The organism is Streptomyces sp. Sge12 (assembly GCF_002080455.1).
Lineage (GTDB): Bacteria > Actinomycetota > Actinomycetes > Streptomycetales > Streptomycetaceae > Streptomyces.
In genome coordinates this window covers 7,354,678-7,799,895 of sequence record NZ_CP020555.1, presented here as the reverse complement: position 1 = coordinate 7,799,895, position 445,218 = coordinate 7,354,678, and the positions used below count along the sequence as shown (strand labels likewise).

Genomic DNA, 445,218 nt, shown 5'->3' with positions numbered 1-445,218 from the left:
CGGACGGCCCCGCCCACCTCGTTTTGACGTGGGACGGCAGTTGCCTCCACGTGAGCGTCGCCGACTCCGACCCGAATCTGCCCCGCCCGCGTACGGCCGATGCCGATGGCGACATGGGCGCCACCTCCGGCCGGGGGCTGGGGATCGTGACCGTCCTCGCAGACTCCTGGGACGTCCACGCGTGCCACGGTGGCAAGGCGATCACGGCCTGCTTCCGACCACCGGGGACGTCCGACCCCCACGGCGACCACCACGGCGGGCCCCACGCCGGCCCCCGTCGCGGGCCGTCGCCCGGTCCGGGTGGAACCCGGCCGTCATGACCCGCCGACGGCGTCCTCGACGCTCGGGTGCAGGGAGAGGACCGTATCGGCGCCCGTCAGGGCGAAGAGGCGGCGCAGTTGCTCTCCCGGGGCGGCGATCCGCAGGTTGGTGAGCTGGTGCAGCCGCAGCAGCAGGTTGAGGAACGACGAGTCGCCGAAGGTGATGGAGGCGGCGTCCAGCACGACCAGCCGGTGCCGGTCCGCGGCGGAGGCGAGCGCCGTCTCGAGCGGGGCCAACGTGTCCTGGTCCAGCTCCCCGTGCGCCGTCACCACCCACCCGGCCCCCGCGGGGTAGCCGCCCCCGACCACGCCCTCGTGGTGATGTGCGTCCTCTGCTCCGGTCATGTCCGCCTCCCCGGATCGTCATCTGTACGGCCTCCGCAAGGGAGTATGCCTGCTCGTCAGCCCGGTGCGGACGTCGCGGTCTTGACAGGCCCTCCGAAGGCCGGGAACCGCCCGCCGGCGAGAGCCCGAGAAAAGTTTTTCGAGTCAGGTGTGTAAGGACGCGAAGTCGGGGCACAAGCGCCGAGCAGCCGTCAGTCAATCGGGAGGGAACGGCCACATGTCTCGCTCGGCCACCGCCGTCAGCCTCATTGGTGCAACAGAGGCGCAGATCACACCTGCTGCGCCCGCCGTGGGGGCCCCGCCGCAGGACGGGCCACTGCCCGAGGTGCAGAACGCGCGGGAGATGGCACCCGCCAACGCGCGCGAGCTCTCGAAGCTCTTCTTCGAGCGACTCCGCGACCTGGAAGAGGGCACGCGCGAGTACCAGTACGCCCGCAACACCCTCATCGAGATGAACCTCTCCCTCGTGCAGTTCGCCGCGCGGCGCTTCCGCGCCCGCGTGCTGGGCGGGGGCCTGGACATGGACGACGTGATCCAGGTGGGGACCATCGGTCTCATCAAGGCCATCGACCGCTACGACACCGAGCGCGGCGTCGAGTTCTCCACCCTCGCCCTCCCCTACATCATCGGTGAGATAAAGCGCTATTTCCGTGACACCACCTGGGCCGTGCACGTACCGCGCCGGCTGCAGGAGCTGCGTACGGAACTCGCCAAGGCCCAGGAGGCGCTGACCGACGTCCTGGGCCGGGCCCCGACGGTCAAGGAGGTCGCCGCGCACCTCGAACTGACCGAGGACGAGGTCATCGACGGGCTGATCGCGGCCAACGGGTACACGAGTGGCTCCCTGGACACGGGCGTCGAGAGCGACGAGCAGTCGACGACGAACCGGACGATGCGCCCGCTGGCGGACCGGCTCGGCGACGTCGACCCCGCCATGGAGCTCTTCGAGGACTTCCACACCCTCGCCCCCCTGCTGGAACAGCTGGACGAGCGCGACCGGCTGATCCTGCAGATGCGCTTCGGTGACGAGAAGACCCAGGCGGAGATCGGTACCGAGCTGGGCATCTCGCAGATGCAGGTCTCTCGTCTGCTGTCGCGGACCCTGGCCCGGCTGCGGGCCGGAATGCTCACGGTGTAGGCGACATGCCCGCACCGCACCGGGACGACGGATCCGTCCCGCCCACCGGCGTACAGCAGCCCTACGACGCCGATGTGGTGTGGGCGGACGCCGTCGTCCGGTGCACGGCCGCCGGGGCGGGCGCGTGTACGGGCACGGGCATGGCGTCGTCGCTGACCGCCCGGCCGTTGCGCGACCGTCCCGGCGCCCTCCTGAGCGGCCGCTGCGACCTCGACACCAGGCCGATCCTGAGCGCGGCGCTCGGCGTCGTCACCCGGATCCCCGGCCCGGTCGTGCACCTCGACCTCTCCGCCGTGGGCTTCCTCGACGCGGCCGCCGTCGCGGCCCTGGTACAGGCGAACGCCACGGTCGCCGGACAAGGACGTCGCCTGCTGCTCCACCACCCGCCATACTCGCTCCGCAAGGTAGTGGAGATGTTCCCGGAAGAATGTGCCGCGCTGGAGGTCGCAGCATGATCAATCATCCTGCGGCCGACGCCCCCGGGGCCTTCGTCCACCCCGCCCTCTTCTACCGCGGCCAGGCGGATTACCTGGCGGGTGTCGGAGGGTTCGTACGGGCTGCCCTCACGGCCGACGAGCCGGTGCTCGTTGCCGTGCCCGGTCCACAGCTGGACACGCTGCGCGAGAGCCTCGGCGGCGACGCGGCCGAGGTCACCTGGACGGACATGAGGCAGACGGGCCGCAACCCGGGCCGCATCCTGGCCACCCTGCAGGAGTTCGCCGACCGGTACCCGGACCGGCCCGCCCGGATCGTCGGCGAGCCGATCTGGGCCGGACGCTCGCAGGCCGAGGTGCTGGAGGCCACGCGTCACGAGGCCCTCATCAACACCGCGTTCGCGGGGCGGCCGGCCACGATCCTGTGCCCGTACGACGTCCTCGGCCTGCCCGCCGCGGTGGTGAAGGACGCCCGGCGCACCCATCCGGAGCTGAGGGAAGAGGGCAAGGTCCAGATCAGCCAGGACCACGTCGACGCCGCCGTCGTCAGCGCCGACTGCGACCACCCCCTGCCCGAGCCGGACGGGGCCGCGCCCTGGTTCGCGTACGCCCACGGGGAGCTGGGTGAGGTGCGCGCCTACGCCGAGGCGTGGACCCGCGACACCGCCCTGAGCCCTGCGCGGCGCGGCGACCTCGTCCTCGCGGTGAGCGAGGCCGCCGCCAACTCTCTCGCCCACGGAGGCGGGCGTGGCTCACTGCGGCTGTGGAACACGGCGGGCGGAGGTCCGGACGGAGGTCCCGGGGTCGTGGCGGAGATCCGCGACGCGGGCCGGCTGGCGAACCCGCTGGCGGGACGTCGCCGCCCCGCCCTGGCCTCCGTCAACGGCGGCCGCGGCCTGTGGATGATCCACCAGCTGTGCGACCTGGTCGAGATCCGCGCCTCCGACAGCGGTCTCACCCTGAGACTGCACATGGGCACGTCCTGAGGGCCCGGCGGTCCCCTAGACTGTCACGGACATGTTCGGGTGTCCTCGGCCCCACGGGGCCCGGACCGGTCCCACAAATGGAGACCGACGTCAACGGTGGGGGTGAAAGACCACAGTGGAAACGATCGGGCCGGAAACCGGCGATCGACGGCCTGCCGGGCCTTCCATAGCGGGGCAGCGCCGCCGGCTGGCCCTCTCGGGCGTGCGCGGCCATGTGTCCAAGGGCCGTGACTTCACGCGCCAGGCGCTGGCCGACTGGGGCTGGGACGGCAGTGAGACGTCCGAGGACGTCCTGCTCCTCGTGTCCGAGCTGCTGACCAACGCGGCCCTGCACGCGGGTGGTTGCGTCGAGCTCGCCCTCGCGGCCGGCGAGGTCCTGCGGATCGAGGTGTTCGACGGCTCGACGACGCTGCCGCGCCGCCACCCGTCGCCACAGCGCGGCATCCCCGGCGGCCACGGCCTGTACATCGTGGAGCGGCTCTCCGATCGCTGGGGCACCAGCACCCACGAGAACGGCAAGGCGGTCTGGGCCGAGGTCGAGGCGTCCCGGCTGACCTCGGGCAGGTCCACCGGCCGCTGACCCAGCCGGTCCGTCCCCCGTACGCGACTGCGGCCGCGTACGGGAGCATCGTCCCGCCGTACGGGGGCAGGCGCGCGGTATGACATCTCATGCGCTCACCTCCCTGGCCCTGACCCCGGCCCCCGGCCCCGCCTGGCTCCACCTGATCGTGATCGCGTTCGCCCTCCTCGTCCTCGTCAGCAGCCTGGCCCGGCACCGGTAGGTATTCCCGCACGGGGGCACAAGCGCAGGAGTCCATGGACTCGGCAGGCCCGGGAAGGGAGCAACACCATGACAGCTGTGGCACGTCCGAGGATTCTCGTGGTGGGCGCCGGATTCGCCGGTGTGGAGTGCGTACGCCGTCTCGAGCGGCGGCTCTCCCCCGGCGAGGCGGAGATCACCCTCGTCACCCCGTCCTCCTTCCAGCTCTACCTGCCTCTGCTGCCGCAGGTGGCCGCAGGGGTGCTGACCCCGCAGTCGATCGCCCTGTCCCTGCGCCGCAGCCGCCGGCACCGGACCCACATCGTGCCCGGCGGCGTCGTCGGCGTGGACACCCGGGCGAAGGTGTGCGTCGTACGGAAGATCTCGGGCGAGCTGATCCCCCGGGCCTACGACCACCTGGTGCTGGCCCCGGGCAGCGTCACCCGTTCCTTCGACATCCCGGGGCTCGCCGAGCACGCCCGCGGGATGAAGACCCTTGCCGAGGCCGCGCACCTGCGCGACCACGTCATCGCCCAGCTCGATCTCGCCGACGCGTGCGAGGACGAGGCCGAGCGGGCCTCACGGCTCTGCTTCGTCGTGGTGGGCGGCGGCTACGCGGGCACCGAGACGGCGGCCTGCCTGCAACGGCTGACCCACCACGCGGTGCGGCGCTACCCGCGGCTGGACCCGCGGCAGATCCGCTGGCACCTCGTGGACATCGCCCCCACCCTGATGCCGGAACTCGGCGAGGCGCTGGGCAGGTCCGCCCTGGAGGTGCTGGAGCGGCGGGGCATCGAGGTCTCGCTCGGCGTGTCCGTGGCGAAGGCCGGGCCGGACGAGGTGACGCTCACCGACGGTCGTGTGCTGCGCAGCCACACTTTGATCTGGACCGCCGGAGTGTCCGCCAGTCCGCTCATCGCCACGCTGGAGGCCGACACTGATCGCGGGCGGCTCGTGGTCTCCCCCGACCTGACGGTCCCCGGCCTCCCGGGAGTCCTCGCGCTCGGCGACGCGGCGGCGGTGCCCGACCTCGCTTCGGGCGGGGACGGCGCGGTCTGCCCGCCCACCGCCCAGCACGCCCAGCGGCAGGGACGCACGGCAGCCGACAACCTCATCGCCACCCTGCGCCAGCAGGAGCTCCGCCCCTACCGGCACAAGGACCTCGGGCTCGTGGTGGACCTGGGCGGACGCGACGGCGTCTCCAGGCCGCTCGGCATCGAGCTGCGCGGGCTGCCCGCGCAGGCGGTGGCCCGGGGGTACCACTGGGCGGCGCTGCGCACCAACGTGGCGAAGACCAGGGTCGCGACGAACTGGCTGCTCAACGCGGTCGCGGGCGACGACTTCGTGCGGACGGGCTTCCAGGCGTGGCGACCGCCGACGCTGCGGGAGTTCGAGCACACGGACGCGTACCTGACGCCCGAACAGGTCCGGGCGCACACGGCGCCCTTGAGGACGGGGCTGACGTAGGGGCCGGGCGCTGGAGCGGCGTCCACGGGGTATCCGCGGAGCATGGAAACCTCTTCGGATCGGCCGGGCGCCACAGGGCGCCGGTGGTGGGCGAGGATCGCCGTGGGCGTGGTGGTGGTCGTGGTCCTGATCGTGCTGGTGGGGCGCTTCAGCCCGATTCCGGGACTCGGCGCACTGTTCGGTGACAGGACGCACGACCGCTCCGGCCCGGCGCTGCTCAAATCGTTGCAGGACATGCACCGTTACGAGGCCGCCGTCGGCAATTTCCAGGTGGTCGTGGACCTGGAGAAGGACGCGGCGTTCCTGCCGGACGCGATCCGCGGGACCCGCACGCTGTACGTGGGAGCCGGCTCGGTCAGCGGCTACGTGGACCTGGGCGGGCTGGGCGAGCAGAGCGTCACGGTCAACGGCGACCGTACGCAGGCCACGATCCGGCTGCCGCGGCCGGTGCTGGGAGCCGCCGCCCTGGACCCGAACCGTTCGTACGCGGTGTCGAAGCAGCGCGGCCTGCTGGACCGGCTCGGTGATCTCTTCTCCGACAACCCGGCCGGTGAGCAGGCCGTCCAGAAGCTCGCCGCGCAGCACATCGACGAGGCGGCCCGCGACAGCGGCCTCGCGGAGCGCGCCGAGAAGAACACGACGGCGATGCTGGAGGGGCTGCTGCACTCCCTCGGCTTCCGCACGGTGAACGTCAGCTACGGGTGAGGGGGCGCGGCCCGGTACCGCACGGGGCCACGAACAGATTCCCTCGATCGATCCTGTTTGAGCCCTCGATTCGTGGTCATACGCGTGAGTGTCGGCGAGTCGCCGTTTCGAGCGGGGCGGCGACTCGCCGAGATCCGCGGCCGCACGCCGGTGTCCCGTCCCCCCGGGCACCGCGTGCGGCCGCGGTCCTGTGTCCGGCGCCCGCGTACCGGCGCCGGGCGTCCGGTGTTCCGGCCGAAGTGCTGGTCAGGCGGGGTGTCCGGCGTCGATCTCCTGGACGTCGGTGTACCTCATCGAGGCGGGTTCGCCGCGGGCCGGTGCGCAGACCTCGGTCGGCGCCAGGACGAAGCCCTCGTGGTCGCCGCCGTCCAGCCGTGTCTCGATCCGGCCGACGAACCAGGCGCGGGCCCCGGTCAGCACGGGACTCCCGTCGGCGCTGGGCCGCCAGTCCACCCGGGCGAACTTGTCCACCTCGTCGCCCGTCTCGCCGCCGAACAGCTCGGCCAGCGGATGCCGGCCACGATCGAGCAGGTGCACCGCCAGGTGCGTGGCTCCGCGTGCCACCCGGAACGTGTGGTTCTGCCGGGACAGCCACACCACGAAGCGCGGCGGCCCGATCGAGCACTGCGAGGCGAAGCCCACCAGGCAGCCCGAGCGCTCGCCCGCGGCCGCCACCGTCACCACGTACACGGGGCCGTTCAGGACCTCGGCGAACGCGCCGAGGTCGAGGTCCTTCGGTGCCATGACCGCTCCCTCCTGCCGCTCTCGACGCCCTTGCCGGGCACCTGCCCCCGTGGCCGGCGCCCAACCACGGCGCATGGGGCGCCCGGGGCCGGGTAGCCGGGCCCTGAAGGGTCCTCGCAGGACGGGGGCCGAGAACGGTACCGAAAGGATGCGCATGTCGCACGTCGAGGAGTACGTCGAGGTCAACGTTCCGGTACGGACGGCCTACAACCAGTGGACGCAGTTCGAGGAGTTCCCCGCCTTCATGGAGGGGGTCGAACGCATCGACCAGCGCACCGACACGCTCACCCACTGGGTGACCAACGTGAACGGTGTACAGCGTGAGTTCGATGCGCAGATCACCGAACAGCTCCCCGACCGCCGCGTCGCGTGGATGACGGTCGACGGGGAGACGCGCCAGGCCGGACTGGTCGTCTTCCAGCCGATCGACGCGACCACCACCAAGGTCGTGCTGCACATGAACTGGGTGCCCGAGGGGCTGGCCGAGAGCGCCGCCGACAAGCTCGGCTTCGTCAAGCGCCAGGTCGCGGGCGACCTGAAGCGGTTCAAGATGTACATCGAGTCGCGCGGCGTCGCGACCGGTGCCTGGCGCGGCGAGGTCTGACCGCTGTGAGCAGAAGCGAGCAGGCGCGCAAGGGTGTCCGGGCCGCATCCCGCGGCGGCAGGGCCCGGGAGGTCACTGCGCGCTGCGGGCTGCTGGCCCGCGGGGTGCTGTACGTACTGGTCGGGGTGCTGGCCCTGCGCGTGGCCTTCGGTGACTCCGGAGGCAAGGAGGCCGACCGTCAGGGCGCCCTCCAGGAGCTCGCGGGCAAGCCCTTCGGCAGCGCCCTGGTGTGGGCCGTGGGAATCGGTCTCGTGTGCATGATGCTGTGGCGCCTGTCGGAGGCGGTGTTCGGCGCGGCCGGTCCGGACGGCGGCAAGCCGCTGAAGCGGCTGGCCGCGGCCGGCCGGACCGTGTTCTACGGGGTCGTCGCCTTCTCCGTCCTGTCGTTCGCGGCGGGCGGTGGCGGGCACTCCGGGGACCAGCAGTCACGCGACGCGACGGCGCGGGCCCTGGAGCTGCCCGCCGGCCAGTGGCTGGTGGGCGCGGCCGGGCTCGGGATCGCGATCGCGGGCGTGGTCATCGGGGTGCAGGCCGCCCGGCGCACGTTCCGCAAGCATCTCGCCATGGGCGGGGTCTCGGAGTCCGTGCGCAAGGCCGTCGATTTCCTCGGGGTGGCCGGCGGTCTGGCCCGGGGCGTCCTGTTCGCCGCGGCCGGCAGCTTCGTCGTGTACGCCGCGGTGCGCTTCGACCCGGCGCAGGCCAAGGGCATGGACGACACCCTGCGGTCGTTCACCGCCACGCCGGCGGGGCCGTGGCTGCTGGTCGTGGTCGCCGTCGGGCTGATGCTCTTCGGGGCGTTCTCCTGGGCGATGGCCCGATGGCGCGAGGTCTGAGACCCGCGGGCGGCGGCCCCGCGGGATCCCGGCCTGCGGGATCCCGGCAGCCCGCGGGATCCCGGCCCGGAGGTTCAGCGTTGCCAACGCTGCCACCAGTGCCTTCGGCGCGGGTGTACGGCCCGTCCCAGGCGCAGGCCGATCAGCAGATATCCGATGAGCGCTCCGGCGGTGTTGAGGATGACGTCGTCGATGTCGAAGACGCGCCCCGTGACGAGGGCGCCCTGGGTGAGCTCCACCAGCGTCATCAGGGCGACCGTCACCGCGGCGACCCGCAGCAGCCCCCGGGCCGGGGGAAGCAGGACCGGCAGGAGCACCCCGAACGGCACGCCGAGCAGCAGGTTCCCGCCGAGCTGGCGCACCGCCTCGAGGGTCGAGGCCCCGTCCAGGTAAGCCTTGATCGAGTGGCCGGGTCGGACGTTGCTGTGGATGAGGTCCGCCGAGGCGGCGGACGGTTCCAGCGTCACCCGCGCCAGCGCCACACTGAATGCGACGGTCCCGACGAAGGCCGCGAACATGGCCAGCGCCCGGACGGCCGGGTGGGCCGGACGGCGTTGCCGCTCGCCGGCCTCCACGGCCGCTTCCTTGGATTCTTCCGGCCCCGCACCGCGCCACCGCGCGTAGCTCCATGTCATGCGGGCGCGTGTACCCCGCCGACGGCCCGGTACGCCGCACTTCAATCGCGCATGTTCACCGGCTCTTTCGGGCACTTGCGCAGCGTGACCGACATCCCCCGCACCGCACCGCGCACCGGCGGTCCGTCCGCCGCGACGGCCCTGGCCACGCGCACCCGCGCCCAGCTGCGGCGTACCGCGGTCCACCTCTGGACCGAGAACGTCGCCGACCACGCGGCCGCCCTCACCTACTACGCCGTGCTGGCGCTCCTGCCCGCGCTCGTCATCGCGGTCTCCCTCGTGGGGCTGCTGGGCGAGGCGACGCGGGACCGGCTGATCGCCGCGATCACCTCGTACGCACCGCCCCAGTCGGCGCAAGTACTCAGCGACGCGCTCGGCAGCCTCTCGGCGGACCGGTCCTCGATCTGGGCCCTGCTGATCAGCGGAGTACTGAGCGCGCTGTGGTCGGCGTGCAGCTACCTGGCGGTGTTCCGGCGGGCCCTGCACACGATGCACCGGGTGCCCGACACCCGGCCCCCGCTGCGTGCGGCCCATACGCTGGTCATCAACGCCCTGCTGCTGGTCCTGGTCTTCGTCGGCGCCGTGGGACTGGTCGTGTCCGGGCCGCTGGCCCGGTGGGTCGCGCATGCCACCGGCGGGCCCGGCCCGGACGTCGTGGCGCTGCTGCGCTGGCCCGTGCAGGTGGCGGTCGTGACCGTCCTGGTGCTGGTCGTCTTCCGGACCGGCCCGGCGCGCAGCCGGGGTACGCGCCGGGGGCTGCCCGGCGGCATCCTCGCCGCCCTGCTCTGGCTGACCGCGACAGGGCTCTTCACCCTGTACACGGAGCTGGACACCTACGGCCGGCTCTACGGCTCACTGGCCAGCATCGTGGTCTTCCTGGTGTGGCTCTGGCTGGCCAATCTGGCCCTGCTCACCGGGGCCCAGTTCAATGCCGAGCGGGCCCGGGAGCGGCAGCCGGACGCCCCGTGACCTCGGCGGAAGAAACGTTTCACGCACGTCCCCGTCCGGGTACCCCTCGCGGTGACCTCCGGGTCGGGCACGCGCGCAACCCCAACAGCGGACAGAAAGAGGTGTCATGAACCAGGGCCAGGGCCAGAGTGCTCGGGACGGACGGAGCGAGAGCGTCGAGGAGCGTGCCGACCGGCAGTGGCAGGAGCTCATCCAAGAGATCCGGGTCGCGCAGACGGGCGTGCAGATCCTTTTCGGTTTTCTGCTGACCGTCGCCTTCACACCGCACTTCCAGGGGCTGCCCCAGGTCGACAAGGTGATCTACATCGTCACGGTGGTCCTCGGCGCACTGGCGACCGGGGCGCTGATCGGGCCCGTTTCCTTCCACCGCATCGTCTCGGGCCGCCGGCTCAAGCCCGAGGCGGTCGCGTGGGCATCGCGACTGACCTTCATCGGACTGCTCCTGCTGCTGGCCACCTGCACGTCCGCCCTCCTCCTCGTCCTGCGAGTGGCCACGCACAACGCGATCGTGCCGTACCTGGTCGCCGCGGTCCTGGCCTGGTACCTGCTGTGCTGGTACGTACTGCCGCTGTGGGCGCGCGTCCGCTACACCTCGGAGGAGGAGACGGCCTAGCCCGGCACGGCGGTGGTCAGCTCCGCGCAGCCCAGGACGACGCCGGCGAGATCGCCGCGCGTGCCCAGCAGGGCGCGTTGGGCGCGGGCGCCGTTGCCGCGGTCCAGGAGCACGGCGATCTCCGCACTCACCCGATCCCGGTCGCCGTGGTCGACGAGCGCCTCGCGGACGTGCTCGTAGAGGGCCAGTACGGCGTCGGCGGGGGCGGTCTCCCGCATCGTCCGCGGATGCAGCAGCGGTCCGTCCAGCCCCGAACGCCCGGCCCGCCAGGCCGCCAGGCGCAGCAGGCCGGTACCGATCCGGGCCGGCGGCTCCCCCGCCCGCCATGCCCTGGCGGCCGTTTCGACCAGGGCGCGTACGAGGGCGGCCACGAGCACCGTGGTCCCCGCCTCCAGGCACACGTCCGCGACGCGGATCTCCACCGTGGGGTAGGTGGCCGACAGCCGGGCGTCGAAGTAGATCATCCCTTCGTCGCGCAGCACACCGGAGTCCACCATCGCGCGGACATGCTCGTGGTAGCGGTCGGCGGAGCCGAAGACGCCCTCCGGTCCGGCCGAGGGCAGCCGGTCCCACACCCGGCTCCGGTAGCTCGCGTACCCGCTGTCCGCGCCCTGCCAGAAGGGGGAGTTCGCACTCATCGCGGTCAGCACGGGCAGCCAGGGCCGGATCCGGTCCAGGACCGCCACGCCCTCCTCGTCCGACTCGACCGCGACGTGGACGTGGCAGCCGCATGTGAGCTGTTCCTGCGCGGTCAGGCCGAACTGCTCGGCGATCCACCGGTACCGCTTCCCCGCACTCAGCGAGGGCCGTACGGGCAGGGGGGAGGTACCGAGGGCGGCGACGAGTGCTCCGGCGGACGCGGCGTGCCGGGACGCCTCCGAGCGCCACCGGACGATCTCCTGCCGGAGCTCGCCCATTTCCGTGACCGGCTTGGTGTTGAACTCCAGCTGCTCCCGCTGGAGCTCCTTCTCGAAGACGTGGTCCTGCTCCTCGCGGCCCTTGGAGCATTCTCCGGCGCAGCGGTCGGCCGCCGCCAGCACCGCACCGGACACGGCCAGCGGCTCGCCGGTGGAGGCGTCCACCAGCAGAAGCTCTTCTTCCACGCCCACACTTCGCATTACGCCGCCGCCCATCGCGCGCCGATGTGGAACCGCATCCGTCGTCACGGAAGATACGCCGTTCAAATGCCGAGGTCCCGCACCCACACGGGCACGGGACCTCGGCCGAAATCCGGGAGCGCGTCAGCGCTTGAAGACGTCCTTGACCTTTTCCTTGGCCTGCCGGGCGTCACCCTTGGCCTTTTCGGCGCGACCCTCGGCGGTCATGCTCTCGTTGCCCACAGCGCGGCCGACGGTCTCCTTGACCTTTCCCTTGGCCTGCTCGGCCTTGGCCTTGCTCTTTTGCTTGTCCGACACAGCTGATCACTCCCTGGGGGGCGAAATGGGAACTGGATACGCCGTCCCGGCGTAGGGCGAACCGCTACCAGTAGTGGCGTCGGCCGCCGACCGCATGTCCGACCGAGCCCAGGATCCACAGCACCGCGCCCACCACCAGCAGGATGATGCCGATGGTCCACAGGATGGAGATCCCGGTCAGAAATCCGACGAGCAGGAGAATAAGACCGACAAGAATCATGATGCCCTCGTTCCCACTTCGGAATTCGGCGGAACAGTTTGGATCCGCCATGGCGTCTCGAGTGGCGTGTACCCTCGAAAACCATATTTATCAGTACCACGCCCAGTGATTTTCGGCGGCGGGAAAGCCGCCGGTCCGTGTCACGCGCGGTGGCTGCCGGAGGGGCCTTCCCAGGGCAGCCCCCCGAGCCCGTAGTGCGTCCCGAGTTCCCCCCGGTAGCCGGGGTCCTCCAGGTGGATGTCCCGGTGGAACTCAGGGGCGTTCTTGATCTGGTCCTTCGTGATGTTCACGTGGACCTTCTCCTCCTCCAGGTCGATGCGGGCCACCGTGCTCGCCGGAAGGAGAACCTCCTTGCCGAAGATCCACACACCGATGTCGACCACCAGGTAGGCGTCACCGACCTCGTAGGAGTGCTTGTCGACCTTCCCGATGTGGCCGTCGCTCGCCTCGACCTTGAACCCGGTGAGGTCGGCCCAGGCCAAGGGCCCCGATGCCGACCGGTAACTCCACACATGCTCCGTCACGCGAAACAACTCCTCCGGCTGGGTGAACCCGGCGGGTCCTTCCGTATGTGTGGAGGCGAGTGCCCGCCCTGTCGCGGGCCAAACACCGCGCCGGGCCCCTCGAATCCAGCCACTCGCCGGGCACGGCCTCGCGGCCCGGCGCCGCCGCCCGGTCTACGGTGGAAGGGTCCCGTCCCCCGTGAACGGCAGATGAGGCTGGCAGCTGTGTCGACATCGAGCCACGAGATCTTCGGTGCCCCGTGCTGGGTCAGCCTGATGGCCCGGGACCTCGCATCCGCACAGCGGTTCTACGCAGGGGCACTCGGCTGGGAATTCCGCACCACCCACCTCGGGAGCGGAATCATGGTCGCCTTCCGCGACGGGGCCCCCGTCGCCGGCATCGGCTCGCTCGGCGGGACGAGCGGCGCACCCGTGGTGTGGACTCCGTACTTCGCCGTCGAGGACGCCGACGTCACCTCCGCCCGGATCATCGAACGCGGCGCCACCATGGCGGTCGGCCCCCTGGCGTTCGGCACCGGCCGCATCGCCCTGGCGGCCGACCCGGCCGGGGCCGTCTTCGGGTTCTGGCAGGGCGAGGTCGTCCCCGACTGGTCGGTCGGCCGCGGCAGCGCGCCGGCCTGGCTGGAACTGCGGACCCGGGACGCCTTCGCGGCCGCCATCTTCTACGGGGAGGTGCTCGACTGGGCCGGCGGGCGTCCCGGCTGCTGCGCGGTCTCGTACGAGCACGCCCATGTCGTCCTGCGCCACGGACGCGACACGGTGGCGCGCATCAGCGGCGGGGCGCTCGAAGCGGCACCGGACCCGGAAGTGCGTCCCCGGTGGCACGTCCACTTCCGGGTGCCCGACCTGGAAGCGGTGATCGAGGCCGCGATCCGGCTGGGCGGCAGGACCGCCTCGCCCGTCCAGACGTCCAGCGCGAGCCGGTGGGTCGTGCTCGCCGATCCCGACGGGGCGCTGTTCACCGTAGTGGCACCTCAGGACCGGCCGGGCCGAGCGCCCTGAGAATCGAACAATCGTTCCCGGCGATGGATTTCCGCGGCGCCGGAGTCCTATCGTGGGAGCGACATCTGGAGCGGCCATGCTCGTCACCTCTCCCCCGGCCGCCGTGAGATGACCGGGTCGGGCGGACCGGCCCGGCTGTCGCCCGTCGGACGGATACGCAGCGCGATACGCCGTACGCGGGCCGGACGCCGCTGGGGCCGGATCCGGGACGTGGACCTGTGGCAGCGCTCCCTCGGGTTCTCGGCGCTCGGGTTCCTGACGCTCGTACCCCTGCTGATCGTCGTGTCCGCGGCGAACACCGCCACCGGGGAGGGCTTCGCGCAGTGGCTGGGGGACGGGCTCGGTGTGTCTCCGGCCGCCCGGGTGGAGATCGACCGGCTGTTCGCCCTGCCCGGCCAGGCGTGGCGGACCACGACCGCATTCGGCCTCGCCGTACTGGCCGTCTTCGGCCTGTCCTTCGGAACCATGCTGCAGGGCGGCTACGAACGGATCTGGGACCTGCCCCCGGCCCGCTGGTGGGCCCGGTGGCGGCACGTGCTGTGGCTCGGCGCCCTGGTCGGTGTCCTGTACCTGTCGGCCATGGCACCGCTGTGGCGCCACTCGCCGGCCCGCGGGTTCGTGGCGGTGGCGATCGGCACGGTGTTCTTCTGGTGGTCGCAATGGCTGCTGCTCGGCGGCCGGATCACCTGGACCGCTCTGCTGCCCGGGGCGCTGGCCACCATGATCGCGCTGCTCGGACTGCGGGTCTTCTCCCGGCTCGTCTTCTCCCCGCTGATCGCCTCCAGCGCCGTCTCGTACGGCCCCTTCGGAACCGTTCTCGTCATCCAGACCTGGCTGGTCGGTGTCGGCGTCGTCGTCTTCGGCGGTGCGCTCGCCGGCCGGCTGATCCACGACGAACTGCCGCGCCGGACGCCACCGATGGACCCTGACGCGTGAGACGCGGCCGTTCCCCCGGATCCCTGATGCGGGGTCAGGGTCGGCCCAGGGCCCGGCCAGGGTGATCCCCGATGAACCGGGCGGGCCCGGGTGGACAGACTCACCTGGAATTGATCATCGCGCCCCCAGTGGAGTTTCCCCTATGCGCCGTTCCTCGGCCCTGTCACTGACCGCCGCCCTCGCCTTGGGCGTCATCGCCCCCGCGCAGGCCGCCACCGCCGCCACCGCCGCCACCGCTGCCTCCGCGCACGCCGACACGGGCACGGACCTCGACCGCGCCGCCCTGCGCAAGGCGATTTCCGTGCACCCGGACGCCGGTGTCGCCGGTGTCGTCGCCGAGGTGCACAAGAACGGCCAGAGGTGGCGCGGTACGTCCGGGGACATCATCACCGGCAAGCCCATCAGCCCCGATGCGCACTTCCGTATCGGCAGTATCAGCAAGCCGATGGAGGCGGTGATCCTCCTCCAACTGTCCGCCGAGGGCCGGGTGGACCTGGACCGGAGCGTCCAGCACTACCTGCCCGGGCTGCTGCCGGAAGCCCGGTTCACGGAGCCGATCAGCGTCCGGCAGCTGCTCAACCACACCAGCGGCCTGCCCCAGGACTTCGAGGGCTCGCCGGCCACCCCGGAGGACGAGGAGATCGAGCGCCGCTTCGAGTACCTCTCCTTCGACGAGGTCATCGAGCAGACGCTGCGCCCCGTGGGCAGGCCGGCGCCGGGTCCGCGCTTCGCCCCGGGTACCCGGCAGGAGTACAACTCCTTCGGCTACCGCGTCGCGGGCAAGCTCATCGAGGAGATCACCGGGCACCCGTACCGGTCCGAGGTGACCGCCCGCATCCTGAAGCCGCTGAAGATGCGGGAAACCAGGGCCGCCGCGCCCGGCCGCAGTACGCCCGTACCCGCGCCCTACCTGCCGGGCTACATGACCAGGAGCACCGGCGAGGCGGTCGATGTCAACGTGCAGGGCGGGCTGCCCGCCAGCATGACCTCGACCACGGGTGACCTGGACCGCTTCATCTCCGGCCTGTTCGACGGCCGGCTGCTGCAACCGGAGCAGGCCGCCGAGCTGTTCGCCCTGCCGAAGGGCTCCGACGGCAAGCCGCTGCCGTACGCCAACGGCTCCAACTGCAGCACCGGTCCCGCCAGGGGCACGGCCTGCTTCAGCGTCGGCCTGATGTCCCTGCCGCTGCCCGACGGCTCGGTCCTGTGGGGCAAGACGGGCTCCGATCCGGGATACCGCAGCGGCGTCTTCGCCTCCCCCGACCTCAACCGGCGCGGGGTGTACGCGATCGGCACGTCGTCGTCCTCCGGCCATGGCGCCGAGGCGATGGCCCAGCGCCTGGCCCTCGCCGCATTCGGCAACCAGGCACCGCCGACGGAGAGGTGACGATCCGCCGGCCCGGGCGATCTGTCGGAGCCGCGAGGCATCGATCTAGACTCCACGGTCAATGTTTCGCAAAGCCATGTACGGCGCGGAGGAGCCCCGTACACGACGATTGGGTAGCCAGTGCTTCTGAAAACGTTCGGCTGGTCGTTCGCGGTCACCGCGCTCGGCCTGATCGCGGCGGTGTTATACGGGGGGTGGGCAGGCTTCGGGATCGTGGCGATCCTGTCCATCCTCGAAATCTCGGTGTCCTTCGACAACGCCGTGGTCAACGCCGGAATCCTGAAGAAGATGAATGCCTTCTGGCAGAAGATCTTCCTCACCATCGGTGTCCTGATCGCGGTCTTCGGCATGCGCCTGGTCTTCCCCGTCGTGATCGTCGCCGTCAGCGCCGGGATCGGTCCGATCGAAGCGGTGCAGCTCGCGCTGGACGAAAGGGACACGTACCAGCAGCTGGTGACCGATGCCCACCCGTCGATCGCCGCTTTCGGGGGCATGTTCCTCCTGATGATCTTCCTTGACTTCATCTTCGAGGACCGCGACTTCAAGTGGCTCGGATGGCTGGAGCGCCCGCTCGCCAAGCTCGGCAAGATCGACATGCTCTCCGTCTGCATCGCGCTCATCGTGCTGCTCGTTTCCGCGACGACCTTCGCCACCCACGCCCACCAGTACGGCGGGGTCCACGCCGACAAGGCCGAGACCGTCCTGATCGCCGGCATCGCGGGCTTGATCACTTACCTGGTCGTCGGCGGACTCTCCGGTTACTTCGAGAACAAACTCGAGGAAGAGGAGGAGCGCGAGCACGAGGCCGAGGCAGCGGCCAGGAAGAGCGGCACGAAGGTCCCGGCGGTCGTGATGGCCGGCAAGGCCGCCTTCTTCCTGTTCCTCTACCTGGAGGTCCTCGACGCGTCCTTCTCCTTCGACGGCGTCATCGCCGCCTTCGCGATCACCAATGACATCGTCCTCATGTCGCTCGGCCTCGGCATCGGCGCGATGTACGTCCGTTCGCTCACGGTCTACCTGGTCCGCCAGGGCACCCTCGACGACTACGTCTACCTGGAGCACGGCGCGCACTACGCGATCGGCGCCCTCGCCGTGATCCTGCTCGTCACCATCCAGTACGAGATCCACGAGGTCATCACGGGCCTCGTCGGCGTCGTCCTGATCGGCTGGTCCTTCCTCTCCTCGGTCCGGCGCAACCGCAGGCTGGCGGCGGCCGGGGCGAAGGGCACGGGGTCCGACGAGAAGACCGAGGTCCCCTCCGGCGTCTGAGCAGGGGCACCGACACGGGCGGGCCACCGGCACGGACGGCCATCAACACAAGGGACGGTCTGTACGAATGCAACCGCTCTGCGGCGTCGCCTTCGCCGATCGGCGCCAAGGAGCTCATCGCCGGGGCGACTTCGGGACGGACATGCGACGTGCTCGGTGACGCACGGGCCAACGGCACCCCACACGCCCGCGTACGCGGGCGCGGACAGTGGATCAAGGCTGCCCCGACCCCTGATAAAGTGACATGAGCCCATCAAGTCGGGCTCTCGCACACTGCTATTCCAACGGGGTTCACGTGAAGCTTCGCCATGTCCGCGCGGTTGCCGTCTTTGGTATCGCAATCTTCGCACTCACCGGAGCCCGCGGCTCCCACGGCGCCAGCTGCGGTGGCAGCAGCCACAGTTCCGGCTCGGGCTCCAGCAGCTCCAGCGGCGGCAGCACCGGTGGCAGCCATGACAGCGACAGCACCGGCGGCAGCACCAGCAGCTCGGGTGGCACGTCCGTCACCGGCGGATCCAGCAGCAACAAGACCGAGCGAGACATCAAGATCGACACCTGCAAGCTGGACGACGCGGGCAAGAACCTGGTCGCCAGGATCACGGTCACGAACAGCGGCTCGCTGGACCAGACCTACAACATCACCATGAAGTTCCGCGGGGACGCCACCTCGGCCGCGGCCTCCGCCCAGGCCAAGGTCACCGCGCTCACCGTCAAGGCGGGTGCGTCCCGGCAGGCCGAGGCGACCACGCCGTACACCGGCAAGGGCGACGGCAGCGAGTACAAGGAGTGCGTCGTCGCCAGCGCGACGAAGAGCGCCCTCTGATCCGTCACCGATCCGGCGAAGCCCCCTCTTCTGCCCGGCAGGAGAGGGGGCTTCGCCGTACGCCGCCCCCGCCCCGGACCGGCGCGTTCACCGTCCGACCGCCGGAGCGGCTCACGGACCGACCCGGGCCCGGGCCCGCCCACGGGCCCGGTGGCCGCTGCCGGCCGGGCTCGCACCGCGGGCCGGGGCCGGAGCCGGGGCCGGGCCCGAGGCGGGGGCCACCCGCCGGGTCGCGCCGCGGCGCCGGTGGACCAGCGCGTCGAGGGACAGGGTCGGCGCCCCGGCCAGGATGAGGGGAGTCCAGGCCAGCAGGTAGATCAGGTCCGCGCCGAAGTAGTACGGGGTGGTCGACCAGCTCATGGTCAACCACAGGCTGAGGGAGATCAGCGCGCCGCCGAGTGCCGCGATCCGGGTCAGCAGACCGGCCAGGGCGCCCAGTCCGACGGCCAGTTCCCCGGCGGCTATCGCGATGCCGAAGGCGACCGGGTCGGTCATGGAGAGGTCGATCAGTCCCGGCACGCCCGCGGCGTCCCGGACCGCCTCCATCTGCTGCCCGATCGAGCCGTCTCCGGTGGCGGACAGGAATGCCGGATCGGTCAGCTTGTCCAGACCGGCGTAGACGAACGTGACGCCCAGGAAGAGGCGCAGCGGCAGGAGTGCGTGCTCGGAGGCTCTCGCGCGGAGGCCGGTGGAAGGCGTGTTCATGCCCATCACACGACGGCTGCCGCGATCCGGTTCGACGGCGGGAGCCGGATTTTTCGCGGCCCCGCAGATGCCGAATGAAATGGATGGTGCTAGCGTCATTAGCATCATGTTGCTCAGTCTGAACATCGCGGACAACCGCCCCCTGCACGAGCAGGTGGCCGGGGCCATTCGGCGGGCCATCGCCGAAGGGGAATGCGGGCCGGGTGACCGGCTGCCGCCGGCGCGGGAGTTGTCCCAGGCGCTGGGTGTCAACGCCAACACCGTGCTGCGGGGGCTGCGCGCGCTGCGCGACGAGGGGCTGTTGGAGTTCCGGCGCGGCCGCGGGGTCACCGTGGCAGGTGGGGCGGACGGTCGTTCGGCGCTGCTGGAACGGGTGCGCGAACTGGTGGCCGACGGAGCCCGCCTGGGGTACGGCAGGGCGGATCTCATAGAGATGATCAAGGAGGCACAGTGAAGGACCGTGGGGGCTTAACGGGGTGGGGGCGAGGGGCCGTATGGGGGACGGCATCCTGGGCGGCCGGGATCCTCGCGCTGCTCGTGGTACTGCCGCTGACGGCGCGCAGGGGGTTCGAGGATCGACTGGCGACGCACTGGAACGCCTTCGGGGACCCCGACGGCTCGCTTCCGCTCTGGGCGGTCGTACTGGTGCCGGTCGCGATCTGGATCGCACTCGTCGTCTCCGCGGTGTTCTGGCGGGCGTCGCGGCGGTGGCGCGGGGCCGTGCTGGTCTCGTGCGGGGTACTGCTCGCCGGGGAACAGGCTTCGATCGTGCGGGCGAACCTCTATCACGCGCAGTGGCGCGACGCGGACTCGGCGACCGTCGGAGCCGTCGCGACGGTCCTGGCGGCGGCCGCGGCCGCAGTGGTGGGCGTGCTGGCGAGCGGCCGGCCCGCCTCCCCCGCCGCACCGGGAGAGGGTTCTCGGATGGACATTCCCGCGGGTGAGCGCCGCGTGTGGCTCGCCCGCACCGAGAATCCTTGGCTGTACGCGCTCGCCGCCGTCGCCGGGGTCGTCGCGCTGGCCGCGCTGCTCGTCGGGCTCGGCGATCCGGCGAAGCCGATGTGGCTGCTGATCGCGCCGTTCACCTTCGTCTCGATGGCCGTACTGGCCTGTTCCTCGGTCCGCGTACGGGTCGCCGAGCGCGGTCTGGACGTGGCGTTCGGTCCCCTCGGATGGCCGGTACGGCACTGGGACGCGGCGGACATCGAGTGGGCGCGGGCCGAGCACCGCACCCCCACGCAGGTCGGGGGCTGGGGCTACCGGCTCAGTGGCCTCGGCACCACGGTGATGCTGCGGAGCGGCGAATGCCTGGTGATCCGGGCCGGGGGCAAGGACTTCGCGGTCAGCGTGGACGACGCCGAACGGGCCGCCGCCCTGCTCAACTCCCTGGCCGGCGCGCACACCGGCCGAGCCTGAGCCCGACCGGCCCTGAGCACGGCCGACCGGCGGCGGGTCGGACGGGGCCGGTGGGCCGGCCCCGTCCGCCCGGCCGCCCACGGCTCAGTGGAACAGCATCGACGCGTCCCCGGCCGGGGTGGTGACCGATCCCGGACACAGGAAGCTGCCCGAGGTCTTGGTGGCCGTGAAGGCCCGGTTGATGTACTTCAGGCTCGTCGCGTCGCGGTCCCACACGATGCTCGTCGCCTTGTAGCGACAGGAGATGAAGCTCATCCTGCCGGTGATGTCGATCAGGTCGGTCCGGGCCGTGCCCGCGGCGTCGTCGAAGGTGAAGGCGGGGTTGTTGTTCAGGGAGGCGACGATGCCGCCGCCGCAGGCCAGATTGCCGCCCGGGGTGTTGACGGTGGTGCGGTCGACCGTGAGGGCGTTCGGGGGAACGGCGCTCGTGCTCGCGTTGGTCCAGCTGCAGCTGCTGCCGGCGACCACCATCACGCCGTCGACCTTCTGGTCGACGGCCGAGGCGTCGGTTCCCTGCGCGAGGGCCGCGCCGGTGCCGGCGAAGGCCGCCGCGACGACCAGCGTCGCGATCCCGGCGAGACGTGCGATGCGGGTGGTGTGGGTAGTGCGCGTGGTGCGGGTGCTCTGGGCGATGTGCCTCATGGTTCGCTCCTCCATGCCACGTACTGGTGGGGGTGGGCGAGGCGCTGGGCCTCACAGAGTGTGCGGAGTGCGTGCCGGGAGAGTCCCACAGCGGTCTTGAAGTGTCAGGAGCATGTCAGTCTCGTACCGAGAATGGCTGGAAATACCGACCTCCACCGCGAATCGCAGCCTCAGCCGCGACTGCCGCCGGACGGCCTGGCCCTCCGGCGGGCGGGAGTGGCCCCGGGCGAAGGCCGCGGTGAAGGCGTCATCGCCCAGCGCCGCCCGGAGGCGGGCCGTCGCCCGGTCGACGTCGTACCGCTCCGACGGTGGCAGCGGGGTGCCCAGTGACTCCCGCAGGGCAGCCGCCGTACCGAGGAGCTCCGCCGCCGCGGAGCGGTCCCCCGGGGCGCCGGCCACGGATCCGGCGCCGCCAGTCCCTGGGCGGTCCGCACCGAAAGGAACACGCCATGACCGTCTCCCGCGAGATCCACCTCGTCTCCCGCCCCGTCGGCGCCCCGAAGCCGCAGGACTTCCGGCTCGTCACCACCGAGCTGCCGGAGCCCGGCGAGGGTCAGGTCCTGGTCCGCAACACCTGGATGTCCGTCGACCCGTACATGCGGGGCCGGATGGACGACGCCCCCTCCTACATCGCGCCGTTCGCCCTCGGCACGGCACTCGAAGGCAGCGCGGTGGGCGAGGTGGTCGCCTCGCGTGCCGCGGCCGTGCCGGTCGGTGCGACCGTGTCGCACTTCCTCGGCTGGCGGGAGTACGCGGTCCTGGAGGCCGGTGCGGCCACCGTCGTCGACACCTCGATCGCCTCGCGGGCGGACTACCTCGGCGCGCGCTGGGCACCACGGGCCTGACCGCGTACGCCGCGCTGACCCGGACCGCTCCGGTCAAGGAGGGTGACGTCGTGTTCGTCTCCGCCGCGGCCGGGGCGGTGGGCAGCGTCGCCGGCCGGCTGGCACGGCAGTTGGGCACCTCCCGGGTCATCGGCTCGGCCGGCGGCCCCCACAAGACGAAGAAGCTGCTGGACGTCTTCGGCTACGACGCGGCCATCGACCACCGCCGGGGCGACCTGCCCGGTCAGCTCGCGCAGGCGGCCCCCGAGGGCATCGACGTCTACCTCGACGCCGTCGGCGGCGACCACCTCCAGGCGGCCATCGGCGCCGTCCGCCCCGGCGGACGGATCGCCATGGTCGGTGCGATCAGCGGCTACAACTCCACGGATCCGGCGCCGGGTCCCGACAACCTCTTCCGGGCCGCGGCGCGCGAGGTGACCCTGCGGGGGATGCTGGTCTCCAGCCACTTCGACCTGTTCCCGGAGTGGATCGGCAGGGCGGCCGGCCTGCTGGCCGACGGGACGTTGCGTACGGAGGTGACCGTCGCCGACGGGATCGAGCACGCGGCGGACGCCTTCCTCGGGGTGCTGAGCGGCGCCAACACCGGCAAGATGCTGGTCCGGCTGGGCGCGCAGCGATGAGCGCCGCCGCCCCGCACGGGCGGGGCGGCGCTCGGGGCGGGGCGGCCCTCGGGGCGGTTCAGGGGCGGTGCGGGTCAGCCGGCGGAACCGGGCCCTGGATGCGCAGCAGCAGGAGGGCGATGTCGTCGGTGCGGGGTGCGTCGCGGTGGGCGTGCTCGATGAGTTCGTCCGCCAGATCGCCGAGCGGCTGGTCCTCGGGTGCGTCGCCGATATGGGCCGCGACCGCGCCGATGGCCTCCTCGATGTCCCGGCCGGGGGCCTCGACGAGCCCGTCGGTGTAGAGGGCGAGGAGCGCGCCGGGGGCGAGGGGGATCTCGACGGCCGCGTACGAGGCCTTGGGGACGATGCCCAGGAGGAGGCCGGACGGAAGGTTCAGCATCTCGGTCCTGCCCCCGGGGTGACGCAGCAGGGGTGGCGGGTGGCCGGCGGAGGCCAGCCGGGCGGTGTGGCCGGCCAGGTCGATGTGGACGTACAGGCAGCTGGTGAACAGGCCCGGTTCGAGGTCGGTCAGGAGCCGGTTGGTGCGGGCGAGGACCTCTTCGGGGGGAGCGCCGGCGCCCGCGTGGACGGCGGTGCGGACCTGGCCCATGAGGGCGGCGGCGTTCACGTTGTGGCCCTGGACGTCGCCGATGGCGGCCGCGACGGTGGTGTCGTCGATGCGGATGAGGTCGTAGAAGTCGCCGCCGACGTCGAGGCCGTGGGCGGCGGGCAGGTAGCGGGCGGCGACTTCGAGGCCGGGAACCGCGGGCAGGGTGTGCGGCAGGAGCCCGGTCTGCAGGCTGCGGGCGAGCTGGTGGGTGGCGTCGTAGAGGCGGGCGCGGTCCAGCGCCTGCGCGATCAGTCCGGCGATCGAGGTCAGGACGGCGCGTTCGCCGGGCGCGAAGGTGCGCGGATGCGTGTAGGCGAGAACGAGGCAGCCGATGGGACGGTTGGAGGCGATCAGGGGAAGGAACGCCCAGGCGGCCATGCCGTCCTCGATGGCCGCGTCCGGGTGGGCGGCCAGGAGCTCGTCGATCCCGCCGAAGAACAGCGGGGTGGCGGTGCGCAGGATGTGCGTACTGGCGGTGTCCGCCGACACGGGCGTGCCGTCGAGGTCCGCCATGTGCTGCGCGGAGTATCCGCGGTGGCCGACGACCCGTACCCGGCCGTCCTGCTCGGCCAGCAGGGCCATGGCGTGGGCTCCGAGCGAGGGGACGATCTGGTCGGCGGCCTTCTCCACGACGTCCTGGGCGTGGGCGGCCTCCGTGAGGGTCGCGGCCAGCAGCATGAGCGGGTAGAGCGCGGTGGCCCGGCTGGGCGCGGACGGGTCGGCGGACCCGGGAGGGGCCGGGGCCGGCGCGTCGGGCTGGTCACTGCCCGTGGTGATGCGGACACTGATTCCCGTGTTGTCCGGGTAGAGGTCGAAACGCACCTGCTGTCCGGTGGGGCGCGGCGTGGTGAAGCTCCGCGGCAGCCGGCTCATCGCGGCGGCCCGGTAGTGGTTCTCCACGGCGGGCGTGTCCATCCACGGCAGGGCCTCCCAGGGCAGGGCCCCGCGCAGGCTGGAGACGGGCGCGCCGAGCAGGTCGGCCGCCTCCTGGGTGATGAAGGTGATGGTGCCGTTCAGGTCGAGTGCGCAGTTGCCTCCGGGCAGGCGCCGGACGAAGGCCATGGCGGCCGCCGCCTCGGCCGGGCCCGGTGTGGGGGGCGGGAGCGGGCGCAGGATGACCGGACGCGACGCCGGGCGCAGCGGCCGGCCCTCGTCGGCGGCGCGCAGCAGGACGTGCGTGAGGTGGCCGCGGGCCGATTCCAGGGCCTTGCGCTCCCGCTCGTCGAGATCGGGCTCGTGCGAGCCCGGCCACAGCAGGAGCAGGCCCGCCCCCGTCGGCGGCAGCGGGGCTGCGGCGAGGGCGAAGTCGTACGGGAGGACGAGGCCCAGGCGCGGGTAGCGGCGGGCCGTGTCCTCCTGGCCGCCGAGCCAGACGAGGCGGCCGTCGCGGACCGCGTCGGCCACCGGGATCGGGTCGTCCAGGCCGACCCTGGACCAGGGTGCCGCGAACTCGCGGGACAGCCCGGAGGCCAGCGTCAGGTGCAGAACGCGCCGGGCGGGGTCGGGGGCGGGCAGGTAGAGCATGCCGATGGACGCTCCCGCGTCGGCGCAGGCCGCGACCAGTGCCTCGCTCAGCGCACGCCGGTCGGCCCTCTCGTCGCGCCCCGGAACGTTTCGCACATGACCATGTTCCCCCCATATCCACCGTCCCGTCCGCACCCGCCCGTCCCGGCGAGCCCGCACCGGGCCCGTGCTGGGCCCCCGGGGGGCCGCACGAGCCCGCTCCGGGCCTCAGGGCCCGGCCGGGGGCCCGAGCTCGGGGTGGGCCTGGAGCAGCCGCGGCGGCGCCGCCTGGAGCCAGGAGTCGACGACGATGGCACGGAGCTCGTCGACGTCGTCGAGGGCGGCGAGGCGCGCCCGCACCCAGGCGAAGGAGGCCTCGTGGTCCGCGACCCAGAACTTCCCGGGTTCGGCGCGGACCAGTTCGTCGCGCTCCTCCTTGGGGCAGCGGACGGCCAACGAGGTCTCGTCGTCGGGCAGGGTCAGGAACATCTTCCCGGCGACCCGGAAGGTGGGCATGGCCCAGGCTTCCTTCTCGGTCGTCTCCGGGAGGGCGAGGGCGATTTCACGGGCTTCGTCGGACGTGCACACCCCCTGACCGTACGACAGGCCACTGACAGCGGACCTGATCCACAGGAAGCGGCCCGACGGCGGACGCCCGGGCCGCTCGGGCGTAGGCTTCGATCGGCACGCACACGGCAGGGGCGGAGTACATGACGGCGAAGACAGCACCGCGGTGGGACTCGACCCTCGATTCGGTCGTGGTGTACGCGCAGGGCGCGCTCTGCCGCCGGCTGGTCCGGGGCAGCGTGCCGCCGGACGGGCGGGTGCGCGTGACGGGACTGCCCCGTTCACTGGATCCGGCCTCGCTGCGGGCCGCTGTCCTCGGCGTCTCCGCAGTGCGCGTCACCGAAGCACGGGTGGAGGTCGAGGCCGAGCCGCTCGGCGCCGACGCACCCGACGCGTTGCGGCGCGAGGTCGAGCGGCTGCGGGACGCCCACGCGGCGGCCCAGGGCCGCCGGAACCGGCAGTTGGGCCTGATCGAGGAGATCCGGGCCCTGCACCCGGTGCCTCCGGTCCCCGATCCCGAGGCCCCGCACCGCCGCACCGCGGTCGACGCATGGCTGGAGCTCGCCGACTTCGTCGACGGGCGCCTGACGGACCTGCACGAACGTCTCGCCGAGGCGGAGGAGGAGCTGCGCCGCGTCGAGCACGAACTCTCCATCGCCACGGACCGGCTGTCCCGGGCGTCCACCGACGCACCGTCGGCGCATGTGGAGACCACGGTCTCCGCCCTGCTGACCCTCGACGTCACCGCGGTCGCGGAGGGCGACGAGGACGGCGGCGGGGAGGTCGAACTGGAGCTGGAGTACGGGGTACCGGGCGCCGTCTGGGTGCCGGCCTACCGGCTCACGCACCGTCAGGGGGACGGCTCCGGCCGCCTGGTGCTGCGGGCCTCGGTCGCCCAGCGCACCGGCGAGGACTGGACCGGCGTGCGCATCGCGCTGGCCACCGCCGACCTGCGGCGCCGCACCGACCTGCCCAGGCTCCGGTCGGTCCGCATCGGGCGCCGTCAGCCCGCCCCGGCGCCGTCGGGCTGGCGCGAGCCGCCCGCGGGTCTGGCCGACCTGTTCACCGGGTACGAGGCGGCCGGCCCCCGCCGCCCCGCCCCGACCGCCGTACCCGCCGCGGTCAGGGCCGGCTTCGCGTCCGGTCCCGTCCCGCCTCCGCCGCCTCCGCCCGCACCGGCTGCCGCGCCGGCCCCGCAGAGCTACGCCGCTCCCCCGGCGCCCGGTGCCGCGTACGGCGCCTCCTCGGAGACCTTCGGGGGCGCCCTGCCCGACTACGCGCAGCCGGCCCCGCCGCAGGCGCAGCCGGCACCCGCACGTCCGGCCGCGAACCGGTCGCGCTCCGGCGCCATGCCCTTCGCCGGGGCACCGGCTCCCGCCGTCCCGCAGGCACCCGGCCGGGCCGCACCCCCGGCCCCCGCGGCGCCGGAACCGGCGCCCGGGCCGCCGCAGCCCAGCGGCGCCGAGCTCGACTACGCCGCCCTGGTCCTGTGCGGCCCCGGCGAGCCGGGCGGTCGCCGCGGCCGGCTGTTCCCCGACTCCTCCTTCGACCCGGTGGCGGCCGAACACCGCCGCCGCGCCGAGGCCGTGGGCAGGCTGCCGCTGCCCGGGCACGCCGTGCGGCCCCGCGAGTCGGCGGGCTCCTTCGACCACCGGTTCGACGCCGCCGCTCGCGCCGACATCCCCTCGGACGGCACCTGGCACACCGTCACGGTCGGCGAGATCCCGGTCGGTCTGCGCACCGAGTACGTCTGCGCGCCGTCCGTGGAGCAGACCGTGTACGCGACGCTGGTGCTCTCCAACGCCACCGACCAGGCGCTGCTGGCCGGCCCGGTGGAGGTCACCGTCGACGACGAGTTCCTGCTGACCGCCGCCCTGCCGACGCTCGCCCCCGGCGGGGTGCGCCGGGTGGGCCTGGGGCCCGCCGAGGGCATCCGGGTCACCCGCCGGACGAACCTGCGCGAGTCCACCGCGGGCCTGCGCAACAACACCACCGTGCTCGACCACCAGGTCCACGTGGAGCTGGCCAACCGGCTCGCCGGGCCCGTCACCGTCGAGGTCCGCGAGCGGGTGCCCGTCACGTCCGAACCGGACGTCCGCGTCGAGGAACGCGCCACCTGGACCACGCCCGAGCCCGGCGCGGGGCCGGAGCACCACGCCCCGGGCACCCGCATCTGGCGGGTGGAGCTGCCCGCGGGCGGGCAGGTCGCCCTCGACGGCGGCTACGAGATCCGCATCCCGGCCGGCAAGGCCCTGGTCGGCGGCAACCGCAGGAGCTGACACCCATCATGACCACGGCCCCGAAGCCGATCGCCCTTCCCGTCACCGCCGTCACCTGCCTGGAGGACCGCGCCCACATCGAGCGCAGCGTCGTACTGGACCTGGCGGCCGGGGTCCAGCGGCTGCGGCTCGGTCCGGTCAGCGCGCTGGCCGTCGACCGCACCCTGCACGCCGAGCTGACCGCCGACGGCCCCGCCACCGTGCTCGACGTGCGCATCGTGCGCACCTGGCAGCCGCGCGGACCGCTGCCGTCCGCCGAGGACGACTCCGTGCTGGGGCTGCGCGTGCACGACCTCGAAGAGGAGCAGCGCGTGCTGGGGCGCCGGCGCGAGCGTCTGCACGCCCGCCTCGACGTGCTGGGCCGGCTGGCGGCCGATCTGCTGCGGGAGATCGGCGAGGGCTCCGGCCGCGGGGAGAGCGACCGGGCGCGCTGGACCCGCGAGATGGACCGGGTGGACGGCGAACGCGATGCGCACGGCGAGCAACTGCGCACCGTGGACACCCGGTTGGCCGCCCTTGCGGTCGAACTCGGAGAGACCCGGCGGGCCGTGGACCTGGCCGAGACGGAGCCCGCCGAGCTGGTCGGCCATGTGGAGCTGACCGTGGAAGCGGCGGCAGCCGGCCCGGCCCGGCTGCGGCTGAGCCATCTCGTCCCGTGCGCGCTGTGGCGCCCCGCCTACCGGGCCGTGCTCGACGGGGACTCCCTGACGCTGGAGACCGACGCAATGGTCTGGCAGCGCACCGGTGAGGACTGGTCCGACGTACGGCTGACGCTGTCGACGGCCCGGTCGGCGCTGGCCACCGAGCCGCCGCGGCTGGGCGAGGACCGTCTCACGCTGGCCGACCGCACGGCGGCGGAGCGGCGTGCGGTCGATGTCGAGCTGCGCGAGGAGGAGATCGGGGACCTCGGTCCGGCGGCTTCGGTCCTGGGACTGCCCGGGGTGGACGACGGCGGGGAGGCCCGGGTGCTGCACTCCCCCGTGCCGGTGTCCGTACGCGGGGACGGCCGCGCCCACCGGGTGCCGCTGTCCGCCTTCAGCACGGCCGCGGCGAGCGAGTACGCCTGCTCACCCGAGCTGTCGCCGCTGGTCACCCGGGTGGTGTCCTTCGACAACCGGTCCGGTCACGCACTGCTCGCCGGGCCGGTGGACCTGGTCCGCGGCAGCGGGTTCGGCGGCCGCGGGACGCTGGAGTTCGCCGCTCCGGGCGCGCCGGTCGAGCTGGCCTTCGGCAGCTGCGACGATCACCGGGTGGTCCGGCAGACCGAGGAGTCCCGGGACTCGGCCGGATTCACCCAGCGGACGGTGGTCACCCGCACGGTGCGGCTGCACCTGTCGCGCTTCTCCGCCCCCGGGGACGACGGCGAACGGGTGGTCGTCCTCCGGGAGCGGATCCCGGTCTCGGAGGTCTCGGCGGTGGAGGTGCGCCTGCGCAAGGAGGCCTGCTCGCCGGCGCCGGACGGGGTCGATGCCGAAGGCATCGTGCGCTGGGACGTCGCCCTCGCGCCGGGCGGCCGCCGGACGGTGACCCTGGTCTACGAAATGTCGGCGAGCGCCAAGGTCACCGGTCTGTGAGCGGGTCGGTGCCCGCGGCCACCGACCACCGGGAGGGCGTCCCGAGCACCTGCTGCGGGCGGACTACGACGGCGTACTGAACCCCGACCGGTTCTTCTTCCGGGTCTGACCCCAGACGCCGGCTCAGCGCGTGACGATGCGGTGGACCTCGGCCTCGAAGAGCAGGGCCGGGTCCAGGCCCATGCCGGTGAAGTGGCCCGCCAGTTCCAGGGACAGCACGCCGTGCAGGCGGCTCCAGAAGGTCAGGGCCAGGCGCAGCGCCGACGGCGGGGCGTCGGGGTGGCTCGCGGCCCACTCCCGGTGGTCCGCCAGGTGGTCGTCGAAGGGGTCCGGCTCCGTGCCCGGGGTCGGGATCGGGCCCGGGGCCGCGGGCGGTACGGCGGCGGCGCAGGCCTCCAGCAGGACGGCCATCAGCTCCTGGGAGATCGCGGTGATGTCCTGCGGGGCGTGGTACCCGGGGACCGGAGTGCCGTAGATGAGGAAGTAGCGGTGCGGGTCCTCCAGGGCCCAGCGCCGCAGCACCCGGGCCAGCTCGGGCAACCCGGCCCGGCCCGCCCCCTCACCCGGTCCCCCGGCGGCGATGAAGGCGTCGGCGAGGCTGCGGTAGGCGTCGCGGATGAGCTCGGTGATCAGCTCGTCGCGATTGGCGAAGTACCGGTACAGGGCCGGTCCGCTCATGCCCATCTGTTTGGCGATCGCGTTGAGTGACAGCGCGGAGGCGCCGGAGCCGGCGATCTGCTGCCAGGCCTTTTCCTTGACCTCCTCCCGCACCTGCTGCCGGTACCGCTCACGGGGGGTCTTCGTCGTACCGGTCATGCCCGCCACCTCTCGCCGCTCCACAGCTGGAGTTAGAACCTATCACCATCGGCACACTCTCTTGACATCTTCGAGTTATCCATTCACTTTAGTTACAGCTTCTAACGAACACGAGAGATGCAAACCATCCATCTGGAGGTCATGATGACGAACACCGTCGAGCGGGTCGAGATCGTTCTGCCGGGCAAGGTCGAGCCGGAAGGCCTCCAGCTCCACCGCGGTCCGGTCCCGGCGCCGGCCGCCGGCCAGGTGGTCGTCGCCATGGAGGCGACCGGCGTCTCCTTCGCCGAGCAGCAGATGCGGCGCGGCCGGTACTACGACCAGCCGCCGTTCCCCTTCGTCCCCGGATACGACCTCGTCGGCACGGTGCTGGCCGTGGGCCCGGGAGTGAATTCGGCCCTCCTCGGCAAGCGGGTGGCCGCCCTGACGAAGACGGGCGGCTGGGCGAGCCACATCGCCCTCGCCGCCGCCGACGTGGTCGACGTACCCGAGGGCGTCAGCGCGGTGGACGCGGAGACCGCGGTCGTCAACGGCATCACCGCCTGGCAGATGCTCCACCGCAAGGCCCGGGTGCGCGCCGGCCAGACCGTACTGGTGCACGGCGCCAACGGCGGGGTCGGATCGATCCTGGTCCAGCTGGCACTGGCCGCGGGCGCCCGCGTGATCGGCACCGCCTCCACCCGCCACCACGACGCGCTGCGCGCCCTCGGCGTGACCCCCATCGACTACCGGTCCGGCAACGTCGCCGCCCGGGTCCGCGCCCTCGCGCCCGGCGGGGTCGACGCGGTCTTCGACCACGTCGGCGGCGACGGCATCGCCGACTCCTGGCGGCTGCTGGCGCCCGGCGGCACGCTCGTCTCCTACGGCAGCGCCGCCACCCGCGACGACGAGGGCTCCGGCTCCTGGCCGGTACTCAGGCTGCTCGGGCGGGTGTGGGTGTGGAACGCGCTGCCCAACGGCCGCCGCGCGTACTTCTTCAACGTGTGGGCCGGACGCGCCTACGCGAAGGACCGCTTCCGGGCGCGTCTGCGCTCCGACCTCTCCCAGGTGTTCTCGGCCCTGCAGCGCGGTGAGATCACCGCCAAGGTCGCGGCCGAGATCCCGCTGGCCCGCGCCGCCGAGGCGATGCGCCTGGCCGAGTCCGGCACGGTCGCCGGCAAGGTCGTCCTCGTCCCGTGACCCGGCCGTCGGACCGGTCAGGAGAAGGGGAGCCGGTCGGGTTGGCAGGTCGTGCCGGGCGGCGGGAGTGTGCCGTCGATGAGGTAGCGGCTCTCGTAGGTGTTGATGCAGGTGCTGGAGTTGTTGAAGAGTGCGGTGTGGCCGTACCCGTTGTTCGTGAGCAGGCGGGCGTCCGCCAGTTCCCCGGCCATGGCCTGGGCGTCCGAGTAGGGCGTCGAGGGGTCGTACGTGGTGCCGATCACCAGGACGGGGTGCGGCGTGGGCTTGTCCCAGGGGCCGTCGTACCGGTTGGCGGCCCGGGCCGGCCAGGTGGCGCACGGCTCGCCGGACCAGGTCCAGTACCGTCCGGCGTCGCCCGCACGCTTGGCGCTGTCCTCTTCGAGGCCGGGGTAGACGCCGGGGTCGCGCGGGTTGGGGCTGTCGGCGCACCACACGGCCGCCGCCTGCTCCTCCCCCAGGTACGGACCGGGCTGCTTGACCGGGGGCGGGGGCGGGTACTGGGGCGGCTTCGGGGTGCGGCCCTGCCACAGGTCCTGGAGCCTGGCGGCGAGATCGGTCCAGCCCGGCCGGACGATGTACAGACTGCTGACCGTGTCCGCGACGGTGGCGGCGTACGTCCACGGGCCCACAGGGTGCTCCCGCAGGCGCTGCATCAGCTGGTCGTACTTGGCGCGGGTGGCCTGCGGGCTGCCGGCCGAGAAGGCGCAGCGGGCGGTGGTGGCGGATCCGCAGAGGTCCAGGAACTTGTCGAGGGTCGCCGCCGCGGTGCGGTCCGAGCCCATGCGCAGGAGGGTCGTGGTCCGCGGTTCGCTCGGTGAGGCGTTGTTCGTCCATGCCAGCGGGTCGATGTTGCTGTCCAGGACCATGGCCCGGACCTTGTCGGGGAACAGGTTGGCGTAGGTGGCGCCGAGGATGGTCCCGTAGGACACACCGAGGTAGTTGAGCTGTGGTTCCCCCACCGCCCGGCGGAGCAGCTCCAGGTCCTGTGCGGTGTCGGCGGTCGAGACGTGGCGCAGGAGGTCCGGGTCGCGCTTCTCGCAGCGGCGGCCCAGCTCCTCGTACGCGTCGATCCAGGTCGCGCGCTCCTTTTCACCCACCGGGAAGCCGATCGGTTTGCCCGCGGCCCAGGTCTTCGCCTCCTCGGGGCTGTCGAAGCAGTTCACCGCCGTGCTGTTGCCGATCCCCCGCGGGTCCCAGCTCACGATGTCGAAGCGTTCGCGCAGCTCCTTGGGGAACGAGTCGTAGTTCTGCGGGACCTGCACCGTTCCGGGGCCGCCGGGGCCACCCGGATTGACGAAGAGGGTGCCCACGCGCCGTGCCGGGTCGCCCGCCGTGCGCCGGACCACCGCGAGATCGATGGTGCGGCCCGCCGGATCGGCGTGGTCGAGCGGCACGCGGGCGGTGGCGCAGTCGTACGGGCTGCCGGGTTTGCAAGGGCTCCAGTCGAGCGCGGGGACGGTCGCCGAGGGTGACGGCTCCGCGTGGGCGGCGCCGAGCAGCGGCGCGGTGAGCACCGACGAGCAGATCGCTCCCGCGACGAGGACCGCCGCGCAGCGGCCGCGGCGGGACAACGGGCCGGGTCCGGGCATCTTGCGCCCTCCTCCGCCTCAACTGCACGCACCCCTACCTCCACCAAACCGCGTTGCGGCGGCGCGCGCGAGCGGGGGCGGCGGCCCGCCGGATCCGGGGCCGCATCCGGCCGGTCGTGTCCGCGGGGCAGCGGATCGAGGGAGTGCGCGCTATCCTCCGCGCCATGATTGACATGGACATGCAGCGGACGCAGCCAACGCGGCCGCGGCGCAGCCTTCGCCTCCTGGTGTGCCTCCTCCTGCTGGCCCTGCTCGGTACGGCGACCACGGCGGCCGCCGCACCCGGACCCGGGGCGGCCCCCGCCGCAGCCACGGCCCGCACCCGCGCGGCCGACGCCGCGACCCTCGCGCCGTCCGGGACCCCGGCCGCGGCCGCCGCCGCCCGCTGGGGCGACCGGCGGCTCGACGAGGTCGCCTTCCTCACCACCCACAACGCCTTCACCAACTACGAGGACTCACGCTGGAGTTCGGTCAACCAGTCCGAGTCGGTGCGCGCCCAGCTCGACAACGGCGTCCGCGGCCTGAGCCTGGACACCCACTGGTACGAACGCAGCACCTGGCTGTGCATCATCAGCTTCGGCAGCGACTGCTACCCCAGCGACGTGTACCTGTGCCACGGGGACTGCAAGACCTTCGCCGGGGCCACCTACGCCCTGCCGCGGCAGTCCTTCCACGGCACCATGCAGACCGTGGTGGACTTCCTCGCGGCCCATCCGCAGGAGGTCGTGACCGTCTTCCTGGAGGACTATGTCGGCGCCGATCAGTTGCAGCAGTCCCTGGGCCGGGTCAGGGGCCTGCAGGACATGGTGTTCCGGCCCGACGCGTGGGGCGTACGGCAGCACGGCTGGCCGAAGGTGGCCGACCTCGTCACCGCGGGCAAGCGCCTGCTGATCTTCTCGGACCGGTCCGACCGCGAGCACCTGGGCGTCATGTACGACAAGTCCTGGACCGTGAGCAACTTCTGGAGCCTCGGGGACCTGGGCAATGACCTCGCGTGCGTCAGCCGCTGGCCCGACGTACCCCTGGACCGCCAGGAGCCCGGATTCCGGCGCCTGTTCACGATGAGCCACCACCGCAACGTGCCCACCGTCCTCACCGCGGCCCTGGACAACGGCACCAAGCTGCGCAACCGCATCGCCGAGCAGTGCCGGTCCGCCACCGGGGGCCGGGACCCGAACTTCGTCTCCGTCGACTTCCACCGCCTGTCGGACGGGAGCGGCCACACACCGGCCTCGATCGTCGCCGAGCTGGGCGCACGCCCCTGATCCGTCCATCGGACTGCCGACCGGACCGGGTGGATCGTCCCGCGTCGACGCGGCGCGGCCCGCCCGGTCGGTCAGCCGGCCCTGCGTGCGCCCAGCGCCCGCCGCTCGTCCTCGGTCAGGCCGCCCCACACGCCGTAGGGCTCCTGCACGCGCAGCGCGTGGCTCAGGCACTGCGCCCGCACCGGGCACTGCGCGCAGACCTCCTTGGCCCGCCGCTCCCGCATCGAGCGGTCCTCGCCGCGCTCCCCCGCCGGGTGGAAGAACCGATCGGTGCCGAGCTCCCGGCACGCCGCTTCCTCCTGCCACTGCCACAGGTGCTCCGCACGGCCCGGCAAGCGTGCCACCTTCGACATGTCCGCGCTCCTCTCATCGGCTTGCGCACGTCCTCGGACGTCTCCCTCACGCGTCTGACCCGGGTACCCGTTCCGAAACGCCGTCCGCGTACGCCGGCGGAACGACGGCCGGGGAGGTGGAGACCCGGGGCAGGGCGTAGGGGTGCTTCTCGGCCAGCCAGGTGACCAGCTCCTCGCGCACCGCGCAGCGCGCCGTCCACAGGTCGTCGGGGTCCTTCGCCGTGACGATCGCCCGCACCACGATGGTGGAGGCGGTCGTGTCGGTGACGGACAGGTCCCACCCGCGGCCGTCCCACGCCTCGCAGCCGTCCAGGACCTCCTTGAGCTTTTCGCGCATCAGCGCGACGGGGGCGGTGTGGTCGCAGTGCAGGAAGACCGTGCCGGTCATCTGGATCCCGCCGCGCGACCAGTTCTCGAACGGCCGCCCGGTGAAGTACGAGACGGGCATGGTGATCCGGCGCTCGTCCCAGGTGCGCACGGCCAGGAAGGTCAGGGTGACCTCCTCGACCACGCCCCACTCACCGGCGACGACGACCGTGTCGCCGATGCGCACCATGTCCCCGAAGGCGATCTGGAAGCCGGCGAAGAGGTTGCCCAGGGTGGACTGGGCGGCGACGCCGGCGACGATGCCGATGATGCCGGCCGATGCCAGCAGCGAGGTGCCGACGGCACGGAAGTCGGGGAAGGTCAGCAGCATCGCGGCGGCGGCCACCACGACGACCACGGCGGTGACGATCCTCATGATCAGCGTCACCTGGGTACGGACCCTGCGCACGCGGGAGGGGTCGCGCGTGCCGAGCGCGTAGCGGGCGTACGAGGACTCGACCACGGCCGAGCTGACGAGGACGACGCACCACGCGCCCGCCCCGATCAGTACGAGCGTCAGGATCCGGCCCACGGCAGCCTCGTGATCGTGCAGCGGCTGCCACTCGATCTGCCGGTACACCCCGCGCAGCACCGCGGTGAACAGCAGCACCCGGACCGAGGTACGGCAGCGGCGCAGCATGCCCCACAACGGTGTCTCGGGCCGGCGGGCGGCCGCGCGCCGCAGCAGCAGGTCGGTGAGCCGGCTCACGACGAGGGTGAGCACGATCGAGCCGCCGAGGACGGCAACCAGTCGCAGAAGGCTGTTCATGTCTCCTCTGAGGTGGGTCTCGGTGACGAAAGGGGTCCGGGAGAGTCGGGGGGAGGGTGGAGGCGTCCACGGCGCGAGCGTGGGTACAAGCGCACCACGACATAGCGGGACATCGGAGCCGAGGACGAGGTGAGGGCGCAGTGCGGACCATCGGAGCGGACACCGGCGAGCGCACATGGGGCGAAGCACGGGGACCGACGTTTGCCCAACGTCGTCGGCTCTCCCTGCGCGGCGCCCGTCGGCAGGTCGCGCGGGGGCGCGCCTTCGCGCGTGAGGCGCTGGAGGACTGGGGTTGGGACGGTCAGGAGGCGTCCGAGGACGCGATCCTGGTCGTGTCCGAACTGCTCACCAACGCCAATCTCCATGCCGACGGCTGCCACGAGCTCCTGCTCCGCGGCGGGGATACGTTCCGCGTCGAGGTGTACGACGGGCACGGCGACCTGCGGCGGCTGGCGCCCGGGACACCGCGGCTGCGCACTCCGGGCGCTCCGGGCGGGTACGGCCTGCTGCTCGTGCGCAGGGTCGCCGACCTGTGGGGCGCCGAGGCCATCGCACAGGGCAAGGTCGTCTGGGCCGAGTTCGACGCCGATCGGCTGCGGTCGGGTGGTCCTGGTCCCTGGCGGACCTGAATCGGCCCGGACGGCCGCTCCGCCGAGTCGGTCAGTCCCGCAGCAGCTCCGCGCGCAGGGTGCCCAGGGTGCGCGTGAGCAGGCGGGACACCTGCATCTGGGAGAGACCGATCTCCTCGCCGATCTCCGCCTGGGTCATCTCCTGGCCGAAGCGCAGCTCCAGGATCTGGGTGCAGCGTTCGTCCAGGCCTGCGAGCAGGGGCGCGAGCGCCTGCCGGTCCTCGACCGCCTCCAGGGCCGGGTCGATGTCGCCCATGGTCTCGGCGAGGCTGCGCGAGGCCCGTACGGCCGTGGGCGCCTGGGCGCCGCCGGCCGCGTTGTCCTGGGACACGTCGAGGGACTGGGTGGTGTAGCCGTTGGCCGCGACCAGGCCCTGGCGGACCTCGTCCTCGGTGAGGTCCAGCCGCTCGGCGAGCTGCGCGGGCGTCGGCGCCCGATCCGTCTCGGCGGTCAGCTCCTCCGTGGCCTTGGCGAGCTCCAGGCGCAGCTCCTGAAGGCGGCGCGGAACCCGTACGGCCCACGTGGTGTCACGGAAGTGCCGCTTGATCTCGCCCGTGATGTACGGGAGGGCGAGCGTGGTGAGCTGGGTGTTGCGCTCGGGGTCGTAGCGGTCGATGGCCTTGATCAGGCCGATGATGCCGACCTGGATGATGTCCTCGTTCTCGGGACCGCCGGGGCGGTCACGGAACGGGCGGGCGGCGAACTGCACCAGCGAGATGTTCATCTCGATGAGCGTGTTGCGCACGTACTGGTACTCGCGGGTGCCCTCTTCCAGGCTGTGCAGCCGTTCGAAGAAGACATGCGTCAGCTCCCGGGCATCGCGGGTCGACAGCTCCCGAGGGCAGGGCACGTCCGGCAGCCCGCCCAGTCCGGGGGCGGCTGCGGCACCTGCGGTACCACCGGTGGTGGTCCTCGTCGGGGTCGTCGGGGTCATGGCCTCGGCCGTGGCCGTAAAGGTCATCGTCTTCGCTCCTTGGGCACGGGTGCTTGCGGTGCGTCTCGATAGCTCGGGTCGTGCGGAAGTCTGCCTCCGCTTCCCTGCACCTTGTCGGGGCCGAGGACAGACGTCAAGTAATACCGGAAAAGTGGTTCGGGAATTGCATTTCGTGAGTCATCCCTCAAGAATGACGGTGTGGAGAGCGAGCACACAGGCCACCGCCGCAACGGCTGGACCTTCCTGACGAACCACGCCCGGGTACTGATCGCCATCGCACGCGACCCGGGCATCCGTCTGCGTGACATCGCGGTGGACTGCGGTCTCACCGAGCGCACCGTGCAGGCCATCGTCACCGACCTGCAGGCGGACGGGTACCTGACCCGGATCCGGGACGGGCGGCGCAACCGCTACGTGGTCGCACCCGGCGCCCGCTTCCGCCACCCGGCAGAGGCGGGCCACGAGATCGCCGGCCTGCTGGCCTACCTGGCCGGCCCGCTGAGCACGCAGCCGGCGCCGTCCGCCGGCGGGGTGAGTGCCGGCGGGGTGAGAAACGACACTCCCGACGACAGCGAGCCCCACGCGGTGGTGTAGGCCGTCTGCGACGGCTCAGACCCGATGCGGCCGCACCCGGAAGTGGGCGCGCGCCTCGGGCAGGAACAACGGGACCGCGGCGGCCGCGGTGAGCAGCTCCGGGAGGGCGGCCACCGCCGGGCCGATGCCGAGCTGCGTCCCGCTCATACCGAGGTCGGTGGCCAGGAACAGCAGACTTCCGGCGCCCACGACACCGAGGACCGTCCGGGCCCAGCCGCGGCCGGCCCTCATCCTCAGCGCGACGGCCAGCCAGCCGGCGAGGATCACCAGCAGGACGCCGCCCGACAGCGCGAGCCGGCGCGCGGCGGCATCCGCTCCGGCGTAGGCGGTCAATTCGCCCAGGCCGGTGGGCTCGATCACGAACGCGCCGAGGGCCCAGTCCGCGAGGGTCGCAGCCATGGCGGCGAGCGTGAGCCACCATGCCGTCTCGATCTCCTTCGGGCGGACGCCCTCCGTCCCGCTGCCCGCGGTGCCGCTCATGCGCGTCTCCTCTCCTGCGCCGATCCCCGTCCGTACGCCCTGGGAGAGGAAGAAGCGAGCCGTCCGGTTCCGCGGATCGATCAAGTGGTGCGCCGGACGGCCGCCGGCCACCCGAACCGTACGGGGACGCCCGGCGAGTAGAGCACGCTCACCGGCGGTCCGGCCGGGGCGGGCAGACCGCCCGCGGCCACCAGGTTCTCGTCGCAGTCGAGCAGTTCGGCGCGGTGCAGCGGCCAACAGGGGTGCGCGTTCGGGAGGTACAGGGCTCGGCCGCGGAACTCCGTGTGCATGCCCCAGCGCGCGGTCACGAAGTGTTCCAGTTCGGTCGGCTCCGCGACGCGCTCGCCGATCCGGACGGCGATCCGGCTGTGCGCGCCGCGCGGGCCGGGCCAACGGCGGCTGCTGGCGTAGGTGACCGTATCGCCGTCATGACGGACCGTCATCCGGGACCAGACGTACGGCAGTCGGAAGGCGGCCCGGCCGACGGCCACCGGGATCAGCCGGGAGGCGTCGAGCGAGCGGAAGACCACCGCGCGGCGGCCGTGGGCGTCGACCGAGTAGAGGCGGACGTTGGTCTCCGGGAAGGAACCGAGGTAGGGAACGCCGGGCAGGCGCAACCAGCCGACCCGGTGCATGCGGAAGGCCACCAGGCCGACGTACGTGACCCCGTCCAGGGTGTCCGGCACGGTACCCGCCGGCAGCAGCGGGGCGACGTCGGCGGGGTCGGCGGCCCAGTGCAGGAAGGCGAGGTCGAGCCAGGACTGCGTGAGCAGGGGCCGGTGCGCCGTGTGCGGCGGGTCGGCCGTTATCGGCTCGGGGACGGCTGCGGGCGGCGGCGTCTGACGCATGCGGCCAGTATCCCCCGGCCCGTCCCTCCCGCGGCGCACCCGCCGGGGGCTGCGGTCCGGAGGGCGGGGCGGCCCGGAGGGCGGGGCGGCCCGGAGGGCGGGGCGGCCCGGAGGGTGGCTCAGCACCCTTACGGTCGGGCGGAGTTGGCGGGATGACGTTGCGGGGCGTCGGCAGTGACGGGCAGGAAGGCGCGCGCCCGGTGGTGCATCATCTCGGAGGGCCCCGACGGCGGGGCCACCGCGTGAAGGAGGCGTCGCATGCTGGAGTGGAAACGGATCAGCTCGGGCATGCGTCCCGTGCCGACCCCGGCGCCGACCGGCTCGGTCTGGGCCGCCGCGGCCCTCGCTGCCGTCGCCCTGGTCGCCGTGCTCAACTTCCTGGACGGCCCCGGCGACCCGCTGATCGACCTCCTGGCGCTCTCCCTCGCCGTGGCGGTGGTGAGCACCGGCGCCCGCCTCACCGCAGCGCCCGGCACGGCCCTGCTCTGCTGGCTCGTCCTGAACGCCTACGCGACCGCGCCCATCGGCCGGCTCACCTGGGACGCCCCCTACGACCTCGTGCGCCTCGCCTGTCTCCTGGCGGCGGCGAGCACGGGAACCGTCGTCGCGCGCCTCGCCAACGCGCGCGCCGCTCACCGCCGGCTCACCCCGTAGGGGAGGTCGTGCGCAGGACGCCTATCTTGTCGATGCGGTGCTCCGGGTTGCCCTGGGCGTCGCTCCAGTAGTTGCCCTCGGCGTGGTCCTCCGGCGTCGCGCAGGTCGAGATCGTGATCATGGCCCGGTCCGGGGCCGCCCCCGGCTGCCCGGGCACTGCGGCGCGCTGTTCGCTCAGTGAGCGCTCCGACCGGAAGGACGTCTTCCGGGTGGCGGTGATCTCGTACGTGTACACCACCCCGCCCGCGGTCACGAGGACGGTGTCGCCCGGCTTCACGGAGGGCAGGTCACCCAGCGGGCCGCCGGCCGACAGGCGGTGCGCGGTGACGAGGAAGTTGCCCACCTGCCCGGGCCCCACTCCGCCCCGCTTCCCGTACGGACTGGCGGCGACGCCGAGGTCCTGGATGCGCGTCCCCGGGACGTCGTCGGTGGTGCCCTCGTACGGCACCACGCGCAGCCCGGAGACGCCCACGGAGGGTATGGAGAGCATCGATTCCACGGGCGCGGAGGGCGGGGCGGGGGCGGGTGTGGGGGCAGCGGCGGGGGTGAGCGTCCGCCCGGGGGTGGCGGGCGCGGAGGTGGCGGGGACCGCCGGACCGGCGGCGACCGAGGGCGTGCACGCCACCAACAGGGCGGCCACGGCACCGGCGAGCACGGCGGGAGCGGCGCGGTACGGGAACGGCAGGGGCATGGGCGTGTTCCGTGTCGGTCGATCGGCCGGGGGATGCGGCAGGCGGGTGAGCCGATGCGCCCGGCCAGAGTGACATACGGAGCAAGCGGTCCATAAGGGCCCAACCCTGTGACCTCGACGGCACCTCACCGGAAGTCACGGGAACTTCTTCGCGCCCCTCCCCGACCACCTCGCCGGAGGGAGTGCCGTCCCGGCTCCGGCACAGCATGATCGGCACCTCGTCCGTCTGGAACCGAGTACAAGAATCCGGAGTGACGATGACGGACCGGCCCCAGTACCCGAACCCGGTGATCACCACCCTGAAGCAGTGGGCCCCGCCCCCGGCGCTGGTCGGCTTCCTGGCACTCCTCATATGCATGTTCGCCGCGGCGTACGCAGTGGGCGCCTCCGCCGGGCCGGTGGCCCCCGGCATGCGGTCCGGCGAGATCGACGCCCCGGCGTTCGACGGGGACCTGGGCCGGCCGCACGGGCACAGCGGCGGTACGGGCACGGGTGGCGCGGGCGGCACGCGGTGACGGCCGAGCGGACGCAGCCGCAGGCGCAGGTGGTGGCGGGGACGGGGGCGGCGGCGGGGACGGGGGCGGTGACCACCGACCTGATCGTCGGCGGGATGACCTGTGCGGCCTGCGTGAACCGGGTCGAGAAGCGGCTGGCCAGGATCGAGGGCGTCCGCGCCACGGTCAACCTGGCCACCGGACGGGCCCGGGTGAGCCATCCGCCGGGGGTGACCACGCAGGACCTCGTCGCCGCGGTCGAGAAGGCGGGCTGCACCGCCGAGCTGCCCGCACCTCCCGTGCCCGCGCCTCCCGTGCCCGCGGAGAACAGCACACCGGCGCCCGAGGGCGGGTCCCCCGGGTCCCCCGGCCGGGAGGAGTCGCAGCGGCTGCTGATCACCGCCCTGCTGTCCGTTCCCGTTCTGGTGCTGTCGATGGTGCCCGCCCTTCAGTTCCGCAACTGGCAGTGGCTGTGCTTCGTCCTGGCCGCGCCGGTCGCCGTCTGGGGCGCGTGGTCCTTCCACTCCCGGGCCCTGCGGGGACTGCGGCACGCGGCGGCGACGATGGACACCCTGGTGTCGCTGGGCGTCGTCGCCTCGTTCTCCTGGTCGGCGTACGCACTGTTCCTGGGCGGGGCGGGCGATCCGGGGATGCGGATGCCGTTCAGCCTGCTGCCCTCGATCGGCGGGGACGTCGCGCACATCTATCTGGAGGCGGCCGTCGGTGTCCCGCTGTTCGTTCTGACCGGGCGATTCCTCGAGTCCCGGGCCCGCACCGGCACCGGTGAGGCGCTGCGCTCGCTGGCCGGCCTGGCGGCCAAGGACGTGACCCTGTGGGAGGACGGCCGCGAGCGGCTCCTCCCGATCGCGCAGTTGCGGGTGGGGCAGGAGTTCATCGTCCGGCCGGGCGAGCGGGTCGCGACGGACGGAGTGGTGGCCTCCGGCGGTTCGGCCCTCGACCTCTCCCTGGTCACCGGCGAGAGCGAACCCGTCGAGGTGGGCCCCGGTCGGGCCGTGGTCGGCGGCGCCGTCAACGCGGGCGGACTCCTGGTCGTCCGGGCCACCGCGGTCGGCGCGGACACCCAACTCGCCCGCATCACCCGCATGGTCACCGAGGCGCAGGCCGGAAAGGCCCGGGCCCAACGCCTGGCGGACACGGTGGCCGGTGTCTTCGTCCCGGTGGTCCTGGCCCTGGCCGCGACCGTCCTCGGCTTCTGGCTCGGCGCCGGGGCCGATCCGCAGGCAGCCGTCACGGCCTGTGTGGCCGTGCTCGTCGTGGCCTGTCCCTGCGCGCTGGGGCTGGCGACTCCCACCGCCCTGCTGGCGGCCACGGGCCGGGGCGCGCAGCTGGGTCTGCTGGTCAGCGGCCCCCGGGCCCTGGAGACGCTGCGCCATGTCGACACCGTGGTCCTGGACAAGACCGGCACGCTGACCACCGGCCGGATGACCGTCGCGCGGGTGACACCGGTGCCCGACGGGATCGGCCGGGAGCGGGCCCTGTGGCTGGCCGCCGCGGTGGAACAGGGTTCCGAGCACCCGCTCGGCCGGGCCGTGGTCGCGTACGCACGGCAGGAGGTCCGGCATCGGCCACCGGGCGAGGTGAGCGGCTTCCTGGCCACGGCGGGCATCGGTGTGACCGGGGTGGTGGAGGGCCACCGGGTGGAGGTCCGCGCCGCCGGCGCGGACCTCCACCCGTCGCTGGACCGGGCCCTGGTCGAGGCGGAGGCGGTCGCGCACACGCCGGTCCTGGTACGGGTGGACGGCGCCGACCAGGCGCTGATCTCCCTCGGGGACGTTCTGCGTCCGGGCAGCTACCGGGCCGTCGACCGGTTGCGGCGCCTGGGCGTGGAGCCGGTACTGGCCACCGGCGACCGCCGGGCCACCGCAGCGCGTGTCGCCGCCGCGCTCGGGATCGCGGAGGTGCACGCCCAGTGTTCGCCGCAGGACAAGGCGCGGCTGGTGAAGGAGTTACGCGGACGGGGGCGCCGGGTCGCGGTGATCGGCGACGGGGTGAACGACGCTGGCGCCCTGGCCTGCGCCGACCTCGGCATCGCCATGGGGAGCGGAACGGACGTGGCCATCGGCGCGGCGGACGTCACGCTGGTGCGCGGCGACATCGAGGCGGTGGCCGACGCCGTCCGCCTGGCGAGGCGGACCCTCGGCACGATCAGGGCCAACCTCGTCTGGGCCTTCGGCTACAACGTCGTCACCGTGCCGCTCGCCGCGGTGGGGTTGCTCAACCCGATGGTCGCTGCCGTCGCGATGTCGGCGAGTTCCCTGATGGTGGTGGGCAACAGCCTGCGGCTGCGTACCTGGCAGCCCGCGCCGTACGCCCGCCGGACGGGAGGTACGGGCCGATGACGCAGTCACCTTCGGCGCAGAGCCAGGACCAGTGGCGCCCGACCGCCCGGCGCGTGCGCGAGGCGGTGCGGGCCGCGGTCGTCCCGGTGGCCGCCTGCGCGGTGGCGCTGGCGGGTCTGACGATCTGGACCTCGACCGGCGCGGCGGGCAGCCCGCCGCAGATCGCGGCCGGCAACGGCCGCGTGTTCCTCCCGTACGGCATGAGCCGGGACACGGCCGCCTTCTTCGACATCACCAACATCGGTGGAGCGGACGACCAGTTGACGGGGGTGACCTCACCGGCGGTGGAGGATGCCCGGCTGAGCCGGCACCGGAGCCCCGGCCTCGGGGCGGACACCATGGGAATGACCGCATCGGTACGGATATCCGCGGGCGGCACGCTCACCATGTCCCCCTTCGACGTGAGCGTCATGGCGCGGACGAGGACCGGCTGGCAGGCGGGCGACATCGTGCCGTTCGTCCTCCACTTCCGGCACAGCCCGCCGGTGACGGTGATGACGGTGGTAGTCCGCCCCGGCAGCTGAACCGCCGCCACCGCCGGCTGGCGGGACGGCACCGCGCAGCCCTCCGCATCAACCCGGGGCGGCCGGGTAGCCGCGCAGGGAGCGAACGACCCCCATGCGAGCGGAGGTGGCGACCGTGAACACCCGTCCCGACGACCCCGTACCGCCCAACCCCACGCCGGCGCCCGGGCCGGGCCCCGGGCCTGCGCCCGGTCCGCTGCCCGGGCCCGTGCCCGCCCCGGGTCCCGACCCGGTACCGCCGGCTCCGCCCCAGTCCGAACCCGATCCGCAGCCGGCGCCCGCCCCGGGGCCCGATCCCCGTCCGCAGCCCGGCCCCCTGCCCGGGCCGGTGCCGGCTCCCGAACCCATCACCTGACGACCGGCCCGACGTCCCGCGCGCGAGCTCTACGGGTCCGCCCCACGGGGCCATCCCGGTGAGGCCGGACCCCCGGGAGGTTTCAAAGGCGCCGTCCGGGCAAGCAGCAGCGCATGGCACGACGGCAGGCAAGCGATCCCGGCTAGCGTCCGGAGGGACACCGTGAGCAACCATTCTCTCGCTCCGTCGGAGTTCGCGACCACGCCCGGAGTCCCCCTCCCCGGGGGCGACGGTCCGGACGGGAACCTCCCGCACGACCACACCCAGGCGATCCTGGAGACCACCAAGCGCGTGGCCGCGCTGCTGAAGGCGTCCGGGCAGCCGTTCGCCCTCGCGGGCAGCGTGGCCGCCTTCGCACACGGCGTGCCGGCAGGCTTCCAGCACGACACGGACTTCTGCGTCCGGCCCGAGGACGCGGACGCCGTGATCCGGGCGCTGGAGGACGGCGGCATCGCCATGCGCCGCGCTCCCGAGGACTGGCTGGTCAAGGGCCGGGCGGGGGGCGAGGAGATCGACCTGATCTTCGAGCTCGCCCGCCGTCCGGTGAGTACCGAGCTGCTGGAGCGGGCCGTGGTCCGGCCGGTGGACTCGGTGTGGATGCCGGTCCTGGCGCCCACGGACCTCATGGATGCCCGGCTGACCGCACTGTGCGAGCACTACTGCGACTTCGGCGACCTGCTGCCGATGGCCCGGATGCTGCGCGAGCAGATCGACTGGGACCGGCTCAACCGCGCCCACCGGTCCGCACCGCTGCCGGACGCCTTCCTGTACCTGCTGGAACGGCTCCAGATCACCGATTCCTGGGAGGCGACGTCGTGACCTCGATCGACCTCATCGAATACCGCGCCGAGCACCTGAGGGAACGCCTGGCGGGCGAGGAGATCTCCGAGCTCGGCGTCCGCGTCGAGGCGCGCGGCGCAGGCGTACTGGTCCGGGGCAGCGTGAGCAGTGGAGAGTGCCGCGCCGAGGTCCTGCGCATCGCGCAGGAGGAGCTCGTGGGCGTCCCCTGGCGCGAGGACGTCACCGTGTGCTGCCCCAGTCCTCCCGACCGTTCGGAGGACCTTCCGTGATCCGCGTCGCGGCTGTCGGGGACATCCATCTCGGCCCCGGCAGCGAAGGGCTGTTGCGCCCCGCCTTCGAGACGCTCGAGGACTGTGCGGACCTGCTGCTGCTCGCCGGCGACCTGACCCGGCACGGCACCCCGCAGGAGGCGCACGTGGTGGCCGGGGAGGTGGCCCGGCTCCCGGTCCCGGTGATCGCGGTGCTCGGCAACCACGACTACCAGAGCAACCGGCAGGCGGCCGTCACCCGTGTGCTGGCCGAGGCGGGGGTACGCGTCCTGGAGGGCGACGGCGTGCTGATCGACGTGGACGGCGCAAAGGTCGGGATCGCCGGGACGAAGGGCTTCGGCGGCGGTTTCGCGGGGCGCTGCGGCAGCGAGTTCGGCGAGCCCGAGATGAAGGCGTTCATCCGCTACACCCGGCACTGCGCGGACGAGCTCGCGCGATCGCTGCGGGAGCTCGCCGAGGCGGGCAGTGACCTGCGGATCGCGCTGACCCACTTCTCCCCGGTGGCGGACACCCTGGCGGGCGAACCCCCCGAGATCTTTCCCTTCCTCGGGAGCTATCTGCTCGCGGAGGCGGTCGACGAGGCCGGCGCCGATCTCGCCGTACACGGCCACGCCCATCTGGGCACGGAGCACGGAACGACGGCCGGCGGGGTGCGCGTGCGCAACGTCGCGATGCCCGTCATCGACAGGGCCTTCGCCGTATACCACCTGGGGGCGAAGGAGCCGATCGACGGCGCCGACGGACACGGAGGGTGAGGGACGGCCACGAGCCGTACTGCTTCAACCTGGCGGGATCGGGGTATGTGGCAGGAGGGAAAGCCCAAGGAGGCCTCATGCCTACTACTCTGCGTATCCAGGCCACCCCTGCGCCGCAGCCGGACGTATCGCCGGCCGCCCTTCCCGGGATCCCCGAGATCGCCGACCTCCAGTCGGTGAGCACCGCCGACGCCCACGACCTGTCGGTCACGCTCTTCCGGCGGCTGCACACGCTGGAGGAGGGGACCTCGGAGTACTCGTACGTGCGCAACACCCTGGTCGAGCTGAACCTGAGCATGGTGAAGTACGCGGCCACGCGCGTGCGCCACTGCAGTGCCCCGTGGGAAGACGTCATGCAGGTGGGCACGATCGGCCTGATCAAGGCCATCAACCGGTTCGACCCGGAGCGCGGCTTCGAGTTCATGTCGTTCGCCCTCCCCACCATCGTGGGAGAGATCAAGCGCTACTTCCGTGACACCACCTGGGCCGTCCGTGTACCGCGCCGGCTGCAGGAACTGCGCATCGATCTGGCCAAGGCGAACGACGCCCTGGAGCAGGAGCTCGGGCACGCCCCCACTGCGCAGGAGCTCGCCGAGCGGTTGGGCATCACCGCGGAGGAGGTCTGCGAGGGCCGGCTCGCGGCCAACGGCTTCACCAGCCTGTCCCTCGACCTCCCCGTGACGGAGGAGGACGACGCGCCCGGCACCCTGGCCCGCGGCCTCGGGGTGGAGGAGACGCGCTTCGAGACGGTCGAGGACCTGGAATCGCTCAAGCCGCTGCTGGAGGAGCTGACCGAACGGGATCGGACGATCCTCGCCCTCCGCTTCGGTGAGGAGCTGACCCAGGCCGAGATCGGCGAGCGGCTGGGCATGTCGCAGATGCACGTCTCCCGGCTGCTGGGCCGCATCCTGGGCCGGCTGCGGGAGGGACTGCTCGCCGAGGAACCCGAGGAACCGCAGGCCGAACCGGCTTGAGGCACTCAGCCGTCCGCACGGGACAGACAGGTATATTGCGCTGGAACCCGGGCAGGTGCAGGAGAGCACGACGGAAGGGTGATGCCGGATGGTGCCGGAAGCGGAAAGAGAACGCTTCACCGTTGCGGTGGAGGCCGTGGACGGAGCCGTCGTCCTGGCGCTCGCGGGAGAACTGGACCACGATACGGCGCAACCCCTGAGGGATGCCCTCGATGCGGCGCTCACCCCGGGCCGCCGGGTCCTGGTGGACCTGGCGACGCTCGGGTTCTGCGACTCCACCGGGCTGAACGTACTGCTGAACAGTCGGCTCGCTGCGCAGGAGGCGGGCGCCACCCTCGAACTGGTCGGCCTGCACGGGCCCGTGGCCCGCATGTTCCGGATCACCGGTGCGGACGGTGTGTTCCCCATCCATCCCGACATGACGGAAGCCCTGAGGACGACACACGGCGGAGGAGCCTGAGCACCATGGATCAGCGCGGGCCGTCGGACCGGACCTGGAGCCTGAGGCTCGCCGGAACCACGGACGTCGTCTCGCGCAGCCGTGACTTCACCCGCCGGGCCCTGCTCGCCTGGCACTGGCTCCCGGGCGTCGGAGAGAGCGGCCGCGAAGCCGCCGAGGACGTACTCCTGCTGGTGTCGGAGGTCGTGGCCAACGCCTGCCTGCACGGCGGAGGCCCCCGCGCACTCGTCCTCGACTGCTCTGCCGAACGGCTGCGGATCGAGGTCACTGACGGCAACCCCGCCCCACCGGTGCCCGTGCCGTCCCGCGGGCCGGACGCACGCGAACAGCCGGGCGGGCACGGGCTGCTGATCGTGGAACGCCTGGCGCGGCGCTGGGGTTCCGAGTCCGGGTCGGACGGCAAACGCGTCTGGTGCGAGGTGGCGTGGCCGCCGGGGATCCGCCTTCCCGGCCCGGGGTGAGGGCGGGCGGGGCGTGAGCGTGGCTACCGGGCGAGGGGGCTGCGATCGATGTGCTCCAGCAGGTCCGCCGGGTCCCGGTAGACGGCTCGGGCGCCGGCCTCCACGAGGTCGGCTCGCGGGATGCCACCGCAGAGCAGCCCGACGGCGGTGACCCCCGCCCGTGTCGCGGCTTTCATGTCCCAGACGGAGTCACCGACGAATACGGCTTGCCCGGCTGCCGCCCCCGCCAGGTCGAGGGCGTGGTGCACCGGGTCGGGTGCCGGTTTCCCCTCGCTCACGTCGTCGGAACTCGCCGTGGCGGTGAGGGCGTCATCGGCGTCGATCGCCTTCGTCAGCGCTTCCAGCTCGCGGCTGCTCGCGGAGGTGACGAGCACGACGCGCCATCCGCTCCGGTCCAGTTCGCGCAGCAGGCCGGCGGCCCGGTCGAAGCTCTTCAGCCGGTCGAAGTACGTGCCGTAGAGGGTGTCGTGCGCGGCGCTCAGGGTGTCGTCCTCGCTCTTGTCGCGGTCGTCGCCCAGGAGGTGCGCGATCAGGTCGTCGCCCGGCAGACCGAGCGCGCGGTGCACCCGATGCATCGGCACCGTGTGACCCGCCTGGCGCAGCGCCTCCCACCAGCACGTCACGTGCAGGTGGTTGGTATCGGTGAGCGTCCCGTCGACGTCGAAGAGTGCGGCGCGGTTCATGATGCGATCAGCCTCCGTGGTGTGCGTGCCCGTCCCTGCGTTTCCTGCTCGCTCTCCAGGTTTTCGGGGCCGCCCCCCGGGCAGAAGCCGACTGCCGCCCTGCGGGGACGACCGCAGGGCGGACCAGAGGGCCCCGCCCCTCGGGAGCGGCCGGTGCGGCGGTCAGCCGCCGAACTCCTTGACGAGAGCGGCGCAGAAGGCGTCCAGGTCGGCCGGCTTGCGGCTGGTGACCAGCGTCGCGGGCTGCGCGTGGCAGACCTGCACCGCCTCGTCCACCCAGGTGCCGCCGGCGTTGCGGATGTCGGTGGCCAGGCTGGGCCAGGAGGTCAGGGTCCGGCCGCGTACGGCGTCGGCCTCCACCAGCAGCCAGGGCGCGTGGCAGATCGCGGCCACCGGCTTGGCCGACGCGATGAAGTCGCGGGTGAAGTCCACGGCCGGCTCGTTCATCCGCAGTGCGTCGGGGTTGGCGACGCCACCGGGCAGGACGAGAGCGTCGAAACTCTCGGCCGTGTGATTCGACAGGACCCGGTCGACGGGGTAGGTGCCCGCCTTGTCCAGGTGGCGGAAGGCCTGGATGCGTCCCGGTTCGGTGGACACCAGCTGGGGGTTCCAGCCGGCTTCGAGCACGGCCTTCCACGGTTCGGTGAGTTCGATCTCCTCGACGCCCTCGGGCGCCATCAGAAAGGCGACGCGCACAGCGCTCACATCCTTCCGTTGCCGTCGTGTGCAGTGGTCGCGTGGTCGGTGGGTCCGGTGGCCGGTCCGGTCAGTCCGGGGGCTCCGGTACCGGCGGCGGCGTGCCGGGAGCGGGGCCCGGGCGCGCCGGTTCGGGCGGTGGCCCTCCCGGGTCGGCCGGGCGGGGGTCCCGTGGCACCGGATCCGGCGTGGTGGGTGTGGGTCCGGGCCCCTCGGGCTCCGGCCCGGTGGTCCCTTCCGTACGGTTCACCTGCTGCTCCTTCGCGCGGGGGCGGGCGGCGTACAACCTGCGCCTGCCCGGACGGGCGCGCATCACGCCGGTTCGAGCCCACCCGTCCGATGAGCTGTTTCGGGATCGGTTTCGGGGTAAATGGGCTATATGACCACTACCGAGCCGCGCAGCCTTCCGGCCGGCGCCCCGGGCCTCGGCCCGGGCCCGGCGCTCGCCGCCAGCGGCGCCCCCGTGGTGTCCACCATGGGGGTCGAAGAGGAGTTCCTGCTCGTCGACCGTCTGACCAGGGCACCCGTGGCACGCGCCGATCCGGTGATCCGGGCGGCTTCGTACCCGCTGGGCGAGCTGGTGCAGTCGGAGTTCTACCGCTGCATGGTCGAGACCTGCACCCGGCCCACGACCGACGCCGGCGACCTACGGGCCCAGCTCCGCCACCTCCGGGCCACCGTCGCCGAAGCGGCGCGCGCCTCCCACTGCCTGCTCGTCGCTTCCGGCACCCCCGTGGTGGCACCGTCGGCGCCGATCCCGGTGACCGACACGCCCCGCTACCGCCGCATGGCCCGGCACTTCGGCGCCCTGGTCGACGGCAGGCTGGGCATCGTGTGCGGATGCCACATCCATGTGGGCACCGCCGACCGCGCGCAGGCCCTGTTCCTGGCCAACCACGTGCGCCCCTGGCTCCCCGCCCTCCAGGCCCTGGCCGTGAACTCGCCGTTCGCGGGCGGTCTGGACACCGGCTTCTCCAGCTGGCGGGCCCTGGAATTCGGCCGCTGGCCCACGGCCGGCCCCACCCCGCTGCTCGACCCTGCCTCGTACGAGGAGACGGCGGAGGCCCTGGTGTCCTCCGGCATCCTCCTGGACCGCCGGATGATCTACTGGTTCGCCCGCCCGTCGGAACACCAGCCGACGATCGAGTTCCGGGTCACGGACAGCAATGCCGACCTCGACACCACCCTCCTCGTCGCCCTGCTGCTGCGCGGCCTCTGCGCCACCTTCCTCGCCGGGGCCGACGAGGGCCGGCCGCCGCCCGACGTCTCCGTCGCGCGGCTGTCCGCCGCGCACCGGTGCGCGGCGCGGTACGGAGCCGGCGGTTTCGCCCTCGACCCGTTCACCGGGGACTACATACCGGCGCAGACGCTGATCGCGGCCCTGGTCAGGGCGGCCGGGCCGGGGCTACAAGCGGCGGGGGACGAGGCGGAGGTCGACCGCCTGCTGGACGCGCTGCGCAGGAAGGGCACGGGGGCGGCCCGCCAGCGTGCCGCCCTCGACCGCTCGGGCCGGTTGCGGTACGTGGTCGACGGGCTGGCCGACCTGACCCGCGGTGCCTGAGGTCCGGGGCGCATGGCCCGTGGACGGCACCGGGCCGGCGCTACCCGGCCAGGGTGGTTTCCACGTCGAGACGTACCAGGAGCCGGGGCCGGTGCAGCCGGGCTATCGGCTCGAGGAGGTCGGGGTGCCGCATCAGGGCGGCCGCCTCGTGGTCGGCCGCCCTCGGCCGGGTCAGACGGTGGAACGCGAGGGGGACGGCGCTGCCGTGATCGATGCCGGCCAGGGCCCGGGTCGCCGCGGCGGCCAGGTCGGGGTGGCTCAGCAGGCAGGCGGCCCAGCTGGCCACGACCTCGTCCACCCACGAGCGCCAGGCCTCGTCATACTCGGCGTCGGTGTCGGCGGTCCGCACGCGGGAGTCCGTGCCGGTGATCCGGTCGATCCGATCCGATCCGCCGGGCCCGGTCAGGACGACCAGCTGCGCATCGAGGTCGGTCGGGTAGCAGAGCCAGGCCGCGACCGTGACCGCCTGGCGGGCCTGCACCTCGGCCAGGCCGCGCTGCAGGGCGCCGCCGTCGGCGGGGTAGGCACGGGTGAGCCAGTGCGCGGTCGCGGCGATCAGGGACGAGAGCGAGGAGGAGTCTGCGGACACGGGCTGACCATCCGGACCAGGGGGTGAGGGGATCGGATCCTCACGGTATCCAGCCGATCGGCCGAAAGGGAATGTTCCGATCGAAACGGTGGCCACGGCCACACGCGCCCGACACGCCCTTCGGCACTCCCCCGAACCGCTCCCGCGGCCTACCACCGCGGGCCCGCTACTTCAGGCCGATCTCCTCGCACGCGGCCTTGATCCTTTCGGTGCAGATCGCGGCGACCGTGAAGACGCCGTCATCGACCACCGTGGACTTGACGTTGTTCCGGGTCACCGCGACGCCGGGAACGAGGACCGCCGGCACGCGCTTGGTGGTCGGACTGTCCACGATCTGGTTGATGAGCCCGTCGATCTTCTCGCCCTTGGCGAGGGCTACGGCCATCTCCGCGGCGGCCGAGGCCTCGGGGGCGTAGCGCTTGTAGACCGTCATGTACTGCTCGCCCGCCACGATGCGCTGCACACCGGCGAGTTCGGCGTCCTGGCCGGTGACCGGCGGGAGCGGGGAGACGCCGGCCGCCTTGAGGGCGGCGATGATGCCGCCGGCCATGCCGTCGTTGGCCGAGTAGACGCCCACGATCCTGCCCTTGCCGAGCGCCGAGAGGGCGGCCGCCATATTGGCGTTGGCGTTCTCCGGCTTCCACTCGACGGTGTCGTACTCCTTGCCGACGTTCACCTTGCCGTCGAGGACGGAGTGCGCACCGGTCTTGAACTGCTTGGCGTTCGGGTCGGTGACGGAACCGTTCACCATGACGAGCTGGCCGGCCGTGGCCTTGTCACCCAGCGCGTCGAGCAGTGCCTTGCCCTGGACGCGGCCGACGTCCTCGTTGTCGAAGGAGGTGTAGGCGTCGATGGGGCCTTCCGCCAGCCGGTCGTAGGCGATGACCGGAATTCCCGCGTCCTTGGCCCGCTTCACGGCTCCCGCGATCGCCTTGGAGTCCACGGCGTCGATGATCAGAGCGTTCACCTTGGCGGTGATCATTGCGTCGACCTGGGTGTTCTGGGCGCTCGCGTCCTGCTTGGCATTGGCATAAACCACTTTGCCCCTGCCGCGGGTGAGCCTGGCTATTTCCTTCTCGATCAGCGGCTTGTCAAAGTTCTCGTAACGCGCGGTCTGGTCCTCCGGAAGCAGCAGACCGACCTTGATCGCGTCGTCCTTGACAGAGCCGCCCGGTCTTCCGTCCGCGTCCTCCCCGCTGCCGCAGGCGGTGAGCGAGACGGTCATGGCCGAAGCTGCGACCACGACGGCGGCACGACCCAGATATGCGTTCACGATGTAAACCTCCCTGACGAGGCCGTGTCCTTGCGGCCGAGGTAGAGGCAGTCAACTCGGCACTGACACCCTCGTCAAGAAGTGAATTGTTAACGTGATGGCAACGTTGCCATCACTGTCCGCATTCGCCCATTCAGGCCTTTCAGTGGCAATTCACCATCATTGATTCCACTGCAACGATTCAACTTATGAAGCAAAACCTCAGCCTGCGGATACCGGACGAACCCTGACCCGCGAGGCGGGTTCCTGGTGGCCGCCGCTCGCGATCATGCGTACGTCACCCTGGTCGCTGATCTCCGCCTGCACGATGCCGGTTTCGTCTGCGTAGATCGGGTGGCCTCCGGGGCCGGACCGGTCGGTGCGGTGCACGAGGACCGATTCCTCCTCGCCCGGCGCTGCATGCTCGGGGGCGACGAATACCAGTTCATACGTGCTGTCCCGTCCCATTACGGCCTCCTCTGCGCCCGACACCTTCGGGGCGAATGGTTCCACCAGCGGGCGAACGCCCTTTCCGTCCCATTATCGGGCAGAGCGGGGCTTGACGGCCCCCGCCGCTCCCGGGATGCAGAACATCGGAACCAGGTGCGTGAGTGTGTGCGAAGAAACGGTGCGAGCGGCTGTTACGCAGACCTGAACCCGTTCGGCGCAGGGCCGGAGCGCGTCGCACGCGAAGGCCCTCCGGGCGGCCGGACCCCGGATGCCGGGCCCGCCAAGGCCTGGCATCCGGGGTCCGGCCGGTCGCGTCAGCACAGGCTTGACGTGTGTCCGTTACAAGGGACAGTCACCGAAAGGTCCGTATTTTGCAACACGCCCCGAATTGGTGGCGTTTGGTGGCGTTGGAGGGCCAGAGTGTGGCTCCTCGGCAGGACGCCGGGAACTGTTCGAAGCCCACCCGCCGTACACAAGCCGGGCAGGGCTGCTGTCTGTTGAAGGGGTCATCTTCATGTCTGCTTCTCTCGCCACCCGCCGGGTCGTCGCCGCCTTCCTGGCCGCAGGTGCCCTGGTCGGCGCCGCCGCCCTCCCGGCCACCGCCGACGACCACCGGCGCGACCGCGACCACCGGGCCCCGGCATCCTCGATCGTCATCAGCGATGTCCAGTACGGCGGCGGCAGCCGCGACCGCTCCGCCCGGGCGCTCAACCGCGAATGGGTCGAAGTGAAGAACACCGGCCGCCACGGCGTCAACCTGCGGGGCTTCACCCTCACCGACCGCCAGGGCAACCGCTACCGCTTCGCCGACTTCCGCCTGGACGGCCGCTCCAGCGTCAAGGTCCACACGGGCCACGGCCGCGACACCCGCCGCGACGTCTACCAGGACCGCCGCCACCAGATCTGGGACGAGCGCGACACCGCCACCCTCCGCGACAACCGCGGCAACGTCGTCGACAGCGACTCCTGGAACGGCCGCCGCCACCACCGCAACGGCTGACCCGACCGGTTCGGCGTGCCCGCACCCCCGCGCGAGGCGGGGGTGCGGGCACGCCCGTGTGTGCCGACACGGCGCGATAATGTGCGGCAACTGTCAGTGGTGGGTGGCAGGATCGGCCGCGGTGATCCAACCACCTACAGGGGGCAGGGATGGGGAGATCGACGTTCGAATGGCCGCGCGGCGCGGAGGCTCGGGACACGGCGGCGCTGGAGCTGTGGCTCGCCGTGCACGGCTGGGAGGTCGACCCGACGGTGTTCATGGCCGGCGGCCTCGGCCCGGCCGTGCAGGTGCAGCCGATCGGTGCGGCCGATGAGGACGAGGAACCCGGGCTGCTGATCCTCCCGGGCGAGACCGTGGAGTACGCGCAGGACCGGATGCGGATAGCTCCCCGGCCCATCGTCGCGGCCTGCTGCGGCACCGAGCAGCACCGCGCCTCGTAGATCGCACGGGGAGCGCCCTCACAGGTCGAGCAGCCGCCGGGCGGTGCGCGACAGTTGGCGGCTGATCCGCGAGTCCGGTGCCCCCGCGGCGGGGCGGGGCGGCGGATCCGCCGGCGAGCCGAGTGTCAGTGGCATGGGTCACAGTGGAAGGGATGCCGAACCCCGCACCGGACGAGGTGATCCCGTGAGGTACGCGATCCAGGCCGAGGGCCTGGCCAAGCGGTTCAAGGAGACCCGCGCTCTGGCCGGGGTCGACCTTGAGGTTCCGGCGGGTACCGTGCTCGGCCTGCTGGGTCCCAACGGTGCGGGCAAGACCACCGCGGTCCGCATCTTCGCCACGCTGCTGCGCCCGGACGAGGGACGGGCCGAGGTGGGCGGGCACGACGTGGTGCGGGAGGCGGGCCGGGTCCGGTCGCTCATCGGGCTGACCGGGCAGTACGCGGCCGTCGACGAGAACATGAGCGGCACGGAGAACCTGCTGATGATCGGGCGTCTGCTCGGCATGTCGCGCGGCGGGGCCCGGGCCCGCTCCGCGGAGCTGCTCGACCGCTTTCACCTGAGTGACGCGGCGGGGCGGGCCGTGAAGACCTACTCGGGCGGGATGAGGCGGCGTCTGGACCTCGCGGCGAGCCTGGTCGGACGACCGCAGATCCTCTTCCTGGACGAGCCGACCACCGGGCTCGATCCGCACAGCCGCGGGGAGGTGTGGGACATGCTGCGCGCCCTGGTGGCGGAGGGCATGACCACGCTGCTGACCACGCAGTACCTGGACGAGGCGGACCGGCTCGCCGACAGCATCGTGGTGATCGACAACGGCCGGGTGATCGCCGGCGGTACACCGGACGAGCTGAAGGCCCAGGTCGGCGGTCAGGTACTGCACCTGCGGCCGGTCCGCGCCGCCGATCTCGACGCGGCGCACGGCGTGGTCGCGCAGGAGGCCGGTCCGCAGACCAAGACCGAGGGCGGCGGGATCCTCGCCCCCGTCAACGATCCGGCGCTCATGCCGCGTGTCGTACGTCGGCTCGACCAGTCGGGCATTCCCGTCGGGGAGCTCACCCTGCGCCGTTCGACCCTCGACGAGGTGTTCATCGCCCTGACCGGCCACCGGGCCGAGCAGACCGCCACCCCTCGGGACGACGCCGATGACGCCGATGACGCCGGCGGCGACAGCGCGTACGCGGAGGCGGGGAGGCCGTCATGACCGGCACGATCCTCACGGACGGCCTGGGGCGCGGTGGAAGGGTGCGGCCCCTGCCCGCACTGCGGCAAACCGCCACCATGGCATGGCGCAGCCTGGTCTCGGTGAAGCACAACCCGCTGGAGCTCGTCGACTACAGCATCACGCCGATCATGTTCGTGTTCCTGTTCACCTACGTCTTCGGCGGGCAGATGGCGGGCTCCCCTCAGGAATACCTCCAGTACGCGCTGGCCGGGATCATCGTTCAGAACACGCTGTTCATGAGCATGTATACCGCCATGTCGTTGAACACCGACCTGACCAAGGGCGTGTTCGACCGGCTCCGCAGCCTGCCGATCGCCCGTTCGGCCCCGTTGTTCGGGCGGATCGTGGCCGACTTGGCCAAGCAGCTGTGGGCCATGCTCCTGATGATCGCGCTGGGCCTCGTGCTGGGCTTCGAGATAACCGGCGGTCCGGCGGGCTTCATCGGGGCGGCCCTGCTGCTGCTCACGTTCGCCGCGGCCGTGTCGTGGACGGCGGTGCTGATCGGGATGGTGGCCGGGGACGCGGAGAAGGTGCAGGTCTATGCGTTCACCTTCATCTTTCCGCTCACCTTCACGAGCAGCGCGTTCGTCGAGGTGGACACCATGCCCGGGTGGCTCCAGGCATGGGTGCAGGTCAATCCGGTGACGCACCTGTCGGACGCGTTCCGCGGGCTGCTGCTCGGCACTCCGGCGGGCGGACCGATCCTGTGGTCGCTGCTCTGGGCGGCGGGCATCACCGCGGTCTTCATGCCGCTGGCGATGCGCGCCTACCGCTCCGAGAGCCACTGAACGCCGGCTCCGGCACCGGCTCCGGCTCAGTAGGTGACGAGGATCCTGCGTGCCCGGCCGTCCACCCGGATGCGGCCGCCGACGGGGATCACGAGCTGCGGGTCGGTGTGGCCCAGGTCGACGTCGAACACGACCATGGTGTCGGGGGCGTACTCCTGGAGGGCCCTCAGGACGGCCTCGCGCTGACGCAGGCGGAATTGGGCCTTGTCCCGGGCACCCAGCCGGTTCTCGAAGGACCAGCTCTTCGCCCGGCCCATGAGCAGTGCGGGGAACTGTCGCAGCAGCCCGCGTTCACCCATGCTCCGCAGGATCCGGTAGACCTCTTCGGCGCGCGGCATCTCCTCGGACGTCTCCAGGAAGAGCACGTTTCCGGCGTACGTCTCGGCCGGTTGGATCGCACGGTCGGCCATCAGCATCCAGGAGATGACCTCCAGGTTGCCGCCCCAGCCGATGCCCTCGACGACGCGGCCGGCGTTGTGCCAGGACCAGCCGTCGGCGGGTTCCATGCAGGGCTCGGACGCGAAGGTCTGCGGGTCCTCCCAGGGGCTGTTGACGTCGCCGTAGGTGCTTGCCGCGGTGAGCTCGAACTCGCCCGAGGTGAACAGCGCCGCCCGGAGGGAGGCGGCGGTCGACGGGTGCAGCGCGCCGGGCCGTCCGAGCTCGACCATGACCGAGCCGCCGTGGTAGCCGACGATCCCCAAGTCCCGCAGGAACAACAGCAGGTTGGTGTTGTCGCTGTAGCCGAAGAACGGCTTGGGACTGGCGCGCAGCAGGTCACGGTCGAGGTGGGGCAGGACGGTGATCTGGTCGTCGCCGCCGATGCTGGCGATCACCGCCTTGATGTCCGGGTCTGCGAAGGCGGCGTGGATGTCCGCGGCCCGCTCCTCGGGCGTCGCACCCATCGTCCGGGTCGTCGGATACTCCACCACCGTCAGGCCGAAGTCCTCCTGGAGCCGGCGCACGCCCAACTCGAAGGGCAGTGGGAACAGGCCGGGGAGGCCGGACGAGGGGGACAGCACGGCGACCGGGTCTCCGGGGCGGGGCTTCGCGGGATAGCGAGGATCTGACATCTGATGATCATAGAAGTTGGCGGATCGTGGCCGCGCGGGGCCGTGCGACCCGCCTGCGCCCACCACTCGAACAGACATTTCGGGCACGCATGTCGGATGGTCATTCATTCCTATGATCTCGAATCGAATGCAAAATCGAGACAAATACCACTGTGTCCGACACGGTTCGGCACGTCACGTCGGAGAAAACTGGTCCGCCGTCAGAGCCATGACGCATCCGACCGAGAACAGGACCACGACCACTGACCTGACTGTTACCTGCCAACCGATTGCGGAGGTGTCACGATGTCCTGCTTCAGGACCGACTTCCGAAAGGTCCCCAAGGGCCTTCCCCCCACGTGCTGTTGCCCCAGAGCACGCGCCGTCCTCTCCCTGCTCCTCCTGACGGCCGCCGCACTCAGCGGCCCCGCGGCCCCGGCGCACGCCGCCGCCCCCTATGGCGCCAGAGCCGTCGCGGTGGCCGCCTCCAAACAGGGCTCGCCGTATGCCTACGGCGCCACCGGTCCCAAACGCTTCGACTGCTCGGGCCTCACCCTCTACGCCTTCAAGAAGGCGGGCAAACGGCTCCCACGCACCGCCGACCAGCAGTACGAGCACACCCGTCACATCCCCGAGGCCGATCGCGCGGCCGGTGACCTGGTCTTCTTCCCGAGCGGCGCGACCATGACCCATGTCGGGATCTACGCCGGCGACAACCGGATCTGGCACGCCCCACGCCCCGGCACCCGGGTGCGGCTGGAGCGGATCTGGAGCTCATCGGTCCGCTATGGGCGGGCCACCTGATCCGGCGCCCGGCCGGTCCGGCTCCGGCCGTCCCGGTGGTCCTGGCCTCCCGCCGCTGCCGCGGCCGGTCCGGGGCCGGCGGACAGCCTGCGGACCGCCCACACGCTCGGGGCCAGCAGCAGCACCAGACTCGCCGCCGTCATCAGAACCGCACTCCAGACAAGGACGGCCTCCGTGCCCAGGGAGGTCGCGGCGGCGCCCACGACCAGGTAGCCCAGCGGCACGGACATGAGCTCACCGGCCGAGCTGAAGGAGCTGACCCGCCCGAGCACCTCGGACGGCAGATGTTCCTGCACGGCGGTGCTCCAGCACACGATCGCGATGTCCAGGCCGATGCCCGCCAGGACGGCCGCCCCCGCCAGCACGGCGAGCGGCGCGCCCTCGGCGAGCGCGACGAGGGGCAGCGCGAGAGGCACGTTGGCGCATACGCACACGACCATGATCCTGGACGGTTTCCATGTGAGCGAAACGACTCCGCCCAGGAACAGGCCTGCTGCGAAGGCCCCTTGGACGATGCCCCAGGAGGGAGCGCCCAGTCGGCCGTTCACGGCCACGACGGGACCGAGGAGTTGATAGCCGCCGAGCCAGAGGGCGACGACCACGGTGCCGGACAGCACATAGGACCAGATCCAGAAGAGACGGGAGAACTCCCTCCAGCCATCCTTGAAGTCGCGGAACACTGAAGCCGGCGTCCTGGCGGGTCCGGACACGCCGAGACGGCTGCAGAGGAGGGCCGCGACCGCGAAGCTGGCGGCGTCCCAGCCCAGGGTCAGCTCCGGGCCGACGAGCGCGACGAGGACGCCGCCGACCGCCGGCGCGAGGATGCGGATCAGGTTGCTCGGCAACCGCATCAGCGCGTTGGCCTGCTGCAGCTCGCCGGGATCGACGAGCTGCGGCAGCACACTGTTCATGGCGGGCTGGGTCAGCGCCGACGCACAGCCCGCCAGCGCCGCGAACAGGGCGATCCGCCCTGTCGTGGCCGTACCGGACACCACGAGGAGGGCGACGCAGCCCTGGGTGACGGCCGGTATCAAGTTGCCTATCACCATGACCCGTTGACGGGAGAACCGGTCCGCGAGCACTCCTCCGACGAGGAGCAGGACGAGCTGCGGAGCCGTGTTGGCGGCGAGGACGATCGCCAGGGATGCCGGCCCGCTGTCGAATCCGAGTACCGCGAAGGCCAGGGCCACGGGGGCCATCGCCGTTCCGCTCATCGAGACGAGCCGTGCCAGAAGAAACAGCCTGAACGGCTTGTGCCGCAGTGTGGCGAGAGATCCCTGTCGAAGCATTCGACGAAGACTACCGAGTTGCGTTCGCCGTGCGTTTGCCGTGCGATCCCGCTTCGGGGACGTTCACCGAAACCACGCGTGGAGGACGCTGCTGCGGACTACCTTGCTGCATGCCGGTGGTGGTTTTGACCGACTCTGCGCGAGTCGGCCGGTGCCGGCGTTGCGGGACGGGGGAACCGAGTGGTCATCGAGCGTGAGGAGTTCGTGTGGACCCTGTGGTCGTGGAAGTGACGCGGGAGGCTCTCCTGTCGTCCTACCCGGACGAAGTCGAGGACCTTGACGCAGCCCTGGAGCGGATTGAGCGGGAGGGCCGCTCTCGGGTGCGGCCGCCGGTCGGCATGGGTGTCGACATGCTGCCGCTGGCCGACTACGTGCTTCCCGCGGTGGCGGCGCTGCTCGGCGCGGTGGGCGGCGCTCTCGCGGAGCAGGCCTCGGCGGTGGTGAGCGAGAGGACGAAGGCGGGACTGGCGCGGCTGCGTGGCCACGCGCAGGACCCGTTCGTCCCGTTGGCCCCGGAGCAGGAAGAGGAGGTGTGCGCCGCAGTCGTCCTGATGCTCCAGGGGAAGGTCACCCCCGAGGAGGCCGCCACCCTGGGTCTGGCCGTGGTCGGGGCGCTGCGCCTGCGCAGGGGCGGCACGCGTGACTGAGGTCTTGGCGACGGATGCAGAAGCAGCTGGGGATCGTGCGCGTCCGCACCAGATCACGTCACCGACCCGCGGACATTACCTGCTGCTGATGGTCGTTCTGGCGGTCGCCGGGATCACCGCCGGGGCACTGATCTTCAACGAAGTGCACGGGACGGCGTGGACCGACGCGGGGAAGAGGTGTGAACAGTCCGTCGCACCGCCACCGCCCGACGATCCGCAGAAGCGGCTCGAAGCCCGGACGATCTTCTTCGCCTGCTTCGCCCCGGCGGAGCGGGTGCGGGCCGCGTCCGGGTTCGCGGGCGGAGCAGCGATCGTCGCGTCAGGGCTGATTCTGACCTGGTGGCTGCCGCGCCGGTTGGTGCGGCAGGTCGGACCGCTGTCCGATCCTCCGGCCCGCTGGTCCTCCCCGGGCCCGCCGGTGCTGCTCGGCGGGCCCGGGCTCGTCGAGCCGTTCACCGTCCAGTACCGGGGCAAGCCGCACATCGTGATGCCGCGCGGCGCACGGCGCCGGCCCGCGGCTCAGATCGAAGCGGTGCTGCGCCACGAGAGCGCGCACGTCGCCGCCGGCGACGTGCGCCTGGTGTGGCTGGTCCGTGGGCTGCGATGGGCGCTGCCGATGGTCGCCGTGGTTCCGCTGGTCGTGACCACGATTGCGGCGCTCGCCAAGCCCGACCGTTCGGTACTGGGTTCGTTGCTGAGCTGGAGCTGGCTGGACTACGCCGCCCGCGTCGCTCTGCTGGCCGTGGCCGCATGGATCATCGCCGCGCGCATCGGCCGGGCCCGGGAACACGAGGCGGACGCCTGCGCCGCGGCCGACGGCGCGGCTCCCGGCCTGACCGCCATGCTCGAGCAGGCGAAGGCCCAACCACGTTCGCTGCGGGAGCGCGTGGCGGGGACGCATCCCACCCCGCAGCAACGGCTGACGTACCTGGCCAACCGGACACCGCCCGCTGTGCTCGGCCGTCTTGACGAGTCGGTGGCCGCAGTCCTCGCGGTAACCGTTCTCACGGCCTCCAACGCGGTGACCACTCCGGCCTTCACCGCCACGGCGGTTGCCCCTTGGACCCCCGCGATCGACGCCCTGCTCGCCGGCGTGCTGTTGGCGGTCACGTGCGGTCCGGCATGGTGGCACCAGCAGCCGCCGGACTCGCGGGCACCCCGGCGGCACCGCGCGGGCGTGTACCTGACCGTCCCGTTGGCGGTGCCGATCGGGCTGTTCATCGGGGTCAATCGCACCGGCGTGGCCGGTGAGAGCCCGTACGGCAGCCTGTGGGTGCTGCTCACCCTTCCGCTGGCGACCGCCGGAGCGACGGTGATCTGCGTGTCGTTGGCCCGGGCTCGGTGGCGTACCGGGCGCACCGACGGCTGGGCGGTGCCGATGCTGGTGACCACGATCCTGTACGGACTCGCGTTCTGGATCGGCACGGTCTCATCGTTCTCCGTGCAGCTGTGGAAACCGTCCGCATACCTGATCCTCGCCGGCGACGCGCAGTGGGCCCTGCCCCTCACGGTCGCCGCCGTGCTGGGCTGCCTGTTCGCCTGGCGTCTGCGGGGCACGACGGCCTCGCGGATCCCACCGGCGATCATTCTGCTCTCCGCCGCCGCGGCAGCAGCAGCGTCCTGCGCGGTACGCCTGCTGACGGAAGCGACCGTCGAGAAGAGCCAGAAGGCCTCGGTCCAACTGCTCGACATGTGGTCGGCGGCCGGAGCCGGCCTGGCCGTGGCCCTGGCCGTCCTCGTCGTCGCACGGGCCGACGCGGTGCCCCATCTCCTCCGAGCCGCGCCGCCGGCCACCGTTCTCGCCTTCGTCGCCATCTACATCCGGTGGGCGACGGTCTGGAGCGACCCCGTCGGAACGGCCCGCCATTTCCTGGTGATACCGCTCGCGGTCCTGGCCGTAACCGTCCTGCTCCTCGCCGCGTTCGTCCCCCTGCTCCCGTCCCGATCCCGGCCGCCGCATCGAGCAGTGCTGTACCTGCTGCCCCCGCTGTCGGCCGGGATCGCCGCGGCCGTTACCACCTTGCTGATCGACTACGCCCACCTGATGGAGTACCGGGTCCGGTCGCCCCTCTGACAGGGGCACCGCCGGGCGGGGGCCGGGGGCTCAGAGGGATTCGCCGGGGCGCAGGTACCGGTAGCCGTGGGCGGTCTCCTCGCCGAGCCAGCCGTTGACGCTGGCGAGGCCGCGCTCGTTGATCTGGGCGTCATGGATGGCGAACGCCCGCTGGGGGGCGACGGCTTTGACGAAGTCGATCGCCTCCACCGTCTTCAGCCACGAACCGTGCACCGGAACCAGGAGCGTCTCGATCTCCTGGTCGGGCACGTGCAGCGAGTCACCCGGGTGGTAGACCGCGTCATCGATGACGTAGCCGAGGTTCGCGCAGTCGGGCTCGCCGCCGTAGATGAAAGCGTGGCGCCCGCCCACCGGCCGGATGCGGAAGCCGGCCGCGGTGAACTCCGTACCGGCGGACACCTTGTTGACCTCCAGCCCGGGTATGTCGGCGTCGGCCGGGGCGTGGACCGGCACGCCGAGACCGGCCAGGCGCAGCACATCGATGTGGTCGGCGTGTTCGTGCGTCACCACTACGGCGTCGGCACCGGCCAGGGCGGCCGGTTCGCTCCACGTCCCGGGGTCGATGACGAGAACGCGGCCGTCCTGCTCGATCCGGACACAGGCGTGGGTGTACTTCGTGATCAGCATGACCTCGGACCGTACCGCCGCCGTGTCCCGCCGCGCAGCGATTATTCTCCCGTCGCCCCGTCGATGACCTCGCGCAGCAGGTCCGCGTGCCCGTTGTGGCGGGCGTACTCCTCGATCATGTGGGTCAGGATGTAGTGCAGCGAGTACGGCCGGTCGCCGAAGTCCCCCGTCACGTCGAGGGACTCGGCAGCGTCCACGATCTCGCGCGACCGCTCGCACGCCTGGTCCCAGATCCTGAACGAGTCGGCCACGTCCGCGTCCTCGACGTGGAACTCCGTCCACTCGCCCGCCTCGTTCTTCGGGAAGTGGCCGCGTACGTCCTCGCCGGCCAGGACGTTGCGGAACCATCCGCGCTCGACCTCGGCGAGGTGGCGCACGAGCCCCAGCAGGCTCAGCCCGGACGGGGGCACCGCTTTCATCCGCAGCTGCTCCTCGGTCAGCCCCGCGCACTTCATCATCAGGGTGTCCCGCTGCCACTGCAGGATGCTGGTCAAGGTGGCGCGTTCGTCGCCCACCAGAACGGGCTGGTGTCTCTGTTCGTCGATCATGGGGTGATCATCACATCGGAGCCCGTCCCCCGCCCACCGTGTTTGCGGCTGCCGGTCGGTGCAGCTGCCGGAAGAAGGCACGGATGTCCCCGACCAGCAGGTCCGGCACTTCCATGGCCGGGAAGTGGCCTCCGCGGTCGTACGAGGTCCAGCGCACGAAGGTGTCGGTGCGCGCGGCGATGTGGCGCAGCGGGATGAAGTTGTCCCGCGGGAAGTCGGCCAGTGCGGTCGGGGTGCGCGACACCTCGGGCGGGCGGCCGGCGTAGGCGGCGTGGGCGCGCTCGTAGTAGATCCGGGCCGCGCTGCCGGCCGTGCCGGTGAGCCAGTACAGCATCACGTTGGTCAGCATCTGGTCCCGGTCCACGGGGCAGGCGGGGTCGCTCCACTCGTCGAACTTCTCGACGATCCAGGCGAGCAGGCCGACCGGCGAGTCGTTCAGCCCGTACGCGAGGGTCTGCGGCCGGGTCGCCTGGATGTCCGCGTATCCCTGCCGCTCGCGTGCCCAGACCCGGTACCGCTCCCAGGACGCCAGCGTCCGCGCCCGTTCGGCGGGGGACAGTGCGGCCAATTCCTCCGGTCGTGGTTCGGTGGTGGCCCCGCCCCCGGGCAGCAGGTTCAGGTGCACGCCGATGACGCGGTCCGGCCGGATCCGCCCGAGCTCCCGGGAGATCGCGGCTCCCCAGTCGCCGCCCTGCACCCCGTACGAGGGGTATCCCAGCCGTTCCATCAGGACGCCGAAGGCGCGGGCCACGCGTTTGAACTCCCAGCCCGGCTCGGTCGTGGGCCCCGAGAGTCCGAAGCCGGGGATGCTCGGCAGCACCAGGTGGAAGGCGTCCGCCGGGTCACCGCCGTGGGCGCGCGGATCCGTCAGCGGTCCCGCGACGCGCTGGAACTCCACCAGTGATCCGGGCCAGCCGTGCGTCATGAGCAGCGGGGTCGCGTCCGGCTCGGGCGAGCGCAGGTGCGCGAAGTGCACCCGTGCCCCGTCGATGACGGTGGTGAACTGCGGCCACTCGTTCAGCCGGGCCTCGGCCGCCCGCCAGTCGTACTCCTCGCGCCAGTACCGGGTGAGCTCCCGCATCCGTGCGAGCGGCATGCCGTACGCCGACCCGACACCGGGCAGCTCGTCGGGCCACCGCGCGCGCCCCAGCCGCTCCCGCAGGTCGTCCAGCTCTCCCTCGGCCACGTCGAGCCGAAATCCGGTCACCCGTTCGTCATGATCACTCATGACCCGCATGGTAGGCCGTGCCTTCCGGGTCCTGCCGGGCTCGCGGTGGCCGGCACCGCGCCTCGCGCCGCACCTGCGGAGCGGTCAACTCACCTTCTCCACAAGTCCGTTACGGAGTCCACTCAGGTCACTACGGAGAAGCAATCAGGCAAACGGTCACACAACTCCCCGAATCGATCGCCCACGTCCACAAAAAAGTACCTGTCGACTGGTTTCCTTTCGAGTTGCGCGACTACATTGACGGCACACCGCAGCGACCACCGCGCGGGAAGTGACCAGGGGGACGAGCGCACGTGGCGAGGGCGAGACAGGAGCGGGCCGAGATCACCCGCCAGGCCATACTCACCGGCGCGGCCACCGCCTTCGACGTCAGCGGGTTCGAGGGCACCAGCCTCAGCGATGTCGTCAAGCACGCCGGAGTCACCAAGGGCGCCCTCTACTTCCACTTCCCGTCGAAGGAGGCCCTCGCCCGCACCCTGATGGACGAACAGTTCCAGGTCGCCGAACACCTCGCCGCCATCGAGGAGCCGGGCCTGCAGACCGTCATCGACCTCACCCACCGAATGGCCGTCGGGCTGCGTTCAGACGTCCGTATCCGCGCCGGAATCCGCCTGGTCATCGAGTTCGGATCTTTCACCCATCCTGATCCGACCCCCTACGACACCTGGATCGACACCTGCCGCAGCTGCCTGGCACCGGCTCAGGAACGCGGCGACATCCACCCGTCGCTCGACGTCCGGGCCCTGTCGACGCTGCTCGTCGGAGCCTTCACCGGCATCCAGGTCACCTCGTACGTCCGCACCCGCCGCGAGGACCTCCACCAACGCGTCACCGACCTGTGGACCTTCCTCCTCCCCACGATCGTCCCCGCTCAGCGCATCGACCGCTTCCTCCCCACGGGCACGCCGGCGGCCGCTCCGCCGGAGCCCACCCACTGACGCAGGACGGCCTCGCACACGCCGTGGCGATCCACGGGGGTGCTTGCCACGGCGTGGCCGAGACCGCCCTGACCCGACCGCACCACCGGCCCGACCCGGTCCCCGCACGCCCTGTGCCGCCCCGCTGCGCCCGTCGCCACCCGTTCCGGCGGTGGCGACGGCGGTGGCGGTGACGGGCGTCAGGCCCCGGCGGGGGCCAGGGTGTCCACGTCCTCCATGAAGCTCAGCATCCGGGCGTTGACCAGGTCCGGGTGGTCGAGCTGCGGTCCGTGGCCGGTGGCCGCGATGATCTCGGCACGGGCGCCGGGTATCAGGCGCGGTACGCGTTCCAGCTGCCGCTGCGGGTGCACGAGCAGGCTCCGCCTGCCCATGACGAGGTAGAGCGGGGTCCTGATCGACCGCAGGGCGTCCTCGGCCAGCGGCAGCGGCGCCGGGCGCCGGATCCGGAACGCCCGGGCGCCCGCCTGGACCCACGTGCGCATCTCGGGCACGACGATGACCGGCTGCTCCAGCCAGGCGGCGAGGCGCGGCCGCAGCGCCTTCGGCGCGAAGCTGGCGAAGAGGCTGACGAAGACCCAGGCGAAGAAGCGCAGGCCCACCTTCTCCAGGCCGCCGGGGTCGAGGAGCGTGACGGAGGCGAGCCGGCCGGGTCGGCGGTGCGCCTGGTTGAGGACGAGCCAGCCGCCGTAGGAGGAGCCGACGAGGTGGACCTTGTCGAGGCCGAGCGCGTCGAGGGCCTCGTCCAGCCACTGGGCCGCACGCTCGGGCTGCCACATGGGTTCGCGGTGGACGCTGCGGCCGGCGTCGCCGGGGGTGTCGAGCGCGTAGACGGGGCGTTCGGCGCTGAGCGCGGGGGTGTTGGGGTACCACATGGCGGAGCAGTAGCCCGCGCCGTGGATCAACACGACCGGGGTGCGGGACTCGGCCGCCGGGTCGTCGGGGCCGTACCGGTAGACGTGCGTGGTGCCGAAGCTCGTCTCGACGTCCGTCTCCGAGCGGGCGGGTGCACCCATTGCGTAGAGCGTGTCGCAGGCGGCGAAGTAGCGGTCTCGCAGGGTGTCGTTCACATAGCGGCCGATGTCGCGGCGCGGACGGGTTCGGGTGGCGTTCTCGGGCACGGGGCACCTCCGGGAAGATCCGTTCTTCGTAATACGAACGTACCATAAAAGTGGTACAGCGGTATCATCAAAGGGTCCGGGCGGCCCGGACCGCGAACCCACCACCGACGGGCGGAGACACGAGACATGCCGAAGCGCGTGGACCACGAGGAACGGCGGGCCCAGATCGCCGAGGCGCTCATCCAGGTCGCCGGACGGCGCGGACTTCACGCCGTGGGCATGCGCGACGTGGCGGCGGAGGCGGGCGTATCGCTACGGCTCGTGCAGTACTACTTCCAGACCAAGGAGAAGCTGCTCTTCTACGGCCTCCAGCACCTCACCGACCGCTTCACCGCGCGGGTCGGCGAGCGCCTGCGGGCCGTGGGGCCCGACCCCGGCCCGCGGGCGACCATCGAGGCGCTGCTGCTGGCTTCCCTCCCCACCGACGAGGAGAGCAGGACCTTCCACCTCCTCTACAGCTCGTACTCCATCCTGTCCGTGACCGACGAGGCCCTCGCCGCCCAGCCCTTCATCGACAGTCCGGACGCCGCGGAGAACGCCCTCGCCGGCCTGCTCCGACAGGCGCAGGAGAACGGGCTCGCCGATCCCGGCGCCGACGCGCGCACGGAGGCGATCAGCCTGCTCGCCATGACGGCGACCATGGGCACCAGCATCCTCGTGGGCCAGCGGAAGCCCGAGTCGGCCGTCGCGGTGCTCCACCACCACCTCGACCGGATCTTCACCGCGCCGCCGCGGCCCACCGCACCCACCGAGCCGGCCGCGCCGGCCGGCGGTCAATAGCCGTCCCGCCCCGGCGAGTTCCAGGACTGTTCACCCCCACGTGGCCCACACCTTCCCCGACCGGCCGGGCACGGCCGGTCGAATGGCCTCATCAAGAGGTCTGGACCAATGAAGTCGCGCCAATTCCGTGGCGCATTGGCTCCAGTGCCACATTCCCGCAACAACTGGTCTATACCTTTGGGACTAGGGTGGGCCACCTGAAACGGGTACATGCACAGCCGTGGGGGGCTTTATGACCTTTCATCATCTTCCGCAACCACCATCCGACGAAGAGCTCTACTGGTACTTCGGACCGCAGCGCCGCTGGGTGCTCGTCAGCACCTCGCTCGCCTTCGTGTTCACGGCGGCGACCATGTTCACCTTCGCCCTGCGGACACCGGCCCTGTGGGCCTTCCTCGCCGTCCTCGGCCTCAACGTCGTGGCCCTCGCCCTCTCCTCCGTCAACAGCCTGCGCCAGCGCCGGCTCACCCGGCAGTCGCACGAGGTGCTCGTGCACGCCTGGCAGCCCGCCGCACTGCCGGAGGTCGACCTGTACCTGCCGACCTGCGGCGAGCCCCTCGACGTGCTCGGCAACGCCTACCGCTCCGTCGCGGCCGTCGACTGGCCCGGTGCGCTGACCGTCTGGGTCCTGGACGACGCCGACCGGCCCGAAGTCGCCGCGCTGGCCGCCTCGTACGGCTACGAGTACGTCGTACGGCCCGACCGGGGCCACCTGAAGAAGGCCGGCAACCTCAACCACGCGCTCACCCTGAGCAGCGCCGGGTTCATCGCCATCCTGGACGCCGACTTCGCCCCGAGGCCCGACTTCCTGCGCCACTTGGTGCCGTACCTGGCGGACCCCGCCGTCGGCATCGTGCAGAGCCCGCAGTGCTTCGACACCGACGAGAGCATGGGGTGGATCCAGCGGGCCGCCGGCTCCGCCCAGGAGTGGTTCTTCCGCTGGATCCAGCCGTCCCGGGACGCGAGTGACGCCGCCATCTGCTGCGGCAGCAACGCCGTGTACCGGCGCAGCGCGATCGACCTGGCGGGCGGCTTCGCCCGGCTCGACCACAGCGAGGACCTGTACACCGGACTCGCCCTCCACGAGCAGGGGTTCCGCACCCTGTACGTGCCGGTGCTCGTCGCCAAGGGCACCTCTCCCGACCGGGTCGCCTCCTTCGTCAACCAGCAGTACCGGTGGGCGATGGGCAACCTCCACCTGCTCGGCACGCCCGTACTGCGGCGGATGCGCGCGCCCTGGCGGATGCGGCTGTGCTTCTACGAGGGCATCGTCGGTTATCTGACCACCGCGGTGAACACCTTCGCGGCGCCGCTGCCGCCGCTGGTGATGATGTTCTGGTACCCCGAGCACATCCGGCCCTGGCACGTGCTGCCGCTGCTCGCCCCGCTGTGGCTGTGGCACGTGCTGCTGCCGAGGATCAGCCGGACCCGCTGGCGGGTGGAGGTCATCCGCGCGAACGTCCTGACGAGCGTGGCCGCGGCGACCGCGTTCGTGCACACGCTGCGGGGGCGCAGCGCCGCATGGGTGCCCACCGGTACGCGCGGGGCGGCGGCCCGGGGCGGGATGGCCCGCCGGGTGATCGCCGTCTCGCTGGTCTGGCTCGTGGTCTCCAACGGCGCCGCCGTCATCGGCCTCGCGCTGGCCGTGGAGCGGGGCGGCTGGGAGCCCAACTGGGGTCTGTTGCTCTACCTCCTGGTGCAGTGCCAGATCAATGTCCCGCTGATCCGGGACCTGGCGGCCGAACTGCATCCGGCCGCGGGACCCGTGCGCGCCCGGCTGCGGGCCGCACTGCGCTCGCGCACCGGCATGCTGCCGCGCCGCTGGCCCGAGACCGTGGCCGCCTCGGCGGTCCTCCTGCTCACCGGCCTGCTGGCATCGGGGTGGGTCGACCCGATGCTTCCCTGGCTGAGTTGAAAGGCACCATCGTCATGTCCTACCTCCTCACCCCCGGCCGGCGCCGGCCCCGCGGGGCCGCGGCCGCGCGGGCCGGAGAGCTGCCGTCCGGATCCCGCTCGGGCGGCGAGTCCGGGCCCAGCCCGCACCGCTCCGCTTTCCGGCCCGACATCGAGGGCCTGCGGGCGGTCGCCGTCCTCGCGGTGCTCGCCTTCCACGCCGGGATCCCCTGGACGACCGGCGGTTTCGTCGGCGTGGACGTCTTCTTCGTCATCTCCGGCTACCTGATCACCGGGCTGCTGGTGCGGGAAGCGATCACGACCGGCCGGATACGGCTCGGTGACTTCTTCTCCCGGCGGGCCCGGCGGCTGCTGCCCTCCGCCGCCGTGGTGCTCGCCGCGGTGGCCGCGGCCGGCGCCTGGCTGACCGTACCGCTGCGCCGCACGGACCTGGAGTACGACGTCGTCGCGGCGGCGCTGTCCTTCGCCAACTGGCGTTTCGTCTCGCAGCGGACCGACTACCTCGCCGCTGGTCACGACCAGAGCCCGCTGCTGCACTTCTGGTCCCTCGCCGTCGAGGAGCAGTTCTACCTGTTCTGGGCCCCGCTGCTGGCGGTACTGGTGCTGTGCACGGCTCGTGCGGTCCGCCGGGGCCGGGCCGTGCGCCTGGTCGTGGTGCTCGCCGCCGCCCCGGTGGCCGCGGCGTCGTTCGCCCTGGGCGTGTACTGGACCGAGCACTCCGTATCGCTCGCGTACCTCGGCACGCCCTCGCGCGTCTGGCAGTTCGGCGTCGGGGCACTGCTCGCGCTGCTCCCCTGGCACCTGATGCGCGGGCCCCGCCCGCTGCGGCTGCTGTGCGGCTGGGCCGGGGCCGCGGCGATAGGCTGGTGCGTCGTGTCGTACGACGCGGCGACCCCGTACCCCGGCCACGCGGCGCTCGTGCCGACCCTGGCCACGGCGGCCGTGATCCTCGCGGCGATACCGGGCCGGGGCGAGCGGCACACCCCCGGCACGTGGGACGTCGGGCGGCTGCTGTCGGGGCGGGCGCCGCGGGCCGTCGGGCGGCTGTCCTACAACCTGTACCTGTGGCACTGGCCGGTGCTCGTGCTCGCCGAGGTGCGGCTCGGCCCGCTCGGCTGGCCCGCGAAGACCGCGCTGACGCTGGCGGCCGTCCTGCCCGCCCTCGCCACCCTGCGCTGGGTGGAGCAGCCGCTGCGCCGCAGCCGTACGGTCTCCGAACTCCCGCGCCGCGGCCTGTCGGTGGGCGTCTCGGCGATCGTGCTGCCGGTGGTCCTGGCGCTGGTCGTGGGGACCACGACGCTGCGGGTGCTCGGCCCGGCCGGCCCGGTCGACGCGCAGGGGCTGCCACCGGGCGCCGCCTCGGGCCCCACGCTGCTCGCCCGCACGCCCGGCACGCCGCTCGTGGACGGTCCGGTGGTGCCGAGTCCCGTGCAGGCGCGGTCGGACTTCCCGCCGGACGGGGCCTGCGAAGTGGCCCCGGCCGAGACGCGGAGCCCCGCCTGCCTGTTCGGCGCGGTGGACAGCCCGGACCGGATCGTGCTGCTCGGCGATTCGCACGCCGGGCAGTGGTTCTCCCCGATGCTGGCGCTGGCATCACAGCGGGGCTGGGCTCTGCAGGAGTTGGTGAAGCAGGGCTGCCCGCTGCCGGAGCTGACGGTGGACAGCCCGCAGCTCGGCCGCGCCTACCGGGAGTGCGACACCTGGCGCGCGGACGCCCTGGAGCGGCTGAAGCAGCAGCCCAGGCCCCGCCTCATCGTGATCGCCTCGCTCAACCGGTACACCGACGACGCGAAGCTGCTGGCCGAGGCGTGGGAGAAGACCCTGACGCCGCTGCGGGCACTGGGCGCACCCCTCGTCTACATCGAGGACACCCCCGTACCCGGTACGGACGTTCCGGCGTGCGTCTCCGGCCGGCCCGACTCCCCCGCCGCGTGCGCCTTCAGCCGCGCGGACGCCCAGCTGCCGGATCCGCTGGCGGTGCGGATCGCATCGGGCGCGCTGCCGGGCGTACGGAGCGTCAGTGTGAACCCGGTCCTGTGCCCGGGCGACGGGCCGACCTGCCCGGCGGTGCTCGACCGGATCCTGCTGTACCGCGACGACGCGCACCTGACGAACGCGGCGGCCGTGGTCCTGACCGACCGGCTGGAGCGGATGTTCACGGAGTCCGGGCTGTTGCCCGCCGCGGCCGCCGGCGGCCCCGGGGCCGCCGGACCCGGCGCCGCCCCGGGGGCCGACGGGTGGACGCGGTTGCTCCGCGACGACTTCGACGGTCCGGCGGGCACCCCTCCGTCCGCCGTCAACTGGCTCCACGACCTGGGCACCTGCTACCCGGGCTGCCCCGCGCCGCAGTGGGGCACCGGGGAGGTCGAGACCATGACCGACTCGACGGACAACGTCCGCCTCGACGGGCAGGGCGCCCTGGAGATCGTGCCCACCCGCGACAAGGACGGCCGGTGGAGTTCGGGTCGGATCGAGACGCGGCGCTCCGACTTCGCGCCGCCGCCCGGCGGGGCGCTGCGGATCGAGGCGTCGATCGCGCTGCCGGACGTCACCGGGGAGGGGGCGGCCGGATACTGGCCCGCGTTCTGGACCCTGGGGGCACCGCTGCGCGACGGGTACACGGGGTGGCCGGGCGTCGGGGAGCTCGACATCATGGAGTCCGTGAACGGGCGGGACACCGTCTTCGCCACGATGCACTGCGGTGTCCTCGAAGGAGGCCCGTGCCGGGAGCCGGCGGGCCTGACCTCGGGTCCGCAGCCCTGCGACGGCTGCCGGACGGCCTTCCACTCGTACGCCGTCGAGGTCGACCTCGCGCCCGGCGCGCAGGAGGTGCGCTGGTACCTGGACGGGCGCGTGTACCACCGGGTCGGCGCCGACCGGATGGACCCCGGAACGTGGCGGGCGGCGGTGGAACACGGGCTGTTCCTGATCCTCAACGTGGCGGTCGGCGGCAGCCTGCCGCTGGCCGACGGCGCGGTCGCGGGTCCCGTGACCGAGCCGGGCCATGCGATGCGGGTGGACCACGTCACCGTCTCGGCCCGGGGAGGGAAGGGGTAGGCGCAGCAGGGCGGCGCCCCGCTGCCGGGCCGGGGAGGGTCCGGGAGCGGGGCGCCGCGTGCGGGGGGTGTTCAGTCGAGGACCGCGACGGCCTCCACCTCGACGAGGTGCTCGGGTACGTCCAGCGCCGCGACGCCCAGCAGGCTCCCGGGCGGTACGGGCGTGACGCCGAGCCGTGCGGCCGCCCGGCCGATGCCGTCCATGACCAGGGGCATCTTGTCGGGGGTCCAGTCGACGACGTACAGGGTCAGTTTCGCCACGTCGTCGAAGGACCCGCCGGCCCCGGCGAGCGCGGTGGCGATGTTGAGGTAGCACTGTTCGACCTGGGCGGCCAGGTCGCCTTCGCCCACCGTGGTCCCGTCGGCGTCCCAGGCGACCTGCCCGGCGATGAAGACCAGCTTCGACCCGGTCGCGACGGCCACCTGCCGGTAGGCATCGATCTTCGGCAGTCCGTCGGGGTCCATCAGGGTGATCGCCATGCGCCCATCTCCTTGTCGTCCAATGCTCTCTTGTGGTTACTGGGGAACCGTAGGAGAGTGACCGCTGACATGGAAGAACGCACTTTTTAGTGACTGGGGAACCTTATGGTGACCAAGCAGTTCGGCACCTCGCCCGAGGACGTGGAGCTGAAGCGGGCCGACTCGCTGGCACGGGAGATCTTCTCGGACGTCGCCAACAAGTGGGCGCTCCTGATCATCGAGGCCCTGGGTGAGCGGACCCTGCGCTTCGGTGAGTTGCGCGACGAGGTGGAGGGCGTCAGCCACAAGATGCTCACCCAGAACCTGCGCATGCTGGAGCGCAACGGACTGGTGGTGCGGACCGTGCACCCCACGGTGCCGCCGAAGGTCGAGTACACCCTCACCGGGCCGGGCCGGGGACTGCGCGAGACCGTCCACGGCATGTGCGACTGGACCCACCGCAACCTCGGTCACATCGAGGCCTCGCGCCGGCAGTTCGACGACGCCTGAGGCCCACGGGCGGGTACTCAGAACGCGAAGACGGCGTTCCCGTTGAGGGTCGCGGACATGGCGCAGGCGTTGGAGAAGGTGTGCTTCCAGGCGACGCGGCTGCCCTTCCACACGCCGTCGGCGGTCACGGTGACCGGGGCGTAGTGCATGGGGCAGACGCGGTCCGGGTTCGGGGCGGCCAGCAGGCGGTCCAGCGCTCCGCCGGTGGCGTTGAGCGCGGAGCAGGCGGCCTGCGGATCGGGGTGGGTGCCCAGGGCGGTCGGGGCGCAGCTGAGGGTGGACGCCCGGAGGACGGTGGACGCCTCGTCGTCGCCCTGCGCGACGGTGAACACGAGCGCGGACGGGGCGTAGAGGCTGGAGGGCTGAGCAGCCGCGATACCGGTGGTGCCGGCCAGACAGACAAGGGCGGCGGCGGAGGCGGCTGCGATGCGGTGACGCACGACGAAACTCACTTTCGATTCAAAGGTTGAACGCGATATTTGGTTTCGATATCGCGTCGTTGCGGCACCAGACTGTCCGACCCGAGGGCACACCGCATGTCGATGACCGATTTACGGACAGAGCGTTCGCATACCGACGACCGAATGGTCGTTCGGGCTGCTCACAGCGGGCGCAGCCGGTGCCGTAGCCGGACGTGGCGGCGGGCCGCACCGCCCGCGACGTGCACCCCCGCCCCCGCTGACCTGCTGTCGGCCGATCGCGGTTCACCGGACGGCCACTCAGCTTGACCGGATCTGCACGCCCGCACCCCGGAAACCCCGGCCGTGGCGGACCAACTCCGCACCCACCCCTGACAGTCAGGCAAGGTCCCACCGGCGCCTTCGCCGTGGGACGCGACACCCTCCACCTGGTGGACCGGGGGCGCAAGGGCCCCTGGGTACCGGCGGCCGACACGGGAGTTACTGCTGTCGCTGTACTACCCCGCACTCGCGCACACCGGAACTCCCGCTCCCCACATGGGCGTTCCCGAGGCCAAGGCACTGCTGACCGACGGGGGGCAGCTCGGCGAGTACGTCACCCCCGAGCGCGTCGCGGCCACCCGGACGAACGCGCGGGCCGACGCACTGCCCGGCCCACCGCGCACCGTTACCCACCGGGGACTGGGTGCCCGGGGAGAGCGAGGCGATGCTCAAGCGGGCCACGCTGGAGGCGACCGACGTCGTCATCGCCTCGCCCCTGTACTGGTACGCGCTCTCCGCGCACACCAAGCGCTACCTCGACTACTGGTCGGGCTGGCTCACCTCCCCCGGCTCGGACTTCAAGCAGCGGATGGCGGGCAGGACCCTGTGGGGCGTGACGGCCATGGCGGACCACGACGAGGCCCGCGCCGGCGGCCTGGTGACCGGCCTGCACCACACCGCGGCGTACATGCGGATGCGCTTCGGCGGGGTACTGCTCGGCAACGCGTCCCGTCCGGGCCAGGTGCGGGCCGACGAGCGGGCGTCGATCCGTGCGAAGACCTTCTTCGCCCAGGACGCACCCCTCGCCCGCTTCCCGGCCTAGGTCCAGCGGCGTATGGCGGGGGCGGGGGCGGGTTGTGAGACTGGCGGGATGGAAGACCTTCCCACATCACGGGCCGACGCGTACCTGCGGCGGATCGGGGCGCAGCGCCCGGTGTCGCCGAGTGCGCAGGCCCTGCGCGACCTGCACCTTCGGCATCTGCGGACCGTTCCCTTCGAGAGCCTGTCCATCCACCTCGGTCAGGCGATCGTGCTGGAGGCGGACGCGCTGCTCGACAAGCTGTTCGGCGGCCGCGGCGGGTTCTGTTACGAGCTGAACGGGGCGTTCGCGCTGCTGCTGCGCTCCCTGGGGTACCGGGTGGAGCTGCTGCAGGCCCGGGTGTACGCCGCCGGCGGCGGGCCGGGCGTCCCGTACGACCACCTGGCGCTGCGCGTCGAGTCCGAGGACGGGCGGGCGTGGCTGGTGGACGTGGGTTTCGGCGACCACAGCCACTTCCCGCTGGCCTTCGACGAGCGCGGTGAGCAGTCCGACCCGGGCGGGGTGTTCCGGATCGTGCCGGCCGACGGCCCGCACGGGGACCTCGACGTCATCCAGGACGGCGTGCCGCAGTACCGGCTGGAGACGCGCCCCCGGGTCCTGTCCGACTTCGTGACCGGGGCCTGGTGGCACAGCACTTCGCCCGCGTCCGGTTTCACCCGCAAGCCGGTGTGCTCGCTGCTGTCGGAGACCGGCAGGATCACCCTCAGCGACCGGGTCCTGACGGTGACGGCCGCCGGGGAACGGACCGAGCGGGCGCTGACCGGCGACGGCGAGGTGCTGGCCGCCTATCGCGACCACTTCGGCATCGACCTGCCGCGCGTCCCGGTTCCCCTCCACCCGCGGCCGTAGGCGCCGCGTGCCCCCTCAGCCCGGGTCGGCCCGGGGGACGAGGCGGGTACCGCACCAGCTGCAGTACCGGGCGTCGGCCTCGATGGCGTGCCGGTGGCACGACTCGCAGACGAGGTGGACCGGGCACTGCGGCGTGAGGGGTTCGGTGCGGGGAGGCCGGCCGATGGCCATGCCCGCCCGTCTGCGGTGCGCGGTGAGGAACACCAGTCCTTCGGGGCCGGCCCGCAGCGAGCGGGACGCTCCGCGCGGCAGCAGGGTGAGGGAGCCGGGCACGATCTCCGCCCCGGCGCCGTCCAGGGTCAGGGAACCGCCGCCCTGTACGACGGCGAGCAGTACGTCGACCTCCGGCTCCCGGTGCAGGGCGATTTCGCCGCCGGGCAGGAGGCGCACCAGGTTCGCGTCGAGCTGCCGGCCCTTCTTCCGGAGCCGCCACAGGGCGCCGCTCTGGCCGTCCGTGGCGGCCTCGACCAAATCCGTGACCGTGACACCCACGGCTTTCCGCTCGCCCACCACATGTCCTTCCCCCGCGTTCGGCCGCTCTGCCGACGCGCCGTGCCCGCCCATGAGATCATCTCGGCCGGTCTCCGCACCAACCGGCCGGGCGAGCGGCGACGGCCCCGGCGGGCCGGACGGGCCGGACGGGCCGGCAGGTCGACGCGTCCAGGGTGACACCCCTCGGGCGGGGGCGGCGGCGGGTCGAGCGGGCATGCCACCCGTTGGGGTGGCTCGGCTCAGCAGCTCAGCGCAGCAGCGCTCCGCGCAGGGTGATGCCGTGGCGCATGCGCAGCCGGCGCAGCTCCCACATCGCCACGACGGTGACGGACAGCGGTGCTCCCAGGAGGAAGGCCAGCCGGGCCCCGAGGGGGACGCTGTGGTAGGCGCCCCGGAACAGGTCGAAGAGGGCCAGTTCCCATACCAGGAGCATCGCGAGCAGTGGTGGCACGGTCTCGTGGAGGTCTGCCGTCCGGAAGACGTGGACGAGTGATTGCCCGATGCCGTAGAGGGCGAAGGGGGCGAGCCACAACAGGAAGGCTCCCAGGGCGAACAGCAGCACCACCCGCCCTGCGGACGCCGTCCAGTCCGTGTGCTCGTCCACGTAGCCGAGCCCGGTGATCAGGCGCGGCACGGCGAGCGTGACGACCAGCGCGAGCAGCGCCCCGGCCGGCTTGGCCGCGCGGCGCAGGAACAGGCGCCGGTGGGGCGGGCGGGCCGATGCGACGAAGGCGGCGACGGCGACCGGGAAGGTCACCGCCAGCACGATCAGGGCGGTACGGATCTGGCCGAAGCGGTCGTCGACCACGGCGTCGGCGTCCGCTGCCAGCCCGTAGGTCAGCAGCATCCAGGTGATGGCGACGAGTCCGACGGCCGTTCGCAGGATCTGCACCCGCTTCACCATCGGATCGTGCACGCGGTCCGGCCGGGACGGCGTGAACACCGCGCGGCCCACGGCGATGGGGTTGAAGAGCTGTCCGAAGGTCAGCCGGCGTGCGGCGGCCGGCGGTACCGGGGCCGACGGCCAGCCCGCAACGGGCGGTTGTCCGGCTCCGTACGGATTCCAGGGCCCGCCGCCGCCCCCGTGTGCGCTCATCCCCGTGTCCTTCGTCTCGCCGTACCCGCAACCCCACGGAGCATAGGCGGAATCGGCGCGCCGGACACGGCCCGGGCCCGGCTCGGATCTCCTGCGCGCGGTTACGTGTAGTAGGTGTCGAACGAGGCGATCCAGAGCGCCGACAGCGGAAGAACGGACAGTTGTACGGCCGTTGTGGTCCAGCACCGGCCGAGGACCGCGGCCAGGGCGCTCCACCAGGCCGTCGCCCGCAGCAGGGCCACCGCCGCTGCCTGGTAGCCCTGGCCGCCGGGATCCATCATGCCGGGGTATCCCATCCACTCCTCGGTGAAGATGCCGTCCGCGCCGAGCACCACGACCCCCGACACCAGCCACAGGTCGGCCAGCAGCACCGTGACGGCGAGCGCCCTGTCGAAGCGGAGGTACGCGGGGGCCGGGAGCAGCAGCCGGACGAACGGATGCCCGTGATCCCGTACCCATGGCTGCCGTCGGCTTCGCCACAGCTGCACGGAGGCGTACCCGAGCCCGGCGAGGGCCAAGGCCCAACCGGCCACGAAACACAGCAGGAAGAACAAGATCACCAAACCCATGCCCCACCAGATGCCCCCGCCCCCCGGAGCGGTTCCCTCCTCTTGACGGGGTCCGGGGTCGAGATGATCATGGGGCGGCGACTGCTCGCCAACCGGGGCACCGGCTCGCGCTCCGGACCGGAACCCTGCACGGAGAGCGTCGTTGCTGCGCACCAGGGGATCGGCCGCGGTGAGCGGAATGGTTCTTCTCGCGTTCACGGGTTCCGGGGCGACAGCCTCGACTGTCGTGCCCAGGGTTTGCTTGCGGCCCTGCAAGGGTGCACACTTGCGCGAATTCCGGTCGGGCGCAGCGTCGCACCCTCATGACAGATGTGCCCGGATCCGACACCCGGGTCGTCAGCAAGCCACACGGGAGCACGTGTTGAGTACATCGGGTACCGCCCGTCAGCAGGATCTGCAAAGCCTCAGCGACGGGGAACTCTGTGCCCTGCTGCGGGGGCGCACCCCGGATTCCGACGCGGCGGTCAGCGACGTGATGGACGAGGTGTTCGCCCGTCACCATTCCTCGGTGCTCGCCTACGCCCGTACGTGCTGCCGGGACCTGTCCACCGCGCAGGACCTCGCTGCCGAGGCCTTCGCCCGTACCTACCGGGCCATCGCCTGGGGTACCGGGCCCGAATACGCCTGGCGGCCGTATCTGCTGACCTGCGTGCGCCGGCTGGCGGCCGCCTGGGCACGGGAGGCCTCCCGTACGCGGCTGTCCGACGACTTCGAGGAGTGGGCCGCCCAGCTGTCGGACGGGCAGGACGCCGAGGACGCCGTCTTCACGGCGGAGGAGGGGTCGCTGGTCCTGCGTGCCTACCGGTCACTGCCGGAGCGGTGGCAGGCCGTGCTGTGGCACTCCGTCGTCGAGGAGGAGCCGGCGGCCGCGACCGCGGCGCGCCTCGGGATATCGGCGGGAGGCGTCGGCTCTCTGGTGGCGCGGGCGCGGGAAGGCCTGAAGGAGGCTTATCTGCGCGCGCACTTGGACCAGACCGCGAGCGACGAGTGCAAGTACTACGGGGGGCAGATCGCCGCCAGGCTGCGCCGGCCGGGCAAGCGCCTCACCCGGGACCTGGGCCGCCACCTTCAGGGGTGCGAGGACTGCGCCCGGGCCGAGCGCGACCTGCGCGATGTCAACGGCCGCCTGGGCGTGCTGCTGCTGGGTGGGATCCTGCTGTGGAACCCCGCCTCCTTCCTGTCGGCCTTGGGTGGGGGCGGCACGCAGCTCGCCGCCGCAGGCACGCTGAAGGGGACGCAGCTCGCAGGGGCCAAGGCCGGCGCGGTGAAATGGGTGGCTGCGGCAGCCGTGGTGGGAACGGCGGCCACCGTGGCCGTCCTGCTCCCGGCCGACTCCGGGAGCGACGCCTCCGGCCGGGCCGCGGCCCCCGCCCGAACCCCTGCGGCCCAGGGCGGCCCGCTCCCGGAGACCGCACCGATCGTGGCCATCGGCCCGGCGGCTTTCGCCACGGCCCCCGCCACGGGCCTCCCTTCCGCCTCCGCGTCCGCCTCGGCCTCGGCCTCCGCCTCCCCCACCTCGGCGTCGCCCTCCCCGGACCGCAGCGGTCCCGCCCTGGTCAACGTGGCCTCGGGGCTGTGCGTCGGCCTCGGCGGCCCCGGTTCCGGCGGTCCGTTGCAGCTCGAGAAGTGCACCGGCAAGGCCGACCAGGGGTGGCAGCGGCTGCCCGCGCACTGGAACACGTACCAGCTCCGCAACGCGGACACCGGCACCTGCCTCGACGGAACCACCGGCGGCGGGAACCTCGCCGAGGTCACCCTCCGCCCCTGCCGGACCGGCTCGGACCGCATGACGCAGCTCTGGCGGTTCGAGCCGGACCCACGACGCGGCGCGTACCGCGTCTGGTTCGTGCCGAAGGTCCCGCACAGCGACTACGCCGACCATCTGCTGGGCCCGCGGAACTGGCCGAAGGCCGACCCGCCGCGTCCGGAGTCGGAGATGGTGCACCTGCCCAACTACTACAACTCGGTCAACCTGCTCTTCGCCCTGAGGTGAGCGCGCCCGCGCGGGGCGTTCAGTGGGGCTCCACCCAGCCGTGTCGGACGGTGTGGGCGCCGAGCTGTATCCGGGTCCGGACTCCGGCGATGTCCATGAGATGGCGCAGGCGCCGGTGCAGCGTGCGCGGTGACAGGCCGAGTTGTGTCGCGACCGCCTGGTCGGTCAGGCCGGCCAGCAGGAGCGCGAGGATCCGTCGGTCGAGGTCGCTCGGGCCTTCCGGCCCGCGCTCGACGGTGGTCTCGGCCGCTGCGCCGGCGCCGGACAGCTCGAGCGGGTGGGCGGAGCTCCAGATCGTCTCGAACAGGGCGTCCAGTGCGTCCAGCAGGCCGCTGCGGTGCAGCAGGACGGCGCCGGGCTCTCCGTCCGGTGTGATCGCGAGCGGGACGAGGCCGAGGTCGGCGTCGGCCAGTACCAGTTTCATCGGCAGCTCGTCGGCGACGCGCAGCTGTACGCCGTTGTGCAGCGCACGGATCGCATCGGTGACGATGCCCGGCTCTGCCAGCGCGGCCCGGTCCAGTATCGCGCGGAAGTGCACGCCACGGCCGATGGCCACGGGTTCGGCCGTGTTCTCGTCGGGCGGTACGGCGACGAACGGCGCGGTGATGAAGCTGCGGACCTGGGTGCGGGCCGCGTGCTGGACCTGGAGGAAGCGGTGACGGATGGCGTCGACACCGGTGACGACCTCGATCAGGTCGTTGATGCTGTCCCCGGTCATCGCCGCCCGGTGCTCCTCGGCGAAGGTCACCAGGGCCTGCTCGGCCACGCGCAGCCCGTCCCGGCGCTGGCTGATGAGGGAGCCCAGCGCCATGGCCGGTGGTGCGGCCGTGAACCGCTCGTCGGCCGACCGGGTCACCAGTCCCCATCCGACGAGGCGGGACAGGGCGTTGTCCACGTCGGCCGGCGAGGCGAGGAGCAGCTCCGACAGCAGCATCGCGGTGGCCTTCGGGCGTCCGAGGAGCGCGCGGTAGACGCGCTCGTCGTCGGGTTCCAGGCCCAGAACATCCAGCATCGGCGACCGACTCCGTTCCGCTTGCCGCAGCGGGGAGAGTATGCGCCATGGCGGCAGATTCTGTGTAGTGGCCGCCGGGAGCGGGTGCGGGGGGTGGGGCCCCGGGCAGTCGCCTGCCCGGGGCCCGAAGGTGCGGTTCATCGCAGGCCGTACGCCCGGATGATCTCGTTCTTGACGCTGTAGCCGTTGTTCGTCTCGGCGCCCGCGCGGACCGAGAGGAAGCCGCCGGGCTTCTTCGCCGTCCTGAACGAACCCTTCCACTGGCCGTCGGTACCCTTGGCCAGCGTCACCTTCTTCCAGGTGGCGCCGTCGTCGTACGAGACGTCCAGCTTCACCGACGTGACGGTGCCGGGCAGGGTGGCGCCGCCCATCGGCACCGGCCGCAGCGCGATCTGCTGGGGTGCGCCGGCCTTGACGTCGCCGTGCAGGTCCGACTCCAGCCCGTAGTCCAGGTTGAGGACCGAGAACCGCTCGAAGAAGTCGGAGTCGACGGTGTCGGACATGAACGTCCACTCGGTGTGGGTGCGCGTCGAGAGCCGGAAGATGTCCCCGGGCCGCTCCGCGTCGAGGACGGCGCGGTAGGGCCGGTTGCCCTTCGGCACCTCGATCCACTGCATGTCCGTGCTGTTCGGGTTGTCGTGGATCAGCGTGTTGCCCTGGAAGACCTGCAGGTGGGTCGGCGTCTCTCCCCAGGGCAGGTAGCCGCCCAGGCGCATGGTGTCGCTGGCGGAGGCCCAGGCCTGCACGTTCCAGGTCATGTGGTTCTGCCAGCGGGAGTTGTACACGCCGAAGGACTCTCCCTGGCCGGGCCGGGTCGCGGGGGCGAACCAGTCCAGGCGGGTGGTACGGCCCTTGGCGTAGGTGTTGTCGCCCGACACCATCACCCACGGCATGGCGCTTCGGACGCCCTGGGCGTGGAACTCCCTCCAGACCTGGCCGGGGGTCACCCATTCGGTACGGGTGCCCGGGTGCCACTCGCGCTCGGGGAAGTTGAACGAGGGGTTGAGAGTGAAGTCGGAACGGTAGCCCTCCGCCTCCCCGGCCTGCGCGGCCGCGTAGTAGCGGGCGTCGATCCGGGCGAGATCGCGCTGGGCCGGCTTGTAGACCAGGGCCCGGTCCGGCACCCGGCCGGGGTAGTCGCGGGTCAGGTCGTAGACGAACGGGGTGAACTCGGTCTGCTTGGCGGTCAGTTTGAAGGTGCCGGCTCTGGCCATAGCGATGAGGGTCCTGCCCTCGTCGCGGTGCACGGTGGCGACGGGGATGGCGGACTCGCCGACGTACTCCATCAGCGCGCCGACACCGTCGTTGACGACGATCAGCGCCTTCGCACCGGCCGCGACCGCCGCCTCGGCGCGGTCCTGCGCGGAGACCTCGTCGCTGCGCTCGACGACGACGGCCTTGCCCTTGGCGTCGACCTTCTTGTAGGCGGCGGCCGCGCCGTTGCCCGCGTGGACCAGGTCCAGCCGGTCCGTGGCGGTGCCCAGTGCGCTGCCCGCCTGCACGAGCGCCTCGAAGCCGAGCCGGCCGCCGAGCGCGCTCAGAGCGAGCGCCGGCTCGCCCTTGCGCCAGCGGGTGATCAGGATGAACTCGCCCTGCGTCATCGGCTCCGTCGGTGAGACGTAGACGTCGTCGTACATCGGCGGGACCACGTATCCGCTGCGGAAGTCCGTGAACGCGTCGAGGCCCTTGTAGTGGACGTTGAAGTCGACCTTGCGCTGGCGGTCCTCGGTGCGCTGCGGTGCCTCGGTCTGCAGCAGGCGCGCCGTGCGGGCGTCCAGCACCACGTTCGCGGAGCCGTCCTTGAGCAGGGTCTCCGGGTCGACCATCACGGCCAGGCCGGAGCGGTCCGCGTGTTCGCCGGCCACGTCGAGGTACGCCGCGACGGTGTACGTACCGGGTGCCATGCGCAGGGTGGTCCGGCCGTCGACGTACACCGACCACGGCCACAGGTCTCCGGCCAGGTTGACGGTGGCCCAGCCGGCGGCGGGCTTCCCGTCCCGGCCGACCAGCTCGATGTTCAGGTCGTAGCGCTCCTCCTCCTTGAGCAGCGCCACGGAGGTGCGGGTGACCGGCTTCCCGGTGGTCGCGTCGGTGCCTATCACGTAGCCGGCGTGCCGGCCGGCCGGGGCGGTCTTCGGGTCACCGGTCACCGGGACGGCGGCTGTGCCGCCCGCCGGAACGGTCACCTCGGTGGCTCCCAGGCGGAACGGGCCGCCGGCGGTGGTCAGTGCCAGGTTCAGCCTGACGTCGGAGGAGCCGTGGTTGGTGAAGGTCAGGTCCTGGGTGACGGCGGCGTCGCTCGGCTCGTGCGGCCAGGTGTGGTTGCCGAAGAAGAGCGGTCCGGTGCCGCGGACCGTGCTGCGCAGGGCGGCGGCCACGTCGAGGCGGCCGGTGCCGGCCTCGTACGGCGAGTACGGGTCGCCGAGCCCGTTCGCGGTGCTCATCAGGTGTTCCTTGAGCCGGGCGCCGGTCCAGTCGGGGTGCTGCTGGGCCAGGATCGCCGCCGCGCCGGCCACGTGCGGAGTGGCCATCGAGGTGCCGCTGAGGGTGCGGTAGAGGCCCTCGCCGCTGCTCATCTGCTGCGAGCGGGCCGCCGTGATGTCCACGCCGGGGGCCGCGATGTCGGGCTTCATGGCGCCGGAGTGGGCCAGTGGGCCGGTGCTGGAGAAGGAGGCGAGCCGGTCCTGCTTGTCCGTGGCGGCCACGGTCAGGGCCGAGGCGGCCGCACCCGGGGCGGAGATGCTCTCCGGGCCGGAGTTGCCGGCCGCGATGACGAACAGCGTGCCGTACTGGGCGGACAGCGCGTCGACCGCCTGCGACATCGGGTCGCTGCCGTCCGTCGGGTAGGAGTCGCCGAGGCTCATGTTGACGATGTCCGCACCGGATTCGGCGGCCCACTGCATGCCGGCCATGACCCAGGAGTCCTGGCCGGAGCCCTCCGGGCCGCCGAGCACCTTGCCGACGAACAGGTCGGCGCCGGGGGCGACGCCCTTGTTGGCGCCGGCGGAGGCGGCGCCCGTGCCGACGATCGTGCCGGCCACGTGGGTGCCGTGCCCGTTGACGTCGGTGACGGCCTCACCGGGGACGAAGCTGGCCGTGCCGTCGATCAGGCCGGCGAAGTCGGGGTGGCCGGCGTCGATGCCGGTGTCGAGCACTGCGACTTTGACGCCCTTGCCGGTGTAGCCGGCGGCCCAGGCCTCGGGTGCGCCGATCAGGGGCACGCTCTCCTTCAGGTTGGCCTTGACGCGGCCGTCGAGCCACAGCTTCGCCACACCCGCGCCCAGCGTCGCGCTGCCCTGCGGCGCGACGTCGGTCCAGAAGGTGCGGGCCTGCTGCTTCTCGGTGCTGAGCGCGGCGCCGCGGATGCCCTTGAGGTCGCGGGTCACCTTGCTGCCCCGGGGGGCCGTCGGCCCGCCGGCCGAGCGGGACTTCGGCTGGGCGTACGTCGCGATCAGCGGCACCGCGGCCGACTTCGCGTCGTCGTAGCCCATCTCGATCAGGTCGGTGACGTTGAACAGCCGTCGGTCCAGCTTGTCGGTGCCGAGCAGGGACACCGCCTCGTCGGGGATGACGAACAGGTCGCCTTTGATCTGCTGGACCTTGACCCCGCCGACGGCGCTGTGCGGGCGGCGGACGTCGGCGGTCTGGCGGCCGTCGGCCGTCGTGGTGACGGTGACGACATCGCCGGTGACCAGGGTGACCTTGTGGGTCGCCGAGGGTTTGGCGGGAACGGTGGGCCTGCTCGGAGCGGCTTGGGCGGGCGCTTGCAGAACCGCGAGCACGGATGCCAGCAGCGGCACCGCGGTGGCGGCCGCGAGCAGCTGCCGGCGCCTGCGCCTGCGCCGGAAGGCGGGCGTCTGGGAGGCGGAAGCCTGGGAGGGGGAGGACATGCCATGGGTCTATCGGCCCGGGATCGCCGACGTGAAGGCCTGCCGGCGGCAAGTCCTCGCCATGGCAATGATCCGCCAACCGTGAAGGGTGCGAATACGGGCAAGGGGACTCGGCGATGGTCCGGGCCGGCACCTCTGCCTGGAGCAGTCAGGTCTCGGTGGCGGCGGAGGCGGAGTCCTCGGTGGAGTAGCGCCGCAGCAGCTCCCGCTCGGCGTCCCGGTGCGGGAACATGACGAAGATCAGCAGCGCACCCAGGGCGATCGCGGCCAGGCCGACGGTGTACGCCCAGTCGTCACCGTGGAGGAACGAGTGGCGTGCTGCCGCGACGATCTGGTCGGCGTACTGGGGGTGCTGCTGGGCGACCTGCTCGGCGGAGGCGAACGACTTCGTCAGCTCGCTCTGGACCTGGTCCGACACGTCCTTGCTCTCGGGGGAAGTGGCGATCGCCGCACTGAAGGCCGAGGCGTAACCGGCGGTGAGGAGCAGGCCCATGACGGACTGCATGATGGCCCCGCCGAGGTCCCGTTGCAGGTCGGCGGTGCCTGAGGCCATGCCGGCCCGGCGCACGGGCACCGATCCGGTCAGCGAGTGGGATGCGGGCGTCCCGGCGAGGCCGGCGCCGATACCGATGAGCACGTAGGCGAAGCCGATCTGCCAGTAGCTGCTGTCCTCGCCCCAGAACAGCAGCATCCAGGCGAAGGCGAGGAAGAGGAACGTGTAACCGATCAGCAGGGTCGCGCGGGCGCCGCGTGTCTCGACCAGCCTCGCGGACCGCGGTGCCACGAGCACGATCAGCACGACGAGGGGGAGGATGGCGGCGCCGGCTTCGACCGGGTTGTACTCGAGGACGTTCTGCAGGTACTGCTGGCTGATGAACGCCGACCCCATCATGGCGCCGTACACGATGATTCCCGCGCATGCGGCTACCCAGAACATGCGCCGGCCGGCGATGTGGAGGTCGTACAACGGGTTGGGAGCCCGGCGCTGACGCAGGACGAACGCTGCTCCGGCAGCCAGGGCGATCACGACGAGGCCGATGACCAGTGCCCCCTGGTGGGGGACGGCGGCGAAATTGATCGCCAGCACCAGTCCCGCGATCAGGAGGACGGACAGGATGCCGCCGAGGTTGTCCACCGGTTCGGTCGACTCGTTGGCGTGCGCGGGGACGAACAGCAGCGCCATGACCAGCGCGACCACGGCGAGGGGCAGGGTGACCAGGAACACCGACCCCCAGTAGAAGCGTTCGAGCAGCGCGCCCGCGACCACCGGCCCGAGCATGGAGATGCCGCCGCCCAGGGCCGACCACAGCGCGATCGCCTTCGTCCGCCCCGGCCCCGCCCACAGCGCGGTGATCAGCGCCAGGGTGGTCGGGTAGGCCATGCCGGCCGAGAGCCCGCCGAGGATCCGGGCCGCCACCAGGACGGTGTCGCTCGGCGCGAACGCGGCGAGCAGGCAGGCGGGAACGGACAGGGCGATGCCGAGGAGCAGCAGCAGCTTGCGCCCGTGCCGGTCGCCGACCGCACCCAGATAGAGCACCGACGCGGCCAGGCCGAGGGAGTACCCCACGGCGATCATGTTCAGTGCGGTCTGGGAGGAGTCGAAGGCCTTCCCGATCGCGGGCAGCGCCACGTTGGCCACCGACAGGTTCAAGTTGGCCACCGCGGCAACGATGATCAGGGACGCCAGAACGAGCGACGCCCGCGCGGGGGCCTCACGCGAAACGTCGAGGCGAGGCGCGCCGCCTTTCGACATGGAACCTCCGGGGCGAAGTGGGGCTTGACGAGAGTCTTGCCTGATCCGCCGCGCCGCACATCGCCCCATTGGGATGACAACCCACCACCGCTGACGCTGCCCGCGGGTCAGAACGGCGCGGGTCGGCTTCACCAGGTGGTCGCCGTCGTCGCCGCCGGCCGCACCGTATTCGACAGTGTCCTCCAGGACCCTGCGGCCTTCGCTCCGTACGCCACGGACCTCATCCGGGCCGAGTGCCTGCTGTACGCACCGGACCGGGCATACGAACGCATCACTGGAGAGGAGTGGGACCGAGACACTCGCTACTCCTACGAGTCGTGCTCGAACACCGAGGGCTGGGCTGATTGATCCACATGTCCTGCGGACGTCTCGCGTGAGGTCATGGCTGTTGGCGCCCATCGTTCACCGCGGCGAAGGCCTCGGCGGTCTCGTCGACGAAGGCGCAAAGGTGCTGCATGCCCTGGCGGCAGTCATCCGGGTCGAGGGCCGCCACGGCCCGGGCTTCGAGCCACCGGTCCCACGGGCCTCCCGGGGCAAGGAACCGCGATGCGGACTCGGAGCCGAGTACCCCATCGAGGTACAGGAGCGTCCCGAGGACGATTGGCTGGTCGTAGTCGAGGTCGGGACGCGACAAGTAGTGATCAAGGTAGGCGGCGAGCAGTTCGGCATCCGCGGCAGTACCGAACCTCGCAAGGGCGACGCAGTACGCCGCGCCCGCATACGGCCCCCCGCTGGCCAGCAGAAGCCGGCCGATGACGTCGCGGAACTCGGTCCTGTGGGCCACAGCGACCAGCCAGGCGGCCGTCTTGCGCTCGCGCCAGCCACCCTCGAAGAGGATGCCGAGCTCCGCGGGAGTGATCTCGTGGGCAGCCTGAGCAAGGTCCCGTACGAACGTGGCGCGCTCGACCGCGCTCAGTCGGCGAAGACTCCCGCCCAACCGAAGGTACCGACGATCGGGCCTGACGAACCGTCGAGCCAGCTCCTGCAACTCGGGATCGCTCCGGACATCACGCATCACCGCATCCTGCCCCGGGACGGTACGCGTGCGCCACAGGTTTGCCGACCGCCTCGGCGGCAGGAGGTCACTGGTTCAGAGCAGGAATGCGTGCCAGAACCGCGTTCACCTGCCCGGCCACACCGGGGACGGTGAGCCGCTCCCCGCTCCCGCGCCACGCGTGAAGGGCAGGGTGTCTGCACCCGTGCCTGCCCCTCCGGGCGTACCGCCGAGGAAGGCAGAGCAGTGACACTGGGCGTTCCCAGTCCATGTAGCAGAGGGGACGCCGCATGCGGGCGCAGCAGACCGGTGACGAGCAGCGGCGAGGTGCGCAGCGCCCGGGAGCCGCGCAGGTTGCGCGGCAGTCGCGGTCCGGCGGCGCAACGGCCGCGGAGGCGATGCTGCAACTCCAGCATCTCGCCGGGAACGCGGCGGTGTCCCGCATCATCGAGGCACAGCGGCACGCGCGCGGCGCGGAGCCGCCGACGGGTCCCGCTCCCGTGGTCCAGCGCATGGAGCAGGACGAACTGCACCAGCACCCGCCGGGCCCGGCACTGCGGGTACGGGGTCCCCGCAACTCCCGTGCGAAGGACCGGACACCGAACGCGCTGACGGCGGAAGAATGGCAGAGCCTGCCGCAGGCCACCCGGGACGCCGCCAACAAGCAGCGCGTAGCCGTCGACGCGGACCCGCAGAAACTCCAGGAGACCGACCAGCTGCTCCACTACAACCTGGGCAACGTCCGCAGGCTCGCGCCGGGCGTCCCCGCGACGGCCGGACGCAATGACGTGCTGGAGGGGATGGGCCGCGCCGACCCGCGTACCGTCGACCACTGGAACAGCCAGGACGCACGTGACGCACAACTCGGCCGTGACGCCCGGGCCACGCGCGACGCGTACACGGAGACTCCCGAGGATCGGCAGCAGCGCCACCGGACGGTGGAGGACGCCCTGGCCGGCGCCGGCTCCGAGGACGCGATGGGCGACCTGCGCGCACTGCTGGAGCAGTTCGACGGCGTGGCCATCGGCGGGACCCACTCCGGGGCACGCATCTGGCAGTTCCTGTGCACGCACATGGACCAGATCGAGGCCGCCGGCGTGAGCACCCTCTACCTGGAGAGCATCCGCGACGACGGATACCAGCCGCACGTCGACGCGTTCCTCGCCGAAGGGACGATGAGCGCCGAACTGCAGGCGTTCGTCGCCCGCTACGACAGCAACATGAACCTGGGCACGACCGGACTGCGAGCGGTGCTGGAGGCCGCCCGCACGCACCGCATCCGGGTCAAGGGCCTCGACGGCCGCCCGGCCCGCCGCCCTCCGATGTCGGCGACCGCCCTCTTCCAGCGCGTCGCTGCCATGAACACCTACGCCTCCCAGGCCGTCGCAAACGACCGGCGCCGACCCTCGGCGTCGGGCGGCTACCTCATGGAACTGGGCAGCGCCCACACCGGCATGTACGCGGGCCCGCCGCAGAACGTGTCGGTGCACGGGACGGAGTTCCAGGCGGACGAGGGCTTCCCCGGAGTGGACGACCTGCTGGGCATACCGGCGGTCGGCTACGAGGACGACGACCGCTTCCGCCGCCTGCCCAACTCCTGACGGCAGGCCCACGGGCGACCGGTACCACCGCCCGGCCGTAGACCGGCCGGGTGCCGGGGCTCGGCCACGGCCCTGGGGGAGCGGCCTGTGGCTCCTGCCGGCCACCACGCGCCGCAGCCCGCCCGGTATGATCCGGAGACCGCCGCCGGCGGACGCGTCGTTTCGGCACCCGAGGAGTGTGTGGTGAGACCCGGCTGGCAGGCCACACTCGGTGTCCTCGTCGTCGTCATGGCGGTGTTCGGGTCGTACCTGGTCCTCCCCCACTTGCCGATTTCCGCCTGGCCGGCCATCACCTGGTCGGTCGTGCTCCTTCCCGCTGCCGCCTTCATCGCCCTGATCCGCGCCGCGCTGCGGATCCGCTCCCTGAACCGGCGAACCGTCAGCGACGTCTCCGAAACCTGATCCGGTCCAGGCGGCGTTCGGTTGACGGACGCGGGTGGCCCATGTAGGGCAGCGGCCGCTCCCGGTCCTCAGGGGGACATTCACCGGGACGACGGCCGGGGCCCCTCGACGGCGGCCCCGCAGTCGCTCGGGAGGTGCGCGACGACGAGCGCGGCGGCCGCTTGGGGGTAGCCACCTCGCCGAGGAGTTCGGCGTAGCCGCCGGCGTACACCGGGCAGGTCTTCTCGCCGCCGGCGATGAAGGCGATCGGACCGGAAGAGACCTGGATCCAGGACCACCACCAGCGACTTGAGCACGTTCGAGAGACCTGGCCCAGCGAAGTCGTGCAGACGGCTCCCATGACCTACGAGTGGAGCTCCAACCGCAAACGCTGAGTCGGTACGCAGGCTCGGCAGGGCAGGGCAAGTCCGTTCGGGCGGGCCGGTCAGGCGGCGGGCGGGGTCCAGTCGGCCGGCAGGCCGGACTGGGCGAGGACCGTGGCCAGGCTGTAATGGTCCTTGTCGGAGGAGATCCGGCAGTGGTTCCGGTCGAGGTCGAGCACGGTCGTCATCGGCACGGCGAAGGGCTTGGGCGCGCCCTTGAGGTGGCCGGAGTAGACGGCGCGGACGGTGACGCGTTCGCCGTCGAGACGGGTGGTGCGGACGGTGACGTGGACGTTGTCGATCAGGGTGTCGGCGCGGGCCTTCCACCCCGCTATCTCCTTCCGGCCCCGGAATGTGACGGCCACGGCCTCGTCGGTGTAGACGCCGTCGGCGGTGAACAGGGCTCCGAGCGCCTGGGGGTCGGTGCCGTTCCAGGCGCGGGCCCAGGCACCGACGATGCCCGGTGCGCGCCGGTCGGTGTGCTGAGCAGCGTAGGCGGTGGAGGCGGTGGCGCCGAGGACCGCGGTGGCGGTCAGCACGGTGATGGCACGAAGTGCGCGGGTCGTCATGGTGGGAGCTCCTCGGGGTACGGATGTGGGGGCGCGCACGGATGCGGGGTCGTGTCCGTCCGGGTCCGTGCGACGTTCATGGCGCTCAGACTCGTCGCGGTCGGTGTCCACCTGCCAGGCCCTGCGGGACCGTTGGCTGTCCGGCCCTGCCCACTCCTGTCCACCCGGACCGGAGCCTGCCCTGACCGGCCCTGACGGGCCCTGACCGGTCGGCCGACGGCCCCTGGGCCGCCACTCGGAGAAGGGCCATGCCGGTCTCCGCGCGGAAGGGCCGGCGCAGGCTGGTCGAGGACGTGACGGCGCTCGCGGAGCGGGCCGGGCTCGCCGTGCGCGACTGCCGGGACGTCGGCTGGGACCACCGCCTGTGGGTGCTCACCCCGTCGGCCTGACCCGGCAGGTCCACGGCGGCGGTCCGGGCGGTTTGTGACACTCTGTGGGCATGATGTCTGAGGTCACGGCCGCCGCCTGGGCCGGGCAGCAGGTCGCGGCGGTCCGCGACGACCCTGCCGGGCGGATGTCCCTGATGGAGCGCTGCTACTACGGTCCGTTCGGCAAGGCACCCCGGCACCTGCCGTTCCGCCGGGCGGCGATGTCGTTCATGCGCTGGCAGTTGCGGCGCGGCGTGCTGCAACCGATGTTCGGCGACCGGCCCGGCAGCCCGTGGTGGCGGGCGGTCAACGAACGGATCCTGCGTGACGGCTGCGAGGCGGTGGGGCTGAGCGGCGGCCTGGCGGGGCCCGCCTCCTCGCGGGCGGTCGACCACTGGCTGTCCTTCGCCGACCACCCGACGGCCCGGGCCTGGTACCGGGCGCACAACGGGAGCGTGGTCGCCGCGTACCTGGACAACCGCGACCTCGCGGAGGCGGAGAACGAGACCGAGCGGTTCTTCATGAACGTCGTCCTCTGCCGCGTGCTCTACGCCCACGCCCTGGTCGCAGCGCCCCGGATCTCTCTCGGCCCGCTGCGTCCGCTCGCCCCGGTCCTCGGCGATCCCAGGCTGGAGATGACCGGGATCTTCCTGCAACTGTCGCGCGTGCTGCCCGACGAGTACCCGCTCCACGACAGCGTGCGGTCCCATCTCGACCGGGAGATGGGATTCGGCCGCCTCCTCGATTTCGGGGTGATCGCGCCGAGGCTGCAGCAGTTGTACGCGTGGTCGGCGCACGAACTCGCGGCGCCCGGCCTGCTCGACTGCATCCGCGACGGCGCGCTGACCTATGCGTGGCCCTTCGAGGACCGCCACGTCTGGGAGCCCCCGAACTCCTTCGCGATCCGGCTGGTCCACCGCGTTCTGCCGCCCGCCCGGATCGGCCCGCGCCGGTAGCGGGCGCGGGCGGCCCAGCGGCTTCCTACGACGGGTCGGTGTAGCGCAGCCACGCCGTCAGGGCGGCGTGGAGTTCGGCGGCTGCGGCACGGTCCAGCATCTGCTCGGCCCGTTCGGTGTGCAGGCGTACGCCGTCTCCCGTGACGGCCCAGGCTACGTCCAACTCCCGCCCGGGGGTGAGCACTTGGCGGTGGCCGAGCGCGCGCAGCATCGCCTGCGCCCGTGGCGGGAGCGGCCGTTCTGGTCCGGACCGGCCGCGTACCGGCGCCGGGCGCCGGGGTGGGCCGACCGCCGCCCGGAACTGGCGGATCGCGTCCTCCAGGGAACCGGCCGGGCGGTGGACTGCACCGAGAAAGGCCTCGGTCAGTCTCTGCTGCGGCAGCCGCGGCCGGCCCTGCAGCACGGCGGGGAGGTCCTCCTCCACCGCGAGGGAGGTGACGACGGGCGGGATCAACTCCCGTGTGAGGCCGTGCCGGAGGCATTCGGCGTGCTGCTCGCGCAGTGATCCGATCGGCCTGGCCAGGGGCTGCTCTCCCCCGAACCCGGGTGCCGACGGCTTGCTGAGCACCGGGGAGACCTCGGGCCGGACCAGCACCGGCCGTTTCCCGTACGGGCCCGCCGACCGGTACAGCACGCCGGACTGCGAGACGAACACGGTCACTTGCCGGCCCCGGCCGTCGCAGCCCAGCCGGAACCCCACCACCGTCGTCGGCATGCGTCGCAGCCCCGTTCCGCCCGGTCCGGCACTCCGGGCACGCCCCACGTCCACCGCCCGCCGGCGGCAGCGGTCCGTGCAGCACCGTACCGCGCGGCGAACCGCCCCGGCGGGCTGTCGGACGAAGAGGCGTGGACCGGTGGGTGGCGCAGGGCCCGTACCGGTCCACGCATCCGTGCTGCGGTCGGCGGTACCCGCTCAGCTCCGTCGGGTGACGGGGTCCGGTGCGGGCGCCCTGCGGGCATGGAGCACGTGTGCATCCAGGGGCAGGGGGCTGTGGCCGACGAGCTGGAGGCCGGCGTCGGCGAACAGGCGCGCGTAGTGGTCGGCGCGGCGTTCGCGGCCTCCGACGTTGCACAGCATGTGCAGGTCCCAGGCGGTGGCCAGCGAGGGAGAACCGTCGACGGGCAGGAGGCGCTCCACGACGAGCAGGTCCGCGTGGGCGGGCATCGCGCGGGCGCAGTGGCGCAGGATCTCGCGGCAGCGGTCGTCGTCCCAGTCGTGCAGGACACGGGAGAGGACGTAGACGTCACCGCCGGAAGGGACGTCGGCGAAGTCGCCCGCACGATAGTCGCAGCGCTCGCCGCAGCCCGCGGCGGCGAGCCGACGGCGGGCGGCCCCGACCGCGTGCGGGCGTTCGAGGAGGACACCGCGCAGGCGCGGGTGTGCGCTGAGGAGGAGGCCGAGGAGCTCTCCGTTGCCACCGGCGATGTCGACCACGGTCGCGGGTGCGGGTGCCTGGGCCGCGGCGGCGATGACCGGGTGGGCGGGGAGCGGCTGGAACATCCGTGAACTCGCGGCCATGGAACGGTCGAAGAGGGAAGCGAGTTCGGGGTCGCGGGCGAAGTGGTCGAAGTGGTTCTCGCCGAAGATGCGGTCGAAGGCCGGCTGCCCGGTCCGTACGGCGTGGTCGAGGCCGCTGAAGGAACGGTAGAACGGGCCGCCGTACATCAGGGCCAGCGGTCGCATCGAGCCGGGCGTGTCCGCGCGCAGCAGGGCGCCGAGTTCGGTCAGGCGGAATGCCTCCTGCTCCGGGGCGTGCTCCGGGGCGTCGGCCGTGTCATGGGCCGGACTCGGGGTCCGCGCCGGGGCCGGGGCCGGGGTGACCGCGCCGACCATGGCGAGGTAGCGCAGGAGCACGGCGAGGCTCCTGGGATGGGCGCCGGTCAGCCGGGCGAGGTCCTCGGTGCAGCAGGCGGAGCGCGTGTCCATGACGTCGGGCAGGCCCAGTCGCGCGAAGGTGGTGAGCGCCTGTGTCGTCCATGCGCCGGTGAGGAGGTGAAGGAGCGTTTCGGCGGGCTGCCGCGCGTCACGCCGGGAGTCGTGGTCCAGGTGGGCGGCGAGGGTGTCCTGGTGGTCGCCGCGTGCGTAGAGCTCCAGCCGACGGTAGTCGCAGGCCGCGTCCGCGGGGAGGGTGAAGTACAGGACCGTGCCGTCCTCGTGCGGGTTGTAGCCGCCGCCGTCGGGCCGTGCCCCGTGGCGGACGAGGATCGCGCACAGGCCGCGCAGGGCCGACGCCTCCGGACGGTCGGTCTCGAAGGCGAGGTGAGCTTCGTGCTGGCGGGTGCGTTCGTAGGCCGCGATCGGTTCCAGGCCGGAGTGCGGGGGCACGGTGAGGGCGAACACCTCGACCGCGCGGCGCTCGCCGCCGCAGCCGAGCACCTGCGGGCGCAGGATCTGGACATCGAGCTCGGCCGGGTCGCGCCGGTGGCGCCGGGCGAGGCGTTCCCGTACCACCACGCTGGGGTGGGCGGGGGTGTCCACGGCCAGGCCGCAGGCGGCGAGTTGGGCCCGTAGGCCGTCCGCGTCCGGCGGGAAGACCAGCAGCCCCGCGTGGGCGAACCGGCAGTGGCCGGCCAGCGCCTCCAGGTCCGGACCGCCGAGGCCGGGCAGGAGGAGGGGCAGCAGGGCGGCGCTGTCGTGCTCGCGGACGAAGCGGGCCGCCGCGCGCAGGCTGGCGGTGTCGTCCGGAAGCAACGTTTTGTCGGGGAGGGTGGTCGTCATCGTGGGGGTGTCCTCGGGCCGGTACGGGGGTGGGCAGGGCTGGGCCGGGCAGGGCGAAGCGGGTGGGGGCGGTGAAGCGGGTCAGGGTGTGCGGGTACGCGTACGGACACGCGTACGGGTACGGGTACGGGTGTTGCCGGGCGCCGGGGCGGTCACACGCCGACGTAGTTCTCGGCGAACCAGTCCTGGTGGATGCGCGAGGTGCGCAGCGAAGCGAGCCGGGAACGCTGCAGGGCGACGTGGAAGAACGATCCGGCATCCTGCTCCGGACCGGGAACCGCGTGCAGGAGCCGGGTCATCCACCCGGTGAACTCCTGCGCCCGCCAAATGTGCGCCAGGCACCGGTCCGAGTACCCGTCGAGTCCCGCGGTGTCGCCCCGGGCGAGGGCATCGGTGAGGGCTTCCGCGAGGAGCTCCGCCTCCAGGACAGCGAGGTTGGCGCCCTTCGCCGCCGCCGGGGCGAGCAGACTGGCCGCGTCGCCCGCCAGGAAGAGCGAGCCGTGGCGCAGCGGTTCGATGACGTCGCAGGTCAGGTCGAAGACCCCGCGCTCGAGGAGTCTGCCGCGTCGCAGCGGGCCGTGGTCCTCGGCGCGCATACGGACGTCGAGCTCGTCCCAGATCCGCTGCTCGGGCCAGGCGTCGGCGGGTGTGCCGCGCTGCCACTGGAGGTAGTAGCGGGTGACGTCCGCGGTGCGGGCCATGTGTCCGGCGAAGCCGCGGTCGTGGATGGCGTAGCCGACGGCGTCCAGGCTCGGCGGGCTCTCGGCGAGCAGGCCGAGCCAGGTCACGCCGTGGTCGTGGTGGTGGCGGCGGACGGCGCCCGGCGGCAGTGAGCGGCGGGCCGCTCCGTACCTGCCGTCGCATCCGGCGACGTACCGGGCGGTCCACCGGGCGGGGCTGCCGTCGGGCTCGCGCGTCGTGACGGCCGGCCGGGCGCCGTCGGCGTCCTGCACGACGAGCGCCTCGGTGCCGAAGTGGATGCGTCCGCCGAGGTCGAGGTAGTGCGCGAGGAGGTCCGTGACCAGTTTCTGCTGCGGGTAGACGTGGTGCGGCTCCCCCGGACCGAGGGCGCCGTAATCGAGGCGCAACCGGCCGTCCTCGGTGCGGAATTCGCAGGTGCCGTGGCGGCTTCCGTGCCGGTGCAGGCCGTCGGCGAGGCCGTGCCGGTCCAGGATCCGCACGGTGTTCGGGGCGAGGAACCCGGCGCGGGCCCGGGTCTGGACGTGGCTGCGGGAGGCGCGTTCCAGGATCACGCAGTCGATCCCGGCGGTGTGCAGCAGGATTCCGAGAACGAGTCCGGCGGGACCGGCACCGAGGACGACCACGTCGGACGAGTTACGTAACGTGCGGGAGTTCTGACTTTCCGTCATAGCGGGTGAAGCATAAACACGCGAAGATCCACGTACCTACGCAAGCCATCCTTAGGTGGGAATAGAGTGACAATCGCCCTGGGTGTATCGGCCCGGTGAGGGCAGGGCCGGGACCTGTTTCCGCGGCGGGCCGGTCGTGCGCTCCGGGCGTGCGGGGGCGGCCGCGCTCTCCCGCAGTGCCCCGGCGCGTACGCGGCCGTTGGGCCGTCGGGCCGTCGTCAGGCCGCCCCGCGCGGAGCACCCGGCAGGCGTAGCGGTGCGCCCCGGCGGCGCCTTCGACCGTACGCGACGGCTGCAACCGCCGTTCGGCGGGAACACGGATCGGGTGGTCACCGAACGCGAGGACGAACAGCCCGACCGGCCCCGGGAACGACGTCAGCGAGGCGAGCCCGCGCGGCCGGCGCGGTCAGCGCGGCCGGCGCCAGGGTCGTCCGCGGGAGCGGCCGGCGCAGGGTGCGGACCGCCGGGATCGCGAACAGCGCCGCACAGCCCGCCGGACAGGCCCCCGCCGACACCAGCAGACGCGGCGGCCGGGCCGAGCGCGATCCCGGAGGCCGAGCCGGCCGGCTCGTACGCCGTGACCCGGTTGAGCCCGCCCGGCGGGGTGTGGGTCCGCAGGGCTGCCGGCTGCGGTACGCCGAACTGCCCACCTCCGGAGCGGTCACCGACTCGTCGGCCCCGCCGCCGGAGTGGCCGGCTGGGCGGCTCGACCAGCCCATGAGCGTCGCGCAGATGGCGGTCCGCCCGCAGGTCTCGGCCCCCACGCCGACCCGGCGCTTCACCGAGCAGCTGGGCATCAGCCCCGGGCGCCGACTGCCGGAGGAGACGGATGCCCGTGGAGACCATCGCGCGCAGCGTCGGCCTGTCCTCACGACCGAGGACAACGCGGCGAGGCGCGGTGCCGGGCCCCGCGAGCGCCCGGCATGATCGGCAAGACGCCCCGAGGCCCTGCGCACCACGCCCGCCGCCTACCGGCGCATCTTCCGCGCGGACGAGGCCCGCGTGAGGAGGCGCGTCCCCGCGCTCAGTCCGCAGATGGCAGCGGCATGCCCCCGTGGGGGCTGTTCACCACGATGGGCTGTGAGTCGGCAGCGAGGTAGTGGTGATCCTGGTAGTACTCGATGTGCCGGTGGCCGCCGTCGTCCATCTCCGCGACCCCGCGCAGGTCATCGGCCAGTGCGGCCAGGCCCGCCCGGTCGCCTTCGATCACCAGGGCGCCGCGGGCCGGGTCGACTGCGATCCGGACGCCCGGGCCGTCGGCGCCCACGACCTCGATCGAAGCCAGTGCGGTGCCACCGAAGCCCGCTTCGGTCGAGGTGGTGGTTTCCGAGGCGCCCTGCCCGGTGAGGAGGATGAGCGCCAGGCCGGCGAGTTCCGTGGCGTCGCCGGAGACGTCCACCTCGTCGCTGTCGGGAAAGAACAAGACCTGCACCTGCCACAGCCTTCCGGTTCCGAGGTCCCCCCGGCGGCTCCGGGGGCCGTCTGGGAAAATGTGAGGGAGCATCTCGTTCGGCGTCTCCCGCCCGGCGGGGGCATTGAGCCCAGAAGGGCCGAACTCATGATCATCTTTGGTACCAAGCTCTATCTGTACCAGCTCGCGATACTCACACTGGCGTGCCGTCGCTGCGGATACTCCGCCGCGCACACACTCACGAAGCACGTCAGCAAGTTCACGCTGTTCTTCGTGCCGCTGTTCCCCGTCTCGACGCAGTACGTGACGCAGTGCACCTACTGCGGCATGGAGCAGGCGGGGACCAAGGAGTGGGCCGAGCAGGTGCAGGCGCACGCCGCGGCCCTTTCCGGCGGCGAAGCGTACGGGCAGGCGCAGCACCCGTACCAGCACCCGTACCAGCAGCCCGGAGCCTGATCGGTCACCGACCGGCGGCGCCCCTCCTGCCCGCGCGGCTCACTCCTCCCGCGCCGCAACCCCCCGGTCCAGAACCGCCGTGACCGCCGCCACGAGCCTTTTCCCCGCGCGGTCGACGCTGCCGTTCTGCGTACTGATCTGGGCGCCTTCCAGGAGGAAGGTGATCTCTGCGGAGACGTCATCGGGCTCGTGCGCGCCGGCCCGTTCGCACATGGCCGTGAGTCGGCGGCGCTGTTCGGCCTTGTGGGTCTCGATCAGCCGACGGGCCGGATGGCCCGGGTCGGGCAGGCCTGCGATGGAGTTCACGAAGGGGCAGCCCCTCCGGGCGATGTCCGGCAGCCCTTCGGCGATGAAACGTGCCACACCGAGCACTTGGGCCCGGCCGTCGTTCCCGTGCTCGGCCTCCACCTGGTCGAACGCGGCCGAGTAGCCCACCGCGACGATCCGCAGCCACTCCTCGATCAGCGCGTCCTTGGTGGCGAAGTGACGGTAGAGAGCCATCTTCGTCGTCTGCGCCCGCTCGGCGATGGCCTGGACTCCGACAGCCCTGACGCCCTCGAGGAGGAAGAGTTCCTCGGCCGCGTCGAGGATGCGCTCGCGCGGGGGGAGGCGGGCGACTCTCGAGTCCCGGCCCGGCCTCGGGGGGCTGCTCGTCACGGTGTGCCTCGCTTCGGTCGCTCGGTCGCGTCGGCCGGCGCCTTCGGCGTCTTCGGCGTCTCGGGAGCCATGCTACGTTACCGATCACTCCTGGACGATACCGCTCGGTATCACACGGGACCGATCGGAAACACAGGTGGAGCGCCGTGGACCTGCACGAATACACCCAGTACGACGCCGTGGGACTGGCCGGGCTCGTGGCCCGGGGAGAGGTGACCGCGGCGGACCTCACCGGCGCGGCCCAAGCCGCGATGGCGGCCGTGAATCCGCAGATCAACGCCGTCGTGGAGAGCTGGCCCGCTGAGGACACCCCGGTCCCGGGCAGCACCCCGCTCGCGGGCGTGCCGTTCCTCATCAAGGACCTGGCGGTGTCCATGCGGGGCAAGCGCGTCGAGCTGGGCAGCCGCCTCGCCGCCGGCAACGTGGCTCGGGAGGACTCCTTCCTCATGCGGCGCTTCCGCCGGGCCGGCCTGGTGACGCTGGGCCGCACGGCCACGCCCGAATTCGCCTACAGCAGCACCACGGAACCGGTCCTGTACGGCGCCACCCGCAACCCCTGGGATCCCACCCGGACACCGGGTGGCTCCAGTGGCGGGTCGGCCGCGGCGGTCGCCGCCGGCATCACTCCCCTCGCCCACGCCACCGATGCGGCCGGATCGATCCGGGTGCCGGCCGCCAGCACCGGGCTGTTCGGGCTCAAGCCCACCCGCGGCCGGGTCTCGCTCGGTCCGGACGCCGACGAGGTCTTCAACGGCCTGGCGGTGCACGGTGGGCTCAGCCGAACCGTGCGGGACAGCGCGGCCCTGCTCGACCTGATCCAGGGCCCGGAGAGCGGCGACCCCTACTTCGCGGAGCGCCCCCACCGCCCGTACAGCGAGGAGATCACCAAGGACCCCGGCAGGCTGCGCGTCGGCCTGGTCACCACCCCCTGGAGCGGGCGCGCCGTGGAACCGGCCGTGCACGAGGCCACCCTGGCTGCCGCCCGGCTCCTGGAATCACTCGGCCACGAGGTCGACGTCACCCCCGTCGACCTCGGCGTGAGCTGGGAGGAGTTCGTCCTCGCCAACGCCCGCCTGTGGTCCGCGAACCTGGTGCGGTGGATCGACGGCTTCGCCGGGGCGTTCGGCCGCCCCGTGGACGAATCGACCGTCGAGCCCGAGATGCTCGCGAGCTACAGGTGGGGACTCGAGGTGAGCGGCGCGCAGTTCGTGGACGCCCTCGACGTGCGCAACCGGGTCGCCCGCTCGATCGGCGCCCATTTCGGTTCTCGGGACCTGCTGCTGACGCCCACTCTCCCCGAGGTGCCGGTACCCCTGAGCACCTACGGCCGGGGCGCCGAGGGTGCCGACGGGCTGGGCTGGCTGGAGCACCTGTTCCACCGCTCTCCGTTCACCGCCGCTTTCAACGTCGCCGGCACACCCGCAATGTCGGTACCGCTCGGGGTGGACCCGGCCACCGGCATGCCGATCGGCGTCCAGTTCGCCGCGGGCTACGGACGCGAGGACGTGCTGTTCCGGCTCGCCGCACAGGTGGAGAAGGCCGCGCCCTGGGCGGAGCGCAGGCCTGCCGTGTGGGCGGGTGCAGCCCGGTCCGCCTGATCCCCGCGGGCCCGCGCGCCCCCCGGGAACCCCCGCGGACGGCGAAAGCACCGGATGGCCGGAGGCCGGTCCTACGTGATCGCGGTGGCACGCGGCGCGCAGGGGCGGGCGGAGCAGGTGGAGCAGGTGGAGCGGTCGGAGCAGGCGGAGCAGGCGGACGGGGCACAGGAGCAGCGCCGGATGCTGCCGGGGAGCGTCCGTGTGGACACCCCGTCGCTGGACGACGCCGGGGACTCCCGGCAGCAGGGCGAGCACAACGTCTCCCTGCGAGAGGCGGCGCCCGCGGATCAGGGCGACCGCTGGACACGGGCGGTGGCCCGGCAGATCGAAGGCTGACCGGGCACGCCTTCGGCCAATCGTCGGTATGGGACACGGGGCGCGAGTGTCCCCGCGCTGTCGGGGCATCTGTGTTCCTATGACCATTTACGTCGTCACACTCCCCGGTACCCTGCTCACCGAGCTGACCCCCGAGGCGCGCACGGAACTCACCCGCGCGCTGCGCGGATCCGACCCGCGGGAGACGGACCTGGGCGTGGCCGAGGACCTGGACCTCCTCACCCTCTACCCGGAGGCGTCGGCCTTCAGCCTGCGCCTGGAGGTCGAGGCCGCGGACACCGCAACGGCGGAGGCCCAGGCGCGGGACCTGGCCACCGCGGCCCTCCGCTCCGTCGGGCTGACCGCGGAAGCCGCCCCGCTGGGTGACCCGGTGATCACCGGAATCGCCGGGCCGTGACCCGCTGAGTCCCACCTGAGTCCCCGCCTGCCTCGTGCGCCTGTGAGGATGGGCCGGTGGCCGCGCCGGTGGCCCGGGCACGAGGACGAGGGAGCGGTCAGGGTGTCGCAGCAGGGACCGCAGGGACCGGTCGCGTGGATGGAACACCACCAGGTCGCGATCTACCTCGCCGCCATGACTGCCGGAGGCCTGCTGGGCGGCCTGGCTCCGGCCGCCGGCCCCGGACTGGCCCAAGGGATCAACCCGGTGCTCGGGGCCCTCCTGTTCGTCACCTTCCTCCAGGTCCCGGCCGGCGAGCTGCTGCGCTCGCTGCGCGACGGACGGTTCCTGACCGCGGCCCTGGTGGTGAACTTCGTGGTGGTGCCGCTGGTCGTCGCCGCGATGTTCGCGTTCCTGCCCGCCGACCCGGCCGTGCGCGTCGGGGTGCTGCTGGTGCTGCTGTGCCCGTGCGTCGACTACGTGATCGTCTTCTGCGGCCTGGCCGGCGGCTCCGGGCGCCGCCTGCTGGCCGCCACCCCGTTCCTGCTGGTGGTACAGATACTGCTCCTGCCGGGGTTCCTGTACCTGTTCATGGGCTCCGACCTGGCCGGCATCGTGGAGGCCGGCCCGTTCGTGGAGGCCTTCGTCCTCCTGATCGCCCTCCCGCTGGCGCTCGCCTGGACCCTGCAGGCGTGGGCGGCGCGCCGCCCGGCCGGGCAGCAGGTGGCCGAGGCGGCGACGACGACGATGGTCCCGCTGATGGCCGCGACCCTGCTGATCGTCGTCGCCTCCCAGATTCCCGGGCTCGACGACAGCCTCACCGACGTCGCCGCGGTCATCCCCTTCTACGTCTCGTTCCTGATCGTCATGGCCTTCGCCGGGAAAGCCGTCGCCCGGCTCCTGCGCCTCGATGTCCCCGGCAGCCGAGCGGTCGTCTTCACCGGCGCCACCCGCAACTCCCTCGTCGTCCTGCCCCTGGCCCTGGCCCTGCCCGCCCCCTACGCCGTCACCGCCGCGGTCGTGGTCACCCAGACGCTCGTCGAGGTCGTCGGCATGGTCGTGTACGTCCGTACGGTGCCGCGCCTCGTCCCCGGCCCGACACCGGCTAGGTCCGGCGCCGCATGGTGACCGCCCGCGGAGGCCGGCGCGCCGGTCACTGCCCTGCCGGGCGATCCGCCCGCAGGGAGTTCACCGATACTGATCCGATGATCTGCCAAATGGTCGCACGGTGAACTGGACGTCCGGCCTCCTGGGCTTCGCCGCCGGGCTGGTCATCTCCGTGGTGACCGCGCCCGCCGGGGTTTCCGGAGCCGTGTTCCTGCTGCCCGTACAGGTCAGCGTCCTGGGCGTGCCGTCCCCCGCCGTCACGCCGACGAACCTGCTCTACAACGTCGTCGCCGGACCCGGGGCGCTCCTGCGCCATGCCCGCGCCGGACGGCTGGGCGGGCCGCTGACCCGCCTGCTGCTGGCCGGGACCGTCCCCGGAGTGGTCCTCGGCGCCCTCGTCCGCGTGTTCGCCCTCCCCGGCCCGGCCGCCTTCCGCCTCCTGATCGCGGTGTTCCTGCTGCCGCTGGGCCTGTGGCTGTCCTGGCGCACCCTGCGGCCGTCTCGTGGCGAGAGGCCGGTACGGCCCCTGTCGGCGCGGTCGACCGGCGGCCTGGCCCTGGTGGTCGGGACGCTCGGCGGGATCTACGGCATCGGCGGCGGCTCGCTCCTCGGCCCGATCCTCGCCGGACGCGGCACGCCCGTCGCCCAGGTCGCCCCGGCCGCGCTCGCCTCCACCTTCGTCACCTCGGTGGTCGGGGCGATCACGTACGCCCTGCTGTCGCTGACCGCCGAGGGATCGATCGCGCCCGACTGGCCGCTGGGGATCGCCTGCGGGCTCGGCGGGCTCGTCGGCGGCTATCTCGGCGCCCATCTCCAGCCCCGCCTGCCCGAGACCTTCCTGCGGCTCCTACTCGGCAGCCTCGCCACCGCCATCGGCGGCCTCTACGCCGTCCAGACCCTCACCTGACCCGCGCCGCACCCACAGGCGGCAGGGCGCGTCGCCGGCCGGTCGGTCAGCCGGGCCAGGTGCCCGTGATGCGCCGCGTGGCGACCGCTCCGGAGCGGTCGACGGTGGCCTTGACGACCGCGAAGACAGCGCCCTGGAGGGCCGCGGCCAGCAGGATCTCGTGCCAGGAGCGTTCCTCGTCGGTGGCGTCAGGGGCGTCGTCCGTCCCCTCGACCAGTTTCCAGACCTGCTTGAACACCGTGGCGGCCAGTGCGCCGCTGATGGCGCCCAGGGCCAGCCCGACCGGCTTGTACGCGATCGCCGACGCTTTCACTTCTGCCCCCTGGTGTGCCGTACCTGCCGTACCAGCAGGAACACGAGCAGGGCGGCGCCGGCGACGGCGACCAGTGCGGTGGTCCGGTTGTCCCGGGCCGTGGCCGCGTGGGTCTTCTCCGACGCCAGGTGCGCCGCGTGTTCTGCCCGGTCCCGGATCTGCCCAGTGACGTGGGCGGCCTTCTCCGCGGCCTGAGCCTTGACGGCCGCCGTCTTCTCCCGGGCCTGTGCCTTGACGTCGGCCTTGGCGGCGAGGGCCTCGACCGTCCGGCCCAGTTCGTCGCGGGTCTGTTCGATCTGTGCCCGCAGCGCCTCCGGCGTGGGTTCGTCGCTGCTCATCGGTGTGCCTTCTCCCTGATTGCGGCCACATCGGCCTTGACGCTGTCCATCGCCTGCTCGGGCGCCGGTGTGCCGGCCTTCGCGATCTGCTTCCGGCCGGCCATCGCCACCACGGCGGCGGTCACGGCGAGCACCGCGGTGACGATCAGGGCCGAGGCCCAGACCGGGAGCACGAGCGCCAGCGCGGCGATGCCCGCCACCACCAGGGCCTGGGCCGCCAGCACGCCCAGGAGTCCGGCTCCGCCGAACAGGCCGCCGCCCGTCCCGAACCGCTTGCCCTTCTGCGTCATCTCCACCCGAGCGAGCTGCATCTCCTGGCGCACCAGCTCCGAGAGCTGCTGGGACGCCCGCGATACCAGCACGCCCACCGAATCATCGCCGGGGCGGTACGTCCGTTCGTTCGTGTCCATGATCGTGCCCACGATGTTCCACCTCGTCCTCACGTCGGTCGGCTGTACCCGGCTGCGGCTGCGGCTCCCGTCCGCTGTCCCGGGTCGGGGATCCCTCCACACGGCGACGGTCCTCGTCGCTCCACGCCCTGGTGTCGCGGGGCTGCACGTACGGTTCCTCGTGCTCGGGCAGGCCTCCCGCGATCGCCCGCTGGCGGGTCATCTCCGCGTCGAACTCCAGCCCCAGCAGGATCGCGAGGTTGGTGATCCACAGCCACACCAGGAAGACGATCACGCCCGCGACCGTGCCGTACGTCTTGTTGTAGGAGGCGAAGTTCGCGACGTAGACGGCGAACCCGGCCGAGGCGGCCATCCAGATCAGCAGGGCCAGGAAGCTGCCCGGGGTGACCCACCTGAAGCCCCGGCCCTTGGCGTTCGGCGCGGCCCAGTACAGGAGCGCGATCATGGTCGTGACGAGCAGCACCAGGACGGGCCATTTCGCGATCGACCAGGCCGTGAGCGCGCCGTCACCCATGCCCAGTGCCTCGCCCGCCCGCCGGGCGAGGCCGCCCGTGAAGACCACGATCAGTGCGCTCGCGCAGGCGAGGAGCATCAGCGCGACGGTCAGTGCCACGCGGAGCGGAAGGATCCGCCACACCGACCGGCCTTCGGGGACGTCGTAGACGGCGTTCGAGGTACGGATGAACGCCGCGACGTAGCCGGAGGCGGACCAGAGGGCGACGACCAGGCCGACGATCGCGACCAGCGAGCCGACTCCGCTGCGGCCCTGCAGTTGCAGGACGGCGTCGCTGATGACGTCCCGGACCGAGCCGGGCGCCAGCCTGCGCAGGTTGTCCAGCACTCGCTGCGTCGTCGACTCGCCCGCGATGCCCAGCAGGGACACGAGGACGAGCAGGGCGGGGAAGAGCGCCAGCACCCCGTAGTAGGTCAGAGCCGCTGCGCGGTCGGCCAGCTCGTCGTTCTTGAACTCCTTCACGGTGCCGCGCAGCACGGCTCGCCACGAGCGTTTCGACAGATCGGTGGGCCGGTCGGGGGCGTTTTCGCGCACCTGCTCGTCGGGGCCGGCATCGGCGTTCGTGCCGGTGTCCGGACGCTCGCCCTCAGCGCCGCGGTCCGGTGTCGGCGTCGGGATGCGTTTCATACCCTGCGGGTTTCCGTCTCGGCGGCACTCATGCGCGGATGTCACGACCAACCTGTCGGAGGTGTCCGGGGGCGGAGCGACTTGCAGCCGACGGGCATCACAGGAAGAGGGTTAATCGGGGTATATCGGGTAGCCGGTGATCGAGGTCCGTGGTGTGCTGCACCTATCCGATGCCCCGGGACCCACCCGATGCCCCGGGCCGACGACGGCCCCGACCCCGACCAGTGGAGAAAGCATCATGGCTCCGAAGAAGGCGACGACGAAGGCGGCAAAGGCGAAGAAGGCGACGTCCGACAAGGTCTCCGCCGACGCCTCCGCGACGACCCAGCGGGCCCGGGACCGGGACGTGACCCCGGGGGCGCCCGCTGCACGGCCGCCCGCACCCGCCGAGCCGGTGGACCCGCGGGAGCCGCTGCCGCCCAAGGCCGACCAGCGCGGACCGGACGCCCTGAGCCCCACCGGCCGGGCCACCGGGGCGTCCGCGGACGCCGCCGCCCAGGCGGGCCCGTACCTGACGACCGCGCAGGGCGCCAGGCTCTACGACAGCGACCACTCACTCAAGGCCGGAGCCCGTGGCCCCGTCCTCCTCCAGGACCACCACCTGCGGGAGAAGATCACCCACTTCGACCACGAGCGGATCCCCGAGCGGGTGGTCCACGCCCGGGGCGCGGCCGCCCACGGCGTTTTCACCGGGTACGGAACCGCGGCGAAGGTCACCAAGGCCGCCTTCCTGGCGAAAGGCGTCGAGACCCCGGTCTTTGTACGCTTCTCGACGGTCCTCGGATCCCGCGGGTCCGCCGACAGCGTGCGCGACACCCGGGGGTTCGCGACGAAGTTCTACACCGGGGAAGGCACCTTCGACCTGGTCGGCAACAACATCCCGGTCTTCTTCATCCAGGACGCGCTCAAGTTTCCCGACGTCATCCACGCCGCCAAGCCGCATCCGGACCGCGAGATCCCACAGGCCCAGAGCGCGCACGACACGTTCTGGGACTTCGTGTCCCTGCACACCGAAGCCACCCACCACACCCTCTGGAACATGTCCGACCGCGCCATCCCCCGCTCCTACCGGATGATGGAGGGCTTCGGAGTCCACACCTTCCGCCTGGTCAACGCCAAGGGTGACTCGACGCTCGTGAAGTTCCACTGGAAGCCCCGGCTCGGCGTGCACTCCCTGGTGTGGGAGGAAGCCCAGATCACCGCCGGCATGGACCCTGACTTCCACCGGCGCGACCTCGCCGACGCGATCGAGGCCGGCGCCTTCCCCCAGTGGGAACTGGGCATCCAGACCTTCCCCGACACGCCGGACCAGACGTTCGAGGGCATCGACCTGCTCGACCCGACGAAGATCGTGCCCGAGGAGCTGGCCGCCGTACAGCCGATCGGTCTGATGACGTTGAACGCAAACCCGCAGAACTACTTCGCCGAGACCGAACAGGTGGCCTTCCACCCCGGCCATCTGGTTCCCGGCATCGACGTCACCGACGACCCGCTGCTGGCCGGACGGCTCTTCTCCTACCTGGACACCCAGATCAGCCGGCTCGGCGGACCCAACTTCGGGCAGATCCCGATCAACCGGCCGCACGCCCCCGTCAACGACATGCTCCGCGACGGCATGCACCAGAGCGCCGTGCACGCGGGTGTCGCCCCCTACCGCCCCAACAGCCTGGACGGCGGTTGTCCGTTCCTGGCGGGCGCGGACACGGCCGCGTTCATCGAGGTGCCGGTCGAACTCCCCGCCGCCCACAAGGAACGGGCCGCTCCGGAATCCTTCGACGACCACTTCAGCCAGCCCCGCCAGTTCTGGCTGAGCATGACCCCCGTGGAACGCGAACACATCATCGCGGCCTACACCTTCGAGTTGTCCAAGTGCTACGAGCAGGCCATCAGGGAACGCGTGCTCGGCGTGCTCGCCAACATCGACTCCGAACTGTGCGCGCAGGTGGCCGCGGGACTCGGCCTGCCCGCGCCCGCCGCGACGGAGCCCCTCGCGCGCGTCGAGCCCAGTGCCGCCCTGTCGCAGATCGGGGGGACCTGGCCACTGGACGGTCGGGTCGTCGGCATCGTCGCCGGGCCCGACAGCGACGTGAAGGGCGTCGCCGCCGCACGGAAGGCCGTACTCGCGGCCGGAATGGCACCGCTGGTGATCGCTCCGACCGGCGGTTCCCTCGGCGCGGGCAAAGCGGCGCTCGCCGTACAGCGGACGTTCGCGACCGCGCGGTCCACGGAGTTCGACGCCCTGCTCCTTGCGGGCGCGCCCGGCCCCGCGGCCGATGCCGACGGGGCCCGGGACGCCAAGGCGGGGCGGGGCAAGGGCGGTCGGGGCAAGGCCGTACGACGCCCGGCCACCGACCCGCGGCTGCTCCTGCTGGTGTCGGAGATGTTCCGGCACGCCAAGGCCATCGGCGGCTGGGACGGAGCGGCGGCCGCGCTCGGCGAGGCGGGCGTCCCGACCGGCGCTCCCGGCATCGTCGACGCGGCCGACCCGGCCTCCGCCGTGAAGGCGCTGACGGAACTGCTCGCCGAGCACCGGGTGTGGGACCGCTTCCCGGCCTAGGCCGGGATATCAGACGAAAGGAAGCATGCGATGAACGACTCGGAAGACCGCAAGCCGACCCCGCCCTCCGAGGCACCGGGCGAAAGCGGCGACCGCGCCGCCCGCAAGGAGGCCGAGGACGCGGTCGTCCCCGGCACGGGTGATGGCAAGCCGGGCGATACGAGCGGCTCCCGCTCGTCCGGTCGGCACGGCAAGGAGGACAAGCCCGGCAGGCGCGGCAAGGAGCCGTCCGCGTAGGAGCCTTGTGAAGCGGCCGCGGCGCACCGCGCGACGGTGTGTTGGCGCCCGCACCGCCGTGTGGGCCGGGCCGTACGGTCCGGCCCACACGGGTCGTTCGGGGTCAGAACCTCTCGACCTCCTTGCCGTCCGGGACCTGGTAGCAGCCGGAGACGACGGTCAGGCTCAGCTTGGGCGGGTCGTTCTTCTTCATCTGGACGATGCTGACGCTGTACTTCTTCTCGCTGTGGTCGGCCGTCAGGTTGAGGTTCTTGGCCTGGCTCGTGTCGGGCTCGTACCGGACGACCTTCCAGCCGTGCTTGGGGAGTTCGGTCTTCAGCCGCTCCATCGCCTCGTCGAGCCGGTCGGCCGAAGCGGGGTAGAAGCTCCACGGGTGGAAGACCTGGAAGTACTTGGCCGGGTCCTTGCCCTCGCACTCCGTGACCCCGGAGCGGCTCTCGGAAGCCTTCCCCTGCACCCCGAGCAGGTCGTAGAGCTCGCTGGACACCTTCTCGACCGCGTCGGCGGCATCGCGCGAGGTGCTGGTGCCCACGACGGGGGTCGCGTCCGGGTCTGCGGAGTCGTTCATGCTGCATCCAGTCAGGGTGGTGAGGGCGAGGGAGGGAAGGAGCAGGAGCGCCGTGGCGCCCGGTTTGATCTTCACAACGGGGTCTCAATCGTCGTTCGGGCCAGGGAGAGGACGGCCTGCGGCGGCCGTCACGGCTACTTCACGTGCTCCCAGTGGTTCGGTGGCGGCTTGAGGGTCACGTTCTCGCTGTGCCCCGCCACGACCAGACCCTGGTTCCGCAGGCTCTCGGACCCCTCCTTCCAGTACTCGCTGTGGCCGGAGACGTTGCTGCCGGTGGTCATCTGGTTGGCCCCGAACACCTCGTCGCTGGGGATCCGCCACGGACCGTCCCAGTCGGTGCCGCCGTGTCCGAAGCGGCCGATGTCCGGGACCGGGTCCCCGTCGGCCTCCTGGTTCCAGACGTGTCCCTTGGGCACGTCCAGCTGTTCCGCCTTGGGGACCTGGACGCCCGGGCTGCCCGCGGTGATGACGTCGTCCGCGTTCAGGTCGCCCTGGCGGGCCGCCGACCCGATGAGGGTCGTGCCGTAGGAATGGCCGATCGCGGTGCGGTGCGGATCCGAGTCGCCGGTGTGCGACGCGTCGAGGCCGTCCATGAACCGGTTGAAGGCCGGGGCGCCGTCATTGGCGTAGTGGCTGAACGGTGAGTCCTTGACGATGTCCTGCGGGGCGTCGTAGCCGAGCCAGGTGATCGTGGAGACCGGCTTGCCGTCGGCCGCGTCGGTGGCCGTACGCCAGACGTTCTCCATGCGGCCGATGTCGCCGCCGATGCTGCTCAGGTTCGACGTCGTGCCCGGCACGTAGACGGCCTGGTGCGCGGCCGTGTCGGGGTTCCCGTTGGCAACGATCGCGCGGCCGTTGCCCTCCGGGCTGAAGCCGAGCAGGTACGCCTCGGGCAGGTTGTTCTGTCCCGTCGCGTCGAAGCGCTTCTGGATGCTCTCCATGCCCTTCAGGGAGCTCTGCAGGTGCCGGTACTGGTCGCCGTACTTCTTGTCCCACTGCATCCATTCGTCGGTGTGCACCTTGGAGGGGTACATGCCGGCGGTTATCCACGTCCACTCGTTGGCGGGTGGTTTGGGGATGCCGTTCAGCGTCATCTGGTAGGTGCCGCGCTTCTCGTCGAAGACGGCGCGGTTGGCCTCGTCGCGGACCGTGGCGGGCAGGCCGTCGATCGCGCCGACGGCGTCCGGCCGCAGCGAGAGCCATGCCGCCTGCTGGTCGGCGTCGAGCCCCTTCCACCAGTCTGCGTTGGCCTGCGGCGAGCCGTCCTTCGGCGGCTGGGGCAGCGAGTCCAGGTAGTGCTGGCCCGCCCCGCGGACGCCCTCCATGTCCTTCCCGGCGTCCGCCCAGTCCCCGTCGGACACGACCAGGTCGTCGTCCGCCTTGAGCTTGCGCACCTGCGGCGCCCACTTCGTGTCGGCCTCGGTGGCCTCGTTGAGGGCTTCAGTGATGCGGTTGGCGATGTCCTGGGCGATCTTGTAGTTCGGGTTCGGGTCGATGTTGCCCGCCTGCCGCAGGATCCCGCGGGCCGGCTCGGACAGGGTGCCCTTCGCCGATCCGGGTTGCGGCGGCGAACCGCCGGGGTTCTCCCCGGCCGCCGGATAGGCCACCGACCCGTCGGCGCCCACCGTGAACTTGTGCTCGGCCGCCTCCGACAGCGCCTGTTCCAGCTTCTTCTGCGGCGGGCGCATGTCCGCCACGAAGGCCTTCAGGGCCGTACCCATCAGGCCGCACTCGACCTGGACGTAGTGGAAGTCCTTCGCGACCTCGCGCAGCTGGCCGACGGCTGCCTCGACCGCCACTCCCTTGAGCGCCTTCTGCATCTGGGCCGTGATCCGCTGTTCCAGCGCGTCCTTGGCCTGGCTCGCCATGTCGCTGGTGGAGCGGTATCCGGCCGCCGCCTCCTCGAACTCGTGCAGCTTGAGCGTCTTGAGTGCCTCGATGTTCACGGCTCAGGTCACCTCCCCTGCCCGCCGGTGGCAGGGGTGTCCTGGTACTGCTTCCCCAGCTCCGCGAAGAGGCCCTTGATGTTCTCGTCGGTGAGGAACAGGTCGATCCCCACCCGCTCCAGCTTGCCCTGCAGGCCGGTGCACCGGCCGGAGAGCGACTCCAGGTACGTCTTCCAGGTCTGGTAGACCTCGGACTGTGCCCCCGCGGTCTCCACACCGCCGCCGGTGGCGAGGCCGGTCTGACCCGTCTCGAGGCCGGTCAGCGCCTTCTTCAGGTCACCGCCCAGGCCCCCGACCGCAACGCCCGCCGCCGTCCACGCGGCCCTGCTGGACTTGATGTCCCCGTCGCCACCGCCGCCGCCGCTGTCCTGGGCGCTCGCCGCGCTCGCCAGCCGCATGCCCGGTTCATCCGCGGCAGCGCCCCTGTGGCGCGCCCATTCCTCGTCGAACGAAACCACCCCGTGTCCCCCTTACGTACACCTGTCAAAGAATTCCCAGTAGCAACCCTACGCAAGGGTTGCCCCGGGGATCCCACGGGGTGGTGCGGTGCGGCGAGTTGGCGGTTCGGCGACCGCCGGGATGTCTACATGGGGTCCATGGTTCCGGCGCCGGGACCGTTGATCTGCTCACTCTTCTCACGGATGTGCAGCGCCTTCTCCGTGAGCCGTCGGCGTTCCGCGGGATCGGTGGCGTACTGGGCGGCCTGCTCCAGCTCCTGGGCCTTGTCCCGCATCTCCCGGGCCCGCTTGCCGGGCGCGTTCTCCATACTCACGTCGACCTCCTCGGTCGGGCTGGTGTGGGTATGCGGCTACCCACGCATTGCAGGGGCATTCACCGGCGGAACCCGTTGATCCACCGCCGGCTCTCGGGAAGAGTCCGTCGTCATGGAATTCTTCTGCTACCACCGCGACCGCACCGGCTCCCTGCCCCTGCGCAGGGAACTGCTGGAACGCCACTGGTCCTACATGGACCAGTACGAGAAGGAGCTGATCGCCCGGGGTCCGACCTTCCTCCCCGGCGCCGACGCCCCCAGCGGCAGCGTGCACATCGTCGACCTGCCGGATCCCGCCGCCGCGCGCGCCTTCGCGTTCGACGAGCCCGGATATCAGGCCGGCGTGTACCGGGACGTGCTCCTGCTCCGCTGGCGGAACCTGCTGGGCCGCACCATGTGGGAGTTCCCCGGTGGCCGGACCGGGGGCGACCGCTACCTGGTCCTCGGCCTCGGCGCGGTACCGGCGCCCGCCGCCGCCCCGGCCGTGCCGCCCGGCGAGGACGAGCTGATCGCGTACGGCCCGCTGCTGTCCGACGACGGCGCCGCGTGGCTCGGTACGGCGGCGCTGGTGCGGGCTCCGGACGCCGACACGGCGCGCACGGTCCTCGCGGTGGACCGCTATGCCGATGTCGAGGTCCACGACTGGGAGTTCGGCGGGCGGCGGTGACCCGGTGCGCCTTCCGGCGGGACCGCCCAGCTCGGCACCCAGGTCCCGGCGGCATCGCGGCCGGGATCTGCGGCGGCGAGGTGGGCGCGCAGGGTGGCGAGCGCCGGGTGCGCGTTGTCCCGGTGCCACAGGAGCGAGTGCGGGTACACGGGCGTGGGGTCGGTCACCGGGATGCGGCGCAGTCCGTGGCCGGCGGGCCAGACGAGTCGGGTGTGCTCGCCCATGAAGGTGGCGAGGGCCGGGGTGTCGGCGACGGTGTCCAGGAGGGCGTCGGAGCCGAAGTTGGGGCCGGTCGCCTCGATGGTGAGGCCGAACCGGGCGACGAGCTCGTCGTAGTAGGCACCCCACTCGGTACCGGGGACGATCCCGGGCATCCAGATCCGGTGCCCGGCGAGCTCGGCGATGGTCACCGACCTGGCGCCCGCGAGCGCGTGGGCGGGGCCGGTGAGGAGCTGGAGCGGCTCGTCGAGGACGCGGACGGACCGGATGTCCTCCGGAAGGGGCCGACCGGGCGCCGCGACGGCGCGGAAGGACGCGTCGATCTCGCCGGACCGGATCGCGGCGACGGCCGTCTCGATGTCGAACAGCATGACCACGTCGAGGTCGATCTCGGGGTGGGTGCGGTGGAAGCCGCGCATCAGGCCCGACGGCGCGACGCGCGAGGCGATCACGTCGACGCGCAACGGGCGGCGGCTGGCGCGCACGGATGTGACCGCCCGCTCGGCGACGCGCAGCAGTTCGCGTGCGTGGGGCAGGAAGGCCTGGCCGTCGATGGTGAGCTCGGACCCGCGCGGCGTGCGGGTGAACAGGCGCACGCCGAGGTTGCGCTCCAGTGCGGCGATGCGTTTGGAGACGGCTTGCTGGGTGATGGCCAGCTCGGTGGCGGCTTCCTGGAACTGCCCCGCATCGGCGGCGGCGACGAAGGTCCGAACGGCGTCGAGGTCCATGCCGCCAACCTAGGGCCACAACCAGTGGTTGTGGCTGAGGGCTCTTCGGTTGTTTGATCCCTGGAGGTGTTGCTCGCTTTGATGATGCCGATCGCACATCGGTTGTGCGGGTGGGGGCGGCCAGGGGGCATCGGGCAAGCATGGGGAGCGGACATCGGGTGGGCAACCGGCTGGGAGACCGCCTCGGGCGCGGGCTGGGGCACCGGTTCGGGTGGCTCTGGGCAGCGTACGGGACCAGCGCGCTCGGGACGTGGCTCGCCTTCGGCGCGTTCCCCGTGATCGCCGTCCAGGTGCTGCACGCCGGACCGGCCGAGGTCGCCGCGCTCTCCGCCGTGGGAGCCGCGGTGGGTGCGGCCGTGGCGGTGCCGCTCGGCCCGTGGGTGGAGTTCCGCCGCAAGCGCCCGGTGCTGATCGCGATGGACCTGGCGCGGTGCGCGGCGCTGCTGACGGTCCCCGTCGCGTTCGCGCTCGGTGCGCTCACCTACGTCCAGCTCCTGCTGGTGTCGGTCGTCGCCGCGGCGGGCGACATCACCTTCCGCGCCGCCTCCGGCGCGTACCTGAAGACGCTGGTGCCGGCCGAGGACCTGCTCGCCGCCAATGCCCGCTTCGAGGCCACGGCCTGGACGACCACGATCATCGGACCGCCGCTGGGCGGCGCGGCGATCGGCTTCCTGGGACCGGTGGCGACCGTGGCGGCGGACGCGGTGAGCCACCTCCTCTCGGCGCTGGGCATCCGCGCGACGGGCGGACCCGAGCCGCGGCCCGAGCACCGCAAGGCCCGGCGGGTCCGGCCCGGTGACCTGCTCGACGGCTGGCGGTACATCCTGGCCGACGCGTCGCTGCGTCCGCTGTTCTTCAACACCGCCCTGTTCAACGGCCTGGTGATGGCGGCACAACCCCTGCTGGCCGTCCTGATGCTCGGCCGGCTCGGGTTCGCGCCGTGGCAGTACGGCCTCGCCTTCGCCGCTCCGTCGATCGGGGGGCTGATCGGTGCGCGGCTGGCCCGGCCGCTCGTGGCCCGGTTCGGGCAGCGTGAGGTCCTGGTCGCCGCCGGGACGCTGCGCGCGCTCTGGCCCGTCGGCCTGGCGTTCGTGGGACCGGGCGCCGGCGGGCTGCTGCTGGTGATGGGCGTCGAGTTCGGGCTCATCCTGTGCTGCGGGGTCTTCAACCCCGTCCACGCCACGTACCGGCTCGAGCGCACCGCGACCGACCGGATCACCCGCACGCTGACCGCCTGGGCCGTGACGACCAGGGCCTCGACCGCGCTCCTCACGGCCGTCTGGGGCGTCCTGGGCACCCTGCTCGGGCCGCATACGGCCGTGGCCCTGCTCGGCGCCCTCCTCCTGGCGACCCCCCTGCTGCTCCCCCGCCGCACGGCCACGAGGCGCGGGCCCTCCGGGTCGTAGGCTCCGCCGCGTCCGCGGCCGACCGGCCGGGCCGCCGACGGGAGCGGGCGAAGTCACCGGCCCGCGAGGGGTGGCCGGGGCCGCGCACGGCCGGTGGCCCGGGTCGTGTCTTTCGGATCTTGTCGGCCGAGCCCGCGGTGTCCGGTGCCGTACACGGCAAGGCGGAGGGGCGCCCGTGTACGCGACGTACTCGAACACCCCGGCAACGCGGCGAGGTGCGCTACCGGGCATCGCGGGCCCGGCACGATCCGAAAGAGACGGCCTAGGCATCGGCCGGGTGCGCCGTGCCCCGGGCGAAGGCCGCGTCGGCGGTCGCGGGGCCCAGTGCGGACAGGCAGGCCGACCAGGTGCGGTCCACGTCGTGGCGTTCGGCGGGCGGGAGCGGGGCACCGACCGAGGTGCGGGCCGTGTGGGCGGCGCCGAGCAGAGCGGCCGCCCGCTCGGGGTCGCCGCCGGCCGCGGCTGCGCCCGCCAGGCCCTCCAGGGCCAGGGCCACGGCCCGTACGTCCCCCAGCGCTCGCGCGGCCGCCAGTCCTTCGGTGTGCAGGGCGCGGGCCCGGTCCGCGTCCCCCCGCAGTTCGGCCGTGAAGCCGAGTTCGGCGAGGGCGAGCGTCGTGCCCGGTGCGTAGCCGGCGTCCCGGAACCATGTCAGCACCGCCTGCATGTGCTCCTCGGCGCCGGCGAGGTCGCCGGTGCGGCGCGCGACCATGCCGAGTCCGATCCGGGCGTCGGCCTCCCCGGCGCGGTGGCTCTGCTCCCCGGCCAGCCGCATGGCTTCGGCGTGCCGTTGCCGGCTCTCCTCGTACGCGCCCGCCAGGAAGGCCAGCCGGCCCAGTGCGCACAGCCGCTTCCCGGCCTCGGTCCGCAGCCCGAGCTCCTGGGCGATGGCCAGGCCCTCCTCGTGCAGCCGGGACGCGTGCCGGTACTCGCCCGCGATCTCGTGCAGCGCGGCGCGGGGGAAGACCGTCTGCAACAGGCCCCAGCGGTCGCCCAGTCCGCCGAACAGGTGCGCGGCGCGCTCCGCGTCGCGGCGTACTGCGGCCAGGTCGCCGTGGGCGAGGGCGTGCCGGGCGCGCACGGCGAGCGCGGCTGCGGTCCCCCAGGCGTCGCCGAGCCCCTCGGCCGCGATCAGTGCCCGGTCGGCGAGTTGCTCGCCCGTGGGCACGTCTCCCGCGCCCATCTGTGCGGCCGCCAGGAACCACAGGGCGTGGGCGTGACCCAGCGGGTCGTGGCCGGCCACCTCCCGGGCGTCGAGGGTGGCCGCCGCGGTCCGCAGCAGGCCCGCGGCGGACGTCGGCGTTCCTTCCCACACGGTGAGGCCGGCCCGCCAGGCCGTCGCCAGCGCCGTGGCGGCGATCCGCTCCCCCGCGTACGGGCCCCGGCCCGGCCCGGCAGGGGGTGCGCGGTGTGCGCGCTCCGCCGCGAGGCAGGCGTCGAGCAGGCGGCCGGCCTCCGCGGGCCGGCCGCGCAGCAGCCAGTACCGGGCCAGTGCGCGTGCCGACCGCAGGGCCGGTACCAGGTGGCCGCGCGCCAGCGCGTCCTCGACCGCCGGGTGCAGCTCCGCCTCGGCGGCGTCGAGCCGGGCGAGCCAGAGCCGCTGGTGCGGGCCGCGCAGCAGCGGCTCGGCGCGCAGGGCGAGTTCCCGGTAGTACGTGCCGTGCCGGGCTCGGGTGTCGGCCTCCTCGCCGGTCGCGCGCAGCCGCTCCCGTGCGTAGTCCTTGACGGATTCCAGCAGCCGGTAGCGGCGGCCGTCCTCCGGCCGATCGACCAGGACCACGAGCGAACGCTCGACGAGGCGGTCCAGCAGCAGCGGTACGTGGTGCTCCCGCACGTCCGGGCCCGGGCCGGCGTCCGCGCACACGGCGCGCGCGGCCTCCTCGGAGGCGTCACCGCCGTGTACGGACAGCCGTCGCAGTACGGCCTCTTCCGCGCCGCCGAGCAGCGCCCAGCTCCAGTCGATCACCGCACGCAGCGTCCGCTGCCGCGGGGGCAGGCCGCGCAGCCCCCGCGAGAGGAGGGTGAACCGGTCGTCGAGGCCGGCGAGCAGTCCGTGCACGCCCAGGGCCCGCGCGCGGGCGGCGGCCAGTTCCAGAGCGAGGGGCAGCCCGTCGAGCCGGGCGCACAGGGTCTCGACGGCCGCCGCGTCCCGTGCAGTGGCCGGGCCGTTCGAGGGGAGTCCGGCGCGGGCCGTGAACAGGGCGACGGCATCGGCGGGCGCGAGGGGCGCGAGGGGGTGTACCGCCTCCCCCGCCAGGGCGAGCGGCTCCTGTCCGGTGGCCAGCACGGACAGTCCGGGCGCCTGCGGAAGTACGGCTTCGAGCACCTCGGCCACGGCGTCGGGCAGGTGCTCGCAGTTGTCGAGCAGGAGCAGCAGGTTCCGCTCCCGCAGCGCGCCCACGAGCAGCCGCACCGCGTCGGCCCGTTCCCCGTCGGGTCTGTGTACGCCCAGGGTCCGCAGTACCGCCGCGGCCACCGCATCGGCCGGGGCGCCCGCGGGGAGCGGCGCGAGCTCGACCAGCCACGTGCCGCCCGGGTGGCGGGCGGCGGCCCGCCCGGCGCATTCGACCGCCAGCCGGGTCTTGCCCACGCCGCCGGTTCCTGTGAGGGTGACGAGCCGGGAGTGGCTCAACAGGGCGCCGACGGCGTCGAGATCCGCGTCGCGCCCCAGGAGGCGGGTGAGCGGCTCGGGCAGCGTTCCGCCCGCACCGCCGTGCGCGGCGGCGGGCGACGCGGTCGGGGGGACGGCCTGGGGAACGGCTCGTAGGACGGTGGCGGCCGTGCCGTCCTGGGCCGGTGGAAGGTGTTCGAGGTCGCCGTCCTGCCGGAGGATCGCCTGTCGCAGCGCCGTCAACTCCCGTCCCGGGTCCAGCCCGAGGTCATGGGCGAGTCTGCCGCGCAGCACCTCGTAGCTCTCCAGCGCCTCCGTCTGGCGTCCGGCCCGGTACAAGGCGCGCAGCTGGACCGCGCGCAGTCGTTCACGCAGTGGGTGGGCCGTGACGAGCTGGTCGAGCTCGCCGAGGACGGCGTGCTGCTCGCCCAGGGAGACCCGCAGGTCGAGCAACTCCTCGTGCGCGGAGAGGCGTTCCTCCTCCAGCCGGGAGGCCGCGGCGCCGACGGCCGGGTCGTCGGTGTGGCCCGCGTACGCCTCTCCGCGCCATGAGGAAAGGGCCTCGCCCAGCAATGCGGCCCGGGACTCGGGGGTGAGGCCCACCTCCCGCCTGCGGGACCGGGCGACCAGCTCGGCGAACCGCTGTGAGTCGAGTTCCCCGGACGCGAGGTCCAGGCGGTACCCGCTCGCGTCGTGGACCAGGCGGCTGCGGCCGTCCGCCGGTGCGGCGCGCCCGAGAGCGGCGCGCAGCCGCGACACCTGCCCCTGGAGACTCGCGTACGGGTGCCGGGGCATTGCGGCGTCGGGACCGCCCCACAGCGCGTCCACCAGACGGTCGGCGGAGACGGGACGGCCCGGTTCGACCAGCAGCCGGGCGAGCAGCCGGCGCGCCCGTGCTCCGGCCACGGCCACCGGCTCGCCGTCGCCCGTCCACACCATCAGCGGCCCCAGCACCCCCACTCGCATGTCGATCACCCTACGGCCTGCGGTCGGACGGCCGGTCGGGCAGCCGACCGACTGGGGACCGACAGCGGAACGGCAGCGGAACGGCAGCGCGGCGTCGCAGGGTGGGTCCTGTTCGACGGCACCACCGATGCAAGGAGAGAGCAGTCATGAGCGAAACCGCCGCACCGCACAAGGTCCCGGTCAGTGTCATCGGCCTGGGCAACCTCGGCCGGGCCCTGGCCGAGGCCTACCTGACACAGGGTCATCCGACCACCGTCTGGAACCGCTCCGCCGGCCGGGCCGACGCCCTGGTGGCCCGCGGGGCGTCCCTCGCGGCCACGCCCGCCGATGCGGTGGCGGCTGGCGAACTCGTCGTCGTCGCGGTGCTGGACTACGACACGGTCCGCGAGCTGCTGCTGCCGACGGCCGGGGCGCTGAAGGGCCGTACCGTCGTCAACCTGACCACCGGCACGCCGTCGGCCGCGCGCGCCCTCGGCGCCTGGGTGGCCGATCAGCAGGCCGCGTACCTGGACGGCGCGGTCTACGCGGTGCCGCAGACCATCGGTACCGCCGCCGCCTTCGTCCTCTACAGCGGCGACGAGGAGGCGTACCGGACCTACCGTGCGGTCCTCGACGCCATCGGCGAGGGCAGCCTCGTCGGCCCGGCTCCCGAGCTCTCCTCCGTGTACGACACCGCCCTGCTGAGCGGCATGTACGGGATGTTCGCCGGTTTCTTCCAGGCGGTGGCGCTGGCCGGCACGGCCGGGATCGGCGCGGCGGAACTGACCCGCCCGCTGGTCCGGTGGCTGACGGCCGCCGCCGACGCGCTGCCGGCCTTCGCGGAGGAGATCGACGCCGGGGAGTACGGCACGACCACCTCCAACCTGGAGATCAACGCGGTGGGGCTGCGGAACATCCTCACCGCCACGGAGGCACAGGGACTGCCCACGGACCTGCTGGCTCCACTGCTGCGGCTCTTCGACGACCAACTCCGCGCCGGACACGCCGAATCAAGCCTGTCCCGGGCCGTGGAGTCCTTGCGCGCCGGCGCCGACCGGCGGTGACCTGCCGCTCGGCCGCGGCCGGGCCCGTCACCGTGCGGGAGCAGTGACGGGCGGGCAGGGGGCAGGGCGGGGTTCAGCCGGTGCAGGTGATCGAGAAGGGGACCGGGTTGGAGAGGGTGCGGGTGGGGCTCTGGAGTTCCACTGCCATCCCGGTGGTCAGGGTGCCCGCCTTCGTGTAGGTCGTCAGGCGCACGGTGTCGTGTCCCGTGGGGTTGGCCTTGTCCCCGATGGACATGGTCCGCCAGTGGGGATCCACCACGGAGCCGTCGCCCGACACCCAGCGGTAGGAGATCAGCGTCGGCTCGGGCGCGGTGAAGGTCGCGGTGAAGGCCGGGGCCCGGCCCTCGGGGGTGGGGCAGCTGCCGGTGTAGGTCGTGTTCGCACCCGCCACCGACACCCGTACGCCCGAACCGGGGTCGGTGTTCGCGTCGTTGCCGTTGAGTGCGTAGGCGAGCCCACCGGCGATCAGTACGCAGGCGGCCGCGCCGGCGGTGAGGAGGACCGCCGTACGGGGCATGCGGCGCGGGGTGGCGGCCTCCGGGGGCGCGGGCGGCGCGACGGCCGCGGGCGGGGCGGCTGCCTCCGCCGCGGTTGCCTCCGCCGTGGTGGCGGTCCCCTCGGGCACGGGGACGGGGGCCGTGGCGGTCTGCGCCGGAGTCGGGGTCGCGGTCGCGGTCGGGCTCGGGAGGATACGGGAGGCTGCCGTCGTGGCGTCCGGTTCGTGCGCGATGTCCCGCAGGGCCACGGCGACTTCGGCAGCGGGGGTCCGCGCCGCGGGCTCCTTGCGGAGCAGCCCGGCGATGACCGGCGCCAGCGGGCCGGCACGGGTCGGCTCCGGCGGTTCCTCGTCCACCACGGCCCGCAGGGTGCTCAGCGCGGTGTCCTGCCGGAACGGGGAGATCCCCTCCACGGCCGCGTACAGCATCACGCCGAGGGACCACAGGTCGGACTCGGGGCCCGAGGGGCGGCCCAGCGCCCGCTCCGGCGGCAGGTACTCGGGCGAACCGACCACTTCGCCGGTCATCGTCAGGGCGGTACTGCCCTCGACCACCGCGATCCCGAAGTCGCTGAGCACCACGCGCCCGTCCTGTGCGAGCAGTACGTTCGCCGGCTTCACGTCCCGGTGCTCGACACCGGCGGCGTGCGCGGCGCGCAGCGCGCTCAGCACTTCCGCGCCGATGTGCGCGGCGTGTCGCGGGGTGAGCGGCCCCTCGGCCCGCAGCAGATCGGCCAGCGACTGCCCGCGGATCAGTTCCATCACGATCCAGGGCCGGTCGTCCTCCATGACCACGTCGTGGACCGTGACCACATTGCGGTCGGGTATGCGGGCGGCCGCCCACGCCTCCCGCTCCAGGCGGCTGTACATCCGTGTGATGTCACCGGCCCGCAGTCCGGCCGGCGCCCGCACCTCCTTGACGGCGACCTCCCGGTGCAGGGTCTCGTCGCGGGCCCGCCACACGGTGCCCATGCCGCCTTCCCCGAGCCGGGACAGCAGCCGGTAGCGGCCCGCGACGAGCCGCTGCGCGCTCTCCGGCCCCGGTGCGGCGGCGGTGGTGACCGTGTCCGTGCCCCCGGCCGCGTCCGCGACCGTACCCGCGGTGGTGGCCGCGGTGGTGGCGGTATCCGCGCTGGTCGCCGCGGTGGTGCCCGCGAGCGCGGTCTCCGTCACGGTCTCGGTTTCGTCGTTGTACATGGGGGCGGTCTCCCTCTCGTCGCCGGCCGACGCGAACATCACGTACGGGCCGGGCCCCGGGTTCAGTGGGGCTCAAAAGATTCTCAGAAATGGTTGAACCGAACACGTTCTCGATGACGTGTTGCAGTCGTACGAGGAAGTCGTACGGGTATCAGCGGCGTCGTTTTCAAGGGGTGTGGAGTGCCATCGGTCATCGTTGGGCGCACGGGTCCGTTCACCGGACAGAGCGTGGTTCTGGGCAGCGAGCCCCTCAGCTTCGGGCGCAAGAGCGACAACGGCGTCGTGATCGTAAGCCCCAGTGCCTCCCGGCTGCACGCCGAGATCCTCACGGAGGACCCCGGTTTCGTCCTCTACGACCGGGACAGCCGAAACGGCACGTTCGTCAACGACCAGCGCGTCACACGGCATGTGCTGCGCCCGAACGACTGCATCCGGATCGGCGACGAAACGTTCCTCTATGAGGCGCAGGACTCCATGGAGACGGTCATGGACCTCTCTCTCATGGCCATCCCCCGGGCCAGCACCACGGACCCCGGAATGCTGCGGGTCACCATCACCGGCGGCGGCCCGGTCGGCCTCGCCTTCGCCCTGGCGCTCGACGAGATGCTGCCCGGCCGGACCGCCATCACCCTGTACGACGGGCGCTGGACCAGGAAGGGTTCCACGGTCGTCTGGAAGGACGAGACCCAGGGCAACTTCCGCCGCCAGCAGGTGGTGACCGTCCAGAGCCGGCAGTACCAGGCCCTGTCCGAGGAGGTCCTCGGCGCGCTCTTCGACGACGGCGGCGCCTACTCCGAGATGTGGCCCGTCGGCCCGGACTCGGTCGACGGGCGCCCGCCCCGCAACATCCGGATCGCCCACATCGAGGACCGGCTGCTGGACCTGGCGAACCGGCGGCCGGCCATCCGGCTCGTCCCCAAGCGGTTCGACGTGACGGAGCAGCAGAACCGGCTCACCCAGGAGCACGTTCTGGTGGTCTGCGAGGGCGGCCGCTCCCGTACCCGAGAGCACTACGCCGACCGCTTCGGTGCGGCCGACGCGTCGATCTACTCCCTCGACGGCGAGCACCTTCAGGACATCGTGCTGGGGCTGCGGGTCAAGTCGAAGCTGCCGGACCCGATGAGCGTGCTGCTCACGGTGTCGCAGAACCGCTTCCTCCTGAACTCCCTGCGCGGCGAGGGCTTCCTGAACATGCGGCTCACCCGGGAGGAGGCCAAGAACGTCATCGGGATCGACCCGGTCCGCCACGTCTTCGAGGAGTGCATCGCCACCCGCCCCTGCCTGATGAGCCGGCAGGAGGAGGACAACGAGTTCCGCTGCCCCACCCACGGCACCCTCTTCCTGCCCGCCCTGCTGCGCAGTTCGCCGCTGTGGAAGGAGATCCGGCAGGGCCTGAGCCTCTTCGGCGTGGCCGAGGACGACCTGTCGGCGATCACCTCCTTCCGCCTCGACATGGTCCAGCGCCCACGGTTCACCGCGCAGTTGCACCGGCCGACCGCGACCACTCCCGGCACCTACGGCTTCCTGCTGGGCGACGCGGCCAACGCCATCCACTTCTGGCCGGGCCGCGGCCTCAACAGCGGCCTCGCCTCGGCCACTTCGCTGGCCCGTTCGCTCAGCCGCGCCTGGCGGGGCAAGCCGCTGCGCGACGCCGACTTCATCCGGCACGAGGCGGCCATGTCCATGCTCCAGTACCGGCACAAGAGCCGGGCCTGGAACGCCATGGTGACCACCGACGACCAGGGCATCACCCGCGCCATCAAGGACATCATTGCGCGCAGCGCGGAAGCGGGCCCCGGCGACTCCGCGGACGGGAGCGACCTGGAGGTGCTGCTGGACCGGATGGCCGAGATCCGCGACCGGCTGGGGTCCCGGCTGCCCGGTCTGCCATCGGACGAGGAACTCCGCGCCCACCTCGCCCCGATCGCCCCCGCCACCCTGCGCACCCTGCGGGAGAGCGGCGCGTGGGACACCCTGATCGTCGGCGGCGAGGAGGCCGACATCGACCTCTTCTACCAGTCGGACTCCCCGGTCTTCGTGCCCCGTCCGGCCGACCCCCGGAGCCTTCAGCCGCAGTCCTAGGCAGTCCTAGGCAGTCCTAGGCAGCCTCTTCCCGTCCTGCCGGAGCCCGTCGCCACGGGCTCCGGCAGGACGGGGCGCGGCCGGCCGCGGCCTCGTGCTCGGGGTGGCCTCGGCAGCTCGTAGGTGTCACAGACTGGTCAAAGTCCCGCACAACCACCCGCACCCCGCCAGAGTGGTGGGAGAACCGCAACCAGGTTCTCGACCGGAACTGGAAGGTCTGCACCCAGACACCGCGCGGCGGCACGACCACCGGCACCGACACGAAGATCGACTTCGGCACGGTCAAGAACGAGGAGACCTGCCCCTAGCAACCGTCCGGGCGGCCGGCCGGCGCTCAGGCCGGCCTGCCGTCGACGTACGTGCCGACGATCTCGATCGCGCCGATCCGCGAGGTGTCGACCCGGCGCGGGTCGTCGCCCAGCACCGCCAGGTCCGCGCGCCGGCCCGGGGCGAGGGTGCCCGCGTCGGCGTCCCAGTGGCAGGCGAAGGCACCTGCGACGGTGTAGGCGCGTAGGGCCTCCTGCACGGTGATGCCCTCGTCGGGGCCGATCAGGGCACCGGACGCGGAGGCTCGTTCCACCATGAACTGGATCGCCCGCAGCGGCGATCCGTCGGTGACGGGCCGGTCCGAGCTGCCCACGAGGGTGACGCCGTGGTCGAGGAATCCCCGGCCCCGGTACAGCCAGGGGGCCCGGTCCGCGCCCATGACGGTCGCGTAGTCGTCGCCGAAGGAGCGCAGGAAGTTCGGCTGGACCACCGCGCTCACTCCGAGGCGGGCGAAGCGCGCCAGCTGGTCGGGGCGGACCAGGCCGGCGTGTTCGATACGGTGCCGGGCGGTCGGCCGGGGCCTCAGCCGCTGGGCCCGTTCCAGGGCGTCCAGGGCGAGGTCGGCCGCACGGTCGCCGATGGCGTGCACGGCGAGCTGCCAGCCGGCGAGGTGGCCGTCGACGATGGTGTCGGTGATCCGCTCGGGGCTGTCCTGGAACTCGCCCGCGTGGTCGGTGCCTTCGTAGGGCCGGGTGAGTGCGGCGGTACGGGCCATCATCCCGCCGTCGGTGTAGACCTTGAGCGCGCCGAGGGAGAGCCAGTCGTCGCCGAAGCCGGTGCGCAGGCCGAGGTCCAGGGCGCGGGGGATCCCGTCGGACGCGTGCGCGGCCACGGGCCGCAGGGTGTCCGCGGCCGCCATGAGCTGGACCCGCAGCGGCAGACGCCCCTGATCGCGCAGGAGTTGGTACGCGCCGAGCTCGACCGGGCTGTGCCCGAGGAGGCCGCCGCCGATGCCCGCCTCGGCGCAGGCGGTGATGCCCTCGGTGAGGCAGGCGCGGCCGGCGTGCTCGATGGCGTCGGCGATCTCCTCCTGCGCGTACGGCAGGCGCAGGCGGCGCGCAGTGGTCATGGCGCTCTCCGCGAGGAAGCCCTCGCCGTGGGCGAGTTCGCCGGGGAGGAGGTCGAGGACCGCACCGTTGACCACGCAGCCGTGTCCCGAGTCGTGCAGCATGAACACCTTGCGGCCGTCGCTGACCTTGTCCAGTTCGGCGGCGGTGAGGTGGCGGCCCAGGGCCCGTTGGTCGTAGCCCGCGATGTCCACCCACGAGTCCCGCGGCTTGCGGGCGACGGCCTCCGCGACGACGGCGAGTACGTCCTCGACGCGCTCGCAGGGCGCGACGCTCGGGGTGGACGCCTTGAGGCCGGCCCAGGCCAGGTGCACGTGGGAGTCGATGAACCCGGGCAGGACGGTGGCGCCCTGGAGGTCGACGACCTCGCGGGCCGGCAGTGCGGTGGCGTCCTCGTCCAGGCCCACGATCCGGCCGCGCCAGATGCCCAGGTCGTGGGCGACGGGACGGTCGGGGTCCATGGTGAGGAAGGTGGCGTTCGTCAACCTGGTGCAGAGCATGGGGGCAGGTCCTCAGGGGGTGGGCGTGGGCGCCGTGCGCGAGGCCGGTACCGGGACCCGGCCGTGGGTGACGATGGACTGGAGGATCTCGCCGACCCTGATGGCGGTGTTCGACAGCAGGGAGGACGTGATGCCGTGCGTGTGCTCCGTTCCTCCCTGGAGGTAGATCCCGCAGCGCAGTTCGGACTCGCTCTGCACACGGTAGTCGCGGGCGACGCGGACGCGGCCGAGGTCGTCGCGCCGGCAGTACTTCTCCACGTCCCCGAGCAGTCCGAGGCCGTCCGCCGAGCGGTATCCGGTCGCGTAGACCAGCGCGTCGGCCTCCAGCGCCTCCTTCTCCCCCGTGACCAGCGACTCGACCGTGACGAGCACCTGGTCGGTGGTCTCGGTGACGTCCGCGAGCCGAGACACCCTCAGGAAGCGCAGCCGCTCGGTGCCGAGCACCTTCTCCTGGTACTCCTGCCGGTAGAGGTCGTCGATCAGGTCGATGTCCACCACCGAGTAGTTGGTGTTGGCGTGGTAATCGATCAGTTTGCGCTTGATCTCCTCGGGAGCGGTGAAGTAGTCGTCGACGGCGGCGGGGTCGAAGATCCGGTTGGCGAAGCCGCTGTCGTCCGCGGGGCTGTATCCGTAGCGGGAGAAGACGGCGCACACTTCGGCCCGGGGGAAGGTGCGGTGGAGGAAGGCCACGTTCTCGGCGGCGCTCTGGCCTGCTCCGACGACGACGAAGCGGGAGGGGTCCGCGCCGTCCAGGGCCGCCACGCGCGTGAGGAGTTCCGAGGTGTGCCAGACGCGTTCGGTGCGGTCCGCGCCCTCCGGCATCTGCGGGCGCAGGCCGGTGCCGATGACCAGGTTGCGCGCCCGGTGGACCACCAGTTCGGTGCCGGAGCGGGCGGTGACGTCCAGGTACTCGATCAGCCCGTCGCGCACGACGGGGCGTACGGCGACGACCTCGCAGCCGTAGGAGACCATGTCGTCGACCTTGGCGGCGGCCCACTCGAAGTAGTCGTGGAACTCCACGCGCAGCGGGAAGAGGTTCTTGTGGTTGACGAAGTCGATCAGGCGGCCGCGGCTCTGGAGGTAGCAGAGGAAGCTGTATTCGCTCGTCGGGTTGCGCAGTGTCACCAGGTCCTTGAGGAAGGACACCTGCATCGTGGCGTCGTCGATGAGCATGCCGCGGTGCCAGCCGAAGCGCGGCTGCTGCTCGAAGAAGTGGGCGGTGACCGCCTCCTGGGGTCCGACACCCGCGTTGTGCTCGCTGAGTGCGATCGCCATGGCCACGTTCGACGGGCCGAAGCCGATGCCGATGAGGTCGTGGATCAGTGGCGCATCATCGGGAAGGTCCTGTGACATGTCACTCCCAGTCGTGCGGGGGGGCAGGCAGCCGATTGCCATGCGTGGGGATCCGGGGGCAGGGCGCGCCGAGGGAGCCGAGCCCGAGAGGAACTTAGGGAAGGCTAACCTGATGCAATGGAGCTGTCGATGGGCAAATCAGATCGAGTCACGGTCGATTTCCAGCTGAACTAGCTTCAAAATGGGGGACGTTGCGGCGTTAGGTAAGGCTTGCTTTACTCAGTCTGAAATCTGTCGCCGCTCCAAGGAGGAACCCCATGCGGGTCGTCATGTTCGGCTATCAGACGTGGGGGCACCGCACCCTGCAGGCCCTGCTGGATTCCGAACACGATGTCGTTCTGGTCGTCACGCACCCCAGGAGCGAGCACGCGTACGAGAAGATCTGGAGCGACTCGGTCGCCGACCTCGCGGACGACCACGGCGTCCCGGTACTGATCCGCAACCGCCCCGACGACGAAGAGTTGTTCACGCGCCTCAAGGAGGCAGAACCGGACATCATCGTGGCGAACAACTGGCGCACCTGGATCCCCCCGCGCATCTTCAACCTCCCCCGCCACGGCACCCTCAACGTGCACGACTCGCTGCTGCCCAAGTACGCCGGCTTCTCGCCGCTGATCTGGGCGCTGATCAACGGCGAGCCCGAAGTGGGCGTCACCGCCCACCTGATGAACGACGAGCTCGACGCGGGCGACATCGTGGTCCAGCGGGCCGTGCCGGTCGGCCCGACCGACACCGCCACCGACCTGTTCCACAAGACGGTCGACCTGATCGCGCCGGTCACCGTCGGCGCGCTGGGCCGGATCGCGGCCGGCGAGACCGAGTTCACCCGCCAGGACCGCTCGCAGGCCAGCTTCTTCCACAAGCGGTCGGCGGAGGACATCCGCATCGACTGGAACTGGCCCGCCGAGGACCTTCAGCGGCTGGTCCGCGCCCAGTCCGCCCCGTACCCGGCCGCCTTCACCTTCCACCGCGGCAAGCGACTGGAGGTACTGGCCGCCGTCGTCTCCGAGGGCCGCTACGGCGGCACGCCCGGCCGGGTGTTCTACCGCGAGGGCGAAGGCGTCGTGATCGTGGCCGGCGCCGATGCGCGCACGGGGCGCAACCACGGCCTGGCCATCACGCGGGTGCGCACCGAGGACGGCGAGGAGATGCCCGCCACCGACTACTTCACCGCCATGGGCGGGTACTTGACCAGCAGGCCGCTGAACCGCTGAGCCCCTGCGCCGCCGACCCGCGGCGTCGACCCGGGCGCCGGGGAGGACCCGGCGCCCAGGTGGCGACCTGCCAACACCTGCATGACCACGGGTCGGGCCCTACCACGTCGCCGCACGGCTCGGCAGCGGAGGCACGGGCCGGGTCAGGCGGCACGGCGGCGCACGGCGGCATGATCGTCCCCGGTAGGGTGATGCGGAGGGCGCGCTGCCGCTCCTGGCAACTCACCGCCCACCGCACGTCCCACACACCACACACCACACACCGAAGTGGCTCCCACCTGTGAACGAGATAGACCGAGCCCCCATCGAGGACACGTACTTCGGCGCGATCACCGTCCGCCTGAACGACCAGGACCGCCTCGAGGTCGACGGCGAGGCGATCCCCCGCGTGACGCTGGAGCGCGACCCCGCGGCGGAGGCGGACCCGCAGATCGCCATCGGCACCCGCGACCCGGCGCACCTCACGATGCGGCTCGACGGCGCACCGGTCGGCCTGCTGCCGGCGAAGGGCCGGCTGACCAGGCACTCGTACCGGGTGGACGTCGAGTACGACGGGGCGTCCTACCGCTTGGTCCCGGACTCCGTCCCGAGCAGCCGGCTGACCCGCGACGGCACCCACCTGGGCGACTTCTCGTCCGACGGCGACGAGACGGTCATCGCCGAATGGCGCGAGGACCTCGAACTGCGCCCGGCGGACGCCGCGATCGGCTACGCCCTGGCCGCGGCCTTCGGCACCGGCGCCCAGCCCATGTGGATGATGGTCGTCGACGGCGTGACCAGCGCACTCCCCTAGAGGGTGCCCTGCTCGACGCGAGCCGAGCGGAGCCGGACCGGCGACCACCTGTCGGTCGATGCCGAGAGCCGGGCGAACTCATCCTCGACCGGGCTGCGCTCGCCGGCTTCGACCTGGTTCTCCCGCGCCTTCGGCGGGCGCTGCCGCACCGCGGGGAAGGGCCGCCCTCGGGATTCGGCTGACCGCCCTCCCGTCGGGTGGCTACTGTACGGAGACGGTCCGTTGCCCATGGTCACCCGAGGAGGAATTCTGTGCCATCGCCCTGCGACGCCAAATACGCTCCCGCCGGCGATGTGGGTGCAGCGCTCATGATGATCGACTCCCGGCTCAGAACCATCTACTCGGGCAAGGCCGAGACCCACCCCGAACAGCAGCAGTTGATCGACCAGTTCACCGCCTCGCTGGGCCCGGAGGAGGCCAACGACCTGGTGGACGGCGCCTGCACGCTCATCTACATGTTCATGCAGTGGCTGCGGATGGCTCACGAGGACCAGCACACCGACGTGATCGAGTACGTGGTTCCGAGTTTCGTGGCCTCGATGCGCATGATGCCCAGGAGCGTCCGCCCCGAGGTCATCCCCACCATGGTCGGCATGGTCGTCGCAGCCGCCACCGGACTGAGCCCCAACCTGTGGCGCAAGCAGTACGGAGACTGGACCGGGGACGAGATGAACTCCCTGGAAGCCACGGCCCTGCTGCTCGCCGAGCACATCAACCGGGTCACCGGCGACCGCGAGTTCGCGACCCGCATGATCTCCGAGGCGCTGTACCCCTCGGACCGGGACTGACCCGCAGGACCTGCACCGCAGGGCTGCCCTGCGGTGCAGGTCCTGCGGAACTCAGCCCCCGCCGAGGCCCCGTGCGTCGTCCATCATCGCCGCCCGTCGCGGGTGGGGTGGAGGACGGCGGCGGCGATCTCGCGCACGCGGTCGCGCGTGATCCCCGTGCGCTGCTCGACGGCGAGGGGGTGGTCGGTGGGTTCGAGCTCGACGAAGGGGCGCTCGCCGAGCGGCCGGGTGTGGAGGTTCGTCTTCAGGTTGAGGGTGGTGGGCGCGTACGCGAGCAGATCGGTGCTGAGCCGGCCGAAGTACGGCTCCTCGAACTCCCTGCCCGGTGTGTCCCACAGATCCGCCGCCCGGGAGAAGTTCTCGCGGCTGAGGGAGACCCATACGCCCCACGAGAACCTCTCGTCAGTGCCGATGACCGGTATCTCGACCAGGCCCTTGACGAAGTAGAACCGCGCACGGATCACGCACTGGTCCGACGAGAGCAGGCAGTCGTCGGCATCGGCGAAGGCCGGATCCCACACGGCCGGGGCCTCGGCCGTGTAGTTCATCGGGAGCTCAGGATGCCGTGCGTCGCAGCACGAGCAGGTGAATCCGAGATCACTGGTCATGACGCGGAGCCTACTGATCGGGGGGCTGCGAGATCGTCGACATCGATGCACGGCTCGGTGCGTTCGGCGTCGCGCCTCGGCCTCTGCGGGGCTCCTCGGGCTGCGCCTCGGGGTGGTTAAGGGGGAATCAAACGAACCTTAAGGCTGCCTGTGGTCCGCCCGGTGCCGGGCCGGGCAACAGCCTCGGCGCCGGGGAGAGCGTGCGGGTCCGTCCCTGGGCGTGCGGGCTGCTGACCTGCTTCGTCGGGTCCCGGCGCGGCTGCCGCGCGCCCCGTGTTGCGCCCCCGCGCAGCGTCTCAAACCTTCTCGCGGCTTGATTCGTAAAAAGGCAACAGGACTGCCTCCGCGCGTGATCCCGGCCGTATGCAGGACGCCAGGGGGAGACAGCACCCATCGGATCGAGGAGTGTCAGGTGTCCAGAAAACGGACTATGAGTCTCAAGAAGAAGCTCGTGCTCTCTGTCGTCACGGGGTCCCTCGTGGCCGGCGGGGTCGTAGCCACCGTGGCGACCAGCAACGCCGCCGCCCCCGACGTGGTGTGCAAGGGGTCGACGGTCACGTTGTCCGGTGAAGCGGGTCCGCCGGCGGCCACGAGCGGGACCTTCCCCGTCGGGACGAAGCTGAAGGTGACCAACCTCGACAACGGCCAAGCCACCACCGTCACCGTCAACGGCCCCTCCGGCAGCTGCGTCCTGCTCAACAACGCGGCCTTCGACAAGGTACGGGAGCCCGGCAAGAACCTCATCCGCCGCGCACGCATTGAACGCGTGGCCGGCGGCGCAGGCGCGGGAGCCGGCACCGGCACGGGCACGGGCGCCGGAACGGGCAATGGTGCGCCGGGCCAGGCCGCCGGCGTTCAGGTGCCGCCGGCGACCGGGGAGGTGGTGTGTCCCGGATCGACCGTGACCCTGTCCGGTGAGGCGGGCGCGCCGGCCGCGAGCAGTGGGACCTTCCCCGTCGGGACCAAGCTGAAGGTGACCAACCTCGACAACGGCCAAGCCACCACCGTCACCGTCAACGGCCCCTCCGGCAGCTGCGTCCTGCTCAACAACGCGGCCTTCGACAAGGTACGGGAGCCCGGCAAGAACCTCATCCGCCGCGCACGCGTCGAACGCGTGGGCTGAGCAGCGCCAAAGCCACGGCGGGGCACGGGCCCGGACCCGCCCTCCCCGCCGTGGCCTGCGCGGCCGCTACCGCCGGGCGGTCAGCGCCGCCCGCGCAGGCGGTTCAGCAGCCGGCCGGCCTGGGTGCGCGTGCGCGGGTCGGCTGCGGCCCGCCGCGCCGATGCGACGGCCCGCTGTCCCTGCGGACTGCGCGCGAACTGCTTGATACGGGTCAACAACGCTGACATGTCGCCTCCTTGGGGTCCTCGTCGGCTCGTGTACCCCGTGGCGCAGCAGGTATGTGCCGTTCGGCCGGCCGCCGCCCGCCCCGCCCGCCCCGCGACGCGTCCGCCCCGTCAGGCGGGTTGCGGCGTGAGTCGCTTGTGGCCCTTGCGGTCGTAGTAGCGGGTCATGGCGAAGCCGAAGAGCAGGGCCAGTACGGTGCCGACCGCGATCATGATCCAGGAGCGGGTGAGCCCCGCGTCGCCGCGGGCGTCGAAGTAGAGGATCGCGCGTACGCCGTCGCTGAGCTGGCGCATCGGTTCGAAGTGGGAGAGGAAGCGGTAGAAGCCGGGGACCGCCTGCAGCGGGACGGTCGCACCCGACGACGGCAGGCCCAGCACGATGAACACGAACATCGACACGAGCTGGCCGATCCCGCCGAACGCGGCGTTGATGGCCTGCACGCCCAGGCCGACGGCGAGGGCCGCGCAGTAGGAGTAGACCCACAGCAGCGGCAGGTGGGAAGCATCCATCCCCAGGATGGCGACGCAGGCCAGCATCACCAGCGACACGCTGACGAGCGTGATGCCCGCGGTCATCACCATCTTCAGGAGCAGCGTCTGCGTACGGTTGATCGGCACCGTCGGGCGGCGGGTGTGCCAGGGGCCGATCTCGTTGTCGGCGTAGCCGAGGGCGGTGTCGACGCCGTTGCTGATGACGTTGCCGCCCATGAATCCGGCGAGCACCAGCAGCAGCGTGTAGTAGAAGGCCGTCAGGCCGAGGCCGGTGTGCGCGCCGATCGGGTGGCCGACCTGTGTGACGACGTCGACCGGATCGGCGAGCAGCAGCTTCGCGGTGGGGCTCGCCTGGGCTCCGGCGGATGCGGTGAGCTGTTCACCGATGGTCCGGGACGCGCGGTGGGCGGCCTGCGTGGTGATCTGGCCGGCCAGGGAGGAGCCGAGGCTGCCCTTGCCGGGGTTGGTGAGCACGGTGATGGTCGGCAGCTTCTTCGCCCCGGCCGTGGGGAGCGCCGCGACGGAGTCGGTGAAGCCGGCCGGCACCACCAGCGCGCCGTAGACCTTCCCGGAGTCGAGCTGATCCTGGGCCTGGGCGAGGGTCAGTTCGCGCCAGTCCGCCTTGCCGCCCGCGGGGTCGGCGGAGATGGCGGCCGTGATCTGCGTGCCCAGGTTCTGCTGCTGCCCCGGCGGTGGCTTTCCGGTGTCCTCGTTGACCAGGGCGATGGGCAGGTCGCGCAGTTCCGCGTTGGGGTTGACGATGCCGCCCATGTAGAGGAGCGACAGCAGCAGGGCGAGCAGCCCCGTGAGGATGGTGGGGACCAGCCACAGCTGAGGGCGGCGCAGCAGGGCCGCGGCAGTGGCTTCGGGGGCGGCGGGGGCGTCGGTCGGGGACATCGGTCTCCGTAGCTTCCCGGCGGGCCGGGATCGAAGGACGGTGGGAGCGGCCGGGCCGCACGGCACTCCCAGGATGGTCCCCGCACCCGTCCCGCCCGTCGCACCCCTCGCGCACCGGCGGCGATCCCGCGTGCGGGACCACCGGAACAGCCCACCGGCGGGCCCGGTGGTGCGGCGGGGGGCGTGGCGTCAGCCGCGTTCGAAGGCGTGCGTGTGGCCGATGACGGTGAAGCCGCGGCGCTCGTACCAGTGGCGCGGCCAGTCCATCGCGTCCGCCGTCAGGAAGCGCAGGTCGCAGTCGTAAGCGGCGGCCCGGTGCAGGGCGCCGGTCAGGACGGCGTCGGCGTAGCCGCGGCCGAGGTGGTGCTCGGCGGTGATCAGGTCCTCGATCTGGGCGGTGCCGGTCGCCCGGTCCACGTAGAGGTCGGCCCAGGAGGCGACGTCGCCCGCCGCGGTGCGGGCGCCGATGAACCGCACGACGTCCGCCCCGCGCCGGCGGGCCTCGCGCCGGTCGACGAGCTGGTGCAGCACCTCGTCGTCGACGTCCGGGAGGAAGCCCCGCCAGCGCCGCGCCAGCGGAACGCGCAGCGCGTCGAGGTCGACCTCCTGGGCCGGTCCGGCGTCGTCCGGCGCGGGGCCGGTGTGCTGCATGACCAGATAGGTGGAGTGGGTGTAGCCGGCCCGGATCAGCGGCTGTGCGCACGCCCTGCCGGTTTCGTCGTCGAGTACGGAGACCAGCCGGTGCGGCAGGTGTCCGAGGGCCTCGTCCGCGAGGGCCGGCAGTGCACCGGGGTCCACGGCCGCGTCGATGACGACCTGGTTGTTCGCCCGGGAGTGGGCGTACGTGTCGTCGTACGCGGCGAATCCTCCGGGGAGGTTGGCGGTGTGCGCGGCCTGGCGGCGGGCGAAGTCCGACAGGAAGGTGTGGACGCGCTGGAGTTCTGGGCTCTGCATGGGCCGAGCCTACGCAGCCGCGGCCCGGGCCCGCCTGCGGGTTTCCGTACGGGGTGACCGGGGGCGGGGCAGGGGGCGGGCGGGGCTCTCACATGCGCAGGACGACCAGCGCGGTGTCGTCGGTGATGCCGGCCGCGGGGATGAGCTCGGCCAGCAGCGCGTCGGCGATGGCCTCGGGGCCGGCGGTGCGGTGGCGCACGAGGGAGTCGGCGAGCCGGCCCAGTCCTACGTCGATGTCCTCGTGGCGGCGTTCGATGAGCCCGTCGGTGTAGAGGACGAGGGCGCTGCCCGTGGTGAAGGCGACCCGTGCCTCGGGGCGCGGGGCGTGCTCGGGCCGGGCGCCGAGCGGGGGGTCGGTGGCCTCGTCGAGGAAGGTCACCGTGCCGTCGGGGTGGCACAGGACGGGCGGCGGGTGGCCCGCGCTGCTGTAGGTGAGGGTGCGGCTGTTCCAGTCGATGAAGACCGAGACGGCCGTGGTGGACTCCGCTCCGTCGACGGAGCGGGCGTAGAGGCCGAGGACCTCCAGGGCCTGCGCCGGTCCCTGGGCGACATGGGAGGCGGCCGACAGGGCGCTGCGCAGCTGGCCCATGACCCCGGCCGCCCTGAGGCCGTGGCCGACGACGTCGCCGACGGCGACGGCGGTACGACCGGGTCGGTCGACGAGGTCGTACCAGTCACCGCACACGTTCAGGGACTCGGTCGAGGGCCGGTAGCGCACGGCGGCATGGTGGTGGCCGAGCGGGCGCGGTGCCGGCAGCAGGGCCTCCTGGAGGTGGAGGGCCACGTCGCGCTCCTGCGCGTGCGACTGGCGCAGGCGTTCGTTGACCTCCTGGAGCTCCCGGCCGCGGGCGTAGATATCGGCCTCGAGCACGTGGGCGCGGTCCGGGTCGCCGCGGCCGCCCCGGGCCCGGATGATCTCGGTGACCTCCTCCACCCGGTGCAGCAGCAGCGCCACGCTGCCGTCGGGGGCGAGGACCGGTACGTTGACGGGGCTCCAGTAGCGCTCGTGCCACACCCCGGAGCCGTGGGGCGACTCCACGTCGTAGCGCTGCACGGCCATGCTGTCGCGTACCCCGGTGGCCTTGACCCGTTCCAGTGAGGCGCGCAGGTTGCGCACGCCGTTCGCCCCCGGATCGGTGGGGTTGTCGGGGAGGACGTCGAAGAGGTAGCGGCCGACGAGCTGCTCCCGGGTGCGGCCGAACGCCGACAGGAAGGACTCGTCGACGTCCGCGAACACGAGATCAGGGGTGAGCAGCGCGACCGCGCCCGGCAGGGCTTGGAACACCGTGTGATAGTCGATCCCGGTTCCGTCCACGTCCACCTGTTCGCGCGCCACCGCCCGGTCATGGGGTCGTTTCCCACGATAGGGCGGCGGTCCGGGGCGGGCCCGCCGCCGGCTCCGGGATTGAGCCGTTCGGCCCAGTCCCGGAGCCGGCGGCGGGACGCCGCGACCGGTGGGGTGCGGCCCCCGGAGTCGCTCAGGGGGCGATCGGGAGCTGTCGCTTGTGCTCGGTGAGCCGGTAGCGGCCGACGATGGCCTCGAAGGCCGCCCCGTCGACGGGCTTGCCCTCCAGGAAGTCGTCGATGTCGTCGTACGTGACGCCGAGCGCGTCCTCGTCGGGCTTGCCCGGGTCCAGGGTCTCCAGGTCGGCGGTCGGGGTCTTGTGCACCAGCTGCGCCGGTGCGCCCAGCTCGTCCGCGAGGGCCCGTACGCGCCGCTTGGTGAGACCGGTGAGCGGTACGACGTCGGCCGCGCCGTCGCCGAACTTGGTGAAGAAGCCGGAGACGGCCTCGGCGGCGTGGTCGGTGCCGACGACCAGGCCCGCGTGCGCACCGGCCACCGCGTACTGGGCGATCATGCGCTGGCGGGCCTTGATGTTGCCGTGCACGAAGTCCTGGTGGTGGGCGTCGCGGAAGACGGTCCCGCCGGCCAGCCCCGCCTCCAGGGCGGCATCGCTCGCGGCCTTCACGTCCACGGTCAGGACGCGGTCGGCCCGGATGAAATCGAGCGCCAGCTGTGCGTCCTTCTCGTCGGCCTGGGTCCCGTACGGCAGCCGCATCGCGAAGAAGGTCGCGTCGTGCCCGGCGGCCCGGACCCGCTCGACGGCGAGCTGGCACAGCCGGCCCGCGGTGGTGGAGTCGACGCCGCCGCTGATGCCCAGGACCAGGGCGTGCAGGCCCGTGGAGGTCAGCCGGTCGGCGAGGAAGGCCACGCGGCGCTCGATCTCCTGCCGTGCGTCGAAGGACGCGCTCACCTGGAGATCCCGGGCGATCTCCTGCTGCAGGGATATGGACGCCAGGTCGGTCACGGTTGCTCCTCGCTCGGGCCCGTGCGCGGGTCGGCACGCGCCGCCCGGCCGGGGTCACAGTCACGTGTACGGGACGGAAGCACTCTAAGGGAAGCCGACGGGGTCCCGGCGCCCGGTCACGGCCCCCGGTCACGCCCCCGGTCACGGCTGCGCCGGGGAGGCGGGGGCCGGGGGCCGAGGGCCGGGGCCCGGACCGGGGCCATGGCCGGGCCCTCACGGAGTGTCAGTGGTCCGTGGGACGATGCGGAGCATGATCGTCTCGCTCGACGCCCTGCTGCCCGCCTCCGGTCCGCACGCCTCGACCACGTACGCCGACTGGGTCGCCGCCCATGACCCGGGCGCGGCCGCACTCGCGCGGGGCCTGATGGAGGACATGCACACCGAGCTCGGCCGGTCCCGGCACAAGCCCGGCCGGTTCGTCGACACGATGGCCGTGCGCGCCCGGCGGCTGCCGCCGGCGCACCTGCCCTGGTTCTGGGACACGGTGGGCCACCGGCTGATCGGGCACGGGAGCCGGCCCGGCGGGCGGGCGTACGCGGCTGCGCGCGCGGCCGAGGCCGAGCACGGGCTGCCGATCGATCCCGGCTACCGTCGGGCCAATGCTCTGCTGTTCGCCGCGGGCGGGGCCATGCCGGCCATGGAGTTCGGGGCCCATCAGCGCTTCCTCGCGGACACCCTGGATCCCGCGGCGGCGCACTCGGCCATGGAGGCGTTCCTGACCGCGTGGGCGGGCTCCCCGGCGGACCTGCCGGCCGATCTGGTGCGGCGGGTACGGGCCTCCGCGAAGGCGGCCGGGCACGGTGACCGGGAATCCGCCCGGATGGTGGGGGCGGTCCTTTCGGCCACCCGCGAGAAGTCCGTTCCGGAGGCCTTGCTGACCGCCGCGGAACCGGTCCTGACGGCCCATCCGCCGGCGGATCCCGTCCTGGCCGGGCTGGTGGAGGTCTTCCCCACCGGGGTCACCGACGGCGGGGCCTGGCTGCGGATGCTGATCGGCTGCGGCGCGGCGGAGGCGATGGAGACCGGGCGGGTGGTGCCGGAGGGCGGGCTGTCCCACTGGGTCGGCCGGTTCGTCCGCATGTACCAGTACGCGCTGCAGCCCGGCGGAGGCGTCGCGCGGCAGCCGCTGCCCGCGGAATTCCTCGATCTGGTGGGCCGGTTGGGGCCGCTGCTGCGGGCGTCGGGCACTCCGGTCGCGGTGCACACCACGCGGTACCACTACCACGGCTTCGACGCCGACGTGCTGGACGCCTGTCTGGCGGCCGGGGTCGCGGTGGTCGACCCGGGCCCGGAGGTCCGGATGAGGTTCTGGGCCGAGCGGTCCCGGCGGGACCTCGTCGCTCTGGCCGCGGACCCGGTGTTCGGCCCCCGCCTGGAGGGGACGGTCCATGCCGATCTGCTCCCCGACCACCGGGCCGCGCGGCGGCGCCGCGCCGGTTCGGCGGTGACGCTGCTGCCCGGCAACGAGGGCATAGCCCGTGAGGTGGCCGGGCGGGTCGGCAAGCTCGTCGACACCGTGGCGAACGGCGGCACGGCCGGCGCCGAGGAGGCCGTCGCCGAGTTGGAGACCCTGTTGGACCGGCCGACGGTGACGGCACTCGGCGGGATCGTCGACGCCCTCGCCGGGGCGGATGCGGCGGGCACGCTGCGGCGCTCGCTCGCGGCCGGTCTGCCGGAGGAACTGGCCTGGCCCGCCCTGGAGTCGGTGTACGCGGCCTTCGCGGCGGACGCGGCGCCCGGAGCGGCGGCGGACGACGAGCGCAGCGGGGCGCCGGGCGGGGAGCCCGGCCCGGTGCTGCCGGGGGTGGCCGGGGTGACCTGCACCTGGCCGGTGCTGACGGTGTTCGGGCGGGACCGGGCCGTCGCCGTGGCGCCGGACGGCGAGCGGGGCTCCTGCCGGTTCGCGGTGCCCGAGGGCGCGACCATGTTCGCCGTGCACTATGTGGGCGGCGCCTTCCTGGTGAGCTGGACCCTCAAGCCGAACCCCTACTTCTGCGACACCGCCGTCTGGGCCGATCGGCCCGAGGAGCCGTTCGCGCCCGCGGAGGTCGGCGGGCTGAAGCCGTTCGGCGGCAGCCTGGACGGCGCGTACGGCTTCCAGTTCGAGACCGCCGACGGAGGCGGGCGCCACGGCGGCCGGCGCGTGCTGCGTCCGGGTGGCACCGGTGGCATCGACAGCGACGAGCTGCTGATCGGCGACGGTTCCCGGATCTGGACCAACGCCGTCTTCGGGAAGCAGCCCTGGGAGGTGGTGGACGCGGTCACCGGGGAGCGGCGGGGAGCCGTCGCGCTCCCGGACTTCCCCGGCCGCCCCGCGAGCGAGGATCCGGGCACGGAGCCGTCCGAGGGCGGGATGAGCCTCGCCACGGAGGCCCTCCAGCTGGCTCCGCTGCCCGCCGGGCTGTCCGACTCGCCGCTGGGCAGCCGGGACGGACTGGTCGGTACGCGCGTGCTGTTCCGTACCCGCCACCGGGATCACGCGCCCGACCACTTCCTGGTGGAGAGCGTGGACGGGCGTACGGCGCGGTTCGACATCGACCGCAAGGGCCAGGAACCGTGGGCGCTGTGGGCCGCGCCGGAGGGCGCGGTGGAGGACGTGGTCCTCGCCGAGGCGCAGACCCCCACGGGTGTGCGCGCGTACACCGCCGACGGCGTCCTGCTGTGGGAGCTGGACGGGCACCGCTCGCCCCGGCACCCGCGGGTGGGGCCGCGGCGGCAGGTCACCGTATCGGGCGGCGTGGCGCTGCCGCCCGCCTTCTGGTACCTGCTGCGCACGCGCGACGCGGCCGGGTCGCGGGCGCTGCGGAACGTGCGACCGCAGTCGGCGCACACGCTGCTGGCGGCCGCCCTCACCGGCGAGGAGGCGCTGCGCGCCGCCGTGGCCCGGGAGTTGCCCGAGATCACCGACGCGGTGCTGGTCGAGGCGGTCGTGGCGGTGGCCGGGCGGACTGCCCGGGTAAAGGAGCGGCGGCGGGCGCTGCACCGGCGGGTGTCGCTGCTCGCCGAGGCCCCGCCGGTCCGGCTGCGCCGGTCCGCGCCCGACACCGAGCTGGTGCCCGCGCTGTTCGGGCTGCTCCCGGTCGAGGAGGGCGAGGCGCACCGGCGGTTCCGGGAGGCGGCCCTGCCGGCGACGCTGAGCGCCCTCGCCGCGGACGGCGCCTGCCTGGCGGGGACGATCGTGGAGGAGGTGCGGCGGCTGTCACCGCCGGCGCCGCCGCGCGACTGGTCCCAACTGCTCGGTGCGATCGACGCCGTGGCGTGGCGGGCGGCGGTGGCGCCGACCCCGGACGCGGAGCGGTCCGCGCTGCTCGCGCTGCTCGACACCTGGGCCGAGCAGCCGTTCGCGCGTGCGGGCAGCCGGTGGTGGGTGGGCCGGACCTGCGACGCCGCGGTCCTGGACCGGCTGCGGGCGGGCGGGACCGCCGTGGCGTCCGCGCCGGTGCGCGGCGGGGGTGCGGTGTGCTGGTTCGTGGCGTCCGCCGCGGAGGACGCGGACGGCGACCCGGTACCGGCGGCGGTCTACGGGGCGGTTCGGGTCCGGGTGCGGGGTGACGACGCCGCCCGGCTCCGGGCCCTGGTGGCGGCGGTCGAGACGCACGGGCCGGTTCCGGTGCCGGAGTCGGCGGCCGCGCGCTTCGCGGAACTGACCGGTGTGCGGCGGGCCGTGGCCCGGCTGGCGATGGCCGGTCTGGTGGGGCGGTCGCACCGGGACGAGGACCGCGACCTGGCGCGCAAGGCCCCGTACCGGGCGTCCGGGATGACGGCCGAGGCGTACGGGGCGCTGCGCGCGCGGCTCGGGGGCGCCGGACAGCGCGCCGTCCTCGCGGCCGCCCTGCCCGAGGACCCGGCCGAGCTGTGGCGGCCGGGCGGGGTCGACGCGGCGGTGGAGCGGATGGCGGGGGTGTGGCGGGAGCTCCTCGGGGCGGTGTCCGCAGTGGACGACGAGGTGGCGGACGCCCTGGAGGCCGATCTGGGGCTCTCCGAGGTGTGGGCCCGGCGGCTGGCGGGCGGGTACGGGGCCGCGGCGGACGCGACCGTGGAGGCGGTCGGCTGGGAGCTGGCGGCGACCCGGTACGGCGCCGGGGTGGAGGTCCGGGCCGTGCCCGCGGCCGGGCCCGAGCTGCCGTACCGCACCCCGGTGGGCCTGGACGTGCGGGGGATCGCGGGCGCGCTGGTGTGGGCCTGGACGGAACGGCCCGTCGGGGATCCCGCGGTGGCCGGGGCGATGGACGTGTACGAGCGGCTGCGGGCCGAACTGGCGCGGCCGGAGCTGCTGCTGGCGCTGCCCGGCGGCAGGGTCCAGGACACTTCGGAGCGGATCGCGGAGCGGTTCGGGCCCGGGCTGCTGCCGGTGGCGAGGGGCGATCGCAAGGAGGAGGGTCCGGTTCCGGTGACGGCGCACGACAACGGACCGCTGGTGGTGTGCTCGCCGGGCGGCGCGTCCTTCCTGCGGCCCGCGGCGGTCGCCGAGCCGGCGGTGTGGCGGCGGGTCCGCGAGGTCACCGACCTCGCGGAGGAGTTGGACCGGGTGGCACCGCTGCTGGCGGGTGGCGGGCTGGAGCGGATGATGCTCCGGGCCCGTTCGGGACCGCTGCCGGCGGGTGCGTACGAGGCGGACCCGCGGCGGTCCTGCCCGGAGCTGGTCGCGCACGTGGCAGCGGAGCTCGGCACGCACGCGGACGCGGCGGCGCTGTACCTCCAGGTGGCGACCCTCGCCGCCCCCACCGACCGGAACGTGCGCCGGTGGAACGGCTGGTCCGCCAAGCGGCACACGGAGGTCCGGGAGGAGCTCCTCGCCACCGGCACGGTCGTCGAGGCGAAGCGGGCGCGGGCCGGCCGGACCGTGTTCCTGCCCGGGGAGTGGACCGAGCTGAAGGCCCCGAACCTGCCGCTGGAGACCGTGAAGCTGGCGAGCCACCTGGTCCGCCCGCTGGGGAGCAATTCGATCCGGGCCCCCTTCCACCGGGTGCTGCCGACGGCGCCCCTGCACGAGATGTTCGCGCAGGCCTGGGAGCGGAGGTCCCCCGGCCGCTGACTCTCCCCCGGGTGGCCGCCGGGCACAACTGCGCCTCGGCGCGGCCGGGGCGCTGCGGCTTGTCCGTTGGTCGGACGGAAATCAGGTGCGCGCGGGCCCCGGTGTTGACAGGCTGCTCCGATGAACCGTGAACAGATCTCCGGGATCGCCCACGCCGGCCACCCCATCAAGGCTCCGCTCGACGACGACTCGGTACGCGGGCTGCTCGGCCACGGCGCGCCGCGCGGTGACGAGCGGCTGCTCGACCTCGGCTGCGGGAGCGCGGAGTGGCTGCTGCGTGCCCTGGCCGCGCACCCGGGCCTGCATGCCGAGGGTGTGGACGTCTCCGAGCAGGCCCTGGAGCTGGCCCGCCGGTCGGCGGAGCGGCTCGGCGTCCAGGACCGTCTGGTCCTGCACCGGCAGGAGGCCGCCGACTTCGTCCCCGCGCAGGCCTTCGACCTGGTGCTCAGCGTCGGGGCCAGCCATGCTTTCGGCGGCCTGTTGCCGACGCTGGCGGCGGCCCGGAAGCACCTGGCTCCCGGTGGCCGGGTGCTGATCGGTGACGGGTTCTGGGACCGTACGCCCTCCCCCGAGGCGTTCGAGCTCTTCGGAGAGCTCGACGACCTCGCGACCACCGTGGACCGCGTCGTCGCCGACGGCTGGACTCCGGTCCACGGCCATGTCAGCAGCCGCCGGGAACTGGACGACTACGAGTGGTCCTGCTGGGGCTCGTTGGCCTCGTGGGCGCTCGACCGCCCCGGCGATCCGGACGCGGCCGAGGCGCTCGCGACGGCCACGGCCCGGCGTACGGAGTGGCTGCACTCCTACCGGGACAGCTTCGGCTTCCTCACTCTGGTGCTGCGGCCCACCTCGGGCTGACCCGGGCGGTTCAGCGCTTGCGCGGCGGCCACCATCCGGTGCGCCGCCGCGAGCCGCGCGGCCCGCGCCCGGCCGACTGGGACGGCGCCAGCGCGAACACCACGGTGATGTGCGCGCCGCCCCGCGGCCCGTGGCCGACGCGCATCGACCCGCCCGTGACGGCCGCGGCCCGGCGGGCGATGTCGAGGCCGAGCCCCGAGGAACCGGTGCTGCTCCCCCGCGACAGCGCCCGGTCCGGTTCCGGAATGCCCGGCCCGGAGTCCTCCACGATCAGCTCCACGGCCTGCGCGGTCCGCACGACGCGGACGCCGAACGCGGTGCCGGCCGGGGTGTGGCTGAAGACGTTGCCGATGAGCGCGTCCACCACGGCGGCGATGTCGTCGTCGCTGAGGCTGACGGCCGTGGGTTCCTGAGTGATCTCCAGGGCGCAGGGCCGGTCCTGCTGCTCGGCGAGGACCGCCCAGAAGGCGGTCCGGCGCCGGACGACTTCGGCGGCCTCGGAGCGGCAGCCCGCGGCCGGTTCCGCCCCGGCCGCCGGCCGGGGGGTACTCGGTTCCGCACTGCGCATGCCGTGGCCCATGGGCCCCACGGCGAGCGGTGTCCGTGCCGCCGCGATGATGGCCTGGAGTTCCGTCTCCAGTGCGTGCACCGCCGCCTCCACCCTGGCCGACTCCGGCGTACCGGCCATCCGCTCCGACGCCAGGTGCAGGGCGGTCAGCGGGGTGCGCAGCCGGTGGGACAGGTCGGCGACCAGTTCGCGCTCGATGGCGAGGAGTTCCGTCATGCGGTGGGCCATGGCGTTGAAGGCCACGCCCGCGTCGCGCAGTTCCTTGGGGCCCATGGGTTCGACCCGGGTGTCCAGATTGCCCTGGCCCAGGGTGTGCGAGGCCTGGGCGAGCTTCTTGGAGGACCGGACGACCTTCGCGCCGAGCCGGTCGGCGACCAGTACGGAGCCTCCGACGAGGCCGACCGCGAGCAGCAGCATGACCGCCCAGGAGGCCCGGACCCCGCGGGTCAGTTCCTCGTCGGGGACGAAGTTCTCGATGACGGCGACCCGGTCGCCGGGGAGCACCACCGGCTGCAGGCAGATCCATCCGCCGGGCGTCTTCTGGGAGATGGACTCGCGTCCCTGCTGGGCCCGTTCGAGCAGTTTTGCCGGGGCCTGGGTGTCGCCGAGGGTCTGCGCGTCCGGCAGATGGACGACCAGGTGCTCGGACTCGTCCAGTCCGGCGGCGGATTCGCGTAGCGCCGACGGATCGGTGGTGAGCGTGAGGACGGGGGCCAGGGCGGCGGCGCGCTGTTCGGCCGCGGTGACGCTCTGCTCCTTGACCAGCGACATCACCAGGGCGCCGAGGGGTATGAGGAAGGAGAGGGCGACCATGGAGGTCACGGCGAGCGCCACTCCGGCCAGTGAGCGTCTCACCGGGGAGCCACCAGCTTGATGCCGACGCCGCGCACGGTCAGCAGGTAGCGGGGGGCGGCCGCGCGTTCGCCGAGCTTGCGGCGCAGCGAGGACAGGTGCACGTCGACGGTCTGGTCGTCCACGTACGGCTCGCGCCAGACCTCGGTCAGCAGACGGCGTTTGGAGACGACCTGGCCGGTGTGGTGGGCGAGGAAGGCCAGGAGGTCGAACTCCCGCCGGGTCAGGTGGAGCTCCCGGCCGGCCAGGTACGCGGTGCGCGCGCCGGGGTCCACCACGAGCTCGCCGACGGTGGTGGCGCGCAGCGGTTCGGCGGCCGGCGCCGACCGCGCCCCCGGCCCGGTGTGGGCGCCCGCGGTGGGCGGCACGTGGCTGGTGCGCCGCAGGACGGCGGAGAGGCGTGCGATGAGCTGTCCCCCGGAGAAGGGCTTGACGAGGTAGTCGTCGGCGCCCGCGTTGAGGAGTTTGATGATTTCGGTCTCGTCGTCGCGGGCGGTGGCCACGAGTACGGGAACGGAGGATATGCCCCGGATCATGCGCAGTGCGTCTCCCCCGTCCAGATCGGGCAGCCCGAGGTCGAGGACCACGGCGTCGACGGGTGTCTGGGTGACCTCGCGCAGGGCGCCGAAGCCGTCGCCCACGCTGCGTACGGCATACCCGTGCTCCGCCAGGACCTCGATGAGCGACTGGCGGATGCTGGGGTCGTCTTCCACGACGAGGACGCTGGGCATGGGCACACCTTAGGGGTTCGCTCCGGGCACCCTTCTAGTGGGCGGCGAAGGTCGGGCCTTCGTCGGTGATCCGCAGGTGTACGGGGCGGTCGGCGACCGGAATGGTGCAGCCCTGTTCCGTGCTGCAGCTCGCGTAGCCGAGCAGGACCGTCGCGTCCCCGTTGCCGTCGGCGCGGATGGGCAGGGTGGTGGTGACGGGGCCGTCGGGATAGACGGGGACCGGGGCGTCGACTCCGGGCACGCTGATGGTGCGTACGTCGGCGGCGGCCTTCAGCTTCCCCTCGGCCTTGAGGGCGCCGGTGACGGCCACCGCGGTCGGTCGGCCCACGCCTTCTATCCCGGTGAGGGGCAGTTCGGTGCTGTAGAGGTGGAAGCCCTTCTCCTCGGGGGTGAAGACCGCGGTCAGGGTGCCGTTCGGGGCGTGCCAGTCGGACACGGAGAGCGTGACGGTGACCCCGTTCTCGCTGAAGTTGCTCGTGGCCGGCGGTGCGGCGGTGGTGGCGGAGGCGGAGTTCTCGGCGGACTGCTCGCCGCATGCCGTGAGCGCGGCCAGGCAGAGAAGGGCGACCACCGTCCGGGTCGTACGGGTCGTACGGGAATGCGTCATACGCGGGGAAAGGTTCATCTGCGGCTCTGTGTCTTTTCTGTCTCTGTGTATCGGGGAAAAGGGGGATCCAGAGGATCGAACGGTTCGCCGGGCTCCGGGTCCGGGCGCTCACACCGCGGTGGTGAAGTCCGCGCTCCACAACTGCAGCCGGTACACCAGGTCGTTCCACACGCCGGTGGCCAGCAGCACGCCGACGAGCACGAGCAGGCCGCCGCCGATCCGCAGGACCCACGCGTAGTGCCGCTTGACGAGGCCGAACGCGCCGAGGGCCCGTCGGAAGGCCAGCGCGGCCAGGACGAAGGGAAGTCCGAGGCCCAGACAGTACGCGGCCATCAGCAGGGCCCCTCGGGCCGCGCTGGCCTCGCTCCAGGCCAGGGCCTGTACGGCGGCCAGTGTCGGGCCGATGCACGGGGTCCAGCCGACCGCGAACACCGCGCCGAGCAGCGGGGCTCCGGCCAGCCCGAGCACGGGACGCCGGTGGCTGCGGAACTCCCGCTGCGTGAATCCCGGCAGGAGGCCCATGAAGGACAGCCCCATCAGGACGGTGAAGACTCCGAGCACCCGGGTGACCACCTCCTGGTGGGCCAGCAGGGTGCGGCCGAAGTACCCGAACAGGGCGCCGCCGGAGACGAGGACCGCCGTGAAGCCGAGGACGAACAGCAGCGCGCCGGCCGCCATCCGGCTGCGGCGCCCGCCGCTCGCCTCGGCCAGGTCGGAGACGGACAGGCTGGTCACGTAGCTGAGGTAGCCCGGTACGAGCGGCAGTACGCACGGCGAGAGGAAGGAGACGAGCCCGGCCAGGAACGCCACCGGGGCGGCGATGGCCAGGGCTCCGTGGAGGAGGGCCGGGGTGTCGGCGGCGAGCACCGCGCCCGCGGTCACGGCGCTTCCTCCATCACGCGGGTGAGCAGGGGCCGCAGTTCGTCCTCGGTGACCGCGCCGCCGATGCTGACGGCGATGCGGCCGCGGCGGTCGATCACGAGGGTCGAGGGGATGGCCTGCGGGTTGAGCAGCGCGGGAGGGAAGCGGAGCAGGAGCGCACCGGTGGGGTCGTGGAGGCTGGGGAATCCGAGGCCGTGCGCGCGGACGAAGGAGCGCGCCGCCGCGCGGTCCGGGTCTCGGGTGTTGATCCCGAGGAAGCGGACCCCGGCGTCCCGGGTCTGCCGGTCGAGCCGGTCCAGGTCGTCGGCCTCGGCCCGGCAGGGGGCGCACCAGGAACCCCAGACGTTGAGGACCACGACGTGCCCCCGCAGGTAGGCCGTTGTGAGCGGCTTCCCGTCCAGGTCCTCGCCGGACAGTTCGGGGGCGGCCGGCCGGGCGGCGGGCTCGATGACCGTCGCCTCCGCCGCGGCCCGGACCGCGGTCGCCGGCCCGGCCGCCGCCTCCGCCCGGCTGCCGTCGGCGGCGACCGTGCCCAGGGCGGCGAAGACGCAGCCGGCCGCGGCTGCGGCGAGGCCGGCCCCTGCCAGGGCCGCGGTACGCACCCCGGCCCGGCGCGGGCCGCGTGCTCTCACGACGCCCACTTGCGCAGGAAGGCGTTGATCCCCTCCGCGGTCAGGGCGGGGTTGCCGGTGGCGTGGGTGTCGGTGCGCACCTTGCCGGACGGGTCGACGACGATCAGGACGGGCATCTTGTAGCTGCCGCCCGAGGGGCTGTACTTGCGCAGGAGCGCGGAGTTGGCAGAGCTGTTGCCACCGATGTCGATCTTGACGAGGTGGTACGAGGCTCCGAGGATCGCCGCGGTCTGCGACTGGGCGAACACCTTGTCGGCGGCCTTGCAGTTGCCGCACCAGTTGGCCCCGAAGTCGAGCAGGACCATCCGCCCGTCGGCCTTGGCCGCGCTCAGGGCCGCGTCGATCAGCTTCTGCGCGTCGGCCGAACTGTCGTAGCCGGGGCCGGGGATCCGGGCCGGCGCGGGCGCGGCGGACGTACGGGCCGGCTTGGGGGCGGCCGAGCTGCTGCGGGCCCGGGAGGGGGTCGGCGAGGAGCTGGGCGCCGCGCTCGCGGACGCGGACGGCGAGGCCGACGCGCTCGGCGAGGCCTCGGTGGACGCGGAGGCCGACGGCGCGGCCGGTTCGAGGGCCTGGGTGGGCAGTCCGGAGGAGGCCTGCGAGACGGAGCCGACGCTCTGGGTGGACGACGACCCGCAGGCGGCGCACAGGCCCGCTGCGACCACGGCCGCGGTGACGAGCGGCAGTCGCGCCTTCAGGAACGGGGCGGAGCGGGGCTGCGCGTGGCGGCCGGTACGAACGGGTCGGAGCATGCGAGAAGTCATGGCGAAGGCACCCCAAGGCACGGTGAGAGCTGCGGGAAGGGCGGCGGGCCCCCCGATTCGGTGAAGCCGGCGGTCCTGCGGTTCGCCGGGGCGCACTGCCCGGGCGCCGAAGGCCGCTCGGCTGAGGTGAGCATAGGACCGCGCCGGGCTGTCGGAACCGCCTGGGAGCGATCTTGAGGTTCCCCTAAGGAAGAGCTCACCTTCCGCTTCGCCGGGACCTGTCCGATGAGCGCATACAGGGAGGCAAACCCCCTGAAGGAGCCCGGGAGGTGTGGAGTGGTGCGCACGGGGCGAAGCGGGAACGCCCGGGTGGTGCCGCCGTCAGAACGAGGACTCGCGGACGCTGGCCTTGGCCATCGGGACGATCGTCGCGGTGATGACGGACCGGTGGTTCGCACCGCTGAACGTGACCGTCAGGGTGTCGTCGTCGGTCTGGGACGTGGTGGTCTTGAAGCCTCGGCCGGGGACGGCGGAGATCAGGCACACGCCGCGGCTGCCGTACCGCACGGTGACCTTGCCCCCCTGCGAGGGGACGGTGTGCAGGCCGGGTCCGCCGGTCTCGCAGTCGACGTCGGGCTTGGGCGCGGTGGTCCGGGCGGCTCCCGTCGCCTTCGCGGGCGGGGAGGAGGAGGCCGCGGGGGTCGGCCGGTCGGAGGACGCGCTCGGCGAGGGGCTCGGGGACGCGGACGCGGACGGGGACGGGGACGGGGACGGCGACGGGCCCTGCACGGCCGGCCACGCCGGCGGGGAGTCGAAGACCAGGGGGGCGGACCGGGCCACCGGGGGCGTATGGCTGGTGGAGCCGACCACGAACTGGACCGTGGCGAGCACGGCGGTCACGCTGGTGGCCGTGCACGACAGCCATATGAACAGGTAGCGCGGAAATCGGGGCACGGCCCCATAGTGTCCGACCGGCCGGGCCGCGTGTCACCTCCTCCCCCGCACGGCGACGCCCGCGGGGTGCCAGGGGCGTACACACGGGCACAAACACGGACGTCCTCCTGACCCGGGCGAGGGTCGGAGGACGTGCGCGGCGTGGCGCGGGCACGGCGTGGCGTGTGCGCGGCGCGGTGGCGCTCTACGGCGGCTGCCGGTGCCGGTGCCGGTGTTCGGCGGGGCCGGCTACCTCGGCGCCCCGAAGTTCTGCGTCCACCAGGGGCCGCCGTCGCCCTTGTGGAAACCTATGCCGATCTCCTTGAAGTCGCAGTTGAGGATGTTGGCCCGGTGGCCGGAGCTGTTCATCCACGCCTTCATCACCGCGTCGGCGTCCGACTGCCCGCGGGCTATGTTCTCGCCCAGGCGGGACCACGCGTATCCGGCGGCCTCCACGCGGGTGGTCATGGTGGACCCGTCGGGTCCGGTGTGGGACATGACGCCGCTGCGGGCCATGGTGTCGCTGTACCCGCGTGCCGCGGCGCTCAGCTTGGCGTTCATGGTCACGGGTCCGCAGCCGGCCGCGGACCGCTCCTTGTTGACCAGGGCGAGGACCGCCGACTCGGAGGAACTGCCGGAACCGGAACCGCCGGGCGAGCCGCCCGTGGACCCGCCGGACGAACCTCCGGAACCGCCCGAGGAGCCCGAACCGCCGCCGGTGGACCCGCCGGACGTACGCGGGGGCTTGCTCGCCGGGGTCGACTTGGCCGGAGCCCCGCCGTCCGTCGCGCTCTTCTCCGGAGCCGCGGACTCCGTACCGCCGGCGGCGGGGGTCTCGGGCGGCAGGGGGGAGCCCGTCGCGGCCGCGGCCTCGGCGGTGATCTCCGGGCCGGGAGAGGCGGGGTCGGCCGACCCGGCCGAGCCCGTGGGGGCCGGCGTCCCGGACTTCGACCCGGTGGCGCCGTCGGCCCGCTGGTCCACCTGCGTACCGCCGTCGGAGTCGGCAACGGCGACGCCGACCGCCACCACCGCCGCGGCCGCGGTGAGGGACAGCACGATGCGCGTGCGCACCGTCTTCTTCCGCCGCGCCTCGACGCGGGACGGCGTTCCGGGAGTTCGGCTGCTCATGCCTGGTAGCACCTCACAGAGGGAAAGGGGGGTGGGGTGCGACCGAGCCTAGGGTGGTGATCAGCAAAAACGGCGCGCCCGAGGGGTACTTCAGGTTCCCTTAAGGAAGCCCGCAGGGTCGGCACAGGGACGATCCGGGCCATACCGCACCAACGTGCTTGCGCACGTCCGGCAGGGCGGGCGGCCGGTTGCGCACGGCGGTCGTGTGATCATGTGCCTCGACAGATCCGCACCTCATGGGGGGACCATGCGCACCCGCACCACCACCGCCACGACCGGTCTCGTGACCGCGCTCGCGGCGCTGCTCGTCCTCGCCGGCTGCAGCACGCCGGGAGAGGGCCGGCCCGCGGCGGTGAGTTCCGCGGCCTCCGCTTCCGTGCCCCCGCCGAGCGGCGGAGGGGCCGGCTTCGACGGGCCCCGGCCGCAGGACCAGAACCTGCTGGCGTGGACCGGGGACCCCAATGACGCGGGGCACGTCACGGCCCAGTCGGCGGCCGGGGTGGGCGGCCGGGTCACCCTGGTACGGATCGTCCTGCGCGAGCAGATCACCTGGTCGAACGTCTGGCTGGGCCTGGCCGGCATCGACCCGAACGCGCAGCTCGCCAACTGCTACCTCGGGGTGTACGACGCCAAGGGCGCCCTCGTCGCGACCACCGCGGACATCTCGCCGCAGCTGATGACCGATGCGATCGCCAAGCCCTTCGCCCTCGCCAAACCGTTCACCGCCGCCCCCGGGACGTACTTCATCGCGCTCCTGCTCAACGGCAATTGGGCCACCAACGGCCTCACCCTGAAGTCCACGGGCGCCGGGATCTCGGTCAACGCCGGTCTGACGCCGCCGAACCTGCGGTACAGCACCCTGCTGACCGGTCAGACCTCGCTGCCGCCCACCCTGAACCTCGCCGAGCAGTCCACGAGCACCATCAACACCGGCTGGGCCAGCCAGTGGTACGCGATCTCCTGAACCGCGGGTGTCCCCCGCTCACCCCGGGGTGACCGCGGGCCACGCGAGTGCGGGGCAGGCCGGCGGAACGGGGCGGAAACCGGCGCGTGTGCCGAAGGCGAACGTGAGGGTTCGGGGGCTGCTGCACTGCCCGCATGGCCGGCCGGGGGGCGGCCGCGAGCCCGCCACCCCTCCGCCGGAGGAGGGGGTGGCGGCTTCCGGCTTCCGGCTGGAGTTCGGCGGTCGCTGGGCGCAGGCAGTGCAGACGGCGGCGTTCCGCCTCGGGCCGCCCGGACGGCGGTGTGTGATCCGTGGTGCTGGTGGTCACAATGCAGACCGGCCGCACCCGCGCGGCCCGTGCGGCACGTCGACAAGGAACACCGATGGCAACAGGCATTGTGAAGTGGTTCAACTCGGAGAAGGGGTTCGGCTTCATCCAGCAGGACGACGGCGGACCCGACGTGTTCGTCCACTTCTCCGCCATCCAGACCACCGGTTTCAAGGAACTCGCCGAGGGCGCCAAGGTCGAGTACGACGTCACCCAGGGCCCCAAGGGACCGCAGGCCGAACAGGTCGTACCGATCGGCTGACCCGGCGCCGCACCCCGCACCACCTACGACAGGAGCCCCCGCCGGACACCCGGCGGGGGCTCCTGCACGAGGACGTACGGTCCCCCGCGTCACGGCCCGATCCGCGCAGGGGCAGAGTCGCGCTCTTCGGGACCGAGCGGCCCGGAGTCCCGGCGGGGCAGCCTGCCGCCTTCGAAAGCGAGCTCAGCCCCCGGTGGGGGCGGAGAACGTCTCGGGGGCACCGAAATCGCTGAAGGCGGCCTTGTTGGTGGCCGTCGCGCTTGTGAGGCCGAAGCGCTGTTCGAAGCGGACGGTACGGCCCTGGCTGTCGATCCACTGGTCGCAGTCGAAGCCGGTGACACCCTTGGTCCTCATGAAGTCGTGGGTGTTCGCATCGACGGAGGCGATCTGCTCGATCGACAGATGTCCGGAGAGGTGGAAAGCAGCCACGTTCCCCTGGTACTCCATCCCCTTGCGTGATGCGGCGCCACTGCCCAGGAGCAACCTGGCGTATCCGTCGTAGTCGGCCAGGCCGGAACTCTCGGTCCGCGGACTCTTCGTCCACGCGGCGTCAGCCGTCGGATCGATGCCGCGGACGTAGTTGGAATCGACGGTCGTGATCGATTCCGTCTCAGCGGCGGAGGACTTCATCTGCAGGTGGCCGGTGAAGGGGCCGTTCAGATTGGCCCTGCCGGTCATCGTCAGCGGAGGCTTACCGGGCCTCTCGGTGATGATCTCCACGCTCGCCGCGTACGGCTCCTCGGGACCTGCCGCCAGGGCCTTCTCCGGATCGAACGCCTGGTCCTCCGGAACTTTGGAGCCGGTCTGCGCAGCCGGCGGGACCGCGGCCCGGGAATCCGACGCGCTACCGGATCCACTGCCGCAGCCCGCCATCAACGTCACACCCACCACCGTGGCAACGAGGACATGGGCCATGCCACGACGGCGCGGCGGAGCTGTGAATGGATTCGTGATCATCGACGAGAGCATGCCACAGAGCCACTCCCGCGGCGCATGCCCGACCCGGAGGCCGGTTGCGGTGCTGGGGCGGTAGGGGCGTCCGGCAGGCACAACGGGGTAGAGGTCCGGGCCTGGCGGCCGGCGCGTCTTGCTGTGCCGACTGGTCACACCGTTACGGCTGACGGCACCACGGATGGCCGAGCGGCTCGTCGAAATGGCCGAAACCTCGCACCGGCGGCGGATCGGTCCTGTCAGGAGCGGGGCCGCCGGGCGGTCGGCCCTCCGGGCGGCGGCTCGATCGCATCGCCCGTCCGGGGGACGCGCCGTGCGGGGCGGAATGTCGCGGCCCGGGCGGGGGTTGGTGCCGGCACGACACTGAACCCGGATGCACTGGAGAGCTCATGAAGATCGGCATCATCGGCGCGGGCAACATCGGCGGCAATCTCACCCGTCGGCTCACGGCGCTCGGGCACGAGGTCTCCGTGGCCAACTCGCGCGGTCCCGAGACCCTGACCGCTCTGGCCGAGGAGACCGGCGCCACCGCCGTCACGGTGACGGAAGCCGCGCGCGGCGCCGAGCTGGTCGTGGTCACGATCCCCTTCAAGAACGTGCCGGACCTGCCCGCGGGCCTGTTCGACGGGGCCGCGGAGGGCTTCGTCGTCATCGACACCAACAACTACTACCCGCGCCAGCGCGACGGCCGGATCGCCGGCGTCGAGGACGAGGGCCTCACCGAGAGCCGCTGGACCGAGCGACAGCTCGGACACCCCGTGATCAAGGCCTTCAACGGCACCTACGCGCAGGACATCCTCGACCGGCACCGCCCGGCGGGCGCCGCCGACCGGATGGCGCTGCCCGTCGCGGGTGACGACCCGGCCGCGAAGAAGACGGTCCGCGCCCTCATCGAGGAGCTCGGCTTCGACTCGGTCGACGCGGGCGGCCTCGACGATTCCTGGCGCCAGCAGCCCGACACCCCCGTGTACGGGCTGCGGGAAGGCGTCGACGCCGTCACCAAGGCCCTCGCGGAGGCCTCTCCGGTCCGGCCGGAGGCCTTCCGCGGCTGACACCGCCGACCGCGCGAACCCGCGGACGGACGAACGGTCGAAGGGACGGCGCGCGCCGGTGCCGCGGGGCTCCGGCGCGCGCCCCTCCGGCCCGACGTCATATGCCGGTGGGTGACCTACCATGCAGGCATGAGCGATCGTGCGATGCAGGAACCGACCCTCCTCCTCCTGACCGCGCTGGCGGACGAGCCCCGCCACGGGTACGCGATCGCCCGCGAGGTGGAGCTGATCTCGGGCGGACGCGTCACGATGCGCACCGGCACCCTGTACGGGGCCCTGGAACGGCTGCTGGGTCAGGGGCTGATCGAGGTCCACGAGGAGCAGATCGTCGACAGCCGGCTGCGGCGCACCTACAGCCTCACCGCCGAGGGCCGGCAGAGCCTGGCCGCCGAGGCTCAGCGGATCGCCGCCACCGCGCGGGAGGCCGCACGCCGCCTCGGCATCTCCGGCGGGACGGCCACGGCGTGAATCCTCGTCTGCTGCGCCTCTATCCCGCCGCTTTCCGCAGCGCCTTCGGCGACGAGATAGTGGAGGCCCACCGCCTGGCGACCGAGAATGCCGGCCCGGTCACCCGGCTGCGGGAGGCCGGGGACATCGTGGCGCACGCGCTGCGCCTTCGGCTGGGCATCGCCTCCGCGCAGCGCGGCGGGCGCCTGTTCGCGGCGGCGGCGCCCTTCGCGCTGGCCGCGGCGGGCGCGTACGCCGCCTTCCTGCTCGCCTCGACCCTCAACCGTGCGTACGTCACCGGTCGCCCCGATTTCGGGACTCCGCTCGGCTACGCGATCAACGCCTTCTCCGCGCTGACCCTCATCGGTGCCGTGGTGGCGCTGGCCGGGCGCTTCGCCGTCGGCGCGCGGACCGCCTTCGCCGGGGCCGCCGGGACCGCGGCCTGCCTCGTCATCGCGGGGCTGCCGGGCGCCCTGGACATGCCGCTGGAGCACCTGGCCCACCTGCTGCCGCCGCTCGTGATCGCCGTCCTCCCCCTGCTCTGCCCTCCGGACCTGCACCCGCCCGGCCGGATCCGGACCACCGCGGGGCTGCTGGCGCTGCTGCTCTGGACGCCGCTGTCCGTGGTGCTGCTGGCCCTGCTCGATGCGGGCGGGATCGGCATGATCGTGCTGTGGCGCTTCGCCGTGACCGTGCTGGCCGCCCTGGCCCTGGCGGGCCGCCCGGCCCTGTCCGGCGTCCGCACCACCGGCCGGTTCGCCCTCGCCTCGGCCCCGTTCCTGGTCACGGGCTACTTCGCGGGGGTGGTGGGCGAGGACACCGCGCTCCCGTGCCTGGCCCTGCTCGCGGGCACGGCACTGGCCGTTCGCCTGCGGCGCCGTAGGCGCGCGAGCACGGCCGGCCGCGCCTGAGCCGGTGGCCGTGGTCGGCGACCGGTGACCGGTGACCGGTGACCGGTCTACGGGGTCAGACCTGTGCCCCGGCGGCGGTGATGCGGATCTTGGACTGACCGTGGCCCAGCTCCTCCCAGTCGTCCATGAAACGTGCGGACAGCCCGTGCGCGGCGGCGAGGTCGACGAGCGTCTGGGTGCGGTAGTAGAAGTCCTCGCGCAGCACCTGGTGTTCGGCGCCGGTGGTGCGGTCGAAGGTGAAATCGAAGTGCCCGCCTGGCGCGAGCACCCGGCCCACGTGGGCGAAGCACTCCTCGATGACGTCGATCGGTGAATGCGAGAAGACGCTGTGGGCGTGGACGACGTCGAAGTAGCCGTCCGGAAGGAAGTCCAGCGTCAGGTTCTTGGTGATGGTCAGGTGCGGGACCTTGGCCTGGAGGCCGCGCTCGGTCAGGGTCCGCTTGGCGGCGATGAGGATGTCGGGCGAGATGTCGATGCCGTAGTAGTGGCCGGCGTCGAGGTAGTCGATGAAGCGCCAGCCGGCACGGAGGTTGCCGCAGCCGATGTCCAGCATGCGCGCCCCGGGCTTCAGGCCGTGCCCGATCAGGTAGTCGAACTGCATCTGCCCGAGGGCGAGCCAGCGTTCGTGGGTCTGGCTGCCGACCGCGGCCTCGGGGTTGCGGCGGGTGTCCGAGGCCATCACGGCCCGGTAGTAGCTGACGTGGTCGGGGTGCTTGAAGGCCAGCCACCGGTCGCGGGCGGCCCGCTTGAGGTAGGGGGCGATGCGGTTCGGGCGGCTCGCGGCGTAGCGGACCTTGTGGACGAGGGATTCCCGGTTCGCGGTGAGGTTCTTCCTGGTGGCCATGGGCACTCCGTCTCCATCACAACGTGACTCCCCGACGGCGGGCAGGAGCGACTGCCGCCGGGATGGATCTTCAAGCCCCACCATACGTCGGTGACCGACATATACAAACCACTGGAGTGTTCCGGGAAGCAGAAGGCGCCACGCGGCGTACGGAGAGTTCGCGAGTATGTGAGTTGTGGTGATATTGACCAGATTGCCACCGTATGCCCGACTGGTCCATGCAACGCGCCCGGAGCATGACCTGTCGTCAGTCGCGCCCGCGATGACGGCATGAGGAGACGACGAACCTACGCACGACCGTCGGCTCGGGGTCCCCCCTCGAACCGCAGATCCGCTTCTCCGTCACCGGGGAACGGGACTGAGCCCGAAAGCGCCGTCACCCGGCGGCCGCGGGTCCTTCCCCGAGCAGCCGGGTGCGGAACAGCTCGAGGACCGTGTCGAGCGCCTGCCGGGTGGGCTGTCCGGGTTCGTCGATGAGGTGTTCCGTCAGGACGGAGTGCGGCGCGAGAGCGCCCTGCGGGTTCGCCACGCCGTCGTCCAGCTCCACGGCGACGAAGGCGTCGCCGAGTTCGCGCCGGAGGTACGCGAAGCGGTCGCCGGGTGAGAGCCGGTCGCCCCGGAAGCGCAGCCCCAGCACTTGGAGCCCTTCGCGCTCGCAGCGGCCGCGGACGACCGCGAGGTCCTCGGAGCTGATGTCGATGGCGCCGGCCCGGCCCGGGGTGCAGGCCAGTGGGAGCGACGGCTGGGACAGCACGGGTGCGAGGAGGCGCTCGTCCGTGGCCATGGCCAGGGCGAATCCGCCCGTCAGGCACATGCCGACGGCGCCGACCCCCGGCCCGCCGCAGCGCGCGTGCTCGGCGGCGGCCAGGGCGCGCAGCCACCGTACGACGCGCGAACCGCGCCCCGTGGCGAGCAGCGTGAACTCCCGGCTCACGCACACCTGCCACAGCGACGACGCCATGTAGCGGCCGGCGCTCGGCCACCCGACGGCGCCGGGGTGGGGGTCGCGGCCGGGTTCGCCGAAGAGCACGGGGAGCACGGCCGTGCAGCCGGCCGCCGCCACGTGCTCGGCGAACTCGATGACCTTGGGGGTGATGCCCGGGATCTCGGCCATGACGATCACGGCGGGACCCGTGCCCCGGCGCAGGATCCGGCGGGTGGCGCCGTCATGGGTGAATGTGCTCTTCTCGAACCCGCTCAGGTCGTGGTCTGCCACGCGCCCGGCTCCTTCCGGCGGCCCTCTCGGGCGACATCGAGCTACCGATAGGTAGTGCCTGCGCCGCCTCGCGGTCAAGGGGTCGTGAGCCGGTTCGCCGGCGGCCCCTGCCACCCGGACGTGCCACCCGGACGGCCGAGCGTGCCGGGCGGCCGGGGTGCGGCGGGGCGAGGCTGGCATGGAGAGAGCGGTGGTGCCCGGCCGGCCGGGCCGGTCCGGGAACGCCCGAGGAGGCCCACACGATGACCGACGGCCCCGGACGCGACGCCTCCGAAGCGATCGGCAACGCTCACCGCGTGGCCGCCGGCAGCGAGGCCTTCGCGAACCGCACCGACTTCGACGACGCCACCCACGGCTTCGTCGCCGCCCTGGAGCCCTGTGTGATCAGGGCCGAGGACGGGCGCGTCGTGTGGGACGGCGACGCCTACGCCTTCCTCAACGGGGACCGCCCCGACACCGTCCACCCCAGTCTGTGGCGACAGAGCCGTCTCGGCGCCCTCCAGGGCCTCTTCCACGTCGTGGACGGCGTGTACCAGGTGCGCGGGCTGGACCTGTCGAACATGACGCTCGTCGAGGGCGACCGGGGCGTCGTCGTGATCGACCCGCTGATCAGCGAGGAGACGGCGGCCGCGGCCCTCGCCCTGTACCGGGCCCACCGCGGGGACCGGCCGGTCACGGGCGTCCTCTACACCCACAGCCACGCCGACCACTTCGGCGGCGTCAAGGGGGTCACCTCGCAGGCCGACGTCGACGCGGGCCGGGTCCCGGTCCTGGCACCGCAGGGCTGCGTCGAGCACGCGGTCAGCGAGAACGTCTACGCCGGCACCGCGATGGCCCGCCGGGCCGGCTACATGTACGGGGCCGGCCTGCCCAAGGGCCCGCGCGGCCAGGTCGGCGCGGGCCTGGGCCAGACCACCTCCACCGGCCGGGTGACGCTGATCCGGCCGACCCTCGACATCACCCGCACCGGGCAGGAGGAGACCGTCGACGGCGTGCGCATGGTCTTCCAGCTCACCCCGGGCACCGAGGCGCCCGCGGAGTTCAACCTGCTGCTGCCCGACCACAGGGCGCTGTGCATGGCGGAGAACGCCACCCACACCCTCCACAACCTGCTGACGCTGCGCGGCGCCCTGGTACGCGACCCGCGCGCCTGGGCCGCGTACCTCACCGAGTCCATCGCCCTGTTCGGCGACAAGTGCGACGTGGTCTTCGCCTCCCACCACTGGCCGGTCCGGGGCCGCGAGCGGGCCATGTCGTACCTGGCCGAGCAGCGCGACCTGTAAGCGTACCTGCACGATCAGACCCTGCGGCTGCTCAACCAGGGGTACACCGGCGCCGAGATCGCCGAGACGCTGCGCATGCCGCCGGCGCTGGAGGCCGCCTGGCACACGCACGGCTACTACGGATCGGTCAGCCACAACGTCAAGGCCGTCTATCAGCGGTACATGGGCTGGTTCGAGGGGAACCCGGCGCTGCTGTGGCAGCACCCGCCGGAGGAATCCGCCCGCCGCTACGTCGAGTTCATGGGCGGCGCGGCACAGGTCCTGCGCCGCGCCCGCACCTCCTTCGAGCAGGGCGACTACCGCTGGGTGGCCCAGGTGGTCGACCACGTCGTCTTCGCCGACCCCTCCAACGCGCAGGCGCGAGAACTCCAGGCCGACGCCCTGGAGCAGCTCGGCTACGGCGCCGAGAACGGCACGTGGCGGAACTTCTACCTCACCGGCGCCCAGGAACTGCGCGGCACCAGCGTCGGGACGCCGGCCACCGCCGCGTCCCCGGACGTGATCGCCGCCCTGAGCCTGGAGCAGTTGGTGGACTCCCTCGCCGTGCGGATCGACGGCCCCCGGGCATGGGACGCGGACGTCGTCGTCCGGTTCGTCCTGCCCGGCTCCGAGCCGCTGACGCTGCGCCTGGGCAACGGCGTACTGACCGGCGTCCGGGGGGACAATCCCGCGGCCGGCCGCCCGCATGCCGTGGTCGTGCTCGACGAACCGCTCCTGCGCGCACTGTTGCTCGGCGCCGTGGCCCCGGACGAGCTCGCGCGGCGCGAGGGCGTGTCCCTCGACGGCGATCCCGCGCTCGTCGCCGAACTCTTCGCGTACCTCGACTCACCCGACCCGGACTTCGCCATCGTCACCCCCTGACGAACGGCCACCCCGTGCCCACGGGCTGTGACCGGCGGCCTCTATGCTGCGGGAATGATCAAGCCGATTGAACTCGTCATATTCGACTGCGACGGAGTGCTGGTCGACAGCGAACGCATCGCGGTGCCCATCCAGGTCGCGCTGGGAGCGGAGCTGGGCTGGCCGCTCACCGAGGTCGAGGTCATGGAGCGGTTCATCGGGCGCTCCACCGCCTCCATCCGCGAGGACATCGTGGCACGGGTCGGTGACGAGGCGGCCGACATCTGGCACCGGCTCTTCGAGGAACGCCACCGTGCGGCGGTGGACACCGGGTTGTCGGCCGTCGACGGGCTGCCCGAGGCGCTCGGCGCGATCACCCTGCCGACCTGCGTCGCCTCCAGCGGCTCGCACGAGAAGATGCGCCACACCCTCGGCCGCACCGGCCTCTACGAGCACTTCGAGGGCCGCATCTACAGCGCCACCGAGGTCCGGTACGGCAAGCCGGCCCCGGACCTGTTCCTGTACGCGGCGCAGCGGATGGGCGTGGACCCGGCGGCCTGCGCGGTCGTCGAGGACAGCCGCCCCGGGGTCGAGGCCGCCCGCGCCGCCGGCATGCGCGTGTTCGGCTATGCGGGGGGCCTGACGCCCGCCGAACGCCTCGAAGGCACCGGCACCGTCGTCTTCCACGACATGCGTGAACTGCCCCGCCTCATCACGGCGGGCGTCGGGGTCTGACAGCACCCGGCCGACGGGCCCGCCGCACCCCCGGGGGTGCGGCGGGCCCGTCCCGTACGGTGGCCGGGCTACGCCGTGGGCGACAGGAGCGTGTCCTCCGTTCGGCGGGCCGTGGCCGGCGTGCTGCCGGCGACGATCAGAGCGAGTAAGACCGCGGCCGCCTCGCTCTGCAGGATCCGGGCGGCCTGCTTCAGCCTTCCGGGGTCGGGAACCGGGATGGACAGGGCCACGCATTCGGCGTTCGGGCCCGCGGTGATCGGCACCGCCGCGCACACCGTGCCGATCGCGTACTCCTGGAGGTCCAGGAGCGGTGCGTTCGGCGGGCGGTGGTCGAGCTGGTGGAAGAGGTCCTGCTGGCCGGTGAGGGTGTGGGGGGTGAAGCGGGTCGGCCGGTGGCGCGCCAGGTGGTCCTTCCGTTCGTCGTAGTCGAGTTGGGTCAGCAGCGCCTTGCCCACCGCGGAGGCGTGGGCGGCGTCGCGGAAGTCGACCCACTCCTCGACCACGGGTGTGGCCGGGCCGTCGGCGTACTGGGTGATGGAGACCTCGCCGTCGGTGTAGCGGGCGACGTAGACGGCGGCTCCGACGGCGTCCCGCACCCAGGCGAGGGTCTCGCGCAGGTGCCCGCGTCCTTCTCCGGTCGCCGAGTCCGCCAGCACGAGGGCGTTGCCGGCGACGTACGCGTCCGGTGCGATCGGGGTGGCGAGGTTCGCGCGGATCAACTGCTCCACCGCCCGGGCGAGGACCAGTTGGGGCAGCGCCGTCTCACGGGCGATCTGTGTCAGGTTGACGCCGCCCGAGTAGCGGTTGATGACCTCCAGGACCCGCAGTGCCTGGTGGACGGATTCCAGTGGGGCGGGCGCCGGGCGTCCTTCGGGGGTTTTTCGGGCGGCGTGGGTCAGGTGCGGCTGTTTCAGGGCTTCCAGTGCCCATGCGTTCGCCTGGTCCGTCAGGTGCAGCGGGTTGAGCCGGGCGTTCCGTGCGACGGCGACCGCCACCTGCGGGTCGGGGATGAAGACCTCCCCCAGGTCCGGGTGTTCCTTGCGCGGACGGGCCGTGAGCGCCTGGCGCAGGCGTACGGGCAGTCGGCACGGGGTCCGGCCGGCCCGTCCGGGACCGGTGGTGAGGGTGGTGAGGTCCTGGGTGGTGATGGGCGGGGAGGTCCAGATGACGGAGGCGCCGAGGGCCTCCTCGAGGTTCTCGGGGAACTGCGGCAGGGGCGGCAGGTGTTCCTCCGCGGGCAGGGTCCGCGCCTGGCGCATCCAGTAGCGGGCGGTGGCGACCTCGGCGCGGGCGAGGTGGAGGAGGTAGAGGCAGCGGGCGGCGGTCCGCGAGCCCGCACCGGCCGCGTACTGGAACCAGAACTGTGCGCCCTCCATCCGGTCGGCCAGGTGGAGCAGGCAGCCGAACAGCAGCGCCGAGTCCACGCCGTGCGGCCAGGACTCGGCGTCGAGGGCGAGTTCGGCGAAGGCCCGGCTCTCCACGAGGCACCAGGTGAGGTCGTCCAGACCACGGGCGGCGCGCACATGGCAGGCGGCGTCCAGGACGAGGTCGTCGGCCGAGGACGGGGCGGAGACGGCCGGCCCCCGTGCCGGCGGAACGGCGGCGCCGGGCGGGCCGCTCGTGCTGATCGTGCCGGTTGTGCCGGTCGTGCCGGTTGCCGAGCGGGCGCGGTCGGCGACGATCCGGCGGGCGATCCGGCGGCGGGCCGCCCCCTCGTCGTATCCGGCGTACTCCTCCGCGAGTACCGTCGCGTCCTCCAGGGCCGCGTCCAGTTCGCACAGCGGCATGTCGCGGTGGCGGGGCATGTCGCTCACTGGTCCTTCTCCTCTCCGGGGATCCAGTCCACCCCGAGCTTGCGGGACAGGGTTCGGCGGGCGCCGCGGATGTGCGAGCGGACCGTCGCGGGAGTGATCCCCATCATCCGCGCGACGGTTTCGGAGTCGTTGCCGAGGAGGAACGACAGCAGCACCACGTCGTACTGCCGCTCGGACAGCCCCGCGATCGCCGCGTACAGGCCGAGCTTCGACTCCAGCATTTCCAGCCGCTCTCTGGAAGAACGGCGCAGTGCGGCGAACCACGCGGTCTCCACCATCGCGACCTGGCGGCCCAGCGCCGCCAGCCGGCGCTCCACGTGCTCGCGCAGCACCGCCCACGCGAACCCGTGCAGGCTCGCCTCCTTCAGGGCTTGGCGCCACACCTTCAGCAGGAAGGTGAACACGTCGTCGACGACTTCCTCGGCGTCCTTGGCATTGCCCAGCTGGAGGTGGGCGTAGCGCAGATAGGCGCGGTGCTGCTGGGAGTGGAAAGCGGTGAAGTCCACCGGCAGTACGCCGGCCAGTTCGCTGGAGACCGCCTGGTCCCCCGATGGATCGAAATCGCCTTCGCTCATACGCTCCCCCACGGCTGTTCTTCGCCGCACACCGGTGCGACGGGGACCTCTTGGTGGCGAACGCGGGGAACGGCACTGCGGGAGCCGGCGGCTGGTCCGCCGGTTCCCGTCCGTACGCCCGCGCCCGGCAGGCGCATCGGCGCCCTGAACACATTGATGACGAGACAACGGGCAGGGGTGGCTAACAGCGCGAGGGCGGCCGTTTCGGCAACATTCACGTCGGCGCGGAACCTTCCAAATGGATCATGCACAACCGGCTTGCCCGCCCCCGGACCGGCAGCCGCGGAGCACTGTGCGCTCCCATTCACCACCCCATCGGAAAACGAGCCCGATCGTGCAAGCCGGTCCCCGGAAATCTTCCGGAGCAAGCGCACACGCCACCGTGCGCGCCCCGGCTCATCCGTGCGCGCCCCTGTGTGCCCGCCGGGCGCCGTGACCGGCCGGTCCCCGGCCGAGGGGCTCCGGCCTCCGCCGAGGTGCGCCCGTACGGTCGCCCGCCGCGGCTTTCTTCACACGAATGGATGCCGCTGCCACCCCATCCGGGGAGACACGGCCCGACTCACACCGCCGGGGTACCGGATGCCTGCATGGTGGGTCCAGTTTCCGGCGCCCCGGCCCTCGGCCCCGCGCGCCGTCCGACCTGGAAGGACGTGCCCCCATGGCGTTGGCGAGGACCCTGCTGCCCGTCGTGCTGTCCCTGGCCGTGGCCGGGGTCCCGGCCTCGCTCCCGGACGCGGCGGGCCGGCCGGCCGGTGCCGCCGCCGTCCCCTACGACGGCCAGCCCGGCCACGAGACCGCGCTGTTCGGCGTGAAGGCCACGAACAACGCGGCGGCGCAGGAGTTCACCGTGGACGGCAGCCGGCTCTCCCGGGTGAGCGTCTGGCTGGGCAGCGGGGCGGCGACGGGCACCGTGACCGCCCAGGTCCGCCGGGTCCGTACGGACCCCGGGTCGGCGATCGCCTCGGCGACCCTGGACCTCGCCTCCCTCGGCGGCGCCGGAGCGGGCTGGGTCGAGTTCCCGCTCGACGCAGCCGTCACCGCGGGCACCGTGTACTACCTGTTCCTCCAGGCGAGCACCGAGGAGAGCGGGCCGATCGCCTGGTACGGCACCACACGGTCCGTGCCCGGCTCGCTGACCTCCTGGAACTACGACGAGGCGTACTGGGGCGGCTGGCACGCAGCGACCTCCCGGCCGGCCTTCCACGTCAACCCCGCCGGCAGCGAGCGCTGCGGGGAGACCGAGCCCTGCTACGTGCCCACCTCCGCCCTCGCCGCCCGCACGTCGGGGCTGTTGGCCAACGGGGTCACCACCGAGGCCGTCCTGCCCTCCTTCGCCGTGGGCGCCTCCTACGTCGACGGGAGCAACGTGCTGCGCCTGCCCTCCGGCCGGTGGCGGTACCTGCCCGCGGGGGCATCGGCGTCGGCGGTGGTCGCGGCGGACGACCCGGGCGCCCTGGCGCAGATCGAGGAGAGCCGCGCATGGCTGGCGGCGGGCCGGGTGCCGGGCGCCACCGATGCGCAGCGGGCGGCCTCGCAGCGCGCGCTGCTGTCGATGCGGGCGCTGCTGAAGCCGGGCGGGGCGTTCGCCGCGGCGTGGGCGCCGGCGTGGGAGTACTCGTGGCCCCGTGACGGGGCGTTCGCCGCGGTGGCCTTCACCGCGACCGGGCACGACGAGGAGGCGTACCGGATCCTGCGCTACGACGCGCGCACCCAGCGGGCCGACGGGACCTGGGAGGCCCGCACCCTGCTGGACGGCAGCGGCCCGCCGGACGCGCGGAAGTGGCAGCTGGACGCCAACGGCTGGGTTCCCTGGGCCACTTGGCAGTGGTACCGTGCGGCGCCGACCGAGGGGCGGGACGACCGGCTGCGCGAGCTCTACCCGATGGTGCGCCGGGCGGCCGACTACGCCGCGCGGTCGCTGGGGCCGGACGGGCTGCCTCCGGCCTCCCCGGACTACTGGGAGCTGGACACGACGACCACCAACATCGGTACCGCCGCTCCGCTGCTGGCCGGGCTCGACGCCGCGGCCGACCTGGCCGCCGGGCTGGGCATGGCCGCGGACGCGGAGCGCTGGGGGGACGCGGCCCGGCGGCTGTCGGCGGGGATCGCCGCCTCCTTCGCCCCGCTGGGCTACCAGCGGACCGTCGACGGCAAGCACGGCCGGGACAGCGCGGTGGCGTTCATGGCGCCCCCGTTCAACTCCGCCCCGGCCGGTCTCGATGAGGCGCTGGACTCCACCTACCGCGCACTGCTGCTGCCGAACGGCGGGATCTCGCCCGGCAACGACCCCTCCTTCAGCTGGGGGTCGTACGCCTGGACGGCCAGCACCTCCTTCTTCGCCCTCGCCTGGGCCGGTACGGGTGAGCGGGCGAAGGCGGGGCGGGTGCTCGACTGGGTGCTGTCCAAGCGGAACGGGCTGGGCGAGCTGCCGGAGACCGTGAACGGGGCCGGGCTGCCGTCCGCCGTGGCGCCCTTGGGGTGGACGGACGCGCTGGTGGTACTCACCGCGGACGCCCTCCAGGGTTCCGCGCTGCCCACGCCTGCGGCGGCGCGGGTCGGTCAGTAGGAGGACCGGCCCGGAGGGGGTCGCGTCCGTCATGCACGTCGACGAGGAGACGGTCATGCGGGGTGGAACGGTCGCGGTGGTCGGCGGGAGCATCGCGGGGTGCGCCATTGCCACGGCGGTGGCGCGGGCGGGCGCCGATGAGGTGGTGGTACTGGAGCGCACGCGCGGGCGGCTCCAGGACCGGGGCGTCGGGCTGTGCATCCACGACGAGCGGGGCGCGGAGCTCGGCGCGAGCGGGGCACTGCCCGCGGGGATCGCGGCGCACCCGCTGGAGCGGCGCCGGTGGGTGGTCCGCGACGATGACCACGGGCCGGGCGGGCGGGTGATCTGGGAGCAGCCGTTCCCCTTCCACTCCTACCACTGGGGACTGCTCTGGCAGGGGCTGCGGGAGGCCGTGCCGGACTCGGTGCGCTACCGGCAGGGGGAGATGGTGACGGGCGTCGGGGCGGCGGGGACCGCGGGCGCCGAGGTCCGGCTCGCGGGCGGCCGCGCCGAGCGGTACGACCTGGTCGTCGGCGCCGACGGGTACCGGTCGGTGGTGCGCGCGGCGCTCTGCCCGGACTCCCGGCCGCAGTACCCCGGTTACGTGTGCTGGCGCGGCAACTTCGACGCGGCGCTGCTCGACGGGTCCGGCGGCGCCGCGGACCCGGTCCCGTCGGCGGTGACCACGGTCTGCTTCGCCGGTGGTTCGTGCGTCATCTACCGCATCCCCGGGCCGGACGGCCCGCGGGTCAACTGGGTGCTCTACGCCGCTCCGCCGCAGGACGGCCGACTGCGCCTCGACGACCCGACGAGCTTCCCGCCCGGCGGCCTCACCCCCGAGCTGGCGCTGCACCTGGCCGCGCTGCTCGACCGCGAGTTCCCGCCGTACTGGGGGCGGGCCCTCGCGCTGACCGGCCCGGCGGACACCTTCGTCCAGCCCATCTACGACGTGGAGACCCCGCGCGCCGCCGCCGGCCGGCTGCTGCTCGCGGGGGACGCGGCGAGCGTCGTACGCCCGCACAACACGAGCGGCGCCGCGAAGGCCCTCCAGGACGCCACCGCCCTCGCCGACGGCTGGCGCGCCGCCACGACCTTCGAGGAACTGCTGCGCGGCTACCAGGAGACCCGTGGCGCCGCCGGACGGGACCTGGTGGCGCTGGCCCGCCGGCTGGGGCGCGCCCAGGTCGAGCGGACCCCAGCCTGGGCGCGCATGAACGGCGCCGAGATGGCCCACTGGTGGCGGTCGCAGCTCGGCGGGTCCCCGGGCATCGGGGGCCGGGCCATGGCCCCGTAGCCCGCGGGCTCCCTCGGCTCAGCGATCCATCGTGGTGTTGCTCGTGACGGTGCCGTCGGTGCCGGAGACGGTGACCGCGTGGCGGACCCCGTCGGCGCCGACGACCACGGCCAGCCAGGCACTGCCGCCGCCTTCCTGGGCGACCGCGCGCAGCCCCGCCACCTTCCCGCCCGGCACCGCCGCGGCCGCCTTCTCGGCCGCCTCGCCGATGGCCAGGGAGGGGATGGGCGCGGGCGCCGGGGCGGCCTTGCCGCCCGCGTGGCGGCCCGGCCCGCCGGGCGCGTCGGGGCCCGCCGGACGGCCGGGCTCCCCCGGGCCGCGTTCGTGGCGCGGTTCGGCGTTCTGCGGGCCGCCGCGGAAACCGCCCTCGGGTCCGGGGCCGCCCCAGGCGATGCGCGGGCCGCCGCGCTCGACGCGCACGTGGTGGTCGTGGTGCTCGGCCACGGCCACCGCCGTCACCACGCCGACGACCACCACGGCTGCTGCTCCTGCCGCCACCCAGCGGGCGCTCCGGCCGCGGGGGACGAGGCGGCCCAGGGCCGCGGGCTTGCGGGCTCCGGCCTCTGGGACGGCCGTGGGGGCGGCCGATGGGGCGGCATGGGCGGCGGTCTCGGCCTGCTCGGACGGCGGCACAGAATCAGACATACGGGAACTCCTCAGAACAACCGGGCGTGGTGCGCGGCGCGTTCCCGAGCATGCTGAGCGGAACCTGAAGCCCCGCTGAAGCCACCTGAAGACCTCTTCAGCCGGCGGCGGAGCAGTACTGAGATCCTGTCCGGCATGCGCGTACTGGTGGTGGAGGACGAACGGCGGCTCGCCGTGGCCCTGCAGCGTGGGCTGCAGTCCGAGGGCTTCTCGGTCGATGTGGCCCACGACGGGTCCCAGGGGCTGTGGATGGCCACCGAGCACGACTACGACCTGATCGTGCTCGACATCATGCTGCCCGGCCTGAACGGCTACCGGGTGTGCGCGAAGCTGCGCGCGGCCGGAAACGAGTCGGGGATCCTGATGCTCACGGCGAAGGACGGCGAGTACGACGAGGCCGAGGCCCTGGACACCGGCGCCGACGACTTCCTGTCCAAGCCGTTCTCCTACCTGGTGCTGGTCGCCCGGCTGCGCGCGCTCGGCCGGCGTACGGGCCGCCGGCGGCCCCAGGTGATGCGGTTCGGCGACCTGGTGCTCGACCCGGCCCGGCACTCGTGTTCCCGGGACGGGACGGAGATACGGCTGACCGCGCGGGAGTTCGCGGTGCTGGAGTACCTGGCCCGGCGCTCCGGCGAGGTGGTGCCCAAGCGGGACATCCTGGAACAGGTGTGGGACAGCGCCTTCGACGGCGATCCCAATGTGGTCGAGGTCCACGTGAGCGCCGTGCGCCGCAAGATCGACGCGCCGTTCGGGCGGGCCGCGCTGGAGACCGTACGCGGAGCCGGGTACCGACTGGCGGCCGACGGTGGCTGAGCGTCCGCGCCCGCGCGGGCGGGTGCGCGCCGCCGTGGGCGCCGTGCTGCGCGCGGTGCTGCGCCGGTGGCCGGTGCTGCGGCGGTTGTGGCCGACCACGGTACGGGCGCGGGCGACCGTGGGCGCCAGTGCGGTGGTGGCCGTGGCCCTGACGCTCGCCTCCTTCGCCCTGCTCGGGCTGCTGGAGGCGAACCTGCTCCGCAACGCCGAGAACGACGCCCGCCGGCAGGCCGAGAACGTGGCGCAGCTCGCCGCGACCGGCAGGCTGGGCCGTGTCCGTCCGCCGGTCCGCGGCATCGACTTCGTCCAGGTGGTGGGCGCCGACGGCCGCATCCTGTTCGCCAGCCCGAACCTGGCCGGTGTGCCGGCCTTCCCGCCGCCGGCCCCCGGCGTGCCGGGAACCCGGTTCCACACGTGGCGGGTCCGCCCGATCGACGGCGAGTACCGGCAGCGGGTCGTCCAGGTCGTCACGCAGACCCCGGACGGCATGGCCATCGTCTACGCCGGCGCCTCCCTGCGGGACGTGGACGCGGCCGACGACACCACCACCGCCGCCCTCGTCATCGGCCTGCCGCTGCTGCTGGCCACCGTCGCCCTGGTGACCTGGCGGGTCACCGGCCATGCGCTGCGGCCGGTGGAGGAGATCCGGGCCGAGGTCGCCGGGATCTCCGACCGCGACCTGCACCGCAGGGTGCCGGTGCCGGACACCCATGACGAGGTCGCCCGGCTGGCCGAGACCATGAACGCCACCCTGGACCGGCTGGAGGCCTCCGGGATCCGGCAGCGGCAGTTCATCGCCGACGCCTCGCACGAGCTGCGCAGCCCCATCACCGTCCTGCGCACCCAGCTGGAAGTGGCCCTGGCCGTCCGGGACCCGGAGCTGTGGCCCGAGCTGATCGGCGGGGCCTTGGAGGACATCGAACGGCTCCAGCACCTCACGGCCGACCTGCTGCTGCTCGCGCGCATCGACGCGGCCCAGCCCGTGGTCACCGCCCCGCTGGACCTGACCGCCCTGGTGCGCGAGGTGGTGGAGGGCCGCCTCGGCGACCGGGTCCCCGTACGGCTGGGGCTGGAGGCCGGCGTCGAGGTCACGGCGGGCGCGCTGTGGCTCGGCCGGATCGTGACCAACCTCGTGGACAACGCGCAGCGCTACGCCGCGGGGCGCGTGGACGTCACCCTGCGCACCACGAAGGGGGCGGGCCCGGGCACGGCCGTCCTGGAGGTCGTCGACGACGGCCCCGGCATCCCGGCGGCGGACCGCGAGCGGATCTTCGAACGCTTCACGCGCCTCGACGACTCGCGCAGCCGCGATCACGGCGGAGCGGGGCTGGGCCTGGCCATCGCCCGCGACCTGAGCACCCATCACGGCGGCACCCTCACGGCCGAGGAAGGCCCGGGGGGCGGCGCCCGGGACCGCGCCGGGGACCACCCCGGGGGCGGCGCGCGGCTGGTGCTGCGCCTGCCGACTACGCCCCGGCCGTGACGCCCGGCCCCGGCGCGCAGCGCCGCGCGATCTCCGTACCGGCGGCGAGCAGGACCAGTGCCCACAGGGCCGCCCGCCAGGGCGATGACCCGCCCTCCGGGGCCGGGGAGACCCGGCGCTGCGGGTCGTAGGCGACCTCGATCTCCTCCCCCACCGCGGCGAGGGGCCGGTCGTCCTTGAGCTCGGCGGGGTAGCCGCCCGGGCAGCGCAGTTCGAGGCGGTACACGGTCTTCTCGGGCGGGCCTCCCTCGCCGTACGAAGCCTGCACCGTGGTGTGGACCGCGCCGACCACGCAGGTGGCGACCTCGGCACGTGCCGTCGCCTGATCGGCGGCCGTCACGGTGAGGAGCAGCCCGACGGCCAGGAACAGCACCCCGAAGAAGCCGCCGGTGCCGCCGACGCGCACCACGTACGCCGCGCACGCACCGGCGACCAGCAGGACCCCGCCCGCCACCGCGACCGCCGTCGGCGGCGACGAGGGGCCCGCGAGGTACCAGTGGACCCATCCGTACACGGCCGCCGCGGCCGACACGGGCAGGGCCACGGTGAACCACCGCCTCCGCTGCCGCTCCGTTCCCGACACGAGCACCACCCCCGGTGGGGGACGCCCGGCGACCCGCCTCCGGTTGCCGCCGACTCGGCGTCAACTCCCCTTCCGTGGGCGCCGCGAGGGGCGCCACCGACCCGGGAAAACCCGGTGCGCCCGAAGACTCCGATCACTAGACTCGCCGTGCGCGCTGCCGACAGGGCACCGCGCCCGTGCCGAATGAAGAGAAGGGGAGCCGCGCCATGTGCACGTACCGCACTGCCGCCTTCGCTCCCCCGTCCCGGTACGACGTGATCCCGGTGTCTCGCAGCGCGCGGTGCCCGCTGCGCGGCCGGCACCGTACGCCCGTGACCCACCACTGAGGTTCCGACCCCTTCCGGGGTTCCGTTCCTCTCGTCTTCCGCAGGCCCGTGAGCCCGTGAGCCCGTACGTCCTCCTGCCCGGACCCCGTCCGGACGGTGACGTCCGCTGCACCGGGCCACCGCCGCGGTGGCGTCCTGGGTCGTGACATCGCGCCGCCCTCTTCCCCAGCACATGCGAAAGGCCTCGGGCCATGCGCGCCAACAGGCAGCCCCACCCCACCACTTCCCCCACCGCCGTCCGCAACCTGGGCATCCTCGCCCACGTCGACGCCGGCAAGACCACCATCACCGAGCGGATCCTCTACGCGACCGGCGCCATCCACAAGCGCGGCGAGGTCCACCACGGCACGACCATCACCGACTACGACCCCCAGGAACGCGATCGCGGCATCACCATCTTCGCCGCGGCCGTGAGCTGCTCCTGGGACGCCCACCGCGTCAACCTGATCGACACCCCGGGTCACGTCGACTTCTCCGACGAGGTCGAGCGTTCCCTGCGGGTGCTGGACGGCGCCGTCGCGGTCTTCGACGCCGTCGCCGGGGTCGAGCCGCAGAGCGAGACGGTGTGGCGGCAGGCCGACCGGCACGGTGTGCCGCGGATCGCGTTCGTCAACAAGCTGGACCGGGCGGGCGCCGACCTCGACACGGCCGTCGCGTCGATCCGCCGGCGACTGGGCGTCGTACCCCTCGTGGTCCAGCTGCCCATCGGAGCGGAGGACTCGTTCCGCGGTGTCGTCGACCTGCTGCGGATGCGCGCGCTGAGCTGGCACGACGGCTCCGACACGTACCAGGAGGGCCCGGTCCCCGAGGCGCTGCGGGAGGAGGCCGCCGGGCGGCGCCGACTGCTGGAGGAGACGGTGGCCGAACTGCACGCCGACGCCCTGGAGGAGTTCTGCTCGGCCTCGGCCCTGACGGAGCGCACCCTGGTGCGCGCCCTGCGGGAGCTGACGCTGCGCGGGGACGCCGTGGTCGTGCTGTGCGGCTCGGCGTACCGCAACCGCGGCATCGAACCGCTGCTGGACGCGGTCCTCGCGTACCTGCCGTCGCCCTGCGACATGCCTGCGGTACGGGGCCTGGCGCCGGGCGGCGCGGAGGCGGAGCGCGCCCCCGACCCGGCCGGTCCGTTCACGGCGCTGGCGTTCAAGGTGACGGCGACGGCGACCGGGCGGCTCACGTACCTGCGGGTCTACGCGGGCACCCTGCGCAAGGGCGAGACCGTACTGGACGCGGCCACGGGCCGTACGGAGCGGGTCGGCCGGATCCTGCGGGTCCAGGCCGACCGGCACGAGGAACGGGAGGAGGCGGTGGCCGGTGACATCGTCGCGGTGATCGGGCTGAAGGCCGCCCGGGCGGGCACGACCCTGTGCGCGCCGGGTGCGCCGCTGGTCCTCGAACCGCCGTCGGTGGCCGAGCCGGTGGTGTCGGTCGCGGTCGAGGCCCGCCGCAACAGCGACACGGGCCGGCTCTCGGCGGCGCTGGCACGGCTCGCCGAGGAGGACCCGTCGCTGGTGGTGCGGTCCGACGCGGAGAGCGGCCAGACCGTGCTGTCGGGGATGGGCGAGCTGCACCTGGAGGTCGCGGTGGAGAAGATCCGCAGTGGCCACGGGGTGGAGGTCGTCGTCGGCCGGCCGCGGGTCTCCTACCGGGAGACCGTCGTGCGCGGAGTGAGCGCTCTGGTCCACCGGCACGTCAAACAGGACGGTGGCGCAGGCCAGTTCGCCCACGTCGTCCTCGACGTCGAGCCGCTGGACGAGCCGTGCTTCGAGTTCCGGTCGACGGTCGTCGGCGGGCGCGTGCCGCAGGAGTACGCGCGCGCCGTGGAGGCCGGCTGCCGGGACGCGCTCGCCGAGGGCCCGCTCGGCGGGTTCCCGGTGACGGGGCTGCGGGTCACGCTCACCGACGGGGCGACGCACTCCAAGGACTCCTCGGAGATGGCGTTCCGGGCGGCGGGCCGGTTCGGGCTGCGCGAGGCCCTGCGCCTGAGCACGATGGAGCTCCTGGAGCCGCTGGTCGAGGTGACGGTGACGGTTCCGGAGGACGGCGTGGGCGGTGTCCTGGGTGATCTCGCGGCCCGCCGCGGCCGGGTGTCCGGTTCCACGGCGGAGGCGGGGACCGCGGTGATCACGGCGGCCGTGCCGCTGGCCGAGCTGTTCGGCTACGCGTCCCGGCTGCGCGGCCGGACGCAGGGGCGGGGCACCTTCACCACCCGGCCGGCCGGTCTCGCACCGGTCCCGGCCTCGGTCGCGGGGGCCCTGCCGACCCGGTGACGACACGGTCGCCGCCCGCCCCGTCCCCCTGTCGTGGGGGGCGGGGCGGGCCCCGCCCCCGCCCCCGCCCCCGCATTGAACGGTGCAGGAGGCCACTTGGGCAGGGAAAACGCAACTTCGACATGGCTCGCAGAGGCGGCTACCTTCACCGGGTCCGCGCCGGGCACCCCCGACCGAGGAGAGACGCATGCCCCATCTCGCGCTGTACACATTCGGCGTCCTGAAGTCACCTCTCGCCGATCCCGCACCTCTCACACGCGAGTTCTACGCCAGCGGTGAGGCCGTCTACCCGGAGATCAGCCGGCACCCCGGATACCTCGGGCGTGCCGAAGCGGCAGACGGTGACCGGGGCGAGCTCTTCGGCGCGGACTGGGGCGCATGGGGGGAGTTCGACGTACCGACCTGGTACGGCAAGGGCCGTACGGTGGAAACCACCGCCCTGGCTGCGACCCTCTCGCTCTGGACCGGCCTGCGCCCCGCCCTCGACGCCGTCTACACCGGTCTGCACCGTGAAGCCCTGAACAGGCGTTACGACTGGTTCGAGAGGACAGGGCACCCGAACTACGTGTGCTGGTGGGTCTCCGACGGCGTGATACCCACGTGGCGGGACGGGGTTTCCAGGCTGGAGCACCTCCACGACCACGGCTCCGCTCCGCACGCCTTCACCTTCCGCCACTCGTTCGCCCCGGAGGGAACTCCGGCCGGGGTCAAGGGGGCCGACCACTAAGCTGCGGCTTTCGGGGGTCCCAGCAGACAGGCAAGGTGAACATGTTCGAGTCGGTGCAGGAAAATCCCTACCCTGACAGCCACGTCCTCGGTGAGGGGCCCGAGCCGCACCCGCTGCTGCGGCCGGTACTGCCGCTGCTGGGACGGTGGCACGGCTGGGGGCAGGGCGAGTACCCGACGCTCGAGAAGGACTTCGCCTACGAGCAGGAGATCACCTTCAGCCACGACGGCCGCCCCTTCCTCCGCTACGAGGCGCGCGCCTGGCTGATCGACGCCTCCGGCACGCCCGTACGGCCGGCCGGGCGCGAGGCCGGGTGGTGGCGGGTGACGCCCGACGCCTCCCTGGAGGTCGTGCTCGCCCACCCCACCGGCGTCGTGGAGACGTACGTCGGACGGGTGTCCGGCGCGGAGATCGAGATCGAGACCAAGGACGTGGCACTGACCCCGCTGGCCAAGGAGGTCACCGGCACGCGGCGCCACTACACGGTCGGAGCGGGCGAGCTGACGGTCGTTCACGACATGGCCGCGGTGGGACAGCCCCTCCAGCACCACCTCACCACGCACCTGCGCAAGCGCTCCTCGTAGGCCCTGCCCTGCGCAGATCACCCGGGTGCCCCGGCACGGCTGCGGGTGCTGCGGACCGCGCCGTCGCATAGTCGGTGGCAGGCCCGAGCCGGAGGCCGTGAGCGTGGGGAGTGACCGTGGTGGTTGTGGGACGACGCGCCGCACTGGCGGCCCTGGCGTGTGCGGGGGCCGCCGGGCTCGTGCCCGGCGCCGGCGCTTCGGCATCGGCATCGGCATCGGCATCGATGGTGGTCCCGGGAATCGGCACCGGCACCGGCACCCGCACCGGCGGTCCGCGTCCGCCGGCCTCGCTCCTCGGCAAGGAGATCCGCCGACTGCCCACGTCGCGCAAGGTGCTGGCCCTCACCTTCAACGCCGCCTGGGACGATTCCGGGATCTCCACGGTGCTGGGGGAACTGCGGCGGCGCAGCCTGGCCGCCACCTTCTTCCCCACCGGAGAGTTCGCCGAAGCCGAACCGGCGGCGGTGCGCGCGATGGCGGAGGCCGGTCACGGCCTCGGCAACCACTCGTACAGCCACCCCTACTTCAAGGACCTGACCACGGCGGAGCGGACCGACGAGGTGCGTGCCGCCGATGCGGCGATCCGGAAGGCGTCCGGGGCCGAGCCGTTGCCGTTCTTCCGGTTCCCGTACAGCTCCACCACCCCCACCTCCATCGCCGATGTCAACGCGCTGGGCTACGCGGCGATCGAGTTCAGCGCCGACACCAACGGCTACCTCGGCCCGGAGGGCGGCATGAGCGTGGAGCGTGCAGTCCGGCGTGCCGTGGACGCCTTCGCCCCGGGGGCGATCATCCAGATGCACGTCGGCAGCCACGAGGGCGGTGGCGGTGTCGTCCTCGACGCCGATGCCCTCCCCCTGATCATCGACGCCGCCCGGGCCGACGGGTACGAGGTCATCGACCTGCGCGCGTTCCTCGAAGCTGCCGCCGGGGGCCGATGACGGTCGCCGTCCTGAGGCGGTCTGCGGCCTTCGACAGCCGGAAGCCCGCGATCTGGCAGGTGACCAGGGAGACGAGGACCAGGACCACGAAGAAGCGGTCGTTGATGAGTTCGGCCTGACGAGTGACTCCGGCCAGCACGATGCCGATCGTGCCCCGGGCGTTGAGGGCGAAGGCGAGGGACGAGGAGAAGAGCGGGTCCTCCCCGGCCAGGCGGGCCGCGGCCCAGACGCTGAACGTCTTGATGCCGCAGGCGAGGGTCAGGAACCACAGGAAGAACAGCGGGTCGAAGGCGCGCACCAGGTCCAGGCGCATCCCGACCAGGACGAAGAAGACGGGGATGAAGAAGGCCATCGAGAACTGCCGGATGGCCTCCCAGACGGCCGGCCCGCCCTCGGCAGCCGCCCCGGCCCCGTCGGCCGGCCCGTCGCCGTCGGCTCCCTGGTCGCCGCGGGCGGCGCAGACTCCCGCCATCAGCGCGCCGAAGACCGCGTTGATACCGAGGCCCAGGCACAGCAGCACCATCACGCACAGGAAGATCAGCCGGAACGCCACCGGGCTCTGCCGGGCGACGATGTTGGCGCGATGACCGGCGACGCGGCGGAAGAGGCGGGCTCCCCGGGTGAGGCTCCCGGCGAAGAACAGCAGGCTGACCGCGGTGAAGTACGCGGCCGTCGGCGCGACCGCGGTGGTGCCGATGACGTCCCACAGGCCGGACGGGTGGCCGGTGCCCGAGCGGGCGAGGCCGAGGACCACCGCGAGGACGACGTAGAGGATGACGTCCTCGACCACCGCGACCATCAGGACGATCCGGCCGAAGGCGGTGTCCATGATCTTCAGGTCCATCATGATCCGCGAGATCACCGGGATGGCCGCGACCGCCATCGCGAGTCCCACGACGAGTGCCGCGGTCACCGTGGAGCCCGCGGGGCCGGAGAACACGCCCGGGAACAGCGTCGCGATGCCCGCGCCCGCCGCGAAGGGCGCGAGGAGTCCGGCCGCCGCGACGATGGTGCCGGTACGCCGTTCGCGGCCGCCGGCCCGGATCCGTAACTCCGCACCCGCCAGGAACATCAGCAGCAGCTGCCCCAGTTGGTAGATCGCGTCCAGGGCGCTGGTCACCGCCCCGGAGGCGGGGAACAGGGCGGCCCGGGCCCCCGGGGCGAGCAGCCCGAGGAGCGAGGGGCCCAGCAGGATGCCCCCGACGACCTCGCCGATGACCGGTGGTTGCCGCAGAGCGCCGAAGAGGTACCCGCAGCCGTGCGCGGCGGCGCAGATCACGGCGAGCGCCGCGAGCAGCCGGATCGTGTCGATCGCCGTCATCCTCGTTCCCTTCGCCGTTGCCGGGGGTGCGGGTCCGGGCGGCAGGTGGCGCGTACCGCCCCTCCCTCACACGTGGCCCCGAGGGGGCACCGTTCAGTCGTGCGTCGGGTGCGGAAATATCGGTGCGCTCCGGGCCCACGGACCGCGTAATGTCGCCCTGTTGATCTCAGGGAGAGGACATTCATGCAGGTCAGATCCAGGCGCGGCTTCCTTGTCGCGGCCGCGGCCATCACCGCGTCGGCGTCGGCATCGGTCGGCGCCTGCCGTCGCGGGGACGGTGCGAGCGGTGATCCGCTCGACGTGTCGGTGCCTGCGGATCTGCCCGCGGCACGGGAATCCGTGGCCGCCGACGGCACCACGATCGTACTCGGCGACCCGGCCGCTCCGCTCGCCGTCCGCTTGTACGAGGACCTGAGCTGCCCGGCCTGCGCCGATTTCGAAACGGAGGGAACCGCCCCGTACCTGAAGCGGGCGGCCCGCAACGGCGCGCTGCAATTGCAGTTCACGCTGGGGTCCTTCCTCGGTCCTGGATCGAAGTTCGCCGCGAACGCACTGCGCGCGGCGGTGGATCAGGGCAGGTTCGCCGAGTACCACGAACTTCTGTACCGCCACCAGGCCGCGGTCCGAAAGTCCGGGGGCTTCACTCGGGACCGGCTGCTGGGGCTGGCGATCAAGGTCGAGGGTCTGCGCGGCCCGGAGTTCGACGCGGCCGTGCTGGACACGAAGTACCGGGACTTCGTCGAGGCCGCCGACGACGCGATGAGCAAGTCGCCCGCCAAGGGAACCCCGACGATGGCGATCAACGGAACCCTGGTGCCGTCGGGCAGCCGCGCGTACTACACCGACCGCAGCAGCCTGTCCCGGCACCTGAAGAAGGTGGCCCGGGCCCAGGTGCAGTAGCGGGATCCCCCGCGTGGGGCATGGGCTGGACGTCTGCGGATGTCGCCCGGGCAGTTCGCCGCTGCCGGCCCCGGGTGGTGCCTCGCTCGGCGAACACCGCAGGAGATTGGTGATCAAGCAACGCTCCGTCACGCCGGAACGGGCTGTCGGTGGACAATCCGCGTGCGCCGGTTGATCAGGGTGGGGAACACTGTGCCGATGAGCTCTGCAGCCTCCCGGACAGCGCAGGAACGGGCCCTTCGGCATGTCGCGGAACTGGCGTCGGGCCCTGCGATGGACCCGGCATTGCGGGTGACCCTCAACTTCCACCCGGACCGTCTGCTGCACGGCAAGCCGATCCTGGACGCCATGGCCGAGGGCGGCGTCTACCACTCGCAGTTCGTCACTGGGACGAGCAACGGCGGACTGACCGCGCATCCAGGCGGCGACCGGTGGCGTTGGGAGAGCCGGATCTTCGACGGGGCGTACAACGAAGCGACCGCTCATGAGCGGCCCGTCTACGGAGCGTTGAACTTTCGTCGCAAGCCGGTCGGCGGGGCGCCGCGGTTCGGCTCGGCGCACTTCCGGCTGACGGCCCGGACGCTGACGCGGACCACGTTCTGCTACCCGGACAGTTTTCTCGAACCGTCGAACTTCGGTGTCGCGGCCCGCATGGGGCTCATCGAGCTTGCTTTCGCCGATCGCCAGGACGAACTGGACGATTACATCGAGGCGCAAGTGCACGGGCCGGTCCGGCTGCACTGCCATGTGGAGGCGCTGGTCCTGGACCCGTGCTACCGGAGCACGACGGTCGAGGACGCGGCTCTGCGTCTCGGCTGCCCGGTGGAGTGGCACCCCGGCTTCCGGCTCAGGGTTGAAGAACTCCGACGTCACCCCGGCTACCGAAGCCAGGAGTACGTCGACTTGGGCACGCAGATCGCGGTCGACGGCGTGCTCGATCCTCGAACCGTCGGAAATGCTGCACGCGCCGGCCTCTACGACCCCCAGGCGGTCAAGAAGGTCTGGCACTACCTGGCACGATTCGGGGCCCTCGGGAACGCCACGGGCAGATCGTCGACACCGGCACCGATGGAGGGGGCTGCAGCGGACGGCCTTCGTTGAGGGTCTGGTGCCCGACGGGTTGTGGGTTTTGTTCCGGGCGGTGAGACCGCAGATCCCCACGAGGCAAGTGGTGGCCCTGAGCGAGGTGCGCGCATGCTGTGCGGGCGGCTTGGCGCCGCGCGCGCTCTTCCCCCACCGGTGGCATCGTTCTAACGTCGTGTCATGAGCAGTGTGCGGATCGACCGTTCGGGCCCCGACGTGGTCGACGTGGTGCTTCGCGAGGAAGTCGGGCCGCTCGTGTTCGCTGCCAGGCGTTGGCCCGGGGAGGTGTTCGGGTCGCTCGCAGCCGGAGCCCTGTACGGCGCCCCGGTCTATCTGGCCATGGCGGTTCTCGAGCAGGGGCCCGGCCGGATCTGGGCCGCGGTCGGGGTCGCCGCGGCGGTGGGACTCGTCGTCAACACGTTCGTGATCTTGTACGGGGCTTTCCGGGGCGTGACCCGGGTGCGGTTTTCGCCCGCGGCCGCCCCGGACACCATGACCCTCGTCCGGGGCTCCCACACGGGCCGGCCGCGGCCACTCGCCGACGTACAGCAGATCTGGATCGACCACTCCATCATGGAGTCGCACGAGGGGGACCGGAAGCCGGTGTCCGCCAAGATCGCCCTGTGCGTGCTTCTGAAGAACAGCCGCCGGCTCCGGCCCATGCCGCTGCTCCCGTGGACAACCGACACCACGCCCGTCTTCCAGGAACTGGAGCAGATACTCGCCCCCGCCGCCATCCAGGTGGACCTGGTCGTCCAGCGTCGTGTGCAGTCCCCTCCGTGGATGGCCCTGGGTCACGGCGGCTCGACCGGCGGCGGAGGCTGACAGGGGGTTGGGGGCGCGCGGGCGGGCTGGTAGAACCGGTCCATGCGACCACGGCCCGGGGAAGTGCTGCACTTCTCGGAAGACCCGACGATCACCCTGTTCCGCCCGCACATCGCGGCCACCGCCCGGCACCCGGAGGCTGTCGTATGGGCCGTTGACGCCGCGTAGGCTCCCGACTACTGGTTCCCCCGCGAGTGCCCCCGCGCGATGGCGTGGACCACGCCCACGACGGCCGCGAGCGACACGGAACACATCATCGGCCCTGGCGGCGGCCGGCGGGTCCACGCGATCGAGTACAGCTGGGTGGAACGCTTCCTCAACGTCGAACTCTTCGCCTACCGCCTCCCCGCCGGCCCCTTCCGCCCCATCGGCGAACCCGTGCCCCACGCCCACGTGGCCACCGACCCCGTCGAGCCCCTGGGACCCGCCGAACCCGCCGGCGACCTGCTGCGCCTGCACCGGGACGCCGGCATCCAGCTCCGCGTCCTGGACAACCTGTGGGGCTTCTGGGACGCCGTCACCACCAGCACCCTGGGCTTCGGCGGCATCCGCCTGCGCAACGCCCTCCCCCGCCCCGGCGCCCACACCCCCGGAGCGTAAAGCCACACGAACCGGGCGGCGGCCGGCCGTTCGGGGAGCCTGCCCAGCCCGACGCTCGGCTTCAGTACACGGCTATCCGCCGTAGCAGGAGCCGTCCGGCGCCGTGTCCGGGCCCGTTCCGGAGAGGTAGAGCAGGGCGAGCACACCGGCCGCCACGAACAGCGCCACCCATTTCACCTCGGCGTCCGTTTCCTCCGGCAGGAGCGCCACCAAGCCGGACTGGAGGACCACGAGCAGCATAGTCATGCCGAACCAGGCGAACGGCATGACCGTCACGAGTCCCGCATGGGTCGGTGCGTCCATACCGTGCGGGCAGTCCGCCCACCTCTGCGTCGCCAGGGCGCCTCCCAGCACCGTGATCACCACGGCGAGAAGCGGCCCCGTCACGTACCAGCCCAGGCCCGGCTGCCTGCTCTTCCCCGATGCCGTCATCCGTGCCCGACCTCTCCCTTTTCGATCTCATGTACGAGATCACACACGTCCCTGATCTCCGCACGGTTCCAGCCTCCGTGGCTGAACAGCAACGCCACGGGGTCCAGCCGGGAGGGGGTTCGCACCTCCGGCAGCGCCTGGTGGTGAGGCCCTGACGGCCCGGAAGGTCAGCGGGCGCGGTGGTCGGTCGGCATCGGGGAGGGGGCCTCGGTGGCCCAGGTGGAAGCGCTTGGTACCCGAGGTCTTGTCCTGCACCGGGTGTTCGGCCCACCAACGGCGGAAGTCCGCGCTCTTCATCGACAGTTCGCCGATCAGGCTCGCCAACTCGGGGTCGTCGGGGTGCCGGCCCGCGTCCATGTGGAGGTAGGCCACATTCCCGCGGGCGCAGGACGGCCAGTCCGCATACAGCTCCCAGGACGTCTCGTCGAGGAAGGTGATCCGGGCGATGTTGCGCTCCGCGCGGTCCAGGGCCGCGTAGTCATCGAAGAGTGCGACCGCCGCCGCATTCCAGGCCAGTACGTCCATGCGCCGGCCCATCACCATCGCCGGCATGTCCACCAGATCGTCCAGCAACCTCTGGAGCATGGGGCGCACGCGTTGCGGCTGGGCCTGGCGCCGGGGAACGTTCCGGGCGGAGGACTGCGGTCGGGCGAGGCGGTGCAGGTGCCGTGTCGCATCCCCGTCCAGCCGCAGTGCGCGGGCGAGGGCGTCGAGTACCGCGCCCGAGGGGTTGGGCACGCGGCCCTGTTCCATCCGCGTGTTGTAGTCGACGCTCACTCCGGCGAGCTGCGCGATCTCCTCGCGGCGCAGGCCCGCGACCCGGCGCCGGCCTCCGAAGTCCGGCAGGGCGACGTCTTCAGGGTGCAGGAGTGCGCGGCGGGATCCGGGTTGGCGGCATCGAACATCTCGGTGACGATGTAACCCGGGCTGACCGAGTTGACCCGGATGCCGCGCTCGGCGAGATCACTGCCCCGTGCGGGCCAGAGCGTGGACGGCGGCCTTGGTGGCCGCGTACACGGGTGCGACGGCCAGGCTTCGGTGCAGAGTCCACGAGGCGTTGATCACGATGGAACCGCCGCCCGCCGCGTCAAGGAGCGGCAGAACCTTCTGGACCGTGAAGAACACCCCCTTGAAGTTGACGTCGACGCTGCGATCGAAGTCCTGCTCCGTGACCTCGCCACTGCGCTGGAACACTCCGACCCCGGCATTGGCGAACACCCCGTCCAGCCGTCCGTGGCGTTCACGGATCAGGGCGGCCAAGCGGTCGAAATCGGTGAGGCTGGCGGAGTCGGCCCGGACGGTGAGCAGCCGGGCACCCCGGTCGGACACCTCGGCCAGTTGTTCGGCCGCGCGGTCGAGGCGGGCGTCGTCACGGCCGGTGATGACGACCTCGGCGCCGGCCTCCAGGAGCAGACGCGCGGTGGCCAGGCCCATCCCACTGGTTCCGCCGGTGATCAGGACGACACGGTTACGGAAGTCGGTCACATCAATGTTGTTGTCGGTCATGACCACAGCCTCGCCACCAGCCCCCAGGCCAACCAGGCCCAGATCAACCTGGGTCTCCTGGGGGCACGCAGCCTCGGCCGTCCGGCAAGGAGGACCTGCTGCCCGGCCCGTGGGAACTGGACGTGTGGCTGCGCGAGGGGCAGTGGAAGCCCGATGGGGTGATCTCGCTGTCCAATCTCCACTCGGTCCGCCCTTGGGAACCCGGACTGGGCGTGTCCTTCATCGACGGGATCTGCAGAGGCAGGTTCACCCTCCCGGAGCGCCCGATTCACCGGCGAAACGCCACTGCACACCCGCGGTCCGTCCCCAAGCCCGGAACAGACCCCGCCCGGGGAAGCCCACGCCACACGCGCCGAAGGCGCGCCGCGGTCCGGGTCGAGCACCTCCCGCGCCCCCTCAACCGGTGGTTTCACCGCGTGAGGACCACGAAGGCCGGGGCGGCACCCCTAGCTTCGGGTGTGCCGACGGCCCGGGGAGGCCACCGGCACCACCACAGAGGGGAAAACTGCACATGCCCATGAGCAAGAAGACCCGCGCAGCCGTGTGGACCAGCGTCGCCCTCGGGCTCATCGCCGGCGGAACATGGGCGGGAACAGCGGTGGCCGCACCCCCCGGCTCCGCGAAGGTGACCGCCCCCTACGCGCAGGCCGCGGCCGTGGTCAACGCCAACGGCAGCGTCAACCGGTCCAAGGGCATCGAAGCCGTCACCAAGCCAGCGGCGGGCCACTACTGCGTCGAGCTGGAGGACAAGGACCTCGACATCCGCAAGCTCGTCCCCAACGCCACCCTGCAGTACATCAGCTTCGAATACGACATCCGGATCTCGATGTGGCCGCACCCCTCGTGCGGGACGCGCACCGACACCTTCCTCGTCATCACCGGAAAGCCCGGCGTCTACGAAGACGCCTCCTTCTCCATCGTCGTCCCCTGACCCCCTCCCCCAGGGCTGCCGCCGGCCCCAACCGTTCCGCGGCCGCTCAGCCGGCGGCCGCGGCCGGCCATCCCGACCTGATCCGGTACCGGCGACGCGCAATCGAGCGTCACAAGCCTGCGAGGGCGATCAGCTGGTACATGCCTGTGGTCGGCAGGTTGGGGTTTGCGGCTGCGGTGGCCGCCACAGATTCCGCCGGATCGGCCAGCAGCCGCGTCAGCTCCTCGGCCGGAAGCCTGGGATGGGCCGCGATGGTGCGGCGCACCATGTGGTCGGGGTCGGCTGCCAGGCGGCGCGCGAGTTCCACGGGCAGGTCGGGGTCGCGCGGGGCCAGCTGCCTCATTCTCGGGTCAGCATCCGTGGCCAGGCGTCGAAGCACGTCTGCCGGAAGGGGGAAGTCGTCGGCCGGACGCCATCGGACCACCTTGTCCGGGCGGAAGGTCCGGTCGATGCGCTCGGCGGTGTCGGGATCGATCCGGTCCCGGGCGTGGAGGGCCATCGCGGTACGGACGCTGCTCTCCTCGTCGTCGAGCAGTCGGGCAACGAGCGGCGGCGGGAGCTGCTCGGACATCGCTGCCGAGGCGCGGAAGCAGACGTATGGCGAGTCCACGTACGGCAGGGGGTCGGTCGTCACCCATGGCAGGCGCAGTGTCCGGAGCTCCGCGCGGGCTAGCTCGCCCAGGATTTCCCGTTCGAGAGCGTCGTCGTCCAGGGCTTCGTGGTCCTCGAGCCAGTCCAGTGGGGGGACTTCGGACAGGATCCGTGCATGGATCGCGGCTCGAGTCGGCTCCGGGGTGTCCTGACGGGCGAAGATACGGAGCGCAACGCGCTGGTTGGGATCCTCGGCGAGCTTGTCGCGCAACTCCGGTGACAGGTCCGGGTGTTCCGCGAGTTCCGCGCGTACGTCATCGTCCGGGTCCTCGGCCAGCCGGCGGGCGGCGGCGGTGTCCAGCGTGCAGTGGCGTACCGCCCCGGCGCGCGTGACCGGGTCGGCCAGCAGCTCCGGAACGAGGTCTACCGGCGGAACGGGATGGGGAATCCGGCGGAAGTAGGTCGCGCAGGCCGCTGCCCGTACGGAGTCGTCGGGATCTGTCAGCAGCGTTCGACGCACCGGTTCCGGGGCCGTCGTCCACCACTGGGCAAGCGTCGCCCGGACTTTCGGGTTCTCGTCCGCCGCGAGCCGGGCCCGCAGGTCTGCCGGCACGTGATCGCTCTCCGCCAAGTGCTCGCGAACCTGCGGGTCGGCGTCGCCGAGCAGCCGTTCGAACAGCCCTCGCGGTGCGCCGTCCGCAGCAACGGCCAGAGCCCTGCGAATTGCGGGATCCGGGTGCTCGGCGAGCATCATCCGGAAGGCCTGTGGGAGGCGGCGGTTGAGGGCGAGCGAGTGTGTGAGCCAGTGATCGTCCATGGCAATGATCTCGGCGATCACGTCATCGCTCAGGTCCGGCCGCTTGGCCACCTCGCCGAAGCCCGTGCGATGACCGAGGAGGCGGCGCACGAGTTCGGACGGCAGGGACGGGTTCTCCGCCAGCCCGTCCACCACCCCGTCGAGATGCACCGGCGGCGGTATGGCGTCCGACATGGCAAGCGACCCTTCTGCCTCAGTGATCCGACCACCGAGTTTCTCACGCGGTTTCGTTGGGGAACCGGGCGATCAGATGGTTCCGGCAGGCGCCTTCCCCACACTCACCGGAAGGAACGTCGTGCAGGACCAGGCGTCCGGCGGCAACACCCTCACGATGTGCTTCCACGCCGTACGCCGGATCGCTCGTGACCCCATGGCTCACACCAGGGCGGCCTCTTGTGCAATGACGACGGCGACCAGGACGAGGAGCCAGGGCGATGCTCCCGAGTCGGGTCCCACCAGGGCCAGTACGAGAGTGACCGTGAGCATCACGACGTCGCCGGTGATCATCACCAGGCGCGCGCCGAACCGGTCACCGACGGCACCACCCAGCAACAGCAGCAGGGTGCGTGGAAGCGTGATGGCGGTCAGGACCAGAGCACCCGTCCCACCACCGTGGGCACTGGCCGCCCAGCCGAGCGCGAAGTACAGGACGGCATCACCGAACAGCGAGGCACGGGTGCCGACGAGCCAGACGAGAAAGACGCGAGGAAGGGCCGGGCGCTGAGACGGGCCGGGCGGTGTCGAGGGATGCCATGGGCGCTGACGCCAAGGCCCTCGAGCAGGTCGAGGGCAAGCGTCCGCCTGAGCCGGGCCGGTCCGCGGCGCCGTGCTTTGTCGGCGGTGTCGAAGCCGAAGCTCAGCCGGTCGACCGGGCCTCTTCGGGGGACGGCGCTTTGCATTGTTGCGGTCCAGCCGCCCCGGCGGAACAGAGGTCAGAGACGACGTTCGGGCGCGACAGCTTCCGCTCGCCCGTCGGCCCGGCCACGCCGAACACGCCAGTTCCACACGGTGTGTGCCACGAGGGCCACGGCGACGACGCATGCTGCGACGCGAGTCGCGTTCCAGGTCATGTCGAAAACCGGCCCCTGCGAGTCCGCCTCTACGTTCAATCGCTGGGTCGCCTCGAAGAAGGCGATGAACGGGACGAGCAGACGGAACAGAAGGCCACCGATTCCGGGCGTGCGCGCTACGTTCCCCATGAGTCCCACAGGCGCACCGAACACAAAAGCGGCTATTCCCCATACGAGAATCTGCCCCCCGCTGGAGGCGCCGGATTCCAACTCCATTCCAGCCGGAACAGAGGGGGCGGATTCCATTCCTGCCGGAATGATGGGATTCATATCCTTGAAAATGTAGTAGGTGACCACGCCGATGGTCAATCCCACAGACGCCAGCAATGCCGACTCAATTTTGGGTCGGCGGGAATAGCCCACCAGAAATGCGTAGCAGGCCCACGGCCAACCACTCGAAAAGACAATGCCCGTGGCGACGCAAACGGGATTGTCCCATTTTCCGGCAACGGGGCCCACCAGGCCGAGCAGCAAACCCGCTCCGAGAGACAAAGCGACCGGCACCATGTGGGCACGTGTGAAGCGTGTGATTGTTCTACCCCCGTTCAGTGGGTGAGTCCGAGTTGGAGGTGGCACCACTCCGAGGCTGCACGGGCGACCGAGCAGCCCCGGAGTGACTCACCAACCTACCGCACCCTAGGAGGAGTTACTGATTGGTGCGGGCGACCAGAACCTAGTCGACGCTGTAGTAGGTGGAGCAGGTGTAGGCGAGACCCGCAGTGAGGTTCGCGTTAGAGGTGTTCCCGGCCGCGGCCCACACCCGACGCGTACTGCCCGCGAGCTTCACCGTGGACGAGTGCCCCTTGGTGTTCTGATAGTAATTCGAGTAGCAATACTTGTTGATCACCCCGGGGCTGACCTCTCGCGCGTACCAGCCGTAACACCAGTTGCCACCGGTGGACGGGCTGATGCACGCCTGCGACTGCGCGCCGAAAGAGGCTGCAGCAGCATCCATCTTGAATGTCACCACACCCCATTCGGAGGGGTTGCCCAGCTCTGCAGGCGGCTGAGTGCCGTCCCCGCGATGGTGGACGGTGACGGTGGCTCCGGAGGCGCTGGCGGCTGCAGACGCATCCGCGGTGGCCGGCGTCGCGAGGCCGACAGCCGCAATGGCTGCGCCCGCGATGGCGAAAGCGATGGACCTACCGGCAATCTTCATGAATTCCCTCCCTGATTCCCCCTGTTGGGAACGAGAGAGATCCTTCACGGGTCCGCACTTGCCGGCAAAGGAATATGGCGCCGTTGACTGAAAACCGCCGTGCCCGAATCATGTGGCATCGTCTGGATATTTCTAGATCGCCTATCGCCTGACCTAAGATGATTAGTCGGAAAAAGTTGCCCAGTCCGACACTTCAGACATCCATCGCCTTCAGTGTTGATCGATGGCTGATACCTACCGCTTCTCCTGGCCCATGGCGCCGGTGTGCGCACCTGTCGCGTTCGCGCGATCCCGGCCGCAAACGACCGCCGCGAAGAGCCCGCCGTGAAGAGACCGCCCGAAGGCGCCGCCGACACCCCGTCAAGGAATGGCCCCTCCCCCACCGTGCCCGGACGGGTCGGCTCAACGGCCGCCGGGCAGTATGTGTGAGACTCCCTCTGAATGATCACTCGGGGGGAGTTTCGCGTTGAACGCGCTGTTGAAGAGGGTGTGGATCGGGCTGGCCGCGACCTTGATCGTGAGTCTGGCCGCCGTGGTCCTGCCTGACCAGATCCAGATAAACGACGACGGGCGCATCCACCTGGGCGCGCCCGCGCCGTCGCCGTCAACGGCGGCGCCCGCACCGGAGTCCACGTCACCGCCCCTCACACGGGACGCCGTGGACGAGGCGATCCGGACCGCGGTCAGCGCGGCGGGGCTCGACCCGGCGCAGGGCCGCCCGATCGGCGCGGCCGGTGCCGACTCGAACAAGACGGGCTGGATGGCCGTCCGCGAGCAGACCGCCGCGCAGTCGGACATGAACGCGATCTGCGCCGACCTGGAGCGCCAGGGCTGGACGCTGAACCCGAACGGCGACCGCCCGGAAGCCTCCCGCAGCTACAAGCGCGGGGGCTGGTACCTGCTGGTGAGCACGCGCGGGAAGACCCAGGCGCCGTCCACCACCTCCGCCTTGACCGACTCTCAGACCTACCTGACCGTGACCGGGCTCCAGCTGAACCTTTCCGACCTCCCCCTCCCCGAGATCACCGTCCGCATCGGCTGACCCCTCACTCCGGGCCGGACGATGTCCACGGCGGACAGCTGTCCGCTGGGCGCGGCGCGGACGTCCTCGCCCCGGAGGTCGCCGCTGCGTTCCACTGGGGCCGGCCCCGTGGGGAGCGCACCGCGATGTCCGGGACGTCGCGGCCGGCCCATCGCCCCGGCCGGGTCGGAAAGTTCGGCGAGCGTCTCCGCGGCCTGCGGGGGCCCGACCGGGAGCCTCAGCGTCACCAGGTGCCGCCCTCCTCGGCCGTGCTCTTTACGTGCCCGTGCCGTCGCGGTTACCTGGAGGGCACAGGTACGAGCCACGGGGGCGGGCATGGCGGGCTGGCACGGGGGGTGGGTACGCGGGATCCGGCGGACCGCGGTGGCGTTGGCCGCGCCGCCGCTGACCGCGGCCCTGGCGTTCGGGGTGGCCCGGCAGTCGGCGTACGGGTCGCTGGGCAACTGGGGGTTCTTCCTCGGCGGGGTGCTCCTCCCGCTGGTCCTGCTCGGCTGGCACGCCGCCGTCGCCGCGCGGCGCGAGGCCTCGCTGATCGCGCTGTCCGCCCTCCCTGCCGCCCTCGGCGCCATCCTGGCACTCGCCTCCGTGGGGCACAGCACGCTGGAGGACCGGGGCGTCGAGATCAGCTGCGTCGTGCTGAAGGTCACCGAGCGCACCGAGACGGAAACCTCCATGGACGCCGAGGGCCACTGGACCTCCACGACCCGGACCTCGTACGACCACCGCCTGGACTGCCCCGCGGGCGGCCCGGAGTACCTCAACACCCCCTCGCGGCTCGCGAAGGAGGGCGAGTCCCTGGCGGTGGTGCACGACCCGCAGGGCAAGGTCTCCCCGCGGGCCGCCGGGGACGTACACGGCCGGGGCATGCGCACCGCAGCCGCGGTGGCGGTCGGGACGGCGGTGCTTCTGGGGCTGGCCGGCGGGATCCGGGAGGCGTACGAGAAGCGGCGCCGCAGCCCTCGGCGGCCGACAGGGCGGTGAAGGCCCGCCCGCGGACCGGCTGGCCGTCACCTTCCGCGGCATGACCGCCCGAGCTGACGAGGTCCGGTCCGAGTGCCACTGGGGCAGCCCGGAGGAGCTCGGAGACGGAGGTGGAGGGCGTACGGACCGGACTGGCCGCCTGGCTCGTGCGCGAGGCCCCCGCACGCCTCCGCGCCTGCGGCGCACCCGCCGAACTCCGGGACGCCGTACGCCTGCTCGGCCTCGCCCACGCCGACCGCTGGGACGGACCCGCAGGCACCGCGCCACCGCTACGCCTGACGCGGCCGCCCCGGCCCACCCCACCGCCCACCGCCCACGGCCCACGGCCCCTGCTGCGGCAACGGTGACCGTGAGGCGGCCGCCGCCGGGCCGTTTCAGGCCAGGACGTTCACGGCCCGGGCAACGACGAGTCCCAGGATCATGAGGGAAAGGATGGACTGGAGAGTCATGACGCTCTTGGCCCAGGGGGCGAGTGGCATGACGTCGGTGGGGCTCAGCGCGGTGGAATTGGTGAACCCGAGGTAGAGGTAGTCGATGTAGTGGGGGCGCCAGTGCGGGGCGTTCAGTTCGGGGCTGAGCTGTTGCGGAAAGTCGAGCGCCGGCGTGGGGGGCATGTGGTGGGCCCGGGCGGCCGGCCCGCCGCTGTCGAGTTCGAAGTACAGGAGGGAGAAGGCGAGGACGGTGGAGGCCCAGACGCTGCCGCCGGCCAGCAGGAGGGCATTGGCCGAGTTGGTCTCGCTCCCGCCGTGGATGAGATCGTCGATCAGCTGGACCGTCGACCAGATGGCGCTGCCCACGAGTACGACGACCAGGGCGATCGCCACTGAGCGCAGGACGGTGGAGCGGCGGCTGATCCGGCCGGGGTCTCCCGAGATCAGGGCCACCAGCAGGAGGCCCTCGGCGACGGGAAGCGCCCAGCGGGGTCCGAGGCGCAGGTCGTCGGGGAGCAGCAGGGTGAGTACCGCCGAGGCGACGACCGCTGCGGCCAGCGGCCAGCGGCTCTCGGTGCGGACAGTAAGTCTCGGCCCCGGCTCGCGCGCGCTCGTACGGTCCGTTTCGGCGGGTTCCCGTCCGGTCACGGCCGATCGCTTCCCCGGTCCGGCGGCAGGTCAGATCGCATGTGCCGTCGGGCTCATGCCGCGTCGGCGGCGCGGACGGTGCCGGTCGCCCTTGATGTCGGGTTCATGTGCCGCTCCTCGCTGGTGAAGGCGTACGGGCCGGCTGCCCGGGCGGGCTCGACGGCCGGGCCCGGACCGGCGCGCATCGACCTGAGCGTGCTCGATGACTGATCCACGACCGATCCCCACCTTCAGGGTGATCCACCTCACACCCCGCCACAACTCCAAGCCGCATGGCGCCCTGTCGACGAATACGTGAGGACGGGGGCGGGACAGCGCGATCGGGCGCTGTGCCGTGTTCCTCGGGTGAACTCCTGCGCCTCGCGCGGGCTTCGACGGCCGGTCGGAGCAATACGTGGCCCTCGCACCTCACGGGTCGTGACCGAAGGAATTCGGCTGGTAGCAATTAGGTGAATTCCTGACTGAATTCCCGTCAATAAGCCTCCGCTTCATATCTCGATTTGATAACAACCCACCCTCGAAGGACTGGACCATTGCGGAGCGACGCGCGTAACTGGCCTGTATTTATTGAGAGTTGATTGTTCGTCAAATCAGGCCGATAGGTAACGGAATGATTTCTCGGGGCGCGCCCCCGTTTGTCCGAATTCTCCTCCGCATTCGTCTGGCAGGCTTCCGCGCACCCAGTCTTCCGACAACGATTTGAGGTGCCCATGACAGGACGTCGCAGACGGCCTGCCGCCGCCGACCACCGCCGCAAACCCCGGCGGTTGATACTCGTCACCGCCGCCACCGCAGCGGCGGGGCTGATAGCCGCAGGCATCGCCTATTCCGGAATCGGCGACGGCGCCCAGGCGGCGGCGCCCGTACAGGCCGCCGCCGAGGCACCGGCCGCCGCGCCCGCGCGCGACCAGGAGCCCGAGCCGATCGCGGCCGCGCCCTCCAACGAGACCGCGCGCGGCATGATCTTCGACGGGCTGGAGGCCGCGCCCAAGGGCGACAAGTGCGTGGGTGTCTACCGCACCACCGCCGGGCTGTGCACGCACGGCCCCGACGCCCCGCCCAAGGGCGTCGACATCACGAAGGACATCGAGCCGGCCGTCAAGGAGACTGCTCCGGCGGCCGATCCGGCCAGCCCCGCGGCCGCCGACCCGGCCAGCAAGGAAGGCGGCGGGCGTCCTCAGGACGCGCCCGCGGCCGACGCCTCGGCCGCCAAGGCCTCCGCGCCCGAACCGGCGGCCGCGGCCGGCAGCCAGAACGTCGCCGCCGGCCCCGCGGGCCAGACCGTCCAGTGCGACGGCGACGGCAGCACCGGCAACCGCGTACAGGTCGTCTACGTCCACGCGCCCGGCAAGGACCGCTACTCCGAGTACGTCGCCTCGTTCCGCAAGTGGGCCGCCGACGCGGACCTCATCTACTCGGCGAGTGCCAAGGAGACCGGCGGAGTACGTCACATCCGCTATGTGACGGCCGCCGACTGCACCCCGACGGTGCTCAACATCGAGCTCCCGGCCTCGGCGCTGGCCGAGTTCAGCGCGACCAACAACGCGCTCGCCGGCAAGGGCCTCGACCGTCGCGACCGCAAGTACATGATCTTCGCCGACACCCAGGTCTACTGCGGCATCGGCACGTTCGCGGGCGACGAGCGGCCCGGCCAGGCCAACCAGAGCAACTTCGGCCCCTCCTACGGGCGTACGGACTCCGGCTGCTGGGGCGGTCACACCGCCGCGCACGAACTCGGCCACAACCTGGGCGCGGTCAACAACAGCGCCCCGAACACCAGCCGTGGCGCGCACTGCACCGACGAGTACGACGTGATGTGCTACTCGGACACCCCGTACTACCCGCAGATGCGCAACATCTGCACCAACCAGGCGGCCGAGAACATCCTGGACTGCAACCACGACGACTACTTCCACACCAGTCCCAAGCCCGGCAGCTACCTGGCCACGCACTGGAACATCGCCGACAACCAGTTCCTGATGAAGAACAAGGGCGGTGGCGGCACGGACCCGGGTCCGAACCCGAACCCGACCCCGACGCCCACCAAGAAGCCCACGCCGACGCCGACCAAGAAGCCCACCGGCGGTCCGACCGTGACGGCGGCCCAGATCCAGTCCGACTCCGTCGTCGTGAGCTGGCCCAAGGTCGACGGCGCCTCCTGGTACGCGGTGCAGCTGAACGGCAAGCACCTGACGTGGGTCCAGTCGCAGGTGCTCCGCATCTACAACCTGCAGCCGAACACGGCGTACAAGGTCACCGTCTCGGTCCGCGACAGCGCCGGCCGTGACAGCGGACCCGGCAAGGCAGCGTCGTTCCGTACGACGGGCGCGGGCGGCGGCGCGACCACCCCGGGCACCCGCTACGTGCTCGGCAACGGCAGCACCGGCATGGCCGCGGAGGTCTGGGGCGGCCGCACCGCCGACGGCACCGTGCTCGTCGGTGGCCGCACCAACGGCTACGCGCAGCAGCAGTGGTACTTCGACGACGCGGGCAGCGGCCAGGTGCGCATCAAGTCCGCGGCCACCGGCAAGTGCCTCCAGCCGGGCGGCACCCCCGCCGCGGGCATGTGGGTCTCCCAGCAGTCCTGTGGCAACGGCAACAAGGCGCAGGCCTGGAAGCTGACGTCGCGCGGTGCCGCGGTGACCGTGACGGACGCGAGCGGCGGCTTCGCCCTCACCGTCAGCAGCCGCCCCTACTACGGCTACTGGCTGCTGGACCTCCAGCGTGCCGACGGCCGCGCGACGCAGGCCTGGACCCTGCAGAAGTCCGGCTGATCACTGCCACGGCGCAGCACCACCTGACGCCCTGACGGCGTGTAACCACCCCGGCGGACGGCCGCACGGCGCGGCCGTCCGCCGGTACCCCTCATCTTGACCGGAGCACCCCGACGATGCGCATACGAATCGTTTTCTCGGCCGCCTTGGCCGCACTCGGCCTCATGTTCCTGCTCCCCGCCGCGGCCCATGCCCACGGCGACACCGTGAAGGTGGTGGTGACCGGGCAGCGGGAGGGCCGTGTCACCGCCGACGTCACCTGGGAGAACGACGGGGACGCCGTCGACGAGGCCGTCGCCGCGACCGTGAACGCGGTCAGCGTCGACGGCACCCGCACCTTGGGGCCCTATCGCCTGGTCCGCGATCCCGCCGCGGCGCCGGCGGGCTGGACCACGGCCGAGGCGCTGCCGCCGGGTTCGTGGAAGGTCGGCATCGACGTGGGCTTCCCGGCCCTGGGACACGGTGAACTCGAGGTGGCCGTACCCGTGGTGGACCCGGCTCCGGTCGCCTCCGTGACGCCTCCCGTCATCCCGTCCGCGGCGCCCACGTCGGCTCCTTCGGCTGCTTCGCCGGCCTCCCCCGCTTCGGCCCCGGCCGCGTCCTCCGCGCAGGCCCCGGACCCGGCCGCCGACTCCCAGGGGTACGCCGTCTGGTGGACGACCGCGGGTGTCGCGGTGACGGCCGTGGCCGGTGCGGCCGTGGGTCTCCTGCTCCGCCGCCGCCGGCGCGTGCGGCTGGACCGGCTCGGCTAGCCTCGGTCGGCCAGGCTCCGGGTCACCAGGCTCCCGGTCGTCACCGGTCCCGGCTCCCGGTCCCCGGTCGTCACCGGTCCACGGTCGCCAGGGGCCGGTGCGCCGCGCCGTGATGACCTACCGGGTCGCGGTCAGTGCGGCCGCGACCGCCTCGGTCAGGCGCTCCAGCCCGTGCGGGTTGATACCGAGGAAGAGGTTCGGCTCGATGAGTTCCAGCTCCATGAGCACCGGTTCCCGGGCCTCGTCCAGCGCCAGGTCCACCCGGGCGAACAGCAGCTCGCCCGGGGCGGGAACCGCCGCCAGCGCCGCCCGCGCCGTACGGAGCTCCGCCTCGGACGGTTCGTAGGGCGCGGCCCCGGGGTGCGGCACCCGGAAGTTGTCGATCAGGCCCGCCTCCGTCAGCAGCGGCTGTTTGCGGATCGCGTGGCTGAAGCTGCCGCCGAAGAAGACCAGGGCGCGCTCCCCCTCCGCCACGAGCGGCAGGTACGGCTGGACCATCGCCGTGCGGCCCCGGTCCAGCAGCATCCGCGCGTGGCGCTCCGCGTCCGCCCCGCGGCCGGGCTCGTAGCGCGCGGTGTCCCGTGCGCCCGAGGAGACGGCGGGCTTGACCACCACTCCGTGCGGACCGTCGAAGTCCTCCGTGTCGAAGTCCTCCGTGTCCAAGCTCCCGCCCGTGTGGAAGCTCCCGCCCGGTTCGAGGAACCGGGTCGGTACGACGGGGACTTTGTGCCGGGCGAGCTCCAGCAGGTACCGCTTGTCGCTGTTCCAGCGCACCAGCGGCGCCGGATTCCACAGCCGGGTCACCTCGGCCGTCGCGTCGGCCCAGGCCAGGAACTCCGGCAGCCGGTCCGCGTAGTCCCAGGTCGACCGGATGACCGCCAGGTCGAAGCCGTCCCACTGCGGCCGGTCCGCGTCCCAGGCCACGGCCTGCGCCGACAGGCCCGCGCCGCGCAGCGCGGCGAGGATCAGCGGGAGGTCCGCGTCCGCGTCGGCGCCGCCCTCGCTCGTCACGATCGCGACCCTTGCCGTGCCCATGGGAGTCTCCCGTCCTCGTGCCTCGGACCGCCCGGTGCGGCCGCCACCCCGGACGATCACTCTTCCACACGGGCCCGGGCGGGAACCCGGCCGCCCGATCACGCGTCGTACGGGACGCGGGGCGGCAGACGGGCTGCGGCGGACGGGCGGGGCACCGGTGGTGGACGTGGTGGGCAGCGCTGTGCGGCGCATCGGCCGGTGGCGCCGGGGCACGGACGCGCGGGGCGGCCGGACGGCCCTGACGGCTCCGACGGCCCGGACCCGTGGCCGCGTTCCTGCGGCGCTCGCCGTACTGACGGGCGCCCTGATGGTGTTCCACTCCGCGGTCCCCAACGCCGTGGGCCGCGCGGGCAGTCTGCTGGAGGCGTTCCTGCCCTGGCTGGGCCTCGCGGTCCCGGCGTTGCTCGTGGCGGCGGCGCTGCGCCGCTCGGTCCTGGCGCTGGTGGCCGTGGTGCTGCCCGCGGCCGCCTGGGCCGGCCTGTTCGGCGGGCTGCTGCTGCCCGCGGACCGCGGCGCGCACGACATCACGGCCGTCCAGCACAACGTGAGTGACGAGAACCCCGACCCCGCGGGCACCGCGCGCGCCCTGATCGGGGCCGCGCCGGACCTCATCGCCCTGGAGGAGCTGACGCCCGACGCACTGCCGGCCTACGGGGCCGCGCTGGCCCCCGCGTACCCGTACCACGCGGTCGAGGGCACGGTCGGCCTCTGGTCGAGGCATCCGCTCACCGGCGTCCGCCGCGTGGACATCAGGCCCTCGGGCATCGGGGAGGGCTGGAACCGTGGTCTGCGCTGCGGTGTGCGCACGCCCCGGGGCGAGATCGCGGTGTACGTGGCGCACTTGCCCTCGGTCCGCTTCCGCTCGACGGGTTTCGGCTCGGGCCCGCGGGACGAGAGCGCGCGGCTGCTGGGCGCGGCCGTCGCCGCCGAGGAGGTGGAGCGGGTGGTCCTGCTGGGCGACCTCAACAGCACGGTGGACGACCGGGGTCTGGCCCCGCTGACCTCCCGGTTGAGCGCGCCTCGGCGGGGGTTCGCGCTGAGCTGGCCCGCGGCCTTTCCGGTGGCCCGGATCGACCAGGTGCTGATCCGCTCGGGCAGCGTCGCCGAGGTATGGACGCTGCCGGCCACCGGCAGCGACCACCTGCCGGTGGCCGCCCGGATCAGCTTCGACAACTCCCCCGGCGCCGACGCCTCATAGCCGTATGACGAGCTTGCCCCGCACCTGGCCGTCCCGCAGTCGGGCCATGGCATCGGGGACCTCGGCCAGGGGGTAGGTCCGGTCGACGGCGGGCCTCACCGCACCCGCCTCGATGAGCTCCGTGAGGGTTTCCAGGTCGCGGCTGCGCACCAGGGTGCCGTGCGCGCGGAGCCGGTGGCCGACGAAGGGCGACAGCAGCATCGCGCCCAGCTGCCGCTCGTTGCCGCCGAGCCACTTGCCGCCGCCCTCCCCGCCGACGATGGCGAGGGTGCCGCCCGCGGTGAGGGCGCGCCGCAGCCGGGATATGGGCCGGTTGCCCGCGATGTCCAGGATGACGTCGTAGCGGCGGCTGCCGTCGACGGGGTCCTCCTGCGTGTAGTCGAGGACTTCGTCGGCGCCGAGGGAGCGGACCAGGTCGGTCTTGGTGGTGCTGCACACTCCGGTGACGTGGGCTCCGTAGGCCTTGGCCACCTGTACGGCGAAGCTGCCCACGCCGCCGGAGGCGCCGAGCACGAGGACGCTCCGGCCGGCCTCGACGCGTCCGCTGTCGCGTACGGCCCCCAGGGCGGTGCACCCGGAGACGGGTACGGCCGCGGCCTGTTCGAAGTCGAGGCTCTCCGGCTTGGGCGCGAGCGCGCCCTCCTTGGCGCAGGCGTATTCGGCGAACGAGCCGGAGCAGTTGCCGTACACCTCGTCGCCCGGCCGGAAGCGGGTGACGTCCGGGCCGACGGCTTCCACCACCCCCGCGACGTCCATGCCGCGGATGCGGTTCCGGGGTCTGCGCAGGCCCGACACGGCCCGGACCGCATAGGGCATGCCCGCCATGAGGTGCCAGACCCCCTGGTCGAGGCCGGCCGCGCGGACCTGTACGAGGACCTCGCCCCGGCCCGGCGTCGGCCGCTCCACTTCTTCGAGCCGCAGGACCGCGGGCGGTCCGTAGCTGTCCTGGACCATGGCCTTCATGAGTCGTCTCCCTCGGTGGTGGCGGCGTACTGGAACACGGAGTCGAGCGGGACCCGGAACACGCGGGCGATCTCGAACGCCTTCTCCAGGGAGGGCGAGTAGCGGCCCTGTTCGATGGCGATCACGGTCTGCCGGGTCACACCGATCCTGCGGGCGAGCTCGGCCTGGGTCATCTCGCCGTTGGCGAAGCGCAGGGCCCGGATGCTGTTGGTGACCCGGGTGGGCCTCACCACGGGTGGAAGCCGAGCCGGTAGGAGGCGATCTTCGCCATCGAGGCGAGCAGCGCCGACAGGACGAAGCCCAGGAAGATCGCGTTGGCGATCCAGAACTGGTCCGCCTCGGCCATCGCCAGGAGCATCCCGGCCACGGCGCCGATCGCGACGAACGACTGTCCGATGTGCTCACCGAACCGGTGGATCTCCCGGTCGCGCTGGTCCTTGGTCCTGCCGTCCTCGGGCGAGATCAGGGTCACGGCGATGTGGAGCGCGATCGAGGCGACGATCGCCGCACCGACGGACCACAGCAGCGCCGCGGCGTACGGCTGCTCGGCCAGGGGGCCGCTGTCGGAACGTCCGAGGACGACGGCCAGATACGCCCCGTACGAGACGATCGTGACCACGATCATGATCCACGCGCGTTTCTCCTCGACTGCCACGGCCACTCCCCATGTAAAGAAAACCCGACATCGCCAGTGTCAAAGAATCGGGACTCCATGTCAATGATTCTTTACTCTGCTCTCTCTCCGACTGTCCGCGGACAACGGATTGTCCGCCCCCTTCGGGCCGCTGACCTGCACGGATGCGCGTCGGCCTGCCCGGTCAATCCCACGAGCGGCCAGCGTCCACCTCTCAGCACCGGATCCCCGATCAGAGAGGCAACCCCGTGACACTGCACGCAACCTTCAGGTCCTCCACGTGGGGCAGGGCCGTCGTCGCGCTGACGATGACCCTCCTCGCGCTCGTGGCCACGACGAGCGCGGCGGACGCAGCCGACACAGCGGACGCAGCCGGCGGCACCCGAGCCGGAGTGGACTTCGCGGCGCAGGCCGAGAGCCAGGGACTGGACCGCGCCCAGGCCCGGAGCCTGCAGAACAGGGTCGACGGCTACCTGGCCGAGGAGGGAGGAAAGCAGGTCGCCGCCAACAGGATCGAACTCGACTCCGGCGGCTTCCTGCTGCTCGCGCTGCCCGGCGAGACCTACGCCCGCGACCTCGCCGCGCCGGTCGCTACCCGCGGCGCGGCCGCCGCCTGCCCCTACACGTACGTGTGCGCCTACAGCCAGGAGAACTTCACGGGCGACTTCAAGGCGCTCTTCACGTGCAACACCCTGAACCCCATCCCGTGGACCGGAACCGGTTCGTGGAAGAACAACCAGCGGGCCGAGCTGCGCGCACGGTTCTACGACAGCGCCGGCAACGTCGGCTGGACCTCACCCGGCGGCTACAGCGAGGACGCCCACGCCCCCTGGGGCTGGGTCTACTGGCTCAGCCCCTGCTAGGCCGTCTCTTCCGGATCTTGTCGGGCCCCCTTCGGATCACGGCCCTCGTCCCCGGGTGCGCGCTCTCAGCGCCCCGGGGCGGTGGGCTCGTCGAGGAGCTCGGGGCCGTTGTTGCGCACGTTGTTGACCGCGGTCGACACGGCGCGGACGTCCAGCCGGCCGCCCGCGGGCGCGGCGAGCAGGGCCCGCAGCCGGTCCGGGTCCTGGTGCGACGGGTCGAGCCAGGCCTCGTAGTCGGCGGGAGCGAGGGCGAGCGGCATCCGGGGGTGGACACGGCCGGCCGCGTCGGTGGCCTCGGTGGTGATGATGGTGCAGGTCGCCCACCAGGCCGCCGGATCGTCGTCGTCCGTGACGGCGGGGTCGCGCCAGAACTCGTACAGCCCGGCCATCGCCATCACCTCACCGTCCTCGGGACGGATGAAGTATGGCTGCTTGTACGCCTTCGCGGAGCCGGAGGCGGGGACCGGCTGCCACTCGTAGAACCCGTCGGCGGGCAGCAGGCACCGGCGCTTGGCGAAGGCGCGCCGGTAGGCGGGCTTCTCGTGCACCGTCTCCACCCGCGCATTGATCATCTTTGCGCCGCCGGAGATGCTCTTCGACCAGGACGGGACCAGCCCCCACCGCAGGGGGCGCAGTTGCCGCTCCAGTACCCCGCTCTCCCGGTCGGCGCGCTCCAGTACCGCCCACACCGCGTCGGTGGGGGCGACGTTCCAGCTGGGCTCCAGCAGGTGTCCCGGGTCCGGGGGCGTGGCCTCGAAGAGGCCGGACAGGTCGGCGGGACTGCGGGTGGAAGCGTAACGGCCGCACATGCCGTCCACCCTGCCAGCTGAACCGGGTTCCCGCAGGCTACGCCGCGAAGTCGCCCGGGCCGGTGGTTCCGGCGGGGTCGCCGTGGCGGTCCCCGTCGGGTTTGCCGCCGGCTTTGCCGTCGGGGGCGTCGGGGGCGCTCACCCGGTGGATGCGCAGGGCGAGTTGGAGTTCCAGCGCCCGCTCGGGGCGCTGCCAGTCACGGCCGAGCAGGCTGCCTATCCGCTCCAGGCGCTGCACCACGGTGTTCACGTGCACGTGGAGGGCCTCCGCGGCCCGGGACTGGCTCGTACCCGTGTCGAAGTAGGCCCGGAGGGTGCGGATGAGGTCGGTGCCGCGCTTCGCGTCGTACGCGAGCACCGGTCCCAGGGTCTGGTCGACGTAGCCGCCCAGGTCGGTCTGGTCGCCGAGCAGCACGCCGAGGAAGCCGAGGTCGCTCAGGGCCGCCCCGGTGCCTTCCCGCCCGAGGGTGCGCAGTGCCGTGCGGCACCGGCGGGCCTCGGCGTAGGCGTCGGCGAAGTCCGCGGGGCCGGTGACCGGGCCGGCCGCTCCGACGGTGACCGGACCGGCGAGCACCTGGCCGAGCTCGCCCGCGAGGCGTGCGGCGGCCGGGCCGGTGCCGGTACCAGTACCGGGACCTCGCACCGCGTCGGGGCCGGCGGACGGGCTCGCGGGCGCGCTCGCGCCGGGAGCCTCGGCCGGGCAGACGAGGACCACGTCCTCGTGGTGCAGCCCGGCCAGCCCCTTGCGCGCCTGGGCCAGGCGGGCGGCGGCGGCCAGCAGCCGGGGCCGGGGTACGGCCCCGGTGTGCAGGACGAACACCGCGTGCGGGCGGCCCAGGTTCACCCCGAGCCGCAGGGCGCGCGCCGACAGCCCGGCCGGGTCGGCGGCCCGGGTGAGGAGGTCGCCCAGCAGTTCGCCCCGTACCCGGTCCTCGGTCTCGGCGACGGAGCGGCGCAGGAGCAGCAGCAGGGCGGTGACCAGGCTGGCGCGCTCGAAGAGACGGCGGTCGGCGTCGTCGAGGTCGGCGCGGCCGGTCAGGGCGATGCTGCCGAGCAGTTCGTGGCCGGCGAGGACCGCGCACACCCAGGTCCCGTGCACGGAGACGGCCCGTCCACCGGCCCGCGACGCGGCGACGGCCTCGACGGACGGCGGCCCGGCGTCGGTGCCCACCCGGGCGAGTTCGGCGCCCTCGGCGTCGTGGACGAGGGTGCCGCCCTGCAGGACGGTGCCGATGGCGGTGGCCACGTCGGTGGCGTCGCCGCCGCGCAGCACCAGGTCGGTCAGCCGGTCGTGGGCGTCCTCGGCCCGGCGCATCGCCTCGCTGTGCGCCTCGATCGTCCGCGAGGCCTCGTTGAGGTCGACGAGAGCGGTACGCGTCTCGTCCAGCAGGCGGGCGCCGTCGATGGCGATGGCGGCGTGGTCGGCCAGCGAGGACAGCAGGGCGACCTCGTCGGGCGTGAAGGTGCGGGCGGTGCGGTCCGCCGCGTACAGGACGCCGATCACCCGGGTGCCCAGGCGCAGCGGGACGCCGAGGATGGCCCGCAGGCCCTCCTCCGTGACGGCGGTGTCGATCTTCCTGGTGTGCCGGAAGCGCTGGTCGTCGCGGTAGTCGCCGGTGGAGTAGGGGCGGGCGGTCTCCGCGACCAGCCCGCCGAGCCCCTCCCCCATGCCGAGGCGCACCTGTTGGAACGCGGCGGAGACCGAACCGTCCGTCACCCTCATGTACGTGTCGCCCGCCTCCTCGTCGTTGAGGGACAGGTACGTCACGTCCGTGCCGAGGAGGAGCTTCGCCCTGTGGACGATCGCCCCCAGCACGGCGTCCGGTTCCCGGAGCCGGGCCAGGTCGCCGGCGGTGTCGAAGAGCGCGGCGAGTTCGGCCTCGCGGCGACGGTGCTGGCTCAGGGTGCGGCGGATGCGGAGCGCGATCCGGGTGGCGTCCGCGAGTACGGCCGCGTCCGCGTCGGAGAGTCCGCCGCGCTCGGTCGCACCGGCCGGGGGCGGTGGGGTGAACTGCTCGGCGGGCGCGCCCCGGTCGAGCAGGTCCAGAAGATCGCGCAGCCGCAGCAACGCGCCGCCGTCTCCGCTGCGTTCGCTGTCTTCGCTGTCTCCGCTGCGTTCGCTGGTGACCATCGGGGGTGCTCTCCGTGGGCTGGACGCGGACCAGGGGCGGCACCGGTCGAGCCGTGCCGCCCCGAGAGGTCCGATGGCAAAGGGTCGGGTCAGTTGTCGGCGGGCACCGGATCGTGCCCGGCCGCGGCCCGGCGGGCGCCGGGAACCGCGGTGCGTACGGGGGTGCCTTCCCGCGCCAGGCTACGCCCGCGGGTCTCCTTCGCCACCAGGACGGTCAGCGTGGTGACGGCTGCCGCCGCGGCGAGGTAGACGGAGATGGGCAGGGACGAGTCGTAGTCGCGCAGCAGGGCCACGGCGATGATCGGGGCGAGTGCGCCGCCGATGATGGAGGCGAGTTGGGAGCCCATGGAGGCGCCGGAGTAGCGGACCTCGGTGTCGAACATCTCGGAGATGAAGGCCGCCTGCGGTCCGTACATGGCGCCGTGCAGGAGCAGCCCGACGGTCACGGCGGCGGCGATCACCGGGAAGGACTTGGAGTCCAGCAGCGCGAAGAACGCGAACGCCCAGCCGATCATGCCCACCGAGCCGATGAGGGTGACGGCGCGCCGGCCGACGCGGTCGGACAGCGCCCCCCACGCCGGGATGGTCACGAAGTGGACGGCGGAGCCGATGAGGACGGCGTTCAGGCCGTCGCTCTTGGGCAGCCCGAGGTGGCTGGTGACGTAGACGAGGAGGAAGGCGGTGATGACGTAGTACGAGATGTTCTCGCCGAGGCGGGTGCCGACGGCGGTCAGGACTCCGCGCCAGTTCGTCCGGAACACCTCGGCGACGGGCGGCTTGGCCCTGACCCCGGCGGCGGCCCGTTCGGCGGCCCTGGCCTGCGCCTCCAGGAAGACCGGGGACTCCGAGACCGACACCCGGATCCACAGGCCGATCACCACCAGCACGCCGGACAGCAGGAACGGGATCCGCCAACCCCAGGCGAGGAAGGCCGCGTCGGACTGGACGGCGGCGAGCAGGGCGAGTACCCCGGTGGCCAGCAGATTGCCGCCGGGCGCCCCGGCCTGGGGCCACGAGGCCCAGAAGCCGCGGCTGCGGTCGTCCCCGTGCTCGGAGACGAGCAGCACCGCCCCGCCCCACTCCCCGCCGAGCGCGAACCCCTGGATCAGCCGCAGGAGGGTGAGGAGGACGGGGGCTCCGACGCCGATGCTCGCGTGGGTGGGCAGCAGACCCATGGCGAAGGTGGCGCCGCCCATGAGGAGCAAGCTGAGGACGAGGAGCTTCTTGCGGCCGATCCTGTCCCCGTAGTGCCCGAAGACCAGGCCGCCCAGGGGGCGGGCGGCGAAGCCGATCGCGTAGGTGAGGAAGGCGAGGAGAGTGCCGACCAGGGGCTCGCTGCCGGGAAAGAACAGCTCGTTGAAGACGAGCGCGGCGGCCGAGCCGTAGAGGAAGAAGTCGTACCACTCCACGGTGGTGCCGATGAGGCTGGCGGCGACGATTCTCTTGATGGATCCGGCGGTCGGGGGAGCGGTCTCGGAGGAGGCCATGAACACCACTTCCAGGGGGTCTGCGGGGACGATCGGTGTCGCCACAACGTAGAAGTCAGCAGGTCGGGGGCATATGTGGCGGGCCATCACAATGAGGTGGCCTTCTATGTGCCCCACACCCACACCACCGACACATCTGCCTCGCGCGGTCGCGGTCGTGGGAGGCTGCGGGGACCGGCGATGGGCGGAGCGGATGAACCCGCGACAGTGCGATTGTTCGACACGTCAGGATGGCGGCTGCACCGGTACCACTGGTACAAAGCGACGCTCCCGGCCGTCGCCGTAACGCACCACCGTACGAGCGCCGCCGGTACCGCGGACGGCAGAGTCATGTCGAGGTAGTGCTCGCGGAGCTTGCTGACCTCCGCGTTGCTGCTGCCAGCCAGCCGGAGGGCGATCCAGGACGATTCGAGCTGCCGGGCAATACCCGGCAGGATCCTGCGGGCCTGCGTGGCCTGTTCGTCGGCCTGTCGGGCCCGGCCGGCCGCCTCGATGGCGGTCGTCAGGTGCGTGATGGCGGAGTCGAGGACGGCTCCGGCCTCCTGGGCCCAGCGGCCCCCGCGGGTCGCCCCTTGGGCGAGGTCCTGTTCCAGGCGCACCCGCAGGGCTCCGTGCCCCTCTCGGGCCTGAGCCGCCTTCTCCTCGTACCGCTTGGTCTCGGCGAGGCAGGCGGCGATCGTGCCGGCGAGTTCCTCGTCGCCGCGCCCGACGTACGGGCGCTCCTTCCACGGCGGGATCGGTGCCCCCTCGCCACGGCGTCCCTCAGGCGCCGGTGCGGGGGTGCGGCGGGCCTCGGCCTCGGCGTCGTGGCGCAGGGAGGGCTGGGCCGACGGCGATTTCACCAGGGCTGCCCGCGACGAGACGGTGCGCCGGGCCTGTTCAGGGCCGCTGCGGCATCGTCGCGGGCCTGGTCCAGCTCGACCTGCCGGGGCACAGGAGCGCGGACCGGTTCGGGAGCCGACCGCAGCTCGTCGGAGATCATCGAGTCCGGCCGGGACTGGCCCAGGTAGCGGGCGAACGCCGACACCACGCGCTGCAGCTGCTCGGTCTCCGTACGGGCCGCGCCGAGCTCGGCCCCAGTGCGCTCGTCCTCGATGGCGGCCAGGGGGAGTCAAAGGTGGTTTCGTACATTCCCTGTACTTGATCTCGCTCTGAAGTTGGGAAGTCGCACCCGCCCTTCGAGCTGTCTTCCGTGCTCTGCCCGCGCCTACAGCACCTTCAAGGCGTAGCCGGAAAGCTGCAGTTTCGAGGCACAGCAGGACCGAAGAGTTGGCAAGCGATCTACGTGCGACGAGCGCTTTCGATCGTTGTCGATCACCATCCGGCGCTGGCGTGAGCCTCTCGCAGTGATTACAGCGCGCAATGATCGAACAGGAGCCCGGCCGCCCACACTCGGCTCGTCCAAAGAGGTGGGTTGGAGCAGAAGGTCCCACTGCGTCCCCCCGGTAGACCGTGATCCCATCCGAAATCGCAGCCCTCCCCAGTATCGGATCGGCCCCAAGTTCCCCCATAACAAGAGGGAAGGGGTCGATCAAGAATCCCCTCGGCTCCCTCTTGTGTGCGAGATCGACTCCGTTGACGCCTTTTGGGACCACCGCAAGCGCCCGGACGCCCGAGGCCTACGACGGGGTTGCGCGGCTCGGTGGCTCCTCTCGCGCAGGCCCCCTGCCGTCCCGCTTGGGCGGGGAGCCTCCTTCCTTTTCTGCCGATGGAGGACCACATGCTGCTCGACTCGATGACGCTCGCCCTACTTGTTCTGCCCGCCGGCTTCCTGTGCGCGACCGTCGTCTGCGTCGTGGCTCTGTGCCGCGCGCACCGGAACGACATCGTCGCCCTGGTGCGGGCGTTGGCAGAGCTGGTCTCCGCCTTCACCCGGTACCGCCGGAAGAAGCCGTAACCAGTGGCCCGGCCAGGGCCGTCTCGTACCTTTCAGCCATCCCGCGCACGTCTCCTCGGCTCGGAGCTTCTCGATCCGGGCGCCCCGGGGGCATGGCGGTGCCCCTGGCTAGCCGGCCAACAGGTGCGCCGTGTGTGGAGGGCAAACCCGACCGGCGCGTCGGCCACTACCTCGACGCCGCCCGCGCCCTCGCCACCGCACTCCCTGCTGTCCCAAGCCTGGCCGGCCACGACTGGATCGCCGCCGCCAAAGCCCTGCAGCCGCCACGGCACCTTGGCGAAGACGATGCCTACGGGAATGCGCTCACCCTCCACATGACCGCCCTCGCCGACCTCCTCGACACCGCACGGACCGAACCCACTGACAGCGCCGGACGAGAAGAGGACGTACGGGACGTCGAGGACCGGCTGCTCGGCCACGAAGCCCGGTACTGGCAGGGAAGCGCCACGGCCCGCGGCCTCACCCCCGGCCTGGGTATGGACACACTGCGAACCGCGCTCGCAGCGGCCCACCCACCCCCCTCACCACCGCGCTCGACAACCTCACCACCGACCCCGCAACCACCCTCGACGACCTCGACGCGCTGTACAGCCGGTTCCCCCGCACCAGCCACCGCCTCGCCACCACCGCCGCCCGCCTCGCCACCACCCTCACCCGCGACTACCGCACCCTGGCCATAGCGGACCCGGACGCCCACCTGCCCGACCTCGCCATGGCCCTCAACAACCTCTCCGTCGACCTGGGTGCGGTGGGGCGGCGCGAGGAGGGCCTGACCGCCATCCAAGAGGCCGCCGGTCACTACCGCTCCCTGGCCGAGGCGAACCCCTACCTCTCACCAGCCCTCGAGCAGTCCCTGGACGTGATGACCTGGCTAGAAGGGCTCGAACCCTAAGCCCGGAAACGGTTGCAAGGCGATCGCCTTCTTAGAGGGGCAGGTGGCGTCCCCGGGGTGCTCCCGGGGGCAGCGCTGCTGCGGCAAGGACTTCGATCAGCCTCCTGAGCGAGTGGGAGGAGGACCAGGAGCGGCTTCGGAGCAAGTCGGGGACGGCGAACCGGCTGAGTTTCGCGCTGTTGCTGAAGTTCTTCGGCTTCCGAAGAACTGCCGAGGACATGGAACGGACCGGGGCGCCCCGTACGTTGAGCAGGGCGGGGCCACGCCGTGTGCACCCGGCGAGCACCGAAGGGATGGGGGGCGCGTGCCGCAACGGAGTCGCTCCGCGTGCTTGGCCGCGTCCGCGCTGACCCTCGTCGTCACCGTCCTCGTGCTGTTCGTCCCGGTGGCCGGGGCGCAGGGCATGCCCATGCCCGCCGACAGGCCGCTCGTCCACCACACGGGGTCGGGGCACGCCGGACAAGGGGCAGGACCGGACGACGTCCCGGCGCGGCATGTCGCGGTCACGCACCGACCTGACGCCCACATCCCGGGCCCGCAGCCTGCGGGCCCCGCGCGTCCGGCCGTCGACACGGCCCCGCGCCGCGCCCTGGGTGGGCCCGACACGGGTCCCGTCACCACACTCGCGCCGCCGCGCAGGCCGGCCGAGTCCGCTGCCCCGCGCGGCCCGCCCCACCGATGAGCACGCAGACCGTCATCGACGCCTGACCCTTCTGACCCGGCGCACACCGCGCGGGGCCGGTCACGCGTCCCTCCGTCCTGCCCTCATCGTGGAGTACGCATGTCCCGCGCACCCTTGTCCCGGCCACCCTTGTCCCGTCCATCCTTGTGGAGGGTGATCGTCGCGCTGGCGGCCGTCGCGCTGTCCCTCTACATCGGCCTCACCCAATCCGCCCGCCTCGGCCTCGATCTGCGCGGCGGCACCCAGATCGTCCTGGAGACCCGGGACTCACCCACCGTCAAGGCCGACGCCGCATCCACCGACCGCGCTCTGGAGGTCCTCAGGCAGCGCGTCGACGCCCTCGGCGTCTCCGAACCCGGCATCGCCCGCTCCGGCGAGAAACGGATCATCGTCGAACTGCCAGGGGTGCAGGACCCACGCGAGGCCGCCGAGGTCATCGGCCGTACCGCACAGCTCACGGTCCACCCGGTGACGGGGGCGACGGCCGACCAGGGCTCCGCGATGCCCGAGGCCGACGGATCGCGCACCCTGCCCGACCCGGACCAGCCGGGCAACCACCTGAAGCTGGGCCCCACCGCGTTCACCGGCGAGGGGGTCCAGGACGCGGAGGCGGTCCTGGACCAGCGGTCGCTCAACGGCTGGATGGTCTCCCTCGACTTCCGCAAGGGTGCGGGCGACACCTGGGCGAAGATCACCTCGGACGCGGCCTGCGCGCCTCAGGGCGCTCCGGAACGCCGCGTCGTGATCACCCTCGACAACAAGATCATCTCGGCGCCCGGCGTCACCGCGGACGTGCGGTGCGGGACCGGTATAACCGGCGGCTCCACGCAGATCAGCGGCGGCTTCGGCCGGGCCGAGGCGCGCGAGCTGGCTGCGCTCGTCAAGGGCGGCGCGCTGCCGGTGCCCCTCGACGTCGTGGAGCAGCGCACGGTCGGCCCGACGCTCGGCGCCGACGCGATCGAGGCGAGCGCCAAGGCCGCGCTCATCGGCATCGCCCTGACCGCACTGTTCATCACCGTCGTCTACCGGCTCCTCGGCGCGCTCGCCGCCTTGGCTCTCGCGCTGTACGGACTCATCTCGTACGCCGCTCTGGTGGCGCTCGGCGCGACGCTCACGCTGCCGGGGCTCGCCGGGTTCGTCCTGGCGATCGGCATGGCGGTGGACGCGAACGTCCTGGTCTTCGAACGGGCCAGGGAGGAGTACCTGGGCGTCCGTTCCAAGGACTTGGCGAAGCCGATGAAGACAGGCTTCGCGAAGGCGTGGAGCGCGGTGATCGACTCGAACGTGACGACGCTGCTCGCCGCGGGACTGCTGTTCTTCTTCGCCACGGGCCCGGTCAAGGGCTTCGGGGTCACCCTGTGCATCGGCGTCCTGGCATCGATGCTCACGGCGCTCGTGATCACCCGCGCGCTCGCGGATTTCGCCGTCGCCCGCAGCTTCGTACGCAAGCGCCCCGGTCTGACGGGCATCGCCTCGACGGGCCGGGTCCGCACATGGCTGTCCCGCCGCAACCCGAACCTGGTCCGCCACAGTCGCCGCTGGCTCGGCATGAGCGCGCTCCTGGTGGCGGTGGCCGTCGCAGGAATCCTCATCCGAGGCCTGGACTTCGGCGTGGAGTTCACCGGCGGCCGCCTCGTCGAGTACAGCACCAGCAGGTCCGTCGACGCGGACACGGCCCGCAGCGCCGTGTCCGACGCGGGGTTCCCGCGCGCGGTGGTGCAGGAGTCCGGCGACGGCGACATCACCGTACGCACGGAGAAGCTCACCGACGACGAACAGCAGCGCGTCAAGGCGGCCTTGGAGAAGCCCGGCGGAACCGTCACGGTGGAGCGTGACGAACAGATCGGCCCGAGCCTCGGCAGCGAACTGCGCCAGAAGGCGCTCCTGGCCCTGGGCATCGCGGTGGCCGCCCAACTGGTCTACCTCAGCGTGCGGTTCCGCTGGACCCTGGCGGCAGCGGCAGTCTCTGCGATGGTCCACGACGTCCTCCTCGTGGTGGGCCTGTTCGCCTGGCTGGGCCGGCCGGTGGACAGCGTCTTCCTGGCGGCGCTGCTCACGGTGATCGGCTACTCCGTGAACGACACGGTGGTCGTCTTCGACCGCGTCCGCGAAGCGCGCAACCGGGACCCCCGAGGCGACCTGGAGAACACGGCCAACCACGCGGTGGTCCAGACGCTCCCGCGCACGGTGAACACGGGCATGGGAGCCCTGTTCATCCTGACCGCACTGGCGGTACTGGGCGGCGACTCGCTGGCGGACTTCTCCGTGGCGCTGATCGCGGGCGTCCTGGTCGGCATCGCCTCGACCATCTTCACCGCGGTCCCGATAGCGATCGCCCTGGAACACCGCAACCCGCCACCACCACCGGCACGGGACCGCTGCGCCGCGGAGGCGCAGAGGAAGAAGGAGAGGGGGACGGGGGCGGTCGTCTGAGCCCGCGAGGACGGCACTGAGGTCGGGGGCGGCCTCCATCACACGCCCACCGGGCCTCCACGGAGCTGCGACAACCGCGGCCACGCTCCGTGGAGGCCCGGTCGGCACGATGCCGGGGAGCAGCCGCCGCGACGACCACGAGCCCGTCACCACCATCGCCAAGCACCTCGGCCTCGGCGGCTGCACCCTCTACCGCGCCCAGGCGCGTACGACGGAACCGCTAGGGCCGCCGCTGAGCGGCGGCCCTAAGTACCTGATGGCAGGCGGCCGGCGCAGGCGCGTGTCCGTTCTGGCTGCTCGGTTTGGCTGCTCCAGCAGAGGCATTGCCTGTGCGCTGGGAGAGCCTGACTTGTGTCCGCGAACGCAAGTCGACGCGAGCGCTGCTAGCTCCCCGGGTTGTTCTCGATCAGGAGCATGGCCAGCTCCTCCCGGTGTTCCGCAGACATGTGCAGCCGTATCGCCTCGTACAGGGCGTTCGGTCCTGCCAGGACACCGAGGCCGGATCCGTGCTCCGGCCCTGGGGCGGGATGACCCCCTCCGGCTCGGACACAAGGGCGCTAGAAGCGCGGAGCGCGATGTCTCCAATTGGAGACATCGCCGACCGACACGGTGACGGCCTGTGGAGGAGGGCGTCACCGTGCCTCAGGGGGAGTCAGGAGTTGAGGTGATCTGACTCGGCATCGGCGAGCACGACCCCGTCGAGTCGGTCATGCTCCATGTCCGGGGCGGTGAGAACGACGTGCTGCCCGTGATCTTCCGCATCTCCAGAGCCCTTGGCTGCCGCCCCGTCGACTGCTCGAACGGCGAGTTGCTCGCCGACGATGCTCAGGCCAGCTGGAACGCCTTCCAGTCCTTCCGGGACAGGACGATCGCGTCTGACGCGTTGGGCGATCCCTAAGGCCACTGCATTGGCCTTCGCCGGCACCCGGACCCCCGCTCCTCCCGGCACCGCGCGGCGCGGTCAAGTCGGCGGGTGTGCCTGCCGTTCGCGCCAGACGGCACCGGCGCCTGGTGTCCCGGGTGCGGGCTGGTACGCCCTCTGGCCTAGGCCGAGGCTCCGCGTTGTCGGGCGGGTGAGTGCTTCTCCTGAACCGGGGAACCGAAACGGTCCGTGGGCATGGGCCACGGACCGTCAAGGCTTTAGCGTCATCTCAAACGGCGAATGGAAAGATTGCCGTGCTACGGGTTTGACTCGCGACACCATCTATATTTCGACGATGGTGTACCACGGCATAAATTTCTTCGCCGCCAGACTCTGTGCCGAGCCGTTCGGCGGAAGCTGAGAATGTGAAGGTCCGAGTCTCAAACCTGGACGTGGGACGGAAGGTTTCCACTCTGATATTGATCAAGTCGTCATCGCCGCCGCCGAAGATTTCACCGTCGTCGCTCTCACGGAGGGCCAAACTGTGTGCGAACCCCTCCGGGAACCCCAGTTCCGTCTGGCTGTATTGCATGGTGTATTCGACGACAAATTCAAAAAAATTCGCTGTCGTCTGAGTTACATTCATGATGGGATTTCCCATGAACGAAGCCATGAAAATTACCTCCAATTGAGAAATTGAGAATTGGTTTCCGATCGGCGTCTACGGCCTTTCGGTAGGGGGTCCATGTCCCTCGAAAAGCGTCGCTCTGGCTTTTCTGGATGGTGCGGGCGGGTCTCTGGGCCTGCGTGAACCCGTGCTTCAAGTGAGCCTTACGGGCAACAACCCCGTCATGCCACTAGCCCTCGGGACTTGACAGGCGCATCGAGGGCCCGGAACGACTTCTCGGCGATTGCCGGGAAGTCGGTCTCTCGTCAGCGGGTCAGTCGGGGCCGGGCGTCGACCGCGAGTCACTCGCCTCAGAGGTCGATTAGGAACCCGGATGCGGCCGCAGCCACCGTGTTGGTGTTCCCCGGCCCGTGTGGGTGCAATGCGCGGGTGCACCACGCCGCTCATCCTGCACCTCCGTGTGCGTTGCACGGCTGTCACCTGAGAGCGCGACGTCGGATGCAACCGCGCGGGCCGAACTCCAGCACCGCGTACGGCGTGTCAGCGGGGTCGGCTCCGGCTCGCCCTCGACCTCGTACAGGAAGATGGGCCTGTACGGGCACGTTCACTGGACGGTCTCCTTGCTGGTCAGGCCTTCGGGCCGCTGCCGCGCAGGATGTGCTCAGCGGTGTCGTGCTGGGCAGCCGCCGCTCGGCGGTGCTCGGCGGCGGGCTCCTCGATGACGGCGAGCCGTTCGAAGACGTCGGCCCGGGTGCGGCGGCCCCGGCCGGGCCGGTCACGGCCTCCATTCGCTGGATCCAGTGGAGCGTTGCACCGCTCGGCGCACTGATGGCCGGCGTGACGGCCAACGTCATCGGACTACACGCCACCATCCTCCTGGGCGTCGTCGGCCTCACCCTCTCCGTTCTCTTCCTCTACCTCTCGCCCCTGCTCGCCATGGCCCTCCGCCGCCCCACACAGCCCGCCGTCCCTTTCTGAATCGCTTCCTTTTGCGGGCCCGCACGTTGAACGGTTGGGCCGACTGGTCGGTAGTCCTTCAGCCACATGTTCACCGTGCCCGAGCTGCCGCGGACGTTCAGGTGCGGTCCGCTGTCGCGGCCGCCGGCGGACGCGAACGACGTGACCGATGGCGAGGAGCCGGCGGGCGGCCCGCTGGCCGGACAGGCCGTCGTGGTGACCGGCTCGATGACCGGCCCTCTCGCGGCGTTGTCCCGGACGAGATGAACGAGTTGATCGAGTGGGCCGGCGGAAAGGGATCGTCGTCGGTGTCCAAGCGCACCACCCTCCTGGTGGCGGGTGAGAAGGCCGGCTCCAAGCGCACCAAGGCTGAGGAACTGGGCATCCGCATCCTCGCCCCCGAGGAATTCGTGGCCATCGTCGCCGGTTTTCTCCCCGCGGCCTGGGCAGTGTCTGACGAATGATCACGGGCTGGTTCGCGGAGCCAGAGGATCAGCGAGGCCAGGACGACGCCGGCACGGTAGCGGTCGGCAAGCTTGTCGAATCTCGTCGCGATCGCGCGGAACTGCTTGAGGCGTGCGAAGCATCGTTCGACCATGTTGCGGTCGCGGTAGACGCGGTAGAGCTCCTTGTCGAAGGCGGGCCGCCGGCCGCCGAGGCGCCCTCGGCGGCGGCGGTTGGCTGTTCGGTCGCGGCGCTCGGGGATCGACGGCGATGCCCCGACGCCGCAGCAGATACCGGATCGCTCGGCTGGAGTAGGCCTTGTCGCCCAGGACTCGGGGCTGTTTCGTGCGTGGGCGGCCGGTGTCGGCTCGCGGAACGCGGACCCCGTCGAGGACCTGACCGAATGCGGTGGCGTCGTCGACGTTGCCGGGCGTGAGCACGATGGACAGCGGCAGTCCCGGCCGTCGACGGCGAGGTGGACCTTGGTGGTCAGCCCGCCTCGGGACCGGCCGAGGGCCTGGCCCGTCTGCGAGCCGACCGGATCTTCCAGTTCGTCCTCGTCCGCAGCCCCCTTTTACGTGCGCCGGCGGCGTGCTGGTGAACACGTTGATCGCGGAGTCGACGGCGACGGTCCACTCCACCCGGCCCTCCGTGTCGTCGCGGACCTGCACATGCTCCAACAGCCTTGCCCACGTGCCGTCCGCCTTCCAGCGGGCAAACCGCTCATAGACGGTCTGCCACGGCCCATACCGCTCGGGCAGGTCACGCCACGGAGCCCCGGTCCGCAACCGCCACAGCACACCATTGACCACCTGCCGGTGATCACGCCACGGCCGACCACGCCCATCCACCTGCGGCAGCAAGGGCTCCATCCACTGCCACGCCGCCTCCGTCAACTCGCCTCGACCTGCCACAAGATCAATTTTCAGGCAGGCCTTAGTAGCATGGGCACGCCATCCCCCCGTGCCGTGTCCAGCCGACGGAAGACACCCATGCGCCTCCAGCGGATATCCGCCGCGACCGCGGCCCTCGCCGCGCTCACCACCCTCGCCACCGCTTGCGAGGACTCCGCCAAGCCGGGCCCGCCCGCCGCGAGCCCCTCCGCGAGCGCTCGGGGCGCCGCCGGCGACTCCCCCACGGCCGCCGGCGCCGGCGCCGCGCCCGCCACGCTGGCCGGGGCGCAGGCCCACGTACAGCAGTACACGTCCTGCGAGAACCTCAGCCCCGACCCGACCGACAGCCGGGTGCCGCTGAGCGGTTTCATCGGCACCGGGGACTGGGGCATCACGGAGCGCGGCGTCTGCACGGACAAGAAGGCGCGGGGCGAGATCGTCCTCTTCCTGACCCCGGACATGAAGGCCTTCCAGCAGGCCGCCAAGGACAACGCCGCGAAGCTGCTCGCCGAGGGCCGGGACGACACCGACCTCGCCAGCCGCACGGTCGTGGGCAAGACCTTCGCCCTGACCGCGCTCAGGACCGCCACCGCCGTGTCCCTGGTCGACCCGCCCAACTCCGACCTGCGCATCCTGAGTTGCAACCCCGACGTCTTCGTCCCGGAGGGGTTCAAGAAGGAGAAGGCCCTGGTCGAGGGCTGCTTCCTCACCGACTACGTCAACAGCCCCGACGGCCAGGGCAGCCCCCACCGCGGGGCGGTCCGTGACCCCTCCACCGAGGGAGCCGCGAAGCCGGGCCAGCCGTCCACCGGCAGCCTGGGCCTGCCGAGCGCCGGCAGCATCGCCGAGCTGAAGAAGCTCGTCAGCCCCCACACGGTCGACTGCACGAGCATGAAGGTCACCGACGAGCAGGTACAGTCGATCGACTACATGCCGGTCGTCGACGGCCCCGCGAGCGCTTGGGGCGTCAAGCAGCGAGCGGTCTGCGGCCAGCTCGGCGGGGAGCAGCGCGCGCACAACCTGAACTGGCTGGACACCGTCTCCGACATGAAGACCCTCCAGACCAAGGCCAAGGCGGCGCAGCTGGCCGACCTGAAGGACGACGGGCGCCTCAAGGCCACTGCGAGCAAGCTGCTGGTCGGCACGAACATCGCAGTGGAGACCAACAACGCGAACGTCCGCCGCGGGCTGTACCAGCTCCAGTTCCTGTACCTGAACTGCGAGACCGGCTTCACCGCGCCGGCCGGCTACCGGCTGGAGAAGGCCCAGGTCGAGGGCTGCGTCCTGACCAACTACGAGCGCCCGAGCTGACACACGGCCGGTCGAGGCGCTTGCTCCGCTCCCGCTGAGCACGGGCGTGGTCGTCCAGCAGGAGACACGTATGCCGGTGGGTGGTCAGTGAAGTGCCGGAACTAGCCTGTGTCTGCGCCGGAACATCCCGCTCCGGAATGTCGCACGAGGTGGGGGACACATGGGCAGGACCGTGGGCCGGGGTCGCGGCGCCAAGTGGGCGCTGATCGCGGTGCTCGCGACCGGCGCCGTCGTCGGCGGGGTCGCATTCATGACGGCCCCGGCCGACGAGTACCCCGCCGGCGAGGGCTGGATCCGGGAACCGTCGTCGAAGGCCGCGCTGCGTGCCGCGGGCGACCCCTCGCAAGCCGCAGTCTCGGCGGAACTCGCCGCTGCTGCCGCGGCGGCCGGGATTGCTGCGGGCCCGGTCCACCCCTCGGACGGGGACGGGGACGGGGACGAGGACGGACACGGAACAGCCGACTGCATCGCGGACTGGACCGGCGACGGCCCCGCTGACGAGGCCCGGCTGGCCGCGCTTGAGACCGCCTTGGAGGAACGCGGCTGGCAGGTCGTGGCCCGCCGCGGGAGTCCCTTCCCGGAAGTGGCCCTGAGCAGCGGCTCCTGGCGGCTGGAGCTGCACAACGGTGGCCTCCTGAACACCGCCACCCTGGTCGCCAGGCGCTCCACCGAGCCCTGCGAGGAAGCCTTCCGCCGTGCGGAGGAGACCCGGGGGCCGCGAGGCTGAACGGCTGGGCAGGTGGGTCTCGAGCGGGCCTTCGGCCCGTCGCTGCCCACCGGTTTCGGGGCCTCTCCAAGCACCGGCCGCAGGTCCTTTCCCTCTCGATATCGACACCCGCGGGCTCACGTCGCGTCGCGGTCCATCCCGAGGATGTGATCCGCCACCACTGGCAGTGGACCAGCCGCACCCACCGCGCGAAGGCGGCGGCCGTACGAGTCGCGCGCTGTGCCCATGTCGTGGCGAAGGGCCGTTCCGTCGGACAGGAGCTTGCCCATCCGGTCCGGGCGCGCTTCGGTGGGCACGACGGCCGGACATCCCGGCCGCAGCCGACAGAGGAGGATGGCGTGCGCCGTTTCGAGGCAGGCCGGACGGTTGTTCGGCGCGACGTGCACCGTACGGGTCGGGTGTGGAGCGAGCAGGCGCTACGGGTTGTCGCCGACACCGACGAGGCGCTGGTGGCCGCCTGCGCGCCCGGAGCGGAGGTCCGCTGGCCCGCCCTGTATGCCAAGGCCCGCGACGACGGGGACCGCTCGGTGCGAACGGAGGCGTTCGAGGCAATGGCGACCGGCCGGTGGGATCTGGTGGCCGCGGTGTGGCAGGAGACCGACCTGCTGCTGTGGAAGCCCCCGGAGGCCTGGTTCAGCGTCAACGCCTTCTACGTCCCCGACAGCGACGGGCGCCGACTGCGGAACTGGTACGTCAACTTCGAGCACCCCACCCGCCGCACCGAGGCCGGGTTCGACACCTTCGACCTCACCGTCGACCTGCTCATCGCCCCCGACCTCACCCGCTGGGAGTGGAAGGACGAAGACGAGTACGCGCACGTGCGCCGTCTCGGTATCGTCTCCGACGCCGAGCACCGAGCCGTCGACGACGCCCGCGCCCAGGTGCTCGGCATGGTGGCCGACCGCTCCGGCCCGTTCGCGGCCGCAGACCGGTGGGCCGTCTGGCGGTGGGAGCCGGCCTGGCCCGCGCCACGCCTTCCGCAACCTGTTCCGCTCGCGGAGACGGTCGCGTCGGAGAGCGCCTGAACCGTCGGCCGGACGGTGGTGGTGCACCGCCCAGACCGCGTCATCGTCGTCATCAGCGTCAACCCAGAACTCGGCACCGCAGTCTCCGGAACCCTGCTGCGCGCCCGCGCGGACGATTCCCCAGCCGTGGATGCATCCGTTCGTACACCTCGACCGAAAGGAGAGGGGAGGCAAAAGCCTCCGTGCCCGGAGCTGCGCCGGGCACGGACCGGGTGCGGGCGGGGCTGAGGAGTGGTGGCGATGGCAGGTGGCCCCGGCTGGCGGGTCGGGCTCGACGGCGGGCGACCGCAGGGGCGGTCATGCGCTCATATCGGGCTCCTGGCGACGTACGAGCCGTCACCGCAGGCTCCGTCGGCCGGCTGCGCGGACTGCGTGTCGCGCGGCTGGCGCTGGGTGCGGCTGCGCCGGTGCGTGACGTGTGGCTACGTCGGATGCTGTGACAGTTCGCGGGGCATGCACGCCCATGGTCACCATGTGCTGAGCGGACACCCGGTCGCCCTTTCCCTGGCGTCCGACGAGGACTGGGCCTGGTGCTTCACCGACGAGGCCTTCCTCGTCCGGTCCGGCCACGGCGGATCGGGGCACGTACGGCGCCAGCCGCACTAACCGCGGCGAACGGTTGCTGCGGAAGGCAGTCTGTCGGCCACCGCGTCGGCCAGCCTGTCGAATTCGGGACGCAGGAAGGGTGTGGCCAGGCGTACCCATCCCTTGAACCGCAAGGACGCCGTGTAGGTGAGGAGCGTGGTCGTGGCCGAGCGGGCCCGGAAACTCAGGTCGTCGGTGGCCGTGACGGTCTTGTTCTCACCGACGAACAGCAGCCGATCCGGCTCTTTGGAGACGAGCCGGTAGAGCAGGTCGCTGGTCCGGCCACGGAAGCGCGAAGTGTTCTGCCACGTGGTTCCCTGCTGAACCGGTCCTTCACCGACCCGCACGCACCGCACCGTGCCCGGGTCCCATTCCTCGGTTCGGGAGAAGTCCTCCAGGTAGGCAACCAGATCATTGAGAGGAAGCCCGACGAGGATGTCCCTCCGGACGGTGATCGCCACAGCCGACCCCTTACCGGCCCCGCGAGGCCGAATCGATGTTCCGCGGACGTACTACTTCCCCGAAGGACCCGCGGATGGATGCACGATCGACGGCCGGGTCCGTGAATATCCCGGCAGGGCTGAGGACGGGGGGCGAAACCGGAAGACGCTCCCGCGCTCCACCGGACGGATTCCGTTGCGCGATCGAGGCGCACCGCGAGCCCCTGCCTGCCGGGTCTGGATGGCGTCCACCCGTGAAACGCTGCAAGGAGGTCGGGCGTGACGTTCTCCTGTATCTGGTATTCGGGTATCTCGAAGAGGCTGGGTTGGACGAGCCAGGCTCCGATCGCACGGTTCAGCAAGCCGGAGAATTCCTCGTATGCAAGTAGGGCCCGAGCTATTGCTTGGCCCGGCTCATTAGCCAGCAGCATCCCGAAAGCCACCGTCGAGCAGCCACGCCCACCGGGCCGGCGCCGAGGTACGGGTACGCGGGTGGGCGGGGATGCGGCCGACGAGGTCGATCCCGGGCAGCAGCCCGGTGCGGCTCCCCCGCCCGCGGCGGGGTCCTGCTGTAGGCGCCGTTTTCGGTGGTCAGGCCGTGAGCGGCCCCACCGTGAAGCGGTCCGAGCAGATCTGGAAGGGGGCCTTGACGAGGACCTCGTCCTTCGAGGCGGGCGGGTAGACCGCCAGGAAGGTGCCTCGGGCCAGGCACGGGCCGCCGATGGGCCCGTTCGTGGTGTGGAGGACGGCCGTCGCGCTGCGCCCGGGCGCCAGGGTGACGGGCCCTGACGCCGTGCCTTCGCGGTCGGCCGGGCTGCCGATGCGTTGCCGGTCCGCGTTCAGGACGCTGACACCGGGGTGGCCGAGCAGGGTGCACGAGCGGTCGCCGATGTTGGTGAAGCCGAGCGGTACGTACAGCTGGCCGGCGCCGGGGTCCGGTGTTCCGACGGCCAGGTCCAGGTCACCGGCGGCGCAGGAGCTCGCGGGCGCGGGTGCGGGACCGGGGGCCGCGGCTGCCGGAACGGCACATACCAGTGTGGTCCCCACGGCCGCGGACAAGAGGGCGGGAACCGCCGTGCGTGTGATGTTCACCAGGACTCACCCCGATCGATCGTGCCGACGTGGACGCCGGCTCGTGGTTGATGTCCGTCGCGCCTACCCGCGACGGCCCTCGCCAAGCGTGCCCGCTCAGCTGCCCCGTGCCCCGGGGGAGTCTGGCCCGGCGAGGGCCCTCAGCACGCGGTCGGGTGTAAGGGGCAGTTCGCGCAGCCGCCGTCCCGTGGCGTGGGCGACGGCATTGCCGATCGCGGCGGCCGTGCCGACGATGCCGATCTCGCCGATTCCCTTGCTGCCCATCGGATTGAGGTGCTTGTCGTGTTCGTCGATCCAGTACGCCTCGAGGTCCGGCACGTCGGCGTGCGCAGGCACGTGGTAGGCGGCGAGGTCGCTCTCGGTGAAGTCCCCGAAGGCGGCGTCCGTTGTGCTGTGCTCGGTGAGCGCCATGCCCAGCCCCATGACCATGCCGCCCTTGAACTGGGAGCGTGCGGTACGGGGGTTGAGGATGTGCCCGGCGGCGAAGACGCCCAACAGCCGTCGTACGCGGACCTCGCCGGTGACGGTGTCGACCTGGACCTCGGCGAAGTGCGCGCCGAAGGCGTGCCGGGCGTAGGGGGATTTCTGCTTGGCCGATGCCGTGGTGTCCGCGGACGCGGACAGGCCTTCGGGCGGCAGCGGCCCGCGGTGCTGTTCGAGGCGGGCCACGAGTGCGGCGCACGCGTCGTGGACGGCCCATCCCCACGAGGCGGTGCCGGAGGATCCGCCCGCCAGGGAGGCGGAGGGCAGGCCGGTGTGGCCGATGGCCACGGTGACGTCGTCGACGGGTACCTGCAGCGCATCGGCGGCCACTTGGGCCAGGACGGTGCGGGCTCCGGTTCCCATGTCGGTGGCGTTGATCTCGATGTGGTGGCTGCCGTCGGGGCGGGCGTGTGCGCGGGCGGTCGAGGGGGCGACGAGGACGGGGTAGGTGGCCGCGGCGACCCCGGTTCCGAGAAGGAGCGGACCGTCGCGCCGCGGCGTGCGCAGGGCGGCCCAGCCGAAGCGTTCGGCGCCCTCATGCAGGCATTCCACCAGGTGGCGGCTGCTGAAGGGACGGCCGCTGTCGGGTTCGACCCGGGGCTCGTTGCGCACGCGCAACTCGATCGGGTCCATGCCGAGGGCTTGCGCAAGCTCGTCCATGGCCGACTCCAGGGCGTACATGCCGGGCGCTTCGCCGGGTGCGCGCATCCAGGAGGGCGTCGGGACGTCGAGGGCGACGGCGCGGTGCGTGGTACGGGCGTCCGGTACGGCGTACATGACGCGGCCGGGTACGGCTGCCTGCTCGACGAACTCCCGGATGCGGGAGGTGTGGGTGGTGACCTCGTGGACGAGGGCGGTGAGGGTTCCGTCGGTGCGGGCGCCCAGGCGGACGCGGTGCAGGCTGGGCGCGCGATGGCCCACCGTCGCGGGGAGGTGGGCACGGGGCAGGGAGAGCTTGACCGGCCGTTCGTAGCGCCGGGAGGCCATGGACGCCAGGACCACGTGCGGGCGGGGGGTGCCCTTGCAGCCGAAGCCCCCGCCGACGTGCTCGGAGACGACCGTGACGTCGTCCTCGGGGAGCTCCAGGAGGGAGGCGAGGGCGGCGCGGACGGGGCCTGTCCCCTGACTGGAGTCGTACACGGTCAGGTGGCGGCTCGCCGGGTCCCAGTCGGCGGTGGCGGCGTGCGGCTCCATCGGGTGGTTGTGCAGGGGCGGCACGGCGTAGGCGCAGTCCACCCGTACGGGGGCGGCCGCCAGGGCGGCGTCGGGGTCGCCCTGCTCCCGGTGGGCCGGGTGGCCGCCGTTGGCTTCCTGCGGCGTGTACGCGTCGGGGTGGTCGGCGCTGAGGGTCACGTCGTGCGGTTCGCCCGCGTAGCGGACCCGGACCCGCGAGGCGGCGTCCTGGGCTGCTTCCAGGGTGTCGGCGACCACGAGGGCGACGTACCAGCCGCGATGGGGGACGCGCAGATCCTGCAGCACTCGCAGGGTGGGGTCCTCGGCGGGCCCCAGGCGCGGTGCATTGAAGGGCGTGAGGACGCCGATGACGCCCTGCAGGGCCGTGGCGGCGGTGTCGTCGACGGCGAGGATCTGTCCGCGCGGGACCGTCGCGGGGACGGGCCAGGCATGGGCGCAACCGGGCGGGGTGTGTTCGGCCGCGTAGCGGGCGGCTCCGGTGACCTTGTCGTGTCCTTCCCGCCTGGGTGCGGGGCTGCCGAGGGCGGTCATGGCGGGACGGCTCCTTTGCCGGTGGGGCGGGCGGCTACGGGCGGTGTGCGGCGGTGGGCCCGCCGTCGGCGGCGCGGACCAGGGTCGTGAGGGCGTCGCGGGCGAGGTTGCGGGCGAGGGGGACCTTGAAGGCGTTGTCCCGCAGGGGCCGGGCCCGGGAGAGTTCGGCGTCGACGGCCTCGCGCACGGCCTCGTCGGTGGGCCGGGCGCCCGTGAGGAGCTGTTCGGCGGTGGTGGCCCGCCAGGGGCGGTGGGCCAGGCCGCCGAAGGCGAGGGCGACGTGCCGCACATGGCCGTCCCCGAGTTCCAGGACGGCGGCGACGGACGCCAGGGCGAAGGCGTACGAGGCGCGGTCGCGGGCCTTGCGGTAGAGGGAGACGGCGTCGGGGGCCGGCGGGGGCAGGACCACGGCGGTGATGAGTTCTCCGGGGCGGATCACGGTGTCCTGCTCGGGGTGCGTTCCGGGCAGCCGGTGGAAGTCGGCCGCCGCGATGCTCCGGGGGCCCTCCTCGTCCCCGTACAGCTCGACCGTGGCGTCGAGGGCGGCAAGGGCGACTGCCATGTCGGAGGGGTGGGTGGCCACGCAGTGCTCGGAGTGGCCCAGGACTGCGAGGTCGCGGTGCACGCCGTCGCGGGCACCGCATCCGGTGCCGGGCTCGCGTTTGTTGCAGGGCTTGGACAGGTCCTGGAAGTACGGGCAGCGGGTGCGCTGGAGCAGGTTCCCGCCTGTGGTGGCCACGTTGCGCAGCTGGCCGGACGCGCCGGCGAGGAGGGCCTGGGACAGTGCGGGGTACCGGGTGCGTACGAGGGGGTGCGCGGCCAGGTCGCTGTTGGGGACGGTGGCGCCGATGCGGAGCCCTCCCCCGGGCAGCTGCTCGATGTCGTGCAGGGGCAGCCGGGTGATGTCGATCAGGGTGGCCGGGGTCTCGACGCCGTGTTTCATCAGGTCGACCAGGTTGGTTCCGCCGGCCAGGTAGCGGGAGCGCGGGTGGCCGGCGTAGGCGGTCACGGCTTCCTGGAGGCTGGTGGCCCGTACGTAGGCGAAGGGCTTCACATGATCACGTCCGGGTGGGGGCGGGCGTCGGGGGCCGGGCGGGCGTCGCGGGGACGGTCGGTGGGGGTGGTGCCCGCCGCGGCTTCGGCAACGGCGTCGACGATGCCGTTGTAGGCGCCGCACCGGCAGAGGTTGCCGCTGAGCCGCTCGCGGATTTCCTCGGGGGTCAGGGCGACGGGGCCGGAGTCCGAGCCGGGAGCGGTGACGTGCGAGGGATGGCCGGCGGCGGCTTCCTCGAGGACGCCCACTGCGGAGCACAGCTGTCCCGGGGTGCAGTAGCCGCATTGGAACGCGTCGTGGGCGAGGAACGCCCGCTGGATCGGGTGCGGGGATCCGTCGGCGTCGGCGAGGCCCTCGACGGTGGTGACCTCGCAGCCGTCCTGAGCGACGGCGAACAGCAGACAGCTGTTGACGCGGCGGCCGTCCACGAGAACGGTGCAGGCGCCGCACTGTCCGTGGTCGCATCCTTTCTTGGAGCCCGTCAGGTCCAGGGTTTCGCGCAGGGCGTCGAGAAGGGTGACGCGGTGGTCGATGTCGAGGACGTGGTCGGTGCCGTTGACGCGCAGGGTGACGCGCGAGCGGTGGCCGGCGTCCGGCGGCCCGGCTCCGGTGGCGGTCCCGGGGCCGGTGGTGGCCCCGGGGCCGGTGGTGGCCCCGGAGCCGCTGCCGGTGCGATGCGTGGAGGGGGTTCCGCTCGCGGCCACGATTCTCCTTCGCGTGCGTCGGCCGGGGTGTTCCGGTTCAAGGGATTCCGATACACCGGGGCGTTTCCGGCTAATAGGGGTATACCAGCGCCTGCCCGGCCCCGTCCGGTTCACACGCGGAGGGACCCCTGTGCCGGCTGTCTCCCCTTTCGGACACGGTCGGCGATGCGTCCCGAGCCGCTCGCGCCCCGCACGGGAAGGGGCCCGAACTCGTCGAGTTCGGACCCCTTCCCCACGCCGGCCCGGCGCTGCGGGCCGCGCCGGGCCGTTTCGGCTCAGGCCGGGGGTCCGCCGAACGGCACACCGATGCCGTAGTACGTGCCCAGGCCGTCGCGGTAGCCGGCGTTGCCGAGGTGCTGGTCGCGATGGAACTCCGGGGCGTCCTTGATCTGGCCCTTGGTACGGTCGACGTAGATCTTCCGCTCGGCAGCGTCGATACGGACCACGACGCTCGCCGGGAGCAGTACCTCCTTGCCGAAGATCCACACACCGGTGTCCACCACCAGATAAGCGTCACCGACCTCGTCGGAGTGCTTGTCGACCTTGCCGACGCGCCCGTCGGTCGCCTCGACCTCGAAGCCGGTCAGATCGGTACCGGCCAGGTAGCCGGCGGTCGACTTGAAACTCCACACATGCTCAGTCACGCGGAAACCACTCCTCCGGTCGACGGTGGGCGACGAGTACGGTCCTCGTAGCCCTTGCTTCACCTGGACTCCCGCCTGCCCCACACCCGCAGCCTCATGCACCCGGGATGACGCGCCGCGGCGTCCGGCCGGGCAGGGGCGCCGCACCGTGAGCCGGACAGCGGGTACCGGCCGACGCCGACCACCCGACGCCGACCACCCGACGCCGACCACCCGACGCCGCGCCCGCGCCGGCAGAGTTGCACGGGGCTGCGGCGCCGATGCCCACGTTCACGCCCACGTCCTGGAGGCCGGGTGAACCGTCGTGTCCTGAGCGCCGCGCTGGACGTCCCGCTTCCGCCCGAAGAGGCATTCCGGCTCTTCACCGCCCGCGGTGAGCGGGACGGTCAGTCCGGGCGCTTCGTGACTACCAAGCGTCCCAGAGCCCGCCGTGACGGTGGCGCACCGGAGGTATGTCTGCGCCGTCGAGGTCGTGGCCGCCGTGGTGCAGTCCGCGGATCCGCTGAGCCTCAAGTCGGCTCTGGAGCCGAGCCCGGCGTTCCGCCGTAGCGATCTCGGTCGAGAACGAGCCGTCTCTGCAGTCGAGCACCATCCACTGCCAGGAGGTGATCCGGCGCAGTGTCTTCGCCGGGACGGGGCGACGGCCTTCGCGCGAGGCCCGGGCCAGTTCGGCGTGCGTGTAGCGCAGGTCGTAGAGAGACATGGACTCCGAAGCGTCGTCCTGGACGCGGAGTTGCCTGGGAGTCGTGCGGACCGTTCGGGACATCGAAAGCCTCCGTAGGGCCCTCCGGGCTTTCCAGAGGTACCTACGGGGGATGCGTGGTGGTCAGCACGACTCAGTCCCCTCGTCGGTCGGGCGATCCGCCAGCAGCACAGTACCCGGGCGGAGGCCCGGGCGCCGGGACTCGCTGGTTGTCACCAGGAGGATGCGGTTCTGGCCACTCGCCGACAGCGCGCATCAGGGCGACGGCATCCCCTGCCGAGGACAAAACGAACACCTCCCCGACGTACCCCTTCCCGCACCGGGGTACGGCTCGCCGTCCAACACCGGCGCCACGGCAAGCGCACCCCCGTCCTTCGCCGAGCTCGGCGTGGAGCGGCCGGCCCGTGACCGCCTGCCGTACCCAGCCGTCGAGGTGGTCGTCGACCGGGGCGCGAGCCAGGATGCCGTGTCCGGTCCCGGCTACGGGCAGCCTCCGAGAGGCCCTGCAGACCCATCCGGCTCCACGACAACAGGGGTTACCGAACACCCTTTACAGTGATCGCTGCGCCCCGGTCTCGTCGGCGCCGGTCGACGCGTGGGGGTGCAAAAGATGAGCAGGTCCGAGGGGCTGGGGGCGGCGGAAAGCCTTCCGGCCCACAACGACGGCGCCCCCTCACCTTCACCCTCGCCGGCGAAGTCCCCGAGACAGCCTGCTCGTCCGCAACGCCTTCAAGCCGGTGGCCCCGACCTCGAGCCGGTGCCGTGATCGTGCCTGGGGAGCAGCCCGCGCGAACTCCCCTTGTGAGGACCCACTGCTCAACGCACGTTCCGCTCTCTGGCCGCGAAAGACGGTAGAGTTGATAGTTGTCACATGACAACTATGTCGGCAGAGGCACATACCGGCTCGGAACGAAACGGGACAGGACGGTCTCAGGATCTGCCGGTGTACGGGCACTTCCTGAAGACGATCGCCGCATCCAGTGGTCCATCCGAGGATGTCTGCTGACCCAACCAGCGCTTCTCGAAGAAATGACCCTGACCATGACGAACTTCCTGGCCGTGGAACGTGCGCTGCGCACGGCGGCGCCTCACGACCTCTTCCGCACGGTGCGCGCTGCCCTGATGGAGCATTTCCGCGCGCTGGAGGTAGAACTCCTTATGGCCGACTACAGCCTCACCGTCCTGCAGCCGGTGACCGCTCTGCCGTACACGGCGGAGCCGCTGCCTGTTCACGCCAGCTCGGAGGGCCGCGCGTTCGGCAGTCAGGAGCCGTACGGGCAATACGCGGCGCAGGACGGTGCCGTGGACCTTCACCTGCCGGTGACCGTCCGCGGCGATCGCCTGGGCATCCTCACGGTGCGCATGCCAAAGGATGCGTGTACCTCCGAGACCGTCGGCGAGCTGACCGACCTGGCAGAGCTGCTGGGGCACGAGATCGTCGTGGCCGAACGCGACACCGATCTGTATCTCCAGGCCCGCCGTGCGAGCCGTCTCACCCTGGCGGCCGAGATGCAGTGGCAGCTACTGCCGGCACGGGCATGCTCCCGGCCGGAGTACGCCATCGGAGCTCAGCTGGAGCCGGCGTACGACATCCACGGGGACAACTTCGACTGGTCCACCAGCGCCGAGACCCTCACCCTCACGGTGACCAATGGCATGGGGGAAGGGATCCGGGCTTCGCTCCTGACCAATCTTGCCGTCAATGCGCTGCGCAACGCCCGGCGTGCCGGTGTCGGCATCGCCGACCAGGCGGCGCTGGCCGACCAGGCCCTCTACGGGCAGTACCGGGGGCGCGAGTACGTATCCACCCTCCTTTTGTCCTTCGAGCTGAACTCCGGGCGCGCGCAGGTCGTCGATGCCGGGTCTCCCCAGCTGTGGCGGTACCGGAACAGGTGCGTGGAGCGCCTCGAGTTCGAGGCGCAGTTCCCCTTGGGGATGTTCGAGGAGTCGCCGTACACCGCGCAGGAGTTTCAGGCCCTGCCCGGTGACCGGTTGGTCTTCGTAAGTGACGGGGTGTATGCGGCCGCAAGCGCGGGGGGTGAGGCGTACAGCGAGCGTGCTCTGGCCCGGGCGATCCAGGCCACCAGCTTGCTGCCGGCCGCCGCGGTACCCCGGGCGATCCTCGAGGAACTGACGGCCTACCGGGCCGCCGACGCCGATGACGATGCGATGGTCCTGTGCATGGACTGGTTCGGTCGGGCCGCCGCGAGCTGAGACGTACGCGGGACACGGCGGCACCGTGGCTGCGTGGCGGGGCGCATGTTGCGCGCGGCGGGGATAATTTCCTGGCAGGGGGCAGACGAGGCATATCCGTTCAGATCTAGAACCTGTCACCGGCGGCGCCTTCCTGAAGGGACCGGCATCTGCCTAGGGAGTGACGCCAACAGTGAGCCGTGCGGAACCGCCCGAAGATCCGCTGTACGAGATGGCCTGCGGGGTGGCCGAGGCTGCTGGGGCCTTGATGGACCTCTGGGAGCGGGCGGCTCAGAGCGCTCCTCCGCGCCTGTCGGCTCTGCAGCTGCGGGCGCTGGTGGGGGTACGGGGTTCGCCCGGGATCAATCTCACCCGCCTGTCCGAGGAAATCGCCGCGACGGCTCCCGCTACCAGCAGGCTCTGCGACCGGCTGGAGGCCGCCGGGCTGCTGCGCCGCGACCGCGCCGACTCCGACCGACGTGAGATCGTCCTGACACTGACCGAGCACGGTCGCCAGGCCATCGACGTACTGCTGGTCCAGCGCAGCCGAGCGATCTATGAGGTTCTCGGACATGTACCGGTCGAGCAGTGCCAGGAGCTCCTGAGCGGTCTGCGAGCCTTCACCCGGGCAGCAGAAACGGCCCCGCCTGACCGCAGGCAGTGAGCGCGCGGGGTTCTCTCCCCCCCCCCCCCGGCGTGGAGTCCGTCTGCCGGCGGGCGCCGCTGATGAGGTACGACGCAGTGCTCAGGCCTCGAGAGGCTGCCTTCCCCGCCAGTCCAGGCAGATCACCGCCGCGTCCTGAGTGAGGTCGCTGCCTCCGTGGTACTGCACGAGCCCGTCGACGAGTGCCTGGGCGGTTTCCTGAGTCGAGGATCTCTGGGTGGCGGCTATGGTCTCGCGCAGGGCGCGCTCACCGAAGGCACGGCCGTCCTGGCCCTGGGAACCATGCACGCCGCTGCTGACGATGACCAGCCGGTCCCCCGGGGCGACACTGAAGGGCGTCTTGCGGTACTCGGTCTCCTGGAACATTCCCAGCGGGGTCTGGGTTTCGAGGGCCACCCGTTCCACCAGGCTGTCGCGTACCCGGAACACCTGCGGGGAGCCGGCGTCCACGGCCTGGCCTGAGCCTGTGCCCAGGTCAAGGCTGAGCAGCAACGTCGGTGCGCTGCGTTTCCCGCCGTACTGGGCATACACCGCCTCGCTGGCGAGAGAGGCCTGCTCTTCGAGGGGGACGCCGGCGCGGCGGGCGTTGCGCAGTGCACTGACGGCGAGGTTCGTCAGCAGGGCGGCGTCGATGCCGTGCCCCTGACCGTCGGTGCACGTGACAGTCAAGACATCGTCGGTGGTGTTCCAGTCGAAGTTGTCCCCGCCGATGGCGTAGGCCGGTTCCAGGTGGGCGCCGAGGGTGTACTCCTGTCGGCTCAGTCCGCGGCCCGGAAGAAGCTGCCACTGCATCTCGGCGGCCAGGGTGAGGCGCCGACGGCGGCGGGCCTGCAGGTAGAGGTCGGTGTCCCGTTCGGCCACGATCAGCTCATGCCCCAGGGCTGTGGCGAAGGCGGCGAGTTCCAGCGTGCGCAGAGCACCCTCGGCGGGCTCGGGAAGGCGCACGGAGAGCACGCCCAGGTGGTCGCCGCGCACGGTGACCGGCAGGTGGGCGATCACGATGCCGGGGGCGTCGGTGACCTCGACGACCGGCGCCTGGGCGGCGAAAGCCCGGCCGGCCGCCGAGCCGTCGCGGACCGGGACCTGGGATCCGGTGTGGGGCAGCTGCGTGACCGGTTGGAGGACGGAAAGGCCGTAGTCCGCCAGCAGCAGGGTCACCTCGCTCGCCTGCAGGTAGGTGGCCAGCAGGCGGCCGGCCGCCGGCAGGAGCGCGGTAGGGGGCGCGGCCCTCAGCGCGCTCTCCGCGGCACCGAGCCAGACTTCTGAACGGTTTCTCATGGCCTTTTCCCTCATGACCTGCATGTGCCCCCGTCGGCGTGAAGTCCAGCTGCCCAGCCGGGTGCGTGTCGTGTTCACGCCCCGCAGCGGGGTGCGGAGCGGGGTCGGACGGGTGCAACCTGTGAGGGTGTGCCGGTCGCTCGGCGGCTTTTGTCTTGTCGGGCGGGCTGTCAGGCGGTTCTGCTGCCCGTGCTGTGTCCGGTCTCCTCGGGGCCTATGTGGAGGCGTGCCGCAGTGCGGAAAGTCTGCAGGCTTTCGGCCAGAGCTCCGAGGTCTGCTTCGGGGACCCTCGTCAGGACGGCCTCGATCTCACCCGATCGCCAGGCGCGCATCTGTTTGAGCGCCCTGTGTCCGCCGGGGCTCAGTCTGAGTTCGACTTCACGGCGGTTGGCCGTCCCGCGAGAGCGCTGGATGAGGCCCGCCGCTTCCAGCCGGTCGCACAGACGGCTGACCGAAGGCGGCGTGGAGCCGAGCGCTTCGCCGAGGTCGCGCAGGTTCACGCCGTCCCATTTTTCGATCACGGTCAGCACGCGGAGCTGCGACGGGGAGACCGGAGGGAGGCTCGAGGCTTCTCCGCTTCGACCCCAGAGCACCTCCAGCATTTCCAGAAGCCTGCACGCCTCAAGGGCCACTTGTTCGCGGCTGACCGATGGCGCGATGCGGGGCATTTCCTCGCCCGGCCACCCGGGTACCTGTTTGTCAGTCGCCTCGTTGTCGAGCACCTGTTGGTACCTCTCGCTGGACGAGCTGGGAGCCGGCGTGCGGCGGGAACGGGGCCGGCCGGACCCGCCCGGAGTCGGGGAGGTCCGGTCCAGCGGCTTGCGCCGCTGGGTATGAGGCTAGCCGAGAGTCACCGGTCGGAGAACGGCAGGAGGCAGAACACGCTCTCGCAACGGGCTTGTCATTGTTCAAGGAGGCGGAAGGCTAAGGAGGCGGAAGGCTGCGGCGAAACGCCATGGCCAGGGTGTCATCCGCGTGGAGAACGATGGTGTGCATGTCGGCAGCGATGGCGGAAGGGATCTCGGCCACGGTGCGGTGGGCGTGGGTCTGGGCGGCCTGGACCAGCCGGATCTCACCCTCCAGCAGGTCTTTGCGGCTTTCCGTGAGGCCGTCGGTGTAGAGGAGTAGGAGATCTCCCGGGGCGAGGGGCATGGACAGGACGTCGTCGCTTCCGGGAAAGGGGAACCCGATGCCGCGGCCACGCACCTGGAGATACTGCGCGCTGCCGTCGGCACGCACCAGCAGCGCGGGCGGATGGCTTCCGTTGGCGATCTGCATTTCTCCGCTGGCGGGATCGAGTCGAACCAGGAGCACGGTCGCCATCAGTTTCGGGTCGAACGGCATGAGGATGTCGTGGGTGCGGGCCAGGATCGACTGCAGCGGATGGCCTTCGAGGGCCAGGGTTCGCACGGCGTGGGTGACGTTGAGGGCGCTGCGGGTACTGCGTACGCCGTGGCCGACCGCGTCCACGACGGTGATGTGGAGGGTGCCGTCGGGCAGGATGAACCAGTCGTAGAGGTCGCCGCCCGTGGGGGCGGTGGGGTCGGCGGGCGCGTAGTGGACCGCGAGCTGGAGGCCCGCGACGACAGGTGGCGGTGGCCGCAGGGCGTCCTCGAATTCCCGCAGGACCTCTCCGTACGCCTGGCGCAGCCGCTCGTCCTGCTCCTCGAGCTGCACGTAGAGGGCGACGACTCCGGCGTTGGTCTCGGCGAGTTCGTGCTTGAGGAGACGGTATTCGGCGGTAAGGCTGTCGGCCCGGGCGAGCGCGGCGCGCATTTCCTCGTCGCTGTCGCACGATTCGACGGTCGGCGGTACCTGCGAGCCGACGGGCGAGGGCGCCAAGCGGTGATCGTCCGTACACGGCGGGTCGACGGCAGGCGTCGAGATGTGCCAGGTCGCCGTATGACCGGAGATCGCCGGTGCGGGAAGGGGCAGATCGCCGGGAACGACAGATCCTGCGATCCGGGACGCATGGAAGGTGACGGTCAGCAGGCCTCCGTCGCCCGGTCCGCTCTCGCACGACGCGGTGAGAGCGACGGACCGGCCGGCACGGAACTCGGGTTCGGCGAGGTCGGTCACCGACAGCACCAGGCGGCCGCGGACATCTGCCGGCAGCCGATGGTCCCGGGCCAGGGACCTGACCGCCTGGCGGAGCGAGGCCGACGTGGCATAGCGGTTCAGGTGCACGAGGCCTCCCGTCGCGGGCGGGCCGTCAGCACGGTGGCGTCGTCCTGAAAGCGGCGGTAACGGTGTGCGATCGCTGCCGCGAGCAGCGGAACGGGCAGGCGCAGTGTGAAGTCCGAAGGGGTGTGCGAGCACCGCGGGTCGATGCCGTCGGTGTGCATGAGGATCGTTGTTCCTGGCGGCAGGCGAAGCCGGCGCACCGACGGAGCGGGCATGCGCCAGCCGACAACGCCGGGCTGGCCACTCACGCGGTCGTGCACCTGCTGGTGGGAGAGGGTGACCAGGCGTACGTTGCCGATGCCGCAGTATTCGGCCCGGTCGACGTACAGGCGGGTGATGCCGACCGCGGCGCCCCGGCTGTGGCGCAAGGCTCGGTGCATGGCGGTCAGGATGTCGGGGAGGGGCGCTTCGGCGGCGGCGTGGAAGGAACGCAGAGCGCTTCGGGCGGCTTCGGCGGCCTCGGGGCCGTGGCCCAGTCCGTCGATGACGGCCGCGGTGCGGACTGTGCCGGTCTCCAGGACCGCGGCGGTGTCTCCGCTTTGCGCTTCCTTGTCAGCGGGCAGGCAGACGAGTCCTGTCTCCTGTCGGGCGGCTTGCAGGTCGCCGGGGAGAGCCAGTCGGGCGCAGGCCAGGGTTCCGGTGCCGGGGTGGGTCTCGATCGCGAAGGACGTCGCGATGCGCTTGACTGCGCCGAGGCCGGCGCCGAGGGTGCTGGTGGTGCTGTATCCGTCGGTGAGGCACCGCTGGAGTTGCGGCATGCCGGGGCCGTGGTCGGCGGCAAGGATCTCCAGGCCGCCGCCCAGCGGGAGCGGCTGGATGTAGAGGGCGCCGTCGGTGGCGTGTTTGACCACGCTGCTTGCGAGTTCGGAGGCGACGACCGCAGCCCGGTCCGGTAGGGCACCGGAGAGGCCGCACGCCTTCGCGGCGGTGCGGGCGGTTTCCGCCGCAAGGTGTACGGCGCTGTAGTGGTCGATTCGGATGTACGCGGTCGGGGCCGCGAAAGGCAGGGTCACGGGCGTGCCCATCGGGTGACCGTCACCGTCGTGCCCTGACCTGGCGTGCTCTGCACGGCGAAGTCGTCCATCAGGCGTTTCGCGCCGCCCAGGCCGTGGCCGAGTCCGCCGCCGGTCGTGAACCCGTCGGCGAGGGCTTGCTGGATGTCGCCGATCCCGGGGCCGCTGTCGGTGATCGTCAGCCGCAGTCCTCGTCTGCCGTCCTGGCGCGGGTGCTCGATCACCAGCGTTCCTCCTCCGCCGTGAACGTAGGCGTTGCGGGCCAGTTCACTGGCGGCGGTGACCACCCGTGTCTGGTCCACGATCCCGAAGCCGGCTTCGAGGCTCGCGGCACGTACTGCATGGCGGACCGACAGCAGGTCCTCCTCAGTACGCAGAGCGAGCTGCACGGGATCGGCGGGCTCATCGGGAATGGGTGGGGCGGGAGGGGCGGATGCGGGTGCGTGGACGCTGTCAGCTCGCTGTGTCATATGGGGCCCCCTTCAGGGGCTGCTGGCTCGAATGCCATCCCAGAACGGACATGGCCTGTTCTGCGTGGACAGCGGTTTCGACTCCGGTGAGTTCCAGGCCCAGCTCGACGAGCGTGACGGCCACCGCGGGCCGCATGCCGGCCACAATCAGCCGGGCTCCCATCAGGCGGGCCATGGCGGTGACTTCCATGAGGGTGCGGGCCGCGAAAGAGTCGATGATCTCCAGACGGGAGATGTCGATGAGCACACCGCGGGCCCTGTCCTGCGCGATGCGTTCGGTGAGTTCCAGGCTGAACGCGACCGCGGTCCGGTCGTCGAGGTTGTCGAGGAAGCCGGTCACCAGGACGTCCCCCAGACGCAGGATGGGGACCGCGACCGGTGGGCGGGGCGTCACCGGGAAACCAGGCTCTGCGGTCCCGGACCGGCTCCGGCGGTGATCTTCACAGCCTCGGACAAGGCGTCGGAGAGAGTGGCCCTGGTGAGAATGCCGGACAGGTCGATGCCGAGCTGGGCGATGGTCTGCGCTATCGACGGCCGGATGCCGCTGATGACACAGTCCGCGCCCATGAGGCGCACCGCGTGGACGGTGTGCATCAGGTGCTCGGCGACCGCGGTGTCGACCGTCGGAACAGCAGTGATGTCGATTATCGCAACCTGTGCCTCGTGCTCTGCGATGGCCTGGAGAAGGTTCTCCATCACCACCTGGGCACGCGCGGTGTCGAGGGTACCGATCAGCGGAACGGCAAGGATCTGGTGCCACAGCCGTACCACCGGGGTCGATACCTCCAGCAGCTGACGGCTCTGTCGGCGGATGATCTCCTCTCGTCCTTCGACATAGGTGGCGAAGGACAGGGCCCCTGCCGCGTCGAGGAGTTCGTTGACCAAGAGCGCGGCCGCGAAGAGGTTCCCGGCGTCTTCTGTGTTGTGCTGCACCGCTTCCAGCAGTGCCTCTTTCAGAGCGAGGACCGCCAGGAAAGTGGCCGTCGGGGTGGCTCCCGCACGGGCTCGACGCAGAGACATCTCGGTCACGGCTCGGTTCAGGTCGGCGTGAGCGGTCACCACCTGCTTCACAGGCAGTGAAGTCCCCAGGCCCGCCAGAAGGGCGGACACGAGGCGGTCTGCTTCCTCCCTGAGCTCGCCCTCACCCATGCCGTTTCCCAATTCGGCCTGATCCAGCTGCAGCCGCACCCAACAGTCCGCCACCGCCTCAGCGCGCTCCTGCAGCACTTTCGTGAGACGCTGTCGCACGTCGGCCGTACTGCTGCTCATCTGGCTCCTTCACCATCCTTGGCGCTCCCCGCAAGGCGAGCGACGCGCGGGACGAGCTTCACCAAATACCCCGCACGCGCAACTATTGTCGTGCGGCAAATATACGCACGGCATCCAGGTAAGGGGAACCCCGCCCCCCGCCGAGCCCCGTCACGGCGCCCGGCCGTGCACCGCCACTCACGGCCCGAATGGCCGCGTCTGCTTCCCAACAGGGGCCAACGCCACGGGTGGCTCGGCTATGCGGAGGGCTGTGGCTATGGCCAGGGACAACGGCCGCTGCCACTCACCCGTACGGCCCCGATGGGCCGCGTACGGGCGGTCGGGTCCGAGCGCAGTGGGCGACGGCGCGGGCGCCGGTCGCGCTCGGCCTGCATCGTGATGCACGACACTCTCAATTCCACGGCCGCGTTCAGAAGCCGCTCATGTCCGTGTTGACGGGAAGCAGCAGGCCGGGCAGTGCTGTCCGCGGCCGGATCTCGAAAGGCCGGCTCGCCGTGGCGGGAGAAGTCCTCGACGGCCACGTCCTGAACAGAGGCTGCAACTGGGCCGCAAAGCGGCCGCCGCCCTTCCACCGAAGTGACGTCCGCCTTCCTCACCTGTAAGGATGCGGCCGCCCGGGGCCCAAGAGCCCGTGGGGGCAAGGCAGACGGTTCAGGGGAGCACGGCACCTGCCCAGGGCTGCTCCAGGCAGTCATGCCGCGAAGGGCTGTCACCGTCGGTTCCACTGCATCTCCTCAAGCGCAGCCCCCTCCTTCGTGGTCATCGAACGCGACGAACGCCTCAGCCCCACCCCAGGCGCTCGGCGTCGTCGGCGGCAAGTTTCCGGCGCAGCTTCGTGGCGATGAAGGCGGACAACACCGAAACGGCGGAGTGAAAGCTCGCAGGCGTGAATCTGGGGGTGTGTGCCGTGCTCCATTCGGAGGGCAACGAGCCGAGTCGGCCTGAGCGGCGCCGATCCTGCAAGAGAGCTGTGCGTGCAGCTCCGTCAACGAAAGGCAAACGATGCTCCACTACGAGTTGCTGAACCACCCCGAGGCCAGGGCCAAACTTGGCGACAGTGACCGACAGGGCATGTCCTACGCCGATGCGGTCGCCAAGGGCGTGCCGGCCGTGGCCGCGAGCGCAGCGAAGACCACTGATGCTTCAACCGGCAAGCAGTACAGCATGACGCCGACGGGACTGGCGGTCTTCATCTCGGACGGCACAGGCAGCGCGCTTGAGAGGAGCATCCGCGAGATGCGGGGCGCCGGGTGGTCCAGGGCGTGGACCGGCGGCAAGGTCGACCTGACGAACAAGGAGCTCGAGGGAAAGTCCCGCCAGGAACTTGCATCCGCCCCGCTGACCGGGCCGCTTCTCCTGCTGCCGGACGACCCGAGCTTCTTCGACGGGCCGGAGTTCAAGGAAGGGGGCAGGGACGCCATGGCGGCGGCGCAGCGTCTGGGATACAGGTTCACCAGCGGCGACCCTGCAGAGAAGTGTTCCTTCGTGGCCGCCTACCGGTTCCCCTCCGAAAGGGAGAGGGCACTGGCGGACGGCAAGGTGCTGTCCGACCCGACGGACGGAGTGCGCACGGAGAAGTCGGACACGGGCGTGCAGAAGATCAACGCCAAGGCCACCGCCCAGATCAGCTCTGTAGGGTCTGACGGTAAAGCGGGGCTGGAACTGCACATCGCCGCCGACCTGTTCTCCTGGTACGGGATCAGCATCATCGGGGCCTGGGGCCGGGCCGATCAGGCACAGGTCATCGGGGTGGGCACCCTGCGCAGGCCGGACGGAGCGGGACATTATCTGTCGGACGCCAACCGCCTTGAGCACCTGCGCGAAGAGGTGACCGTGGGCGGATACCTCGGCATGACTCTGAAGTTCAAGGAACGTCTCAGTCCGGGTCAGCCCTACATTCTGGACTGGGCCTGCACACGCCCGTCGAACGACGGCACCAGGGACCGTCAGCACGGCGTCAGCGTGTCAGGGAAGCTGTCCTTCACACTCTGACGACGACCTGACGAATCCGAAAAAGGGGGCGGCCGCGCCGGTACGGTCGCGAGTGCCGTCATGGGGAGCGGGGCTGCCGAGCCCTGACTCCGAGCGCCTGAAGGCGCTGAAGGAGCAGTGGACGGCGGACGCCACCGCTCTCCAGGCCAAGGCGCTGACGCGGACGAGGTGGCCGAGATCGCAGCCCGCTACGCGGCCCGTTCCCAGCAGCTGAATGGCCGATGGCGCACGTGCGCCGGCGCTTCGCCGTGATGTCGCGAGGTGAGGGTGCGCGGCGCCGCAGAACGATCACCTCTACGCCGCCGATGCCCCCGCCACAGTCCCGGGCGACATCCGCGAGAGCCTGGCGCTCCTCGCCGCCGTCCCGCGCGCCGGCCCCACCCCGCGAAGGACCGTACCGACCTGGCACGTCCGGCCGTCGGATTCTCCGGCCTGGTGGCGATTGCTGGACCGGCGAGGAGGCCGTCGTCACCGAGCCGGGACGCGGTCCTCCTGAGCGGGGCCTCGGGCCCCAGACGAAACCCGGGGCGCACTCCGGCGCGTACGCCCACACCAGAGGGCCGCGGGGAAAGCGTCGCTCCAGGCACCGGCCAGTCAGCAGAGGCGGCGGTCCCGCTGCTCGTCCCCGCAGTACGACGGCGAACTCCACGCGCTGATCCGGACCAGCGACTTCTGACCCCGATACCGAGGCCGCCGGGATTCCACGCGCCCGCCCAGCGGCGGAGGCCGCCACCCGCACGGTGTCGGCCTCCAGCCCTTCGGATCGACCCCGGACCGGGCAGCTGGCGCTCCGAGCAGCTTGCCAGTAAGTCAGGACGGTCGCCGCAGCACTTCATCCGGGTCGCCGAACTCGCCGTGCAGCCGGTACGCCCGCCCCGCCTGGGGAGGGCCGGCCGCTGGTCATCACATGCAGCCCGCCAGTGGTTGTCACCAGCGGCCGCGTTCGAACCTTGACGGCCGTCAGGGGCTGATGATCAGCCCCACCGTCGCCAAGGCGCCGCCCGCGAGGGCCAGGAGGGCCATTCGCCGGGCGTTGCGTACGTAGCCCAGGCGGCGCTTGCGCTCCCTGCGGACCGCGACCTTCGTCCCCAGGTGCACCCGCCTTATGTTCTGCGGGTCGAAGACGAGGGGGTAGCTCTCTCCGACGACGTGGGCGTGGCCCACGCTCGCACCTTTTTGGTGCCGGCCGGAGCCTTCCGGGGACTGCCACTCGTAGACAGCGCTCGCGTAACCGTCGGTACCGAACGGCACGAGGCTCACCAGCTCCGCTCGCACCTCGACGCCTGATTCGTACAGCTCCGTCATCTTCTTGAGCTCCGCTCCTTCGCCTTTGATCAGCATCAGGCCGAAGAAACAGAAGGCCGCGGATGCGACGACGGCAAGGAGGAGCACGGTCATCACCAGGTTCACAGACGGACGGTACGGCACCACAGGTTCAATCCGAAAGCCCCGCAGACTCTTCACCAGCAGGGACTTCGCCACCTACGATCACGCGCATGTCGATCTCTTCGCCCGTCCCCGTCCTCCTTGGCGACAGGGGCACCGAACTCCGCTCCACCGGTGAGGAGCTGCTGCTGCGGCGTCCGGACGCCGAGCTGCGCATACCGTTCGCCGCGATCGCCCGGGTCCATGCCGAACGGCGCGACATCCTCCTGGAGTTGACCGCTCCGGCGGGAGTCGATCCGACGGTGTACCGCGTCATCGACGTCAGCGCGGCCGCCGCAGGTGTCTTCGCCGACGCGGTGAACGCCGCTCTGCCGGAACGGACCCCGGACGAGGAGACATTCGACGGCTCCACGCTGGTCGGGGTCCGAAGCCTGGTCATCGGTGACGAGGGCGAAGACGAAGCGGACGAGAACCTGGTCCGCGTCGGATTGCCCTCCCACGGCATCCGGCTGATGTACACCGGCTGCGCGGCCATCGCGGCCCTGGCCGTCGTCGTCGGTGTGCTGGACGGGGACTGGAGTCGAGGCATCGCGACGCTGCTGCTCGGGGCGTCGGGCGTGGCCTGCACCTTTTTCGTTGTGATGCTGTTCGCGATGGTGTGGCGGGACTGGTACCTGCCCCGCTACGGCATCACTGTGGAGGGGCGTCAGGTGTTCCGGGAGGACGACGGCGACACCGTCCACGCGTTCTCGGCCACCGACGGCGTGACCCGCTACATCCTCGGCCACAACAAGGGGAAGGCGGTCCGGATCGCCTACCACCCGAAAAACCCCGCGTACGCCATCGTCTGCCCTCCGACGGGCGACAGGGTGCTCATGCTCGTGGTTTCGACGGTCGCCGCCGTCATCTCGGGGTTCATGAACTACGGGACGTACCAGCTCGTGCTCCCCGCCTTCACAGGCTGATCCTCGTCCTGCGCATCGGGTCGTGCCGCAGCGGCACGGACGGCTCGGCTCCCCCGCGTCGCCGAGAGCTTCACCCCTGTCCATGGATGTCCGGGCGCGGCCTCGGTGAGGTGCCCCCAGCGACCTGCCGGGCGGCGTCCGGGCACAGCGGTACGGTCCGGCCGACCGCGCGCAGCCCGCCGCCGGTCGTGGCGGCCGACGACGAGGAGCTGCGGGCGGGTCAGGGTGCCGGTGATCGCGCCGACGATCGCCTCCGTGGTGTCCCGCCTTCTGATCTTGGTCCAGCCGCGGTGGCCGGGCAGATAGCGGCTGTTCAGGGGCTTGATCAGGACCCCCTCCACGCCCGACACGTCCGTCCGGGTCTGAAGCCATTCCTGGCCGTCCTGCTGCAAGAGCCGCCTTGACGTCCGACAGCTCGACGGGCACGAACTGCTATCGCGCCCGTACACGGAGCGGCGCGCTCTCCCGAAGCAGCTGCCCCGGGACGCTCTGCCCGATCACCACCGACCCGGCCAAGGTGCGGGAATGGCTTCAGACCTGGACGGATGTTTCCGGAGTGGAGGGCATCGAGGGAAGGAGCACGCCGGTCCACCGCGAGACCAACGGGTTCGGCCGCCCCGGCGGTGTCAAGTCCCGAAATCCCGGTGCACGACCCCGCGGGGGTGGCTCCGGCCTACTGGAATCGAAGCCAAGGGCGCCAGATGGGAGCCCTTCACTACCACCGGGAGAAATCCATGGCTCGCAAGATCCGGAAGAACTCCGTGCGCCTGAAGGTCGCGACGATCGCGGCGGCGGCCGTGGCGGTCACGGGAGGCGTCGTCCTTCCCGCCACGACGGCGATGGCGGACCCGACGACCGACGAGATCACCGTCTCGTACGAGCCGGACCCCCCAGCAGCGGCCCCCGTGACCTGGGGATACACCCCTCCGGCAGAATGAACCGCTGAACACCCCGTACGCGAAGCCGACAGGTTCGCAGCTGACGGACCCGGCACAGCTTCCGTGGCATGCGCCAGCATCGCCTCAACCGGCGGTCTCAGCGTCACCAAGGGCCTCCCTCACGGCTTGCCTGCCCCTCTTCCAGGCTCTGCCATACCTGCCGGAGACGGCTCTGCAGGGCAGCATCGCGTCATCAAATCCGAGGGGCGCAGCGGGCCCGTCGCAGGCGCCCTACGGGGGCTGGTGCGACAACGGGCGGCATGCGTCGCTGGCCTGCCCCTTACCGCGCTGCCCGCGTCAGGATGCGTCACCATCCACCCCGGCCCGCACGGCCGGACACCGGAGCCCGCTGCCCCTCTCCCCCATGCGCGAGTCTGCGACCGTGCCTCCAACCGACGCCGACCGTGCTCCCGCCCCGGCCTGCCGTACGCCCCGCCGCCCAACCCAGGCCCAGGAAGGCGAATCGACCAACGCCCGCACCGCCGCACCGCCCGGTACGACGCGCGCCAGGGTCGGGGGCCGCGGACATGGCGGAGCTGTGCCACGCCGCGCACGGCGTCACCGGCCCCCGTGACCGCGCTCTGCCACCAGAGTTACTGCGACTGAGCCCCGTAACCCCCAGACGGCCAGATACACGCTCAGTACTCGGTGGAGCGCGGGACGGTCCCCACGGCGGTGGCGATCCCCGCGCTGGACGTGTGCCAGCCCGCCATCGACCGAGGAGACGACTATTCCGTGCGCTGAGGCCTGACCCACTTCCTCCTCGACGGCCACAAACTGGAGGCTGCCGCCACAGCCGGCCGGCAATCCTGCTCGGCCCGAGCGACCGGATAATTGGCGAGACATCCCTGCGCCCCCTTTCCCGCGCTCGCGCACACGGCCCTGTCGAGACTCCCGATCGGCCGGTGGACGTCGTTGCGGACTTCGGCCAACTACAACGCTCAGGCGATGGGGCAGGCCGGCTCGACCGCGCGGGCGCGCACGGGCCGCCCCGCCAGGGCCGCCCGACGCGACGCCGACGATTCCACTCCCGCTGTCATCTCGGACGAAATCGTCGACGGCGCAACGAGCAACGAGCAACGAGCAAAAACAAGAGCATCGTTCGAGGGCTACAGCGTCTGGAGGCGTGTGGGACCAGCGGGACTCCCAGGAGCCGCGGGGTGCTGCGGTGACGCCGGCACCCGGCACCGTCATCCGTCTGCCCCCTCGGCCGTGGTCCTGCCTGTTCAGGCTGCTGGGGCGACGGCCGGGCCGAAGACGTGCCGTGCAGTCCATGGCGGATGCATCGCAGTCCGAGGAAGCCGCTCTCACCGAGTCGGCAAACTTGCCCCACGCGCGGCGCGCGGCAGTCGTTGCTCGGCCATCCTGCTCGGGCGGTGACGGTCGCACGGGGCCTTGGATTCGCAAGAACCGAGACCGTGTCACACAGGATTGACGTTGGGGTGGTCATGGACCCCAGGCCAGTCGGCCGAGGTCGAGGCGGCCTCGGGCCCGCGTCATTGCAGCATAGGCCAGGCATGTCTCCGGGTCGCCGATGCGGCCGGGTCGCGGGCGGCGTAGTCATGGAGTTCACCCCAGGAGATGGCGTTCACCGGCTCGTGTACGGAGGCTTCGCCGGCGGTGTCCCCACGTTCTTCGCTCGCTGCTCCGCGTTGGGCGAGAACAGGCACTCGCTGCGCGGGCGGCCCATCGTGATGGAGCCTCTCCCCGTGCTGGGCCGTGACGCTCCCTGCGGCCTGTGGATCGCGCTGCCGAGCGTCAACGTCGTCTTCTACGAACCCCACACGAGCCCCGCCCATCTGGACCTCATCGAATTCCACGAACCCACGTCCTGTGCGGCCATTCCGGAGTTCTGGAGCTGTCCCACCTGGCCGCGCCCTTGCCTGATCTGACACCAGATGCCGTGACCCAGGGGATCGGAGCGCAGAGGACCAGCTACGACACGGTCGAGGAGCAGGAGGCTTTGGAGGAAGCCGAGGCCGGTGCCGACGGCGCTGGACCATCCCGGCACTCGGCACGGCACCCCTTCCCGTCCCATAGCCGCACGAGGACCAGACAGAGGCCGTCTCCCCACCTCAGGAGACGGCCTCCGCCTCGCCCCGTCCCGGCACCTCCCGCGAGGAGAGTCCCTCGGGGCTGGTCGACCTGTTCGTGCGACGCAAGCACGTGAGGGAGCCTCAAGAACGGCGAACCATCACCGCGCATTGCAGTACTGCTCCCTCAGTCAGGCACGACGAAGGAGTAGTAGATGTGCTTCGGGTCGTTCCAGGACAGGCCCTTGTCGATGTATGCGGCCGCATATCCGGAGTCCTGGCAGTCTCCTTTGTAGAGGTAGATCCTCGTATTGGTCCGATTCTGGCCGGCTACTGCCCCGTAGGTCATGTTGTAGCAGGAGCTTCTCCACGGCCTGAGAACATTGTGCTTCGTCCCGTCAGGTTCGATGTAGTGGAAGTAGCACACTTTGGCGCCTGGATCGCAGGCTGCCGGGGGGTCCGCATGTGCAGCTGTCGGAACACCCACGGCCCCCAGAGCGATACCGCACGCACAAGCCAGGGCAATCATGGATCTTTGATGAGACATCTCATTCCTCCTTCTCGTGCTGGTGCTGCGACGTGAAAACGACTCCTTCCTCTCTCAACCTGCAAGAGATCGTCCAAGGGCTGCCTTCCGGCCCGTCACATCCTCGGCCCACATCGTCAGCTTGGCCCGACGACCTGCTTGTCCTCGCCTTGCTTTCCTGGGCGACCAGATCTCGAGCAGCATTCCGTCATGGAAGATGCCGTTCCTTCGGCCGGTGCCGATCGTGGTCTCGTCGGCGATGCAGAACATGGCGCAAGACCGTGCCGGGGCGTATACAAATCAGTCTCAGTTCCGTGTCCTGAGCCCGCAACTCCACTCTTCCGGCTCGGCGTTCCCCGATGAGCCGGTCCAGGAGAGGTACGGCAGAGGCGGCCCACGCCTGCTCACGGGAGCCGCCGGGACGATGACGACGCGATGACGACGCGGTGACGCGCGTTGCTCGGCACTCACCGCATCGGCGGCCCCCGAAGCCGGCTCGGCGGGATGACGGGCCGCAGCCCTGGCATGTCCTGTGCCCAACTCGGCGGCCGCGGGAGCGCATCCGAGCGGACAGACTCACTGGACGCCCGAGTCCCGAGACGCAGTAGCCTGGACAGCAGAGACTCCGCCTACTCCTCGTTTCTGCAATCACGAGGAACGCAGCACACCCCTCGCGTGCTGCCGCCGTTGGTCGTACAGCAGCCGCAAGGCCGCTGAGGTGCGGCCGTCAGCATTTGCTCTCATATATGGGGCGGCATCAATGAACGGAACTCCAGGAGAAGCGTTCTTCGGTATCGCACTGGTCGACACCGTCAGGAACGGAGAAAAGATCCCGGCTTTCAAGAGGGTCGAAAGCTTTCTGCAGCTGTTCGGCTACCTTCGCCAGGACCACACCTGTCGCGGCGTGCTCACCGACGAAGTTTCGTCGGCCCTCGGCAGGTACCAGCAGCAACATGCCATACGGATCACGTACGAGTTCGACGAAGCGACACGTGCCCAGATGACCACTGCCAGGTGCGCCATGCCCGACCCTCTGGGGATCGAGTGGGACAAGAACTGCCCCTGGGATCGAACCGATCTGACGTACGCCTTCGACTCGGGAACCTCGGACACTCCCGGGGACAGCGAGTTCGTGGCGGTTCGCAGCGCATTCGAGACCTGGGAGATCCACACCCCCCCGAGCTTCTACGAGGTTCACCCGACGGACAGCCCGGACATCATGGTCGGGTGGCGCCCCACGAGAGATCCGGACTACGACATGACGGGCAAGACGGTGGCGCATGCCGACTTCCCGCCCGATTGTGAGTTGTTGGATCCCGGATTGCCTCAGCCGTTGCACTTCGACAACGGAGAACAATTCTGGGCCATAGGCGCGCAGCCCGGCGCTCACGACGTGGAGTCGGTTGCCCTGCATGAGATCGGACACATCATCGGCCTGGAACACTCCACCGAGCCCAACGCGGTGATGTTCTCTACCCTCAGTTCGAACACCTTGCGCCGGAAGCTGACCCAGGACGACATAACCGGAGCCGAGGACCTGTACAGCTAGCCCGAACTCGACGCCCCACCACGGTCACGCCTGCGGGCCGTGTCCCGCAACTGCCCCAGCAGGCTCAGTTCCGCCGTTCGGGCCCGAAACTCCGATCCGGGACGACGCCGTTCTGCGGTATGCCTGCCCGCCGACGGCGGCCGCACCGGTGACGGAGGCGATGACGCGGGAGTGACGGCCCCCGCCTAACGTGCAAAACATCCGTGGCGTGCGGTGCGCGTCCGCCGCGCCGCGCCCCCGCGCACTTCCGAGGGGAGCGGACATGAACCCGTATGAAAACCCTGATCAACCGCCGCCCGAGTCGGGACCGGGCGTGGGCCTCGGCCCGTCCGGGTTCCAGACGGTCGAGGAGTTGGATGCCGCCGGGCTGACCCGAGACATGGACATGGGTGGCATCGTCGTGACGCTGCTGCGCCGCGAGGACATGCTCATGCTCGAGTTTCGTTTCGGGGACCTGCTGCGCACCGGTTTGGGTGCGCAGCAGCGCCTGGTGACGAAGTCCGCCACCCAGCCGGGCTTCCTCCACGTCCGGATGCCGCCACAGGCGACGCTGGAGGAGGCCACCCCGTCGGCAAGCCCGTCGACCGCAGTCAAGCAGGCGTGGTTCGCCGCCCTGAGCGACCTCTCGTTCAGAGTGCCGCCCGGTGCGTCGATCCCGTTCACCGCCGCAGGGCTGCTGAACTGGGCAGGACTGGCGACGGACTCGGCACGTCTGGAGTGCGTATGGGGCCTCGGGCTGACTCCGGAGACCCCCGCACAAGTGGTGTGGCTGCACGCGACCGAGCCGGTCACCGGCCCGACCGGTGCGGTCGGAATCTGGCACACGCGCCTCGCCCTCCCGCCCGCCGCGTCCGGCCCTCCCGGGACCCCGTCCCGGCTGCCGGTGCCGGTCAAGCCGGCCGAGGTCGTCAACGACACCGAAGGGTTCATGAGCTCCCTCTCCGCGGGTGACCGCCGTGCCATCGGAGCGTCGATGGCAGGGCGGCCCGCGCTGGCCCAGGACCTGACGTTCAGCCCGCTCGGTGCGAACGTCGACCTGACGGGCAACTGGCTGGGCCTGGCGAGCACCACCGTGATCATGTACCGCCACGAGTCCGTCGGCGGCCGGGACAGCACGGTGAACGTGCTCAAGCGCGGCTACCTCCTGCCCTTCGGCTTCCCCGCGCTGATCACCACGCAGACCGAGCGGCGGCTCGATCATGGTCTCGTCCGCACCAGCGTCCTGACCGTGCTGCAACCCGACGTCACGTACCAGGACGTCGCAGCTCTCCCCAACGGGCGCCGCGGCTTCCCGTTCGTGCGGGTACGGCTCAACGGGCCGCTGAGCGCCGACGTCATCGACGCCACCGATCCCCTGACGGACGTCGGGTTCTGGGTACGGGGCCCCGGGGCGGCCGACGGACGGCTGCGGTTCAGCCTGACGGCCGAAGACCTGCGGGGGCACCTCGTCGCCTTCACAGCGCCGCTGGTGTTCGTGAACGGGGACAGGGCCCACGGCGACTTGTCCGCGGCTCTGGCCGCGTTCAACACTCAGGCGGAGAAGACCGACCTGCCGGCCGCCGGCCGCCTGGAACTGGCGCCCGCGACCGGAGCGGATCCTGAATCGACCACGGTGGACGTCGCGGTCCTGCGCATCGGAGCGGTGCGGTCGAGCGCCTCCCAGGCGGACCTGGAGAAGGCCGGGCGGCTCGCGGCGCTCCCCGAGCTGCTCTCGGTGGACGCGCGGATCCCCTCCCTGGACTCCGTCGCCGAGCGCGGCGCGACGGGGGACGACGGCGCGGCACGGAAGGTCGATGCGGTACGGGAGGACGATGCGGCAGAGGAGGACGATGCGGTACGGGAGGACGTTGCGGCCAGGGCTGCCGTCCACACCCTGCTGCTCGACAAGACGTACGTACAGCACGGTCTGACAGCCAGCCGGCAGGTCTACGCACAGCTGAAGACACCGGTCCCCGTCGCCCCGCCCGTCACCGCGTCCGGCGGGATCGCCAAGCTGGACCTCAAGGTCACGGGACTGTCGAGCGCCACCGGTCTGATCGGTGGCGACCTGGTGAAGTTCAAGAGCGGCACGTTCGACCCGGCCGCCTTCTTCACCCCGCCCCCGGATCCGCCCGCATCCGGACCGCCGCTGCCGTGCCCGACCAGGCTCCTCGGCTTCGTCGACCTGACGAAGCTGGTGCCCTCCGTATCCATGCCTCCGGCCGGAGCGGGCGACGGCACGGACGTCCCCCGCATGGTCACCAAGGTGCTGCGGCGGCAGTACAAGCCACCGCACGCGGTGGAGACCACGCTCACCTGGCACCCCAAGCTGACGCCCACCCGGGAGGGTCCGCTCAAGACCACAGCCGACACGGCACTGGACCTGCGCTGCGTCGGGCTGATGAACCTCGACGGGAGCGGTCCACCGGTCACCGAGGTACGCGGAGAGCTGAGCCGGTTCACGCTGTCGTTCGCGGATGTGCTCGACGTGGAATTCCAGCGCATCGCGTTCACCAGCAAGTCCGGCACCACGACCTCGCTGGACGTGAAGGTCGGCAAGGTGGGGTTCTCCGGCCAGCTGAAGTTCCTCGACGAGCTGCGCCAGTACCTGCCGTCGATCGCGAACGGTCCGCGCATCAACGTCGACAGCGACGGGATCGACGTCGGCTACACCCTCGCCGTGCCCAGCGTGGCCATGGGTGTGTTCTTGCTCCAGAACCTGGCCCTGTCCGCCTCGGTGCGGCTGCCCTTCAACGGCGACCCCGTGGAGGCCACCTTCGCGGTGTCCTCGCGCGAGCACCCCTTCCTGGCCACCGTCTCCCTGTTCGGCGGCGGCGGCTTCCTGGCCCTGACCGTCAACACCAGCGAGGTCGTCAGGCTGGAGGGACAGGTGGAGTTCGGTGCCGCCGTCGCGCTCAACCTCGGGGTCGCCAGCGGCTCCGTGAGCGTGACCGCCGGCGTGTACCTCCGGCTGGACAAGAAGGGATCGTCCATTACGGGCTTCCTGCGGGCCTACGGTGAGCTGGACATCCTCGGCATCGTCAACATCTCGGTCGAGTTCTTCCTCGGTCTCACGTTCCAGCCGCCCAAGACCCTGTACGGCTATGCCTCCGTGACCGTCCGGGTACGGGTGGCCTTCTTCTCGGAGTCGGTGACGATGAAACTCGAACGCTCCTTCTCGGGCGGCAACGATCCGTCCTTCGCCCAGGCGTTCCCCACGGCTCAGCCCTGGCGGGACCGCTGCGCCGCATTCGCGCCGATGGAGTAGCCATGAAACAGGAAACCGTGGTGTGGACCCTGCTGCCGGACCCGGCGGCTCCGGCCGCCGGCGACGGGCTGGCCCGCCTTTCCCTCATGTTCGGACTTCAGCTCACCGACGACCAGGCCTCGGCCGGCAGCCTCGTCCCCCTGACGGGCTTTTCCAACGCCAAGGCCTGGCCAGGCTTCCCCTTCAGTTTGAATGTCAAATTCCGGTTGGAGGGTGGCGCGGTGAGGACCATGCCGGCCACGGTCCAACCGGTCGCCCAGCCCTCCCTGTGGGGGAAGATCTTCGCAGCTTCCCAGGTCAAGCCCTTCGTTTTCGACCGCACCGTGGCGGCGCACCCGTTGGAGTCCTACCCCGCCCACCTCGTGCTGGAGTCCCTGCGAGAGGAGTACGGCCGCCTCTTCCCCCTCTCGGACAGCCCGTACCCCGAGGTCCTGCCCGTCGCGTCCTTGGGAGGAGAGCATTCGGGCGGCGCCGACGGATGGACCTCCGTCGACCGTCTCGTCCGCCTGGTCGGCGCGGACGATCCCGCGCGCGCAGCCGACGCCCACGCGTCGTTGATCCGCGAAGGCGTACTGCCCGACGACTTCCAGGACGACCCGTACGGCTGGATGCGCCTCGCCGGCTTCCACGAACCGCTCACCCTTCCGCCCCGCGAGGCGGGGGACGAGGAGTCCGCGGAACTCAAGACGCCCGAGCGGGACTTCCACGGCCTCCTGGCAGCCCTGGCCGACCACCCGGGACTGTTGGAACAGCTCGGACTCGTGCGACGCGTGACGGTGCCACTGCCTGAGGAGCTGGCGGAAGGAAAGCCGACCGAAATCCAGGCCGTGCCGCTGCAGCATCCGGCCGTCAGGATCGACCAGCCCTTCACCCGCTGCGTCCTGCGCCAGGGCCGGCTCCTGCTGGCTCGGAAGAGCGGAGCCGAGGCCGCGCTGTACCTGCCGCTCGACGACACCGCCAAGTACGAGGTGGTCGACGTCGACATCGACGCGGCGGCGCTCGGCCTCCAGTCGTACGCCGCCATGCTGGCCGACCTGCCGAGGAACCGCGAGGCACCACGCCTGCTCGCGCCTGCCCTGCGCTCCGACGGGATCTTCGTGGTCGAGAGCGACCGCCAGATCGCCTTCCGCACCCAGCTGCGCGAGGCCCTTGCGATGGACAAGGACCTGGAGTCTGCCCTCAAGCCCGGCGAAGCGATCATCCTCCACGCCGACAACGTGCTCCAGGGCTACCGGGTGGACGTCTTCGACCAGGGCTCCGGCCGCTGGTACCCCCTGTGCCGCCGCACGGGCCGCTACAGCGTGCAGGGTTACGCCGGAGCGCTGCCCATCGACGACGAGGGCACCGTCAGCGACGGCCTGACCCGGGGCGTCGACGCCGCCGGGAACCCCGTGTCCCGGCTGCATCAGTCCCTGTTCCACTGGGGCGGCTGGAGCATGGTGGCCGCACTCACCGGCAAGATGATCGACCCCTCGGAGCACCTCCAGGAGCCGGGCCCCGCACCCGATGCCACCCTGCCCTTCTCCACGACCGTGCAGGCCGCGCCCGGGACGCTGCCGTCCCTGCGCTACGGCCGCACCTACCGCTTCCGGGCCCGCCTGGTCGACCTCGCGGGCCGCAGCGTGCCCTTCAAGGCCCAGCCGACGGCCGGCGAGCCGGCCAGCCCCCCGCTGCGCTACTCGCGCTACGAGCCCGTGCCCGCACCCGTGCTCGTGCCCCGCCGGCCGGTCACCCCCGGGGAATCCCTGACGGTGCTCGTGGTCCGTACGGACAACTCGAACGCCGCCGCCCCCGTGGTCGGCCCCACCTGCGAACGGCACCTGCTGGCCCCCAAGGCCAGCGTGCAGCTGCTGGAACGCCACGGAGTTCTCGACGTGCCCCGCGAACACCGGCTCGACCCGGCCGTGTACGCACTGCTCGCCCGCCTCGACGACGGCCGTGTCGAGGGCACGCTCGACCTTGGCGCCGGAGGCACCCCGTACAAGGACACCGACACCATGCAGCTGACGTGGGGATCCGACCCCATGTCGAGCGGAGCGGCACTGCACGGGCTGCCCGGGATGCCGGAACTCCTCGCCTCCTGGCCTCAGGGCAGCGGATGGCACGAACGCTTCCCGCTGCGGCTCGTCGTGGTGCCCGGCGCCATCGGAGGCGCCGCGCAGATCCCCGTCTTCGACTCCGCCGGACGGGTGATCCGCGTGACGGTGCCCCCCGCCGCCACCCACACCGTGCTGCTGAGCAGCATGCTGAAACGGGGCGACGAGGACCTGATGGCGTTGTGGCGGTGGTTCACCGAATCCGAGGGCCGCCCGGACGAAGAACTCGACGAACTGCGTGCCCGGGTCGCCGCCGGGCTGCTCGCCCAGCTCACGCCCACGACGGAGCTGCGTCTGATCCACGCGGTCCGCTGCCCCGTCACCGGTCCCGAGTTCGGGGAGATGAGCATCGAGCGCGGCCCCGGTGAGACCGCCTACGTCCTCAAGGCCCCGGCGATGAGCATCCATGAGGCCTCGACGCTGTCCGTGCACACGGAGGCCGCATGGACCGAGTACGTCGACGACCCGACGCAGGCCAAACCGGCCGCCGAGCCCTCCGCTCGGGCGGTCCTGCGCCAGGGCGACGAGGCCGTACGCGCCGACCGCGCCCACCGCCCGGCGGCGGGCGACGAGGACGACCCGGCCGTCCGTGCGGGTACCGTGACCGTGCCCTTCGAAGCGCGCCACGACGTGGGCGACACCCGCCACCGCGCGATCCGGTTCACCCCCGTGGGCGTGTCGAGGTTCGTCTCGTACTTCACCCAGTCGCGCAAGGTACGGCTCATCGGCAGGAACCCGGAGCCGGTGGCCTCCGCGTTCGTCCCCGGCACCGTCGTCGTGCGGGCGGCCCCCGCCGCCGCGGTCACGGCCGCCGGTACCCCCGCCGACCCCGGGGTGACGTACACCTTCGGCCGCGACTTCGTCGTGGACGACGCGCACGGCACGGTCGCGCGCCTCGACGCCAGTGCCATTCCGGACGGCACCGAGGTCCTGGTCTCCTTCACCACTCCCCCGGTGACGCGGGCCGGGACCACCGTCACCCGCCACGTCCCGGCAACCGCGCGGCCGCCGGCGCCCGCGGTGCACTCGGTGGTCCCCGCCTTCCAGTGGGAGCGCGGGACGGCCGGCTCGGCCCAGACGAGCACGCGGCTCGACGGTATGGTCCGGGTCTATCTGCAACGGCCCTGGTACGCCTCGGGCGAGGGGGAGATGCTGGCCGTCCGCGTCCTCGGGCCGACCGATCTCCCCGACGCAGCGTCCGCGAAATGGGCCACCATGTGGGGCCGCGACCCCATCCGCCAGCCGGGCTCCGCCCCGGTGATCGCCTACCCGCGGCCCGTCGACCTGCTCGGCGCCGTCGACGAGACGGTGCCCCAGGGCCATGCGATGGGCTACCCGGTGAAGTACGACGAAGAGCGCCGGCTGTGGTACGCGGATGTCCGCTTCCAGGCGCAGAACGTCTACCAGCCCTTCGTACGGCTGCGGGTGGCACGCCTGCAGCACAACGCGCTGCTCTCACCGCAGGACCTGAGGCTCTCGGCCGGGGTCGACGCGGGGTTCGTCCAGCTCCCGGCCCGCAGGCAGGCATCGGTGTCCGTGGTCGGCAAGGACGCGACCGTGGTGGTCACCGGCCCGCTGCCGCCGCCGGGCGCGGGCGGTCTGGCCACGCGGATGACCGTCAGGCTCCAGATCCGGCAAACCGGTTCGATCGACGACCCCGCGCAATGGATCACCCTCGACATCCCCGAGGCGACAGTGACGCTGCCACTCACCTCGACCGGTCCGATCGCCCGCTGGGAGGGCAGGCTGACACTGCTGGGCGCACCGTCCGAGGGGCGTCCGCAGCGTCTGCTGGTCCAGGAAGTCGAAGAAGTCCGCAGCGGTGCGCGGGGGCTGATCCAGCGGGTGTCCTACCTGGATACGTTCACCCTCTGACATCTCTTCTCGGCCGGTGACCGTCATACGTCGATGCCGGGTGGACATGTGCCACCCGGCATCGACGTATGAATCAGCACCACCCGGTGGCCTTCCAGTCCGAGGTGCGGGTGCGTTCCCAGTAGCTGAGCCGACAGGACTCGCGCACGCGATGCACACCGTAGTCGCATTTTTCTTCTCTGGTGCAGCACGGTACGAAGAGGCAGTTGTTCATGCAGTCCTTGTCGCACTTCCTCCGGCATTGCATCGAGTTCCAGGCTCCCTCGCAATCGTTGCTGCAGTAGAGGTCGCATTCCGTCGGGCACCAGCTGGTCTGCATGCCGGTCGGCCAGGCTTCGCTGCAGTCCGGCAGGTCGTAGTGGAATCCTTCGATGGGCGGGTTTATGGGTGTCACCGGTAAGCCTCCTCATCCGTGGTCGCAGGAGCGAGACGACGCCCGTGTCCGGGCCAGTACCGCTCAGGGCGATGCCGAGCACCACCCCGTGGTCCTCCACTCAGAGGTGCGCGTGCCTTCCCCGTAGCCGAGCCGGCAGGACTCGCGCACAAGCCGCACACCCTGGTCGCATTTTTCTTCTCTGGTGCAGCACGGTACGAAGAGGCAGTCGTTCATACAGTCCTTCTCGCACTTCGTCCGGCACTGCCCCTGGTTCCAGGCGCCCTCGCAATGGTTCTGGCACTCGGCGCCGCATTCCCTCGGGCAGTAGTAGGTCTGCATGCCGTCAGGCCAGGCTTCTCTGCAGTCGGGCAGATCGTTGTGGAATCCCGGGATGTTCGGGAATGTCCGTGTCACCGAAAACCTCCTCATCCGTGGTCGTAGAAGGTGCCCAGCGGACCGGTCGGGAACGGGAACTCGTTGGTCACGTCAACCGGTATGAAGTACTTCTCCACCTCGTCCGTCTTGCGGCTGGAGTAGGTGAGGACGACGTCCATGATCTGACGGGCACCGCTCAGGTTGGATCGCCTCACGTCGATCGAAGCGAGGGAGAAGCCGTCCATGGACTGCGCGAACGTCTTCCGGTAGATGGCGGGGTAGCGGACCATCAAGTAGGTGAGCGCGCGGTGCTCGTCCGAGGCGCCCACGTTCCCGGACACGTTCAGGACGGTGTTCAGCAGGTCCCCCGCCGCCTTGTCGAACTGTTCCGCGTCCATGGACTCGGGCCTGTCGATGGCCTGCACGAGGTAGGAGACGCTGGCGGAATAGAGCTGGTCGATGGTGACCACCGGCAGCTGCAGCCCGCCGCAGTGGCCCGGGTGGGCGACACCGCCCCGTACCCCGATGACCACGTCGATGGCGTCCGCCTGGTGCGAGGGTCGGACGGCTTCGGCCAGCAGGGCGAAGTCGTCCGGATCCCGCGGGACCAGGACGTAGGTGTCCAGGCCCTGTATGGAGAGCACGTAGCACAGCTGCCGCGCCAGGTAGCGGTTCTCCGGCTGGGTGAGCACCTCGCAGAGCGCCTCACGGTCCGTCATCCACGCCGTGTCGGTGCGCCTCATGCTCTGCGCCAGTTCCTTCTCCACGCCGAGGTCGGGCACCTGGAAGCCGATCCGGCCGATCGCGTAGACGAAGGAGGGAGGCGAGGGCGCGGTCCGCACGGACGGCTCGTCGCGCCCGGCCCCGCAGCCGCATCCTTCTTTGGTCACCGGGCCCTTGGCGGGGTCCTTGACGTCTTGAGTATCCATAGCAGCTCCTGAACTGCGGCGGGCGGGCGTGGCCGGGGCGCGCACGCGCCCGGGCGGCTCAGCCTGTGCTGCCGTCCCGCCGACCCGTGAATGTCATCCATTGGTTCAGCCTCTGGGCCCGTTCCTCGCACCTGCCGCACGGTCTGATGCCCACCGTCCGGGTCGCGTGCTTCACCACTTCGCCGAGGCCGATGTCGTTCTCGATCTCGATGAAACCGGGAAGCCTCATCCGGTGTGCGGGGCTGCGGACTTTGTCCTGCGGGTCCTGGAGTCGCGGCTCTCTCGTCACGGCCGGTCATTCCTTCCGGGCGTCAGGAGGAGCGCTCCGCGGCAGCTTTCCCTCCCCGCACCGCGTGTACTCCCCTGTGACCATCGTGCTCTCCGCCGCAACCGTCCGCACGTCGGCCTTTTGGGTTCGCCGGAGGACGAACACCGCCGCGACGACAGGTCCAACGCAGTCCCCCGCCCTATGATGTGGCAGTGGAAACCGGGACGAATGTCTCGCGAACTGCGTGCAGGGACGGCAGATGAATCCCTCCCCCTCACCCCAACGGCAGTCCACCTTGCTGCTGCTCGACCAGTTCCGCCTGGAGTGCCAGGGGAAACCCGTGCCGGTCTGCGGCAATGCCCAGAGGCTCCTGGCCTTCATAGGGCTCCGGCGGCGGGCCCAACGCTGCGTCGTCGCCCAGACCCTGTGGCCCGATGCAACCGAGGCACACGCCCGGGGAAGCCTGCGGACCACGCTGTGGAAGCTCCCGCGCGGAGCCCAGGAGCTCCTGCGTTGCACCCAGGAGTCACTCGCTCTCGCCGACGACGTCGTCGTGGACGCCCGCATCCTCGCCCGGACCTCGATCGACGTGGTCCGGGGCTGCGAGCCCCCGCACGTCGATCCCTTGCTGATGGGCCTCCTGGAGAAGGGCGATCTGCTGCCCGACTGGGACGAGGACTGGGTCGTCCTCGAACGGGAATGGCTGCGGCGGCTCCGCCTGCACGCCCTCGACACCCTGTCGGACAGACTGGCCCGGCAGGGCCTGCCCGCCCTCGCCTTGGAGGCTGCGCTGGCGAGCATCCGAATCGACCCGCTCCGTGAGGACCCACACCGGTCCGTCGTATCTACGCATCTCGCCGAGGGCAATCTGGTCGAAGCCCTACGGCATTACGAGGCCTTCCGCCACCTGCTGCGCGCGGAGCTCGGGGCTGAGCCATCCGCCCAGTTCAGGCAGATGATCCCACTCGAACGGCGGTGCGCGGCGCGGCCGCGATGACGGTGCGGTGACGGCGAGCGCCGAGGATGGAGTGTCGGGGACTCGTCCCGTCCAAAGGAGCATGGCCGTGAACGCCGTTCAGTATGCCCAGGGCAACCGCATCGTCGAGTTGATGCGCCGGCCAGCGGAGGAGCATGACGCCGTGTGGGTGAGGGACGCCCTGCAGCAGGCGATCCTGCTGGAACTCGCGACCCTCCCTCCATACCTGTGCGGCATGTGGTCGATCAACGACACGAGCCAGAATCCGGTCCTGCGTACCTTGCGTACGATCGTGTTCGACGAGATGTCGCACCTCGGTATCGCCTGCAACCTGCTCACCACCGTCGGCGGTGACCCCCGCCTCGCCGACGAGACGCTCGTGCCGAGGTACCCCGGCCCACTGCCGGGCGGTGTCCGGCCCGAACTGACGGTCTCCCTGAGCGGGCTGACCAAGCACTCGGTCGAGATGTACGCGAGTATCGAGGAGCCCGACCATCCGCTCCCGTCGGCGGCCCCGGCCTCCTACACCTCCATCGGTGCCTTCTACACCGCGATCCTGGACGCCCTGTGCGCTCAACCGGAGCTGATCACCGGCCACCGGCAGGTGATTCGAGACATGGAGCACCACGGCTCGGGGAACACCCTCGAGGAACTCAGGACGCTCGACGCCGTCAAGTCGGCCATCACGGTCATCAAGGAGCAGGGCGAGGGAACTTCCGCGTCGCCCGAGAATCCGTTCCCGAACGGGTCGGGGTCCGGCGAACTCGCCCACTACTACGCGTTCCGGAAGATCCTCTGTGCGCATGAGCTGCACGACCCGCCCCTGCCCCCGGACAAGTGGGACTTCCCCACCTTCCCGATGGGGGTCGTGCCGGAAGGGGGCTGGCCGCGGGGACCCACCGTGCCGCCCGAGGTGATCGCACTCCTCGACAAGGTCAACGGCACCTACAGCGAGATGTTGCGGCTCCTCGAGCAGAGCTGGCAGCCGGCAGACCCGGACCATCCCGACGTGGCCGCGGACCTGCTGGACGATGCGGTCAGCGAGATGCGCAAGCTTCGTTCCCCCGCCCAGAAGCTGATGAAGCTCGCCCTGCCCGACAGCAGTGGCAAGAACTACGGACCGGAGTTCCGCTACACGGCGTCGTGAAGCGCCCCCATCCAGTTCTGAGAGTGACCATGAATCGCACGCACCTCGCGGAATCACCCCCCTCCCCTTTCCCCCACTTGCGGCTGCTGGGCCAGTTCCGGCTCGCGTACGGCGCCGAGGCCGTGGACCTGTGCCCGAACGCGCAACGCCTGCTGGCCCTCGTCGGATTGCGTTCGTGCGTCAGCCGGACGGTCCTCGCAGGAACGCTGTGGCCGAACGCCACCGAGGCTCATGCCCGGGGCAGCCTGCGCAGTGCCCTGTGCAAGCTGCCCCGCGGCGAACGCGCGCCGGTCACCTGCTGCAGGAACACGGTCTCGATCACGGATTCCGTGACCGTGGACGCCCGTGTGCTCGCCGATACGGCGCTGCGCGTGGTGCAGTCCTCAGTCGCACGGGGCTCCGAACCCGTGCTGGCGGTCCTGTTCGGCGACGGGGAGCTGTTGCCCGGTTGGGAAGACGACTGGGTGCTCCTCGAACGGGAACGACTGCGGCAGTTGCGCCTGCACGCCCTCGATGCACTGGCCCACGGCCTGGCCCGGGAGGGGCGGCACGCGCTGGCCCTGGAGACGGCCCTGACCAGCGTACGGACGGAACCCCTACGCGAGAGCGCGCACCGCGCGGTCGTCGCCGCGCACCTGGCGGAGGGGAACATGCAGGAGGCGGTACGGCACTACGTCGCCTTCTGGCGCCTCTTGGACGAGGAGCTCGGGGTACCGCCCTCGGCCCTGTTCGCCCGTCAGCTCCAGTCGGGCGCAGCGGGCCGCCAGACACGGTCCCGCATCGTGACGAGCGCGGCCGTACGCTTCCGCACGGCCGCGCCCCGATCGCCCGTCCGCTCGCTGCGTCCCGGTCAGCAGGTGGGGGAGGAAGAGATCGGGACACCGTCCGCGTAGCGGTCCGGTTCGTCATGCGGGTACAGGCAAGCCACGAGCGCACCAGGAAAGCAAACGTCCTGAGTGTCTGATCTCAAGCAGGGTGCACCGCTCCGTGTACGGGCGCGCGAGGAGCTCCTGGGCCTTGGCCTTCACCGCTTCGATCGCGTCGGCGCCGGCGACGAAGCGCAGCAGCGGCGTCTTCTGGCCGGCGATGGTCAGGAGGGCGCGAGCGAGTTTGGCGGGGTCGCCGGGCTGCTGCCCGTTCATGCTCTTCCAGGCTGCGACGGTAGCGGTGGTGCGCTCGGCGTAGTCGGCGATGGTCGGCTCGGGCCAGGTGGTGGAGGCGTCCACGAGCAACTCGGTGCGGAGGAAGCCGGGTTTCACGACCGTGGTGTGGATGTTGTACGGCTCGACGTCGTAGCGCAGGGATTCCATCCAGCCCGCGACGCCGAACTTGGAGGCGGCGTAGGCGACGCAGAACTCCTGTCCGATGATGCCGGCGGAGGAGGACAGGGTGATGATGTGGCCGGCGCGCTGCCTGCGCATGATCGGCAGGACGGCTCGGGTCACGTTCATGGGGCCGAAGAGGTTCGTCTCGATCTGCTGGACTCTGGGCGGTCCGCAGGACAATTTGCTGGTCACGAAGCTGGACGTCACCCGACTGGACGAGGCAGAAGCCGCCGCCCAGGCGGCCGTCGACCGCTTCGGACGCATCGATGTCCTGGTCAACAACGCCGGGAACTCGCATGCCGGCGCCCCGGTGAGGTGGGGCAGGTCCGCTGTCCAGCCAACCACCCGCCCACCCCGCCGCGGGGGTCCGTACCCGGGCGTGTTCGTCCGGGGGCCAGCAGTACCCCTTCCGCTGCCCCCTCAGCCCGCCGTTCGATGGACCCATGGACCCATGGACCCATGGACCGCAGCACCACGATCCGTGAGCTCCTGCGGACGCGCCGAGCCGAACCTCCTCCGTTCGCAGTACCTCGAACCGCCTCGGTGCCCGCTGCCTACCGCGCTGACTGGCCGACCAGGTAAGCAGCCCCGGGTCAGTCAGTGGAACCAGGCGACGAGGCGTACGTTCTCGGCCCCATGGACCTCGCTGAGGATGCGCATGACGCTCCAGACCCGGCCCCAGTCGGTGTCGATCCCTGCGGCTGAGGCACGGGTTCGTGTGCCTGCGGCGTTGGTCTCCTGCCAGTCCGTGGTCTCCAGCTCGGCCCAGGTCAGCCAGGTGGTCCCGTGCACATCGTGGGGGCCTCCGTGGCCGGCGAACTCATCTCGCAGCCCATCCGAGGCGTCGTCCGGGAAGCCGCGATCTTCCGCGAGGGGACGGAAGCCGAAGGAGTTGCGGACACCGAACAGGCAGGCCAGGCCGTCGTAGGCGTTGCCCCTGTTGAGGAGGAAGAGGTCGATGCCGACCTCCCATACGGAGTCCTCGTCGTCGGGGCCCCATAGGCGGGCGCCGGGCCGGCATTCGATCATTCCGCTGACGTCGGTCGACATGGAGACATCCTGTCTGCGCAGGCCAAGGGCCGGCATCTCCTTTTCGCGCGCGTGCGTGCGCGGCCCGGTCGAGGCTCTGGCTCAGCCGGGTCCGTAGACGTCGTAGGGGCGCCTCCTGCGCGGTTCCGGCCGACTGCAACGCTCAGCGGCAGCTCTGCATGCTCAGCCGCAGACTCCGCCCACGTGACGCCGGCAGCTTCAGCTCAGCAGAGGATTGCCCTGGAGGTTCGCTTCCCCGCACGGCCAGGGGCCGTCGGCCAGGGGGCCCAGCGCTTTGCAGCGCTGTCGCGGCCAACTGGGGTACTGCGAATCCGACTTGGACACCTTTCCGTACATGCCGCCGTGGCGGCCGCTCGTGGTCGGGGCCGCCCGCCGCGTCCTCGTTCTGGGAGCGCCGGGGAATGCCGAGCCGCCCAGAGCCTCACGCTGAACGCGCAACCTCACGGGTGTCGGTCCGGCGAGCGCTTGGCTGCTGCGGTCGAGCGTGCGTACTCAGTGGGCGTCTGACCGAAGTGCTTCTTGAAGGCCCGCGTGAAGTGACTGCCGTCCGCGAACTGCCAGTGTGCGGCGAGTTCCGAGATGCTCAGGCGACCTGACGGCGCGACAAGCGCGAGCCGGGCCTCGTGCAGTCGCCGGTGGCGGATGTAGGTGCTGACCTGCTCACCGGCCGCGGCGAATGCCCGGTGCAGCGTACGGACGGAGACGTTGAGTTCACGCGCGAGCATCGCCGGAGAGAGTTCGGGATCAGCGAGCCGCCGGTCCGCGAGGTCCTTGGCCGCCTGGGTGAGGGCGGGAGCCAGCCGGGGTTCCACGTCGTCGAACCGGCCCTTCAGGACCGCCTTGGTCAGTTCGATCAGGGTGCCGTGGGCGGCTGCCACACCGGCCGGGCCGAGGTCGGCCACGGTTATGTGGATCATGTCTGTGAGGGCCGACAGCAAGCGCATCTCGGCCGAGTCCGCCGACCCGGTGATGACCCGGTTCCCGAGCAGGGGTTTGAGCTCGTCGGGGGGCAGGACGACGAACTTCGCCGTGAGGTCCGCCGACGTCTCGAAGGCCGTCAGCCGCCCGAGGTGCCGGACGAGGAACTGCCCGGCCGACACGGTCTGGTCGCCGTAAGCGGGCGGGCCGCCCAGGGTCCATGCACCGCGCCGCACTACGTACATGGCAACCAGATCCTGATCGCCGCCCGGGACGTCCGCGGTCCGGGTTGCCGATGCGGCGTGCAGATCGGCGATCGCCGCGCCGTGCACCTTGGCCACGTTGCCCTTGACCCGGAAGTCACCGATCGTGTCCGGGCTGAAGGCCGGGAGTTGGAAGACATCGTCGCCGATCTGCGCCTCCCACCCGCGCCGGAAGGCGTCGAGTCCCTGCGGTGCGGCGCCAGGGGCGGTCGAATCCACCGCGAACACCCCGCGCGCGCCGTCGACCTCCGCTCCTGTGCTGTGCATCCCTCTCCGGTTCCTCGTACTCACTGCTTCAACGCCATCCTGTGGTGATCGTGTTCCGTAGGCGTCGCCATGGCTCATGTGGGCGCTGTGTCAATCTTCCTACGGACGGCCCGCAGGGCAGTGGTCGAGGGTCGGAGCGGATGCTTCCGAATCGGCGAGATGAACTCATCGCCCGAGTACGCGCCGTGGTGGTCGGGTCGGTTCGCTCAGGTCGGCAACGAGAAACGCGGCTCCTGGTGATCAGGCCGAGAGAAGCCTGATCACCAGGAGCCGCGTTCGCGCTCCGTCCTCCCTGTCGAACTTGTGCATGTATGCGGGAGCGCGTCTCCCGGTCTGCCCGACGGCACCGAGACGGCCGAGAACGCCGGCCAGGGTCCCGGCCGGCGGTCCCGCTTACGGCACGCCGCAGAACCTCGTCCACCGGCTCGGGCGTCGCCCACACGCTCGATGACCAGGAGGCTCGCTGGCCGGCCGCCGCTACCCATCGATGCCGGCGCCGGCGCCGGTCAGCCGCAGCCGACGCGGCTCGACAGTCAGCGCGCGATCGAGATCGCGAAGGGGGTGAATCCGATGGAGCGGATGACGTGCGGTACGAACAGGATGGCGGCCTCCGTGGCGCGGGCGGTCCGGATCCCGCCGAGGTCGGTGATCCACTCCTTGTGCCAGCCGAGGTCGGTGAGCAGTTCGCCGACCGTCTGCTTGGCCCGCGGGTCCTCGCCGGAGAGGAACACGGTCGGCGCCTCGGCGAGCGTGGCCGGCGCGGTCATCACCGGGAAGAGCATGGTGTTGAGGGTCTTCACGACCTGTGTTTCGGGGAGGGCTTCCTGGAGTTGCTCGGCGAGGCTCGAGCCGGGGTAGATCAGGTCGGCGGGCAGTCCGTCCGGTCCGTCGACGGTGGCGTTGGAGACGTCGATGAGGATCTTGCCGTGCAGTTCGTCGCGCAGGGCGGCGAGCCGGTCCAATGAGCCATCGCCCGGGGTGGCGTTGATGACGACCCGGGATGTCCGGGCAGCGTCGGCGGCGGCACCCGGCGCGCGGTCCGCCACCGTCACCTCGTGCCCTGCCTGGGTGAGGGCTTTGGCCAGGTTGCCGCCGACGCAGCCGTTTCCGAGAACTGCGATCGTGGTCATGGTGATCTGGTCCTTCTGTGCGTGGACGTTGTGGTGCGGGTCAGCGCGAGAGTGCGGCGACGGCCTGGGTGTGGACGCCGGGGGCGGTGGCCAGGAAGCTTTCGCTCTGCGGGGTCCAGGGACGGCCCTCGGCGTCGGAGATGCGTCCGCCGGACTCGGTGACGAGCAGCGCCCCGGGAAGCAGGTCGGCGCGGGCGCCGGCGAACTGCCAGAAGGCGTCGATCCGGCCGGCGGCCACGTTCAGCAGGTGCAGGGTCGCGGGCACGGAGGTACGGACGACGAGCGCGTCGAAGAGCATCGCGGTGATCGAGGAGCCGACGCGTCGCACGACCTTCTCGTCCTCGTCCGGCCGCGCCTGGCTGGTGGCCACGATGCTCAGGCCGAGGTCCGTGGTCCGGGAGACGTGCAGCGGGCGGTCGTCGAGATGGGCGCCCGCGCCGGTGAGCGCGGTGTAGGTCTCGCCTGTCAACGGCAGGTGGACTGCGGTGAGTACGGGCTGGTTCTCGCGTACGAGGGTGGCGGTCACCGCCCACTCGGGCAGGGCGTGCAGGTGGTTGACGTTGCCTTCGGCCGGATCCACGACCCACCATTCGCCGGACGGCAGCGCTCCGCCGTCCAGTTCGTCCTCCACCCACCCGGCGTCGGGGCGCAGGCGCGTGAGGCGGGGGCGCAAGATGTCGAGGGCCGTGTCGTCGTTGGCGGCGAGTGCGCGCATCAGTTCTTCGCGGGTCCGGTAGCGGACCACGTCGCCGAAGCGTGCGCGCAGCGCCGAGCCCGCTGCGCGCACGGCGACCGCAGTCTGGTCGAGCAGGTCGGCGTCGGAGGTGGCGACGTCTGTGGTCTTAAGGGTTTCGGACATGGTGGTATTCCCGTCTGAGGTGGGGGTGTTGGGGTCGGCCGTTTTCGTCCCGGGGGTCTACAGCCCCGTCATTGGCTTCACACGCATGACAAGGACGGCAGGAGCACTCGGATGCAGTGGGATGCGAGCCTGCTCGACGCGATCCGCCGCGCGGCTGAAGGTCGCCGCCCTGCGATCAGCCGGTGGCCGGGCTGCATCCGGCGCACGACCGGGAGGGATGAACGAGTGGGGGAAGCGCCGCCGTGGGCGCTGAGGAAGGCTCAGGCGATCAGTTCGGCGGCCCGTTCGGCGATGGCGTAGACGGTCGCGTTGGTGTTGGCCGAGGGGATGGACGGCATCACCGAGGCATCGGCGACCCGCAGTCCTGCCATCCCATGAACACGAAGGTCGGCAGGGTCGACGACGGCTTCGGCGTCGGTTCCCATGCGGCAGGTGCCGGTGAAGTGGAAGTAGGGGCCGGTGGCCTGGCGGATGAACGCGTCCACGGATTCGCCGCTCGTTCCCGAGCCCGGTACCGCTTCCTGCTTGCGCCAGGCGGCGAACGCGTCGGCCTCCCCGATGCGGCGCGCCACGGCCAGGCCCTTGCGCATGACCTCCAGGTCACGGTCATCGCTCAGGTATCCGGGGTCGACCACGGGAGCGCTGGCGGGATGGGCGTCCGCCAGGCGCACGGTACCGCTGCTGTGCGGAGCCATCGCGGAGAAGGCGATGGAGTAGCCGTTGGCCGGAGACCGGCCCCATGGCGACGGGAGTGGTGCGGCGACAACGTAGACCTGAAGGTCCGGCCGGGTCGCGGCGGGGTCGCTGTACAGCAGGCCCATCATTTCGGCCGGTGGGTTGGCCGGCAGGAACGGTACGGGCCGGCTGGCCTCGTACACGACGCCCGCCATCGGATGGTCCTGCAGATGGGAGCCCACTCCCGGTAGATCGACGACGACTTCGATGCCGTGTTCGTCAAGGTGTTGTGCCGGGCCGATCCCTGACAGCAGCAGGAGGTGTGCGGAACCGATGGCCCCCGCGGTCAGTACGACCTCGGCGCTCTCGACGGACAGGTGCTCGCCGCCCAGGGTGTACTCGACGCCGGTGCAGCGGCCCGCGGTGGTGTGCAGCCGCTGCACGGTCGCATCGGTGACGACGTCCAGGTTCGGCCGGTCGAGGAACGGACGGATGTAGCCGTCCGCCGCGCTCTGGCGGGTACCGCCGGGCAGATTCATGTCGCTCCACCCGAACCCTGTCTCCAGCCCGGCGCCGATGTCATCGGCGCGTGTGAACCCAGCCTGTAGCGCGGCGTCGACGCACGCCGTGGCCAGGGGATGGGGTTCCGGGACCGGGGCGACCACGACCGGCCCGTCCGTGCCCCGCACGGAAGCATCACGACTGCGAGCACTCTCGCTGCGGCGGAAGCAGGGCAGCAGATCGTCGAAACCCCAGCCCGGCGCGCCGAGTCCGGGCCATTCGTCGTAACCGGAGCGGTGCCCCCGCAGGTGGTAGAGGCCGTTGATGCTCGACGATCCGCCGAGCGCTCTACCGCGCAGTACGTCGGCGGCCCTGCCCGTGCCGGCCTGCACGGTCGAGGCACCCGGCCACAGGGATGACGCGTCGAAGCCGAGGAATCCCCATGGAGATGCCATCGCGTCGGTCGCGTCCCGGGCTCCCGCTTCCAACAACAGCACCCGCACGCCGGGGCGTTCCGAAAGCCGGGAGGCAATCACGCATCCGGCGGTCCCGGCCCCCACCACGACATGGTCATAAGGGCTCTTGCCCATATTGTCTCCGCTTCCCACGGCAGCACTGTGCGACCACCGGGCTTCTGAAAATGCAGCTCCTCGACGATTAAAGAGCTGATTGCGTTCATGTACTGAGGGGGCCGAAAAGTCAGGACGGTGTCTTCACGTCGGCCCCGGCCCCGGCCCCGGCCCCGCCCCCGGCCCTGTGCCTGCCGCGGCCGCGTCCGACCTCGATGCGCAGAAGGCGTGGACCGGTTGCTCAGCAGCTAGCGGGCTCAAATGGCGCAGGACTGTCCCCGTTGGGGATGCCCATATCGGCGCCGGTACCTGCGATGACGGCCACGCGGCCGGCCTTCACTTGCTTCACGAGTTTCTCGTCCTTGGTGTGTATCCGTGCAGGAACCGCCCGGGTTTCCCCTCTGCCGTCGAATCTTAGGAAACCGGCACAGCACGTACTTGAACCACCGCGACGTTCGTTCGGAACTTCAGCGCCATGCGACGACGTCGGACGGAGTGGTGCGAGACGGTCGCCAGCAGTACGAGGCCGGAGCTGACGCTCCACCCGGCTCGGCGCTGGAGGGCGTCGCAGGACGGTCGGTCGGCTGGAGCGTCCTGGACGCGAGCTCGCCGTCCGGGCCGGTTCAGGAACCTGTGCCAGAACCACACCCCGTGAACAAGGCCATCCCTGTCCGCCGGCCGCTCGCCACCGTTTCGTATTGCCCGTGTCAACGGGTGGCGACGGCCAAGCTGACCACGTAGTGCTCCTCGACCATCCGGTTCGGGAAGGCTTCGGCCAGGAGGTCGCGCTCCCTGGCGATGAAGGTGTTCGTCGCCTCCTTGCCGAGGACAAGGAAGTCGGAGTAGCTGGCGAGGTTGGCGAGATGCATGTCGAGGGGAACGGTCCGGATCCACGGCACGTGCCGGTGGACGAAGCCGAGCTCGGGCGGCAGCCCGCGGAACCGGGCCGTGGGGTCGTGAGGGCTGTCGTCGGCGCCGAAGAGTCGGCGCAGGCGCGCGTCCTGGTCTGCGATCCACGGAACGGTGTTGTCCGAGTCGTTCCACCAGAGGGCGAGGGCGCCACCGGTGCGCAGGACCCGGAGCGCTTCCGGGACGGATTTGCGCTGGTCGGTCCAGTGCCAGGCTTGGGCATATGTGACGACGTCGATGGAGGCGGAGGCCAGCGGCAGGTTGTTGCCGTCCCCGATCACAAGCGGGACATCGGGCAGGCCGAGACGGAACTGCGAGGCCATCCCCGGGCCTGGCTCGACAGCAACGACGATCGCACCGCGGTCCTGGAGAAGCGACGTCGCCAGTCCGGTGCCGGCCCCGACGTCGGCGACGCGGGCGCCTTCCAAGGGGAAGCCAGTGAGTTCCTCAACCGCATCGAGCAATTCGGACGGGTATGACGGACGGTTCGCAGCGTAGCTGGCGGCAGCCGTGTCGAACGAGCGAGCCTGTGAAGTAATGGCCATACGAACATTGTTGACGGATACAGGTATTCGGCGCCGCATTTCTGTACCTTTCCCCGGCGGCAGGCAGTCGCCGGGAACGTCGGCGGATGCACAAGCGCAACGGGGCACTGGCTACGGGCAGGCGGCGACCGTTGAGACAAAGGCTTGCGTTCTCGAAACCCACCGCCAGAACCACACCCGGCCTTCGCAGGAACGGGCAGACCCACTCCAGAAGACAGAAGGGGAAATACCGGTGACCGCGTTGACCTGGTACTCCCTGGCGTCGAGGAGGCTCTCCATGACCCGGAAGTACACCGTGCCGCGGGTGAACTCGGTGTCCACCTCCTCGTACACCTCCTCCATCTGGCCGGGACCCCCCATGCCGTCGGCTCTTTCTCCCTCTACCCGAGTTCACCGAGACGGAGGGCGTCCCTCATCTCGCTGAGCTTCGCGGTCGTCGCCGGGGTCTGCTCCTGCGCTTGTTCAGCGAGTCGGAGGGCATCGTCGATCTCGCTGAGCTTCGCCGAGGACAGGACGGCCGCCCGCTCTATCAGGTCGTCCCGTGAGACAGTGGTCAGCCACGTGCAAGGGGTGAAGCCTGGACGCGGGAACGCGAGCCGCAGCACGCCTTCGAACGGCACCCCGTCCCCGGCGCCCACCATCACTTCGATACCCAGACCGCCAAGGTCGACGCCCGCCGGAGCGACGACCTGCATCACCCGGATCCCGGACGCGTCGTCTCCCGACAGCAGTACGACCAACCGCCGCTCGTCGAACTGGACCCACCAGACTTCACCACGTTGCACAGGCCCTCCAGACACGGGACGGCAGACAGACGCTGCGCGAGCCCGACGCGCTGTGGAGACGGGGGCGCCACCGTTGATCATCGGTGTGTGAAGACTGAAGATCACGCGGTGGCCGCTGGTCACAGCGTAAACCCTGCCCACTGGCAGGAGGCGTTCGAGGGCCTGATGAGCCGGATAGCGGGACGGTTCACGCGGGTTGAATCCCGGTGCGCAGCAGGGAAGTTGGCACTCGGACTGCTGTCGGACCTGCCGCGCAAGAACTGCAGGACCATCGCCGAGTGGGCCGGGGACAGGACCCCGGACCGCGTGCAGCACCTGCTCGGGCGGACCAAGTGGGACGCCGGCCACCGGGCCGCACCGGTTGCGGGAGACTTGCGTACCACCGCTGCTACTCGCCGGCCGCAGTGCCGCTGACCACCTGGTGCGCGTCGCTGGATCAAGGTGGGGGGTCGAGGAGCCTTTCCAGTCCGGCACGGGCTTGGCGACCTTGGACGAGCAGCAGGTCCGGCGCTACTCGTCCTGGTCCCGCTGGGTCACCCTGGCCATGCTTGCGCACGCCTTCCTCACCGTCGTCCGCGCGAACGAACACGGCCGTTATCCCTCACCCGACGAGCTGATACCGCTCACCTGCAACGAGGAGAGGGTGTAGCGGAACATGTGCAGGGTCCAGGACGGCTCGGCGGTCGGCTTCGTCGCGTACTCCTCGGCCCCCATGGCTGCGTAGAACGGGGCGGCGTTCGGATCCGAGGCGATGGTGAACTCCGATCGGCCGAGGCCGCCCGCGGTCCGGATCGCGTGCTGCCAAAGGGCTTTGCCGTACCCCTTGCCGATCTCGTCGACGTCCACGAAGAGCTTGTCCAGGAGCAGGTCGCCGTCCTCCTCGGTGAAACCGTAGAAGCCGAGGCTCTTGCCGTCCTCCTCCAGGACGAAGACCGGGTTGTTCCGGACGTAGGCCTCCGGAATCGCCCGCGCGTCACCCGCCCAGTCGAAGTAGCCCGGTGGGTAGTCCCAGTGGGTCGACGACCGTTCCTGGAGGGCTTCGAGGTCGGCGGCCTCGCCGGGTGCGGCGTGCCGGATTCGCCGGGCACCGGTGGTTGGCACGGCACTGACCACCCTTCTCAATTCTCAATCACTTGCGGGAGTAGTGGATCCCACTGGATCACGGTTTCGTGCTGGCGGGCCACACGACACCGAGGGGCGCGACCACTTCGCCCCGGTGCCCGAGTTCCAGTCGCCGAGCAGGGTGGTGTCGCGTTCGTGGCCATGGGCCGGGGCCGCGTTTTCGGACATCTTGCGCTCGAAGTGCTCGCAGAGGCGCGTGCGCGGCTTTTGCGGGCAAGCGAGGGCTGACGACACGACAACCATGCGCGCCGCCCGGGAGGAGCCCGGCTCCGGCCGAACCCCGGCCGGGCGGCGCTCTGTTCAAGGAGGTTCACCATGCTGATCACCGTCACACGCACCGGCGGGTTTGCGGGCGGGGAGCGGACCGCTTCTCTCGATACGGAGTGCCGCGGAGACAGGCTCGAGCTGGAGCGGCTGGCCGAGCGCGCGCTCAGCGGTGAGAGCCCCGTGGGGCAGGTCCCCGTTCCGGACGGCTTCAGCTACGTCATCCGCGTCGACAGCAAGCTGGTGGAATTACAGGATCCCTACCTCACCGAGGACCAGCGGCAACTGATCGACACTGTCCTGGCCGCTGCTGCCTGACGATCCGCCCGAGAGGGCATTCAGTGCCCTCTCGGGCAGTGACCACCCCTGCCGGACCCCGGACCCATCGGTCCGACAGGGGTTTCCCACTCCCCGCCCGGTGCCCCCACCACGGCGACGCGACGCGAGCTCCTGGCCTTCGCCGCCCTGCCCGTCACCGCCGAGACCGCGTGGACGAGCCGTTCACACCACGCCATGGCGCCGCAGGTCGTGCAGCACCTCGCGCGCGGCCCGCGCACCGGAGGCCAGCGCACCCTGGGTGGACCCCGTGGCCCGGTGGTCACCGCACACATAACGGCCCGGCGCAACGCGCGTGGTGCGGGTCAGCGGCTGCGGCGGAGCCATGGCGGGCAGCGCGTCCTCGATGGTGCGGACGGTGACGAGGTCCCAGCCGTCTGTGCTCGTGCCGTACGCCTCCGCAAGCGCCGTTCGGAGCTCGCGCTCACGGCCCTGCCGGTCCCGGCCTGTGACCGACGTGCCGATAAGGCTGTGGCCGCGTGGGGCGTAGCCGGGCACGACGTCGCTCAGGACACAGGTGTTGAGGAAGCGGCGTCGGGTGTCCACGAGGAGGGTCGGCTCGCCGAGGGGGGACCGCGGAGCGACGTGGTAGTACGTCGTCACCGTTCGGTAGGCGGGCAGGGGCACTTCGGGGAGCAGTTTCGGGACGGCCCCGGGGCCGGTGGCGACCACGACTGCGTGTGCCGGGATCTCCCGTCCCTCGGTGGTGAGTACACCATCGGCCGTGAGCTCGGCCACCGGGGTCTCGAGCTGTACGGCACCCTCCGGCAGGCCGGCGGCGAGGGCCTGCGGGACCGCCCCGATGCCCTCGGTCGGCAGGCAGATGGTTCCGCGCAGCATGCTCCGCCAAACCATGTGGAACACCCGGGCGGAAGTCTCCAGTTCCTCCTCCAGAAAGACCCCCGACACGAAGGGGCGGAAGAACCTCTCGACGAACTCTTCGGAGATCCCGGCGTCGGCGAACGCGGTGCGGGCGGTGGTGTCCGGCCGTCGTTTGAGCCGAGCCGGGGGCAGCAGCACGTCACGAGCGGACAGCAGGCCGAGGGCGACCAGGTCGCGACGGCCGGCGAGGCGACCGGAGAGCAACTCGGGCAGCGTGCGCGGGCGACGGGTCGGATCGTAGAAGCTGAGCCTGCCGGTCGGAGTGTGAACGAGGAACCCTGGCGTGAAGGGCCGAAGCCGGAGCTCCTTCAGGTCGAACCTGCGCCGGACCTGGGGGTAGCCGGTGTTGAACACCTGGAACCCGCGGTCCACGAGGAAGCCCCCGACCCGGTCCGAACGCATGCGCCCGCCGACCGCGTCGCCGGCCTCCATCACCCGTACGCGCATACCGGCCGCCAGCAGGTCCCGGGCGCACGCCAACCCGGCAACTCCAGCACCGACGACCAGCACGTCCGCCGCGTCGAGGCCTGAGGACATACGACCACCTCTCTCACGTCTCGCTTCGATGCGGCCCGTGCCGCTCGTTCACTGTGTGCCGCGTACGACCTCGACACATGTGCGACACCGCCCGTAGGCCCGGCGGCCGCCCGTCCGGGTGCGTCCCTGTGCGCGTGCGGGTACGTCTTCTCGTCGGCTTCGGCTGCGACGCGGCTCCGTCGAAGCGTCCTTGTCACATGTCGGCAAGACCTCCTGCCCAGCCAACGGGATAAAAAACAGATAAGAATCCCAGGCATGTCCTGATTCCGCTCGGGCAGACGGTTCTTCGGAGGTTGATAACTATGGTTCCCCTGCTTCTCGTTCTTCTACTGGTCCTTCTTCTCTTCGGCGCGGGTTTCGCGGTGAAGATTCTTTGGTGGGTGGCTATTGCAGTTCTGATCCTGTGGCTCATCGGTTTTGTCGCCCGCCCGAAGGGCAGTAGTGGCCGCTGGTACCGCTGGTAGTCCACGCCGACGGCGCAGTTCTGACACTGCATGGCGGTGGCCGGTCACCCCCTTCCCGGGGGTGACCGGCCACCGCCATTTCCTGGGTGCGTGAAGCCGAAAAGGCGGGGCGGGGAAGTCCGGACGGAACGCGGTACGACCGCCGAGCACGACGCACGGTACGGACCTGACTGGATACAAGGTCGAGGCGACCGACGCAGAACCACGGCACCGGCGGCTCCTTCGGCGGCCGCACCGCCTGATCACACCACCGCACGACGATGCGGGACCGGCGTCGTGGTGGGGTCAGCCACCCTCGAATTCGAGAACCTCGGCCAGGGCTCTTTCCTGCTCCCCGACATCCCCAGCACTCCTGGCAATCACCACGTACCGCCAGGAGCGGCCGTCGGACGGTGCGTCCGCGTAGAGGACCACACCCTCGCCGCGATCCGGGTCGAAGGCGAGGCGGGAGGCGCGCAGCCGGGCAAGCACCTCGTCGAAGTCCATGGGAGTCCGTGTCCGGCCCTTCGACACCGACCACGCCGGGTGGGCGGTGGCAGACCCCTCGGTCAGCCGGGTGACCATGGCGTGCGGCGTGGTGGTGGCCGTACGGCGGATGTTGCTCTCACTCGCGTACGCAACACCGTCCCTGTCCACCAGCGCGTCGAGCCCGAAGGGCCCGGCGTAGCCGTGGTCGGCCAGGTAGCGGCCCAGGGCCGTACCCCACTCCTCCAGCTCGCCGGCCACGTGCGCGCAGGATGACGGCAGCGGCGAGGCGTATCCCGTGAAAGAGCCCTGAACCGTGCGCATCGCCCCGCTGAAGAGCGCGCGCGTCCCGGAGGCGGAGACCTCCACCTGGACACTGACCGACTCGGCCACGTCGAGGCACTCCTCCACCACCCACAGCCCTTCGGGCCCACCGACCGTATCCAGCGGCAGGCCCGCCCCGCTCCTCAGGTCATCGCGGGACACGAAGCGCATCCCGTGCCCTCCGGCCGAACGGTCTGGCTTCACCACGACACGCTCGTGGTCCCGCAGGAGCTCACGCGCCACCCCTTCGGCCTCCCTGCGCCGGCACATCCGCCCGGCGGGCAGCCGCATGCCCAGCTGCTCGGCCGTCTGACGGAACCCGGTCTTCGTGTTGAGCAGCATGGTCATCTTCAGGGCGGCCTCTGCGGCCTCGACCGTGGGATACGGGTGGACGTCGACCCCGATGTCCCGGGCGAACGCGATCGCCGACGCGTCCAACGCCGTCGGCAACAGCGCGGCACCCCGGTCCCCGGCGAGAGCCCGGACCTGCTCGAGGAGGCCGGCCTCGCGCACCGCCCGCGCCAGCGGAACGGCTCCGGCGGGAGGCACCTCGATCACCGCCACCGATTCCGGGGACACCCCCGTCAGGTCGTACACGTAGCGCAAGAACTGCCGGCTCAGCCGCACGGGAGTGACGAAAACGTCCCCCGGCCGAAGCAGCCACGCTTTCCGCGGCGCCTGCTGGGCCCACGTCGTCAGGATCTGCCCCTCGTCGAGATCCACCGCCAAGTCCGAGAGGAAGTTCGCGAACACAACGATCGGGACCGACTCCGTCACCACTCTGCTCCTCCGATCGCCGCACGGCCGTCCACGGCCAGTCTGGAACCCCCGCCTCGGGGCCGGCGCCCCGCCACTCCGCAAAGTCAGGGTCGGTGAGGTCGACATCCTCGGCATTCCCCCTACCGGCCGCGGCGAGGAAGGCTCGGACATCGGCCGGGGGATGCGCCGCTCCGATGGCAACGCAGTCATGGCGGACTCGTCGCCAGCCCCGCAGGTCCGAGCGGGTGACCCTTTTCTGGGCAGCTGTCGCCTGCGCCGCCTCCGCAGTCGGTCCACGCCGGACTGACCGCCTTCAGACGGGCGCCTGCCCGCGAACCTCACGCATCTCATCCCTGAACCGATCAGCAGGTGACGAGCACGGAGTCGTCGAGGGCACCCGTGCCAGGCAGGTGATGGCGGGCGGCAATCAGGGCGGCATGCCCGTCCGTCGTGCCCGCGGCCACCAGCTGATAGGTGTTGTCATCCCTCAGCGACAACTGCACATACCAAGGGGACTCATTGATATGTCCAGACTGCGGCCGATTCTCGGATGCATCATGATACGTCGACGTCTTATAGTGAGAAACTATGTCTCACTTAAAGAAGCCCCCTCCCATTGTTGTCACCGGGGCCACTGGGACGATCGGCCACCCGGTCGTGGCAGGGCTGATTGATGCCGGTCGCACGGTGCGCGGAATCTCGCGACACCCGCAACGTGCCTCACTCCCGGACGGTGCGGACGTTGTCTTCGGCGACCTGGACGACCCGTCCACACTGAGGCACGCATTCGACGGTGCCGCGCAACTCGTCCTGATCGCGGTCCCTGAGACCGTCGAGGCGGTTGTCTCTCGCGCAAAACAGGCGGGCGTCGAGCACGTGGTCGTGGTCTCCTCCGCCGCGGTGACGGCCGGCTACGACACGACGTACAACGCCGTCGTCGAGCAGGCCGTCATGGACTCGGGACTGGATTGGAACATCGTGCGTCCCGGTGAGTTCGCGACAAACTCACTCCTCCTATGGGGACCAGCGATCAAGGCAAGTCGCCGAGCTGTGGAGCCCTTTCCTGATCAGATCGGGCGTCCCGTCCACGAGGCCGACGTGGCCGACGTCGTCCTGGCCAACCTGCTCGACCCACACCGCCTCGGGCGGATCGACACGATCATCGGACCGGAAAGTCTCACCAAACGCGAACAGGTTGCAGTGATCGCAGAAGCGATCGGAGAACAGATCACGCTCGATGAAGTCTCCGCCGAACAGGCCCGCAACTTCTACCGAGCCCAAGGGGGCTTCGCGGCCGCGAACGCAGACTTCCTGTTCGGGTTCGAAAGCTACGACGGCTTCGAAGGCATCACAGATGAACCCCATGACACGAGGGCCCCTGCGGACGATGCCTACCTCACACTCGACCAGATAACGGGAACTCCGGCTCGTACCTTCCGCCACTGGGCGCACGGTCACGCCTCCGACTTCATGTGAGCGACGGCAGGGGCAGGCATCACGGCTTCGGAGCGGGCGGGTTCAAGAGCGGTAGAACGGCGGCCCGGGCATTTTCCATGTGAACCGTCCCACCATCCGGCTCATCAGGCCTTCGAACGCCTCCTGCCGGCGTGGTCGCGGGTGGGCACCAGGGTGCCGTCCACGATGAGCACGGCGTCCTTGGCGAACCATTTACGGGGCTGGAGCGCGAGAATCGGCCCGAGATGGTCAATGATGCGGCCGACCGCGGACTTGGAAACCGCGAACAGCGGCGCCAGTTGGCGCAGGGTCAGGTTCCTGCGCCAACAGGCGGCGACCAGCAGCACACGATCCTCCAGTGGCAGGCTCCAGGGCCGGCCCTTGCGCACCGGGTCCGCACGTTCGCGCCGCAGCGCGGCGATGAGCATGCTGAACTGACGCGAGCTCAGCCCGGTGAACGGGACTATCCAGGACGGCCCCGACACCGTGATCACACCAGCCACTGCGAGATGGTTACACGGGCCTCACAAGTGCCGACCTGCGGGATTCAGGAGGGGGCTCGCTGTGGTTCACAGCCTTGAGCAGGCACTCGCGGTCGTCCGCGCTGAGCAGTCCGTCCGGAAGGCTCTCGTCCTCCAGCAACGCGAGCAGCTCAGAGGCGTGTATGGCGAACGCGGCCCTGCACCATTCGGGTTCTGGGTGATCGCGCTCGTTGCCGAAGAGCCCCGCCTGGCCTTCGTCGACAGGTCGAGACAGCTCCGCGACATGGGCCAAGAGTTCGACCAGTCCGGGGCGCACCGCGATGTCAGGGACGGCTGCCAGGCGGATCAGGAAGGGCAAGGCAGTCGGCATCGCCGCGCTCAGGTGAAAGATGCTGTTCATCAAGACGTTGCCCAGCACGCGCAGGGCCTCGGGTCCAGCGGCCTGATCGAGGAGCCCGCGGAGCAGGACCGGGATCCCAGCAGGACAACCGGGAATCTGCGACCAGTCGACATCGGCGCAGCCCACAAGCGCGGGGTAATCGCCTTCGGCTTGCCCTGCCTGCGGATATTCGCGGAGGAAGCGAGCGGCGGCAGCCTCTTTGGCCGCCGCATCCATTACGCACATCCCACTGCCCCCGGCTCACACGGCATCGCCCCGGTGAGCGTCTGCCGGATGAGACTCTTCCTGGAGTGGCCGTCGAACGCAAGTGCCAAGGTCGCCGGCTGACACCGCCCCCGCGGGCGTAGGCGTGACAGCCCGGCGCTGTATTCCGGGACAGCCCTTAGGGGAGCAGGCAGTCGGTGTTGTCGTCGATTTGGCGGCGGAAGTACCCAGCGCCGGGGTGTTGCCTCTCGAATCACCAAATGCTTCGCGAGGCACTCCCGATGACAGTCCGCCGGCGGGCCGGCGGACTGTCACGAAGACGCCCTCGATCCGCCCGTCCAGCACGCGCACTGCCGCGTCGACATCACCCTGGCCGGATGGGGGGCAGATGCCGCTGGTGCTGAGGGGATTCCCGCACCTGAGCCGGTCCACGCACTCCGAGCTGTCCGCCCGCCCTGCCCATCCTCTCGAACGAGGTCTTCCCCGACCGGCCAACCCAGTTCACCGGCGCAGGCGTCCGACAAGTCCGCCCTCACCCGCAGGCTGTACGTCCCGACAGGCAATCTCCACCACCGCCGCTACGCATAGCGTGCAGGGATCGGCAACGGGCCCGCGTCCGCCGCGTCAGTACGAGTGGTCCACCGTGACGTCGGCCGACAGTCGCAGCGCCGCTTCGGCCGGTTCCCCGCGCAGCCCCAGCAGGGTGAGGGTCAGGGCGTCGATCACGGTGAGGTGGGCCAGTCGGCTGGCTACGGTCTCGAGTCCGAACACCAGGTCCTGGCCGCCCGCGACGAGCGTGCAGTCGCTGGACTCGCTGAGCGGTGAGCGGGCGTAGCTCGTCAGGGCGACGACGCGGGCCCCGGACCGCCGCGCGCCCCGGGCGGCGTCCACCGTGCTGCGCGTGGCGCCCGTATGGCTGATGGCGAGGCAGGCTCCGGCGGATGTCAGCTGGGAGGCGGCGAGCTGGGCGGTCAGCGGGTCGGTCGGCGCGTCGACGACGCAGCCGAGCGCGCGCAGCCGGTAGGCGGTGTCCAGCGCGACGGCGCCGGACAGTCCCGCGCCGACCACCAGTACCCGGGTGGCCCGGTCGATCAGTCCGGCGGCCGTGCTCAGCTGGTCCGGGGTCACCGTGGCCATGACCCCGTCCAGTGCCTCGCGGGCGGCACGGACCGTGTCGGCCAGGGCGCGCCCGGCCGGGTCGCGGTCCTGGGAGGGCTCCTGGGCGGGCGCCTGTCGGGCGGCGGCGATCTTCAGCTCCTGGTATCCGCGGAACCCGAGCCGCTGGCAGGCCCGTACGACGGAGGACGGCGCGGTGCCGGCCAGTGCCGCGACGTCGCTGACGCTGAGGTGCACCAGTTCCGCGCCCTTGTCGAGGACGACCTGCGCCACGCGCGCCTCGGTGTCACGCAGCTCGGACAGGTGGGCCCGGATGTGGGCGGCGAGCCCACCCCTCGCTGTGGAATGAATTTCCATGTGCTTATCCTAGCAAGGAACTGCATTCCATCGATCCGCGTGAGGAGCGACCGTGCCCGCAAACCTGGCGTCCATGACCGGCGGCGCGGCCGCCGTGCCCGCCGTCGTCCTCGCCTCGGCCGTGCTGCATGCCACCTGGAACGGCCTCACCCACGGCCTGCGCGACAAACTGGCGGGCTTCACACTCATCAGCCTCGCCTCCGCCGGGTGTGGAGCCGTCCTCGTCTGCCTGGCCCCGGCGCCCGACCCGGCCGCCTGGCCGTACATCGCCGCCTCGGCCGCGCTGCAGGTCGCGTACCAGCTCCTGCTGCTGCGCGCCTACCAGCTGGGGGACTTCGGCCAGATGTACCCCACCGCCCGGGGCACCGCACCCGTCGTGGTGGCCCTGATCTCCACCACCCTCCTGGGCCATTCCCTGCCCGCCGGCCAGGCCCTCGGCATCGCCGTGGTGGCCTGCGGCCTGGCCGGCCTCGCCCTCGCCGACGGAATCCCCGGCCGCGCCCAACTGCCCGCGCTGGCCGCCGCGCTCGGCACCGGCGTGATGATCGCCTCGTACACCCTCGTCGACGGCAGCGGCGTCCGCGTCTCCGGCAGCGTCTTCGGCTACATCGCCTGGCTGTTCCTCTGCCAGGGGCTCGTCCTCCCGCTCATCGCCTGGGCCCGCCGGGGCCCGGGCCTGTTCACCGCGCTGCGCCCGCTGTGCGGCCGCGGCCTGGCCGGCGGGCTGCTCTCGCTCCTGGCGTACGGGCTCGTCGTATGGGCGCAGTCCCGGGGCGACCTCTCCACCATCGCCGCCCTGCGGGAGACGAGCATCGTCTTCGGTGCGCTGATCGGCGCGGTCGTCTTCCACGAACGCCTCGGCCACCGACGCATCACCGCCAGCCTCACCGTTCTGGCGGGCATCGCGGTACTCCAACTGACCAGCGTCATGTGAAGCGCGCCCCGATCCGCGGGTGCGCCCGTGCCGGCCCCGGGAACAGCGCCCGGGTGAGTTCGGGGGCGTGGGCGGTGAAGGGGCCGAGGTCGGTGGCGCGGGCGTAGGCGGGGTGGTCCCGGTAGGCGCCGAGCCGGTCCAGGGCGCGCAGGCCGTAGTACGCGGACGGTTCCACCGACGCGGCGCGTACGGGGTGGGCGGTTCCGGCCACCACGGCCGGGAGGGTCTCCTCGAAGAGGGCGTGGCAGGCGCGGATCCCGCGGAGCATGACCTGGTGGTAGCGGTCCTCCGGCCCGATGGGGAAGCGGTGTTCGGCCAGGACGGGGCCGGTGTCGATGCCGGCGTCGACCTCGTGGACGGTGGCGCCGTACTCGGTGTCGCCGTTCAGCAGGGCGAACAGCACGGCTACGGAGGGCAGTCCGCGATGGCGCGGCAGCAGCCCGTTGTGGATGTTGAGGATGCGCAGGCCGTCGGTGCGGAGCAGGGGCTCCCGGAAGATCTGGCGGTTGTTGAGGGACCAGACGATGCCGTCGGTGCAGGCCCGGGCCAGCGCGTCGGCGTGGGCGTTGACGTCCGCCGCCGCGAGGTGGGGTGCGTCGGCGGCCGCGGCGTCCAGCGGGTCGGCGGAGCAGACCAGGTCGACCGGGTGGCCTCGGGTGGCCGCATGGGTGACGGCGCGGCGGAGCAGGGCTCCTTCTCCGACGAAGATCATGCGGCGGCCTCCTCGCGGGCGGCGGTCAGGTGCGTGCAGACCTGCCCGAGCGTCAGGTCGCGTACGAGGCAGTCGAGGCGGCCGGTGAACCGCTGGGACTGGCCGGGGGTCAGCAGGTCCGAGGAGACGGCGGTGAGCATCTCGACGAGGGCCAGCGAATCCCCGCCGAGGGCGTGGAAGTCGGAGTCCGCCGACAGGAGCGCGCCGTCGACGCCGAGGATCTGCGCCCAGTGGTGCCGGACCCGTGCCTCCAGGGTGTCGGGCAGGGGTGCGACCGGCGCGGTGGGGGCGAAGGGGTCCGGGAGGGCGTCGAGATCGGCCTTGCCGCTGACCGTGCTGGGCAGGGTGTCGATCACCAGGACGTGGGCGGGGACCAGGTACGCGGGGAGGGTCCGGGTCAGCTCGGCCCGCAGGGCGCGCGCCAGATCCGCGCGGAGCGCGGGGTCGGCGGTCGCCTCCGGCAGTACGTACGCACAGAGCACGGCCGCCGTGGAGTGCGGGCGGCGGCGGGGCGCGACCACGGCGCGGTGGACGGCCGGGTGGGCTTCGAGGGCGGCGACGACCTCGGCGGGGTCGACGCGGTGCCCGGCGATCTTCACCTGCTCGTCGATGCGCCCGGCGAACTCGAAGCCCCCGTCTGCCAGTCGGCGTCCGAGGTCGCCGGTGCGGTAGGCGCGGACGCCGTCGGGGCCGGTGGTGAAGGGTGAGGGACGGCCGTCGGGCGGCCCGAGGTAGCCGCGGGCCACCTGGGTGCCGCGTACGACGATCTCGCCGGTGCGCCCGGTGTCGGCCGGTCCGTTGCCGATGATGTCGCCGTGCTCGGTGACGAGGTCCACCTCGGCGTAGGGGCCGGGGAGGCCGATCGGGACGGTGGCGCCGCTCTCGTCGCCGGCCACGGGGTGGGCGAGCACGGCGACGGTGGACTCGGTGGGCCCGTACGCGTTGATCACCCGGCAGTCGGCCCCGAAGACGGCCTGTGCGGACCGTACGGCGGTGGGGGTGAGCGACTCGCCGCCCAGCAGCAGGGTGCGCAGGCGGTGGGTGGGACCGCCGGACGCGGCGCCGAGGAGGGCGAGGTGGGAGGGCGTGAGCGCGAGGGTGTCCGCGCGGTGCTCGGCGACGAGCGCGCGCAGGGCGGCGGGTGAGGGTGCGCCGGGAGCGAGGACGACCGTACCGCCGGCCAGCAGGGGCAGGAAGAGGGGGAAGCACGAGATGTCGAACGCGTAGGAGGAGGCGAAACCGAAGCGCGTACGGCCGGTGACCCGGCAGACACCGGACATCCAGCGAACGAATCCCATCAAGCTGCCGTGCTCGATCTGCACGCCCTTGGGGCGGCCGGTGGAACCGGAGGTGTGGATGACGTACGCGAGGTCCGCGGGCCGCAGCACTGCTGCCGCCGGGGCGTCCGGGCCGGGGGCCCCTTCGAGGAGGTCCTCGACCGCGAGCAGGGTCCCGGGTACGAAGGGGGCGAGCTCCTCGGCCAGGTGTCGCCCGGTCAGGCTGAGGGCGACGGCGGCTCCCCCGAGGATCTCCGCGATCCGGGCGCCGGGGTGGCCGGGGTCGAGCGGCACGTAGGCGGCGCCCGCCTTGAGGATGCCCCACAGGGCGCACACTCCGGCGGGCGTCCGGTCGACGACCAGCCCCACCAGGTCCTCGCGGCCTACGCCGCGCCGCGCGAGGTGGGCCGCGACGGCGTCGGAGCGCCGGTCGAGTTCGGCGTACGTGACCACGCCCTCGGGTCCGTCGAGGGCGGGCGCGTGGGGGGTGCGGGCGGCCTGGGCGCGGAAGGCGTCCACGACGGTGAGTTCGGCGGCCGGCGCCGGGCTGCGGCCGCCCGCCGGGTCCGGGAGGGACGTCGGACTCGGAACGGCCTCCGGATTCGGGCTCGGGACGGCCGGACTCGGGTCAGGGACGGCCGTCGGGCTCGGGCCCGGGACGGCTGCCGGACTCAGGTCCGGGAAGGCCGCCGGACTCAGGTCCGGGACAGGCGTCGGACTCGGGGCCGGGAGGGTCGGTGTGTTCGGGCGGGGGGCGGTCGGAGCCGGCTGCGCCACCTGTGGTGCGGCCGCGCCGGCGCCCGTCGTGGTGCCTGGGCCGGGCCGGGCTGCCGCGGCGTCCGCGGCCTCGAGGCCGGCGAGGAGCGTGTCCAGCAGCTCCGCGGCGCGGGCCGCCAGGTCCCGGCCCCCGCCTCGGACGCCGAGCGTGATCTCGGTCGCCTCGCCGCTCTCGGCGGCGACCAGCGAGAGCGGGACCAGTGGGGCGTGCACCGGCAGCGCGTAGGCCGTCGACGCCGTGAAGCCGCCGCCGGAGAGCTCCGCCAGGTCCAGGCGGCCGAGGTGGGAGACGACGGCGGAAGCGAGGTGCCGGTCGGTACGTGACGCCACGGCCTGGGCGGTGCGCAGCAGACCGGCGGTCACGGGCAACGGAAGCGGCGCGAGGGACGTCTCGAATCCGGCGGCGAGTTCCCGGCGCTCGGCGAGGGCGGTCAGCAGGCGGGTGTGCGCGGCCGCCCAGTCCTCCCCCGGGCGCAGGTCCAGGAACAGCGGCAGGCTCAGGTTGCCCGTGGCCGCGATCCGGGGGCGGTGGCGGCGCAGGTCGACGGGGACCATGACACGGGTGTCGAGCCGTGCGGCGTCGGTCAGGGCCTGGGCGAGGCGGGCGGTGAGCGCGGGATGGCGGCCGGGGAGGGTGCGGCGCAGCCACAGCGTCCGGAGCGGGCGGCGGTCGCCGCTGCCCGTGCCGAGCGGGGAGCGGCGAGGAGGGCCCGGCATGGGCCGCGGCCCGCTGCTGCCGAGCAGGCGCAGCAGCCCGGCGTCGGTGTCCGTGTCGGGCGCGGGCCGGGCCGGTTCGCCGCGCAGGGCTCGGAAGACCTCCCGTACCCAGGTCAGGGCGCCGTGACCGTCCATCAGGGCGTGCGAGGCACTGAAGACGACGGTGGTGGGCGCCTTCCCGTCCGCGCCGGGCACGATCAGCACCTCACAGCCCGGCGGCTCCGCCCGCCGCGGGGGCCGGGCGGGCAACTCGACCGTCCCCGGCGCCGAGTCGGCGTACGCACCGGCGCGCGGTGTCCCGTACCGCACCTGCGGCGACGGCCCCTCCGCGCGCCACACCGTCCCGGTACGCACGAGCCGCGACCCCGGGCATGATGCGGCGGCCCGTTCCAGGGCGGCCCGGAAGTGCTCGGGATCGGGTACGCCGTCGCCCTCGACGACGATGCGCAGGGCCATAACCCCACGGGCGTCACCGGCGGCGAGGTAGAGGCGTTCGGTGGGCGACACCGGACGCCGATAGGGGGCACCGTCACCTCCGCCGGCGCGGATGTCGGTGCGGATGTCGGTGCGGATGTCGGCATCGGCCTGGTGGGACGTCATGACTGCGTGTTCCCTTGTTCGGTGTGGTCGGGTGCGGGGCCGGCCGGTGCGGTGGCGCCGGACCAGGCGGCCGGGCCGGCGGTCCAGGCCGCCACGCCGCCCACCTCCGTCACCCAATCCCGCAGCGCGCGCAGCCCCTCGGCCCGGGTGCGCGGGGCCGCGTAGCCGAGGTCGTGCCGGGCGGCGCGGGTGTCGTACGTCGCCGAGCGGGTCAGCAGCGCCATCATGTAGCGGCTCAGGGGCGGAGCCGCGTCCGTACCCCCTCCGCTGACGCTGACGCTGCCGCTGCCGGCGGCCCGGCGGCGCAGGTGCCAGCCCGTCTCGACCGCGGCGGCCAGCCCGCGGCCGAGGACGAGCGGGATGCGCGGAGCGGGCGGCGGGCAGTCGAAGAGGGCGCCGACCCCGGCGAGGAACGGCCACAGGTCCGTTTCCTCCCGGTCCGCGACGAAGTAGGCCTTGCCGCCGACCCGCCCGGCGGGGGCGAGCGCGGCCCGCATACAGGCGTCCACCGCGTTGTCGACGTGGCAGAGCGAGACCAGTACCCGTTTGCCGCCCGACAGGTCGGGCAGTCGGCCCGCGCGCATGGCGTCGACCATGCGCGGCAGGAATCCGGCGTGGTCGCGCGGCCCCCAGATGCCGCGCGGCCGTACGGCGCAGGTGGTGAAGTCCGGCCCGTCGGCCGCCCGTACGTACTGTTCGGCGATCGCCTTCGTCTCGCTGTAGTGGTTGAACCACCGCTGCGGGTACGGGGTGTTCTCGTCGATGCCGAGACGGTCGCCCTCCCGTACCCGCATGAGCGCGCTCGGGCTGGAGACGAACACGAACCGCCGCGCCCCCGCGGACCTCGCCGCCGCCAGCAGCCGCTGCGTGCCGGTGACGTTGGCGGCCTCGAACTGCGCGCGGCTGCCGTGGTCGACGACCCGGGCCGCGCTGTGCAGGACCGCCTCGCAGCCCTGCGCCGCCCGCCCGAGCGAACCCTCGTCGGTGAGGTCGCCGGTGACGACCTCGACGCCGGGCAGGGAGCGCAGCCGTACGGCATCGCTGCCGGGCCGTACGAGGGCGCGGACGCGGTGGCCCCGGCGCAGGGCGCCGTCGACCAGGTGTCCGCCCAGGAATCCGGATGCTCCGGTGACCAGGATCCTCACAGCGCCCGCCACCAGGTCGCGCCGTAGAGCATGGTGCGCCCGACCACGGCGGCGGTCCCGTGTCCGGCCGCCCGGCCGCGCGGCAGTGCGAGCGGGATCTGCGCGGCGTGCACGCCGATGCTGAGGAAGGCGTCGATCCACCACAGCCACCGCAGCACCGGGACGTCGGGGGCGGACCCGGTCGCGGCCCACACGGCCCCGCCGGCGAGGTACGCCCATCCGGCGAGCGGCACGATCCGGGCCGCTCGCCGGGCCGGGGACGACGCGGACCGGGCCTGCTGCCGCTCGGCCCAGCGGGCCAGCTCCTCGCGGCCGATCTTCGCGTTGTGCCGGATGTCCACGGGGAAGCCGGGGTGGCGCAGGAACTCGTGGAGGCCGGTGGTCGCGGCGTGCGCCTCGGCCATGGTGCGCAGCTCGGCGACCAGCTCCGTCCATCCGCTTTCGTCGAGCGCCGCCCGGCTCTCGCCGTCTCCGCCGCCCCGGCCGGTCCCGGTCTCGATCTCCACGCAGACGACGGGCCGTTGCGCGCCGGCCGGCCCGATGCCGACCAGGGCGGTGCGCCGGACCAGCGGGTGGGCGTTGAAGACCCCTTCGCAGCGCACGGTGTGCAGGTCCCGGTAGCCGGTGCGGACCCGCTGCACGGCGCGCCCGCAGAACCAGAGCCGTCCTTCGGCGTCGAGGTGGCCGAGGTCGCCGGTGCGGTGCCAGATGCGGGAGTCCTCGCCGTCGGGGCGTTCCTCGGTCACCTTGTGCGCGGCGTCGGACTGGGGCGCTCGGTGGTAGCGCCGGCTGACGGAGTCGCCGTGGACCAGGATCTCGCCGACTCGCCCGGCCGGCAGGCCGGTTGTGGAGTCCAGGCGGGCGAGCGGGCCGTCGGTGACGGGGACGATGGTCACGCGGGTGCCGGGGACGGGTCGGCCGACACAGGTACCCTCGCCGGCGGCGGAGCGGGCGGCGGTACCGGCGCCGGACGCGGCGACGGCCTCGGACCCGGCTTCCGCCTCGGACCCGGCCTCGGCCTCGGACCCGGCCTCGGCGCCTTCGGCGTCCGCGTCCTCGCGGTCGGTCCGGACGTCGTCGTCGCCGAGGATCTCGGCCGCCTCGATCGAGGTGATCGGCAGGACCTCGGTGGCCCCGTACGTCACATGGATCTTCGCCTTTTCGTCGAGTACGCGGCGCAGCGCGGCCACGACCGTGTCGGGCACGGGGGCCCCGCCGGAGACGACGCAGCGCAGATCGGGCAGCGGGTGGCGGCCGCGGGCGGATCCGGTGAGGTGGCCGGCGAGGTTCCGCAGCAGGGCGGGCGAGGCGAACATCGTGGTGACGCGGAAACGTTCCAGCGCGTCCACGAGCAGCGCCGGGTCCGCCTGGGCGACCCGGGCGGGGGCCAGCGGCGCGAGGACCAGGGTCGATCCGTAGACCAGGTCGAGGACCCCGTAGAAGGGCAGCGTGACCAGGGACACGTCGTCGCGGGTGCGGCCGTGGACCTCTTCTATCTGGCGGGCGATGGACAGCGCCATGCGGTGGGTGTACTCGACTCCCTTGGCGGGGCCCGTGCTTCCGGTGGTGAAGCCGATCATCAGCAGGTCGTCCCCGCCGGTCGGCGCCGCCGCGTCCGCACGGCTCCCGGTTGCGGGGGCGGTGCGCAGCGCGGTGAGGGTGTGGCCGCGGCCGAGCCGGCGCCGCCCCAGGGTGACGGGCACGCGTACCGCGGCGAAGGTGCGGCGGCCCAGGACGCGCACGAGCTGGGCGAGGGGCGGCCCGATGAACGCCTCGGCGCCCACGGCCCGGTAGCAGTGCAGCATGCGCCGTACGCCCATGCCGGGATCGACGACGACGGGCACGGCACCGACCCGGAACAGGGCGAAGCAGAGGGCGAACAGCTCCGGTCCGGGCGGCGCCATCAGCACCGTCCGGGTGCCCCGGGTGATCCCGGCGCTCCGGAATCCGCGGGCCAGGTGCTCGACCGTCCGCTGCAACACGCCGTAGGTGATGGTGCGGTAGCCGTCGGAGCCGCGGCTGTCGGGGTGGATGACGGCCGGTTTGTCGGGGAAGGCGCGGGCGTTTCGCTCCAGCCACCCGGCGACGCTGTCCGTTTCGATGGCCGGTTGCTCCACGGCGGGGGCGGCGCCGGTCGAACGCGTCCGCGGCATGGAGCTCACCATCCCTCGGGCCGGTAGAGGGCGCACGCCGCGCTGGGGCCTGCACCGACCGACACGAACAGCAACTGCTCGTGGTCCTCGCGGCGTACGGAGTCCAGGGCCCGGAGGTAGCCGAGGACCGGCGCCGCGGTGTGCGGCTCTCCCCCGGCCCCGACGCCGGCCCCGGCCTCGGCCTCGGCCTCGGCCTCGGCCCCGGTGCTGTCGGCGGCAGCGGCAGCCGCAGCGGCGGGTCCGATCACCAGCGTCCTGTCGAGGTCGATTCCGATCTCCCGCGCGTAGTCGGCGGCGGCATGCGCCGCGAACTCGCTCAGCCGCTCCGCATGGCCGGCCTCGCGCCGCACGGTGATCGTGGTCCGCCCGTGCCGGCCCATGGTGCCGGTGTCGAGGTAGCCCTCGACATCGGTGGGCCGGTCGGCGGTGTAGTGGCGTACCGGCCCGAATCCGGCCCGGGGGTCGGCGCTGCGCTCCAGCAGGAGGGCTCCGCCCAGGTCCGCGTACGGGTAGGCGGTGTCGCGGTCCGCGTCGCCGCCGGGGTGCACGTCGGCGGCGGTGATCAGCAGCCGCTCGGTGCTTCCCGTCTCCAGCAGGGCCTGGCCCACCTGGACGGCATTGAGCACGCCACAGGCTCCGTTCATCAGGTCGAAGGAGAAGCCGGCGGCCGGTTCGGGGTCGGCGATGTAGTCGAGGTTGATGCCGACCTCCTTCTGTACCAGGGCCGACATCGCCGGTTCGAAGGTGTTGTGCTCGCGGTAGACGCCGACGTTGATGAGGACGCCGATCGAGGATGCCGACACCTGCGCCCGGTCCAGGGCGCCGCGGGCGGCCCGGCCTGCGAGGTCCACGACCGAAGCCGGGGCGGACGGGTCGGGCAGAGCGGTGCCGGCTGCGGTGATGACCATGCCCATGGCTCAGACCCCCACGTTCGTGATCGTCGCGGACAGGGCACCGGTGACCACGCCGGAGGCGGCGGGCACCAGCAGGTACTTGGCTCCGGGGCGGGCGCCGCCCGCCCTGAGGTGCTCGCACAGCGTCAGGAAGTGCGAGGTGGTGGCGGTGTTTCCGTACCGCTCGACCACGGAGAGGGAGGTGGGCATGGGGGCGTCGAATTCGGCCTCGGCCGTCCGGTTGACGTAGTCGATGAAGCGGGTGCCGACCTGGTGCTGGATGACGTAGTCGAACTCCTCACCGGCGAACGTCCGCCCCTGCTTGGCCAGGAAGTCCCCGTGGAACCGCGGCCACAGCTTGAGCCGGTCGCGGTTGTGCATCTTCTTGTTGTCCGTGTAGAGGGCGATGCCCGGGGTGCGGTCGCTGGGCATGCCCATGCACAGGTGGGAGTACTCGGAGCAGGTCATGAGCTCGATGTAGTGGACGCGGTCGGCGGCGTCGGCGGAAACGTCGAGGACGACCGCGGACGCCGAGTCCCCGACGGAGAGCGAGGCGAACTGCGGGTCGTAGGAGTCGGTCATCTCGCGTGCGGCGGTCTGCGCGACGCGGGTGGCCTGCTCGCCGCTGACGACCAGGCCGCGGCGGACGGTGCCGGAGCGGATCATGCGGTCGAGGAGCCACACGCCGGTCATCATTCCGGCGCAGGCGTTGGAGACGTCGAAGTGGATGGCGGAGGCGGCGCCCAGTTCCTTGGCCAGCATCGCGGCGAAGGACGGTTCGAAGGTGAAGCGGCTGCCGTCCTTGAAGCGGGTGATCGAGGCGGAGATGACGATGTCGAGGTCGGCGGCCCGGTAGCGGGAGGATTCCAGCGCGTCCCGGGCGGCGGACAGGGCCATCCCGAACGAGTCCTCGCCGGAGGCCGGTTCGGGGTCGTACACCCGCCGCTCGGTGATCCCGGTGATCTTCTCGATGTCCACCTCTCCCAGCCCCGGGACCAGGGCGGCGAGTTGGGGGGTGGTCTGGACTGCTGCCGGAAGGCAGCTGCCTAAGGCTTCTATTCGGCTGTATGTGGTGGTGGCGCTCATGTGTGTGGCTTTCCGTAGCGGTTCACCGCGGGCATGGGGGTGCCACGGCGGTGGTTGACCGGGGGATGCAAGGGGTGTCCGGGGAATAACGGACAGTCAAGTTACCGTAGCGTACGGAGATGTCGCCGAGATGTCAGGGATTCGCAAATACGGAGCATACGGTTGAATATCGGCCACCCGTCACCCCTTCGACATCAAGCAGAATCAGAGCCTCCGCCCGCCCCGATGGGCACCCACGGCTTCGAAAACCTGTCCGGAACCACTCGGTCCGCCTCACTCGGCGACCGAGACGGAGTGCGGCGCCCGAGCCTGCGGCGACCGTTGGTGGGACTCCCCGTCACGGCCGCGACTGCCCCGCGCGGAACCAACGAGCCAAACTGGTGATCGATTTCCCGCCGTCGGGTGGGTATGATCGCCCGCAGCAAGGCCGTAGCGCAGAGGTCGTCGCGCCCACGCATCGAGCTGGAGGACGTCGGTTCGAATCCGACCGGTCTTGCGTCTCCTTGTGCAGTTCTCAGTTCCCAGTTCTCTCTTCACGTCGTGATGGACGCCGGGCACCGGCGAAGGAAACCGGTGGAGTGGTGATGACACAGCCGACACCCGTACGGTGCCCCGCGATCGAGCACCCCGACCTGCCACCGGCCGACCCGGCCCTCCTCGACCCGCTGCTCGCCCGGCTCGCCGCCGACCGGCCCGTCGACACCGACGAAACCTTCCCGCTCGGCACCCTGCGCGCCGACGGCCGCCTCGACCTCTGCAAGCAGGGACTCGGCCCGGAGGGCGCGGCCCGGCTGCTGCCGGCGGCCACCGCCTCCGCGCACGCCGGCCACCTGCTCCTCGGCACCAACGCCATCGGCGACGCGGGGGCCGCCACCCTGGCCGACGCCCTCACCGGCGGCCACCGGCTGCACACCCTCTACCTGGGCTGCAACCGGATCGGCCCCGAAGGGGTGAGCTCCCTCGCCGGCGCCCTCGCCGACGACACCACCGTCCGCGCCCTGTGGCTCAAGCGCAACCCGCTCCACGGGGCGGGCGCCCGCACCCTGGCCGCACTGCTGCGCCGCAACACCGCCCTGCGCACCCTCGATCTGGTCAACACCGGGATCGGCCCCGACGGCGTACGCCTCCTGCTCGACGCCCTGCTGGAGCGCGAGCGGCCCCTGGAACGGCTCTTCCTCGGCGGCAACGGCCTCGGCCCCGACGCAGCCCCGCTGCTGGCCGCCCTGATCCGGGAGGCCGGGGTGCGCGAGCTGTACGTCCCCGCCAACCACCTCGGCGACGAGGGCGCGGCGGTCCTCGCCTCCGCCGCGGCCGGCTCCCCGTACCCGGTCCGCCTCGGGCTGGGCGGAAACGGCATCGGCGCGGCCGGGGCGCGCTCCCTGGCCGCTTCCCTCGGCGGCATCGAAGTGCTCGACCTCGGCCGGACCATGTCGGAGCGCAGCCTCGGATCCCCCGGCAACACCCCCGGTGACGAAGGGGCGTACGCGCTGGCCGCCGCCCTCCCCGGCAGCCCCCTGCGCCGCCTCGAGCTGCGCCACACCGGCCTGACCGGGCGCGGTGCGAAGTGCCTGCTCGCGGCGGTGACCGCCGACAGCCCCTTGGAGTACGTGGGCCTCGGCCCCGGTCTGCCCCGCCGGGTGAAGCGCTCCTTCACCGAACGGCTGCGCCCCGCCCGGGCGGCCCATCCGGACGTGCGCGCCATCGGCAGCGTGTACCGGTGAGCGTGGCGAGCGCCGAACTGCCCGGCGGCTTCCGGCAGGAGGACGGCCCGGCATGGCAGCGGATCCGCCGCTACGCCGTGCCCGGCTGGATGATCGAGCGGGCCACGGCGCACCGGCTGGCCGGTGACTGGCGGGCGGCCTGCGCGGCCGCCGCCGTGGACGTCGGCTTCGAGCTGCCCGGGCTCGAAGCCCGTTACGGCGCCGCCGTCGCCGAGGCCGTGGCGGAGGACCTGCGGCACTTCGCCCCGGACCTGCTGCGCTGGCACCTGCCGCGGCTCCTGGCCGGTCGCACGACCATCGCCCCCGAGCTGAGGATCCTGCTCGCTTCCTACGGCGGCCCCGGAGGGCCGACCCTGTCGGTCACCACGCCCCTGCTGACCGAGGGATCGCAGCGGCTGCGCCTGCACTGCGCGCCGGTCGTCGCGGGGAAGCGGCCCCGGTACGCGGGGCACGGCTTCGTCCCGGAGGACTGGACCGCGATCCGGCCGTTCTGGGACGCCCGGTGCGCCTCCGAGCTCGGCGAGCGGTTCGCCGTCGCGGACGGCCTCGCCGAGCGGATCGCCGGCCTGTGGGAGCGTGCGGACGTGGTCGGGGCCTACGGGGCGGCGGGCATCGCCTGCGACCTGACCGTCCCCGCACCGCAGCCGTACCAGCGCCCGACCGACCCGAAGTCCCTCTTCGCACAGATGCCCGTCGACCTCACCCGGCTCGCGCCGGAGGTGGCACGGCTCGTGGCGGCCGGAGCGGGCAACCGGTACCGGATCGCCGCCACTTGGCGCTGCTCCGTCCTGCTGGAACACGCCGGCCCCGACGGGCTCCGCGCCCGCATCATCGAACAGGCCGAGGCGCTCGGCGTCCCTCACCTGCCCCGGTACGCCTGGCAGCGGCTCCCCGATGCCGAACTGGTCCGTACCGGCCGGATCGCCCCGCGCGAGCTGCACCCGCTGGTGGCCGCCGCGCTGTTTCCCGGTGCCGGACCGGCCGTGGGGCCGCCCGGCCCCGACATGGGCGGGCCGGTGCGGGTGCGGTGTCGCGGCGGGTGGCACGAGGTGCGCTCGCGGGGCGGCGTACTCGATGTGCCGCACACCCCCGAGGAGCAGCAACGGGAGCGTGCCATGCGGGCGTTCGGCGGTGCGGTCTCGGGGTGCTTCGCCGTGCAGCAGATCTGGACCACGGGCGAGGGGCGGCTGCCGCGCGCCCTCCAGGCCCAGCGGCACGAGTTCTTCCTGCGCGCCCAGCACGGCGACACCCCGGGTGTGGTGGCGCTGCTGGACGCGGGGATGGACCCCCGTGTCCGGGACGCCCGCGGCCGCGGGCTGCTGCACGTACTCCACCTGCTCGACCACGAGGCGCTGCTCCCCCGGCTGCTGGCGAGCGGACTCGACCTGGAGGCGCGGGACAAGGCCGAGCGCACCCCGCTGATGTCCGCCGTGCACTGGGGTGGTTCGGCGGACCTGGTCAGGGCCCTGCTGGCGGCGGGCTCCCGGATCGACGTGATCGACGAGACGGAACTGTCCCTGTCCCAGGAGATCCGCCGCTACAAGCGTTCCGACCTCGCCTTCCTCCGGGACCGGGTCGACGAGGAGTTCCCCGGGATCGGCGCCGACTGGTTCGACGAGCACTTGGAGTACCGCACGGAGGCCGAGGACGCGGACGAGGCCGATGACCAGGCCGCAGCGGACGACGAGAACAAGAACGAGAACGAGGACGAGGACGCGTGAGTGCAAACCGGCCGCAGCCCGCAGGCGCCCTGGCCGCCGCCGACGCCCTGGGTGCGCGGCTGAGCGCCACCCGCACCGAGGCCGCAACCAACCCCCAACTGGAAGCACTGGCACTGGCTGTGACGGCCAATCAGCCGGTCCTCCTGTGGGGTGAGCCGGGCATCGGCAAGTCCGCCGGCATGGAGCAGCTCGCCACCGCGCTCGGCGTGCGACTGGAAACCGTCATCGCCAGCGTCCACGAGCCCTCCGACTTCGCCGGGCTGCCCATCGTCGGTGAGGACCCGGCCACCACGGGTGTCCCCATGGCGCCGCCGGACTGGGCGGTGCGCCTCGCCCGCACCGGCCACGGACTGCTGTTCTTCGACGAGCTGTCCTCCGCCCCGCCGGCCGTGCAGGCGGCCCTGCTCCGCGTGGTCCTGGAACGCCGGGTCGGCAGCCTCGAACTCCCGGCGGCGGTACGGATCGTCGCCGCGGCCAATCCGCCCGCCAGCGCCGCGGACGGCTGGCACCTCAGCCCGCCGCTCGCCAACCGCTTCGTCCACCTCGACTGGACGCACAACCCGCGCACCGTGGCCCGCGGCATGGCCGGCACCTGGCCCGAGGTGGCCATCCCGGCCGTCGATCCCGCCAAGGCCTCCGGTTCGGTCGCCCGGGCCCGCGGCGCCGTCTCCGGCTTCCTCACCGCCCGCCCGGGCCTGGTCCACCACATGCCGGCCGAGGCCGCCGGACGCGGCCGCGGCTGGCCCTCCCCGCGTACGTGGGAGATGGCGCTGCGACTGCTGGCCACGGGGTACGCGGCCTCGACGGGCCGGGAGGCCCTGGCCACCGCGCTCACCGGCGCCGTGGGCGAAGCCGCCGGCATCGAACTGCTCTCGTACCTCGAACACCTCGACCTGCCCGACCCGGACCGGGTGCTGGCCGACCCGGACGGCTTCGACCTGCCCGAGCGCGGGGACCGCCAGCTGGCCTTCCTCATCGCCGTGGTGGCGGCCGTGCAGAGCGAGCTCACCCGCCCCCGCTGGGAGGCGGGTTGGGCGGTCCTCGCCAAGGCCGTGGACGCGGGCGTGCCCGATGTGGCCGCCCGCGCCGCCGCGGACCTCGCCGCGATGCGCGACCTCGACTGGCCGGTGCCCGCCGGGATCGACGCCTTCGTGGAACTGCTCCAGCTGTCCGGCTCGCTGCCGGGCGGCAACTGAGCCGGGCCGCCGTGCGACCGGCCCCGGACCCGGACCCGGACATGACCCCGGACATGATCCCGGCCCCGGCCGCGGCCCTGGACCGCGCGAAGCTGCTGGCTGCCCGTTACAAGGCTGCCGAGGCCCGTCCGTACCTCGCCTCCGCGCTGTACGCCCTGACCGTGGTCCCCTCGGCCGGGGTACGCACCATGGGCGTCGACCGGCACTGGCGCTGCTACGTCTCGCCCGCCTTCGTGGAGGCGACCCCGGTCGCCCTGCTGGCCGGGGTGTGGATCCACGAGGTGGCGCACCTGCTGCGCGACCACCACGGCCGGGCCGAGCGGCTGCCCGCCGCCGACCAGCGCGATCCGGTCCGGGTCAACATCGCCCAGGACTGCGAGATCAACGACGACCTGCTCGCCGACGGGCTGGCGCTGCCCGAGGGCCGGATGGAGCCCAGACTGTACGGCCTGCCCACGGGCGGCCTGTTCGAGACCTACCTGCCGGCGATCCCCCGCACACCCCACGGGCCGGACTGCGGTTCCGGCGCGCACGGCACCCCCACGCCGTGGGAGCTGGGCGAGGACGGCGGCCCCGCCCGGGTCGGCCCGGTGGAGGCGGAGGCGCTGCGCCGCCAGACCGCCGAGGCCGTACGGGCCCACCAGCGCACCCGGGGCCGGATCCCCGAGGGCTGGGCCCGGTGGGCCGAGGAGCTGCTGGAGCCTTCCGTCGACTGGCGCCGGGCGCTGGCCGGAGCGGTCCGCGAGGCAGCCGCGTGGGCGAGCGGCGCGGTCGACTACACGTACCGCCGTCCCTCGCGCCGCACGCCCGCGCTCGGCGGCCGGGTGGTGCTGCCGAGTCTGCGCAGGCCGCTGCCGCGGGTGGCCGTCGTCATCGACACCTCGGGGTCGATGGGCCCGGACGACCTCGCGGCCGCCCTCGCCGAAGTCACCGGTGTCCTGCGGGAGGTGGGCGTCGGCGGCAACCGGATCGCCGTCCTCGCGTGCGACGCCGACGTGCACGCCGTGACCCGGGTGCGCAGCGCCGGCGAGGTGACCCTGGCCGGCGGCGGGGGCACGGACATGCGGGTCGGCATCGACGCCGCGCTGGCCCTGCCCGACCGGCCGAACATCGTGGTCGTGCTGACCGACGGGTACACGCCGTGGCCGCAGGAGACACCGTCCTGCCGGCTGATCGCCGCTCTGGTCGGGCAGGACCCGCCCGAGCCCCCGCCCTGGGTGGAGACCGTACGGGTCGCCGTGGCCACCTGAGCGCCACCGGCCCGGTCGGTGTCCCCGCTCCGGCCCCGGCTCCGGCGCCGCCGGCGGCCGGGCTCTGAGGAATCATGGGCGCGTGACCCGCCTACTGACCCGAAGTGACCTAGAGGCCGTGCTGGAGCCGGTGTCCTGCATCGGTGCGCTGCGCGACGGTTTCCTCGCCGCCGCCTCGCCGACCGTCGGGCAACGGGTACGGACGGACCTGCCCTTCCCGGGAACGGCCACGGCCCTGATCCCCGGTGTGCTGCCGGGTGTCGAGGCGTACACGGTGAAGGTCAACGCCAAGTTCCCGGGAGCCCGACCGGCCCTGCGCGGAGTGATCTGCCTTCACAGCGGTCACGACGGCGAGCTGCTCGCGCTGCTGGATTCCGCCACCGTCACCGCATGGCGTACCGGACTGGCTGCGGCCCTGGGAACCCATCTGCTGGCCGGCCCCGCCTCCGCGGAAGGCGCGGTGCTCGGGGTGATCGGCGCGGGTGCGCAGGCCGAGCTCATGGTGCGCGGCCTGGGAACCCTGCGCCGGCATCGCGAGTTGGTCGTCCACGACGCGGATCCGGATCGGGCGAACGCCTTCACCGCACGCCACGGCGGCCGCCTCCTGGGGTCTGCGGCGGAGGTCGCGGCGGTCGCCGACATCGTCCTGATGGCGACCTGGTCGCGCGTGCCGTTGCTGCGGCTGGCGGATACGAGGCCGGGTCAGCACGTGACGAGTCTGGGAGCCGATGAACCCGGGAAGCAGGAGCTCTCGGCCGATGTGCTGGAATCCGCGCTCCTGGTCGTCGACGACCGGGAACTCGCCGCGTCCATGGGCGCCCTGGCGGCCGCGGGCCTTCCGGCCTCGGCCGCCGAAGCCACGCTCGGAGAGGTGCTGCGCGGCGGCCATCCGGGGCGCACCGATGCGACGGCCCGCTCCGTCTACGCGCCCGTCGGACTGCCCTGGCAAGACCTCGCCCTGGCATGGCTCGCGTACCGGCAGGCAGAGCAGCATGACCTCGGGCAGAGGATCGACCTGCTCTCCTGACGCCTGGGCGAAGGACCGACGGATCGTCCCACCGGGGATAATTGACTGGCACGCATCGCGCGGCAGCGGGATGATCCGGATCGTCCAAGCCGCCCGAGGAAGAGCCGTGATGACCGATACCGCGCCCGAGCCGTCCGAGTCCTTCGTATCCGAGCCGTCCGAGTCCTTCGCTTCCGAGCCCGAGGTCCGGGTGGCGGGCGGGGCGCTGCGCGGCAGCCGCGAGGGCGGTGTGGCGGTCTTCCGCGGCATCCCGTTCGCCGAGCCGCCGGTCGGCGCGCTGCGTTTCGCCGCGCCGCGGCCCGTACGGGGATGGGACGGGGTCCTGAGGGCGACGGCGTACGGACCGCCGCCCCCTCAGGGCGGCCATTTCGGCATGGACGCGCTGGCGCGGGACACGGCGGGCGACGACTGGCTGACGGTCAACGTCTGGTCGCCCGAACCGGGCCCGGGCGCGGCGCTGCCGGTGATGGTGTGGATCCAGGGCGGCGCCTACTCGATCGGCATGTCCGGTCTTCCCGAGTACGACGGCAGCCGCCTGTCACGCGACGGCGGCGTCGTCGTGGTGACGTTCAACTACCGGGTGGGACTGGAGGGTTTCGGGCAGATCGAGGGGGCACCCGCCAACCGCGGCCTGCTGGACCAGGTGGCCGCCCTGGAGTGGGTGCGCGACAACATCCGGGCCTTCGGCGGTGACCCGGACCGTGTCACGGTCTTCGGCCAGTCGGCGGGCGCCGGATCGGTCGCCGCGCTGCTGGCGATGCCGCGCGCGGCCGGGCTCTTCGGACGGGCCGTGGCACAGAGCGTGCCGGGCACGTACTTCTCGCCGGAACTCGCCGCCGACATCGCCGCCGCTTGCGCCGCCGAGCTGGGGTTGGCGCCCACGGTGGGCGACCTGTCGCAGGTGGACCCCGTCCGGCTCTCCGCCGCCGGTGACGCGGTCGGCGCCAAGATGGACCGGTGGGCGGATCGCTGGGGTCCGATCGGGCTCCGGGCGATCCCGTTCTCGCCGGTCGTCGACGGAGACGTCCTGCCGGTCACGCCCTGGCAGGCCCTGGCCGAGGGCGCGGGACGGGGCGTCGACCTCCTCGTCGGCCACACCCGCGACGAAACGCGGCTGCTCACCGCGCTCGACGGGCTACTCGGCCAGATCACTGCGGAGCAGGCCGAGACCGCCCTGAACGTCTTCGGCCCCGGCCGGGACGCCGCCCGCCGCTACCGCGGTGCGTTTCCCGGCGCCGGGCCGGACGAACTGTACGAGCTGGTCGGCTCCGACTGGCTGTTCCGCATGCCGTCCCTCCACCTCGCCCTGGCGCAGACCGCCGCCGGCGGCCGCGCCCACGTCTACGAGCTGACCTGGTCCGCCCCGGGCATGGGCGGCGCCCTCGGCGCCTGCCACGGCCTCGACGTGCCCCTGGTCTTCGGCAACCTGGACCGCGGCCAGCCCGCCGTACTGATCGGCGAGAGCCCGTTCCCGGAGGCGGAGGAGCTGTCCGCACGGATGCGGGCCGCCTGGACGGCGTTCGCCGCCCACGGCGACCCCGGCTGGCCCGCGTACGACGACGAGCAGCGGCTCGTACGGCTCTTCGACACCCGGCCGGCCGTCGCCGCCTACCCGGAGGAGGCCTCCCGCCTGATCTGGCAGGACCACACGTTCCCGGCCCTGCCACTGCTCGGCGGATAGGAGGGGGGTCGGCCGGCGGACCGTGCCCCGCGGCGCGCCGCCCCGCGCATCAACCTGCATAGAATGCCCGTGTGATCTTCATTGTGGTGAAATTCCCCGTCAAGCCCGAATACGTCGACGCGTGGCCCGACAAGGTCGCGCCGTTCACCCGCGCCACCCGTGCCGAGCCCGGGAACCTCTGGTTCGAGTGGTCGCGCAGCCTGGAGGAGCCGAACACCTACGTCCTGGTCGAGGCCTTCCAGGACGACGCCGCCGAGGCACACGTCACCTCCGAGCACTTCGCCGCCGCGCTGGAGACGATGCGGCCGCTGGTGACCCGTACGCCCGAGATCGTCAGCACCACCATCGAGGGCGCAACCGGCTGGAGCCGGATGGGCGAACTCCAGATCGACTGAGATCCGGCTCCCCGCCCCCCTCGCACAACATCCGGTTCGGAGAGAGGTTCCGCGAACACCGCTACGGATTCGGAGCGTCTCCGGGGTGTTCGTGGACCTCTCGCACCGGTTGGGTACGGGACCGGCTGCCGGGTGACGACCTTCGGCCGCAGCATGCTCTTGACCCGAAGCACAGCCTCCTCCAGGTTCTCGTGCACCGGCGGCGAAGCCGCTGCCAGGGCATCGAACCGGTAGGTCCCGTACGAGAACCCGGGGACGACCGTGAGCGGTCGGGCTTCGGATCCGCGCCCGAGCCGGTGCTGTCTCGCGAACGTGAGAACGGCCCTGGCAAGGACTTCGACAGCCTGTTCTATGCCCATCTCCGCTGACAGTACAGATGCGGGCGCACCCGTCAGAGATGGGCCGTCGGAACGGTGACGGTCTGTCTGCGGAGGTGCGCGGTGTCGGCGGACAGCACCCCTTGTGCAATCGCCCGATGCTGGCTCCGGGTCGCTTGCGTGACGGTTTCCCTCACCTCCGACCACGGAACCGGGCTGACGACGGCCGTGAGTCCCGTGCTCTGCAAATAGGGGCTGTCCGGAGCGAAGCAGTGCGGCGTGAGCGAGACGCGGTCCGCCGGGCGCAGCCCCACGGCAGCGTGTGCGTGCCAGTCGATGCAGAAGCAGCACCACACCCTCAGATTTCCGCGTTCGTCCAGAAAGCCGTCAACCGTGAAATGAATGGGCATGGTTCGACTCCTCGGGCCGGCAGAGTGCAAGTGGGTTCGGGGATTCACCGGTTCGATTCACCGCCGCGTCAACGGCAGCTGCACGTGTGTGATCGTTTCGAGGCCTTCCTCCGGGTGGAGAACCGTGAGGGTGCCGCCCATCTCGGCCGCGGCGGCCACCAGTACCTGCATGCTGTGGGCGGCGGTACGCGGCCGGTCACCATCGATGGCGCACGCGGCGAGAGGAGTGGATGGCATTTTCTCCGTCAATGCCACCGAAATGTGGTCCGCTGTGGCGGAGTAGGTGAGGGATACCGTGTCCAGGGGGTTCGCGCTCCGGCTGGACGCCCTGAGCATGAGCGAGCTGACGATCCGGCAGGCAGCCGTCAGGGCTGGATCCCCTTCGCCGATACCGAACTCCTTGAACACCAAGTCGGCGCTGTTCCAGGCGAGACATTCCGATGACGGGATCGGCGGCAGTGCGAGGGTGTGCTCTCGGCTGAGCGGCATGGCGTGAAGGCTCCTTGCGGTGGTGCGGAACGGACCCGGATGTCGGGCAGAGGGAGGACTCCGGTCCGGGGCTACGGAGTGGAGCGGGGCCGGGGCGGGGGCGGGGGTTCGGCACCCGCGTCCGAGGCGAGGGAAGGCGTGTGCGACAGGAGGTCACCCCTCACCTTGTGCGCGATGCGCTCGCTCAGCGCGTCCGACAGGGTCGAGGCGAGCCTGAGTGCGCGGGCCTTGATCTCGCCCGCGAAGTAGAGCAGGGTCATCGCGGCGCCGGCGATGGATTCCGCGCCGGCGGTGTCGACGATCATCGACATGAGGGTTGCCACGATCAGGCTGAGAGCGGTCGGGGTGGCGACCCAGCTGAAGCGCCGGGCCGCGAACGCGATACCGAGCCCGACGGGGAAGCACGCGTAGACGGCGAGGCCGGCGTCCGGCCAGAAGTAGCTACTGACGGCCCAGGCCGGCTGGATGCCGACCCAGGTCTGCAGCATGAGCTGGGGAGGTCTGGACCGAGTGCCACTGTCCCCGGTATCGGTGGTCGTCCTAAGATGGCTCCGCGTCGACATGACGGCTCCTCAGGGCTGCTGTCGGCTGGCTGGTTGGGGTCGCCGGTGACGTCGGCGACCCCAACTCACACCCTCCCAATGCCGTGCGCCCCCCGCAACGGTAGATGTCTCATGCCGACAGGAGTACTGCTGCTGAGGCATGCCAGCACAGTTCTCCTGCCGGGGTGTCAGACCTTCTGCTGCGCCGGTCGGTACTTCCTCTTCTGTTCGCCGAAAAGGTCAGCCCGCGGCGTGCATCCTTGGGAGATGGCAGAACACTCTCCGCACGCGAAGATCACCCTCCAACGGCTGCGCAATTTCATCGCCGTGGTCGACGAAGGAACGATCACCAGCGCCGCCCGGCTTCTCGGTGAGGTCACGGGCGAGGGATCCCCCTCGTCGGTCCGCCAGAACCTTCAGGAACTGCGAAGCGCATTCGGCGGTCGGCAACTGCTGGTCGAACACAATGGCAAACAGGTTCCGACGGATCTCGGCGAGAGTCTCCTGCGCTACGCGCGGACCATGGTCGAACTCTGGAAGGGCGCGAGTCGGCTCGGTACCCGAACACTCACGCTGGCCTTCCTCCCCCAGCACGCGTTCTTCATTTCGCCCGTGATCCTGGAACTCGAGCGGAGCGAGATGACCGTGCACAGCCGCATTCTGGGTGAGCAGGACCGATCCACGATCATTTTCGAGAGCCACGTGATCGGCGCCCTCGCGGGCGGTGAGATCGACCTCGTGGTCGGTCCCCCGCCCGAACCCAGCAGGCGCCGAGAGGAACTGAAGGAGCATCGCCTGTACACGTCACGCCTGGAAGCGATGCTGCCCGGCTCCGACACCCGTGACCGGATCGGGCTGGACGAGCTGATCCATGAGGGACCGCTGCTGGTGCCGCCGGGCCCGACGCGCTCACGTCGACTCCTCAACCGCAGCGTCCGGGCGGCGGGCCTTCCCGCGCCGATGGTGAAACTCGACGCCTACAGCAGCAAGGCCCTCGTCGCGTTCGGCGAGGACAGGCACGGCACGGTGGTCATCCCCTCGGACATCGCCGACCCCTTCAAGGAAGGGAACATCCTCGCCGGCCCGAAGGCATCCACCTTCAGATGGGTTCCGGTCGTGGACGCCGACGGCCGGGAACTCACCCAGGAGGTGTACGCCACGACGCGGGGGCGGCCTCCGGCCGACATCGTGGCCACCGTCGACGCGATCCGCCGGTCCACCGACGCCTTCTCCCTCGACGTGGCCGCCTGACGCTCCCGCCCGCCCGGTCACCGAAGCCGGCGGCGGCCCTGATCGCAGAGCGATGTTGTCCTAGTGGACCTGGATACCGGCGCCGTACGGCTTGCCGCCGCTGTGGCAGATGGCCGTGCTCGTGGTGCCCACGCGCCGCCAGGTCGGGTCGTAGACCGTGTAGTCCCTCGCGAGAAACCTGTCGCACCGGGTGTAGACGCGGAACTCTCCGGTTCCATTGGTGCAGGTGCCTGCGGCGGTGGTGCTGGACTGGTACCACGTACGGCAGTCGTACGGATCGGCGGCCGCCGGGGTGGCACCCGCGACCGCCAGGCCGATACTCACAGCCATGCAACTGATCAGTGACACAACGCGTTTCATGGTGGCTCCTCCGTGTCCGCTCTCCGCTGTCGGGGGCCCCGGACCGTCGCGCGGCGTACGGGCGCGGCCCCGACGTGTCACTGCCCCTCAGGCGGGACATGAACCCGAAGGCAGTCCGTTCCCGCTCGAAGGAGGGAAGGCAGTGAACGGGCGCACCCGGTGGCGGCGCCGGCAAGTTCGTCCGCCGTGGCGCCCGAACGGCACGGGGGCGGGCGGGTCTTGACTGCCGGACCGTGCCGCCAGCAGACTCAGCAGGCTTGCTGATCTTCGCCAGGGGGGCCATGAACGGCTTGTTCGTTTTCTATGCGTGTCTGGGACTGCCCGTCGCCGCGCTCGTCGCGTTCCTGCTCTGGAGCGACAGGGCCACACGGACGAAGAACCTCGACGGGCTGCGGACGGAAGAACACGCCCGGCAGCAGGCCCGCTTCGACAAAATGTCCCCCGCGCGCCGGCTGTACACCCCGCCCGGTGAGCTCAACCGCCGCCGCTGACCACCGGCATCTGCGCGCACAGGACGTGCACGGCTGCCGGGGCCCGCTCCCCGAGCCGCCTGCCGCGCTTCGTCCGGTTCATCTCCAGATATGCAGGCAGGCCGATGTGGGAACCTCCGGCCGGGACGCCAACGGCCGCGCGATCCCCCTGGTCCGTTCGACGACGAACGAGAACGTCGAACGGGCCACCGCCGGCGCCTCTCGGCTGCCGTACGGCCCTGTTGGTACGGGCGGCCCCGCGTCCCCCGTCAGCGGCGGAGCACCTTGCGGGACACCGCGTTGCCGAGCAGCTGCGCCGACTGTACGAGGACGATCAGGACGAGCACCGTCACCACCATCACCGAGGTGTCGAAGCGCAGGTATCCGTAGGTCATCGCCAGGTTGCCGACGCCTCCGCCGCCGACCGTGCCGGCCACCGCCGAGAAGTCGATCAGTGCGACCAGCATGAACGTCAGGCCGAGGACCAAGGGGCCCAGCGCCTCCGGGACCAGAACCGTGAGCAGGATCCGCAGCGGGCTCGCACCCATGGAGCGGGCGGCCTCGATCACCCCGGGTTCGACGGAGAGCAGGTTCGACTCCACGATGCGGGCGACGCCGAACGTGGCGACGACCGTCATCGGGAAGATCGCGGCGTTCGTGCCGATCATCGTGCCGACCACCTCGCGCGTGACCGGCGCGAGCGCGACGATCGCGATGATGAACGGGACGGGCCTGATGATGTTGATGAGCGAGCCCAGCACCGCGTGGACGACCCGGTTCGGCAGCACACCGCCCTTGCGGGTCGCGTAGAGGGTGAGGCCCACCGCCAACCCGCCGACCGTCGACAGCGCCAGGGTGATGAGCACCATGTAGACGGTCTCGCCGGTGGCGTCGAGGACCTTGGGCCAGAAGGTGCTCCAGTCCGCCTTCATCGGGCGCCCGCTTCCACGCGGTCGGCGACGGTGAGTCCGGCGACCACCGCTTCGACGGCTTCGGTCTCGCCGCGCAGCTCCAGGGTGACGCTGCCCAGGGGGCGCCCCCGCACCTCGCCCACGCCTCCGTGGACGAGCGTGAAGTCGACGCCGTGGGTGTGCAGGAGCTGCGAGAGGCCGTCCAGAGCGGGGCGGCCGTCCGCGACGGGCACCGTGATCAAGCGGCCGGGGTGGCGGGCGCCGAGTCGTTCCAGCAGCTCGGCGTCCGGTTCGCTGTGCCGCGCGGAGCGGACGAAGGCGGTGGTGGTCGCGTGCCGGGGCCGGGCGAAGACCTCGTACACCTCGCCGCTCTCGACCACCTTGCCGTTCTCCATCACCGCAACGCGGTCGCACAGGGTCCGCACGACCTCCATCTCGTGGGTGATGAGCAGGATCGTGACGCCCAGCTCGCGGTTGATGCGGCGCAGCAGGGCCAGGACCTCGCCGGTGGTCTGCGGGTCGAGGGCGGAGGTCGCCTCGTCGCACAGGAGCACCTTGGGGCGGGTGGCGAGCGCGCGGGCGATGCCGACACGCTGGCGCTGGCCGCCCGAGAGCTGCTCGGGGTAGCGGTCGCCGTGACCGGCGAGGCCCACGAAGTCCAACGTCTCCTCGGCGCGGGCGCGGGCCGTCGCACGGTCCGTGCCGGCCAGGCGCAGCGGGTAGAGCACGTTGCCCAGGACGGTGCGCGAGCGGAAGAGGTTGAACTGCTGGAAGATCATGCCGATCTCCCGGCGGATGGGGCGCAGGCGGCGCTCGCCGAGGGAGGAGAGGTCTTGGCCGTCCAGCAGGACGCTGCCCGAGGTCGGCTCTTCCAGGCCGTTGACCAGGCGCAGGAGGGTGGATTTGCCCGCGCCGCTGTGGCCGACGACCCCGAAGACGGTGCCCGCTTCGACGCGGAGGCTGACGCCGTCGACGGCGCGCGATCCGCCCGGGAACTCCTTGGCGACGTCGCGCAGTTCCACGGCGGCGGTCATCGTGCCAGCTGCTTCTGGATGCGTGCGACCTCGGCCTGGAGGTCGGCGGCGGGCAGCTCCACGTGGTGTGCGGTGCCGTTGCTGGTGCGGCGTACCTCGTCCTGGACGGCCTGGGAGGAGTAGAGCTCGACGACCTTCCGGTAGTCGGCGTTGTCCTTCCGGTCGGCGCGGGCGGCGATGACGTTGAGGTACGGGACGGACTGCGGGGCGGTGGGGTCGTCCTTGAACAGTGCGGTGTCGGCCTTGATGCCGGCGAGTTCGGCGACGCCGTCGTTGATGACCGCGGCGTCCGCGTCCTGGAGCGTACGGGGGGTCTGCTGGGCGTTGACCGGGGTGAGCTTGAGGTGCTTGGGGTCGGCGGTGATGTCGTCGGGGGTGGCGAAGAGGCCGGCCTCCTTGCGGAGCTCGATCAGCTTCGCCTGTTCCAGTACGCGCAGTGCACGGCCCTGGTTCGCCGGGTCGTTGGGGAGGGCGATCTCGGCCCGGTCGGGGAGGTCCGTGAGCTGCTTGTGCTTGCGGGAGTAGAGGCCGAGGGGGACCACGGTGGTCGCCGCGATGGGGGCGATGTCGGTCTTGTTCTCGGTGTTCGACTGGGCCAGGAACACCAGGTGCTGGAAGGCGTTGAGCTCGATGTCACCGGCGCTGAGGGCCTTGTTGGGGAGCGAGTAGTCGTCGAAGACGACCGTTTCGACCGTCAGGCCCTGCTTCTTGGCCTCCTTGGCGAGGACGTCCCATTCCGGGGAGTCGCCCGAGACGCCGACCCTGATGCGGTGCTCGTCCGTGCCTCCGGCGCCGCAGGCGGACACGAGGAGCGTGAGGGCGGCGGCGGTGGATACGGCGAGCAGGGTACGTCGACGCGGCAGTGCAGAAATCATTGTGTGATCCATGTGCAGAGGAAGGCCAAACAAAGGGATAAATGGATCGTAGATCGAGATCATCATTCGACCTTCGAATGAAAGGTTCTCTTCATGAATCTGCAATGAATGAAAGAGGCCCGCTCGCGTGCGCGAACGGGCGAAGGCGATGCCCCCGACGGCCGTACCGTCCGGCCACCCGGGTGACCTTCGGTACCGGTTGGCCCAGGCCGGATCGGCGTGGCGAACGCACCGGGTTGCGCGCCGGTCGAGTGTGGATGGATCGTCCGCAACCCGCTGCAGGACGCCTCGCCGGGAGTATCAGTCATGCACCGTTTCATCCCCGTACTGCCAGTCGCCGTCGCGCTGACCGGAGCGCTCGCCGTCCCCGCGACCGCCGCCACGACCGCCGCCGCGGCCGACCCGAGGCCGATCACCTCCCCGTACGTCCAGGCCGCCGCGGACGTCTCCGCCTCCGGTGCGCTGAGGCGGGCGAAGAACATCGACTGGGTACGTCACGTCAACACCGGCCGGTACTGCGTGAATGTCAGCGAAGAGGTCAACCTGGCGTTCAGCGTCGTCTCCGTCGAGCTGCCCAATTCCAACCGCCGCAGCTTCAGCACCACCCCCAACGGTGTCTGCGGCCCGGACTCCGTCACGGTCTACACCTACGACCTCAGGGGCAACTACGCGGACAACCCGTTCACGGTCGTCGTGTTCTGACCCCGCGTCACGGCGGCCGGTGCCCGGCGCCGGACGGCGCTGCCGGCACGCCCCGGAATCCGGGACGTGCCGGCTCGGGGCACCCGAGGACCTCAAGGGTGCCTGCGGGTGCGGCCTGCCGGCCGGTCCGCCCCCCGGCCGACCGGTCCGAGGCCGCGCCCGCGCCGCGGTCGCGGAATCAGATGACGCCCTGTGCGAGCATCGCGTCCGCGACCCGCTCGAAGCCGGCGATGTTCGCGCCGGTGACGTAGTCCCCCGGCGCGCCGTACCGCTCGGCGGTCTCGTGCGCAACGGCGTGGATCGAACGCATGATGGCGGCGAGCTCGTCCTCGACGCGCTGGGCGCCCCAGGCCACCCGCCCGGCGTTCTGGCTCATCTCCAGGGCGCTGACCGCCACTCCGCCCGCGTTCGCGGCCTTGCCGGGCCCGAAGGCGACCCCGGCCTCCTGGAGGATCCGTACGGCCTCGGGGGTGGTCGGCATGTTGGCGCCCTCGGAGACCGCCTTGACCCCGCCCGCGACGAGCGTACGGGCGTCCTGCGCGTCCAGTTCGTTCTGCGTGGCGGAGGGGAAGGCGACGTCCGCGGGCACCTCCCAGACCCGGGCGCCGGGCACGAACCGCGCCGAGGATCCGCGCCGCTCCGCGTACTCGCTCACGCGCCCCCGCTCGACCTCCTTGATCTGCTGGAGCAGTGCGAGGTCGATGCCCTTGTCGTCGACGACGTAGCCCTGGGAGTCCGAGCAGGTCACCGGGTTCGCGCCGAGCTGCTGGAGCTTCTCGATCGTGTACTGCGCGACGTTGCCGGAGCCGGAGACGACCGCGGTCAGCCCGTCCAGCGACTCGCCCCGGACCGCGAGCATCTCGGCGGCGAACAGCACGCTGCCGTACCCGGTCGCCTGCGGCCGGATCGCGGAACCGCCCCAGCCCTGCCCCTTGCCGGTCAGGACGCCGGCCTCCCAGCGGTTGGTGATGCGCCGGTACTGGCCGAAGAGGTAGCCGATCTCACGGCCGCCGACACCGATGTCCCCGGCGGGCACGTCGGTGTGCTCGCCGATGTGCCGGTGCAGCTCGGTCATGAAGGACTGACAGAACCGCATGACCTCGGCGTCCGACCGGCCGTGCGGGTCGAAGTCGCTGCCGCCCTTGCCGCCGCCGATCCCGAGGCCGGTCAGGGCGTTCTTGAAGATCTGCTCGAAGCCGAGGAACTTCACCACGCCGATGTCCACCGACGGGTGGAAGCGCAGGCCGCCCTTGTATGGGCCGAGCGCGCTGTTGAACTCGACGCGGTAGCCGCGGTTGACGTGGACCCGCCCCCGGTCGTCCTGCCACGGGACACGGAAGAGGATCTGCCGTTCGGGCTCGGTGAGCCGCTCCACCAGGGCCACGGCCGGGTCGGCGTACTCGGGCCGGGCGGTGAAGACGGGAGCCAGGGTCTCGAGGACCTCCCGCACCGCCTGGTGGAACTCGGGCTGTGCGGGATTGCGGCGCTCGATCTCGGCGCGCAGTGCTTCCAGCCTGTCCTTCGAGTCCTTCACGTGTGTCCCTCCAGGGAGTGCGCGGTGCGCAGACGACGGCAGGTCCATGGTGTGCCAGGAGCCGCGAGTACCGGTCGATTTCGAGTGCAGCGCGCCGCGAACGCACGCTTTCGGAAAAGTTTTTCCGGGACTCGGCCCCTTTCTGGAGGCTACCCCGCACGGTGCTGCTCTGGGCAAGGCTTCTGCCCTGCGGACAAAAAACGAGCGGGCGATGGCCGTTCACCTGGGAAAAGCCGCCGCCCTTGTTCCGGGCGGCGGCTGACGACAGGTCATGCCGTGCCTCGCGGAGCTGAGGCCGTGACGACCCGGTCCGCCCCGGTCGCGGTGACCCCGCGACCGGGGCCCGCCCCTGCTGCTCACCGGCCGGTTCGGGCTGCGCGTGCTTGACGCACGGGCCGCGGGCAGACAGCCTTGGCCGCAGTTACCGGCAGGTAAGGGGTGAGGGGCACGTGGTGGCCATCGACAGGGACGACGCGGCGGACAGGGAACGGGACCGGGACGACACCGAGTTGATGTTCCTCGGAGTCGAGCAACAGGCCGAACAGGTACGTGCCGGCAAGACCACCTCCCGCGCCCTCGTCGAGGCCGCGCTGCGCCGTATCGCCCGTGCCGACCCGGGCCTCGGCGCCTTCCGCATCGTCCTGGCCGACCAGGCCCTCGCCGAGGCCGACGCCCGTGACGCGCAGCAGCCGACCGGCCCCCTCCACGGCGTGCCCGTCGCCGTCAAGGACGAACTGGACGTCGCCGGGCAGGTCACCACCTTCGGCGGCGCCGCCAACCGCACTCCCGTCTCCGCCGATTCCGAGGCCGTACGCCGCCTGCGTGCCGCCGGAGCCGTCGTGATCGGCAAGACGGCGATGCCCGAGTTCGGCCAGTGGCCGTTCACCGAATCCGCCGCGTACGGCCGCACCCTCAATCCGTGGGACACCACCCGCACGCCCGGGGGCTCCAGCGGTGGCAGCGCCGCCGCCGTCGCGGCCGGCCTGGTCCCGGCGGCGCTCGGCGGCGACGGCGGTGGTTCCATCCGCATCCCGGCCGCCTGCTGCGGGCTGTTCGGCCTCAAACCCCAGCGCGGCCGCGTCTCCACCGCCCCCAACCCCCACCTCTGGTACGCCCTCGGCACCGTCGGCCCGCTGACCCGGACCGTCCGCGACAGCGCCCTCCTGTACGACGTACTCGCCGGCACCACCCCCATCGACCGCTGGAGCGCCGGCCCGGGCCCCGGTCCCGCGGCCGCCGGCTGGGTACGGGCCCTGGAGACGCCGCCCGGCAGGCTGCGCATCGGCTACTCGGCCAAACCCGCCGTACCCGGGGTGCGCCCGCATCCGGCGCACGTCGAAGCCCTGCTGGAGACCGTACGGGCGCTGCGCGAACTGGGCCACGACGTGCGGGAGGTCGACCCCCGCTACCCCGACGCGACGGCCCCGTTCGTCGCCCAGTTCTGCGGCGGTGTCCGCGCGGAGGCCGCCGCGGTGCAGCGTCCCGACCTGCTCGAGCGGCGGACCCGCACCACGCTCGCCCTGGCCCGGCTGGTCCCCGAATCCGCCGTGGAGCGCGGGATCAGGGCGGGGGAACGGCTGGCGGAGCGCGCCGACCGGATGTTCACCACCATGGACCTGCTGCTGACGCCGGTCATCGCCGAGCGCCCCCGCCCCGCGGGGGCGCTGGACGGTGCCGGGCTGCTGACGGCGATGGTGCGCTCCCGCCCGATGGTCGCCTACACCGCCCTGTGGAACGTCACCGGTCATCCGGCCGCGTCCGTCCCGGCGGGTGTCGGTGCGGACGGGCTGCCGCTCGCCGTGCAGCTGGTCGGCCGCCGCGACGACGAGGTGGGCGTCCTGCGGGTGGCGGCTCAGTTGGAGGCCGTCCGGCCGTGGGCGCAGCACCGGCCGCCGCTGCCGACGGGGTGAGGTGCCGGCCCGCGCGCCACGCCGGTGCCGCGGGACTGAGCCGGTGCCGCGGGGCGGAACCAGGCCGCGGGGCGGAACCAGGCGGCGGCCGGTCCGGCCGGATCACCCCGCGTGCTTGGGGCGGCCCGTTCCGGGCGCGCTCGCGACGGTCAGCCGGCCCGGCGCCGTCGCCGGCGGCCGCGGCAGGCGCAGGCCCGGACCGCCGGGCGTGATCGAGCCGAGGACGCTCGCATGCCGGGCGCCGGTGCACGAGGGAACGGTGCCCGGCAGACCGTGCGCGGTGAGCCAGCCCAGAACGGCGAAGGCGTACGCCTCCTTCGCCCCCGCGGGCAGCCCCAGTTCGTCCGAGGACCGCACCACGCAGCGGCCCGCACCGCCCGGTTCACCGCCCGGTTCACCGCCCAGCTCCTCCCGCAGTAGGCCCATCAGCACCGGATTCCGCGTCCCGCCGCCCGACGCGATCACCTCGGTCGCCCCGAAGGGCCGGATCGCGTCGGCGACGGTGCGGGCCGTGAGCCGGGTCAGCGTGGCGACGACGTCCTCGACGGGCAGCGGACCGCACCCCTCCAGCGCCGCGCGCAGATACGGCAGGTGGAAGCGTTCCTTGCCCGTCGTCTTCGGCGCGTTGCGGGCGTAGTAGGGGTCGTCCAGCAGCCTTCGCAGCAGCGGCCGGTGGACCGTTCCCCGTGCGGCGAGGGCTCCGCCCGCGTCCATCGCGTACGCCCGGCCCGAGGCGTCGCGCCCCGCCAGCGCGCGCACCGCCGCGTCGATCAGCGCGTTGGCGGGGCCGGTGTCGAAGGCCAGCGGTTCGCCTCCGGTCCCCTTCGCCCCGCCCGGTACGACCGTCACGTTCCCGATGCCGCCCAGGTTGAGGGCGACCGGCACTCCGGGGCGTCCCCGCAGCCACATCACGTCGACGATGCTGACCAGCGGCGCGCCCTGTCCTCCCGCTGCCACGTCGCGGGTGCGGAAACCGGAGACGACGGGCCGGCCGGTCGCCTCGGCGATCCAGGCCGGCTCGCCGATCTGGAGCGTGCCGTGCACCCGGCCGTCCTCGGCCCAGTGGAAGACGGTCTGTCCGTGCGACGCCACCAGGTCGGCCCGTCCGCCGCACAGCTCCTCGTCCGCTCGCACCGCCGCCGCGGCGAAGGCCCGCCCGATGCGGGTGTCGAGCCGGCACACCGTGGCCAGGTCCACCCCGGCGGGCGGTAGGGCCACGGCCAGGTCGGCCCGCAGTTCGTCGTCGTAGGCCGTGCTGATCATCCCCAGGGGCGTGAGCACGAGCGTGTCGCCGTCGAGGCTGAGGTCGGCGGCCGCCGCGTCGATCGCGTCGTACGAGGTGCCGGACATCAGCCCCACCACGCGCAGGGCGCTCACCGCAGCGCCCGCTCGTGGTCGTCGCCGCGCAGCGTCAGCAGCGCGGTGACGCTGACCGCGCAGGTCGCGGCGGCGTAGTACCCGGGGACGTCGGCGTTCGCGGTCCGCGCGACCACCTCGGTGATGATCAGACCCGCGCAGCCCGAGAACACGGCGTTGGACAGGGCGTACGCCAGGCCGAGCCCGGTGCAACGCACCCTGGCCGGGAACATCTCGGCCAGCATCGCCGGCCCCGGACCCGCCATCAGGCCGACGCCGGCCCCGGCGGCGAACAGCGCCGCCCCCTTCGCGTACGCCGGCCCGTCGGGGTCCTGCACCAGGTGCAGGAGCGGGAGCGCGAGCACGGCCACCAGCAGGGCGCCGGCCACCATCACCGTCCGCCGGCCGATCCGGTCGCTCAGCCTTCCGGCGGGCAGGATGGATGCGGCGAACCCCAGGTTCGCCAGGACCGTGCCGAGCAGCGCTCGTTGGAAGGTGGTGCCGAGCGTGCTCTGCAAGTAGGAGGGCAGGACCACCAGAAAGGTGTATCCGGCCGCCGACCAGCCCATCATCCGCCCCACGCCCAGCAGCACGGCCCGGACCGTCTCCCCGCGACGCGGCCGCGGCCGGGGCCGGCCCTCGGGCCCGCGGGTGGGCGGCGGCGCGGGGGCGGGCGGCTCCTCCGGGGGCAGCCGCAACCGCAGCCGCAGCGCGATCAGCCCGAGCGGCAGGGTCAGCAGGAACGGCACGCGCCAGCCCCACCCGTGCAGCTGGGACGTGGTCAGTACGCTCGCCAGGACCACCGCCACGGCGGCGCCCGCGAGCAGGCCGAGTGCGACCGTGAACGACTGCCAGGCCCCGTACAGGCCCCGGCGGCCCGGTGGCGCGGATTCCGTCATGACCGAGACCGCCCCGCCGAACTCCCCGCCCGCCGACAGCCCTTGCAGGATCCGCAGCAGTGTCAGGAGCCACGGCGCGGCCGCGCCGATCGAGGCGTACGTCGGCAGCACGCCGATCATGGCCGTGGCACCGGTCATCAGGCCGACGACCAGGACGAGCGCGGGCCGGCGGCCCACCCGGTCACCGAACCGGCCGAACACCGCGGCGCCGACCGGCCGGAAGAAGAACGCCAGGGCGAACGACGCGTACGCCTTGACGAGCCCCTCCACCTCGCTGCCGCCCTCCGGGGTGAAGAACTGCGCCGCGATGACGGTGGCGAAGTAGCCGTAGATCCCGAACTCGTACCACTCGATGAAGTTGCCGACGGATCCCGCGACCAGCGCCCGGCGCGCGTCGTCCGGCCGGACTGTCGCAGGAGGCCGCACCGGACCGGGGACGGGTGTGGTCATGGATCAAGCGTGCTGATCGCCGGGCGGCTCCACAAGCGCCCTCCGCCATCTGCCGTACACCGCGCCGCCGGGGTCTCGGGCGCGCCGGGCGGGGAGGGCGGCGCACGGCAGGCGCCCTACCGGGCCGGAAGGGTTTCGGGCAGGATGACCCGGCGCGCCGGAGGGCGCCGCACCGCGATCCCCCGCCCGGTCCCGACCGTGATCCGGAGGCCCCAGTGACGTGGCACGACGACCAGGCGCGGCGCGACGAGCTGTACCGCGACCCGTATCCCCTCTACGACCGGGCCCGCCGGGCCGAGGGGCTGACGTACGTGCCCGAGTTCGACGCGTGGCTGGTGGCGCGCGACCGGGACGTACGGGAGGTGCTGCTGCGGGCGGAGGACTTCTCCTCGGCGAACTCACTGCTGCCGGACATGCCGCTCTCGGAAGCGGCGCTCGGCGTCCTGCCCAGGGGGTTCGGGCCCCGGCCCACCGTCGTGTCCAGCGACGGCGCGGCCCACCGCCGGCACCGGGCCCCGCTGAACCGGGGGCTGTCCGCCACCCGGGTGGCGGCGCTGCTGCCCTACGCCCGCGCGTGCGCCCAGGAGTTGGTGGACGGCTTCGCGGCCGACGGGTCCGCGGACCTGGTGGAGGCCTACGCCCGGCGGTTGCCCGGGATGGTGGTCGGACGGCTGATCGGGCTGGACCCGGCGGACGTGCCCGCGGCCGTGCACGGCGGCTACCGGGCCGAGGAACTGCTGTTCCGCCCGCTGTCGCCGCAGGGGCAGGTGGCCGCCGCCGAGGACGTGGTGGCGCTCCAGCACCTGCTGGACGGGTACGTCCGCGACCGGCGCGCCCGGCCCCGGGACGACATGTGCTCGACCATGGTGGCCGCCCTGGCTCCCGGTGACGGCGAACTCACCCTCGAACAGCGCCACGAACTGGTGACGAGTCTGCAGAACCTGCTGATCGCCGGGTTCCTCACCACGAGCGCCCTCATCGGCACCATGCTGCTGCACCTGCTCGGCGGCGAGGACGAGGGGCGGCAGTGGCGGCTGCTCCGCGCCGATCCGTCGCTGGTCCCGGCGGCGGTGGAGGAGGCCGTCCGGCACGACACCGCCATCCAGGCCTTCCGGCGGACCACCACCCGGCCGGTGACGCTCGCCGGGACGAAACTGCCCGCAGGCGCCGCCGTGCTGGTGGCGTACGGCTCGGCCAACCGCGACGAGGAGCGGTACGAGCGGGCGGCGGAGTTCGACATCACCCGGTCCGGGAACCGGCAGCACGTCGCCTTCGGGCACGGGCCGCACGGCTGCCCCGGCTCCCAACTGGCCCGTGAACAACTGCGCCTGACCCTCGACCTGTTCATCCGCCGGATGCCGAAGCTGCGCCTGGACCCGGACCGGCCGCCGCCGCGGATGCGGCCCACGCTGATCCACCGCTCACCGCAGGCCCTGTACATCACCTGGTGACCCGCCCGGAGCAACCTAGCGGGGTCCCACGGCGTCCTTCCGTGCAGGACACGCCGACCGGGAGGCGGTGTGTACACCGCTGAGAGGAACACGCGATGAGTGAGAAGGCCCGGCGGCTGTTCGACGCCCTCGACCTCGATCAGGACGGCACTCTGACCCGTGCCGAGGTCATCGGTGCCCTGCGCTCCAAGGGGCCGACCCTCGCGGCACAGGGAGCCATCCCCTTCTGGGGCGTCGGGGACACCCACGAGTCCTCGGCGCTCTTCGACGCGGCCGACCAGAACGGCGACCGCGTGCTGACCTTCGAGGAGTTCGCGGCCGTGGTGAACCGCCGCTTCGGCTGGTAGCGCCCGCGCCCCGCCCCGGGAGCCCGTCCGCCAACTGCCTGAGCCGGCCCGTCGGTCCGGGGCGGGGGGTGGTCCCGGCATTGGGTACGCTCTCGGTTGACTTCGGGGCGCCGGCAGGTGCTGACCGCCGCAATCAGAGATGGATCCCATGGCCAGCGCACCTTCCGCCGACTTCTTCCAGCCGCTCAAGGCGGACGACCCCGCCGTCGTGGGCGGTTACCGCCTGGCGGCCGTGCTGGGCGCCGGCGGCATGGGCAAGGTCTACCTGTCCTACACGCCCGGCGGCCGGCCCATCGCCATCAAGGTGATCCGGCCCGAGTTCAGCGAGGACCCCGAGTTCCGGCGGCGCTTCCAGCAGGAGGTGCGGGCCGCGGAGCGGGTCCAGGGGCTCTACACCGCGCCGGTCATCGACTCGGACACCGAGGGCCCCCAGCCCTGGCTGGCCACGGCCTACGTACCCGGCCCCTCGCTCGCCCACGCCGTGGCCCGGCACGGCGCGCTCCCGGTGCGCAGCGTGCTGCTGCTGACGGTCGGGGTCGCCGAGGCCCTGCACGTCATCCACGGCGCGGGCATCGTCCACCGGGACCTGAAGCCCGCCAACGTCCTGCTCGCCTCCGACGGCCCGCGCGTCATCGACTTCGGCATCGCCCGGGCCGCCGACTCCACCGCGCTGACCAGTACGGGCGTCAGCGTCGGCACCCCGGCGTTCATGGCGCCCGAGCAAGCCTCGGCCGGCACGGTCACCCCGGCCACCGACGTCTTCGCCCTCGGGCAGATCGCGGCCTTCACCGCGATCGGGGCCTCCGTCTTCGGCGACGGGCCCTCGCACGCGGTGCTCTACCGGATCGTGCACGAGGACCCCGACCTCAGCGCCCTGCCCGAGGAGCTGCGGCCGGTGGTGACCCGCTGCCTCAGCCGCGACCCGGCCGACCGCCCGACCCTGACCGAGGTCATCGAGCTGTGCAACGCGGCCTCGGAGACCCCGCTGCGCCAGGGCGAGGACTGGCTGCCGCAGGCCGTCGCCGGTTCCATCACCGAGCGGCTGCAGCTGCCCGCGCCGGCGCCCACCCCGCCGCCGCAGCCGACGGCCGCACCGACTCCGACTCCGACTCCGACCGAGGTCGCGCCGCAGTCCCCGGCCCCGGGTGCGCCTGCGGTACCCGCCGCCGCGCCCGGGTACGTGCCGACCGACGTGGCCGCCGCGCCGACGCAGGCGGCCCGGGCGCAGGGGGCCCCGGGGACGCCGGGGGCCGTGCCGCCGGGATACCCGACGCCTCCCCCGTACGCGCAGCCCCCGTACCCGCAGCAACACCCGCAGCAGCAGCCCCCGTACAGCCAGCCCCGGTACACGCAGCCCTCGTACGCCCCGGTCCACGGCACGCCGCCGCCGTTCCACACCCAGGGCTTCGTTCCCGGTCCGCCCGCCCGGCCGCGCCCCAAGCGGACGGGGCTGATCGTCGTAGGGGCGGTCGCGGCGGCGGTCATCGGGCTGGCGGTCATCGGGTCCCTGCTGCCGGACGGCACCAAGGGCGGGGGCGACAAGGCGTCGGGCGGCGGCAGCGCCTCGCAGAAGGCGCCCGACCCGCAGCCGGTCGCGTACGAGGGCATCGACGTGCCCCAGAACCACCAGCTGATGTTCGCCGACAACCCGCCGCGCCCGGCCGAGGAGCCGACCGGCGCAGGGGTGCTCTACGGGCACGGCGACCTCTTCTTCTACCGGGACACCCTGTTCGGGGACGAGAAGTTCGGTACCGCGAACGGCAAGCTCGTTCTGCTGAACAACTCCGAGAAGGGCTCCCTGGAGACCTGCCGTGCCGTGACCCGCTTCACCGAGAAGGTCGGCCTCGACCAGCTCACGGACGGGTCGCAGGTCTGCGTGCTGAGCAAGGCCGGGCACATCACGCTGGCGACCTTCCGCGGCAGGTCGGGCGGGAAGAACGAGACCGCGTTCATCACCCTGGACCTGACGGTGTGGCGCAATGCCGAGGCCGCGGCGAAGAGGTAGGGGCCCGCGCCGGTCACGGCCCTCGACGAGGGGCTGTGACCGGCAGGTTCGGAGGACGTTTTTCATCCGTCCCGGCCCTGCCATGTGGTGACGCAGACTTCGTTCTCCTCCAGGTCGGCGAGCACCCAGAATGCGGGGGCCCGGGTCGCGGACAGCAGTCGGCCCCCGGCCGCCAGTGCGGTCTCGATCCGCCGGGGTGCCTCGTCGTGCGGAACACAGAGGTCGAAGTGGATGCGATTGCGCTGCGGGCGCGCCCGGTCCATCTGCTGGAACCAGACGGCCGGGCCCTGCCCGACCGGGTCGACGAGCGGATCCTCCGGCCCCTCGGCACCGGCCTCATCCGTGTAACCCAGCACTGCCTTCCAGAACGGCCGGATCCCGGCGATGTCCAGTGCATCGATGGCGATCTCCAGAAGCTGGACGGACCGCGGTGCCCCCGTACCGATGTCGGGCTCCGTCACACACCCGGATTCCTCCGCGGCGGCGGAGATCCGACGCGCGAGTTCGACATCCCGGGCGGTGACCGCTGCGCGGTCCGACGACTGCAGAGTGAAGACGACCCGGTCGGGGCGGACATCGACCCGAAGGTGCCGGTCGGCGTGGTCGCCGCACACCGCGACGGCGTCCGCCGCCAGGCCGATCGCCTGGGCCAACGACCCGACCGGCACCGACGTGCGCAAAGCGCCCAGCAAGAAGCGCCACCCGTGGTCCTGGACCGCCTCCGACGCTTCCTGCCGACTCAGCATCTGCTCCATGGCCCCATCCTCGCAGTCCATGTCCTTGCCGGGGCGCTCGAACTCGTCGACGATGCTTTCAAGCCTCGGCCTGCCGGGTCCCACCGGACCCGACCGGGGCAGGGGAGAACAGGGGAAACAGTGACAACGAACAGCATTCCGAAGAAGCGCCCGACGGTCGCGGCGGCCGTCATCCCGCTCTTCGTGCTCGCCGGGCTGCTTCTGGGGCCCGCGGCAACCGCATCGGCGGCCGCTCCGGCCGTCCGGCAGGCTCCTGTTGCCGCGGCGCTGCCGCAGAGCGGACTGCTCGCCGGCGCCGGCGTGGCAACCGGTCTCCAGGCGCCGACGTCGTCCCAGGTCCGGGCCACCACCGGGAACAAGAAGGGCAAGAAGAAGAGCAAGAAGAAGGGCGGCCTGTTCAAGACGCTCTTGATCGTCGTGCTCGTCGTCGTCGCGCTGCTCGTCGTCCTGTACGTGGCCCGCCGGGCGCTGCGCCGCAGGTCCTCCTAGGACGTCCGGGGAGGCGCGAGCAGCCGGTCGATCCGTGCGCGGATCTCCTCGTCCTGGTGGAAGGCACGGTGGTCGCCGTACTCCGAGAGTCGGCGGTCCGCGGTCACGAGCGCGGTGAGCGCCTCCCGGACGGCCGGGGTGGGGTGTCCGTGGCGGGCGAGCGCGTCGAGGGCGGTGGGCAGCCTCACGTGCCACTGCCCGTCGGCGGCGTACGTCAGCACCGTCTCCTCCGCCTGCGCCGGTTCCGGCGCAGGCGGTTCCGGCGCCGGCGGGTACGGCGCAGGCGGTTCCGGCGCGACCTCACCGGGCAGCAAGGAGCTCTCGCCCCACGCGTCGAGGACCGCCCGGAGGTCCCCGACCAGCCATCCCGCGCGGGAGACCTCGTCCCGTAGGGCTTCCCGTACGGCGGGCAGCAGCACTTCGGCGTGGGCGCGCAGGGGCCGCAGGACATCGGCGACGTCCGGCCGGCGGGGGTCGCTCGGGCTGTAGCCCCGGCCCTGCATGTCCCGGTGGGGCGCGACGAGTTGCTCCACGAGACCGGGCAGGGCGCGCGGGTCGCCGATCCGGGTCAGGGCCCACCGCGCGTGCTCGCCGACGGTGCCGTCGAAGAACTGCGAGGCGCCGCGGTCGTCGAGGAGGGCGGCAAGCCGGTCGGCGTACGGGGCGGACCTGGGGCCGAGCACCGCCAGCAGATGCGCGGCCTTGTACCGCACGTCGTCGTCCGGGTCGGCCAGCAGCCCTGCTGCCAGGGGCAGTACGGCCGCGGCCGCGGAGGGCCGGGTCACCAGGAGGCGCCATGCCTCGTCCATCGCGCAGCGGCGCAGCTCCGCATCGCCGATCCGGCTCCCGGTCTCGGCCAGGGCGGTCACGAACGCGGTCGCCGCCTCCGGTTCGACTTCGAGCAGTTCCACGACCCTGGTCAGCACGCCCTCGCGCCCCCAGGGGACTTCGCCGGAGACGGAGTACCAGACCTCCTCGAACAGCGGGGCGAGCACCGGATCGGTGAGGACCTCCAACAGCATGGGGCGGGCCCGCAGCGCCGCCCTCGGGTCCAGAGGTGCTGCGGAGAGCACGGCCGCCACCCGCAGCAGCGGGTTCTCGCCGTGCAGGGCGGCGCCGAGCACGGCCCGTACCTCGGCGGCCGTGGACGGTCCGGGTGCCTCGGAGGCCGCGGCCGGGCCCAGGGCCAGCAGCAGGGCCACCCGGACCGAGAGGTCCGTCTCCCGGTGCCACCGCTCCAGCAGGGGGCCGGTCCGGTCGGCGATCAGCGGGAGCGCGGTCCGCCGCACCACGGGGTCCCCGTCGTCGAACAGCCTCCGGATACGGGGCCACTGCCGCCGCCAGGCTTCCTTCCGCGCGGAGCCGGCCTCCCCGGCGTCGCCGCCCGCATCGACGCGGGACAGGCACACCAGCACGTCGATCAGGTCCGGCCGTGCGACCGTCCGCGGGTCGAGGGCGAGGTCCACCAGGAACGGCAGCGCGACCGCGATCGCTTCGATGCCCCCGTCCCGAGCGAGCAGGTCGTACAGCTCCTCGTACGCCCGCGCCACCGCCTCCGGACGGGTGGTGGCGTCCGCACGGGCGATCCGGCGCAGTACCTTCGGCACGTCGGTGGCCGGACGGTCCGACCCCGCTGCCCCCAGCGCCCGCCAGTCCAACGCGTGCAGCACGTCCAGCGCGTCCCCCATGTCCCCCGGTCTCCCCCGCCCCGTTCCCCAGTGGCCGTACCCCGTCCGGGGCATCCTGCCAGGGCGCGGGGAGGGGCGGCGCGGCAATTGCTCAGGCCGGCGGCTCGTCGACGGGGGCGGGCAGCCGCCGGAGTTCGAGCAGGGCCACCGCGATCTTCACTCCGGTGGAGATCGTCAGGGCCTGGAGGAACGGCATGCCCATCAGCCACAGGGCGACCGTCATGGCCGTGAGCACCAAGAACGCCGGGAGCAGATTGGTCCGCCTGAGCGCGGTCCCCAGGTGCCCGGCTCGACTCCGTCGCTGATCAACCGTACCGATCGGGCGCTCGGCGACGCCCTCCTCATTGGCCTGCGGCATTGCCTGCTGCCCCTTCCTCGTGTTCGTCCCCGGAACCGAGCCTCGGGTGCGCCCCGGCGGTCTGCCACTGCTGCCACCCGTCCCGCCGCCGTCCGACGTACAGGTTCACCTCACCGGCCCCGGATGCGCGACGCCGAGGAGCCGTAGCGCGCCCGGAGGTGGTCGAGGTAGTCGTCCGGGTGCGGGTGGGACCGGTCCTGGGCGCCGTGGCGGTGGAGCGTCAGACGGCCGTCGGGGTGCACGGCCACGGTGGTCGTCGCCCGGCGCGCCGGGCCGCCCTCCGGTCCGTCCGCGCGGTGGGGTGGCCGCAGTACGGGGACGGCGGCGGGGAACAAGGCCAGCGCTTCGGCCGTGGTGGCGGCGGGCGGCAGGCCGGTGCGGTTGGCGCTGCTGACGTACAGCACCGGGTGCTCGTCGAGCAGCGGACGCAGGGGCTGCCAGCGGGCACCGAAGAGCAGTACGCGGCCCTCCTGGGCGGCGGGTGCGAGCCAGCCGGGCAGGCGGGGGTCGGCGCGCAGCGGCAGCAGCACGGTGAGGTGTTCCTCGGTCAGCAGCCGGGCGGCCAGGGCGGTGGCTGCGGCGTCGAGTCGGGTGACGGCGAGGACGGTGCGCAGGGTCTCGGCGTGGTGTGCCCACAGCGCCACGGCCTGGCCCGGCGGTCTGCCCTTGGCCTCGTTCACGGCGTGCGGCGTGGTGGCGGTGACGACGTGCGTGAGGGGTGCGGGGTTCGGCAGCACCACGGCCGCACCGGCGCGCAGGGCCCGCCGGGCCTCGTCGAGGTCGACCGCGCCCCGGTGTCCGGCGGCTTCGGTGTTCATCGTGCGCCTCCGGCTGCGGGGTGGGTGAGGCCGTCGAGGTAGTCGGCGAAGGAGTCGTCGTCGATCACGGCCCGGCCGGTGCGGTAGGCGCGGTTCTTGGCCCATGCCATCGCCGCTCGGGCCTGATCGCGATCCAGGGCGTGCCCGAGGCGGGCGGCGACCGCGGTGACGACCCGGGCACTGGCCAGGTGGGTGAGGAGCACCTGGGGCGGGATGCCCAGGACCTGTTGGGGGTCGTACGGCTGGAAGAGCTGCGGGTGGACGAAGGGTGTCCCGGTGGAGATGGTGGCCACGCCGGTTCCCACGACGGGCGTCGTGACGGTCAGCGGCACACCGGTCTCGTCGGCCACCTTGCGCGCGATGGCCGGCAGCCCGGTCAGGTCCGGCGGGGTCCACCAGGGTGCGGCGTCCGCTCCCAGCAGGTCGTCGGTGTGCCGGGCGAGGAGGAACAGCAGTTGCTCGGTGGCGACCATTCCGGCCCGCTCGGCGATCCCCAGCCAGGAGGAGGACACCACGCGGACCCCGGCGGCGAGCGCCTGCAGCGTGTTGGCCAGCCCCAGACCGAGATCGTTGTGCAGGTGGGAGGCCAGCACCACCTCTGCGCCGGCTTCCGCACCGACCCGGGCGAACATCTCCCGGCAGCCGGCGGGCAGTTGGGCGCCGACCGTGTCCGCCAGGACGATCAGCCCCGCCCCGGCACCGGTCATGGCCTGCGCGTAGTGCGCCATCAGGGCGTGGTCGGCCCGGGACGCGTCCGCCAGGCACACGTCCACCGCGACCTCCTCGTCCAGGTCGCGGGCCCGTTTCACGAGGTCGACCCCGCCCTGGAGCGCTTCGGGGGCCGGGCGGTGGACCATCACCTGCGCCATCGCCTCCGAAGCGGGCACCACCACCATGACCCGGGCGTGCCGGCTGCCCCGTACGGAGGCCATCGCCTGCTCCAGATCCCGGCGCGCCCCGCGGCAGACCGCCGCGACGCTCACCGCGCCCTCGGCCTCCACGGCGACCCGGCGCACGGCCTCGTACTCCTGCCCGCACACCGCGGGGAAGCCCGCGGCGAACACCACGTGCCGGGGGCCGTCCTGGCCGAAGACCCGGCCCGTGGCGCGAGCGAGCTCCACCCGGAATCCCGGCGTCATCAGCGTCTTCGCCTGCGCGCCGTCGCGGGCCGACTCCTCCCACAGCACCACCCGCCCCGCGGCAGCCGACTCCCGCACCACGTCCACGCACACCACACCCTCCGCGCCCGGGCGTCGGCCCGCCCGTTTCGGCCGCACGCCATCAACAGGCGAACGAGCCGTCACCGCAATGCGCACGCTCGAACAGGTGCGGCTTCCTTCCCCACCCGGGCCCCGGGCCCGGGGCGCTCGGCCGCCGACCCCGGGCGCGCCGGTTGCGTACCCTGGCGGCATGCGCATGCGCCCCACCCTGAGCTGGACGCCTCCCGGCGATCTCCGGCCCGGCACCGCCGATCCGGAGCCGGTCGCCGATGCGCTGCGCGGTGGCGGTGTGCTGGTGCTGAGCGGGGCGGGCATGTCCACGGAGTCGGGCATCCCCGACTACCGGGGAAAGGGTGGAAGCCTGAGCCGGCACACCCCGATGACCTACCAGGAGTTCACCGCGAGCGACGGGGCCCGGCGCCGGTACTGGGCGCGCAGTCACCTCGGCTGGCGTACCTTCGGGCGGGCCCGGCCCAACGCCGGGCACCGGGCCGTGGCGGCGTTCGAGCGGGCCGGTCTGCTCACGGGAGTGATCACCCAGAACGTCGACGGCCTGCACCAGGCCGCCGGCAGCGAGGGCGTGGTGGAACTCCACGGCAGCCTGGACCGGGTCGTGTGCCTCGCGTGCGGTGCCGTCGACTCCCGCCGGGAACTGGCCCGGCGGCTGGAGGCGACCAACGCCGGATTCGAGCCGGTCGCCGCCCGCCTGAACCCGGACGGTGACGCCGACCTCACCGACGGGCAGGTCGGGGACTTCCGGGTGGCGCCCTGCGCGCGGTGCGGCGGCGTCCTCAAACCGGACGTGGTGTTCTTCGGCGAGTCCGTTCCGCCGCGGCGGGTCGAGCACTGCCGCGGCCTGGTGGACGGGGCGACCTCGCTGCTGGTCCTGGGATCCTCACTGACGGTGATGTCGGGGCTGCGGTTCGTCCGGCAGGCGGCCCGGGCCGGGAAGCCCGTACTGATCGTCAACAACGACCCGACCCGCGGCGACCCGCACGCCCTGACCCGGGTCGCGCTCCCCCTGGGGCCGACCCTCACCGACGTGGCCGGCCGCCTCGGCGTCCCGGTCGACGGCCCGGGCACCTAGGGGAACCGGCCGGACCCGCTCGGACCCGGCCGGATCCGCCGATGGCTCAGGCGGCCGTCGGGGCGCCGGGGATCGGGTGCACCTCGACCGGGTCGTTACTGGGCTTCCCGCCCGCTCCGGGGCAGGCGGACGCCCGTGCGGCGATCTCCAGGGCCCGGTCCTCGCTCTTGACGTCGACGACCCAGTACCCGGCCAGGATGTCTCCCGCCCGGGCCGGCCCGTCGGTCACCTCGGGCCGGCCGTCGCTCCCGGCCCGCACCGTCTTGACCAGGGCGGGGCCACCGAGGCCCTGCCCGTCCACCCATTCCCCGGCGGAGGTGAGCTCGTCGTTGAGGGCGTTCATGTGGGCGAACATGGCCTGCATGTCCTGCTCGGAGTACCCCGACATGATGGCGTCCCACTCGGCTGCCGGGACGTTCATCTGGATCATGTACTTCATGTTCCTCACCCTTCCGGGGCGGCTGCTGCGCTCTGCGTGCTGTCGAAGGGGTAGACCGGCGGTCGCCGCGGAACTCATCGGTGTCGGCGGATCCGGATCCGGATCGGACCGCGAGCCGTAGCCGGGTCGACGGGACGCCCGCCCTGGGTGATGTCCACCGCGCCGGCCTCGACCAGCCGCCGGGCCGCGCGCCGGGCCGGTTCCATGAGCGCGCGCCATCCGTCGTCCGTCCCCGCGTACGCCGCTCGCGCGGCGTCGGAGGGGCAGATCGTGGCGGCCGGCGCGCGGCGCTCCAGCAGTTCCAGGATGACGCGCTCCAGACGCCGCACCGTCTGCCGTTCGCTGTCGTCGCTCACCCCGCCAGTGTCACCCCGGCCGTGCCCGGCCGCCCGGGATCGCGGCCCTGCTCCCCGCCCGGGGCGGGGAGGCTCAGGTCAGGCTCCACGACCAGGTGCCGTCGGCGGTGACGAGGCAGGCGAGGAGCACCACGTCGGCCAGGCCCAGGCCGATGGCCAGGCGGGCCCGGCCGGGCCGGGTCGTGTGCCGCCGCAGTGCGAGGGCGCCGAGGACGACGGCGGTCGGGCCGAGGATCAGGTTCATCACGAGCAGGCCCACCAGGCCGAGGACGAAGCCGGTGACGGCCATCGCGTCGGCGTCACGGGTACGCGTACGGGTACCGGCCGGATTGCCGGCCGCGGTACGGGAATCCACGCGCGGGCTCATCGGGCACCTCCGCGGCCGTGGTCGAGCCGTCCGGCCCGGCGGTGGCCGGACAAGCGCTCGCGCGCGGCGAACAGGGCGAGCCAGAGGGCGATGGCGAGACCGCCGACCACGCTGACGGGCACGGGGACATGGGCCACGACCCCCAGGACGAGGCCGAGCACCAGCAGCGCACCTACGAGGAAGAGCATGAGACGTCCTCCATTCAGGTAACAGTTGTTCACTGACTACCCAGTCTAATTCTTCTCATGCTGGCGGCGGCCAAGTGTGACGCGGTTGACTTCGCGTCATGAGCACAGAGAACGGCCTTCGTGAGATCAGGCGCCGCCGCACCCGGCGCGCCCTCCTCGACGCGGCCCTGGCGGAGTTGGCGGAACGCAGCCTCGGCAGCCTCGGCCTGCGGGAGGTGACCCGGGCCGCGGGGGTGGCACCCACCGCCTTCTACCGGCACTTCCGGGGCATGGACGAGCTGGGGACCGTACTGGTCGAGGAGGCGCTGGCCAGCCTGCACGCGACGGTGCGGGAGATCCTCGCCGCGACCGGCGACGCCGCCCGCCGCGGCGAAGCCGTGGTGCGGCTCATCGCCGAACTGGTGCGCGACCGGCCCGCGCACGTCCGCTTCCTGGTCCGCGAGCGCCACGGCGGGGTACCGGCGGTGCGCGACGCCATCGCCGCTCAACTCGACGTCTTCGCCGACGAGATCGGTGTCGCGCTCGGATCCGATCCGGTGAGCGCGGGCTGGGCCCCCGACGACGTGACGATGCTGTCGCGGCTGCTGGTGGATCACATGTTCATGACGGCCTCGGCGTTCCTGACCGCTTCGCTGCGGGGCGAGGACTGGTCGGCCGCGACCGGCACGGCCCTCGCCCAGTTGCGCCTGATCCATCTCGGGCGCGTGCACTGGGCGAAATGACCGCTGATGAGCGCGAGTCGACCTGTGTGCGGGCGGGGTGTCCGGGCCGGGCGGCGCGGCTACGCGGCGTTGCGCGTCGCGTCCGCGTCGGGGACCACGACGAGGAAGGCGTCCCGGTCCAGGTCCATCACGACGGCCGCCCGCTGGCCCCGCTCCCGGCACCGGGCCGCGTACTCCTCGGCGGGCCAACTCCCGTACGGATCACCGGCGGGAAAGGAGTCCAGTACCTTCGTAGCGCGCACCGCCACCACCTCCTGAGCGACGTACCGTCCCTACGCCGTGTGCCCCGGGTCCCCGGTCCCATTCCCCTCGGCGCCGAGCGTCGCGACGGCGGCGACCATGCGGTCCCAGAACGCGCCGGTCTCCAGGGTCGTCGCCACGCGTGCGTTGACCGGGCGGCCGGTGGAGCGGTGCAGGTCGACCACGGTGGCGCCGCGCGTGTAGCGGCCGTGCAGCTCCACGGCGACATGGGCGTCCACGCAGTGCACCAGGCCCGGGTCGATGACCCGGGCCACGGCGACGGGGTCGTGCAGCGGCGGGCTGGGAAACCCGTACAACGCGCGGTACGTGGACCCGAAGTAGGTCAGCAGGTCCGCGCAGATCCGTCCCAGCGGGGTGCCCAGGGCCACGAAGCGGGCCACCACCTCGGGTGTGGCCAGTGCCTGGTGCGTGACGTTGAGCCCGCACATGGTGAGCGGCACCCCGGAGCGGAAGACGATGTCGGCGGCCTCCGGGTCGGTGAGTACGTTGAACTCGGCGGCCGGGGTGCGATTGCCGCGCTCGGTCGAGCCGCCCATCAGGACGATCTCGCGGATGCGGGAGGCGTCCTGCGGGTAACGCGTCAGCATCAGGGCGATGTTGGTCAGCGGGGCGGTCGGGACGAGGGTGACCGGCTCGGGGTGCTCGGCCAGCAGCCGGTGGATGAGGTCCACGGCGTGCTCGGCGGCCACCTCCACCGTGGGGGGCGGGAACATCGGCCCGTCCAGTCCGCTCACCCCGTGCACGTCGGCCGCCACGTCGAGCGGCTGGACCAGCGGCCGGTCGCAACCGGCCGCGACGGGGACGCCGGTGATCCCGGCGACCGTGCACACGCGGAGGGCGTTGAGGGTGGTCTTGTCGAGGGTCTGGTTGCCCGCGACCGTGGTGACGGCCAGCAGGTCCACCGCCGGATCCCCGGCGGCCAGCATGATCGCCAGGGCGTCGTCGTGGCCGGGATCGCAGTCGATGATGATGGGGACGGGCACGTCACTCCTGGCGCTGCGGGGCGTGGGGGCTCCAGTGTGCCGCCACGGCGGTGCCCGGACCAGAGTGCCTCGCCCCGCCGACCCGGACGGACTCAGTTCGGGCGGCGGCTCAGCCGGCCCGGCCACCAGGACGCCGGGCCGATGTCCAGGACCAGGGCGGGGACCAGGAGCGAGCGCACGACGAGGGTGTCCAGGAGGACTCCGAAGGCCACGATGAAGGCGATCTGCGCGAGGAACGCCAGCGGGATGACCCCCAGCGCGGCGAACGTCGCGGCGAGCACCACCCCCGCGGAGGTGATGACCCCGCCGGTGGCCGTCAGCCCCCGGATCACCCCGTCGTGGACGCCGTGGCGCAGCGATTCCTCGCGCACCCGCGACATGAGGAAGATGTTGTAGTCCACGCCCAGGGCGACGAGGAAGACGAAGCCGTACAGGGGGACGGACGAATCGGTGCCGCTGAACCCGAACACGTGGTGGAACACGAGGGCGGAAACGCCCAGGGTGGCGAAGAAGTTGAGGGCCACCGTCGCCACCAGCAGCAGCGGCATCACCAGCGAGCGCAGCAGGGCCACCAGGATGACGAGGATGATGGCCAGCACCACCGGGACGATGACCTCGCGGTCCCGTTCGGCCGTCTGCTGCGTGTCGTGGGCCTGTGCGGTGAACCCGCCGACGAGGGCGTGCGCGCCCGGCACCGGATGGACCGCCTCGCGGAGCCTGACCACCGTCTCCTTCGCCGCCGCACTGTCCGCCGGGTCCTTCAGGACCACGTCGATCCGTACCCGGCCGTCCTTCTCGCCCCGCACCGCGGCCGAGTCCACGCCCCTCGTGCCTGCGGCGCGCTCGCGCACCTCGGCCTGCCGGTCGGCGGCGGCGATCACCACGGCCGGATTGCCGGCGCCGCCCGGGAAGTGCCGGCCCAGTTCCTTCTGCCCCGTCACCGAAGGGGCCTCGTTCACGAAGATCTCGTCCAGCGGAACACCGCCGGAGTGCAGGGTGGGCGCGAAGGCGGCGCAGGCGAGCAGGCCCGCCAGGGCCACCGCCCAGACCCGCCGGGGAGCCCCGCCGACCAGGGCGGCGATCCGGCTCCAGACCCCTGCCGAGCCGCTCCCGGCGGCAACGTGCGCCGGCCAGTAGGCCTTGCGCCCCAGCAGCACCAGCGCCGCCGGCAGGAAGGTGAGGGCGCTCGCCACCGCGCAGACGATCCCGATCGCCCCGACGGGCCCGAGCGCCCGGTTGTTGGTCAGGTCGCTGAGGAACAGGGCGAGCAGGCCCAGGGCCACGGTGGCGGCGCTGGCCACGACCGGACCCCAGGACTGCCGCAAGGCCGCGCGCATGGCCGCGTACCGGTCCTCGGTGTGCCCGAGTTCCTCGCGGAAGCGGGCGGTCAGCAGCAGGGCGTAGTCGGTGGCCGCGCCGATGACGAGGATCGAGAGGATCCCCTGGACCTGCCCGTCGACCCGGACCAGCCCCGCGTCGGCCAGGACATAGACGATCGCGCAGGCCAGGGAGAGGGCGAACACGGCGCCGATGATGATCAGAAGCGGCAGCAGGACGCTGCGGTAGACGAGCAGCAGGATCAGCAGGACGGCCGCCAGGGCCACGCCCAGCAGCAGCCCGTCGATCCCGGCGAAGGCCTGTGACAGGTCGGCCCGGGTGGCCGCCGGCCCCGTCACGTGGAAGGTGGTGGCCGCGACCCGGTCGCCGGCCTCACGGATCTCGTCGACCGCGGCGGGCAGTTCGTCGCCCAGAGCGGGGTCCAGGGGTACCACCGCCTGCAGCGCCCTGCCGTCGCGGGACGGCACCACCGGGGAGGCCGGGCCGGCGATCCAGGGGCGGCCCGCCAATGCGGCCAGTGCGGCCTGCGCGGAGGCGGTCGTGGCCGGGGTCACTCCCGCGGCGCCGTCCGCCGTCCAGACCACCACGGCCGGCAGGGACTCCTCCTGCCGGAAGGCGCCCTGGGCCTGTGCGACCCGGGTGGATTCGGCGCTGCGGGGCAGGAAGGCCGCCTGGTCGTTGGTGGAGACCTCCCCGAGCCTGCCCGCGTAGGGGCCGAGGCTCCCTCCGACGCCCAGCCAGACCACGAGGAGGAGGACGGGCAGCAGCCACCGGGCCGGTCGGGGCGACGTGCGCATGATGCTCCTGGAAACGGGTGCGGGTGGACCGGGAAGGCCCGGGGAGGGGCCGGGAAGCCATCGGGTGCTCCCCCCGGTGCGGGGGCCCACCTTCCGGGTGCGGGCGCCCCAGGGGCAACATGCAGCGTTTCTGCATCACTTCCCGGCCTGACACGCCCCGGCGCCCCCGAAATCCTCTCGAACCCTCTCCGAACGCGTCGGGCCGCACCGGCCTGATCCAGGAAATCCGGGGCAGACGGCGGGGTGAGGAAGGAGGTGCCGGATGCCTGGCATTCATACGTGGCTCGGTCGCGTGAAGGACGGCGCCGCCGCGCTCGGGGAGCGTCGTACGCAGGTACAGGCGCGGCACGAGGCAGAGCTGCTGGCCGAGCGGCAGCGTGTCGCGGAGGCCCGCCGGGGCCGTCCGCGCAACCCGGACCCCGCCCGGGCGGTGCCCTGGGGCGTACGGGTCGCGGCCGAGGCCGGCTGGCGGTTCCTGGTGCTCGCGGCCACCCTGTGGGTCATCATGCGGGTGATCGGCTCGGTCAGGCTCGTCGTCCTCGCCTTCGCGGCCGCGCTGCTGATCACCGCCCTGCTGGAACCGACGGTCTCCCGGCTGCACCGCGCAGGGCTCTCACAGGGGCTGTCCACGGCCCTCACCGCGCTCTTCGGGTTCGTCGTCCTGGGGCTGATCGGCTGGTTCGTCGTCTGGCAGGTGCTCGACAACCTCGACACTCTGTCCGGGCGGCTCCAGGAAGGCATCGAAGAGCTGAAACGATGGCTCCTCGACAGCCCCTTCCATGTGACCGAGCAGCAGATCAACGATGTCGCCGGCAGCCTGAGCGATGCGATCGGCACCAGTACCAGCGAGATCACCTCGACCGGGCTCCGGGGCGTGACCGTCCTGGTGGAGATCATCACCGGCATGCTGCTGGCGATGTTCTCGACGCTCTTCCTGCTGTACGACGGCAGGCGCATCTGGCAGTGGACGCTCAAGCTGGTCCCCGCCGCCGCCCGGCCCGACGTCGCCGACGCGGGCCCGGCCGCCTGGGGAACCCTGACCGCCTATGTCCGCGGAACGCTGATCGTCGCCTTCATCGACGCCCTGTTCATCGGCCTCGGCATCTACTTCCTGGGCGTGCCGCTCGCCGTCCCCATCGCCGTGGTGATCTTCCTGGCCTCGTTCGTGCCCCTCGTGGGTGCCGTCGCGTCCGGAGCTCTCGCCGTGGTCGTGGCACTGGTCACCCAGGGGGTGTTCACCGCGCTGATGACCCTGCTGGTGGTGCTCGTCGTCCAGCAGATCGAGGGCCACGTGCTGCAGCCGTTCATCCTCGGCAGGGCCGTACGGGTCCACCCGCTGGCCGTGGTCCTGGCCGTCGCCACCGGCGGAGTGGTCGCCGGCATCGGCGGAGCGGTCGTCGCCGTCCCGCTGGTCGCCGTGGCCAACACGGTCATCGGGCACCTGCGCGCCAACGGCGGGGACGACGAGCCGGCGCAGGACTCCCCCGAGGCGGTCGCCGAGGAGCGGGTGGATCCGCCCTCGGCGCCCGACCGGGACCCCGCCTGACGCGGCACCCCGCCCAGGGCGCACCGGTCGAACGGTGAGCGGGTGCGACCGGTCGCACTCGGTCGCACCCGCTCCCGTTCGCCGTACTCGTCCCGCTCGCTCAGCGCGTGGTCACCAGCAACCGGGCCGACCCGTCGGGCCGGCCGGCGAGCGCGACCCGGTCGCCGGGGAAGCTCCCGGCGCCCTTCGGGCCAGGCACCGGGCGCCAGGGCGCCCACGCGCCGTTGCCGTCGCGGACCGTGTGCCAGACGTTGCCGTCGAGGCCGACGGCGAGCAGCCGGCTGTTCCCGTCCGGCAGGCCGGTGAGGGCGATCGCGCCGGCGCCCATCCGGGCGGTGGACACTCCGGGCGGCCCGCTCCAGCCCTGCCGGGAGCCGTCCGCTCGCAGGACGGTGTGCCACACATTGCCGTCGAGGCCGATCGCCGCGATCTGGCTGTCGCCGCCGGGCAGCGCGGCGATCGCCGGGGCGGATCCGCGGAAATCGGGGGCGCCGACGCCCGCCACCACCGTCCAGCCGGTCCAGGAGCCGTCCGCCCGGCGGGTGCCCAGCCGCATCCGGCCGTCGTCCCCGAAGACCAGGAACCGGGCCGAGCCGTCGCGCATGCCCGACGCCGACACTTCCGCGATCCGCAGGAGTCCGCTGCCGCCGTCCCCCGCCACCGAGGACCAGCCCTGCCAGGACCCGTCCGCCCGGCGGATGTTGTGGTAGGCGTGGCCGTCGTTGCCGACGGCCATCACCTGCGCCGAGCCGTCGGGCAGGCCGGTGATCGAGAACTCGGGCCCGCTGAAGGCGGCAGCCCCGCCCACCCCCGCCATAGGGGCCCAGCCCTGCCACGCGCCGCCCGGTGACTGGACGTTGTGGTAGAGGTTCCCGTCGAGACCGCGTCCGAGGATCTGGGTGCTGCCGTCCGGCAGGGCGGCCACGGATTCCCGCGCGCCGGCGAACCGGAACGAACCGCCGTAGCCGGCCAGCGGCGTGGGCGCGCTCCACGACCCGTCGGCGCCGATCTCCGCGCCGTAGAAGGTCCGCGCGGTGGTGGGCGGCGTGTTCTGGGCGATGATCCCGCGCTGGAGCTCCCCGGCGCGCAGCCCCGAACCGTCCTGGTTGACGTCGTCGGTCATGACGATGTTCATGTTCTCGGCGATGTTGGAGGTCCCCCAGTCGCCCATCAGCTTCGCGAGCACCAGCGGGTTCAGCTGGTGCTCCAGGTGAAGGAGGTACTGGTCGGCCACCGACGAGGGGACCGCCCCGATCTTCTCCAGTGCCTGCGCGAGGACCAGGTCCGGGATCGACAGCGAGGGGTCGATGATCTCCTGGAGGACGAAGAACTTCCCGGTGTCCGCCGGGGCCGGCGCCCGGTCGAGGACCTGGTCGCCGCGGCGCAGGACGGCGTCGAAGTTCTTGCGCAGGGTGTGCGGGTCGAACAGGGCCTTCACGTAGTCGGTCCAGGCGGTGTCCGCCTGCACGTAGCTGCCCCGGTAGGTCTGCGAGCCGGGTCCCCAGGCCCACGGCCGGCCGGTGGTCGCCATGTCGTCGATGAGCACCACCCGCTTGCCGGCGGCCAGGAACCGGTCGTACGTCGACGTCGGGCTCAGCGATCCGTCGGCCAGGTACGGGTGTCCGGCGCCGCCGCCGATCGCGGCCGCCAGCGCGGAGACGGCCTCGCTGTTGTCGGCGCGCGCGGTGTCCGGCGCGGCGGCCGTCGACAGCCGGATGATGACGACCTCCTGCGGGTGCGACCGGATCCACTCCGCGATCCCGTTGACCTCGCCGCGCACCACCCCGCCGCGCCCGTCCGGCACGTCGAAGAACTGGCTGCCCATCGGACCGCCGTGGTAAGTGAACCACCGCCCGCCCTGCTTGCACAGGCGCAGGTCGAAGTAGCGGGCACCGCCGCTGAGTTGGTCGACGATGGTGCCGCTCTGGGTGCGGGACAGGCTCGCCGCGATCGACGGGAACCGGTTCGCGAGGCCGGCCTGGTCGCCGTGACTGCACACCCCGCTGTCGCGGGTGATGCTCCAGGACCCCGAGTCGTGGCTGCCCGGCATCACGATCCGGTTCAGCGGACGGTCGCCGAGGACCGCGCGCAGCCCGCCCATCCAGCCCGCCAGATCCACGGTGGCGGCGGTGGCCGGCGCTGCGGGTGCTGCGGGTACTGCGGGTGGTGCCACGGGCGCTGCCGGGGCCGCCGGTACGGTCCTTGTGGCGGCGGCCGCCGGGCCCGTGGTCGCCGCGGGGACGCCCGCCGCGACCGTACCCAGTACCGCGATCAGCGACCCGGTGGCCAGCCGACTGCGCAGGGCCATGTCAGTTCCCGCTCTCTGTGGTGGACGGCGCGGGGGTGCGCCCGTACGACCGGACCAGCGCGAGGTAGTCCGCCGCCAGGCGGTGGCAGTCACCCGGCCAGCGTGCGGAGACGTAGTTGCCGTCCCGCACGGTGAAACCGCGTCCGGGGCGCGCCGCCGTGTCCCGGACCGGCAGCGGCGGGCCGGCCAGGAAGTGGCCCGGATCGGCGAGGGCCGCGGTGACCTCCGCCTGGACGGTTGCCGGGTAGGTCCGGTAGTAGCCGCCCAGCCACAGCCGGGTCAGGTTCCAGGCGGTGAGTTCCAGCAGCGCGGTCAGGGCGGTGGTCCGCCGCCCGTGGAGCACCGACCGCCCGGTCGTGGGGTCCTTCGCCCGCGCGGCCAGCAGCACCCCGTGGCACACCGCTCCCACCGGCAGCCCCAGCAGGAAGACCCGGGCGAACAGCCGCTGCGCGGCCGTGTCCTCCAGCAGCGTGCGCATCCCCTGCGCGTGGCCACCGGGTACGAACAACCCCGTCAGGGCGGCCGGATCGACCTCGGCGTAGGACAGCGGGGCGCGGAACCAGGGGTCCTCGGTCAGCCGCCGGTAGGCCGCCAGCTCGGCGCGACGGGTCATCAGCCACGGGGAGAGCCAGGAGAAGCCGGTGTCCGTCAGCCGGCGGTCGGCCAGTGCGACCCGCCCGTCGGGCGTCGCGAACCGTACGTCGTACCCGGCGTCCCGCAATGCGGCCCAGGGCACGGCCGCCTCGGTCGGGTCGTAGCCGGACGAGGGCAGCAGAAAGACGATCAAAAGGTGCTCCTTCGGGTGCGCATGCGGCGAACCGGCCGCGTGCCGGCAGGTCTGCGCGTCTACGGGTCTGCGGGTCCAACGGGTCCATGGGCCCAACGGGTCTGCGGGCCGGCCTGCCGCAACGGGCAGCCCGACCCTAGGAGCGCCGCGGGTCCCGGTCATTGACCCTGGCGGCCACCTCGTTGACTCCCCGGCCCGGCCGCCGGTTGACGGCGGGCCGCGCCCGGCATTGACTGACCGCCATGCCCAGCATCGAGCCGTCCACCGTCGCCGCGGCCTACGCGCGCGCCGTCCTGAACGCCACGGCGGACGGCGCCGACGGCACGGCCGCGGCCGATGCCTGGGCCTCGCCCGTGGAGCGGCTCCCGTTCACCGAGGTGCGCGCCCTCTGGGACGCGGTGATCGGCACCCACGGCGGCGACCCGCACGCCGGTCTCCGCGTCGGGGACGGGATCAAGCCGGGCAGCCTGCACGTCCTCGGCCACGTGGTGCTCACCTGCGCGAGCCTCGCGGAGGCCGCCGAAGCGGCCGTCCGCTACCACCCCCTGGTCAGCCAGGCCGGCACGGTCTCCCTGGAACGCGGCGGCGAGGCCACCCGTATCCGGTACCGGCCGACCGTCGACCCCGCCACCATGCACCCCCAGCAGGTGGAGGCGATCATCGCCGGCATCGTGCGGGCCGCCCGCTGGGTCGCCGGCGACGACTGGGCGCCGCTGTCGGTGTCCTTCACCCACGCCCGTGCCGGCTCCGCCGAGCCGTATGCCCGGATCCTCGGCTGCCCCGTCACCTTCGACGCCCCCGAGAACGCGCTCACCGTCGCCAACCGCGACCTCGACCGGCCCCGCGCCCCGCACGACCCCGAACTCGGCGCCCTGCACCGCGCCTACGCGGACCGGCTGCTGCGCGAGCTGTCGACCGCCGTCACCCTCGCCGAGCGGGTCCGGCAGTGGCTGGAGCACGCCCCGCTCGACGGCACCGGCCTCGCCGACGCGGGCCGGGGCGTCCACCTCAGCCCGCGCACCCTGCGCCGGTCCCTCCAGGAGGAGGGCACCTCCTGGAGGGCCCTCCTCGACGCCGCTCGGCACCGCCGGGCCCGTCTGCTGCTGGAGACCACGGACCTGCCGCTCGACCGGCTCGCTCCGCTCGTCGGCCTGAGCGGAGCCACGGCCCTGGTCCGCGCGTTCACCCGGTGGGAGGGCATCACCCCCGGCGCCTACCGGGCCCGGAGCGCTGGCTCCGGCTCCGGCTCCGGCTCCGGCTGAACACGGTCACGGTCGGGCGGGCCCCGCCGCCCCGGAGGCGCAGGAAGGGCACAACCCGCGGTAGGTGACCTCGACCGCGGACACGACGAAGCCGAACCGCTCCTGCGGTGGCAGATCGGCCGGCACACCGGTCGCATGGACGTCGCGGATGAGGCCGCAGCTCGTGCACACCAAGTGCTGGTGCGGGTGGTGCGCGTTGGGGTCGAAGCGCTTCACCCGGCCCTGTACGGAGACCTCCACCACTTCCCCGATCGCGACCAGCTCGCCCAGGGTGTTGTAGACGGTCGCCCGGGCGATCTCCGGCAGCCGCTGCGCCGCGCGCGCGTGCACCTCGTCGGCCGTGAGGTGTACGTGATCGCCGTCGAGGACCTCCACGACGACACGCCGCTGGGACGTCATCCGCCAGCCGCGCCCCCGAAGTCGCTCCAGCAGGTCATTCATATCGGCTCACCTTTTCGGCTCGGCGGGACAACAGAACGTTAGCTCCGAATTCCGACTGTTTTCTACGCGCCCGCGCTCTGCGTGTTCTCGCGGCGGCAGGCCCTTCGGTGCGCGACCATACGGACGCGCCGACGCAAGCAGCCAGCAGAAGGAAACATCGACACAGGAAGAAGGACGGACGTGTCAGGCAGCGACAGCGAGAACCCAGTAATCGATGCCCCGACCCCCGCGCCGACTCGCCCCAGGTCGAATCGGGACTGGTGGCCGAACCAGCTGGACCTTCAGGTTCTGCACCAGAATTCGCCCTTGGCCGATCCGATGGGCGACGGTTTCGACTATGCGAAAGAGTTCGCGACCCTGGACCTCGACGCCCTGAAGCGGGACGTCTTCGAGGTGATGACGGCGTCGCAGGACTGGTGGCCCGCGGACTACGGCCACTACGGGCCGCTCTTCATCCGAATGAGTTGGCATTCCGCCGGAACGTACCGCATCGCCGACGGACGCGGTGGCGGCGGAGCGGGCGCCCAGCGGTTCGCCCCGCTCAACAGCTGGCCCGACAATGCGAGCCTCGACAAGGCGCGCCGCCTGCTCTGGCCGGTCAAGCAGAAATACGGTCAGAAGATCTCATGGGCCGACCTTTTGGTGTTCGCCGGCAACTGCGCCATGGAATCGATGGGTTTCAAGACGTTCGGCTTCGGCTTCGGGCGTGAGGACATCTGGGAACCCGAGGAGATTTTCTGGGGACCCGAGGACACCTGGCTCGGGGACGAGCGCTACAGCGGAGACCGGGAACTCTCGGGCCCCTTCGGTGCCGTGCAGATGGGATTGATCTACGTCAATCCGGAAGGGCCCAACGGCGACCCGAACCCGGTCGCCGCGGCCCGGGACATTCGCGAGACGTTCGCGCGCATGGCCATGAACGACGAGGAGACGGTCGCGCTCATCGTCGGCGGCCACACGTTCGGCAAGTGCCACGGTGCGGTCGGCGCCGACTACATCGGGCCCGAGCCCGAGGCCTGCCCGATCGAGCAGCAGGCCCTCGGCTGGAAGAACACCTACGGCAGCGGCACCGGCGCCGACGCGGTCACCAGCGGGCTGGAGGGTGCGTGGACCTCCGAGCCGACGAAGTGGGACAACGGGTACCTGGACAACCTGTTCCGGTACGAGTGGGAGCTGACCACGAGCCCGGCCGGTGCGCAGCAGTGGACGCCCAAGGATCCCGAGGCCCGGGGCACGGTGCCGGACGCCCATGATCCGTCGAAGCGGCACGCGCCGATGATGCTGACGACGGACCTCGCGCTGCGGATGGATCCGGTCTACGCACCGATCGCGAAGGGCTTCCACGAGAACCCGGAACGGCTCGCCGAGACGTTCGCCAAGGCCTGGTACAAGCTGCTGCACCGCGACATGGGCCCGATCTCGCGCTACCTCGGCCCGTGGGTCCCCGAACCGCAGCTGTGGCAGGACCCCGTCCCCGCGGTCGATCACGAGCTGGTAGCGGACGCGGACGTCGCCGCCCTCAAGCGCACGATCCTCGCCGCGGGGCTGTCCGTGCCCCAGCTGGCCGGCACCGCCTGGGCGGCGGCGTCGAGCTTCCGCGGCACCGATATGCGGGGCGGGGCCAACGGGGCCCGGATCCGGCTCGCGCCGCAGAAGGACTGGGAGGTCAACGACCTGCCCGAGGTGGCCGAGGCGGTGCGGGCCCTGGAGGGGATCCAGGAGGACTTCAACCGGGCGCAGTCCGGCGGGAAGAAGGTCTCGCTCGCCGACCTGATCGTGCTGGGCGGCTGCGCGGCCGTCGAACAGGCCGCGAAGAACGCCGGGTACGACATCGTGGTGCCGTTCGCACCGGGGCGCACGGATGCCACGCAGGAGCAGACCGATGTGGAGGCCTTCGCCGTCCTCGAGCCCGAGGCCGACGGGTTCCGGAACTACCTGCGGGCGGGCGAGAAGCTGTCGCCGGAGGCGCTTCTGCTGGACCGCGCCAGCATGTTGAACCTGACCGCCCCCGAGATGACGGTGCTCGTCGGCGGCATGCGGGCCATGAACACCGGCTTCCGGCAGTCCCCGCACGGGCTGTTCACGGACCGCCCGGAGGCGCTGACCAACGACTTCTTCGTCAACCTGCTCGACATGGGGACGCAGTGGAAGGCGTCGGAGTCGGCGGAGAACGTGTTCGAGGGCCGGGACCACGCCACGGGCGACGTCAAGTGGACGGCGACCGCGGTGGACCTCGTCTTCGGTTCGCACGCCCAGCTCCGGGCGCTCTGCGAGGTCTACGCGTCGAAGGACGCGGGAGAGAAGTTCGTCCGTGACTTCGTCTCCGCCTGGGACAAGGTGATGAACCTCGACCGGTTCGACCTCGCCTAGGCCGTCTCTTTCGGATCTTGTCGGATCAGCCCGGGTCGTCCGGTGCGGTACATCGCAAGGCGGAGGGGCGCCCGTGTACTGGACGTACTCGGGCGCCCCGACAACGCGGCGAGGTGCCGTGCCGGGCGGGCCGGGCCCGACAAGATCCGGAAGAGACGGCCTAGGCCGGTTCGACGGGCCGGCCGGTCGGTGACCGGCCGGCTCGTCCGGTTCCGGCGGTGGGCGGTTGGCCGGCCGGGGCCGGTGGAAGGGTAGAGACCGGCGTACGGTCGACCGGCCGGCCGGGCCCGTCCGGTGGGGTCCGTACGTCCTCGACGTCCTGACTCGAACGGGAGCCCGCCGATGCGCCTCTACGCACAGACCCCAGCACGTCGGAACCGCCAGGTGCTCGCGGACCTGATCGCCGTGGGCCTGATGGCCGCCGCGGTGTGGTTCGCCCTGGCCGTGCACGACGCGATCATGATGTTGGCCGAGCCGGGCCGCAGGGTGGAGAGTTCCGGCGACAGCCTCGCCGGCGGACTCGCCGACGCCGGCGACGCGGCCTCGAACGTCCCGTTCGTCGGCGACCTCCTGAAGAAGCCGCTCCAGTCCGCGGCCGACGCCAGTAGCGGGTTCGCGGACGCCGGCCAGTCGATGCAGGACGCCGTCGGCCAGCTGGCCACGCTGACCACGGTGGCCCTGATCGTCCTGCCGGTGGCCGTCGTCCTGCTGTTGTGGCTCCCCGCGCGCCTGCGCTGGATCCGGCGCAGCATCACCCTGCGGCGCCTGTTCGACGCACCGGGCGGCGCCGACCTGCTCGCCCTGCGCGCCCTGACCGGACCGCTGGGCGACCTCCTCTCGCTCCCCACCCCGCCGGGAGGCCTCGCCGACGCCTGGCGGCGCGGGGACGAGCGCGTCATCGGCGAGCTCTCGGAGGCCGCCCTGCGGCGGGCCGGCCTGCGGCCCTGACGGCCGTCAGCGGGCGTGGAGGCGGCGGTGTTCGAGGGCCGCGGCGAGGGCGTAGGCGCCGCCGCCCCCGAGGGCGAGGACCCAGTAGAACCCGGGGGCCGCGAGCGCGAGTGCCGCGGTGGAGGTGATGGCGAGCCAGACGCCGAGGCTGTAGTGCAGCACGTTGCGGCGTACGGCGCCCTCGGCGAGGTAGAGCAGGCCGACGACGAGTCCGGAGCCGGCCGGCCACAGGACGGACTGGAGTTCCGGGTGGTCGAGTACGGACGTCAGGCCGGTGACGGCGAGGAACAGTGCGGTGAACCCGATGATCCAGGCGGCGCCGAGCAGCTTTCCGGAGAGGATCTCCGGTGCGCCGGCCCCGTGCTGGGCCCGTAGGGCGGCGAGCGTGGCCAGGACGACGCCGGTCACGAGCCCGAGGCCGAGGAGTGCCATGGGCAGCCAGCCGGGCAGGTCGAGCACGGGCGCGGATCCGTGGGAGGCGGCGGCCGCGCCGTGGCCGAGGACGTAGGCGAGTCCGAAGCTGACGTAGGCCGCGCGGTTGTCGACCTCGCGGGGGCGGCGGGTGGGGTGGTCACGGACGACGGGCGGCGAGAGGGTGGTGTGGCTGGACACGGTGGAGACCTCCATCGGGGGGTGGGGGGTGGGGCGGGCGGGGTGACGGTCAGGCGGGCTGTTCGGCGCGTGCCTTGAGGCTGTCGAGCCAGCTCTGCAGGGAGGCCCGCAGGGCGGCGGTGAGCTCGTCGACCGCGGCGTCGACGGGGTCCCCGCTCCAGGACTCCTCGGTGCGGACGGTGACGCCGGCCCCGGACTCCTCGAAGGTCCACACGTGGATGCCGACGATGCCGTCGACGGTCCCGCCCCAGACGATCCGCTGTCCGGGGACCAGTTCGAGGACGGTGGAGGTGATCTCCAGGCCGTGCGTGAGCCAGGTGAAGCTGCTGCCGACCTCCAGCGGGCCGTTCAGCCGGGCCCGGTCGACGCCGTCGTTCCAGGCCGCCCAGTCGTCGATGTCGGTGTGCAGCTCCCAGACGGTCGCGGGAGAGGCGTCGATCACCGTCGAGAGGCGGACGGCGACGGGGGCCGTGGTGTCGATGGTGGTGTGCATGGATGAGTCTTCTTCGGGTGGCCGGGTCGCCGGATCATCGGGTTCCCGGAGGGATGGGCTGTGGATCAGACGTGGATCAGGCGGCGGGTGCGTGTTCGGTCGCCCGGCCCTGCGGGGAGGGCGTGGCCTCCGGGACGGCACGGCGGGAGCGGCGGAGCGGGCGGGTCAGCGGCACCGCGAGGAGCGCGGTGGCGGCCAGGACCGCGGCCGAGACCGCGAAGGCGGCCCGGTAGCCCGCGGTGAGGGCTTCCAGGTGGGGCTGATGGGTGGCCGCATGGGCGGTGACGGAGCCGGCGAGGGTGGCGAGGGCAGCGAGCCCGATCGCGCCGCCGACCTGGCGCGTGGTGTTGACCAGTCCGCCGGCCAGGCCGGTGTCCTGCCGCGGTACGCCGTCCACGGCGAGCGCGGTGAGCTGGACGAAAGCGAGGCTCAGGCCGAGGCCGACCAGGACGCTCGGTCCGAGGGCGTCGACGAGGTAGCTCCCGTCCGCTCTCATCCGTGACAGCCACAGCAGCCCCGCGGCCTCGGCGAGCAGGCCCGTGATCAGGGTGGCCGTGGTGCCGATGCGGGCGGCGATGCGGGGCGCGAGGATCGCGCCGAGCATGTTGGCGACGGCGAGGGGGAGTTGGCCCGCCCCGGTGGCCAGCGGGCTCATGCCGAGGACCTGTTGCTGGTAGAGCGGGAGGAAGAAGAACAGCGCGATCCATACGGATCCCAGCAGCGCCATCAGGAGATTGCCCGCGGCGACCCGGCCGGCCGTGAACAGCCGGGCCGGGACCAGGGCGTCGGGTCGGCGGCGTTCGACGAGGACGAAGACCACGAGCAGCGCGGCGGCGCCCAGGAGGGCGGCCAGCACTCCGGGGTCGGTCCAGCCCTGGGCGCGGGCGCTGGTCAGTGCCCACACCAGGCAGGTCAGGGCGAGGGTGACGGTCGCGGTGCCCAGCAGGTCGAACCGTCCGGAGCCGCGGGTGCCGGCGCGGGGTACGAGCGTCGCCACGGCGATGAGGACCAGCGTCGTGCCGAGCGCGACGGCGTGGAAGAGCCAGGGCCAGCCCCATGCCTGGGTGAGTACGCCGCCCAGCAGGACGCCGCCCGCGCCGCCCGCGCCGGAGACGGCGCCCCACACTCCGAGGACCCGGCCCCTGCCGGGGCCGGGCGGGAACAGGTCCATCGCCAGGGCGAGCGCGGCGGGTGCGATGGCGGCGGCGCCGATGCCTTGGAGGGCGCGGGCGGCGATCAGCAGGCCCGGCGAGCCGGCCAGTCCCGCCGCCAGCGAGGCTGCCGCGAACACGGCGAGGCCGGAGATCAGCACCCGGCGGCGGCCGAGCAGGTCGCCCGCCCGGCCGCCGGCGAGGAGCAGTGCGCCGAACGCCAGGCCGTAGGCGTTGACCACCCAGGTGGTGCCGCCGTCCGACAGGCCCACTCCGGAGCGGATCTGTGGCAGCGCAACGTTCACGATGGAGGTGGCCAGCATCACGGCGAACTGCGCTGCGGCCAGGGCGGCGAGTGCGGCCCCCTGGCGGGGTGGGGCACCGGGTTCGGTTTCGTTCTTCGTGCGTCCGAGGTTCATGGCGCACAGCCTCGTGTCGGGCGGCGTCCACAATCCATGCCCGACAGGGGCGGTCACTGTCCAGTCGTGTCCGCCCCTGTCCACTCGGCCTTGCCGGGTGCGTGCCTCAGGGCAGCGGCGTGAAGTCGCGCGAGGCGATGAAGGACGGGCGCCGGATCGGGGCCGCGAAGGGCTCCGCGGGCAGGTTGTCCACGCTGTTGAACACCAGGAAGACGTTGCTGCGCGGGTAGGGGGTGATGTTGTCCCCGGAACCGTGCATCGCGTTGCAGTCGAACCAGGTGGCCGATCCGGCGGCCCCGGTGAACTGCCGTATGCCGCAGGCGGTTGCGAACCGGGTGAGCGCCTCGGGGGTGGGCGTTCCGGCGTCCTGCATCTGCAGCGACTTCTTGTAGTTGTCCTTCGGCGTCGCGCCCGCGCAGCCGAGGAACGTGCGGTGCGAACCCGGCATGATCATCAGGCTGCCGTTGGTCGTGTGGTTCGGCGTGAGGGCGATGGACACCGATACCGTCCGCATACGGGGCAGGCCGTCCTCGGCGTGCCAGGTCTCGAAGTCGGAGTGCCAGTAGAAGCCGCTCGCGCCGAAGCCGGGCTTGGCGTTGATGCGGGACTGGTGGACGTACACGTCGGAACCGAGGATCTGCCGGGCGCGGTCCGCGATCCGCGGATCGGCGGCGAGGCGCGCGAAGACCTCGCTGATGCGGTGGACCTCGAAGACCGAGCGGACCTCGCCCGATCCCGGTTCCACGATGGCCCGTTCGTCGGCCCGCACGGCGGGGTCGCTCACCAGCCGGTCCATCTCGGCCCGGTACTCCTCGACCTCTTCCGGGCCGATCAGCTGCTCGGCGGCAAGGAAGCCGTCGCGTTCGAAGTCCTCCAGTTCGCGCGCCCAGAACGGTCCGGGGGTGCCGGGTTCGGACCACACGACGGGGTCCTTGCGGCCGATGAGGACTTCTTCGGAGCCCCGGGTCGGGTACAGGTCGGCGAGGGTGCGTTCGGAGACAGTGGTCATGGTGGTGCTTGCCTCTCCTCTCGGGGTCGGTGGGTTCCTGCGGGGTGGGTCAGACCGGGTCCGGCTCGGTGAGCAGCGGGTACACGCCGTTCTCGTCGTGGTCCTCGCGGCCGGTGACGGGCGGGTTGAAGACGCACAGGCAGCGGAACTCGCGGACGACGCGCAGGGTGTGGCGCTCGTGGCCGTCGAGGACGTAGACGGTGCCGGGCGTGATGGTGTGCTTCTCGCCGGTCTCCTCGTCGGTGAGTTCGGCCTCGCCCTCGACGCACACGACCGCCTCGACGTGGTTCGCGTACCACATGGACGTCTCGGTACCGGCGTACAGGACGGTTTCGTGGAGGGAGAAGCCGACGCGTTCCTTCGCCAGGATGAGGCGCTTGCTCTCCCAGGTGCCCGACGCCGCCCTGACGTGGCGGTCGGTGCCTTCGATGTCCTGGAAGGATCGGACGATCATGGTGGTGCTGCCTTTCGTGGTGGCGGCGGGTGGGGTGGTGGGGGCGGCGGGTCAGGCCGTCTCGCGGACGGACCGCGCGAGGATGTCGAGGCCCTCGTCGAGCTCGTCCGCCGACACGGTGAGCGGCGGCAGCAGCTTGACCACCTCGCTCTCCGGCCCGGAGGTCTCGACGAGCAGGCCGTGCTCGAACGCCCGGTGGCAGACCTCGGCGGCGCGCTCCTTGCGGGTGAACTCGAGGCCCCACACCATGCCGCGGCCGCGGTACGAGGCGCCGTCCCGCTCGTGGTCCGCGCAGAGGTCGACGAGCGCCTGCTCGATGCGGGCGCCCTGGACACGGGTGCGTTCGCGCAGGACGCCGTCGCGCCAGTAGGTCTGCAGTGCGGCGGTCGCCGTGACGAAGGCGGGGTTGTTGCCGCGGAACGTGCCGTTGTGCTCGCCGGGCTCCCAGATGTCGAGCTCGGGCTTGAACAGGCAGAGCGACATGGGCAGTCCGTAGCCGCTGATGGACTTGGAGACGGTGACGATGTCGGGTGTGATGCCCGCTTCCTCGAAGGAGAAGAAGTCGCCGGTCCGTCCGCAGCCCATCTGGACGTCGTCGACGATCAGCAGCATGTCCCGGCGGCGGCACAGGTCGGCGAGGGCGCGCAGCCACTCCGCGCGCGCCACGTTGACGCCGCCCTCGCCCTGCACGGTCTCAACAATCACGGCGGCCGGGTCGTTGAGGCCGGATCCGCTGTCCTCCAGGAGCCGCTCGAACCAGAGAAAGTCCGGGACGCGGCCGCCGAGGTAGTTGTCGAAGGGCATGGGCGTGCTGTGGACCAGCGGTATGCCGGCGCCCGCGCGCTTGAAGGCGTTGCCGGTGACGGCCAGCGAGCCCAGGGACATGCCGTGGAAGGCGTTGGTGAAGGAGACGACGGCCTCGCGCCCCTTGGCCTTGCGCGCCAGCTTGAGCGCCGCCTCGACGGCGTTGGTGCCGGTGGGGCCCGGGAACATCACCTTGTACGGCAGTCCGCGGGGGGCGAGGACGGTGGAGTGGAAGGTCTCCAGGAAGGCCCGCTTGGCGGTCGTCGACATGTCCAGGGCGTGCGTGATGCCGTCGCGCGCGATGTAGTCGAGCAGTGCCTGTTTGAGGACGGGGTTGTTGTGCCCATAGTTGAGGGAGCCGGCGCCCGCGAAGAAGTCCAGGTAGGAGCGGCCGTTCTCGTCGTGGAGGCGGCTGCCCTCCGCGCGGTCGAAGACGACCGGCCAGGCGCGGCAGTAGCTGCGTACCTCCGACTCGACGGTGTCGAAGACGGTCGGGTTCGGTGCTGTCGTGGTCAAGGGGGACCTGCCTCTCCTGCGGTGTCCGCCGGCGGACGGTCGCGGACGGTGATGGACGTGGTGGTCGGTGGCCGGGGGTGGTGGCCGGTGGCCGGGGTGGTGGCCGGTGTCAGAGGGCCAGGGGTGCGATGCGGTGCAGCACCTCGGCGTCGTGGTGTCCGGCGCCGCCGGGAAAGTGCTCCTGCGCGAAGAGGACCTCCCGGGCGAGTTGGGCACCGTGGCGTTCGGCGAAGGACGCGAACAGCCGTTCCGAGGCGGTGTTGCCCGGGCTGATGGTGGTCTCGAGCGCGTCGAGCGGGCGCTCGGCGGCGACCCGTGCGGTGAGGTGGTCGAGAAGGTGCCCGGCGATCCCCAGCCCGCGGGCGTCGGCGTCGACGGCGACCTGCCAGATCAGCAGGGTGGCGGGGGTGTCGGGGCGCAGGTACCCGGTGACGAAGCCGACGGGCCGGCCGTCGCCGTCGCGGGCGACGGCGGAGGTGGCGGCGAAGTCACGGCACCAGAGCAGGTAGCTGTAGGGGGAGTTGACGTCCAGCGTCTTCGCGTCGCGGGCGATGCGCCAGAGGTCGGGGCCGTCGCACAGGTCGGGGCGGTCGGCCCGGATTCCGGAGGGACTCGTCGTGGGGGCGGGGGTTCGGGGGCGGGTGGCCAGGTCTGCATGAGCACCGGTCATGCGGGCCGAAGCTACCGATCATCGGCTGAAAAGACATGCCCGAACGGGGTTCCGTACACGCTGCGTCCGTGTTATCCGGCAGCGGCGCCGGGGTGGTCCTGGCCCGTTCTCCCCCACGAAGAAAACCGCTATTTATCCGGACAAGCCATCCCAAAATTCTGAAAGATAACGAGACTGTAACGTCTTTGCCCTGTGCCATATTTGCGGTGTGAAAGCCACGACATTCGCGAGTCCCCCCGTTTCGGCTCCGGATAACGGGAAAGGCGAGTGGGCCCTTTCGGCCCGTCGTGTGTCCCGGACGGCCGGGCGGTACAAAGGGGTATGAGCGAGCAACGGCGACCCGCGGATCCGTCACCCGCCGCGGACGACATCGACGAGGTGACGCACGCGGTGCTGGCCGCCGCCCAACGGCTCGCGTCCATCGCGGCCCGCGCCCTGGCGGCCGCCGGGGACGGGGGCCGCGGCGGCCACGGGGTCACGCTCGCCCAGTTCCGGATGCTCGAGGTCCTGGTGGCGCGCGGGCACGTGAAACTGGTCGCCCTCGCAGGGCTGATGGCGGTCAACCCCTCGACCGCCATGCGCATGATCGACCGGCTGATCGCCGCGGGCCTGGCGGACCGCAGGCCCAACCGGGAGAACCGGCGGGAGACGGTGCTCACCGCCACGGAGTCCGGCCTGCGGCTGGTGGGCGAGGTGACGGCCCGGCGCCGGGCGGAGACGGCCGCCGCCCTCGCCCGGCTCCGGCCCGCCGAACGCACCGTACTGATCGGCGCGCTCGGCGCGTTCGCCGCCACGGGCCCGCAGCCCGCCGGGGACGGACCCCACGCCATCCCGGACCTCCTGGGGTGCGTGCAGCCGTACGCCCTGGGCTGAGCCGGGCCGCCCCCGGCTGCGGCCGGGGCGGGGGGCCGCGGCTGCGGCCGGGACTACGGCTGGCTGTCGAGCCAGCTCAACTCGTGTGCGTAGAGCACCCGCTGGCAGAAGTCCGCGCCCGCGGGATCACCGGGGCCCGGGTTCGCCCGGCAGTCGTCCGCCGAGCCCGGACGGTGTTCGGAGAGGGACCACAGGCGTCCCGTGCCGCGCTCGACGTAGAGGTCCTCGGCGCCCCGGGCGGTCTTGACGGCCTGACCGTCCTGGACCAGCCGGCCGTCACTCCAGAGGTAGCGCCACAGGTTGCCCGGCTCGTCCGTCCCCTTGGACTCGTTCACGTACAGCGTGCCGTTGTACGCCGCCGCGCCCTGGGCGCCGCCGTTGGCCAGGGGCAGGTAGTTGGCCCAGCCCTGCGCGGTCACGTCCGCGGAGCGTTGCTCCAGGGCCGCGACCGGGTAGGAGGCGATGCGGCCCGTGGAGGGGTAGCCGCTCTCCGGACGGCAGTACTCGCCCATGATCAGGCGGTCCGGACCCGTACTGCGGTCCAGGGAGATGTAGGACGCCTTCGGGGCGCCGGTGGAGACGCAGGCGAAGGAGCCCTTGGGGTTGCTCTGCGTCGCCTTGAACTTCCACGCCGCCACCTGCGGCATGACGTAGCGGTAGCCGAAGCTGTACCAGACGTTGTCGTGCCGGCCGACCTTCGTCTTGTCCTCGACGTCGGCGGTGGTCTTCACCCCGTCGGCGTCGGTGCCCATCCGGTCGTGCGTGGCGGGGTCGCCGTCCGGGTCGAGGTCCATGATGAAGCGCATGTCGAAGACGCGCAGGCCGCCCCGCGTGTCCGCGACGTAGAGGTAGTTGCCGTACCAGACGATCCCACCGGCGTGGACGCCCTTCTGGATCGGGTACTCGGCGGCGTGCAGGCCGTCGAAGGAGACGTGGTCCGCGGAGTTCACATAGGTCCAGCCCAGCAGCACGTGCCGGTACTTGATCTCGGGGCTGCCGGTGGCCGGGTTGTTCCGGCTCTGCACGAAGGTGATCCGGACGCCCTTCTGGTTGCAGGCGTCATTGGCCTCCAGCTCGGCGGCGGTGCAGTCGCCGGCCGCCGGGTTCGGGTCGCTCTCGCGGCCCGGGTCCCAGCCGTCGTAGGAGGCGAACAGCTGGATCTTCCCGGCCGCGCCCCAGAGCTCGTTGTCCTTGGCGTCGGAGACGCCGGTGAAACCCTGCGGGACCCACTCCCTGGAGACGGAGTCGTCGTCCTTCAGGCAGTACTTGACGGCCGGGTCGGGGGCGGCGGCGAACGGGTCGCGGGAACACCCCGGCTCGATGGGACGGTTCGCCGCGGCCAGCAGGTCCTGTACGCCCGACTCGGGCAGCACCGAGGCCAGGCGGGCGACCCTCTGGGTGGTCTCGGCGTTCATCTCGCCCGGCGACAGCGTGAAATCGCCGGGCGAGGCGGGGCCGCCGGGGACGGCGGCAGCGCGGGCACCGAAGGCCGAGGGGGCGCCTTCGGTCGCGCGGGGCTCCTGGATCCAGGACCCCGGCACATCGGGCGGAAGGTCCTTCGCCGTCGCCGGTCCTGCGAGACCGGTGAACGCGAGCGCTGCCGCGGCGGCGGCCGAGAGCCAGGCGCGACGTATTCGACTTGAGGGCATGCGGGGGTTGCTCCGTTGCTCGTGTGACAGGTGAGTCAAGCGGAGGCTTCCAGAACACGTATGCGGAACACAAGGGTGATCGACTCGTCAATGACCAGGCCGAGCACGCCGGTTGAAGACCCCCGTCAGCGGTGGGGATCGCGCCACATGGGCCACAGCGTCGGTCCGCCGCCCGGGAGCCGGATCTCACCGGTGACGCGGAAGCCCAGCCGTTCGTAGAAGGGGACGTTGGCGGGCGCGCTGGACTCCAGGTAGGCGGGTTGTCCGAGCCGGTCGCAGTCGGCCAACTGCTGGCGCAGCAGCGCCGAGCCGACCCCCCTCCCCTGAAGTCCCCGGTCCGTCCCCACGGAGGGCAGGTACCAGTGCGGTGTCCGCGGATGGACCTCGTGCATGGCGTTCTGGACCTCCCCGGCCCGCGGCATCCCGCGGAGGCCGAAGACAGCCGCGTACCGGGGCAGCGCGGCCAGGTCCTGGAGCGGGGAGGGCTTCCAGCGCCCGGGGCCCGACCACAGCGCGGCCGCCAGCAGCCGCCCTTCGCCCGTCGCGGCGACCCGGACGGCGCCGGTGCGCGGCCGCTGCTGACGCTGGGCCAGCCGGAAGTACCGGGTGATCCGGCGTTCCCGCTCGGCGGCGGGAACCATCCAGGCCATGACCGGGTCGTCGGCGAAGGCGCGGGCGAGGAGCGCGGCGACCGCCCCGGACTCGGCGGGCCGGGCGAACCGGATCCCGTACCCGGCCGACGGAGGTGCTGGACGTGTGCTCATGGAGCCACGCTAGGCAGCGGGCGCGGGCGAAACCGGCCCTGCCGGCCGGACACGCCGTACGCTCCACCCGCTCACCACCCGCACCGCAGGGGCGGGCCGGTGAGGTGGTCCGCGCGTCCTGAATACGCCCGTCCCGCTGCCCGCCGGGGCGTCGCCGTGCGAGCATTCCGCGGTGCACGACGACGGCGCCGGGCCGAGCCCCGACGGGACCGCGGGCGGCGCGCGGGAGGGGTGGAGGGCATGAGGCGCTTCTTCGGACGCAAACGCGGGGTGGTGCCGCATCCGCCTGAGCTCCTGGCGGCAGCGGCGGAGAACCCGGGCGGATCCGTCGCACAGATCGACACCGAATACGCCAGTCGGCCCGACGGCTACGTCCCCACGGAAGCGATCCTCGGCGTGTGGCTCGTAGGCGCCGACGGAAAACCGACCGGGGTGTTCGAGAAGAATCCGAACTACGGGCTTCCGACCGTCGACGACTTCGAGAAGCTCACCGGGTGCGGACACTATCTCGGCTGGCTGGGAGACCCGGCGGCCGCCGTACGCGATTCCGTCGCCGGGTGTCTGGCCGAACAGGCCCCCGGGGCGCACCTGGAGTGGCTCAAGATCCTCGACGAGCCCCGGTACCTCACCGGCGTCCGGGTCCGGCCCGACCTCGAGAACCGGACCGTCATCACCCGGGCCGGCCTCGCCCTGTCCTTCGCGTTGTCCGTGACGGCTCCGGAGCGTCGGCGCGAGATCCTCACGGGCGTGTTCACGTGGGTGTCGGCCCCGCTCGACGAGCCGGGGATGCGGAAGGACCAGGTGTGGCTGGACCTGTGGATGGGCCTGGACCGGGCGGAGGCCCTGCTCCAGGACCGCATCCTGCTCGTGGGCCGCACGCAGACCTGAGGCCCGCGGGTGGGCCGGGGCCGCCGGTCGCTGGCGCCGGGCGCCGTGGCCCGCATTGGTCGTCGGCCACGGCGCCCCCGCCGCGGGTCAGGAAGTGCGCTTCAGGGTCCAGGTGTTGGCGTCGAAGCTGGGGACGGCGGAGTAGCGACAGCCGCTGGAGTAGTAGGTGTTGGTGATGGTCCAGCCCGCGGGCGGCCAGGTGGACGCGCAGGCCGCGACCTGGGTGCCGACCGGGTAGCCTCTGAGGTCCTTGATCTGCTTGGTGTTGGGCGTGAAGCCGGAGCCGCAACCGCCGCTGTTCCACCACTGGGTGTCCACCCAGCCGGTCGGGGTGAGGGCGCTGTGGCACATGGTGAGGGTGTCACCGGGTGCGGCCGATGCGGGGCTCGCGGACATGGCGAGGGTGGTGACGGCCAGGGTGGCCAGTGCGGCGGCGTATCGGGTGCGGATCACGGGGCGTTCCTCCTCGGCGCGCCGGTGTCGCCGCCGACCGTCGGCGGGCCGTGCGGGGCGCCGCGTCCATTGCTATCCGACCGGATCATGCTCCAGATAGTCACCTTCTGGGCAGAACTCCGCGACGGTTTAGCGCCGCCGCGGGCCTCGCCGGTCAGTAAGATCGAGGAATGTCTGACACGACCGAAACTACGCCCGGCTGGCTGACCAGGGACGAGCTGGAAATGGCCCGGGCCCAGATGCCGATCCTGTACGTCGAGGCCGTCCCCGTACGCGTGGACGACACCGGCGAAGTCACCTCCATCGGGCTGCTCCTGCGGATCGGCGCGGAGGGGACGATGAGCCGGACGCTGGTGTCCGGCCGTGTCATGCACCACGAGCGGATCCGTGACGCGCTCCTGCGCCACCTGGAGAAGGACCTGGGCCCGGTGGCCCTGCCCCGCATTCCCGCGTCCCTCCAGCCCTTCACCGTCGCCGAGTACTTCCCCACGGCGGGCATCACCCCCTACCACGATCCACGCCAGCACGCGGTGTCGCTCGCCTACATCGTGCCGGTCACGGGTGACTGCCGGCCTCGGCAGGATGCCCTGGACCTGGTCTGGTTCAGCCCGGAGGAGGCGATCTCGGCCGCCGTGCAGGGCGAGATGCCGGGCGGCCACGCGGCGCTGCTGAAGCAGGCGCTCGCGCATGTGGGGCGGACGTACTGAGTTCTCCGCGCTCCGCGTGACGCGCCCCGTGCCCGGCCGGCCTGCCTGCGCCGGGGGCGGGGCCTACGGGGTCTGCGCGGCCGGGGTGAACCTCGTCAGGATGAGCAGGGTGTCGACGAGGTCCTCGGCGGGCGCGCCCGTCGCCAGGCGGCGCAGCTGCTGCCCGAAGACCAGGGCGACGGCCACGCCGGCCAGGCGTTCGGGGTCCGCCACGCCGAGGTGCGTCAGGATCCGGGTGGCCAGCAGGTCGTAGGCGGCGAAGCACTCGGCCGCGGCGGCGCGCAGCCGTTCGTCGCGGCCGGCCTGGACGTACAGCTCGAACGGCGCGATGTGGCGGCTGTCGAAGGCGTTGCCGCCCGCGACCTGTGCCACCACCTCCGCCGCCTGCCCGATGTCGAACTGCTCGTCGGAGCACTCGTCGGCGAGCGTCGTGAAGTGCCGGGTCTCCTCGGCCACGAAGTGCAGCAGGCTCTCGCGCAGCAGCTCGTGCTGGGTCGCGAAGTGGTAGGTGACGGAACCGAGGGAGACGCCGGCCTCCTTGGCGATCCGCCGGTTGGTGACGGCGGCGATGCCGTCCTGCCCGATGATCCGCAGTACGGCGTCGATGATGCTCTGGCGGGTGTCGGAAGCATGGGGCATGGCGTAATTCTGCCCCATCGGCCGACCCCGCCACCCGGGGAGCGCCCGGGCAGCGCCCGGGGAGCCGAGGCGGGCCGGGGTGTGGACAACACACCACGCCATCCTTACTGTTCGTTCGAACGAACAACTGACGGACGCCGTACGGGAGTAGTCGTGGACATATCCGGATCGAACGTTCTGCTCACCGGCGCCACCGGAGGCATCGGCGCGGCCCTGGCCGCACGCCTGACCGCGCAGGGCGCCCGGCTCACCCTCACCGGGCGGCGGGAGGGAGCCCTCAAGGCGACCGCCGACGCCTGCGGCGCCCGCACCGTGGTCGCCGACCTGGCCGTACGGTCCGACGTCGTGAAGCTCGCCGAGAGCTGCGCGGACGCGGACATCCTCGTCGCCAACGCCGCCCTGCCCGCCAGCGGCGACCTGCTCGACTACACCGAGGACCAGCTCGACCGCGCCCTCGACGTCAACCTCCGCTCCCCCGTCCTGCTGTCCCGGCTGCTCGCCGAGCCCATGGTGGCCCGCGGCCGCGGGCACATCGTGCTGGTCGGCTCCATCTCCGGCAAGGCGGCGACCAAGTCGACCTCCTTGTACAACGCGACGAAGTTCGGGCTCCGCGGCTTCGCTCTCGCCCTGCGCCAGGAGCTCAGCGGCACGGGAGTCGGGGTGTCCCTGGTCCAGCCCGGTTTCGTGCGCGACGCCGGGATGTTCGCGGCCACCGGTGCCACCACGCCGAACGGCATCCGGACCGTCACGCCCGGCCAGGTGGCCGACGGCGTCGTACGTGCGGTGCGGCGCGACCTGTGCGAGGTCAACGTCGCCCCGCTGGAGCTGCGCCTGCTGAGCGCCATCGCCGGGCAGTTCCCCGGCTTCGCCGAGCGCATCCAGGCGAGGTCGAACGCCGACGGCACGGTACGGCAGATCGTCGAGTCCCAGCGCTCACGCCGCTAGGCCGTCTCTTCCGGATCCTGCCGGGTCCGCAGTCCCACAGCGCCCACAGGCCCGCAGTCCCGCACGGCTTCCCTTCCCCCCACGTGAACGGAGAGCACGGCTGTGCCGAGTGAACACCTCCCCAGTGATGTGCCCGCCCCCGAACCGCAGGTCGAGCGCCGGTCCCTGCTCCGATTAGGGGCCCTGCTGGCCGCGGCCGGAACCGCCACGCTGGTTCCCGCGCCGATCGCGCACTCCGCGACCAGGGGCCGGGGCACCGACACGGTGACCACCACCTACCGGGGCCACGCGCCGTACGGCAACGACCAGTGGGCGTACGTCGCCTTCGACGTCCCGGCCGGGGTCCGGCGGATCTCCGTGGAGACCAGCCATGACGCCGCCGCCGGCATCCTGGACCTCGGCATCTTCGGCCCGTCCGGCTTCCGCGGCTGGTCGGGCGGCGCACGGACGGGCTTCACCCTCTCCGCCGCGGACGCCACCCCCGGCTACGCGCCCGGGCCCGTCGAGCCCGGCGGCTGGTCCGTCATCCTGGGGCCCATGGTCGGCAACGCCGGCGGCATGGCCTGGCAGGTCGACGTCACCCTGCACCACGGGGACCCGCTGCCGGGTACCCCGTACGACATCCTCCCGACGGCGGTGGCGGGGCGGGGACCCGGCTGGTACCGGGGCGACCTGCACCTGCACAGCGTGCACTCCGACGGGCAGCGCACGGTGGACGAGATCGTCGCGGCCGCCCGCCAGGAGGGGCTGCACTTCATCGCCACGTCCGACCACAACACCAGCTCCACCGGCGTGACCTGGCGCGGCAACATCCCGACCGACCTGCTGGTCATCAACGCCGAGGAGGTCACCACCCGCCACGGCCACTGGCTGGCGGTCGGTCTGCCGCAGGGCGAATGGGTGGACTGGCGCTACGGCCCCGCGAACCCGGGGGTGTTCGAGAGCCATGCCCGGCGCGTGCACAGCCTGGGCGGGCTCACCATCGCCGCCCATCCCCTCACTCCCGCGGCGGGATCCTTCTGGGAGTTCGGCCTCGACCGGGTGGACGCGCTGGAGGTGTGGAACGGCCCGTGGACCCTGGACGACGCGGCCAACATCGCCGCCTGGCACGTCATGCTCTGCCTCGGCAAGCGGGTCGCCGCCGTCGGCAACAGCGACGCGCACAGTCCCGCGGACGCCGTCGGCCGCCCCCACAACGTGGTGCACGCCGCGAGCCTGTCGACGCCCGCCGTACTCGACGCACTGCGCCTGGGCCGGTCCTACGCCGTCGAATCCACCGCCGTGACACTGGACTTCACCGCCCGGACCCGCGGGGCGGTCGCGGGACCCGGCGAGGAGCTGCCCCTGTCGTTCTTCGATGCCGTCGACGTGACCCTGGACGTGAGCGGCGCCCCGGACAGCATCGCCACGCTGTACACCGAGTGGGGCATCATGGCCGCCACCTGGATCGACGGCAGCGGCCGCGGGCAACTGCGCTGGCGCGGCTGGGGGAAGGCGTCCATGTTCGCCCGGGCCGAGGTGCGCCGGCCCAAGCCCGCCTCCACCACCCTGGACCAACTGGTGGCCATCACCAACCCGGTGTGGTTCTACTCCGCGCAACTGCCCCCGTACGACGTCGAGCAGCGGGTGCTCTTCCACACCGAGCGCCGCCCGGGCGGCGCGTGGAGCAGCATGCGCCCGCTGCCGGGTGCCGAGGGCGCCGGATCGTTCGCGGGGGTGCAGAGCGCCGCCGCCGGCATGGCGGACGGCTCGGTCGTGGTGCTGGGCATCGCGCCGGACAACGGTCTGTGGCTGAGCGTCGTACGCGGTGCCGCCACGCTCCAGCCGTGGCGGCGCGTCGCGGGGCCGGACGGCTCGACCGGGTTCACCGTCCGCGAGGCCGATATCGCGGCCTTCCCGGACGGGACCTGTCAGATCGTGGTGACGGCGATGGACGGCACCACCTACCACCAGCTCCGGCGCGCCGACGGCGGGTTGCCCGGGTTCCGGCCCCTGCCGGGCCTGACCCCGAAGAGCCGCTGGGGCGCGACGAAGGTGTCGATCACGGCCATGCCCGACGGGTCCGCGCAGCTGCTGAGTTACGGCACGGACGGCGCCATGTACCACTGCGTGCGCGGGCGGGACGGTACGTGGTCCCCCTGGGGGCGGCCGGCCGGCTACAACGGGGCCCCGACCTTCGCGGGACCGGCCCTGGCCATCACCGGGATGCCCGACGGGTCGGCCCAGGTCCTCGCGATCGGGCTCGACGGGATCGTCTACCACCAGCTGCGGCGGGCGGACGGCTCCTGGACCGGCTTCCGGCCGCCGCGGGGCGTCACCACGCCCACGATGGGGGCGAGCGCCATCGGCATCGCGGGGACGCCCGACGGCTCCGCCCAGGTGGTGGCGGTGGGCCTCGACGGACGGATCTGGCACAACATCAGGAAGCCGGACGGGTCCTGGACCCCGTTCGCGCAGATACCCGGCCCGAACGGGAGGGACGCCTTCCCGGCGGGGCAGGTCCGCATCACCGCCCTGCGCGACGGCTCCACGCACGTGACGGCCGTCAGCGCGGGCTAGGGCCTGTGCCGGGGCCGGGACCAGGGCGCGTCCGGGTCGGTCGACTCGGGCCGCAGGCCGAGCTCGTGGAGCTGGTTGACCGCCATCATCGCGGCGAACATCGCGTTCGGGTTGGCGCCGCCGGCCCCGAGTGCGGCGACGGCCTCCGCGTAGCCGGCGGTGAACTCGCTCGGCCGCACCCGCTCGCCCCGCCCGGCCAGCGCGAGGGCCGCCCCGCTCAGGGTGGCGGCCTGCTCCAGCAGCCCTTCCAGGTGCCGTGCCGCTTCGGCGGCGCGGCGCACGGTGAAGGTGTGGCCGTCGGTGAGGAGCGCCGCCTGTCCCTGCTCGAAGAGGAGGGCGGCGGCGCCGAGCGCGGTCTGGATCTTGAGCTGGTCGGCGTCGGCCATGGCGCCGCAGGGGCCGTTGCCCTCGTCGGAGAGGTGGAGGACGCCGGGGTCCCGCAGGTGGACGATCACGTGTCCGGCGCAGTGGCCCTGGCTGCGCAGCACCCGTACCGCGCCGTCGGCGAAGGTCCAGCCGGTGCACCGCAGCGAGCCGATCCGGATCGGCTCCGGCGCCAGCTCCTCGTAGGTACGGGTGGTCGCACCGAAGGGGCGCATCGGCTCGAAGAGCGACACCAGTCGGGCGGCGAGTGCGGGCGCGGGCTGCGGCAGCGCCCCGGCGATCCGCTGGAGGGACCACACCCAGTACGACAGCGGGTCGCGCATCTGGTCCAGGTCGGGGGCGGGGACGTAGTGCTCGACCGGCACGCCCAGCTCGTCCGCCAGGTCGTTGTTGCCGATGTGGTCGGGGTGACCGTGCGTGGTCAGCACCAGGGCCCGGGACCACGGCCCGACCCGGTCGGCGGCCTGCCGCAGCGCGGTGCGGAAGGTCGTCGTGACGCCGGTGTCGACCAGGACGAGGAGGTCGCCGACCCGGTGCACGACGGCGTTGGCGACGTCCGGCTGATCGTGTCCGACGTCCAGTTCCTGTCCGAGGACCAGCACGGTCCGTTCGTCGATCTCGATCACATCACCGAGCGCGGTCATCGATCCTCCCGCGGTCCCGCCGGGGCACGGCGTACGCTCCCCCGCCGACGAGCGTACGCCGCACCCCGCGGCGCCGCATCGTCACTCCTGCCGCAGGGTCGTGACCAGCTCGGGGGGCAGCCCGTGGGTGTCGTGGAGGTAGTGGAGGTCCTCCTGGGTGAGGGGCCCGCGGAACCGGGGGCGGGCGAGCACCTGTCGTCCGCGCTCCAGGAGGCGGCGGAACCGGTGCTCCTCCTCCAGCAGGATCCGTACCACCTCGCCCGGCCGCACGTCCTGCCGGAAGCGGTCCAGGGTGTGCCGGACCAGCTCGTCCGGCAGGTCCACGAGGCTGCGCGAGGGGTCGTCCCGCCACAGCAGGGTGAGCACCCGTCGCACCAGGCGCCGCAGGACGTAGCCCCGGCCGGTGTTGGCCGGGCGCACGCCGTCGCCGAGGACCACGACGGCCGAGCGCAGGTGGTCGCAGACCACGCGCAACGACGTCTCGTCCAGGGGCCACAGGGCCGGTACGAGGCGGCGCCAGGGGTCGAAGACGTCGCAGTCGAACACGGACGGCTTGCCCTGGAGCAGTGAGGCGAGCCGCTCCAGGCCGAGGCCGGTGTCCACGTTGCGCCGGGGCAGGGGCACGAGGGAGCCGTCGTCGAGCCGGCGGTGGCTCATCGTCACGTGGTTCCACACCTCGACCCAGCGGTCGTCGCGGGTGGGTGTCGACCGGGGCGGGCCGTCACCGCTCCACAGGAAGATCTCCGAGTCGGGCCCGCAGGGTCCGACGGGGCCGTTGGACCACCAGTTGTCCTCGACGGTCAGCTCGACGGGGACGCCGTGTTCCTGCCACAGCCGCAGGGAGGCGGTGTCCTGCCCGGTCCCGGTCCGCTCGTCGCCGGCGTGGACGGTGGCGTGGAGCCGGCCGGGATCGATGCCCAGTCCCTCGGTGAGGAACCCGTATCCCCAGTCGAGACTGACCGGGCCGTCGTAGTCGCCCAGCGACCAGGTGCCGAGCATCTCGAAGACCGTGAGGTGGGTGGGGTCGCCGACCTCCTCCAGGTCCGTGGTGCGCAGACAGCGCTGGAGGTTCACGAGCCGACGGCCCAGCGGGTGGGGGCGGCCCTCCAGGTACGGAGTGAGCGGGTGCATGCCGGAGGTAGTGAAGAGGACGGGGTCGCCCGGTGGTGGCAGGAGCGTCGAGCCGACGATGCGGCGGTGGCCGCGCTCCTCGAAGTACTCGACGAACGTGTCGGCCAGCTGGTCCGTACGGATGGTGCGCATGGGGTGACTCCTTCGCATGAAGCGGGAGAGGCACCGGAGAACGGGACCGTCCGGTCTCCGACCGGGGCGACGACACCACGGCACAGCCGACGGACCGTTGTCCGGTCGCCGGGGAGAGGAAGGGAATGCGTCAGGCGGCGGCAACCGGCGAGCTGGTCGCTCGCGCGGTCGCGGTGATGCTGAGGCCGTTGACGTTCATGTCGCCCACCCTAACGCGGCTCCACCACGGAGCCGCAGCCATTTTCCCCCTCCCGGCGCCCGGGAGCACACCTCATGGGTCCGGCCGCGTATGAGGTTCGCCGGTGGTCGGCGGGCTTTTCGGTTCTCAGGCCGCGGGCGTCGGGGTCGCCGATTCGGCAGCGCGGCGGTATTCGGCGTTGATGCGCTGGGCTTCCTCGAGCTGGTCCTCGAGGATGACGATGCGGCAGGCGGCCTCGACCGGGGTGCCCTGGTCTACGAGTTCCCGGGCTCGGGCGGCGATGCGCAGCTGGTAGCGGGAGTAGCGGCGGTGTCCGCCCTCGGAGCGGAGGGGGGTGATGAGTCGGGCTTCGCCGATGGCGCGGAGGAAGCCCGGGGTGGTGCCGAGCATCTCGGCGGCCCGGCCCATCGTGTAGGCGGGGTAGTCGTCGTCATCGAGACGACCGAACGAGTCGTCCGCTGTCATTGCACCTCTCTCGTGGAACGCATGGAGGGGCCCTGGTGCCGTACGGCACCAGGGCCCCGAAGGAACTACTACACCATCTGCCGACCCTGATCGTGCGTCGGCCTTCTGTGTCCGCGGACCCGACCGGAATGCTGTCGGGGGCGCGGGGATCGCGGTTGCTTGACCGGAGACCACCTCACTATCGATGTCCTGCGGTACCCGGACTCGAAAATCCGTCCGGGCGATCCTGATGGTGCTCGGCCCCTCCGTTCTTCCCTCGGTGATCAACTATCTATCCAACCGGAACTGCGTACTGCTGTACCGCTGGTGGCCTCTCGTAGCGCCACTTCGGCAGCCAGCCCCGTCGCCCAACCTGCGTCTGCTCTGGCTTGGAACCCCACTGCCGAACCTCCCGGTGCGCGCGCCCGCAGCCGACGCCTTCACCGAGGTACTGCTCCACTCACTTCACTGCTGGGTACTGCTTGCGGCGGCCCCTGATCACTGCGGGCCACCCGGTCCGGTCGTCAGTCCCGTCGCCGTCCTGCAACCGCTCTGGCTTCGGAACTCCACCACCGAACCGTCCTGCGCACTGCAACTACGTACTACTGCCTGGCAGTTCATCTCTGCCGGGCCCTGCGGTCTCTCTGGCTACGAGAGAAACCATAACGGCCACACCGTCCAATGTCTACTCCGGCCAACATAGATTTTCGTGTGCGTGTCGCTGAGGTAATCGAACAGGTCCGGGCAAGCCCGTTGCGGTCGCCCTGTTTACGAGGACGTGCAGCGGCCATACGGGGTTCGTAAGGCGTTTCCACCCAAGAGGGAGTGATCAGCTGTGTCTGGTGAGCAGAAGGCCGAGGCGAAGACCGAGCAGGCCAAGGGCAAGCTCAAGGAGACCGCGGGCCGCCTGACGGGCAACGAGCGGCTGACCGCCGAGGGCCGCGCGGAACAGGCCACCGGGGACGCCCGCCAGGCCAAGGAGAAGGTCAAGGACGTCTTCAAGCACTGATCGGCACAGGTCGGCACAGGTCGAGACGGGTCGGGGCCGGAACCGCGCGAGCGGTTCCGGCCCCGACCCGTGTCCGCGCTCCGGCCCGGGTCAGGCGGCAGCAGGCTCAGGCCGGCGCAGTTCTGCCTGGCCGAAGAGGAGGGCGTAGCCGCCGGGGAGCCGGCGCAGGATGCGGGCGAGGAGGTCCGGTCCGGCGAGGCGGGCGACGACGGCAAGGACGGCGCCGGTGTCCCACCGTGCGACGGCCGGGGTGGCGCCGGTTCGTTCGGCCAGGTCCTTGACGAAGCCCCAGCCGGTGAGGTGTTCGGCGGTGGGGACCTGGGCGGTCAGGGCGAGGGCGGCCTCGACGGGCAGGCACTGGGCGAGCTCGACGCGTTCGTCGCCCGCGAGCTGGCGGCCGAGGGCGGCCAGGACGTGGTGGACGGCTTCCGCGGCACGTTCGCGGGTGGGGTAGGCGCCTTCGTAGCGCACGCGTTCCAGCATCCGGTCGAAGGTCATGGCGGGGGTGGACCGGTTCGGTCGAGGCTGGTCGTACATGGCTGCGGTTTGCCTTTCTGTGCGAGGGACCCGGCTCCGGCCGGCGCGGGTCAGGTGGGCTGGGGGTGACCGAAGAGGAGGTCGTAGCCGTGCGGGAGCTGGAGCAGGACCTCGCGGGTGAGGACATCGCCCGCGGCGGCCGCCACGGTGGAGAGCACGGCTCCGATGTCCCACAGCGCGGTCGTCTCGGTGGCGCCCTCGATCCAGGCCGCGGTCGCACGGACGAACCGCTCCGGCGAGAGCGGCTCCGCGGCCTGCAAGGGGTTGAGGAGGATCAGGGCGTACGTCTCGGGAAGCCGCGCGGCGAGCTGCGCCCGTACGCCGCCGACCAGGTGAGCGCCCAGCAGGGCCAGGACGACACGGGCAACGCGGTCGGCCTCGTGCGGGGTTTCGTACTCGCCGCGCTCCTGGACGTGGGCCAGGAACGACTCCCTGCGCATCGACATCACATCACCTCCGGAGCAGGTGAGGAGGGAGAGGGGTGCGGAGGGGCGGGGCGCGCCGGAGGGGGGATTCGACTCCCCCGCCCCTCCGTGGCCGGCTGATGCCGGAGGACTCAGCCGGAGATCTGCTTGCGGCCGTCGGCGCTGCCGATGCTGATCTTGCGGGGCTTGGCGCGCTCGGCGATCGGGATGCGCAGGGTCAGGACACCCGCGTCGTAGTCGGCCTGGATGCGCTCGGTGTCGAGGGTGTCGGCCAGCATGATCTGGCGGGAGAAGACACCGAGGGGCCGCTCGGAGAGGTCCATCTGCACTCCCTCGGGCCGGCCGGTCGGTCGGCGCTCGGCCTTCACCGTCAGCATGTTCCGCTCGACGTCGATGTCGATCGCCTCCGGGCTCACGCCGGGAAGGTCGAAGGCGATCACGTACTCCTCGCCCTCGCGGTAGGCGTCCATCGGCATCACGGACGGCTTCGACCACGTGCCGGACGTACCCGACAGCTGCTGGACGATCCGGTCCATCTCGCGGAACGGGTCAGTGCGCATCAACATCGCGAAACACCTCCAGTTGGTTCAGGCAGAGACTGCCAATGCGCTTCAACGTGCATCCGTTGTAACATGTCATCGGAACGATGACAAGCAAGGAGTCATCTGGAGGATGACAAGAAGACGGAGAGTCCCATGAACGATGCCGCCCCGACGGCCGCACCTGTCTCCTTCGCTGCCGCTGCAGCGGCACTGGAGGCCATCAACCAGTCCGTGAAGGACGCCCGGCAATCCCCTGAGCGAGCACCGGGGACGGCAGCGCCGCTCGCGACCGGTTCCGGCCCGCACCCGGCCCTGGCCGCACTTCTGATGCTGCGCGAGGTCCGCGAGGAGCTGGCGGGCTGGGAGAGCGGGCTGATCGAAACCGCCCGCGGCGAGGGCGCGAGCTGGGCGGACCTCGCCGGACCCCTCGGAGTCGCAAGCCGCCAGGCCGCCGAACGCCGCTACCTGCGCCTGCGCCCCGGAACCCCCGGAAGCACCGGCGAAGAACGCGTTCAGGCCACCCGCGACACCCGCGCCGCAGACCGAACCGTCACCGCCTGGGCCCGCGACAACGCAGCCGACCTACGCCGCCTCGCCGGCCGGATCACCTCCCTCGCCGACCTCCCCGCCAGTGCCCAGGGCGCCGTCAGCGACCTGAACCGGGCCCTCGCCGACAACGACGCGGCCCGCCTCCTCCAGCCCCTGGCCGACACCCGGCCCCACCTGCGCCCCGAGGACTCGGCCCTCGCCGATCACATCGACGCCCTGGCCCGGCACACCGACCGGCTCCGCCAGGACAGCCACGACCAGCGCACCGCCTGACCCGCCGCGGGCTCGTTCGCCAAGATCCGAAAGAGGCGGCCTAGTGCTGGGGCAGGTGGGTCCTGGCGTCCTCGTACGTCCCCTCGCCGGGTGCGGCGGCCAGGGCGTAGAAGAGGTTCAGCACACCGGTCCGGAAGGTCTCGGCGGACACCAGCTCCAGCGGCACCGGCGGCGCGTCCTCGTCGAACAGGCGCAGGCCGCTCCGCACGGCGACGGGGTGCAGGAGGAGGTTCAACTCGTCGAGGAGCCCGGCCGCCACCAGTCGGCGTACGACGGAGACCGAGCCGCTGATCCAGACGGGTGTCCCCGTGTCCGGTTCGTTCTTCAGAGCGGTGACGGCCTCGGTGAGTTCGCCGGTGAGCTGTTCGGAATTGCGCCAGGTCAGGTCGAGCCGGCTGTGCGACACGACGATCTTGCGGGCGTCACCGAGCACCTTGGCGAAGGGGGCGTCCTCGCCGCCCGCCGCTTCCCGGTCCGGCCAGGCGCCCGCGAAGCTGTCGTAGGTCCTGCGCCCGAGCAGCAGGGTGTCGGCCCGGCCGAGGGTCGCGTCGACGGCCGCCCCCATCTCCTCGTTGAAGTAGGGGAAGTGCCACTGGTCGGGGGCCTCGACGACACCGTCGAGCGAGATGAACAGCTGTGCCTTGATCTTCCTCATGCCGGTCTCCGGGAACTGGTGGTCGGTCCGTCCGGGTACGGCCCCATCCAAGGGCACCGGGCAGTCGGACGCCGCGCGACTTTCCGGTCGCGCCGCCCCGGGGGCGTTCGCGCGGATGCCGGGTGGGATCCTGGGCGGATGCTTCGGATATCCGCCGCACTGGCGGCCGCACGGTGGCCGACGGCCGCGTCCGGGGAGACCGACTGGCTGCGGGAGCTGACCGGCGGGCACGGGCTCACCGGTTTCATGCCCCCGGGACTGCCCGACGCGGCGTGGGTGCTCCACGCCATGTACGAACACGAGGTCGGGCCGACCGGTATGTCGTACGTCGACTACCGGCGGGCCGTGCTCAACGGGGGCGGGCCCGAGCTCGTCCCGGGTCTGGATCCCGCGGAGGTGTTCGCGGGCACGGCCGGCGAGCACCCCGGACCCCGCTGGCACCGGTTGCGCTGGGCGGAACTCGCGCGGCGCACCGGTGATCCGGTGACGCCCGAGGGGCGCATGCCGTCGCCCCACTCCTGCTTCCCCTCGATCAGTCCGGGTGCCTGGCCGGTCGGCCTGCACGCGCCGTCCGAGGGGCGGCTGGACCGTGCCGACTGGAACCGGCTGGTCGACGTCCTGGTCGAGCACAGCCCGCAGGGGCCGGACACCCGCTGCCTCGCCTACTACACCCCGCTGGTGCTCGGAGCCGAGGAATTCGACAACCTGCGGGTGCGGGCCGGCCGGCTCGGGGACGCCAAGGCCCTGTACGACCATCCCGAAGCGGAGGTCAGCCCGTCCAACCTCTGGGCGCAGGACCGGTCCTGGGTGCTCTGCACGGACTACGACCTGTGGGCCACCAGGGTCTGCGGCCCCGTTGCGCTGGTCGAGGCGCTCCTCCGCGATCCGGAGGTGGAGGCCCTGCGTACGGGCGGGGCCGGTTGATCCCGGCCCCGGAGGAGGTGCGGTCTCATCCTGTGGGGCTGCCGGCGGCGGGGGCTCCGGGTACCGCGGCGAGCGCGAACGCGTGGCCGGCCGGGTCGGCGTAGCGGCGCACGACGGTCCGGCTGCCCGACAGGCTGCCGTCGTCCTCGGCGGCCACCGGGCGGGCCCCGAGGGCCACGGCCTCGCGCTCGGCCTCGTCGAGGGAGCGCTCCTCCACGAGGATGCACAAGTGGGCCTGTTGGGAACCCTCCGGGAGCGGCCAGCTCGGCGGGACATGGCCCGGGTCGCGGCGGATTCCGACCACCACGCCGGTGCGGCCGGTGACGAGCAGGAGCTGCCCGTCGCCGGGGGCCGGGCCGGTCGTGGCACCGAGCAGCTCGGCGTAGAACCGTGCCAGCAGCTCGGGCTCGGCGCTGTCGAGGACGAGGACGGTTGTCTTGGGTACGCTCATGCACCTCGTTTGCCCTGTGTCGGCACCCGTACACGGTGTGTGCCCGCGGGCGCGGGCCGGACGGCGACGGGCTGCGGGCCCGCCGCACCGAGGTGTGGCGGGCCCGCAGCCGCGTTCACCCGCGAGTCCGGTGGACTCGCCGGTGCGGGATCAGATCCGGTCGTCCTTGTCGCGCAGGGAATCCTGGACGCCGCGGGCTCGCTTCTCGGCTTCGGTCATGGCTTCCTTCGCCTTGCCCTTCGCCTGGTCCGTCTTGCCCTCGGCCTTCATCCGGTCGTTGCCGGTGACCTTGCCGACGGCCTCCTTGGCCTTGCCCTTGGCCTGGTCCATCTTTCCCTTGTCAGCCATGTGAACTCCTTGTTGGGGAAACCCTGACGAGGACAAATTAGGCGAAGTCAGACCATCTCGCTCGGCGAGGTGCTCGGAAGCGGCGCGGGAACAGAAGCCTGCGGCTCTGGGCCTTCCGGCTGAACGCGCCGCGCCCTACGCCTGATCCCCCCTGCTGACCGAGGCGTACACGGCCCTGGCCTCGCTGCCCAGGCGTGGCCCTGCGAGCCAGGTGGACCCGGCCGGACCGATGGAGGTGTTGCTGACCAGGGCGGAGCTGCCGTCGGGGCGCCGCGCGAACCAGCCGCCACCCGAGGAGCCGCCCGTCATCGTGCACCCGATGCGGTACAAGGAGGGCCGGTCGGGCCGCAGGGACAGCCGTCCGGGGCGGTCCTGGCAGGTGAACATCCGCTCCCCGTCGAAGGGGTCGGCAGCCGGGTAGCCCCAGGCCTTCATCGCCGCGATCTCGGCCGTGGGCGGGGCGTCGAACCAGACCGGAACGGCCACCCCGGCCGTCTGCTGGAGGGAGGCGCGGGTGTCCTTGCGGGCCACGCGCAGCACCGCGAAGTCGCCGGACGAACCGCCACCGCCGGTGGAGGCGCCCTCGGCGATCCACTCCTCGGAGGTCGCCGCCCGGTCGGCCCACCAGGTGCCCAGCGGCGCGACCTCGGCCGTGCGGCGCGACCCGCCGGCCAGACCCCGGTCGTTGTAGGAGGGCACGAAGACGATGTTGCGGTGCCAGGTGCCCCCCTTGCCGCCGTGGACGCAGTGGGCCGCCGTCCACACCAGGCTGGAGCGGCCCGGCCGGGCCGGGTCCTCGACGGCGGTCCCGGAGCAGACGCTCGGACCGTCGGGCCCGTCGAAGAAGACCTTGCCCACCGCGGGAGCGCTCGCCCGGTACGGGGCCCGTTCGGGCCGGGCCGGCAGGGGTGGCGGCTCGGGGTCGGTCTCCCCCAGGTCGGCGCCCAGCCCGTCCACGACGGAACGGTCGGACGCATTGGCGTCGGCCATGCGCTCCGGGGTCCACAGACCGGGGATGACCGGGTTGGTGAAGCCGGGTACGGCCCGGCGGAGCGAGGAGCCGGCCTGCACGGAGCAGGCGGTCGCGCCACCGAGGACGGCCAGGACGGTGAGCAGGACGACCAGGACGCCCGGACGTTCGGCGCCCCAGGGGCGACCGGAGTGCGCACTCATGATGGCGATCAGCCCCCGGAGCGGGCGGACTTCGGGGCGGGGAGCCCGGCGGTCGCCCGCGGGAGCACGCCGGCGGTCGTGCGAGCGGCGAGGGACGCGGCTCGGGTACGGGTACGGATACGCGTACGGAACATCGGAATCCCCTTGGTGCTTCGGTACGTTCGGCCGCCCGCAGAGCTGCGGAACGAAGGACATCCCCGAACACGTCTCCCCGCCCCGTCGGGTTCGGCCGTGCGGCTGTTTTGGCATCTCGGTGATGAATCCGGGGTGCGGGCGGCGCCGGCGTCCCGCTGTCCGGGTGCCTCGGCGGACAGCGCCGACGGGCGACGGCAGGGGTGCGGTGCCAGGCTGAGGTCGTCCCGGCCCCCAGAAAGGCAGCGCCATGATCACCACGGAATCCGCCCCCGGCTCCCCCTGTTGGCTCGACCTCGGCACGCCCGATGTCCGCTCCGCCGCGGCCTTCTACGGCACCGTGCTCGGTTGGGAGTACGAGGCCATGGAGGGGGAGCCGGACATGGAGGGCGGCATGTTCCGCAAGGACGGGAAGATCGTCGCCGGGCTCGGCAGGCTCACCGAGGAGGGCGCGCGCTCGGCCTGGATGATCTATTACACCGTCACCGACGCGGACGCCACGACCCGGGCGGTGGAGCGCGCGGGGGGCACGGTGCGGGTGGCTCCCCGGGATCTCGACGAGTGGGGCCGGATGGCGCAGTACACCGACCCGCTGGGTGGAGAGTTCGCCGCCTGGCAGCCGGGCAAGGACACCGGCGTCGAGCTGGTGGACGAGCCCGGCTCCCTGTCGTGGACCGAGCTGTACACGACGGACGCGGCGGCGGCAAAGGAGTTCTACGGCGGCGTGTTCGGCTGGCAGTACGGCGAGATGGAGATGCCCGGCGGCGAGGGCACCTACACCCTCATCACCCCGGCCGGGCTCCCGGAGGAGCGCATGCACGGCGGCCTCATGGAGCTGCCCGCGGAGCAGCTGGCCCTCACGGGCGGACGGCCGTACTGGCATCCCGTCTTCGCCGTCACCGACTGCGACGCCGCGGTGGACCGGGTCACCTCGAACGGCGGCAGCGTGCAGATGGGTCCGGTGGACGCGGAGGGGGTGGGCCGGCTCGCCGTCTGCCTCGACCCGGCGAACGCCGACTTCGTGCTCCTCGCCCCGGCCCGCGGCTGGGCGGGGACGGCGCGAGGGAGGACGGCGCGAGCGGGTCACGGCCCGGGGCCCGGGCCGTGACCCGCTCGTGCGGGGGCGTTCGGAACGCGAAGGGGCCGGCGACCGCTCGGCTCGGGCTCAGGAGTTGCGGCTCTCGGCTTCGGCGTTGGCCATCGCTTCGGCTTCGCTTTCGACCATGGCTATGGCGACGCCGAACGCCTGGGCGATGTGGCCCGCGGCCGACATGACGCGCGCCGTGCCCACGACGGGCGCGATCGCGACGAGCACGTCCTGGAGCTGTTCGACGGTGAAGTCGGCCTTCACCGCGGGGCTGATGTGGGCCAGGTAGGAGATGGCCGGTGCGTCCATGGCGACGAGGGCGGCGATGCGGGTGGTGATGAGCGTCTTCTCGTCCATGCCGCAGTGCTCGACGGAGTCCATGGTCATTGCGGCGAGCGTGTCGAGAACGGGAGCGTCAGACCTGGTGGCCATGGCGGAACCGCCTTTCGGTGCTGAACTGGGCCGGGCCCGTCGCCCCTGGCCCCCCGAGCAGGGGCGCGTGGGTGGGTGGGGTTGCCGTTTCAGCGTAGGCGTCACCCGCAGGCCGCGCCCGTTGGGCCGTCCGGGTGAGCGGCCGTGGTGGGAGCGGTGCCGGCGGCCGGTTCCGCCCGACCGGACAGCTCGCGTTCGGCGACCGCCCGGAAGTCGTGCGGCGGGCGGCCGGTGAGGCGCAGGACCGTATCGGTGGTGCGGTCCTCGGCCCCTTCGGCGATGGCCCGGTCCATCCCGGCCAGCATCGCGGCGAACTCCGGCGGGATGACCGCGGCCAGGCGCTCGCACATGGCCTCGTAGGTCAGCGGGCGGTGGACCACCGGCCGGCCGGTGACGTCCGTGAGGATCGCGGCGATGTCGTCGTGGCTGAGCGCTTGCGGCCCGGTGAGGACCAGGTCGGCGTCGGGGGCCCGGTCGTCGGTCAGGGCCCGTACGGCGACGGCGGCGATGTCGTCGGCGTCGACGAATCCGACCCGGCCCGACCCGGCCGCGGTCAGGATCTCCCCGTCGGTACGGATGCTGTCGGCATGGGCGTGGGTACCGGTGAAGTTCTGCATGAACCAGGAGGGGCGCAGGACCGCCCACTCGTCGAACAGACCGGGCAGGGCCCGGTGGACCTGCCCGACCGCCGGGCCGCCCTCGGCGATGGCCGAGGAGCTCAGGAGTACGGCGCGGCGCACGCCCGCGGCGCGCGCCCGGTCGAGGAAGGGCAGCATGACCGCGGCCGGGTCCGGGTCGCCGATGGGCGGTACGAGGTAGACGCGGTCGGCCCCGGTCACGGCGGCGTCGAAGCCGGCGGGGTCGTACCAGTCGAAGCGGACCGGTTCGGCGCCCGGGAGCGGGGTCGCGCCCCGGCTGGCGGCCCGGACGCGGTGGCCTGCGGCGATCAGCCGGTCGGCGGTGCGGCGGCCGGTGGTGCCGGTGGCGCCGATGACCAGGGTGGCTCCGGCGGGGTCGATCGTGCTCATCGGGCGCTGCTCCTCGCGGGATCCGGAGTGAAGTCCGTGCCGGGCTCCTGGACGGCCAGGGGGTTCCAGTAGTCGCGGTAGGAGGTGAACCGCCCGTCCTCGACCGTCACGACGGCGATGTAGGTCATGTCGAAGGGGCCACCGGTCGCGACCACGCGGCCCACTGCGCGCATCTCGACCACGACGGTCCGCGGGTCGGTGGTCTCGTGGATCCGCAGGTCGGGGAAGTCGTGCAGGTCGATGTGGTCGGGGTAGTTCCGCATGTAGGCGGCGACGGCCTCCCTCCCCTCCAGCCGGCCGGGCCAACCCGGTGGGGCGAAGGGGAACTCCATGGTTCCGTGCTCGGACCACAGGCCGACCCAGGAGGCGATGTCCTTGTCCAGGAGCAGGCGCAGGCTGTGCCGGTACAGGTCCGGGGGTGAGAGGGGTGGGGTGGTTGCGGGCATGGCGGCTCTCCGTCCACTACGATACGGACCAGTGGTCCGCTTCTCTCCCCGAAGATACGGACCGCGAGTCCGTATCGCAACCGGAGGGACAGTCCCATGACCGCCGAACGCAAGCCGCGCAAGGACGCGGTCCGCAACCGGGCGGCCGTCTTCGCCGCCGCCGACGCCCTCTTCGCCCAGTGCGGGAGCCCCGAAGAGGTGACCATGGCCGACATCGCGACCGCGGCCGGCGTCGGCAAAGCGACGCTCTTTCGCGCCTTCGGCGACCGCACCGGGCTGATCCGCGCCCTGTACGAGGCGCGGCTCGCCCCGGTCCGGGCGGCGATCGAGGAGGGCCCGGAGCCACTGGGCCCGGCCACACCACCGCTCGAACGCGTGCCGGCCCTGCTCGACGCCGTCCTGTGCTTCAAGCTCGACAACCGCCACCTCGCGCTGGCACTGGAGGGAAGCGGTGCGGACAGCCCGTATCGGGCGGACCACTACGACCAGTGGCACGCCTTGGTCCGGGACCTGCTGCGGCGCCTCCCCGGTCCGCCCGACAGCGACTTCACCGCCCACGCGCTGCTCGCTGCCACCCGGGCCGACCTGGTCGCGTACCTGGCCGGGGACAAGGGCGTACCCCGCGAGGAGCTCAGGGCGCACTTGGCGGACTTCACCGCCGCGGTGCTCGGCGCCCGGGCCCGGCGAGAAGCCGCCGCCGCGGACTGACCGCGGTCCGGCGACAGATCAGACGGCCCCCGGAGCCGCTGCCGTCACCGGGAGCGGGGCCGGGGTGCGCAGCATCCTCGCGCAGCGGTGGAGTTCCGCGGCGAGCGTCTCGCAGCGGCGCAGCAGGGACGCGTCCGGTGCGGGCGCGCCGTGCGGTCCCGGGGCGAAGTCGGCGGGACAGGCCGCGATCTGGGTCGGGGCCACCCAGCCCCCGAGCGCCCTGGCCACCGTACGCAGGTGTTCGCACACCACGCTGCCGGTGCGCGGGCCGGAGCCGTGGGCGAGCAGTCCGACCGCCGTGTCGGCCAGCCAGTCGCCCGGTACCCCGTCCAGCGCGAGCTTGAGCAGGCCCGAGTAGCTGCCGTGGTGAACGGGGCTGGCCAGGACGACGGCGTCGTAGCTGCGCGGCACGTCCCGAAGGCGCGGGCCCGAGGGCTCCGCCAGTTCCAGCAGGGTCACTGTGGCGCCCCGGGCGAGCAGGGCATCGCCCGCCAGCGCGGCCAGGGCGCTGGTTCCGGAGCCCGCCCGGGGGCTTCCGCTGATCAGCAGGGCGTGCACGGCCGGCCGTCCTTTCCGGGGTCCGTTCCTTGGCTCATGCGGCGTCGATCAACGTCCACGGCACGGTGCGGCCGAGCGCCTGCCGGGGCTTGCTGCGCGCCCAGTGCAGCACCGAGGCCGCCATCACCCCGCCGGGATCGGCGACTTTGCGGGTGGGTTCGAAGGGCTCGCCCATGCTGGTGTAGCTCTGGAACATCGCGAGCAGCTTCACGGCCTCCTGCTGGACGGGAGAGAGCCATTGCGCCGCCAGCGGCAGGAAGAAGCGGTTCCAGCTGTCGGTGGACACGGTCGGCGGCTGCGCGATCGGGTCGACGCCGTGCTCGGCCCGGAAGGCGTTGAGGGTGTCGCACGTGATGCGGACCAGGTCGCTCAGGCGCATGCTGTCCTGTCCCGCCGCGATCACCTCGGTGAGCGGCGAGGCGGGCGGGGCGCCGAGGGCGGCGCCCGCGATCACTTCGGCGACCTCGTCGACGGGGCTGATCTCGGCGTAGCCGTCCGGGTCCCCGACGACGACCGCCGCGAGGCCGGAGACGAGGGCCGGGAAGAGGCTGTAGGGGCCGGAGAAACGGCCGATGCGGCCGTCTTCGCGACGGCCCAGGACCAGCGGCGGGCGGACGATGGTCGCCGGTCCCCGGTGGTCGGTGGCCACGATCTCCTCGCAGACGGACTTCGACCACTCGTAGCCGTTGCGGTAGCCCTCGAACTCGGCTCCCCTGAGGTCCTCGGGGGCGCGTACTCCGCCGACGTAGGCGGTGGAGACGTGGACGACGTGGGTGTCCGGGCCGGCGAGCGCGAGCACCGCGCGCAGGGTCCGGATGTTGGCGTCGGTGGCCTCCTGGCGGCTCATGGTCCACCGGGTGGAGGCGGCGGTGTGCACGATGACGTCCCAGGGCCGCCCGGTGAGGGGGTCCGGGGCGGGCTCGGCGCCGATGTTCCAGAGCACGGGAGCGGGGCCGGTGTTGTCGGTGGTGCCGTTGTTGTCGGTCGTGCCGGTGGCGCCGGTGGCGACCGCACGGCGAGCGGTACGGACGAGGTCGCGGCCGGTGCGGCCGGCGGCTTCCGCCGCGAGGCGCTCGGCCACTTCGGTGCCTACGACGCCCTGGGCGCCGGTGACGAGGATGCGCATGGCAGGGAACTCCCGGTGTTCAGGTGGCGGGCTGCAGGACCAGGCAGGCGTTCTGTCCGCCGAAGCCGAAGGAGTTGGAGAGCACCGGGGCGCTGTCCACGCGGCGCGGGGCTCCTGAGACCACGTCGATCCGGTCGGACTCCGAGGCGGAGGTGAGGTTGGCGACCGGCGGCACGATCCGGCGCTGCGCACAGGCGAGGGCGATCGCGGCCTCCAGGGCCCCGGAGCCTCCGATGAGATGCCCGGTGACGCCCTTGACGGCGGTCACCGGCGGGGCCTGCCCGTTGAAGCACCGGTGGATCGCGGCGGCCTCGGCCCGGTCGTTGGCCTGGGTGGACGTGCCGTGCGCGCTGATCTGGCCGATGTCGGACGGCAGCAGTCCGGCGTCCGAGACCGCCGCGGCCATGCAGGCCGCCGCGACGGCGCCGTCCGTGTGCGGGGCCACGATGTGGTGGGCGTCGGAATTGGTGGCGTAGCCCGCGATCTCCCCGAGGATGGTGGCTCCGCGGAGCAGCGCGGACTCGCGCAGCTCCAGTACGAGCACGGCCGCGCCCTCGCCCATGACGAAGCCGTCGCGCGCGGCGTCGAAGGGGCGGCTCGCGCGGTGGGGGTCGTCGTTGCGGGTGGATAGGGCCTGCATCCGAGAGAAGCCGCTGAGCATGAAGGTGGTCACCGCCGAGTCGAACCCGCCGGCGACGGCGACGTCGAGCTCTCCGTACTGGATGCGGCGGGTGGCTTCGCCGATGGCCGTGGCGCCGCTGGCGCAGGCCGTGGAGTAGGTCACGCAGGAGCCCTGGAAGCCGTAGTGCATCGCCACGCGGGCGGCGGCGGAGTTGGCCATGGTCCGGGGTACGGAGTGCACGGGCATGGCCGTCGGGTTCGCGTCGTTGTCCCGGACCAGCGCCTCCATGGTGGGGAGGCCGCCGATGCCGGTCCCGAGGTGCACGCCCACCCGGGAGGGCGCCAGGTGGGGCAGATCGGCCTGGCGTACGGCGTCGGCCGCCGCGCACAGGGCCAGCTCGGTGGGCCGGTCGATCTGGCGGCGCTCGCGGCGGGTGAGGTAGGAGTCGATGTCGAAGTCGGGTACCCGGCAGGCGATGTGGACCGGTGAGCCGGTCTCGATCAGGTCCTTGTGGACCTCGGCGGTGGGCCGCGCCGCGAGGACGGTGTCCATGACCTCGTCGAGGGTGAGGCCGGCCGGGGACTTCACCCCGATGCCGGTGACGACCACGCGCGGGCGCGCGTCGGCCCGGCCGGGCCCGGCGGTGGGCTGGTGCCAGATCATGAGCGGCCCGCCCGGCGCTCGGCGAGGAGGGTGACGGCCTCGCCCACGGTGTCGGCCCGCATCAGGTCCTCGACCGAGATCTGCACGCCCAGCGCGCGTTCGAGCTGCGCGCCGATCGACATCATCTCCAGGCTGTCGATGCCGTATTCGGCCCGCAGGTCGGTGCTCGCCACGATGACGTCGGGCGTGGTCCCGAGGACGTCGGCGATGGTTTCGCGGACGAGGCCGAAGAGGTCGGCAGGTGTTTCGGTGGTGGGTTCGGTGGTGGGTTGGGTGGGGTTCATCTGCTTCCTCCGATGAGCTGAAGGGCGTGGTCGTGCGACGGGGCGGCGGCGGCCGTCAGCCGGGGAGGCCGGCCGGGGCGGCCGCGGCCAGGGCGGTGTCGAGGATGTCCAGTGCCTCGTCGAGCTCCGCCCCGGTGGTGACGAGCGGGGGCAGCAGCCGCACCGTGGTCGGGCGGCCCAGGCAGGGCGAGACCAGCAGGCCGTTGCCGGCCAGCGACACCACGGCCTCGCCGGCCGCCCCGGGGGTGGTGAACTCGATGCCCCACAGCAGCCCCCTGCCGTGATGGGCGCCCATCACCCGCGGGTGGCGCTCTGCCAGGGCGCGCAGGCCGTCGGCGAGCCGGGCCGACAGCATCCGTCCGTGCTCGGCGAGTTCCTCGATCGCCTCCAGGGCGGCGGGGAGCGCGGCGCAGCTCAGCGGGTGGCCGCCGAAAGTCGCCGAATGCAGGAACGGGTCCTGCGCCAGCGGGGCGTAGAGCTCGGTGCTGCACACCGCGGCGGAGAGCGGCACCACGCCGCCGCCGAGCGGCTTGCCCACGAGTACGGCGTCGACCGGCAGGCCGTCCGCGAGGGCGACCGAAGGCTCTCCGCAGCGGCGCAGCCCGCACTGGATCTCGTCCGCGATGGCGAAGGCGCCGTGGGAGTGCGCGTCCTCGCACCACTGGTGCAGGACCTCGGTCCGCAGCGGAACGGCGCCGTTCTCGCCCTGGACGGGTTCGAAGATCACGGCGGCCACCGGGGCCGCCTTCACCTGCGCCCGTACGGCGTACGGGTCCTCGGGGTCGATGTGGACCACGTCGATGACGGCGCCCCGCAGCCCGGCCCGGAACAGCGGGCTGTGCGTGAGGGAGAGGGCGCCCAGTGTCTTGCCGTGATAGCCGCCGGTCACCGCGAGCACCCGGTCCCGGCCCGTGGCGAGCCGGGCGAGTTTCACCGACACCTCGACGGCGTCGGCCCCGTTCAGGCCGAAGTAGACCTTCGGGAGCCGGCCGCCGAGGTACTCGGAGAGCCGGGCCGCGGCCCGGGCGGCCACCGGGTTGGCCAGGCTGCGCGTCGACGTGGGCATCACGTCGAGCTGCTCGGCCACGGCCGCCACCACGCCGGGGTGGCGGTGGCCGAGGAGGGCGACCGCGTACGAGCCGAAGTCGAGCGCGGTGCGGCCGTCGGAGAGGGTGACGCGGGAGCCGAGGGCGCCGGCCTCCACGGCTCCCTGGCCGGCGAACTTGCCGGTCAGCGCCAGCTTCGGGGACTGGTGGCGGCGGAGTTGTTCGAAGACCTCGCCCGCGGTGGGCGGGGCGGTCGTGGTCGGGGCTGCCACGGGGGACCTCCTGGAGAAGGGTGGGTGGGGAGGGGGCGGAGGTGCGCGCCGGACGCCTCAGCGGGCGGCGTCGCCGGTGAGCCGCAACTCCAGGGCGTGCAGCATCTGCTCGGCGTTCTCCCGCAGGGCGGTGGCGGCGACGGGGTTGAGCATGTCGGCGAGCAGCGGGATCCCTATCTCGAACTCGACGGTCAGGGAGACGTGGCTGCCGCCGTCGTCGGACGGGCGCACCGCCCAGTGGCCCACGAAATGGGCGAGGTCTCCGCTGACCTGGTGGAAGTCGAAGCGCCGGGCGGTGTGGTCGAGCCGTTCGGCCTCCACCCACTCGAGGACCGAGCCCTTGAGGTGGACGGACCAGGCCGTCGTGCGCTCGTCCGGGCCGGTGCGGTCGACGATCGTGACGGACTGGACGCTGTCCATGCAGGAGGCGTAGCTCTCGACGTCGATGACGGCGTTCCAGCTGTCCTCGGGGCGGGCGGCGATGGGGATCTCTACCTGGACGAGGGGCATGGGTGTGGTCTCTTTCCGGTGGTGAGCCGTACGGGGCTGGCGGGGAGCGTTCGGGGAGCGGGGCGGCGGGGCGTCAGGACCCGGGCATCAGGACCTGGGTGCGAGGGCCTGGGCGCGGGCCGCTTCCAGGGCGGGCGGCAGCAGCAGGCGCAGGATCGTGCGGGGCAGCCGGCCGGTGTGGTTGAGCGCGTAGCTCTGCTCGACCAGTTCGCAGCCGAACTCGCGCTTGGGCTCGTAGGCGGTCTGCGCGAACCGGATGTGGCGGCAGCCCCGGGCGATGGCCAGCTCGATCGCCGCGTAGTGGAGGTTGTGGTAGAGCCGCGCCCGGTGGGCCAGCCCGTAGTCCATGCCGATCCGGGCGCCGACGGCGCCCCGGCCGCGGAACAGGCAGTGCAGGTAGCCCACGAGGCGCTCGCCCTCGAAGCAGGCGACCAGCCGCTGTTCGGTACGGGCGCCCTCGCCGTCGCCGTCGCCCTGGCCCTCGCCGTCGCCGTAGCCGTCCTCGCCGCCTGCCTTGCTGTCGGACAGGGCCCGTACGAACGCCTCGTCGAGTACGTCGAGGGTCTGGTCGGCGCGGTCCATGACCTGCCGGTACAGCCCCATCATCTCGGGGACGAGGTGCCCGAACTCGTCGAGCACCTCCATACGCAGGTCCTCCTGCCGGTGGAACTTGCGTATCTTGTTGCGCGCGTTGCGCCGGGGCTTGGCCGGCAGCGATGCCAGGTACGACTCGAAGTCCGGCTGTCCCAGCGTGAGTTGGGTGTCGGGCAGCGAGGCGACGGTGAAGAAGCCCTGCTCGTCGAGGCCCGGTCGCAGCGCGTCGAGGCCGTCCGGCGCGAAGTCCTTGAAGACGACCGTGCCCAGCCGGTGCCCGCGGGCGAAGTCCATGACCTCCCGCACCAGCAGCCGGGCCGCCGCCGCGGGAAGCCGGCCCCGGCCCATGACGTGGCCCTGCCCGAGGAAGTTGCCGCAGAACAGCATCGGCACCCGCACGAGCCGGGGGAAGGCCCGGGCCACCGGCGCCATCAGGCGGCGTTCGCGCGGCCCCACGACCCGGTCGAGCCGCAGCCCGTGCACGGCGCTGAGGGGCAGGAGCGCGAAGGGCCGCCCGTCCTCGCGCACGAGCAGGTAGGCGTAGGCGTCCGGGCCGATCTCCGCGCGCTGCATGGCGGTGAACACGTCCCGGCCCCACATGGGGTCGTCGGCCGGGGCCAGTTCGTCCCACACCTGGCGGGGCAGGCCCTGGGCGCGCTCCAGCCGCTCCACCGTGTACGCCGGTTCTCGCTGCGACCCGCCGGCCGCGGCGACCGTGGCGGGGGCGGCGGGCGGGGCGGCGACCGTGGCCGGAGCGGCGGCCGGGGCCGGCCCGCGGTCAGCCGACACGGAGCGGCTCGCCGTCGAGCACCGCGCACAGCGGTTCGGCCATGCGCCCCCGCGACGGCGGGTGGAAGTTCAGGCCGGCGGCCGCGGAGGCCAGGTAGGCGCCCTCGTCGGAGCCGATGAACGACATGCCGCCGAGCGCCTCCAGGGCGGTCGCCGTGGTCCGCGCGATGGCGTCCTGGGCCGCGTAGCGGGCGGTGAGCGCGGCGACCAGCAGCGGCTCGCCCCACTGCGGGGACTCCCCCATCGTCCGGGCGACGGCCTCGACGGCGAGCATCGCCGCGTCGAGCTCGGTCACCAGCGTCGCACGCACCGCGGCGGGGGCGCGCCCGTGCCGCAGGACGCGTTCCACCAGGGCGCTCGCCGTGCCCAGGTATCCGGCGGTCATCAGCAGTTCGAACCAGAGGAAGCCCGCCACATTGAGCGAGTCCAGCACCGAATCGGCGGTGACCTCGGTGAGCACGACCATCTGCGGGTCGAGCGCGACGTTCTCGAGGACGACCTCCTCGCTCTCCGCGCCGGCCAGCACCGTACTGCGCCAGAAGGGCCGTACGGAGACCCCCGGGGTGTCGGCGGGAACGATGGCGACGCCGAGCCGTTCGGTGCCGGCCTCGTCCGTCATCACCACCGACGCCGTCAACAGGTCCATCGAACGGGCCAGGCTGCACGGCTTCTTGCTGCCGTTCAGCACCACCTCGCCGCCCCTGCGCACGGCTCGGATGCCGGGCTTCAGGATGGACTGGCCGGTGCGGCCCTCCGAGAACCCGGACGCGAGCAGCATCCGCTTGCCGACGATGGCCTCCAGGAGCATCCACTCGAAGCCCGCGCCGTTCTTGGCGGCTTCCACGAGGCTCGCCACGGAGAAGTGGTGCATGGTCGTGGCGACGGCCAGCGACGGGCAGCGTGCGCCCACCGCGCGTTGCAGACGCACGGCTTGCAGGGGGTCGGCGCCGATGCCGGTGTTCTGCCGCGGCACCAGCAGGGCCGCGCCGCCCGCCTCCCGGAAGGCTGCGACGGCCGGGCTGCCCGTCCGTTCCAGGTCGGCCAGCCGGTGCCGGGCCAGTTCGGCGTCGAGGCCGGGCAGCAGCGCCTCGAGCACCGCGCGTTCGGTGTCCAGAAAGGCCATGGTCAGTCCTTCGCCGTCGTCGTGGCGCCGACCGCGGCCCGCGTACGGGGCGCCCGGGGTCCGGCGGTCGTGGTCAGGGGGAGGTCCTCGTACATGCGCAGGCTGAAGGACTCGCGCCGTACGGGCGGCCCCGCCAGGGCGAGGTCGGGGAAGCGCGTGAAGAGGCGGCGGACGGCGATGGAGCCCTCCAGCCGGGCCAGGGCCGCGCCGAGGCAGTAGTGCGGGCCGGCGCTGAAGCTCAGCACCCTGCTCCCCGAGCGGTGCACGTCGAACCGGTGCGGGTCGGGGAACTGCGCCGGGTCGCGGTTGGCGGCGGCGAGCACGGTGGTGACGTTGGCCCCGGCCGGTACCGTGACGCCGCGGATCACGGTCGCCGCGGAGGCGATGCGCTCGGTCATCTGGACGGGCGTGTCCCAGCGCAGGGCCTCGTCGACCGCCTGCGCCGCGAGTTCGGGATCGGCGCTGACGGCGGCCCGTTGGTGGGGGTGGGTCAGCAGTGCGTGGGTGGCGATCCCCAGCATGGCGGCGGTCGTCTCGAAGCCTGCGACGAAGGTGAGCAGCAGGGTGTCGACGACCTCCTTCCGGGTGAGCCGCTCCTGCCCCTCGCCGGTCTCCAGCAGCACGGTGGCGAGGTCCTCACGGGGCTCGGCCAGCCGGAGCAGCAGCAAGTCCTCGAAGTACGTGCGCAGTTCGGTCACGGCGGAGTCGGCTCGGGCCCAGTCCTCCTGGGTGCGCACCGGTTCCAGCAGCCGGCTGGCGTCGCCGCCCAGCCGCTGGAAGCGCAGCCGGTCCTCGGCCGGGACCCCGATCAGCTCGCCGACGACCGCCACGGGCAGCGGATATCCGACCAGTTCCTGGAAGTTGGCGGCGGCGCCGTCCGCGGTGGCTTCAGCGAAGGCGTCGAGCAGGGAGTCGGTGAGCTGCTCGACCGCCTCGCTGAGCGCGGCGACCCGGCGGGGGGTGAAGCCGGCGCCGACGAGCCGGCGCAGCCGGGTGTGGTCGGGCTGGTTCGCGCGGAGCATCGAGGCGTAGAAGAAGTCGGCGGCGGGGTGTTCGCGCCAGTCCGGCAGGTTGTCCTCGCACCAGCCGAGGTCGGGGGTGCGGAAGGAGGTGTCGGTCAGCACCGCCTGGCAGTCGGCGTAGGTCGTCAGGAAGTAGGTGTCGAGGTCTTTGTCGTAGTAGACCGGTACGTTCTCACGGAGCGCCTCCAGCGCCGGAAAGGGGTTGTCCCGGCCTTCCGGCGTGAACAGCGAGAAGAGCAGAGCCTGGGGGTCCAAAGGGAGTCCTCAGCAGTTCGGCGTGTGCGGTCCCGGGGTACCGCGGCGGGCCCGGGCCGCCCCCGGCAGGAGGTCGATGGGGGAAAGGACGTCCGTGCCGGGGGCGGTGGCAGGAGCCTGTCACCGCCCTGCTCGCGTGGCCTCAACAGCGCATCAACGGCACGTCAACCGGCGCCGAGGCGCGCCTCGACGTCCGCCGCCTCCGGCATGCGCAGCTCGCGGAACAACTGGAGCGCCTGCCGGTGGTAGTACGCCGCCTGGCCCGGCCGGCCCTGGGCGCCGACCGCGTCCCCCAGCTGGATGAGCGCCCGCCCGAGCAGGTACGTGTCGCCGTGCAGGGTGGCCACGTCCCGTGCCTCGCTCGCATGGGCCACCGCTTCCTCGTGCCGGCCCAGCAGGTTGAAGGCCTCGGCGAGTCCGCCGAGGACCAGCGCCTCGCGGAAGGCCGAGCCCGTCGTACGCCACAGCCGCAGGCTGGTGCGCAGGCAGGCCAGGGCCTCCTGGCGGGCTCCGGTGTGGAGCAGGATCTGCCCGAGGGCGCGCAGCGCGTTGGCCTCGCCGGGGCCGTCGCCGCAGGACCGGGCCAGGGCGACGGCGGCGCGGCCCGACCGTACGGCCTCCTCGGCTTGTCCGCAGGCCAGTTGGGCCAGGCCCAGGTAGCCGAGGGTGACGGCCTCGCAGGCGGGGCTGTGCGGCTCCCGGCTGAGCGGCAGCGCCTCGGTGAGGTGGCGCAGGGCGGTGGGGAAGTCGCGGTGGGCGAGGGCGCAGCCGCCGAGGGCGTTGAGGGCGTGCGCGAGCAGCGGCCCCCGCTGCTCGCGGCGGAAGACGTCGGCCGCGGTGCGCAGGTGGGGCAGGGCCCGGGCCATGTCGAAGCGGATGGCGAAGGAGCCGCCGAGCAGCAGGTGGGCGATGCCGCCGGCCACCGCGTCGTCCGAGCGCTTCGCCGCGCTCCGCACGGCGCGGGCGGCCCGTTCCAGGTTCCGGGTGCCGGTGCTGTCGCGCCCCAGCGGGTCGCTGGCCAGCAGCAGGCGCGCGCAGACGGACGCCGGGACCTCGGGGAAGCCGGCCGCCTGCTCGATGAGCGCGAGCAGGTGCAGCCGTTCGTCGTAGAGCCAGGTGGTGGCATCGGCCGGGGAGCCGAACCGGCGGACGGGGTGCGGGCCTTGGGCGGGCTGCGGGCCGTGGGCGGGACGGAGGGCCGGTGGGGCCTCCCCTGCCGTCCGCGCCCGCGGGGTCGGCAGGTCGTCGGCGGGGAACGGGTCCCCCGCGGTCGAGGCCCGGTAGGCCTCGCGGGCCACGTCGGTGAAGGTCGTCAGCAACCGCAGCAGCGCGGCACCGCATGCGGCCGCGGGCAGCTCCTCGGCCCCGGAGGACCGGGCGAACAGCCGCAGCAGGTCGTGGTAGCGGTAGCGGCCCGGCGCGGGCGACCGGAGCAGACCGGCGTCGACGAGGTCCTCGCACAGGGCCTCGGCCCGGGCCCGGGGCCGGTCCAGCAGCGCGGCGGCGCTCAGCCCGCCCAGCTCCGGTACGTCGGGCAGGGCGAGCAGCCGGAACGCGCGCAGCTGTTCCGGGTCGAGCTGCGCGGTACCCAGCCGGAAGGTGGCGTCCACGGCGGCGCTGTCCCCGCTGAGCTCCGCCAGCCGGCGCCGCTCGTCCGCGAGCCGGCCGGCCGTCTCCGCCACCGGCAGGGCCGGGCAGGCGGCCATCCGGGCGGCGATGACCCTGATGGCGAGCGGGAGCCGGCCGCAGTCGGCGACCAGCGCCCGGGAGGCCGCTTCCTCCGCCCGCACGCGTTGCTCTCCGACGAGCCGGACCAGCAGGTCCAGCGCCACCGCGTCCGGGAGTTCCTCCAGGTGCACCAGGGTCGCGCCGCCCAGGCCGCCGAGGCCGGTGAGCCAGGTCCTGCTGGTCACGAGGAGGCCGCAGCCGGGCGCCGTGGGCAGCAGGTCGCGTACCTGGGGCAGGTCGCGGGCGTTGTCCAGGACGAGGAGCACGCGCCGGTCGGCGAGGAGCGATCGGTGCAGGGCGACGCGCTCGGCGGTCTCGGCGGGGAGCTGCGCCGGCGTCACGCCGAGGGCGCGCAGGAGGTCTCCCAGGACCTGGTGGGGATCGGCCGGCCGGGCGTCCATCCCGCGGAGGTCGACGAAGAACACGCCGTCGGGGAAGCTCGCGGCGACCTCGTGGGCGACGCGTACGGCCACGGCCGTCTTGCCGACTCCGCCCATCCCGCTGATCGCGCCGAGTGCCGCGACCGGGCCGCTCTCCAGGGCCTGCCGCAGTCGGGCGACTTCCGCGTCGCGGCCGACGAGGTCCGCCGTGTCGGGCGGCAGGCCCAGCGTCGGTGACATCAGGGCAGTGGGCGCGGGTACGGACACCGGTGCGGCGGCCGCCGGCGGGGTGGGGGCGGGCGCGGCAGCACGGCCGGCGCCCGAACGGGACTGCGGTGGCGGGGTCCCGGCGCTGCCCGAGCCGGTCACGGGGCCCGGAGCTCCGTCCTCGCCCGCACCCGCACCCGTATCGGGACCGGCCAGGATGAGCCGGCGTATCCGTTCGAGTCCGGCACCGGGTCCCGGACCGCCCGGCCCACCCGGACCGCCCGGCCCACCCGGACCGCCCGGCCCACCCGGACCGCCCGGACCGTCCGGCCCACCGGGGCCACCGGGGCCACCCGGACCGCGCAGGGCCTCGCGGGCCCGCGCGTGCACCTCCAGGGCCTCGGTCTGACGCCCCGTCTCGTACAGGGCGGACATCAGGAGTTCCTGGAGGCGTACCCGCTGCGGATGGGCCCGGGCCAGCACCCGCAGCTCCTCCACGGCCCGCGCGTCGCCCCCGAGCAGCAGTGCGACCTCCCATCGGGCCTCCAGCACCGCGAGCCGCCGCTCGACCAGTGCGCCGCGCTGGGCTGCGGCGAACGGGCCGGGCACCCCGGCCAGGGGTGCTCCGTCCCAGAGCGCCAGCGCGGAGTCGTACAGCGCGAGCGCGTCGGCGGGCCGCCCGGCGAGCACGGCGCGCGCGGCGCTGCCCGCCCGGCGGTCGAAGACCGTCAGGTCCAGGGCGTCCGGCGGCAGGTGCAGGGCGTAGCCGTTCGGGCGGGAGACCAGCACCCGCGCGGGGGTGCGCGGCGCCCGTCCCGGTTCGATCACGCGGCGCAGCGCGGTCACGTGGCCGCGCAGGGCCCCGGCTGCCGCAGCGGGCGCGGCATCGCCCCAGACGGCGTCGATGAGGGCCTGGGTGCTGCCCCTTCGGCCGTGGCGCAACAGCAGGGTGGTGAGCAGGGCCGCGGCCAGGGGCGGGCGGATGTCCCTCTCCCCGGCGGAGGAGCGCACGCGTACGGGTCCGAGCACCCGGAAGGAGAGGGCGGGCGGCGGTGCGGCGGGTGCGCGGTGGGCGGGTGGCACGGGCATGCTCCATCTGGGGTACGGGTACGGCGGCCTGTCGTCAGAGGTGGAAAAAGGGTGTCGGCCGGTCAGGAGGCCAGGCCCTCCCCCGTGCCGCGCGGGCGCCGCAACGACCGGCTGCCCAGGCTGGGGTCGGCTCCGTCGGGGGCGAAGAGCACCGCCGCGGGCCGTTCCCCGTCCGACCGCGGCCCCGGTCCGTCCCGCTGGACCGAGACGGCGAACTCGCGCAGCAGGCCGTGCACGTGGTAGCGGCCGGGGCGGGCGGACTCCAGCCAGCTGCGGTCCACGAGTTCCTCGCACAGGGCGCGAGCCTCGCCCGACGGCACGCCGAGGGCCAGGGCCACCGCCGTCGGCCCGAACTGCCCGTCCGGCTCCCGCAGCAGTGCCACCCGGGCGAACACCGGCCGCAGCGCCGCGGGCAGCCGCCCGTACTCCCGCCGGAACGCCTCGTGCACGCAGAGGTCCGCGATGCCCAGCGCGGTCAGCCGCTGCGGGCCGCGGAGGGCCGCCACCACGGAGGCGACCGCCCAGGACGGCCGGGTGGCGAGCCGCATCGCCACGATCCGCAGGGCCAGGGGCAGTCCGCCGCACCGGTCGGCCAGCTCGACGCAGGCCTCGGGCTCCGCCGCGACGCGCTCCGCGCCGATGGCCGTGCTCAGCCAGCTCAGCGCCTCGGCCCGTGAGAGCGCTCCCAGATGGGTGTGGCGCGCTCCGGCGAGACCGGAGAATCGTGCGGTACTGGTGATGAGTGCGGCGCAGCCCGGCCCGCCCGGCAGCAGTGCATCGACGGCGGCCGGGTCGGCAACGTTGTCGAGTACCACCAGGACGCGGGCCTCGGCCAGCTCCGACCGGTAGAGCGCGGCCCGGTCGGTCTGCCGCTCGGGAACGGGCCGGTCGGAGCCCCTGAGCGCACGGAGGAAGGACTCCAGGACCACCGCCGGATGCACCGCGCCACCGTCCGGGGCGCGCAGGTCGGCGTAGAGCTGGCCGTCGGGGAAATGGCCGCGCACCCGGTGGGCGGCGTGCACGGCGAGCGCGCTCTTGCCCACGCCGGTCGAGCCGGACACGACGACGACCGGTGCCGGACGGGCCCCGGCCGGTTCCCGGCCCGAAGCACCGGTCAGCTCGTCCGTCAGCTGCGCGAGCGCCTCGTCCCGGCCGGTGAAGTCGGCCAGATCGCGGGGTATTTGGGCAGGGCGCCGGAGACCGTCCGGCACGGGTTCCGGCCCGGCCGGCCCGCCCCGGCCCTGCCCGACCGGCCCGCCCTGCCCGGGCAGCCCGGCTCGCGCGGGCAGCACGATCCGTGCGGTCCCGGCGGTCGGTGCATCGCGCAGGACCTCGTGCGCAGGCTCCCCCGCGGCTCCGCCGCTCCCCGTGACGCCCGCCGTGCCGCCGCTCGTGATGCCCTCGGCGATCGCGGCCATCTCGTGGCCCGGGTCGATCCCGAACTCCGCCGCCAGCAGCCGCCTGGTCCGCTCGTGCACGGCCAGCGCCTCCCCGCCCTGACCGCTCAGTACGTACGCCCGCATGAGGAGGGAGCTCAGCCGCTCCCGCAGCGGGTGGCGCTCCGCCAGTGCGCGTAACTCCCCGAGCACCGCGATGTGTTCACCGAGTTCCACGTCCAGGGCGAGGCGCGTCTCCAGAGCGGCGAGCCGCTGGCCCTCCAGCCGGCTCCGCTCCGCCTCGACGCCGGGGCCGCCCAGCCCCGCCAGCGGTTCGTCCCCCCACAGCGCGAGGGCGGTGCGCAACAGGGTCCGCGCCTCCTCGGGACGGCGCGCCGCACGGGCCAGGTCGGCGGCGGCCACGTCCCGGCCGAACAGCCCGAGGTCCACCGCCTCCGCCGGCACCCGCAGGGCGTAGGCGCCGTGCTCGGAGACCAGTACGCGCGGGCCGCCGCCGGCACCGTCCGGTATCTCCAGCTCCTTGCGCAGCCGTGAGACGTACGTGCGCAGCGACCCCACGGCGCGGGCCGGCGGCCGGTCGCCCCAGATGTCGGCCACGAGCGAGTCGACGGGCGCGGGCCGGCCCTGCCGCACCAGCAGCAGGGCCAGCAGGGTCCGCTGCTGGCGCGAACCCAGTTCCAGCTCCTGTGGACCGCGCCAGGCCCGCAGTGGCCCGAGCAGGGTGAATCGCAGCGTTTTCGCCCCGGTGGTCATGTCGTGCCCCCATGCCTCGTACGTTCCGGCGAACACTCGGGGAGCTGTGCCGTGTCCGGCCGATGCGCCCGCCCCCGCCGCGCGAAAGCCCCCTGAACAGCAAGTTTCTCCCATGGCAGGGATACGGACGCCCGAGTTCGGCCATCGGCGCGTCGCGCGCGGGTCCCGGTGCGCGCGGGGAGCCCGGTCTCCCGTCCCTGATCCACGGCCGCGGCGACCGTACTCCTGCCGGGCCGGCCGGCGCGTCCCGCCGCGCCGCCGGGGCGTGGAGGCTGGCCGGATCCTTGCCCCACTCCCCCGCGTTACCGGGGGTACGCCCTCGCGGGGCTCGCCTGCCGGGCGGCAGCGGGCCCCGCCCCGATCGTCAGGCCGGCGTGGCCTCGTGCTGTCGGCGCACCATCTCCGCGATCCAGGCGGGCGCGAACGGGGAGGTGCAGCCCGGAGAGGTCGGGTAGTCCTTGAGCACTTCCAGGCGCTCGCCGATGTCGAGCGCCCGTGCGCGGTACTCGGCGTGCTCGATCCCGATCTGCGCCAGGCAGTGGTTCATCGCCCACTGCAGGCGCTCCGGCGCGTCCTTCATCTGCGCCTCGATGACGTCGAGCAGTCCGGTGAGGTCGAGGCCCTCGGGCTTCTTCGCGACGCGTTCGGTGGTCAGCGCCCAGCCGGCGCTCGCGACCACCGGGTCCGGATCGGGCATCCAGGCCCGGCGCAGCTCCTCGGCGTGCGGGTTCTTCTTCACCACGTAGTTCACGAGCCAGTCGTGCACCTTCGGGGTGCGCGCATCGCGCAGCATGGCGTCCAGCTCGTCCTGCCCGAACGCCTTCGGGCGGCAGATCAGCAGCGCCAGCAGCCGCGCCGCGCTGTCGCCCGTCTCCCAGAGCTCGCGCGCGAGATCCTGCTGCGTCTTCAGCCGCTTCGCGATCGCACGCAGCTTGCCGAGGTTCACACCGTGGTCGTCACCGTGCTTCTCGTTCACGGCGCGCGCCTTCGGGTCCTCGAGCGCGGCCAGCTCGGCCATCACCTCGGCCACCGTCGTCCCGGCCACTTCTGCCTCCCGTCCGTCACGTGCGGGATTCAGCCTATGACGGGGGCGGCCCGCTCCCCTATCCCAGCAGGCGGCGCTTCTGCTCGGCGAACTCCGCCTCGGTCAGTACACCCTGCTCCTTGAGGGTGCTGAGCTGCTTCAGCTGCTCGATCTTGGCGGTCATGTCGTCCGCCGGGGGCGCGGCGGCCGGCGGGGGCGGGGGCGGTGCTGCCGCAGCCTGCTGCTGCTCCTGCTGTTGTTGCTGCTGTTGTTGCTGCTGGGCGTCCTGCTGTGCCCACCGGCCGCCCTGGCGGCGGGACACGCGGTTGGACACCGCGGTCGCGGTGCCCGCGATGACAGCGGTGCGGGCGACCCCGCGAAGAAGTCCGGGCATGATGATCGTCTCCAGGCTCTGTGGGATTCACTGTCCGGCGGGCGGGTCCTCCAGGGCGTCCAGCGACGCCAGCAGGGCCTGCACGGGAATCCGTCCGGCGGCCACGAGCTGCGCTCCGCCGCGGCGCAGGGCGCGGGCGAAGGGCGCCGCCCAGGTGTTCTCGTACACGATGATCCCGGCGGAGTTCCCCGGTTCCAGGGCGCCGGCGGCGTCCTGGATGTCGCTGTGGTCGAGCAGGCCGGACGAAGCGCCCTCGAAGACGGAGAGGTCGACCTCGTCGCCGAGGTCCTGGAGTTCCACCGCCGTCACCGTGCCGTCCTCCTCCTTGCGGATGAAGACGAAGTCGAAGATGCGGATGATCCCCCGGTCTACGAGATCGACGAGGATCGGGAAGCCTTCGCCCGTCATCCGGTTGCCCGGGAACTCGACCACGATGTAATCGACGGGCCCCAGTTCGTCGATGTCGCCCAGATCGGCTCGCGCCTCGGTCTCGCTGCTCATGGCAGCTCCTGTCGAAGAGGGGAAGGTCTTCTCATTCCAGCACGCCGCCCGCACCCGCGCACGTCTGGCCCGGACCCGAGCCAGGGGCCACCGGCCACCGGCCCGCCGGCCCGTCGGCCCCGCCGGCCCGTCAGCTCGTCGGCCACCACTCACTCGGTGAGCTCGTAGATGCTCTGCCCGGTCAGCCACAGGCCGAGCAGCAGGCAGACGAACACGATGGCCTCGTCCTTGTGGCCGTCCATCCACGTCCGCATCCGCATCAGCCGGTCCTGGGCGGCCTCCGGCGAGAACACCATGTACAGCTCCGCCGCCAGCAGGCCGGAGCTGGCCAGCAGGCAGAATCCGAACAGCGCGAGGAAGGTGGTGGCCTGCGAGGTGTCCGCCTGGACGACCGTCGTCGCGGCCGCCGCGACCATGCCCCACGGCTGGAGCAGCACGGCCAGGCCCGCCGCGGCCCACGGCGAGCCGACGTCCATGCGGGAGGGCTTCGGGGTGGTGTCCCGGACGGCCTTCGCCTTCAGGCGGCGGTAGCGGCGCGCTCCGTAGATCACCAGCCACACCCCGATGGCCAGCTTGGCCGCGAGCGCCGCCGCTCCGGGCGGGGAACGCGGCGGCGGGGGCTGGCCGCCGGTCAGCACCAGCACGAGCGCGATCACCAGGACGAGATTGGCCAGCCAGGCCAGGATGAAGGCCAGCCCCTTCCACACCCCTCTCGGCGAGGACACCACGAGGATCAACGCCATCAAGGGCAGCGGATAGAGGGCGATGGCCAGTCCGATGAGCATGAGGTCGAGGACCATGGCGCCCCAATCGTGTGCCGCATTCGACCTTACGCACCACACCGGGCACCGACACCTTTTGCCCACCGAGATGCCGCCTCCGGCAGCGTCCACCAATCTGGACGCACACGAAGGAGAGCGCCATGACGACGACCCGGCATCCGCTGCTCGTGCCGCATGCCGTTGCGGGCCGCTGATGGCGTCGGACCGCAGGGCGAGGTGGCGCAGCCGTTCACGGGAGCTGGTCGCGTCCGCCAAGCGGCTCCAGGAACGGACCGAAGCCCGGTTCCCGGTGATCACCAATGTCACCGAGCGCATGCTCGTGGTGAACATCTTCGACTCCGCCACCCGGTTGGCCGCCCAGTGCTTCCTGACCGCCGTGCCGCTGCTCTTCGTCGTCGCCTCGTTCGCCCCCGCCTCCGTACGGGACCAGATGGTCTCGTCCGTCCGCACGATGTTCGGGCTCACCGGCCAGGCGGACGACCAGCTGAAGGACGTGTTCGACGGCTCCGGCGAGGACGACGTCCGCAACGCGGTGGGTGCGGCCGGCGCCGTGATCGTGCTCCTTTCGGCGACGGCCGTGAGCCGGGCGATGCAGCGGCTGTGCCGGCGGGCCTGGCAGATCCCGCGGGCCGGGACGCGCATCGCGATCTGGCGCTGGTTCGTCTGGATCGCCGCCTGGATGCTCCTGCTGATCGTCCAGGGACCGGTGCGCGACGGGTTCGGACTCGGCCTGTGGCTCGGGATCCCCCTCACGCTCCTGTTCCAGACCGGGGCCTGGTGGTGGAGCCAGCACCTGTTGCTGGGCGCTCTGATCCGATGGCCCCCGCTGCTGCCGGGGGCGCTGCTCACGGCCGCCGCGGTCACCGCGTTGTCGCTGGGCGCGCGCGTCTACATGCCGATCGCCCTCAATCGCGCGCTCACCACGTACGGGTCCACCGGCTCGGTGTTCGTCATCCTGTCGTGGCTGATCGTGCTGTGTGTGGCGGTCGCCATCGGCATCACCACGGGCGCCGCCCTGGCGCAGGAGCCTTACCTGTCCCGGCGGCTGGGCAGTCCCGTGCCGGTCGAGCGGCGTGCGAGGGGCGCCCCTGAGGGGTGAGTGCCATCCTGGGAGGCGGGAGCCCCGGTCGCCGAAAGGTGCAAGCGATGACGAAGCGCGATACGGCCACGACCGCGAAGAGCGAGGGGCCCCGTCCCTCGGTCGCGGAGCGGGCCGCGAAGGGACGGGCCGCCCGGGCGCAGACGCCGAGGTCCGCCCACGGGGAATTCGAGCCGTCCTCCCACCGCGCGGATCCGGTGGACGTCATCGAGCGGCAGTCGGCCACCCGGGTCCAGGAACTGGTGCCGATCCGCTACAGCCGGATGGCAGAGGCGCCGTTCCGCTTCTACCGGGGCGCCGCCGCGATCATGGCCGGCGACCTGGCCGACACCCCCGACTCGGGCATCCGGGTCCAGCTGTGCGGGGACGCGCACATGATGAACTTCCGGCTGCTCGGCTCGCCGGAACGCAATCTCCTCTTCGACATCAACGACTTCGACGAGACGCTGCCCGGGCCGTGGGAATGGGACGTCAAGCGGCTCGCGACGAGCCTGGTCATCGCCGGCCGGGAGAACGGCTTCTCCGAGCGCGAGCGCGCCGAGATCGTACGGTCGGGGGTGAGCTCCTACCGGATGCAGATGCGTCGCTTCGCCAAGATGCACAACCTCGACGTCTGGTACGCGAGGGTGGACGAGAGCCACCTCCAGGCGGTGGCGGAGGCGGCGCTGCACGCCCGCGGCCGCCGGAACGTGTCGGAGGCGCTGAGCAAGGCGCGCGGACGCGACAGCCTGCAGGCGTTCGAGAAGCTCACCGAGGTGGTCGACGGCCGGCGGCGCTTCGCCGCCGTGCCGCAGCTGATCACACCGGTGTCCGACATGCTGCCGGGCCAGGAGCGCGATGCGCTCGACAGCCAGATCCGCGAACTGGTCGGACGGTACGGCGAGAGCCTCCAGACGGACCGCCGACACCTGCTGGAACAGTTCACCATCGTCGACATGGCGCGCAAGGTGGTGGGTGTCGGCAGTGTCGGCACGCGCTGCTGGATCGTGCTGCTGCTGGGACGCGACGGCGAGGACCCGCTGATCCTCCAGGCCAAGGAGGCCGGCGACTCGGTGCTCGCCGAGTTCGCCGGTGCCAGCGGGTACGCCACCGGGGGCGAGCGGGTCGTGGCCGGTCAGCGGCTGATGCAGGCAGCGAGCGACATCTTCCTCGGCTGGCAGCAGACGCAGGGGTTCGACGGCCGCCAACGTGACTTCTACGTACGCCAGCTGCGCGACTGGAAGGGCATCGCCGAACCCTCCCGGATGGTGCCCCGCGGGATGCGGGCCTTCGCCGGCCTGTGCGGCGTCACCCTGGCGCGGGCGCACGCCCGGTCCGGCGACCGGATCGCGATCGCGGCGTACCTGGGCCGCAGCGACGTCTTCGACCGGGCGCTGGTGCGCTTCGCGGAGAGCTACGCGGACCTGAACGAGCGCGACCACCAGCAGCTGGTCGACGCCATCGCGTCCGGCCGGGTGACCGCCGCCGCAGCCTGAGCCGGACCGGGCGGCCCCACCGCAGCCGCTGCCGCTACCGCCAGTCGGCTGACCCAGCGGGACCCGGCGGGCGAGCTGCCCGGCCGCCTCCCGGCCCCGTGGCACGCTGCGCCCATGACAGCAGCGAAGGCGGGCCCGGCCGGGACGGCCGGGAACGCGGGAAACCCGAGGATGATCCTGCTGACACTCGCGGCCGGGCAGTTCCTGATGGCCCTGGACAGCTCGGTGATGAACGTCTCGATCGCCACGGTGGCCGAGGACATCGGCACCACGGTGAGCGGGATGCAGGGCGCGATCACGGCCTACACGCTGGTGATGGCGATGCTGATGATCAGCGGTGGCAAGGTCGGCGCGCTCATCGGCCGCAAACGGGCCTTCACGATCGGCTGTGTGATCTACGGGCTCGGGTCCTTCACCACCTCGATCGCCCCGAACCTGCCGGTCCTGCTGCTGGGTTGGTCGTTCCTGGAGGGTGTGGGAGCGGCGCTGATCCTGCCCGCGATCGTGGCGCTCGTCGCCTCCAACTTCGACAAGGAGCAACGGCCCGCCGCCTACGGTCTCGTCGCCGCCGCGGCAGCGGTGGCCATCGCGGTGGGACCGCTCATCGGCGGCGCGGCGACCACCTTCTTCTCCTGGCGCTGGGTGTTCGCCGGCGAGGTGGTGGTCGTACTGGTCATCCTGCTGCTGGCCCGCCGGATCGCCGACGCGCCCCCGGACCACCGGCCCCGGATCGACGTACCGGGCGCGCTCCTGTCCGCGGCCGGCATCGGGCTGTTCGTGTTCGGCATCCTGCGGACGAGCGAATGGGGCTGGTTCCGGCCCAAGGAGCAGGGCCCCTCGTGGTTCGCCCTGTCGCCGGTCGTCTGGCTGGTGCTGGCCGGGCTGCTGCTGATCTGGCTGTTCTTCCGCTGGGAGGCGCGCCTGGTGGCGCGGGGCGTCGAACCGCTCGTCGACCCGGCGCTGTTGCAGAACAGGCAGCTGACCGGCGGGCTGACGATGTTCCTCTTCCAGTACCTCGTGCAGATGGGCGTGTTCTTCGTCGTCCCGCTCTACCTGTCCGTGGCGCTCGGCCTGTCGGCACTCCACACGGGCGCGCTGATCCTGCCGCTCTCCATCACCCTGCTCGCGGCCGCCATCGGGATCCCCCGGTTCCGCCCGAACGCCTCGCCGCGGCGGGTCGTACGGTTCGGCATCCTGGCGATGTTCGCCGGCGCCGTCATCCTGATGGCCGCTCTGAGTCCGGAGTCCGGCCCCGAAGTCGTCACGGTGCCCATGCTGCTGATCGGGCTGGGGATCGGGGCGCTCGCCTCGCAACTCGGGGCCGTCACCGTGTCGGCCGTACCGGACGAGCAGAGCGCCGAGGTCGGCGGCATCCAGAACACGGTCACCAACCTCGGGGCCTCGATCGGCACCGCCGTCGCCGGGTCGATCATGATCGCGGCGTTGACGGCGTCGTTCCTGACCACCATCGACCAGAACCCGGCGATCCCGGCCGAGGTCAAGACCCAGGCGCACACCGCGCTGGCCGGGAGCGCCCCGTTCCTGTCGGACGAGCAGCTCACCACGGCCCTCGAGGAGGCGGGCACGGACCCGGCGGTGGCGCAGGCTGCGCTGGACGCGAACGACGAGGCGCGGATCGAGGGGCTGCGGGCCGCGCTCGGCATCCTCGCGCTCGCCGCACTGCTCGCGCTGTTCTTCACCCAGCGCATCCCGGCGGCCCAGCCGGGCGCTGCCCGCGACCCGGCCGGCGCCGCGTCATGACGGGTGCGGGCTCGGCGCCTGGGGCGGCTCGTCGGCGGGAACGGCGGTGTCCTCGGCGAGGAAGTCCGTGACGGCCAGGGCGAACAGCAGGGCGAGGGCGAGGCCCACGACCACCCAGCCGGTCGGGTAGGACCACAGGACGTAGACGATGACGGCGATCGCGACCAGGCCCCAGGTGAACCAGCCGCGGTGGCGCCGGATGAACGGGCCGACCGGGCCGGTGCGCAGCCCCAGCCTGTCGGCCGTGGCGCGGGTGGCGACGATGCCGGAGTGCCAGATCTGGCGGGCGGCGGTGGCGTACTTGCCGGGGCCCGACAGCCAGGCGGCGAGGGCGATCACGATGCCGAGGACCACGACCATCCGGATCGTCGTGCGCAGCAGGCGGATCATCGCGTCGTAGACGGAGCCGGCGGCGGCCTGGGAGACGTTGTCCGGGAGGGCGTTGAGGTAGACCGTGCGAAAGACGGTCAGCCCGAGGCCGAGGACGGCGACGGAGAACGCCACCGCGAGGGCCGCGGTGACCAGGATGCGGCGCCGGTGGGCGGAGAGCAGGACGCCTGCGGCGATGAGCAGCACGGCGATGATCGGCAGCCACAGGCCGAGGATCTCGAGGAGCCGGAAGCCCGTCTTGACCCGGCCGATGTCGTTGGACTGCACGACGGTGAAGTCGGTGTGGATCTCGGGGATCTTGGCCGCGACGCCCATCCCGGCGTCCACGAGCCGCTGTTTGACCTGTTCGATGACGGGCGCGAGGTCGATGGTCACCGCGTCGTTCTTGATCTCGACGGCGCCGTCGCCGCTGCCGGTGAGGGCTTTGACGAGCGAAGTGTGGATCGTGCGGTTGGCGTTGGTCCAGATCGTCTCGAACTGCTCCGAGGCGATGACGTCCTGCGCCTTCTCCTTCACGAAGCTGCTGACCGCGCCCTCCAGCGAGCCGCCGAGCTTGCCCAGTGCCTTCTGGAGCATCGGCCGTTGCTCGGGGGCGGCGTCCTCCAGCAGGGTGGCGAGGTCGAGATGCTCCATGAGGGCGGCCGTGACACGGTTCGCTGCGGCCGCCTGCACATCGGGGTCGGAGGCCAGCGGGGCGACCGTGGAGACGTAGCGGTCCGTGTTCCCCACGATGCCGGACGTCCAGGACGCCACGATGCCCAGCGGGGCCAGCACACAGCCGATGATGATCAGCAGGGCGGACAGCAGCGACTTCATCCGGTGCTTCGGCGGGGTCCGTTGTGCGGCCTCGGATTCGAGGGCCGCGACCCTGGCGCGCAGTGCTGCGAGTTCGCCCGCGTTCTCATCACCCTGCATGGCTGACCTCCTACGGGGTCGGGAGCCGTGGACCCCGGGGATCCGTGGATGACGCTGGATCCGTGGATGACGCTGAAGGTGCGCCGGGGCAGGCGGTGGTGGCGGCTCTCTGTGCCCCCACAGCCTCCCCCGGGCCGCGCGGGGCGGCATCCGGGACTGGGCCGGACGAATGAACGCGGTGGGGAGATCGGTACGGAGGACGTCCGAACGGAGCGGACCGTCAGGGGAAAGGGGAGAACCCACCTCTTTCCACTCTCAACTTATAGCGCACAGGGGGGCTTGCGGCAAGGCCCCGGTCGTACCGCAGAATCGCTCCTCGAAGCCATGACCTGCGAAAACGGGAGACCCACAGAGTGCGTTCCGCTGATATGAACTCGCTGACCACCAGTGCGTTCGACCTTCCCGACCGCTTGTCCGCCAAGGCCGATCCGGCACTGGTCGGCGGCGACGAGAAGCACTTCGCGGCCCTCGCGGAGAGCCTTGAGCAGACGACCGCCGAGCTGTCCGACCGCCTCGGCGAGCTGCGCCGGGCGCCCGGTGGGCTGGGCCGGGAGGCGATGGACCGGGACGTGGAGATCCACCGGCTGACCGGGCGCCTGCGGGCCCTGCGCCGCTTCGGACTGGACCTGTGCCTCGGACGCATCGTCCGTGCGGACGACCCGGAGCCCGTGTACATCGGGCGGCTCGGCCTCACCGACGGCTCGGGGGGCCGGCTGCTGATCGACTGGCGGTCGCCCGCGGCCGAGCCGTTCTTCGCCGCGACCCATGCCAGCCCGATGGGTCTGGCGAGCCGCCGCAGGTACCGCTGGACCCGCGGCCGGATCGGCGACTACTGGGACGAGGTGTTCACCGACGACGGGTTCGAGGGGCACGCCGCCCTGGACGACCAGTCCGCCTTCATCGCCAGTCTGGGCAGCAGCCGGTCGCCGCGGATGCGTGACGTGCTCGGGACCATCCAGTCCGACCAGGACGCCATCATCCGCGCGAGCTCCCGGGGCGCGCTGGTCGTCGACGGCGGTCCGGGTACGGGCAAGACGGTGGTGGCGCTGCACCGCTCCGCCCACCTGCTCTACTCCGACCCGCGCCTCGGGCACCGGCGGGGCGGTGTGCTGTTCGTCGGCCCGCACCAGCCCTACCTGGCGTACGTCGCCGATGTCCTGCCGAGCCTGGGTGAGGAGGGCGTGCAGACCTGCACGGTGCGGGATCTCGTCGCCGAGGGAGCGGAGGCGGCGGCGGAGCCCGATCCGCGGGTGGCGCTGTTGAAGTCGTCCGCGGACATGGTGGGGGCCATCGAGAAGGCCGTCGGCATCTACGAGGAGCCGCCCACCGAGGGGATGACGGTCACGACCCCCTGGGCCGACGTCCGGCTGACCCCGCAGGACTGGGCCGAAGCGTTCCGGGCGGCAGCCGGTACCCCGCACAACGAGGCGCGCGAGCAGATCCGGGAGGAGCTCGTGACGATCCTGTTCGACAAGCTGGACGACGAGGACCTGTCGGTCGATGTGTTGCGGAGGGCGCTGCGGCACGACGAGGAGCTGACCGGGACGCTCGACCGCGCGTGGCCGACGATCGATGCGGCCGATCTCGTCGGTGACCTGTGGTCGGTACCGTCCTACCTGCGGTTGTGCGCTCCCTGGCTCAGCCGCGAGGACGTCGCGGCGTTGCAGCGCGAGGACGCCCGGGCCTGGACGGTGTCCGACCTGCCGCTCCTGGACGCGGCCCGGCAGCGGCTCGGCGATCCTGAGGCGGCGCGGCGGCTGCGGCGGCACAACGCCGCGGTGGCCGCCGAACGCGAGCGCATGGCCGGCGTCATCGACGACATCCTCGCGGCCGACGACGACGGCGAGGGCGCGGTGACGATGCTGCGCGGCAAGGATCTCCAGGACAGCCTGATCGACGAGAGCGCTCTGCCGAGCGTCGATCCGGACCGGCTCGCGGGACCGTTCGCGCACATCGTCGTGGACGAGGCGCAGGAACTGACCGACGCGGAGTGGCAGATGCTGCTGCTCCACTGCCCGTCCCGGAGCTTCACCATCGTCGGGGACCGCGCCCAGGCCAGGCACGGGTTCACCCAGTCGTGGCAGGAACGGCTGGAGCGGATCGGTTTCGACCGGATCAGCGTGGCTTCACTGAGCATCAACTACCGCACGCCCGAGGAAGTCATGGCGGAGGCCGAGCCGGCCATCCGGGAAGCCCTCCCGGACGCCAACGTGCCGACCTCCGTCCGCAGCAGCGGTGTTCCCGTCGTCCATGGATCCATCGCGGATCTGGACGCGATCCTCGACGGCTGGCTCGAGGCTCACCCCGACGGGGTGGCCTGCGTCATCGGCGCTGACGCCGGCGAGGCGGGGGCCTTCCGGGCGAGGCCGCGGGTCCGGTCGCTGACCCCCGGGCTGTCCAAGGGCCTGGAGTTCGACCTGGTCGTCCTCATCGACCCGGAGACCTTCGGCACGGGCATCGAGGGGGCGGTCGACCGCTACGTCGCGATGACCCGCGCGACGCAGCAACTCGTCGTGCTCACCGGTTCCTGACGCGGGGCCGGGGCGCTGCGGTCAGCGGCGCCGGATCCGGTCGTAGACGAAGGCCGTCTCGCCCAGTTCCCCGGTCTCCTGCCGGGTGGCCCGCCACTGCGAGCCGGGCAGACCGTCCTCGAACAGCCGCTGCCCGCCGCCGAGTATTTCGGGGCAGAGCAGGAGGTACAGCCGGTCGATCAGGTCCGCGGCCAGCAGCGGTTTGATGATGCTCGGGCTGCTGTTGACGAGGATGTCGCCCTCGCCGGTGGCCCTGAGCCCGGCGACGACCTCGGCGGCCGGGGCGTTCACCACGCGGGTGCGGTCCCACGGCGCCTTGGTCAGGGTGGTCGACAGGACCACCTTGTCCGTGTCGACCAGCCACTTCGCGTATCCGCGATCGCGCGGGTCGGCGTTCTCGTCCTGGGCCACCGGCGGCCAGTAACCCAGGAATCCCTCGGCGCTGCCCCGGCCGAGGAGAGCCGTCGTCGCTCCCTCATGGAGGCGGCTGAGGTGATCACGTGCGACCCCGGTGGTCGCGTAGCGGACGATGGCGCCCAGATCGCCGGGCCCGCCGGGCCCGTTGTAGCGCCCGTCGAGGGTGAGTGCGATGTTCGCGGTCACCTTGCGTCCGGTGGAGTCGGTCATGGCTGCACTTCCTTCCGTGGGGTGTGCGCAGAGGCGCCGAGGGCGTCGGCGAGGTGGTCGAGGCTCTGGCCGAAGCCGATCTCGATGCCCGCGACGAAGTCGGCGGAGTCGATCGTGCTGTCGGCGATCCGGTAGCGGATGTCGAGGTCCGTGCCGGCGGCGGCTCCCGTACCGGTACCGGAGGGCCGGAGGTCGAAGTCGACGTGGGCGGTGAAGGCGATGCTGCCGTCGGGCAGCCGGGGGGAGAGCCGGTAGGCGAGGCGCTCGCCGGGGCGTGCCTCGTCCACGACGCCCTCGCCGTGTCCGGCAACCTGGTCGGAGCCGTCGGTGTCCTCGGCGTCCCGGTACTCCAGGACGATCCGCCCGCCGGGCCGCGCCTCGAAGACGAGCTCGGCGACGCGCAGGTCGTCGGGGGTCCACCAACGGGCGAGCAGGTCCGGCTCGGTCAGATGACGCCACACCAGCTCGGGGCCCCCGGTCAGCGCCCGGTGGAACGCGAAGCTGCGGCCGTCGGCCCACCCCGGCTCCTGCGCGGCCGTCCGCTCGGCGTCCACGCCGATCCCGTACCGGTCGAGGGTCTCGCGCGGTCCACCGGCCTGCTCGGCGGTGTCGGCGAGCCGGGCGAGCGCGGCCGCCAGGTCCCGCAGGGGGTCGGGTTGCAGGGCGTAGATCCGGCGCTGGCCGGTGCGCCGGGAGGTGACGAGGCCGGCGCGCTCGAGGGTCTGGAGGTGTTTGGTCGTCTGCGGCTGGCGGGCCTCGGCGAGCTGGGCCAGCACCCCGACCGGGCGGGGTCGTTCGGCCAGCAGACCGACGAGCCGCCAGCGGGCCGGGTCCGCCAGTGCGGCGAGGAGTGCGTCCATGGATCCAAGTATTCGCCGAAGAGAATATTCCCGTCAAGGAATATCTTCGGGTGGCCCGCACCGGGCGCGGCGATGCCACCGGACCGCGGAGACGACGAGGACCAGAAGCACCGCCGCTCCGTACGCGGTCGCGCCCAGCGCCGACCGGTGGCCGAAGACGGGTGCGAGGAGGTAGACGGCCGCGCCCGCGAGGGCGATGCCCAGCCACTCCCAGCGGCCGTCCAGGCCCACGAGGGCGATCAGGAGCAGGGCGTACCAGGAGTAGCCCGGGGTGAGGAGCGCGAACGCCCAGCCGGTGACCAGGAGCGCGCCGCTCCACGGCCGGTGCGGGTCGCCGCGCCGCATCACGTACAGGCACACCCCCGCCATCGCGACGAGCAGCACCGGCACCGCCCACGCGTCGGGCAGGACGAGGCGGAGCAGGGCGTAGCGGGAGCCGGCCGAGGGGTCGTCGTAGCCCTCCTCGTCCACGTAGCCGCCCAGGTAGCCGAGGACGGAGCCGTGCGAGAGGAGTACGTAGGGCAGGTAGGCGAGCAGGACGAAGCCTGCGGCGGGGACCAGCACGGCGACCGCGTCGCGGATCCGGCGCCCGCCGGACAGCGCCCCGGACAGCGCCCCGGGGAGGACGACGGCGGGCATCAGCTTGGTGGCGACGGCCGCGCCCAGCACCAGGCCTCCGGCCGCCCGGCGGCCCGTGCCCCGCGACGCGACGAGTCCGAGGCCGATCACGGCGAGCAGCACGCCCAGTACGTCCACGTGCGCGTTGTTGACGGCCTCGACCGGTACGGCGGGACACCACGCCCAGTACGCCGCCCGGCGGAGGTCCCGGCCCCGGCGGCGCAGGATCAGCAGCAGTGCACCGGTCACGCCGAGGGAGAGCAGACCGGCTCCGACCTGGAGCGGCTTGTGCCGGGCACCCTTCGGGGAGAGCCGGTCGACCACGAGGAAGTACGCCTCGGCGACGGGCGGGTAGATGGTGTGCACGGCGGGCCGGTTGATCCGGGTGCAGTGCGGGACGGGGCCGCCGGGGATCGGGGCCCGGTCCGGTCCGGCGCACGCGGCGCCGGTCGGGAAGAGCCAGGGGTCGCGCAGCCGGGCCACTGCCGGGTCCTGCGGTGCGTGGTCGTAGGGGGAGATCCCGGCCGACTGGACCCGGCCGTCCCAGGCGTAGCGGTAGGAGTCGGTGCTGGTGCGGGGCGGTGCCACCAGCCCCGTCACGGTGACGGCGACGGCCCCGGCGAGGAGCAGCGGAAGGACGTGGGCGCCCGCGACCCTGCGCAGCGCGAGGAGGGCGAGGGCGAACAGCGCCCAGCAGGCCGCGTACCGGCCGAACAGTCCGGCGGGGTCGGTGTGGTAGCCGTCGTGGCGGACGGTGAGGACGAGGACGGCCGTGAGGACGGCGAGCAGAGGGAGGACTGCGAGGACCGTGGCGGCGCGGGCGGCGGGACCCGCGGGGCCTGCCGGTCCGGCGGCCCCGGCAGTGGGGAGGGCGGCGGGGTCGGTACGCGGTTTCACGCCCGCAGCGTTGCAGCAACGGCCCCGGCAGTGGGGTCCGCAACCCCGCATGTCCGCATTCCGTAAGGTGTCCGGCCGCCCGACGGGGCACTGCCGGGGGTGTCATGGGCTCATGCGTTTCACTCCACCCCACGGCCCGCCGATCACCTTCCGGGCGCGGCTGCACGACGCCCGGACCGCGACGGTCATCGGCCGGCTGCTCGGCCTCGCCCTCCTCGTCTGTTTCGCCACCGGCGTGTTCAGCCACTACCTCCAGCACCCGCCGCCCTGGCTCGCCGACCGGCTCCCGAGCCGCCCCTCCTGGGGCTACCGGCTCACGCAGGGCCTGCACGTGGTCTGCGGCACCGCCGCGATCCCGCTGCTCCTGGCCAAGCTGTGGGCCGTCTACCCGCGGCTGTTCGCCTGGCCCCCGGTGCGGTCCGTACGGCACGCCCTGGAGCGCCTCTCGGTGGCCGTGCTCGTCGCCGCCGGGATCTTCGAGCTGTTCACCGGGCTGCTGAACACCTTCCAGTGGTACCCCTGGCCGTTCTCCTTCGTACCCGCGCACTACGCCGTCGCCTGGATCCTGCTGGGAGCGGTGCTGCTGCACGTCGCCGTCCAATGGCCGACGATCCGCGAGCACTTCACCCGCCGCTCCCCCGGCACCGCGGCCCTGCCCGAGGCCGACGGGCCGGACCGGCGGCAGCTGCTTGCGGCCGTCGCGGCCGGGGTCGGCGCGGTCACGCTGACCACGGTCGGACAGTCCGTCACCGCGCTCGGTCCGCTGGACCTGTTCGCCCCGCGCAGCCCGGCGCACGGGCCCCAGGGGCTGCCGGTGAACCGTACTGCGGCCGCCGCGCGTGTCACCGCGGCCTCGCTGGCCGACTGGCGGCTGACCGTGGCCGGGCCGCGTCCGTACAGCCTCACCGCGGCCGAACTGCGCGCGCTGCCGCAGTACGAGGTGACCCTGCCCATCGCCTGTGTGGAGGGCTGGAGCAAGTCCGCCCGGTGGACGGGCGTACGGGTACGGGACCTGCTGGAGCGCGCCGGAGCCGGCCCGGGAGCGAGCTGCCGGGTGGTGTCGCTGGAAGCGATGGGCGCGTACCGGGTAATGGAGATGGGCCGCCGGTACGCGCAGGACCCGCTCACGCTGCTCGCGCTGCGCATCGACGGAGAGGTGCTGTCACTGGACCACGGATACCCGGCGCGGATCATCGCCCCGAACCGGCCGGGCGTGCTCCAGACCAAATGGGTCGGCCGGCTGGAGGTCATGTGAGGACGGTGCGGTACACGGTCGGCGGCCTCGGGCTCGTCGTGACGGCCTTCGGCGGGTTCCTGCTGGTGCGCGAGCCCGGGCCCTGGCGGATCGCCCTGTGGCTCGCGGGCAGCCTCCTCGTGCACGACGCACTGGTCGCGCCGCTGGTGATCGCGGTCGCGGCGCTCGCCGCGGCCGCGGGCGTGCGGCTGCGCGGGGTCCCGCGCGCCGCGCTGATCGTCGCGGGTTCGCTGACGGTGATCGCCCTGCCGCCGCTCCTGCGCCCGGGCGGCGTGGCCAACGCGACGGTGCTGCCGCTGGACTATCCGCGCAACTGGTTGCTGGCGATGGCGGTCCTCGCCGCCCTCACGGCCGGGTACGTCGCGGCGCGCGGCGTCGTACGACGGGTGGCGCGCAGGCGCGGCGCGGCTCCGGGCCGCTGACCGGACACGCAGAAGGGGGAGTTGGCGGCCGTACCCGTCAACTCCCCCTTCCCTACCTGTACGTCGGTCAGCGCCGCAGGGTCACGAAGGAGCGCCCCGCCACCTGCCAGGACACGGACCGGGTCCAGCCGGCGTCCGGGGCGGCGGCGCGCAGGGCGCGGGCGCCCAGCCGGGCCCACCGGAAGGGGGCTCCGTGGCCGCCGCGGCCGTCGTCGACGTGCACGTCGACGCGTTCGTCCACGTCGGCGGTGGCCACCTCGACGAGGAGGGTGCCGACGGGTGAGGCGAGTCGGGCGGCGCGGCGGAGCAGGGCGGCCGGGTCGCCGCCGATGCCGATGTTGCCGTCGATGAGCAGGACCGTGCCCCAGCGGCCCTCTGCGGGCAGCGGATCGAAGACGGAGCGGCACAGGGCGCTGCCGCCCGCCCGTGTCGTACGGGCCACCGCCTCCGGGGTGACGTCCACGCCCAGCGCCCGGTGCCCGCGTGCGGCGAGGGTGGCGACGAGGCGCCCGGGGCCGCAGCCGATGTCCAGGACCGGTCCGCGGCAGCGGGCGAGGACGCCCTCGTCCGCCTCGTCGGGCTCGGCGCACCAGCGCTCCACGTCCAGCGGGAGCAGCCAGCCGTCCGTGCGCCGCAGGTAGAGCGGGCCCCGGCCGGTGCGCAGCGCGTCGGCGTAGGGGTCGGCCTGCCAGGCGAGGGCGGAGGCGGCGGCCGCGGGGCCGGTGGCCGCCGGTTCGGTGGCCGCGGGTTCGGTGCGGCCGGATCCGGTGCGGGCCGGTCCGGTGAGCTGGGCGGCGGTCATCGGGTCGCGCCGCGGAGGCCGCAGTGCAGGGCGGCGAAGCGGGTACCGGGTACGGCGGCGGCGACCCGTTCCGCGTCGGCCGGGGTGTCCACGTCGCACAGCTCGGGCAGGTCCCGTACCGCGCGCCCGGAGGCGGTGAGCCGGCCGCGCTGCGCCGCGCCCGTGGTCGGCAGGGACATCGGGACGCCCAGCAGCAGGGCCGGGTCGGGCTCGGCCAGGCCGAGCGCCCAGAACCCGCCGTCGTCTGCGGGGCCGAACCAGGCGTCCGCCTCGCCGAAGTCGAGTCCCCGCGCGAGGAGTTCGGGGGTGACCTGCGGGGTGTCCATGCCGATGAGCAGGGCCGGCCCGCCCGCCCCGGCGAAGGCCGCGGCCAGCCGGACGTCGAGCCCGCCCGCGCACTGCGGGACGACCTCGATGCCGTGGGGCAGCCAGGGCCCGGGCGACCCGTCGAGGACCAGGACGCGCCGCCGGGCCGGAGTGGCGAGTACGGCGGCCAGCGTGTCCTGGAGGGCGGCGCGGGCCAGGTCGGCGGCCTGCTCGGGAGTGAAGTGCGGGGTGAGGCGGGTCTTGACCCGGCCTGCGACGGGGGCCTTGGCGATGACGAGGAGGGTGCTCATGCGCGGGCCCCTTCGGTGGGCCCGGAGCGGGCGCCGGGCGGCTCGGCGAGCACCTTGCGCATGTCGCGTACGGCCTGCCAGGTGCCCCGCCAGGTGCCGGTGACCTTGGACGTGCCGGAGCGGGGCAGGTAGGGGACGTCGGTCTCGGCGACGCGCCAGCCCGCGTCGGCGGCCCGGACGACCATCTGGAGCGGGTAGCCGCTGCGCCGGTCGGTCAGATCCAGGCCGAGCAGCGCCTCGCGGCGTGCCACCCGCATCGGTCCGAGGTCGTGCAGCCGCAGCCCGGTGCGGCGGTGCAGCATCCGCGCCAGCGCCAGGTTGCCGGCGCGCGCGTGGACGGGCCACGCGCCGCGTCCCTGCGGGCGGCGGCGGCCGAGCAGCAGATCGGCCTCACCGGCGGCGACCCGCACCGCCATCGCGGCGAGCAGCCCGGGGTCCATGGAGGCGTCGCAGTCGCAGAAGCAGACCAGGTCGGCGCGGGCCGCGAGGAGCCCGGCGTGGCAGGCGGCGCCGAATCCGCGCCGGCTCTCGTGCACGACGGTGGCGCCCAGGCTGCGGGCGATCTCCGCGGAGCCGTCGGTCGATCCGTTGTCGACGACGATGGGCCGCCACCCGGCCGGCACGCGCGCCAGTACCCAGGGGAGGGCCTGCGCCTCGTCGAGGCACGGCAGTACGAGGTCCGCGCGGGGCGGAGTACAAGCTGATGAAGTCACCCTCCACACCGTAGGAATCGGGACGGCACAAAAGGGGCCCGCAACCCTTACGAAACGCGGACGCCGTGCCGCCCGAGGGGGTCGGCGCCCCACGCACGGCCGGGCGGATGACAGCCTTGGGGCATGGCAGTGAGCAATGTGGACCGTGCGGACGAACAGCCCCGCGCCGGCGGGACCGGCACCGAGCGGGGCGGCGCCGAGGGCAGCGTTCTGGTCGTGGACGACGATCCGACCGTCTCGGAGGTGGTGGCCGGTTACCTGGAGCGGGCCGGTTTCACGGTGCGCCTGGCCGCGGACGGCCCGGCCGGCCTGCGCGCCGCCGAGGAGCACCGTCCCGACCTGATGGTCCTCGACCTGATGCTCCCCGGTATGGACGGGCTGGAGGTCTGCCGCCGGCTGCGCGCCCGCGAGAGCGGCGGGGAGAGCGGCGGCGGGGAGAGCGGCGACCGGCCCGTCCCCGTCATCATGCTCACCGCGCGCGGCGACGAGGACGACCGGATCCTGGGCCTGGAGGTGGGCGCGGACGACTACGTGACCAAGCCGTTCAGCCCGCGCGAGCTCGTCCTGCGGGTGCGGTCGGTCCTGCGCCGGGCGCAGGCCGGCGCCCCGTCCGGCACCCCGCAGGGCGGTCCGCGCCTCGCGGTGGCGGGCCTGATGCTGGACCCGGCGGCCCGCCGGGTTCACAAGGAGGGCAGGGAACTCGCGCTCACCCTGCGGGAGTTCGATCTCCTCGCCTACTTCCTGCGGCACCCCGGGCAGGTCTGCGACCGGGAGCGGCTGATGCGCGAGGTCTGGGGCTGGGACTTCGGCGACCTGTCGACGGTGACCGTGCACGTGCGGCGGCTGCGCGGGAAGATCGAGGACGATCCGGGCAGCCCGCAGCTGATCCAGACGGTCTGGGGCGCCGGTTACCGCTTCGATGCGGCCCCGCAGGCCGGGACCGCGCCGGCCGTCGGGGCGGAGGACGGCCGTGCGTGATTTGCTGCTGATCGCCCTGTACGCCCTCCTCGGCGCGGGCGGCGCCGGACTGCTCGGGGCCGCTGCCCTGCGGATACTGCGCCGGCGCAGCGTCGCCGTATCCCTGGCGATCGTCGCCGCGGTGGCCGTGACCGCGATGCTCGCCGGAACCCTGACCGTGGCCTGGGCGATGTTCCTGTCCTCCCACGACCTGGCCGTGGTGACCATGGTCGTCGCGACGGCCGCGGCCGTCTCGACGGCCACCGCGCTGCTGCTGGGCCGCCAGGTCGTCCGACGCTGCCGGGAACTCGTCGCCGCGGCACGGGACTTCGGGGAGGAGGGCACCTTCGCGGCGCCGGAAGTGCCGGCCCCCGCCGAGCTCACTGCGTTGAGCCGCGAGTTGGCCTGCACCAGCGAACGGCTGGCCGCCTCCCGTGAGCGCGAGCAGGCCCTGGAGGCCTCGCGGCGCGAGCTGGTGGCCTGGATCTCGCACGATCTGCGCACCCCGCTGGCCGGGCTGCGCGCCATGTCGGAGGCGCTGGAGGACGGCATGGCCGCCGATCCCGCCCGCTACCACCGGCAGATGCGCACCGAGGTCGACCGCCTGAACTCCATGGTCGGCGACCTGTTCGAGCTCTCCCGCATCCATGCGGGCGCGCTGTCCCTCACCCTCACGCGGATGTCCCTGCACGACCTGGTGGGCGACGCCCTGGCCGGCACGGACGCCCTCGCCCGCGAGCACGGCGTACGGCTGGTCGGCGACGGGGTCGCCTCGCTGCCGGTGGAGGTGGACGGCAAGGAGATGACCCGGGTCCTCTCGAACCTCCTGGTCAACGCGATCCGGCACACCCCGGCCGACGGTACGGTCGCGATCGCCGCCGAACGCCGTGCGGACTCCGTGGTGGTCTCGGTCACCGACGCCTGCGGAGGCATCCCCGAGGAGGACCTCCCGCGCGTCTTCGACACCGGCTGGCGCGGCACTCCGGCCCGCACCCCGCCCTCGGGCGCGGGCCTGGGCCTCGCGATCGTCCGGGGCATCGTCGAGGCCCACGCGGGCCGCGCGCACGTCCACAACGTCTCGGGCGGCTGCCGCTTCGAACTGACCCTGCCCGCGGCCGCCGGCTAGGTCGTCTCTTTCGGATCCTGTCGGGTGAGCCCGGTCGTCCGGTCCCATGGGGTCTCCCCAGGCCCGCCAGGGCCGAGGGGAAGCATCGCAAGGCGGAGGGGCGCCCGTGTACTGGACGTACTCGGTCCCCGGCAACGCGGCCGGGTGCGGTGCCGGGCGCCGTGGGCCCGACAAGATCCGGAAGAGACGGCCCAGGCGCATGCGACACCTGGCCCGTGTTCGCAGTGCCGCTCGCCGGTGGCCCGCCGGCTCGGACAGCAAGGCGTCCAGGAGGCCGGGCCGGCGGCGGAAGGGGCCTCCGTCATGGCCCGGGATCCGGGCCGGAAGGACCTGCGGGTCCCTCAGGCAGGGCTCCGTTCGTCCGCGGCCGCGGCGAGTTCGGCCATGCCCGTGGTGAAGGGGACCGCCGGGCGCCAGGCCAGGTCGTGGCGCAGGCGTGCCGAGTCGGCGGTGATGTGGCGGACGTCGCCGAGGCGGTACTCGCCGGTGACGTCCGGGGCCGGGCCTCCGCAGGCGGCCGCCAGCGCCTCGGCCATGTCGCCGACCGTCCTCGGGTCGCCGCTGCCGACGTTGTAGGCGGAGAACCCGGCGGGCCCGGCGTCCGCGTCCGCCCCGGACAGGGCCTCCAGCGCCACCGCATTGGCCCCGGCCACGTCCCGCACGTGCACGAAGTCCCGCCGCTGGCCGCCGTCCTCGAAGACCCGCGGCGCCTCGCCCCGCGCGAGCGCGGACCGGAAGAGCGCGGCCACCCCCGCGTACGGGGTGTCGCGGGGCATCCCCGGCCCGTAGACGTTGTGGTAGCGCAGCGAGATGACGCGACCGCCGGTCGCCCTGGCCCAGGAGGACGCCAGGTGTTCCTGGGCGAGCTTGGTCGTGGCGTAGACGTTCCGCGGGTCCGTCGGGGCGTCCTCCGCGACCAGCCCCGGCACCAGGTCGGCGCCGCAGAGCGGGCAGCGTGGCTCGAACCGTCCGGCTTCCAGGTCGGCTTGGGCGCGCGGCCCGGGCCGGACCGTGCCGTGGGTGGGGCAGTCGTAGCGTCCCTCCCCGTAGACGACCATCGATCCGGCCAGCAGCAGCCGCGGGATCCGCGCCCGTGCCATCTCGGTCAGCAGCACCGCGGTGCCCAGGTCGTTGACCGATACGTAGCCGGGCGCGTCCCCGAAGTCCTTCCCCAGTCCCACCCTGGCCGCCTGGTGGCAGACCGCCTGCACGCCCGCCAGCGCCTCGGCCACCGCATCCGGGTCCCGTACGTCCCGCCCGTCGTCCGCCAGGTCGAGGACCACCGGATCGTGCCCGCGGCCGATCAGCTCGGCGACGATGTGCGAGCCGATGAAGCCCGCGCCTCCAGTCACAAGTACGCGCATGGCCCCGACGCTATGACGGATACGGCCCCGCAGCGCGCCCGCCGGACCGCACGTCATGGATCCGTAAGAACAGCGGCAGCGGCCCGGCGGGGGCGCACGCGGCGGGCCGATCAGCCCAGGGGACCCGACAGGGGTGCGGGGAGCGCCGGCGCGGTCGGCGGCAGCACCCGGGGAGCGGGAGCGGCCGGGGCCCCGGCGGACGGGGCCTGGACCGGCGGCGCCCCGGTGGAGCGGTCCTTCCCGGCCGGGTCCGGGGTCCGCGGCACGGTGGTGCCGCACAGCGACTGGTCGCGGTAGTCCCTCATGGCCGCGTCGGCCGGGTGCGGGTCGAAGTCGGTGCCGCTCTCGTTGACGCGCTGGTACTTCATCAGGTTGTAGCCGATGGCGAACTGGCGGCGGCCGTCCGGGCTGGACAGGGCCCAGGTGCCGGCGCCGAAGACTCCCCCGTCGTGGCCCCAGGCCGGGCCGCACGGCGTGTCCAGGGTGTAGATGCCGAGTCCGTAGCGCATGGCCACGGCCCCCGTCCCGTCCTTGACGTCGACGGTGGTGCGCATCTGGTCCAGCTGGCGGCGCGGCAGGAGGTCGCCGCCCAGCAGGGCCCGGTAGAAGGTGTTGAGGTCCTGGGTGGTGGAGACGAGGGCTCCGGCGGTGCCGGCCCAGGTCATGTTGTAGTCGCTGTAGTCGCGCGGCGGGTCGATGATCCCGTAGAAGCTCTCGTACATGCGGGCGTGGGCGCCGCGGATGCGCGGGTCGGTGCCCGGGAAGTAGGTGTCGCGCAGGCCCGCCCGCCGGATCACGTCCTGGGTGATCAGCCGCTCCGGGTCCTGGCCGGTCACCTTGCGCAGCACTTCGCCGAGCAGCACGTAGTTGGTGTTGGAGTAGGACCAGTCGGTGCCGGGTTCGAACAGCTGCGGCCGGGCCACCCCGTATCCGATCAGCACGGCGGGCTCGATCGTGCGGTACCGGTGGTCGTCCAGGCTCTCCGTGGTCCCCTTCAGGAGGGAGGGAAAGGCGTCGCCTATGTAGTCGTGGATGCCGCTGGTGTGGTTGAGCAGCATGCGTACGGTCACCTTGCGGCCGCGCTCGCCCGGCAGCAGCTCGGGCACGTAGTCGCCGACCGGCCGGTCGAGGTCCACCCGGCCCTTCGCGGACTGCTGGAGGACGGCGACGGCGGTGAACGTCTTGGTGACGCTGCCGACCCGGTGCCGCAGGTCCGGGCGGACCTTGCGGCCGGTGGACACGTCGGCGACGCCGGCGGCCCCGTCGAAGCGCTCGCGCCCGTCGCGGACGGCGGAGTAGACGCCGTACACGCCCGCCTGCTGGATCGCGTTCAGCCCCGTCTGCAGCCGGGTCCGGTCGAGGTGCCGGCCGGCGGCCGGGCCGTAGGTGCTCGGCGCCTCCTGAGTCGCGGCGCTCGCGACCGGGGCGAGGCCCGCGAGCAGGGCTATGGCGACGGCGGTGGCCGAGGCGGCGCGGCGCAGTCGTGGTGCGGGTCGGTCGGCAGGACGGGTGTGGGGCACGGCGGCTCCTCGTCGATGGCCCGGTGGGGCCCGGCGATCTTGGTCACTGTCCATTCTTCGCGCCGTCCCGCGGCCCGGCCTCGTCCGCCAGGACGAGCCGGGCATCAACCTCCGGACCGAGACGCACCTTGACGAGCCATTACATTTGTCACTTCGCGCCGGCCGGCCGCGCCCTCGCACCCGGTCACCGGCCACGTGCTGTGACTCCGCACACGCCCCCTTGACCAGGGAAGGAAGGCTTGCCTAACTTCGAAGGCATGGCCCCCCACGACCCCACCCCTTCCTCCGACGCCTCCGGTGCCTCCGGTGCCCCCGACGCGTCCGAGCTGGTCGATTTCAGCGTCGACCTCACCTCGCAGGAGGTGCTCCGGCGCGCCCAGGTGATGGCGGCCCTCGGCCCGGACTGGGATCCGGTGGAGGTGCTCCTCGGTGAGGAGGCCGCCTACGACCTGCTGTACTCCGGACTCGACGCCGATCAGCAGCGCATCTACGACGACCTGGTCGCGGCCGGTGTACTGCCCGCGCGCGGAGACGGCCGTGCTGCCGCTTGACCCGCAGGCCGATCCCGGGCGGCGTGCCTGGGTGGCCTGCCCGAAGTGCGCGGACGCACGCGGCTGCGAACCGTGCGAGCAGCGGCGCACCTGCTCCGCCCACTGGCGCTACCTGCTCACCAACACCGGCAGCCTGCTGCACCTGCAGTGCCCCGGGTGCACCCACGTCTGGGTGCACGAGAGCGGCTTCGGGGCCACCCGCTCCCTGTGGGACCGGGTCTCGGGCGCCCTGCCCGGCTTCTGAGCGGCCGCGGCCGCAGTCCCCGGCCCCGGCCCTGACCCCGGCCCCGGTCGTACCGGGCCGCCCCTCGGCTCAGGCTGCGGTCCAGCCGCCGTCCAGGGGGATCGAGGCGCCGGTGACGTATCCGGTGTGCGGGCCGCACAGCCACAGGACGGTCGCGGCGACCTCCTCCGGTTCGATCAACCGCTTGACCGCGGAACGGCTCAGCAGCACCTCTGACACCACCTGACCTGCGTCGATGCCGTGTGCGGCGGCCTGGGCCCCGATCTGCCGCTCCACGAGCGGGGTGCGGACGTAGCCCGGGTTCACGCAGTTGCTGGTGACTCCGTGCGGGGCGCCTTCGACGGCGGTCACCTTGCTCAGCCCCTCGAGACCGTGCTTCGCGGTCACGTAGCCGGCTTTGAAGGCACTGGCGCGCAGCCCGTGCACGCTGGAGATGTTGACGACGCGGCCCCAGCCCCGCGCGCACATGGAGGGCATGGTCCGGCGGATCAGCAGGAACGGCGCGTGCACCATCACGCGCTGCATCAGCGCGAAGCGGTCCGGGGGGAACTCGGTCAGCGGGGCGACGTGCTGGAGTCCGGCGTTGTTGACCAGGATGTCGATGTCGGTGGGGAGCTCCTCGACGGCCTCGGCCACGGCCAGGTCCACGACGTGCGCCCACCCGCCGATCTCCGCCGCGACGGACTTCGCTGCGGCGGCGTCCATGTCCACCACGTGTACGAGGGCTCCGGCCGCGGCGAGCGCCGAGGCGCAGGCCCGCCCGATGCCGCTGCCGGCGCCGGTCACCAGGGCGGTACGGCCCGCCGGGTCGGGGCCCGCGGCTGCTGCCGGCCCGTGGGGCACGGGAGGGGGTGTGCTCGTCATGCCCGGAATCATCCGGGACGGCCGTGGTCCGCTCCCATGTGCGCGACCGCCACAGTCGGGCCGCCGCACGTGTCGGCCGCCGCCAGGGCCCCGGGCCCCGGGCCCCGGGCCCCGGGCTCACTGGCGCGTATCGGGCGACACCGCGCGCAGGGAGTACAGGACGGGCAGGTGGGAGTCCCCGAACGGGAGCCGGTAGCGGCCGTCCTCGCCCCGGATCAGGATGCCGCGGGCATCGAATTCGGCGGCGACGTGCTCGCCCAGGTGCTTGATGGTGAGGCCGGCGGTCGCGGCCGCGGTGACGATCTCGCCGATCGAGTACGGGTACTGCACGGATTCCCGGGCCGGCAGGCTCAGGCCGGGATCGGCGTAGGTGCCGGTGACCGTTTCGCGGTGGGGCTCGCCCCCGCCGTAGGGCCAGTCGACGACGAGCGGATCGAGGGTGGCGACCGCCTGGCAGGCCGGATGCAGATCCACCAGGACCAGGCTTCCGCCGGGCCGCAGGGCCCTCGCCGCGCCGCGCATCCAGGCGTCGAGGTCGGCGATCCAGCACAGGACCCCGTAGGTGGCGACGACCACGTCGAAACCGCCGGCCAGGCTGTCGGGCAGGCGCTGGGTATCGGCCTCGACGAAGGTCGCGGGCAGGCCCGTCCGCGCGGCCAGCAGTCGGGCCCGTTCGAGAGCGGTCGGCGAGAAGTCGACGCCGGTGACCCGGGCGCCGAGCCGGGCCCAGTTCAGGGTGTCCATGCCGAAGTGGCACTGGAGGTGCAACAGGTCCAGGCCCGTCACGTCCCCCGCCAGCTCGCGTTCGAGCGTGCGCAGGGTCTGGTGTCCGGCGACGAACGCCTCGACGTCGTAGAACTGGTCGGTGGGCGTCGAGCCGTGGACCCGGGCCCACACGTCCCACAGGGCGCGGTTGAGCGCGAGTCCGCCGTCGTCCGCGCCGGTCCCCGTTTCGGTCATGGGCCCGAGGATGGCACACGGCACGGCCACCGATCGATGTGTTTCCGCCCGAGCCGGAGCAGGAGCCGGACCCGCAGGATGAGCGACGGTACGGTGCGGTGCGCGACCTGAACGCACCGGCCCGGCACCGCCCGCTCCCACCGTCACTCCCGCAACGCGGGTACGCGCGCGCTACTGCGCGCCGAGCAGGTCCAGGAGCGGGGACAGGCCGGCGGGCCGGCGGTCGGCCGGGAGGTGGTCGACGAAGTGCACCGGGCAGCCGAGCGCCCGGGCGCCGCCGTCCGCGCGCCGGTCGTCCCCGACCATCAGCACGTCGGCGGGGGCGAGGCCGAGCCGGTCGCAGGCAGCCCGGAAGATCACCGGATCGGGCTTCTGGGTGCCCAGCTCGAAGGAGAGCACGTAGGCGTCGACCAGCTCGTCGAGGCCGTGCGCACGGAAGACGGGCCGCAGGTCCCAGCCGATGTTGCTGACCACCGCCACCGGGAGCCCCCGTCGGCGCAGTTCGCGCAGGGTCGGGGCGGTGTCCGGGTACGGGTGCCAGGCGGCGGGGGCCATGTGGCGCTCGTAGAGGGCCTGTTCCAGCTCCGGCTGCGTGATGCCCGCGGCCCGGGTCAGCCCGCCGTAGGCCGCCCGGTGCTGCTCGGCACTGATGTCCCGCTGGTCCCACAGGGCTTCGAGGTGCGCGGGGATGTGGCGCGGCGACGGCCCGCCGGGCAGCGCGCCGTACTCGGTGAGCCGCCGTACGGTCTCGTCGTACTCCTGCTCCCCCAGCGCGCTGCCGGTCCCGGCGAGAGCGGCGTCGAGCCACGCCTCGATCGGCTCGACGCGCAGCAGCGTGCCGGAGAAGTCGAACATCACCCCTTTGATCATGCGTTGATCGTAGGGCAGTGGTGCCGGTGGACGAGGAGCGGGCGTTCGGAATGCTCCGGCCGTCGCGAGAATCGATGGTTATGAGGTCCCTGCGGGAATGAGTCGTGCCCGCCGGTGCCGGAGTACGGCGGCGCAGGTCAGGACGACGGCAAGGCCGGCCAGAACGTAGACGTACCCGTTGATCGACAGGGCGAGGTGCTCCACCGTCGACCCGTCGGCATAGATGCAGGTGTTGCGGAGGGGCCAGTACTCCTGCCTCAGGCTCGCCAACCGGGCGCCGGACGCGCCGTCGTCCTCGCACACCTCCGGGAACGGTCCCCCCAGGGTCACGGAGAACCAGCCGTAGCAGTACACGGCCGTGGCCGAGAACCCGAGGATCAGGGCGAGAACCGCACAGATCCGGGACTGCGAGCGGGGCGGGTTCCTCAGCATGAGCACGAGCAGCACGATGCACGTCGGCACCGCCACCAGACTCACGAGCAGGAGCAGACCGATCAGAGGCAGCGGCATTGCGTCTCCGCCTGATGCGGTGGTGCGGACACGCGGAGCCGCGTGGTTCTTCCCGTCTCCTGCGCCGAACGATTCCTCATGACTGGGGAAGATACCCGGCATGCCCCTTTCGGCTGCGGGAGGCGTCGCACGTGATGCCTCCCGCACGTCTTGCGGGCGACCGCGCGTGGACGCCGGGTCAGGTGGTCGGGTGCAGCCGGGACGGGGTGTTCGGTGAACTCTCCCGGCCACCGTCGATGTTGGCCAGGGCGCTGCCTGCCAGCCAGGTCCGCCAGTCCAGGTTCCAGTCGCCAAAGCCGTTGTCGAAGGGGGCCATCTTCTCTCCGCCGCTGTTGACCACCTCCACGATGTCGCCCTCGCGGACCGTCTCGAAGAACCAGGCGGCGTCCTCGGTGCTCATGCCCGTGCAGCCGTGGCTGACGTTCTCCTCGCCCTGCGCCTCCACCGACCAGGGTGCGGCGTGGATGTACTCGCCGCTCCAGGTCACGCGGGTCGCGTAGGAGACCGGCAGGTCGTAGAACTCGCTGGTACCGCGCTTGATTCCGACGGTGTCGCCGCGCATCCGCACCTTGGGTTCCTTGCGCAGCACGACCTTGATACCGCTGCGCGTCCGGAAGCCCGCCTTGCCGGTGGTGACCGGGATCGTCCTGATGACCCGTCCATTGCGGCGTACGGTCATCCGGTGCGTGGCGGAGTCGGTGACGGCCTCGATCCGGTCCGCGATGGTGAACTGCACCTCGTCGGAGGGGCCGCCGTAGTCGTGGTTGCCGACCTCCACCCCGTCGAGGCGGCTGTGGACCCGCACGACGGTGTGGGCGGGCCAGTACGTACGCGGCCGGAAGTGCAGGGTCGATTCGTCGACCCAGTGCCAGGCGCCCCCGACATGGGGCTCCGAGGTCACCCGGAGGCCCTGCTCCACCCGGGCGCGGGCCGGGAGGTCGTCGGCGGGCACCGGGCGGCTCAGGCTGGCCGTCACGATCTCGCCCGCACCATAGGTGCCCGGGCGCGGCCCGAACTCGACCGTCAGCCTGCCCCCGTCGGCGGGCGGCGCGGTCCGGAACGCCATGGTCACGCCGACCGGGGCGCCCGCCGCGTCCTGGGCGCCGACCTGCACGGTGTAGGTCTCCCCCGCCCTCATCGGCTCGCTGTTGAGCCAGCGCTCGCTGTCCGGGGCGAGGGCGCCGGCGAGGTGGCGGCCGCGCCCGTCGCGTACGGTCACGTCCGTGAGGCGGCCCGCGTCCGCGAGGGCGATCTGGAGCGGCCCGCCGGAGTCCGTCGGCAGCACCTCCACCCGCGCGGCCTGCGCCGCGTCACCGAGGGAGGGTTCCTTCAGTACGGCTCCCATGCCGCGCGCGGTGGCCCGTACCCGCTGCTCCTGCCAGCCGCTGCACAGTCCCGGCCGGAACATGCGCACCGCACAGGGCCCGTCGCCGGATCCGCGGCCCTCGTCCAGCACCCTCCCGACCAGCAGGGTGACCGCGGCCTCGCGCGGCGCTCCCGCACGGTTCCCCTCCGAGGTGTCCGCAGCGGGCGCGCGGCCCGGCGCTGCGGCGACGACCAGCATGGCCCCCGTCACCGCAGCCACGGCGCCCCACGTCTTGGTCGGTTGTCTCCGTCGCATTCGTGGCATAGACGTATCAAACCGACGTGGCGCCAAAATGATGATCATGCCTGCGGCGCTGCGGCCGAACGGGCACCGAAGTGAACTCGGACGGAGCACAGATCCCGTCCCGGACGAGCGGGGACCGGACGTGTGCCCGATACTCGGGTGCCCCCGGGCGGGGCTGCGGCGACAATGCGGCCATGGCTATCCGCACGGTACGACCGGATGAACTGACCCTCCTCCAGGACATCGAGAGGGCCGCCGGGCGCTGCTTCCGCGACATCGGCATGCCGGAGATCGCCGACGACGAACCGCTGACACGGGACGAGCTCGCCGCCTACCAACGAGCCGGGCTGGCCTGGGTGTCGGTCGACGGGGCCGATACCCCCGGCGCCTATCTGATCGCCGAGCGCGTGGACGGCAACCTGCACGTCGAGCAGGTGTCCGTCCACCCGGACCGGGCGCGCCGCGGGCTCGGCAGGGGCCTGATGGAGCACCTGGCGGAGTTCGCGGCGCGCGGGGGCGTGCCCGCGCTGACCCTCACCACCTTCACCGAGGTCCCGTGGAACGCCCCGTACTACGTGCGCTGCGGCTTCCGGCTCTTGGACGACGCCGGGCTCACCCCCGGCCTGCGGGAGATCCGCGACCGCGAGGCGGCGCACGGGCTGGACCGCTGGCCCCGTGCGTGCATGCGGCGGGACCTGTGACGCGCCCGCGCGGCTCTTCGCCGAGCGCGAACCGGGATCGCAGGCGGGTCCGCGGTGTGCTGAGGTGGCCGCATGGATCTTCTTGTACTGGGCGGGACCGCATGGTTGGGGCGTGAGATCACGCGGCAGGCCTTGGACCGGGGCCACGCGGTGACCTGCCTGGCGCGGGGCGAGAGCGGCGAGGTCGCCCCCGGAGCGCGGCTGGTGGCGGCGGACCGGAACCACGGGTCCGCCTACGCGGAGCTCCTCGACCGCGACTGGGACGCCGTGCTGGAGGTGTCCTGGCAGCCCGCCTTCGTCCGCGGCGCGCTGGCGGCCCTCGCCGGGCGCGCCCGGCACTGGACCTACGTCTCCTCCGTCAGCGCCTACGCCGACCACGCCGCGGTCGGCGCCGACGAGTCGACCCGGCTGCTGGCACCCGCGCAGGGACCGTACGTGGGGCGGGAGGAGTACGGGGAGGCCAAGGTCGCCTGCGAGGAGGCCTCGCGCGCGGCGGTGGCCGACCGGCTCGTCGTCGCCCGGGCGGGCCTGATCGGCGGACCGGGCGACGGCAGCGGGCGGTCCGGGTACTGGGTGGCCCGGGCCGGCCGGGAGGTGGAGCAGCCGCTCCTCGTTCCCCGCTCTCCCGGCCTGCCGACCCAGGTGATCGACGTACGTGATCTGGCGGGCTGGCTGCTGGACCTCGCACAGCAGGGTGCCACCGGGACCTTCGACGCCGTCGGGCCCGTCGTCCCGTTCGACGCATGGGTCGAGCTGTCCCGGCAGGTGGCCGGGCACACCGGTCCGGTGGCGCCGGCGGACCCCCGGTGGCTCCTCGATCAGGGGGTCGGGCCGTTCATGGGCCCCGAGTCGATGGCCATGTGGATGCCGGACCCCGAGTGGGCCGGGTTCTGCGCCCGCAGCGGGGCCGCGGCGCGCGCGGCCGGGCTGCGCCACCGTCCGCGCGCGGACATGCTGGAGGACCTTCTGCGGTGGGAGCGCGCCGAGGGACTGGAGCGTCCCCGCCGGGCCGGGCTGAGCACCGCCCGCGAGCGCGAGCTGCTGACCGCCCTCGCCGAGGTTCAGGTGTCCTGACGCAGGATCGGATGGCTTGATTTCCCTATTCCGCATGGCTGGATCCGGTCGGTGCGCTTAACTGGGCGCCCGCTCCTCTTCCATGTCCGTGGCAGGAGACCCGTGTACCCACAACCGCACCCTCCGCAGCCTCCACAGCCGCAGCCCTTCCACCCGGTCGAGCCGCCGCCGCATCCGCGCTGGCCCCCGGCGTTGGCCGTCGCGGCGGTCGTCGTCGCCACGCTCCTCGTGCCCCCGGTGGGCGCCGCGCTGGCCTTCCTCGCCCGCTGGGGCAGGACCGGCAGGATCGTGACGGTCGCGCTCGCCTCGATCTGGTTCCTCGTCCTGGTCACCGCCGACTCCGACCCGAAGACCCGGCCGGCGGCCGCGGAGCCGCGGCCCGGGCCGACGGTCACCGTCACCGTGACGGTCACCGCCCCGGCCGCGGTCGCCGCCGCGCCGAGCCCCAGCCCCTCCCCCACCGCCCCTGTCACCCCTGCCGCCCCCGCTACCAGTCCCGCTCCCGTGGCTCCCCCGACCCCCGCCGCCCAGCCGGAAGCCGGCCCGGCACCGGCGAGCAGCCCGCGGAGCGAGGATCCCGAGGAATCCTCCACGTCCGGCGGGGGCGGCAGCGTCTACTACAAGAACTGCGCGGCGGCGAGGGCGGCCGGCGCGGCGCCGGTCCGACGCGGAGACCCCGGCTACGGCCGCCACTTGGACCGCGACGGCGACGGCGTCGCCTGCGAGTAGCACCGCGGGACCCGGCGGCGGCTCACGCCAGTCCGTACCGCCGGGCCGACTCCTCCTCCTGGGCCAGCCGGTGCAGTGCGTTCAGCACCGGCCGGAACAGGATGGTCGCCGCCACCGCGGTCTCGACCTGCTCCGCCTCCGAGGGGTGGGTCTCCACGAAGTCCAGGTCACGCACGGCCACTTGGTGCATCAGCTGGGCGTACGGGGCCATGAGCGCGGCGTCCCACGGATAACCGAGCCGCATCAGTGTGGCCACCGCCGCCACCAACGAACGGTGGACCGGCGAGAGTTCGCCCACCTCCCGGGCGGTGGACCAGCCCAGGTCCCGGAGCAGCCGGTCCACCTCGGTGCGCGCGGCGGCCATCACCTCGTCCTCGTCCTCGTCCTCGCCCTCTCCTCCGCCCTCACCTCCGTTCTCGCCCCGGTCGTCGGCCGGTTCGGCCTCCCGGGGTAGTGCCCACAGGGCCGCACCCAGGCGGATCGTGCGGCCCAGGGACTCGTCGTCGACGTGCCCGAGCACCTTCCGGACGTCCGCCACCGGCACCCGGCCGACCTGGATCATCGCGCGCACCAGCCGCAGCCGGCGCAGATGGCCCTCGTCGTAGTCGGCGGTCGTCGCGCTGACGCGACGGCCGGGCGGCAACAGCCCTTCGCGCAGGTAGTACTTGATCGTGGCGATGGCCACGCCGCTCCGCTCACTCAGTTCTGCGAGCCGCACTCTCTTGAACCTTCCCTTGGCGAGTGCCACTATCCAATCATGTGACGGTTGGACAGCGGAGCTATCCAACAAGGCGATCGGGAGGCCGGCGTGTTCGCGAAACCCTTACCGGGCCGTACCACCGCAGCTGCCGAGGGGGACGTCGTCGTCCTCCTCATCGGCATGCGCATCAACCACTTCTGGGCCGTCCACCACTGGATTCCGGTGATCACGGCCATGCCCCGCATGCTCCGGGAGCTCGCCAAGGACCCCGCCCGGGGGCTGCTGGGCCACGTCCTGCTGACCGCGTCACCCCGTACCTACTACGTAGTCCAGTACTGGGAGTCCAAGGAGAAGCTCTACGCGTACGCCGCGGCCCCGGACATGCTCCACCACAAGGCATGGTCGATCATCAACCGCAAGGACCGGGCGGGGAAGCTGCGCCGCCACGTGGGCCTGTGGCACGAGTCGTACATCGTCCCCGAGGGCTCCTACGAGGCGATCTACTTCGACATGCCGCCCTTCGGGCTGGCGGCGGCCACCGGGGTGCTGCCCCTGGAGAGCCGCGGCCGGCGCGCGGCCGACCGCTTCGCGCACCGTTCGCCCGCGGCAGGATCCGGAGCCGAAGCCGCGGCAGGGGCCGGAGCCGCCGCCGACCGGTGAGCCGGCATCCCGGTCGGCGTTCCGGTCAGCGTCGTGGCCTGGTCCCGACGGCGGCCGTGACGGTGACGCTCCGGAGGTAGGTACCGTCCGGGTCATGGGCCAGCAGCGCGTCGCGCAGCTCGGACTCGAAGGCGTCCTTCCGGTCGCCGAACCGGGCGGGGCCACAGCGGGCCCGGGAGAACTGGAGCCCGACCAACTGGTCCAGGGTGCAGCGCGTGGACTGCTCCCACGTGGTGATCTCGACGCGGGAGAACACCGACTTCGCCAGACGGTCCGCCACGTCCTGCACCTCGTCGCCCGGTTCGGCCCCCGGGCCCTGCGGTCGGTGGTCCGCTCCGAGGAAGCGCGCGCACACCTCGTCGACGACGGCCGGCCAGGAAGGGTCCGGGCCGGACCGTCCGGACCCGGCCGGCGAGGTGGTGACCACGGCGATCCCGCCGCGCGGCGCGAGCATGCCGTCCAGGTCGGCCAGGAGCCGTACCCGGTCCATCCGGTGGAAGGCCCCGCCGATCACGCACAGGTCGAGCCGGGGCAGGCACAGCCGGCCGACGCCGGCGGCGTCGCCGCGCAGCCAGGAGACGTTCGTACGGCCGAGCTCCTCGGCGAGCCTGCACCCCTCGGCGAGCATGGCCGGTTCCGGATCGACGGCGTAGACGTGCTCGACCAGCGGCGCCAGCGGCAGGGAGAGCGTGCCCGGTCCCGCGCCGAGGTCCAGTACGGTCTGGGAGCCGTCGAGCGCGAAACGGTCCGCGAGGAGCGCGTAGCACTCCGCCGGGTACGGGGGCCGGTAGCGGGCGTAGTACGGGGCGGCGGACGCGAACGGGGTGCTCATGGGGTCCTCCCGGGCCGGGGTTGCATCCGCCGATGGTGGGGCACAACCCGCCGTCCGGCAGCGGATGGGGCCCGCAAATCCCCCGTACGGATGCTCCCCCGGGCTACGCCGTGCGAGTGGCCCGGGGGCGCGGCATCACTTCTGCGGGGTCAGCCGCTCCCACAGGAAGGTGTGCACCAGGGCCTCGTTGAAGGCGGTCTGCCGGTGGTCGGTGGCACCCGCGTGGCCGCCCCCGAGGTGCTCGTGGAAGAGGACGGGATGCCCGTGCTCGCGCAGCCGGGCGGCCATCTTGCGGGCGTGACCGGGGTGCACCCGGTCGTCGCGGGTCGAGGTCAGCAGGAGCAGCGGCGGGTACGCGGGCCCGTCCGCCCGGACCTGGTGGTACGGGGAGATCCCCTCCAGGTGGGGCCGGTCGGCGGGGCTGTCGGGGTCGCCGTACTCGGCGATCCAGCTGGCCCCGGCCAGCAGCTTGTGGAAGCGCAGCATGTCCAGCAGCGGCACGTGCGCGACGACCGCGCCGAACAGTTCCGGGTCGCGGGTGAGCATGGCGCCCATGAGCAGCCCGCCGTTGCTGCCGCCCTCGATGCCCAGCTGGGCGGGGGTGGTGATGTCCCGGGCGGTGAGGTCGCGGGCGACCGCGGCGAAGTCCTCGTACGCCCGGACCCGGTTCGCGCCGAGGGCCGCCTTGTGCCAGCCCGGCCCGTACTCGTGCCCGCCGCGGATGCCCGCGACGACGTACGTGCCTCCGCGCGCCAGCCAGGCGCGTCCGGTGACCGCGCTGTACTGCGGGACCATGGAGATCTCGAAGCCGCCGTACCCGTAGAGCAGGGTGGGGCCCGGGCCCGGGCGGTCCTCGGGACCGACGACGAAGTACGGCACCCTCGTGCCGTCCGCGGAGGTCGCGAAGTACTGGCGCACGGCGAGGCCGTCGGTGTCGAAGAGCGCCGGGCTCTGCTTGAGGATCTCGCTCGCGGTCCCGCTGTCGCCGTCGTCCCCACCGGTGCCGCCGGCCGTGCCCCGGTACAGCGTGGCGGGCTGGAGGAAGCCGGAGACCTGGTGGAAGTACTCGTCGCTCACGTCCGGGTCCGTGCCGGTCACCGAGGCGGTGGACAGCGGCGGCACACCCGGCAGCGGCGCGCGCTGCCAGCCGCCGGGGCCCGGACGACCCTCACCCGGGGTGAGCAGCTCCAGCCGGGAGGAGACATCGGCGCGGGTGCTGAGGATGAGGTGGTTGCGGGTCCAGCTGTAGCCGGCGAGCGCGGTGCGCTCGTCGGGGGTGAACAGCACCTCGGCCTCGCGCTCCCCCGCCCGGAAGGCGTCGAAGTCGAAGGCGAGCAGGCTGCCCGCGGGGTGTCCGAGCCACGGCGACTTGGGTGTGACGATCAGCCACCTGCGGTGGACGGAGGCGCCCGCGTCGTCCGGGACCTCGATCTTCAGCGGCGGGGCGGCGGCGTCCTCCTGGAGCAGGAAGAGCTCCTGGTTCCAGAAGTCGATCTGCCGGTGGACGAAGTCCCGCTCGAAGCCGGGTGTGTCGTCGTGCCATCCGGAGGCGGACAGGTCCGTGGGCCGGCCTTCGTAGACCGCTTCCGCGTCCGCGAGGGGCGTCCCGCGGTGCCAGCGGCGCACCTGGAGCGGGTAGCCGGAGGAGGACATCGAGCCGGCGCCGAAGTCCGTACCGATCCAGACGCGGTCGCGGTCGATCCAGCCGATCCGGGTCTTGGCCTCGGCGACCGTGAACCCGTCCTCGACGAACTCCAGGGTCTCCAGGTCGAACTCGCGCACCACGCAGGCGTCCGCGCCGTCCCGCGACAGCAGGACGAGGGCGTGCCGGTGCTCGGGGGCCAGCACCCGGCTCCCCGCCCAGGCCCACTTCTCGTCCTCGGCCTCGGCCAGCGCGTCGAGGTCCAGGAGCACCTCCCAGGCGGGCCGGTCCGTCCGGTACTCCTCCAGCGTGGTGCGCCGCCACACACCGCGTACGTGGTCGGCGTCCTGCCGGAAGTTGTACAGGTGGCGGCCGCGGCGGACGACGTAGGGGATCCGGCCGTCGTCGTCCAGTACCTCGCGCACCTCCTGTTCGAGCACCTTGAACCCGGGGGAACCGGTCAGCGCGTCCACGGTCTCGGCATTGCGCTCCCGGACCCAGGCGAGGGCCTCGTCGCCGGATACGTCTTCCAGCCACAGGTAGGGGTCTTCATCGCTCATCAGGCGATTGTGCAGGAAGCGACCGGCGGGTGTCCGGCCGGTGCCCCGGCCGGTCGGTCTTCCCCGGCCCGGTCGGTCTTCCCCCGGCCGGTCAGTCTTCGTCGGCCGTCGGGTCGTCGGACCTCGGGTCACCGCCCGCGCGGCGGGCGTCGCGCAGCGCTGTGTGCACCGACCAGGTCACCGAGACCAGCGGCACCGCGACCACCGCACCGACCACTCCGGCGGCGATGGCTCCGGCGACCACCGAGATCGCCACCACCAGCGGGTGCAGCCGGACCGCCCGGCTCATCACCAGCGGGTGGAGCAGATGGCCCTCGATCTGACCGATGATCACGATCAGCGCGACCACCACGCCCGCGATGATCGGTCCCTTCGCGGCCAGGGCGACCACGGCGGCGACCGCCAGGGCGACGGGCGATCCGATGAGCGGGATGAAGGCCGCGAAGAACTCCAGCAGGGCCAGCGGCACGGCCAGCGGGACCCCGAGGAAGTAGAGCGCCACCCCTACCAGGACCGCGTTCGTAGCCGCGACGAGGACGATCCCGCGGGTGTATCCGGTGAACGTACGCCAGGCCGCGCCGCCGGCGATGCCCACGCGGGCGCGCAGCCTCGGGGGCAGCTGGGCACAGAACCAGGCCCACTGCCGGTCCCCGCCGTGCAGGAAGAAGAACGAGCAGAAGGCCCCGAGGGCGAGGACGGTCAGGACGTGCACCAGGCGCCCGGCTCCGCTGACCGCCTGGCTGAGCACGGTGGAGCCGTGGCTCGACAGGTAGTCGCCGAGGCGCGACTGGAGGTCGGAGAGCGCGTGCGGGTTCAGCCGGAAGGGGGCTCGTTCCAGGTACTCCTCGATGCTGTCGATTCCCTGGCGGAACTCCCGGGCCAAGGTGGTGCTCTCCCCGGCCACCGCCGTACCGACCAGGGCCAGCACGCCCAGCAGGACCAGCACACTGCCCAGGAGGGTGACGGCGACGGCGACCGAGCGGGGCAGGGTGCGGGCGAGGCGCCGGGTGGGCCACCACAGCAGGGCGGTGACGACGAGGCCGAGGAAGACGGCCACGGCGATCTCGTGGAACCGGCCGAGCACGGCGAAGACGGCGTACACGGCGGCGCCGACCACCAGCAGGCGCCAGGCGTACGACGCTGCCGTACGCAGGAACGGTGACACCGGCGGCATGACCCATGAGTGCCACCGCGGGCGTCCGATGCCACGCGCACGGAGCCGGATTCGCCCGTCCGTGATCGGTTCGGGGTCCGATGCGCAGAAAATCCGTTGCCCCGGGCGAGGGGTACACGGACGATGGCCTCTCGTGAGCACTTCCCGTTGGACCGCCGTACTGCCCGACTTCTCCCCGTTCCGTTCCAGTCGTGACTTCCGGCTGCTGTTCTACCAGGGGACGGTGACGTACTTCGGCTCCTTCATGGCGATGATCGCGCTGCCGCTGCAGATCAAGCACCTGACGGACTCGCCGCTGGCGGTCGGTGCGATGGGTGCGGTGGAGCTGGTTCCGCTGGTGGTGTTCGGGCTGTACGGGGGCGCCCTGGCGGACGCGGTCGACCGGCGGCGGATGATCCTGCTGACCGAGGCCGGGCTCGGGGTGCTCGCCCTGGTCCTCCTGGTGAACGCGCTGCTGCCGGACCCGATGCTGTGGCCGCTGTACGTGGTCGCGGCGGGGGTGTCGGCCCTGGCCGGGCTCCAGCGGCCGGCCCTGGACTCGCTGATGGCGCGGATCGTGCCGCACGACCAGCTGACGGCCGCCGCCGCGCTGAACGGGCTGCGCTACCAGGTCGGCGCGATCGCCGGTCCGGCCGTGGCCGGTCTGGTCGTCGCGTACGCGGGTCACGCCGCCGCCTATGGCGTCACCGTCGTCGGCTTCCTCACCTCGGTGCTGCTGTGCCTGCGGCTCACTCCGGCGCCGCCCGCGAAGGGCGCCGACCGGCCGTCGCTGCGCGGCATCGCGGAGGGCGCGCGCTACGCGTGGAGCCGGCCCGTACTGCTGGGGACGTACGCCGTCGACCTGGCGGCGATGTTCTTCGCCTTCCCGAACGCGATCTACCCCTTTCTCGCGGACGAGCTCGACGCCGTGTGGGCGCTGGGTCTGATGTACGCGGCCGGGGCGGTGGGCTCGCTGGTGCTCGGCATGACCAGCGGCTGGATGTCCGGGATACGCCGGCACGGGCTGCTGGTGGTGTGCGGTGCCACGGTCTGGGGCCTGGCGATCGCGGGGGCCGGCGCGGCCGCGAACATCTGGCTCGTGCTGCTGTGCCTCGCGGTGGCGGGCGCGGGCGACATGGTGAGCGGACTGGGCCGGGCGACGATCTGGAACCAGACGATCCCCGAGGAGCTGCGCGGCCGGCTGGCCGGCATAGAAGTGCTCTCGTACAGCGTCGGCCCGCAGCTGGGCCAGGTCCGGGCCGGCACCATGGCCGGCTGGACCGGTACCCGTTCGGCGTTCTGGGGCGGCGGCCTGGCCTGCGTGGCGTCGGTGGCGGTGCTGGCCGCGCTGCTGCCGAAGCTGATCTCCTACGATGCCGACACCGACGAGGACGCGCTGCGGCGCCGGGCCGCCCGGGAAGCCGAGGCCGAGGCGACCGGCGTGGCCTAGACCCCGAGGGTGGCGGTGAGGGTGCCGTCGGTGATGGCGGCGGTCAGCAGGGCGTGGTCGGCGCGGGTCCGGTCCGCGTAGCGGAGTGCGAAGGCCGCGACGGCGCGGTCGAAGGTGTCGCCGCCGCCGAGGTAGCCGGCGATGGCGATGCGGTCGCCGGAGCGGGCGTGGGCGCGGGCGAGGGCCCGGCCGCAGAGCGCGGCGTACCGGCCGAGCAGGCCCGGGCCCATGGTGGCGACATCGGCCGAGCCCTTCATGTCGCGCAGTTGGCGGCCGTAGAAGTGCCGCCCGGCGGGTCCGGTCGTCCAGCCGAGGAAGATGTCGCCGGCGGCCTGCATGAGCCGCTGGCCGGCGACCACCCGGTGCCCCTGGTGATCGTGCCCGTCGGCCGGCAGGTGGGCCTGGAGGACGGACGGAACGGCTTCCTTGATCTGCAGGAAGAGCGGGTCGTCGGCGTCGCGGCCGAGCAGCAGCACGACGAAGCAGCGGGTCCCCACGCTTCCCACGCCGACGACCTTGCGTGCCGCGTCGGCGTACCGGAAGCGGTCGAGGAGGACGCGGCGCTCCTCGGGGAGGGTGCTGCGGTACTTGCCGAAGATCTCGCCCACGTCGCGGGAGTCCGCCCGGGGCAGCGGCTCCAGCAGCGGCGGATCGTGGATGATCCGCCGCCGCCCGTCGCGGACCTCGGTGAGCTTGCCGAGCGCGCGCAGGCTGGTGCGGCGGCGGGCGCGGGCCATATTGGCTTCCACCCGGTCGCGCAGTTCGGGTCTGCCGATGAGCGGCAGCAGTTCGGCGGTGTCGGTCCGGTGGTACCAGACGTCCAGCTCGGGCAGGCCGGCGAGCTCCCGGATGGACCGCCGGTAGGAGCGGGCCGCCGCGAGGGCGGCCCTGCCTGCGCGGTCGTCACCGTGCCCGTTGTCGCGGGCGGCCACGGCGACGCTCGCGGCGAGGCGTTTGACGTCCCACTCGAAGGGCCCGGGGAAGGTCTCGTCGAAGTCGTTGAGGTCGAAGAGCAGAGCGCGTTCGGGCGAGGCGAACATGCCGAAGTTCATCAGGTGCGCGTCGCCGCACAGCTGGACGGTCAGTCCGGTCTGGGGCTGGGTGGCCAGGTCGGCGGCCATGACCGCGGCCGCTCCGCGCAGGAAGGCGAGCGGCGACGCCGCCATCCGGCCGTGGCGGATGGGCAGCAGTTCCGGGACCCGGTCGGTGGCCTGTCGCTGGAGCACGCCGATGGGGTCGGGGCGGTCCGGCGAGGCGGTCCACCGCCCGTGCGCGGCACGGCCGGTGATCTTGCGCACGGCCCGTCCGCGCCGGAACCGCTCAGCTGGGCTGGTCATGCGCCGCTCCTCGTCGCCGGTCATCCTCATCCTGGCCGCACGGCACGAGTCGCGCATGTCGCCCGCCCCGGCCCCGGCCCCGGTCCGGTCGGGTCGGGTCCGGTCCCCTTCACGCCAGTGGGTCCGTGGCGGGCGGTCGGGTTCAGCTCTCGTTCTCGGCGAGGATCCGGTCGGCGGCGTAGTGCGGGCAGTTGAGCACGTGCCAGGTCACCGACAGTGACCCGGCCCCGGTCCGCAGCGTCCGTACCACGCCGTCCGCGGCGGTGGCCTTGCAGAAGGGGCACACGACGGTCTCCGGGCGCAGTAGATCGAACATGCCGTGTCCTTCCCGCAGCTTTCTCACACCGGACCAGTCCAGAACTATCAAATCCGGCGCCATTCGGCCGCAGTACCCACAAGTACGGATGAGTATTGGGGCTCTTGGCCGGGCCCGACCAAGCGTGGGACCCGGACCGGGAGGTGTCCCCGGGCGGCGTCCGGGCCGACGAGGACCCTTGCGGCGGCCCGGAGTTGCCCCTCGGACCGGCGGGGAGCGGGGGAGCCGGCCGTCACCCGGGCGAGGCGCGTGACGTCGTACGGGTTGCGCGGTACCGGAGCGATGACGGGCGCCGGCCGGAGCCCTCGCCGGGAGGTTACTCGCGAGGAAACACGACCTTTGGCTATGGTGAGCGCCCTCCGGTCGGATCCCTACGGATTCCAAGATCAAATGCGGATCTGTCATGCCGATCGAAGGAAGTCCTGCCAATCCGGGACATGAGTACGCAGTGCAGAGCGACGCGATGTCGGCAACACCGCCCGGCGTCGGCTCGGTACGAGCCGACCTGCCCTCGCCCCGCACCCGGGGCTGGAGGGCGGCGGCCCTCTCATTCACCTACCTCGCGAAGGCAAGGCAGAGATGGCAAGAATGCCCCGTCAGTCGTCCCCCCGGTCGCCCCGGCCGTCGTCCCGGCCGTCCGCCCGACGGCAGACGCACCCGGTCGACGAACTGCTCCCCCTCCCCCGGCTCGCCCTCTACGGCTTCCAGCACGTCCTCGCGTTCTACGCGGCAGCCGTCATCGTTCCCGTCCTGCTCGGGAACGCGCTGGGCCTCTCCCGCCAAGAACTCGTCCACCTCATCAGCGCGGACCTCCTGACCTGCGGCGTGGCCTCGATCGTCCAGGCCCTCGGCGTCTGGCGGATCGGCGCCCGGCTGCCCCTGGTCCAGGGCGTCACCTTCACCGCGGTCTCACCCATGATCGCCATAGGTACGGGGGCCGGCGGCGGTACCGCCGGGCTGCTCGTCGTCTACGGGGCGGTGATCACGGCGGGCATCGCGACCTTCCTGTTCGCCCCGCTGTTCAGCAGGCTGGTCACGTACTTCCCGCCGGTCGTCATCGGCACGATCCTCACCATCATCGGCATCACGCTGATCCCCGTGGCCCTGCAGGACGCCGCGGGAGGCGCGCACCTCATCGGCACCCCCGCGTACGGGGACCCGAAGAACCTCGCCTACGCGGCGGGCACCCTGCTGTTCATCCTCGCCCTGGTCCGGATCGGCAGGCCGTTCCTCAGCAGCCTCGCGGTCCTGCTCGGGCTCGTCGTCGGCACGGCGGCCGCCTGGTTCTTCGGCGACACCGACTTCGCCGTCGTGCGCGAGACGGACTGGTTCGGGGTCACCACGCCCTTCCACTACGGCATGCCGCGGTTCGAGCTGCTGCCGATCGCGGCCATGCTGGTCGTCGTCCTGATCACCATGGTGGAGACCACCGGTGACGTCTATGCGATCGGCGAGATCACCGGGAAGAAGGTCGACGCCGACACGGTCGCCCGGGCCCTGCGCGCCGACGGCGCGGCGACCGTGCTCGGCGGTGTCCTCAACTCCTTCCCGTACGTGGCGTTCGCCGAGAACATCGGCCTCGTGCGCATGTCGAAGGTGATGAGCCGGTACGTGGTCGTCGCGGCCGGGGTGTTCATGGTCGTCCTGGGACTGCTGCCGAAGGCGGGCAGTCTCGTCGCCTCGATCCCGCACCCCGTCCTGGGCGGGGCGGCGATCTCCATGTTCGGCATCGTCGCAGCGGTGGGCATCCAGATCCTGGGGAAGGCGGACCTGCGCGAGGAGCGCAACACCCTGATCCTCGCGGTCAGTCTGGGCGCCGCGCTGCTGCCGACCACGGTGGGCCCGTTCTTCGACCGGATGCCGGACGGCCTGCGGGCGGTGCTCGACAGCGGGATCACGCTGGGCGCTCTGACGGCCATCGCGCTGAACCTGCTCTTCAACGTCTTCACGAGCCGCGGCACGATGGAGATCGACTGGGACGACATCGGCGAGGAGGGCCCGGCGGCGCCGCACGCGGGCGCCCCCTCGTACTGAGGACGGCCCGCCTCAGTGCGTTCCCGGCGCGAACGGCGGCGCCTCGCCCGCCTCACCGATCAACTCCCAGAAGTGGTCGACGAGTCGGCGCAGGTATGCGGCCCGCTCCGCCGCGATCTCCTTGAGGCGGGCGTCGTCGTTGCGCGCGACGAGGTGTCCCATGTACCGCTCCGAGAAGGCGGCGAACTCCGTGTGCATCGTGCGCAGCGCGTCGCCCACCGCGGTCGCGTCGACCACCACGATCTCCGCCACCGGTTCCACGTACGGCTTCCAGCGGCCGTCGACGGCCGCGCGCAGGTGCTGCGCGAGTTCGGCCACGCGGCCCATGATCCCGATCAGCTCGCGCAGCGACAGCCCGAGGGCCTCCACGAGGGCCCTGGTCTGCCGGGCGTCCCCGTTCCAGTGCTGCGCCGACTCGGCCGCGCGGTACTCGTACGGGTCCATGCCTATCCGGTACGCGAGCCGCTCGGCGGTGAGCCGGCGGGCGAGCCGGTGCTCGGCCAGGGTGCGCGGCTCGATGCCCATCAGCGCGGTGGCCTCGCACCACAGGACGTCGGCGAGGGCGAAGAGTTGGCGGTCGGACGGCACCTCGAGGCCCTGCTCCCAGGCCAGGACGAGTTGGGGGTGGACGGGCGCGCCGCAGGCCGCCATGGAGTGGGCGACCTGCGCCTCGGTCAGGCCCATACGGGCTCGCGCGGACCGGGCCCCGGCCGGGGAGAAGGGAGTGCTGTGCACGTACGAGACACCTCGCAGCCCCCTCGGCGCGCGGCGGTCGAGGGGTGGACGGATTGATGGATGAACACCAAGCGCGGGCACACTAACAGATGTTCATCGGGTCGTATCCGTCCATACCCCTACGAATCCAAGGGGGCGGCGTGACCGGGTCAGTTCGCGCACTCCGTGTCCCGCGACGGACGGCGGCCGCTCGTGAGGAACTCGGTGACGACGCGATTGCCGCACGTGTTGCCGTTGCCGAGGTACATCCCGTGGCCGCCCTGTTCCACGGTGACCAGGCGGGCGCGGCCGCCCAGGGCCTCGCGCATCTTCAGGGCGCCGAAGAGCGGGGTGGCGGGGTCCCGGCGGCCCTGGACCATGAGGATGTTGGACGGGCCGTCGTCGGTGATGCGGGTGGGCCTGCGGGTGGGGGGCTTCCAGAAGGAGCAGGGCGTGACGTTCGCCGGCATGCCGGCGGTGAGGGGGTGGCGGGTGCGGTCCTCCTCGACCGCACGCCGGTGGGCGGCCATGGATGTCTCCGGCCACGCCACGTCGTTGCAGATGACGCTGACCATGAGCGCGGCGTCCTCGTTCGGGATGGGCGCGGCCAGCTCCCGCGGGAGCGCCGGGGTACCCGCCGGGTCCTGCGCCGCCTTGACCAGAGCGGCGAGGGAGGCGAAGGCGGAGTCGCTGTAGAGGGCGTTCTGCAGGGCCTGGCGCAGGCCGTTGCCGGTCAGCGGCACGCCGGGGGTGGTGGACGCCCGCGGCTCGCGGTCCAGCCGGGCGGCGAGGGCGACGACGAGCGGCTCGACCTGCTGCGGATCCGCGGCCAGGCGCAGGCCGTCCGCGTCGCGGTCGGGGTGGGCCGCCCAGGCCGCGAAGTCCGGGAAGCGGTCCGCCGCGGCCTGCGACATGTTCGCCAGCCAGCCGCGGGCGACCCGCTTCGGGTCGGGGTCGCCGCTGCTGTCGAGGACCCAGCGGTCGGTGCGCCGCGGGTACGTCTGCGCGTACACGGCCCCGACGTACGCCCCGTAGGAGGTGCCCCAGGCGGAGAGCCTGCGCTCGCCGAGCGCCTCGCGGAGGCGGTCCATGTCGCGGACCTGGTTGGCGGTGGTGAAACTGCGCAGCTCGGGGCCGCCCTTGCGGGCGCAGGCCTCGGCGATGCGCCGGGAGCGCTCGATGTTCCCGGCGATCTCGCCGTTCGGACCGGGCCAGGGGCGCAGGCTGGTCAGGTAGCGGTCCTCGGGGGCCAGGTCGCAGCTCGCGGTGGTGCTGGCGCCCACCCCGCGCGGATCGAAGGCGACGAGGTCGTAGGCCCCGGCCAGCTCGCGCCGCAGGGCGTCGCCCTTCTGCGTCAGGCGCTGCACACCGGATCCGCCCGGGCCGCCGGGGAGCACGACGAGCGTGCCGCGCCGGGCCCCGGGGCGGTCGCTGCGGATGCGGGAGACGGCGACGGTGATCTGCCGCCCGTCGGGGTCGTCGTAGTCGAGCGGGACGGGCAGCTCGGCACACTCCTGGGCGGCGGGCGCGCCCTGATGGGTGCAGGGGTGCCAGTCGAGCTGCGGGCCGGCGGACGCGGACCGGGCCTCGGCCGGGGCGGCGGTCGCGGTCAGTGCGGCCGCCACGGTGGCCGTGGCGAGGAGCAGGGCCGTTTTCCTGTAAGTCGTCATGGGGCAAGCCTTGTTGATCCGGCCCGGCGGTCCCATCCGGCAGGCCGGTCGGCCGTGGGTGGTGCCAGCCCCCGTCAACCGCCTGGCCCCTGCCCCCTGTCGGCTCAGGGCAGCGGCACCCCGCGGGCCGTGATCCAGAGCTCGTACCACTCCTCGTGCGTGAGCTCGGGATCCCGCAGGACCGCGTCGCGGCAGGCCCGGATCCGCTCGGGGCGGGCGCTGCCGATGACCGGGGCGATGGCGGCCGGGTGCCGCATCAGCCACCACAGCAGGACCGACTCGGGCGTGGTGTCCTTCTGCCGGGCCAGCTCGGCGAGCAGCGCCGCGGTGGCCCGTTCGGCGGGGGTCTGCTCGCGGCCGGTGAAACGGCCCTGCGCCAGCGCTCCCCAGGCCTGGAGGCGGATGCCGTGGTCGCGGCAGTGCTCCAGGGTGCCGAAGGGGAATCCGTTGTTCGCGGATTCCGGTGTGTTGAGCAGGACTCCCGCCTCGACCCAGTCGCGGCTGTGCAGGCTCATCTCCAGCTGGTTGGCCACCAGCGGTACGTCGAGACGGGCCTGGAGGTGGGCGATCTGCGCGGCGCCCATGTTGGACACGCCGAAGCCACGTACGAGGCCCTGGCGGTGCAGGGAGCCCAGTGCCGAGGCGACCGAGTCCACGTCGGCGAGCGGGTCGGGACGGTGCAGCAGGAGGACGTCGATCACATCGGTCCTGAGCCGGGTCAGGCTCTCCTCGACGCGCCGGACGATGGTCTCGCCGCGCAGGTCGTAGATCCCCGGGCGGTCCTTGTCGCCGAGCCGGATCCCGCACTTGGTCTGGAGGGTGATGCGCTCGCGCAGCCCGGGCGTGCGCGCGAGCACCTCGCCGAAGACGGCCTCGGCCTTCCCGTGCCGGTAGATGTCGGCGTGGTCGAAGGTGGTGATCCCGCTGTCGAGGGCCGCCGCGACGGCCGCCTCGGCGGCGTCGATGTCGGCGGGCCCGTACGGGTCGGGGTCCCAGCTCCCGCCCAGCCCCATGCACCCGTACAGCACCCGGTCACCACTCATGCTCGTACTCGCGTTCGTCACCGGGCCAGCCTAGGCCGTGTCCGGCGGGCGGCGCACGGTACGCGATCGGGATCCGGAACCGTTTGCACCGGGCCCGATGCACGGTCTGACCGGCGCATACTCAATGATGTCCGAATGCACAGACACATGGAGACCGGGCGCGGGGCACGGCTGGGGCCGTTCCGCCGGCGCCTCGGCCGCACGGTGACGACCCTGAGCCTGTTGGGCGCGGTGGCGTGCACGTCCGCGCCGACACCGGATGCGGTCGCGGGCCCGGACGCCCCCACGGGGCACGATGTCTCCGTCGCCACCTGGAACATGTGCGGGGTGCGGCAGTGGAACTGCGAGAAGACCGGGAGCCCGAAGGAGAAGTTCCAGCAACTGCGCGAGCTGATCGACGACTCCGACGTCCACGTCCTGCTGCTCCAGGAGGTGTGCTCGCAGGACCTGGTTTCCTCGGCCCGCAGCCTCGGCCCCCAGTGGCACTCCGCCTTCGAACCGTACGCCGAGGTGGACGAGGCAGGGCGCAGGTCTCCGGTCGACTGCACCGGCCAGGGGCGCGGACAGGCCGGGTACGGGCTGCTGGCGGGCTCCGCGCTCACCGATGTGGAGCTGGTCCCGACCGAGCAGCCGACGGTGGGACTGCACCGCGGCATCCTGTGCGCCCGGGTCCCGGCCCAGGGGCTGCGGGTGTGCAACGCGCACCTCTCGCTGCGGGAGAGCGACGCCGAGCATCCGGAGTGGGACTTCCGTGACGACCAGCTGAGCTCGCTGGTCGCCACCGCTTCCACGGACGCCGGTACGGTCTTCGGCGGTGACTTCAACTCCCCGCCGCCGGTGGGCGACCGCAACACGTCCGCCTGGATCTGGCCGTCCGAGACGTACACCACGTACCGCGAGTGCGACCAGAAGGGCGGCTCCCGGTCGGGGCGCGCCACCCTCAAGGACGGCACGAAGATCGACTACTTGTTCACCCGGCTCCCCCGCACTTCCTGCACGGTGGTGGACACCAAGGTGTCCGACCACCGGCCGCTGGTGATGCGGGTGAGCCGCCCCGAGGGCACGGCCGGGGTCAGTACCGCGCGTTGATGTAGGCCCCCTGCGCCGGAGCCGTGTACGCGTTCATGACGGTGAAGGCGGCCGTGGTCCAGGCGGCCGCGTTGCCCATGGCGTCCACGGCCACGGCCTCGACGAAGTGCCCGCCCTGGGGCCAGGCCCAGCCCGCGTCCCAGCTCCAGCTTCCGTCCGCCATCACCGGGGCCGCCCCGAGGCCGGTGCCGTCCTTGCGGAACTCCACGCGCACGGCGCCGGGGGCGTAGCCCATGAAGACGACCGCGGGGCCCGGCACCTGCTGCTGTGCGGACGGTGCGGTCACCGTCAGCGCCACCGGTCGGACCCCCGTGGGTGTCCCGGCAGGTGCCGACGCGGCCGCCGCGGTCCGGGCCCGGGCCGGTGCCTGCGCCTGAGCCGGTGCCTGGGCCTGGGCCTGTGCCTGTGCCGCTTCGTGGGCGGCGCTCGCCTCCAGGGCCGTGAAGATCACTTCGGTGCGCTTGGAGTGGTAGTTGTTCGCGTCCGCCGCGAACAGCCTGACCACGTGCCGGCCCCGGGACCAGGGCTTCTCTCGCTGCCAGGTCCAGCTCCCGTCGGCGCCCACGGGCGCCGCGCCCTGGTACTTGCCGTCCTCCCAGACGCTGACCCGCACCGCGCCCCTCGGGGCGGTCCCCACGAAGCGGATGGCGTTGCGGGGAGCCTGGGTGTTCTCCGCCGGAGCGAGGACCACCGGCCGGGGGAAGGAATCGCCCTTCACCTGCGAGGTGTCGGAGAGGTACGCGTCGATGGCGGAGGTGCTGCGGCCCGGCTGTTCGTGGCCGTTGCGGACCATGCCGATCCGGGGCGAGATGCCGTCGACGAGGAGGTCGAGCAGACCGGTGACGGCCGGGAGGTTCCGCAGCGGCACCCGCCCGTGAGGGGGGATCAGCGGAGATTCGTTGTAGACGAAGTTGAAGTTCTCGTAGCCCTGGAACAGTCCGAGGAGGGGTTCCACCTGGCGCGCGTAGTGCTCGTCCCGGGGCGAGGAGACGAGGTAGACGTTGGCGGGGCGGCGTACGCCGCCGCGCACCACGTCCGGGAGGACCGAGTCGAGCGTGGGGAGGTTCGACGGCGCCCCCTCCCCCGGCGCCACCCGGGCGGCGCTCTGCATGTCCTGGCCGACGTACGTGCCGGTCAGGAAGCGGGGCATGGCGGCGACGATGTTCTTGAAGCCGTACTTCAGCCCGAAGTACAGAGCCGCGCCGGCCCCCTTGGACGTGCCGAACAGGGTGCAGTCGTCCGGTGTCAGGGACAGCGCGTTCATGACCCGTGAGATGAGCCCGGCGACGGACTCGTCGAGCGCGAAGTCCAGGCCGTTGCAGAGGTAGTGGCTGTTCTCCCCGTCGAACAGGTCGCGGACCCACAGGACGTTGGCCCGCAGGTCGTGGAGGGGGCCGCCGGATCCGCCGTACTCACCGGGGACCGCGTGGTTGGCGAAGGCCACGACCAGATGGCGGTTGCCGTTCTTCGCGTGCGAGAAGCGGTACTCGATGGGCACCGGCCCGGAGGACTCCACGCCCGTGAAGACGCGGCGCGCTTTCTGGGCTGCCTCAGACATGCTCGGAATCCATTCTTCTCACGGGCTGGCCCGGCACCCGCCCGAGGGTGTTCGCGTGCCGGGGAACGGACTGGCCCATGATCGGGCCGACGGCCCTGCCCGCGCTGCCGACCGCCGGTGCCTGCGCCCGCGCCGGGTCGAGGTCACCGCCGGCGATCAGGATGCGGTCGGTCAGCCGGGCCGAGGCGTAACCGTCGTCGAGGTCGCAGAACTCCTGCTGGAACCAGCGGTAGCGGGCGGCGTAGCCGTGCTGGATGCGGTCGATGTTGCGGATCGCCCCGATCAGGTCGGGGGAGGTGTACACGAGCGGGCCGGGGGCGGACCGCTCGAAGTCGAAGTAGAAGCCGCGCAGCGTGTCCCGGTAGTGGTCCAGGTCGTAGGTGAAGAAGAGGATGGGCCGCCCGGTGTTGACGAAGTCGAACATCAGGGAGGAGTAGTCCGTGATCATCACGTCGGCGATGAGCGAGAGGTCCGCCATGTCCGGGTAGTCGGACACGTCGAAGACGAAGCCGTCGCCGGCGCCCGGTACGGGGTCCACCACGTTGGGGTGGCGCCGTACGAGCAGGACGTGGTCGTGGCCGAGCTGCGCCTTCGCGTCGTCGAGGTCGATGCGGAAGTCGAGCTTGTACTTCCCGGGTGCGTAGAACTGGTCGTCGCGCCAGGTCGGCGCGTACATGATGGCCTTCTTGCCCGGCGGCAGGCCGATGCGGCGGCGTACTTCGGCCGCCCGCCGTCCGTCCGCGCGGCGCAGGATGTCGTTGCGCGGATAGCCGCTCTCAACCATCTCGCCGGGGAACTGGAAGGCCCGCTTGAGGATCGGGGTGCTGAAGCTGTTCGGGGACACCAGCATGTCCCAGTTCTGCACCTCCTTCTCCACGCGCTCCAGGTACCGCTTGTCCGCGAAGTGCACGGCTTCGATGTCGTGCCCGATGCGCTTGAGCGGGGTGCCGTGCCAGGTCTGCACGACGACCTGGCCCTCGCGCTTCTCGAACCAGTCCGGCAGGTGGTTGTTGGCCACGACGTACTTGGACCGGGCCATGGCCTCGTACCAGTCGGGGGACCACATGCGGACGGGGCGTGCGGTGGGCGGGACGTCCACCTGGTCGTCGCGCACCACCCACAGGTGCTCGACGTCCACGCCCCGCCGGACCATTTCCTCGTGCAGCGCGCGCGGGCTGTCGGAGTACTGCGTTCCCTTGAAGGCGTCGAACAGGACCGCCCGGTTCAGGGGCGCGCGGCGGGCCTCCGGGTAGGTCTTGGTGCGCATCAGCTTCTGCCGGTACGGGCCGCGGGCCTCGTCCGGCATCGCCGAGTGGACCAGGAGCGAGAGGCGGTCGTAGGCCTCCGCCTGGAGTTCGTAGCGGCGGTCGTTGGTCGCCATCTCGCTGGGGAAGGTGGGGATCAGAGACTGCGTCATCTTGACCATGAGGTCGTTGGACCGGTTCTCCCGGGTGACCGCGGAGGGGTCCTGGCGGCGCAGGAAGAAGTCCCAGCGGCCGGCGGCCAGCGGGATGTGCCCGGCGAGGGTCCGCATCGCCGCGGGCGAGACGACGAAGCGGAACTCCCGGCCCTGCCAGGCGATGGGCACGACGCGCTCGGCCCCGTGGGCGCGGGAGCGCACGACGATGTGCGCGGCGGCGTACTCGGTGGCGCTCAGGCGGTCTTCGGCCGCGTAGCTGACGGTGACTTCGAGGGAGCCGTCCTGGAGCCAGGTCGTCGACGTGGCCATCGGCAGGGTGTCCCGCTCGAACAGGACCACGTATCCGGAGCCGTTGCGGTGGACGAAGACCTCGCGGTCCCCGTTGTCGGTCTGCAGGAAGGCCGGGAGCCGGTAGTGGCCGTCCTCGGCCCCCTCGGCCATGACCGGGTAGATGGGCGCTTTGCGGCCCTCGACGTGGAGGGTGGTCTTCCAGCCGTTGCTGCCGGTGTTCCAGGTCTGCGGAACACCGCCGTCGGCCGCTCCGCGGTGTCCGGGGACTAGTGCCTTGAGCGGGATCCTGGTGACGAAGGTGGACCAGCCCTCGCCGCCGTACTTGAAGTGGACCCAGGAGTCGTGCCGGCCGGCACCGCCCATGCTGGTGACCCGGAACTTGCCCCACTCGGGGATCTTGTCACCGAGGTAGACGCCGCCGAGTTCGAGGTGGTCGCCGACGACCCGGTGCCGGGTGATGCGGCAACGGACCCGCTCCACGCGGAGCTTGAGCTTGCCCTGCATGAAGAGCGGCACCACCCGGGTGTTCTTCTCCACGTAGCGGTAGGGCGGGTTGGCCGCGCTTCCGGCGCCACCCCTGGCTATGCCCTTGTAGCGGAACAGACCGCGGCTCAGGACACCGGCGGCGACGTCCCACGTGCCTTCGACCCACTCGCCCTTGTGCTTGAGCCGGGACGCGTCGAAGCTGACCTGGAATCCGGACCAGTCGTAGCAGTAGCGGTTCTGGTTGGAGTGCTCGGTGGCCTGCGGGTAGTAGGTGGTCTTCGCCCGGGCGACCACCACCCGGCCCTGCTTCTTGTTGCGCAGCGCGATGGCCTTCATCGACATGTGCCGCTTGTGCACGTTGATGAAGCGGACGTACGCGGACCCCTCGAGCACCAGCTGATCGGAGTCGTCCCACTGCGCCCGCATCAGCGAGCCGTGCAGCGAGAGTTCCTTGTCGAGCCGGTAGGCGCTCTTGTCGAGGCCGATCGAACGGTCGCCGAGGTAGGGGTAGTTGAGGTAGCGGCGGAAGCGGCGCTGGACGGGCATGGGCCCGCCCTTGCGCTCGAACTCGACGACGTCGAGCAGCTCCTTCAGGCGTCCCTCGCGCACCAGGAGCCACTTGACCCGCGCGTCGGCGGGGAGTTCCTGGATGATGTCGGCGTCGGCCTCGTCCAGGAACTCGTTCGCCCACTGCATGAAGGCGTCCTGGTACTCCGCGTCGGCGTCCGGCAGCACCTTCAGGTGCAGCATCAGGTCCGACTTCAGGCAGGCCAGGTCGTACTTGCGCTTGTGGTCGGAGTAGGACCGGGCGCGGTGTCCGGCGAGGAAGCGGCTCACCGACTGGACCGCGGAGACACGGTCCTGGAGGTTGCTGAACTCGGTGTGCCGCTGGGTGATGGAGGGGGCGGCGCCGCCCTCGCGCCGGCGCCAGAAGTAGACGATGTCCGTGAGGATGTCGACCTTGGCGGCCCGGAAGTGGGCGAACATGTTGACCCAGGAGTCCTCGTACATCACGCCCTCGGGGAACGCGATGTAGTGGTAGTCCCAGAAGGAGCGGCGGAACAGCTTGTTCCACACCGTGCGGTCGTAGATGAGGTCCGGCAGCTTGGTGATGTGCGTGCCGCGCCTGCTCTTCTGCATGGGCGCCTTGTGCAGGGGGGACTGCCACCGCTTGGTGGAGTTCATCATCTGCACGTTGCCCGACACGAAGTCGGAGCCGGAGCCCTCGAGGGTCTGCACGAGCAGCTCGTAGGCGTACTCGGGTATGACGTCGTCGCCATCGACGAACGCGAGGAACTCGGCCTGGGGGTGCGCGGCGCGAATGCCGACATTGCGGGCATGTCCCGGCCCCATCGACTCCTGCCGAAGGAGCTTGAACCGGTGGTCGCGGCGGGCGAATTCCGCGGCTATCGCCGTCGAGGAGTCGGTCGAGCCGTCGTCGACCATGATCACTTCAAGGTCGGGGAACGTCTGCCTGGCTATCGATTCCAGACATTCCTGGAGGTATATCTCAACGTCCTGGAAGGGCACGACAACACTCAGGCGGGGCATACCTGCCACTCAGAAAGCTCCTCGATAGTCACACGTCTTTCGGCGCATCGGGAGTTGCCGAGGCACGCTGCCAGACCCGCCCCTGAATCTGGTCACCCACCGCTCCCCGAACATTTCGACCCGCCCCACCGCCCGCCGCCGCACACTTATACGACCTTGACAGCGTCTGCGCAGCGTAGGGCAATCACTTAATGACGAGCAAGTATTCACGAACGCTTCACCCGCCCAATGCTTCACGTTCGCGAACGAGCGGCTCTTCCCCGCGGCGCCCCGACCTGCCAACTCCCCACCGCCCTCGGGTGACGTATGCGGAAGCAGCGCTTCACTCGCCGGACCTCCCCGGCCCTGGTGAGGTGGGTCACCCCACCCGATGCCACGGGCCGAACGCCAGGCCCGGATCCGTCGGATCCTGCCGCGCGATCAGCAGCCCGCCATCCAAGTCGATCATCGCGATCGTGACCGAGCCGCGGGCGTCGAGGGAGATGGCCGGCAACCCCGCACACCGATTCCCCACAGGCGCCCACCAGGCGCCGTACTGCTCGCCCTCGGTCGGGTACGCGGCGATTTCCGGATAGCCCTGCGCCCCCCGCTGGAGCAGGACCGTGCAGTCGTATCCGTCGATGCGCGTGCGGGCGACGCCCACCGGACCGGCCCCTCCCGCACCGCCCAGCGACATGAACGCGGGTGCCGCGCCGGCGGGAGCCTGCGGGCGGTAGGCCACGACGCCGCCGTCCGCCGGGTGGCGCCAGAAGTAGGTACCGGTACCACGGCCTGTCTCAAAAGAGCTGTACGTTCCCTCGACCGCGTCGGCCTCGATGCGTCCCAGCCACTTGAACTCGCCCCCCGCGACCTCCTGGCCCCAGTACGAGGCCCCGCCCCGGAAGGGGGCGAGGAACTCGGCACGGCCCTGGGCCGTCACGAGCGGTACGACGGCCCCGCGCACCCATTTGCCTTGAAAGTCTGCCCAATTACCCCATATGCCATCGGCGCGGCGCGTTCGGCCGCGGACACCCGCGCCGAACCGGGTGGTGACGACGTGGAGCGCTCCGGTGCCGTCGGGGAGCACCACCGGGTCCGCGGGCGCAGGCTGGGGCTCCCCGTCGTCCTGCTTGCGGTCGGGGAAGGGGTTGCCCACCGCGCGCCAGTCGGCGAGCGGACGGCCGGTCTGGTACTGGGTGGTGATGACGAGTTCGCGACCGCCCGGAGCCCCCTCCCGGTAGCGGGTGCCGGCGAACCAGACGAAGCCGTTGGAGTCCTGGGCCAGGGTGAACCGGCCCGCCCAGCCCTCCACGGGGAACAGCTCGGGCCCCTGCCACAGGTCGGAACCCGGCGCGGACTCGGTCCAGCGCACCAGGCCCTCGGCGCAGCTCGCGTAGGCGGTCAGCCGGCCGTCCCGCCCCAGGCGGAGCCAGCCCCGGGCCGCGCTCCCGCCGTCGGCCGCCGCGGCTATCCCGGAGCCCAGGGCCGTGGGTGCGGCGGAGGTGGCACCTCGGTCCGCTTCCGCACGTCCGCGTCGCGCCATGTCCTGCCCACTCCTACCCCAACTCGTCCCTTTTGCCCGGCCTTACCGGGCGAGCCGTGGGACAATTTACGGCAGTGCGGCGGTCGGTCGGCGCCGGGGGCGGATCTCTCCGTACGCCCTCCGGTTCCGTGCAACCTAGCTTGATCGGGCCGCCTCCACCACCACGTGCCGGCGGGACTCCGCCCTCGGCCGGACCGTCGTCCGACAGGGCGAAAAGTCGGGTACGGGTACTACGTGGGGAGTACGCCTGAAACGCTACGCCGGGGTGACGCGGGTGACGGCGGACCGGGTCTAGCGTGGCGGTATGGAAGAGCTGCGCGAGCGCCCGGGTCCCCCGTGGCGGCGATGGGTGGAGCGGACCGGGCGGGGCCCGGCCTGGCGCTCGGCCCTGCTCGTCGCCGTCTTCGCGCAGATCGGCGCGGGGTGGGCGGCGCACGCGCAGAGCGGGCGGATGCCGCTGGACGGCTTCGCCCGTCTCCTGTTGCTGCTCGGGCCCGCCCTGCTGGTGGTGCGGCACCGGTATCCGGTGGCCGTGGTGTACGGGGTCAGCGTCGTCACCCTGGTCTATGTGGGCGCCGGTTATCCGTACGGCCCGGTGTTCCTCAGCCTGGCCCTGGCCTGCTTCGCGGCCGTCGTCGCCGGAGCGCGCCGGGCCGCGTGGGGCGCCGTCGGCCTGCTCTGGGCCGGACACCTGCTCATCGGGCACTGGCTCTACCGGTGGCTCCCGCCCGCCGGGGACGGCCCGACGCCCTGGGCGCAGGAGCTGGGCATCACCGCATGGGTGCTCGCGGTGCTCGCCGTCGCGGAGCTGGTCCGCGTACGCCGGGAGCAGTGGGCCCGGGAGCGGGCCGAGCGGGCGGCGGCCGAGCGGCGCCGGGTGGACGAGGAACGGCTGCGGATCGCGCGTGAACTGCACGATGTCCTCGCCCACAGCATCTCGGTGATCAACGTCCAGGCGGGGGTCGGGCTGGCCCTGCTCGACTCCGATCCCGAGCAGGCCCGTACGGCGCTCGCCACCATCAAGGCGGCGAGCAAGGAGGCGCTGGGCGAGGTCCGGCAGGTGCTCGACACCCTGCGCTCCCCCGGCGAGGCACCGCGCTCCCCCGCGCCCGGTCTCGACCGGCTGCCCGAGCTGGTGGAACAGGCGGCGTCGGCCGGACTGGCCGTGGACGTCACGGCCGAGGGCGGGGCCAGGCCGCTGCCGCCCGGCGTGGACCTCGCCGCCTTCCGCATCCTCCAGGAGGCGCTGACCAATGTGATGCGCCACTCCGGCTCGCGCACCGCCCGTATCCGCCTCACCTGGCAGCCGCACGCCCTGGGGCTGCGGGTGGACGACGACGGCCCGGCCACGGGCGACGCCTCGGGCGGCAGCGGCAACGGCCTCGTCGGGATGCGCGAACGGGCCGCGGCCCTGGGCGGCACCGTCGAGGCGGGCCCCCGGCCGGACGGCGGCTTCCGGGTGGCGGCCCGGCTCCCGCTGAAGAGCGACGGCGTCGACGGCCACGACGGCCCCGAGGAGGTCCTGTGATCCGCGTCCTGCTCGCCGACGACCAACTGCTCGTCCGGGCCGGGTTCCGGGCACTGCTCGACGCCCAGCCCGACATCGGGGTGGTGGGCGAGGCCGCCGACGGCGAGGAGGCGGTCCGTCTGGTGCGGGAGCTGCGCCCCGACGTGGTCCTCATGGACATCCGGATGCCGGTGCTGGACGGGCTGGCCGCGACCCGCCGGATCGGCGAGGACGAGGCGCTGGCCGACGTACGGGTGGTCATGCTCACCACCTTCGAGCTCGACGAGTACGTCTTCGAGGCGATCCGGTCGGGTGCCTCCGGCTTCCTGGTCAAGGACACCGAGCCGGAGGAACTGCTGCGCGCGGTGCGGGCGGTGGTCGCGGGCGACGCCCTGCTGTCCCCGGGCGTCACCCGCCGCCTGATAGCCGAGTTCGCGGCCCGCTCCAAGCAGCCCGCGGCGGCGGCCGGGCTGGGCCGGCTCACCGACCGGGAACGGGAGGTGATGGCGCTGGTGGGCATGGGCCTGTCCAACGAGGAGATCGCCCGCCGCCTCGTCGTCAGCCCCCTCACCGCCAAGACCCACGTCAGCCGCACCATGGTCAAGCTCGGCGCCCGCGACCGCGCCCAGCTGGTCGTCCTGGCCTACGAGTCCGGCCTGGTCCGCCCCGGCTGGCTGAGCTGACGGAGGGCCCGGCGGGTCGTGAGCACCCGTCCGACCGGCGAGGGCGGTTCCGTCTCCCGCTACTCCCGCCGGTGTACGACGAGAGCCGCCGGGTGTACGACGACGGTCGGGGCTCCGCGGAGGAGGCTCGGGGGTGAGACGAAAAGTCCCCGCTTCCGAGGAGATGAACCACGATGGACACCTTCACCACCCTCGCATTCGACGGGCCCGGCCCGTGGATCCTGTTCCTTCCGCTGATCTGGGCGGCGGTCGTCGTCGGTGTCGTCACCGTGCTGCGCCGTACCGTGTGGCGGGGGCGCCGCGGGGCGGTCGCCCACGGTGAGCGGTCGCCGATCGCGATCCTCGGGCGGCGCTTCGCCTCCGGGGAGATCGACGAGGACGAGTACTGGCGCCGGCTGTCCGTACTGGACGAGCAGTTCGGCCGGTCCCTCAAGGACGGGGCGGCGTGACCGCACCGAAGCCGGCCGCCAGGCGGGCCAGGGTCGTGCGCATCCCGGCGCGGTTGACCGCGATGCGCCGGTCCGGGCCGGTGCCCGCGAACACCGCACCGAGCAGCACCGTCAGGCGGGAACCGCGTCCGGTCCGCAGGTCCTGCCAGGTCTCCGTGACGCGCGTGCGCTCGCCCTCCGGCTCGGTCCGGTAGCCCCAGCGCGCGATCGGCAGACCGAGGATGCCGACGTCGAAGGTGAACTCGCCGGCCCCGTCCGGCGCCTGCGCCGGTGCCCGCAGGGCCCGGATCCGGCCCGTGGTGAACCAGACGAACGGCCCTCTCCGGTTGAGCCCGACGAACCGGCTGCCGGGGCGGGCCGGCGGCCGGGCCACCCACACACGGCGGCATTCCGGGCTCCACCGGCCCATGTTCCGCAGGTCGGACACCACCCGGTGGACCTCCGCGGGCGCGGCGTCCACCACGATGTGCTCCGCCAGGCTCCACGCTCGCTCGCTCATGGTTCCCCTCCCTGTGATCGTCCCCGCTCCACGCCCGGAGTGCAGGCAACGAGAAGGGACTCGGCGACGGAGGTACGGGCGTACAGCACGGAGCGGCCGGCCCGGTGGGCGGTGACCAGGCCCGCCTCGCGCAGTGCGGTGAGGGACTGGGACACGCCGGGCGCGGAGAGCCCCGTACGGCGGGCCAGTTCGGTGGTGGAGGCCGGGGTCTCCAGCTCGGTGAGCAGCCGGGTCCGGGAGCGGCCGAGTACGGCGGCCAGGGCCTCGGTCCCGGCAGTGGGCCGCGGCTCCCACAGCGAGCCGGTGCCCCGTGCGGGATAGGCCAGCTGCGGCGGATCCGACGGCGTCACGCGGGTGAACGGGACGGGGTGGACGAAGACCGAAGGGATCAGCAGCAGCCCGGAGCCCGCCGTCCCGCGGGACAGGGGGCGGTTCCGGTGGGTCAGTCGCAGCGCGCTGTCGCCCCAGCTCACCGAGGGGTGCAGGTCGTTGAAGAGGTGGGCCGCGCCGTGCTCGGCGGCCTGCCGGGCGCGGTGGAAGACGTCGGCGTCGAGTACCGCGCGGATCCGTGCCCAGTACGGGGCCAGGGCCAGTTCCCAGTAGGTCTCGATCTCCTCCAGGACCCGGACCAGGCGGGCCTGTGGCTCGGCGTACAGGGTCCGTGCGCGCGGACCGAGCCCGCCCTGCTCCTGCCCCAGGCGGTCGAGGTCCCGGCGGATCCGGGCGGGGGTCGTGGCCCGGATCCCGGCCAGTTCATCCGCCAGGGAGGGGGCGGGCCCGGTGGGCACCGGGTTGAGGAAGTCGGGTACGTACCCCGAGGGCGGGACCAGCTCGGCGAGCCAGCCCCGGTCGAGGCCGGCCGCCGTCAGCCGCGGCCGTACCTGCTCGACCCAGGGCCGGTGCACGAGGGGCGTGGATCCGCAGGCCAGCAGCCGGTAGCTGGGCCCGACCTCCCACATCGGCGCGACGGCGAAGCGCATCTGCGCCAGGTCGCTCACGGAAAACGCCAGCTCCGCCCGCACGGCCACCCCGAGGATTCCGTCATGCCTTAATCAATGGCCTGGCAGCCTACCCGGTGAGGATCATGCGGGCATGACCTCACAGACGATGTCCGCGGCAGCGGCGGGCACTTGGCACCTCGGCGACCTGACGATCAACCGGATGGGCTTCGGCACGATGCGCCTGCCCCAGACCGGTGCGGCGTTCGCGGACGACGCCGTACCGAGAGACCGCGATCAGGCCATCGGCGTGCTGCGCCGGGCGATCGAGCTCGGGGTGAACCACCTCGACACCGCGGCGCACTGGTGGAGAGGTGGTATTCGATACCTGCAGTATTCCTGGCTCCGAGCGCTAAAAACGCTGGGCCCGGCGGCCATGGGGCCGCGGTGGGCCAGGTACAGAGCCGAGCCGCCCCCGGTGGTCGGCGACGCGGTATGGGCCTGGCGCCGGTGGGCCGGACGGTGAGCAGGCCTTCCACCCCTTCCACCTTCAGCAGAGGCTGCCTACGGCTATTTTTTCCGCTTGTCCTTGTCGTCTCGGTCCTTGTCGTCTCGCGAACCGACAGGCTGCGTGCCGGATCCCCAGCCGCCTCCGGAATCGCCTGAGCTGTAGCCTCCGCCGCCCGAGGCCCCAGCTCGGTCCTCATACGGACCCGGCTCGGCCGCGGTTCCCGATTCCGAGCCGGAACTCGAACTTCCCGGGGAGTCAGGCCCCGGGCTCGGCGGCTCGACTGGCTGGGGTTTCTCGTCCGTCCCTGGATGGTCGGGCTGCGGTTCCGGCTCGTCTGGCCCCGAATGGTCGGGATCTTTCGGTTCACCAGGTTCCGGTTCCCCTTCTCCCGATTGGCCCGCTGGCCCGGCTTCGCCGGGGTTCGCTGGTTGTCCTGGGGCCGACGTCATCGGCGGCAGTCCGCCGGGCAGGGACGGCTCGCTGGGTGGCGGTTCGGGAGCCTCCGGAGACTCTGGGGAGTCTGGTGGAGCTGGGGCCTTGGCTGGGTCTGCCAGAGCATCCGGTCCCGGTGGCACGCCTCCTGCCGAGGACTCGTCGCTTGTTGATGGCGGCTGGGCGGGGGATGTTTGGGGACCTTCGCCGCCCTGGCCCTGGCCGTCTGGCCCGGGCCGATCGTGCTCGGGGTGCTCCGGCTCGGTACCAGGCGGCGGTAGATCAGGCCCGCCCAGTGAGGGAAAGCCCGGGAACGGGGGAAGCGGAGGCAGCTGAGGTATATCCGGCATCGGCGGCGCGTCCGGATTGGGAGGGGGTGGAATCTCAGGCCGCTGAGGCGGATCCGAAGGTGTCCCCGGTTCCGGTCCAGAATCCGGAGGAGCCCCTCCAGGCGGCGGGGCATTCTCACTGCCCTGGCCCTGGCCGTCTGGCCCGGGCCGATCGTGCTCGGGGTGCTCCGGCTCCGTACCAGGCGGCGGTAGATCAGGCCCGCCCAGTGAGGGAAAGCCCGGGAACGGGGGAAGCGGAGGCAGCTGAGGTATATCCGGCATCGGCGGCGCGTCCGGATTGGGAGGGGGTGGAATCTCAGGCCGCTGAGGCGGATCCGAAGGTGTCCCCGGTTCCGGTCCAGAATCCGGAGGAGCCCCTCCAGGCGGCGGGGCATTCTCACTGCCCTGGCCCTGGCCGTCTGGCCCGGGCCGATCGTGCTCGGGGTGCTCCGGCTCCGTACCAGGCGGCGGTAGATCAGGCCCGCCCAGTGAGGGAAAGCCCGGGAACGGGGGAAGCGGAGGCAGCTGAGGTATATCCGGCATCGGCGGCGCGTCCGGATTGGGAGGGGGTGGAATCTCAGGCCGCTGAGGCGGATCCGAAGGTGTCCCCGGTTCCGGTCCAGAATCCGGAGGAGCCCCTCCAGGCGGCGGGGCATTCTCACTGCCCTGGCCCTGGCCGTCTGGCCCGGGCCGATCGTGCTCGGGGTGCTCCGGCTCCGTACCAGGCGGCGGTAGATCAGGCCCGCCCAGTGAGGGAAAGCCCGGGAACGGGGGAAGCGGAGGCAGCTGAGGTATATCCGGCATCGGCGGCGCGTCCGGATTGGGAGGGGGTGGAATCTCAGGCCGCTGAGGCGGATCCGAAGGTGTCCCCGGTTCCGGTCCAGAATCCGGAGGAGCCCCTCCAGGCGGCGGGGCATTCTCACTGCCCTGGCCCTGGCCGTCTGGCCCGGGCCGATCGTGCTCGGGGTGCTCCGGCTCCGTACCAGGCGGCGGTAGATCAGGCCCGCCCAGTGAGGGAAAGCCCGGGAACGGGGGAAGCGGAGGCAGCTGAGGTATATCCGGCATCGGCGGCGCGTCCGGATTGGGAGGGGGTGGAATCTCAGGCCGCTGAGGCGGATCCGAAGGTGTCCCCGGTTCCGGTCCAGAATCCGGAGGAGCCCCTCCAGGCGGCGGGGCATTCTCACTGCCCTGGCCCTGGCCGTCTGGCCCGGGCCGATCGTGCTCGGGGTGCTCCGGCTCCGTACCAGGCGGCGGTAGATCAGGCCCGCCACCGCCCGGACCCTGCGGCGGGGCGGGCGCGGTCGCGTTTGGCGTAGCTGGCTCTTTGGGCGGATCGGGCGGAGCAGCTGGGCCTGGCGGCACGCCTCCTGCCGAGGATTGATCGCTTGTTGACGGTGGTGGCTCGGCGGGCGTAGGTGGGGCCGGGCCGCCTGGTTGCCCAGGTGGCAGAAGGTTCAGTGGCGGTATTGCTTGGATTGTCTGGAGGATTACGTCAACGGGCGAAGGTGGAATCGCTGCCGGGGGATCGGGAGAGGAAGGTGAAGGTCCCTGTTCTGGTCCCTGTTGGGGCGGCTCCGGCTGAGTGGGGGATGGCTCTGGATCCGGTGCCTCTTTGACGCTCATGGCAGTTCGCTCCCCATAGCGCTGTTGTCGCTGGGCCCTCCGTTTGTGTCTGCGTCGTTCAGTAGGCGGCCAGCGATCCAACGGGCCGTGCTGGGTACTTTGCGTTCGTCGTCAGCGAGCATTTGTTGGGCGAAGCAGAGGGAGGCCCTTCGTGCCGCGGCGGCTACTCGTGCCCGTTCGTCCTGTGACATGCCGGCGTGGGGTTGCTCGACTATGTCGTAGGAGCTGGCTGTGGCCGTGTTCCAGGTGTTCTGCCGTCGTTGCCCGTTGTCTGTGCGGGCGTCGGCATCCTCGGCGCGCTGCCACTGGAGGTGGTACCGGTGTGATGCGACCACATCGCCAGCTGCCGCCCGGTAGAGGCACAGCGGTGCCTGGTCGCAGATTCGGTCGCAGTCGGGGTAGGGGTCGTGGGCTCTGGTGTGGAGTTCGCGCATCTGGGATTGGAACCGCTCACGCACGGTTGGGTCCTGTGCGCCCTCCACCTTCTGTACGAGCATGGCACGCAGGATGTCGGCCAGTGCGTCTGTGTCTCGGTAGGGCCAGGAGGCCTGAGCTGCGCGTCGTTGTGCGTACCAGTCTGCGGCATGGCCGGCGAATGCCTTCAGCAACCGCTGCTCGTCCACCGGTTCGGTTCGGCGGGCGCGCAGGACGCTGACAACTTCGGGCCAGAGGCGGTCGAGGGCTGCGCTGTGTTCGGCGGTCGACAGTGCGAGGCGTGCGACCGTTCGTTGGACGTACCGGTCGTCTATGAGGGCGCGGGCCATCGTGCAGGCCCAAGGGGCGGCGTGGCAGGTTCGGGCGCAATACGGGCGTGGGTGGTAGAGCTCCTGGAGCCTGAGTCTTGTGCGCCATCGGTTCATGGCTTGGGCGACGTCGGTGTCGTGTGGTGCTCGGCCGTTGTGGTGGGCGCGTGGGATTGTGATGAGAAGGGGTGCGTCGTCGCCTTCGCTGAAGGCGGCGGCCTGGCCGGTGCCGAGTGTGCTGATGAAGCGTTCCTGGGCGTCGGTCATGGACATGGCGCCGCCGAGGATGGATCGGTCATCGGCGGCGACGACGCGGTGTGCGATCTTCAGGTTGGTGTTCTTGACGACGTCGGGTGCCAGGCGGACGGGAACCTGGTCGGCGATGACGACACCTTGGCCGTACGCGCGGATCTCCGAGAGGAGATTGGTGAACGTTTCAACGGCCTGGCCGCGGGGGTCTGCCAGGTATTCCGAGCCGCCTCGTGTCACGTTGGTGATGAGGCGGTGTGCTTCCTCGACCACCAGCACGTGGGTGAGGTCGTCGGACTGGCCGGCTGCCCGTCTGTGTTCCGCGAGTCTGATCAGCAGGAGGCCGATCAGGAAGGCCTTGTCGTCGTCGTCTCCCATGCCTTCGAGTTCGATGACGGCTGGTACGTTAAACAGTTCCCGCATGGGGATGGACTGCGCGGTGTCGAGGGTCGCGCCTTTGCCTCCTTTGCGCATGGCGTCAAGGCGGGTCAAGAGGGCAGCCTGGATGTCGTCCTGAGTCCGGGGCTCGTATCCCAGGCGCGGTACGACGTCCTTCACCTTCTGGCTGAGGTCCGTCAGCGTCGGATAGGCCCGCCACGATGTCTCCTGCGGCCCCAGGCGGCGGTTGAGGCTCGTTCTCAGGTCCCAGCCGCGGTCTTCGTATACCTCGTGCAAGCAGCGTTCGAGGACCTGCGGGAGCGGGCCCCACATTGCGAAGCTGGCGCCGAACACGGCACGGAGTAGGTCCAAGTGTTCACCGATTCCGGTGCCTGGCGGGACCTCGAGCGGGTTCAGCCGCAGCGGTGCGACCGTCTCTTTGCCCGGGGTGAAGACGTTCAGCTGGCCGGCAAGTTCTGGGTGGGTGAGCAAAGCGCGGTATTCCGTCTTGGTCGGCTCGATGACCAGGAATGGGATGCCGCAGCGGTGAATCTCGGTGAGCAGGTGTTTGATGGTGTTGGTTTTGCCCGATCCTGTGACTCCTGCTACGAAAGCGTGGCGGGTCAGGCTCTTGGGACTGACCGCGTACGGTGTGCCTGTCGTGTGGCCCTGGTGGAGGATTCGCCCAAGGACGATGCTCCGCTCATCGGTGATGGCTTCTGGGACCACGTCGAAGGCCGGTGCGACACGGATTGAGAATCCGTTGGTTTCCAGGTTTGGCAGGTGCACGTAGGCGGCGAGCTGCGTCGACGTCAGGAGTGTCTGGTGCTGGAACGGTTGCCGGTATGAGCCGGGTGCGTTGGTGTCCGGCCCGGGATCCAGCATCGACCACGAGGCAGCGAGAGTGGGAACGTCGTCGCGGTCCCAGACCCTGACGGCCTCCGGGAGTGAGTGTGCACCGGAATAGACTCCTCGCCACAGGCTCGCCAGTTGCTGGTAGCTGTCCCCGTCTCCGAGGAGGTAGACAGCGGTCCGCCACGCGCCTGCGCCTTGTGCGTCGGTGAAGGATTTGAGCTGCCGGGTGAGGAGCTCCAGGTAGTGCTGGGCCAGCGGGCTTGGCACTCCCCCGAGCGTGCTTGCGGTGTGGACGGCGCGCATCTCGTTGATCAGCCGTAGCTTGAGGTCCCTGATCAGGCCCTCGCCCACTGGCTGCGCCAGGATGAGGGTCTCCCACCGGAACTGGCGGAGTGCGCGAAGAAGGCGGTCCACCTGGGCGGCGCCGTCAGCTGCGTCGGGTGGCTTGGCGGTGGGGATTCCCATGACCATTCCGCCACGGGGCCACTGGTCGACCGACGGTGCATCGGCTACGAGGTCGACGGCGGGATACAGGGTGTGCAGGGAGGTGGTGAGGAGGCGGCCGTTGTGCTCGGGAGACTGCAGCGAGGACTCGCCGGGGAGCCAGGTGCCTATGCGTACCGCGGCCTGTCCGGGCTCGGCGCTGACGAGGAAGGCCAGCGGCACCATGTAGTTGTGCAGGGCAACCAGCAAGTCCTTGGAGATCGGACTCAGTCCGTCGACGCCCGGCCCTCCGGAGTCCGACGCGGCGTCGTGTGCACTCGGCCCTGGGCTGGTGGAGCCACCCTTGTTGAGCCGCCCGACGCCGGTCACCCGCACCATGGTCCGCAACGAGACCGGGGCTGTGGTGAGGTTGCTGGCCGCACCGGTCGCAGGCGGGGTGAAACCGACGCGCTGAAGGTAGTCCAGGCCGGCCGCTGTCAGATCGTCGCTGCCCATGGAAGTCCTCAGGGGTGCCAGTCTGAGGGCCAGTCGTCAGGGGGCCCTCCGGGGTCACCGGTGAACATGGATATCCATCCCGCGATGATGAACGCCGCGATGATGCAGATAATGACAGCAGCAATGATCAACTGCCACCGTGGCGTGCGGGTGGCACGTACGTCGGCGCCTGTCGTGACATTGTGAAGGCGGTCCGCCAGCAGAGTTCCCGCACGCATACGGCCGCTTACTCGGGCCCAGTCGCCGTCGTGGATCGACCCCTCGAACCCGATGCCGCGCATCTCGACCGGTACGAGCATCACCCGTTTCCCGGCATCGTCATAGCGCTCCAGCCTGAAGATCAAAACGGAGAGGACGTCCCGGTCGCTCCGCTGCTCGGTACGCAACTGCACACCTCGTACCATCCCTTCAACGGCCTCCCCACGACCGATCAAGGGGGGCGACACGGGAGCTTCTGACCTCTGCTCCGGCCAGGTGCCCTGCTGAGGTCTTCCCGGCTCCTCATGTGCCGGCGGATCGTTCGGTGGTTGAGGCAATGGGTCCCAGGCGCCGCCGCCAACCGCGTCGCCCACCGGCGGTGGAAGCGGTGCGGAATGCGCTGCGGCGTCCGCGGGGTCGACGCCCGGACCCCAAGCAGTGAAAGCCCTACCGCAGTGGCCGCACGCGCGGGATCCTGCGGGGGCCTGCCTTCCGCAATTCTCACAGATCCAAGTACTGGCCATGCGGAACTCTCCGCTGCTGTCGGGCATCACGCAACCGTCCGTTCCCCTCCTCCAGAACACACCCACTGCACGAGACCAGCAAGCCCAGCGCACCGCTGCACCGCCTGCATCCGCAAGTCCTCGCCGAGCCGATCCGGGCGCACGCGGGCCTGATGCAGTCGGCGCCGACCCTCTGCGTTCCAGCCCGGCGCCGTCCTGGCCGCCCGGGATCGATGCCGCCACCAGGTCCCCAGCGAGTCAGCTGAATGCCCCGTCATCGGTTTTGGCTCTGATCACCTCTGGCGGGGCGGCACTGCCAGGCCGCGCCAAAGGATGCGCCACCGCTACCGTCATCCTTACCCTTCGGGAGCGTGCCGGGCGGCGAGGTAGTCGGCCCAGCTGTCCTGGAGGTAGGTGGCCCACTGTGTGGTGGTCGACGGGGAGAAGCCGAGGAGGTCGCTGACGACCTGGGGTGGCATGTCCGTGATCATGGTGATCATGGCGGTGTTGCGGGCGGCCAGGGTCAGGAGGCCGTGGCGGCCGAGCTGGTCCCGGAGGGCGTTGGAGCTGCGCGGCCGGCCCGGGACCTTGCCGGGGAAGAGGTACCCGGGATCGTGAGCGGGGGAAGGGGCGACGGCGGCCAGGCGGTGCGGCTGGGCGATCAGATCCTGCACGAAAGCGGCGAGTCGCGGTGGCAGCAGGACGGCGCTGGTGCCGAGGGTGAGGTAGGCGCCGGACTCGTCCTGGGTGAAGTCGTCCGCGGTGAGCGCGGCGATGCGGCTGACGGGCAGCGCGAACAGGCGTACCAGGGCGCCGGTGAGGCGGACTTCGAGCGACAGGGTGGTCTCGGTCATGCAGCGGCGCAGCTGGGTGTGCATCTCGACGTCGTCGAGGAAGTACTGGGGAAGGCCCGAGCGGGGTGTGGGAAGGGCGAGATCGGCGAGGTTGCGCAGGCGGGTCCAGCGGATGAAGGCCACCAGGCCGCGCCGGTGGCCGAGGACCAGGTCGAGCCAGCGCTCCAGGTCCGCTTGCCGGGCCTGGCTCAGGGTCAGGTTCTGGGTGTCCAACCAGTGCAGGAAGTCGATGGCGCGCAGGATCTCGGTGCGGTCCTGGGCAGCGGAGCCGGCGGTGTAGCGTCCGCGGGCGGCTTGGCGGCGGGCGGTTTTGAGGGTGTGCCAGTCCGCGAAGGCGTGGACGACGCCGCGTCGCCCGGCAGGGAGGGCGGCGACCGTGCGGGCGACCCACAGCTCGGTCTGGGCCAGGGTTTCGTCGCGTTCGGGCAGGATCCCGACACTGACCAGCAGACCGCGGATGTAGCGCGTACGCGGTTCCTGCGGGAGGCGTCCAGGAGGCCGTGCGTCAGACCGGAGAGGGTGGCGGCGAGCTGGGTCAGCAGGCGGGCGGCCGTGCTGCCTTTGAGCCAGTGGATCACCGATCTCGGGTGTGCGGCGCCGGTCAGGCAGTCGGCCACCGGCTGCAGCCGCGGGTCGAGAAGGCCGGCCTCGTCGGAGAGCAGAGCCAGCACGCGGGCCCGGAGGGCACACCGGGTGCAGCGGCCCTCAGCGTAGGGGGCGTCGATGCTCCCGCAGCCGGTGCAGGTGAAGACCGGGCCGATGCCGCAGCAGATTCCGCACATCTCGTCTCCGGTCTCGGTGCGGCCGACCAGGGTGCCGGGCTGTCCGCATGAGGCGCATGGCCCTGGATGGGTGCGGCGGTGGGTGTAGCAGCGGTCGCAGACCGGCCCGAGCGGCCAGGTGACGTGGACGGGCCGGGCGTTCTCGCATACCCCGCAATCCCGGACCGGCCGGGGCCGGCATGAGGCACAGTGGAACGGGCCGCCCCGGCCCAGGCGAGCGCCGCGTCGGCGCTGGCCGCACACCACGCACTCACCCATCAACGGGTCGCACTTGTGGCACAGGTCCGGCCGGCTGCCTTTCCCGCGCCGCCGGATCGGCCTCACCGTCCCGCAGCCTCCGCATTGACGTGCGGGCACCTGGTAGCAGCCGGAACAGACCGGCCCGGCCGGCGTCCTCTGGCGCACCCGGGCGACCTGCCCGCACCGCGTGCAGAGCTCGGCCGGGCGAGGCCAGCAGCTGTGGCACAGGAAGCCCTCGGAAGTCTTCCCTGCCGGCGGCCGCTGCTGCCCGCAGCGGCCGCACTCGCGCCAACGCCGGGGATCGCGGCTGTAGCAGAGGTTGCACACCGGCCCGTCCTCCCACACCGCGGCGACGTGCCTCTGCCCTCCACACCGTGCGCACGTCCGCTGTGGCCTGGTGCACGGCGTGCAGGCCCGGCCCTCGGGCGTGGGCTCCTCCACCTTGCGGTCGGCGCGCCCGCAGCGGACGCAGGCCAGTTCCCCGACGAGGGCGCCGTGACCGGCCTGCCGCAGGACGCGAAGCAGCCGGGGCAGCGCCAGCGGGCAGTGCGAGGTCGGAGCGGCAAGCCCCGCCGGGTTCTGCGCCAGGTAGGCATCCAGCTCCCGCACCGGCTGGGACGCCCACGCCTTGCCGCGCTGCAGCAGCTCGCGGGCCTGGCCATCGGTGAGGGGAAGGGCGGCCAGCAGCCGGACGACCATCCGTTCACGCGCCTGGTCGCGGGCCCGGGCCAAGGCCAGGTTGTGCTCGCGCTGGCTGAGCCCGGTCACGGCCGGTCCGGGCGACGCACCACGGTCCGGCGCGGCGTGATCTCCACCGGCCCCGCGGCCCCGTCGGCGGTCTTGCGGACCTGCTGGTTGACGACCTTCGGCTCGATGAGGTCGTTCGGAGTGCACCCGAGGATGTCGCACAAGGCGACCAGGGTGTCCATGCTGAGGCGCTGCGGAGGCTGCGTGACCAGCCGGTAGACCTGCTCCCTGGACAGCACGATCCCCCGCTCGGCGAGCAGCGGCACCAGGTCGGTGGTCTGGAACATCTCCCGCTCGGCCATCAGGTGCCGCAGCTTCCAGGCGAAGCCCATCTTCTTGATCACGAGGTCACGTCCCAGCAGGCCCCGAGCCGCTTCTTCATCGATGCCTCCAGCAGGGTGTTGCGGAACTCGTTCGACACCGCGGTGTAGATCGCCGTGGTCGCCCCGTGGGAGTGACCGACTTGCTCCTGGACGAACCGCAGCGGGTACCCGAACTCAACCAGGTGCGAGATGTAGGAGTACCGCAGACAGTGCAGATCCAGCTCCGGATCGAGCCCGGCCTCGTCCCGCGCGGCGCAGAACGCCTCGTTCAACGAGCGCGGCGACAGCCTGCCGCACCGCTCCGTGATCCACAGGGCCGGATGCGCCCCGGGCTCGAACCGGGGCCGGATCTCCACGACCCACTGGTCAAGGGTGTCGGTGACCCAGTCCATCTCCGGCACCCTCATCACCGTCCGCCGCTTGGGCGGCGCCCCCTTGTTCGACTTGCCGTAGCGCACCATCACGGCGCCGAACCGGCCGAAGGCCGGCATCTTTGGATTGGCCCGCAGGTCCACCAGGTCCAGCCGCGACGTCTCCGTGCGCCGGGTCCCGAACGCGTACACCGACTTCAGCGCGGCGGCGTCCCGCAACGCGCACAGCGCGCCCTTGCGGCCCTGCCCGCGGATCCGTGACGGCCGGGCGTCAGCCGCGTCGAACAGAGCCTGCATCTCGTCGTAGGCCAGCGGCCGGGCGACGCGGGTTCCCCTCGAACTCGACGGTGTGCGCCACCGAGTTGCCCTCGTGGAAGACCTCCCGCGGCCCCTGCCCGAACCGCTCGGCGCAGGCCGCGTGCCAGCCGTAGCGACGGTCCAACAGGTAGGAGATGAACAGCGTGATCGTCACCTCGTAGCCCCGCGCGGTTGACACCTCGATGCCCTTGCGGTCCCCACGCTGCCCCCGCAGGTGTGCGATGAACGCCTCGCCCTCCTCAGGCGTCCACTGCCATGGGAACAGGCCAGAGAACTCGACCATGCGGCGAACCAGTCGTAACCGGGGCCGGATGGTCCCCTCCTGCAGTAGCTGGGCTGCCTGCTGGCGGGCCCATCCCTCCAGCATCGCCTCGAACAGGGCTGGTGCCGGATCGAGGTGAATCACGTTCCGCGCCAGCACCAAACGCGCCGATCCCGGCGCTTCACCAATTACCCAACCTGTTGTAACGGATACAACATTGATGCGGCAATCCCTCGAAGGGCTGATCAGCCCGCAGGGCGCAGTCCGGCGCCGCCCAACATGCATCCCGCCAGCCCGCGGGGATGACGTTCGCGGGTCGATGCGGCATGTTCCAGGGGATGCAATTCCGCCTGCTCTTCTACTTCTCGCCGCTGCGCTCCGCCAACGAACTGATCAACGCGGCGCTCCGCCCCTACCCGGAGGACCTCGTGATCACCACCAAGGTCGGACCGGGCCGCGACCCGTCCGGGGTGTGGAGCCATGCCACCCCCGGACAGTTGCGCGGCCAGGTCGAGGAGAACCTGCGCCAGCTCGGCCGCGACCACCTCGACGTGGTGAACCTGCGCATCGTCGGTACCGATTCGATCGCCGAGCGGTTCGGCGCGCTGGCCGAGCTCCGCGAAGCCGGACTCATCCGCCACCTGGGCATCTCCAATGTCACCCCCGAGCACCTCGCCGAGGCCCGCGCCATCGCACCGGTGGTCTGCGTGCAGAACATGTACGGGATCGGGGTGCGGTCCGACCAGGACGATTTCGTGCGTGCCTGCGGTGAGCAGGGCGTCGCGTTCGTGCCCTTCTACTCGATCGCCGGCACCAGGAGGGAGGGCGGCGCGGACGGCACCGAGAGCGACGAGGTGCTCTCCGTCGCCCTGGCGCACGGGGTGAGCCCGGCGCAGGTACGGCTGGCGTGGACGCTCCGGCGGGGGCCGCACGTGCTGGCCATCCCCGGCACGGGCGATCCGGCGCACCTGGAGGAGAACGTGGCCGCCGGCGCCCTGCGCCTGTCCGAGGAGGAGCTGGCCGTCCTGGAGGCCCTGCACCACGGCTGACCGGCCCGGTCCCGCCGCCGGGCGCTCAGGCGGTCAGGGAAGGTCCTCGGTCGGCAGGTCGGCCTCGTACACGTGGGGGGTGTCGCCTTCCCAGGCCACCAGCAGCTCGGTGCCACCGAGGACCACGTCGTCGGGGTCCGGCATGCCGGCCCTGCGCAGGAACTCGATGACGTCCTCGTCGGAGTGGGCGAGGCCGAGCGACTCCTCTCCGTTCGAGGTCCGCAGGGTCACCTGCCGGCCTCCCGACGGGAAGATCCGGTGCACGACGACGGGCGCATGATGCATACCCCCAGCCTCGCCCCGTCGGACCGGCCCGGCACCCCGGGCGGCGCCGGTCGGGCCCGATCGGCGCGTCGCGCCCCCGGGCCTCAGGGCGTACGGCCGGCCTTGGCGGGGCGGTCGGCCCGCTTGGGGATGCGCAGGGTGGCGGGGTCGGGGTAGGTCGCCTTCTCCGCCCGCAGGACGTCCTCGATCGCCGTCTTGAAGGCGGGCTCGAAGTAGTCGACGGCCAGCAGCAGCCGCAGTCCCTCCAGGGTCGGATCGAGCAGCGGGCGGGCCATCCGGGCGCCGCCGCCCGCGATGCCCGGGAAACCGGCCCGGGCGGTCTCGGGTCTCTCTCCCGCGCGCTCCTGGAGGCCGGCGGCCGCGTAGCCGGCGACGGTCGCGAGTTCGGCGAGGTACTTACGTGCTCCGAGGGCCATCTCCTCGGCTCCCTGCAAGGTCTGGACCGAGCCGCCCGCCACCTTGAAGTCGTCGCTGATCCTCTTGAGGCCGCGCGCCTCGTACACGGCACGCGCCTCCTCGAAGAGCCGCCCCGCCTCGTCGACCGCCTTCATCGCCGTCACCAGCTGGTCGATGTCGATCTCGCGCTTCACATTGCCTCCTGGTCCGGAACTGTGCTGCACAGACCGTAGGAGGCAAAGCCACCGGGGCGGAACACCTTTGCGGAGGTCGGATCCGGGAGCCCGGAGGCCGCCCCGGAACCCCTCTTGTGGACCTGGCGCCAACTGGCCATGCACCCTTGCGACTTGGAGCCGGGCTCTCAACAATGCGCATGACAACCGGAGGACCTCCGGTCGCATGTCATCCAGAGGGGAACCCCCACATGAAGAAACCTCTCGTCGGCGCGTTACTCTCCCTGCTCCTGCTGGGAGCGGCGGCCACCCCCGCCGTGGCCGCGCCCTCCGCACCCACCGCGCCCACCGCGACCGCTCCCGGCGCCACCGCCGTCGCGGTCACCTACGCGGGCACCGTGGCGCTCAGCAACTGTTCCGGCTCCGTCGTCCGCGCGCCCGCCTCGCAGCCGAACGACCTCGCGCTCGTCCTGTCGAACGGGCACTGCCTGGAATCGGGCTTCCCGGCGGCCGGCGAGGTCATCACGGACCGCCCGTCCAGCCGGTCGTTCTCCCTGCTCAACGCGGCGGGATCGAAGGTCGGCACGCTCCGCGCGAGCAGGATCGCGTACGCGACGATGACCGACACCGACATCTCGGTCTACCAGCTGACGCGGACCTACGCGCAGATCCAGAGCCAGTACGGCATCACGGCGCTCACCCTCGACGACGTGCGCCCGGCGCAGGGATCGGCGATCAAGGTGGTCTCCGGCTACTGGAAGCGCACTTACAGCTGCTCCGTGGACGGCTTCGCCTACCGCCTCAAGGAGGGCGACTGGACCTGGAAGGACTCGGTCCGCTACACCTCCGCGTGCAACACCATCGGCGGCACCTCCGGTTCGCCGGTGATCGACACGACGACGGGCAAGGTCGTCGCCGTCAACAACACGGGCAACGAGGACGGCGCCCGCTGCACGGTGAACAACCCGTGCGAGGTCGACCAGAACGGCAACGTGACGGTCCGCCGGGGCATCAACTACGCGCAGCAGACGTACATCGTCGTCCCCTGCATAGCCCCCGGCAACAGGATCGACCTGAGCCGGCCCGGCTGCACCCTGCCCAAGCCGTAACCCCGCACGCGTCCCCGCCCGACCCGAAAAGCCCCACGGCCGGGCCTCGGGCGGGGATACTCGGACGCGTGGAACTGCACATCGATCACCGCTGGTTGCTGGAGCGGCAGGAGGCACTGTTCAAGGACGTGGCGGTGGCCGACCACTCCGCCCTGGTCGCCGCCGTGGCCCGGCACCGGGTGAACACGCCGAGCCTCGAAGTGGACGACCCCGACGCGTACTGGCGTGCGGCCGCGCTGCTCGACGCGATCGTGCTGCTCCGGCCGCTGCCCGACTCCAACGAGTACTTCGCCTACGGCGTGGCTGTCGCCTACATCGAGGCCTCGGGCGAGTCCGTGGACGCCACCTATGAGCAGTGGCGCGACCTGATCACCGACATCCGCATGCTGCGTGCCACCGTCTTCGAGGTGGCGGCCCGCCTGCGCTCCTGGCAGCCCACGCAGAGCGCCCGCTAGCGGGACCCCGCTCCCGGCCGGCAGAGCCCGGACCGAGGCACCGAACCCAGGGAGCCGGGACGCCCGGTCAGCGCCTGCGCTGGGCGGGGGTACCGACGAGCAGCGCGTCGGACACGAGGCGCGCACCGCGGGCCAGCCGGCCCAGCTGCTCCAGCTCGACCGCGTACATACGGATGGAGTTCTCGATGACCGACTCGGCGATGCCCATCATGGGCAGCTCGGCCCGGCTGGTCTGAAGGGCCGCCCGCACCGCGCGCATCTCGTGCTGGAGCTGGAGCTGGACGTGCCGGGCCAGGAGTGCGTGGTGACGGGTGAGCGTCAGGTAGCCGCCGTAGCGGGCCGGGAGCAGGTCCCGCAGCCAGCGGGTGGCCGTGCGCTCCCAGTCGTGCGTCCCGGGCGCCTTGACCTGCATGGGCCAGTCGGGGCTGAGGGTAAACGTGGCCGTCTGAGGCATTCTCGTCACTTCCGAGTGGTGTCGAACTCTGATCGAGACGTTCTGAGGGGCGGCCTCGGCCCAGGGGTTGACCGAGGCCGCCATGGGCGCTCTGCGGGGATCCGAAAGCCTGGACCCGACGCGCGGTCGCGACGTGAGGAGGTTCGTCGTGCCGCGCGTGCGTTCGGGAGGACATGGGGGTCCTCCTTGGCATCTGGTGGATCCGGAGCGCCGTCGTCAGTAAACATATATACCGTCGAGTAGGCAAGGGTATGAAAAATTTCATGCACGTCGAGGGCTGAATATCGCCTGGTGAAGCCGACCGGAACGGGCTAAAGGAAGAAGCCGTGCTGATCGGCCACGTGCTCGTAGCTCTCCAGACGTGCCTGGGTCCGCTCCGGATCCGCATCGGCCATGGCCTGCAACAGAGCCGCGGACAGCATCCCGGGCGCCGCGTACGAGTCGAAAACCAGCCGGGAGCCGGTGCCCGCCGTCAGCGCCACGTCCGCCTCGTCCACCAGCGGCCCCAGGGTGGGGTCCGTGATCAGCACCACACGCAGCCCCGTGCTGCGGGCGGCGCGGATGGCGGCCAGCGTCTCCTTGGCGTGCCGAGGCATGGCGAAGGCCAGCACCCAGGTCCCGCCGGCCGCCCGGGACTGGAGCAGCGCGTCGAAGGCGACGCTCCCGCCGCGCGTGACCAGGCGTACGTCGGGGTGGATGCGCCGGGCCGCGTACGCGAAGTACTCCGCGAGCGAGACCGAGATGCGCAGGCCCAGGATCGTCAGCGGCACCGAGGCCGCCAGCTCGCGGCCGATGTTCAGCACCTGGTCGGTGTCGGCGAGGAGCCTGCGGACGTTCTCCAGGTTCTCGATCTCGGCGTCGACGGCTTCCTGCAGCTCGTTGCGGCGGATCTGCTCGCGGGTGTCCGGGGCGCCGGCGACCGCGCTGAGCGCGATCGGCTGCAGCACGTCGCGCAGGGCGGGGTAGCCGCTGAAGCCGAGGGAGGCGGCGAAGCGGGTCACGGAGGGCTGGCTCACGCCCACCCGCTCGGCGAGATCGGTGATCGAGAGGAACGCGGCCTCGGTGAGGTGGTCGATCAGGTACTGGGCGATGCGGCGCTGGCCGGGGGACAGCCGGCGGCCGTCGAAGAGCGCGAGGAGCCGGTCGGCCGGAGGACGGACCTCCTCGGACGACTGACCCCCTGGTGTGATCGCAGCCGCTTGTGCGCGTGCCTGCTGCCCCGATGACACTCGAGGGCCTCCCTAACTCATGTCACTCGCGCTCAAACATAGCTCACCCCCTGTGGCCGATGATGATCAGTCCTGGGCGCGGGAGGTCACCGGGGCGTCGGTGCGATCGCCCAGGAACTCGTACCAGCGGCGCTGGAGGCACAGGTAGCGGGTGTCGGCCTCGGCGAGGTCGAGGAAGGAGTCGATCGTCGTGGTGAGCCGCTCGCCGAGGCCCGGGTCGGTGAGGGCGCCGTCGGCGGTGAACGCCTGGTGCGCGCCCGCCAGGCTGAACATGTCGGGGTAGACGCGCGCCCCGAGGTGCTCCAGCGGGACCCGCAGAGCCCACAGTCCGCGGTTGCCGCCGACCATCGAGGGCGAGGCGGAGACCAGCAGGGTCTGCTTGTCCTTGAAGGGCTGCGGGCGGTAGCGGGACACCCAGTCGATGGCGTTCTTCAGGACGCCGGGGACGGAGGCGTTGTACTCGGGCGAGGCGATGATCAGCGCCTGCGCGGCCTCGATCCGCTCGCGCAGCGCGAGGGCCCCGGGCGGCAGTCCCTCCTCGGCCTCCGTGTCGCCGTCGTACGGCGGCATCGGGAAGTCGCCGAGCGTGAGGGATTGCGCGGTGGCGCCGGCCCGGGTCACCGATTCCGCGACCAGGGAGCCGAGTCGGGTGTTGACGGACCCGGCGCGCAAGGACCCCGACAGGACGAGGACGTGCAGGGATTCGCGGCCCGCACCGCCGTCGTGCGGACGGGCCGGATCCGCCGGGAAGTGGTCGCTGTCGGTCGCTTTCATGCCGTCTCCTCCTGCTCTTCGCTCTCTGCTCCACCCGGCCGGGTGGAAGTCGGCCCGGCTCCGCTGCGCCCGGCTCCGGACCGGCCACGCGCGGCGGGACCCGCACACTCCGTGTGCGGGTCCCGTCCGGGCCGCGGGTCACTTCGCGCCGGGGTTCTCCCAGCGGTAGAACTCGTGGGCCATGGCGTCCTTGGGACTGCGCCAGGTGTCCGGGTTGTGCGGGCTGATGTAGGCGGTCAGCCGGTCGCTGAGGTCCCGGAACTCGGGGTGCTCGGTGACCTTCGCGATGGCCGGGCCGGGCGGCCGGTCCGACTCGATCAGGTGCAGGTAGACGTCGCCGAACTGGAACAGGCTGCGGCGCGTCACCCCCACCAGGTGCGGGAGTTCACCCGCGTCGGAGCCGGCGAAGAGGTCGGCGATGTCCGGTGCCGATCCCGGCGCCATCCGGGCGACGATGAGAGCGCGGTGCGTCTGGTTCATCCGGGGTGCCTGCCTTTCGTCTCAGACCCGGCTGACCGCGGGCGCGCGGCCCTCGCGCTGGCGCTTCTCGATCTTGTCCCGGATGAGCGCCATCTGGATCGGCGAGTTGCGGTTGATGTTGTCGGTCATCCACGCGTCGTCCACCGGGGCGTCCGGCTTCATCGCGAAGTCCTGGGTCCACTTCATCCGGGTGCCGCCGGGCACCTTGAAGTACTGCCAGTGGATGTCCATGTGCGCGAACGGGCCGGTCTCCACCCGCCGGGCACGGACGGTCAGGCCCTTGCGGTCGACGGTCCGCTCCGAGACCCAGCTCCACACCTTGCCGTTCTCGTCGGGGTGCATGGTCAGGCGGAAGCGGGTGGTGTCGCCCTGCTCCTCGAGGATCTCGAGGGAGGCGTACTCGCTGAACAGGTTCGGCCAGTTCGGGAGATCGTTGGTCATCTCCCACACGACGTCCACGGGCGCGTTGACGGTGATCTCGTTCTCGGTGTGTCCAGGCATCTCAGGCTCCGGTCATCAGACTGTGGTTGACGAGGTCGAGGAATTCCCCGGGGGTCTTGCAGCGGTCGGCGTGGGTGGGCAGGGCCCGCCCGCGCCGGTTCTCCAGTTCGCCGACGATCCCGAGCAGGCCCAGCGAATCGAGGCCGTACTCGTCGAAGGCGGAGTGCGGACGGCTCGCCAGCTCGGTGGGATCGACGGTGATACCGGCCTTCTTCATCAGGACGGCCAGTTCCTCCAGGGTCAGCCGGTCGGACATCCCTGTTCTCCCTTCTTCCTACGAGCCCTTGCGGACGACGAGCGCCGAGTTCGACCCCATCCGGCCCCGGCTCAGCACGAGCGCGGTGCGCAGCTCCGCGGTGCGGGCGCTGCCCGTCACCACGTCGAGGTCGTGGCACACGTCGTAGACGTTCGGGGTCGGGGGGACGACGCCGTGCTCCAGCGCCAGGGCCGCGGCCGCCGTGTCCAGCGAGGGCGCCGCGCAGTAGGCCCTGCCGGTACCGGACTTGGGCGCCGTGACCGGCACCTTCCGCCCGTACGCGCCGAGGGCGTCGGCGATGGCCGCCGCCTCGGCGGCATCGGCCTCCGGGGTCCCGGTGGCGTCGGCGAAGACGACGTCGATCTCCTCGGGTGCGCAGTCGGCCTCCCGGAGGGCGCCGCGGATGGCGTGGGCCAGTCCCTCGCCGGCCACGTCCCGTCGCCGGGTGCCGGTGAAGGTCGCGGCGTGGCCGGCCAGGACGGCTCGTACGGTGGCGCCGCGGCGGCGGGCCTCGTCCTCGTCCTCGACGAGGAACATCGCGCCGCCCTCGGCGGGGACGAACCCGCAGGCCTTGTCGGTGAACGGCCGGTAGGCGCGTTCGGGATCGTCCTGGGTGCTCA

425 protein-coding genes and 11 pseudogenes (2 of these 436 cut by a window edge) are annotated in these 445,218 nt (G+C 72.2%); 186 read left to right on the top strand and 250 right to left on the bottom strand.

The genetic code is table 11. From position 1 onward, the window contains the following. Window positions 1-320: the 3' portion of an ATP-binding protein gene (locus B6R96_RS35040; RefSeq protein WP_081524778.1), read on the top strand. It extends 178 nt beyond the left edge of the window; only the last 320 of its 498 coding nucleotides appear in the window; its start codon lies off the left edge, out of view; its stop codon occupies window positions 318-320. On the opposite strand, the gene B6R96_RS35035 is transcribed toward B6R96_RS35040, so the two are convergent. Beyond that, window positions 315-665 carry an STAS domain-containing protein gene (locus tag B6R96_RS35035; RefSeq protein WP_081524777.1) on the bottom strand — a complete coding sequence of 117 codons (351 nt, stop codon included), beginning with the start codon at window positions 663-665 and terminating at the stop codon, window positions 315-317. The genes B6R96_RS35040 and B6R96_RS35035 overlap by 6 nt on opposite strands. Before the next feature lie 217 nt (window positions 666-882). Between B6R96_RS35035 and B6R96_RS35030 the strand changes: the two genes are divergently transcribed. The 7 genes from B6R96_RS35030 (at window position 883) to B6R96_RS35005 (ending at window position 6,155) form a co-directional block, all read left to right on the top strand. Beyond that, window positions 883-1,803, top strand: a complete 921-nt coding sequence (locus tag B6R96_RS35030; RefSeq protein ID WP_081524776.1) for a SigB/SigF/SigG family RNA polymerase sigma factor — start codon at window positions 883-885, stop codon at window positions 1,801-1,803. A gap of 5 nt (window positions 1,804-1,808) precedes the next feature. Further along, on the top strand, window positions 1,809-2,258 hold the full coding sequence (locus B6R96_RS35025) for an STAS domain-containing protein (protein ID WP_081524775.1): 450 nt from the start codon (window positions 1,809-1,811) through the stop codon (window positions 2,256-2,258). Beyond that, window positions 2,255-3,223 (top strand): sensor histidine kinase, encoded by a 969-nt coding sequence (locus tag B6R96_RS35020; RefSeq protein ID WP_081524774.1) that lies wholly within the window; start codon window positions 2,255-2,257, stop codon window positions 3,221-3,223. Before B6R96_RS35025 ends, B6R96_RS35020 begins: the two co-directional genes overlap by 4 nt. A gap of 202 nt (window positions 3,224-3,425) precedes the next feature. Next, window positions 3,426-3,803 carry an ATP-binding protein gene (locus tag B6R96_RS35015; RefSeq protein WP_335755562.1) on the top strand — a complete coding sequence of 126 codons (378 nt, stop codon included), beginning with the start codon at window positions 3,426-3,428 and terminating at the stop codon, window positions 3,801-3,803. A gap of 79 nt (window positions 3,804-3,882) precedes the next feature. Then, complete coding sequence (locus B6R96_RS38585) at window positions 3,883-4,005, top strand: hypothetical protein (protein ID WP_257789512.1); 123 nt, start codon at window positions 3,883-3,885, stop codon at window positions 4,003-4,005. A gap of 77 nt (window positions 4,006-4,082) precedes the next feature. After that, complete coding sequence (locus B6R96_RS35010) at window positions 4,083-5,450, top strand: NAD(P)/FAD-dependent oxidoreductase (RefSeq protein WP_030386728.1); 1,368 nt, start codon at window positions 4,083-4,085, stop codon at window positions 5,448-5,450. Window positions 5,451-5,492: 42 nt separating this feature from the next. Beyond that, a complete protein-coding gene (locus tag B6R96_RS35005; RefSeq protein WP_030386727.1) occupies window positions 5,493-6,155 on the top strand; it encodes a DUF4230 domain-containing protein in 663 nt (220 codons plus the stop codon). Between the two features lie 246 nt (window positions 6,156-6,401). Here the strand turns inward: B6R96_RS35005 and B6R96_RS35000 are convergent, their stop codons facing one another. Further along, window positions 6,402-6,899, bottom strand: a complete 498-nt coding sequence (locus tag B6R96_RS35000; RefSeq protein ID WP_030386726.1) for a flavin reductase family protein — start codon at window positions 6,897-6,899, stop codon at window positions 6,402-6,404. A 154-nt stretch (window positions 6,900-7,053) separates the two neighbouring features. Here B6R96_RS35000 and B6R96_RS34995 point away from each other — a divergent pair, with 154 nt between their 5' ends. Both B6R96_RS34995 and B6R96_RS34990 read left to right on the top strand, forming a co-directional pair. Continuing rightward, window positions 7,054-7,503 carry an SRPBCC family protein gene (locus B6R96_RS34995; RefSeq protein WP_030386725.1) on the top strand — a complete coding sequence of 150 codons (450 nt, stop codon included), beginning with the start codon at window positions 7,054-7,056 and terminating at the stop codon, window positions 7,501-7,503. Window positions 7,504-7,508: 5 nt separating this feature from the next. Continuing rightward, a complete protein-coding gene (locus B6R96_RS34990) occupies window positions 7,509-8,336 on the top strand; it encodes a DUF1206 domain-containing protein (protein WP_081524773.1) in 828 nt (275 codons plus the stop codon). 74 nt (window positions 8,337-8,410) lie between these two features. Here the strand turns inward: B6R96_RS34990 and B6R96_RS34985 are convergent, their stop codons facing one another. After that, complete coding sequence (locus tag B6R96_RS34985) at window positions 8,411-8,971, bottom strand: VanZ family protein (RefSeq protein WP_234431773.1); 561 nt, start codon at window positions 8,969-8,971, stop codon at window positions 8,411-8,413. A gap of 84 nt (window positions 8,972-9,055) precedes the next feature. Here B6R96_RS34985 and B6R96_RS34980 point away from each other — a divergent pair, with 84 nt between their 5' ends. Both B6R96_RS34980 and B6R96_RS34975 read left to right on the top strand, forming a co-directional pair. Further along, window positions 9,056-9,940, top strand: coding sequence for a YihY/virulence factor BrkB family protein (locus B6R96_RS34980; RefSeq protein WP_237291610.1), 885 nt, complete (start codon window positions 9,056-9,058; stop codon window positions 9,938-9,940). A 106-nt stretch (window positions 9,941-10,046) separates the two neighbouring features. Then, window positions 10,047-10,553, top strand: a complete 507-nt coding sequence (locus B6R96_RS34975) for a DUF6328 family protein (protein ID WP_030386721.1) — start codon at window positions 10,047-10,049, stop codon at window positions 10,551-10,553. Here the strand turns inward: B6R96_RS34975 and B6R96_RS34970 are convergent. The 4 genes from B6R96_RS34970 to B6R96_RS34960 all read right to left on the bottom strand — a co-directional run bounded on the left by B6R96_RS34970 (window position 10,550) and on the right by B6R96_RS34960 (window position 12,712). Next, complete coding sequence (locus tag B6R96_RS34970) at window positions 10,550-11,671, bottom strand: glutamate--cysteine ligase 2 (protein ID WP_053702867.1); 1,122 nt, start codon at window positions 11,669-11,671, stop codon at window positions 10,550-10,552. The genes B6R96_RS34975 and B6R96_RS34970 overlap by 4 nt on opposite strands. Window positions 11,672-11,794: 123 nt before the next feature. Continuing rightward, a complete protein-coding gene (locus tag B6R96_RS34965; RefSeq protein WP_078626355.1) occupies window positions 11,795-11,968 on the bottom strand; it encodes a CsbD family protein in 174 nt (57 codons plus the stop codon). A gap of 64 nt (window positions 11,969-12,032) precedes the next feature. Continuing rightward, on the bottom strand, window positions 12,033-12,188 hold the full coding sequence (locus tag B6R96_RS37795; RefSeq protein WP_184792125.1) for a DUF6131 family protein: 156 nt from the start codon (window positions 12,186-12,188) through the stop codon (window positions 12,033-12,035). Between the two features lie 140 nt (window positions 12,189-12,328). Continuing rightward, window positions 12,329-12,712: a PRC-barrel domain-containing protein gene (locus tag B6R96_RS34960; protein WP_081524771.1), complete on the bottom strand. Its 384-nt coding sequence runs from the start codon at window positions 12,710-12,712 to the stop codon at window positions 12,329-12,331. 255 nt (window positions 12,713-12,967) lie between these two features. Here B6R96_RS34960 and B6R96_RS34955 point away from each other — a divergent pair, with 255 nt between their 5' ends. The 5 genes from B6R96_RS34955 to B6R96_RS34935 all read left to right on the top strand — a co-directional run bounded on the left by B6R96_RS34955 (window position 12,968) and on the right by B6R96_RS34935 (window position 18,129). Beyond that, window positions 12,968-13,714: a VOC family protein gene (locus B6R96_RS34955; RefSeq protein WP_081525408.1), complete on the top strand. Its 747-nt coding sequence runs from the start codon at window positions 12,968-12,970 to the stop codon at window positions 13,712-13,714. Window positions 13,715-13,822: 108 nt separating this feature from the next. Next, a complete protein-coding gene (locus tag B6R96_RS34950) occupies window positions 13,823-14,650 on the top strand; it encodes a YihY/virulence factor BrkB family protein (protein ID WP_107475645.1) in 828 nt (275 codons plus the stop codon). Window positions 14,651-14,792: 142 nt separating this feature from the next. Beyond that, window positions 14,793-16,037 (top strand): serine hydrolase domain-containing protein, encoded by a 1,245-nt coding sequence (locus B6R96_RS34945; protein ID WP_081524770.1) that lies wholly within the window; start codon window positions 14,793-14,795, stop codon window positions 16,035-16,037. A 120-nt stretch (window positions 16,038-16,157) separates the two neighbouring features. Beyond that, complete coding sequence (locus tag B6R96_RS34940) at window positions 16,158-17,306, top strand: DUF475 domain-containing protein (RefSeq protein WP_081524769.1); 1,149 nt, start codon at window positions 16,158-16,160, stop codon at window positions 17,304-17,306. Between the two features lie 295 nt (window positions 17,307-17,601). Beyond that, complete coding sequence (locus tag B6R96_RS34935) at window positions 17,602-18,129, top strand: hypothetical protein (protein WP_053175576.1); 528 nt, start codon at window positions 17,602-17,604, stop codon at window positions 18,127-18,129. A 228-nt stretch (window positions 18,130-18,357) separates the two neighbouring features. Here the strand turns inward: B6R96_RS34935 and B6R96_RS34930 are convergent. Next, a pseudogene (locus B6R96_RS34930) lies at window positions 18,358-18,840 on the bottom strand (DoxX family protein); the annotation flags it as partial. A 100-nt stretch (window positions 18,841-18,940) separates the two neighbouring features. Here B6R96_RS34930 and B6R96_RS34925 point away from each other — a divergent pair. Both B6R96_RS34925 and B6R96_RS34920 read left to right on the top strand, forming a co-directional pair. Beyond that, window positions 18,941-19,288, top strand: coding sequence for a GntR family transcriptional regulator (locus B6R96_RS34925; protein WP_030386712.1), 348 nt, complete (start codon window positions 18,941-18,943; stop codon window positions 19,286-19,288). Between the two features lie 83 nt (window positions 19,289-19,371). Beyond that, window positions 19,372-20,250 (top strand): DUF1648 domain-containing protein, encoded by an 879-nt coding sequence (locus B6R96_RS34920; protein WP_237291609.1) that lies wholly within the window; start codon window positions 19,372-19,374, stop codon window positions 20,248-20,250. A gap of 84 nt (window positions 20,251-20,334) precedes the next feature. Here the strand turns inward: B6R96_RS34920 and B6R96_RS34915 are convergent, their stop codons facing one another. Then, complete coding sequence (locus B6R96_RS34915) at window positions 20,335-20,892, bottom strand: hypothetical protein (protein ID WP_081524767.1); 558 nt, start codon at window positions 20,890-20,892, stop codon at window positions 20,335-20,337. A 449-nt stretch (window positions 20,893-21,341) separates the two neighbouring features. Between B6R96_RS34915 and B6R96_RS34905 the strand changes: the two are divergent. Then, window positions 21,342-22,357 (top strand): annotated as a pseudogene (locus B6R96_RS34905) (NADP-dependent oxidoreductase). A gap of 58 nt (window positions 22,358-22,415) precedes the next feature. Here the strand turns inward: B6R96_RS34905 and B6R96_RS34900 are convergent. Continuing rightward, entirely contained in the window at window positions 22,416-24,566 is a 2,151-nt protein-coding gene (locus tag B6R96_RS34900; protein ID WP_237291608.1) for a SpoIIE family protein phosphatase, read from the bottom strand. A 111-nt stretch (window positions 24,567-24,677) separates the two neighbouring features. Continuing rightward, a complete protein-coding gene (locus B6R96_RS34895) occupies window positions 24,678-25,037 on the bottom strand; it encodes an MmcQ/YjbR family DNA-binding protein (protein ID WP_030386706.1) in 360 nt (119 codons plus the stop codon). 122 nt (window positions 25,038-25,159) lie between these two features. Here B6R96_RS34895 and B6R96_RS34890 point away from each other — a divergent pair, with 122 nt between their 5' ends. Continuing rightward, window positions 25,160-27,295, top strand: coding sequence for a DUF4139 domain-containing protein (locus B6R96_RS34890; protein WP_081524765.1), 2,136 nt, complete (start codon window positions 25,160-25,162; stop codon window positions 27,293-27,295). 8 nt (window positions 27,296-27,303) lie between these two features. Further along, window positions 27,304-28,869 (top strand): mucoidy inhibitor MuiA family protein, encoded by a 1,566-nt coding sequence (locus B6R96_RS34885; RefSeq protein WP_081524764.1) that lies wholly within the window; start codon window positions 27,304-27,306, stop codon window positions 28,867-28,869. Window positions 28,870-28,992: 123 nt separating this feature from the next. Here the strand turns inward: B6R96_RS34885 and B6R96_RS34880 are convergent, their stop codons facing one another. Next, window positions 28,993-29,685 (bottom strand): TetR/AcrR family transcriptional regulator, encoded by a 693-nt coding sequence (locus tag B6R96_RS34880; RefSeq protein WP_081525405.1) that lies wholly within the window; start codon window positions 29,683-29,685, stop codon window positions 28,993-28,995. 117 nt (window positions 29,686-29,802) lie between these two features. On the opposite strand from B6R96_RS34880, the gene B6R96_RS34875 reads away from it, so the two are divergent. Next, window positions 29,803-30,864 (top strand): medium chain dehydrogenase/reductase family protein, encoded by a 1,062-nt coding sequence (locus B6R96_RS34875; RefSeq protein ID WP_203351698.1) that lies wholly within the window; start codon window positions 29,803-29,805, stop codon window positions 30,862-30,864. Between the two features lie 17 nt (window positions 30,865-30,881). On the opposite strand, the gene B6R96_RS34870 is transcribed toward B6R96_RS34875, so the two are convergent. After that, window positions 30,882-32,453: an alpha/beta hydrolase gene (locus tag B6R96_RS34870; RefSeq protein ID WP_081524763.1), complete on the bottom strand. Its 1,572-nt coding sequence runs from the start codon at window positions 32,451-32,453 to the stop codon at window positions 30,882-30,884. A gap of 164 nt (window positions 32,454-32,617) precedes the next feature. Here B6R96_RS34870 and B6R96_RS34865 point away from each other — a divergent pair, with 164 nt between their 5' ends. Next, window positions 32,618-33,718 (top strand): PI-PLC domain-containing protein, encoded by a 1,101-nt coding sequence (locus B6R96_RS34865; protein WP_159396430.1) that lies wholly within the window; start codon window positions 32,618-32,620, stop codon window positions 33,716-33,718. Between the two features lie 71 nt (window positions 33,719-33,789). Here B6R96_RS34865 and B6R96_RS34860 read toward each other — a convergent pair whose 3' ends face one another. Together B6R96_RS34860 and B6R96_RS34855 are read right to left on the bottom strand one after the other, a co-directional pair. Further along, window positions 33,790-34,071 carry a WhiB family transcriptional regulator gene (locus B6R96_RS34860; RefSeq protein WP_053703093.1) on the bottom strand — a complete coding sequence of 94 codons (282 nt, stop codon included), beginning with the start codon at window positions 34,069-34,071 and terminating at the stop codon, window positions 33,790-33,792. A 46-nt stretch (window positions 34,072-34,117) separates the two neighbouring features. Beyond that, complete coding sequence (locus B6R96_RS34855) at window positions 34,118-35,206, bottom strand: mechanosensitive ion channel family protein (RefSeq protein ID WP_081524761.1); 1,089 nt, start codon at window positions 35,204-35,206, stop codon at window positions 34,118-34,120. 140 nt (window positions 35,207-35,346) lie between these two features. Between B6R96_RS34855 and B6R96_RS34850 the strand changes: the two genes are divergently transcribed. Then, complete coding sequence (locus tag B6R96_RS34850) at window positions 35,347-35,835, top strand: ATP-binding protein (protein WP_234437795.1); 489 nt, start codon at window positions 35,347-35,349, stop codon at window positions 35,833-35,835. A gap of 31 nt (window positions 35,836-35,866) precedes the next feature. On the opposite strand, the gene B6R96_RS34845 is transcribed toward B6R96_RS34850, so the two are convergent. Further along, window positions 35,867-36,796: a SigB/SigF/SigG family RNA polymerase sigma factor gene (locus tag B6R96_RS34845; RefSeq protein WP_234437796.1), complete on the bottom strand. Its 930-nt coding sequence runs from the start codon at window positions 36,794-36,796 to the stop codon at window positions 35,867-35,869. Window positions 36,797-36,967: 171 nt separating this feature from the next. On the opposite strand from B6R96_RS34845, the gene B6R96_RS34840 reads away from it, so the two are divergent. Further along, a complete protein-coding gene (locus B6R96_RS34840) occupies window positions 36,968-37,363 on the top strand; it encodes a helix-turn-helix transcriptional regulator (protein WP_081524760.1) in 396 nt (131 codons plus the stop codon). 15 nt (window positions 37,364-37,378) lie between these two features. Here B6R96_RS34840 and B6R96_RS34835 read toward each other — a convergent pair whose 3' ends face one another. Together B6R96_RS34835 and B6R96_RS34830 are read right to left on the bottom strand one after the other, a co-directional pair. Then, window positions 37,379-37,843 (bottom strand): hypothetical protein, encoded by a 465-nt coding sequence (locus B6R96_RS34835; protein WP_159396429.1) that lies wholly within the window; start codon window positions 37,841-37,843, stop codon window positions 37,379-37,381. Between the two features lie 80 nt (window positions 37,844-37,923). Further along, entirely contained in the window at window positions 37,924-38,691 is a 768-nt protein-coding gene (locus tag B6R96_RS34830; protein WP_030386693.1) for a YqjF family protein, read from the bottom strand. A gap of 258 nt (window positions 38,692-38,949) precedes the next feature. Between B6R96_RS34830 and B6R96_RS34825 the strand changes: the two genes are divergently transcribed. Next, the gene (locus tag B6R96_RS34825) at window positions 38,950-39,345 is read left to right on the top strand and encodes a DUF4118 domain-containing protein (protein ID WP_030386692.1); all 396 of its coding nucleotides are present in this window, start codon (window positions 38,950-38,952) and stop codon (window positions 39,343-39,345) included. Here the strand turns inward: B6R96_RS34825 and B6R96_RS34820 are convergent. Next, window positions 39,335-40,036, bottom strand: coding sequence for a class E sortase (locus B6R96_RS34820; protein WP_081524758.1), 702 nt, complete (start codon window positions 40,034-40,036; stop codon window positions 39,335-39,337). The genes B6R96_RS34825 and B6R96_RS34820 overlap by 11 nt on opposite strands. A 257-nt stretch (window positions 40,037-40,293) precedes the next feature. Between B6R96_RS34820 and B6R96_RS34815 the strand changes: the two genes are divergently transcribed. From B6R96_RS34815 to B6R96_RS34775, 9 genes are all read left to right on the top strand, one after another. Then, entirely contained in the window at window positions 40,294-40,551 is a 258-nt protein-coding gene (locus tag B6R96_RS34815; protein ID WP_053170449.1) for a hypothetical protein, read from the top strand. 95 nt (window positions 40,552-40,646) lie between these two features. Then, the gene (locus tag B6R96_RS34810; protein ID WP_081525403.1) at window positions 40,647-42,890 is read left to right on the top strand and encodes a heavy metal translocating P-type ATPase; all 2,244 of its coding nucleotides are present in this window, start codon (window positions 40,647-40,649) and stop codon (window positions 42,888-42,890) included. Continuing rightward, on the top strand, window positions 42,887-43,414 hold the full coding sequence (locus tag B6R96_RS34805) for a copper chaperone PCu(A)C (RefSeq protein ID WP_081524757.1): 528 nt from the start codon (window positions 42,887-42,889) through the stop codon (window positions 43,412-43,414). Before B6R96_RS34810 ends, B6R96_RS34805 begins: the two co-directional genes overlap by 4 nt. A 517-nt stretch (window positions 43,415-43,931) precedes the next feature. Next, the gene (locus B6R96_RS34800; protein WP_051779297.1) at window positions 43,932-44,588 is read left to right on the top strand and encodes a nucleotidyltransferase family protein; all 657 of its coding nucleotides are present in this window, start codon (window positions 43,932-43,934) and stop codon (window positions 44,586-44,588) included. After that, window positions 44,585-44,839 carry a hypothetical protein gene (locus B6R96_RS34795; RefSeq protein ID WP_030386686.1) on the top strand — a complete coding sequence of 85 codons (255 nt, stop codon included), beginning with the start codon at window positions 44,585-44,587 and terminating at the stop codon, window positions 44,837-44,839. Before B6R96_RS34800 ends, B6R96_RS34795 begins: the two co-directional genes overlap by 4 nt. Then, window positions 44,836-45,594: a metallophosphoesterase family protein gene (locus tag B6R96_RS34790; RefSeq protein WP_081524756.1), complete on the top strand. Its 759-nt coding sequence runs from the start codon at window positions 44,836-44,838 to the stop codon at window positions 45,592-45,594. Before B6R96_RS34795 ends, B6R96_RS34790 begins: the two co-directional genes overlap by 4 nt. Window positions 45,595-45,671: 77 nt before the next feature. Continuing rightward, window positions 45,672-46,568 carry a SigB/SigF/SigG family RNA polymerase sigma factor gene (locus B6R96_RS34785; protein WP_081524755.1) on the top strand — a complete coding sequence of 299 codons (897 nt, stop codon included), beginning with the start codon at window positions 45,672-45,674 and terminating at the stop codon, window positions 46,566-46,568. Window positions 46,569-46,656: 88 nt separating this feature from the next. Continuing rightward, a complete protein-coding gene (locus B6R96_RS34780) occupies window positions 46,657-47,028 on the top strand; it encodes an STAS domain-containing protein (protein ID WP_030386683.1) in 372 nt (123 codons plus the stop codon). Window positions 47,029-47,033: 5 nt separating this feature from the next. Continuing rightward, on the top strand, window positions 47,034-47,489 hold the full coding sequence (locus B6R96_RS34775) for an ATP-binding protein (protein WP_081524754.1): 456 nt from the start codon (window positions 47,034-47,036) through the stop codon (window positions 47,487-47,489). 23 nt (window positions 47,490-47,512) lie between these two features. Here the strand turns inward: B6R96_RS34775 and B6R96_RS34770 are convergent, their stop codons facing one another. Together B6R96_RS34770 and B6R96_RS34765 are read right to left on the bottom strand one after the other, a co-directional pair. Beyond that, a complete protein-coding gene (locus B6R96_RS34770; protein WP_081524753.1) occupies window positions 47,513-48,172 on the bottom strand; it encodes an HAD family hydrolase in 660 nt (219 codons plus the stop codon). A 162-nt stretch (window positions 48,173-48,334) separates the two neighbouring features. Next, window positions 48,335-48,868, bottom strand: a complete 534-nt coding sequence (locus B6R96_RS34765) for a type 1 glutamine amidotransferase domain-containing protein (protein ID WP_030386680.1) — start codon at window positions 48,866-48,868, stop codon at window positions 48,335-48,337. A gap of 379 nt (window positions 48,869-49,247) precedes the next feature. Between B6R96_RS34765 and B6R96_RS34755 the strand changes: the two genes are divergently transcribed. Beyond that, on the top strand, window positions 49,248-50,429 hold the full coding sequence (locus B6R96_RS34755; protein WP_081524752.1) for a carboxylate-amine ligase: 1,182 nt from the start codon (window positions 49,248-49,250) through the stop codon (window positions 50,427-50,429). A gap of 40 nt (window positions 50,430-50,469) precedes the next feature. On the opposite strand, the gene B6R96_RS34750 is transcribed toward B6R96_RS34755, so the two are convergent. The 3 genes from B6R96_RS34750 to B6R96_RS34740 all read right to left on the bottom strand — a co-directional run bounded on the left by B6R96_RS34750 (window position 50,470) and on the right by B6R96_RS34740 (window position 52,738). Beyond that, window positions 50,470-51,018, bottom strand: coding sequence for a hypothetical protein (locus tag B6R96_RS34750; RefSeq protein WP_081524751.1), 549 nt, complete (start codon window positions 51,016-51,018; stop codon window positions 50,470-50,472). A gap of 166 nt (window positions 51,019-51,184) precedes the next feature. After that, on the bottom strand, window positions 51,185-52,243 hold the full coding sequence (locus B6R96_RS34745; RefSeq protein ID WP_081524750.1) for a substrate-binding domain-containing protein: 1,059 nt from the start codon (window positions 52,241-52,243) through the stop codon (window positions 51,185-51,187). Window positions 52,244-52,492: 249 nt separating this feature from the next. Then, window positions 52,493-52,738, bottom strand: coding sequence for a DUF6296 family protein (locus B6R96_RS34740; protein ID WP_030386676.1), 246 nt, complete (start codon window positions 52,736-52,738; stop codon window positions 52,493-52,495). Window positions 52,739-53,234: 496 nt separating this feature from the next. Between B6R96_RS34740 and B6R96_RS34735 the strand changes: the two genes are divergently transcribed. The 4 genes from B6R96_RS34735 (at window position 53,235) to B6R96_RS34720 (ending at window position 56,170) form a co-directional block, all read left to right on the top strand. After that, on the top strand, window positions 53,235-53,720 hold the full coding sequence (locus B6R96_RS34735) for a lamin tail domain-containing protein (RefSeq protein ID WP_081524749.1): 486 nt from the start codon (window positions 53,235-53,237) through the stop codon (window positions 53,718-53,720). A 149-nt stretch (window positions 53,721-53,869) separates the two neighbouring features. Continuing rightward, on the top strand, window positions 53,870-54,160 hold the full coding sequence (locus B6R96_RS34730) for a hypothetical protein (RefSeq protein WP_081524748.1): 291 nt from the start codon (window positions 53,870-53,872) through the stop codon (window positions 54,158-54,160). A gap of 184 nt (window positions 54,161-54,344) precedes the next feature. Next, entirely contained in the window at window positions 54,345-55,361 is a 1,017-nt protein-coding gene (locus B6R96_RS34725) for an ATP-binding cassette domain-containing protein (protein WP_107475644.1), read from the top strand. Beyond that, window positions 55,358-56,170 carry an ABC transporter permease gene (locus B6R96_RS34720; RefSeq protein ID WP_081524746.1) on the top strand — a complete coding sequence of 271 codons (813 nt, stop codon included), beginning with the start codon at window positions 55,358-55,360 and terminating at the stop codon, window positions 56,168-56,170. The genes B6R96_RS34725 and B6R96_RS34720 overlap by 4 nt, the downstream gene beginning before the upstream one ends. A gap of 26 nt (window positions 56,171-56,196) precedes the next feature. Here the strand turns inward: B6R96_RS34720 and B6R96_RS34715 are convergent, their stop codons facing one another. Beyond that, window positions 56,197-57,240 carry a S66 family peptidase gene (locus B6R96_RS34715; protein WP_081524745.1) on the bottom strand — a complete coding sequence of 348 codons (1,044 nt, stop codon included), beginning with the start codon at window positions 57,238-57,240 and terminating at the stop codon, window positions 56,197-56,199. Between the two features lie 285 nt (window positions 57,241-57,525). Here B6R96_RS34715 and B6R96_RS34710 point away from each other — a divergent pair, with 285 nt between their 5' ends. Continuing rightward, entirely contained in the window at window positions 57,526-58,023 is a 498-nt protein-coding gene (locus B6R96_RS34710) for a C40 family peptidase (RefSeq protein WP_078626346.1), read from the top strand. On the opposite strand, the gene B6R96_RS34705 is transcribed toward B6R96_RS34710, so the two are convergent. Then, the gene (locus B6R96_RS34705) at window positions 58,005-59,312 is read right to left on the bottom strand and encodes an MFS transporter (RefSeq protein WP_081524744.1); all 1,308 of its coding nucleotides are present in this window, start codon (window positions 59,310-59,312) and stop codon (window positions 58,005-58,007) included. The two genes, B6R96_RS34710 and B6R96_RS34705, sit on opposite strands and share 19 nt — an antisense overlap. A gap of 206 nt (window positions 59,313-59,518) precedes the next feature. On the opposite strand from B6R96_RS34705, the gene B6R96_RS34700 reads away from it, so the two are divergent. Continuing rightward, the gene (locus tag B6R96_RS34700; protein ID WP_081524743.1) at window positions 59,519-59,959 is read left to right on the top strand and encodes a hypothetical protein; all 441 of its coding nucleotides are present in this window, start codon (window positions 59,519-59,521) and stop codon (window positions 59,957-59,959) included. Window positions 59,960-60,047: 88 nt separating this feature from the next. Beyond that, window positions 60,048-62,033 (top strand): M48 family metalloprotease, encoded by a 1,986-nt coding sequence (locus B6R96_RS34695; RefSeq protein ID WP_081524742.1) that lies wholly within the window; start codon window positions 60,048-60,050, stop codon window positions 62,031-62,033. 30 nt (window positions 62,034-62,063) lie between these two features. Here the strand turns inward: B6R96_RS34695 and B6R96_RS34690 are convergent, their stop codons facing one another. The 3 genes from B6R96_RS34690 to B6R96_RS34680 are packed head-to-tail and all read right to left on the bottom strand — an operon-like array spanning window position 62,064 to window position 64,445. Further along, a complete protein-coding gene (locus B6R96_RS34690) occupies window positions 62,064-62,660 on the bottom strand; it encodes an MBL fold metallo-hydrolase (protein WP_081524741.1) in 597 nt (198 codons plus the stop codon). 41 nt (window positions 62,661-62,701) lie between these two features. Beyond that, entirely contained in the window at window positions 62,702-63,208 is a 507-nt protein-coding gene (locus B6R96_RS34685) for a DinB family protein (protein WP_081524740.1), read from the bottom strand. Between the two features lie 10 nt (window positions 63,209-63,218). Further along, window positions 63,219-64,445, bottom strand: a complete 1,227-nt coding sequence (locus B6R96_RS34680; RefSeq protein ID WP_443070003.1) for an epoxide hydrolase family protein — start codon at window positions 64,443-64,445, stop codon at window positions 63,219-63,221. Window positions 64,446-64,729: 284 nt separating this feature from the next. On the opposite strand from B6R96_RS34680, the gene B6R96_RS34675 reads away from it, so the two are divergent. Next, complete coding sequence (locus tag B6R96_RS34675; RefSeq protein WP_030386663.1) at window positions 64,730-65,374, top strand: ScbR family autoregulator-binding transcription factor; 645 nt, start codon at window positions 64,730-64,732, stop codon at window positions 65,372-65,374. 179 nt (window positions 65,375-65,553) lie between these two features. On the opposite strand, the gene B6R96_RS34670 is transcribed toward B6R96_RS34675, so the two are convergent. Beyond that, window positions 65,554-66,492, bottom strand: a complete 939-nt coding sequence (locus tag B6R96_RS34670) for an alpha/beta fold hydrolase (RefSeq protein WP_081524739.1) — start codon at window positions 66,490-66,492, stop codon at window positions 65,554-65,556. Window positions 66,493-66,618: 126 nt separating this feature from the next. Here B6R96_RS34670 and B6R96_RS34665 point away from each other — a divergent pair, with 126 nt between their 5' ends. The 3 genes from B6R96_RS34665 (at window position 66,619) to B6R96_RS34655 (ending at window position 72,243) form a co-directional block, all read left to right on the top strand. Next, window positions 66,619-67,272, top strand: a complete 654-nt coding sequence (locus tag B6R96_RS34665; RefSeq protein ID WP_081524738.1) for a TetR/AcrR family transcriptional regulator — start codon at window positions 66,619-66,621, stop codon at window positions 67,270-67,272. Between the two features lie 232 nt (window positions 67,273-67,504). Continuing rightward, window positions 67,505-69,187, top strand: coding sequence for a glycosyltransferase family 2 protein (locus B6R96_RS34660; RefSeq protein ID WP_081524737.1), 1,683 nt, complete (start codon window positions 67,505-67,507; stop codon window positions 69,185-69,187). Between the two features lie 14 nt (window positions 69,188-69,201). Further along, entirely contained in the window at window positions 69,202-72,243 is a 3,042-nt protein-coding gene (locus B6R96_RS34655) for an SGNH hydrolase domain-containing protein (RefSeq protein WP_081524736.1), read from the top strand. A gap of 71 nt (window positions 72,244-72,314) precedes the next feature. Here B6R96_RS34655 and B6R96_RS34650 read toward each other — a convergent pair whose 3' ends face one another. Continuing rightward, on the bottom strand, window positions 72,315-72,722 hold the full coding sequence (locus B6R96_RS34650; RefSeq protein ID WP_081524735.1) for a RidA family protein: 408 nt from the start codon (window positions 72,720-72,722) through the stop codon (window positions 72,315-72,317). Window positions 72,723-72,827: 105 nt separating this feature from the next. Between B6R96_RS34650 and B6R96_RS34645 the strand changes: the two genes are divergently transcribed. Further along, complete coding sequence (locus B6R96_RS34645; RefSeq protein WP_030386657.1) at window positions 72,828-73,211, top strand: winged helix-turn-helix transcriptional regulator; 384 nt, start codon at window positions 72,828-72,830, stop codon at window positions 73,209-73,211. Between the two features lie 17 nt (window positions 73,212-73,228). Here the strand turns inward: B6R96_RS34645 and B6R96_RS34640 are convergent, their stop codons facing one another. Then, entirely contained in the window at window positions 73,229-73,651 is a 423-nt protein-coding gene (locus B6R96_RS34640) for a subtilase-type protease inhibitor (protein WP_203351697.1), read from the bottom strand. A gap of 661 nt (window positions 73,652-74,312) precedes the next feature. On the opposite strand from B6R96_RS34640, the pseudogene B6R96_RS34635 reads away from it, so the two are divergent. Continuing rightward, window positions 74,313-74,714, top strand: a pseudogene (locus B6R96_RS34635) (NAD(P)H-dependent oxidoreductase); the annotation flags it as partial. Window positions 74,715-74,762: 48 nt separating this feature from the next. Beyond that, a complete protein-coding gene (locus B6R96_RS34630; protein ID WP_081524733.1) occupies window positions 74,763-75,560 on the top strand; it encodes an arylamine N-acetyltransferase family protein in 798 nt (265 codons plus the stop codon). Between the two features lie 15 nt (window positions 75,561-75,575). On the opposite strand, the gene B6R96_RS34625 is transcribed toward B6R96_RS34630, so the two are convergent. The 3 genes from B6R96_RS34625 to B6R96_RS34615 form a co-directional block, all read right to left on the bottom strand. Beyond that, a complete protein-coding gene (locus tag B6R96_RS34625; RefSeq protein WP_037860224.1) occupies window positions 75,576-76,070 on the bottom strand; it encodes a hypothetical protein in 495 nt (164 codons plus the stop codon). A gap of 229 nt (window positions 76,071-76,299) precedes the next feature. Beyond that, window positions 76,300-77,148 (bottom strand): hypothetical protein, encoded by an 849-nt coding sequence (locus tag B6R96_RS34620; protein ID WP_107475642.1) that lies wholly within the window; start codon window positions 77,146-77,148, stop codon window positions 76,300-76,302. 101 nt (window positions 77,149-77,249) lie between these two features. Next, the gene (locus tag B6R96_RS34615) at window positions 77,250-77,717 is read right to left on the bottom strand and encodes a hypothetical protein (protein WP_081524732.1); all 468 of its coding nucleotides are present in this window, start codon (window positions 77,715-77,717) and stop codon (window positions 77,250-77,252) included. Between the two features lie 361 nt (window positions 77,718-78,078). On the opposite strand from B6R96_RS34615, the gene B6R96_RS34610 reads away from it, so the two are divergent. Next, window positions 78,079-79,710: a sigma-70 family RNA polymerase sigma factor gene (locus B6R96_RS34610; RefSeq protein ID WP_159396428.1), complete on the top strand. Its 1,632-nt coding sequence runs from the start codon at window positions 78,079-78,081 to the stop codon at window positions 79,708-79,710. A gap of 19 nt (window positions 79,711-79,729) precedes the next feature. Here B6R96_RS34610 and B6R96_RS34605 read toward each other — a convergent pair whose 3' ends face one another. From B6R96_RS34605 to B6R96_RS34585, 4 genes are all read right to left on the bottom strand, one after another. Beyond that, a complete protein-coding gene (locus B6R96_RS34605) occupies window positions 79,730-80,722 on the bottom strand; it encodes a helix-turn-helix transcriptional regulator (protein ID WP_081524730.1) in 993 nt (330 codons plus the stop codon). A 137-nt stretch (window positions 80,723-80,859) separates the two neighbouring features. Then, on the bottom strand, window positions 80,860-84,612 hold the full coding sequence (locus tag B6R96_RS34600) for a S8 family serine peptidase (protein WP_081524729.1): 3,753 nt from the start codon (window positions 84,610-84,612) through the stop codon (window positions 80,860-80,862). A 148-nt stretch (window positions 84,613-84,760) separates the two neighbouring features. After that, window positions 84,761-86,365 (bottom strand): MFS transporter, encoded by a 1,605-nt coding sequence (locus tag B6R96_RS34595; protein ID WP_081524728.1) that lies wholly within the window; start codon window positions 86,363-86,365, stop codon window positions 84,761-84,763. Between the two features lie 379 nt (window positions 86,366-86,744). Beyond that, on the bottom strand, window positions 86,745-87,380 hold the full coding sequence (locus B6R96_RS34585; RefSeq protein ID WP_107475641.1) for a DUF6000 family protein: 636 nt from the start codon (window positions 87,378-87,380) through the stop codon (window positions 86,745-86,747). A gap of 269 nt (window positions 87,381-87,649) precedes the next feature. Between B6R96_RS34585 and B6R96_RS34580 the strand changes: the two genes are divergently transcribed. Together B6R96_RS34580 and B6R96_RS34575 are read left to right on the top strand one after the other, a co-directional pair. After that, window positions 87,650-88,960, top strand: a complete 1,311-nt coding sequence (locus B6R96_RS34580; protein ID WP_159396427.1) for a hypothetical protein — start codon at window positions 87,650-87,652, stop codon at window positions 88,958-88,960. 183 nt (window positions 88,961-89,143) lie between these two features. Next, on the top strand, window positions 89,144-89,362 hold the full coding sequence (locus tag B6R96_RS34575; protein ID WP_081524724.1) for a hypothetical protein: 219 nt from the start codon (window positions 89,144-89,146) through the stop codon (window positions 89,360-89,362). Window positions 89,363-89,786: 424 nt separating this feature from the next. Here the strand turns inward: B6R96_RS34575 and B6R96_RS34570 are convergent, their stop codons facing one another. Further along, window positions 89,787-90,293 carry a nuclear transport factor 2 family protein gene (locus B6R96_RS34570; RefSeq protein WP_081524723.1) on the bottom strand — a complete coding sequence of 169 codons (507 nt, stop codon included), beginning with the start codon at window positions 90,291-90,293 and terminating at the stop codon, window positions 89,787-89,789. A gap of 248 nt (window positions 90,294-90,541) precedes the next feature. Between B6R96_RS34570 and B6R96_RS37470 the strand changes: the two genes are divergently transcribed. Next, window positions 90,542-90,682 (top strand): hypothetical protein, encoded by a 141-nt coding sequence (locus B6R96_RS37470; RefSeq protein ID WP_159396426.1) that lies wholly within the window; start codon window positions 90,542-90,544, stop codon window positions 90,680-90,682. A gap of 50 nt (window positions 90,683-90,732) precedes the next feature. Next, the gene (locus B6R96_RS34565) at window positions 90,733-91,617 is read left to right on the top strand and encodes a hypothetical protein (protein ID WP_081525400.1); all 885 of its coding nucleotides are present in this window, start codon (window positions 90,733-90,735) and stop codon (window positions 91,615-91,617) included. Between the two features lie 25 nt (window positions 91,618-91,642). On the opposite strand, the gene B6R96_RS34560 is transcribed toward B6R96_RS34565, so the two are convergent. From B6R96_RS34560 to B6R96_RS34550, 3 genes are all read right to left on the bottom strand, one after another. After that, window positions 91,643-92,332 (bottom strand): hypothetical protein, encoded by a 690-nt coding sequence (locus B6R96_RS34560; RefSeq protein WP_081524722.1) that lies wholly within the window; start codon window positions 92,330-92,332, stop codon window positions 91,643-91,645. 198 nt (window positions 92,333-92,530) lie between these two features. Then, window positions 92,531-94,336, bottom strand: coding sequence for a methyltransferase (locus tag B6R96_RS34555; RefSeq protein ID WP_081524721.1), 1,806 nt, complete (start codon window positions 94,334-94,336; stop codon window positions 92,531-92,533). A gap of 152 nt (window positions 94,337-94,488) precedes the next feature. Next, window positions 94,489-95,706, bottom strand: a complete 1,218-nt coding sequence (locus tag B6R96_RS34550; RefSeq protein ID WP_203351696.1) for a 4-hydroxybenzoate 3-monooxygenase — start codon at window positions 95,704-95,706, stop codon at window positions 94,489-94,491. A gap of 453 nt (window positions 95,707-96,159) precedes the next feature. Between B6R96_RS34550 and B6R96_RS34545 the strand changes: the two genes are divergently transcribed. After that, complete coding sequence (locus B6R96_RS34545; protein ID WP_203351695.1) at window positions 96,160-96,633, top strand: hypothetical protein; 474 nt, start codon at window positions 96,160-96,162, stop codon at window positions 96,631-96,633. A gap of 97 nt (window positions 96,634-96,730) precedes the next feature. Here the strand turns inward: B6R96_RS34545 and B6R96_RS34540 are convergent, their stop codons facing one another. Then, a complete protein-coding gene (locus B6R96_RS34540; RefSeq protein ID WP_203351694.1) occupies window positions 96,731-97,129 on the bottom strand; it encodes an Imm32 family immunity protein in 399 nt (132 codons plus the stop codon). 135 nt (window positions 97,130-97,264) lie between these two features. On the opposite strand from B6R96_RS34540, the gene B6R96_RS34535 reads away from it, so the two are divergent. Continuing rightward, window positions 97,265-97,573, top strand: a complete 309-nt coding sequence (locus tag B6R96_RS34535; RefSeq protein ID WP_053703692.1) for a zinc-ribbon domain-containing protein — start codon at window positions 97,265-97,267, stop codon at window positions 97,571-97,573. A 39-nt stretch (window positions 97,574-97,612) separates the two neighbouring features. On the opposite strand, the gene B6R96_RS34530 is transcribed toward B6R96_RS34535, so the two are convergent. Next, on the bottom strand, window positions 97,613-98,230 hold the full coding sequence (locus B6R96_RS34530; protein ID WP_081524718.1) for a TetR/AcrR family transcriptional regulator: 618 nt from the start codon (window positions 98,228-98,230) through the stop codon (window positions 97,613-97,615). A gap of 146 nt (window positions 98,231-98,376) precedes the next feature. Between B6R96_RS34530 and B6R96_RS34525 the strand changes: the two genes are divergently transcribed. The 5 genes from B6R96_RS34525 (at window position 98,377) to B6R96_RS34505 (ending at window position 102,554) form a co-directional block, all read left to right on the top strand. Beyond that, window positions 98,377-99,828 carry an amidase gene (locus B6R96_RS34525; protein ID WP_081524717.1) on the top strand — a complete coding sequence of 484 codons (1,452 nt, stop codon included), beginning with the start codon at window positions 98,377-98,379 and terminating at the stop codon, window positions 99,826-99,828. A 54-nt stretch (window positions 99,829-99,882) separates the two neighbouring features. Beyond that, window positions 99,883-100,164 carry a hypothetical protein gene (locus B6R96_RS34520; protein WP_081524716.1) on the top strand — a complete coding sequence of 94 codons (282 nt, stop codon included), beginning with the start codon at window positions 99,883-99,885 and terminating at the stop codon, window positions 100,162-100,164. Between the two features lie 79 nt (window positions 100,165-100,243). Further along, window positions 100,244-100,561, top strand: coding sequence for a hypothetical protein (locus B6R96_RS34515; protein ID WP_030386610.1), 318 nt, complete (start codon window positions 100,244-100,246; stop codon window positions 100,559-100,561). 138 nt (window positions 100,562-100,699) lie between these two features. Continuing rightward, entirely contained in the window at window positions 100,700-101,668 is a 969-nt protein-coding gene (locus B6R96_RS34510) for a bile acid:sodium symporter (protein WP_203351763.1), read from the top strand. A gap of 100 nt (window positions 101,669-101,768) precedes the next feature. Beyond that, window positions 101,769-102,554 carry a sulfite exporter TauE/SafE family protein gene (locus B6R96_RS34505; RefSeq protein ID WP_081524714.1) on the top strand — a complete coding sequence of 262 codons (786 nt, stop codon included), beginning with the start codon at window positions 101,769-101,771 and terminating at the stop codon, window positions 102,552-102,554. A gap of 46 nt (window positions 102,555-102,600) precedes the next feature. Here B6R96_RS34505 and B6R96_RS34500 read toward each other — a convergent pair whose 3' ends face one another. The 4 genes from B6R96_RS34500 to B6R96_RS34485 are packed head-to-tail and all read right to left on the bottom strand — an operon-like array spanning window position 102,601 to window position 104,756. Beyond that, a complete protein-coding gene (locus B6R96_RS34500) occupies window positions 102,601-102,867 on the bottom strand; it encodes a DUF4235 domain-containing protein (RefSeq protein ID WP_081524713.1) in 267 nt (88 codons plus the stop codon). Beyond that, entirely contained in the window at window positions 102,864-103,205 is a 342-nt protein-coding gene (locus B6R96_RS34495) for a DUF3618 domain-containing protein (RefSeq protein WP_081524712.1), read from the bottom strand. The genes B6R96_RS34500 and B6R96_RS34495 overlap by 4 nt, the downstream gene beginning before the upstream one ends. After that, window positions 103,202-103,615 carry a phage holin family protein gene (locus tag B6R96_RS34490; protein WP_053170649.1) on the bottom strand — a complete coding sequence of 138 codons (414 nt, stop codon included), beginning with the start codon at window positions 103,613-103,615 and terminating at the stop codon, window positions 103,202-103,204. Before B6R96_RS34490 ends, B6R96_RS34495 begins: the two co-directional genes overlap by 4 nt. Next, the gene (locus B6R96_RS34485; protein WP_081524711.1) at window positions 103,578-104,756 is read right to left on the bottom strand and encodes a YihY/virulence factor BrkB family protein; all 1,179 of its coding nucleotides are present in this window, start codon (window positions 104,754-104,756) and stop codon (window positions 103,578-103,580) included. Before B6R96_RS34485 ends, B6R96_RS34490 begins: the two co-directional genes overlap by 38 nt. A 238-nt stretch (window positions 104,757-104,994) precedes the next feature. On the opposite strand from B6R96_RS34485, the gene B6R96_RS34480 reads away from it, so the two are divergent. Both B6R96_RS34480 and B6R96_RS34475 read left to right on the top strand, forming a co-directional pair. After that, entirely contained in the window at window positions 104,995-107,313 is a 2,319-nt protein-coding gene (locus B6R96_RS34480; protein WP_081524710.1) for a catalase, read from the top strand. A gap of 30 nt (window positions 107,314-107,343) precedes the next feature. After that, a complete protein-coding gene (locus B6R96_RS34475) occupies window positions 107,344-107,550 on the top strand; it encodes a hypothetical protein (protein ID WP_030386602.1) in 207 nt (68 codons plus the stop codon). A gap of 103 nt (window positions 107,551-107,653) precedes the next feature. Here the strand turns inward: B6R96_RS34475 and B6R96_RS34470 are convergent, their stop codons facing one another. The 4 genes from B6R96_RS34470 to B6R96_RS34455 all read right to left on the bottom strand — a co-directional run bounded on the left by B6R96_RS34470 (window position 107,654) and on the right by B6R96_RS34455 (window position 110,830). Next, window positions 107,654-108,118, bottom strand: coding sequence for a hypothetical protein (locus B6R96_RS34470; RefSeq protein ID WP_234437853.1), 465 nt, complete (start codon window positions 108,116-108,118; stop codon window positions 107,654-107,656). A gap of 134 nt (window positions 108,119-108,252) precedes the next feature. Beyond that, window positions 108,253-110,064: an alpha/beta hydrolase gene (locus B6R96_RS34465; protein WP_030386600.1), complete on the bottom strand. Its 1,812-nt coding sequence runs from the start codon at window positions 110,062-110,064 to the stop codon at window positions 108,253-108,255. A gap of 8 nt (window positions 110,065-110,072) precedes the next feature. Next, the gene (locus B6R96_RS34460) at window positions 110,073-110,462 is read right to left on the bottom strand and encodes a hypothetical protein (protein ID WP_037860222.1); all 390 of its coding nucleotides are present in this window, start codon (window positions 110,460-110,462) and stop codon (window positions 110,073-110,075) included. 185 nt (window positions 110,463-110,647) lie between these two features. Then, a complete protein-coding gene (locus B6R96_RS34455) occupies window positions 110,648-110,830 on the bottom strand; it encodes a DUF6381 family protein (RefSeq protein WP_081524709.1) in 183 nt (60 codons plus the stop codon). Between the two features lie 118 nt (window positions 110,831-110,948). On the opposite strand from B6R96_RS34455, the gene B6R96_RS34450 reads away from it, so the two are divergent. Further along, entirely contained in the window at window positions 110,949-111,503 is a 555-nt protein-coding gene (locus B6R96_RS34450; protein ID WP_081524708.1) for a YciI family protein, read from the top strand. Here the strand turns inward: B6R96_RS34450 and B6R96_RS34445 are convergent. After that, a complete protein-coding gene (locus tag B6R96_RS34445) occupies window positions 111,455-112,450 on the bottom strand; it encodes a LysR family transcriptional regulator (RefSeq protein WP_081524707.1) in 996 nt (331 codons plus the stop codon). The genes B6R96_RS34450 and B6R96_RS34445 overlap by 49 nt on opposite strands. Window positions 112,451-112,590: 140 nt before the next feature. On the opposite strand from B6R96_RS34445, the gene B6R96_RS34440 reads away from it, so the two are divergent. Further along, window positions 112,591-113,856 (top strand): MFS transporter, encoded by a 1,266-nt coding sequence (locus B6R96_RS34440; RefSeq protein ID WP_081524706.1) that lies wholly within the window; start codon window positions 112,591-112,593, stop codon window positions 113,854-113,856. 262 nt (window positions 113,857-114,118) lie between these two features. Here the strand turns inward: B6R96_RS34440 and B6R96_RS34435 are convergent, their stop codons facing one another. Beyond that, window positions 114,119-117,430, bottom strand: a complete 3,312-nt coding sequence (locus B6R96_RS34435; protein ID WP_107475639.1) for an AfsR/SARP family transcriptional regulator — start codon at window positions 117,428-117,430, stop codon at window positions 114,119-114,121. Window positions 117,431-117,576: 146 nt separating this feature from the next. On the opposite strand from B6R96_RS34435, the gene B6R96_RS34430 reads away from it, so the two are divergent. Next, window positions 117,577-118,473, top strand: coding sequence for an NAD(P)-dependent oxidoreductase (locus tag B6R96_RS34430; protein WP_081524705.1), 897 nt, complete (start codon window positions 117,577-117,579; stop codon window positions 118,471-118,473). Window positions 118,474-118,546: 73 nt separating this feature from the next. Here B6R96_RS34430 and B6R96_RS34425 read toward each other — a convergent pair whose 3' ends face one another. After that, the gene (locus tag B6R96_RS34425; protein ID WP_081525399.1) at window positions 118,547-120,166 is read right to left on the bottom strand and encodes a serine/threonine-protein kinase; all 1,620 of its coding nucleotides are present in this window, start codon (window positions 120,164-120,166) and stop codon (window positions 118,547-118,549) included. A 180-nt stretch (window positions 120,167-120,346) separates the two neighbouring features. On the opposite strand from B6R96_RS34425, the gene B6R96_RS34420 reads away from it, so the two are divergent. Next, window positions 120,347-122,248: an FHA domain-containing protein gene (locus B6R96_RS34420; protein ID WP_081524704.1), complete on the top strand. Its 1,902-nt coding sequence runs from the start codon at window positions 120,347-120,349 to the stop codon at window positions 122,246-122,248. A gap of 334 nt (window positions 122,249-122,582) precedes the next feature. Here B6R96_RS34420 and B6R96_RS34415 read toward each other — a convergent pair whose 3' ends face one another. After that, entirely contained in the window at window positions 122,583-124,142 is a 1,560-nt protein-coding gene (locus tag B6R96_RS34415; protein ID WP_081524703.1) for an amidohydrolase, read from the bottom strand. 12 nt (window positions 124,143-124,154) lie between these two features. Then, window positions 124,155-125,495, bottom strand: coding sequence for a lysine N(6)-hydroxylase/L-ornithine N(5)-oxygenase family protein (locus B6R96_RS34410; protein ID WP_081524702.1), 1,341 nt, complete (start codon window positions 125,493-125,495; stop codon window positions 124,155-124,157). Window positions 125,496-125,752: 257 nt separating this feature from the next. Here B6R96_RS34410 and B6R96_RS34405 point away from each other — a divergent pair, with 257 nt between their 5' ends. The 3 genes from B6R96_RS34405 (at window position 125,753) to B6R96_RS34395 (ending at window position 128,290) form a co-directional block, all read left to right on the top strand. Further along, a complete protein-coding gene (locus tag B6R96_RS34405) occupies window positions 125,753-126,709 on the top strand; it encodes a methionyl-tRNA formyltransferase (protein WP_053703703.1) in 957 nt (318 codons plus the stop codon). 280 nt (window positions 126,710-126,989) lie between these two features. After that, window positions 126,990-127,502 (top strand): hypothetical protein, encoded by a 513-nt coding sequence (locus B6R96_RS34400; RefSeq protein WP_081524701.1) that lies wholly within the window; start codon window positions 126,990-126,992, stop codon window positions 127,500-127,502. Between the two features lie 251 nt (window positions 127,503-127,753). Beyond that, window positions 127,754-128,290, top strand: a complete 537-nt coding sequence (locus tag B6R96_RS34395) for a hypothetical protein (protein WP_081524700.1) — start codon at window positions 127,754-127,756, stop codon at window positions 128,288-128,290. Between the two features lie 83 nt (window positions 128,291-128,373). Here B6R96_RS34395 and B6R96_RS34390 read toward each other — a convergent pair whose 3' ends face one another. Continuing rightward, the gene (locus tag B6R96_RS34390; RefSeq protein WP_237291727.1) at window positions 128,374-128,838 is read right to left on the bottom strand and encodes a DUF2199 domain-containing protein; all 465 of its coding nucleotides are present in this window, start codon (window positions 128,836-128,838) and stop codon (window positions 128,374-128,376) included. A 490-nt stretch (window positions 128,839-129,328) separates the two neighbouring features. Between B6R96_RS34390 and B6R96_RS34385 the strand changes: the two genes are divergently transcribed. After that, complete coding sequence (locus B6R96_RS34385) at window positions 129,329-130,021, top strand: septal ring lytic transglycosylase RlpA family protein (RefSeq protein ID WP_237291604.1); 693 nt, start codon at window positions 129,329-129,331, stop codon at window positions 130,019-130,021. 80 nt (window positions 130,022-130,101) lie between these two features. On the opposite strand, the gene B6R96_RS37790 is transcribed toward B6R96_RS34385, so the two are convergent. The 5 genes from B6R96_RS37790 to nadE form a co-directional block, all read right to left on the bottom strand. Continuing rightward, window positions 130,102-130,248, bottom strand: a complete 147-nt coding sequence (locus B6R96_RS37790; RefSeq protein ID WP_203351693.1) for a hypothetical protein — start codon at window positions 130,246-130,248, stop codon at window positions 130,102-130,104. A 108-nt stretch (window positions 130,249-130,356) separates the two neighbouring features. Next, window positions 130,357-131,634: a YhgE/Pip domain-containing protein gene (locus B6R96_RS34380; protein WP_081524697.1), complete on the bottom strand. Its 1,278-nt coding sequence runs from the start codon at window positions 131,632-131,634 to the stop codon at window positions 130,357-130,359. Between the two features lie 189 nt (window positions 131,635-131,823). Beyond that, the gene (locus B6R96_RS34375) at window positions 131,824-132,588 is read right to left on the bottom strand and encodes a GNAT family N-acetyltransferase (RefSeq protein ID WP_081524696.1); all 765 of its coding nucleotides are present in this window, start codon (window positions 132,586-132,588) and stop codon (window positions 131,824-131,826) included. Between the two features lie 88 nt (window positions 132,589-132,676). Beyond that, window positions 132,677-133,903, bottom strand: a complete 1,227-nt coding sequence (locus B6R96_RS34370) for a PP2C family protein-serine/threonine phosphatase (RefSeq protein ID WP_081525398.1) — start codon at window positions 133,901-133,903, stop codon at window positions 132,677-132,679. 163 nt (window positions 133,904-134,066) lie between these two features. Continuing rightward, window positions 134,067-134,897: an ammonia-dependent NAD(+) synthetase gene (nadE, locus tag B6R96_RS34365; RefSeq protein WP_081524695.1), complete on the bottom strand. Its 831-nt coding sequence runs from the start codon at window positions 134,895-134,897 to the stop codon at window positions 134,067-134,069. A 250-nt stretch (window positions 134,898-135,147) separates the two neighbouring features. On the opposite strand from nadE, the gene B6R96_RS34360 reads away from it, so the two are divergent. Then, window positions 135,148-139,932, top strand: coding sequence for a hypothetical protein (locus B6R96_RS34360; protein ID WP_081524694.1), 4,785 nt, complete (start codon window positions 135,148-135,150; stop codon window positions 139,930-139,932). A gap of 120 nt (window positions 139,933-140,052) precedes the next feature. After that, window positions 140,053-140,790: an SAM-dependent methyltransferase gene (locus B6R96_RS34355; protein ID WP_053703642.1), complete on the top strand. Its 738-nt coding sequence runs from the start codon at window positions 140,053-140,055 to the stop codon at window positions 140,788-140,790. Between the two features lie 10 nt (window positions 140,791-140,800). Here the strand turns inward: B6R96_RS34355 and B6R96_RS34350 are convergent, their stop codons facing one another. The 8 genes from B6R96_RS34350 to B6R96_RS34315 form a co-directional block, all read right to left on the bottom strand. After that, window positions 140,801-142,213: a sensor histidine kinase gene (locus tag B6R96_RS34350; protein ID WP_081524693.1), complete on the bottom strand. Its 1,413-nt coding sequence runs from the start codon at window positions 142,211-142,213 to the stop codon at window positions 140,801-140,803. Then, on the bottom strand, window positions 142,210-142,941 hold the full coding sequence (locus tag B6R96_RS34345; protein ID WP_030387657.1) for a response regulator transcription factor: 732 nt from the start codon (window positions 142,939-142,941) through the stop codon (window positions 142,210-142,212). The genes B6R96_RS34350 and B6R96_RS34345 overlap by 4 nt, the downstream gene beginning before the upstream one ends. Before the next feature lie 34 nt (window positions 142,942-142,975). Continuing rightward, a complete protein-coding gene (locus B6R96_RS34340; RefSeq protein WP_081524692.1) occupies window positions 142,976-143,548 on the bottom strand; it encodes a hypothetical protein in 573 nt (190 codons plus the stop codon). A gap of 108 nt (window positions 143,549-143,656) precedes the next feature. Then, complete coding sequence (locus B6R96_RS34335) at window positions 143,657-144,430, bottom strand: cytochrome c biogenesis CcdA family protein (RefSeq protein WP_053170876.1); 774 nt, start codon at window positions 144,428-144,430, stop codon at window positions 143,657-143,659. After that, window positions 144,427-145,062 (bottom strand): TlpA family protein disulfide reductase, encoded by a 636-nt coding sequence (locus B6R96_RS34330; RefSeq protein ID WP_081525397.1) that lies wholly within the window; start codon window positions 145,060-145,062, stop codon window positions 144,427-144,429. The genes B6R96_RS34335 and B6R96_RS34330 overlap by 4 nt, the downstream gene beginning before the upstream one ends. Further along, a complete protein-coding gene (locus tag B6R96_RS34325) occupies window positions 145,059-145,811 on the bottom strand; it encodes a thioredoxin family protein (protein WP_053170869.1) in 753 nt (250 codons plus the stop codon). Before B6R96_RS34325 ends, B6R96_RS34330 begins: the two co-directional genes overlap by 4 nt. Window positions 145,812-146,144: 333 nt before the next feature. Next, window positions 146,145-146,717 (bottom strand): hypothetical protein, encoded by a 573-nt coding sequence (locus tag B6R96_RS38365; protein WP_237291603.1) that lies wholly within the window; start codon window positions 146,715-146,717, stop codon window positions 146,145-146,147. Between the two features lie 228 nt (window positions 146,718-146,945). Beyond that, window positions 146,946-147,824 carry a CAP domain-containing protein gene (locus tag B6R96_RS34315; protein ID WP_081524691.1) on the bottom strand — a complete coding sequence of 293 codons (879 nt, stop codon included), beginning with the start codon at window positions 147,822-147,824 and terminating at the stop codon, window positions 146,946-146,948. Window positions 147,825-148,071: 247 nt separating this feature from the next. Here B6R96_RS34315 and B6R96_RS34310 point away from each other — a divergent pair, with 247 nt between their 5' ends. Both B6R96_RS34310 and B6R96_RS34305 read left to right on the top strand, forming a co-directional pair. Next, window positions 148,072-148,788, top strand: coding sequence for a hypothetical protein (locus B6R96_RS34310; protein ID WP_030387664.1), 717 nt, complete (start codon window positions 148,072-148,074; stop codon window positions 148,786-148,788). Between the two features lie 362 nt (window positions 148,789-149,150). Continuing rightward, on the top strand, window positions 149,151-149,357 hold the full coding sequence (locus tag B6R96_RS34305; RefSeq protein WP_081524690.1) for a cold-shock protein: 207 nt from the start codon (window positions 149,151-149,153) through the stop codon (window positions 149,355-149,357). 183 nt (window positions 149,358-149,540) lie between these two features. Here B6R96_RS34305 and B6R96_RS34300 read toward each other — a convergent pair whose 3' ends face one another. Continuing rightward, the gene (locus B6R96_RS34300) at window positions 149,541-150,464 is read right to left on the bottom strand and encodes a hypothetical protein (RefSeq protein ID WP_159396425.1); all 924 of its coding nucleotides are present in this window, start codon (window positions 150,462-150,464) and stop codon (window positions 149,541-149,543) included. Between the two features lie 80 nt (window positions 150,465-150,544). On the opposite strand from B6R96_RS34300, the gene B6R96_RS34295 reads away from it, so the two are divergent. The 3 genes from B6R96_RS34295 (at window position 150,545) to B6R96_RS34285 (ending at window position 152,718) form a co-directional block, all read left to right on the top strand. Continuing rightward, on the top strand, window positions 150,545-151,360 hold the full coding sequence (locus B6R96_RS34295) for an NADPH-dependent F420 reductase (protein WP_335755575.1): 816 nt from the start codon (window positions 150,545-150,547) through the stop codon (window positions 151,358-151,360). Window positions 151,361-151,489: 129 nt separating this feature from the next. Then, window positions 151,490-151,828, top strand: a complete 339-nt coding sequence (locus tag B6R96_RS34290; RefSeq protein WP_081524688.1) for a PadR family transcriptional regulator — start codon at window positions 151,490-151,492, stop codon at window positions 151,826-151,828. After that, on the top strand, window positions 151,825-152,718 hold the full coding sequence (locus B6R96_RS34285; RefSeq protein WP_081524687.1) for a hypothetical protein: 894 nt from the start codon (window positions 151,825-151,827) through the stop codon (window positions 152,716-152,718). Before B6R96_RS34290 ends, B6R96_RS34285 begins: the two co-directional genes overlap by 4 nt. Window positions 152,719-152,773: 55 nt before the next feature. Here B6R96_RS34285 and B6R96_RS34280 read toward each other — a convergent pair whose 3' ends face one another. Next, entirely contained in the window at window positions 152,774-153,562 is a 789-nt protein-coding gene (locus B6R96_RS34280) for a class I SAM-dependent methyltransferase (protein WP_053703633.1), read from the bottom strand. A gap of 376 nt (window positions 153,563-153,938) precedes the next feature. Further along, window positions 153,939-154,778 (bottom strand): dienelactone hydrolase family protein, encoded by an 840-nt coding sequence (locus B6R96_RS34275; protein WP_081524686.1) that lies wholly within the window; start codon window positions 154,776-154,778, stop codon window positions 153,939-153,941. A gap of 242 nt (window positions 154,779-155,020) precedes the next feature. Between B6R96_RS34275 and B6R96_RS34270 the strand changes: the two are divergent. Then, window positions 155,021-156,922 (top strand): annotated as a pseudogene (locus tag B6R96_RS34270) (alkyl/aryl-sulfatase). Between the two features lie 54 nt (window positions 156,923-156,976). Next, window positions 156,977-157,636, top strand: coding sequence for an HAD family hydrolase (locus B6R96_RS34265; protein ID WP_081524685.1), 660 nt, complete (start codon window positions 156,977-156,979; stop codon window positions 157,634-157,636). 68 nt (window positions 157,637-157,704) lie between these two features. Here B6R96_RS34265 and B6R96_RS34260 read toward each other — a convergent pair whose 3' ends face one another. After that, on the bottom strand, window positions 157,705-158,535 hold the full coding sequence (locus tag B6R96_RS34260) for an IclR family transcriptional regulator domain-containing protein (protein ID WP_237291726.1): 831 nt from the start codon (window positions 158,533-158,535) through the stop codon (window positions 157,705-157,707). Window positions 158,536-159,446: 911 nt separating this feature from the next. Then, window positions 159,447-160,025 (bottom strand): RNA polymerase sigma factor, encoded by a 579-nt coding sequence (locus B6R96_RS34255; protein ID WP_221511317.1) that lies wholly within the window; start codon window positions 160,023-160,025, stop codon window positions 159,447-159,449. A gap of 658 nt (window positions 160,026-160,683) precedes the next feature. On the opposite strand from B6R96_RS34255, the gene B6R96_RS34250 reads away from it, so the two are divergent. Both B6R96_RS34250 and B6R96_RS34245 read left to right on the top strand, forming a co-directional pair. Beyond that, window positions 160,684-162,591 carry a hypothetical protein gene (locus B6R96_RS34250; RefSeq protein WP_081524684.1) on the top strand — a complete coding sequence of 636 codons (1,908 nt, stop codon included), beginning with the start codon at window positions 160,684-160,686 and terminating at the stop codon, window positions 162,589-162,591. Between the two features lie 55 nt (window positions 162,592-162,646). After that, window positions 162,647-163,867 carry an FAD-dependent monooxygenase gene (locus B6R96_RS34245; protein WP_081525395.1) on the top strand — a complete coding sequence of 407 codons (1,221 nt, stop codon included), beginning with the start codon at window positions 162,647-162,649 and terminating at the stop codon, window positions 163,865-163,867. Between the two features lie 18 nt (window positions 163,868-163,885). Here B6R96_RS34245 and B6R96_RS34240 read toward each other — a convergent pair whose 3' ends face one another. After that, a complete protein-coding gene (locus B6R96_RS34240; protein ID WP_159396424.1) occupies window positions 163,886-164,512 on the bottom strand; it encodes a hypothetical protein in 627 nt (208 codons plus the stop codon). 135 nt (window positions 164,513-164,647) lie between these two features. On the opposite strand from B6R96_RS34240, the gene B6R96_RS34235 reads away from it, so the two are divergent. Then, entirely contained in the window at window positions 164,648-165,325 is a 678-nt protein-coding gene (locus tag B6R96_RS34235) for a response regulator transcription factor (RefSeq protein WP_030387677.1), read from the top strand. Between the two features lie 76 nt (window positions 165,326-165,401). Then, on the top strand, window positions 165,402-166,808 hold the full coding sequence (locus tag B6R96_RS34230) for a sensor histidine kinase (RefSeq protein ID WP_081525394.1): 1,407 nt from the start codon (window positions 165,402-165,404) through the stop codon (window positions 166,806-166,808). On the opposite strand, the gene B6R96_RS34225 is transcribed toward B6R96_RS34230, so the two are convergent. Next, window positions 166,792-167,391: a hypothetical protein gene (locus B6R96_RS34225; protein WP_159396423.1), complete on the bottom strand. Its 600-nt coding sequence runs from the start codon at window positions 167,389-167,391 to the stop codon at window positions 166,792-166,794. The two genes, B6R96_RS34230 and B6R96_RS34225, sit on opposite strands and share 17 nt — an antisense overlap. A 517-nt stretch (window positions 167,392-167,908) precedes the next feature. Between B6R96_RS34225 and fusA the strand changes: the two genes are divergently transcribed. The 4 genes from fusA to B6R96_RS34205 all read left to right on the top strand — a co-directional run bounded on the left by fusA (window position 167,909) and on the right by B6R96_RS34205 (window position 172,236). Then, complete coding sequence (gene fusA, locus B6R96_RS34220) at window positions 167,909-169,984, top strand: elongation factor G (protein ID WP_081524681.1); 2,076 nt, start codon at window positions 167,909-167,911, stop codon at window positions 169,982-169,984. Between the two features lie 187 nt (window positions 169,985-170,171). Next, window positions 170,172-170,711: a DUF3291 domain-containing protein gene (locus B6R96_RS34215; RefSeq protein ID WP_081524680.1), complete on the top strand. Its 540-nt coding sequence runs from the start codon at window positions 170,172-170,174 to the stop codon at window positions 170,709-170,711. Window positions 170,712-170,752: 41 nt separating this feature from the next. Further along, window positions 170,753-171,295, top strand: coding sequence for an FABP family protein (locus tag B6R96_RS34210; protein WP_081524679.1), 543 nt, complete (start codon window positions 170,753-170,755; stop codon window positions 171,293-171,295). Between the two features lie 224 nt (window positions 171,296-171,519). Further along, the gene (locus B6R96_RS34205) at window positions 171,520-172,236 is read left to right on the top strand and encodes a polysaccharide deacetylase family protein (RefSeq protein WP_203351692.1); all 717 of its coding nucleotides are present in this window, start codon (window positions 171,520-171,522) and stop codon (window positions 172,234-172,236) included. Here B6R96_RS34205 and B6R96_RS34200 read toward each other — a convergent pair. After that, window positions 172,190-173,557 (bottom strand): cation:proton antiporter, encoded by a 1,368-nt coding sequence (locus B6R96_RS34200; RefSeq protein ID WP_081524678.1) that lies wholly within the window; start codon window positions 173,555-173,557, stop codon window positions 172,190-172,192. The two genes, B6R96_RS34205 and B6R96_RS34200, sit on opposite strands and share 47 nt — an antisense overlap. A gap of 183 nt (window positions 173,558-173,740) precedes the next feature. Here B6R96_RS34200 and B6R96_RS34195 point away from each other — a divergent pair, with 183 nt between their 5' ends. The 4 genes and pseudogenes from B6R96_RS34195 to B6R96_RS34180 all read left to right on the top strand — a co-directional run bounded on the left by B6R96_RS34195 (window position 173,741) and on the right by B6R96_RS34180 (window position 176,965). Then, entirely contained in the window at window positions 173,741-174,457 is a 717-nt protein-coding gene (locus B6R96_RS34195) for a DsbA family protein (protein ID WP_081524677.1), read from the top strand. A gap of 198 nt (window positions 174,458-174,655) precedes the next feature. Continuing rightward, entirely contained in the window at window positions 174,656-175,558 is a 903-nt protein-coding gene (locus B6R96_RS34190) for a DUF3626 domain-containing protein (protein WP_081525392.1), read from the top strand. A 162-nt stretch (window positions 175,559-175,720) separates the two neighbouring features. Next, window positions 175,721-176,365 (top strand): hypothetical protein, encoded by a 645-nt coding sequence (locus B6R96_RS34185; protein ID WP_159396422.1) that lies wholly within the window; start codon window positions 175,721-175,723, stop codon window positions 176,363-176,365. A 42-nt stretch (window positions 176,366-176,407) separates the two neighbouring features. Next, window positions 176,408-176,965, top strand: a pseudogene (locus B6R96_RS34180) (DUF6886 family protein). A 72-nt stretch (window positions 176,966-177,037) separates the two neighbouring features. Here the strand turns inward: B6R96_RS34180 and B6R96_RS34175 are convergent. From B6R96_RS34175 to B6R96_RS34165, 3 genes are all read right to left on the bottom strand, one after another. Further along, the gene (locus B6R96_RS34175; protein WP_107475638.1) at window positions 177,038-177,397 is read right to left on the bottom strand and encodes a hypothetical protein; all 360 of its coding nucleotides are present in this window, start codon (window positions 177,395-177,397) and stop codon (window positions 177,038-177,040) included. 39 nt (window positions 177,398-177,436) lie between these two features. Continuing rightward, on the bottom strand, window positions 177,437-178,264 hold the full coding sequence (locus B6R96_RS34170; RefSeq protein WP_081524674.1) for a helix-turn-helix transcriptional regulator: 828 nt from the start codon (window positions 178,262-178,264) through the stop codon (window positions 177,437-177,439). 96 nt (window positions 178,265-178,360) lie between these two features. Further along, a complete protein-coding gene (locus tag B6R96_RS34165) occupies window positions 178,361-178,903 on the bottom strand; it encodes an SDR family NAD(P)-dependent oxidoreductase (protein ID WP_237291601.1) in 543 nt (180 codons plus the stop codon). A gap of 517 nt (window positions 178,904-179,420) precedes the next feature. Here B6R96_RS34165 and B6R96_RS34160 point away from each other — a divergent pair. Beyond that, on the top strand, window positions 179,421-179,834 hold the full coding sequence (locus B6R96_RS34160) for a hypothetical protein (RefSeq protein WP_159396421.1): 414 nt from the start codon (window positions 179,421-179,423) through the stop codon (window positions 179,832-179,834). 109 nt (window positions 179,835-179,943) lie between these two features. On the opposite strand, the gene B6R96_RS34155 is transcribed toward B6R96_RS34160, so the two are convergent. From B6R96_RS34155 to B6R96_RS34145, 4 genes are all read right to left on the bottom strand, one after another. Further along, window positions 179,944-181,416 (bottom strand): hypothetical protein, encoded by a 1,473-nt coding sequence (locus B6R96_RS34155; protein ID WP_081524672.1) that lies wholly within the window; start codon window positions 181,414-181,416, stop codon window positions 179,944-179,946. A 201-nt stretch (window positions 181,417-181,617) separates the two neighbouring features. After that, entirely contained in the window at window positions 181,618-181,794 is a 177-nt protein-coding gene (locus B6R96_RS38865; protein WP_335755561.1) for a hypothetical protein, read from the bottom strand. Between the two features lie 380 nt (window positions 181,795-182,174). Next, window positions 182,175-182,786 carry a hypothetical protein gene (locus tag B6R96_RS34150; protein ID WP_237291600.1) on the bottom strand — a complete coding sequence of 204 codons (612 nt, stop codon included), beginning with the start codon at window positions 182,784-182,786 and terminating at the stop codon, window positions 182,175-182,177. A 199-nt stretch (window positions 182,787-182,985) separates the two neighbouring features. Next, the gene (locus B6R96_RS34145; RefSeq protein WP_053703615.1) at window positions 182,986-183,471 is read right to left on the bottom strand and encodes a lactococcin 972 family bacteriocin; all 486 of its coding nucleotides are present in this window, start codon (window positions 183,469-183,471) and stop codon (window positions 182,986-182,988) included. Window positions 183,472-183,937: 466 nt separating this feature from the next. Between B6R96_RS34145 and B6R96_RS34140 the strand changes: the two genes are divergently transcribed. The 3 genes from B6R96_RS34140 to B6R96_RS37465 all read left to right on the top strand — a co-directional run bounded on the left by B6R96_RS34140 (window position 183,938) and on the right by B6R96_RS37465 (window position 185,841). After that, a complete protein-coding gene (locus B6R96_RS34140) occupies window positions 183,938-184,513 on the top strand; it encodes a hypothetical protein (RefSeq protein ID WP_159396420.1) in 576 nt (191 codons plus the stop codon). A 315-nt stretch (window positions 184,514-184,828) separates the two neighbouring features. Continuing rightward, window positions 184,829-185,494, top strand: coding sequence for a hypothetical protein (locus B6R96_RS34135; RefSeq protein ID WP_081524669.1), 666 nt, complete (start codon window positions 184,829-184,831; stop codon window positions 185,492-185,494). A gap of 110 nt (window positions 185,495-185,604) precedes the next feature. Beyond that, window positions 185,605-185,841: a hypothetical protein gene (locus B6R96_RS37465; RefSeq protein ID WP_159396419.1), complete on the top strand. Its 237-nt coding sequence runs from the start codon at window positions 185,605-185,607 to the stop codon at window positions 185,839-185,841. A gap of 27 nt (window positions 185,842-185,868) precedes the next feature. Here the strand turns inward: B6R96_RS37465 and B6R96_RS34125 are convergent, their stop codons facing one another. Both B6R96_RS34125 and B6R96_RS37460 read right to left on the bottom strand, forming a co-directional pair. Then, window positions 185,869-186,573 carry a DUF1345 domain-containing protein gene (locus B6R96_RS34125; RefSeq protein WP_081524667.1) on the bottom strand — a complete coding sequence of 235 codons (705 nt, stop codon included), beginning with the start codon at window positions 186,571-186,573 and terminating at the stop codon, window positions 185,869-185,871. A gap of 53 nt (window positions 186,574-186,626) precedes the next feature. Beyond that, entirely contained in the window at window positions 186,627-186,788 is a 162-nt protein-coding gene (locus tag B6R96_RS37460; protein ID WP_159396418.1) for a hypothetical protein, read from the bottom strand. Between the two features lie 495 nt (window positions 186,789-187,283). On the opposite strand from B6R96_RS37460, the gene B6R96_RS34120 reads away from it, so the two are divergent. Together B6R96_RS34120 and B6R96_RS37455 are read left to right on the top strand one after the other, a co-directional pair. Further along, the gene (locus B6R96_RS34120) at window positions 187,284-189,347 is read left to right on the top strand and encodes an RICIN domain-containing protein (protein ID WP_237291599.1); all 2,064 of its coding nucleotides are present in this window, start codon (window positions 187,284-187,286) and stop codon (window positions 189,345-189,347) included. Window positions 189,348-189,463: 116 nt separating this feature from the next. Next, window positions 189,464-190,099 (top strand): hypothetical protein, encoded by a 636-nt coding sequence (locus B6R96_RS37455; protein WP_053703612.1) that lies wholly within the window; start codon window positions 189,464-189,466, stop codon window positions 190,097-190,099. Window positions 190,100-190,216: 117 nt separating this feature from the next. On the opposite strand, the gene B6R96_RS34110 is transcribed toward B6R96_RS37455, so the two are convergent. After that, on the bottom strand, window positions 190,217-191,134 hold the full coding sequence (locus tag B6R96_RS34110) for an ATP-grasp domain-containing protein (RefSeq protein WP_081524666.1): 918 nt from the start codon (window positions 191,132-191,134) through the stop codon (window positions 190,217-190,219). Between the two features lie 307 nt (window positions 191,135-191,441). Between B6R96_RS34110 and B6R96_RS34105 the strand changes: the two genes are divergently transcribed. Continuing rightward, window positions 191,442-192,332, top strand: coding sequence for an endonuclease/exonuclease/phosphatase family protein (locus tag B6R96_RS34105; RefSeq protein WP_443070024.1), 891 nt, complete (start codon window positions 191,442-191,444; stop codon window positions 192,330-192,332). Here B6R96_RS34105 and B6R96_RS34100 read toward each other — a convergent pair. The 3 genes from B6R96_RS34100 to B6R96_RS34090 are packed head-to-tail and all read right to left on the bottom strand — an operon-like array spanning window position 192,327 to window position 193,950. Next, window positions 192,327-193,295, bottom strand: coding sequence for an NAD(P)-dependent alcohol dehydrogenase (locus tag B6R96_RS34100; protein ID WP_081524665.1), 969 nt, complete (start codon window positions 193,293-193,295; stop codon window positions 192,327-192,329). The two genes, B6R96_RS34105 and B6R96_RS34100, sit on opposite strands and share 6 nt — an antisense overlap. Further along, entirely contained in the window at window positions 193,292-193,528 is a 237-nt protein-coding gene (locus B6R96_RS34095) for a helix-turn-helix transcriptional regulator (protein ID WP_030387703.1), read from the bottom strand. Before B6R96_RS34095 ends, B6R96_RS34100 begins: the two co-directional genes overlap by 4 nt. Then, window positions 193,522-193,950 (bottom strand): hypothetical protein, encoded by a 429-nt coding sequence (locus B6R96_RS34090; RefSeq protein ID WP_053703609.1) that lies wholly within the window; start codon window positions 193,948-193,950, stop codon window positions 193,522-193,524. Before B6R96_RS34090 ends, B6R96_RS34095 begins: the two co-directional genes overlap by 7 nt. Before the next feature lie 227 nt (window positions 193,951-194,177). On the opposite strand from B6R96_RS34090, the gene B6R96_RS34085 reads away from it, so the two are divergent. Beyond that, window positions 194,178-194,792, top strand: a complete 615-nt coding sequence (locus B6R96_RS34085; RefSeq protein ID WP_081524664.1) for a peptidase inhibitor family I36 protein — start codon at window positions 194,178-194,180, stop codon at window positions 194,790-194,792. 65 nt (window positions 194,793-194,857) lie between these two features. Here the strand turns inward: B6R96_RS34085 and B6R96_RS34080 are convergent, their stop codons facing one another. The 5 genes from B6R96_RS34080 to B6R96_RS34060 form a co-directional block, all read right to left on the bottom strand. Continuing rightward, complete coding sequence (locus B6R96_RS34080) at window positions 194,858-195,601, bottom strand: SOS response-associated peptidase (RefSeq protein ID WP_053170757.1); 744 nt, start codon at window positions 195,599-195,601, stop codon at window positions 194,858-194,860. Between the two features lie 37 nt (window positions 195,602-195,638). Beyond that, the gene (locus B6R96_RS34075) at window positions 195,639-197,732 is read right to left on the bottom strand and encodes a helix-turn-helix domain-containing protein (RefSeq protein ID WP_081524663.1); all 2,094 of its coding nucleotides are present in this window, start codon (window positions 197,730-197,732) and stop codon (window positions 195,639-195,641) included. Between the two features lie 89 nt (window positions 197,733-197,821). Next, window positions 197,822-199,219 carry an MFS transporter gene (locus B6R96_RS34070; RefSeq protein ID WP_081525389.1) on the bottom strand — a complete coding sequence of 466 codons (1,398 nt, stop codon included), beginning with the start codon at window positions 199,217-199,219 and terminating at the stop codon, window positions 197,822-197,824. A gap of 104 nt (window positions 199,220-199,323) precedes the next feature. Further along, window positions 199,324-200,061, bottom strand: coding sequence for a hypothetical protein (locus tag B6R96_RS34065; protein WP_081524662.1), 738 nt, complete (start codon window positions 200,059-200,061; stop codon window positions 199,324-199,326). Further along, window positions 200,058-200,249 carry a hypothetical protein gene (locus B6R96_RS34060; RefSeq protein WP_081524661.1) on the bottom strand — a complete coding sequence of 64 codons (192 nt, stop codon included), beginning with the start codon at window positions 200,247-200,249 and terminating at the stop codon, window positions 200,058-200,060. The genes B6R96_RS34065 and B6R96_RS34060 overlap by 4 nt, the downstream gene beginning before the upstream one ends. A 678-nt stretch (window positions 200,250-200,927) precedes the next feature. Between B6R96_RS34060 and B6R96_RS34055 the strand changes: the two genes are divergently transcribed. From B6R96_RS34055 to secD, 4 genes are all read left to right on the top strand, one after another. Beyond that, the gene (locus tag B6R96_RS34055) at window positions 200,928-201,116 is read left to right on the top strand and encodes a hypothetical protein (RefSeq protein ID WP_081524660.1); all 189 of its coding nucleotides are present in this window, start codon (window positions 200,928-200,930) and stop codon (window positions 201,114-201,116) included. Between the two features lie 712 nt (window positions 201,117-201,828). Then, window positions 201,829-202,008 carry a hypothetical protein gene (locus tag B6R96_RS34045; protein ID WP_081524658.1) on the top strand — a complete coding sequence of 60 codons (180 nt, stop codon included), beginning with the start codon at window positions 201,829-201,831 and terminating at the stop codon, window positions 202,006-202,008. Window positions 202,009-202,339: 331 nt separating this feature from the next. Beyond that, entirely contained in the window at window positions 202,340-202,690 is a 351-nt protein-coding gene (locus B6R96_RS34040; RefSeq protein WP_081524657.1) for a hypothetical protein, read from the top strand. Window positions 202,691-202,789: 99 nt separating this feature from the next. Then, the gene (secD, locus tag B6R96_RS34035; protein WP_081524656.1) at window positions 202,790-205,123 is read left to right on the top strand and encodes a protein translocase subunit SecD; all 2,334 of its coding nucleotides are present in this window, start codon (window positions 202,790-202,792) and stop codon (window positions 205,121-205,123) included. A 652-nt stretch (window positions 205,124-205,775) separates the two neighbouring features. On the opposite strand, the gene B6R96_RS37450 is transcribed toward secD, so the two are convergent. Beyond that, window positions 205,776-206,048 (bottom strand): hypothetical protein, encoded by a 273-nt coding sequence (locus B6R96_RS37450; RefSeq protein ID WP_159396417.1) that lies wholly within the window; start codon window positions 206,046-206,048, stop codon window positions 205,776-205,778. 226 nt (window positions 206,049-206,274) lie between these two features. Beyond that, window positions 206,275-206,658: a hypothetical protein gene (locus B6R96_RS37445; protein ID WP_159396416.1), complete on the bottom strand. Its 384-nt coding sequence runs from the start codon at window positions 206,656-206,658 to the stop codon at window positions 206,275-206,277. Between the two features lie 612 nt (window positions 206,659-207,270). Between B6R96_RS37445 and B6R96_RS34025 the strand changes: the two genes are divergently transcribed. Together B6R96_RS34025 and B6R96_RS34020 are read left to right on the top strand one after the other, a co-directional pair. Further along, window positions 207,271-207,591, top strand: a complete 321-nt coding sequence (locus tag B6R96_RS34025) for a hypothetical protein (RefSeq protein WP_081524654.1) — start codon at window positions 207,271-207,273, stop codon at window positions 207,589-207,591. A gap of 108 nt (window positions 207,592-207,699) precedes the next feature. Next, window positions 207,700-208,034, top strand: a pseudogene (locus B6R96_RS34020) (BRCT domain-containing protein); the annotation flags it as partial. Here B6R96_RS34020 and B6R96_RS34015 read toward each other — a convergent pair. After that, window positions 208,035-208,886 carry a transposase gene (locus B6R96_RS34015; protein WP_443069997.1) on the bottom strand — a complete coding sequence of 284 codons (852 nt, stop codon included), beginning with the start codon at window positions 208,884-208,886 and terminating at the stop codon, window positions 208,035-208,037. A gap of 120 nt (window positions 208,887-209,006) precedes the next feature. Here B6R96_RS34015 and B6R96_RS34010 point away from each other — a divergent pair, with 120 nt between their 5' ends. The 4 genes from B6R96_RS34010 (at window position 209,007) to B6R96_RS33995 (ending at window position 212,576) form a co-directional block, all read left to right on the top strand. Next, window positions 209,007-210,218 (top strand): hypothetical protein, encoded by a 1,212-nt coding sequence (locus tag B6R96_RS34010; RefSeq protein WP_081524653.1) that lies wholly within the window; start codon window positions 209,007-209,009, stop codon window positions 210,216-210,218. 160 nt (window positions 210,219-210,378) lie between these two features. After that, window positions 210,379-210,945 carry a hypothetical protein gene (locus tag B6R96_RS34005; RefSeq protein WP_081524652.1) on the top strand — a complete coding sequence of 189 codons (567 nt, stop codon included), beginning with the start codon at window positions 210,379-210,381 and terminating at the stop codon, window positions 210,943-210,945. 338 nt (window positions 210,946-211,283) lie between these two features. Continuing rightward, window positions 211,284-211,970: a DUF402 domain-containing protein gene (locus B6R96_RS34000; RefSeq protein ID WP_107475633.1), complete on the top strand. Its 687-nt coding sequence runs from the start codon at window positions 211,284-211,286 to the stop codon at window positions 211,968-211,970. A 240-nt stretch (window positions 211,971-212,210) separates the two neighbouring features. Next, window positions 212,211-212,576, top strand: coding sequence for a UBP-type zinc finger domain-containing protein (locus tag B6R96_RS33995; protein ID WP_081524651.1), 366 nt, complete (start codon window positions 212,211-212,213; stop codon window positions 212,574-212,576). Here B6R96_RS33995 and B6R96_RS33990 read toward each other — a convergent pair. The 7 genes from B6R96_RS33990 to B6R96_RS33960 form a co-directional block, all read right to left on the bottom strand. Beyond that, entirely contained in the window at window positions 212,573-213,016 is a 444-nt protein-coding gene (locus tag B6R96_RS33990; RefSeq protein WP_237291598.1) for an SRPBCC family protein, read from the bottom strand. The genes B6R96_RS33995 and B6R96_RS33990 overlap by 4 nt on opposite strands. Window positions 213,017-213,586: 570 nt before the next feature. Then, window positions 213,587-214,087 carry a DUF4232 domain-containing protein gene (locus B6R96_RS33985; protein WP_159396415.1) on the bottom strand — a complete coding sequence of 167 codons (501 nt, stop codon included), beginning with the start codon at window positions 214,085-214,087 and terminating at the stop codon, window positions 213,587-213,589. 96 nt (window positions 214,088-214,183) lie between these two features. After that, window positions 214,184-216,295 carry a xanthine dehydrogenase family protein molybdopterin-binding subunit gene (locus B6R96_RS33980; RefSeq protein WP_081524649.1) on the bottom strand — a complete coding sequence of 704 codons (2,112 nt, stop codon included), beginning with the start codon at window positions 216,293-216,295 and terminating at the stop codon, window positions 214,184-214,186. A gap of 34 nt (window positions 216,296-216,329) precedes the next feature. Further along, window positions 216,330-217,349: an FAD binding domain-containing protein gene (locus tag B6R96_RS33975; RefSeq protein ID WP_081524648.1), complete on the bottom strand. Its 1,020-nt coding sequence runs from the start codon at window positions 217,347-217,349 to the stop codon at window positions 216,330-216,332. Continuing rightward, a complete protein-coding gene (locus tag B6R96_RS33970; RefSeq protein WP_237291723.1) occupies window positions 217,346-217,915 on the bottom strand; it encodes a 2Fe-2S iron-sulfur cluster-binding protein in 570 nt (189 codons plus the stop codon). Before B6R96_RS33970 ends, B6R96_RS33975 begins: the two co-directional genes overlap by 4 nt. A gap of 413 nt (window positions 217,916-218,328) precedes the next feature. After that, on the bottom strand, window positions 218,329-218,697 hold the full coding sequence (locus tag B6R96_RS33965) for a PRC-barrel domain-containing protein (RefSeq protein WP_079403547.1): 369 nt from the start codon (window positions 218,695-218,697) through the stop codon (window positions 218,329-218,331). Between the two features lie 406 nt (window positions 218,698-219,103). Beyond that, window positions 219,104-219,400 carry a hypothetical protein gene (locus B6R96_RS33960; protein ID WP_159396414.1) on the bottom strand — a complete coding sequence of 99 codons (297 nt, stop codon included), beginning with the start codon at window positions 219,398-219,400 and terminating at the stop codon, window positions 219,104-219,106. Between the two features lie 1,041 nt (window positions 219,401-220,441). Here B6R96_RS33960 and B6R96_RS33955 point away from each other — a divergent pair. Next, window positions 220,442-221,614: a PP2C family protein-serine/threonine phosphatase gene (locus tag B6R96_RS33955; protein ID WP_081525386.1), complete on the top strand. Its 1,173-nt coding sequence runs from the start codon at window positions 220,442-220,444 to the stop codon at window positions 221,612-221,614. A gap of 172 nt (window positions 221,615-221,786) precedes the next feature. Next, window positions 221,787-222,257: a MarR family winged helix-turn-helix transcriptional regulator gene (locus B6R96_RS33950; RefSeq protein ID WP_078972131.1), complete on the top strand. Its 471-nt coding sequence runs from the start codon at window positions 221,787-221,789 to the stop codon at window positions 222,255-222,257. An 81-nt stretch (window positions 222,258-222,338) separates the two neighbouring features. On the opposite strand, the gene B6R96_RS33945 is transcribed toward B6R96_RS33950, so the two are convergent. From B6R96_RS33945 to B6R96_RS33915, 7 genes are all read right to left on the bottom strand, one after another. Beyond that, window positions 222,339-223,535, bottom strand: coding sequence for a PP2C family protein-serine/threonine phosphatase (locus B6R96_RS33945; RefSeq protein ID WP_081524645.1), 1,197 nt, complete (start codon window positions 223,533-223,535; stop codon window positions 222,339-222,341). Window positions 223,536-223,705: 170 nt separating this feature from the next. After that, window positions 223,706-224,257 carry a MarR family winged helix-turn-helix transcriptional regulator gene (locus B6R96_RS33940; RefSeq protein ID WP_237291597.1) on the bottom strand — a complete coding sequence of 184 codons (552 nt, stop codon included), beginning with the start codon at window positions 224,255-224,257 and terminating at the stop codon, window positions 223,706-223,708. Between the two features lie 202 nt (window positions 224,258-224,459). Then, window positions 224,460-225,722, bottom strand: a complete 1,263-nt coding sequence (locus B6R96_RS33935; protein WP_107475632.1) for a PP2C family protein-serine/threonine phosphatase — start codon at window positions 225,720-225,722, stop codon at window positions 224,460-224,462. Next, window positions 225,713-226,744 (bottom strand): SpoIIE family protein phosphatase, encoded by a 1,032-nt coding sequence (locus tag B6R96_RS33930; RefSeq protein WP_081524644.1) that lies wholly within the window; start codon window positions 226,742-226,744, stop codon window positions 225,713-225,715. The genes B6R96_RS33935 and B6R96_RS33930 overlap by 10 nt, the downstream gene beginning before the upstream one ends. Then, a complete protein-coding gene (locus tag B6R96_RS33925; protein WP_081524643.1) occupies window positions 226,729-227,202 on the bottom strand; it encodes an ATP-binding protein in 474 nt (157 codons plus the stop codon). Before B6R96_RS33925 ends, B6R96_RS33930 begins: the two co-directional genes overlap by 16 nt. Next, entirely contained in the window at window positions 227,186-227,596 is a 411-nt protein-coding gene (locus tag B6R96_RS33920) for an STAS domain-containing protein (RefSeq protein ID WP_053703599.1), read from the bottom strand. Before B6R96_RS33920 ends, B6R96_RS33925 begins: the two co-directional genes overlap by 17 nt. Next, the gene (locus tag B6R96_RS33915) at window positions 227,593-228,471 is read right to left on the bottom strand and encodes an STAS domain-containing protein (RefSeq protein WP_081524642.1); all 879 of its coding nucleotides are present in this window, start codon (window positions 228,469-228,471) and stop codon (window positions 227,593-227,595) included. Before B6R96_RS33915 ends, B6R96_RS33920 begins: the two co-directional genes overlap by 4 nt. 1,002 nt (window positions 228,472-229,473) lie before the next feature. Between B6R96_RS33915 and B6R96_RS33910 the strand changes: the two genes are divergently transcribed. After that, the gene (locus B6R96_RS33910; RefSeq protein ID WP_081524641.1) at window positions 229,474-230,463 is read left to right on the top strand and encodes a hypothetical protein; all 990 of its coding nucleotides are present in this window, start codon (window positions 229,474-229,476) and stop codon (window positions 230,461-230,463) included. A gap of 960 nt (window positions 230,464-231,423) precedes the next feature. Here the strand turns inward: B6R96_RS33910 and B6R96_RS33905 are convergent. Then, window positions 231,424-231,873: a DUF3592 domain-containing protein gene (locus B6R96_RS33905; protein WP_159396413.1), complete on the bottom strand. Its 450-nt coding sequence runs from the start codon at window positions 231,871-231,873 to the stop codon at window positions 231,424-231,426. Between the two features lie 86 nt (window positions 231,874-231,959). On the opposite strand from B6R96_RS33905, the gene B6R96_RS33900 reads away from it, so the two are divergent. After that, on the top strand, window positions 231,960-232,814 hold the full coding sequence (locus B6R96_RS33900) for a hypothetical protein (protein WP_081524639.1): 855 nt from the start codon (window positions 231,960-231,962) through the stop codon (window positions 232,812-232,814). Here the strand turns inward: B6R96_RS33900 and B6R96_RS37440 are convergent. Further along, window positions 232,772-233,206, bottom strand: coding sequence for a hypothetical protein (locus tag B6R96_RS37440; RefSeq protein WP_159396412.1), 435 nt, complete (start codon window positions 233,204-233,206; stop codon window positions 232,772-232,774). The genes B6R96_RS33900 and B6R96_RS37440 overlap by 43 nt on opposite strands. A 342-nt stretch (window positions 233,207-233,548) precedes the next feature. Between B6R96_RS37440 and B6R96_RS37435 the strand changes: the two genes are divergently transcribed. Both B6R96_RS37435 and B6R96_RS37430 read left to right on the top strand, forming a co-directional pair. After that, window positions 233,549-233,752, top strand: a complete 204-nt coding sequence (locus B6R96_RS37435) for a hypothetical protein (RefSeq protein WP_159396411.1) — start codon at window positions 233,549-233,551, stop codon at window positions 233,750-233,752. A 1,709-nt stretch (window positions 233,753-235,461) separates the two neighbouring features. After that, window positions 235,462-235,644, top strand: coding sequence for a hypothetical protein (locus B6R96_RS37430; protein ID WP_159396410.1), 183 nt, complete (start codon window positions 235,462-235,464; stop codon window positions 235,642-235,644). A 328-nt stretch (window positions 235,645-235,972) separates the two neighbouring features. Here B6R96_RS37430 and B6R96_RS37425 read toward each other — a convergent pair whose 3' ends face one another. After that, window positions 235,973-236,134, bottom strand: coding sequence for a hypothetical protein (locus B6R96_RS37425; protein ID WP_159396409.1), 162 nt, complete (start codon window positions 236,132-236,134; stop codon window positions 235,973-235,975). 937 nt (window positions 236,135-237,071) lie between these two features. Here B6R96_RS37425 and B6R96_RS33875 point away from each other — a divergent pair. The 3 genes from B6R96_RS33875 (at window position 237,072) to B6R96_RS33865 (ending at window position 245,078) form a co-directional block, all read left to right on the top strand. Next, window positions 237,072-237,860 (top strand): matrixin family metalloprotease, encoded by a 789-nt coding sequence (locus tag B6R96_RS33875; protein ID WP_053703584.1) that lies wholly within the window; start codon window positions 237,072-237,074, stop codon window positions 237,858-237,860. Between the two features lie 262 nt (window positions 237,861-238,122). Next, window positions 238,123-241,107 carry a hypothetical protein gene (locus B6R96_RS38360; RefSeq protein WP_237291596.1) on the top strand — a complete coding sequence of 995 codons (2,985 nt, stop codon included), beginning with the start codon at window positions 238,123-238,125 and terminating at the stop codon, window positions 241,105-241,107. Window positions 241,108-241,109: 2 nt separating this feature from the next. Beyond that, complete coding sequence (locus B6R96_RS33865) at window positions 241,110-245,078, top strand: hypothetical protein (RefSeq protein ID WP_081524635.1); 3,969 nt, start codon at window positions 241,110-241,112, stop codon at window positions 245,076-245,078. Window positions 245,079-245,151: 73 nt separating this feature from the next. Here the strand turns inward: B6R96_RS33865 and B6R96_RS37420 are convergent, their stop codons facing one another. After that, the gene (locus B6R96_RS37420; RefSeq protein ID WP_159396408.1) at window positions 245,152-245,472 is read right to left on the bottom strand and encodes a hypothetical protein; all 321 of its coding nucleotides are present in this window, start codon (window positions 245,470-245,472) and stop codon (window positions 245,152-245,154) included. A gap of 407 nt (window positions 245,473-245,879) precedes the next feature. Beyond that, complete coding sequence (locus tag B6R96_RS33860) at window positions 245,880-246,758, bottom strand: hypothetical protein (RefSeq protein WP_159062027.1); 879 nt, start codon at window positions 246,756-246,758, stop codon at window positions 245,880-245,882. A 527-nt stretch (window positions 246,759-247,285) separates the two neighbouring features. Between B6R96_RS33860 and B6R96_RS33850 the strand changes: the two genes are divergently transcribed. The 3 genes from B6R96_RS33850 to B6R96_RS33840 all read left to right on the top strand — a co-directional run bounded on the left by B6R96_RS33850 (window position 247,286) and on the right by B6R96_RS33840 (window position 250,042). Next, entirely contained in the window at window positions 247,286-248,023 is a 738-nt protein-coding gene (locus B6R96_RS33850) for an AfsR/SARP family transcriptional regulator (RefSeq protein ID WP_053703581.1), read from the top strand. A 61-nt stretch (window positions 248,024-248,084) separates the two neighbouring features. Beyond that, window positions 248,085-249,149 (top strand): ferritin-like domain-containing protein, encoded by a 1,065-nt coding sequence (locus tag B6R96_RS33845; RefSeq protein ID WP_443069996.1) that lies wholly within the window; start codon window positions 248,085-248,087, stop codon window positions 249,147-249,149. Between the two features lie 29 nt (window positions 249,150-249,178). Beyond that, the gene (locus B6R96_RS33840) at window positions 249,179-250,042 is read left to right on the top strand and encodes an AfsR/SARP family transcriptional regulator (RefSeq protein WP_078972127.1); all 864 of its coding nucleotides are present in this window, start codon (window positions 249,179-249,181) and stop codon (window positions 250,040-250,042) included. A gap of 12 nt (window positions 250,043-250,054) precedes the next feature. Here B6R96_RS33840 and B6R96_RS33835 read toward each other — a convergent pair whose 3' ends face one another. Beyond that, a complete protein-coding gene (locus B6R96_RS33835; RefSeq protein WP_257789510.1) occupies window positions 250,055-250,666 on the bottom strand; it encodes an SDR family NAD(P)-dependent oxidoreductase in 612 nt (203 codons plus the stop codon). On the opposite strand from B6R96_RS33835, the pseudogene B6R96_RS38355 reads away from it, so the two are divergent. Next, window positions 250,632-250,778, top strand: a pseudogene (locus B6R96_RS38355) (SDR family NAD(P)-dependent oxidoreductase); the annotation flags it as partial. The gene B6R96_RS33835 and the pseudogene B6R96_RS38355 overlap by 35 nt on opposite strands. A gap of 293 nt (window positions 250,779-251,071) precedes the next feature. Here the strand turns inward: B6R96_RS38355 and B6R96_RS33830 are convergent. The 8 genes from B6R96_RS33830 to B6R96_RS33795 all read right to left on the bottom strand — a co-directional run bounded on the left by B6R96_RS33830 (window position 251,072) and on the right by B6R96_RS33795 (window position 258,945). Continuing rightward, the gene (locus B6R96_RS33830; RefSeq protein WP_081524633.1) at window positions 251,072-251,524 is read right to left on the bottom strand and encodes a hypothetical protein; all 453 of its coding nucleotides are present in this window, start codon (window positions 251,522-251,524) and stop codon (window positions 251,072-251,074) included. Between the two features lie 440 nt (window positions 251,525-251,964). Beyond that, window positions 251,965-252,972, bottom strand: a complete 1,008-nt coding sequence (locus tag B6R96_RS33825; protein WP_237291595.1) for a helix-turn-helix domain-containing protein — start codon at window positions 252,970-252,972, stop codon at window positions 251,965-251,967. 533 nt (window positions 252,973-253,505) lie between these two features. Further along, on the bottom strand, window positions 253,506-254,102 hold the full coding sequence (locus B6R96_RS33820) for an NADPH-dependent F420 reductase (RefSeq protein WP_081524632.1): 597 nt from the start codon (window positions 254,100-254,102) through the stop codon (window positions 253,506-253,508). Window positions 254,103-254,142: 40 nt separating this feature from the next. Continuing rightward, a complete protein-coding gene (locus B6R96_RS33815; protein ID WP_081524631.1) occupies window positions 254,143-254,961 on the bottom strand; it encodes a 3'(2'),5'-bisphosphate nucleotidase CysQ in 819 nt (272 codons plus the stop codon). 260 nt (window positions 254,962-255,221) lie between these two features. Continuing rightward, window positions 255,222-256,727 (bottom strand): GMC family oxidoreductase, encoded by a 1,506-nt coding sequence (locus B6R96_RS33810; protein WP_081524630.1) that lies wholly within the window; start codon window positions 256,725-256,727, stop codon window positions 255,222-255,224. Window positions 256,728-257,413: 686 nt separating this feature from the next. Continuing rightward, window positions 257,414-258,160: a class I SAM-dependent methyltransferase gene (locus B6R96_RS33805; RefSeq protein ID WP_081524629.1), complete on the bottom strand. Its 747-nt coding sequence runs from the start codon at window positions 258,158-258,160 to the stop codon at window positions 257,414-257,416. A gap of 111 nt (window positions 258,161-258,271) precedes the next feature. Further along, a complete protein-coding gene (locus B6R96_RS33800; protein ID WP_159396407.1) occupies window positions 258,272-258,502 on the bottom strand; it encodes a hypothetical protein in 231 nt (76 codons plus the stop codon). 38 nt (window positions 258,503-258,540) lie between these two features. Next, the gene (locus B6R96_RS33795; protein ID WP_081524627.1) at window positions 258,541-258,945 is read right to left on the bottom strand and encodes a growth inhibitor PemK; all 405 of its coding nucleotides are present in this window, start codon (window positions 258,943-258,945) and stop codon (window positions 258,541-258,543) included. Between the two features lie 365 nt (window positions 258,946-259,310). On the opposite strand from B6R96_RS33795, the pseudogene B6R96_RS39035 reads away from it, so the two are divergent. Beyond that, window positions 259,311-259,582, top strand: a pseudogene (locus B6R96_RS39035) (IS701 family transposase); the annotation flags it as partial. On the opposite strand, the gene B6R96_RS33785 reads toward B6R96_RS39035, so the two are convergent. After that, window positions 259,540-260,046, bottom strand: coding sequence for a GNAT family N-acetyltransferase (locus B6R96_RS33785; RefSeq protein ID WP_159396406.1), 507 nt, complete (start codon window positions 260,044-260,046; stop codon window positions 259,540-259,542). The pseudogene B6R96_RS39035 and the gene B6R96_RS33785 sit on opposite strands and share 43 nt — an antisense overlap. Before the next feature lie 336 nt (window positions 260,047-260,382). Here B6R96_RS33785 and B6R96_RS33780 point away from each other — a divergent pair, with 336 nt between their 5' ends. Further along, window positions 260,383-260,649, top strand: coding sequence for a protealysin inhibitor emfourin (locus B6R96_RS33780; RefSeq protein ID WP_081524625.1), 267 nt, complete (start codon window positions 260,383-260,385; stop codon window positions 260,647-260,649). A 183-nt stretch (window positions 260,650-260,832) separates the two neighbouring features. Here the strand turns inward: B6R96_RS33780 and B6R96_RS33775 are convergent, their stop codons facing one another. Next, the gene (locus B6R96_RS33775) at window positions 260,833-262,086 is read right to left on the bottom strand and encodes an NAD(P)/FAD-dependent oxidoreductase (RefSeq protein ID WP_081524624.1); all 1,254 of its coding nucleotides are present in this window, start codon (window positions 262,084-262,086) and stop codon (window positions 260,833-260,835) included. A gap of 302 nt (window positions 262,087-262,388) precedes the next feature. Here B6R96_RS33775 and B6R96_RS38350 point away from each other — a divergent pair, with 302 nt between their 5' ends. Continuing rightward, a complete protein-coding gene (locus B6R96_RS38350) occupies window positions 262,389-262,550 on the top strand; it encodes a hypothetical protein (protein ID WP_030730337.1) in 162 nt (53 codons plus the stop codon). 285 nt (window positions 262,551-262,835) lie between these two features. Here B6R96_RS38350 and B6R96_RS33765 read toward each other — a convergent pair whose 3' ends face one another. Together B6R96_RS33765 and B6R96_RS37415 are read right to left on the bottom strand one after the other, a co-directional pair. Next, a complete protein-coding gene (locus B6R96_RS33765) occupies window positions 262,836-264,116 on the bottom strand; it encodes a peptide ligase PGM1-related protein (protein ID WP_081524623.1) in 1,281 nt (426 codons plus the stop codon). A gap of 344 nt (window positions 264,117-264,460) precedes the next feature. Continuing rightward, a complete protein-coding gene (locus B6R96_RS37415) occupies window positions 264,461-264,601 on the bottom strand; it encodes a hypothetical protein (protein WP_159396405.1) in 141 nt (46 codons plus the stop codon). Window positions 264,602-264,686: 85 nt separating this feature from the next. Between B6R96_RS37415 and B6R96_RS33760 the strand changes: the two genes are divergently transcribed. Beyond that, complete coding sequence (locus B6R96_RS33760; protein ID WP_081524622.1) at window positions 264,687-265,574, top strand: SDR family oxidoreductase; 888 nt, start codon at window positions 264,687-264,689, stop codon at window positions 265,572-265,574. Between the two features lie 110 nt (window positions 265,575-265,684). Here the strand turns inward: B6R96_RS33760 and B6R96_RS33755 are convergent. The 3 genes and pseudogenes from B6R96_RS33755 to B6R96_RS33745 form a co-directional block, all read right to left on the bottom strand. Further along, a pseudogene (locus B6R96_RS33755) lies at window positions 265,685-266,056 on the bottom strand (helix-turn-helix domain-containing protein); the annotation flags it as partial. Between the two features lie 10 nt (window positions 266,057-266,066). Then, entirely contained in the window at window positions 266,067-266,651 is a 585-nt protein-coding gene (locus B6R96_RS37410) for a hypothetical protein (RefSeq protein ID WP_159396404.1), read from the bottom strand. Window positions 266,652-267,263: 612 nt separating this feature from the next. After that, complete coding sequence (locus B6R96_RS33745; protein ID WP_081524620.1) at window positions 267,264-268,112, bottom strand: MurR/RpiR family transcriptional regulator; 849 nt, start codon at window positions 268,110-268,112, stop codon at window positions 267,264-267,266. Window positions 268,113-268,185: 73 nt separating this feature from the next. Between B6R96_RS33745 and B6R96_RS33740 the strand changes: the two genes are divergently transcribed. Continuing rightward, on the top strand, window positions 268,186-269,046 hold the full coding sequence (locus B6R96_RS33740) for a DMT family transporter (RefSeq protein WP_081524619.1): 861 nt from the start codon (window positions 268,186-268,188) through the stop codon (window positions 269,044-269,046). Here B6R96_RS33740 and B6R96_RS33735 read toward each other — a convergent pair. From B6R96_RS33735 to B6R96_RS33710, 6 genes are read right to left on the bottom strand one after another with little or no spacing between them, the layout of a single operon-like run. After that, window positions 269,039-269,758 (bottom strand): formyltransferase family protein, encoded by a 720-nt coding sequence (locus B6R96_RS33735; protein WP_081524618.1) that lies wholly within the window; start codon window positions 269,756-269,758, stop codon window positions 269,039-269,041. The genes B6R96_RS33740 and B6R96_RS33735 overlap by 8 nt on opposite strands. Then, window positions 269,755-273,129 carry a non-ribosomal peptide synthetase gene (locus B6R96_RS33730; protein ID WP_081524617.1) on the bottom strand — a complete coding sequence of 1,125 codons (3,375 nt, stop codon included), beginning with the start codon at window positions 273,127-273,129 and terminating at the stop codon, window positions 269,755-269,757. Before B6R96_RS33730 ends, B6R96_RS33735 begins: the two co-directional genes overlap by 4 nt. Beyond that, window positions 273,126-274,274 (bottom strand): NAD-dependent epimerase/dehydratase family protein, encoded by a 1,149-nt coding sequence (locus B6R96_RS33725; protein ID WP_107475631.1) that lies wholly within the window; start codon window positions 274,272-274,274, stop codon window positions 273,126-273,128. The genes B6R96_RS33730 and B6R96_RS33725 overlap by 4 nt, the downstream gene beginning before the upstream one ends. Beyond that, on the bottom strand, window positions 274,271-276,427 hold the full coding sequence (locus tag B6R96_RS33720) for an AMP-binding protein (protein WP_107475630.1): 2,157 nt from the start codon (window positions 276,425-276,427) through the stop codon (window positions 274,271-274,273). Before B6R96_RS33720 ends, B6R96_RS33725 begins: the two co-directional genes overlap by 4 nt. Before the next feature lie 5 nt (window positions 276,428-276,432). Further along, a complete protein-coding gene (locus B6R96_RS33715) occupies window positions 276,433-277,335 on the bottom strand; it encodes a hypothetical protein (protein WP_203351691.1) in 903 nt (300 codons plus the stop codon). A gap of 9 nt (window positions 277,336-277,344) precedes the next feature. Further along, entirely contained in the window at window positions 277,345-278,406 is a 1,062-nt protein-coding gene (locus B6R96_RS33710) for a 3-oxoacyl-ACP synthase III family protein (protein ID WP_081524613.1), read from the bottom strand. Window positions 278,407-278,829: 423 nt separating this feature from the next. Here B6R96_RS33710 and B6R96_RS37405 point away from each other — a divergent pair. From B6R96_RS37405 to B6R96_RS33675, 8 genes and pseudogenes are all read left to right on the top strand, one after another. Further along, a pseudogene (locus tag B6R96_RS37405) lies at window positions 278,830-278,902 on the top strand. Window positions 278,903-278,990: 88 nt separating this feature from the next. Beyond that, window positions 278,991-280,127 carry a gala protein gene (locus tag B6R96_RS33705; protein ID WP_081525380.1) on the top strand — a complete coding sequence of 379 codons (1,137 nt, stop codon included), beginning with the start codon at window positions 278,991-278,993 and terminating at the stop codon, window positions 280,125-280,127. After that, entirely contained in the window at window positions 280,124-281,848 is a 1,725-nt protein-coding gene (locus tag B6R96_RS33700; protein WP_203351690.1) for an ankyrin repeat domain-containing protein, read from the top strand. The genes B6R96_RS33705 and B6R96_RS33700 overlap by 4 nt, the downstream gene beginning before the upstream one ends. After that, the gene (locus tag B6R96_RS33695) at window positions 281,845-283,044 is read left to right on the top strand and encodes an AAA family ATPase (protein WP_081524612.1); all 1,200 of its coding nucleotides are present in this window, start codon (window positions 281,845-281,847) and stop codon (window positions 283,042-283,044) included. Before B6R96_RS33700 ends, B6R96_RS33695 begins: the two co-directional genes overlap by 4 nt. Before the next feature lie 41 nt (window positions 283,045-283,085). After that, window positions 283,086-284,294, top strand: coding sequence for a vWA domain-containing protein (locus tag B6R96_RS33690; protein ID WP_237291593.1), 1,209 nt, complete (start codon window positions 283,086-283,088; stop codon window positions 284,292-284,294). An 82-nt stretch (window positions 284,295-284,376) separates the two neighbouring features. Further along, the gene (locus B6R96_RS33685; protein ID WP_081524611.1) at window positions 284,377-285,321 is read left to right on the top strand and encodes an ornithine cyclodeaminase family protein; all 945 of its coding nucleotides are present in this window, start codon (window positions 284,377-284,379) and stop codon (window positions 285,319-285,321) included. 109 nt (window positions 285,322-285,430) lie between these two features. Then, on the top strand, window positions 285,431-287,002 hold the full coding sequence (locus tag B6R96_RS33680) for a carboxylesterase/lipase family protein (protein ID WP_081524610.1): 1,572 nt from the start codon (window positions 285,431-285,433) through the stop codon (window positions 287,000-287,002). Window positions 287,003-287,073: 71 nt separating this feature from the next. After that, window positions 287,074-287,397, top strand: coding sequence for a putative quinol monooxygenase (locus tag B6R96_RS33675; protein ID WP_030387779.1), 324 nt, complete (start codon window positions 287,074-287,076; stop codon window positions 287,395-287,397). A gap of 391 nt (window positions 287,398-287,788) precedes the next feature. Here the strand turns inward: B6R96_RS33675 and B6R96_RS33670 are convergent, their stop codons facing one another. The 3 genes from B6R96_RS33670 to B6R96_RS33660 form a co-directional block, all read right to left on the bottom strand. Then, window positions 287,789-288,124: a hypothetical protein gene (locus B6R96_RS33670; RefSeq protein WP_081524609.1), complete on the bottom strand. Its 336-nt coding sequence runs from the start codon at window positions 288,122-288,124 to the stop codon at window positions 287,789-287,791. 57 nt (window positions 288,125-288,181) lie between these two features. After that, window positions 288,182-288,613 carry a hypothetical protein gene (locus B6R96_RS33665; protein ID WP_081524608.1) on the bottom strand — a complete coding sequence of 144 codons (432 nt, stop codon included), beginning with the start codon at window positions 288,611-288,613 and terminating at the stop codon, window positions 288,182-288,184. Window positions 288,614-288,684: 71 nt separating this feature from the next. Continuing rightward, entirely contained in the window at window positions 288,685-289,101 is a 417-nt protein-coding gene (locus B6R96_RS33660) for a hypothetical protein (protein ID WP_081524607.1), read from the bottom strand. Window positions 289,102-289,407: 306 nt separating this feature from the next. Between B6R96_RS33660 and B6R96_RS33655 the strand changes: the two genes are divergently transcribed. Continuing rightward, a complete protein-coding gene (locus tag B6R96_RS33655) occupies window positions 289,408-290,406 on the top strand; it encodes a LysR family transcriptional regulator (protein WP_159396403.1) in 999 nt (332 codons plus the stop codon). 60 nt (window positions 290,407-290,466) lie between these two features. Here the strand turns inward: B6R96_RS33655 and B6R96_RS33650 are convergent, their stop codons facing one another. Next, window positions 290,467-290,736, bottom strand: a complete 270-nt coding sequence (locus tag B6R96_RS33650) for a hypothetical protein (RefSeq protein ID WP_158721255.1) — start codon at window positions 290,734-290,736, stop codon at window positions 290,467-290,469. A gap of 287 nt (window positions 290,737-291,023) precedes the next feature. On the opposite strand from B6R96_RS33650, the gene B6R96_RS33645 reads away from it, so the two are divergent. After that, complete coding sequence (locus tag B6R96_RS33645) at window positions 291,024-291,257, top strand: hypothetical protein (RefSeq protein ID WP_053174417.1); 234 nt, start codon at window positions 291,024-291,026, stop codon at window positions 291,255-291,257. Window positions 291,258-291,505: 248 nt separating this feature from the next. Here the strand turns inward: B6R96_RS33645 and B6R96_RS33640 are convergent, their stop codons facing one another. Genes B6R96_RS33640 through B6R96_RS33630 form a run of 3 tightly spaced genes read right to left on the bottom strand, consistent with a single transcriptional unit; the run spans window position 291,506 to window position 294,056 of the window. Further along, entirely contained in the window at window positions 291,506-292,168 is a 663-nt protein-coding gene (locus tag B6R96_RS33640) for a methionine ABC transporter permease (protein ID WP_052873549.1), read from the bottom strand. After that, a complete protein-coding gene (locus B6R96_RS33635; RefSeq protein WP_081524605.1) occupies window positions 292,165-293,181 on the bottom strand; it encodes a methionine ABC transporter ATP-binding protein in 1,017 nt (338 codons plus the stop codon). Before B6R96_RS33635 ends, B6R96_RS33640 begins: the two co-directional genes overlap by 4 nt. Further along, complete coding sequence (locus B6R96_RS33630) at window positions 293,178-294,056, bottom strand: MetQ/NlpA family ABC transporter substrate-binding protein (protein WP_081524604.1); 879 nt, start codon at window positions 294,054-294,056, stop codon at window positions 293,178-293,180. The genes B6R96_RS33635 and B6R96_RS33630 overlap by 4 nt, the downstream gene beginning before the upstream one ends. Before the next feature lie 306 nt (window positions 294,057-294,362). On the opposite strand from B6R96_RS33630, the gene B6R96_RS33625 reads away from it, so the two are divergent. Beyond that, window positions 294,363-294,758, top strand: a complete 396-nt coding sequence (locus B6R96_RS33625; RefSeq protein WP_030387791.1) for a hypothetical protein — start codon at window positions 294,363-294,365, stop codon at window positions 294,756-294,758. A 178-nt stretch (window positions 294,759-294,936) separates the two neighbouring features. Here B6R96_RS33625 and gdhA read toward each other — a convergent pair whose 3' ends face one another. Further along, window positions 294,937-296,340 carry an NADP-specific glutamate dehydrogenase gene (gene gdhA, locus B6R96_RS33620; RefSeq protein WP_053174429.1) on the bottom strand — a complete coding sequence of 468 codons (1,404 nt, stop codon included), beginning with the start codon at window positions 296,338-296,340 and terminating at the stop codon, window positions 294,937-294,939. Between the two features lie 404 nt (window positions 296,341-296,744). Here gdhA and B6R96_RS33615 point away from each other — a divergent pair, with 404 nt between their 5' ends. Then, window positions 296,745-298,202 carry an amidase gene (locus B6R96_RS33615; RefSeq protein WP_237291592.1) on the top strand — a complete coding sequence of 486 codons (1,458 nt, stop codon included), beginning with the start codon at window positions 296,745-296,747 and terminating at the stop codon, window positions 298,200-298,202. A 102-nt stretch (window positions 298,203-298,304) separates the two neighbouring features. On the opposite strand, the gene B6R96_RS33610 is transcribed toward B6R96_RS33615, so the two are convergent. Continuing rightward, complete coding sequence (locus B6R96_RS33610; RefSeq protein WP_081525377.1) at window positions 298,305-299,570, bottom strand: anhydro-N-acetylmuramic acid kinase; 1,266 nt, start codon at window positions 299,568-299,570, stop codon at window positions 298,305-298,307. Window positions 299,571-299,575: 5 nt separating this feature from the next. Continuing rightward, on the bottom strand, window positions 299,576-300,907 hold the full coding sequence (locus B6R96_RS33605; protein ID WP_081524603.1) for an MFS transporter: 1,332 nt from the start codon (window positions 300,905-300,907) through the stop codon (window positions 299,576-299,578). A 215-nt stretch (window positions 300,908-301,122) separates the two neighbouring features. Between B6R96_RS33605 and B6R96_RS33600 the strand changes: the two genes are divergently transcribed. From B6R96_RS33600 to B6R96_RS33590, 3 genes are all read left to right on the top strand, one after another. Then, a complete protein-coding gene (locus tag B6R96_RS33600; protein ID WP_081524602.1) occupies window positions 301,123-302,358 on the top strand; it encodes a cytochrome P450 in 1,236 nt (411 codons plus the stop codon). A 95-nt stretch (window positions 302,359-302,453) separates the two neighbouring features. Then, a complete protein-coding gene (locus tag B6R96_RS33595; protein ID WP_030387800.1) occupies window positions 302,454-302,705 on the top strand; it encodes an EF-hand domain-containing protein in 252 nt (83 codons plus the stop codon). Window positions 302,706-302,853: 148 nt separating this feature from the next. Then, a complete protein-coding gene (locus B6R96_RS33590) occupies window positions 302,854-304,710 on the top strand; it encodes a serine/threonine-protein kinase (protein ID WP_443069995.1) in 1,857 nt (618 codons plus the stop codon). A gap of 62 nt (window positions 304,711-304,772) precedes the next feature. On the opposite strand, the gene B6R96_RS33585 is transcribed toward B6R96_RS33590, so the two are convergent. Beyond that, window positions 304,773-305,465, bottom strand: a complete 693-nt coding sequence (locus B6R96_RS33585; protein ID WP_081525376.1) for a VOC family protein — start codon at window positions 305,463-305,465, stop codon at window positions 304,773-304,775. A gap of 120 nt (window positions 305,466-305,585) precedes the next feature. Here B6R96_RS33585 and B6R96_RS33580 point away from each other — a divergent pair, with 120 nt between their 5' ends. After that, window positions 305,586-305,954 carry a hypothetical protein gene (locus tag B6R96_RS33580; protein WP_081524600.1) on the top strand — a complete coding sequence of 123 codons (369 nt, stop codon included), beginning with the start codon at window positions 305,586-305,588 and terminating at the stop codon, window positions 305,952-305,954. Here the strand turns inward: B6R96_RS33580 and B6R96_RS33575 are convergent. The 4 genes from B6R96_RS33575 to B6R96_RS38675 all read right to left on the bottom strand — a co-directional run bounded on the left by B6R96_RS33575 (window position 305,951) and on the right by B6R96_RS38675 (window position 310,044). Beyond that, window positions 305,951-307,642 (bottom strand): HEAT repeat domain-containing protein, encoded by a 1,692-nt coding sequence (locus B6R96_RS33575; RefSeq protein ID WP_081524599.1) that lies wholly within the window; start codon window positions 307,640-307,642, stop codon window positions 305,951-305,953. The two genes, B6R96_RS33580 and B6R96_RS33575, sit on opposite strands and share 4 nt — an antisense overlap. Before the next feature lie 91 nt (window positions 307,643-307,733). Next, window positions 307,734-308,000 (bottom strand): hypothetical protein, encoded by a 267-nt coding sequence (locus B6R96_RS33570; protein ID WP_053177666.1) that lies wholly within the window; start codon window positions 307,998-308,000, stop codon window positions 307,734-307,736. Window positions 308,001-308,110: 110 nt separating this feature from the next. After that, on the bottom strand, window positions 308,111-308,818 hold the full coding sequence (locus tag B6R96_RS33565; protein WP_081524598.1) for a Sua5/YciO/YrdC/YwlC family protein: 708 nt from the start codon (window positions 308,816-308,818) through the stop codon (window positions 308,111-308,113). Continuing rightward, window positions 308,815-310,044, bottom strand: a complete 1,230-nt coding sequence (locus B6R96_RS38675; protein WP_053703647.1) for a 2-isopropylmalate synthase — start codon at window positions 310,042-310,044, stop codon at window positions 308,815-308,817. Before B6R96_RS38675 ends, B6R96_RS33565 begins: the two co-directional genes overlap by 4 nt. Before the next feature lie 184 nt (window positions 310,045-310,228). Here B6R96_RS38675 and B6R96_RS33555 point away from each other — a divergent pair, with 184 nt between their 5' ends. Beyond that, a complete protein-coding gene (locus tag B6R96_RS33555; protein ID WP_081524597.1) occupies window positions 310,229-311,125 on the top strand; it encodes an NAD-dependent protein deacetylase in 897 nt (298 codons plus the stop codon). A 46-nt stretch (window positions 311,126-311,171) separates the two neighbouring features. On the opposite strand, the gene B6R96_RS33550 is transcribed toward B6R96_RS33555, so the two are convergent. The 4 genes from B6R96_RS33550 to B6R96_RS33535 form a co-directional block, all read right to left on the bottom strand. Then, window positions 311,172-311,564, bottom strand: coding sequence for a YciI family protein (locus B6R96_RS33550; protein WP_237291591.1), 393 nt, complete (start codon window positions 311,562-311,564; stop codon window positions 311,172-311,174). Between the two features lie 74 nt (window positions 311,565-311,638). Further along, entirely contained in the window at window positions 311,639-311,920 is a 282-nt protein-coding gene (locus tag B6R96_RS33545; protein WP_081524596.1) for a DUF3253 domain-containing protein, read from the bottom strand. Window positions 311,921-311,993: 73 nt separating this feature from the next. Then, window positions 311,994-312,275 carry a DUF4190 domain-containing protein gene (locus B6R96_RS33540; RefSeq protein ID WP_384819822.1) on the bottom strand — a complete coding sequence of 94 codons (282 nt, stop codon included), beginning with the start codon at window positions 312,273-312,275 and terminating at the stop codon, window positions 311,994-311,996. An 8-nt stretch (window positions 312,276-312,283) separates the two neighbouring features. Further along, the gene (locus tag B6R96_RS33535) at window positions 312,284-312,475 is read right to left on the bottom strand and encodes a hypothetical protein (RefSeq protein WP_030387812.1); all 192 of its coding nucleotides are present in this window, start codon (window positions 312,473-312,475) and stop codon (window positions 312,284-312,286) included. Between the two features lie 98 nt (window positions 312,476-312,573). Here B6R96_RS33535 and B6R96_RS33530 point away from each other — a divergent pair, with 98 nt between their 5' ends. Further along, window positions 312,574-313,197, top strand: a complete 624-nt coding sequence (locus B6R96_RS33530) for a TetR family transcriptional regulator (protein WP_053703542.1) — start codon at window positions 312,574-312,576, stop codon at window positions 313,195-313,197. 59 nt (window positions 313,198-313,256) lie between these two features. Here the strand turns inward: B6R96_RS33530 and B6R96_RS33525 are convergent, their stop codons facing one another. From B6R96_RS33525 to B6R96_RS33515, 3 genes are all read right to left on the bottom strand, one after another. Continuing rightward, window positions 313,257-313,439 (bottom strand): hypothetical protein, encoded by a 183-nt coding sequence (locus B6R96_RS33525; protein WP_052873634.1) that lies wholly within the window; start codon window positions 313,437-313,439, stop codon window positions 313,257-313,259. A 30-nt stretch (window positions 313,440-313,469) separates the two neighbouring features. Beyond that, complete coding sequence (locus tag B6R96_RS33520) at window positions 313,470-314,441, bottom strand: nucleoside hydrolase (protein WP_081524593.1); 972 nt, start codon at window positions 314,439-314,441, stop codon at window positions 313,470-313,472. 92 nt (window positions 314,442-314,533) lie between these two features. Further along, entirely contained in the window at window positions 314,534-316,576 is a 2,043-nt protein-coding gene (locus tag B6R96_RS33515) for an MMPL family transporter (protein WP_081524592.1), read from the bottom strand. A 262-nt stretch (window positions 316,577-316,838) separates the two neighbouring features. Between B6R96_RS33515 and B6R96_RS33510 the strand changes: the two genes are divergently transcribed. After that, window positions 316,839-318,122, top strand: coding sequence for an AI-2E family transporter (locus B6R96_RS33510; protein ID WP_081524591.1), 1,284 nt, complete (start codon window positions 316,839-316,841; stop codon window positions 318,120-318,122). Between the two features lie 100 nt (window positions 318,123-318,222). Here the strand turns inward: B6R96_RS33510 and B6R96_RS33505 are convergent, their stop codons facing one another. Beyond that, the gene (locus tag B6R96_RS33505) at window positions 318,223-320,430 is read right to left on the bottom strand and encodes a hypothetical protein (protein ID WP_081524590.1); all 2,208 of its coding nucleotides are present in this window, start codon (window positions 320,428-320,430) and stop codon (window positions 318,223-318,225) included. Between the two features lies 1 nt (window position 320,431). After that, complete coding sequence (locus B6R96_RS33500; protein ID WP_081524589.1) at window positions 320,432-321,217, bottom strand: type 1 glutamine amidotransferase domain-containing protein; 786 nt, start codon at window positions 321,215-321,217, stop codon at window positions 320,432-320,434. 242 nt (window positions 321,218-321,459) lie between these two features. Here B6R96_RS33500 and B6R96_RS33495 point away from each other — a divergent pair, with 242 nt between their 5' ends. Further along, window positions 321,460-322,479 (top strand): AraC family transcriptional regulator, encoded by a 1,020-nt coding sequence (locus tag B6R96_RS33495; protein ID WP_081524588.1) that lies wholly within the window; start codon window positions 321,460-321,462, stop codon window positions 322,477-322,479. Between the two features lie 6 nt (window positions 322,480-322,485). Here the strand turns inward: B6R96_RS33495 and B6R96_RS33490 are convergent, their stop codons facing one another. Then, complete coding sequence (locus B6R96_RS33490) at window positions 322,486-322,920, bottom strand: Fur family transcriptional regulator (RefSeq protein ID WP_081524587.1); 435 nt, start codon at window positions 322,918-322,920, stop codon at window positions 322,486-322,488. 180 nt (window positions 322,921-323,100) lie between these two features. On the opposite strand from B6R96_RS33490, the gene katG reads away from it, so the two are divergent. Then, window positions 323,101-325,290 carry a catalase/peroxidase HPI gene (gene katG, locus B6R96_RS33485; RefSeq protein ID WP_081524586.1) on the top strand — a complete coding sequence of 730 codons (2,190 nt, stop codon included), beginning with the start codon at window positions 323,101-323,103 and terminating at the stop codon, window positions 325,288-325,290. 342 nt (window positions 325,291-325,632) lie between these two features. Beyond that, window positions 325,633-326,238, top strand: coding sequence for a hypothetical protein (locus B6R96_RS33480; RefSeq protein ID WP_081524585.1), 606 nt, complete (start codon window positions 325,633-325,635; stop codon window positions 326,236-326,238). Between the two features lie 6 nt (window positions 326,239-326,244). Here the strand turns inward: B6R96_RS33480 and B6R96_RS33475 are convergent, their stop codons facing one another. From B6R96_RS33475 to ectA, 7 genes are all read right to left on the bottom strand, one after another. Continuing rightward, the gene (locus tag B6R96_RS33475) at window positions 326,245-326,850 is read right to left on the bottom strand and encodes an ABC transporter permease (protein WP_081525375.1); all 606 of its coding nucleotides are present in this window, start codon (window positions 326,848-326,850) and stop codon (window positions 326,245-326,247) included. A gap of 49 nt (window positions 326,851-326,899) precedes the next feature. Next, window positions 326,900-327,343: an SRPBCC family protein gene (locus B6R96_RS33470; protein ID WP_081524584.1), complete on the bottom strand. Its 444-nt coding sequence runs from the start codon at window positions 327,341-327,343 to the stop codon at window positions 326,900-326,902. A gap of 76 nt (window positions 327,344-327,419) precedes the next feature. Continuing rightward, a complete protein-coding gene (locus B6R96_RS33465; RefSeq protein WP_081524583.1) occupies window positions 327,420-328,913 on the bottom strand; it encodes an MFS transporter in 1,494 nt (497 codons plus the stop codon). 106 nt (window positions 328,914-329,019) lie between these two features. Beyond that, on the bottom strand, window positions 329,020-329,922 hold the full coding sequence (gene thpD, locus B6R96_RS33460) for an ectoine hydroxylase (RefSeq protein WP_081524582.1): 903 nt from the start codon (window positions 329,920-329,922) through the stop codon (window positions 329,020-329,022). Window positions 329,923-329,971: 49 nt separating this feature from the next. Then, window positions 329,972-330,376, bottom strand: a complete 405-nt coding sequence (locus B6R96_RS33455) for an ectoine synthase (protein WP_030387828.1) — start codon at window positions 330,374-330,376, stop codon at window positions 329,972-329,974. Between the two features lie 51 nt (window positions 330,377-330,427). Continuing rightward, window positions 330,428-331,696 (bottom strand): diaminobutyrate--2-oxoglutarate transaminase, encoded by a 1,269-nt coding sequence (gene ectB / locus B6R96_RS33450; RefSeq protein WP_081524581.1) that lies wholly within the window; start codon window positions 331,694-331,696, stop codon window positions 330,428-330,430. A gap of 109 nt (window positions 331,697-331,805) precedes the next feature. Then, window positions 331,806-332,366, bottom strand: coding sequence for a diaminobutyrate acetyltransferase (gene ectA, locus B6R96_RS33445; protein WP_030387830.1), 561 nt, complete (start codon window positions 332,364-332,366; stop codon window positions 331,806-331,808). Window positions 332,367-332,687: 321 nt separating this feature from the next. On the opposite strand from ectA, the gene B6R96_RS33440 reads away from it, so the two are divergent. Beyond that, window positions 332,688-333,239 (top strand): MarR family winged helix-turn-helix transcriptional regulator, encoded by a 552-nt coding sequence (locus B6R96_RS33440; protein ID WP_081524580.1) that lies wholly within the window; start codon window positions 332,688-332,690, stop codon window positions 333,237-333,239. A gap of 53 nt (window positions 333,240-333,292) precedes the next feature. Here the strand turns inward: B6R96_RS33440 and B6R96_RS33435 are convergent, their stop codons facing one another. Both B6R96_RS33435 and B6R96_RS33430 read right to left on the bottom strand, forming a co-directional pair. Continuing rightward, entirely contained in the window at window positions 333,293-334,888 is a 1,596-nt protein-coding gene (locus B6R96_RS33435; RefSeq protein WP_081524579.1) for a hypothetical protein, read from the bottom strand. A 125-nt stretch (window positions 334,889-335,013) separates the two neighbouring features. Continuing rightward, window positions 335,014-335,652 carry a GNAT family N-acetyltransferase gene (locus B6R96_RS33430; RefSeq protein ID WP_081524578.1) on the bottom strand — a complete coding sequence of 213 codons (639 nt, stop codon included), beginning with the start codon at window positions 335,650-335,652 and terminating at the stop codon, window positions 335,014-335,016. Window positions 335,653-335,892: 240 nt separating this feature from the next. On the opposite strand from B6R96_RS33430, the gene B6R96_RS33425 reads away from it, so the two are divergent. Next, window positions 335,893-336,540 (top strand): hypothetical protein, encoded by a 648-nt coding sequence (locus B6R96_RS33425; RefSeq protein WP_081524577.1) that lies wholly within the window; start codon window positions 335,893-335,895, stop codon window positions 336,538-336,540. Window positions 336,541-336,627: 87 nt separating this feature from the next. On the opposite strand, the gene B6R96_RS33420 is transcribed toward B6R96_RS33425, so the two are convergent. Continuing rightward, the gene (locus tag B6R96_RS33420; protein ID WP_237291590.1) at window positions 336,628-336,993 is read right to left on the bottom strand and encodes a hypothetical protein; all 366 of its coding nucleotides are present in this window, start codon (window positions 336,991-336,993) and stop codon (window positions 336,628-336,630) included. 170 nt (window positions 336,994-337,163) lie between these two features. Here B6R96_RS33420 and B6R96_RS33415 point away from each other — a divergent pair, with 170 nt between their 5' ends. Continuing rightward, window positions 337,164-337,700 carry an NUDIX hydrolase family protein gene (locus B6R96_RS33415; RefSeq protein ID WP_030387836.1) on the top strand — a complete coding sequence of 179 codons (537 nt, stop codon included), beginning with the start codon at window positions 337,164-337,166 and terminating at the stop codon, window positions 337,698-337,700. Between the two features lie 63 nt (window positions 337,701-337,763). On the opposite strand, the gene B6R96_RS33410 is transcribed toward B6R96_RS33415, so the two are convergent. Beyond that, window positions 337,764-338,339, bottom strand: coding sequence for a TetR/AcrR family transcriptional regulator (locus tag B6R96_RS33410; protein ID WP_081524576.1), 576 nt, complete (start codon window positions 338,337-338,339; stop codon window positions 337,764-337,766). A gap of 153 nt (window positions 338,340-338,492) precedes the next feature. Here B6R96_RS33410 and B6R96_RS33405 point away from each other — a divergent pair, with 153 nt between their 5' ends. Together B6R96_RS33405 and B6R96_RS33400 are read left to right on the top strand one after the other, a co-directional pair. Continuing rightward, entirely contained in the window at window positions 338,493-339,284 is a 792-nt protein-coding gene (locus tag B6R96_RS33405; RefSeq protein WP_081524575.1) for an SDR family NAD(P)-dependent oxidoreductase, read from the top strand. 102 nt (window positions 339,285-339,386) lie between these two features. Then, a complete protein-coding gene (locus B6R96_RS33400) occupies window positions 339,387-341,843 on the top strand; it encodes a CehA/McbA family metallohydrolase (RefSeq protein ID WP_159396402.1) in 2,457 nt (818 codons plus the stop codon). Here B6R96_RS33400 and B6R96_RS33395 read toward each other — a convergent pair. The 3 genes from B6R96_RS33395 to B6R96_RS33385 form a co-directional block, all read right to left on the bottom strand. After that, the gene (locus tag B6R96_RS33395; RefSeq protein ID WP_081524573.1) at window positions 341,840-342,871 is read right to left on the bottom strand and encodes an MBL fold metallo-hydrolase; all 1,032 of its coding nucleotides are present in this window, start codon (window positions 342,869-342,871) and stop codon (window positions 341,840-341,842) included. The two genes, B6R96_RS33400 and B6R96_RS33395, sit on opposite strands and share 4 nt — an antisense overlap. Window positions 342,872-342,952: 81 nt before the next feature. Next, entirely contained in the window at window positions 342,953-344,125 is a 1,173-nt protein-coding gene (locus B6R96_RS33390; protein WP_081525374.1) for an alanine--tRNA ligase-related protein, read from the bottom strand. Window positions 344,126-344,459: 334 nt separating this feature from the next. Next, complete coding sequence (locus tag B6R96_RS33385; protein WP_081524572.1) at window positions 344,460-344,798, bottom strand: MerR family transcriptional regulator; 339 nt, start codon at window positions 344,796-344,798, stop codon at window positions 344,460-344,462. Between the two features lie 814 nt (window positions 344,799-345,612). Between B6R96_RS33385 and B6R96_RS33380 the strand changes: the two genes are divergently transcribed. Then, window positions 345,613-345,786, top strand: coding sequence for a CsbD family protein (locus B6R96_RS33380; RefSeq protein ID WP_078626483.1), 174 nt, complete (start codon window positions 345,613-345,615; stop codon window positions 345,784-345,786). A 90-nt stretch (window positions 345,787-345,876) separates the two neighbouring features. Here B6R96_RS33380 and B6R96_RS33375 read toward each other — a convergent pair whose 3' ends face one another. The 3 genes from B6R96_RS33375 to B6R96_RS33365 form a co-directional block, all read right to left on the bottom strand. Continuing rightward, on the bottom strand, window positions 345,877-346,323 hold the full coding sequence (locus B6R96_RS33375) for a DUF2267 domain-containing protein (protein WP_081524571.1): 447 nt from the start codon (window positions 346,321-346,323) through the stop codon (window positions 345,877-345,879). A 50-nt stretch (window positions 346,324-346,373) separates the two neighbouring features. Next, complete coding sequence (locus tag B6R96_RS33370) at window positions 346,374-346,769, bottom strand: DUF2267 domain-containing protein (RefSeq protein WP_053173137.1); 396 nt, start codon at window positions 346,767-346,769, stop codon at window positions 346,374-346,376. Window positions 346,770-346,879: 110 nt separating this feature from the next. After that, window positions 346,880-347,314, bottom strand: coding sequence for an Hsp20/alpha crystallin family protein (locus tag B6R96_RS33365; protein WP_030387848.1), 435 nt, complete (start codon window positions 347,312-347,314; stop codon window positions 346,880-346,882). A gap of 129 nt (window positions 347,315-347,443) precedes the next feature. Here B6R96_RS33365 and B6R96_RS33360 point away from each other — a divergent pair, with 129 nt between their 5' ends. Next, window positions 347,444-348,112: an HSP18 transcriptional regulator gene (locus B6R96_RS33360; RefSeq protein WP_081524570.1), complete on the top strand. Its 669-nt coding sequence runs from the start codon at window positions 347,444-347,446 to the stop codon at window positions 348,110-348,112. Between the two features lie 40 nt (window positions 348,113-348,152). Here B6R96_RS33360 and B6R96_RS33355 read toward each other — a convergent pair whose 3' ends face one another. Then, on the bottom strand, window positions 348,153-348,767 hold the full coding sequence (locus B6R96_RS33355) for a dihydrofolate reductase family protein (protein ID WP_030387850.1): 615 nt from the start codon (window positions 348,765-348,767) through the stop codon (window positions 348,153-348,155). Between the two features lie 138 nt (window positions 348,768-348,905). Between B6R96_RS33355 and B6R96_RS33350 the strand changes: the two genes are divergently transcribed. Continuing rightward, window positions 348,906-349,691 carry a hypothetical protein gene (locus B6R96_RS33350; RefSeq protein WP_081524569.1) on the top strand — a complete coding sequence of 262 codons (786 nt, stop codon included), beginning with the start codon at window positions 348,906-348,908 and terminating at the stop codon, window positions 349,689-349,691. Between the two features lie 25 nt (window positions 349,692-349,716). On the opposite strand, the gene B6R96_RS33345 is transcribed toward B6R96_RS33350, so the two are convergent. From B6R96_RS33345 to B6R96_RS38575, 4 genes are all read right to left on the bottom strand, one after another. Further along, window positions 349,717-350,142: a VOC family protein gene (locus B6R96_RS33345; protein WP_081524568.1), complete on the bottom strand. Its 426-nt coding sequence runs from the start codon at window positions 350,140-350,142 to the stop codon at window positions 349,717-349,719. A gap of 150 nt (window positions 350,143-350,292) precedes the next feature. Next, window positions 350,293-350,490 (bottom strand): CsbD family protein, encoded by a 198-nt coding sequence (locus B6R96_RS33340; protein ID WP_030387853.1) that lies wholly within the window; start codon window positions 350,488-350,490, stop codon window positions 350,293-350,295. A 135-nt stretch (window positions 350,491-350,625) separates the two neighbouring features. Then, entirely contained in the window at window positions 350,626-351,663 is a 1,038-nt protein-coding gene (locus B6R96_RS33335; RefSeq protein ID WP_081524567.1) for a trypsin-like serine peptidase, read from the bottom strand. Window positions 351,664-351,671: 8 nt separating this feature from the next. Beyond that, window positions 351,672-351,797, bottom strand: coding sequence for a hypothetical protein (locus B6R96_RS38575; RefSeq protein WP_257789509.1), 126 nt, complete (start codon window positions 351,795-351,797; stop codon window positions 351,672-351,674). Between the two features lie 248 nt (window positions 351,798-352,045). Here B6R96_RS38575 and B6R96_RS33330 point away from each other — a divergent pair, with 248 nt between their 5' ends. Beyond that, on the top strand, window positions 352,046-352,903 hold the full coding sequence (locus B6R96_RS33330) for a VOC family protein (protein ID WP_081524566.1): 858 nt from the start codon (window positions 352,046-352,048) through the stop codon (window positions 352,901-352,903). A gap of 57 nt (window positions 352,904-352,960) precedes the next feature. Here the strand turns inward: B6R96_RS33330 and B6R96_RS33325 are convergent, their stop codons facing one another. The 3 genes from B6R96_RS33325 to B6R96_RS33315 form a co-directional block, all read right to left on the bottom strand. After that, window positions 352,961-353,314 carry a carboxymuconolactone decarboxylase gene (locus B6R96_RS33325; protein ID WP_081524565.1) on the bottom strand — a complete coding sequence of 118 codons (354 nt, stop codon included), beginning with the start codon at window positions 353,312-353,314 and terminating at the stop codon, window positions 352,961-352,963. 101 nt (window positions 353,315-353,415) lie between these two features. Beyond that, window positions 353,416-354,342 (bottom strand): NAD(P)H-binding protein, encoded by a 927-nt coding sequence (locus B6R96_RS33320; RefSeq protein ID WP_081524564.1) that lies wholly within the window; start codon window positions 354,340-354,342, stop codon window positions 353,416-353,418. Continuing rightward, entirely contained in the window at window positions 354,339-354,788 is a 450-nt protein-coding gene (locus tag B6R96_RS33315) for a nuclear transport factor 2 family protein (RefSeq protein ID WP_081524563.1), read from the bottom strand. Before B6R96_RS33315 ends, B6R96_RS33320 begins: the two co-directional genes overlap by 4 nt. A 96-nt stretch (window positions 354,789-354,884) precedes the next feature. On the opposite strand from B6R96_RS33315, the gene B6R96_RS33310 reads away from it, so the two are divergent. After that, entirely contained in the window at window positions 354,885-355,496 is a 612-nt protein-coding gene (locus B6R96_RS33310) for a TetR/AcrR family transcriptional regulator (protein ID WP_081524562.1), read from the top strand. Between the two features lie 18 nt (window positions 355,497-355,514). Here B6R96_RS33310 and B6R96_RS33305 read toward each other — a convergent pair whose 3' ends face one another. The 15 genes from B6R96_RS33305 to B6R96_RS33235 all read right to left on the bottom strand — a co-directional run bounded on the left by B6R96_RS33305 (window position 355,515) and on the right by B6R96_RS33235 (window position 372,633). Then, window positions 355,515-356,054 carry an NADPH-dependent FMN reductase gene (locus tag B6R96_RS33305; protein WP_081524561.1) on the bottom strand — a complete coding sequence of 180 codons (540 nt, stop codon included), beginning with the start codon at window positions 356,052-356,054 and terminating at the stop codon, window positions 355,515-355,517. A gap of 34 nt (window positions 356,055-356,088) precedes the next feature. After that, on the bottom strand, window positions 356,089-357,180 hold the full coding sequence (locus B6R96_RS33300; RefSeq protein ID WP_081524560.1) for an SDR family oxidoreductase: 1,092 nt from the start codon (window positions 357,178-357,180) through the stop codon (window positions 356,089-356,091). Window positions 357,181-357,199: 19 nt separating this feature from the next. Then, window positions 357,200-358,465, bottom strand: coding sequence for a beta-ketoacyl-[acyl-carrier-protein] synthase family protein (locus B6R96_RS33295; RefSeq protein ID WP_030387862.1), 1,266 nt, complete (start codon window positions 358,463-358,465; stop codon window positions 357,200-357,202). Continuing rightward, window positions 358,462-358,749, bottom strand: a complete 288-nt coding sequence (locus tag B6R96_RS33290) for an acyl carrier protein (RefSeq protein ID WP_081524559.1) — start codon at window positions 358,747-358,749, stop codon at window positions 358,462-358,464. The genes B6R96_RS33295 and B6R96_RS33290 overlap by 4 nt, the downstream gene beginning before the upstream one ends. A gap of 55 nt (window positions 358,750-358,804) precedes the next feature. Further along, a complete protein-coding gene (locus B6R96_RS33285; RefSeq protein ID WP_081524558.1) occupies window positions 358,805-360,067 on the bottom strand; it encodes a class-III pyridoxal-phosphate-dependent aminotransferase in 1,263 nt (420 codons plus the stop codon). 57 nt (window positions 360,068-360,124) lie between these two features. After that, window positions 360,125-360,577: a type II toxin-antitoxin system RatA family toxin gene (locus B6R96_RS33280; protein ID WP_030387865.1), complete on the bottom strand. Its 453-nt coding sequence runs from the start codon at window positions 360,575-360,577 to the stop codon at window positions 360,125-360,127. A gap of 87 nt (window positions 360,578-360,664) precedes the next feature. Then, window positions 360,665-361,960, bottom strand: coding sequence for a GNAT family N-acetyltransferase (locus B6R96_RS33275; RefSeq protein WP_081524557.1), 1,296 nt, complete (start codon window positions 361,958-361,960; stop codon window positions 360,665-360,667). Further along, window positions 361,950-363,083, bottom strand: a complete 1,134-nt coding sequence (locus B6R96_RS33270; RefSeq protein WP_053703862.1) for an acyl-CoA dehydrogenase family protein — start codon at window positions 363,081-363,083, stop codon at window positions 361,950-361,952. The genes B6R96_RS33275 and B6R96_RS33270 overlap by 11 nt, the downstream gene beginning before the upstream one ends. 2 nt (window positions 363,084-363,085) lie before the next feature. Further along, window positions 363,086-364,360, bottom strand: a complete 1,275-nt coding sequence (locus tag B6R96_RS33265) for a cytochrome P450 (protein ID WP_081524556.1) — start codon at window positions 364,358-364,360, stop codon at window positions 363,086-363,088. 164 nt (window positions 364,361-364,524) lie between these two features. Then, entirely contained in the window at window positions 364,525-367,758 is a 3,234-nt protein-coding gene (locus tag B6R96_RS33260) for an AfsR/SARP family transcriptional regulator (protein ID WP_159396401.1), read from the bottom strand. Between the two features lie 68 nt (window positions 367,759-367,826). Next, window positions 367,827-369,914 (bottom strand): AfsR/SARP family transcriptional regulator, encoded by a 2,088-nt coding sequence (locus tag B6R96_RS33255; protein ID WP_203351688.1) that lies wholly within the window; start codon window positions 369,912-369,914, stop codon window positions 367,827-367,829. Between the two features lie 364 nt (window positions 369,915-370,278). Further along, entirely contained in the window at window positions 370,279-370,932 is a 654-nt protein-coding gene (locus B6R96_RS33250) for a DNA alkylation repair protein (RefSeq protein ID WP_081525373.1), read from the bottom strand. An 85-nt stretch (window positions 370,933-371,017) separates the two neighbouring features. Then, window positions 371,018-371,332 carry an SHOCT domain-containing protein gene (locus B6R96_RS33245; RefSeq protein WP_081524553.1) on the bottom strand — a complete coding sequence of 105 codons (315 nt, stop codon included), beginning with the start codon at window positions 371,330-371,332 and terminating at the stop codon, window positions 371,018-371,020. 27 nt (window positions 371,333-371,359) lie between these two features. Continuing rightward, window positions 371,360-371,833, bottom strand: coding sequence for a DUF6325 family protein (locus tag B6R96_RS33240; RefSeq protein ID WP_199829376.1), 474 nt, complete (start codon window positions 371,831-371,833; stop codon window positions 371,360-371,362). Window positions 371,834-371,982: 149 nt separating this feature from the next. Next, a complete protein-coding gene (locus tag B6R96_RS33235) occupies window positions 371,983-372,633 on the bottom strand; it encodes a GAP family protein (protein ID WP_030387874.1) in 651 nt (216 codons plus the stop codon). A 175-nt stretch (window positions 372,634-372,808) separates the two neighbouring features. On the opposite strand from B6R96_RS33235, the gene B6R96_RS33230 reads away from it, so the two are divergent. The 3 genes from B6R96_RS33230 to B6R96_RS33220 all read left to right on the top strand — a co-directional run bounded on the left by B6R96_RS33230 (window position 372,809) and on the right by B6R96_RS33220 (window position 376,950). Continuing rightward, on the top strand, window positions 372,809-373,714 hold the full coding sequence (locus B6R96_RS33230; protein ID WP_081524552.1) for a YhjD/YihY/BrkB family envelope integrity protein: 906 nt from the start codon (window positions 372,809-372,811) through the stop codon (window positions 373,712-373,714). Between the two features lie 47 nt (window positions 373,715-373,761). Beyond that, window positions 373,762-375,189, top strand: coding sequence for a DUF2252 domain-containing protein (locus tag B6R96_RS33225; RefSeq protein ID WP_081524551.1), 1,428 nt, complete (start codon window positions 373,762-373,764; stop codon window positions 375,187-375,189). 114 nt (window positions 375,190-375,303) lie between these two features. Further along, entirely contained in the window at window positions 375,304-376,950 is a 1,647-nt protein-coding gene (locus tag B6R96_RS33220) for an MFS transporter (protein WP_081524550.1), read from the top strand. On the opposite strand, the gene B6R96_RS33215 is transcribed toward B6R96_RS33220, so the two are convergent. Next, window positions 376,945-378,255 carry a hypothetical protein gene (locus B6R96_RS33215; RefSeq protein WP_203351686.1) on the bottom strand — a complete coding sequence of 437 codons (1,311 nt, stop codon included), beginning with the start codon at window positions 378,253-378,255 and terminating at the stop codon, window positions 376,945-376,947. The genes B6R96_RS33220 and B6R96_RS33215 overlap by 6 nt on opposite strands. A gap of 368 nt (window positions 378,256-378,623) precedes the next feature. On the opposite strand from B6R96_RS33215, the gene helR reads away from it, so the two are divergent. Next, entirely contained in the window at window positions 378,624-380,786 is a 2,163-nt protein-coding gene (gene helR / locus B6R96_RS33210; protein ID WP_081524549.1) for an RNA polymerase recycling motor ATPase HelR, read from the top strand. A 21-nt stretch (window positions 380,787-380,807) separates the two neighbouring features. Here helR and B6R96_RS33205 read toward each other — a convergent pair whose 3' ends face one another. From B6R96_RS33205 to B6R96_RS33195, 3 genes are read right to left on the bottom strand one after another with little or no spacing between them, the layout of a single operon-like run. Beyond that, window positions 380,808-381,413 carry a dihydrofolate reductase family protein gene (locus tag B6R96_RS33205; RefSeq protein WP_081524548.1) on the bottom strand — a complete coding sequence of 202 codons (606 nt, stop codon included), beginning with the start codon at window positions 381,411-381,413 and terminating at the stop codon, window positions 380,808-380,810. Further along, entirely contained in the window at window positions 381,410-382,273 is an 864-nt protein-coding gene (locus B6R96_RS33200) for a metalloregulator ArsR/SmtB family transcription factor (RefSeq protein ID WP_081524547.1), read from the bottom strand. Before B6R96_RS33200 ends, B6R96_RS33205 begins: the two co-directional genes overlap by 4 nt. 33 nt (window positions 382,274-382,306) lie before the next feature. Next, window positions 382,307-383,788 carry a glycosyltransferase 87 family protein gene (locus B6R96_RS33195; RefSeq protein ID WP_237291588.1) on the bottom strand — a complete coding sequence of 494 codons (1,482 nt, stop codon included), beginning with the start codon at window positions 383,786-383,788 and terminating at the stop codon, window positions 382,307-382,309. 112 nt (window positions 383,789-383,900) lie between these two features. Between B6R96_RS33195 and B6R96_RS33190 the strand changes: the two genes are divergently transcribed. Next, complete coding sequence (locus tag B6R96_RS33190; RefSeq protein ID WP_081524545.1) at window positions 383,901-385,043, top strand: molybdopterin-dependent oxidoreductase; 1,143 nt, start codon at window positions 383,901-383,903, stop codon at window positions 385,041-385,043. After that, window positions 385,040-385,465 (top strand): hypothetical protein, encoded by a 426-nt coding sequence (locus B6R96_RS33185; protein WP_081524544.1) that lies wholly within the window; start codon window positions 385,040-385,042, stop codon window positions 385,463-385,465. Before B6R96_RS33190 ends, B6R96_RS33185 begins: the two co-directional genes overlap by 4 nt. Window positions 385,466-385,532: 67 nt before the next feature. Here the strand turns inward: B6R96_RS33185 and B6R96_RS33180 are convergent, their stop codons facing one another. The 3 genes from B6R96_RS33180 to B6R96_RS33170 are packed head-to-tail and all read right to left on the bottom strand — an operon-like array spanning window position 385,533 to window position 387,597. Beyond that, window positions 385,533-386,267: a class I SAM-dependent methyltransferase gene (locus tag B6R96_RS33180; RefSeq protein WP_081524543.1), complete on the bottom strand. Its 735-nt coding sequence runs from the start codon at window positions 386,265-386,267 to the stop codon at window positions 385,533-385,535. After that, window positions 386,264-386,884 carry a TIGR04282 family arsenosugar biosynthesis glycosyltransferase gene (locus tag B6R96_RS33175; protein WP_053173081.1) on the bottom strand — a complete coding sequence of 207 codons (621 nt, stop codon included), beginning with the start codon at window positions 386,882-386,884 and terminating at the stop codon, window positions 386,264-386,266. The genes B6R96_RS33180 and B6R96_RS33175 overlap by 4 nt, the downstream gene beginning before the upstream one ends. After that, window positions 386,881-387,597 carry a glycosyltransferase family 2 protein gene (locus B6R96_RS33170; protein WP_053703877.1) on the bottom strand — a complete coding sequence of 239 codons (717 nt, stop codon included), beginning with the start codon at window positions 387,595-387,597 and terminating at the stop codon, window positions 386,881-386,883. The genes B6R96_RS33175 and B6R96_RS33170 overlap by 4 nt, the downstream gene beginning before the upstream one ends. Window positions 387,598-387,720: 123 nt before the next feature. Between B6R96_RS33170 and B6R96_RS33165 the strand changes: the two genes are divergently transcribed. Together B6R96_RS33165 and B6R96_RS33160 are read left to right on the top strand one after the other, a co-directional pair. Beyond that, window positions 387,721-388,575, top strand: a complete 855-nt coding sequence (locus B6R96_RS33165; RefSeq protein ID WP_081524542.1) for a response regulator transcription factor — start codon at window positions 387,721-387,723, stop codon at window positions 388,573-388,575. After that, window positions 388,568-389,680: a sensor histidine kinase gene (locus tag B6R96_RS33160; RefSeq protein WP_081524541.1), complete on the top strand. Its 1,113-nt coding sequence runs from the start codon at window positions 388,568-388,570 to the stop codon at window positions 389,678-389,680. The genes B6R96_RS33165 and B6R96_RS33160 overlap by 8 nt, the downstream gene beginning before the upstream one ends. A gap of 341 nt (window positions 389,681-390,021) precedes the next feature. Here the strand turns inward: B6R96_RS33160 and B6R96_RS33155 are convergent, their stop codons facing one another. Together B6R96_RS33155 and B6R96_RS33150 are read right to left on the bottom strand one after the other, a co-directional pair. Beyond that, entirely contained in the window at window positions 390,022-391,044 is a 1,023-nt protein-coding gene (locus B6R96_RS33155; RefSeq protein ID WP_081524540.1) for an NAD-dependent epimerase/dehydratase family protein, read from the bottom strand. Window positions 391,045-391,154: 110 nt separating this feature from the next. After that, window positions 391,155-392,492 carry a serine hydrolase domain-containing protein gene (locus tag B6R96_RS33150; RefSeq protein WP_443070023.1) on the bottom strand — a complete coding sequence of 446 codons (1,338 nt, stop codon included), beginning with the start codon at window positions 392,490-392,492 and terminating at the stop codon, window positions 391,155-391,157. 329 nt (window positions 392,493-392,821) lie between these two features. On the opposite strand from B6R96_RS33150, the gene B6R96_RS33145 reads away from it, so the two are divergent. Continuing rightward, window positions 392,822-393,115, top strand: coding sequence for a DUF6400 family protein (locus B6R96_RS33145; RefSeq protein ID WP_053703880.1), 294 nt, complete (start codon window positions 392,822-392,824; stop codon window positions 393,113-393,115). After that, a complete protein-coding gene (locus B6R96_RS33140; protein WP_037860623.1) occupies window positions 393,102-393,359 on the top strand; it encodes a hypothetical protein in 258 nt (85 codons plus the stop codon). The genes B6R96_RS33145 and B6R96_RS33140 overlap by 14 nt, the downstream gene beginning before the upstream one ends. Before the next feature lie 69 nt (window positions 393,360-393,428). Here the strand turns inward: B6R96_RS33140 and B6R96_RS33135 are convergent, their stop codons facing one another. The 5 genes from B6R96_RS33135 to B6R96_RS33115 form a co-directional block, all read right to left on the bottom strand. Next, window positions 393,429-394,223, bottom strand: a complete 795-nt coding sequence (locus B6R96_RS33135) for a 3-hydroxybutyrate dehydrogenase (RefSeq protein WP_081524538.1) — start codon at window positions 394,221-394,223, stop codon at window positions 393,429-393,431. 117 nt (window positions 394,224-394,340) lie between these two features. Then, complete coding sequence (locus tag B6R96_RS33130; RefSeq protein WP_081525371.1) at window positions 394,341-395,183, bottom strand: class I SAM-dependent methyltransferase; 843 nt, start codon at window positions 395,181-395,183, stop codon at window positions 394,341-394,343. A gap of 171 nt (window positions 395,184-395,354) precedes the next feature. Beyond that, window positions 395,355-396,053 (bottom strand): HAD family hydrolase, encoded by a 699-nt coding sequence (locus tag B6R96_RS33125; protein WP_081524537.1) that lies wholly within the window; start codon window positions 396,051-396,053, stop codon window positions 395,355-395,357. A 78-nt stretch (window positions 396,054-396,131) separates the two neighbouring features. Continuing rightward, window positions 396,132-396,563: a hypothetical protein gene (locus tag B6R96_RS33120; RefSeq protein WP_081524536.1), complete on the bottom strand. Its 432-nt coding sequence runs from the start codon at window positions 396,561-396,563 to the stop codon at window positions 396,132-396,134. A 178-nt stretch (window positions 396,564-396,741) separates the two neighbouring features. Then, window positions 396,742-398,148: a L,D-transpeptidase gene (locus B6R96_RS33115; protein ID WP_237291586.1), complete on the bottom strand. Its 1,407-nt coding sequence runs from the start codon at window positions 398,146-398,148 to the stop codon at window positions 396,742-396,744. Between the two features lie 218 nt (window positions 398,149-398,366). On the opposite strand from B6R96_RS33115, the gene B6R96_RS33110 reads away from it, so the two are divergent. The 3 genes from B6R96_RS33110 to B6R96_RS33100 all read left to right on the top strand — a co-directional run bounded on the left by B6R96_RS33110 (window position 398,367) and on the right by B6R96_RS33100 (window position 400,676). After that, complete coding sequence (locus tag B6R96_RS33110) at window positions 398,367-398,873, top strand: GNAT family N-acetyltransferase (protein ID WP_081524535.1); 507 nt, start codon at window positions 398,367-398,369, stop codon at window positions 398,871-398,873. A 72-nt stretch (window positions 398,874-398,945) separates the two neighbouring features. Next, window positions 398,946-399,947 (top strand): oxidoreductase, encoded by a 1,002-nt coding sequence (locus tag B6R96_RS33105; RefSeq protein ID WP_081524534.1) that lies wholly within the window; start codon window positions 398,946-398,948, stop codon window positions 399,945-399,947. Window positions 399,948-400,049: 102 nt separating this feature from the next. Beyond that, on the top strand, window positions 400,050-400,676 hold the full coding sequence (locus tag B6R96_RS33100) for an excalibur calcium-binding domain-containing protein (protein WP_081524533.1): 627 nt from the start codon (window positions 400,050-400,052) through the stop codon (window positions 400,674-400,676). Between the two features lie 22 nt (window positions 400,677-400,698). On the opposite strand, the gene B6R96_RS33095 is transcribed toward B6R96_RS33100, so the two are convergent. Next, entirely contained in the window at window positions 400,699-401,394 is a 696-nt protein-coding gene (locus tag B6R96_RS33095; protein ID WP_081524532.1) for a MerR family transcriptional regulator, read from the bottom strand. 90 nt (window positions 401,395-401,484) lie between these two features. Here B6R96_RS33095 and B6R96_RS33090 point away from each other — a divergent pair, with 90 nt between their 5' ends. Further along, window positions 401,485-402,036 (top strand): DUF4188 domain-containing protein, encoded by a 552-nt coding sequence (locus tag B6R96_RS33090; RefSeq protein ID WP_081524531.1) that lies wholly within the window; start codon window positions 401,485-401,487, stop codon window positions 402,034-402,036. Between the two features lie 25 nt (window positions 402,037-402,061). Here the strand turns inward: B6R96_RS33090 and B6R96_RS33085 are convergent, their stop codons facing one another. From B6R96_RS33085 to B6R96_RS33075, 3 genes are all read right to left on the bottom strand, one after another. After that, window positions 402,062-402,868, bottom strand: coding sequence for a class I SAM-dependent methyltransferase (locus B6R96_RS33085; protein WP_081524530.1), 807 nt, complete (start codon window positions 402,866-402,868; stop codon window positions 402,062-402,064). A 135-nt stretch (window positions 402,869-403,003) separates the two neighbouring features. Continuing rightward, a complete protein-coding gene (locus B6R96_RS33080) occupies window positions 403,004-405,070 on the bottom strand; it encodes a prolyl oligopeptidase family serine peptidase (RefSeq protein WP_081524529.1) in 2,067 nt (688 codons plus the stop codon). Window positions 405,071-405,161: 91 nt separating this feature from the next. Then, window positions 405,162-406,244 (bottom strand): AI-2E family transporter, encoded by a 1,083-nt coding sequence (locus B6R96_RS33075; RefSeq protein ID WP_081524528.1) that lies wholly within the window; start codon window positions 406,242-406,244, stop codon window positions 405,162-405,164. A gap of 133 nt (window positions 406,245-406,377) precedes the next feature. On the opposite strand from B6R96_RS33075, the gene B6R96_RS33070 reads away from it, so the two are divergent. Then, window positions 406,378-407,673: an MFS transporter gene (locus tag B6R96_RS33070; protein WP_053174028.1), complete on the top strand. Its 1,296-nt coding sequence runs from the start codon at window positions 406,378-406,380 to the stop codon at window positions 407,671-407,673. Here B6R96_RS33070 and B6R96_RS33065 read toward each other — a convergent pair. Both B6R96_RS33065 and B6R96_RS37400 read right to left on the bottom strand, forming a co-directional pair. Further along, window positions 407,670-409,010 carry a DUF2252 domain-containing protein gene (locus tag B6R96_RS33065; protein WP_079407711.1) on the bottom strand — a complete coding sequence of 447 codons (1,341 nt, stop codon included), beginning with the start codon at window positions 409,008-409,010 and terminating at the stop codon, window positions 407,670-407,672. The genes B6R96_RS33070 and B6R96_RS33065 overlap by 4 nt on opposite strands. Window positions 409,011-409,152: 142 nt before the next feature. Then, window positions 409,153-409,326 carry a hypothetical protein gene (locus B6R96_RS37400; protein ID WP_159395532.1) on the bottom strand — a complete coding sequence of 58 codons (174 nt, stop codon included), beginning with the start codon at window positions 409,324-409,326 and terminating at the stop codon, window positions 409,153-409,155. A 588-nt stretch (window positions 409,327-409,914) separates the two neighbouring features. On the opposite strand from B6R96_RS37400, the gene B6R96_RS33060 reads away from it, so the two are divergent. Further along, on the top strand, window positions 409,915-411,360 hold the full coding sequence (locus B6R96_RS33060) for a nucleobase:cation symporter-2 family protein (RefSeq protein ID WP_272482437.1): 1,446 nt from the start codon (window positions 409,915-409,917) through the stop codon (window positions 411,358-411,360). A 12-nt stretch (window positions 411,361-411,372) separates the two neighbouring features. On the opposite strand, the gene B6R96_RS33055 is transcribed toward B6R96_RS33060, so the two are convergent. From B6R96_RS33055 to B6R96_RS33045, 3 genes are all read right to left on the bottom strand, one after another. Beyond that, window positions 411,373-412,095, bottom strand: coding sequence for a transcriptional regulator (locus B6R96_RS33055; RefSeq protein WP_199815924.1), 723 nt, complete (start codon window positions 412,093-412,095; stop codon window positions 411,373-411,375). A gap of 149 nt (window positions 412,096-412,244) precedes the next feature. Beyond that, window positions 412,245-413,744: an alpha/beta hydrolase gene (locus B6R96_RS33050; protein WP_081524525.1), complete on the bottom strand. Its 1,500-nt coding sequence runs from the start codon at window positions 413,742-413,744 to the stop codon at window positions 412,245-412,247. A 104-nt stretch (window positions 413,745-413,848) separates the two neighbouring features. Continuing rightward, window positions 413,849-414,808 (bottom strand): aldo/keto reductase, encoded by a 960-nt coding sequence (locus tag B6R96_RS33045; protein ID WP_237291585.1) that lies wholly within the window; start codon window positions 414,806-414,808, stop codon window positions 413,849-413,851. Between the two features lie 114 nt (window positions 414,809-414,922). Here B6R96_RS33045 and B6R96_RS33040 point away from each other — a divergent pair, with 114 nt between their 5' ends. Further along, window positions 414,923-415,876, top strand: coding sequence for an endonuclease/exonuclease/phosphatase family protein (locus B6R96_RS33040; protein ID WP_081524524.1), 954 nt, complete (start codon window positions 414,923-414,925; stop codon window positions 415,874-415,876). Here the strand turns inward: B6R96_RS33040 and B6R96_RS33035 are convergent. The 3 genes from B6R96_RS33035 to B6R96_RS33025 form a co-directional block, all read right to left on the bottom strand. After that, window positions 415,860-417,434 carry a hypothetical protein gene (locus B6R96_RS33035; RefSeq protein WP_081524523.1) on the bottom strand — a complete coding sequence of 525 codons (1,575 nt, stop codon included), beginning with the start codon at window positions 417,432-417,434 and terminating at the stop codon, window positions 415,860-415,862. The two genes, B6R96_RS33040 and B6R96_RS33035, sit on opposite strands and share 17 nt — an antisense overlap. Further along, window positions 417,427-421,182, bottom strand: a complete 3,756-nt coding sequence (locus tag B6R96_RS33030; RefSeq protein WP_081524522.1) for a bifunctional glycosyltransferase/CDP-glycerol:glycerophosphate glycerophosphotransferase — start codon at window positions 421,180-421,182, stop codon at window positions 417,427-417,429. Before B6R96_RS33030 ends, B6R96_RS33035 begins: the two co-directional genes overlap by 8 nt. A gap of 358 nt (window positions 421,183-421,540) precedes the next feature. Beyond that, window positions 421,541-422,704 (bottom strand): hypothetical protein, encoded by a 1,164-nt coding sequence (locus B6R96_RS33025; protein WP_081524521.1) that lies wholly within the window; start codon window positions 422,702-422,704, stop codon window positions 421,541-421,543. Between the two features lie 304 nt (window positions 422,705-423,008). On the opposite strand from B6R96_RS33025, the gene B6R96_RS33020 reads away from it, so the two are divergent. The 3 genes from B6R96_RS33020 to B6R96_RS33010 all read left to right on the top strand — a co-directional run bounded on the left by B6R96_RS33020 (window position 423,009) and on the right by B6R96_RS33010 (window position 425,343). Continuing rightward, window positions 423,009-424,232 (top strand): sensor histidine kinase, encoded by a 1,224-nt coding sequence (locus B6R96_RS33020; RefSeq protein ID WP_081524520.1) that lies wholly within the window; start codon window positions 423,009-423,011, stop codon window positions 424,230-424,232. Then, on the top strand, window positions 424,229-424,894 hold the full coding sequence (locus B6R96_RS33015) for a response regulator (protein ID WP_053174042.1): 666 nt from the start codon (window positions 424,229-424,231) through the stop codon (window positions 424,892-424,894). The genes B6R96_RS33020 and B6R96_RS33015 overlap by 4 nt, the downstream gene beginning before the upstream one ends. Before the next feature lie 173 nt (window positions 424,895-425,067). After that, window positions 425,068-425,343, top strand: a complete 276-nt coding sequence (locus B6R96_RS33010; RefSeq protein ID WP_052873455.1) for an SHOCT domain-containing protein — start codon at window positions 425,068-425,070, stop codon at window positions 425,341-425,343. Here B6R96_RS33010 and B6R96_RS33005 read toward each other — a convergent pair. Continuing rightward, window positions 425,324-425,842, bottom strand: a complete 519-nt coding sequence (locus B6R96_RS33005) for an SRPBCC family protein (protein WP_030384563.1) — start codon at window positions 425,840-425,842, stop codon at window positions 425,324-425,326. The genes B6R96_RS33010 and B6R96_RS33005 overlap by 20 nt on opposite strands. Beyond that, entirely contained in the window at window positions 425,839-426,822 is a 984-nt protein-coding gene (locus B6R96_RS33000) for an ArsR/SmtB family transcription factor (RefSeq protein WP_203351761.1), read from the bottom strand. Before B6R96_RS33000 ends, B6R96_RS33005 begins: the two co-directional genes overlap by 4 nt. Before the next feature lie 112 nt (window positions 426,823-426,934). Between B6R96_RS33000 and B6R96_RS32995 the strand changes: the two are divergent. After that, window positions 426,935-427,225 (top strand): annotated as a pseudogene (locus B6R96_RS32995) (aldo/keto reductase); the annotation flags it as partial. A gap of 2,446 nt (window positions 427,226-429,671) precedes the next feature. On the opposite strand, the gene B6R96_RS32985 reads toward B6R96_RS32995, so the two are convergent. The 6 genes from B6R96_RS32985 to B6R96_RS38855 form a co-directional block, all read right to left on the bottom strand. Continuing rightward, the gene (locus B6R96_RS32985) at window positions 429,672-432,839 is read right to left on the bottom strand and encodes an ATP-binding protein (protein WP_081524518.1); all 3,168 of its coding nucleotides are present in this window, start codon (window positions 432,837-432,839) and stop codon (window positions 429,672-429,674) included. 8 nt (window positions 432,840-432,847) lie between these two features. After that, a complete protein-coding gene (locus B6R96_RS32980; RefSeq protein ID WP_081524517.1) occupies window positions 432,848-433,231 on the bottom strand; it encodes a hypothetical protein in 384 nt (127 codons plus the stop codon). Window positions 433,232-433,896: 665 nt separating this feature from the next. After that, the gene (locus B6R96_RS32975; protein ID WP_081524516.1) at window positions 433,897-434,607 is read right to left on the bottom strand and encodes a hypothetical protein; all 711 of its coding nucleotides are present in this window, start codon (window positions 434,605-434,607) and stop codon (window positions 433,897-433,899) included. Between the two features lie 1,573 nt (window positions 434,608-436,180). Further along, complete coding sequence (locus tag B6R96_RS32965; RefSeq protein WP_081524514.1) at window positions 436,181-436,507, bottom strand: helix-turn-helix domain-containing protein; 327 nt, start codon at window positions 436,505-436,507, stop codon at window positions 436,181-436,183. Further along, window positions 436,504-437,154, bottom strand: a complete 651-nt coding sequence (locus B6R96_RS38860) for a tyrosine-type recombinase/integrase (protein ID WP_335755560.1) — start codon at window positions 437,152-437,154, stop codon at window positions 436,504-436,506. The genes B6R96_RS32965 and B6R96_RS38860 overlap by 4 nt, the downstream gene beginning before the upstream one ends. Next, window positions 437,129-437,599 carry a hypothetical protein gene (locus B6R96_RS38855; protein WP_335755559.1) on the bottom strand — a complete coding sequence of 157 codons (471 nt, stop codon included), beginning with the start codon at window positions 437,597-437,599 and terminating at the stop codon, window positions 437,129-437,131. The genes B6R96_RS38860 and B6R96_RS38855 overlap by 26 nt, the downstream gene beginning before the upstream one ends. Before the next feature lie 176 nt (window positions 437,600-437,775). On the opposite strand from B6R96_RS38855, the gene B6R96_RS32955 reads away from it, so the two are divergent. Beyond that, window positions 437,776-438,486 (top strand): aldo/keto reductase, encoded by a 711-nt coding sequence (locus B6R96_RS32955; RefSeq protein WP_237291584.1) that lies wholly within the window; start codon window positions 437,776-437,778, stop codon window positions 438,484-438,486. 33 nt (window positions 438,487-438,519) lie between these two features. Here the strand turns inward: B6R96_RS32955 and B6R96_RS32950 are convergent, their stop codons facing one another. Next, on the bottom strand, window positions 438,520-438,771 hold the full coding sequence (locus B6R96_RS32950; protein ID WP_030384560.1) for a hypothetical protein: 252 nt from the start codon (window positions 438,769-438,771) through the stop codon (window positions 438,520-438,522). 83 nt (window positions 438,772-438,854) lie between these two features. Continuing rightward, window positions 438,855-439,361 carry a hypothetical protein gene (locus B6R96_RS32945; RefSeq protein WP_081524512.1) on the bottom strand — a complete coding sequence of 169 codons (507 nt, stop codon included), beginning with the start codon at window positions 439,359-439,361 and terminating at the stop codon, window positions 438,855-438,857. A 230-nt stretch (window positions 439,362-439,591) separates the two neighbouring features. Here B6R96_RS32945 and B6R96_RS32940 point away from each other — a divergent pair, with 230 nt between their 5' ends. Both B6R96_RS32940 and B6R96_RS32935 read left to right on the top strand, forming a co-directional pair. Next, complete coding sequence (locus B6R96_RS32940) at window positions 439,592-440,449, top strand: S1 family peptidase (RefSeq protein WP_081524511.1); 858 nt, start codon at window positions 439,592-439,594, stop codon at window positions 440,447-440,449. A 68-nt stretch (window positions 440,450-440,517) separates the two neighbouring features. Continuing rightward, complete coding sequence (locus B6R96_RS32935; protein ID WP_030384557.1) at window positions 440,518-440,904, top strand: hypothetical protein; 387 nt, start codon at window positions 440,518-440,520, stop codon at window positions 440,902-440,904. A 67-nt stretch (window positions 440,905-440,971) separates the two neighbouring features. Here B6R96_RS32935 and B6R96_RS32930 read toward each other — a convergent pair whose 3' ends face one another. The 7 genes from B6R96_RS32930 to B6R96_RS32900 form a co-directional block, all read right to left on the bottom strand. Continuing rightward, a complete protein-coding gene (locus B6R96_RS32930) occupies window positions 440,972-441,358 on the bottom strand; it encodes a hypothetical protein (protein WP_030384556.1) in 387 nt (128 codons plus the stop codon). A 311-nt stretch (window positions 441,359-441,669) separates the two neighbouring features. Next, on the bottom strand, window positions 441,670-442,587 hold the full coding sequence (locus B6R96_RS32925; RefSeq protein WP_081524510.1) for a MurR/RpiR family transcriptional regulator: 918 nt from the start codon (window positions 442,585-442,587) through the stop codon (window positions 441,670-441,672). Between the two features lie 66 nt (window positions 442,588-442,653). Then, window positions 442,654-443,286 (bottom strand): NADPH-dependent FMN reductase, encoded by a 633-nt coding sequence (locus tag B6R96_RS32920; protein ID WP_030384554.1) that lies wholly within the window; start codon window positions 443,284-443,286, stop codon window positions 442,654-442,656. A gap of 213 nt (window positions 443,287-443,499) precedes the next feature. Further along, window positions 443,500-443,841 (bottom strand): TcmI family type II polyketide cyclase, encoded by a 342-nt coding sequence (locus B6R96_RS32915; protein WP_030384553.1) that lies wholly within the window; start codon window positions 443,839-443,841, stop codon window positions 443,500-443,502. Between the two features lie 21 nt (window positions 443,842-443,862). Beyond that, a complete protein-coding gene (locus tag B6R96_RS32910; RefSeq protein ID WP_030384552.1) occupies window positions 443,863-444,342 on the bottom strand; it encodes an SRPBCC family protein in 480 nt (159 codons plus the stop codon). A gap of 1 nt (window position 444,343) precedes the next feature. After that, window positions 444,344-444,598, bottom strand: a complete 255-nt coding sequence (locus B6R96_RS32905) for an acyl carrier protein (RefSeq protein ID WP_030384551.1) — start codon at window positions 444,596-444,598, stop codon at window positions 444,344-444,346. A gap of 18 nt (window positions 444,599-444,616) precedes the next feature. Beyond that, window positions 444,617-445,218, bottom strand: the final stretch of a protein-coding gene (locus B6R96_RS32900) for a beta-ketoacyl synthase N-terminal-like domain-containing protein (RefSeq protein ID WP_081524509.1). It continues 625 nt past the right edge of the window; 602 of the gene's 1,227 nt are visible here — the last part of the coding sequence; its start codon lies beyond the right edge, outside the window — the gene reads right to left on this strand; its stop codon occupies window positions 444,617-444,619.

What these genes read in the sequence shown, in the direction of transcription:
- B6R96_RS34650 (WP_081524735.1), bottom strand. Translation starts at nt 72,722, where the DNA reads ATGGCGATCACCCTGATGGACCCCGACGGACTGCCGAAGATCGATGCC.
- B6R96_RS34160 (WP_159396421.1), top strand. Translation starts at nt 179,421, where the DNA reads ATGAGCAAGAAGACCCGCGCAGCCGTGTGGACCAGCGTCGCCCTCGGG.
- B6R96_RS33280 (WP_030387865.1), bottom strand. Translation starts at nt 360,577, where the DNA reads ATGCCCCTCGTCCAGGTAGAGATCCCCATCGCCGCCCGCCCCGAGGAC.
- B6R96_RS38860 (WP_335755560.1), bottom strand. Translation starts at nt 437,154, where the DNA reads ATGCAGGCTCTGTTCGACGCGGCTGACGCCCGGCCGTCACGGATCCGC.
- B6R96_RS33980 (WP_081524649.1), bottom strand. Translation starts at nt 216,295, where the DNA reads ATGACCGCCCTCGGCAGCCCCGCACCCAGGCGGGAAGGACACGACAAG.
- B6R96_RS34145 (WP_053703615.1), bottom strand. Translation starts at nt 183,471, where the DNA reads ATGAAGATTGCCGGTAGGTCCATCGCTTTCGCCATCGCGGGCGCAGCC.
- B6R96_RS33630 (WP_081524604.1), bottom strand. Translation starts at nt 294,056, where the DNA reads ATGATTTCTGCACTGCCGCGTCGACGTACCCTGCTCGCCGTATCCACC.
- B6R96_RS34290 (WP_081524688.1), top strand. Translation starts at nt 151,490, where the DNA reads ATGAGCGATCGTGCGATGCAGGAACCGACCCTCCTCCTCCTGACCGCG.
- B6R96_RS32950 (WP_030384560.1), bottom strand. Translation starts at nt 438,771, where the DNA reads ATGCATCATGCGCCCGTCGTCGTGCACCGGATCTTCCCGTCGGGAGGC.
- B6R96_RS33300 (WP_081524560.1), bottom strand. Translation starts at nt 357,180, where the DNA reads ATGCGCATCCTCGTCACCGGCGCCCAGGGCGTCGTAGGCACCGAAGTG.
- B6R96_RS34560 (WP_081524722.1), bottom strand. Translation starts at nt 92,332, where the DNA reads ATGCCGACGACGGTGGTGGGGTTCCGGCTGGGCTGCGACGGCCGGGGC.
- B6R96_RS33075 (WP_081524528.1), bottom strand. Translation starts at nt 406,244, where the DNA reads ATGCCGCCGGTGTCACCGTTCCTGCGTACGGCAGCGTCGTACGCCTGG.
- B6R96_RS33435 (WP_081524579.1), bottom strand. Translation starts at nt 334,888, where the DNA reads ATGCCCTCAAGTCGAATACGTCGCGCCTGGCTCTCGGCCGCCGCCGCG.
- B6R96_RS34645 (WP_030386657.1), top strand. Translation starts at nt 72,828, where the DNA reads ATGGTGACCAAGCAGTTCGGCACCTCGCCCGAGGACGTGGAGCTGAAG.
- B6R96_RS32905 (WP_030384551.1), bottom strand. Translation starts at nt 444,598, where the DNA reads ATGTCCGACCGGCTGACCCTGGAGGAACTGGCCGTCCTGATGAAGAAG.
- B6R96_RS33010 (WP_052873455.1), top strand. Translation starts at nt 425,068, where the DNA reads ATGGACACCTTCACCACCCTCGCATTCGACGGGCCCGGCCCGTGGATC.
- B6R96_RS33315 (WP_081524563.1), bottom strand. Translation starts at nt 354,788, where the DNA reads ATGCCCGCAACCACCCCACCCCTCTCACCCCCGGACCTGTACCGGCAC.
- B6R96_RS33255 (WP_203351688.1), bottom strand. Translation starts at nt 369,914, where the DNA reads ATGACCACCGGGGCGAAAACGCTGCGATTCACCCTGCTCGGGCCACTG.
- helR (WP_081524549.1), top strand. Translation starts at nt 378,624, where the DNA reads ATGAACTCGCTGACCACCAGTGCGTTCGACCTTCCCGACCGCTTGTCC.
- B6R96_RS34390 (WP_237291727.1), bottom strand. Translation starts at nt 128,838, where the DNA reads ATGAACTACACGGCCGAGGCCCCGGCCGTGTGGGATCCGGCCTTCGCC.
- B6R96_RS34215 (WP_081524680.1), top strand. Translation starts at nt 170,172, where the DNA reads ATGCCCCATCTCGCGCTGTACACATTCGGCGTCCTGAAGTCACCTCTC.
- B6R96_RS33155 (WP_081524540.1), bottom strand. Translation starts at nt 391,044, where the DNA reads ATGCGCGTACTTGTGACTGGAGGCGCGGGCTTCATCGGCTCGCACATC.
- B6R96_RS33570 (WP_053177666.1), bottom strand. Translation starts at nt 308,000, where the DNA reads ATGCCGCAGGCCAATGAGGAGGGCGTCGCCGAGCGCCCGATCGGTACG.
- B6R96_RS34455 (WP_081524709.1), bottom strand. Translation starts at nt 110,830, where the DNA reads ATGGAGAACGCGCCCGGCAAGCGGGCCCGGGAGATGCGGGACAAGGCC.
- B6R96_RS33105 (WP_081524534.1), top strand. Translation starts at nt 398,946, where the DNA reads ATGGATCTTCTTGTACTGGGCGGGACCGCATGGTTGGGGCGTGAGATC.
- B6R96_RS34010 (WP_081524653.1), top strand. Translation starts at nt 209,007, where the DNA reads ATGCGCCTCCAGCGGATATCCGCCGCGACCGCGGCCCTCGCCGCGCTC.
- B6R96_RS34595 (WP_081524728.1), bottom strand. Translation starts at nt 86,365, where the DNA reads ATGTCGAAAGGCGGCGCGCCTCGCCTCGACGTTTCGCGTGAGGCCCCC.
- B6R96_RS34280 (WP_053703633.1), bottom strand. Translation starts at nt 153,562, where the DNA reads ATGGCCACCAGGAAGAACCTCACCGCGAACCGGGAATCCCTCGTCCAC.
- B6R96_RS34075 (WP_081524663.1), bottom strand. Translation starts at nt 197,732, where the DNA reads ATGGTCACCAGCGAACGCAGCGGAGACAGCGAAGACAGCGAACGCAGC.
- B6R96_RS34195 (WP_081524677.1), top strand. Translation starts at nt 173,741, where the DNA reads ATGCAGGTCAGATCCAGGCGCGGCTTCCTTGTCGCGGCCGCGGCCATC.
- B6R96_RS33175 (WP_053173081.1), bottom strand. Translation starts at nt 386,884, where the DNA reads ATGAGCACCCTCCTCGTCATCGCCAAGGCCCCCGTCGCAGGCCGGGTC.
- B6R96_RS34730 (WP_081524748.1), top strand. Translation starts at nt 53,870, where the DNA reads ATGGGGAGATCGACGTTCGAATGGCCGCGCGGCGCGGAGGCTCGGGAC.
- B6R96_RS33295 (WP_030387862.1), bottom strand. Translation starts at nt 358,465, where the DNA reads ATGATCTGGCACCAGCCCACCGCCGGGCCCGGCCGGGCCGACGCGCGC.
- B6R96_RS35035 (WP_081524777.1), bottom strand. Translation starts at nt 665, where the DNA reads ATGACCGGAGCAGAGGACGCACATCACCACGAGGGCGTGGTCGGGGGC.
- B6R96_RS33915 (WP_081524642.1), bottom strand. Translation starts at nt 228,471, where the DNA reads ATGAGCAGCAGTACGGCCGACGTGCGACAGCGTCTCACGAAAGTGCTG.
- B6R96_RS33565 (WP_081524598.1), bottom strand. Translation starts at nt 308,818, where the DNA reads ATGAACACCGAAGCCGCCGGACACCGGGGCGCGGTCGACCTCGACGAG.
- B6R96_RS33900 (WP_081524639.1), top strand. Translation starts at nt 231,960, where the DNA reads ATGTCGATCTCTTCGCCCGTCCCCGTCCTCCTTGGCGACAGGGGCACC.
- B6R96_RS33290 (WP_081524559.1), bottom strand. Translation starts at nt 358,749, where the DNA reads ATGAACCCCACCCAACCCACCACCGAACCCACCACCGAAACACCTGCC.
- B6R96_RS34605 (WP_081524730.1), bottom strand. Translation starts at nt 80,722, where the DNA reads ATGCTGGATGTTCTGGGCCTGGAACCCGACGACGAGCGCGTCTACCGC.
- B6R96_RS32985 (WP_081524518.1), bottom strand. Translation starts at nt 432,839, where the DNA reads ATGGGCAGCGACGATCTGACAGCGGCCGGCCTGGACTACCTTCAGCGC.
- B6R96_RS33640 (WP_052873549.1), bottom strand. Translation starts at nt 292,168, where the DNA reads ATGAAGGCGGACTGGAGCACCTTCTGGCCCAAGGTCCTCGACGCCACC.
- B6R96_RS33800 (WP_159396407.1), bottom strand. Translation starts at nt 258,502, where the DNA reads ATGGAGGAGGTGTACGAGGAGGTGGACACCGAGTTCACCCGCGGCACG.
- B6R96_RS33530 (WP_053703542.1), top strand. Translation starts at nt 312,574, where the DNA reads ATGAGCACAGAGAACGGCCTTCGTGAGATCAGGCGCCGCCGCACCCGG.
- B6R96_RS33370 (WP_053173137.1), bottom strand. Translation starts at nt 346,769, where the DNA reads ATGTCGATGCGCAGGGAGTCGTTCCTGGCCCACGTCCAGGAGCGCGGC.
- B6R96_RS34890 (WP_081524765.1), top strand. Translation starts at nt 25,160, where the DNA reads ATGACGGCGAAGACAGCACCGCGGTGGGACTCGACCCTCGATTCGGTC.
- B6R96_RS34340 (WP_081524692.1), bottom strand. Translation starts at nt 143,548, where the DNA reads ATGACGCATTCCCGTACGACCCGTACGACCCGGACGGTGGTCGCCCTT.
- B6R96_RS37455 (WP_053703612.1), top strand. Translation starts at nt 189,464, where the DNA reads ATGCGCATACGAATCGTTTTCTCGGCCGCCTTGGCCGCACTCGGCCTC.
- B6R96_RS33225 (WP_081524551.1), top strand. Translation starts at nt 373,762, where the DNA reads ATGACGAAGCGCGATACGGCCACGACCGCGAAGAGCGAGGGGCCCCGT.
- B6R96_RS33355 (WP_030387850.1), bottom strand. Translation starts at nt 348,767, where the DNA reads ATGAGGAAGATCAAGGCACAGCTGTTCATCTCGCTCGACGGTGTCGTC.
- B6R96_RS34120 (WP_237291599.1), top strand. Translation starts at nt 187,284, where the DNA reads ATGACAGGACGTCGCAGACGGCCTGCCGCCGCCGACCACCGCCGCAAA.
- B6R96_RS33130 (WP_081525371.1), bottom strand. Translation starts at nt 395,183, where the DNA reads ATGACCGAAACGGGGACCGGCGCGGACGACGGCGGACTCGCGCTCAAC.
- B6R96_RS34785 (WP_081524755.1), top strand. Translation starts at nt 45,672, where the DNA reads ATGCCTACTACTCTGCGTATCCAGGCCACCCCTGCGCCGCAGCCGGAC.
- B6R96_RS33825 (WP_237291595.1), bottom strand. Translation starts at nt 252,972, where the DNA reads ATGCACAGCACAGGAGCGGAGGTCGACGGCGCGCGCGGGGTGTTCGCG.
- B6R96_RS34425 (WP_081525399.1), bottom strand. Translation starts at nt 120,166, where the DNA reads ATGTACAACGACGAAACCGAGACCGTGACGGAGACCGCGCTCGCGGGC.
- B6R96_RS34855 (WP_081524761.1), bottom strand. Translation starts at nt 35,206, where the DNA reads ATGAACAGCCTTCTGCGACTGGTTGCCGTCCTCGGCGGCTCGATCGTG.
- B6R96_RS33335 (WP_081524567.1), bottom strand. Translation starts at nt 351,663, where the DNA reads ATGAGTGCGCACTCCGGTCGCCCCTGGGGCGCCGAACGTCCGGGCGTC.
- B6R96_RS34440 (WP_081524706.1), top strand. Translation starts at nt 112,591, where the DNA reads ATGGGGAGCGGACATCGGGTGGGCAACCGGCTGGGAGACCGCCTCGGG.
- B6R96_RS33945 (WP_081524645.1), bottom strand. Translation starts at nt 223,535, where the DNA reads ATGAGAAACCGTTCAGAAGTCTGGCTCGGTGCCGCGGAGAGCGCGCTG.
- B6R96_RS34190 (WP_081525392.1), top strand. Translation starts at nt 174,656, where the DNA reads ATGAGCTCTGCAGCCTCCCGGACAGCGCAGGAACGGGCCCTTCGGCAT.
- B6R96_RS32940 (WP_081524511.1), top strand. Translation starts at nt 439,592, where the DNA reads ATGAAGAAACCTCTCGTCGGCGCGTTACTCTCCCTGCTCCTGCTGGGA.
- B6R96_RS33555 (WP_081524597.1), top strand. Translation starts at nt 310,229, where the DNA reads ATGCGCATGCGCCCCACCCTGAGCTGGACGCCTCCCGGCGATCTCCGG.
- B6R96_RS33080 (WP_081524529.1), bottom strand. Translation starts at nt 405,070, where the DNA reads ATGAGCGATGAAGACCCCTACCTGTGGCTGGAAGACGTATCCGGCGAC.
- B6R96_RS34240 (WP_159396424.1), bottom strand. Translation starts at nt 164,512, where the DNA reads ATGTCTGATTCTGTGCCGCCGTCCGAGCAGGCCGAGACCGCCGCCCAT.
- B6R96_RS34705 (WP_081524744.1), bottom strand. Translation starts at nt 59,312, where the DNA reads ATGCTTCGACAGGGATCTCTCGCCACACTGCGGCACAAGCCGTTCAGG.
- B6R96_RS37410 (WP_159396404.1), bottom strand. Translation starts at nt 266,651, where the DNA reads ATGGATGCGGCGGCCAAAGAGGCTGCCGCCGCTCGCTTCCTCCGCGAA.
- B6R96_RS34470 (WP_234437853.1), bottom strand. Translation starts at nt 108,118, where the DNA reads ATGAACGACTCCGCAGACCCGGACGCGACCCCCGTCGTGGGCACCAGC.
- B6R96_RS33395 (WP_081524573.1), bottom strand. Translation starts at nt 342,871, where the DNA reads ATGACCGCGCTCGGTGATGTGATCGAGATCGACGAACGGACCGTGCTG.
- B6R96_RS33690 (WP_237291593.1), top strand. Translation starts at nt 283,086, where the DNA reads ATGACCCCGGACATGATCCCGGCCCCGGCCGCGGCCCTGGACCGCGCG.
- B6R96_RS34200 (WP_081524678.1), bottom strand. Translation starts at nt 173,557, where the DNA reads ATGACGGCGATCGACACGATCCGGCTGCTCGCGGCGCTCGCCGTGATC.
- B6R96_RS33665 (WP_081524608.1), bottom strand. Translation starts at nt 288,613, where the DNA reads ATGCCGCTCAGCCGAGAGCACACCCTCGCACTGCCGCCGATCCCGTCA.
- B6R96_RS34515 (WP_030386610.1), top strand. Translation starts at nt 100,244, where the DNA reads ATGACCATTTACGTCGTCACACTCCCCGGTACCCTGCTCACCGAGCTG.
- B6R96_RS34775 (WP_081524754.1), top strand. Translation starts at nt 47,034, where the DNA reads ATGGATCAGCGCGGGCCGTCGGACCGGACCTGGAGCCTGAGGCTCGCC.
- B6R96_RS38360 (WP_237291596.1), top strand. Translation starts at nt 238,123, where the DNA reads ATGAACCCGTATGAAAACCCTGATCAACCGCCGCCCGAGTCGGGACCG.
- B6R96_RS33270 (WP_053703862.1), bottom strand. Translation starts at nt 363,083, where the DNA reads ATGGCCTTTCTGGACACCGAACGCGCGGTGCTCGAGGCGCTGCTGCCC.
- B6R96_RS33860 (WP_159062027.1), bottom strand. Translation starts at nt 246,758, where the DNA reads ATGGATACTCAAGACGTCAAGGACCCCGCCAAGGGCCCGGTGACCAAA.
- B6R96_RS33190 (WP_081524545.1), top strand. Translation starts at nt 383,901, where the DNA reads ATGCGTTTCACTCCACCCCACGGCCCGCCGATCACCTTCCGGGCGCGG.
- B6R96_RS33235 (WP_030387874.1), bottom strand. Translation starts at nt 372,633, where the DNA reads ATGGTCCTCGACCTCATGCTCATCGGACTGGCCATCGCCCTCTATCCG.
- B6R96_RS34875 (WP_203351698.1), top strand. Translation starts at nt 29,803, where the DNA reads ATGCAAACCATCCATCTGGAGGTCATGATGACGAACACCGTCGAGCGG.
- B6R96_RS34080 (WP_053170757.1), bottom strand. Translation starts at nt 195,601, where the DNA reads ATGTGCGGCCGTTACGCTTCCACCCGCAGTCCCGCCGACCTGTCCGGC.
- B6R96_RS33020 (WP_081524520.1), top strand. Translation starts at nt 423,009, where the DNA reads ATGGAAGAGCTGCGCGAGCGCCCGGGTCCCCCGTGGCGGCGATGGGTG.
- B6R96_RS34345 (WP_030387657.1), bottom strand. Translation starts at nt 142,941, where the DNA reads ATGCCCAGCGTCCTCGTCGTGGAAGACGACCCCAGCATCCGCCAGTCG.
- B6R96_RS34710 (WP_078626346.1), top strand. Translation starts at nt 57,526, where the DNA reads ATGTCCTGCTTCAGGACCGACTTCCGAAAGGTCCCCAAGGGCCTTCCC.
- B6R96_RS33310 (WP_081524562.1), top strand. Translation starts at nt 354,885, where the DNA reads ATGACCGCCGAACGCAAGCCGCGCAAGGACGCGGTCCGCAACCGGGCG.
- B6R96_RS34845 (WP_234437796.1), bottom strand. Translation starts at nt 36,796, where the DNA reads ATGACCTTTACGGCCACGGCCGAGGCCATGACCCCGACGACCCCGACG.
- B6R96_RS34305 (WP_081524690.1), top strand. Translation starts at nt 149,151, where the DNA reads ATGGCAACAGGCATTGTGAAGTGGTTCAACTCGGAGAAGGGGTTCGGC.
- B6R96_RS34110 (WP_081524666.1), bottom strand. Translation starts at nt 191,134, where the DNA reads ATGGGCACGGCAAGGGTCGCGATCGTGACGAGCGAGGGCGGCGCCGAC.
- B6R96_RS32930 (WP_030384556.1), bottom strand. Translation starts at nt 441,358, where the DNA reads ATGCCTCAGACGGCCACGTTTACCCTCAGCCCCGACTGGCCCATGCAG.
- B6R96_RS34975 (WP_030386721.1), top strand. Translation starts at nt 10,047, where the DNA reads ATGAACCAGGGCCAGGGCCAGAGTGCTCGGGACGGACGGAGCGAGAGC.
- B6R96_RS34255 (WP_221511317.1), bottom strand. Translation starts at nt 160,025, where the DNA reads ATGAGCGAAGGCGATTTCGATCCATCGGGGGACCAGGCGGTCTCCAGC.
- B6R96_RS35025 (WP_081524775.1), top strand. Translation starts at nt 1,809, where the DNA reads ATGCCCGCACCGCACCGGGACGACGGATCCGTCCCGCCCACCGGCGTA.
- B6R96_RS33650 (WP_158721255.1), bottom strand. Translation starts at nt 290,736, where the DNA reads ATGGCTGTGAGTATCGGCCTGGCGGTCGCGGGTGCCACCCCGGCGGCC.
- B6R96_RS34450 (WP_081524708.1), top strand. Translation starts at nt 110,949, where the DNA reads ATGGAATTCTTCTGCTACCACCGCGACCGCACCGGCTCCCTGCCCCTG.
- B6R96_RS33215 (WP_203351686.1), bottom strand. Translation starts at nt 378,255, where the DNA reads ATGCAGGGTGATGAGAACGCGGGCGAACTCGCAGCACTGCGCGCCAGG.
- B6R96_RS33440 (WP_081524580.1), top strand. Translation starts at nt 332,688, where the DNA reads ATGAGCGAGCAACGGCGACCCGCGGATCCGTCACCCGCCGCGGACGAC.
- B6R96_RS34510 (WP_203351763.1), top strand. Translation starts at nt 100,700, where the DNA reads ATGGAACACCACCAGGTCGCGATCTACCTCGCCGCCATGACTGCCGGA.
- B6R96_RS33840 (WP_078972127.1), top strand. Translation starts at nt 249,179, where the DNA reads ATGAATCGCACGCACCTCGCGGAATCACCCCCCTCCCCTTTCCCCCAC.
- B6R96_RS34780 (WP_030386683.1), top strand. Translation starts at nt 46,657, where the DNA reads ATGGTGCCGGAAGCGGAAAGAGAACGCTTCACCGTTGCGGTGGAGGCC.
- B6R96_RS34045 (WP_081524658.1), top strand. Translation starts at nt 201,829, where the DNA reads ATGGCCCTCAACAACCTCTCCGTCGACCTGGGTGCGGTGGGGCGGCGC.
- B6R96_RS33535 (WP_030387812.1), bottom strand. Translation starts at nt 312,475, where the DNA reads ATGCTCTTCCTCGTAGGTGCGCTGCTGGTGCTCGGCCTCGTCCTGGGG.
- B6R96_RS33680 (WP_081524610.1), top strand. Translation starts at nt 285,431, where the DNA reads ATGACCGATACCGCGCCCGAGCCGTCCGAGTCCTTCGTATCCGAGCCG.
- B6R96_RS34880 (WP_081525405.1), bottom strand. Translation starts at nt 29,685, where the DNA reads ATGACCGGTACGACGAAGACCCCCCGTGAGCGGTACCGGCAGCAGGTG.
- B6R96_RS33775 (WP_081524624.1), bottom strand. Translation starts at nt 262,086, where the DNA reads ATGTCCTCAGGCCTCGACGCGGCGGACGTGCTGGTCGTCGGTGCTGGA.
- B6R96_RS33805 (WP_081524629.1), bottom strand. Translation starts at nt 258,160, where the DNA reads ATGGCCATTACTTCACAGGCTCGCTCGTTCGACACGGCTGCCGCCAGC.
- B6R96_RS33550 (WP_237291591.1), bottom strand. Translation starts at nt 311,564, where the DNA reads ATGAAGTACATGATCCAGATGAACGTCCCGGCAGCCGAGTGGGACGCC.
- B6R96_RS34570 (WP_081524723.1), bottom strand. Translation starts at nt 90,293, where the DNA reads ATGACGACCCGCGCACTTCGTGCCATCACCGTGCTGACCGCCACCGCG.
- B6R96_RS34480 (WP_081524710.1), top strand. Translation starts at nt 104,995, where the DNA reads ATGGCTCCGAAGAAGGCGACGACGAAGGCGGCAAAGGCGAAGAAGGCG.
- B6R96_RS37795 (WP_184792125.1), bottom strand. Translation starts at nt 12,188, where the DNA reads ATGATTCTTGTCGGTCTTATTCTCCTGCTCGTCGGATTTCTGACCGGG.
- B6R96_RS34970 (WP_053702867.1), bottom strand. Translation starts at nt 11,671, where the DNA reads ATGCGAAGTGTGGGCGTGGAAGAAGAGCTTCTGCTGGTGGACGCCTCC.
- B6R96_RS33605 (WP_081524603.1), bottom strand. Translation starts at nt 300,907, where the DNA reads ATGACCACACCCGTCCCCGGTCCGGTGCGGCCTCCTGCGACAGTCCGG.
- B6R96_RS34745 (WP_081524750.1), bottom strand. Translation starts at nt 52,243, where the DNA reads ATGACCGTCTCGCTCACCGCCTGCGGCAGCGGGGAGGACGCGGACGGA.
- B6R96_RS33180 (WP_081524543.1), bottom strand. Translation starts at nt 386,267, where the DNA reads ATGACCGCCGCCCAGCTCACCGGACCGGCCCGCACCGGATCCGGCCGC.
- B6R96_RS34490 (WP_053170649.1), bottom strand. Translation starts at nt 103,615, where the DNA reads ATGGACACGAACGAACGGACGTACCGCCCCGGCGATGATTCGGTGGGC.
- B6R96_RS34995 (WP_030386725.1), top strand. Translation starts at nt 7,054, where the DNA reads ATGTCGCACGTCGAGGAGTACGTCGAGGTCAACGTTCCGGTACGGACG.
- B6R96_RS34585 (WP_107475641.1), bottom strand. Translation starts at nt 87,380, where the DNA reads ATGCGTGATGTCCGGAGCGATCCCGAGTTGCAGGAGCTGGCTCGACGG.
- B6R96_RS34380 (WP_081524697.1), bottom strand. Translation starts at nt 131,634, where the DNA reads ATGTCCCCGACCGACGCCCCCGCCGCCCCCGAAGCCACTGCCGCGGCC.
- B6R96_RS34185 (WP_159396422.1), top strand. Translation starts at nt 175,721, where the DNA reads ATGAGCAGTGTGCGGATCGACCGTTCGGGCCCCGACGTGGTCGACGTG.
- B6R96_RS34405 (WP_053703703.1), top strand. Translation starts at nt 125,753, where the DNA reads ATGCGGGTCGTCATGTTCGGCTATCAGACGTGGGGGCACCGCACCCTG.
- B6R96_RS33030 (WP_081524522.1), bottom strand. Translation starts at nt 421,182, where the DNA reads ATGCCCCGCCTGAGTGTTGTCGTGCCCTTCCAGGACGTTGAGATATAC.
- B6R96_RS34005 (WP_081524652.1), top strand. Translation starts at nt 210,379, where the DNA reads ATGGGCAGGACCGTGGGCCGGGGTCGCGGCGCCAAGTGGGCGCTGATC.
- B6R96_RS34550 (WP_203351696.1), bottom strand. Translation starts at nt 95,706, where the DNA reads ATGACGGAAAGTCAGAACTCCCGCACGTTACGTAACTCGTCCGACGTG.
- B6R96_RS33025 (WP_081524521.1), bottom strand. Translation starts at nt 422,704, where the DNA reads ATGGCGCGACGCGGACGTGCGGAAGCGGACCGAGGTGCCACCTCCGCC.
- B6R96_RS33850 (WP_053703581.1), top strand. Translation starts at nt 247,286, where the DNA reads ATGAATCCCTCCCCCTCACCCCAACGGCAGTCCACCTTGCTGCTGCTC.
- B6R96_RS33360 (WP_081524570.1), top strand. Translation starts at nt 347,444, where the DNA reads ATGAACGATGCCGCCCCGACGGCCGCACCTGTCTCCTTCGCTGCCGCT.
- B6R96_RS33135 (WP_081524538.1), bottom strand. Translation starts at nt 394,223, where the DNA reads ATGACGAGCACACCCCCTCCCGTGCCCCACGGGCCGGCAGCAGCCGCG.
- B6R96_RS38575 (WP_257789509.1), bottom strand. Translation starts at nt 351,797, where the DNA reads ATGTTCCGTACGCGTATCCGTACCCGTACCCGAGCCGCGTCCCTCGCC.
- B6R96_RS33120 (WP_081524536.1), bottom strand. Translation starts at nt 396,563, where the DNA reads ATGCCGCTGCCTCTGATCGGTCTGCTCCTGCTCGTGAGTCTGGTGGCG.
- B6R96_RS34265 (WP_081524685.1), top strand. Translation starts at nt 156,977, where the DNA reads ATGATCAAGCCGATTGAACTCGTCATATTCGACTGCGACGGAGTGCTG.
- B6R96_RS37435 (WP_159396411.1), top strand. Translation starts at nt 233,549, where the DNA reads ATGGCTCGCAAGATCCGGAAGAACTCCGTGCGCCTGAAGGTCGCGACG.
- B6R96_RS34865 (WP_159396430.1), top strand. Translation starts at nt 32,618, where the DNA reads ATGATTGACATGGACATGCAGCGGACGCAGCCAACGCGGCCGCGGCGC.
- B6R96_RS34740 (WP_030386676.1), bottom strand. Translation starts at nt 52,738, where the DNA reads ATGGGACGGGACAGCACGTATGAACTGGTATTCGTCGCCCCCGAGCAT.
- B6R96_RS34755 (WP_081524752.1), top strand. Translation starts at nt 49,248, where the DNA reads ATGACCACTACCGAGCCGCGCAGCCTTCCGGCCGGCGCCCCGGGCCTC.
- B6R96_RS34810 (WP_081525403.1), top strand. Translation starts at nt 40,647, where the DNA reads ATGACCTGTGCGGCCTGCGTGAACCGGGTCGAGAAGCGGCTGGCCAGG.
- B6R96_RS33505 (WP_081524590.1), bottom strand. Translation starts at nt 320,430, where the DNA reads ATGGCCCTGCGCAGTCGGCTGGCCACCGGGTCGCTGATCGCGGTACTG.
- B6R96_RS33830 (WP_081524633.1), bottom strand. Translation starts at nt 251,524, where the DNA reads ATGTCGACCGACGTCAGCGGAATGATCGAATGCCGGCCCGGCGCCCGC.
- B6R96_RS34360 (WP_081524694.1), top strand. Translation starts at nt 135,148, where the DNA reads ATGATCGTCTCGCTCGACGCCCTGCTGCCCGCCTCCGGTCCGCACGCC.
- B6R96_RS34105 (WP_443070024.1), top strand. Translation starts at nt 191,442, where the DNA reads ATGGTGTTCCACTCCGCGGTCCCCAACGCCGTGGGCCGCGCGGGCAGT.
- B6R96_RS34445 (WP_081524707.1), bottom strand. Translation starts at nt 112,450, where the DNA reads ATGGACCTCGACGCCGTTCGGACCTTCGTCGCCGCCGCCGATGCGGGG.
- B6R96_RS33065 (WP_079407711.1), bottom strand. Translation starts at nt 409,010, where the DNA reads ATGACCAGCCCAGCTGAGCGGTTCCGGCGCGGACGGGCCGTGCGCAAG.
- B6R96_RS33930 (WP_081524644.1), bottom strand. Translation starts at nt 226,744, where the DNA reads ATGGGCACGCCCGTGACCCTGCCTTTCGCGGCCCCGACCGCGTACATC.
- B6R96_RS34915 (WP_081524767.1), bottom strand. Translation starts at nt 20,892, where the DNA reads ATGAGGCACATCGCCCAGAGCACCCGCACCACGCGCACTACCCACACC.
- B6R96_RS33490 (WP_081524587.1), bottom strand. Translation starts at nt 322,920, where the DNA reads ATGAATGACCTGCTGGAGCGACTTCGGGGGCGCGGCTGGCGGATGACG.
- B6R96_RS33745 (WP_081524620.1), bottom strand. Translation starts at nt 268,112, where the DNA reads ATGGAAATTCATTCCACAGCGAGGGGTGGGCTCGCCGCCCACATCCGG.
- B6R96_RS34355 (WP_053703642.1), top strand. Translation starts at nt 140,053, where the DNA reads ATGAACCGTGAACAGATCTCCGGGATCGCCCACGCCGGCCACCCCATC.
- B6R96_RS34690 (WP_081524741.1), bottom strand. Translation starts at nt 62,660, where the DNA reads ATGCTGATCACGAAGTACACCCACGCCTGTGTCCGGATCGAGCAGGAC.
- B6R96_RS38350 (WP_030730337.1), top strand. Translation starts at nt 262,389, where the DNA reads ATGGTTCCCCTGCTTCTCGTTCTTCTACTGGTCCTTCTTCTCTTCGGC.
- B6R96_RS33845 (WP_443069996.1), top strand. Translation starts at nt 248,085, where the DNA reads ATGGCCGTGAACGCCGTTCAGTATGCCCAGGGCAACCGCATCGTCGAG.
- B6R96_RS33955 (WP_081525386.1), top strand. Translation starts at nt 220,442, where the DNA reads ATGACGAACTTCCTGGCCGTGGAACGTGCGCTGCGCACGGCGGCGCCT.
- B6R96_RS37400 (WP_159395532.1), bottom strand. Translation starts at nt 409,326, where the DNA reads ATGTTCGATCTACTGCGCCCGGAGACCGTCGTGTGCCCCTTCTGCAAG.
- B6R96_RS34600 (WP_081524729.1), bottom strand. Translation starts at nt 84,612, where the DNA reads ATGTCCTCCCCCTCCCAGGCTTCCGCCTCCCAGACGCCCGCCTTCCGG.
- B6R96_RS35005 (WP_030386727.1), top strand. Translation starts at nt 5,493, where the DNA reads ATGGAAACCTCTTCGGATCGGCCGGGCGCCACAGGGCGCCGGTGGTGG.
- B6R96_RS34165 (WP_237291601.1), bottom strand. Translation starts at nt 178,903, where the DNA reads ATGACCGACAACAACATTGATGTGACCGACTTCCGTAACCGTGTCGTC.
- B6R96_RS37445 (WP_159396416.1), bottom strand. Translation starts at nt 206,658, where the DNA reads ATGGCTTCGTTCATGGGAAATCCCATCATGAATGTAACTCAGACGACA.
- B6R96_RS34175 (WP_107475638.1), bottom strand. Translation starts at nt 177,397, where the DNA reads ATGACGGCATCGGGGAAGAGCAGGCAGCCGGGCCTGGGCTGGTACGTG.
- B6R96_RS34315 (WP_081524691.1), bottom strand. Translation starts at nt 147,824, where the DNA reads ATGAGCAGCCGAACTCCCGGAACGCCGTCCCGCGTCGAGGCGCGGCGG.
- B6R96_RS33670 (WP_081524609.1), bottom strand. Translation starts at nt 288,124, where the DNA reads ATGCCCATTCATTTCACGGTTGACGGCTTTCTGGACGAACGCGGAAAT.
- B6R96_RS33585 (WP_081525376.1), bottom strand. Translation starts at nt 305,465, where the DNA reads ATGGAGCAGATGCTGAGTCGGCAGGAAGCGTCGGAGGCGGTCCAGGAC.
- B6R96_RS33200 (WP_081524547.1), bottom strand. Translation starts at nt 382,273, where the DNA reads ATGGACGCACTCCTCGCCGCACTGGCGGACCCGGCCCGCTGGCGGCTC.
- B6R96_RS34325 (WP_053170869.1), bottom strand. Translation starts at nt 145,811, where the DNA reads ATGCTCCGACCCGTTCGTACCGGCCGCCACGCGCAGCCCCGCTCCGCC.
- B6R96_RS34680 (WP_443070003.1), bottom strand. Translation starts at nt 64,445, where the DNA reads ATGCGGGTCATGAGTGATCATGACGAACGGGTGACCGGATTTCGGCTC.
- B6R96_RS34435 (WP_107475639.1), bottom strand. Translation starts at nt 117,430, where the DNA reads ATGCGAGTGGGGGTGCTGGGGCCGCTGATGGTGTGGACGGGCGACGGC.
- B6R96_RS34655 (WP_081524736.1), top strand. Translation starts at nt 69,202, where the DNA reads ATGTCCTACCTCCTCACCCCCGGCCGGCGCCGGCCCCGCGGGGCCGCG.
- B6R96_RS34955 (WP_081525408.1), top strand. Translation starts at nt 12,968, where the DNA reads ATGGCCCGGGACCTCGCATCCGCACAGCGGTTCTACGCAGGGGCACTC.
- B6R96_RS34665 (WP_081524738.1), top strand. Translation starts at nt 66,619, where the DNA reads ATGCCGAAGCGCGTGGACCACGAGGAACGGCGGGCCCAGATCGCCGAG.
- B6R96_RS34695 (WP_081524742.1), top strand. Translation starts at nt 60,048, where the DNA reads ATGGTCGTTCTGGCGGTCGCCGGGATCACCGCCGGGGCACTGATCTTC.
- B6R96_RS33385 (WP_081524572.1), bottom strand. Translation starts at nt 344,798, where the DNA reads ATGACAGCGGACGACTCGTTCGGTCGTCTCGATGACGACGACTACCCC.
- B6R96_RS33510 (WP_081524591.1), top strand. Translation starts at nt 316,839, where the DNA reads ATGCCTGGCATTCATACGTGGCTCGGTCGCGTGAAGGACGGCGCCGCC.
- B6R96_RS33820 (WP_081524632.1), bottom strand. Translation starts at nt 254,102, where the DNA reads ATGACCACGATCGCAGTTCTCGGAAACGGCTGCGTCGGCGGCAACCTG.
- B6R96_RS33375 (WP_081524571.1), bottom strand. Translation starts at nt 346,323, where the DNA reads ATGTACGACCAGCCTCGACCGAACCGGTCCACCCCCGCCATGACCTTC.
- B6R96_RS34820 (WP_081524758.1), bottom strand. Translation starts at nt 40,036, where the DNA reads ATGCCCCTGCCGTTCCCGTACCGCGCCGCTCCCGCCGTGCTCGCCGGT.
- B6R96_RS34210 (WP_081524679.1), top strand. Translation starts at nt 170,753, where the DNA reads ATGTTCGAGTCGGTGCAGGAAAATCCCTACCCTGACAGCCACGTCCTC.
- B6R96_RS33330 (WP_081524566.1), top strand. Translation starts at nt 352,046, where the DNA reads ATGATCACCACGGAATCCGCCCCCGGCTCCCCCTGTTGGCTCGACCTC.
- fusA (WP_081524681.1), top strand. Translation starts at nt 167,909, where the DNA reads ATGCGCGCCAACAGGCAGCCCCACCCCACCACTTCCCCCACCGCCGTC.
- B6R96_RS33320 (WP_081524564.1), bottom strand. Translation starts at nt 354,342, where the DNA reads ATGAGCACGATCGACCCCGCCGGAGCCACCCTGGTCATCGGCGCCACC.
- B6R96_RS34310 (WP_030387664.1), top strand. Translation starts at nt 148,072, where the DNA reads ATGCGCACCCGCACCACCACCGCCACGACCGGTCTCGTGACCGCGCTC.
- B6R96_RS33465 (WP_081524583.1), bottom strand. Translation starts at nt 328,913, where the DNA reads ATGAACCTCGGACGCACGAAGAACGAAACCGAACCCGGTGCCCCACCC.
- B6R96_RS33480 (WP_081524585.1), top strand. Translation starts at nt 325,633, where the DNA reads ATGCGCCTCTACGCACAGACCCCAGCACGTCGGAACCGCCAGGTGCTC.
- B6R96_RS33865 (WP_081524635.1), top strand. Translation starts at nt 241,110, where the DNA reads ATGAAACAGGAAACCGTGGTGTGGACCCTGCTGCCGGACCCGGCGGCT.
- B6R96_RS33000 (WP_203351761.1), bottom strand. Translation starts at nt 426,822, where the DNA reads ATGCGCTTCGCCGTCGCGCCGATGTGGGAGGTCGGGCCCAGCTACCGG.
- B6R96_RS33705 (WP_081525380.1), top strand. Translation starts at nt 278,991, where the DNA reads ATGACACAGCCGACACCCGTACGGTGCCCCGCGATCGAGCACCCCGAC.
- B6R96_RS34860 (WP_053703093.1), bottom strand. Translation starts at nt 34,071, where the DNA reads ATGTCGAAGGTGGCACGCTTGCCGGGCCGTGCGGAGCACCTGTGGCAG.
- B6R96_RS34055 (WP_081524660.1), top strand. Translation starts at nt 200,928, where the DNA reads ATGGAGGACCACATGCTGCTCGACTCGATGACGCTCGCCCTACTTGTT.
- B6R96_RS33230 (WP_081524552.1), top strand. Translation starts at nt 372,809, where the DNA reads ATGGCGTCGGACCGCAGGGCGAGGTGGCGCAGCCGTTCACGGGAGCTG.
- B6R96_RS33995 (WP_081524651.1), top strand. Translation starts at nt 212,211, where the DNA reads ATGGCAGGTGGCCCCGGCTGGCGGGTCGGGCTCGACGGCGGGCGACCG.
- B6R96_RS33740 (WP_081524619.1), top strand. Translation starts at nt 268,186, where the DNA reads ATGACCGGCGGCGCGGCCGCCGTGCCCGCCGTCGTCCTCGCCTCGGCC.
- B6R96_RS33165 (WP_081524542.1), top strand. Translation starts at nt 387,721, where the DNA reads ATGGCAGTGAGCAATGTGGACCGTGCGGACGAACAGCCCCGCGCCGGC.
- B6R96_RS34375 (WP_081524696.1), bottom strand. Translation starts at nt 132,588, where the DNA reads ATGCAGAGCCCAGAACTCCAGCGCGTCCACACCTTCCTGTCGGACTTC.
- B6R96_RS33625 (WP_030387791.1), top strand. Translation starts at nt 294,363, where the DNA reads ATGCACCGTTTCATCCCCGTACTGCCAGTCGCCGTCGCGCTGACCGGA.
- B6R96_RS33050 (WP_081524525.1), bottom strand. Translation starts at nt 413,744, where the DNA reads ATGACGACTTACAGGAAAACGGCCCTGCTCCTCGCCACGGCCACCGTG.
- B6R96_RS33340 (WP_030387853.1), bottom strand. Translation starts at nt 350,490, where the DNA reads ATGGCTGACAAGGGAAAGATGGACCAGGCCAAGGGCAAGGCCAAGGAG.
- B6R96_RS33250 (WP_081525373.1), bottom strand. Translation starts at nt 370,932, where the DNA reads ATGGCCGAGCTGGCCGCGCTCGAGGACCCGAAGGCGCGCGCCGTGAAC.
- B6R96_RS37790 (WP_203351693.1), bottom strand. Translation starts at nt 130,248, where the DNA reads ATGTCAGCGTTGTTGACCCGTATCAAGCAGTTCGCGCGCAGTCCGCAG.
- B6R96_RS33430 (WP_081524578.1), bottom strand. Translation starts at nt 335,652, where the DNA reads ATGAGCACACGTCCAGCACCTCCGTCGGCCGGGTACGGGATCCGGTTC.
- B6R96_RS34555 (WP_081524721.1), bottom strand. Translation starts at nt 94,336, where the DNA reads ATGACGACCACCCTCCCCGACAAAACGTTGCTTCCGGACGACACCGCC.
- B6R96_RS33245 (WP_081524553.1), bottom strand. Translation starts at nt 371,332, where the DNA reads ATGCCCGGACTTCTTCGCGGGGTCGCCCGCACCGCTGTCATCGCGGGC.
- B6R96_RS33240 (WP_199829376.1), bottom strand. Translation starts at nt 371,833, where the DNA reads ATGAGCAGCGAGACCGAGGCGCGAGCCGATCTGGGCGACATCGACGAA.
- B6R96_RS34565 (WP_081525400.1), top strand. Translation starts at nt 90,733, where the DNA reads ATGATGTCTGAGGTCACGGCCGCCGCCTGGGCCGGGCAGCAGGTCGCG.
- B6R96_RS35000 (WP_030386726.1), bottom strand. Translation starts at nt 6,899, where the DNA reads ATGGCACCGAAGGACCTCGACCTCGGCGCGTTCGCCGAGGTCCTGAAC.
- B6R96_RS34945 (WP_081524770.1), top strand. Translation starts at nt 14,793, where the DNA reads ATGCGCCGTTCCTCGGCCCTGTCACTGACCGCCGCCCTCGCCTTGGGC.
- gdhA (WP_053174429.1), bottom strand. Translation starts at nt 296,340, where the DNA reads ATGGACCTGCCGTCGTCTGCGCACCGCGCACTCCCTGGAGGGACACAC.
- B6R96_RS34015 (WP_443069997.1), bottom strand. Translation starts at nt 208,886, where the DNA reads ATGGAGCCCTTGCTGCCGCAGGTGGATGGGCGTGGTCGGCCGTGGCGT.
- B6R96_RS33515 (WP_081524592.1), bottom strand. Translation starts at nt 316,576, where the DNA reads ATGCGCACGTCGCCCCGACCGGCCCGGTGGCTGCTGCCCGTCCTCCTC.
- B6R96_RS34410 (WP_081524702.1), bottom strand. Translation starts at nt 125,495, where the DNA reads ATGTCACAGGACCTTCCCGATGATGCGCCACTGATCCACGACCTCATC.
- B6R96_RS38585 (WP_257789512.1), top strand. Translation starts at nt 3,883, where the DNA reads ATGACATCTCATGCGCTCACCTCCCTGGCCCTGACCCCGGCCCCCGGC.
- B6R96_RS33595 (WP_030387800.1), top strand. Translation starts at nt 302,454, where the DNA reads ATGAGTGAGAAGGCCCGGCGGCTGTTCGACGCCCTCGACCTCGATCAG.
- thpD (WP_081524582.1), bottom strand. Translation starts at nt 329,922, where the DNA reads ATGACCACTGTCTCCGAACGCACCCTCGCCGACCTGTACCCGACCCGG.
- B6R96_RS34735 (WP_081524749.1), top strand. Translation starts at nt 53,235, where the DNA reads ATGTCTGCTTCTCTCGCCACCCGCCGGGTCGTCGCCGCCTTCCTGGCC.
- B6R96_RS34580 (WP_159396427.1), top strand. Translation starts at nt 87,650, where the DNA reads ATGCGGGCGCAGCAGACCGGTGACGAGCAGCGGCGAGGTGCGCAGCGC.
- B6R96_RS34770 (WP_081524753.1), bottom strand. Translation starts at nt 48,172, where the DNA reads ATGAACCGCGCCGCACTCTTCGACGTCGACGGGACGCTCACCGATACC.
- B6R96_RS33760 (WP_081524622.1), top strand. Translation starts at nt 264,687, where the DNA reads ATGTCTCACTTAAAGAAGCCCCCTCCCATTGTTGTCACCGGGGCCACT.
- B6R96_RS34385 (WP_237291604.1), top strand. Translation starts at nt 129,329, where the DNA reads ATGAGTCTCAAGAAGAAGCTCGTGCTCTCTGTCGTCACGGGGTCCCTC.
- B6R96_RS33060 (WP_272482437.1), top strand. Translation starts at nt 409,915, where the DNA reads ATGCCCCGTCAGTCGTCCCCCCGGTCGCCCCGGCCGTCGTCCCGGCCG.
- B6R96_RS34885 (WP_081524764.1), top strand. Translation starts at nt 27,304, where the DNA reads ATGACCACGGCCCCGAAGCCGATCGCCCTTCCCGTCACCGCCGTCACC.
- B6R96_RS34535 (WP_053703692.1), top strand. Translation starts at nt 97,265, where the DNA reads ATGATCATCTTTGGTACCAAGCTCTATCTGTACCAGCTCGCGATACTC.
- B6R96_RS33365 (WP_030387848.1), bottom strand. Translation starts at nt 347,314, where the DNA reads ATGTTGATGCGCACTGACCCGTTCCGCGAGATGGACCGGATCGTCCAG.
- B6R96_RS34825 (WP_030386692.1), top strand. Translation starts at nt 38,950, where the DNA reads ATGCTGGAGTGGAAACGGATCAGCTCGGGCATGCGTCCCGTGCCGACC.
- B6R96_RS34520 (WP_081524716.1), top strand. Translation starts at nt 99,883, where the DNA reads ATGGCCGGAGGCCGGTCCTACGTGATCGCGGTGGCACGCGGCGCGCAG.
- B6R96_RS34815 (WP_053170449.1), top strand. Translation starts at nt 40,294, where the DNA reads ATGACGGACCGGCCCCAGTACCCGAACCCGGTGATCACCACCCTGAAG.
- B6R96_RS32910 (WP_030384552.1), bottom strand. Translation starts at nt 444,342, where the DNA reads ATGCCTGGACACACCGAGAACGAGATCACCGTCAACGCGCCCGTGGAC.
- B6R96_RS34985 (WP_234431773.1), bottom strand. Translation starts at nt 8,971, where the DNA reads ATGACATGGAGCTACGCGCGGTGGCGCGGTGCGGGGCCGGAAGAATCC.
- B6R96_RS33415 (WP_030387836.1), top strand. Translation starts at nt 337,164, where the DNA reads ATGTCTGACACGACCGAAACTACGCCCGGCTGGCTGACCAGGGACGAG.
- B6R96_RS34070 (WP_081525389.1), bottom strand. Translation starts at nt 199,219, where the DNA reads ATGGCCTCCTCCGAGACCGCTCCCCCGACCGCCGGATCCATCAAGAGA.
- B6R96_RS34660 (WP_081524737.1), top strand. Translation starts at nt 67,505, where the DNA reads ATGACCTTTCATCATCTTCCGCAACCACCATCCGACGAAGAGCTCTAC.
- B6R96_RS33875 (WP_053703584.1), top strand. Translation starts at nt 237,072, where the DNA reads ATGAACGGAACTCCAGGAGAAGCGTTCTTCGGTATCGCACTGGTCGAC.
- B6R96_RS34805 (WP_081524757.1), top strand. Translation starts at nt 42,887, where the DNA reads ATGACGCAGTCACCTTCGGCGCAGAGCCAGGACCAGTGGCGCCCGACC.
- B6R96_RS34870 (WP_081524763.1), bottom strand. Translation starts at nt 32,453, where the DNA reads ATGCCCGGACCCGGCCCGTTGTCCCGCCGCGGCCGCTGCGCGGCGGTC.
- B6R96_RS33575 (WP_081524599.1), bottom strand. Translation starts at nt 307,642, where the DNA reads ATGGGGGACGCGCTGGACGTGCTGCACGCGTTGGACTGGCGGGCGCTG.
- B6R96_RS34235 (WP_030387677.1), top strand. Translation starts at nt 164,648, where the DNA reads ATGCGCGTACTGGTGGTGGAGGACGAACGGCGGCTCGCCGTGGCCCTG.
- B6R96_RS34415 (WP_081524703.1), bottom strand. Translation starts at nt 124,142, where the DNA reads ATGCTCTGCACCAGGTTGACGAACGCCACCTTCCTCACCATGGACCCC.
- B6R96_RS33145 (WP_053703880.1), top strand. Translation starts at nt 392,822, where the DNA reads ATGGCCCCCCACGACCCCACCCCTTCCTCCGACGCCTCCGGTGCCTCC.
- B6R96_RS33925 (WP_081524643.1), bottom strand. Translation starts at nt 227,202, where the DNA reads ATGACACAGCGAGCTGACAGCGTCCACGCACCCGCATCCGCCCCTCCC.
- B6R96_RS34830 (WP_030386693.1), bottom strand. Translation starts at nt 38,691, where the DNA reads ATGCGTCAGACGCCGCCGCCCGCAGCCGTCCCCGAGCCGATAACGGCC.
- B6R96_RS33040 (WP_081524524.1), top strand. Translation starts at nt 414,923, where the DNA reads ATGCACAGACACATGGAGACCGGGCGCGGGGCACGGCTGGGGCCGTTC.
- B6R96_RS34720 (WP_081524746.1), top strand. Translation starts at nt 55,358, where the DNA reads ATGACCGGCACGATCCTCACGGACGGCCTGGGGCGCGGTGGAAGGGTG.
- B6R96_RS33730 (WP_081524617.1), bottom strand. Translation starts at nt 273,129, where the DNA reads ATGACGTCCCACCAGGCCGATGCCGACATCCGCACCGACATCCGCACC.
- B6R96_RS34685 (WP_081524740.1), bottom strand. Translation starts at nt 63,208, where the DNA reads ATGATCGACGAACAGAGACACCAGCCCGTTCTGGTGGGCGACGAACGC.
- B6R96_RS34100 (WP_081524665.1), bottom strand. Translation starts at nt 193,295, where the DNA reads ATGAAGGCCATGGTCCAGGACAGCTACGGACCGCCCGCGGTCCTGCGG.
- B6R96_RS32955 (WP_237291584.1), top strand. Translation starts at nt 437,776, where the DNA reads ATGCAATTCCGCCTGCTCTTCTACTTCTCGCCGCTGCGCTCCGCCAAC.
- B6R96_RS37470 (WP_159396426.1), top strand. Translation starts at nt 90,542, where the DNA reads ATGCCGGTCTCCGCGCGGAAGGGCCGGCGCAGGCTGGTCGAGGACGTG.
- B6R96_RS33910 (WP_081524641.1), top strand. Translation starts at nt 229,474, where the DNA reads ATGCTCCACTACGAGTTGCTGAACCACCCCGAGGCCAGGGCCAAACTT.
- B6R96_RS34430 (WP_081524705.1), top strand. Translation starts at nt 117,577, where the DNA reads ATGAGCGAAACCGCCGCACCGCACAAGGTCCCGGTCAGTGTCATCGGC.
- B6R96_RS33035 (WP_081524523.1), bottom strand. Translation starts at nt 417,434, where the DNA reads ATGTCTGAGGCAGCCCAGAAAGCGCGCCGCGTCTTCACGGGCGTGGAG.
- secD (WP_081524656.1), top strand. Translation starts at nt 202,790, where the DNA reads ATGTCCCGCGCACCCTTGTCCCGGCCACCCTTGTCCCGTCCATCCTTG.
- B6R96_RS34615 (WP_081524732.1), bottom strand. Translation starts at nt 77,717, where the DNA reads ATGGGTTTGGTGATCTTGTTCTTCCTGCTGTGTTTCGTGGCCGGTTGG.
- ectA (WP_030387830.1), bottom strand. Translation starts at nt 332,366, where the DNA reads ATGACCGGTGCTCATGCAGACCTGGCCACCCGCCCCCGAACCCCCGCC.
- B6R96_RS33495 (WP_081524588.1), top strand. Translation starts at nt 321,460, where the DNA reads ATGCCCAGCATCGAGCCGTCCACCGTCGCCGCGGCCTACGCGCGCGCC.
- B6R96_RS32915 (WP_030384553.1), bottom strand. Translation starts at nt 443,841, where the DNA reads ATGAACCAGACGCACCGCGCTCTCATCGTCGCCCGGATGGCGCCGGGA.
- B6R96_RS33960 (WP_159396414.1), bottom strand. Translation starts at nt 219,400, where the DNA reads ATGTCTCTCTACGACCTGCGCTACACGCACGCCGAACTGGCCCGGGCC.
- B6R96_RS34475 (WP_030386602.1), top strand. Translation starts at nt 107,344, where the DNA reads ATGAACGACTCGGAAGACCGCAAGCCGACCCCGCCCTCCGAGGCACCG.
- B6R96_RS33715 (WP_203351691.1), bottom strand. Translation starts at nt 277,335, where the DNA reads ATGGTCATCACCGCAGCCGGCACCGCTCTGCCCGACCCGTCCGCCCCG.
- B6R96_RS33590 (WP_443069995.1), top strand. Translation starts at nt 302,854, where the DNA reads ATGGCCAGCGCACCTTCCGCCGACTTCTTCCAGCCGCTCAAGGCGGAC.
- B6R96_RS34205 (WP_203351692.1), top strand. Translation starts at nt 171,520, where the DNA reads ATGGTGGTCCCGGGAATCGGCACCGGCACCGGCACCCGCACCGGCGGT.
- B6R96_RS35020 (WP_081524774.1), top strand. Translation starts at nt 2,255, where the DNA reads ATGATCAATCATCCTGCGGCCGACGCCCCCGGGGCCTTCGTCCACCCC.
- B6R96_RS34485 (WP_081524711.1), bottom strand. Translation starts at nt 104,756, where the DNA reads ATGAAACGCATCCCGACGCCGACACCGGACCGCGGCGCTGAGGGCGAG.
- B6R96_RS34630 (WP_081524733.1), top strand. Translation starts at nt 74,763, where the DNA reads ATGGAAGACCTTCCCACATCACGGGCCGACGCGTACCTGCGGCGGATC.
- B6R96_RS33710 (WP_081524613.1), bottom strand. Translation starts at nt 278,406, where the DNA reads ATGAGCGCCACCACCACATACAGCCGAATAGAAGCCTTAGGCAGCTGC.
- B6R96_RS33425 (WP_081524577.1), top strand. Translation starts at nt 335,893, where the DNA reads ATGAGGCGCTTCTTCGGACGCAAACGCGGGGTGGTGCCGCATCCGCCT.
- B6R96_RS33350 (WP_081524569.1), top strand. Translation starts at nt 348,906, where the DNA reads ATGCTTCGGATATCCGCCGCACTGGCGGCCGCACGGTGGCCGACGGCC.
- B6R96_RS34155 (WP_081524672.1), bottom strand. Translation starts at nt 181,416, where the DNA reads ATGTCGGACGCCATACCGCCGCCGGTGCATCTCGACGGGGTGGTGGAC.
- B6R96_RS33220 (WP_081524550.1), top strand. Translation starts at nt 375,304, where the DNA reads ATGACAGCAGCGAAGGCGGGCCCGGCCGGGACGGCCGGGAACGCGGGA.
- B6R96_RS33660 (WP_081524607.1), bottom strand. Translation starts at nt 289,101, where the DNA reads ATGCTGCAGACCTGGGTCGGCATCCAGCCGGCCTGGGCCGTCAGTAGC.
- B6R96_RS33810 (WP_081524630.1), bottom strand. Translation starts at nt 256,727, where the DNA reads ATGGGCAAGAGCCCTTATGACCATGTCGTGGTGGGGGCCGGGACCGCC.
- B6R96_RS33110 (WP_081524535.1), top strand. Translation starts at nt 398,367, where the DNA reads ATGGCTATCCGCACGGTACGACCGGATGAACTGACCCTCCTCCAGGAC.
- B6R96_RS33720 (WP_107475630.1), bottom strand. Translation starts at nt 276,427, where the DNA reads ATGCCGCGGACGCGTTCGACCGGCGCCGCCCCCGCCGTGGAGCAACCG.
- B6R96_RS33005 (WP_030384563.1), bottom strand. Translation starts at nt 425,842, where the DNA reads ATGAGCGAGCGAGCGTGGAGCCTGGCGGAGCACATCGTGGTGGACGCC.
- B6R96_RS33085 (WP_081524530.1), bottom strand. Translation starts at nt 402,868, where the DNA reads ATGAGCACCCCGTTCGCGTCCGCCGCCCCGTACTACGCCCGCTACCGG.
- B6R96_RS34135 (WP_081524669.1), top strand. Translation starts at nt 184,829, where the DNA reads ATGGCGGGCTGGCACGGGGGGTGGGTACGCGGGATCCGGCGGACCGCG.
- B6R96_RS33345 (WP_081524568.1), bottom strand. Translation starts at nt 350,142, where the DNA reads ATGAGCGTACCCAAGACAACCGTCCTCGTCCTCGACAGCGCCGAGCCC.
- B6R96_RS34460 (WP_037860222.1), bottom strand. Translation starts at nt 110,462, where the DNA reads ATGCGGCTGGCGAGCGCGGCGAGCGCCCAGGACAGCGGCGGCGGCGGT.
- B6R96_RS34835 (WP_159396429.1), bottom strand. Translation starts at nt 37,843, where the DNA reads ATGAGCGGCACCGCGGGCAGCGGGACGGAGGGCGTCCGCCCGAAGGAG.
- B6R96_RS34950 (WP_107475645.1), top strand. Translation starts at nt 13,823, where the DNA reads ATGACCGGGTCGGGCGGACCGGCCCGGCTGTCGCCCGTCGGACGGATA.
- B6R96_RS33125 (WP_081524537.1), bottom strand. Translation starts at nt 396,053, where the DNA reads ATGATCAAAGGGGTGATGTTCGACTTCTCCGGCACGCTGCTGCGCGTC.
- B6R96_RS34715 (WP_081524745.1), bottom strand. Translation starts at nt 57,240, where the DNA reads ATGTCAGATCCTCGCTATCCCGCGAAGCCCCGCCCCGGAGACCCGGTC.
- B6R96_RS33325 (WP_081524565.1), bottom strand. Translation starts at nt 353,314, where the DNA reads ATGGCCACCAGGTCTGACGCTCCCGTTCTCGACACGCTCGCCGCAATG.
- B6R96_RS34925 (WP_030386712.1), top strand. Translation starts at nt 18,941, where the DNA reads ATGTTGCTCAGTCTGAACATCGCGGACAACCGCCCCCTGCACGAGCAG.
- B6R96_RS34495 (WP_081524712.1), bottom strand. Translation starts at nt 103,205, where the DNA reads ATGAGCAGCGACGAACCCACGCCGGAGGCGCTGCGGGCACAGATCGAA.
- B6R96_RS35030 (WP_081524776.1), top strand. Translation starts at nt 883, where the DNA reads ATGTCTCGCTCGGCCACCGCCGTCAGCCTCATTGGTGCAACAGAGGCG.
- B6R96_RS33735 (WP_081524618.1), bottom strand. Translation starts at nt 269,758, where the DNA reads ATGATCTTCGTCGGAGAAGGAGCCCTGCTCCGCCGCGCCGTCACCCAT.
- B6R96_RS33455 (WP_030387828.1), bottom strand. Translation starts at nt 330,376, where the DNA reads ATGATCGTCCGATCCTTCCAGGACATCGAAGGCACCGACCGCCACGTC.
- B6R96_RS33205 (WP_081524548.1), bottom strand. Translation starts at nt 381,413, where the DNA reads ATGACCGACTCCACCGGACGCAAGGTGACCGCGAACATCGCACTCACC.
- B6R96_RS33470 (WP_081524584.1), bottom strand. Translation starts at nt 327,343, where the DNA reads ATGCACACCACCATCGACACCACGGCCCCCGTCGCCGTCCGCCTCTCG.
- B6R96_RS34245 (WP_081525395.1), top strand. Translation starts at nt 162,647, where the DNA reads ATGCGGGGTGGAACGGTCGCGGTGGTCGGCGGGAGCATCGCGGGGTGC.
- B6R96_RS33815 (WP_081524631.1), bottom strand. Translation starts at nt 254,961, where the DNA reads ATGTCCGAAACCCTTAAGACCACAGACGTCGCCACCTCCGACGCCGAC.
- B6R96_RS34620 (WP_107475642.1), bottom strand. Translation starts at nt 77,148, where the DNA reads ATGAGCGCACACGGGGGCGGCGGCGGGCCCTGGAATCCGTACGGAGCC.
- B6R96_RS34250 (WP_081524684.1), top strand. Translation starts at nt 160,684, where the DNA reads ATGGCGTTGGCGAGGACCCTGCTGCCCGTCGTGCTGTCCCTGGCCGTG.
- B6R96_RS33780 (WP_081524625.1), top strand. Translation starts at nt 260,383, where the DNA reads ATGCTGATCACCGTCACACGCACCGGCGGGTTTGCGGGCGGGGAGCGG.
- B6R96_RS33410 (WP_081524576.1), bottom strand. Translation starts at nt 338,339, where the DNA reads ATGCCCCATGCTTCCGACACCCGCCAGAGCATCATCGACGCCGTACTG.
- B6R96_RS33635 (WP_081524605.1), bottom strand. Translation starts at nt 293,181, where the DNA reads ATGACCGCCGCCGTGGAACTGCGCGACGTCGCCAAGGAGTTCCCGGGC.
- B6R96_RS37425 (WP_159396409.1), bottom strand. Translation starts at nt 236,134, where the DNA reads ATGACCTACGGGGCAGTAGCCGGCCAGAATCGGACCAATACGAGGATC.